Here is a 416,516-nt window from a genome sequence, read left to right on the forward strand (position 1 = left end):
CCAATCTCCTGAATCGGCTTCTTCTTCGCCTCACGCGCAATTTCGATGTCAGATTTATAGCTCATTGGGTTTCGGTCCCTGATTGAATTCCGTGCAAACCCGACGCAGAACGCCGGCGCTGCTCACTCCATACCGTTGTGTACCAAATTGGTGGCTATGGATTCCGACATAATTGCGCCTTGAAACGTCGTAGCGTCACATCGGCGCCTTCCGATCGGAAATTGCGGTCCCTTATGGTGTCCAGGCTCTCTGATCGGGGACAAACAGTGTAAGCTCATCGGCTAGCTTCAGCTCTCCGGGTCTTTCGACCCAAGCCGTGACTCCCCGCCGTCCTTGCGCTGCAGGCTTGAAGGCCGCACCATATCCGGGCAAGTCAGCCTCGATCTCGCGCCCTGGCAGGATACAGGGCCGGTTTTCCATGTCGATCGTCAGCGTCAGGCCATTTTCCACCTGCAAACGAGACGAGGGCGGAATATGGGTGAAATCCGGAATGCCGCGCAAGACAATGCTGACACCCAGATGGGACGGGTCCAGCTTACCCAAGCCCATTTCCTGCGCGATGGCATCAAGTTCTTCTGCGGACAGGATCGATAACTGTCGCACATTGCGAATTTCGGTGCCCACCGGGTACAGGTTTTTGACCCGTACGCAAGAGGTACGATTCACGCCTTCGTGACGCGCGCCTTGATCACCCGAGAAACCCAAATCCAGACTGTCCACGGAATTGGCCCGGAGAGTTTTACCTGCTGGTACGTGGCCCAACCAAACAACTTCGCCCGTGAATTCGGTTTCGCGCAATACCGGCATATTTATCCCTTTTTCAGAACTGACATCTGATGCGGAATAAAGGGCAAACCTTCGCGATTGAAAAGAAAAAAGACCCGGGACAGGCCCGGGTCTTTGAAAGTTTAAGCCGTTGGTTCCGGCTCCATCCCGCCATCGGGCGGAGTTTTCTTAACCTTGGTTTTCGGAATGGCTGTCACGCTGGGGGCGCTGCCCTCATCAGGTTTGTCGCCCTCGTCATCGCTTTCGCTGGGCGGCTCGCCATTCATGACGCGTTTGATCTCGTCACCGGTCAGGGTTTCATATTCCAGCAGCCCCTGGGCCAGACGTTCCCATTGCTCGTTCTGTTCTGACAAGATCTGATGCGCACGCTCATATCCTTGCTGGATCAGGCGCTTGACCTCTTCCTCGATCAGTTCCTTGGTATGGGCCGAAACCGAGAACCCGGCAGTGTTGCCAGAATAGCCATCATGCGCTTCGGCATAGTCGATATTGCCGACCTTGTCCGACATGCCCCAGCGCATCACCATCGCCCGCGACAGTTGGCTGGCCTGCATGATATCGCCCGCCGGACCGTTCGAGACATGGTCCTCGCCATATTTGATCACCTCAGCCGCCTTACCGGCCATCGTCATGGCCAGCTTTTGCTCACACTCATCGCGGTGATAGTTCAGGCGGTCCATTTCTGGCAGTGACACCACCATGCCCAGCGCACCACCGCGCGGAATGATCGTTGCCTTATAGACCGGATCACACAATGGCAGCGTCATACCAACAACGGCATGCCCCGATTCGTGATAGGCAGTCTTTTCCTTCTGGTCCTGGGTCAGCACCATCGAGCGGCGCTCGGCACCCATCATCACCTTGTCCTTGGCATTCTCGAAATCTTCCATGGTAACAAAGCGGCGACCGACGCGGGCGGCCATCAGCGCGGCCTCATTCACGAGGTTGGCCAGATCAGCACCCGAGAAGCCCGGAGTCCCGCGCGCGATGATGCGCAGATCGACATCAGGTCCGAGGGGTGTCTTGCGTGCGTGAACGCCCAGGATCTTTTCGCGGCCTTTAATGTCGGGGTTGCCGACAGTCACGTTGCGGTCGAAACGGCCTGGACGCAGCAGCGCAGGGTCCAAAACGTCCTTACGGTTGGTGGCCGCCAGGATAATCACGCCCTCATTGGCCTCGAACCCGTCCATCTCGACGAGCAACTGGTTGAGCGTTTGTTCACGTTCGTCATTACCCCCGCCATAACCGGCACCACGATGGCGGCCAACGGCGTCAATCTCGTCAATAAAGACGATACAGGGAGCGTTTTTCTTGGCCTGTTCGAACATGTCGCGGACACGGGATGCACCGACACCGACGAACATCTCAACAAAGTCCGAACCCGAAATGGTGAAGAAGGGCACACCCGCCTCACCCGCAATGGCGCGGGCCAGCAGCGTTTTACCGGTCCCCGGAGGGCCCACCAACAAAGCGCCTTTTGGAATCTTGCCACCCAGACGACTGAATTTCTGCGGATTGCGCAAGAATTCTACGATCTCTTCCAGTTCTTCCTTGGCCTCGTCGATGCCAGCGACATCATCAAAGGTTACACGGCCATGCTTTTCGGTCAGCATCTTGGCCTTGGACTTGCCAAAGCCCATCGCGCCACCTTTGCCGCCACCCTGCATCCGGTTCATGAAGTAGACCCAGACACCGATCAGCAGCAGGAAAGGAAGAAGAGTGACCAGGAAAGACTGAATGCCCGATTGCTGTTGTTTCACAGCCTGAACCGGGATGCTTTCATCGATCAGCAGTTTGGTCACCTCGGCATCGCCGGGCTTGATCGTGACATAGCTTGCGCCGCTTTGCGTGGTATAGCGAATTTGCTCGCCATCCAATGTCACGTTTTTGACTTCGCCGCCTTCAACAGCGGTCACGAAATCAGAATAGGTTCTTTCATTGCTCTGAAGCGTTCCACCTGGTCCGCTGAACAGATTGAACAGTGCAAGGATCAGCAAAAACAGAACGACCCAAAAGGCGATGTTACGAGCGTTGCCCAAGAAAAATCTCCCAAAAGATTTCGGCAGATGGGGATCTGCCGGGTTGCTCTTTAAAATAGAGATGATTCAAGCAGGTTCAATGCGATAAAACCGAAGAGTGAAACTCGGGCTCTTCTGGCGTCAGTTCTGCAAGCCAACCATTTGAGAATCCCACCATAGGTGCAGATACCAAGACCTCTCCACTCCAGACGGACGGAGACGCCAGAAGCGCGGCGCGCGGTTTTCCAAGTGCACGCCAATCTGGCACGGCCTTCAAACCAGCCGCACCTAACGGGTGAACCTGCGCGTCGGGAATCGCTGGGCCAGACAGGATCCACCGTCCATCCCAAATCTGACCGGGTGCGCCGGGTGCGCTCTCAACGGCATTTAGCTCTCTGCAAATCCACATTTTATCGGCTTTTGGGATCAAGAGGCATCCACCAATCGTTGCCGCCTCACCCTGATCAATCGCGAGCAGCGCCCGGTCTGTTGCAGCCTGACGCGGTGGATATCCGCGGCCCGCAATCCAGCGGACACAACCTGTAAGAAGACGACGTCGAATTTCCGCAGGCAGAGTGGAAAATTGCGCGCGATCGACACAGATATCGCCGCCATCGACACTCAGGACCTGACGGGCGGAATCCTGCGTAATCTGCTCTAATGCTTCACGGGCTTGAGCAAGGTTTTCAGCAACGCGGGACAGAGAATGTGCCGAAATCCCAATTTCGGACAAGCCGGTCAACGCGTCGCGCGCCTTGATACGATCAAACCGCCGGTCGTGATTCGATGGATCCTCGATCCAATCTGCCCCAATCTTGGCAAGATAATCGCGCAGTTGTTGCCGGGTGACCCCCAACATCGGCCGCAGCAGCATGATCCCTTGATAGTTCCGCATTGCGGGCATGCCGGACAATCCCGTCACACCAGCAGCGCGCGCCAATCGCATCAGCATGGTTTCGGCTTGATCATCGGCGGTGTGTCCCAGGGCAATCGCGCCGATCTGCTTGTCACGCGCCCAGTCTGACAGCAACTGGTACCGGGCCTGCCGCGCCCTATCCTGCAGGTTACCTGTCTGGTCCCACCCCTGCCAGTGCAACGTCTCATGTGGAAGGCCCAGACCCTGGGCAAGCTGCGCCACCCAATCTGCCTCCGCCACCGCTTCGGGGCGCAGATTGTGGTTCACCGTGGCGACAAACAGCTCAACCTGTTCCTCTTGGGCGATGTGCTTCAACAAACTCAGCAAAGCAACTGAGTCACCGCCACCGGATACCGCAACGCCTAGACGGCGCGGAAGGTTTTCCGGCAATCGCGCGCGGAGTTCGGATTTCAGGAGTGTGCCTTGTGTGGTCAAGTACAACCCAGTGACGTCATTTCCTGCGTGGCGCTGGAGGCCAATGCCGAGGCCGGGAACCGGACGCTGACCTCGCTCAGTGTTATACACGCCTGTTCGGTCTGTCCCAGACGGCCCAGAGCAGCACCCAGTTCGAACAAAGCCTCAGGCGCATAGGCGCCTTCGGAATCACCCGTGAAGCTGGCCAGAAAAGCCCTTGCAGCTTCGCGGGTGTCGCCAATGCCTTCCAACGCCTGCCCGCGCTTTAGGTGTGCTTCGGGCGCAAGCGGGCTTCCGGGATATGATGTATCGAATACTGCGAACTGATCCGCGGCGGCCTGGAAGTTTCCATCGGCCAGCGCCTGAGCAGCAGCATTGAAATCCGCTTGCTCGCCTACTGCCAACTCACCCAGGTCGGAATCGGTTGGCGCTGTCGGAGCAGTAGGGGCTACGGATGTGATGTCCGTTTCTCCGCCCAGAGTTGTTGTATCACCGAGCGTACTCAGGTCGCCGCCTTCCAGTTCGACCAAGCGAAACTCAAGATCACCGATGCGGTTGGTGCCGTCGGTTACAATATTCTGTACACGCTGGTTCAACTGTTCGGTCTGGCGCGTCAGGCGCTGCAACTCGGCCTCTATGGCATCAACACGTTCAAGTATCGAACTGCCGGACAGGTTCGGGGCCGGAGAGCCAGTTGTTGAAAACTCGCGCTTGAGCCGCTGAATTTCCACATGCAGCACCGTCAGTTCCTGCCGGATATCCGCCAAGGTTTGCTGATCTTGTGCTTGTGCCAAACCGGCGGTCGCCAAAACTGCGGCCAGAACCCATCCTGCTAGTTTCATCGTCTTATCCCAAAGTTGATCCGGTCAGCACCGTCACTGCACGACGGTTTTTCGAATAGCAGTCCTCGGTGCTGCAAATCTCGATCGGACGTTCTTTGCCATAGCTGACAGTTGTCAGCCGGTTGCCCGCAACCCCGCGCGAAATCAGGAACTCGCGGGCGGCATTTGCCCGGCGCGCACCCAGTGCGAGGTTATACTCACGCGTGCCCTGCTCATCCGCATGGCCTTCGATCGTTGCCACAAAGTCGGGGTTGGCCATCAGCCAGTCGGCCTGCCCCTGCAGCACTGACTGCGCCTGCGGAGTAAGCGTCGACTGATCGACCGAAAACAGAACCCGGTCACCAACAGTTTGCTGGAAATATGCAGGCGAGCGCGGATCACTTGGAGAGCCCGCGGCCAGCCCGCCATTTGCGCCATTGCCAAAGCCGCCGCCCAGCGCAGACGGATCGTTATTGGTGCAGGCCGCCAACGCGCCAAACACACCTAGTGCTAGGATTTTGCCCAATACGTTCATCTCAGGTGCCTCGTTGTTTTTTCTCTTTATTGCCGTCTCTGTAGCATAGTGCAGGTTCCTTGTGAACTTTTCCTGCCAGCAGCCGTGATCAATTCTGCAGTGGGCCCCATGACGGATCGCTGCCCCCATCCGGGGTGCGGATCGGGCGCAGGTTCCGTCCCGAGATATCAACCGAATACAGCGTCGCCCGGCCACTTGCGCCCTGAGTTTCTCGGGTGAACATGATCACGCGACCATTAGGGGACCATGTCGGTCCTTCGTCCAGAAACGACGAGGTCAGCAAACGCTCTTCGCTGCCATCTGTTCGCATGACACCGATATGAAATCGGCCTTTGTTCTGCTTGGTAAACGCAACCAGATCGCCACGGGGGGACCAGACCGGGGTTCCATAACGGCCCTGACCAAAGCTGATCCGCGTCGCCTCACCCCCGTTTGCGGGCATGATGTAAAGCTGTGGCGTGCCCGAACGGTCACTTTCAAACACGATCTGTGAACCGTCCGGCGAATAGCTGGGGGCGGTTTCAATCGCGGGCGTATTGGTCAGCCGTACGCTTTGCCCGGAAGCCAGGTCCATTTTCCACAGGTCCGTATTGCCGCCCTGGATAAGCGAATAGACGATCGACCGTCCATCCGGCGAAAACCGGGGCGAAAAGCTCATCGTGCCGCCCTGAGTGTTCAACTCGGTCCGCCTGACCCGTTCAATATCCAGAACATAAATGCGCGGCTGACCGGATTCGTAACTGGTATAAAGCAGTTGATCACCGGCAGGTGAAAAGCGTGGTGCCAGAACAATGGCGGCGCTGTCGGTCAGGTACTGCACATTCGCGCCGTCATAATCCATGATCGCCAGCCGTTTCAGGCGCTGGTTTTTGGGGCCGCTTTCCGAGACAAAGGCAACGCGACTGTCGAAATAGGCGCCCTCGCCCGTTACACGGCTATAGACTTGATCCGCCACTTTATGGGCCATGCGCCGCCACCCTTCAGTCGTCCCGGCAAACTGGAGACCGTTGCCCAGTTCCTGCCCCGAAAACACATCCCAGACCCTGAACCGCACCGTCAGGCGATTGCCCGACACATTCACAGCACCTGTCACCAAAGCCTCGGCATTGATGGCTTTCCAATCCGCGAACCGAACGGGATCTTCAAAGCTGGCCACTTGGCTGATGAAAGCATCAGACAGAATTTCGCGGAACAGCCCTGTTCCGGTTAGATCGGCGGCCACAACCCGCGAGATATCCTGGGCATATTGCGCAGCTGCTGTGCTGTCCGGCACAAAATTCGGAACCGAAAAGGGCAAGGGTTCGATAATCCCCTGATCCAATTCCAAGCGAAGCGGTCCACTTTGGGCGTGAACAGGTGCCGACACCAGTGTCAGGCCAAGCAACAGGCTGGTCAGAAGTCTCATCATTTGATCCGCATCCTCTCGGGATTGAATGTAATCTCAATATCCTGCCAATGCTCGTATTTATCGGTTGGCAGGTCATATCCTTTGGCTCCACAGCGCAAAATGGCACGTCGAGCGGCCTCATAGGCTTGTCTGGCTGCGCCGTCAGAACCGCCTGAGCTGTCGATCAAGCGCAAGCTGCCGCCAACGACCTTGCCATCAGGGGTCAACGAAAATCCGACAACAACAACTGTCTGCAGAGCATCCGTGGACAAGGACCCGACGTTCCAGCATTGGGAAACGGCCAATCGCATCGCGTCCTTTTCGCCGCTGGTCAAGGGCGGACCAGAGGGTTCACTCCCTTGTCCCAACGCCTCGGCCAGCGCATCGTTGATGGCTGTTTCCGTCTGCGCGGGCTCTGTGGGTTCGGGCTCGGGCGTCTCCGCCACTTCGGGCTCGACCGGTGGTGTCGGGCGGTTGGGACGGATCCGCGGGCGCGGCGATGTTCGGGGAGCGTTTTCTTTGGGCTCTTCCGCTTCGGTCACAATCTCGTCAGCCTTTTCCTCGGGGGCGGTCTGATCCTGCTGTTCCTGCTGGGTCTCGGCTCCCTCGTCCAAAGATACGGCCGGGGTTTCGATTTCATCAGGCGCGGCCTCGGGCGGAGGCGGCGCAACCGGCACCGGCGCAACATTCTCGGCCGGGCTGGGCTGTGCTTCTGGCCCAGAAGGCACCGTAACGTCGACAATCTCGGGGGCGGGAGTGTCCAACACCGGTGGCTGTTCAATCACCACCGGCTCTGGCGGCGGCTCAACCGGTTCAGGCTCAGGATCCGGGTCCGGGTCGGATTCAGCAGGTTCCGCCTCTTGCAACGAAGGCTGCTCTTCCACTACCGGTTCCGACGCTGGATCCTCTTCTGTTGGGGCCTCAGGCGGCTGCAGCGCTGTTGGCGTCGGCACTTCGGGCGCATCCCGCTGAGCGGTCATTGCCGCAAATTGCTCAGCCGAAATGACCGAGACATCCTGCACAGCCATAGGTAATGGTTCGGACCGGAAGGTGCCGCCGAAAAATGCCCAACCAATCAGACTGACATGGGCAATCGCCGAGATCTTGGTGCCGGTATCCACCGTGCGGCCTCACTCTCCACCGTCGTCCAGTGTCGGGCCGCCCGTATCGGTCACCAGCCCCACATTGGAGAACCCACCCGCATTAAGCGCGCCCATTACCTGCATCACCTGCGCATAAGGGATCGCACCATCCGCGCGCAAAAACACTCGGTCGCTACTGCGTTCTGCTGCGATGGCACGCAGTTTTCCAATCAGCTCTTCGCGCAGAATATCCGTGGTTTGGATTTGCACCCTGCCATCCGCGGTCAGCGTGACGGTCAAAGGTTCCTCGTTATCGCCGGGCAGCGCACTGGCCGCTGTTTTGGGCAGATCAACAGGCACACCAACAGTCAGCAAGGGCGCGGCCACCATGAAGATGATCAGCAGCACCAGCATAACGTCCACAAAGGGTGTGACGTTGATCTCAGCCATCGGCTGCGCGCGACCGCGACGCCGGCCCCGCCGGCGTCCATTCCCGCCCGAGGATTGCTGAACCGCAGCCCCCATCTCAGCTGTCCAGCTGGCGCGACAGAATGGTGGCGAACTCATCGGCAAAGGCTTCATAGCCTCCAACGATCCGATCACTATCTGCGCTGAGTTTGTTATAGAAAATCACCGCCGGAATCGCGGCCAACAGGCCCAGGCCGGTGGCCAGCAACGCCTCGGCAATACCGGGCGCGACAACAGCCAGGTTGGTGTTCTGCTGCTCGGCAATCTCGATGAACGCATTCATGATACCCCAAACCGTTCCGAACAGACCAATGAAGGGTGCAGTTGAGCCGACCGTGGCCAGAATGGGCAAGCCCTTTTGCAGCGCCTCGGCCTCTTTCGCGATGGCCACATCCATCGACCGATCAATGCGTGCGGTGGCACCAGCTATCAGACCGCCATCAGTGCGGTGCGAGCGGCGCCATTCGATCATGCCCGAGGCAAATATCTTCTCCGAACTGCCATCGGGTTGGGTACCGATCTGCTCGAACAGTTCATCCAGGGGGTTCCCGGACCAGAAAGCCTCATCAAAAACCTGAGCTTCACGCCTTGCAGCACGGTAATTGATCAGTTTCTGGATGATGATCCCCCAGGACCAGACTGATGCGCCAATCAGCATCAGCATTACCAGTTTAACGATAAAAGTCGCGCGGGCAAAAAGCCCCCACATGGAGAAATCGATCTCCTGCGCCAGCGCCAGCGTTTCAGCTTCCATGAACCTGCTCTTTGTTTTGCCTGACAGCCTTACGGCCTTGTTTTGTCAAACGCTAACGCAGATGGGGGCGAATTGCCAACAGAACCACCCGGGCCCTGCAAATTGTTACAACAATGCGCGAATCTCTGCCGGAAGGCGTACGGGCTTGCCCTGCGCATTCATACAGACGGCGGTAACGATGGCGCGAAAAATCTCCTCTTCGCCCCGTTTGACCACTTGCGCCATGATCAGACGGACACCGGACAGAGATTTGATTTCGGTCTCGATCTCCAGATTGTCGTCAAATTTGGCCGGGGCCAGGTATTCCGCCTCGATCCGGCGCACGACCCAAACGATACCTGCGTCACGCATGGCATTCTGGTCATTGCCCAGGCGCCGCACATAGTCCGACCGGGCGCGTTCGATGTATTTCAAATAGTTAGCGTGATAGACCACGCCGCCCATATCGGTGTCTTCGTAATATACTTTAGCGGAATAGACGTGCTTCATTGCGGTTGATCCAATCTGGCAAACAATCTCAGCGCATGAGAGGCATCTTGCGCCGCGCCCGGCAGGACAGGATCGTATGCCGCCCGGATCAACCCGGCAATGTCTGGTCGCAATATCGTCGCGTCACCCGCCACTGCCAAAGGCGACTGGTTGCGAAAAGCGGTATCGGACCAGAGCAGCACCGTTTGCACCACCTGGCTGAGCGCAAGCGTTTCAGCGGGGACTTGCGACAATTCATTGTCCATCCGCAAAAACACAAAGGCCGCACGAATGGCGCCGTCTTCTTCAAAACGGAATATCCGGTACTGGTTGGCATCGGCCGCGATCAACCGATCAACCAACGGCCCCAGATCAGGGACCAAACGGTCCAGATCGGGCACTTCTGTCAGTTCTTTCCAGTCGCGGAAGAAAAAAACCATGCAGTTGGCGCCAAGCTCGGAGTCGGTTTCTGCCATCTGATGCCCTGCCAGTGTTACCACTGCCTCGAACGCGCCTTTGACCGTGGCCAAACTTTCATCTTCGACCCCAAAGACGATCGGCACGATGGGGCGGCCCCACCGCGCAAACAGGAACTCTCCGCTTTCGCGGGTGAACAGGGCTTGAATGTCGTCGGGTGTCACGCGCAATCCTCGGCAATCGGACAATGTTTGGCGAAATCCTTAAAAGCTCGCACGCGCGGCTTCAACCAAACAGATCATTTTGCCCCTTGGGTGCGGCCATGCCCAGATGCGTCCACGCCTTCTGCGCCAGCATCCGGCCACGCGGTGTGCGTTGGATCAGGCCTTGCTGCAAGAGGAAGGGTTCGATCACCTCCTCCAGCGAGTCCCGGCTTTCCGACAGAGCTGCCGACAAGGTTTCGATACCTACCGGCCCGCCCGCGTAATTCTCGGCGATCAGCTTCAGATACCGGCGGTCCGCGCCGTCCAGCCCCAGATGATCGACCCCCAGCCGCGTCAACGCCCCATCAGCCAAATCGCGGGTGATCCGTCCATCGCCTTCGACGATTGCGAAATCCACCACCCGCCGCAGCAGGCGCCCGGCGATCCGAGGTGTTCCGCGTGACCGGCGCGCGATCTCTCGGGCACCACTGTCATCAGCCGGTGCTCCAAGCTTGCGCGCGTTGCGGGTGACAATCTCGTGCAATTCATCAACGGTATAGAACTGCAGGCGTGTCGGGATGCCAAAGCGGTCGCGCAGCGGCGTGGTCAGCAGCCCCATCCGGGTTGTGGCCCCGACCAGAGTAAACGGCTGCAACTCGATCCTCACCGTGCGCGCGGCCGGGCCTTCACCAATCACCAGATCCAGCTCGAAATCCTCCATCGCCGGGTACAGGACCTCTTCGACCGCTGGATTCAATCGATGGATTTCGTCAATGAACAGCACATCGCGCGCTTCCAGATTGGTCAGGATCGCCGCCAGATCGCCCGCCTTTGCCAGAACCGGGCCAGATGTCATCCGAAAATTCACGCCCAACTCACGCGCGATGATCTGCGCCAGCGTGGTCTTGCCCAGACCGGGAGGGCCATGGAACAGCGTATGATCCATTGCCTCACCCCTTTGGCGAGCGGATTGGATAAAGATACGCAGATTGGCGCGCGCCTCGGCTTGACCGATGAATTCGTCCAGTCCCTGCGGGCGCAAGGCGCGGTCATTGTCTTCCGGCAACGGCTCGGGGCGCAGGGTGGGATCGGCATCTACCATTCAATCACCCTTTCGGAGCCAATAGTTTCAACGCAGCGCGGATCAGGTCCGCCTCACCCGCTTCGGGCAAGCTTGCCGCGGCTTCGGCCACGGCTGACGCGGCCTCGGACGGGCCGTAGCCCAGATTGGAGAGTGCCGACAATGCCCCGGCAGATGCTGCTGCATTACCTGATGCGCTTATGGTGGGCCGCTTTGGCACAGGTGTCGGTTCAGTCAGTTCCACCACATCCAGCGCGGGGCCATCCATTGCCTCGGTCACCGTGCCGCCCATGGCCATAACGCCGGGCGCCTTGTCTTTGAGGTCCAGCACGATCCGCTGCGCGGTTTTTGGGCCCACGCCCTTGGCTGCCTTGACCGCCCCCCAATCGCCCAGAGCAATCGCCCGGCTAACACCATCGGGGCCCAAGGCGCTGAGGATTGCTAGCGAAACCTTGGCCCCGACCCCTTGCACCGAGCACAGCAGGCGATGCCACTCCTTCTCGACCAGCGAAAGGAACCCGTAAAGCTGCATCAAATCCTCGCGCACCACCATGTCGGTGTAGATCGAGATCGCCTCACCCACGCCCGGCAGCGCAGCCATCGTACGGTCCGAGCAATAGACCAGATAGCCGACCCCACGCACGTCGATCAGCACGTGATCCGCCGCGCGGTAATCCAACCGGCCTGTCAGCTTGCCAATCATGCCCGCACCTGTTTCATCCGCGACTGTGGCGTTGCCCCATAAAAGGAATGACAGATCGCTATCGCCAGCGCATCCGCGGCATCCGCGCCCTTGGGCTGACAGCCCGGCAGTTGCAACTTGACCATATGAAGAACCTGTTCCTTTTCGGCATGGCCCACGCCCACAACCGTTTTCTTGACTCGATTGGGCGCATATTCCCCCACCGGCAACCCGGCCTGCGCCAGCGTCAACAGTGCCACACCTCGTGCCTGACCCAGCTTAAGCGTACCGGCTCCGTCCTTGTTCACAAAGGTCTGTTCGATGGCGGCCTGATCGGGCTGATGCTCGGCAATCACTTCGACGATCTGATTATGGAGCGATAGCAACCGCTCTCCCAGATCATCCCCGTCCGATTTACATAACCCATTGGCAACATGACTGAGACGGCTGCCATGTGATTCGATGACGCCCCATCCCAGGGTCCGTAGCCCCGGATCAATGCCCAGAATTCGCATATATAGCCTCGGCCTGCTCGGGTTTGTGTGTTCTTTTTTACCGACTAGCACGAAACAAGAACATTTTCCAAGCGAATTGACTGATGGTCAGATTGCGACACGGTCGTCCTGTCTCCGACAGAATGAGCTGATTACGACCGGAAAATGTCGGGTTTCGACCAGTTTGATGAAGGCAAAATTGCCAATAAATTAAGGCGTTTCCATGTTTTTCGAGCATTGCAAAAAACGCATAGGACACATGCAATTTCTATGCTTGTGCAGTCAGAAAACCATCCCTAAATGCCCGTCAGATCGCAAGATCAGAGTTTAACACAAACCGGAAGGAAACAGGATATGGCTGCACTGGACACAACCCGCACCACCACTGGCTCATTTGGCCTCGTCGGCCGTATCGGTACGACTTTCGCAATGGTCGTAAACGCCGTTGTCGAATGGAATGATGCCCGCGTTACACGCAACGCGCTGAGCGGTCTGTCGGACCGCGAGCTGGAAGATATCGGCCTGTGCCGTGGCGACATTGAAATCGTCGTGGAAGGCCGCCGTTAAGGCAAAGCAAACCTACCGTTGATTTTCCCCTTCTCCCTCGGGGCAAAGAAGAACGCCGCGTATCCCCGGATACGCGGCGTTTCTAATCAAAGCGGAAGAAACTTAGCGGAGAACTTTGCTGAGTTGAGACGAGAGGGCCTGTGATACCGGGTCGATCTGCATGATCCATGCCCCCGCCTTCTCCACTTCGGTCCCTTGCGCAAGGCTATCGACACGATACTGGTAGGCCGACGACCCCAAGCTGGTCAGCAAAAGCGTTTTGAATGCGAACAGCCCAGCCAAGCAGATCAGCAGAGCCTTTGCAGGCACCGCGGACTGAACCCGCTGTGGTTTCATAACAACCAGGCCATCTTTGCGCATAGTCGCACGATAACCACGGGTCATCTTCGAATGCTTCTTGTTCAGCCGATGAACGCGCTGATCAAATTCAATTTGTTTTCCAGTCATGGCAGCCTCCAAATCAACCGCCCCCCAATTCCACGTCATTGACGGTAAAAACAGATTGCGACAAAAAAGAGGCGAAACTCCACAAAACTCCTGCAAATGGCCCGATTTTAGCCCTGTTTGGTTAAGACTAGCGACGTCCATTCACCAATTTGGTCATTTCTAGAGGCATTGAAACCATTTTGGAGATAAACGGAAACAACGTCCTCGGCTTGCTCGTTAAGGATTCCCGATAGAATCGCCTTACCCCCAACCCGCAGATTCGCTGAAATTTCGGGCGCCAGGGCCACCAATGGGCCCTTGAGGATGTTGGCGAATATCAGGTCATAGGGCGCAAGAGATTTCAGCTCCGGATGATCGAACCCCGCAGCCTCGACACATTGAACCTTCCCTGACATGCCGTTTGCCTTCAGGTTGGCTTCAGCAACTTCGACAGCAACCTGATCAATATCGCTGGCAATGATGTCCCCCTCCCAAACACGAGCGGCGGCCATCGCAAGAACGGCGGTGCCGCAACCGATATCTGCAACTTTTGTCGCGGTAAAACCCTGATCGAGCAGAAAATCCAGAGCCTTGAGACACCCAAGGGTGGTGCCGTGATGCCCGGTACCGAAAGCCATTGCGGCCTCAATCAACAAAGGGATACGGCCTTCGGGCAGCTTGTCGGCATCGTGACAGCCATAGACGAAAAAGCGGCCAGCCTCGACAGGCGCCAATTCACGGCGAACATGGGCGACCCAGTCGGTTTCGGGCAGTTCCGAGATTACAAAGGGTTTGGATCCGAACGCAGCCGCCAGAACCGCCAGTGCCGTTTCATCCGGCGCTTCGGTGAAGTAACCGCCAATCTCCCACAGGCCCGAGCCATCTTCGACTTCGAATACGCCCACGCCCGTGGGTTCGGGATCAAGACGCTCCATGGCTTCGCCCAGACCATCGGCTGATTTTTTGCCGGTCAGGGTGGTAAGCGCGGTGAATGTGGGCATGGGAGCCTCCTGTGTCAGCTGACACAGCGCCTAGGGTGCGGGCCCGCGAAGGTCAAGCATTGGCAGCTATTCCGCCGGAGCGGGCGCGTATTTCGACAGTATCGTCTCATTCCCAAGCTCTGGGTGGCGCGGGATCAGCAGCGACAGCGATAACGAAATCAACGCCATCGCCGCAGCCACCGCAAAGACCGCTCCGGGCGAGTACACCCAGAGCAGGCCCAGAAGCGCTGGTAGGAATACCGCGGCGATATGGTTGATCGTAAAGGCAACCGCTGCGGTTGGCGCAATATCTGCCGGATCGGCGATTTTCTGGAAATAGGTTTTAAGCGCCAGAGCCAGCGCGAAAAGCACATGGTCAATCACATAGAGAGTAGCCGCCAGAACAACGCCCCAACCGAACCAATAAATGCCGCCATAGGCTGCAAATACAACTGCCAGGCCTGCATATTCGAAAATCAAAGTGCGACGTTCACCGAATACGGACACAGCTTTGCCTAGCATCGGCGCAACCGAAATGTTGATAACCAGGTTGATCAAGAAAAGACCGGTGAGTTCGTGGACCTCAAACCCGAATTTCTCGACCATCATGAATCCGGCGAAAACGACAAAGATCTGACGACGCGCGCCCGCCATGAACTGAAGCGCATAGTACAGCCAGTATCGGCGGCGCAGCACAATTTTTTTGGTTTGCGGAGTCGGCGCGTCGAACTGCGGATAGGCGACCAGACAGAACAACGCCAGCAAAGCCGTCAGCCCGCCCGCAGCCATGAATACAGTGTTATAGGACAGATCGAACCGATCCCACGTCAGGACAATCAGCCCATAGATAACCAATGTCGAAGCTGATCCCATGGCGACCATCCAGCCCAGAAATTGCGGCGCTCGGTCCTTGGGCAACCACTGCAGCTGAAGGGATTGGTTCACGGTTTCATAATAGTGGAACCCGATCGAGCTCAGCAGTGTGACGAACAACAAGCCACCAAGGCTTGGGAACCACGCTGTCACCGCAGTCGCAACACCCAGCATGATCAGCGAGATCATCGCCAGCACCTGCTCCCGAACAAACAAGATCACGGCAATTACGCCTACAGCCAGAAAGCCTGGGATCTCGCGCACGGTATGCAGCAGGCCGATGTCGGCACCGTCGAAATTCGCCACTTCAATAACGAAATTGTTCAACAACGCGCTCCATGCGTTGAAAGCAATGGGCATGGTCAGTGCCATCACGAATAAAAGCGTGATGGGACGGCGCCAGAACGGAAGGCTTTGCGCCTCGGAAAGTGGCATGGGTTTCAGCATGAGAGTCCCTCTACGCCCATTTTCAGGTTTTGGCGAGTGGGAAGAAGGGCACGCACATTAGCTCTGCATGAATGCAGAGGTCAGTAGAAATTTTGCGGGTCAATATCAACGGTCAGCCTGATGTCACCCTTCAGCCGCAGCGGTGCTATCCAACGGGCGATGGCATCTTGAATTGGCGCTCCTTTGGGGGCTTTGACCAGCAGCCGCACCCTGTGTCGCCCGCGGATACGCGCAATGGGCGCAGGCGCTGGACCAAAGACCTGGGCACCGATCTGCCGCAACGGGGCGTCGTTGCGGGCCATGGCGTTGCCGATGTCAAAAACGGGACCGACCTCGGGGCCAGACAGAACGATACCGGCCATGCGTCCATAGGGGGGAACACCGGCGGCCAGCCGCCCGGCGGCCTCGGCTTTCCAGAATCCTTCTTCATCGCCCGAAAGGATGGCGCGAATGACGGGATGTTCCGGTTGAAAGGTCTGCAACAGCGCCTGTCCGGGCTTATCCGCGCGCCCGGCGCGGCCAGCCACCTGCCGCATCAGCTGGAATGTGCGTTCGGCGGCGCGCAGGTCCGCCCCATGCAGACTGAGATCGGCGTCAATGACACCCACCAATGTCAGTTTCGGAAAATTGTGCCCCTTGGCCACCAGCTGCGTACCAATGACGATATCGGCGTCACCGGCAGCAATCTCTTCGATCTTTGCTTTCAATGCGCGCGCCGATCCAAACAGATCGGATGACAGCATGGCAATATTTGCCTCGGGAAATGTTGCCTCAGCCTCTTCAGCCAGCCGTTCGATCCCCGGCCCGACCGGGGCCAGCTTGCCCTCGACCTGACAGGAGGGGCAGACCTCGGGCATGGGTTTGGTCTCACCGCATTGGTGGCACATCAGACGCTTGAGAAACCGGTGTTCAACCATGCGCGCATCGCAGTGATCACAGGCAATCTGCTCGCCACAAGCCCGGCACAGGGTGACCGGCGCATATCCCCGGCGGTTAATAAACAGAAGGGATTGTTCACCCCGCTCGATCCGCTGATGGACGGCCTGCCGCAGCGATGGAGAAATCCACGTCCCCGGCTGCATCTTCTCGGCCCGCATGTCGATGGGCTTCATCTCGGGCAACACCGCATCGCCAAAGCGCGAAGTCAAATCGAGCCGCTCATACTTGCCTGCTTCGGCATTGGCCCAGCTTTCCAGTGACGGCGTCGCACTTGCCAGAATAACGCGCGCGCCGCAAATGGCGGACCGCAGCACAGCCATGTCACGGGCGCTGTAATGCACACCATCTTCCTGTTTGTACGAAGTGTCATGTTCTTCATCGACCACGACCAACCCAAGATTGCGAAACGGCAGAAACAGGGCCGAGCGCGCGCCGACAACAAGCTGTGCATCGCCCTGCCCCACCATGCGCCAGACTCGTCGGCGTTCGGTCATCGTCGCGCCCGAATGCCACTCTGCCGGGCGCGCGCCGAAACGTGCCTCAACGCGCGTCAGGAATTCGGCGGTCAGGGCAATCTCGGGCAGCAGAACCAGCGCCTGCCGCCCCTGGCGCAACGCTTCGGCGACGGCCTCAAGATAAACCTCGGTCTTGCCCGACCCGGTGACGCCTTTCAGCAAGGTCGTGCCATAATCACCCGTTCGCAGACCAGATTGCAGGGTTTCCACTGCTGAGGCCTGATCATCGGTCAACGCCTTGCCCGGCAGATCCGGATCCAGATGTGGATAGGGCAGATCGCGCGGGCTGTCTTCTTCGCGAACCGCACCGAGTTTGACCAACCCCTTCACGACTGAAGAGGTCACACCCGCCTGTTCGGCCAGTTCCTTCAGCGTAAAGGCCAACCCGCCGTAGTCGCGCAGCACCTCCAACACACGGGTCCGCGCGTCGGTCACCCTGTCAGGGTCCCTGTCGCCAAGCCGATAGACCTTGCGCATCGAAGGCGGATCGCCCAATCCGGGTGCGCGCGTAGCCAATCGCAACATCGCAGGCATCGGAGTCAGCGTGTAATCGGCGACGCGCCCCAGAAACAGGCGCATCTCTTCGCGCATCGGCGCGACTTCAAGCACCCGGATCACCGAGCGGGCCTTGGCAAGGTCAAAGCCACCCTGCCCCGGCCCCCAGACCACGCCCAAGACTTTGCGCGGGCCCAGCGGCACCTCGACAAAAGCGCCCAGAAAGCACCCGCCCTCGGGCGCCTTATAGTCCAGCGTCCGGTCCAGCGGCTGGGCGGTCAGCACCGCCACCAGCTCACCTTGGTCGAAAAACTCCTGAGTGCTCAATGCATATCCTTGGCAAGGGGTTCCAGCATGGGTCTCTTTGAGGTAAAGCCATCCGCGACCAAGGCCAACCCATCAAAGGACTGCCCGCATGAAATTCTTCGTAGACACAGCCGAGATCGACGCAATCGCCGAACTGAACGATCTGGGCATGGTGGACGGTGTCACCACCAACCCTTCGCTGATCCTCAAGTCAGGCCGCGATATTCTGGAAGTGACCAAGGAAATCTGCGATCTGGTCGACGGACCGGTCTCGGCCGAGGTCGTGGCAACCGAAGCCGACGACATGATCGCCGAAGGTCGCAAGCTGGCCAAGATCGCCCCGAATATCGCTGTCAAAGTGCCGCTGACATGGGCGGGCCTGAAAACCTGCAAAACGCTTAGTGACGAAGGCCAGATGGTCAATGTGACCCTCTGCTTCTCGACCAATCAGGCGATTCTGGCCGCCAAAGCCGGCGCAACTTTCATCTCGCCCTTCATCGGACGTCTGGATGACATCAACCTAGATGGCATGGACCTGATCGCTGATATCCGTCAGGTCTATGACAATTACGGATATGAGACCGAAATCCTCGCCGCCTCGATCCGCACCGTGAACCACGTGACCGACAGCGCCCGCATCGGTGCCGACGTGATCACCGCACCACCCGCCGTGATCAAAAAGCTGGCCGATCATCCGCTGACCGATAAAGGCCTTGAAACTTTCCTGTCCGATTGGGCCAAAACGGGTCAGAAAATCCTCTGATTCTGCGCGAACCCGCGCGGCGCCCCTGGCGCCGCGCTCGGCCCAGCTGCATTGAATCTGATCTCGGATCAGATCCCTGCAGACGGGAGTTTTCCCGACCACATTCCCCGCGAAATTCAAATTGACGCTCATTTTTCCCGAGGCAGATCCGGCAAGCCGTGCTATAAGGCCAAAAAATAAAAAAGACCGGACAGGACATGAGCAGCAACACCATACTCAAGGACACCTTGCGCGAGGCGATTCTGGCCGAACCAGATGCCATTCTGGATGACAAGGACTTGATGCAGGCCCTCGTCACCGCAAATGAGCAGGCGCGCGGGAATAACGTCATCGACCTGCGCGGCATAGCCATGCAACGGCTCGAGGCCCGGCTGGACCGGCTGGAGGATACGCACCGCTCGGTCATTGCGGCAGCCTATGAAAATCTGGCCGGCACAAATCAGGTTCATCGGGCCATTCTTCGGCTACTTGAACCGGTCGGATTTGAGGAATTCCTGCATATACTTGGTGCAGATGTGGCTGACATACTGCGTGTCGACCGCATTACGCTGGTTCTTGAAACGACGGCAGTCCAGAAAGACCCGGCAATCTCAAGACTGGCAGGCGTGCTGGCCATCGTCGAACCCGGTTTCGTCGACAACTATCTGACCTTTGACCACAGCGGCCCAGCACGCGAGGTCGTCTTGCGTGAAATCATCCACCCCGCACACAGGATATTCGGCAGTGATGCGGATCACCTGCGCTCCGAAGCTTGTCTGAGGCTGGATTTGGGCGAAGGCCGCCTGCCTGGCATGATCATCATGAGCGCAAAAGACCCCAGGCACTTTACGCCAAAGCTGGGCACGGATCTTCTGACTTTCTTTGCTGGTGTCTTCGAACGGTCGATGCGCCATTGGCTGTCGTGAGCCTTATTTCTCCGGCTTGTCGTGACGCACTGCAAAACTGGCTTGATGGCCTGGGGGCCTTGTCAGGCCGGTCCGAAAACACGCTGACCGCCTATCGGGGGGATGTGTCCGAATTTCTGTCCTTCATGACACTGCACCATAGCGAAAGTCAGGGGATGGCGGCGATTGCACGGATTACAATCTCGGACATGCGGGCATGGATGGCCGATCAGCGCGCATCCGGCGTTGGCTCGCGCTCACTTGCGCGCAAACTTTCCGCTGTGAAAACCTTCTACCGTTGGCTTTCCGAGCGTGAAGGGTTTGAGCCGACCGCAGTTCTGTCGACGCGCGCCCCCAAATTTACCCAAAAACTCCCTCGACCCATGGCCGAGGATGCCGCACGTGCGATGATTGAAACGGTCGAGATGCAATCCGCCAGCGACTGGGTTTCTGCCCGCGACGTTGCGGTCGTTACTCTTTTATATGGCTGCGGTTTGCGTATTTCCGAGGCTCTCTCACTGACCGGAGCGGATACCCCTTTGCCCAACTCGCTGCGGATCACCGGCAAGGGCAACAAAGAAAGGGTCGTTCCGGTCCTGCCGGTCGCGCAAACAGCTGTAGATCAATATGTAAAGCTGTGCCCTCACCCCCAATCCAGGGAGAAGGCACTGTTTCGCGGGGTTCGCGGAGGCCCCCTGAACCCCCGAGCCATTCAAGGTGTGATGGCCAGAGCGCGCCAGCAGCTTGGGCTGCCCTCCACTGTAACACCCCATGCCATGCGCCACAGTTTCGCGACCCACCTGCTGTCTGCGGGCGGTGATCTACGCACCATTCAGGAATTGCTGGGCCACGCGTCGCTGTCCACCACCCAAGCATATACTGCGGTCGACACGGCGCGCCTGATGGAAGTTTACAACCGCACCCACCCAAAAGCCTAAGCAAACGCTATCCACATTGACCGGGCTTTTGGTTTGCATCTGGCCCGCGCATCATTCAAGAGACACCATGACACACAGATTTAAAGCTCTTTCCGTACATCTATTCACCGCGACCGGCGCCGTATTTGCAATGCTCGCCATGCTGGCCGCCGTCGAAGAGAAGTGGAGCCTGATGTATCTGTGGTTGGTCGTCTCGTTCATTGTGGACGGTATCGACGGCCCCTTGGCGCGGCACTATCACGTCAAAAAGAACGCCCCGGAATTTGACGGCGTGCTTCTGGATCTGATCATTGATTACCTGACCTATGTGTTCATCCCGGCCTTTGCCCTGTTCAAATCGGGCTTGATGGACGGCTGGACCGGCTGGTTCGCCATCATTGTCATCACCTTTGCCAGCGCTATGTATTTTGCCGACACTAGGATGAAGACGAAGGACAATTCCTTTTCCGGCTTTCCGGGCTGCTGGAACATGTTCGTCATTGTGATCTTCGCGCTCGAGCCCAATTTCTGGGTTATCCTGCTGCTGGTGACGCTGCTTTCGCTGGCGATGTTCCTGCCATTGAAGTTCATCCACCCGGTGCGCACAGAACGCTGGCGCAATGTGTCATTGCCGATGGCATTTGCCTGGACCTTCTTCGCCGGATGGGCTGCCTGGGTCGATTTCCACCCCGAAAGCTGGGCCCATTGGGGTCTGGTGATCACCAGCTTGTATCTGGTGTTCGCAGGAATTGCCCAGCAGGTGATCCCGCCGCGCAGAGCTTAAGGTCACAGGACCTCCTGCACCTCGAACTCGGTTCCGTTATGGGCGAACACATCACCCTGTTGCAGGCCTGCCATCGCCAGGTAAATCGGGCTTTGGGTTGAGATGCCCATATAGGTTTTGCCGTCCACTTCGAACCGCGTGGTCGAGACGCAGACCACAAAGCGCCGGTTGTTGAACTTGACCACCGCACCCGGTTGCACCCTGTCGGTCAGATCAAAATCCGTATTCTCGATCACATCGATCTTGGCATGATGAGCATGAACCGGCGCATCGAAGGCTGCTGCCAGATCGGCATTCTCGCGCGAGGCTGCGATGTCATCCTTGTCATGCCCTTCCCGGTCATCAAGCTGCGAATCTTTCAGGAAAGCGTCGTAATGCGCCTGTGCGGTCGCAAGCTCTTGCTCCTCAAGCGACATAAGGCGGTCGATGATGGCCTTTTTACGAGCTGCCAGGTCTGGTTGATCGGTCATACCATGCGATCCTTTGAAATCTCTATTTGAAACAAATTGGGCATCAACCAGCGGGATTGCAACAGAATTCCGCTTTCTAGATCAGCAGACCGGCGGCGCGTTCATGGCGCAACAGCGCGACTTTGGTTTCAATCCCGCCATCACCTGAAAACCCGCCCAGCCCGTTTGCGGCCAGCACCCGGTGGCAGGGGATAATCACCGGAATGGGATTGGCGCCACAGGCCTGCCCCACCGGTTGCGGGGGCTGACCGAGTTCCTTCGCGAGATCACCATAAGTTCTGGTTTCGCCCAGCGGAATGGCAAACATCAGGTCGCAAACCTGACGCAGGAATTCCGACCCCTCGATACGGTAAGGCAGATCGAACCTGTCCAACCGCCCCTGATCATAGGCGCGCAGCTGCGCGGCGGCCTCCTGCAACAGGGGCGTGACTTCGCCCTGATTGCCGCCATTCCAGATCAGACGCGTCACCGCGCCATCTGTTCCTTCAACACCCAAAGTCCCGAAACGGGTCTCAACCGCAATCATTCCCATGCGAACAGGCTGACAGAAACCGCGCGCATCACAACCCGAATTCTGCGGATCCGGATCTTCATCTGGCCAAAAATACCTCGGAGCGCGAGGCAGAGCCTCGCAAAAGACTCCGCCTCAGCCGCAGAACACTGATTAGCTCAGCGCGTCGTTACAACGCCCGCACACGCCGTCATGCGCATGGCGCCCAACATCAGGCAGGGTTTTCCAGCAGCGCTGACATTTCTCGCCCTCAGCCTTTTCGAACACCACGGCCACGCCCTCGATTTCCGGCAGGCGGAACGCCTCGGCCGGGGCCGGATCTCCGGTGACGGTCAAACCGGACGTGATGCACATGTCATCGACGTCAAACGTTGCCAGAAGATTGCGGGTTTCACCATCTTCGACATGCACGATCGGTGCGGCCTCAAGGCTGGAACCGATGACCTTATCCTGTCTCTGAACTTCGAGCGCGGCAGTCACAGCGCGGCGGACCCGGCGGATCTTGGCCATGCCAGCCTCAAGCTCGGTATTGCGCCAGTCGGCAGGCGTCTCAGGGAAGTCCACCAGATGGACCGAGCTGTCGTCATCCGGGAAACGCTCCAGCCAGACCTCTTCCATAGTGAAGACCAGAACTGGGGCCAGCCATGTGGTCAGACGGTGGAACAGTATATCCAGCACGGTGCGCGCGGCACGACGGCGCAGATTGTCGCCGTCGCAATACAGCGCATCCTTGCGGACGTCGAAATAGAAGGACGACAGATCAACGGTTGCAAAGGTGAACACCGCACTGAATACGCCCTGGAAGTCGAAAGACGCATATCCTTTTCGCACCTGTTCATCCAAATCGGCCAGACGGCTGAGCACCCAGCGTTCCAGGCGCGGCATATCCGCAGGGTCCACCCGGTCGGCCTCAGAAAAATCAGCCAGCGAGCCCAGCATGAACCGCATGGTGTTGCGCAACCGACGATAGCTGTCGGCGGTGCCCTTCAGGATTTCAGGTCCGATCCGCTGGTCAGCGGTGTAATCGGTCTGAGCCACCCACAGGCGCAGGATATCGGCACCGTATTGCTTGATGACCTCTTCGGGCACGATGGTGTTTCCCAGCGATTTGGACATCTTGTTGCCCTTGGCATCGAGCGTAAAGCCATGGGTCACCACGTTGCGATAGGGCGCGCGGCCCTTGGTGCCGCAGGCCTGCAGCATGGACGAATGGAACCACCCACGATGCTGGTCGGTGCCTTCCATATATACATCGGCGATGCCGTCCTCGGTGCCGTCCTCACGGTCGCGCAGCACAAAGGCATGGGTCGAGCCCGAATCGAACCAAACATCCAGAACGTCGAACACCTGATCCCAGTCATCCGGATTATAGTCATTGCCCAGGAAGCGCTCTTTCGCGCCGTCAAGATACCAGCAATCGGCCCCGTCCTGTTCAAACGCTTCTTTGACGCGCGCATTCACGCCAGGGTCGCGCAGCAGAAAATCGGGATCGGTCGGCAAAGCGCCCTTCTTGGTAAAGCAGGTCAACGGTACGCCCCAGGCGCGCTGGCGCGACAGAACCCAGTCTGGCCGGGCCTCGATCATGGAATACAGGCGGTTGCGGCCGGTCTGCGGGGTCCATTTCACCAACTCGTCGATCGAACGCAGGGCGCGTTCGCGGATGCTATCGCCCATTTCGCCCATGCCGTCGTCCAGTTTGCGGTCGACCGAGGCAAACCATTGCGGCGTGTTGCGATAGATGATCGGAGCCTTCGAGCGCCAGGAATGCGGATAGCTGTGCTTGATCTTTCCGCGCGCCAGCAACCCGCCAACCTCAACCAGCTTATCGATCACGGACTTGTTGGCATCACCCTCACCGCCCTTGCGGGACAGGATGTATTTGCCGCCAAAGAACGGCAGATCAGCGCGGAACGAACCATCGTCCATCACGTTATAGGTGATGACCTGCTCCAGCATGCCAAGATCACGGTAGAGCTCAAATTCCTCCATCCCGTGCGACGGCGCGCAGTGAACAAACCCCGTTCCTTCGGTGTCGGTCACGAACTCAGCCGCGCGGAAGTCACGGATGTCGTCCCATTCGCCATTGCCGCCCTTGGCCCCGGCCAGCGGGTGGGCCAGTTGGACAGATGACAGCACATCGGCTGTGACATCACGGACGCGGGTCCACTGGTCGTCGTTCAAGCGGGCGCGGCCCAGCACGTCAGCGGCCAGATTGTCCGCCAGCAGAAACTTGTCGCCAACAGCAGCCCAGCATTCCTCTGGCGCATCAGTGACTTCGTACAGCCCGTAGGAGATGTCCTTGCCATAGACCACAGCCTTGTTCGACGGCATGGTCCAAGGTGTCGTCGTCCAGATCACAACAAACGCGTCATCCAGATCGCCCGCATTCACAACCTTGAACTTCACCCAGATGGTGAAGCTTTCCTTGTCGTGATACTCGACCTCGGCTTCGGCCAGCGCGGTTTTTTCAACCGGCGACCACATGACTGGCTTGGACCCCTGATAGAGCGTTCCGTTCATCAGGAACTTCATGAACTCATCCGCGATCACAGCCTCGGCGTGATAGTCCATGGTGATGTAGGGATCGGCCCAGTTGCCGGTGATGCCCAGACGCTTGAACTCTTCACGCTGGATGTCGATCCAGCCCTCGGCGAACTTGCGGCATTCCTGACGGAAGTCGACAACGTTCACCTCGTCCTTGTTCTTGCCCTTCTTGCGGTACTGTTCCTCGATCTTCCATTCGATCGGCAGACCGTGACAATCCCATCCTGGCACATAGCGCGCGTCGTGGCCCATCATCTGATGGCTGCGCACGATCATGTCTTTGATCGTCTTGTTCAGCGCGTGACCGATATGAAGGTGACCGTTCGCATACGGAGGGCCATCGTGCAGGGTAAAGGGCGTGCGGCCCTGTTTTTCACGCAGGCGGTCATAGACACCGATCTCTTCCCAACGTTCCAGCCATGCGGGTTCGCGTTTGGGCAGGCCTGCGCGCATGGGGAAATCGGTTTTCGGCAGGTTCAGCGTGTCTTTGTAATCAGGTGTTTGGGTCGTGTCGGCGCACATTGGGGGCGTCCTTTGGATGATCTGGTCGTATTGGGATCGAAGCGGTCGGTGCGAGTTCTCAAACACCTTTGCCCGGCGTCTCAGTGGTCAGAGCGCCGGGGAAATAATTCGAATAATGATGGCCAGACGGGCATACATGGCCGCGCTTATAGGACGCCCACAGCTAATGGTCCAGAGGTTCCGCCCCTTGTGGCGATTGGCGCAGCTTTGCCCAGCGATTCAGCCACGCCAAACCGGCCAGTGCAAGCCCCAGCACCAGCAGCGAAAAGACCCGGATCAGGCCGCCCAGCCCGGCGATGTCGATCAGAAATACCTTTGCCACGGCCAGTCCGATCACAACCAGCCCCACTTTGCGCAACAGGTCGGACCGACGGGCCAAAGATTGATAAAACAGCGCCGCGCCTGCAATCAAAAGGGCCAAGGTATAGGTGTAAAGCTCTGGTTGGCTGACCCCAGCCTCGGCATACATGCCACCGGGACCCTGCCAGAAATGGCGAATAGAAGCACCCAGCCAATATGCTGCAAGCGCACCCGCAAGACCGAAACAGCCCTGCCGCAACCAAACCGGCATCTGTTCAATGCGCCAGGCTGACATGGCAAGGACCCCGGCAGGAAGAAGGTAGGCTATGGCAAGCGTGTTCATCAGCGCAGGCCCCAACACGGGATCACTGTGCACATAAAGAACGGGATTTGCCTCGGTCAGCGCTTGCGCGAGTCGGAACAGGGCATGGGCGGCAAAGAACGTCGCCAGCCCATAGCGAACATAGTTCAACGGCCCGCCCAAATCGAACCGCCGTATCTGTGCCGCCGCCAACAGCAGCCAGATCACCGCCATCAGGCCCAACCCCCAATGGCTATCCTCCATCCCGCCTTGACCGAACCCTTCCAGCCAGCGCAGCAGCAGCAATGACAGCAATATCCCCGCGGTTGCCCAGGCTGCGCTTTCCAGCAGCAAGATTGCAACGGGGCGGTTCAATCCCCGGATCAGGCCCCAGGCGAGAACATATCCAAGGGTGGCGGCGCCATAGACCAACGTCATTTCACCGACCGGCACCGTATTGGCCCAGTACAGGCCCGGGTTTAGGATTAGCCGCACAGTCACCGTGAAGACCCCGGCCCAGATAAACCAACTGAGCTGAGGCAGGTTGAACCGACGATCCAGCGCGGCAGCGGCTACAACGGTCACAACCAGCGCAATCGTCAGGGCGCCAGAACTCAGCACGATGACACAGGCAAATGCAAGACAGGACAGCGCGGATAACGTGGCCAGCGCAGAACGTATACGTTGTTCACCATCCACGCGCGCATAGCGTTCGGCAAAGACCACCATCAAGGCACCCAGAGCCATTGCGTGCAGCCCCCAGAAATACGCGCCCAAAACCTCGGCCGGGCGCCAAGCGATCTCAAGAGCGATGGCAAGTATCGGTGCGGTTATTACCGCCCCAGCCGCCCAGACCACGCCATAGCGCCCCTGCTGCATCGACCGCCACGCCGCCGCAACTGACAGGGCTGCACCCAGTGCCACAAGCAATGTCACGACAAAGGGAAAATCCGCCTCGGGCGTTTCGGCATAGGTCTCAGCAAAACGCTGTGCGACTTTGCCACGATCCCACCCCTGGAGAAATACGAGCGAGACAAGGCCAACAATCGGGAAAACACTGATGTCCTGAAGTGCCCTCGCCCCGCTTGTCCAAACGATCATCGCAAAGGCCAGACCAGCCAAAAGCGTCAGGCTCAACCAGAACTCACCGGCGGAATCCGGCCAGTGCAGCGCCAGGATGGCCGAGCTGACCGCAACCGCACCAAATGCCAGACGCGTCGGAAACTCGGGCCATGCCTCGCCGCTTTGGCGTCGGATCATTTCGCTGACCATCGGGCCGGTGTGATCAGGCCAAATTCGCCGGACCGGAATCGCAATAGTGATGAGCGCAAAGGCGGTGATGCAGGTCAGATAGCCCGGCTCTGTCATCGGTTCCGACAGGACCAGCAGCAGACACGAAGAATAACCTCCGACCAGTGTCAGAACCGAAATCCAGGCCCATCGGCGGACGGTGTCTATGCCCAGGCCCAGAACCGTTATGGTTAGGAAGTAGCCATATAACCAGGTCGGATCATCCGAAGAGCCACCGACCAAGAATGGGGAGGCAAAGGCACCTGTCAGTCCGACAGCTGCCAATAGCGGACCATGGAACCAGCCCAAAACCAGCCCGACAGATGCAACGCCAATCATGGCGACAAGCGCAAATTCAGGGCCGATCAAGCCATATAGTTGCCGCGCCGCCAGAACGCCGCCAAACAGTGTGACCAGCCCCGCGCCTGAGAACACCGAGGGCAAATAGGCGCTCGCGGAGTCCACGCCATCGCCATAGCGCCTGCGAATGACCTCTCCGCTGACAATCAGCGCCGCGCCAAACAGCAATGCGGCAACGACACGTGCCGACGGCGGCAGCAACCCGTTCTCGACGCCGTATTGCACCAAGAAAATTCCCGCCAGTGCCAGCGACAGTGCCGAAACGACATAGAACCAGTTTTCCTGCAGCCATTCCTGCAGCAACGCGAAACGGTCAGAGCTGAAAACCAGTGCTTCTTGAGGAGATTGCGGGGGGATTGGCTGTTCGGTCTCAGGTTGGTCGGCTATCGGCCACACTGGAGGCGCTTTGGTCGGAATATCCTGCGCCTTGGGCTCGGGCTCTGTCGCGGGTTCTGGTTCAGTATTGGTGCCTTGTTTCAGTGACAGGATGTCCGCCTCTAACCGGACGACCCGCCGCCGCAACCGAACCTGACTGACAAGCAGCAGCACAATGGCCAAAGGAATAGCCAGCGCAACCAACGCAAGAAGGACCAGAAGGGATTCCAACCTGTTTCTCCTATCAAATTCTCTGCAGGCTAACCTGATGCATCAGGTAGAAACAGTCCGGAATACCGTCCTGCATACCGCGACATGGCCTGAAATCAAAACAGGTCTATCGAAGGGCGGGAAATCATGAGCCAGACTATGGCCAAAACGGCCAGAAATGCGGGGATCCCACATGCAAACCAAAGCCGGAACAATATGAAATACGAACGCGGCAGAGCAGTATCGCGATCTGCCGCCTCTTGCGCGAGGTTCCGCATCTTTATCTGCATCCAGACGACCGGCAGCCAGAAAGCTCCGGTCAGGACATACAGCAATAGGGACAGCAGCACCCACCCCTCGGTCAGTGACCAACCCAACCTATAAGCCAGCAGGCCCCCAGAAATCGGCTGTACAACAACGGCGGTTGTGGTGAACAGCATATCGGCCAGCACCACGATTGCCGCCGTCTGGGCGATGAAACGCGGGTCGCGTGACCGATGGGCCATCAGCATGAAGAATGCGATTCCGGCCCCGGTTCCCAACAAGACGCAAGCCCCGATCACATGAAACCAGCGCAAGATCAGATCCGGGTCCATCATCGGCTTTTCACCATTGGCAGTGCGACCAGAGACAACATGATCGCGGGCATGACCTTAACAAGCGGTCCAAGCGGGTCGAGCCACAAGGCAGGAGCCGTAATTGAGGCCGCCAATAGGTAGAAAACCGCCACACAAAGTTGAGCGATGCAGGCGCGTTCTGCCCATGGTCGCCAAAGGATCGCAAGCCCCAGACCGATATCGACACATGACCAGAACAGCACGCTGGCCACAGCGGCACCACTGGTCCAGCCTGCGACGGTCAGAACCTGTGTGGCCTGCGACAAGGCCAGCACTCCGAAGACACCTGAGAGGACCCAGAACAGGCTGAGCGCTGCAACCGTCAACGGCATCAGCAACGATATTCGTGCTGCCAACCTGTGTTCGCGTGAACAGGCCATGCTGCGGTAAATCTCGGGCATTGAGCGCATGGATTGACCTGTAACCTTACGATATGGGGCCGGGTCGCCCGGCACGCCGCTAGCCATGACTGTCATTGCGTTGCTGCGCAGGGGCGACCGCCACCCCAAGCGCCCAAGTTGATCGGCGCAACCGGCGGCGAACTTAGCAACCACAGCCGGTGCCGTTATCCGAACACGTGCCTTAGGGAACCCCATCCAACGGCGGGTTTCGTCCAGAACCTCGGACAGCGAATGAGCCTGATCCTCGACCAGATCATAGGTTCCCTGTGGCAACGTCTCATCAATGGCCGCCGCCACGGCGCTGCACAAATCGGCCAGTCCAACACATTGAACCAGCGTCTGCGGAAAGGCGATCGGTTGCACAAGCGGAATTGCGGCCAGCATGCGCAACAAGGTCGTTCCACCATAGTCAGTCTGCCCGATCACAAGGCCCGGCCTTAGAATCCACAGCCGCACACCACTGGCCTGCAAGGCGGAATCCCCGGAGGCTTTGGTGCGCATAAATTCCGTGTCGGCCTCTGGGCTGCTTCCGGTTGCAGAAATCTGTATCACGGCAATGCCGCGCGCGGCGCAGGCCTGCCCGAGGGCGGCAATCGCAGTGTGATGCACCGCCTCGAGATCGTCCTTTGGTCCGTCCTGCAACGCCCCGGCGCAGTTCACGATACAATCAAAACCTGACAGAATTTCCCGCCAATCGTGTGGGTGCGTGAGCTGGCGCAAATCTCCCTGAGCCAAAGACATCCCGGGCAGGATTTTCTCACCCAGGTTTGTATCGCGCACAAGGCCGCATACATTGGCACCTCGATCCGAAAGAGACCGCATCATCGCCGCGCCGATAAACCCATAAGCGCCTAGAACAAGTATATTTTTCCCAGAACCTTGCATCGGGCACCTTACCTGCTGAAGTTGCGCCCCAACCTAGCGGGTCGAGCGGCAGCCGTCTGCGGCACCGGGCAAACTGCGACAATTCCGACCGCTAGGGGTGAAACAGTGAACCGACGAAATAGGCGATTGCGGCAGCGGCCCCACCAATCAGCAGCGTTTCGATCCCTGACCGCCACCACGGAGCCAGCGACCAGCGGCTTTTGAGGGCACCAATGGCAAAGAAAACACCCATCGTCATCCAGGCCGAAGCAGCAAATGCCCGGTCCACCGAAAACAGAAACGGCAAAAGCGGAACCATGCCGGCCACAAGAAAAGCAAAAAACGTCGCCACCGCAGCTTTGCGCGGATGCGGATCGACGCTGCCCAGGCCATATTCTCCCTCGATCATCAGGTCGATCCAGTTGTCATGGTTTTCCGTGATCGCATCGGTGGCTTCGTCCAGCACACGGCCCGACAGTCCTTTCTGGGCTAAAATCTCGCGCACCTCGTTCCGTTCACCATCGGGGTAAAGATGTATATGACGCTCCTCGATCGCGCGAATGCGCCGGATGTTATCCAGTTCAGCCTTGGTGCCCGAGTAATTCCCCGCCGCCATCGAAAACCCGTCAGCCAGCACATTGGCCAGCCCCAGCGCTATGATGATGAACGGTGACAGCCCCGCCCCGGCAACGCCCGCAACGATGGCAAAAGTGGTGACTGATCCATCGATCCCGCCGTAAACCACATCACGCAAAACGCCACGCCCCGGCGGCGCGTTGATACGTGCCGCGATTTCTTGCTGGCTGTGTCCATGGTCTGTCATGGGTGCCTCCTGCTTTGTTATGATGCGCGGCTGGCAGGAACGCTTTGTCTCAGGTCAAGTTTTCGAAAACAGCCCCGCCAGCGCACGCTTGATCATCGACCGGGTCGAGGGCTTGTGACGGTCCGAGAACGGTAAAGGACGGCAGACCTCCATCGCGGCCACGCCGACGCGCGCGCTAAGCGCCCCGTTAACCAGGCCTTCGCCAAACCGCCGCGACAGTTTGCTTAGGACAGAGCCGCCCAGCACCGGTTCCAGCAAGTCATCGCCCATAGCCACGGCGCCGGTTGCAACCAGATGCACAAAGACCGCCCGGGTCAGGCGCCAACTGCCCAGAAAACCGGCCCGCCCACCATAGATCTCGGCAACGCGGCGGATCATCCGCAGCGAAGCGGCCAAAGCCGTCGCCACATCCGCAAGAGCCAAAGGAACCAGAGCGGTCACCGTCGCGACCTGACGCGCGGCGGCCTCGACTTCTCGACTGGCCGCGGCATCCAGAGGGGCCAGCAGCTCATCCTCGGCCAGAGCCATCAGATCTGAGGCATCGAAAGGCTCAGCGATTCGTTTGGCCAGCCTATCGCGGCCCCATCGAACGTCCTCGCGCCCGTTGTAAAATGCCAACAACCGGTTGGTTACAGCGCGGGCTTGCGTCAGATCCGCCTCTGCCAACGCGGTGTCTGCGGCGCGACGGATGCCATCCACACGCGAAAGCCGCCCGATCGCAGCAAGTTCCCGCAAAGCGATGATCAGGGCAACCAGCAGCAACGCGCCAATCAGACCAGTTACAACCCATCCCAAAACCGGCGCGCGCAACAGCAAAGCGGTCACAAAATCCCATGCCGCCACCGAGACAACCGCGCCGATGACCGCTGCCGCCAGTCCCCAAAACCAGCGTGACAGGGCCGACGGTTTCCGTGCAGCCAGACGCGCGGCGGCCTGCATCGCCTTCCCCTGTGGTTCGCCCGCATCCGGAACGGGCGGTGCCAAAGCGACATCCGCAACAGGTTCCTCGGGATCAAGATCGATCAGAACCGGACCCTTAGCCATCGGCTGCCCCCTCTCCGTTCCAGACAAATTTGATGTCCGGCAGGTTTTCGTCATTATCGGCCCCGTCACCGCGGGCAATCTCGGCAAATCCGTTGCGCTCGTAGAATCTTCGCGCGCCATGGTTGGCCTGAAAGGCGAACAGGGACAGCTTTTGTCGGCCAGATTTCGCCTGATCCAACAGGCGCTGCCCAATGCCCTGATTGCGCGCTGACGCACGCAGGTAAAGCGAATGGACCTCTGAACCATTCAATGCCAGAAAACCAACTACACCATCCTCGTTTTCAGCAACGGTGATCCAGTCGCGATCAATCATCACGCCGCAAAAGGCGATGGTTTCGGCACAGGAATGCAGCTCTGGCATCCACTCATTTTCACAAGCAAAACCATGCAGGATTTTCCCCGTCGCGCCAGCATCCGTGCTGCGCGCAGGGCGGAGCGTTACGGTCATAACCGGTCTCCGATCAGGAACTGGGCCGCGCGATCAAGTCGGATATGGGGCGGGCCGTCACCCGATCGCAGGGTCAGGTTCGCAGGCGCAAAACTCATGAACCCATAGTCTTCGCCCAGCCAGCTTTCTGCTCCGCTGCGGGCTGCCCCCAACAAATGAGCCGGGTCTTCGGGCAACTCACCGGGGTAGAAGGCCGCCTGCTTGCCGTCAAGCAAAGTGCCCCGCACGCAGGCAAGCGGCACTCCTTCATGGGTTCGCATCTCTTCGGTTGTTGCCCGCAAAGCCGCCAGTGACACAGCCGAGGTCTCGGCCCCGGCAAAACTGGCGCGGTCACGGGCGTCGCGGGTCAATGCCTCCATGATGCTGGTCAGACGTGGATGCTGCAGGTGGTGCAAATGATCGGCCTTGGTGGCGGCAAATAAAATGCGCTCGACCCGTTTGCCCAGAAGATACTGGCTGAGCCACGCGTTGCGCCCCGGACGGAAGGCCGACAGGATATCTCCCATCGCTCGGCGCATATCCTCAACCGCTTTCGGCCCTTTGTGAATCGCACCCAGCGCGTCGACCAGAACAACCTGTCGATCGATCCGGGCAAAATGTTCGCGAAAGAACGGTTTGACCACGCGCAATTTATAGGCTTCGTAGCGCCGCGCCATTTCGCGGTGCAGGCTGTTACGGGTGGCGACCCCTTCGACTGGCAGCGGCGCGAAGGTCAGAACCGGTGATCCCGCCAGATCACCCGGCAACAGGAACCGTCCCGGCGTACAATCGTAGAACCCGGCATCGCGCGCCGTGTTCAGATAGCCCGAGAACGCCTGCGCCAAAGATTGCGCCACCGGCTCATCATGTTTTGCCTCCGGCGCGACCGCTTTGGCCTGCGCCAGAAACTCTTGTGCCTCGGCCCGCTCTGTGATGCGGGTCAGCGTTTCGGTTGACCAGTCGTCATATGATTTGTCCAGCAGGGCCAAGTCCAGCAACCATTCGCCCGGATAATCCACAATATCCAGATGCACGGTTCGCGGCCCCTTCAGGCCAGACAGCAGACCGGCAGGGCGAACCTTGAACGACAGGCGCAGCTCGGACACGGCGCGGGTGCTTTCGGGCCAATGCGGGTTTGGCCCGGTCAGCGCAGCAAGATGGTTTTCATAATCGAACCGGGGCACGGTATCATCAGGCTGCGGCTGAAGGTAAGCTGCGTTGATCCGTCCCTCATGCTGCGCAACAAGGCCCGGCATTCGCCCACGGTCCAGCAGGTTTGCAACAAGCGAGGTGATGAACACCGTTTTGCCCGAACGCGCTAACCCGGTGACACCAAGGCGGATGACCGGCTCGAACAGAGCTTCGGAAACGCTGTCGCCCACGGATTCCATGCCGCGGACAAGACTGTCTGCCATAGATGAGATGACCAAGCCGTCGCCCCGCTTTTATCGTTTCGCTCAAGATAGGTAGCCACCGTCCGACATGCCAGCGCTTTCCGGCCCCTTGCCCGCCGTCGCGCAGCACGGTACCAGCAGCCCATGCCCAGATACGCGTTGAAAGTCGAATATCACGGAAAGCCGTTTGCCGGGTGGCAGAGGCAGAAAGATCAGCCCTCGGTTCAGGGGGCGATCGAAGAGGCATTGTCGCGGATACAACCCGGGGACCACACGATCGCTGCGGCGGGTCGCACCGATGCCGGTGTCCACGCGCTAGGACAGGTCGCCCATTGCGACCTGATCAAGGAATGGGACCCTTTCCGACTGTCCGAAGCGCTGAACTATCACCTCAAGCCGCAACCAGTGGCCATCGTGAAAGCCGCACGGGTGGACGATGACTGGCATGCGCGGTTCTCGGCGCTTGAACGGCAATATCTGTTTCGCATCCTGATGCGCCGCGCGCCTGCAACCCATGACGCGGGGCAGGTTTGGCAAGTTAGTCACCCGTTGGATATTGATGCGATGCAGGCCGCGGCGGACATGCTGATCGGACGGCATGATTTCACCACGTTCCGGTCCACGATCTGTCAGGCGACCAGCCCGGTCAAGACGCTGGATGAGTTGCGTGTGGAACAGGTGCAGGGCTTTTCAGGTCCCGAGGTTCATTTCCACGTCCGGGCACGTTCGTTCCTGCACAATCAGGTGCGAAGCTTTGTTGGCACGCTGGAACGTGTCGGCGCCGGGTCTTGGACGCCCGAAGATGTGCGCGACGCGCTGCAAGCTGAGGATCGTGCCGCCTGCGGGCCGGTTTGCCCGCCACAGGGGCTGTATCTTGCGCGGGTCGGCTATCCGAACCCGGTGTTCGACTAAAGCGCGCGCAGTAAAAGGCCACCAGCTATCACCGCAATCAGCAACCCGGCGACCAGTTCGATGGTTGGGGCCAGCACCTGTGCAAACCGCGTCGCTGAGGCCGAGGCCAGCATCCCCCCGCGCAGACCGAAAGAGGTCCACCCTACCAGAGTGGTGACAGTCGCAGTGCCCAGCGCCATGCAGAACGCCCCGGCGATGCCAACGATGGCGATGCCCATCTGCCAGGTCAGGATCAACACAAACAGCGCCCCGGTACAGGGGCGTGCGGCGATTCCAGCGATCAGCAACGCCGCCTCGCGCAGGCTACCGACCTGCGCCACCTCATCCGCAGACGGACCATGCCGGTGGCCGCAATCCGAACAGGTTTCGTGATCGTGGTGATGATGATTTGCGCCGTGATCCCGGCTGCGTTTGGCAAAGCTCCGCAAGGCGCGAAACACTAGCCAAAGCCCGATCGCAGTGATCGCCCCATAGCTGACTGGGGCCATGATTTGCTCCGTTGTGTCGACCAGTCTTTCCCGAGACATCTGGAACACCAGCACACCGGCATAGACCAGAACAATCGCGGTTACGGCCTGTCCAAGGCTGGACAACACACTGATCGCTGAAAGCCGCCAGAACGCCACACGCCGGCCAAGCCCATAGCCACCGATCAGGACTTTGCCATGCCCAGGACCGATGGCGTGGAAGAACCCGTAAGCGAAGCACACCGTCAACAAAGTCATGACCGCCTGAGGTTGTTCGGCGCGGGCAGCGCGCAGAGACCGCGCAATCTGGTTCTGAAATGCACGCTGTTCACCGGCAGCCCATGCCGCAAGTTGGTCAAACCCGCCGCTGAACCAGAACCAGAGCAGAACTCCGACCGCCAGAACAAACGGGACAATTAGGTATTTGGACATGAAATACGGATCTCGGTTGCAAAGTTTTCGCCCACCATCGGGATGTCATTTTCCTCAAGGTCGTAATTGGCATCCAGCGTCAGCAGAAACGCCTGCATTTGGGCAAGCTGTCCGTCGACATCCGGCTCGACGCGGTCAATCTGGCAGGTCTTACTCCCCGAAACCGTCACCGGGCGCGTCAGGTCATATGCGGTGTAATATGTCTCATCAAACGCCTTCACCGATAAGGCGGTGGCCGGTACAGGCCCCCCTTCGACACTGCGCAGATGCGAGGTCACGATGCGCCCGTCCTCCATCAATGCTTTCGGCTCAAGTGGGCCAGAAAGCGGCAATACCTCAGCCTCGGACCAGACGACCAGATCGCCGTTATAGCCTTGATCCCACTGTGCATCGAACCCGGACAGGAAATCCTGTTCGCTTTCACTTAGAAGACCGTCGCCATCCTGATCCAGCTTCATGTCTTCGAGGACAAGCAATGAGTAGAACTCGTCATAGGCCCAGGTCACACGGACATGGGTCAGCTGCCCGGAATCGTCCACAATGAATTCCAGCCCCGTGTCGATAAAGACATGCGGGTGCGTCATCGCCGGGATCGGCAAACAGCAGGTCACTAGGGTCACAAGCCAGCGCATGGGCGAAAGATAGGGTGTCGGCCTGCGCCCGGCAATCCCATTTGGGCCGGGCGCGCAGAAGCTGGCCGATGGCTCAGGCAGGTGGGAACAACACAAGGGTCTGCAGGGCTGTTCCAACCGGCCCTTCGGTGTCATACAAAACCGATTGCGACATGCCGATACCCGAGGGCTGCCAATGGCAGACAGACTCGGAGGCCAGCCAATCCGAGACCGGCTCGCGGTGCACCTGAATCGTCAGATCGGTATTCATGAACCCCATCTCGGTTGTGGGGGCATTCCACGAAATGCCATTGCCGCAATCAGCCAGTGGACACAGCGCCTGAATCGGAGATTGCACCTCGTCCCCAAGCAGCGGAGGCGTGCGCATCCAGATCGTTTTGGGACCGACGCCCTGATTTCCACCCTTGGGATAGAGGACATCGGAATAGGTCGCGAACCCCGGAAGATCGTGCCGAATTTCGCCGATGGGAAATGGGCCGTCTACCGAGTCCGCCAGTTGCGGAGATGAGAGAGCGACATTGGGAACCGGGCCAAGGTCGCGGCGGGCAAGGTGCATAGTTGTGGCTACGGCGCATAAAGTGTTGTCCAGATCGTGCACAGTAACCCGAGTGGTCGCCAGCGTTCTGGTGTGCCGCATCGTCTCTGCCGCAACCCGCAACCCGGACAGGGGCAGCGGGCGCAGCAGATCGACCGTCAGCCGGGTCAGCATCTTGTCCGGTCCAATTTCAGATTCCGCGGCGCGCACGATCAGACCGCTGACCGGACCAGCATGGCAATGTTCGGCAGACCACGGACCCCGCGCCGGGTCATTGCCGACAAAAACCCCATCCGCGCGAAGTCTGAAATAGGGCAACCTGAACATATCAGATTTCAAATCCACTTGGGACCTCAGACCTTTTCCTGTGTATGCTTTTTCAGCTCAGTCCGTGCGACCTGACGACGATGCACCGCGTCCGGCCCATCGGCCAGCCGCAGGGTCCGTACATGCGTCCACGCGGTCGCCAGCGGCGTGTCCTGACTTACCCCTTGCCCGCCATACATCTGCACCGCCTCATCAATCACTTTCAATGCGACCCGCGGTGCCACGACCTTGATCTGGCTGATCCATGGGGCCGCCGCGCGCGCATCGCCCTGATCCATGTACCAAGCAGCCTTGAGGCAAAGTAGCCGGGCCATTTCGATCTCCATCCGGCATTCGGCTATGATATCGAAATTCGCCCCAAGCTGCGCCAGCTTCTTGCCAAATGCTTCGCGTTGCAGCGACCGTTTGCACATCTGCTCCAGGGCCATCTCTGCTTGCCCAATAGCGCGCATACAGTGGTGAATGCGTCCCGGCCCCAATCGACCCTGAGCGATCTCGAACCCGCGCCCTTCGCCCAGCAGGATATTCTCGGCAGGCACCCGGACATTGGTAAAGCGAATATGCATATGCCCGTGCGGCGCATCATCATGGCCGTAGACTTCCATCGGGCGCAGCACCTCGATCCCGGGCGTTCCCGCCGGCACCACGATCATCGACTGGCGTTTGTGAACAGGCAAGTCATCACCGCCAGTCCGGACCATGACGATATAGACCTTGCACCGCGGATCACCGGCGCCTGAGGCCCACCATTTCTCGCCATTCAGAACGTAGGAATCGCCGTCCAGCACACAGGACATCGAAACATTGGTGGCATCAGACGAGGCGACATCCGGTTCGGTCATCAGATAGGCCGAACGGATTTGCCCATCGAGCAGCGGCTTGAGCCACTCTTGCTTCATCTTTTCGGACCCGTACCGCTCGAATACTTCCATGTTGCCCGTATCTGGGGCCGAACAGTTGAAGATTTCGGCACCCAGCGGGGTCTTACCCATTTCTTCAGCAAAAAAGGCGTATTCCACAGTTGTCAAACCCAGCCCTTTTTCACTGTCGGTCAGCCAGAAGTTCCACAATCCCGCCGCCTTGGCCTTGGCCTTCAACCCTTCAAGGATATCCGCCTGCCGGTCGGTATATTGCCAGCGGTCACCTTTGTTGATTTCAGCATGGAACTCTTCTTCCAGCGGCATGACTTCATTTCGGATCATCTCTGTTACGCGGGTCAGCAGTTCGCGGTTTTCCTCGCGCAGGCCGAATGACATGTTCATGAGTTTTCTCCTCCGCCCCGACACACGGGCATTACCTTTGGGCCGAGAATGACTTAGCCACCGTCATGATGTCCAGTTGGGTGACGGGACGTCACCCACCCCATATGAGATTAAACGGGTGCAGTAACCGGAGACTGGCGACCGTATAGCCGTCAATAACCTGCGTCGCGCGCGGGTATAGCAACCCAATTAGGGTGTGAAAATCCAGTTACCATTGGCATCCTGGCACCTGCGGGTTCTGATCTCACGGGTCTGCTCGGCACTCGGAGGTCGGATAAAATGCTGCAGATGCACGCAATTATCGCGGACCTCGCGCACACGGACGGTGCCCTTGGCCCCGGTCTCGGTGCTGATCCATTCACTTTCGGCACCAACCTGCGGCAAACCACTGCCCAGCATGGTGTCTGTGGTTGCACTCAGCAATGTGAAATCATCCGGGCTCAACCCCGACTCTGCGATGATGCGCGACAGCGGTTTCGCGCTGCCGGCAACACCAATGCTCAGCACCAGAACACCTGCAACTAATAGTGATCCCCAAATTCTCATACCGCCTCGCAATTCTGCAACCAATTTACATTCAAGGATATACCCGGGAAGGCACAGGGCCAAGCCCTAGTCTGCAACCTTCAAATTATCCCGAAGAAACCTATTGCAACTCTGACGCTAGGCCATACCGAGCGTCCCTCGCATAGTGCACGAAACACGAACCAGAGGCATTTGATGGCACACCCGACTTATTATGCGCCCCATGGCGGACACCCCGGACAGGACACCCTGTTAACAGATCGCGCCATGTTCACCGAGGCCTATGCCGTTATACCCAAGGGTACGATGCGCGACATCGTCACCAGCTATTTGCCCTTCTGGGAAAACACCCGCCTGTGGGTTTTGGCACGCCCCCTTAGCGGGTTCGCCGAAACCTTTTCGCAATACATCATGGAGGTCCAACCCGGTGGCGGTAGCGATACGCCCGAAACGGACCCCGCAGCGCAGGCGGTGTTGTTCGTTGTCGAAGGGGCGGTCACATTGACGCTTGAGGGAAGTGTTCACGTTTTGGAAACTGGTGGATATGCCTATATCCCCGCTGGTTCCAAATGGGCGTTGCGCAACCATACGGAGCAGCCAGCGCGGTTTCATTGGGTTCGAAAGGCTTATGAGGCATTGCCCGGCCTGCCCAAGCCGGACCCGATCATCACCAATGAACAAGAGGTCGCCCCGATCGAAATGCCGGGCACCGAGGGTCGCTGGGCCACAACACGTTTCGCGGATCCGCAAGACCTGCGCCACGACATGCATGTCAACATCGTGACTTTTGAACCCGGCGGCGTGATCCCATTTGCCGAAACCCATGTCATGGAACACGGGCTGTATGTGCTGGAAGGCAAAGCCGTTTACCGGCTGAATCAGGACTGGGTCGAGGTCGAAGCCGGAGACTTTATGTGGCTGCGGGCCTTTTGCCCTCAGGCCTGTTATGCGGGCGGTCCCGGGCGGTTCCGATATCTGCTATACAAAGATGTGAACCGCCAGATGCCTCTTTCACCAGGCGGGCGCTAGGATAAATTCGGCCTTGGCGGGACTGGGCAAGCGCGGTAATCTGGTGGAATAACAAACGGTTTTAGTTCAGGAGATTGTACGATGGCACTGCGCAATGTAACGCTGGCACTGGCGGCTGCAATCGGCCTGACGGCCCTGGATGTGACCCCTGCAACCGCCAAAGAGACAAATACCGTCAACGTCATGAGCCGCACCTGGGCCATTACCCAGGTTTCGGAAGCTCCGGTCGTATACCGTGCCACACGTGATAACAACAATCTCAACCCATTCGGCCCCCCGCCCCGGCTGCGCACTATTCAGGCCATCGCGGCTATTCAGCAGGCAACCGGGTGCAAGCCGATTGTGGCCAGCATGTACCAGAACATCTCGGGCCAGTTCTTTTCACAGGTCAGCTGTAACTGACTCGGACAGGAAACTGGCATTGAGGTTGATCCAAGCCACTGCCATAGCTTGCGCATGAAACTCGCAATTAACGGATTCGGCCGCATCGGCCGCACGATTTTGCGGCAGCTTCTGGCGATGCCGCTCGGTCACGACATCGAACTGGTGCTGATCAACGACATCGCACCGCTAGAGACCTGCGCCTATCTGTTCAAGTACGACAGCACTTTTGGGCCCTATCCGGGCAAAGTGGAACAGGGAACTGCGCAACTGGTTGTCGATGGGCACGCTATTCCTGTTACACACAGCCCCAACCTAAGCCGGGTTGATCTGTCCGGTGTAGATGTCCTGATGGACTGCACCGGCGTTGCCCGGACATCGGATGTTGCCAGTCAAGGCCTGACCGCAGGGGCAAGGAAAGTACTGATTTCCGGCCCCTCGCCCGCGACCGAGGCCACAATCGTTCTGGGCGCAAATGAGGATCATCTGGGCAATGCGCGGATCGTGTCAAATGCCTCTTGCACCACCAACGGGCTGGCTCCGCTGGTCAAGGTTCTGGACGGGATCGCTGGTGTCGCGTCGGGCCATATGACCACCATCCACTGCTACACCAACAGCCAGCCGATGATCGACGCTCCGCGTGGTGATCTGGCACGGTCACGCGCCGGAGCGCTGTCGATGGTCCCGACCACCACCAGCGCTATGCACTTGATAGACGAAGTCCTGCCCCATCTGGCCGGGCGCATCTCGGGCGCGGCGGTCAGGGTGCCTACGGCAAGCGTTTCCGCGGTTGATCTGATTGTGACGCTGAAGCGCGGCCTGAGCGCCTGCGATTTTGAAGCCGCCCTACGTGCAGCCGTTGCAGAGTCTCCCGTTCTGGGTTGGACGGATGAGCCGCTGGTGTCGTCCGATTTGCGGACGCGGCCGGAATCTCTGATCATCGCAGGGCCAGAAACCCGGCAGATCGGCGAAACTCAGGTTCGTGTTTTTGGCTGGTATGACAATGAATGGGGGTTTTCAGCCCGCATGCTGGATGTCGCTCGTATGATGGCCGACACATAGGCGGACCGCGACCTAACGCGATCCGCCGATTTTCATTTGGTTACTTGCCGGGAAGGCTGCCCGACCCGTGCCCCGACATGCCGCCCGAAACTTCTTCGGTTGCCTCATCGGCCAACTCATCCGGCAGGATCAGATTCAGCACGATGGCGATCAGAGCCGCAGGCAGCAGCCCGCTTTTCATCAGGATGCCCAGAGTATCGGGCAAGTGTTGCACCGCACCCGGCTCGAGCTGGAGGCCGAACCCGATTGACAGCGCGATGGCAAAGATCACCATGTTGCGCCGATTCCAATCCACATCGGACAACATCGAAACACCCGCGGCGACAACCATCCCGAACATGACGATGACGCCACCGCCCAGTACTTCGATCGGAACGGTGCGGATGATCGCGCCAACCTTGGGCACCAGGCCGCACAGGATCAGAAACAAGGCGCCGATGGTGACGACATTTCGGCTCATGACGCCGGTCATTGCGATCAGCCCGACATTCTGGCTGAACGACGTGTTGGGTAAGCCGCCGAACACGCCCGCCAGGGCCGAACCGAAGCCGTCAGCATAGGTTGCACCGGTGATTTCCTTGTCCGTGGCTTCGCGCCCGGCTCCGCCTTTGGTCACACCCGACACATCCCCCACCGTCTCAACTGCCGAAACAAAGGCCATCAGACAGAACCCGATTATGGCGGCGAATGAGAACTCGAACCCATACTTGAAGGGCACAGGCAGGGCGAAAGTTGCAGCGCGGCTCCAGCTTGTTCCGATTGCCTCAAACGTGATCATGCCAACCATCAGGGCATAGACATACCCAACCGCAAGACCAATCAGAACGGCAGAAACCGAAAGCATTCCGCGGGTAAAGAACTTCAGCCCCAGCGTTACCACAACCACGACCAAAGCAGCCGACCAGTTCAGCGCCGAGCCGTATTCAGGCGTTCCAATGGCCGGAACCCCTCCGGCGGCGTATTGAATGCCAACCTTGACCAACGCCAGACCAATCATCGTCACCACAAGGCCTGTGACCAGAGGTGGCAAGGCAAAACGGATTTTGCCAATCACCGTGCCCAGCAGGGCATGGAACACCCCACCAATAATGACACCGCCAAACAATGCGGCCAGACCATCGACGCCTTTGCCAGCAACCAGCGGGATCATGATCGGCAGAAAGGCAAAGCTGGTGCCCTGAACAATAGGCAAAGCCGCTCCTACCGGGCCAATCGTCACTGTTTGCAGCAAGGTCGCGACGCCGGCAAACAGCATCGACATCTGGATCAGGTACAGCAGTTCGGGAAAATCGGGGGAGTTCGAACCGAACCCGAACCCGGCGGCCCCTGCAACGATGATCGCAGGCGTCACGTTCGAAACGAACATCGCCAGAACATGTTGAATGCCCAGCGGAACTGCCTTGTACAGCGCCGGGGTATAATTTGGATCCCGAAGCTGTTCGGGTGTCCCTATTGAAGTGTCAGCCATGAGTTACTGTCCTCTCTGTCAGATTCACGGGGGTCTTACCGCTTATGCTGCGGCTTCATTTGGCTACGACACCACCTGATAAGGGGTATCGAACCAGTATTCTTCCAGGTTGGGCCCATCGCCGATCCGATCAACAACGGCGAACAATCCAGGGCCATGCAACGGTGTCAAAACGCCGTGCCACGTCCCACGATGATAATTCACCGCCTGACCGGACCGGGTGATAAAGGCACACGGCTCGCCCGGCTGCCCGTCAACATCTGGTGCTACAACGACCAGAAAGGGTTGATGGGTCATGGGAACAAAGGCCTGACTGCCATCAGGATGCCGTTCAACCATATCCAAATGGTACGGCAGGGTTCGGGGGTTGGCGTTAAACAGGCTGATCCCGGCGCGGCCGCCTGAAAATTCAAGGGCCGCCCGATCATGAAACCGCCCGCACTGGCCTTGATTGATGATCTTGTCCGGGTCGCCCGCGGCCTCGATTACATCTCCGAATGGGGCAAAAGCGTCAGGCGTTAGAGGAACAGTCCGGATCTGTTTCATGAAGGCAGCACATCCCTCAGGCGGAATTCGGCAATACGCTCGACCTGTCGGCAGGCCTCGGCGAATTCTGTGTCCCGGTCCTGATCTATCCGCCGCTGAAACGCCTGCTGGATAGAGGCTTTGTCATGATCGCGCACAGCGATAATGAAGGGAAATCCGAACTTGTCGGTGTAGCGCCTATTCAGATCGGTGAAGGCATCGCGTTCGGCATCCGTCAACGCATCCAGCCCCGCCGAGGATTGTTCCGCCGTGCTTTCCTGCGTCAGTCGCTTGGCCTGTGCCAGCTTGCCTGCCAGATCCGGGTGCGCGGTCAGCACGCCCAACCGCTCCTCATCAGAGGCCGAACGGAACATGCGCGTCAGTGCGTTGTGCAACCCGCCGGCAGTATCGTGAGCCGCGCCGAGTTCCAGCCCATGGGCGCGCTCTGCAATCCACGCCGAATGTTCAAAGATCCCGCCATAAGCGGCTACGAAAGCGTCCCGCGCCATTTCTGACGGCTTTGGACCTGATACAGGCGGGTGCTGCGCTGCCCAATGCTGGGCGATCTCCAGACGGGTCGCGAACCAGACATCCGAGTGCCCACGCGCATAATCCAGAAACCGTTTCAGCGCCATGACCCGACCTGGACGACCGATCAGGCGGCAATGCAGACCGATCGACAACATCTTGGGCGCACCGGCTTCACCCTCGGAATAAAGCGCGTCGAAACTGTCTTTGAGATAGGAATAGAACTGATCGCCCGAATTGAAACCTTGCGGCGTTGCAAAGCGCATATCGTTACAATCGAGCGTATATGGTACGATCAACTGGTCCCGGCCAGAGACCTGCATCCAATAGGGCAGATCATCCGCATAGGTGTCCGCCACATAGGCAAAGCCCCCCTCTTCTGCCACCAGACGCACGGTGTTCTCGGAACACCGGCCGGTATACCAACCATAGGGACGTTCCCCCACGACCTCGGTATGCAGGCGGATGGCCTCTTCTATTTGAGCGCGCTCTTCCGCTTCAGACATATCCTTATGTTCGACCCATTTCAGGCCGTGACTTGCGATCTCCCAACCTGCGTCTTTCATGGCGGCAACCTGATCGGGCGACCGTGCCAGCGCCGAAGCAACACCGTAAACGGTTATGGGCAAGTCCTGCATCAAGCGGTGCAGACGCCAGAACCCTGCCCGCGACCCGTATTCATAGATCGATTCCATGTTCCAATGACGCTGGTCTGGCCATTGCGCTGCGCCGACAATCTCGGACAGAAAGGCCTCAGACGCGGCATCACCGTGAAGCACGCAGTTCTCGCCACCCTCTTCGTAGTTCAGCACAATCTGAACGGCCAGATTTGCTCCGCCAGGCCACTGGGCGTTTGGCGGGTTGGCTCCGTATCCGATCATGTCACGGGGATAGCGAGGGGGCTGCATGAATGTTCCGTCTCAGTTGTGTTACACTACCTACGCTTTACCGCAGAATTGGAAGCAGTATTATCAAATCAATCCGAACGCTGTTTCCTTTTCTTTCGGCATTCCCAAAGTCTCGGGTTTCGCCCCAGACTGCGTCAAACAATACTCGATTGCAGTTTGCGGTTTTCAACAGCCACTCGTTGCGGTGATTGGAATATGAGGAGAAACGCGTGGCAGGATACCTGACAACCCATGTTCTGGACACCGCCAAAGGCTGTCCTGCAGAGGGGCTGAAAATTGCTCTGTACGCGATTACCCAGGACGGACGCCACAAACTGGCTGAGATGCTGACCAATGCAGACGGGCGAACAGACAGCCCAATACTACCGCAAGCAAACTTTGAAACCGGGGAATACGAGCTTGTTTTCAGCGCGGGTGACTATCTGCGCGCCTCTGGCCAGGCGGATGACGAACCGCTGTTCCTGGATGAGATTCCAATCAGGTTTGGTATGTCTGAAGCAGACGCCCACTATCATGTGCCGCTCTTGCTTTCGCCATACAGCTACTCCACGTATCGTGGCAGCTAACTGACCGGGCGAACCTTCCGCCCGTCTATCGCCCCTGCCGGGCCTCCTCCTGTTGAGCCGGGCGCCGCACCCGTTGGGCGCGGCGCGGATAGTGACGGTTACAGCCCTTCGAGAAAAGCTACGCGCGGCCGGGAGCCTTTGCTAACCGTTGATGTCCGAGTTTTGAACAACCTTGCCAATTCGCGCGATCATGAAATCCATGAACAAACGCGCCTTGGGATCCTGGTGACGTCGATGGGTATAGAGACACGCCATCTGAACAGAGACAGGAGGTGTCTCCTTCGCAACCACCACCAGACGTCCTGCCTTGAGATGTTCCGCTGCCTCAAACACAGGTTTCATCGCGATCCCCTGCCCTGACAACGCCCAATCGGTCAAAACATCTCCGTCATCGCATTCAAACCGGCCCGACACGGCATAACGTCTTGGCCCGTCTGGAGTTTCCAGCATCCACTGAAACTCTGCAGCACCGGGATACCGCAGGTTAAGACACTCGTGCTTGTCGGACACAAGATCGGCTCCGTTTTGCGGCATCCCCCTACGTTTTACATAGTCCGGTGCGGCACACAGAACCCGCGCGCAATCCGCGATCTTGCGAATACGCAGGGTGCTGTCCTCGGGCTGACCAATGAAAAAGGCCAGATCCAATCCTTCGGTCGTCAGGTCCACTGACCTGTCGGTCAGGCGCAATCGCACATCAATTTCGGGGTATTCCGAGAGAAAATCCGGCACATGTGGGGCTAATAACCTGCGCCCGACGCCCAAAGGCGCGGCTACGAATAGTGACCCGCGGGGAGCTTCGGTCAGGTGAACAACCTGCGCCTCGGCTTCATCTACAGCATCCAGGACCGCAACCGCTCCGGGGTAAAACGCACGTCCCTGCTCGGTCGGGCTGAGGTTACGTGTAGTCCGCTGAAACAGACGCACGCCCAAATGATCCTCAAGCTGTGATATTCGCGCCGAAGTCACCGCCGGTGAAACACGCAAATCCCTCCCGGCAGCAGACATGCTGCCCAGATCATAGACACGAACGAAGGTGCGAATATTGTCGAGATAGGACATCTTATCGTTTTTTTTGATACAGTTTGACAATATACGGGAATACCGAAGAAAAGCCAGTTTGCCTAGGGTGACTATAACCTACTGGAGAGAACTCTCATGTTTGAATTCGCCGTGTTCTGGGATTGGATGGCATTTGCTGTGCGCTGGCTGCACGTAATCACTGCTATCGCCTGGATCGGATCATCCTTTTACTTCATCGCTCTGGACCTTGGCCTGAATCGGGATATCCCCGGCCCCGCCGACGGGGAAGAATGGCAGGTACATGGCGGCGGCTTTTACCATATTCAGAAATACCTCGTCGCACCCGAGCGGATGCCGGATCATCTGACCTGGTTCAAATGGGAAAGCTATGCCACCTGGCTTAGCGGAGCTGCGCTGTTGATGATCGTCTACTGGGTTGGTGGAGAGCTTTATCTGATTGATGCCCAAAAGGCCGATCTGGCGCTGTGGCAGGGCATTCTGATCTCGGCTGCCTCGTTGACTATGGGCTGGCTTATCTACGACTTCCTATGCAAATCCGGTCTGGGTGAGCGCCCAACATTACTGATGGTGCTGCTGTTTGTCCTGCTGGTGGTGATGGGCTGGGGGTACAACCAGATATTCACCGGGCGCGCGATGATGCTGCATCTGGGCGCATTCACCGCCACGATCATGACAGCGAATGTATTCTTCATCATCATGCCGAACCAGCGCATCGTCGTAGACGACCTTAAGAATGGCCGAACCCCGGACCCGAAATACGGCAAGATCGCCAAGTTGCGTTCGACTCATAACAACTATCTGACCTTGCCTGTGGTTTTCCTGATGCTTTCGAACCACTACCCGCTGGCCTTTGCCACCCAATACAACTGGATCATTGCGGCGCTGGTATTTCTGATGGGTGTCACAATCCGTCACTACTTCAATACACGCCACGCCCGCGCCGGTGATCCGACCTGGACCTGGCTGGTGACCGCTCTGCTATTCATCGCCATCATGTGGCTGTCCACGGCGCCTATGTACAAACCTCTGGAGGAGGCCGAGGCGCAGCCGCTCACCGCATTTGAACAGAAATACGCAGCAGCAGACGGGTTCGAACAGGCACATGATGTCGTTCTGGGGCGCTGTTCCATGTGCCATGCGCGCGAACCGGTTTGGGACGGCATCCTGTGGGCGCCAAAGGGCATTCTTCTGGAAACCCAAGGTGACATAGCCCGCAATGCGAAACAGATTTACCTGCAGGCCGGTGTCAGCCACGCCATGCCACCCGCAAATGTCACCTATATGGAACCGGAAGATCGCGCGGCGATCATTCGCTGGTTCCGCAATGCTGGCCTTTGAACTGGCACTGAGCCATCACTTGTTCCGCTAATTTTCTTGGCCAAACGATAAACGCTTCCCCTACACGATTACAGATGTTCTAACTATCCTTAAGGGGCCGCCACATCCGAAAAGGCGCCGAAATTAATTTCTAGTTGGGGCAGCTGGAGCCAATAGATGCAGCGAATAAGACAATGCAGCTTTGTGAGAAATTGTCTGTTCGGAATAGTCGTCGCCACATTGCCCACATCGCTGGCCGCATTGGAAACCGTCCTCACGGCACCGGGCGCTCCGAAAGCACTGGTTGAACGGATCGAAGATACCGCATCGGTGACAACCGCAGAATCCCGCGGGCTGGACACGCCGCTTGAACTTTTGTCAGCGGCCCTGTCGGACTATACCACCATTGTTCAGATCCTTTATGACGAAGGCTATTTCAGTCCCGTCGTCAGCATTAAACTGGACGGGAAAGAGGCGGCGGAACTCAGTTCACTCAACGTGCCCAATCAGATCAACAAAATCGTGATTGCTGTTAAAACCGGCCCGGCCTTCACATTTGGCCAGGCGGTGGTCCGGCCGATCGCGACCGAAACGGTTCTTCCCGAAGACTATGCGCCGGGCAAACTGGCCACCACCGGCGCCATTCAGCAAGCCGCGTCAGCAGGCGTGCAGGGATGGCGTGACGCTGGTCATGCCAAGGCCGAGGTCAGCGGCCAGAAAGTCATTGCCCGCCACGCCCAGGCAAAGCTGGATTCCCGCATTGACCTCGCCCCGGGACCGCGTCTGAGCTTTGGAAAAATGTACATCAAGGGCGACAGCGATGTTCGCCACAGGTCCGTCGAACAAATCGCCGGCTTCCCAACCGGAGAGGTGTATTCCCCCCAGCAGGTGCAAAAGGTCGGAACCCGGCTACGCCGCACCGGCACGTTTAATATTGTCTCGATCGAAGAGCACGACACTCCCAACCCTGATGGCTCCCTGGATTTCGATGTCTATCTTGAAGACATGCCCAAACGCCGCCTGACCTTCGGTTTGGAAGTGGCCTCGCGCGACGGGATGGAGCTGTCGACGACCTGGACGCATCGCAACGTGTTCCGCCGCGCCCAACGCCTGCGGTTTGAGGCATCGTTGCGCAATATTGGCGGGGCCGAGGATCTGGACGGGCGCATCGGGCTGCGGCTGGATCAGCCCGACCGGCTGGGCCCCGATGACAGCACGTTCTGGAGCGCCCTTCTGGAACGTCGCAACACCGACAATTACAACGTGACGGTGACGTCTCTGGCCTATGGTGCAAGACGCACATTTTCAGACCGCCTATACGCCGAAGCATCCGCCGGGTTTCAGTGGTCGGATGCAGATGACGCCTATGGCGACGGGCGTAAGTTCCGCTATTTTATCATGCCGTTCCGATCAGAATGGGATGAAAGGGACAGCAAGGTCAGCGCCACCAATGGCTATTACCTGGATGCCCGTGTGATGCCATTTGTCGGCCTGTCCGACACAGAAACAGGCCTCAGGATGTTTGCGGACGCGCGTGCCTATACCAGTCTGCGGACGCAAGGTCGTCTCGTGCTGGCAGGACGGGTCCAGATTGGGTCAATTGTAGGACCCGCCTTGGACGGGGTCACACCCGATTTCCTGTTCTTTTCGGGCGGTGCGGGCACTGTGCGCGGTCAGCCCTATGAAAGCCTCGGCATCCCTGTTGGCAATGAGGTTGCTGGCGGCAAGTCTTTCCTCGGGCTGTCCGGCGAGGTTCGCGGCAAGATCACCGAGACAATATCGCTGGTCGGGTTTTATGATTATGGTGTTGTAGACACGTCCTCTTTTGTCAGCAGCGCCGCTGAGAGCCATTCCGGCGCTGGGCTTGGGATCAGATACGACCTTGGCGGCTTTGGCCCCCTGCGTCTGGATCTGGCCCTTCCCGTTCAGGGCGACACCGGAGATGGTCTGCAGTTTTACATCGGAATTGGTCAGGCATTTTGACACATCGTTTCTCATATCCAGTTGTTGCGGCGGTTCTGCTGTGGGTGCCGTACCCCGTTCTGGCGCAGGACGAAGGCGGCAGTATGCTAGAGCAGTTTCTGCAGGATACCCTGTCCGGTGATGATCAGAACGTAACCGTCAAAGGCTTGCAAGGCGCCCTCAGCGCACGGGCCACAATCGCAGAGATCACGGTATCGGATGATGAGGGCGTCTGGCTGACCATCAAAGATGCCGAACTGGATTGGAACAGACTGGCCCTGATACGGGGGCGGTTCTCGGTCAATGCGCTGACAGCGCAAGAGATCGACGTAGCCCGCGCGCCGGGCACCACAACCAAAGATGCCCCTCCTCCTTCTGCGGAAACCCAGACATTCCAGCTGCCCGAGCTGCCTGTCGCAGTTGAAATCGGCGAAATCCGCGTGGATCAGCTGTCGCTGGGGCAGCCGCTGATTGGGGTGGCCGCCGACTTATCCGTCACCGGCAATCTGTCGCTTGCTGATGGAACGCTGGACACCAATCTCGACGTGGTGCGGTTGGATCGTGCCGGAGATGAGATCACACTGACCGCCGGGTTCGACAACTCGACAAGCGAGATCAATCTGGACTTGAACGTGGCCGAGGCATCCGGCGGGCTTATTTCGACCGCTTTGAACATTCCCGACAGCCCAACGATCGAGCTGACGGCAAAAGGCGCCGGACCGCTGACGGATTTCACCGCCGATATCGGGCTGAGCAGTGACGGGCAGCAGCGTCTGGCCGGGCAGGTTCGGCTTGGTTCGGCGCCTGACGACACTGCGGAAGGCATAGCATTTACCGCCGATCTGAACGGAGACCTGACTCCTTTCGTCGGCCCTGCCATCGACCCGTTTTTCGGGGCGGACTCGCGGCTGTTCGTGCAAGGTCAGACCCTGCCCGAAAGGGCGCTGGACCTGTCCGATCTTCAGCTTGCAACGCAGGCCCTGAACCTTGAGGGGAAGTTGGCCCTTGCCGAAGGTGGCACATTGCAGTTTGCCGCCTTGCAGGGACGCATTACCCCGCCGCAGGGACAGGCGGTCACGCTTCCGGTTGGCGGTGGTGACAAAACGATCAAGTCCGCGCAGATCTCGACCTTGTTTGATCAGAAGAACGGCAATCTCTGGGATCTTAGCCTGACAGCAGATAAGTTCAAATCCCCCCAGGCCGAACTTGAGAGCATGCAAATTATCGCGCAAGGCGTGCTCGATCAGACCCTTGGATTTACGGTGAACGGCGATCTGCAGGCCAGCGTCACTGGCATAGATCTGACCGATCCGAACCTGAACACAGCCGTCGGAGACCGCATCACGCTGGACGGGCAATTTGAGTATGGCGATGACCAGTCGCTGACATTGTCCGGTTTCGAACTGGTCGGGTCGGATTACACTCTGGCGCTGGACACGCTGATTAGCGGATTAACCAGCGGATTGGCTGTTGATGGCAAAGCAACGCTGGACGCTACCGAACTGTCCCGGTTCTCTGGCCTTGCCCAGTTGGAACTGGCAGGGTCGGCGTCGGCAGAGGTTCAGGGCAAGGGCTCTCCGCTTGAGGGCAGCTTTGACGGCAAAGTGGTAGTTCAGGGCAACAACCTGTCGACCGGTCGCGACGATATCGACCCCGTGATCGCAGGCCAAACCACCATCACGCTGGACGCCAGCCGTGGAGGGGATGGCATTTCCATCCGCGAGTTTAATCTGGACGGTCAGGCCGCACAGGCGCAGGCCAGTGGCGAAGTGACAACCCCCGACGGCAATCTGACGATCGATGGTCAAGCCAGCCTTAGCGCGCCTGACCTCTCGGTCTTTTCCGGGCTGGCCCAGCGACAGCTGGGCGGGTCACTCAGCGCTCAGATGGACGGCAAAGGCACCCTGCAAACGCAAGATTTTGATGGCACGGCCAGCATTACCGCGCAGGATCTGCAGACAGGTATGTCCGACGTCGACCCTCTGCTGGCAGGCAAGACAGTGATCACCTGGGATGGTGCGAAAACGGGAGACCTTATCGACATACGCAAAGCCACCATCAACGGACGGGCCCTGACAGCACAGGTGAGCGCGTCGATCAATGACCCAACCGGCAATCTAGTTCTTGATGGTCAGGCACAGGTGACTGTCCCTGATCTTTCGCTATTTTCGGACCTCGCGGGCCGGGATCTTGCCGGGTCGGTTACCGCGGATATCAATGGCAACGGAGCTTTGTCCAGCCAGACCTTCGACATAGCCGGCGATGTCGATGCGCAGGACGTCCAGATTGGGATCAGTCTCGTCGACAAACTGATCGAAGGTCGAACGACGCTGCGTGTCGATGCCGAGAACAGTGATCAGGGTCTGAATGTCCAAAACTTCAAACTGCGGGGCACCGCCTTGACCGCAGACGCTTCGGGTCAGGTCAGCAAAGAGACCGGCGGGCTGAGCTATTCGGTAAAGCTGGACGATCTTGCGCGGATTTCCAAGACGTTGTCAGGACCACTCACATTGGAAGGCAACGCCGCGCCAACAGCTTCAGGCCTTGAAGGAAGAGTCAGCTTGCGTGGGCCAGACAGTTCATACGCGTCGCTGACGGGGTCTGTCGGCTCTGACGGATCGGCAGACTTGGACTTTGACGCCGAGCTAAACAAGGTCGAGCGTTTCGCCCCAGACTTTCCAGGTACAATCACCGCCAATGGGACCGCAAAGCGCAAGGCAGGCGTCTGGACCATCAACTCTTCGGCGCAGGGTCCGGCACAGATCACCGGCGAAATCTCGGGCACGTTCGATGAAACCACAGGAAACGCCGATCTGAATGCGCAAGGCGGGGTTAATATCGGTATCGCAAACCTGTTCATCACCCCCAACCAAATCGACGGGACTGCGCGGTACGACCTTAGCTTGAATGGCCAACCCTCGCTTGAGGCGCTCAGCGGGTCGATCACGACCTCTGGAACCTCGTTGGCGATACCGGGAGCCGGTCAGACCATTACCGGCATCAGCGGCGCGGTCGAGTTGGCCAACAACCGCGCCAACATCTCCCTAAATGGTGGAACCCGCGCCGGGGGCAATTTCACCGTCGCGGGCCCGATTGACCTGACGCCTCCGTTCAATGCGCAAATTACGACCACGCTCAATCGTCTCGTGCTGACGGATCAGCTTTTGTACGAGACGATCCTGAACGGGCAAATCGCAATGACCGGAGCTTTGGCGGGCAACAGCACAATAGTCGGGCAAATTACATTCGAGGAAACCAATATTAACCTCGCCGCCGCCTCGGGTGCGGTCGGCGCTGCACCCATACCAGAGATCGAACATATCAACGAAAACGCGGCCAGCTATAGGACTCGGGAACGTGCTCGTTTGGTAAAACAGGACGATGCCACCCAAAGCGATTCCCGTATTGCGCTGGACATCGCTCTGCTCGCCCCCAAGGCCGTGTTTGTCCGAGGTCGAGGCGTGAATGCCGAACTCGGCGGACAGCTGTACATAGGCGGTACAACAACCTCGATCATTCCTTCGGGCCAGATCGCTCTAATCCGAGGCAATTTCGACATTCTGGGCCGCAGGCTGGCCCTGACAAAAGGGATCGTAACCCTACAAGGCGACTTGACACCCTATATCGAATTTGAATCCTCAAACAGCACCTCGGACGGGACCGCTACAATCGAAATCGCCGGGCCGCTGGACGCCCCCGAAGTCAACGTGTTCTCGGATCCGGAACGGCCAGCAGAAGAGGCGCTGGCCATGCTGTTGTTTGGCAACCGTTTCTCTGAGCTGTCCCCCTTTGTCATTGCCCAGATGGCGGCTTCGCTGGCGCAGCTCAGCGGTGCAGGAGGGGATGCGACCAAGGGTCTGAGGGAGTCGACCGGTGTCGACACAGTCGATATCGGAGCAACGTCAAGCGGCGGAATTTTGGGCGCCGGGGCGTATCTGGGTGACAATCTCTATACCGACTTTAACGTGAACACCGAAGGAAATACCGAAGTGAACCTCAATCTGGACGTCACCGATAATATCACCATGCGCGGAACCGTTGACGGGCGAGGGGAAACGGGATTGGGTGTCTTTTTCGAGCGCGACTACTAATCCTGCGCGGAACTCTGCATCTGTGACAACAGTTTCGGGCCAAATCACAGGAAGGCAGGGAGTTTCATTAACCCCTTTACTATCAACTTCTTAACATGACAGCGAATGCACAAGTCGCTCTATTCATTTCGTGCGACACGAATTTTCATTGCCGTTCGTTTCGAATTTTTGACGTTTCGTACCAATTTCATTGCCAGGTCCGTGCCTATGCAGGAAAAGAAGGCAGCGCCTGGTTTTGAGGCGCCTTTATCGAGTGACGTGTTGACCAGTACGACCTGATTATAGAGGGGGAAAAACTCAAAATCGGGGAAAGCAAAAGATCAAAATTCAAATCTTTTCATTACTAAGAATATTGAACTGCCCACCTTCCCATCCACTGCGTATTCTGTACCCAGTAGCGATGGGAAGGTGGATTATCTAAACGAACCGATAAGCCGGATGTTTCTGCCGAACGATGTCAGGTTTGTTGTGGTGAAGCTTTGACTGTTGCCGGGCTTTCCGCTGACGCCATCTCGGACAGCCAATCACGCACGGCGCCGTGCCGACTACGGGCGATAGCGATCTTTTTGCCGCAGCCCAGAACCAGATACCCGACTTCATTCAGGCTTTGAGCAATATCCACACACCGATTGGCAACCCAAAAGGACCGATGCACCTGTAGGCCATAGCATTCTGGCATTTGCGATAGGATGCCTTTGAACGTTGAACGCACCAGCACTTCTTTTTCATCTACACGCAGGGTGACATAGTGCTGCTGAGCCTGAACGAACAAAATGTCCTTGGCCAAAAAATTTTGCCCATTGGCGGACACTAAACCATTGGCCACAGGAACACGGGATTCCACTCTGCTATCCGGCTCGTCCTCGGGTTGCGGATCGCTGGCGCGCAGGCGGGCCAGATAAGGTGGAAAAACCCAAACGATTACGATCACTTCAATTCCAACGACGAGAAAGTACTGAGGCAGCAAAAGCGGCGAGTTTTCAAAGCTGAAAGACAGAAATGTACTGAAAACCATTGTCGTTGCGAATTGGGCAAACTGCATCGCCCCATACGCAATGGGAAAACATGTCAGCGGGGTGAAAAACCGTTTGATGCCCAGATATCGGCTGCAGAATGCTTCAAAAAGCAACATCAGCACCACCGAGCCCATATACCCCAGCAATCCGCACATCCAATAGATCGTGCGCCCCAGCCCGTTTAGCGGTTCAGCAAACAATGACGGCGTCGCACCAATGAGCAGCAGCATCAAAGCAGGCAGAAACATCAGGAAGTTTCTGGACAGGAAAAAACTAAGGACTTCGCTCAGGATCGCATCAACCGACATACCCGGCAATACGACAAACGAAAGCTTAGCCTGTTTCAAATCGTTATACACGTCTTGCGGTTTCATTCAGCCCTTGTTGCTCTGATCGCACTACTACCATCTATTTCGGCTTCGGCGCCTAGGCCCGACTGCCCACAGGTTCGGGCCCTGCGCAATCGGTTCCCCAATTTCGTTTCCAAACCCAATCAAGACCTAACCTAACGACCGCAAAATGGGCGCTTTGGTGGCGTTTTCTTAGGCTCAAAATTGCTGAAACCAGAGAAATATGGCGCAAATGGCGCAAAGCTGAGTGGGAAATGCCTATTTCCGCGTTGACGTCGCGGAAACCTAAAAGGGCGACCTCGCAAGGCCGCCCTCAAAAATTCTACTCCGACACTCTTACTCAGCCGCGATTGCGTCTTCGATCTTTTCTACGCGAATGGCCGAGAATTTGAACTCAGGGATTTTACCATAAGGGTCGATGGCCGAGTTGGTCAGGATATTCGCCGCCGCCTCAACATAGGCAAAGGGGATGAACACCATGTCCTCTGCAATCGCCCGGTCGGCACGCACCATGATCTCGATCGAGCCGCGACGGGTGGTCAGGCGAATGGTCTCGCCCGGTTCGATTCCCATCAGCTTTAGCTGACGTGGGTTCATCGAACAGTTGGCCTCTGGTTCAACCGCATCCAGCACCGTGGCCCGGCGGGTCATTGACCCTGTGTGCCAATGTTCAAGCTGACGACCCGTGGTGGCTATCATCGGATACTCCTCATCCGGCGCTTCATCCGGCTGGATCACACTGGCAGGAGTGAACTTGGCCCGCCCATCGGCACGAGGGAAGCCATCACCAAACACAATCGCTTGGCCCGGATCGGTCTCAGACAGCGACGGGTAGGTGATTGTTTCGGTCTCCAGCCGCTCCCAGGTGATGTTGTCGAGAGACTCCATCGTCAGCTTCATCTCGGCAAACACTTCGGACACATCCGAATAAGACCAGTTCAGACCAATGCGCTGCGCAAGTTCGACGGTGATTTTCCAATCCTCGCGCGCCTCGCCCGGAGGCGCCACAGCCGGACGCACTCGTTGTACCTGACGGTTGGTGTTCGACACGGTGCCGTTCTTTTCATACAGCGCCGAGGCAGGCAGGATGATGTCGGCGTAGTTCGCCGTTTCGGTCAGGAAGATGTCCTGCACAATCATCAACTCCAGCTTGGCCAGCGCGTCCCGCGCATGGCCTACATCGGGGTCGGACATGGCTGGGTTTTCACCCTGAATATACATGCCCTTGATATTGCCCGCATATGCTTGATCGATGATTTCAGTGACGGTCAGGCCTTTTTCGTTCGAGAAATCCTCAGATCCCCAGACCGAGGTGAACCTTGCCCGGATGTTGTCATCGGTCACCGTTTTGTAATCGGGCAGGAACATCGGGATCAGGCCCGCGTCCGACGCGCCCTGCACATTGTTCTGACCGCGCAGCGGGTGCAGGCCCGCGCCTGGTTTACCAACGTTGCCGGTCATCAACGCCAGCGAGATCAGGCAGCGCGAATTGTCGGTGCCGTGGATATGCTGACTGACACCCATACCCCAGAAAATAAGCCCGGCCTTGGCCTGTGCAAAGATGCGCGCCACGCGGCGCAGCTGATCAGGTTCGATACCGCAGATCGGCGCCATCGCTTCGGGGGTGAAGGCGCGCAGGTGCTCTTTTTCGGCTTCCCAGTTTTCGGTCCAGCGGTGGATGTACTGGCTGTCATAAAGCTCTTCTTCGACGATCACATTCATGATCGCATTCAGCATCGAGACATCAGCACCCGGACGGAATTGCAGCATTTCGTCCGCGAATTTGCGCATGCCGACGCCGCGCGGGTCCATCACGATCAGCTTGCCACCACGTTTGGTGAACTGCTTGAAATAGGTCGCCGCAACGGGATGGTTTTCGATCGGGTTAGCCCCGATGATGATCGCCACATCCGCGTTTTCGATCTCGTTAAACGTCGCGGTCACCGCGCCCGAGCCGACATTCTCGATCAGCGCCGCCACGGACGATGCATGGCACAGCCTTGTGCAGTGATCGACATTGTTGTGCTTGAAACCCTGACGGATGAATTTCTGGAACAGATAGGCCTCTTCGTTGGTGCATTTGGCCGAACCAAAGCCCGCAACATTGCGCGGGTCTTCGTCGCGCAGGGCTTTCAGCCTGGCGGCGGCCAGATCCATCGCCTCTTCCCAGCTCGCTTCGCGGAAATGGGTCGACAGATTCGACGGATCGACATTCAGCCCCTTCGCAGGCGCATCCTCTCGCCGGATCAGCGGTTTGGTCAGGCGGTGTGGGTGGTGGATGTAGTCAAAGCCAAAGCGGCCTTTCACGCACAAGCGGCCTTCGTTGGCCGGGCCGTTGATGCCTTCGACATACTTGACCTTGCCGTCCTTGACCTTCAGCGAGACCTTGCAGCCGACGCCGCAGAACGGGCAGACGCTTTCGGTCTCGGAATCATAATCCTTGCTGTCGCCCTGCTGCTTTTCGTCCAAAACAGTGGCTGGCATCAATGCACCGGTCGGACAGGCCTGAACGCATTCACCACAGGCCACACAAGTAGAATCGCCCATCGGGTCGTTCTGATCGAACACCACCTGCGCGGTGTGACCACGCCCGGCCATCCCGATCACATCATTTACCTGCACATCCCGGCAGGCGCGGACACAGAGGTTGCAGTTGATGCAAGCATCCAGATTAACCCGCATCGCGATATGGCTGTCATCCAGCAACGGGATTTTCCCAGGCTCTTTGGCCGGGAACCGGCTGTCGCTGACATCGTTCAGTTCGGCCATGTCCCAGAAATGGCTGGATTTGTCGTGGGCCACCTCGGGCTGATCGGCGACCAGCAATTCCATGACCATTGCGCGCGATTTCTCGGCACGGTCGCTGTCGGTTTTCACCACCATGCCGTCCGCCGCAGGGCGAATGCACGAAGCGACCAGCGTGCGCTCGCCCTCGACCTCGACCATGCAGGCGCGGCAGTTGCCGTCGGGTTTGTAACCCGGCTGGGGCTTGTGGCAGAGGTGCGGGATCGTGAACCCTTGCCCCTTGGCGGCTTCCCAGATGGTCCAGCCTTCGGGCACGGTGACGTCATTTCCGTTCAGGTTGAAGGTGACGGTCTTGGTTGGGCTTGCATCAAGCATGGCTCTGTCTCCCTCAGATTTCGTCAGCGAAATGTTTCATGACCAGGCGGATCGGGTTCGGGGCCGCCTGCCCCAGACCGCAGATCGAGGCATCGCCCATGACCTGACACAGGTCTTCCAGTAAATCCTGGTCCCACGTGTCAGCCTGCATCAGCTTAACCGCCTTTTCGCAGCCCGCCCGGCAGGGCGTGCATTGGCCACAGCTTTCATCCTCGAAAAACCGCAGCATATTCAGCGCCGCGTCGCGGGCAGTGTCCTGATCGGACAGCACCACCACGGCGGCCGACCCGATAAACGTACCCAGAGGTTGCAGCGTGTCGAAATCCAGCGGCACGTCGTCGATTGACGCAGGCAACAGGCCCGAAGACGGCCCGCCCGGTTGATAGGCTTTGAAAACGTGACCCTCGGCCATGCCACCAGCGGCCTCAATCACATCCAATATGGTCGATCCCGCAGGCAACAGATAGACGCCCGGCTGCGCCACCCGGCCCGAGACCGAATAGCTGCGCAGACCCGTGCGCCCATTCTTTTCCGTGCTGTTCAGCACTTGGGGCCCTTCGCGGCAGATTTTCGACACCCAATAGAGCGTCTCGACATTGTGCACCAAGGTCGGACGGTTAAAGACCCCAACCTGCGCCACAAACGGAGGCCGGTGACGCGGCAGGCCTTTCTTGCCTTCGATCGACTCGATCATCGCGGATTCTTCGCCGCATATATAGGCACCGGCGCCCCGGCGCAGATCGATATATCCCTTTTCAACCAGGCCAGCCTGTTCCAGAGCGGCAATCTCGCGGCGTAGAATTTCCTGCACCGCCGGATATTCATCGCGCATGTAGATAAAGCAGGTCTCGGCCTCTACCGCCCAGGCAGCTATCAGCATGCCTTCAAGGAAGACATGCGGCGTGCGTTCAAGGTAGTAGCGATCTTTGAACGTGCCAGGCTCGCCTTCATCGCCATTCACGGCCAGATAACGGGTGCCTTCGTTCATGCGAACGAAGCCCCATTTCTTGCCGGACGGGAAGCCAGCTCCACCCAGACCGCGCAAGCCCGAGGACAGGATGTCTTCCTGTACTTTCTCCCAATCACCGCTCTCGCGCAGCTCTTTCAGCTTGGCATAGCCGCCGTTTGCTTCATATGCCGCAAAGGTTTCATAGGCGGGCAAATGGGCGTGGGTATCATCCGCAGCAATCGCCGCCTGCACCTTTTCAGGAGTGGCATAGTCGATATGGTTATGCCCGATTTCCAGCACCGGCGCAGTATCGCAACGACCCATGCAAGGCGCACGCAGGACACGGACGTTGGAAGGATCAAGACCGTCTTCCAACGCCTTTTGCAACTGCTGGGCACCGGCCATTTCGCAGGACAGGGAATCGCAGACGCGGATGGTCAGCGCGGGCGGCGGGGCTTCATCCTCTTTCACCACATCGAAATGGGCATAGAAGGTGGCGGTCTCATATATCTCGGCCTGACCAATCCGCATCTCGACTGCAAGCGCGGCAATGTGGTCAGCGCTGATATGGCCGTGTTCGTCCTGAATCAGATGCAGAAATTCGATCAAAAGGTCGCGACGGCGGGGGCGATCCCCCAGCAAGCGCGCAATCTCGGCCGCCGCCTCATCCGTGAACTGACGGCCTTTGGGCGTGTGCCGCCCCTTGCCTTTACCTGACTTCCAGACGCCCTTTGGCGCGCCTGATGGCTTGGTATCTAATGGTGCCATGATGCCCTCCGATTCAGGCCCCGTGTCTCATCAGACTAGCATATCGTCAAATCGCATATTTCAATCGCACGATAACGACACCTTATCACCGCAAAGACGTCACCACCGCGCGCAGCGCTCCAACCGTTGGCAGTTCCGGATCGCGTGTCAGGGTCGCCAGACAGATAGGTTTGCTGACCACCGGATCGACCAAAGGCAGAACCTTTGTTCCCTTCAGATCCCCCAACGCCCGTACCAACACGCGTGGCACCACGGTGGCCGCCAATCCCTCACGCGCCATGACCATTGAGGCAGTGAACCCGCTGGTTTCCGCGACCACATGAGGATGCAGGCCCTGTTCGGCGAAAATCCGGTCCAATATGCGGCGGTTCTGCATCTGCGGTTCTAGCAGGCTGACCGGGAATTCGGAGACCCGCGCCCAGGGAATTGGCCCCGTTTCGTCTGTCATATGAGACGGGATCAACAGGACATAGGTTTCTTCATACAGCGACTGTACCTGCCGCAAATCGGTGCCGATACTGTCGCCATATGTGATGCCCGCATCCAGACTGCCTTCGTCCAGCCGATGTTGAATGGCCGTAGCCGACATCGTTTCGATCCGAGTGATGATGCGCGGATGCGCCTGCTGCAGACGCTTGATCAACCGGCCCGTAAAGGCGATTGCGGTCGGGATCACGCCCAGTATCAGAGTCCCCGTGATTTCCCCCTTTGCCGCCTGCACCTGCTGTTCCAAGGCCTTGGTGTCGTCCAGAATGCGCCGCGCTCGCTGGACGATCATCTCGCCCTCTTCGGTCAGGCCCTGAAACCGGTTGGCGCGGCGGACGATGGACACGCCCAACCGATCCTCTAGGTTGCGAATACGCATTGAAAACGCAGGCTGGGAAATCCCGCATTCCTCGGCTGCCTTTGCAAAATGCCGGTGCCGCGCCAAAGCGCTGAGCAGTTGCAGGTCGCGGATTTCGATCATGTGGCGGCATCACTCATATCAGGTCGGTGCCGACACTAGCGGAATTCCTTGGGATGAGGAAAGCGGGAGTTAAACCCGGCCCCTCAACTCCGCATTCAACATCATACGCCAAATGTTGCCACGCAATGTCTGAAGGACCCCGGCGCTTTGGCGGTGTTCCTCTTTTTGTAGCCCGCTACAGGTGATGCTGTTTGATATTTCTTCGCTCACCTCTGCGAGAATGAAACCACTGCAGGCCTGTTCGAGGCACACCCCCGGTGAGGCATTCCTCGAACAGGCTTTTCACGTCGCAACGTGGGATACATCTTTGTCTGGTGAGTATATGTCCAAGATGTTCCAATGTCCGGTCGTTGGTGTCGGGTTATTGATCATTGGGACATCAAGAACAGTGGGTTTGCCGCTGGCTATCGCCGCTTCCAATGCGGGCAACAGCTCGTCAGCAGCGCCCAGCCTGTGCCCCTCAGCGCCGTAGGCCCGTGCAATTTCTGCATAACCCGGTCCGTTGGCCGGCGCTTCGGCCGACCCTGGGAAGGTTGTACCATAGGTCAAACCGTAATGCGCCTTCTGAAGGCCCGCGATGGTGCCGAAGGCGTTGTTGTTCATAACCAGCCAGATGATACCCAGATCAAGTTCGACTGCTGTTGCGAGCATCGACGGATTTTGACCGAAACCGCCATCGCCGACCAGGCTGATCACCACACGATCAGGTGCTGCCAGCTTCGCGCCGATCGCGCCCGGAGGGCCAAAACCCATCGTCGCGAACCCGCCCGGGGTCAGGATTGAACCGGGCGTCAAAATGTCGAACTGTTGCCCCACACCGTTCTTGTTCCATCCGACATCCGTTGTGATGATTGCATCCTCGGGCAGAGCCTTGCGGGTATCTGCCAGAATACGCTCGGGCATCATCGGAAACGCTGATGAAGTGGCCATTTCCACATTGCGCGCTTTGAAGCCCATCCGGAAATCAGCAATCTTTTGTTCAACAGCGGGGCGCTTGAAACCGCCCGGATACATTTTGCGGGCAACCCGGTTGAGGACGCGCAACGCGGCCTTGGCATCCGCAACAACGCCGATCTCGGTGGGATAGTTCCGACCGATCTCCTGCGGCTCAATGTCGATATGAATGACCTTCGATCCGGGAATGTTGAACGTGTAGCCAGGGTACCAACTTGAACAATCAGCCTCTTTGAACCGAGTGCCCACGGCAAAGATGTAGTCCGCGTTCAGGCAGGACTGGTTGACCAATTCGGTGCCCCAAAACCCAGTCATTCCCAGCACAAGTGGATGGTCGTCCCGCAACGCGCCTTTCCCCATCAGGGAATGCGCGACTGGTAGGCCCATATGTTCAACGAATTCTCGCAACTCTTCGCTGGCCTGTGCCAGAAGAATACCACCACCGACATAAGCGACTGGGTTTTCGGCTTTAACCAACGCTTCGACAATCTCTCGCGCTGTCTCGTCGTCAATCGACGGTTTCTTGAGCGCGCGCGTGTTGTCGCGGATACGGTCGAAACTGTCCGCGGGGATCACCTCTGAGAAGATATCCATGGGGACATTGACCAGTACCGGTCCAGGCTGACCACTTTCGGCCAGATGGAACGCCTTCTCCAGTATCTCAGCCATCAGGTCTGCGCGGTCCACCCGCCAGGCGCGTTTGACAAAAGGCCGATAGATCTCCCACTGGGCGGCGTCTGCGTGCAGGTTAACCTCCTGATGCGGATGCTTGCCATAGTAATGTGTAGGAATGTCACCCGCGATCACGACCATGGGGATACAATCCAACGCCGCATTGGCGACCCCGGTGGCGCAATTAGTTAGTCCCGGGGAGAGATGGGACAGCACCACCGAGGCCTTGCCCGTCACGCGCGCATAAGCGTCCGCCGCGTGGCTAGCTATTTGTTCGTGTCGTACGGTGACGAAATCGATGGGACTTTCCGCCAGCGCAGCCAGAACCGCGATATTCGTGTGGCCGCACAGGCCGAATACGTGCTTGACCTCACGGCGTTCGAGAAAGTCAACGATGTGTTCGGCAACGGTTTTGCCTTCCAGTTTCGCTCCGTCCATCACGCGACCTCCTGTCCGTAGAACTCACCGAACAGCTCCGGCTCCGAAGGGCGATCCTCAGGCGTAGGACGACTGACCCAAGTGTAGTTCATCATATGTTTCATGGTGACGTTTTCATTGGTGATATTGCCGCCCCAGATGCCGCAGCCGAGGCTGCTGGTCATAGGCATGCCATTGGTCCAAGCACCAGCGTTGGCCTTGGACTGAGGCTGTCGAACCATCATGCGGCTGACCGGAGCCAGACGCGCCAACCGATCGATGTGATCGTCGTTGTGGCTATAAATCCCGCAAGAATGGCCCTTACCTCCGGTGTTGTAGATCTGGCTGACCGTTTCCAGCGCGTCATCGAAAGTGTCAAAGTGGTAAAGCGCCATCAGCGTGGTCAGTTTCTCCTTCGAGAACTTATGCTGCGGCCCGATTTGCCCCTGATTTTCAACCATCAGGAATTTGCGATCTTCTGGGACCCGGAAACCGGCGACTTTGGCCGTTTGCTGAGGCGGACAGGCGATGGTCGGGAACGTACGGTTTCCTTTCTCATCCCACATGGCTGCTTCAAGCATGGCCTTCTCTACGTCAGAACAAAGATAACCACCTTCGGCTTCAAGCGCCTTAACCATATCATCGTAAACCGAGCGCTGAATGATAATGTTGCCATCTGCCGAACAACCAGACCCAAAGTCAGACGTCTTTGAAATCCGTGTATTCTGGGCAGCGATATCCAGATCCGCAGTTTCATCAATGACTATAGACGAATTGCCTGCGCCGACACCGTAAGCCGGACGCCCTGAACTATAGGCCGCTTTGACCATCGGCTTCCCACCTGTGGCCAGCGTCAGATCACAAATCTCCATCAGGTGCTGGGTAAGAGGGATCGAAGGTTTGCGGATCGATTGGAACAAGTCTTCCGGGGCTCCTGCTGCTCGACAGGCTGCGCGCATAACCTCGACGATTTCATAGGTCGTGACTGCTGTGCGTGGATGCGGGCTGAAGATGACCGCATTACGGGCGTTAGCGGCGGAAACACCTGTCACCGGTGGTGTCATCGCCGGGTTTGTCATTGGGATCAGGGATGCGATCACACCCGCAGGCTTGGCGTATTTCACCAGGCCTTTTTCCTCATCAACCTCGACGATCCCAGTCGACGGGGTGCGCAGGACATCGCGCAGTACCATGTGTATTTTGAACCGCTTTGCAGGGCGTCCTTCGCGGTCACCAATGCCGCTTTCGTCCACCCCCTGCTGAGCCAATCGCGTAAAGGTTTTTTCGTTCCCCGCGTACCACGCTATGGCCTGAGACAGACGGTCCAGCCTGTCCTGTTCCCAATCCTCGATTTTGGCCATGGCCGCGCGGGCACGTTCCAACATATCAGCCGCCAGTCGGCGGTCGTCTTCAGTGAGCTCTTTGCCCATGATGATCCTCTTGGTGTTTTAGAATTGCTGCATTGGGCATGCGGCGCTGAGATCGCGCCTCACCGAATGTTCGCTTGGCGTGGCTCAGACAGCGACGCGCGTGCTCTTCGTATCCCAACTCGGCAACGCGGCTTTGGTTGGGTAGTTCAATGGAATAGTCGACAGGGGGCATCCGCTCGATGATGCCGGTGAAATCAATCCAACCTTCACCGGGATAAAGCCGCGCATCGCGGGCCAGTTGGATCATGCCCTCACGCGTATCCGCGATGCCTGGTAGACAGTCAGAGATATGCAGAAAGTGAAACAGGTCCGAAGGGACGTGCAGCAGTTCTCCCAGATCCACCCGGCTTAGGTGCAGATAAAGCGTATCGACCAGAATACCGCCATTCGGCTGATCGGAGGCGCGGACAATATCCAGCGCCTCGTCCAGTGTACGCAGGCGTGAAAAGCTGGGGAACTCCAGATCGACCGTCAGCCCGTAGGGCGCGGCCAGTTCGCAGGTCTCGGAATAGACGTCGATCAGGAAGTCGCGATCATCGCGGGTGTTGGTCCACGCGCTCATGATCATGCGCTTTGCACCAAGCTCTCCGCCTATTTCCAGAGAAGGTTCAAAACTGCGCGGGTCGACATCTTCGGTGATGCGCGCAAGCTCGACATCAAGAACTTTCAAGCCCGTCGTGGAAAGAGCGGTTTTGGTGGCCTGCACCTGTGCCTTGTCGATCGGGGATTGAGTAAACTCACCGGGCACATGCATCGGAATGAATCGCGGGCTGACGGCATCGTAACCGGCCCGGGCAGCAATGTAGACTAGCTCGGGCGGCGTGCAGCCGATCAGCGTCAGATGCGCCAAGGAATAGAGAGAGGGGCATGAGCCGGCCTCTTCGGGTTTCACCATGAACGACAGCTCCATACGTCTGCGAATCTAATTTTCATCATACTTAGTAAAAAATATCTGATATTTTTTAAAATATCAACTCTTAGCGGCTCGGCTTAAAGTGAAACCACCGGACGGGCTCCCGAGCGGGTTTAATTATTTTTTTACAGCGACTTATATGGCAATCCAATCGCTCTAAACTGGCGAGGCCCCACAGAGGCATCGTTAAATCAGACGCGTCTGCGCCGTGATTATCACCGGAATAGGCAGGCCAATCAGCCGGAACCCTGGCGCCATCAAGGCGCGCAGGCTCTGGCGATGCCGTATTGATCGGCCTTGGTGCGGTTTTCTAGAAGATCGAGGTTGCCGCAGATCATGACTTTGGCATTGGAAATTTTTGAATGTGGTTTTAGATCGACATCGTTTACACGACCAACGCCAACAGAACCGGACCGGAAAGATTTCGATGTCTCACATCTCATCATTCCTGTCTTCGTAGAGGGGTAAGTAATTCGGGGGCATAGGGCCTTTGTTCCGACCGCCCTGGTTCATCTGTTCCCAGGCGTGGGCAAGTATTCCAACCGAACGGGACAAGCAAAACAGCCCCCGCGACAGGGGCGCGGGAAAGCCAAGTTCGCAAAAGATCACGGCTGTCGCGCCATCGATGTTCATCGCAATCGGCCGACCGCCCCGTTGACTACCAAGTTCGGCCTGAACCCCTTCTCCGATGTCTGCAAAGCGACCTGAAACGGTGCCTTCATTTGCCGCATTACGAACGAGCTGCATCAGCCGGGGTGCACGCGGATCGACGGGCTTGTGAAACCGGTGTCCGAAACCTGAAACGATCTTGCCGTAAGTCTCGCGCCAACTGTCCAGACCATTCCGAACAGCATCATTCAGCGATGCCCCGGCATCTATGCGATCGGCGATATCATAATAAAGCTCGGCGCACTGCTCGCCTGCTCCGCCATGTACATCGCCCAGCATATTCACTGCAGTCGCCATCGCATTATTGAGACCTACTCCACAAGTAGCAGCCATGCGCGCAGCCGCAATCGAGGGAGCCTGCGGGCCGTGATCCACACCGGCGACCAGAGCGGCCTCAAACAGGCGCGCCTGAGCATCGCCCGGCAGATCGCCTCGCACCATCATCCAGATCATCTGCGGAAAGGATACATTCCCGATCAGGTCCTCTATGGCGTTGCCACGAAATGCGATGTACCCGGGCTTCATATCGATGATGGAGGTGCGCCACCATTGGCGAACGGCGCGCTCATCACTTGTCATGTTTTCATCCAGTGCGCTCATGGCGTTTGCACCTCTTTCGCCGCCTGAGTTTTCCTTTGCGCGGCGAGGCGAATAGGGGCGTTGCGCGCGCCAAAACCTGCATATCCAGCGCGGCGTTCAACGATTTCAAAGAAAAAGCCGTTGAAAACGGGACGGCTATAGATCTGAAAATACTCTGCTCCCCCCGCGCGATCATAGAGGATATTGCTCCCATGCAGTTGGGTGATCAGGTCGTCACTCACCCCAAAAGTCGCCTGCAGATCAGCATAATAGTTTTCTGGAATAGTCAGGCTGGGGAAACCAGACTTAAGCAGTTGAGCAGAGGTTTCAAAAATATCGTCGGACTGGAAGGCGATATGTTGAACACCTGCCCCAAAGCCTTCTTCAAGGAACGATGCCGCCAGCGTTCGGCGACCGACGGCCCCGTTCAAGTTCAGACGCACTTCGCCTTCGGGGCTTTCGATGGCCTGGCTTTGCACGACGCCCGACGGGTCGGCCACGTTCACGATTGGCGACTTTGCCATGTCGAAGGTCGAGATGTAATACAGCAGCCAGCTTTGCATTTCATCGTGGCGCATTGTCTGTGCCAGATGGTCGATACGGCGCAATCCGGCGGGTTGCATGGCTTTGGTTTTGGCAACCGGTTCGAATTCGATATCCCATACCCGATGCAGATCGGATTTCTCATCGATGAAATGAACGACGTTGCCACCAACACCACGGATTGCAGGGATATCCAGCTCTCCTGTTCCTACCGGTTGTAAGAAATTCGGGGCGCCCAGCGCGGTTGCACGTTGAACCGTCTGATCCGCATCTTTGACACGCAATCCCATGTCACAGACTGATGGGCCATGGCCCAGAAACGCCGAATGGGCAAAGCCTTCTTTTTCGGTATTCAAAACGATGTTGATCGCGCCTTGCCGCCACAATTCGACAGACTTGGTGACGTGCTTTCGCTCCATTCGAAAACACATTGCTGACAGCAAGTCTGCCAGTTGTGCCCCGCTTGTTTCATCGGCTGCAAACTCTACGAATTCGAAGCCGGACGCATAAACGCGTTCTGGCAGGTTTGGGGTTCCAAAGTCTGCTTTCGGCTCGGTCCGTGATACCTCGTCCAAAAGGTTGACCAGGGACCTATAGCTGTCCCGGGCCAGTGTTCGGGCACCGGGCTGTGCCGCCGCTTCGTTCACACGGGCGATAGACCAGGGTCCTATGTATCCTGCTCTGGCCAGCACGCGCACAAAGCCTGCTAGGTTAAGTGATCCAAGCCCAGGTAGAAGCCCGAAGTGCCTTTTGAGTCTGCGAATATCCATCTCAAGCCGGGGCGCATCGGACAGTTGCACATGGAACAGTCGCTCTCCGGGAATGTCCCTAAGGCGGGCGGGTTTGGAACCGTCAGCGAGCGAGAAGAAAGAGTTTAAAGCCAGTCCAAAGTAAGGGCTGTCAATCGCCTCGACGACGCGCAACGCCTGTTCGTCCGAGCGAATGAGATCGGACCACGGCAAACCCATATAGGCCAAGCGAAGCCCCATCCCTTTTGCAATCTCGGTCGCTTCGCTGAGGTCTGAGATCACCTGATCCTCGGTGGCAGCAGGGTCCACTTCGAATGCAGAGCCAATTAGCAGCAGATCCGTTCCCAACTCGCTCATCAGATCGAGTTTGCGCTTAAGCCGATCAAAGGCACGTTCCCGCTCGCTGTCGGCCTGGCCTTCAAGGTTATGGAAGGGTTGCAGCAGACAAATCTTTAGTCCGAGATCTGATGCAATGTCCCGAATTCGCGATGGTGGCCCGTCAAAAGCGGTCAAATCCGGTTCATGCAACTCGACACCGCTAAAGCCCGCATCAGCGATTGCACTTAGTTTTTCGGCCAGATCACCGGGGATCGACGTTGTCGAAACCGAGAGACACATTACCCCTGATACCCAAACATACGCGGCAACCACAGAACCAGATCGGGCATCAACATCATGATCACCAAGGCGAAAATCAACACCGCCAAGAAGGCCCAAATCTCGGAAATGATTTCACGCAGTGGAATATCCGAAACAGCATTAATTACGAACAGCAGAATCCCGTAGGGCGGCGTGATCAGACCGATCATCGAATTCACGACGACCAGCACACCGAAATGCACCAGATCAATACCAAGCGCTTCGCAAGTCGGGATGAACAAGGGCACAATCACCAGAATGATCGTTGTCGCATCCAAAACGCACCCCAGGGCAAGGATCAGCAGGTTGACGAGGATCAAGAAGACGATCGGACTGACATCCGAACCTTCCAGCAGCGCCGAGATAGACTGTGGGATTTGCTCCTGAATCACGATGAAGTTCAAAATGAACGCTCCACCAATGACAACTCCAACCGCTGCAGAAGAACGGGCGCTGTCAACGAAGACCTGATAAAGGCCACGGAACGACAAGGCGCGATAGAAGAACCCTGCCAGCAGCAGGGCATAGAGTGCGGCCACGGCCGCGGCCTCGGTCGGTGTCGTGACACCCCCGTAGATGCCATAGAGCAGGATGGCGGGCATTAGCAGCGCAGGAAACGCATTGGCGGTTTTGGCGGGCAATTCGCGCAACGGAACAGGTTCTTCCAAGGCAAAGTTCCGCTTTCCTGCCAGATAATAGTTCATCGCCATGAGGACGACGCCCATTATCAGGCCTGGCAGAATACCGGCCAGAAATAACGAACCGATAGAGGCCTTGGAAACAAGCGCGTACAATACCATCGGGATTGAGGGCGGAATGATAGGGCCGATTGTTGCCGAGGCCGCCGTGATTGCGGCTGCATAGCCTCGGCTATAGCGGCCATCTTTGGTCATCATCTCAATGATGATTTTACCAATTCCCGCCGCATCCGCGACAGCAGAGCCGGACATGCCGGAAAAGATCAGAGATGCCACTACGTTTACGTGTCCGAGGCCACCCTTGAAACGCCCGACCGCCGCAACGCAGAAGTTCAGCAGGCGGTCAGTGATCGACCCCGCATTCATGATATTGGCGGCGACAATGAACAAAGGCACGGCAAGCAGGATCGTGCTTTTGTAGAAGCCTTGTAGGATCTTCTCGCCCGCTAGGGCGACATCCAGTCCGGCCGTGCCTAAATACACCAATGAGGCTAAGAGGATGGAATACCCAATAGGTGTCCCAATGCCCGCCAGAAGAAAAAGAGCGAGCAGGCAGGAAATAAGTTCGATACTCATTTATTTGCTTCCTCGTCGTCTACGACGTCGACACGGGGATGATCGTCAACCACGTTGTACCCAACGACCAGTTCCAACTCTGTTTTTGGAGGGCCATTGCGCAAAACGTCGAAGAATAACCACGCGTATCGCGCTGCTACGACCAGCATGAATACCGCATATATCGAAAACACAGTGCGCAACGGTATCTTCTCGCCCGAGAACGGATTGCGGACAGTCGCTGTCTTGCGGATTTTCATCCAGTCGATGTAGTCCCAGGTCGGCAGGAAGCTATAGAGCATCCCGATCACGATCGCTGCGGCCGCCAGCATTGCAAAGATCTGGCGAACGCGCGTCGGCACCGAAAGATAGATGATGTCGAACTTCACATGATCCCGTTCGCGCACGATAAAGGCGCAGCTGAAGAAGATCACCCAGACCCAAAGAATGCCGATCAATTCTAGCGTCCAACCGGCGGGTGTAAAAAAATACCGCAAGAGAATTTGCAGAAGGAAGATCAGGAAGATTGCCGCCAGCATCCCGCCGGCAATCGCTTCGGTCAGTCGGGAGAACCCCTTGATAAAGGCCTTCATTGCGGTTCTCCCTCTCTTGTCTTGCTGGACTTAGTTGCCCAGAGCGTTAATCCGATCCAGAACCCCCTCGGGCCAAGAGCCAGCGAATTCGCTGTCCAGATACATGGACTGTACCTGATTGCGGAACGCAGCGAGATCAGGTTCGTAGATCTCCATCCCTTGCTCTTTCAGGAAGCTGACAAGGTCCTCTTCTTTCTGAAGCTGCTTTTGGCGACCAGATTCCGCAGCTGCGTCTGCGGCTTCCTGAACTTTAGCCTGCTGTTCCGGTGTCAGCCCGTCCCAGACACCCTTGCCAATGGCGATATAGTTAAGGTCCACCAGATGCGACGTTAGAACGATCTGATTGGTCACTTCATAGAACTTGGCGTCCACCACGGTCGGCAGTGGGTTGTCCTGACCGTCAACCGCACCTGTCGATAGAGCGGTGTAAACCTCTGAGAAGGCCATTGGCGTCGGGGCTGCACCCAGAGCCTTGCCTAGAAATTGCCATGCGTCTGTGCCCGGCATCCGAAGATTCACGCCGTCCAAGTCCGCTGGTGTCGTCACAGTCAGTTCATCTTTGGGCTGGCGCAGGTTCACCTGACGTCGGCCCAGATACATAACCGACAGGAGTTTAACACCCAGCTCTTCCTCAGCCTTTTGCTTGAACGCATCCATCAAGGGATCGGTAAAGACAGCCACCTGATGCGCGGCGTCCTGGTGGACATAGCCAGCAGTAAAGATCGAAAACTCGGGGAAGAACTGCGCGAGTTCCTGCGCCGAGGTAATCGACATTTCCAGGTTGCCCCGGCTGATGGCGTCAAGTTCGGTGCCCTGTGCAAAGATTGTGCCGTTATAGCTGGGCTCATAATTTGCGAATTCGGCAACCATTGGCGCGAAGATATCTGCCATGGCGACCGAGCGCTGGTCGGTCTCCGATCCTGATGTTGCGAGGCGAAGTTGCACTTTGTCTTCCGCCAGCGCACCACTTGTTGCGCTAAACAGAACACCGGTTGCGACCAGGGCTGATACTGCAGCCCTACGGGTAAGTTTGGTAATCACTTTGCTCCTCCCTGAGACATCATGAAGCTTCTTTTTTGCGATTCAGAGTTTTGACCTATTTTGGACATTTTGCAAGATTTTTTACAAAATATCAGATATTTTATATTACAGATACATTTGCATTTGGCGTATTTTGCAGGCTTTTTATCCTGACCTTCTCGCCCATTCTGCAGGAATTCTGTATAGCTTCAATGACTTGAAGTGTTCTGAAACCTTCCCATCCGGACACAATCGGATCTGCTTCGTGCCGAGCAACTTCAACAAAGTGCCTGAGTTGATTGACCAGCGGATCAGATGCACCCTTCTTCAACACGGTTGATGAGATTGGCGTCCACCAATCCCGTTGATCACCTTGGTAGTTCCATAGTCGAAGATCAGGTACGGACAACGATCCATGAGAACCACCGATCATGTAGCTACTCTCCGCTGTCGACGGATAGATTGGATATTCCTGAGACGTCATCTCCCAGCTCCACGGGGCGACGATGCTGTCGGACACGCTCATGGTCCCAATCGCTCCGCTTTCAAACGTCAACAGCGCCCCGGCGACATCTTCGTTGTCATAACCGCGTTGCGATGAAGCCGACTGCGCCTGTACTGTCACGACCTCTCCGGCCAGATACCGCAGAAGGTCCACATCATGGACAAGATTGACCGAAATGGGTCCTGCACCGGGTTTCTTTCGCCAGGGCGCGGCATCAAAATACTCGTCGGGCTTATAGAACCAGCAATTCGCGTGGACAGCACGAACATCCCCAATCCTCCCATCAACAATAGCTTCTTTGGCTGACTTGATCAGGGGGTTATGCCGACGATGATGTCCGACCATCAGAGGCACATTGGCCCTCTCCGCTTCCTGGACAAGCTCCAGTGCTGCCGCAGCTTCCACGGCGATCGGTTTTTCGACGAGAACAGGACACCCATGTCGCACACATGTAAGGCCTTGTTCGACATGAAGCGTCGTAGGAGTCGCAAGCACAGCGCCGTCCGGCGTCTGAGTTGCAAACATTTCCTCAAGGGTCTCGTAGCATGCCACCCCGTGCTCAACGGCGTAAGCATGGCCTTCGTCACTGGGATCGACGACCGCAACAAGGTCAACATGGCGCAACGCCCGGATAGCGTCTGCGTGGCGGCGTCCAACAAGGCCAATGCCAACAATGGCAATGCGAAAGTTCTTAGACACTTTTGCTTCCTTCCGGATGGTTCGAAAAATCCCGAAACCGACATTTGCGACTGAGCTGCATTGCTCAATTTGGACATGAAGGTATTGGGGTTTTCGCGATTCCGCAATAATGTATGATATTTTTATTTTTACCATACATCAGTTGGGATTGCTGATGTCTCTGAAAAATGCTAATTGAACGAAGAAACTGAGAATATCGGGTGAAACGCATGGCGAAACAGCCGTCTACGATAGGTGCAAGCACCTATCAGCGCATCAAGCGGGATATCATCTTCGGGGCGCTGCAACCCGGTTCCAAACTGAAGCTGGACGCATTGAAGGAACGCTATGCGGCGAGCCTTTCGACACTTCGTGAAACCCTAAACAGACTTGCCAGCGATGGGTTTGTCGAAGCTCCCGAACAACGGGGATTCCTGGTTGCGCCGGTCTCCCGAGAAGACCTGACCGAAATATCAGAGCTGCGTGTCCTGTTGGAATGCCACGCGTTGGAGTTGTCCATTGCGAACGGCGACACGGATTGGGAAGGCAACCTCGTTGCCGCGCATCACAAACTGCACCTGATAGAACGGCAACTTCTCAAGGGCGACGAATCCGAGAAAGAAACCTGGAAACGTTATGATTGGGAATTCCACCAAGCGATGATCGCGGCCTGCAACTCCAAAAACCTTCTGTCTCTGCACTCGATCATCTACGACAAATACTTACGTTATCAGATGCTCGTGCTGACCAATCGTGGCGAAGAAGCCATCAAGGAGCATAAGGGTATGTTCGATGCAGCATTGGCCAGAGACGCGAACACGGCAAAGAGTTTATTGGAAGACCACATTCGAAATGGCCTCGCGCATACCTTGGAGGCTATGTGACCTCTCCCCCCTTTACTGTGACACCGGTACTTTTAAGCTAAGAGCTGAATACGGTGATGCAGTGCTTCCGATGGCGTCTCAGGATCTAGTTAGAAATCTACATCTTCAGAGTGTCCCTGAGCAGCTCTGATCAGCTTTCCATCATCCGATGATGGTAAAGCGCTTCTTCTCGCTCTCTTCGACAATCCTGCGCAGTTCCTCGAACCGATCCTTGTTCCCATTGGTAATGCCAAGTTTGGGCCTTAGCTGTTTTCGCATCTTTTCATTACGCAATAACGGATTGCGCGAAACTGAGCTTGATTGCCGACGCAGCGGTTTGTCAAAGCGAGATAGATTCCCTCTTACAAAACTGCTGCGTGCTTGGCTGCATCAAAGGCTGTCGGGTCAGCTTGTACGTTGCTTGTAATACGTGTCTTTATGGACAATCAGCCCGTCTCGGTAGGTCAGGATGTCAACGCTTAGAAACTCTTCTTTTGAACCATCCTTGTACACGGCTGTACGGCGATATTCGCAATAAGCCTTGTTGCCGGAAATAGCGCAGTCGAGCGTTTCCCAATGCACGTTCGCGACCTTTTCAAACAGGGCTGCAAAAGCACCACGAATGGTTTCGGCTCCTTCCAGACGCACGCCATGTTCTTCGGGGCCAACAGCGTGATCAAATGTAGCGTCGGTTGCGAAGTGTCTCATTACGGCATCGATGTCATTGGCGTTAAACGCGTCACCGACAGAGTCGACTAGGTCTCGGGTCAAAGCGGTCATGATTTCGGTCCTTTTCCTTGAAGCATATCGCAAGTGTGTTTGAAGAAGGGGCTCGCCGGGTCGACCAGCACGTTCAGTTCGTCAAAGTGATCCACATCGGGCACGAAATAGAGACCCATCTTGCGGTCTGCTGTTTCGTATTTTTCGACATACATTCGAGCCTGTCTGTGGAACTCATCGGTTTCCGCGCCGCCGACGACGACCAGCTGAGGGGCATTGGTACCCGGAGGGTGCTTGGTCATCGGACTTTCGGCCTGGGCTTCTGCCGGATCCATTCGGATGCCCGCATTCAAAGCCTCGGTCAGGCGGACCGGCTCAAGATAGCTGAGCGGTGAGACCGGAATGCCAGATTTAATCAGGTCTGCGGGCAAGTCATCGTCAAATGCCGGCCAATCGGTCGCCATCATCATCTGGGTAATATGGCCGCCAGCGGAATGGCCCATAACGCAGAGACGGTCTGGATTGATGCCCAATGCGCCCGCGTTGCGCCAGACAAAGGACATGGCCTCACGCGCTTCTTCTGAAATTCTCGTGATGGTCACAGACGGGCAAAGATCGTATCCGATGACAACAACATTGAACCCCGCCTCAACAAACGGCGGCGCAATGAAGCTGTAGATCGATTTGTCGCCACGCTGCCAATAGCCGCCGTGGAAATAGACCAATGTCGGTGCGGCAGTGTCCGCGCAGCGGAAGACATCCAGCTTTTGTTTTTCGCCTTCTCCATAGCGGATATCTAGGCTGCAATCGGATGTTGCACGCGCGTGCGCGCTGTCGCGGCTCCACCCGGGAATGACGGTCACTTCATAGTCTGGCCGCCCAGCCCGCAAATTGTACTGCGCGTCGAATTCGTCAGGGCTGAACCGGGTGTGGAAAGTCAGGTGATCACTCATGATACTGCCTCCGATTGGGGCGCGGAAAAGAACACGCCGCGACAAAAGACCAGCGGAGGAACGGGTGCATGGGCATAGTTCACGACACGTCCCAAGAGGATTTCATGATCACCCGCATCAACCCGGTTGTGCACGGTGCATTCCAGATGCGTAGATGCACCGGGGACCAAAGGCGTCTTGGCCCCAGGAGTCCATTCCGTATCGGCAAACCGGTTTTCCACATTGCTGGCAAAATGCAACGCCAAAGCTTTCTGATCCGCGGACAGGATGTTGACCGCGAAATGATCTGACCTGGACAGCGTCGGGAACACGCGACCCGATTTTGCGACACAGACAGAGATCACAGGCGGCTCGAGTGAGACCGAGGTGAAGGAGTTGGCGGTCAGGCCCCATGGCATGCCCTCGGGGTCAAAAGTGGCCACGATGGTGACCCCTGTCGGAAAAGCGCCAAGCGCACGGCGAAAGTCATGCAGGTCCATCACAGAATTCCTTCGCTGACACAGGCCTTTTCAAGGGCGGCCCACTCATCCGGGTTTGTGCCAAAATGGCGCATGACGTGACCCCGGTATGCAGGGCGTTCCGCCAATCGTTCATACCACGCTTCGACATTGGGCAACGGTGGGCGGTCGACCTCGACATTGAAATAGCGATACGCCACGCAACCCAGCGGAATATCCGCCATGGTAAAGCTGTCGCCACAGACATAGGCCTTATCCGCAAGGTGCTGATCCAGAATGGTCAGCGCTTCATGCGCCTCATCGCGAAGTTTGGCGATCTGTTCCTGGTCCCGTTGGTCGGATTGGGTGCGCACAGTTGCAAAAAACAGGTAAATCACCGGCCCGAAGGCGCGGCTGGCGGACCACTCCATCCATTGATCCGCGATGGCGCGGGTCTGTAGGTCAGAGGGGCTAAACGTTCCCGCGCCGTACCGGTCGCAGAGATACCGCACAATGGCGAGGCTTTCCCAAAGCGCAAAATCCCCATCGCGGATCGCCGGGATCATTTTGTTGGGATTGATCTGCGCGTACATATCAGTGTCGAGCTTGCCAAAGCTGCCCCCGGCCAGTTGCAGCGTATAGTCCAATCCCAACTCATTGGCTGTCCAAATCACCGGAATAACGTTTGATGAATAGGGCCGCCCCCAAATTTCAAGCATGCTCCAACATCCTTTTCTGCGCGATGGATTGTGTCCCGAATTTTGGAACGACATGCTCAAACAGTCGATGCCAACTGGACAGGATTTTCTCATAGGGAACGCCAGTGTATTGCTGCATCAACATGAGGTGGTCGAGGCCGATGGTTTCCTGCCGCTCGGCAAAACGATCCGCTACATATTCGGCGTCACCAACCACAATGATCCCGCGTTTATTGAGGAAATCGAACCAATCCATCTCTTCGTCCTCAGAAGTCATCTCTTCGCCGACATCAAGATAGCCATGTTTTGTCCACTCGCCCTTGGGGCGCGACCCGCCGAGGAATTCGTAATAGGCATTGATCGGGCCACGAATGGTGTTCACAGCCTCCTCCATGCTTTCACCAACATAGAAGGCCGTGCAGACGCCAACGCCTTCCCCAGGTTTCACATTGCGCCCTTCACGTTTGGACAGCGCCGCGCGGTAGGGTTCCCAGCAGGCCAGTGTCGCCTTGGGTCCAGCGGCCATCGAGATCACACCCCACCCTTTTTCACCAGCAAGCTTGAATGTAGGAGGCGCATTCGACATGAGCCAGACCGGTGGGTGCGGATCAGAATACGGGCGTGGATGCACGTATATCGCTTTGTACTCGCCATTCTCGTCGTGATAGCGCGGGTCCAGCGGTTCAAAAAAACGGTTGGCTTCTTTCCAACCTGGAACTGGGAACTCATAGAACTCACCTTGATGGGTGAAGGCGTCGTTGGTCCACGCCTTCAGAATAATATCCAGGCTCTCTTGATAGAGGCGCATCACCTTAGCGTTGTCGCGCCGATCCGCATCCGAGTTGAACTGGATGGTCGAGCGCTCATTGATGCCCTTGGCGACACCAAAATCGAACCGACCCAGCGACATGTTATCCAGCATCGCCGCGTCTTCGGCCACGCGCAATGGGTGCCAGTCCGGCAAGATGATGGGCGCCGTTCCAACCCGCAGTTTTGTGCAATGAGCAGCCACATGCGTACCCATCTGGATCGGGTTGGGCGGCGCGTTCATATAGCCGTTATGGGCAAAGTGATGTTCTGTGAACCAGGCGGTCGTGAATCCAGCCTGCTCTGCCAGCGAACATTGTTCGAGGATCATCTCCAGTGTCCGGGTCCAGGGAATCGTCTCACCAGGACTGAAATTGGCAATCAAATCAAAGCGCATAGCGATCTCCCGGACAGATGTGGCAAGTTGAATTATTACCCAATTTTCAACTAAGTTGAATTTTACTCGAAAAATCAACAAAAATCTCTTATCCCGAATGCATGAATAGCAACGTTACTGATACTGACACTCAACGGCTTGGCAGCGAAATCCGCGAAGTGCGCAAGGCGCGTGGCCTGACGTTACAAGACCTTTCGGAAACGGTATCCTGCTCGACGGCGTATCTGAGCCGGATCGAGCTGGGATCAGCAAAAGCATCGGCGGAGCTTCTGCGAGAGATCAGTGAAGCGCTCTCGGTCGATCCCAACTGGTTCTTTCCCAAGCAATCGGGTGTCGGACCATTGGAACGCAAACATGTCGTACGCAAAGAAAATCGCAGGGCGCTTTCCAACATGTACACGCGAACAACCCAGGAGTTGGGATTCGAAGACGAACTGCTATCCAGCACACTATCCGGACAATGCTATCTGATCCTGTCACGGTTCCGCCCAGGAGCCGGTACACCGCCTGAACCCCAGGAAGGTTATTCTTTCGAGGGCGAGCAACATGCGATCGTCTTGAGTGGCGAAGTGGAGCTGCGCCTTGGTGAAGAAATCATAGTTCTTCGCAAAGGCGACAGCTTTTCCTACCCTTCAATGATCGCGCATCGGTTCCGCAACCGGACTGACAAAGAGGCCACAATGGTCTGGGCGATGTCGCCAATACGAATTACTTGGTGATTGTTGGCCAGCTATCACTATTGCGAGAATTGCTTTTGATACAAAGCAACGGATAATGGCATTCGGAAAAGCCCACAGATCTGACCTAACTGCTTGGGCCAAAACCAGTCATTTGGTCAATAGAGACAACAGTTGGCTTTGTCCTGCGACCTGTAAATTCGACCACTAATCGTCGCTACGGTCTGCATGAATGGTTATCCTTTCCGCTGAACAGCGGCACCAGATCCTCCACTCGCGCTGCATTTGAGACGCTGCGTGCGCTTGCAGCTAACCAACGCGATCTCGCTCTCTTCGATATGACCATCGACAGTAAATTGTGCGGCTGTGACTTGGTCACGATTGAAGTCTTTTATGTCCTGGCTTCTGGTCAGCCCCATGAGCAGGCTTCAGACCTGCAAAGCAAGACTCGGAGACCCCTCCATTTCGAGATTCTTGAAGGAACCAGAACCTCAGTCGAGAGGTGAATGGAAGACGAACCTAGGGTCGGGTTTGATTTCTTTTTAGCAGGGCGTTTCCATGAGCGTTTGGGCATTTCAATGCGCAGATCGTGCGTGATTGGGCCACGTCTATAGGTTTTTCGAACTCGTTGGTGCTGTCGTGTTGCTCTGCAGCGGAATTTGGTCTCTGTTGCAAGAAAGCCGTCTTATGAGAGGTCACAATGCCCCAAGCATCCGCCACCAATCGTCGTATTGTTCTCGCCAATCGCCCAACCGGACAACCGGACGAGAATACATTGCGCCTGGAAACCACGAGCGTTCCTGAACCTGGACCAGACGAAATGCTGGTACGTACGGTGTACCTGTCGTTGGATCCTTATATGCGTGGCCGAATGAATGACGCAAAATCCTATGCCGAACCCGTTCCGATTGGCGGTGTTATGACGGCGCAGGTCGTCGGGCAGGTGGTCAAATCCAACATCGAAGGATACGAAGTCGGAGAGTATGTGCTCAATACAAGCGGGTGGCAGGATTTTGCTGTCTCAGACGGAACGCAGGTCGTTAAGTTGGGGAAATCCCCGGACAACCCGTCTTGGTCGCTCGGAATTCTCGGAATGCCAGGCTACACGGCTTATGCCGGGCTTCTGAAAATCGGGGAGCCAAAAGCCGGTGAAACAGTTGTTGTGGCTGCCGCAGCCGGCCCGGTAGGCGCAACAGTCGGTCAGATCGCAAAGCTAAAAGGATGTCGCGTAGTGGGCATCGCAGGCGGTTCTGAAAAATGTGCTCATGTAGTCAAAAACCTTGGATTTGACGCGTGTTTGGACCATCGATCTGATGATCTGGCGGCGCAACTGCGCGAGGCTTGTCCAAGTGGAATTGACGTGTATTTCGAAAACGTTGGCGGCAAAGTTCTCTATGCCGTATTGCCGCTCTTGAACCCGTTTGCACGGGTGCCCGTCTGCGGGATTGTATCCTGGTACAACCTGCCCGGCCTACCGGACGGCCCGGATATGGGCCCTGCGATCATGGGCACGATCCTGCGGATGAAAGTCAGAATGCAGGGTTTCATAATCTTCGACAACTTTGGTGCCGACGTGTATCAGGAGTTTGTCCGCGATATGACGGCTTGGCTCAAAAACGGTTCAATAAGCTACAAGGAACATATGGTTGAGGGGCTGGAAAATGCTCCGGAAGCATTCAATCAACTGCTGGCCGGCGGAAACTTTGGAAAGATGGTCGTAAAAGTTGGTTAGCCAGACACGCAGCCAGACATTGCATCGTTCTTTGGATGGTTCCATCGTCAAAGCAACGGCCCAAAGCTGCAGTTGAGCCAAAGGTTCGATCTTCTCGGCTGATCCCGAAATCTGCCATTCGGGCTACTGGAAGGATGCGCCACTTTCAGAAGTTTAGTCCCCCGTCACGGCATTTGGATGACGCTCGACAAGGATTTTGCGTGCGGGCACATTGCTCTGGGAGGCGTATATGTCGCCAGCGGTGACGCAAATGCAGCCGTCGACGCTGTGCATCAGTCACTTATCCTCGAACCTAACGGATACGAGGCTAACCTCTTCATGGGTTTCTATCTCCAGTTTGCGGGGGACGCCGCAAGTGCCGTGGACTATCTGTTGATCGCCAAACGTCTTAGTCCTGTGCAGACTTACGCGTAGACGCTGCCCTATGAATGTTCGCTCCAGCAACCCGGACTCTAGGTTGGTGCATCTCACCTTAGTGCAGACTGGGCTGATCGTGTTGAAAAACTCCGATTTTCGTGAAGATGGGTGAAATACTTGCCTGCAGGAGGCCTTTCCGAGAACTCGTCGAGGGGGGCGGCCTAAAACTCGCGTTGACATTGTCCGGAGCTCTCAGGGCCCCTACCAAGCACAGGGTTTCAATTTAGCCGCCGTAACGGATTCTGGCGGAAAAATGCAGCCGTCAGATACTCGAGTTTTTCAACACAATCGGCTCATAGCGGCCATCGAAGCAAACGCAGCATTCGATGATATTGTAATACGTCAACGTCGGGTTGGCGCTGACGTCAGACATCTCCCATCCCTCTTCAGGCGGAATTTGTCCGGCACCTTGCATGTAAATTTTCTGCTCCGGATCGCCGAAGAAGCCGAGACAGAAGCCTAGTGAAACCGCCTGCGCCACTTCGCGGAGCGCATCCACAAAGGCCGGGTCTGTGTCCTGACTTTCATCGGCAAAGATGACCGGAAAGCCTGCTGTGCGCGTGGGCCTCCAGCTTGTGCGCCAAGGACTCCGCTTGCAGGCCATGGCAGTTCCTGATGACGTGCCGGTCCGCAACGGCCTAGACACAATGGCCGACAACCGAAAGATTGCCCAAAAAAGAAAGTGTTGCGCCATACATTCAACTTATGGATAGTTGATCCCACTCGAAATGTTCTACGGGCGGACAAAGGCGAGCAAAGCCTCTCGCTTGGTGCTTGTCTGCGACCAACTCAAGTTTCACTGTTAGCGAATGTGAGGGAGTGACCGATTATGCCAGTTTCGTATTTGAACAGGGCCGTCGCGGCCGGGTTCCTGATTTTAAGCATTGGGATTGCGCCGGCGCTTGCCCAAGAAGGCAGCGCGGGCGGCAAGCCGAACGTTCTCGTCATTTGGGGCGACGACATCGGCCAGTCCAATATCTCCGCATACACAATGGGGTTGATGGGTTATCAAACGCCGAATATCGACCGGGTTGCCAGAGAAGGTATGATCTTCACCGACTACTACGGTGAACAATCCTGCACGGCTGGCCGGTCATCCTTTATCATGGGCCAGTCGGTCTTCCGCACCGGCCTTTCCAAGGTCGGCCTGCCCGGTGCCAAGGAAGGTATGCAGATCGAAGATCCCACCATTGCCGGCCTCCTCAAAGCCGAAGGCTATGCCACCGGTCAATTCGGCAAGAACCATCTGGGAGACCGGGATGAACACCTTCCGACGAACCACGGTTTCGATGTGTTTTTCGGAAATCTCTACCATCTGAACGCCGAAGAAGAGCCGGAAAACGAGGACTACCCGAAGGATATGGTGTTCGCAGACGGCACGACGTTCCTTGAACGGTTCGGTCCGCGTGGTGTTTTGAACGTGACAGCGACCTACGGCGAAAATGAAATCACGCAGAATATCGAGGATACCGGGGCTCTGACCCGGAAGCGGATGGAGATTGTGGACGACGAGACATCAGATGCTGCAATTGCCTGGATGGAGGAACAGACCAACGCCGGCACCCCTTGGTTCCTGTGGTGGAGCGGCACACGGATGCATTTCCGTACCCACGTCAGCGAAGAGAACCGCGCGCTCGCGGATGAGTTATACAATGGGGAAAAAGCTGATGAATACACTGCCGGCATGATCGAACACGACATGGATATCGGCAAGTTCCTCGAAAAGCTTGACGAGCTCGGCATCGCCGATAACACCATCGTGTTCTATTCCACTGATAACGGCGTCCATATGAACACATGGCCGGATGCCGGAATGACCCCGTTCTGGGGCGAGAAGAACACCCAGTGGGAAGGCGCCTGGCGGGTGCCTGCTATGGTCCGCTGGCCCAGTAATATCGCGCCCGGAACTATCTCGAACGAGATCGTGCATCACATGGATTGGCTGCCAACATTCCTGGCCGCTGCAGGCAATGAAACCATCAAGGAAGATTTGCTCGAAGGCATCACCGTTCCGGAAATGGCAGGCCGCGAGTATCGCGTCCATCTCGACGGCTACAACCTATTGCCAATGCTCAAGGGTGACACGGACAAGAGCCCGCGTAATGAGATCTTCTACTTCACTGACGACGGCGACCTCGCGGCGATCCGGCTCAACAACTGGAAGATCACCTTCCTCGAGCAGAAGGCCTGGGGAACTCTCCGGGCCTGGATGGAGCCGCTGACGCCGCTGCGCGTGCCGCTGATCTTCAACCTGCGCCGCGACCCTTATGAACGCGGTTACCGGACGTCGAACACCTATTACGACTGGCTGATGGACCACGCCTTCATGCTGGTGCCGGCCCAGGCTTATGTTGGGCAGTTCCTGGCAACCTTCGAAGAATACCCACCGCGGCAGGAGGCGGCTTCGTTCAGCCTCGACAAGGTAATGGAGAAGCTGTCGCAGCCGGGCGGCTCGCAGTAGACTCATCCCGCTTCGTCCCGACGGAGTATTCCGTCGGGGCGCCTAATTTTCCGGTTGCGTCGGCATCCCTTTCCCTGCATTTGCGGAGGTTGTCCCTATGCGTGCTCTGCTAATTTCAATTCCTTTGACAATTCTGTTTGCATCAGCTCCGCTCGCTGACCCTTTGCCGTCTTGGACGGATACGGCCACCAAGGATCGGATCATTGCGTTTGTCGAAGGCATAACGGACCCGGATTCACCTGATTATGTCACCCCGGCCGCGCGTATTGCGACCTTCGACAATGACGGCACGCTCTGGGCAGAACAGCCGGTCTACTTTCAACTGCTATTTGCCATCGACCGATTGAAAGAAATGGCTGCCGCTGATCCCGGGGTGCTCACGTCTGACGTGCTGCGGGCCGCAGTCGAAGGCGACATGGAGACAGTGGCCGCCTCGGGCACTGAGGGACTGTTGGAAATCGTCTCCACCACCCACTCCGGCCTGACGGTGGACGAGTTCCAGGCGGTCGTGCGCAGCTGGCTGGACACGGCCAGGCATTCCGGCACAGGCCTGGCCTATGACCAAATGGTCTATCAACCCATGCTGGAGCTCTTGACCTATCTACGCGATGAAGGCTTCCGTACCTACATCGCCTCAGGCGGCGGCCTGCATTTCATCCGGGTGTTCTCTGAAAGCGCCTATAACATTCCTCCCGAGCAGGTCATCGGATCCATCGGAAATGGCAGTTATTCCGCCGGGGACGGACCGCCGCGGGTGATGAAGGACCCCGGTTTATTCTTCATCGACGACAAGGCAGGTAAGCCCGTTGCTATCGAGGCCCGCATCGGGCGCCGGCCGGTGATCGCAGTGGGAAATTCCGATGGAGACTTCCAGATGCTTGAGTGGACTACTGCGGGCGATGGTGCGCGGCTGGGCATCCTGCTGCACCATACTGACAGCGAACGCGAATACGCTTACGGCCGTGAAAGCCATATCGGGCAGCTTGCACGCGGACTTGATGAAGCAGCCAGCCGCGGTTGGCTGGTAATCGACATGGCCCGTGATTGGGAGCGGATCTGGCCGAGCCGCGAATGAAGCCCTGCACCATCCCTGTCCATGAACGACCCAGAAAATCGGATGGCCCTCTGAAAATGCAGATTGTAGTCTTGATCCTTCTCTTGCTGCTGGGTCTGCCAGCGATGGCCCAGAGCCTTGACGGCTACTTGGGGTCGGATCGTTGCACCGGTTGCCATAAGGACAGTGCCGCAGGCTGGGCAGGATCGCATCACGCTCAGGCCTGGACAACGCCGTCGCAGGAGACGGTCGCAGGTGACTTCGGCGGAACGGCCTTTCACCATGACGGTATGACCGCCCGGTTTCAGACAGGAGCTGAGGGCGGATACTACGTCGAGGTGATCGAAAAGGATGGATCGCAGGCGGAATACAAAGTGCATTCGGTTGCGGGGATCGAACCGCTGCAGCAATATCTTCTCGAGACCGAACCGGGGCAGCTGCAGAGTTTTGACGTGGTCTGGGACACCGAAGAGGGGAAGTGGTTCCACCTTTATCCGGACCAGACCCTGCCCCCGTTGGATGGTCTGCATTGGACGGGTCCCTACAAGACCTGGAATGCGCGCTGTGCGGAGTGCCACGCCACCGGGTTCCGCAAAAACTACGACGCACGCCGTTTAAGCTATGCATCAACCCAGGTCGAAATAGGCGTTGGCTGCGAGGCCTGCCACGGACCGGGAAAGGACCACGTTGATTGGGCTGATACGTGGGAAACGACAAGGACACCGCCGCCCGCAAACCATGGATTTCCTGTGGATTTCGCCGATCCTCGGCAGGCAGTCGAACAATGTGCGACGTGCCATTCCAGACGCGAAGCCAACTTGGACGGCAACCCGGTGCCAGGCACGCGTTTTCATGATGCCTACACGCTCGCACTTTTGCGCCCAGGACTTTACCACGCGGACGGGCAGATCCAGGACGAGGTCTATGTCTACGGCTCCTTTCTGCAATCTAAGATGCACGCTCGGGGCGTGACTTGCCTGAATTGCCACGGCGCACACAGTCTGGACCTGAAGGCAGAAGGCAACGGCCTTTGCACCCAATGCCACAGCCCAGCGGGTAATCCGGACTTCCCAACACTCACAGCAGCGGACTACGACAGCCCTGCACATCACTTCCACCCGGAAAACAGCGCCGGAGCGAAGTGCCAGTCCTGCCACATGCCAGAACGCGTCTACATGGGCAACGACTGGCGCGCCGATCACTCCTTCCGCATTCCCCGGCCGGACCTTTCGCCAGTGACGGGAGCACCGGATGCCTGCACCGCCTGCCACCGCGGCCAGGACGCAGCCTGGGCAGCTGCACAGATTTCCGCTTGGTATCCAGACGACAGAAACCGTGGCCGGCATTACGGGGAGGTGCTGGCGCGGGGGCGTGCCGATGCGGCAGCGGCCGCTGGCGACTTGACAGCGCTGGCGCAGAATACCAGCCAGCCGGGCATCGTGCGGGCCACTGCGCTCTGGCTTTTGGAGCAGTCCAACGACCCGCTGTTCGCCGCTAGGCTGACGGACCTGCTGCGGGACCCGGATCCGCTTGTCCGCGCTGCCGCGGCCTCTCTGCAGCGCCTTGCACCGCTTCAGGAAAGGGGCAAGCGCCTGGCCGCTGTCTTTGCCGACCCTGCCCGCAATGTGCGCATGGCCGCTGCCCGCGCGATGCTGGGTGATACGGAGAACCGCCTCCAGAACGGAACCGCCAGAGAGCTGCAAGCCGCCATGGCTGAATGGCAGGATGCCATGGCAAACCGGCTCGATTTTCCTGAAACCCACCTCCAACTGGGCGGTGTGGCACTGACCATGCGCAACATGGGCATGGCCACATCCGCGTTCCGCGAGGTGGTGCGGCTGGATCCGCAACGGCTGGATGCATGGATGATGCTGGCCAGGATCACAGCGGCAACCCAAGGACGCGTTGCTGCCGCCGCGGTTGTGGCAGAAGCTCTGTCAGCCAATCCGGAACATCCCGCACTTCTGGCCGCACAGGCAGAGCTGGAAGGAAAACCTGCGCCGCAAGGAGATAGCGAGTGACTGCTCTTGCCAGAATCCGGAACCTCAGAGCGGACCACTGAGCTGCTCAGCTTCTGCTATCTCTGAAGCCACCCGGCACACAATGAAACATTAGCTCAAAAGGCACTGCCTATGAAAACGATCTTGACCGCAATCGTGCCGGCAGTTGCCGGCATCCGGGCCCGCGTCTACTCAGAATACTGACTGGAACTACGAGGCAACGATCTACCTGTTCGCGCCCGAGACCAAAACCGCAATCGATACACCGGCAGGGCAGATCAAGGGCGCACTCATGTTTGGCGACGCGCTTGAGAATCTGGACTTTGCCTTTATGTGAGCCTTTGCCGCCAGTAACGGGAAATGGAGCTTTCTCACCGACTATATGTAGACGGACCTGTCCTTCGGCAACGAGATTGTATCTTTGGTACTAGAGATACGTCGCAACGCGTGCCAGCCCTCATTGGTGGCGGCAGACATCCACGGCATTTCTTCATGTAAAGAAGATACTGTCTCGTCCACCCAGTGCTCGTCTCTCGGCTCCACCAAGCGAACCTCATACATTAGTGGGCGCAGTCGTTGGATTTCTTTCTCCGAGAGATGCCCAAGACCTGAGGCTTCAGCCCTGTGTTGTGGGATGCGCTGAACTAGATTTTTGATGCGCCGCTTGTCATCTCAATTTAGCGCGACACCATCCGATAGTTCGCGAGCAGCTTTATCGAAATCATCTCCGCCGAGATCGACCGAATGTTCATCGTCTCCGATGAATTCTCTGGCCAGCCGCGTTTTGCGCAATTTCGTCAAATATTCAGTGAACCGATGCGTAAGAGCATCTTTTTCAAAATTGGGATCAGTGGCGAGTAGGAGTTTGATGGTCTTCATAGCAGTTCCCTCATCTATCCAGTGAGAAAAACCGACCGACAACGTGCGAAGAAGAGTAGAATTGAGAAGCAGCCAACGGTCGGCCCTAAAAGGGGCAGATCAGAAAAATCGTATGAGAAAGAAATACTGTGATGTCGTCATAGAATGAAACAGCCCTATTGCCAGACGCACGTCAATACCTTCGTACTATTGATACTGGCTGAGAAAACATCTGTTAAGAAAATCAAACGCTTTCCCGCCCCTATGATAACAAGGGGATTTTGATACTTGGGCGACAAAGACCTTGTCTTTGGGCGAAAAAATCGCTGATTTGGGTCTCAATTTCTTGGTGTATCAACAACAGAACTGTGGCGCTCCATCTGACATTACCTATCCACACATGATAAACCTTTTTAATTCAAATCACTCATATCACAGCGGCACGGTATACTGACCAAAAAATTCGTAATGAACTACCTTCTTTTCATGGAGCGACCGATTGCCTCGTCGCACCCCTTTAAAGGCAAATCCCCACTCGGTTGCTCAAGAGACCGAACCGACAATCTGAATAGAAGCGCCTTATCAATGATCCGGCGAGCCGCCGTTCGACAAAACATTACTAAAAGTCAGCTGCGCGGACAAAGGGTGAATTCGCTGCAGTGGCACCAAGGTATGCAATCTCGAGTAACCGGCCGCATATGCGCGGCCGGTGTTTCGATTTTACCGATCTCTGAGGAGATTTTCAGGTCGGCTCCGCTTCACCGGTGGGTGGGATGTTCAGCCGGCCTCACCAAATCCTTTCGGTACTGGCAGATCAGACAATGTCGCTGCTCGTTTTTGTAGGGCCCGCCCGATGACCACGCGGCTGATTTCTGTCGTCCCGTCCACAATCCGCAGCATTTGTGCAAGACGGGACAAACGATCCAGTCCATAAGGCTGCAACAGCCCCATGCCGCCCAACACTTGCGTGCAGGTGTTCGCAGCCTTCACGGCGGCATCTGGCACAAACCGTTTGGCATGAGCGGCCATCAGAGGGCCTTCGGGTGTGCCAAGGGATTCTGCCGCTTTGCGATAAAGCAGCTTGGAGGCTTCAAGATCGGTTGCAACCTCGCCCAGCATCCACTGGATCCCGTCCAGATCGAGGTTCTTGCCGCCAAACATCTTGCGGTTCTTGGAATAGGACAGAGCCGTATCCAAGGCAGCTTGCATCAATCCACAGCATCCTGACGCAATCGACACACGGGCGATATCGATCGCCATGAGCGAGCCTTGCAAGCCCTGACCGATTGGCAGGATGATGTTGTCTTCGCTCACCACGACCTTGTCCATGTACATCTCGGCCAGAGGCAGGAAGTTGTAGGATGGGGTATCGTAGAGCGGACCAAAGCTGAGGCCCGGAGTGTCGGCCGGGATGGCAATCATCGCCATATCCTTGTGGCCGGGTGTGTCACTGGTTTTGACCACGGTGAAATAGATGTCAGCCTCGGTCGCCAAGCTGACCCATGCCTTCGCACCGCTGATCGTCCAAGTGCCGTCATCATTGATCACGGCGCGCGAATACATGTTTGTTGCGTCCGACCCCGATTGCGGTTCGGTCAGTGCAAAGTTCGCCAGCTTGCGGCCCGAGGTCAGATCCCGCGCCCATGTTTCCTTGAAGGTATCTGTGCCATAGCCGCAGCCCGCGAAGGTACAGATGTTATGCATCGACAGGGCAAAGGCATAGGCGCCATCGCCCAGTCCCAGTTGTTCATAGACCTGAATACCTTCTGACAGCAGCAAGCCCTGACCACCAAACTCCTCGGGGGCGTAGAGCCCCGTCAGGCCAGCGGCTCCGGCCTTGTCAGACGCATCACGGGGCCACTTCTTTGCGGCGTTCCAGGCGTCCACATTGGGCAAGATGACCCGCTCGGCATGGTCACGTGCGGCTTGGAGTATGGTGGCGAGTTTGTCTGACATTGGTCGGTCCTTTTGTGAGCGGCTCTTTTCACATGACGCCACACATCAGCAGCTGCTGAGCAGGCAGCGGGTCAAGCTTCTAGAGGAGAACCAGGTGAGAACGCCATGTATTGCGCAATATTTAGCAGGAGAAACTTCTTCACTCTATCTCGCGTGGTGACAGGGTATTGTCCAAAAGTGACAAAAAGCGCGTCTCAGATATTCGTCCTGCGATACGAACTGGGGGTGCTGCCGGTCCAGCGTTGAAAGGCCCGGTGAAAATTGGCTGCCGAGGAAAATCCGACATCAAGTGCGATGGCCTCAACGCTTTTGCGCCCCGCCTGCAGGTCGCGGATTGCGATGTCGCGCCGCAGGGCATCCTTTATGGCCTGAAACGACGTGCCATCCGAGTGTAGCCTGCGGATCAGGGTGCGCGGGGTCATGTGCATTGCGGATGCTGTCTGTGTCAAGGTCGCCGAATCCCAACCTGTCTGACCCAGATACGTGCGCACCCGCAGCGATTGGGTGTGTTCGCGGGAAGAGGTAAAAATCCAGTCTCGCGGCGCGTTTTGCAAAAACCGGTCAAGATCAGCTGTGCTTCGTGTCTGCACAGGGCCCATTACATTCGGATCAAACGCGATGGCGGTGGCGGGTTGGCCAAACCGCAGTGGTGCAGGAAAGATAATCGCGTAATCCTGATCAAAGTCCGGGCGATCAAACGCGAAATCAACGGCCTTAACCGGAACCTCATGCCCTGCCAGCCAAGACATGAGCCCGTGGGCAAGTTTGAGGATCAGCATATGTCCAAACCGCTGAAGCGGCACTTCGCCTTGTGGTTTCAGGGTAAGCACCAACGCGCCTTCAGCGTCATCCAGAACAAACTGATAATCATCCAACAGCAAGTTCCAGAAGGTCGAAAACCGGTAAAGAGCCGATGACAGAGACGTGGCCTCTCTGACAGTCGTCAGAAGGTGTTGTAGAGCCCTTGGCCGGACGGGTCTGCTCCAAAGCCCCATCATCTCATCACCGGTCTCAACTGCGGCAAGTTGATAGAGGCAAACGATCTGATCCAGCGTGACGCGACCATTCGGCGAGCGCGTATCCGCGTTCAGACCGGACCGGCTAAGCAGCGCCGCCATCTGCGCCTCTGGGCACAGGGCACGCAGCGCCGCCAGCCAGTCATCGACAAACTGGCTGGAAACCGTGGAAAGGATCGTTGGCGTAACATTGGTCATAACACGTCAGGAGGTATCACCAATTCCGGGTGACATGAAATGCGGCACATGCAGATGTCGACCTTCGCAGATGACAGAATGTCAATGTCTCAACCACATAACGCTCTGCTTGAACTCATTTCAGTGGGTTCAGGTGACTTCGAACAACGCTGCGGCCCCCATGCCTCCGCCAACACACATGGACGTAACCACGTATTTTACACCACGACGCCTCCCCTCAAGCAGAGCGTGCCCGACTTGTCTCGCGCCTGTCATACCATAGGGGTGGCCAATCGATATCGCACCGCCGTTCACGTTGTAGATTTCGGGATCGATCCCAAGATGGTCGCGGCAATACAGAACCTGGCAGGCAAAGGCTTCGTTAAGCTCCCAAAGGCCGATGTCTTCGATGCGAAGACCTGCATTCTTCAGCAGCTTTGGAATGGCATAGATCGGGCCGACACCCATCTCTTCCGGTTCGTTTCCTGCAACAGCCATGCCGCGATAAATACCTAGCGGTGTGAGGCCCCGCTGCTCAGCCATTTTGCCTTCCATGAGCACACAAGCCGAGGCACCGTCAGAAAGCTGGCTTGCGTTTCCGGCAGTGATCACGCCTCCTTCGACAACCGGGTTCAGCTGGCCAAGTGTTTCGGCCGTCGTACCCGGCCTGTTGCCTTCGTCTTTTGACAAGGTCACTTCTTCCAGGGTTTCCTCTCCGGTTTCGCGATTCTTGACCCGCTTTATCGCAGTGATCGGGACAATCTCGTCATCAAAGGCGCCAGCAGCCTGAGCCCGGGCCGTCCGACCTTGGGAAAGTGCAGCATATTCATCCTGGGCGTCACGACTGATCCCATATGCCTGCGCCACATTTTCCGCCGTCATCAGCATCGGCATATAAGCATGTTCAGATTGGGCGATAACGTTTGGATCTTTCTCATCGCCCGCCCATTTCAGATAGGCATTCTGCAGGGTGGAAATATTTTCCTGCCCGCCTGCCACGGCGACATTCTGACCATCCACAATGACCTGCTTTGCAGCCGTCGCAATGGCCATCAACCCGGAGGAACATTGCCTGTCGATCGTCTGTCCTGCCACCGTATTGGGAAGGCCCGCCGCCAGCGCCGACAAACGAGCGACATTCATGCCTGCTGTCCCCGCCGTAAGGACCGATCCGATCACGACATCTTCGATCGTACCGGGGTCCACGCCTGCACGTTCAACAGCGTGCTGAATGGCGTGCCCCATCATGGTAGGGGATTTAATGTTGTTCAGCGCACCCTTGAAGGCAACCCCAATCGGGGTTCGGGCGGTTGAGACGACAACGGCTTCTCTCATGATTTTTCCTTTTTGGCATCAAAATACGCGGTAAGTGTCACGCCCGAGGTTGCGAGTTCTTCCAACAAAGGCGCAGGCGTGAACCACATCTCGCCATAGGCGCCAAGCGACTGCCGATAGTGGTTCATGCGCCCCAGAATCTGGCTTAATCCAATCTCGTCGGCATAGTGCATTGGGCCGCCGCGCCAGTTCGGAAAGCCATAGCCATTGGCCCAGATCAGGTCGCAATCACCCGGGCGCGTTGCAATGCCCTCTTCAAGGATCAAGAAGCCCTCGTTGATCAGGGGGAACAGACAACGTTCAAGGATTTCCTGATCGTCGATTTCCCTGCGCTTCACGCCATGCAAGTCCGCCAAATGGGCACTGATTTGAACAATCTCAGGGTCTTCGACCCGTGTCCGCCCCTCGTAGACATAGCTTCCTCGCCCGGTTTTCTGACCCAGTCGGCCTAGTTCAAACAACCTGTCCTGCACAGCCTGGTATGTCGGGTCATGCGCGATTTCACTACGCCGTTCCTGACGCACGCGTGCGCCCACATCGACTCCGGCCAGATCTGCCATCGCATGAATGCCCATGGCCATGCCGAAGCCTTCAAGGACGTTATCCACCTGTTTCGGTGTCGCCCCCTCTAGAAGCAGACGGGATCCTTCGCGGAAGTATGGTTCCAGCATCCGGTTTCCAACAAAGCCGTAGCACACGCCAACCGTGACAGGGAGCTTTCGGATCTTCTTTGCGACCATGATTGCCGTTGCAATGACATCGGGAGCGGTCTTGGCGCCCCGCACCACCTCTAGCAAGCGCATGACGTTCGCCGGGCTGAAGAAATGGAGACCAATCACATCCTCCGGACGGGACGTGACCGCAGCTATTTCATCAAGATCCAACGTCGATGTGTTTGAGGCCAGTATCGCGCCGGGTTTAGCGTGCTGGCCCAACGCTTCGAAAATCTGGCGTTTGACATTCATGCTTTCAAACGCCGCTTCAATGATCAGGTCGGCCTTCGCAAGGTCTGCATAGCTAAGCGTCCCAGTGGCGTTGGCGGCGATTGCCTCTGCCCGATTGGCACTAAGCCGCCCTTTTTGGGCCGCGCGTTGGAAATGCTCCCTGACCTGATCCAGCCCCTGTTCCAGCGCAGTTTGTGTGGTTTCCAGAAGCGTGACCGGATACCCCGCCTGCAGAAAGGCGATGGCAATGCCGCGCCCCATTGTTCCGGCACCGATCACGGCGACCGATGAAATGCTACGTGGTTGGTCAGCACGGGTAACGCCGGGAACCTTGGTGCATTCACGCTCTGCAAAGAACAGATGCCGCCCCGCGCGCGATTGAGGTGTGTCGAGCAGTTCAGCGAAACCCGCCTTCTCTTGTGCCAACCCCTCGGCCAGCGGCATTTCGCACGCGGTCTCGATGGACACCAAACATCGTTCAGGGGCGACAAGGTTTTTGGACGTGTGCGCTATCTGGTCTCGGAAACCCGTCAGATATCCCTTCGGATCAGGGTGTGTGACGGTCATATCCGCACAACTGCGTTTTGGATCGCCCTCATGGCTGACACGGGTGGCAAAACCCAAAACATGCGCGCGAAAATCCTGGTTGTTTTCAAACAGTGCGTCGACCAGCCCGCAAGACAGGGCATATTCGCCTTTCACGGGATCACCCGAGAGGATCATTTGCGTTGCCGCTTCCAGCCCGGCAATCCGGGGTAGTCGCTGGGTGCCGCCGGCACCAGGCAGCAGCCCCAGTTTGATCTCAGGTAGGCCCATCACCGCATCCGGCGTGGCGACACGGTAATCACAGGCAAGCGCAATCTCCAGCGCGCCACCCATAGCGGGACCTGCTATCGCGGCGATAATAGGTTTCTTGCTGGTTTCAATCGTTACACACAGGTCTGGCAGGTCCGGCTTGTCCCAGACTGCCCCTGTACGAAACTCAGCGATGTCAGCGCCGCCGCAAAAGAGCGGCAGAGCCGAGCATAGAACGATAGCTTTGACCTGTTCATCGGCGTCCAACTCGTGGATGGCCGAGGAAAGCGCCTGCCGCATCTTCAGGCCAAGAGCGTTCACTGGCGGGGCATTCAGCTCAATGAAAGCGACACCCTCGGTGTGTTTAATGGAAATCATGTTTGGAAACCTCAATTGGACTGTTTGGCAAGATCTTGTTCGATCTCTGCCCAATCGTCGAAGTGGATTACATTGCAGGGTGAATTCACGTTCTCGAGCCAGACAAAGACCGAGATGAACGGCTGGTCATAGACCCGGGTGGCATGGGGCTCGCCAGCTGCGTTCCATATAAGTGATCCAGCCGGATAATCCTGCCAATCGCGAGTGCCAAACCGCCAACCAGATTTCTCGGACAGGTTCAGATAAAGCTCTGGCGCATCGTGGTTGTGGTCCCGATACAGCGTCCGTGGACCCAACATGAAAATGCCAAGGCTGAAATCGGGATGATGATGCCCACATGCGTCCGGCCCAATCAGCAAAGTATGCAGGTTACACTTTGCATATCCTTCGCCCAAATCGGCATCAGGTGGATAGAATTGGGCGTTGTCTTCGCGCCAGGCCAGATCCTCTTTGGCAGCTTTCAGACAACGTGCGATTTCTTGCAATTCGGGGGCGACAATCCCGGCGATGGCGTTCTTCAGAACCTCATCGTGCCGGGTTCCTTGGGGAGGTAAATCAATGAGCCTCTCACCCTTCAGGTCCATGGCTGCCAGCTTGTCCAACGTCAGATCAACGCCGCGCGTGGCAGCTCTGTGAGCCTGCAGATAGGTGACAATGGATTGAATAAGCGCCTGAATACGGCGTTGTTTGTCTGTCATGATTTAAAGTCCGAGCGCGTTGAAATATCTTTCCGCACGAGTTTCTTGTCGAGCTTGCCGACGCTGGTTTTAGGTAGGCGGGCGACAAAGATTATCTCGTCTGGAACTGCCCATTTTGAGATCTCGCCTGCGTCAACCCGCGACTGGATTTCTTCCATGACTCTCAAGCGCACAATATCCGGGTCGGCATCCTTTGCGGCTTGAGCGACCAACACTGGCCTTTCGCCCCATTTCGCGTGCGGCAGCCCGATTGCTGCGACGTCCTCAACGCCGCTGCAAAACGATGCTATGTTTTCCAGGGCCAGTGAGGATATCCATTCGCCGCCGGTCTTAATCACATCCTTGAGGCGGTCAGTAATCTGCAACGATCCATTCTCGCGGATATACCCAACATCCCCGGTATGCAGATACCCACCGTCCCAAAGCTCATCCGAGGCTTGCGCATTATCCAGATAGCCTTGTGTCAACCAGGGAGCCCGAGCAACAACTTCGCCGGTTGTTTCGCCGTCATGTGGGACGTCCTGCATATCCGGTGTCACAACACGAAGGTCGACAAGAGGGCCGGGAAAGCCGGTTTGCGCCTGCATCTCGGGGTCATTGCTGGACAAATCGGCCACCGTCAGAAACGGACAGGTTTCGGACATCCCATAGGCCGCATGCAAGGATATGCCTGCCGCCGCGGCGCGGTCCTGCAGGCCTCGCGGCAAAGCGGCCCCGCCAATGATCACTTTCCATCTGTCCAGGTCAATTTGTGGGCAGCCCGGATGGTCGAGCACCATTGACAGAACCGTGGGCACGCAGTGTGAAAAGGTGACGTTTTCGTCTGCAATCAATCGCAAGATTGTGTCAGGGTCATATCGACCAGGATAGACCTGACGCAGCCCCAGCATCGTTGCGGCATATGGAAATCCCCAGCCGTGGACGTGAAACAAGGGCGTCAGCGGCATGTAGACGTCGCCGCGATGAAATCCGGCATTCCCGGGCCATGCGCCGAAACCTGCGATCAAGCCCAATGTGTGAAGGACCAACTGCCGGTGTGAATAGCTCACCCCCTTGGGATTGCCGGTGGTCCCGGTCGTATAAAACAGGGTTGCCGTTTGGTTTTCATCGAAGTCCGGGAAGTCAAAGCAGCCTGGGGCCTCGCCTATCCACTCTTCATACCCTTCTCCGTCTCCAATCGGCACGATGGTGATGTCCCGATCAAAGCCCGATTTGATACCCTCAATGAGCGGCATGAAATCGCGGTGCACGATGATCAGATCCGGTTGCCCATGGTTGATCGTATAAAGAACCTGAGCAGGAGACAGGCGCACGTTGATCGTGAAAAGGGACGCGCCCATCATCGGGATCGCGAAAAAACACTCAAGATAACGGTGCGTATCCCAATCCATGACACCGACGCGCATACCCTCATGTATCCCGCTCGCCTTTAAAGAATTGGCAAGTTGGCGCACGCGTTTGCCCAAGTCCGCATAGCTCAACCGCATTTCGGTGCCGCTGACGATCTTTTGGCTGGCTGACGCGAGCTGGGATCCGGCCAGCAAGTGTTTAATCAGCAACGGATAGCCATATGCATTTGGCGAAGGTGAAAGTGGTGGCATGAAGGTGGAATCCCATAACATCTCTATCTGCTAATCTGGCATTTCTCACCCCGTGGAAGAATTGAAAGAAATTTCCTTTCATCAAGAAATTCTAACCGATCACATCGCACCGCGAATTGCGTGCTACCCCCTGACAGGTTATGAAAAAGAGTATCAATACCCTGCTATATTCGCGCCCGTCGTCGGATAACTCTGCTTGAGGGTAAGCAGAATTGATTTCATCGAGGAGATGCAGCAATGACCACTCACATGCCCACGCTGGTTTCACTGCGCGCTTTTGAGGCGGTGGCGCGTCACAAGAGTTTCCGAAAGGCCGCTGACGAGATTTGTGTGACGCATGCGGCAGTCAGCCACCAGGTCAAAGCATTAGAAACAACAATCGGCGTTAAACTACTGGAACGCACAAGCCGTTCGGTCGAGCTAACACCGGCTGGCGAGCAGTATTACCCACCAGTACGCGAACACATTCAGGGAATCATCAAAGCCACTCGGCGCATCCAGACACCTGAGGAACCGGACGTGTTGCTCGTTCAGTCCTACGCAAGTTTCAATACAATGTGGTTACAGCCCAGATTGGCAGACTTTCTTCAGGATAATCCAGACACACGCGTGCGCATCGTCTCTACCTTTGAAGACGGTGATTATGACATGCACCGGTTCGATGTGGGCGTGTTCAATGCACCACCATTTGACAAACGGTTTGACTATAGCCCGTTGTTCGAAACCGATATCTTTCCAGTATGTGCTCCGGAGGCCTTGAAAACCGCAAGCGGTGGAATGCCGCTGGAAGAGCTAAAAAATTACCTGTTGCTGAGTGTCCCAAACACATGGAATGAGCCGGATGACTGGGACTGCTGGTTGGATGCGGCGGGCTTAGATCGCGAAACGATGAAATTTGGCTCTGTTTTCGACAATTACCCGCTTGTCCGCGAAGCCGTTTTGAACAACAACGGAATGAGCATCTCAAGGGCACCGTTTTGCACGCGTGATCTTGAAAGGGGGCGCTTGGTCAGACCGTTCGACATTTCGGTGCCAGAGCCAGGCCGCTGGTATCTGGCGACGCAAAAAGAGCGTGCACCCAACCCCAAGCTCGATACATTTATCGACTGGCTGTTCGAACAGATCGAGGCCGACCCAGCCATGCGGTTCTTCCGGGCCTGATCTGTTGAATTACAGCTCTGCCGTCAGCGCGCGTCAGGACTGACGCGCACCTGCTTCGGAGGCAACACGAGGGACGAGAGCGCGAACCAGTTCGGTCATGTCCAGTGTGCCGACCGTCTGCTCCCCATCCTTGACAACATAGGCGTGTGACGTATCCCCGCCGGACCGCGCGATCATGCTTTCGAGCGTGTCGTTCACGTCCACTTCGCCATGGGCATCCGCGGGCACTTTGTCATCCCCAAGTGGGGTCATAACCGAGCGCACCCGCAGAACCCGTGCGCGGTTGATGTCGCTCACGAAGTCTTCGATGTAGGGATCGTTAGGGTTCAACAGAATATGCTGCGGCTCGCCCTGTTGTACAACAAAACCATCCTTCAAGATCACAAGGTGATCGGCCAGCTTCAGCGCCTCATCAAGGTCATGCGTGATGAAGATGATGGTCTTGTGCAGCTCTTTTTGCAGCTCGAGCAGCAGGTCCTGCATGTCGGTCCGGATCAGCGGGTCAAGTGCCGAGAAAGCCTCGTCCATCAGCATGATCGGTGTGTTTGCACTCAGTGCCCGAGCAATGCCCACACGCTGTTGCATCCCACCAGACAGCTGCGCCGGATAATGGTTCTCGAACCCGCTCAGACCGACGCGATCCAGCCATTTCGCGGCTTCGCGGTCGCAGGTGGCCTCGTCTTCGCCACGCACCGACAAGGGCATGCCTGCATTCTTCAGCACGGTCTTGTGCGGCAATAACGCGAACTTCTGGAACACCATCGACATCTTTTCCTGTCGAGCATGGCGCAACCCGTCCTCGGACAGTTGCATCACGTCCTCACCCTGCACGATGATCTCGCCCGCAGTGGGTTCGATCAACCGGTTCAGGTGGCGGATCAGAGTAGATTTCCCAGAGCCGGACAGGCCCATGACCACTGTGATTTCCCCCGCCTGCATATCGACGTTGATATTGTTGAGCCCCAACACGTGCCCGTGCTGCGCCAGCAATTCTTCCTTGCCCATGCCTCCTTTGACATGCTGCAACACGTCCTTGTCGCGGGCGCCAAATATTTTATAGAGCCCGGACAGGCGGACCATTGGTTGTGTCATTGAACCGGCTCCTTAATGTTTGACTTGGGTCTTATCGACCCGTGTGAGAGCTGCCTTGGACACGCGGTCAAGGATCACGGCCAGCAGAACAATGCCGATGCCAGCGACGATGCCCACACCCAGTTCAAGGTTTCGGATACCGCGCAACACGTTCACGCCAAGGCCAGGGGCCGAAACAAGAGAGGCGATCACGACCATGGCAAGGCTCATCATGATGGTCTGGTTTATTCCGGCCATGATATTGGGCAACGCCAAAGGGAGTTGCACCCGCAACAGTTTCTGGCGATCTGTCATGCCAAAGGCATTGGCCGCCTCAATCACGTCCCTGTCGACAAGCCGGATGCCCAGATCGGTCAGGCGGATCACAGGGACAATCGCGTAAAGGATGATTGCAATCCCGTAGAGTTTGGATTCCGTGACCGAGAACAAGAAAATCAGAGGGATCAGGTACACGAAGGTCGGCAGGGTCTGCAGCAGGTCGAGTAACGGAACCACGCTTTTTTGCAATCGGTCAGATTTCGACATGGCAATGCCAATGGGTACACCGAACAGCACCGATATCGTCGTACATACAAAGATGATCGACAGAGTCTGCATCGCCACATCGTAGTGGTCTACGACGGCCAGCAGCATAATCGAGACGGCGACGAAGATCGTCACAGGGCGCGAACGCGACGCGTACCAGGAAATCGCCACCAGAAGCGGGACCATGATGAACCATGGCGTCGCTTCAAACAGCCAAAGTGCGCCATCCAATATCCAGCTCAATGGCTGTGTGATCGGGTCCAGAACGGTTTTCAGGACCGGTTTGGCTGCCAGAAACCCTTCTTCGATCCCGTTGGTTACATCGCGCGACTGCCATATGCGGTTGCAGCTTTCGTGCAGATTATCAAACGAGGGAATTGGAATGAGCGGCCCAGAGGCCTCTTCTCCTCCTGCTTGCGCCGCAAGGTCCGCCAGCGAAAGAGGCGCTTTATCGTCTGGCGTGCCACACCATTCGCTCAAACCCAATGCGCTGAATAACTTGTCATAGAAGGCCATTTATCCCACTTTCCGATCTTCTTCAGTGCGTTAGGGGCATCACTGAGGATGCCCCTGTTCGTGCAGTTTACTGCAGCAATGCGGAAAGTTTGTCGCGCGCAGCATCGTTAAGCCACGCCCCCCAGACATCCTTGTAGGTCGTCAGAAAGTGCACAGCACCTTCATCGTAGGAGGCATTGTTGTCCTCGACCCATGCCAGCGTTTCGCCCATCTGTGCGTTGGTGAAGGACAGATTTGTCATCAGTTCAGAGATTTCTGCGTTTTCGGCCATGAATTCCTTGGAAAGAACTGTAACCACTTCGCTGCGGGGGAAGGCGCTCATTGCTGGCGTCTCGCATTCCGCCGTGATGTTGCAGGCATGCTTTTCAGGGTCATGGGGGCCCATTTCGACCAGGGTCATCGGGTATTTGCCCAATACCGATGTCGGTGCCCAATAGAAGCCGAACCACGGCTCTTTGTTTTCGTAGGCGGCCGCGATCGAAGCCGCAAGGGTTTCGCCTGATCCATGCACGAAGTTTTCAATGCCTGCATCAATCAGCCCGCCTGCCTTCATCAGGTTGGTGCTGACATTCAGACAGGTCCATCCCTCGGGGCAATTGTGAAAGCGATTTCCGACGAGTTCGGGGTTGGCTGCGATGCCTTCAATTGTTGCCAGTTCCGGATGCTCCTCCACAAGGTAGTTCGGAACAAAGAACCCTTCGACACCGCCATCTGACAGAACTTCGGTCACAGGAATGATTGCACCTGAGTCAACCAGCCCTTGGTAAGCCGGCGCGCCGTTTGTCCAGATTTCAGTCAGAATATCGGGCTCTCCTGTCTCGGAAACGGATGCCAGCGCAGGGTTGCTCGAGAGCGGAACCGTGGTCACTTCGCAACCATAGCCTTGCTCCATCAGAAACTTCGAGACCGCGGTCACAATTTGCGCTGACCCCCAATCGGCCTGCATCAGTGATACTTCACCGCATTCGTTTGCCTGGGCCGCCGAAGCGGTGATTGCCGCAGCAAATACACACCCGAGACCCGCTGATATCTTGAACATTTATTTCCTCCTTGTCATCGGCGAAACAGGGGCAGAGAAACGCTCCAATCCAAAATTCGCCTTATTTGTAGCGATGATTTGTACCGATAGGCCCAAGAGTAAAAAACTGAAAAGAATTTTGAATCATGTACAATTGCTTACAGGTAGAATGTCACAGCCAAGCTCGTGCACAGTGAACATCGTTCCAACGAATACGTGTTAGATGCAATTCTTTGTGTGACATATGCAGGTGAGTTCTCAGATCTTTTTTAAGAGACAGAACGAGGTGTCATCACACTCAGGGATGCCCATTCAGGACACGTCACTTTCATTCGAGCGAGATGCAGCATTGAGTCAATGTGGGCGCCCTACGGTCATTTGCTTCTTTTGCGATGAATGTCCGATATGGCCCGCTTCACTAAATTCAGCAGTCAGAACGGATATCATGACCGAACGCTGATTGGGCTTTCTTCACTCCCAGAAAGGTATTTGCCACCGCCCGATAGAGGCGATGGCAAACTTTTAGTGGTCAGAATTGCAATTTAAGCTGGTCAAATTGCAAACTGTTGTTGGTTTTCACAACAACAAACCCACTACTTCAGATCACCCGCATTTAGAGTGACCGCAGCTACGGCAGGTCATGCATCCTTCGATCATCACCATGTCGAACTGACCGCAGGACGGGCAGGCTTTGCCGCGGGGGCCGTCGAGGTTGACCACTTGCGCCTGAGGGTCGGATTTCAGCCCCATCCCTTCGCCCTCAAGGAAGCCTATATTGATCAGGTGCTGCTCGATCACTCCGCCAATCGCGGCCAGGATCGAGGGGATGTATTTGCCTTTCACCCAGGCCCCGCCACGCGGGTCGAACACCGCCTTGAGTTCCTCGACCACAAAAGACACATCACCGCCCCGACGGAACACGGCCGAGATCATGCGGGTCAGCGCAAGCGTCCATGCATAATGCTCCATGTTCTTGGAGTTGATGAATACCTCGAACGGACGACGGCGGCCGCCAATGACAATGTCATTTATGGTCAGGTAAATCGCATGCTCGCTGTCGGGCCATTTCAACTTATATGTTGACCCCTCTAGCGATTGTGGGCGGTCCAGCGGTTCGGACATATAGATGACATCGCCGCCATCAACCTCGTGCGGCGCATCCGCACTTTCTCCAGGAGCTTTGTCGGCACTCTCTGATACGGTCAGAACCGACCCCGTCACATCGTTGGGGCGATAGGTCGTGCACCCTTTGCAGCCCTGATCCCAGGCCTGCATGTAGACATCTTTGAAAGCGTCAAAGCTGATATCCTCGGGGCAGTTGATCGTCTTGGAAATCGAGCTGTCGATCCATTTCTGTGCCGCCGCCTGCATCTTGACATGATCAGACGGAGGCAGCGTCTGCGCGTTGACGAAATAGTCGGGCAGGTCCTTATCACCAAACTTGTCGCGCCACATCTGAACGGCGTAATCCACGACTTCTTCTTCGGTGCGTGAGCCATCTTTTTGCAGGACCTTGCGCGTATACGCATAGGCAAAGACCGGCTCGATCCCCGAAGAGACGTTGCCCGCGTACAGGGAAATCGTCCCCGTCGGGGCAATCGACGTCAGCAGCGCGTTGCGGATGCCGTGTTCGCGGATCGCATCGCGTACGTCGTCATCCATCTGCAGCATTGTGCCGCTGGCCAGGTACTTCTCGGCTTCGAACAAGGGAAACGCCCCCTTTTCCTTTGCCAAATCGACCGACGCCAGATACGCGGCGCGGGCGATTGCGTGCAACCAGCGCTCGGTCTGACGCGCCGCCTCGTCAGAGCCATAGCGTAGACCCAGCATCAACAGTGCATCGGCCAGCCCGGTGACACCCAAACCAATGCGGCGTTTATCTTGCGCCTCGGCCTCTTGTTCGGCCAGCGGGAATTTCGAGGCGTCGACCACATTGTCCATCATGCGAACGGCGGTGGCGACCAGCTCTTGCAGCGCGGCCTCATCGAGATGTGCGGCATCCTCGAACGGTCCGGCCACCAGACGCGCCAGGTTGATCGAGCCCAACAGACAGGCGCCATACGGCGGCAGGGGCTGTTCACCGCAGGGGTTCGTCGCCGCGATGGTCTCGACATAGCTGAGGTTGTTGGCCGCATTGATCCGATCGATGAAGATCACACCTGGCTCGGCATAGTCGTAAGTGGCCTGCATGATCTTGTTCCATAGATCGCGGGCCTGGATGGTGTGATAGACCTTGCCATCAAACACCAGTTCCCACGGGCCATCGGCCTTGACTGCCTCCATGAACGGATCTGTCACCAGAACCGACATGTTGAACATGCGCAGACGGGCCGGGTCGGATTTGGCGGTGATGAACTGTTCGATATCGGGATGATCGCAGCGCATGGTCGCCATCATCGCCCCGCGGCGCGACCCCGCAGACATGATCGTGCGGCACATCGCGTCCCACACATCCATAAAGCTCAGCGGCCCCGAGGCGTCCGCCGCCACCCCGTGTACATCCGCCCCACGCGGACGAATGGTTGAGAAATCATAGCCGATCCCCCCACCCTGCTGCATGGTCAGGGCGGCCTCTTTCAACATATCGAAAATACCGCCCATGCTGTCTGGTATGGTTCCCATGACAAAACAGTTGAACAGGGTCACCCGGCGTGCAGTGCCCGCACCGGCGGTGATGCGTCCGGCGGGCAGATATTTGAAATCCTCCAACGCCTCAAAGAACTTGTCTTCCCAATGAGCAGGGTCCTGTTCCACGCGGGCCAGATCGCGAGCGATACGGCGCCAGCTGTCTTCAACCGTTTGGTCGATGGGTGTTCCATCCGCCTGTTTAAAGCGGTATTTCATGTCCCAGATCTGCTCGGCGATGGGGGCGGCAAAGCGGCTCATTGGTGATTCCCTGTCTTGAAAGAGGTATCCAGATTAGCCCAATTCGCACCTTCACCACAACACCTTGATGAAGCGGTGCAGAAGGCTACAATATAAAGGTAGCCTTGGGACGACTCTGTGGGAAAGCTGTGGATAAGTACGTAAACCTCATAAAACTGTCCGTCGGATCAGAAAGCGTCGACACGCTGATCGCATGGCAGGAGAGTCGCATGCCTCTGTACGAGGACGGATTGCCGCGCCACGTGACACGCATGTGGCCCAAACGCGAGGCAGAGATTCTGAATGGCGGATCAATCTATTGGGTGATCAAAGGCGTTGTGCAATGCCGTCAGCGCATCCTACGTATGGACGAAGTGATCGGGGATGACGGCATTCGCCGCTGCGCCATTATTCTGGATCCTGAGGTTCATCGCACCCAGAACGCCCTGAAGCGCCCCTTTCAGGGGTGGCGTTATCTCAAGCCCGACGACACCCCCGCCGATCTGCCAAAAACCCGCGCGCAGGACGATGCCCTGCCCGATGATCTAAACCGCGCGCTGGCGGATATCGGCGTGCTGTAGTCAGGCCAGACGGTCGAGCACCTCAGTCAGAACATCCTTGTCTTCGTCCGTATACTTGGCCACCCGGCTGCGCCATAGGGTTGCTTGCGATTGCAGGATCAGCCCGTCTGTCAGGATTTTCAGGTGGTTGGCGCGCAGGGTTTCCCCCGTTGACGTGATATCGGCAATCGCTTCGGCGGTTTCATTCATTACCGTGCCTTCGGTCGCCCCCTGGCTGTCGACCAGCGTATAATCGGCCACGCCCGCATCTGTCAGAAATTCACGCACCAACCGGTGGTATTTGGTGGCAATCCGCAGGCGGTGGCCGTGGGTCTTGCGAAAAGCCGCTGCCGCCGCGTCAAGGTCATCAAGCGTGTCCACGTCGACCCAGCAGGCTGGCGTAGCGATGATCAGATCGGCCTTACCAAACCCAAGCGGAGATACTTCTTCGACCTGCTGTTCCCAGCGTGGCAGTTTTTCATGCACCAGATCAATTCCAGTGACGCCAAGATGAATGCGACCAGCAGCCAATTCACGCGGAATTTCCCCCGCCGATAACAGGATCAGCGAGACACCCTCGATCCCTTCCACCTTACCGGCATATTCGCGGTCCGACCCACTGCGAGACAGGCTGATGCCGCGCTTTTCGAACCACGAAAAGGTCTTTTCCATCAACCGGCCCTTTGAAGGCACGCCCAGTTTCAGGCTCATTGGGCGTCCTCCTCTATCTCCAGCATCAGGTCCGGGCGCAGCACGCCGCCAACTGCGGGGATTTCTGCCCCTTTGCCCAAGTGGCGGGTCAGTGCATCATAGCGCCCCCCAGTGGCAATAGGCGGCAAATCCGGCCGGCCCTCGGCGTAGAAACCAAAGACAAACCCATCATAATACTCCATCGAGGTCCGGCCATAAGACGCTTCGAAATCCAACCTGTCCACATCCACGCCGCGCGCTTGCAAGGCCGCGATCCGCGCCTCAAGCCGGTCCAGTGCCGGGGTGATCTGCGGCAAGTCCACCGCCACGTCGCGCAGCTGTTCAAGCGCAAAGGGCATGGTTTCGCGGACGTTCAGCAGGGTTTCCAACCCGGCCAGTTCGTTGTCGGAAATCGGTGGGGTATCACGATCCTCACGCAGGGCTTCGATCCGCGCCTGAATTTCAGAGGCGCGGCGCTTGCCGATCATAGGCGCGTCGGTTGCCAAAGGGTCAGCAGCCTCGAGTAAGGTCTTGCGTCCTTCAGGCCCCGGCTTGCGCCCAGCGAAACGGTCCAGCAAGACGCGAAAACGGCGGGGCCGCCACAGATGGCGCATCAGCGCCGCCTTGCGCCGGTCGGAAGTCCTCAGTCCCTGGACAGCAGCGGTCAGAATACCGATATCGCCGGTTGCCGCCCGCAGGGGCAACCCACGCAGTTGCAACGCGAACAGCGAAAACACTTCGGCATCGGCACTGGCCGGATCGGTGCGATCAAACACCTCATACCCGACCTGGATATATTCATTCGCGCGATCCGGATCGTGTTCCTGCCGCCGAAACACCTCACCCGAATAGGTATAGCGCGCCGGTTCGGCACCGTCGGACATGTGCATCTGCACCACCGGCAGCGTGAAATCCGGGCGCAGCATTTGTTCACCATGCAGCGCATCCGAGGTCACGTAAGCACGGGCGCGAATGTCTTCCCCATAGAGGTCCAGCAACGTTTCAGCCGGTTGCAACAGAGGCGGATCAACAACCCGGGCACCTGCGGTCTCGAAACGCACCCGCATCATCGCGGCGCGCGTCTGTATCTGAGTACGGTTGGCCATGGCTCAGTCCTGATTGTCCAGAATTTCGCGCACCTTGGCGACCAGATCACCGCGCGGAACCTCAAACTGACTTGGGCGTTCTTTCCATTCCTCAAGCGTGGCGCTTTCTGCAATCTTGGCGCCAAGGATCAGGTCCTTGATCTGCACGATCCCGTTCGCCTTTTCATCACCACCTTCGATGACCGCAATGGGTGAGTTCCGCTTGTCCGCATATTTCAGCTGATTGCCAAAGTTCTTGGGGTTCCCCAGATAGACCTCGGCCCGGATACCTGCATTGCGCAGCTCGGCCACCATGGCCTGATAATCCGCCATGCGGTCGCGATCCATGACGGTGACAACCACCGGCCCCTTGGCCTGTGCGCTGATCCGCCCCTTTTCGCGCAGGGCGGCCAAAAGACGGTCAACCCCGATCGAGACGCCGGTCGCGGGCACTTCCTGTCCAGTGAAACGCTTGACCAGATCGTCATAGCGCCCGCCGCCTGCGACAGAGCCGAACTGCCGCTTGCGGCCTTTCTCATCCAAGATATCAAAGGTCAACTCGGCCTCATAGACCGGGCCGGTATAGTAGCCCAGGCCACGCACGACCGATGGGTCGATGACGATACGGTCTGGGCCATAACCTTGAGCAGAAAGCAGATTTACTACTTCCATCAACTCTCTTACGCCATCTATGCCTTCACGAGACTCCGATACCAAATTCATAATTGTGTTCAAGACAGATTCATTGTAGCCGAAGTTTGGATCGTCATCTGGGCCGAGAACATCCAGTCGTCGTCGCGCCGTAAGAAATTGGGTGACGCGATCTATTTGCTCTTTTTGAAGCCCAACGCCATCGATATATGCACCCGATGCATCCAGACGCCCTTTGCCTAGTAACTCTCGCACACCGGCCTCGCCCACCTTATCGAACTTGTCGATTGTGCGCAGGACGTTTTCCCGTGCCGCCGGATCATCACCCAGCCCCATCACTTCAAGCACGCCATTCATAATCTTACGGTTGTTGACGCGGATCAGATAGTCACCTTTATCAATTCCGACCTCTTCCAGCGTATCCGACAACATGGCGCAAATCTCGGCATCCGCCGCCATTGATGCGGTACCCACCGTATCCGCATCACATTGATAAAACTGACGATACCGCCCCGGGCCTGGCTTTTCGTTGCGCCAGACCGGACCCATCGCAAAGCGGCGATACGGTGTCGGCAGATCGTTGCGATGCTGCGCATAGACGCGGGCCAATGGCGCGGTCAGGTCATAGCGCAGGGCCATCCAATCGCCCTTGTCGTTCTCATCAAATTCCTGCCAGGCAAAGACGCCTTCGTTCGGACGATCTACGTCAGGCAGGAACTTGCCCAGCGCTTCGACCGTTTCGACCGCGCTGCTCTCCAAAGCATCAAAGCCATAGCGATGATAGACACCCGCGATAGTCCGCAGCATCTCGGTGCGCTGCGTAACTTCCTCGCCAAAATAGTCGCGAAACCCCTTCGGCGTTACGGCCTTAGGGCGGGGCTGTTTCTTGGGCTTGGCCATTTGGGGCGTCCTTGGGCGTTAAGTGTTCCGCGCGCGGTCTATCCCATGGCCCGTTTCGGGGCAAGGCGCGCTTTCGCTGGCCTTGCACAGCCGGTGCCGTTATGACCGGCCCGAGACAGGAGTTTCCAATGCAACATCTGGAAGAGCAGATCGCCCATCTGACCCGCACGGTCGAAGATCTGAACACAATCGTCACGCGCCAGCAGGATGAGATCGACAACTTGACCCGCCGGGTTGAGGTGCTGATGCGCCGCGAAGGTGAACGGGCACAAGAAGGATCAGGCGGCATCATCCTAGGAGACGAACGCCCACCGCATTACTGAGCGATTACAAGCCGAGCGTCGTTTTCACCGCATTGTCGACAACCCCGCCCAACAGGGCATGCTGGTCCTCGGCGCAGCCCTCTCTCAATGCGGCTATGAAGGTCTCGCGCAGTTTCGCTTTGTCCTCGTCCGTGCTTGCGTGATCATTGATATCAATCTGGCGGTTATAGATCGACAGTGCTGTCATCTTCTCGACAACCGCAAAGATATAGGCCTCATCACCGTCCGACTCTTCAACCACCGTTGCACAGGTATGATACATGACGGGCAATGCGTCCTGAACCATTTGTTCAGCAGCTTCGTCGGCGATGGCCATGCCCGGAACGATCATGCACAGGCTTGCGAGAGCGGTTTTCATTTGGGTCAAACGCATCGTAGTCATTTCCAGTTATGTCCAATAAGGGCACCGGCCACGCCGCCGATTGCCGCGCCCTTGCCATCACCAATCAAAGCACCGACGCCCGCCCCGATCAACGCGCCTTCGATGGTGTTCTTTTTCTTCTTGTCGTCCGCCACCGCCGACCCGGCGGTGACCAAGGCCATCGACGCGGCCAATATCAATGTTCGAAAACCGAAATGTGGGATCGTCATATGGTTGCCCTCCTGTGGCATCACCAGAAAATCTCTTTCAGTCCTCAGCCTATCCGGCGGGCGAATGTCAGGCAACTTTTCCGGGGCGGTCAGATTTCCTCAACCGACATCACGCCGTCCAGCGACTTGATCGCCCCTTTGATCTGCGGGTTGATCGGGAATTCCTGGCCAAGGTCCATCTCGACATCTCCCGGCAGGCCAGGATCAAGCAGGCACAGATGGATAGGCCCTTTCGCAGCCCCCTTGGCTGCGCCAGCGGCATCTTCCAGAACTTTGGCAACTGTGGGCAGAACCTGCGGCTGATCAACAAAAATGCGCAGCCCGGTCGCCCCTGCCTCGGCCACGACCGCATCTACCGGCCCGACGGACCGGCCTAGAAGTTTGAGTTGATCGGCCTCCATCGTTGCTTCGGCGGTCAGCACCACCTGTGCACCGGTTTCCAGAAACTCACGGGATTTCTCCAGCGTTTCGGAAAACAGTGTGACCTCATAGGCACCTGTAGGGTCAGAAAGTTGGGCAAAGGCAAACCGGTTTCCGCGCGCAGATTTCCGTTCCTGCCGCCCAGCCACTACACCGGCCATCTTGGCGATCAGCGGACCCGAGCGTGCCTTTTCCATCACCTCATCCAGTGTCAGTACCTGCTTGCGTTTTAGGGCAGGCATATAATCATCCAGCGGGTGGCCGGACAGGTAAAATCCGATGGCCTTGAACTCTTCGCTCAAACGCTCGGCAGGCAACCAGTCCGGCGTCGGCGAAAGGCGTGGCTCGGGCAGGTCGTCGCCCGCCTCGCCGAACAGCGATACCTGGTTCGAGTTCTTCTGATCGTGGATCGCAGCTGAATATTGCACCAGTGGATCAAGGCTTTCGAAGACGCGGCGGCGGTTCTTGTCGAGTTCATCAAACGCGCCAGCACGCGCTAGCATTTCCAAGGGCCGCTTGCCGACCTTCTTCAGATCAACGCGGCGGGCAAAGTCGAAGAGGTTGACGAACGGTTTGCCTGCACGTCCTTCTACTACCAAATTCATCGCCTCAACGCCGACGTTTTTCAACGCGCCCAGCGCGTAAACCAGATGCTGATCCACCACGTCAAACGTGGATTGCGAGCGGTTCACGCAGGGCGGTATGTAAGGCAGTTCCAACCCTTTGCGGACTTCCTCGAAGTAAACCGCCAGCTTGTCAGTCAGATGGATATCGCAGTTCATGACCCCGGCCATGAACTCGACCGGGTGGTTCGCCTTCAACCAGCCGGTCTGATAGCTGACCACGGCATAGGCGGCAGCGTGGGATTTGTTGAAGCCATAGTTGGCGAATTTATCCAACAGGTTCCAGACCTCAGTCGCCTTAGCCTCGTCCACGTCATTCTCAGCAGCGCCTTTGAGGAACTTAGGCCGCTCGGCATCCATCGCCTCCTGAATTTTCTTACCCATCGCGCGGCGCAGCAAATCCGCTCCGCCAAGGCTATAGCCCGCCATTTCCTGAGCGATCTGCATAACCTGTTCCTGGTAGACGATAATGCCTTGGGTTTCGTCCAGGATATGGTCGATGGAAGGGTGCAGCGTGTCCCGTTCGCTCAGCTTGTTCTTGACCTCGCAGAACTTGGGGATGTTCTCCATCGGGCCCGGACGGTATAGCGCGACGAGGGCGATGATATCCTCGATACAATCCGGTTTCATCCGCTTGAGCGCATCCATCATGCCCGAGGATTCCACTTGGAACACCGCTACGGTCTTGGCCGCTGAGTAGAGTTTGTAAGTCGCTTCATCATCCAGCGGGATGGCGTTAATCTGGTTCGCGGCCCCTTCGGCGGCTTCGTACAGCTCGGTGCCATCAGCAGCGATATGCAGGTCGCGCCCGGATTTGAAGATCAGATCCATCGCATTCTGGATCACGGTCAGGGTTTTCAGACCCAGAAAGTCGAATTTAACCAGACCGGCCTGTTCTACCCATTTCATGTTGAACTGGGTCGCAGGCATGTCGGAACGCGGATCCTGATACAGCGGCACCAGCGCATCCAGCGGACGGTCGCCAATCACCACGCCAGCCGCGTGGGTCGATGCGTTCCGCAACAGCCCCTCGACTTGTTGGCCGTAGGTGAGCAGGCGATCGACAACCTCTTCATTACGCGCCTCTTCACGCAGACGCGGTTCGTCTTTAAGCGCCTTTTCAATCGAGACGGGTTTCACCCCTTCGACCGGGATCATCTTGGACAGGCGATCCACCTGCCCATATGGCATCTGCAAAACCCGCCCGATGTCACGCACGGCGGCCTTCGACAGCAGCGCGCCAAAAGTTATGATCTGCCCAACCTTGTCGCGCCCATATTTCTGCTGCACGTAGCGGATCACCTCTTCGCGGCGGTCCATGCAGAAGTCGATATCGAAGTCAGGCATCGATACCCGTTCGGGGTTCAGGAAACGTTCGAACAGCAGCGAATAACGCAACGGATCAAGGTCGGTGATCGTCAGCGCATAGGCCACCAGCGACCCCGCGCCCGAGCCCCGCCCCGGCCCAACCGGGATGTCCTGATCCTTTGACCATTGGATGAAATCGGCAACGATCAGGAAATAACCCGGAAACCCCATGCCCTCGATGATGTCCAGTTCGAAATCCAGCCGCTTCTGATACTCTTCAGGGGTTACCGCATGCGGGATCACGGCCAGACGTTTCTGCAAACCTTCATTGGCGATGCGGCGCAGCTCGGCCACCTCGTCATCGGCGAATTTCGGCAGGATCGGATCGCGGCGATAGGCCATGAACGCACAGCGCCTGGCGATCTCGACCGTGTTTTCGATTGCTTCGGGCAGATCGGCGAACAGGGTCGCCATTTCCTGCTGCGACTTGAAATAATGCTGTGCGGTCAGACGGCGGCGGCCATCCTGCTGATCGACATAAGCGCCCTCGGCAATACAGATCAACGCATCATGCGCTTCGTACATGTCCGTGGTCGGGAAGTAGACATCGTTGGTAGCCACCAGCGGAAGGTTCTTGGCATAGGCCATTTCAACATGGCCGCGCTCGGTCAGACGTTCGGCCTCGGGCTGACCACCCTCGCCTGGATGGCGCTGTAATTCGACATACAGACGATCCGGGAACATGGTTGCAAGGCGATCCACCAAGACCTCGGCCGCTGGGCGCTGCCCTTGCTGCAACAAGCGACCCACCGGTCCGTCGGGGCCGCCAGACAGGCAGATCAGACCATCCGAGCGCTCTGTCAGTTCATCCAATGTCACCTGCGGCAACTGCCCGCCCTTGTCCACATACAGGCAAGAGCTGAGCTTCATTAGGTTTTCATACCCGACCTCTGACTGCGCCAGCAGCACCAGCGGCGCGGGGGCTTTCGCTTTCTCGCCCGGTTGCGCCTGCAGGTAGGTCAGGTCGACCTGGCACCCCATGATCGGCTGAACACCCGCCCCGCTGGCGGTGACCGAAAACTCCAACGCAGAGAACATGCTGTTGGTGTCCGTGACGGCGACGGCGGGCATCTCAAGCTTTTCACACAGACCAGGCAGCTTTTTCAGCCGCACGGCGCCTTCCAGCAGGGAATATTCGGTGTGAACGCGGAGGTGGATGAATCGTGGAGTGCTGCTCATGCCGCCCACGCTATCGCAGCCAGTGATGGTACAAAAGCCTGAACCTTAGGTTCGGATTGCCAAAAAAACAGGCGCTGATTGTTCGGGAAATCCATAAGGTGCTTCGGACTCTGAGGGTGAAACATGCTACAAAACCTTTTATTTTCAATGTGATGAACATCGAAACCACATGAAACACAAGGATCGGACCAATGAAATGATACATCAGAAGCGCGGTTTTTCTTGCCAGATTGGCTGCGCTGTTTCTAACATCTAGTGGCAAGCTATCCGCCCGCACTCTTTCTACGTCGCATCGAAGGAGAGCATTCAGAGGCGCAATTCGGTAACGCGACGGGTTTCACGAATGGATATCACGTTTCTTCTGAACGGAGAGACAGTGGAGTTGGCGAATGTCGATCCGACAGTCACCTTGTTGGATTGGCTGCGCGAGGATCGCTCTCTGACCGGCACCAAAGAAGGCTGCAACGAAGGTGATTGCGGTGCCTGCACTGTCATGGTGACGGATCAGGGAGGAGCCAAAGCTCTGAACTCCTGCATTCTGTTCCTGCCTCAGCTCCACGGCAAAGCGGTGCGCACCGTCGAAGGCGCCAGCAGCCCGGACGGGAAGGCCCACCCGGTACAGCAGGCAATGGTTGATCTGCACGGGTCGCAATGTGGCTTTTGCACCCCCGGCTTTGTAATGTCGATGGTGGCCGGGCATGCGAATGGTGCAACCGATCACGACACACAGCTGGCCGGGAACCTGTGCCGATGCACGGGCTATGCGCCGATTATCCGTGCCGCCAAAGCCGTCGAAAAGCACCCTGTTCCCGTCTGGGTCAAGGACAAGCCTGACGCAGCACCCGCCGCGTCTCCTATGCTGCCGCGGTCCTCGGACGAGCTTGCCGCCATTTATGCCGAACACCCAGAGGCCACCCTGGTCGCTGGCGCGACCGATGTAGGCCTTTGGGTCACCAAACAGTTGCGCGACCTGAAAACAGTAATCTTCATGAACGGTTGCGATGATCTGAAACAGATCACGGTTACTGACAATGAAATTCGCCTTGGTGCCATGGTCGATATGAACCGCATGGGCGAAGCGCTGGGGGATCTGCACCCCTCTTATGCTGAAATGATCCGCCGCTATGCCAGCGTACAGGTGCGGCACGCCGCAACCGTAGGCGGTAATATCGCCAATGGGTCACCAATCGGTGACAACCCGCCTGCACTGATTGCCCTGGGCGCCAGCCTGCACCTGCGCAAAGGCGACACAAGGCGAACGCTGCCCTTGGAAAAGTTCTTCATCGACTATGGAAAACAGGATCGCGTACCCGGAGAATTCGTCGAAGCCGTAAGCTTCCCGCGCCAGGCGGATCGGTTGAAATGCTACAAGCTCAGCAAACGGTTTGATCAGGATATTTCGGCCGTTTGTGGGTGTTTCAACATTACCGTTGCAGAAGGTACCGTCACTCAGGCGCGCATCGCATTTGGCGGCATGGCGGGCGTTCCGAAACGCGCCACTCAAGTCGAAACTACGTTGACCGGCAAGCCATGGACAGCTGCTACGGTTCAATCCGCTCTGACGATGTTTGCCGAGGATTACGCGCCAATGTCAGATATGCGCGCCTCGGCTCATTACCGCCTTGAGACGGCGAAAGCGATGCTGGAACGTTATTTCCTTGAAGATCAGGGCCAGGTAACCAATGTGCTGGAGGTGTCGGCATGAGCGTGACAAAACCACTGCCTCATGACGCCGCGCCGCTACATGTGTCCGGTTCGGCCCGCTATGTGGACGATATCCCAACACCAAAAGGCACGTTGCATCTGGCCTTTGGTCTCAGTCCCATCGCCAAGGGCACAATCGCCGCGATTGACCTGTCTGCAGTCAAAGCTGCCGACGGTGTCGTCATGGTGATGACCGCCGAAGACCTGCCCTTTGCGAATGATGTCTCACCGTCCATTCACGATGAACCTTTGTTGTCGGACGGCTCTGTCCACTATATCGGGCAGCCCGTATTTTTGGTTGTCGCCACCAGCCATCTGGCCGCGCGCAAAGCTGCACGACTGGGCAAGATCGACTATACTGAAGAAACACCAATTCTGACGATTGAAGAGGCGCTGGCCGCCGACAGTCGGTTCGAGGACGGCCCGCGCATCTACACCAAAGGTGATGCAGACGCCGCCATCGCAGGCGCGGCGCATGTGATCGAAGGCAGTTTTGAGCTTGGCGGGCAAGAGCATTTCTATCTGGAAGGTCAGGCTGCACTAGCGGTGCCGAATGAGGGTGCTGATATGCTGGTCCACAGTTCAACCCAGCACCCGACTGAGATTCAGCACAAAGTGGCAGAGGCTCTGGGCGTTCCCATGCATGCTGTGCGCGTTGAAACCCGGCGCATGGGCGGCGGGTTCGGGGGCAAGGAAAGCCAGGGCAACGCTCTGGCTGTTTCCTGCGCAGTGGCTGCGCGGGCAACCGGCACAGCCTGCAAGATGCGCTATGACCGCGATGACGACATGATCATCACCGGTAAGCGGCATGCCTTTCGCATTGGCTATAGGGCCGGGTTCGATCAGGATGGGCATATTCAGGGGGTATCCTTTCTGCACCATGCCATATGCGGATGGGCACAAGACCTGTCGCTGCCCGTCGCGGACCGGGCGATGCTGCATTCCGACAATGCGTATCTGCTGCCCAATGCGCGGATCGAAAGTCACCGGCTGAAAACCAACACCCAATCTGCCACCGCCTATCGGGGGTTTGGAGGCCCTCAGGGTATGGTTGGAATCGAACGCGTCATGGACCACGCCGCGCATGAGCTGGGTCTGGACCCGGTCGAACTGCGCCGCAGGAACTATTACGCTGCCCCGGCGGGTACCGATGACCATGCCCCTGATCGCAATGGCGGCGATACGCCAAACACCACCCCTTATGGCATGGAAGTCGAAGATTTCGAACTTCACGGCATGACCGAAGCCTTGTTGAATTCCAGCGACTATGCCGCGCGCAAGGCAGCAATTCAGAAATGGAATGCCGAGAACAGCGTGATCAAAAAGGGCATCGCCTTCTCTCCGGTCAAGTTCGGCATTTCCTTCACTCTGACCCATCTGAATCAGGCCGGCGCGCTGGTGCATGTGTACCAGGACGGGTCCGTGCACCTGAACCATGGCGGTACCGAGATGGGCCAGGGCCTGTTTCAAAAAGTGGCCCAGGTTGCCGCCTCACGCTTTGGTATTCCGCTAGAGATGGTGAAGATCACCGCCACAGACACGGCCAAAGTGCCGAACACCTCGGCAACGGCGGCATCCTCGGGAAGCGATCTCAACGGCATGGCGGTGAAAGCCGCCTGTGACACAATCCGCGACCGGATGGCAGAGTATCTGGCCGAGCGACATCAGGCCGACCCGTCGGCTGTCACCTTCGGGGATGGTCATGTATCGGTTGGTGAGGAACGCTATACCTTTGCCGAAGCGGCTGCGCTGACCTATCAGGGCCGCATCAGCCTTTCGGCCACCGGCTTCTATAAGACACCCAAGATCGAATGGGACCGGATCAAAGGCCAAGGTCGTCCGTTTTTCTACTTCGCCTATGGCGCCTCGATCACCGAAGTTGCCGTGGACACACTAACCGGTGAGAACCGCATCTTGCGCACGGATATCCTGCATGACGCGGGCGCGTCGCTGAACCCTGCGCTGGATATCGGTCAGGTCGAAGGTGGCTATGTGCAGGGCGCGGGTTGGTTGACGACCGAAGAACTCGTCTGGGATGGCACAGGCAATCTGCGCACCCATGCGCCATCGACCTACAAGATCCCGGCTTGTTCCGACCGCCCCGACATCTTCAACGTTGCGCTTTGGGAGGCTGAAAACCGTGAGGACACGATCTATCGCTCGAAAGCAGTAGGCGAACCTCCATTCATGCTTGGGATATCCGCCTGGCTGGCACTGTCGAATGCGGTGGCGGCCTGCGGAAACAGCTACCCCGCATTGGATGCCCCCGCCACGGCAGAAGAAGTCTGGCATGGTGTCCAAAGGATGAAGGGGGACGACTGATGGGATTTGACCTTGAGACTTTGAGGGAGGCGGTCAAAACCCATGGGCGCGTGATCCGGGTAGTCATCGCCGGGATCAAGGGCTCGTCCCCACGTGAGGTTGGTGCCGCAATGCTGGTCTGGCAGGACGGGCAATCCGGCACGATCGGCGGCGGCACACTTGAGTTTCAGGCAGCCGAAGCGGCGCGGATACAAACCGCCCAATCGCGCCTGACCCATCACGCGCTTGGCCCCGACATGGGCCAGTGCTGCGGTGGCGCTGTTTCCTTGCTAAGCGAGGTCTATGACCGCAACAACATCAACGATCTGGACGACAGCATCATCGCGCGACCAACATCGGGCCAGGACATGCCACTGTCGGTCAAACGCCTGTTGACCGAAGCCCGCGGACAGGGGATTGCACCAGAGGCACAGCTGATCGAAGGCTGGATGGTCGAGCCGGTCCACAAACCCGCGCGTGCACTGTGGGTCTGGGGCGCGGGTCACGTCGGTCGCGCCTTGGTGGATGTCCTGTCACCGCTGCCCGATCTCGCAATCACCTGGGTCGATACAGGATCCAAGCGGTTTCCGGAAACCGTACCGAACGGAGTCACCGCCGTCCCTGCCGCGAAACCAGCGGAACTGGTTCGGCATGCGCCGCGTGATGCTGAACATCTGGTGCTGACTTATTCACACAATCTGGACTTGGAATTGTGCAACCGTCTGCTTTCGCACGATTTCCGCTTTGCGGGGCTGATCGGCTCGGCTACGAAATGGGCGCGGTTCCGGTCTCGGCTGGCGGCGCTGGGGCACTCGCCCGATCGGATCAGCCGGATCACCTGCCCGATTGGCGACCCGGGCCTGGGCAAGCACCCGCAGATGATTGCCGTGGGCGTCGCAGCACAACTGCTGCGCCCGATCGGGCAAAACAATTTGAAGAAGGATCTGAGCGCGTGACCACTCCACTGCTAAGTTTGCAAGGACTGACCAAAGCCTATCCCGGCGTCGTGGCCAATGATCAGGTGTCCTTTGACATCGGTGAGGGCGAAGTTCATGCCCTGTTGGGCGAAAACGGCGCGGGAAAATCCACGCTGGTCAAAATGATCTATGGCTTGGTGAAGCCCGACAGCGGCACCATGCTGTTGCGTGGCCAACCCTTTGCTCCGCCCGAGCCGCGCGCCGCGCGTGCTGACGGAATCGCGATGGTATTTCAGCATTTTTCGCTGTTCGACGCGCTAAACGTGGCCGAGAACATCGCCTTGGGGATGGAGAACCCGCCGCCAATGGGCGACCTGGCCTCGCGCATTCGGGAAGTTTCGGAAACCTACGGTCTACCGCTGGACCCCTTTCGTACAGTCGGTGACCTGTCCGCGGGGGAACGCCAACGGGTTGAGATCATTCGCTGCCTTCTGCAGGATCCAAAGCTTTTGATCATGGACGAACCAACCAGTGTTCTGACTCCGCAAGAAGTCGATATCCTTTTCGAAACGCTGAATAAATTGCGGTCTGAAGGCACATCGATCCTGTATATCTCGCACAAGCTTGAAGAAATCCGCACCCTATGCGACCACGCTACGATCTTGCGTTTGGGCAAGAATGTGGGCGAATGCGTTCCATCTGAAACCTCGGCCCGGGAGATGGCCGAGTTGATGGTCGGTTCAACCCTGCAAACACCTGAGCGCGGAGGCCGCGAGTTCGGCGAGGTCGCGCTGGATGTCAGCGGGCTTTCCGTGCCCTCACCGTCTGAATTCGGCACCGCGCTGAAGAATGTCCACATGACAGTTCGCAAAGGCGAAGTGCTGGGAATTGGCGGTGTTGCCGGCAACGGACAGGACGAACTGCTGGGTGTCCTGTCTGGCGAAATCCAGACAGCTGCCGATGCGATCAAGTTCGATGGCCAGCCGATTGGCAAACTGGGCCCAACCGCACGGCGCAAGCTGGGCGTACTGACCGCCCCCGAAGAGCGGTTGGGACATGCAGCCGCCCCAGACATGAGCCTGACCGAAAACGCCCTGCTGACCGGATCGGTCCGCGAAGGGTTGGAAAGCAACGGGTTCTTGAAATGGGCAGATACCAAAAGCTTTGCTGAAAAGATCATCAGCGCCTTTGATGTGCGCACGCCAGGGCCCGAGAATGCGGCCCGGTCATTGTCAGGCGGCAACCTACAGAAATTCGTGATCGGACGCGAAGTGTTGCAGAACCCCGATGTACTGGTCGTGAACCAACCCACATGGGGGGTGGACGCCGCTGCCGCTGCGTCGATCCGACAGGCCATTCTGGACCTTGCCGCCAAGGGCACGGCGGTGGTCTGCATCAGCCAGGATCTGGACGAATTGATGGAAATCTCGGACAGCTTTGCCGCCCTGAACGAAGGCAGGCTCAGCGCGCCACGCACAACCACGGGTCTGACCGTGGATGAGATCGGCCTGATGATGGGCGGTGCACATGGCATGGAGGTAGCCCATGTCTGATGCAAAACAAAATATGACGACGGGGGTGTAAGCAGATGATTGTATTGGAGAAACGACCACAGCCGTCCAAGGCGTGGTCTTATGCGACCCCGCTTGTGGCGGTACTGGCGACGATGCTGTTTGGCGGCATATTGTTTGCCGTCCTGGGTAAAAACCCGGTTCAGGCCATCGGCACCATTTTCTGGGAGCCTCTGTTCGGTGAATTCGCCTTTTATTACCGCCCGCAGCTGCTGGTGAAGGGCGCGCCGTTGGTGCTGATTGCGATTGGCCTGTCGTTAGGCTTCCGCGCCGGTATCTGGAACATCGGCGCCGAGGGTCAGTATATCATGGGCGCCATCTTTGGCGCGGGCGCCGGGCTGGCCTTTTACCCGCTGGATGCCTGGTATGTCTTTCCGATCATGGTGATGGCAGGTGCGCTTGGCGGTTGGCTCTGGGCCTCTATTCCGGCCTTTCTGAAGGTGCGCTTTGGCACCAATGAAATTCTGGTCTCGCTGATGCTGGTCTATGTGGCTGAACAGATGATGGCCTCGGTCTCGCTGGGACTGCTGAAAAATCCCGAAGGGTTCGGTTTTCCGGGTTCACGCAATCTGCAATCCTATGAGAGTGCGCATAATGCCGAGCTGATCGCAGGATCGGGGATGCATTGGGGCGTTGTGACCGCACTGATAGCCGTGATCTTTTCCTATATCCTGCTGAACCGGCACATGCTGGGCTTTCACATCCGCCTGACGGGTGAGGCCCCGCGCGCAGCCAAATTCGCCGGGGTAAACCCAGCACGACTGATCCTGTTCTGTCTTGGCCTGTCAGGCGCACTGGCCGGGCTGGCGGGGATGTTCGAAGTCTCGGGCCCCTCGGGTGTTGTCAGCATCGACTTTAACGTCGGCTATGGCTTTACCGCGATCATCGTGGCCTTTCTGGGTCGACTGCATCCGGTGGGCATCCTACTAGCCGGTGGTCTAATGGCATTGACCTATATCGGTGGTGAAATTGCGCAGTCCCAAATGGGTCTTCCTGCCGCGGCCATTCAAGTATTCCAGGGGATGCTGCTGTTCTTCCTGCTGGCCTTCGACCTTTTGACCAACTACCGCATCCGTGCGGCCCGTAGCGAGGTGGCGTAATCATGGACCTTGGTGAGATTAATCCCGTACTTCTGGTCGCGTCACTTATGGTGGCTGCAACCCCCCTGCTTCTGGCCGCGATCGGTGAATTGGTCGTAGAAAAAGCAGGAGTTCTGAATCTTGGCGTAGAGGGCATGATGATCGTTGGCGCGATCAGCGGTTTTGCGATCTCGGTCGAGACTGGGTCGCCCTGGCTGGGCTTTGTCGCCGCCGCCATAGGCGGTGCAGTACTGTCCCTGCTGTTTGTGCTGCTGACGCAGGTGGCGCTGGCCAATCAGGTTGCCAGTGGCCTGGCGCTTACTCTGTTTGGTTTAGGGTTCAGCGCCCTGCTCGGTCAAAGCTATGTGGGTGTCAAACCCCCCAGCATGGGCGATATCCATATCCCGGTGATCAGCGATATTCCGGTGATCGGTCCGATCCTGTTTCAGCATGACCCGATCCTTTATGTCGGCATCGCTTTGACAGCGGCCGTCTGGGCTACGCTTAAATACACTCGCGTCGGACTGATCCTGCGCGCGGTAGGTGAAAACCACGATGCGGCGCATGCGCTTGGCTATAAGGTGATCAAGATCCGCATCATGGCGATCCTGTTCGGCGGTGCCTGTGCCGGGTTGGGTGGGGCCTATATCAGCTTGATCCGGGTGCCACAGTGGACCGAGGGCATGACAGCCGGTGTCGGCTGGATCGCCCTGGCCTTGGTCGTCTTCGCCAGTTGGAAGCCATGGCGCGCCCTGCTGGGTGCCTATTTGTTCGGCGGTATCACCGTGTTGCAGCTGAATTTGCAGGCAGCGGGCGTTGCCATCCCGGTCGAGTATCTGGCAATGTCGCCCTACATCATCACGATCCTTGTGCTTGTGATCCTTTCCGCCGACAAAAGCAGCGCACCTGCCTCACTCGGCCGGATATTCCATGCCTCGCATTAGACGGGGACAACTGAACCAACTTGGGGAGTAACACATGAAAATTACTACATTTCTGGCAAGCGCCGCCATGGCGCTGGGTTTGGCAACTACTGCCATAGCCGAAGACAAAACCAAGGTCGGCTTTGTATTTGTCGGCCCGGTGGGCGACGGCGGCTGGACCTATGAACATAACAAGGGCCGTCTGGCGGTTGAAGAAGAGTTCGGCGACAAGGTCGAAACCGTGTTTGTTGAATCCGTGCCCGAAGGCCCGGATGCAGAGCGGGTGATGACCCAGATGGCGCTGGAAGGTGCAGACCTGATCTTTACCACCTCGTTCGGATACATGGATCCGACCATCAACGTGGCCAAGAAATTCCCGAACGTGAAGTTCGAACACGCGACCGGCTATAAAACAGCCGACAACGTTTCGGTTTATTCGGCACGTTTCTATGAAGGTCGTGCGGTACAGGGCCATATCGCGGGCAAGATGACCAAGTCGAACATTGTTGGCTATATCGGGTCCTATCCGATCCCCGAAGTGGTCCGCGGAATCAACTCGGCCTATATCCACGCCAAGAAGGTCAACCCGGATGTCGAGTTCAAGATCATCTGGGCCTACACTTGGTTCGATCCGGCGAAAGAAGCAGATGCCGCCACTGTTCTGATCGAACAGGGCGCGGACGTGATCCTGCAGCACACCGACTCGACCGCACCGCAAGCAGCTGCGCAAGAGGCGGGCAACGTCATCACTTTCGGCCAGGCCTCGGACATGAGCGAATACGCTCCGTACCCGCGCGTCTCGTCGATCATCGATGACTGGGCGCCCTACTATATTGCACGGACCCAGGCCGTCATGGATGGCACATGGGAAAGCGCCAATACATGGGATGGCATCCGCGAAGGCATGGTAGCAATCGGCGAAATCTCGGACGCGGTTCCCGCTGACGTCAAAGAAGAGGCACTGGCGCTGAAAGCGGCCATGGCCGCGGGTGAATACCACCCCTTCACCGGACCGCTGAAAAAGCAGGACGGTAGTGACTGGCTGGCCGAAGGCGAGACCGCAGACGACGGTACACTGGCCGGCATGAACTTCTATGTAGAAGGCTTGGAAGGTGAGATTCCGCAGTAAGGCGGCACAGGATAACGCAGAAAGGCCCGCCATGTGCGGGCCTTTTTTGATTTTGCCACCTGTTTTATGCCACTCTTGATCTTCGATAGCCCGAAACCAGCGCCAAGCACATTGATCCGCGGCTCTACCGATCAACGAGGACCAGATGAATTCAAAACGCGAATTGCTGCAGAAACTGTTGAAAGGTATCGAAACCGGGGATGCCGAGGCCGCAACCGTCGTCAACGAAGAAAAATACATCCAGCACAATCCCCAGACCCATGAAGGCAGCGAGGGGCTGGCCACGTTGTTTGCCCGCCTGTCGAAAACAAATCCCAAGGTTAAATTTGTTCGCGTTTTTGAAGATGGCGAATTCGCTTTTGCCCATAACGAATATGATTTTGCCAAAGTTAAGGCCGCGTTCGAGGTCTTTCGGTTTGAAGACAGCAAAGCTGTTGAGCACTGGGATAACATTCAGCCCCTGCGCGGCCCAAACGCTTCGGGACGCGGCATGCTTGATGGGCCAACTGAAATCACGGATATTGACAGAACCGAACAGAACCGGGAATTGGTCGACAACTTCTCGCAAACGGTCCTGATAGACCGGAAAACCGAGCGGATGAAGGCGTTTGTTGATGCGAACCTGATACAACACGATCCCGATGGTGTTGACGGCATCGACGCCTATCGCATGGTGCTTGAAGCTAGATCAGACGCGGAGTTGATCGTTCAGTATCACCGCGTCCATCGTGTGCTGGCAGAAGGGAATTTCGTCCTGTGCATGAGCGAAGGTGCCAGTCACGGAAAACATACCAGCTTTTATGATCTGTTTCGGGTCGCAGACGGAGTGATCGTCGAGCAGTGGGGCACTATGGAAACCATAGCGCCCCGTAGCGAGTGGAAGAATGACAACGGCAAATTCTGATCTAAGTAAGGGCCGTTAATGCCCAGTCAGAACCAGCGTGTTCACCGGCATCAGGATCAAACGCAGGCGCAGACCCGCCGCATGAACCACGCCGATCGTGTCGACCACATGCAGGAAAGCAGAGTGCCAAAAGCCCAAATCTTCATGCTCCAGCCGCTCGTGGTTATCGGTGTAGACATTCGCCAGACAGTTGCTGCCGGGCGGGATATCATCCGCCATGCCCTTATAAAGCGGTTCAAAATAAACCAGGATCGAGCCTGGCACCTTATTGGATTGCACGTCTCTCAGCTCGTCTGACGGGCGAATTTGCCCCGATGGGATCACATCCTGAACTTCGACCACCACAACCGGAATAACCGTGAACGGCTTGGTCATGCAGCCCAGCTCTCCGACCATGCCGGGCTTGATAACCTGCGCCGACATCTGATTGAACGCAGCCTGAAAGCGGTCATGCCCGGAGTTTGACGGCACAAGAATACCTGCTGGACGCAGCAAAGGACTGACGTAATCGCCAACCTGAAGGCCGAACTGTTCAATCCTACCCGTCACACCCGCGTTGATCACAGTCTTGTCCAGCTCGGTCAAAGCAGCATCCAGGTTCGCATTGGCGCTGGCCAGTTGGGCCGGGATCAGCTCTTCGATTTGCTGTACGACGGCAGCGCGTTGCGATTCAGCCGCAACCAGCTTGGCCTCTCGTTCAGCGACAAGGTTTTCCAGCCGGTCAATCTCGGCCAGGCGGACGGCGCTTGACCCTTCGTCCCGCAGGGTCGTATTGCGTTGCAAGTCCTCTAGCGCCTGATCCAGCGCCGCTTTTGCGCCCGCGATCCCGGCGGCGGCCTCGGCCAGATCGGTCTCCGCAACTTTCAGTGATGCCTGAACTTGCGCGATCTGCGCATGCGCTGCCTCAACCATTGCAGTCTGAGTAAAGTCCTCGATCCGGAAGATTGGCTGCCCAGCAACGACCTGTTGGTTGTTGGAGACATAGACCTCGGACACTCGCCCACCCAGTTGCGGCAAGATCGTTACCGTGCGGAAATACGACGCCGCAGTTTTGCTGGCCGGGTGAAAATAGAACAGAGTGGTGATCACGGTCAGCGCCATAATGGCACAGGTTGTCAGCCCCCAGCGCAGCTCGTACCACATGGTAAACAGGGTTATCTCACGCCCGATACGTTTTCCCTGCACAAAGCGGCGGAACAGATAATCAGGCAGCACTGTAACCAGCGCGCACATCAGTGTTTCAAGCATGTCCTATTGCTCCTGCTGCGCGACGGGTTCGGGGGATGGAACGGGATCGGGATCAGCAGGCGGTTGCGGCGCCAAAGATCGGATCGCATCGGCAATGGCACGCAAGGGCGCACCTATGTCGGGAAACTGGAATCCGGCGACCAGAATGGCTGCAATCCAGAACAATCCGTTATGAGTGAACAAAGCCAGCAGCGCAAGAATTCCCACAAGCTGAAACTGCGGGTGGTTGGATTCATGCGCGAGCTTTTCGGGGATCGAATGCAGGGTGAAATAGCCAACGCCGATCAGGATGATCACCACAACCGTGAAAATGAACATGACCGTCAAAAGAAAATCGCTGCCATCCGCCTGGGTCACGTAAGACGGAATGTGCCCCGTGGCCAATGGGTGTAAATCTGCTGTGCTCACCCTGCCCTCCTCTAAATGCTTTCCACTTCTTTGGATGGGTTGATGCGCAAATTCAACCCTGCTTAAAGTCTCAATTAGAATTCTACGGTCGTGCAGGGCGCATTCGACGTCAGAAAATCACGACTGCGGCCAGCAAAGGGGCGACATGATAGATTTCCTGATTATCGGCGGCGGTATTGCCGGGCTTAGCGTGGGCGCGCGGTTGTCAGAGCGCGGCCAGGTCACCGTGCTCGAAGGCGAAGAGGCGCTGGGCTATCACGCATCAGGCCGGTCCGCGGCTATGTTTGCACCCGCCTATGGTCCGCCTGCTGTTATTGCCCTCAACTTTGCCAGCGCAGCACATTTTGAGACGAATGACTATCTGTCGCCACGCGGCTGGGTTCTGATCGGCGGGAAAGACCAACACGATGTGTTTCACCGGGATGCCGATCAACTTGGCGGCCGACAGATTTCCTTTGACGCGGCACAATCCCTTATCCCGATCCTGAACCCCGAAACCGTCGGGTTCGCGGCGCACAGCGACAGTGAACAAGATATAGATACCGACCGCATGATGCAGGATTTCGCCCGGACGATCCGTGGGAATGGTGGATCCGTTCTGACCCGGCAAAGCGTCACGGCAATTCGCAAACATAGGCACTGGATCGTCGAGGCCACCGAAAGCTTTGAGGCACGACACATCGTCAACGCAGCCGGCGCCTGGGTTGACGAAATCGCGGCGATGGCCGGTATCGCCCCGATTGGTATCCAGCCGCGCCGCCGCTCAATGGCCCGTATCCCGGCCCCCGGCGGGCATGACTTGCGCGCCTGGCCCATGATGTTGGGTGCGGGCGAAAGCTGGTATGCTAAACCCGACGCGGGCAAATTGCTGGTCTCACCTGCCGATGCCGATCCGACCGCCGCCCATGATGCGTTTGCCGATGACATGGTTCTGGCCGAGGGCTTGGCCCGGTACGAGGCAATGGTCACCGAGCCTGTGACGCGGGTCGAAACCAACTGGGCGGGCTTGCGCAGTTTCGCACCGGATGGCAGCCTGGTTTTGGGGCCCGATCCGACGGATCCTACGTTTATCTGGTCTGCCGGTCAGGGCGGTTACGGGTTTCAGACGGCCCCTGCTGCATCCCAACTGGTAGCGGATCTGACAGTCGGCAACCAATCAAGTCTGGACACGGCGACCATCGCCTCTCTGAGACCAGACAGGTTGCATAGATGAACAAGCGCCCGTTACCCTCCAACGCCAGCGTCGCGACTGTAGGAGAGAACGGTCAGTTGGTCGCTCCGGCAGCCAGCCGTAACGTCGGGGCTTTGTGCGATCTTCTGGACCGGTTCGCCCCTTTGACCGGACAAGCGCTGGAACTGGCAAGTGGCACCGGTCAGCACATCGCAGCCTTTGCCGAATGCCGCCCCAGCATGCATTGGCAACCCAGTGAGGTTGAATCCGAACGGCAGGCCAGCATCAATGCCTACACCGCGGGCCTGCCGAATGTGTCTAAAGCAGTCGCTCTGGATGCAACCATCGAGGGTTGGCATCAGCCGTTTGGCGGCAGGGATCTGATCGTTCTGATCAATCTCTTGCACCTGATCAGCTGGGCCGAAGTGGAAACGCTTGTCGGCGAGGCAGCTCAAGCACTGAACGCGAATGGCCGGTTGATCCTCTATGGTCCCTTCATGCGCAACAATCGCCTGACCAGCGCGGGGGATCAACGATTTCATGCAGCTCTGGTCCAGCAGGATGCTGAAATCGGATATAAAAACGACGGAGAAGTTTCTGAGCTTTTGGCCAATCACGACCTGAAAATCCTGGAAGTCGCGGAGATGCCTGCAAATAACCTGGCCTTCATCGTGGAAAAATCTGACACCTGATCCAGATCAAAGCCCGACCGAGGCCAACTAAACATATTCCAAACACACGATGTTAAATGGAATGTAGCATGCCCTGGCAGGAAAAGATCAACGACACGCGAAAAGGTCTTCGCAATTTGAACGGCGCAATCCCTGATACCGCCCGCGCCTTCGGTGCGCTTGGCGCGGCGGTCAAGCAAGGCGGAACGCTGGACTACAAGACCAAAGAATTCATCGCTCTTGGCATATCCATAGCGGACCGATGCGAACCCTGTATCATGCTGCACACCGAAGCTTTGATCAAAGCCGGCGCGTCGCGTGACGAGGTTTCGGACGTTCTGTCCATGGCGGTTCAGATGGGGGGCGGGCCGTCGATGATGTACGCCTCTAAGGCGCTGGACTGCTTCGACGAGCTGAGTGCATGAAAAAAGCCCGCGTGCCGCGGGCATTTGAAGGCGGCACCAAAAAGGTGCCGCCGTTCTTATCCAGATCAGCCGTCCTTGCGGATGGTTTCGTTTTTCGGATCATAGGGGCTGTCGCAGGTGACGACCGCATCCCACAATTTGTCCTGAAGCTTGACCTTCAGCTTGGTGCCTTCCACCGCCAGATCGGGCTTCACATAGCCCATGCCGATGGATTTCTCGAAGGCTACTGAATAGCCACCCGAAGTCAGACGACCGACGCGTTCACCTTCCGGCGTATACAACACTTCACGGCCCCACGGATCGGCATCCTCCGGTCCGTCGATCAGCAGGGTGCAGCATTTCACGCGCACGCCGGTCTCTTCCAGCTTGGTCTTGCCATAGAAGTCCTTGGACAGGTCAACAAAGCGTGGCAGGTCGGCTTCCAGCGGGGTCGCGTCGCGGCCCAGTTCGGTGCCGAAGGCACGATAGGATTTCTCCTGACGCAGCCAGTTCTGGGCGCGTGCGCCGACCAGCTTCATGCCATGCTTCTCACCCGCTTTTTCCAGCAGGTCGAACAGGTAGTTCTGCATTTCAATCGGGTGGTGCAGTTCCCAGCCAAGCTCACCGGTATAGGCCACGCGGATCGCGTTGACCGGGCACATGCCCAGTTCGATCTGACGGGCCGACAGCCATGGGAAGCGCTTGTTGGACAGTGCGGTTTCCGGATCGGCGTCTTTGATGACCTCTTTCAGAACGTCCCGCGATTTGGGTCCGGCAATGGCAAAAACGCCCCACTGAGTGGTCACATCCTGGATCTCGATGTAACCGAACTCCTCCATCTTGTCCTCGGCCGCCTTGCGCAGGTAATCGGCGTCGTACTCAGTCCAGGCACCGGCAGAGACGATGTAGTAGTTGTTCTCGCCGTTACGGACGATGGTGTATTCGGTGCGGGTGGTACCGTGCGAGGTCAGCGCGTAGGTCAGGTTGATACGACCGACCTTGGGCAGCTTGTTGCAGGTGAACCAATCCAGGAACTGGGTCGCACCGGGGCCTTTGACGACATGCTTTGTGAAGGCCGATGCGTCGATCAGGCCAACGCCTTCGCGGATCGCCTTGGCTTCGTCAACGGCATGCTGCCACCAGCCACCACGGCGGAACGAGCGAGCATCATGGTCGAAGTTCTCAGCTGCATCCAGCGGACCGAAGTAGTTCGGGCGCTCCCAGCCGTTAACCCAGCCAAACTGTGCGCCACGCGCTTTCTGACGGTCATAGGCCGGAACAGTCCGCAGCGGGCGGCAGGCAGCGCGTTCTTCATCGGGGTGGTGCAGGATATAGACGTGCTCATAGCACTCTTCATTCTTGCGGGCCGCAAATTCGGTGGTCATCCAGTTCGACGAGTAACGTTTGGGGTCCAGCGAGGCCATGTCGATCTCGGCTTCGCCATCAACCATCATCTGGGCCAGATAGTAGCCGGTGCCACCCGCAGCGGTGATGCCGAACGAGAACCCCTCGGCCAGCCACATGTTGCGCAGGCCCGGAGCGGGGCCAACCAGCGGATTGCCGTCGGGTGTGTAGCAGATCGGGCCGTTGAAATCGTCTTTCAGACCGGATTCAGCACAGGACGGCACTCGTTCGGCCATCGCCATGTACTGATCCGCAATTCGGTCCAGATCGAGCGGGAATAAGTCTGCGCGGAAACTATCGGGCACGCCATGTTCAAACCGCGCGGGCGCGCCATGTTCGTAGATACCCAAAATCCAGCCACCGCGTTCTTCGCGGGCATAGGATTCGTTGTCGGCATCACGCACAACAGGGTGTTCCGGGTTGCCCGCTTCGCGCCATTTGACCAGCTCAGGGTCTTTGTCCATGACGATAAAGGTGTGTTCGACCGGGATCGCAGGCATCTTGATACCCAGCATCTTGGCGGTGCGCTGTGCGTGGTTGCCTGATGCGGTCACGACATGTTCCGCGGTGATCACAACCTGCTCGTCGCTTTCAACAAGGTTGCCGCCCTTCTCGACCATCTTGGTGCAGGTGACTTCCCAATGGGTGCCGGTCCAATGGAAGGCATCGGCCTGCAGCTTGCGAACGATCTCAACACCGCGTTGACGCGCACCCTTGGCCATCGCCTGTGTCACGTCTGCTGGGTTAATATAGCCGTCCTCGGTGTGATATATCGCGCCCTTCAGGTCCGAGGTCTCGATCAGCGGCCAGCGTTCCTTGATCTGGTCCGGAGTCAGCCATTCATAGGCAACGTCACAGGTTTCGGCGGTGGACGCGTACAGCATGTATTCGTCCATGCGCTCCTGGGTCTGCGCCATGCGCAGGTTGCCAACCACGGCGAAACCCGCGTTCAGGCCGGTCTCATCTTCAAGCTGCTTGTAGAAATCGACCGAGTATTTGTGGATATGCGTGGTAGCATAGGACATGTTGAACAGCGGCAGCAAACCCGCCGCATGCCAGGTTGAGCCTGATGTCAGTTCATCCCGCTCGATCAGCATGACATCGTCCCAGCCTGCCTTGGCCAGATGATAGGCAATCGAAGTGCCGACGGCGCCGCCGCCAACGACCAGTGCTTTGACTTGGGTTTTCATAGCCGGGTGTCTCCCCTTGGAATCTGTTGCCACCATATGGCGCAATCAGCGCCCACCGCGCGACATTCATCCGACCAGTGATATAAAAAAAACGACCCTCAGACATCCGGGGGTCGTTTTTCCTAAAAGTTTTGAACTTTCTCAGCCGCCAGACAGCGAGCAGGTCTTGCGTGCATCTTTGAAGGCGCATTTGCCCGAAGACCCTGCTCCACCCTTGTTCACACGAATCTCGGATGCTTCGTTCACACGTTTCCCAGAAACATCGGCAGTTTCTGAACCTTTAAAAAACGACTTCAGGCCGCCGAACAAACCGCTCGAGCTTTTCGGTTCGACCTCTTTTTCTTCCGACCCACCCGTTAGCTTCCCGAAAAGTCGCCCAAAAACACTGCCACCAGAACCATCCGCATCTGCGTTTTCAATTTCCAGGCCAGCCAACCCTTTGCGATACCCGATCTGGATCAAATCATCCGGGGATTGGATATTGTTTGCCGTCAGATCGAAAGTATCAGATGGCAACCCGTGTTGTGCCGCCATTGTATTGGCAAGCAAGGCCAACCCGTTGATGTTTTCGATCCGCAACTGAGCAATCTCGCTGCGCAGCCGGGTGAACTCGGCCCGGACTTCGGCCATTTGCAAGGCGCGCTCAATGCCGCCATCTGGGTCGGTAACCGCCTCGTTTCCTACACCAGGCACCGGCCGGCTAAGCAACGCGTTCATCCCATCATAGTCAAGCTGGCTGAGGAATATGCGCACATCCTGCTCCGGGGCATCCGTGTACATCTCAACACGTATTTCCTCACCCAGACCCAGGGTGCCCGTATAGATCTGGAACCCAACCGGCTGAGTCAGATCCGTCACTTTGGCAGTGATCATCGACCAGACTTTACGGACATCGAGATGGATCGGGCTGTACTCAGCTTCGACGAACTGAAAATAGGCAACGCCCCCGATCACACCGAACGGAGCATAGTTGCTGGCGCCGAAATCCATCGAGTCGATCGATCTTGCGATATTGCCCGCAAGTGAATCCGCGGAAGCCTCCTGCTGCAGTTTGATCTCAATCCAGTAAGTGTGACCAGCCTTTTCATAAACCCAGCTTGCCTTATCCAGTTTTTTTGCCTGTATTTCAGCTTTTTGAACAGCCACCTTACTGGCAAGCGGGCGCGCTGCCTCGCTGACTGATTTCAAGCCCCCCCCTTCACGCGCATCGAGCGTGAAGTCACTGTCCATTATTGCCCGACGCGAAAGCTCTGAATCCGGGACCGGCATATAGGGCTTGCCCCCTGCGCGCCAACGCTTCTGGCGGTCGCGTTCTGCCGCTTCGGCATCCAGTTCTTCATGATAAAGGGCGAACCGCGTTTTGAGCGTTTCCACATAGCCGTTTGCCGACAGCGTACCTTCGTGTTTCTTATCCTGCTGGTAGTAATCCAGCCCGGCGACAACCAATCCAACAATCAGCGCAAACCCGATCAGCCGCAACGCGTCCATCAAATTACCTCAATATTCATTCACTGCTTATTTCGCGCAGAATCTTTGAAAATTGAGGCATCCTTGTGGCCTAGATACGGAATAATCCGCGCGGTTTTTACCCGTCCCGAGCCGGAAATATTTTTCCCGGGTTCATGATATTGTCGGGATCAAGCGCCTTTTTCACCGCCTCCATAAAGGTCAGCGCTGCCCCTAGCTCCTTGGCCAGGTATGACCGCTTTCCTTGCCCGATCCCATGTTCCCCGGTACAGGTTCCCTCCATCTCGATCGCAAGGTCATTCAACCACCCAACAAACCCGTCCGCCTTGGCCACTTCGTCGGCGTTTTCCATATCGATCAACAGCAAGGTGTGAAAATTACCGTCCCCTACATGCCCGACAATCGGCGCCAAAAGCCCAAGTTCCTTGGCCTTGTTTCGGGTCGCAGTCACGCATTCTGCCAGTCGCGAGATCGGTACGCAAACATCGGTTGATATGCCCCGCGCACCGGGGCGCAACTGCAAGCTGGCCCAATACATATCATGGCGTGCCTGCCAGAGTTTGTTGCGTTCTTCGGTTGTCGAAGTGGCCGCGAAATCTGTGCCGCCGAACTCTTCGGCGATCTGACCAAATGTCTCAGCCTGCTCGACCGCACCACCAGTTGATCCATGAAACTCCAACAGCAAAAGCGGGGTTTCCGGTAAGGTCAGTCCCGAATAGGCGTTTGCGGCCTTCACCGACACCTCGTCCAACAACTCGATCCGGGCCACGGGAACGCCGTACTGGATCGTCATCATTACAGCCTGACATGCCGCGTCGACAGAAGGAAACACACAACGCGCCGAGGTGATCGCTTCGGGGATGCCTTGCAGACGCAGAGTGAGTTCTGTGATGATGCCCAGCGTGCCCTCTGCGCCCACCATCAGGCGGGTCAAGTCATACCCGGCCGACGACTTTCTGGCCCGCTGCCCGGTTCGGATGATTTGCCCGTCCGGCATCACGGCCTCAAGGCTAAGGATATTGTCCTTCATCGTGCCATAGCGCACCGCATTGGTTCCCGAAGCACGGGTCGCCGCCATACCGCCCAGCGAGGCGTTCGCACCGGGATCAATCGGAAAGAACAGACCCTGATCACGCAGATGAGTATTCAGCTCCTCTCGCGTTACACCTGGTTGCACGACACAATCCAAATCATCGGAATGAACGGCCAGTACCTTGTTCATCTGAGACAGATCGACCGAAATGCCACCGGCTGGCGCGTTCACATGCCCTTCCAGTGAGGTTCCGGTGCCAAAGGCAATCACAGGGACCTTATGCGTGGCGCAGGCCTTGACGATTTCCGAGACTTCCTGGGTCGAATGCGGAAACACCACCGCATCAGGGGGCTGGTTTTCGATCCATGTGGTCGTATGCCCGTGCTGCTCGCGGATCGCCTGACCCGTTTGCAAACGGTCGCCGAATTGCTGTTTCAGAATGCCGACGACCGTTTCAATCCCCGCCTCGTTTCGCCGAAGCGACTTTGCCTGCACCATGCTTTCCCTTTCTGACTGGCCGCTAGACTATTCGCCCAGCGCAATGCCCTCACGTCGCGGATCGGCACCGCCTGTCAGCATGTCCCCGATCTCGATGGCATGAAGACCTGATGTCAGATCACGCGCGTTGACCTCATAGCCAAGTTCGGTCAGCGCATCCGAAAGCCCTTCGGCCCCGGTGCCCTGTTCCACGTCGAACGTGCCGAAACGATTGACCAGATGCGGCAGTGCCAAGGCCTGTTGCACATCCATATCCCAATCTGCCCAGGCGATGATCGACTTGGCGACATAACCGATAATCCGGCTTCCGCCCGGCGATCCGATGGCCAGAACCGGTGCACCGTCCTGCATCACAATGGTCGGGCTCATGGATGAGCGCGGGCGTTTGCCCGGTTCCAGACGGTTGGCAATCGGAACGCCATCGCTGTGGGTTTTGAACGAGAAATCGGTCAGCTCATTGTTCAACAGGAACCCGTTGGTCATCAGCCGCGATCCAAAGCCGTTTTCGATCGTCGTGGTCATGGACAGCACATTGCCATACTGGTCCACGATCGAAATATGCGAGGTCGACGGAAGTTCCAGCGAGATATCATCCGCCCAGTTCGAGGCATGGTCAAATTCGGGATTCCCCGGAACGGCGTCGATCAATGCGGCCTCACCGCTCAGCAACGCGCCCCGTTCGGACAAATAGGCAGGATCGACCAGCCCCTGTGTCGGCATCGGGACAAAATCATGGTCAGCCATATAGCGTCCACGGTCGGCAAAAGCCAAACGCGAAGCATCCCCGATCAGCCGCCAGGATCTGATATCTTCGGGGCCTGACGCTGCCAGATCATAGCCGTTCAACATGCCCAGAATCTGCCCGACCGTCAGCGCCCCTGAGGATGGCGGGCCCATTCCGCAGACTTCATAAACGCGGTAGGTGGCGCAGACGGGGTCACGTTCGATGACCTGATAAAGCGCCAGATCTGTACCAGACAGCACGCCTGGATTCCCAGGCGCGTTGCGAACCGCGCTGACGATCCCGGCAGCAATCTCTCCTCCGTAGAATCCAGCCGATCCTTCCGCAGCCATGATGCGCAGCGTTTCCGCATAGGCCGGGTTCGTCAACCGCTGCCCCTGTGCAAGCGGCTGTCCTTCCGGCAGGAAATACGCGGCTGTCTCGGGAAATCGCGACAGGCGTTCCGCGTCATTCTCAACAAGGCTGGCCAATCGAGGGGAAACCAAAAAACCCTCATCAGCCAAATTAATGCCGTCAGAAAACAGGCCGGGCCACGGACTGCGGCCCCAGCGGCGATGCGCCTCTTCCAACAAAGCCGGGGTGCCGGGTGTGCCGACAGAAAGTCCCCCGACAACCGCATCAAAGAATTTCAGCGGTTCGCCATTCTCGTCCTGAAACAGACGATGGGTGGCCTCAAGCGGGGCGGCTTCACGTCCGTCCAGTGTTGTCAACTTGCCAGAGGCCGCATCATACCAGACCAGAAATGCACCACCACCAAGGCCCGAGGATTGCGGCTCGACCAAACCAAGTACAACCTGCACGGCAACCATCGCATCAGCCGCCGAACCGCCTGCCCGCAGCACCTTGGCCCCAGCCTCAACCGCCAGAGGGTTGGCCGCGGCCACCATCCAGTTCTGCGACGTCACGGGTTCACCGGCCAATTTCGCTTCGAGTGAGGCTATGACTTCTGCGGTCAGGCCTTGAACCTGCCCGTCAGTACCACCCTCAGGTGCAACCGCATCCGCAGCTTCCTGAGAGGCCAACGGCCCGGCAAAGGTCATGGTTGCCAAAAGCAATCCCGAAATCAGACTTCGTTTCATAGTATCCTCCTGAAAAATTGACTTTGTATCGTCCGGCCACCAAGCCGCGTACTATAACATGGACGGAACAACCTGGTCCGGTGGTCGGTGGCCGTCTTCGAATGTCTTGATATTTATGATAACTTTCTCGCCCATTTCGATCCGCCCCTCAAGCGTGGCAGATCCCATATGCGGCAACAGAACCACGTTCGGCAACTGCCGTAGGCGAGGGTTCACCTTCGTTCCGTGTTCGTAAACGTCAAGACCTGCACCTGCGATATCGCCTGACCGGATTTGGCGGGTTAGCGCGTTTTCATCGACCACTTCGCCACGTGACGTATTGACGAGCACTGCACTGGGCTTCATCAGCTTTAGCCGCCGGGCATTCATCAGGTGGAAAGTCGAAGGCGTAGACGGGCAGTTTACCGAGATCACATCCATCCGCGCGACCATCTGATCAAGGCTTTCCCAATAGGTCGCCTCAAGCTCTTGCTCTGTCTCCGGTCTCAACCTACGACGGTTGTGGTAATGTATCTGCATTCCGAAAGCACTGGCACGACGGGCAACCGCCTGACCAATCCGGCCCATCCCCAAAATGCCAAGACGCCGCCCACCGATCCGCCCACCCAGCAACGCGTTGGGTGACCATCCTTGCCAGTCCCCTTTTTGCATGACGGACAGCCCCTCGGGGATGCGGCGGGTCACGGCCAATATCAGCGCCATGGTCATATCCGCAGTATCGTCGGTCAGCACACCGGGCGTATTCGACACAAGGATGCCACGCTGACGGGCGGTTGCGACATCGATATTGTCAACCCCTGCCCCATAGTTAGCGATCAGTCGCAGCCTTTCACCCGCCCGCCCCAGCAATCCGCCATCAATCGAGTCTGTAACCGTTGGTACAAGTACATCCGCTTCTTGTACGGCCGCTACAAGCTCTTCTCGGGTCATGGGTGCGTCGTCCGCACGCAACCGGACATCGAACAGCTCGCTCAATCGGGTTTCAACAGCCTCGGGCAACCGTCGCGTAACGACAACACTCAGACGTTCTCTAGGCACCTGTGTACTCCCACTGCTTTGCAAACTTTCGCGCGTCATGGCATCGTGGCGCAGGATAAGGCGGGGCACAAGAACCCCTGGGCATTGATCCAACCTTTTTTCGAAGCAAAATTAACAGGCATAAGAGCAGACTGTCAGTGAGTGTTCTCCTACCAGTAAATCGCCGGATTCTGGCGCTTTTTTCAGTAATTATGCTTGTGCTTGGTCCCTTGGTGGCCAGCGCACAGGATAAGCGTGGCCAAGTCACGAATCTGCCTTTGCCACGGTATGTTTCCATGAAAGCGGCCGAGGGAAACGTGCGCAGAGGACCATCCCTGTCGCATCGAATCGACTGGGTGTTCAAACGGCGTGGGATGCCTTTGCAGGTGACAGCGGAATATGGCAACTGGAGAAAGGTTCAGGACCGCGATGGCGCAGGGGGTTGGGTCCATTACGCCTTGTTGTCTGGCGTGCGCACAGTACTGATCGAATCCGACTTGCTGCCGGTCTATTCCAACCCGGACCCAAACTCGCAAGTCAGTGCGCGGTTTGAAACCGGCGTTGTCGCGCGGCTTGGAACCTGCACGATCGAGTGGTGTCGCATCTCTGCAGGTGGCTATCGTGGCTGGGCCCTGAAATCCAACCTTTGGGGCGTCGATCCCTCAGAGATTCGCGAGTAGCGCTGATCTCAGAGCAACCGGCAATGAAGTTCCCGATCCGCCACTCTCGAACTTGCTTATTCTTGTTATCTGCTTCGGCATTGGGCCGCCCTACGTAAGCAGGAGGCGCAACAAAGGGGTGCAGCGCCAGAAAGACCACATTCGCGACTGCCACTCGCCCTCGTTAAACCAATCGAAAACCTGCTTCCTGTCCGCCTGCCAGACGAATCCTCGCCCGGCCCAGCCGTTCAACATCTGTCCGCAGAGTCATGCTTCATTGGCGGAAGGGCCAATTTACAGCCGTTGCCATCAAACCATGTTCAACACCTTCGGGCAGGAAGAGGTGCTGCTAACATGACCCGTGAAAGATGCTCTGAATTTTTTTTATAACTGGCCTAATTTTTTGCCTGAAAGCTCTTGAACCCTACCAACAACAATCGTAGATAGCGCCTCACCGTTGGGGTGTAGCCAAGTGGTAAGGCAGCAGTTTTTGGTACTGTGTATCGTAGGTTCGAATCCTACCACCCCAGCCAGTTCATCAGATCATAGAACGACAACAGGCTCTTGGGGCTAAACCCTCCGAGAAATGCCCCCGTTTATGCCCCAGCCACCCGAACCACCCGTTAACAATCATAGCGGGTTCTGCGGGGGTGCCCCTCCCACGTTGCGGGAGGAGCGGGTTAGCTGTTCCGAAGTCGAGATTTCTGCATAGCCACAGGTCTATAGCATATCCCAATCGACCCCGTTCGCCTGCCGGTCACGCTCATCCTCAAGGTTATCACGGCGGTCACCGATGGTCAGATGACGCGGGTTCACACAGCGACGGTTATGGCAACGATGCCGGATCGTCGTCAGGACAGCCTTGGGCGGTGGGTGCAAAAGAAAACCCCCGGCGAGAACGCCGAGGGCAGACAGGTACTTCATGGATCAAACTCCTGCAGTTGCTTCTTTATTTAGATGCAAGGGGTTGCTCGGTTTAGATGAAAGCGGACGTTGGGTGAAGACTGGTGAATGACCGGGTTGCAGGACTTAGCGGCCAATAAGGTTCACCGACGCAGTGCCCGTAGCCAGGCTCAGGCTCGCGACCCCGTGCTGTGTATATCTCTCTGCAAGTGAAGTACTTGTACGCCAAAAATAGGAAAGTGGACGTTCCGATTTGAACTATTGGAAAAGCAAGTAGTGTCCGCGACCGCTTATGCATGTTTCGTGAGATTGGTTTGACGTCAAAATCTGAGCTGGATGCAGCACAGATCGTTGACCAAGAGTCGCCCTCCCAGATCACGGTCAGTCATGAGACAAGAGTTGGCAAAGTGCGAGTTGCGATCAGACATAATCAACAGAACAGCTTGAGCTTGCGCGACTGGCACACCGATCCATCGGTTGCGAGTGTTTTGGGCATTCTGCATTGCACACAGGCAAGATGGAGGGCATGTCAGGCATCCGCGATTATCAAATCGCTCGCCTTTTCCCCGATCATGATTGCCGGTGCGTTGGTGTTGCCACTGACGATCTCGGGCATGATCGAACAATCGGCCACGCGCAGATTTTCTAGTCCGTGAACCCTTAGTTTAGGATCGACAACAGATGCCTCAGAGCTTCCCATCGCACAGGTGCCGGTTGGGTGGTAGATTGAGGTCGAATTCGACCTGGCCCAATCCAGCGTAGCGTCATAGTCGTTGCAATTCAGATCTTCTGTTGGTCGAAACTCTTCCGAAATCTTCGAGGCCAAAGGGTTTTTCTTGGCAATTCGCCGCGCGATATTCACGCCATCGACTATGGTCCTGCAATCTGTTTCTGTGGACAAGTAGTTCGGTATGATCTTGACGTGTTTGGACGGATCGGGGCCGTTCAGGCGCAACTCCCCCCTGCTTTCCGGGCGCAGCTGGCAGACCGACATTGTAAAGGCCGAGAACGGGTGTACGCCCTCGCCCGGGCTGTCAGCGGACCAGGGTTGGACATGAAACTGTATATCGGGTGTCTCTACATCCGGGCGCGTTTTCATAAAGCCGGTGGCAAGGCTGGCCGCCATTGTCATAGGCCCGGCACGGAACAGTGCATATTTCAGAGCGATGCGCGCCTGATTGAAGAGGCTGCGGACTTCATCATTCAGTGTTGGTTCATTGCACTTGAACACCAGGCGCGCCTGTAAATGATCCTGCAAGCCCTTACCAACGCCAGACAGGGCGTGAAGCGGTTCGATTCCGTTTTCTTTGAGGTGGTCCGGGTCTCCAATCCCCGACAACATCAGGATCTGGGGTGAATTGATCGCGCCGCCAGACAGGATAATCTCGCGTCGAACCTTCAGAGTTCGCTCGACCCCCGACCTGTCCCGGTAAACCAGCCCGGTCGCCTTTTTCCCGTCCAAAACCAAGCGTGTCACAAATGCGTTGGTGATGATGTTCAGATTCTGACGACTTCGAATGGGTTTGAGGTAAGCCACAGCCGCGCTGCAGCGACGGCCGTTGCGGGTGGTCAACTGGAAATACCCCACGCCCTCTTGTTCAGCACCGTTGTAGTCGGGATTGAATGGGTAGCCTGCAACCTGTGCTGCGGCAACCCAGGCGTCGCAGATGGGGCGTTGAATGCGCATGTTCGAAACAGACAAAGGCCCGCCAATGCCGTGAAACTCATCTTCACCGCGTTCTTGATCTTCGCAACGTTTAAACAGGGGCAAGACATCGTCCCACCCCCATCCCTCATTGCCCATTTGCCGCCAGCGATCGTAGTCTTCTTTCTGGCCGCGGACATAAAGCAGCCCGTTCAGCGAGGATGAGCCGCCCAGCACCTTGCCTCGTGGCCAGTCTATGGATCGTCCATTAAGCCCCGGATCGGGTTCAGTGCGATAGCACCAGTCAACCGACGGGTTGTGCATTGTTTTGAAATATCCGACCGGAATGTGAATCCACGGGTTGGTGTCGCGACCGCCAGCCTCCAGCAATGCGACGGTCGTATTGGGATCAGCACTCAAACGGTTGGCAATGACACAGCCCGAAGATCCTGCTCCGACTACCGCATAATCGACTTCCATAACTGTCTCCTCCCGACGCGACTGAAAAAAACTCTATGCAAGATGCGAGAAATATACTAGCCTTTTTTGATACAAAACGTCTCATTAATTGCGATCAGGGAGGTAGGCAATGGAGATCGGTAAGAAACTAAGCGGCATTTCCCGGCGAGATTTTTTTCGTGTGGCCGGGCGGTATGGCATGAGTTCGACACTGCTGGCGGCAGGTGGGTTCGGTGGCGCGATGAGCCTGGCGAATCTGGCGCAGGCAGCCGAATCAACCTATGAAAAGCGCTTCTCGAAAGAGCCAAAGCACACGCTTAAATTCGGCGCATCGGGCTTTAACACCCGCAATCTGCTGATCGAACGCGCCGGCGCGATCGAGTTTGCACGCGATCTGGAAGAGCGCACGGACGGTGAAATTCGGATCGAGTTCATTGGCGATAACCAGATCTGCGGCCAGCTGAGCTGTGTTGAAAAAACCCAGCAGGGCATTGTTGATATTTACGCGGCCTCGACCCAGAACTCGGCTGGAGGCGCGCCGTATCTCAACGTGCTGGACTATGCTTACATGTTCCCCAGTCGGGCAGCGCAGTATCACTTCTTCTACAGCCCGGCGAGCCAGCGCATTCTGCGTGATCCGCTTGAGAAACGGCACGGCCTGAAGTTCCTGTTTACCCACTGTGAATTGCGCGGCCTGCAAATGGGATCGACCTTTGCCGACAAGCCGACCGTCACCAAACTGGAAGAGCTGTTCGGCACAAAGAACCGTGTGACGGGTACACAGCTGGGACGCATTGCGATGCAGCTGTTGAACCTGAATCCGGTACCGGTTGCATGGGAAGAAACTCTGGATGCGTTGAAGACTGGTCTGATCGACGGGGCTGAAACGTGGGCATCGGCCGTCGCATATGCCAACATGGCTCCAGTGGTGTCGCAGTCAGTCAACCTGAAATTCTTCTGCGGCACTGAACATACCTCAATGTCAGCCAAAGTGTTCGACAGTCTGGGCGGGGAGCTTCAGGATGCTGTGATGGAGTCTTCCTACTTTACGCAGGCTTTGATTCAAGGTGCCAATGAAGCGGCTTTGCTGAACACCGTCGGTTTCTCGGAACCGCAGCTGCCTGATACTATCTTCGCCGAAAATGGAGTACGTCCGGCATTCCTGCCAGATGATCAGATCAAACTGGCCGAAGAGATGTGCGCCCCGAACTACAACCCCGAACCTTGGGCGCAGTGGCGTGAGCGTTTGAACAAATGGGCCGGTGGCATCGATACCTATCAGGAAATCTACGACATCGCGCGTGAGATTCCGGCAGACACCCTGCCGGAAAACGTAGAACCTCGCCGTTGGTGGAAAGGCGAAGCCTGATACAAAAGACGAACCGGCCCCAAGCGGGCCGGTTCTATTACACACCGACTGGGAGGACGGGGTACATGTCGTTTTGGGCAGACACAGGCGCGATCTTCAGTGCCTTTCTCAGCCAGGATTCGTTCGAGATTCAATCAGCGCTGGAATCGGACGCCGCATGGGTGTTGGGCGCGGTTGTTTCAGCCATGGGCGGATTCGTGATCATGCTGATCTATCGGACAGTGCCGTTTATCGAGCGCCATCTGGAGCGGTCGGTGATGGTATATTCTTACCTCGCGATTGCGTTGATCATTTTCTGGGGCGTGATCGACCGATTCGTGTTCAACGATCAAGAACCGTGGTCCACCACTATCCCTCCCTTGTTGTTTATGGTGATGGCGTGGTTCGGGGCCACGTACAATGTTCGCCTGCGGACGCATCTGAGTTTCAATGAGTTCCGCACCGCAATGCCCCGAGGCGGGCAGTTGGCCTGTTTGATCCTTGATGCGGTACTGTGGTTCATCTTTGCGGTGATCGTCATCGTGACGACCACGCGACTGGTTGCGTTATCGGCGTCAAATTTTCAGATCGTTCTCGGCACGGACAATATCATGCAGTGGTGGTTTTTGCTGGCCGCACCTCTTTCGTTCTTTTTGATGATCGGGCGTGTGTTTCAGAACCTCGCCGACGATCTGCAAAACTGGAAAACAGGTGAGCCGCTGATCAAGCAGGCCGTGATCGGAGCAGACTGATGACAGACGGAACTTTGGTTACACTGATCTCACTTGGGGTTACCTTTCTGTTCATGCTGGGCGTGCCGGTGTTTTTGGTCATCGGCTATTGGGTGATCGGCTGCTCATTCGTCCTTGGCTTGACGCTGGACAATATGGGGGCCGAACTGTTGAACGTGTTCAACAAAGGCTTTGCCCTGCTCGCGATGCCGCTCTTTATCCTGACCGGAGACCTGATCAACAAGTCTGGTATTGCCCGAAGGCTCAGCGATTTCGCCTATGCCTGTCTGGGCTGGATACGTGGCGGGTTGGCGATGGCATCGCTTGGTGCCTGCGGGTTATTCGCGGCGATTTCGGGATCAAACTCGGCGACGACAGCCACAATTGGTTCGATGCTGCACCCCGAGATGGTCAAAGGTGGCTATGACGAACGGTTCAGCGCGGCGACCGCTGCGGCAGGGGGTACTGTAGGGATCATAATCCCGCCGTCCATTATCTTCATCGTCTATGGCTTCTTGATGAACCTTCCTATTTCCGAGTTGTTCGTGGCGGGCATTCTTCCGGGCGCGCTCATGGTCTTTGGTATGCAATTCGCGTGCTGGATCATTTGCCGCATGAACGGGTGGGGCCATCTGATCCCTTTGCAGCTCAACCGGGTACTGAAAACGGCATTTGGCGCCTGGCTTGGATTTTTCGCCATTGGGCTGGTGCTGTGGGGCATCTACACAGGCAAGTTTTCCCCGACAGAAGCCGCGGGCGTGACAGTTGGCTTCTGTGTGATCGCTGGTTTGGTCAGCTATCCGATCAACCGGATTATGGGGGCCAGAAACGACATATCGCCAACCGAGAAGAGTTACGCCGAAATGTTCGTGGTCGAAGGCTTTACGATCCCCGAGATCCCCTCGATCGTCATCCGCTCGGCACAGATCACCGGCATCCTCGCGCCGCTGATCGCGATATCAGTTGTGATGCAACAGATCTTGTCATTGCTCGGCGCGCAACAAACCATTGGAGATTTTGTAACCTCGATGGGTGGGTACTATGCGGTTCTGTTCACGTCGATGGTGATTGTCTTCTTCTCGGGTATGGTTCTGGAAAGCCTACCTGTAACCATAATTCTCGCCCCAATTCTTGCGCCAATCGCGGCCTCGGTTGGGATTGATCCAATCCATTTCTCGGTGATCTTCCTTGTGGGGGCGTCCATTGGATTCATCACACCACCTTATGGGCTGAACCTCTATGTGGCTTCAGGAGTAACAGGAGTACCCTATTTCCGGTTGCTTCGGTATACGGTACCCTATCTGGTGGCGCTTCTTTCGGTTTGGATTTTAGTGTCGCTTGTGCCCGATCTGGCCTTGATACTGCTGCCAAATAACTAGACTGTTGCAGGATGGCCGAGACGGAAACACAAGAAAAAGAAACTCAAATACCGACCAACCTCCGCCTCCTGCTGATCCTCGAGGAGGTGGCGCGGCGTGGCGTTTCCGTAAAACCATCGGATCTGATTGAGGCATTAGGTCTGGCCAAGCCAACAATTCACCGTCTGCTGCAAACCGCAGAAGCCGAGGGGTTTCTGCAGCGGGATCTCGATGGCAGATCATATGGCCCGGGACACCGGCTGCGACTGCTATCGGTCAACACCATGTCGTCCGAGCATTTGCGCACTGCACGACTGGCGATCTTGCGCAGTGTGGCTGAAACTGTTGGCGAGACATGTAATCTCGCCATTCCAGACCGCGAGGGCATGATCTATCTCGACCGGGTGGAAACGAAGTGGCCCCTGCGAATTCAACTGCCGGTCGGGACACAGGTGCCCTTCCATTGCACGGCCAGCGGCAAGATGTACCTGTCCACACTACGGCAAAGAAAGCTGGATGGGTTTCTTTCGGCAGGACATCTACAACCACAAACCGAACGCTCGCTGACCGATCCCAAGGCATTGCGATCGGAGATCCGACGTATCTCTGAGAATAGTTATTCCACCGATGACGAGGAATTCATGACCGGAATGACTGCCCTAGCAGTACCCGTTCAGGATGGACAAGGCCGATTGGTAGGCACGCTTTCGGTTCACGCGCCGACACAACGTCATGACGTCAACAGTCTGATGTCGTTTCTGGGCATACTTCAGAAGGGAGCGAAGCAGCTTTCGGCTCTTTTGAGCGAGTGACTAATGCTTCAGATGACAGTCAAAGCGTGATTTTTTTCACCAGCTGCGAATTCGATCATCGACCGGTTTGGAGAATTCTGCACCAGAACGGATGAGAGCGCGATAAAAGTTCCGTGTATTCCGTTCGTTCAACTTTGCAGAGTCGACATTAGCGCACCGCTGCCATTCCTAGCTAGCGCAGCATCTGTCACTCTGGGCTCTAACCAGTTCCTGGCAGTACTACGCGTGTACGTCCGCTCCCCACCCAACCCGCCAGCACCAGCGACCAGTCTTCAGCCCCCGGAATCGATCGTCAGCGGTCGTCTTAGCGGCAGTGAACGGTTGATCTAGCAGTTGGAAATGCCCGTCGCAGAGCTTAGCGAATTAACCATAAGCGTACAAATTTCGCTCGGTTCGTACAAATCGATGTCAATAAGTTTGTCTACTCACACCGTATCGAAGATTCACCATCATTTGTGTGGTTCCATTGGAAGCGCGGAAAACTAGTTTCCCTTAGAATATTGCTGCTGGCTTTTTTGTATCGAGCCGCGGCTGGTTGATGCAAAGGCCGATTCTAGGGTTCGCTCCAGATATGTTGGTTCCGTTCCCAGATCTTCTCGCCAATCAGGCAGTCTGAGGGTGAGGCAAGTTGCGCCTTCATAACCTCTCCTATTGCTGGCGCTGACCCAATTTCCAGTACCAATTTTCTTCGTACGCCCTCCGCAAAGCCCTGCCAGTCAAGCACCGGGACTACGAATGAACCAGGTCCGCCTGTCACACAGTTCTGGTAGTAGACGTCAAGATCGTCGAAGTGCCACTGACTCCCCATACCTTCGCGGGCCATCAGCGGTAACCCATTTATAATAATCGACTTCGACAATACTGCCTCACGGGCCCGCAAAACCAGGCGGAAGTTGCGAAACATCAGCCGCTGCAGCTGGTGAGGTCCAAACAAGGCCTGAAGCAAGCACAATCCCGGAAACCAAACCTTTCAACTGGCGCACTATTTGGGAAGCTGGTTGGAAGGTAGCATCAATTGCATTGATCATACCTGTAGTCCCCGTACTCCAGCCAGTTTGCCGAGCCTTCGCTAAAAATCAGAAATTCGGACCTGTCTTCCCCAAGCAGGGCGACGACAAATCCGGCCGGTGGCTCAGAGTATCCGAAGTAACTGTAGGCCGTCATGGCTCTGATCGACTCGCCGCTGACTGCCACTCGCGCGTCCCACTCCCCCTCCGGGTTTTCCAAAATCATGGGTTCGATCACGCGTTTTATCGCACCGCCTCCACAATAGACGATGCCTTCGGGTGCTTCATAGGAGGCTCCCTGGCTGGCATCCGAAGCGCATTCAGAACGAAGGGACCGAATTGCCGCGCGGGAACCTTTTAAGTCGAAGATTCCATAGCTGACATCTTGATCAATCATCGACAAATTAACCGATGCATTGGCCGCAAGCTGGTCCAATACAAAACCATAGTCCTGCTGACTATTGAAACTGATCTCGACGGGATAATTGTCAACGATCTGCAACACAGCGTTTTCAGCGCCAACCTGAAATGCCCCAACCTCGGTGGTGCCGTTCTTCAAAAAACGAAAGGAAAGCCCTTGCTTCTCCGCAATGTCCTGGCTGTCCTCATATCCAGCTGGAGCAAAGCGAATACGGTTACACTGAAGCTCTAGCGTCATGTTTCCGGTCTGAATAAATGCATTGGGATTAGGCCCGGAACTGAACGACCACTCCGCCGATGCTGTGGTCGCCATTGCCATCATTAGCGTTCCAATGGAAATCGGTCTGAAACTCATTTTCTCTCTCCATGGTGTTGCGGTTTGCACTTTCATTCAGCAGAGATTCCGACCTGTTGCCCCCACAGCGAGGTCAGGAAGCAGGTGCGCCGTATTCGTTTGCGCCTTCTTGGGAAGGTCGTGTCAGCCACCAGATCATCAGAATCGACAGAACGAATTGCAGAATTGAGACAACGACAATACCGGTCAAGCCCAGGACTGCCGCGGGTCCTCGCAATGCATCGGGGTTTTCGGTCCCTTGCTCCAATACCGAAAAGAACGCCACCCCACCCAGCATAACAAAAAGCGTTGTAATGCTGAGCGCCATCGGCAGCAGCAAGTACCAACCAGGTCGTCCTGTATCATGCAGCCTCCGCCAACCGGCGGCTAGCATTGGTATGAGAACGGCCAGTTGAAAAACAGAGGACAGAACCCGAGATCCTTGGCCTGTTTCGGGGTTTGTCCCGAACAGGATCGAATCCAACCCGGCAAAAACGGCACTTACGAGAACCACAAACAAGAAGAACCACCAGTATTCTGTGCGTATAGCCCGCCCGGAGAACTGGAAGTATTTCGAGAAACACGTTTTAACTGCTTCACCGAATCCCATCTTTCATTCCTTTCTCAGTTTCTGTGCGGTCTCAAAACATTTCGCCGCTCAGGAGAACACACTCTCCCCTCTGGGTACTCCCACTTACCTTTTTGTTTGAAAGCAGAAGCCTATCGTACGAGAGCGTAAAGAAGTTTACGCGCGGAAAAAATGTTGATTTATGAAAAAATATATTCGAACATACGAATTCGACACAACTTTTTTTACCTCCGTTGTTGTCGCTGTCGCCCGATCTACCGGGCCCTTCCGACTGCTGGAGTGAGTGCCGGCGGTCGGAAGGCACTTCACAATAATCTGGCTTGGGAGAACACGATGCTCAGACTTAACGTACTCGCCCTCTCTCCCAAGTTCGCTCTAGCTTTTACCAGTGACGTCATACGGCCATCACACGTTGTTGGCGGCCTCGGTAGTCAACGTAATGTCGTTCTGCCCCACAAGCCCCCCGCGGCAAGTTTTTGGGAAAGGTAGTCAAAGGATCGAGGTGTGTTCTGTTGGCTGCACAGACGCAAAAGCTTCAAACATGCGCATCCAATTTCACTAATTTCAAAGGAACCTGAGGGAGAAAAAAAATGACTAACAAGAAGGTTATGATTGCAGGCATGACATGTTTCGCATTGCTTGCAGCCTGCGACGACACGAGTACGTCCAGCGCGTCCGCCGAGCTCACGCCCGCTCAGCAGGCATGTTTACGGGATGTAGCCAACGCGACGAACAATTCGCAAGTCGTGGTGCTCTCATCTGCGTTTAGCGAGGCGGGAACACAAGTTACTGTCGGCGTAGGTGAGGATCGCGCTCCGTGGAATTGCATTGCCTACAGTGATGGCGCGACAGCTGGTATCGAGTTCCTTGGCGACGAAGGCGCATTGTAGTCTGTTTGCTGTGTATCTCGAAAGCACCAGTCGTGATCAAATTTGAATAACGGCAAGCTTAGACATTCAAACCTCGTAATAGGATTGGGTTTTAACATGCTCAATCATGCTAAGGTTGTAGAAAATGCCCGTAACCAACTCGGTTGTAATTGCGATCATTTGCACTTTTGTGGCCATTGTTTCAGTTCCAAAATACAGCATTGCACAAACTTGGGACATAGCATCACAGCACTCTGTCAGCGGCGTAACGGTGTATGATTCAGATGAGCTGTTAACTTTTGCCGGTCAGTTGGCCTTTGATCGGTCAGGGCGCATCACAGCGGTGGAGGTCGCATCAACGATCACGCAGATCTACCGAGAAGACGGCTATTTTTTGGCTGAGGCCTGGCCTGGCCCCGATGGGCAGAGCATTGTTGTTGATGAAGGGCGTATTCAAACCATCGAAATTGAAGGTGTAGATACGCGCACGTTCCAAACCTTGGAAAAGATCTTTCGCCCCCTCACCACCGCATATCCAATAACTCTCAAACAATTTGAGCGGGCGGTTATGTTGGCTGAGGACATACCTGATTTGGAATTGTCGACCGAACTTGATTATCCGGATCAGGCAGGTGCCAGGCTGAGAGTATTGGGAGAGCCTCTGCGCAAACAAGCCGGGAGTGCGACACTCGACAACCCTCCGCGTGAGCTTGGAGAAGCGCTCAGCTTCTATGTCGTACAAGAGTTTTATTCGACGCTGACCGTCGGGGATTTACTGCGCTTTGAGGGATCAGGCAATTACAATTGGGACAAAGACGACGAACACTCTTTGTGGGGCGCTGTTACCTATCGCACGCCGCTGAACAGCAATGGTCTCTACGGTGAGATTTTCTACGGAAACATAAACGCAAAACGTGACCTCTCGGGGGATTTTGCAAGAACGGATATTGACGGCGAGAACTTCACCGTCGCGATGGGTTACCCCGTGATCCGCGATGTAGCCCGATATGGATATTTTCTGCTGGATTATCGCCTTTCAAAAGCGGACTCAGTCAGTGGCGGCGTTCCATTGTCCAGTGACGCGAGCGTTGTTGGTCTTACGTATCTTTACGGGCAAAACTATCCAAAAGGGCAAGCTCTGGAAGCGGGGCTAACCTTATCTTTTGGTGACAATGACAATGACACGACAGACGCAAATTTTGACGACGGAGACTCTTCGTTCTGGCATCTGCGGGGTGGCATCGGATACGAAAGCCCACTAACGGCTTTGGCACCCAACACAGCTTGGCGCACCGAGATCTGGGGCCAGTTCACAACCGACCGGCTGCCCTCGGTCGAGGAGTACTTCCTTGGTGATCGTTATGCTTTGCGCGGATATCGTTTCGACGAAGTAGACGGTGATTCCGGGATTTCCGCGATTTTCGAAGTGTCGCACTCCTACTTTCCAAGTTCCCAAAGCATTCATCGCTTAACGCCTTTTGTCTTTTTCGACGTGGGCTACATCTCGAACAATGACCCAGCGAGTTTTGAAGTTGATAATGCTACACTGGCTTCGACAGGTCTGGGTTTGGACATCGAGTTTAAGCAAAACCTTTTCCTGTCCGGATATGTCGGTGTCCCTTTGAGAGATGGCCCTTTGACCGACTCAGGCGATCCTGGCGCGTATCTTGCTCTGACAACAAGTTGGTGAGGATGTTATGAAACGGAACTGCATTGTTTTACTTACCGCAGCTTGTTTGGTCGCAGAGCTGGCCGCTACACAGGTCGTCGCGCAGGGAAATCATTTTGGGTGGTGCCGTGGCGTAGGGAATCCGCACCAGTCTAGCCAAGGATGTGGGCAGGCCGGTGGGCAAGGGGCAGGCAATCAAATTACCGGCCCAACGCAGCCGGTGGCAAATCAGTTGCCGCCTAAAGGAACACAGCAAACGCCCACATCAGTTACTGTTCCAGTCCTTGCGCCGGGCGCGGTCCCGAACGCAATTCCCGGTCAGGTTCCTATTGCGACACCAATAGCGGTTCCAGGTCAGGTTCCCACGCCGGTCCTAGCGCCGACCCTAGTTCCGCCTTTGACACCAAACGCGACACCAAACCGGGTTCCGACAGCTGTTCCAAATCAGGTTCCCTCATTGGCTACCGGTCCTACCGCGGTGCCGCCGCAAGTTCCGACTGCAACTCCCAATCAAGTTCCGATAGCTATCCCTGGCCAGGTTCCGCCTCAAGTTACTGGCCCGACGGCTGTCCCGCCCCTTGTGCCAACAGCAATACCCAACCAAATACCAGTCGCAGTGCCTGGTCGTGTTCCGCAACCCAGCGGCACTACAGCGACGCCACCGCTTGTCCCAACCGCAACCCCCAATCAGGTTCCCACCGCGGTTCCTGGCCAGGTTCCACAGTTGACACCAAAACCTACGGCAACTCACGTGGCCGTCCCAGGACATCCGAAGCCACAAGGCGTCGTGACAATCATGCGCCCAAAGCCGAGGCCGACAACCGGTACTGTTCAGCAACCTGGCACAACACAAGTGACCCACCATTTAACCCACCAAAGTAATTCAAAGAAACACGATCACGTCGCAGCAACACCTGGACGGCATGACCCGCACGACCTGCCGAGGTTCCGCAGCGCGGCGGCCAAGGAAAACTGGGAATGCGTTGCCAGCGGATTTGGACAGCGCCGGTATGACGCTGGGCGGGGCGTGTTACTGAACAACGGAGCATTGCGGCACCTCGGGAACGTGGACGCAATGGCTCGTGATGTACCAGCACGGCACCCGAAGCATTCCGGATGCATTATCTCGGTCAAACGAAAGCAGCGCTGAAGCTCGCTGGGTAGGTTTTGCTCGGGTAATGAGATTAATCGACCAATAGTTCGTCAATTGTCATCTGGATAATTGGATTTCGTATTGCCTTTAATCCCTGGCGCTTACGTTGGCTGATGTAGCCCAACAATGCTCCGTACCCAAATTTACTTCAAATAGGCCAACAATCTAAAGTGCCGCACTTCCACGAAGAGCCTCCGACCATCTGGGCCGGTCAAATTAGGCAAGCGAAACTTTGAACGGTAACTTTGCAAAGTCAGCTTTCTGTGTAAAGCCGCCGTTAGCAACGACAGTTGCTGCAATCGCGGCGAATGTCGACTCAGTGGCCACCTGCTCAATGCCCGCTTCGGTTTGCATGAAGATCGCGGCTGGGAATATTTCTACAAATAGCCGCGTCGCGCCATGCTGTGGGCTCAGAAGTCACTTTGATTTTTTCCGGGAAATCGTGCCAAATTGTCCGAAAGCCGCCGCGCTGCTAAATCAGTTCTTTGTATTCCTACTTTTCACCAAGCGGTTGTCTCGGCACACAGCTTCGGGCAATGCAAAACACACTGGTGGATGTAATGGTAGATACACAAAGCAGATATCAGATCAAAGCCTTGATATTGAATAATTTATCTTAGCTAAATGGTGCCCGGGGGCGGAATCGAACCACCGACACGAGGATTTTCAATCCACTGCTCTACCCCTGAGCTACCCGGGCACGGATACGGCTTTTGCCGTTGGGTGGAGGCGTTCTATGACTTGCTACTGGCAGTGTCCAGAGGCTTTTTTACATTTTTTCAATGTGGGCGTGGCATCTCAGTTTCAGTTGAAGAAACATCCTGTTCAACGTCTTCTTCACGCTGCGAAGGAACCGCGTAAGACCCGTTCAGCCACTTGGCCAAATCAATGTTTGCACAGCGTTTCGAACAAAAAGGACGGAATTGAGACACCGTTGGTTCGTGACAGATCGGACAGCTCATTTCAGCACCTCCGCAAGGGAAATCCGGCCGCGTTTGCGTTGCAACTCATAGTGACCCAACGGGGTCCATCCTGCCAGAATCGTCTCGATCGGATCAGACTTGAATGCAGATCGCAAAGCGGCTTCGAAACCGCGCCGGTCTTTCTTGGGCATTGGAGCGAGGTCGAGCGTGATCTGCCCCCCCAACCCACGGACACGCAATGCACGTGGCAGTGCTTTTGCGCAGGCGAAATTGGCCTTGGTTCCGGCGGCCATCGAGGTGTCTGAACCCGTGTTTACATCTACGGCCACCAGGGCGCGGGTGGGCTGGATATAGATGTGTCCGCCCCCGGCCAATGGTTCTGATATTCCGCCCGCCTGATCCAATGCATCCAAGACACCATGCGCCTCAAAGGCGCCGGGCTCGGTGACGACCTCGGCCGGGTCGGTCCAGTCGCGCCAGGCCAAAACATGCGGCCCATCACCTGCGAGCAGAACCTCAGGCTCGGTACCGGGATCGTTCATCACAGCATCGGCATGAGCCAGCATGACGCCGATATCTTCAGCAATCTCTTGGGCATTCTCGCCCTGACAGCAGGACCGCAGGATCAACCCGTGTTCGCTGCCCGCCATCGCCTCATGTGCAATTTCCAGCAAGCGGTCGCGTTCATCCTCATCCCGGATACTGCGCGAGATATTCAGGCCAGGCGCATCCGGTGTGACAATCGCAAAGCGGCTTTTAAACAGCACGCGATCCGTCACCGGCAGCGCCTTTCCGGGTTCGACAAAACCGGTCACCTGGACCAGCTTGAGCTCTCCGGGGGCCAATCCTTTGACCTGTCGCAAAAAGGCCTGGCCGTCCGGCGTGGCCAGAAACATCCCACCCTGCCCCTTGACCGGGCGATCCGCCCGCGCCCGGTAGATAGTACCGGGTGCCGGGGCTTCGGAAGCAATCAGGAAATCGTCAAGCTTTCCGTCCACCATCAACGCCGCTGCCTCGCGGTTGTTGATGTGGTCTAAAACGATGGTACGCCCCTTCATAGTGCCTCGCGATACAAAGGATAGCCGATGCCCTGCAGCAAAGCGGCAGTCTCGGATAATGGTAGTCCCACGATGCCGGTAAATGAGCCGGAAATCCATGGGATGAACGCCCCTGCAGGCCCCTGGATTGCATATGCACCGGCTTTGCCTTGCCAGTCACCGGTTGCCAGATAGGCATTGATCTCAACATCCGACAGGCGCTTGACCTTGACCTGAGACACCACATCGCGTTGCGATATGCGGTCGCCGCGCCGAACCGCAACCGAGGTAATCACCCGGTGCCGCCGTCCAGACAGAGCGTGCAGAAACTCGGCCGCCTGACCTGCATCTTCAGGCTTTCCCAAGATGCGCCGACCCAGCGCGACCGTGGTGTCCGCACAAAGTGTGACATCATCGCTTTCGGCGGGAACAGCTTGCACCTTGGCGCGTGTGATCCGGTGGCAGTAGGGCACCGGCAGCTCACCTTTCAAAGGCGTTTCGTCAATGTCCGGGGCGCGGATGGCGTCGGGCTGCACACCAAGCTGCGCCAGCAGGTCCAGCCGCCTTGGACTGCCCGATCCAAGAATAAACGCCATGTGTGGGGCGTTACTTAAAGCGATAGTTGATCCGACCTTTGGTCAGATCGTAGGGGGTCATCTCGACTTGAACTTTGTCGCCAGCCAGAACACGGATGCGGTTCTTGCGCATCTTGCCTGCCGTATGTGCGATGATCTCATGGCCGTTTTCCAGCTCGACCCGAAACGTCGCATTAGGCAGGAGTTCCTTCACGACACCGGGAAATTCGAGCGTATCTTCCTTGGCCATGTTGTCTCCATAATTACGTTGCACCCGCAGAATCTACGGGGATGTGCGCCTAAATGAGCCTATTTGGGGCTTATTTCAAGGGCGTATTCACCTAAAGAGAGGATATTGTGACTGTTTCGACTCGACCGCACTGCTCGTCCCAATGGGCGCGGTTCAACACATGGCCATCCCGGCGCACATTGGCGATCGTTGTCAGGTCGACGTCGGCATAGGTCCAGCCAGGTTGGTTCAGCGCACCCTCTGCTAACACTCCGGTCGCGGGAAAACCCTTGTCAGGTGGACCAAAAATACCACCCGTTCCTGTATTCATATCTACCGCATCGGACCATTCGTTTTTGCCCACCAGAGACGCCATGACCGTAACACATTGGTTTTCCAGCGCACGCGACATAGCCCCGATGCGGACACGCCAGTACCCTGCCAACGCCTCGGTGCATGAGGGAACCAGGATTATATCCGCCTCACTTAGGGCTCTGCCCAGCAAGGGGAATTCACTGTCATAGCAGATCAGGATTCCGATTTTTCCAAGTGGGGTATCAAACAATTTTAGTGGTCCGCCCGGCGCGATATCCCAGTCTTCGCGTTCAAAGCGGGTCATGATCTGTTTGTCCTGATGGTCAAACGTCCCGTTCGGAGCGTAGAGCACAGCCCGGTTTACCGGACGGCCTGACCCGTCAATCACCGGAGCGGATGCGCCCAGGATGTAGGTCTCATGTTCTTGAGCCAGACGCGAATGCAGGGCCTGCACGTCCCCCATCCGATCTGAAACAGCACGGATCGAGCGTTCCAGATCACCCGCTACTTCGGCCCCGTCCAAAGTCGACAATTCCATCGCGCCATACTCGGGGAAAACGAGAAGATCTGCCCCCTGCCCTGCGGCATCCGAGACCCAGCGGGCCAGCTTATCTTCATACTGCGCCCAGTTTTCGAGCCAGTCGAGGTTATAGGCGGCGGTGGCAGCTTTCATGGAGTAACTTTCATTGCGCTGGTTTGGCGAACACTAGTTGAGGGCGCCCTGAAAAGTACAGGCACATATGTGCATATACCGGCCCAGCAAGGGATTGTGAGTTGGCATCTCAAGCCCGAAATGGCTAAATAAGATTAGGAGAGTTGCGATGCAAAACCGGGAAAGTTTCGAAAAGTTCTATTACACAAAGGTTGGCATGGGAGAAGCCTGCGGTTGCGCCGAACGGATTATCGACGTGTACGAATTCAACCGAACGGGTGGAGCGCTAACAAAATCAACTCCGAGACAGCAAAGGCGGAAACGCCGGTCAATCAGGGCTTGGGCCGTAAAATACGGCCTTCTTGGGCGCAAACGTCAGCCATAAAATCTAAGCCGTGATATCCCTGATCCAAAACTGCAACGGCTTCAGCGTCTCGCCTTCTTCGCCGATATCCCTCCACGAAAACTGCGCAACAGCGCCAGGCAACGGCTCATACTTCCGCGCGCTCCAAAAAGCATCCAGCGGGCGGTAGGTATCAGGCCGCATCGGGTGATCGGTCGTGCGTTGCACACCGCAAAAGGCGCATTTGGTGAAGCCAAAGTTGCGCGCATGGGCTTCGCGCAGGTCAAAGAACCTATGCCCCACGCCCTGCCCGCGATAGTTGGGCAGCAAGACGGATTCGGCGCAGTAGAAGATCTGGGACAAGTCCAGCCCAGAGCCATCGAAGGCCGCCGCGAAATCGGCGGCATGGTCGACTAGCGGGGCGCCGGTCGATGCGCCGATCAGACGATCCCCGTCAAAGGCACCAACAACGATGGATCTGTCGCTGTCACGGTAGGATTGCAGATATTTCCGCTCGTATTCCAGATCGCCGTCATAAAGATACGGCCATGCCCGAAACACCTCGATCCGCAAGCGAGCGACGTCATCCAGAGCCGCCTCAAGCGCCGCCCCGGTCAAGGCGCGAACGCCTGTGACCTCAGCCATTCGAGACCTGCTTGGTCCAGTCGGCCAGGTTGTAAAAGGTGGTGACCCGCGTGATCTTGCCATCCTTCAGGTCAAAGAACGACCCGGCTGGTAGGCGGTAGGTCTGCCCGCGTGCTTTGGGCAGGCCTTCATCCGTCTCAAGATAGGTGCCGTTCACGATGAATTCAGCGGCGGCACGGGTACCGCCATCGGCCGCGAACACAACGATATCGGTGAGGTTCTCGCGATAGCAGCGGTTCATGTGGTCACAAAAAGCTGCGAATTTCTCTTTGCCCACTCGTATCTGGCCTTCGTTCACATGATGGGCCACGTCGTCGGACAAACAGGCCAGCATGCCGGTTACGTCCCCGGCGTTGAAGGCTTCGAAATAGGTTTTGACGGTTTCGTTCATGGTCACTCCGTTGGTTCACCCCAGCGGTCCTTCAGATGCTGAATGATCTGATCGCGGGTCTGTCGGTAGTGATGTAACTTTTCCTCGCGGCTTTCGCCCAGCCCGGTAGGGTCCATTATTGGCCAATAATCGACATCCAGATGAAAAACCCGCGTCAAATCCAGCGCACGGCGCTGGCTGGCCGGCGACAGCGCTACAATCAGATCGAACGAGCTGAGGTCGTCGCCCCATTCCTGCATTTCATCAAACGACCGGGACCGGTGACGTGAAAGCTCGACGTCGATTTCATGACAGACCGAAATGCAAAAGCCATCGATCTCAAGATCGTTGTGCACCCCGGCGGATTGCACATAGGTGCCGGTGCCATAAAACTTCTTCATGATGCCTTCGGCCATCGGAGATCGGACCGAATTGTGGTCGCAACAGAACAAGATGGACTGCGGCAGAGACGTCACCCGTCACCCCCCGAAATGCAATACGCAGATCAACGTAAACAGGCGACGGGCTGTGTCTGAATCAACTTCGGCCTTGCCTTCCAGACGTTCCTGCAACACCCGACTGCCTTCGTTGTGGATACCGCGCCGGGCCATGTCGATGGTTTCGATCTGGCTGGGCGGCAAAGTCTTTACGGCGTCGAAATAGCTTTCACAGATCTGGAAGTAGTCCTTGACCACCTGCCTGAATGGTCCAAGGGACAGATGGAACTCGGCCGCTTTTTCTTCGGCTTCGGTGGCAATGTCGAAGACCAAACGCTTGTCACGGATCGAGAGTTGCACATGATACGGCCCTTCCGGAACCACACGATCATCGCGTTTGGGCAGCGCGAAAGCGTTATCCTCAAGCAGATCATAGATTGCCACTTTGCGCTCCTGCTCGATCTCGGGTGTCGGCGGGGGCAAGTTTCTATCATCCAGTTCGATGTGCGAAATTCGGGTCATGGTCGTTTGGTCCGTTCAGGTCGGGACAGACTTATCCCAATGGAAATAAATGGGCAACGCAGTGACGGGCCGTCCGACGAAAATCGTCAAAGCGGGTGTTCGGACGGATCTATTCCGTGTTTGCGCAACAGCGTATCGACCAGTGAACCAGAGTTGATTTGGCGGCCAAGAAAGATCTTTCGGAACCAGGATCCAAAAAAATGGACAGACATCTGTTGGTCCCACTTCAGAAAATCCAGTTTGGAAAGGTCGGGGTCATTCCAAAGGCCGCGATATCGCAATGGGATAGGATAGAGGACCGACCTGTGCACAGCCATCTCATGCTCTGGTGTGCCATAAAGAAAGTGAAACAGCATGGGCGGACCAAAGCTGAAAATTGGCAGGCTCCAATAGGTCGACCCGTTGAACATTTGGCTGTAGGTTTCCTTATGCTCTTGTGTCCACCATGGCGGCACCAGATCGCTGTCAAAAGCATATTTGCACATGGCTTGCAGCCCCGGACTGTCGCTGGGCAACGCAAGTACACCGTTCATGATCCGTTGTTTCTTGAGGTTCGCATTCGGAAAAAGATACCCGTTCTTTGTCTCGAATGGCCGGACCGCATAAGCATCCGCATCGGCCCAGATATAGTCGGTTTTTTGCATCAACTGCAGACGGAAAAGATCTGCATGAACGGCCACGGATCGAGTTATCGGATCGCGGTAGATCTCGGGAGTATCATAAATTTCGCGGGCATCGCGCGGCTCGATATAATCCGGAATGTCTTCAAGATCGCCATAGTGATAGACGATTGGCTTCTGGTCGACATCGGCGAAGGACTTCAGGCACAGATGTTCCAAAAAGCTAAAGCGCTTACCGATCCAGAGGGTCGCCACACGTTCCAAATCAACCTCCTTTAGATCCGGTCGCACACAAAGAGCGCCGCAATTTGCCCCTTGACTTCAAGCCCTATCGGAGAAAATCGGATGAGGTAATTGCAGGTGTGACCCTCTGACCATAGGTGATCAACCGTTCAATCGTTTCAACCGTGCGGTCACGGACAGCCCGTGCGCCTCGAGGCTTTCCGACTGCGCAAGTTGCTCTGCCGCTGGCCCGATTGCCCGCAGGGCTTCGGGTGTCATCTGGCTGAGAGTCGTGCGTTTAAGGAAATCCATCACACTCAGACCGGAAGAAAAACGCGCCGACCGGGCGGTGGGTAGGACGTGATTAGGCCCACCAACATAATCCCCGATTGCCTCGGGCGTGTACTGACCAAGAAAGATTGCACCTGCGTGAATTGTCTTTTCGCTCAGAGCGACGGGATCTGCGACGCATAGCTCAAGGTGTTCCGGGGCAATTCGGTTCGACAGAGAGGCTGCCTCATCCAGACTGCCCACAGTGATCACCGCACCAAAATCGCGCCAACTGGCCCCGGCTATGGCCCGGCGTTGCAGGGTTTCAAGACGTTTTTCCACGGCTTGCGCCACGGCCCGTCCAAAATCGGCGCTATCCGTGATCAGAATGGATTGAGCACTTTCGTCATGTTCTGCCTGGCTGAGTAGATCCAGTGCAATCCAGTCGGGGTCGTTGTCTTTGTCAGCAATAACCAGAATCTCGGACGGTCCCGCAATCATGTCTATACCGACCTTACCAAAGACTCGGCGTTTGGCGGCAGCAACAAAAGCGTTTCCGGGGCCTGTGATCTTGTCCACCGCTGCGATGGTATCTGTTCCATAGGCCAGTGCCGCAATCGCCTGCGCCCCGCCGATGCGATAGACCGTAGTCACGCCTGACAGGCGTGCGGCCAAAAGGACCAGAGGGTTCGCCTGACCGTCTGGGGTGGGCACGGCGATGGCCAGACGCTCGACCCCTGCGACATTGGCCGGGATCGCGTTCATCAGAACCGACGACGGATACGAGGCCAGCCCTCCCGGCACATACAGCCCCGCCGCAGACACTGCGGACCAGCGCCAGCCAAGGGTCGCCCCGGCCTCATCCGTCCATTGGTGATCGGCGGGCATCTGTTTCTCGTGATAGGCCCGGATGCGTTCGGCTGCCAGTTCGAGCGCCTGACGATCCGCGTACGAGACCAGCGCAATGGCGGCGTCGATTTCCTCTGCCGAAAAAGCCAGCGTATCCGGTGTCAGCTCTAACCGGTCGAATTTGGCCGTCAGTTCGATTACCGCCTCATCCCCACGGACCCGCACATCGTCAATGATCTGCGCGACGATGGCATCCACATCCGGGCTGTCTTCGCGCTTGGCCGACAGCAGGGTCTGAAAAGCCGCGTCAAACTCGGGCGACGTGGTGTCTAGAAAAACGGGCATGATCTGGCACTCCGTGGCGTTTCACCGGGTCATATCGCCGGGATGGGCTGTCCTCAACCCTCAGTCCACCGGGTGCAGCGATTTGCGCATCTCAAAACAGGATATGCTTTTGCGCGCCGCGCAGCCGCCAGTCGGTTTCCAGCCATGCCGGATATAAAACGCCTGGGCCGTCCGTGTCCCCTCAAGCTGTGCCTCGGTGCAACCGGCAGCGGCCAGTTCCTGTTCCAGCCGGGCCAACAACGCGCTTCCCACCCCAAGACCGGTATGAGCCGGGTCGATATAGAGCAGCGTGATCTCGCCGCCCTCACGCAATCCGCCGACAGCCGCAACCTGACCTGCGCGCTCGGCCAGCCAAATCTGCGCTCCGGCCTTGATCCAACCCCGAATGGTCTCCGGGTCTTTATTGGCCGTCCATTCCGCGATGGCCTGCGGATCATCGCCATGATCCGCCCGGCACAGCTGCGTGATCGAACGGATCAGTACGCGGCTTAAATCAAAGACATCAAACACGGTCGCGCGGCGCAACATCAGACCAGCGGGTGGTTCTGAGAAGGCCTGCGCAATACCGCGCTTATTCTGCATGATGCGGCGCTTGCCCCGAAGGCGCCTGATAGGGGCGGGTTACATCCTTGAGCGTGACGTCTATTGCCTCGACCGATAGACGGATCGCGCCATCTCCGGCCAATGTCAGCAAAATCTGACCCGCGCCGTCTTCGCCGGGTTCAAAATCGACCGAAAGCAAGGACATCACCAAATCCTTCTCGCTACGGTCGATACCCTGGCTGGCCACGGTTAGAACGGAAGCGAACACCAGCACAGACTGCACCCTTTCGAATGGACGGCCCCGGCGCGTGGCCGCATCCTTGTCCTCCCAGCGGAAACGGTTCAGCAACAGGCCAAAGCGGCGCTGCGACGGATGCCAGGTCATTTCGGATACGGGGAACACCGCATCCTGTGTTAAAGTCGAGATCACCTGAAGGTCATCCCCATCCTCTGCACCCAGATTCAGTGGAGCCTCACGCCCATCGTGGAAACTTGCGTCTGTCATTGGTCTTTGATCCGTTCAATTTTGGCGCCCACGCCTTCCAGCTTGCGCACAACATGCTCATACCCACGATCCAGATGATAGACCCTGCTGACAGTTGTTTCACCTTCAGCAGCCAGCCCCGCCAGTATCAGCGAAACCGAAGCGCGCAGATCTGTCGCCATAACCGGTGCGCCCTTCAGACGTTCGACACCAGTCACGGTTGCCGTGCCACCGTGCACTTCGATATTCGCGCCCATCCGCACCAATTCGGGGGCGTGCATGAAACGGTTCTCGAAAATGCGTTCTTCGAGCACCGAGGTACCTTCGGCCGTGCACATCAGCGCCATCATCTGGGCCTGCAGGTCGGTCGGAAAACCCGGGAACGGCTCGGTCACGACATCCACGGCTTTGACGCGCCCGTTCTTGCGGGCGACCAAAAGACCGTTTGCTGTTTCCGAGACATTCACGCCCGCCGCATCCAGTTTCCCGGCAAATGATTCCACCAGAGACATCCGCCCGCCCAACAGTTCGACTTCTCCACCACAGATCGCCGGCGCCAGCATATAGGTGCCCAGCTCGATCCGGTCAGTCACAACCTGATGGGTGGCACCATGTAACCGGTCTACGCCCTGAATTTCGATGGTCGGCGTGCCTTCACCAGAAATCTGGGCACCCATCTTCCGCAGACACTCAACCAAATCGACGATTTCAGGTTCGCGCGCCGCGTTCTTCAGAACCGTTGTGCCTTTGGCCAGCGTGGCCGCCATGACAATGTTCTCGGTCGCGCCCACGGATGCAAATCGCATCTCATGCACGGCACCTTTCAACCCGCCCACAGCTTTGGCATGCAGATACCCGTCCTTAAGCTCAATCTCTGCGCCCAGCGCCTCGAGCCCTTCGACGTGCAGATCCATCGGACGCGCGCCGATTGCACAGCCTCCGGGCAGCGAGACGACCGCCTGCCCGAACCGCGCCAGCAAAGGACCGAGCACAAGGTTTGACGCGCGCATCTTTCGCACGATGTCATAGTCCGCCGTCTGACTGGTCAGGTCGTGGCTGGACATTGCGATCACCTGACCATCCTGCAATGACGATACCTCGGCCCCCAAGGACTGCAGCAAAGCCGTCATCGTCTTTATGTCGCTCAGCCGAGGCGCATTGGTCAGCGTCAGCGGTTCTTCGCTGAGCAAGGTCGCCGGCATCAGCGTCAGACACGCGTTTTTTGCCCCTGCAATCGGTATCTGACCTTTAAGCGGCCCGTTGCCTGTCACCAGAATCGAATCCATCTGCTCTTATCCCTCGTCTTTGTCGGCTTTGCCGTTCTGGGTTGCCCGCGCCTTAGCCTGCGCCTTACGCCGCGCCATATTCGCCTTGAGCGCTGCTTTCAGCCGCTCTTCGCGCACATCGCCGGATCTGCCGTGTTTTTTAGGTGTATTTTTATCTGCCATAACCTTTCTCTACAGGAGGCGAAAAAAACCGTCCAGACACCCTTGCGCCGCGTTTCGTTTGAGTCTAATCACCCGCCCACAGCGCTGCTGTAGCTCAGAGGTAGAGCACTCCCTTGGTAAGGGAGAGGTCGAGAGTTCAATTCTCTCCAGCAGCACCATCTCATCTTTGCACCTCTGGTTTTCTTTGAAGCTCCGAAACGGGTGGGCAAATGACGTTGAGATATGCCTTGTTTCGACAATATCGCACTGGCTCCGCCGAAGCTGACCTACGTAGCCGACCATGTACAGCTAGGCTGCCGCAAGTTTTGTCCTGACCATCTCTCGCATATCCCTAATCCGGGGCAAACTGTCCACGCAGCCAAGCTTTGAACAGGTCGACATCGATATGCGAAACGTTCAAATGTCGGGCCGCTGCCTCGAAGCTGCGTAACCAACCATGGGTATTGGGTTTGATCTAATCTAGAGACAAATAATTTTTGTGGTAGATAGCCTGTTTTATCATTTTCACTTGCGGCTCAGGTCGCGATACAAGTTTTTGAATTGTCTCAAATCCGAACAGGGAATCTGGACTTGATCAAACCAGACGTCTCATCGACGAAAGTCAGAATTGCCGCATTCGTGGCCAATCCGGCGCTTGGCTTCGACTTCGTGGCAAACGCGGCCGGTCCTGGCGTTATTGCAGGTTCCAACGTCGTTCATCAGACAAAGGGGTCGGTGGCACCTTGTTCTCGGGAATCGCTTATCGACCGCTCACCTAGCGGATCTGTTTGTTTGGATTTTTCGTACACTCGGAAGGAATAGAAGATGAAAGTAGGGTTCATTGGACTTGGTAATGTCGGCGGAAAGCTTTCAGGCAGCCTGTTGCGGAACGGAATCGACCTGACGGTTCTTGATCTAAACCGCGACCTGATGGAAGCGGCGGCGGCCAAGGGTGCCAAGTTGGCAGAAAATGCCGCAGCATTGATGCGTGATTGCGATGTCGTCATCACCTGCCTACCCTCGCCTGCCGCATCGGACGCTGTCATGCAGGAGATGCTGCCAGAGGTGAAAGAAGGCAAGATCTGGCTGGAGATGTCTACCACTGACCAAGCCGAAGCCGAACGCCTTGGCGGTATCGTCATCGCCGCCGGTGGTGCCGCAGTCGATTGCCCGGTATCTGGCGGTTGCCACCGCGCCGACACTGGTAATATCTCGATCTTTGCGGGCTGTGACCGCTCAACGTTCGAGCGAGTTCTGCCGTTGCTGAAGACAATGGGACGGCGTATCCTGCATACCGGTGAGCTTGGCAGCGCCTCGATGCTCAAGGTACTTACCAATTATCTGGCCACCGTCCATCTGGTCGCCAATGCCGAAGCGTTGGTGACGGCGAAGGCTGCAGGTATGGACCTGAACACAGCCTACGAGGCGATCAAAATTTCGTCCGGTAACAGCTTTTCCCATGTTACCGAAAGCCAGGTAATCCTGAACGGTTCGCGCGATATCTCATTCACCATGGATCTGGTGAAAAAAGATGTGGGCCTGTTCCAAAGTATTGCCGAACGAAACAATGTGCCGCTGGAAGTCTCACCCTTGATTTGCCAGATTTTTGACGACGGCATTGCACGCTATGGCGATCGCGAGCTATCGCCCAACATTATCCGCCGGTTAGAGGACGCCACCGGTCTTTCCATCCTTGCCCCCGGCTTCCCTGCGGAAATGGCGGATGACGAACCAGAAGAGCCTGGATACGAGGTGATCCCGCAGGGTTCGTCGCGCGTCTCTGCCGGCAGCTAGAGCCCGTTTCGGCAGCCACGAGCAAGTTGAGGGCAGGCATCATACCTGCCCCGACGGCCAATGCTCAGAGGCTCAATGCCCTTTGAACGGCGTCGCACCAGCTTACTCGGCCTCGAATTGCGGGACAGTATGATGCAATGCGCAAAACAAAAAATCCGAGGATGAGGCGGATATACGATAAGGACGAAGGTCCGACAGGGCCGTATTGACACTGGGTGAGGGCGTCGGATGTGGACTGCCGACCGCCCAAAAACTCATTTCCTAACACGCCCTCTCTGTGATCCCGACACGCGCCTCTGTTCTTACCCGTCGAGCATAGCGAGAACAGCGTCACGATCGGACAGAACCAGCAGCAAAGCGATATCATCCGGTTGTAGCTTTTCAAGTATCATTGATACGGCTTGTGTGGGCGAAGCGGCTCTGAGTATTTGTTCTGCACCATACCCATGTTCCAACGCTGTCCTTTCGATCAGATCAGAAACTTCCCCCGACTCGCGGCCTCTTAGATACCCTTCCAACTCGGTTGCGACGACCACGTCGGGTTGGAAATTCAGCGCTGTCGCGGTTACGTCCCGGATATCCTGATCCGATCTGTCCCCCGCATGGCTGAGCATGATGAAACGCCGTTTTGCTGGCAAGCTCGACAGCGCATCGCAAACGGCGGAAATCGAATGCGGGTTATGTGCAAAATCCACAAAGACCCGTGCCCCGTTGTATCGGAACTCGTTGCAACGGCCTGGATTATCCTTGGCGTCTGGCTTGAACCCGGCCAACCCATCCCGAGCCGCCTGAACGGGCAAGTCCAGCGCCAAAGCTAGGCACAAGGCCGCTAGCGCGTTCAGGATATTGTACTTCGCAGCGCCGCCCATGGTAAGGGGGACATCGGAAACTGCGATCACCACCTGTTCCGCTGTGCCGTCGAAAAAGACGATATCTCCCTGCCGTATATAGGCGCAGCACCTGTCTGAATCGCGCGCCTGGCGGATCAGGTCGTTCTGCGCGTCCAGCGAAAACCACCAGATATTCGCCGAGGTATTCTTCGCCTCGGCACGGACAAAGTCGTCATCGGCATTCAGGGCCAGCACGCCCCCTTCGGCCAATGTTCGATGTACGGCGAATTTGGCCTGGGCCAGTTCCGGCACCGTGTTGACCCCGTATTGGCCCAGATGGTCGTTGGCTACATTGGTGACAGCCGCCGCCGTGGCGGCGCGGGTCGGCAGACCCCGGCGCAGGATGCCCCCACGGGCGACTTCAAGGCAGGCAACCTCCAGCCTTTTATCGCGCAGCAACATCCGCCCGCCGCCGGGGCCCGAGTAATCGCCACGGTCCAGAATATCATCGCCCACGCGGACAAACTCGGTCGAGGTTAGCCCAGCGACCTTGCCCGAGGCGCGCGCGATAGCCTCAAGCAGCCGGGTCGTAGTGGTCTTGCCGTTGGTTCCGGTGATGAACGCGACCGGGATATCATGCAGCGCAGACCAGTCCACCTCACCCGGGGTGGGCAGCCCATCAACAGGCCAAGTCTGACTGCCTGTGCCATGCCCGATCGACACCTCGTCATCATCGCAAAGGATATCCACGCCATGCGCCTCAGCCGCGGCGATCAAGGCGATCAGTGCGGGATTGGCTTCCATTTCCATGACGCCTTTGACATCCGCAATCATCTCATCGAAATCTCCGGGCTCGGATGCCAGCAGTTCCGCAGCACAGAAATGCCAGGCGGTTTGCGCTGCGAATATCCCGGAATAGAGTTGATCCATCGGTGCCGAGATCGCCAGATTGACGCCGCCCGTAAAGGTACGGTGGATCAGACCCTGTCCCTGCCAGCCCAGTGCGTCCAGAACCCGGCGCGCATGCTTCTCCCACAAGTCGGTGATCTGCGTCGCGTCGATATCAGTGAAGAAAACATCCATCACCGCGCCCGGTCGGTTCCATAGCAGGCCCGGCCCGGTCAGACGCCGGGCGTCATCCACATGAATATGGTCAACGGTCGCGCTTTCTATTGTCAGCGCGGTCTCAAGCTCTTCGATCCGGTCCATTCCGGTGCCTCCGCTCAATCCGCGTCTTCGCTGATTTCACGGGCCAGACGCACGCCACGCTCATCCCGGATCAGGTTCTGGTCGCCTTCGAACATATCTTCGAACGAGGTTTCGGCGGGGGCTGCCACAGGTGCGACCTCGGGTTCTTCGCCATCAGAATTGAAATAGATGATCTGTTTCCAGCAGCGCGTTGTGTCATCACCAAAGATCACCAACAGATCGCCCTGTCCGGCCTGTTCCAACGCGGCACTAACCGCTTCGACCTCGTCGGGGATGACCGTGATGGCTGCGGCATCCACGCCGTTGTCGATCAGGGCTTGACGCATCATCTGCGGCACCTCGTCACGCCCGCGTCCGCGACGGCGGTCATCTGCCTTGCAGATGAAATGATCAAAATGTCCGGCTAGGGCGGCGGCCCCATCGACAATATCTTCGTCGCGCCGGTCGCCAGGCATCGCTACAACGCACAGCCTGCGGCCCTTGATCTCTAACTGATCGGCCAGCGCCGCCATCGCTTTCAGCGCGGCGGGGTTATGGCCATAATCGAGGATCACCTTGAAGGGATGTTCGTCATAGACATTCATCCGTCCAGGTGCCTGGAAATAGCTGGTGTCGAAGGTGCGCAGCCCATGGCGGATATTATCTAGGTCCACGCCGAAACTATAGGCCATCGCGGCGGCGAACATCGCATTCTGGACGTTGAAAATTGCCTTGCCTTCCAACGTCGCCGGGATCAGATGCGACCACAGAACCGGGATATGAAGCCCGTTGTCATAGATGGTCAGCATGTCACCATTCATGCCTTTTTCAAGCACGATAGCCTTGCCGCCGGCCTTGATATGTTCCTTGACCAGACTGTGCGCTGGATTGGTCGTGACATAGAAAATCTGATCCGCTTGGGCGTAGTCGGCCATTTTCAGACAGTTGATGTCATCGGCATTCAGCACTGCAGTATCCACAGCGCTTTCAACCACCACGCGCTTGACAACGGCCAGCTCCTCGACCGTGTTTATGCCGCCGAGACCCAGATGATCGGCCGAGACATTCAGACACGCCGCCACGTTCGACCGCTGATAGCCCAGACCGGACCGCACAAGCCCGCCGCGTGCGGTTTCCATCACCGCAAAATCGACCGCCGGATCACGCAGGACGATCTGTGCGGATTTCGGTCCCGTCATATCGCCCTTAACGCTTAGTTTACCGTCCACATAGACGCCATCGGTCGAGGTCATGCCAACGGTCTTGCTGCTGGTTTTCATAATATGCCCCAGCATCCGCGAGGTCGTCGTCTTGCCGTTGGTTCCTGTGATCGCCGCAATCGGGATGCGGGTTTCCTCATTGGCGGGGAACAACATGTCGATCACTCTGCCCGCCACGTCGCGGGGCTGACCTTCGGACGGCGCCACGTGCATCCGAAAGCCCGGGGCGGCGTTCACCTCGACGATAGCACCGCCGATATCCTTGTAGGATTTGGTGATGTCGTCGATCAGAAAATCCACACCTCCCACATCCAATCCAACCGCCATGATGGCGCGTTCGGCCATGTCACGATTGTCAGGATGCACCACATCCGTCAGATCAATCGCTGTCCCCCCCGTCGACAGATTTGCCGTTGAACGGAGATAGAAGATCTCGCCTTCCGACAGCACCGTTTCTTCGGTCACGCCCGCATTCTCCATCAGGCGTTTGGCCTGATTGTCGATTTCCAGCATGGTCAGCACTTTCTCGTGTCCGATGCCACGGCGCGGATCCTGGTTCACGATGTCAACCAGTTCGGCAATCGTGTGTGTGCCGTCGCCAACGACATGTCCGGGGACACGCTTGGCCACCGCAACCAGTTTGTTGTTCACAACCAGCATTCGGTGGTCAAAACCGGTGATGAAGCTTTCCACTAGAATGGCCCTGCTCCGAGAATGTTCCTTGGCTTCGGCAAAACCGGCCTCGACCTCGGACTCTGAATTCAGATTGATCGAAACACCGCGCCCATGATTGGCGTCGAGCGGCTTGACGACAACAGGAAACCCGATACGTCCCGCTGCTTTTGCCGCCTCGCGTGCCGAATAGACCATGCGCTGCCGTGGTACCGGCAGACCCAGATCGTTCAGCAGATTGTGGGTATCTTCCTTGTCGCAGGAAATCTCGACCGAGATATGTTTGGTCTCAGAAGTGATGGTAGCCTGGATGCGTTTCTGATACTTCCCGTGTCCGAACTGCACCAGCGAGCCAGAGTTCAGCCTGATCCACGGAATGTCCCGCTCTTGTGCCGCCTTGACCAACGAGCCGGTCGAGGGGCCAAATTCTTTGCGCTGCGCCCGCAGCACAAAGCTGCGTAACTCATCATCCCAGTTGAAATCCGGATCAAAATCGTAATCCACCTGGTCCTTGAGGGAGTGTGGCAACAGATGCATTAGCAGACGCATCGCCAGCTTGCCCGCATCCAGTCCGACATCGCGCTGGCGGTACTCATAGACCATGTTGTACTGGCCGGGTTCGCCAGTGCCGCGCGTTCGGCCAAAAGTCACATCCGTACCAGCTACGTTCTGCACCTCGATAGCGCAATGTTCCAGCACATGACCCAGCCAGGTGCCTTCATCTTCGCGCAGGCGGCGGATGAACCCGCCGGGTTCGCGATAGGAACAGCCATGTTCTGCTAAACCGGGAAGTGCAGCGACCAGAGCGTCGATAAATTCCGAACCAATTCTTGCCGAAGGCCATTCTTCCAGAATACCCAGATCGATAACGTGGCGAATAACCGGAAAACTTGCCCAAACATTCGGGCCGACAAAGACGTTGGTCGAAATTATTTTCATGAGGCACCCTGTTGGTTAGTTTTTATTTTCCCCCGCCGGCGCCCTCGTCCCCGGACAGGTCCGGCAATGTACAGAACGCCATATGCTCATCCGGCGGAAACGCCTGGCGAGCCGTCAGATCATAACGGCACCCTTCGCCCAGAACGTCAAGCCGAAGTCCCAGAAGGCTCAACGCCTCTCCGCGGCGGGCATCCCACATCGATGAATGCGTCAGATGGCTGGCATCCACCACAGTGACCGTTCCGCTGCCCACTACCTCAAGGACGTTATCGGGTCCAATGAAGGCCGCCGTGTCTTCGTCAACGCCCAACCCGATCAGGAAAGGGTTGAAAGATGAGGCAGTTAACAGGCGCCCCAGGCGGTTACGCTGCGTGAAATGCTGGTCAATGATGACTGCATTGGTCAAACCCATGCCCGGGGCCAGAGTGATATTGCCTTCGGCTGGGGCGGAATTGCTGCTGCCGCCTGCAACCATATGCTCGGACATGACCGACGCCCCGGCTGAGGTTCCCGCAATCGGTATCCCCGCCGCATTCCGGCGCCGGATTTTTTGAGCAACAAGCGTGCCACCCAGAATCGCCGACAAGCGCAGCTGGTTCCCGCCGGTCATGAATATCCCGGTGGCGCGGTCCAACATCTCGGCATAGTCGGGATTGTCGCAATCGGCGCGACGCGAGATGGGCAGGAACTCAACCTGACCCGCTCCAAGCTCAGAGAAAATGCGGTTATAATCCGGCCCTGTTTCTTCCAGCATCGAGGCTGTCGGGATCACGACAATATCGGCATCGCCGCCGCCGGACAGCTCCACGAATTTGCGGTGAATCTGCATTTCCTTGACGCGGTCTTCGCCACCGCCGATCGGGATGATGAACCCGCGCGGGGTCTCTGCATCAATGGGTGCAGGGCACATATCTTAACTACCTTCCGGAGCTATAGCGGGCAGCCACCGGGGACCGCGCGGACGTTCAAATCTGTTCATACATGCCGCGCCGGGCTATCTGGCCATCGCGGACATGCCATTCCCCCCGGGCCATCACATGCCGCACAGCGGTGTTTTCGTCAAGAACCACCAGATCGGCGTCCATACCCACTTTCAAACGGCCCTTTCGATGTAGCCTGAGCAGATCGGCGACATTAGAGGTCATCGGAGCAAGTGCATCAGACAGAGGCATTCCTTTATCGGTCAGGTCGCGCAGTGTTTCAGGCAGAGTGTCCGACAATCCCACACCGAACCGTGTAAGGTTGCCCTCACGGTCAAAGGCCGGCAGGCAGCCACCCCCGTCAGAGCTGATGGTGAAACGGTCCGCACGACCACCCAGATCGCGAAATTGGATATAGGCCTCGGCGGCTGATATGCCCGGCTCGATATGCTCCCAGGGGAATGCGGTCGCATCGATGTAACATCCGTGCCGCGCCAGCGCGACGGCCTGTTCAAACAGGGGTTTGTTGCGATTGACATGGGTCGGGTTGAAGACGCGTGCGGGAATTTCGCAGGTCGCAATAGCCTGCTCCAACATCGACAGACCCCTGTCGCCGTCACCCATATGGCAATGCACGATCCCTGCCTTGCCGGTCATCAGGCCCGCGACATGCGCCTCACTTGCGATCCGCAGAAACTCGTCCAGTGTCGGTTGGCTTGACCGGTGATCACTGATCGCCAGTTCCCCAACGCCGATAACCGGATCAAGGAATACGATATCACCCCGGGCGGAACCGGTCAGGGTAGTCAGTGGGAGGTGATAGCCACCAGTGTGACACCAAGCCGAAAGCCCCTCCTCCCGCAGCCCATAGGCCTGCTGCACCAACGTCTGCGTGTTGCGGGTCAGATCGTCCGTCCCCAACACCCCGACAACCGACGTGACCCCGGCACGGGTGAACGAGGACAAGACCATCGGCGGCACCCGGCTGGCTGGCCCGGTTTCACCGCCACCACCCGTGATATGCGCATGTCCGTCGATCAAACCCGGAACAACCGATGCACCTTCGACGTCAACGACTTCAGCCTGAAGCGGATCCGGCAGTTCGGGTTGAAAGCTACCGAGGTAAATAATGCGTTCACCCGCGGTGAGAATATGGCCTAGACCAACAGGCTCAGGCGTATAGAGCCGCGCATTCTTGATCAGTTTCAACACGTTTCATACCCGTCAGTAAGAGCAAAGACATCCTTTCTTGCACTGAAAGTCAGCAGAAGAACCATCCCTTAATTCGGAGAATGCGTAAATGTCGGGCGCAGGCCTTAAAGGCAAATCTTTAGGAGCGCTGAGGTAAAGCTGGGCATTTGCGCAATTCGCCGCGCCAGTGGCTTTCGGATCGGAACAACCGTAAGAAGCGAATGTAGCGGAGGCAGTGAAACCTTTGTTGACAGCCGCCTCACTGAGAAAAGGCCCGCTGGAATGGTGGGCCTTTCTATTTTCACGTTCAGCTCTTTTTGCCGACATTTTCTTCGAATGAGACTTCAAAAGCCGCCTGTTTTTCAGGGCTGGCTTCGGTCTGATACTTGGCTTTCCATTCGCTCATGGTCATCCCGTAAAAGATCTGACGGGCTTCGTCCTTGTCCATCTCAATGCCCTGTTCATTGGCCGCTTCCTGATACCAGCGCGACAGGCAGTTGCGGCAAAATCCGGCCAGGTTCATCATGTCGATGTTCTGAACATCGGTCCTGTCTTCCATCAGGTGCTGCTGCAACCTGCGGAATGCGGCGGCCTGAAGTTCGGTTTCAGTTTTCTGGTCCATGTTCTCGCTCCGGATGCTTGCCCAATATGTTCAAGATGACCTAACAACCAAAGCGGGCCGTTTCAATCATCAGCAACACCTCAGTGCGCTAGGCCAGTTTCAACGCCAGCCAGGGCACGATGGAAAAGATAAGCACCAGAATTTTGTAATTGGCCAGATACCTGAAATACGCACGTTTTACATCCGCGCGGTCCATCTGGAACATCCGACTATGGATGCCAGCCGCCCAATCCTGCATCAGCACGACCATCAGGGTCGAAAATAGTAACACAGCAAGGTTGATCACCACCATCCAGCCGAAAACAGATGTCAAAAGCTCTTGCGTCATGATCGCCTCCTTTCGCCTGATATATGGGGTTTCGGGCGTGGTCGCTCAATGGTGCGTGCGCTCTCAGCTGCCGAAAGTCACAATTCGCTATGCGAAAGGGCGTCTTCCAGGACAATTCCCAGACGCTCGGCCCATGCACGCTGCCCCGCGTGATCGGCGATCAGGTCATTGCGCAGTTCGATTAACGCATTAGGGCGGCCAAAGGCAGTGCAATGCTTGTCGATCGCATCGCCCGGCAGAACGCCAGTATAGGGTTCATTGACGCCAACACATAGGTCCTTTTCAGCCTGCAACCGGTGGATCAGTGGGCGCGAAAAACGCTCATCCGGAGTGTGCAGCACACCGACATGCCAGGGACGCGGTTCGCGTCCACGCAACTGCCGGGTGAAGGAATGCATCGACACGATCACCGCATGGGGCAGTGCGGCCAGCTCAGCCAATGCCCTATGGTAAGGGCGGTAACACATGTTCAGACGCCGCTCGCGCTCATCCGCATCGGCGCTACGGTTGCCGGGAATGATTGACCCATCATACAGTTTCATCACAAGAGTTGGGTCGTCCTCGCCTCGGTTCGGATCGATCACAAGGCGCGAGAAATTCGCGGCGATCACAGGCGCGTTCAGAATTTCACCCAGATGTTTCGATACTTCATAGGCGCCCACGTCATAGGCGATGTGGCGCTCCATATCCTCACGCGGCAAACCAAGATCCCCACCATTGATTCCCGGTGGAACAGTATTGGTCGCGTGGTCACATGTGATCAGCCAGCGGGAAGGGCGATCCGCGCCATGGATAAAAAACGGAGAATACGTCATAAGCCTGTCATGTTGTTTCCGGCAGGTTTAGGACAGTTGCTTCGGAAAGGGAATTGCGCAATAAGCGGGCAGAGTCGATGTTTGCGGTAACATTCGCGCAAATTCAGGACATGATTTGAGGAGAACAAGGTCAATGCGACGCCTGAGAAATGTGAAAATCGTGGCGACGCTGGGGCCGGCGTCCAATGACTATGACACCATTCGCGCATTGCACGAAGCCGGAGCCGACGTATTTCGCCTGAACATGAGCCATGGCAGTCATGACGAAATCCGCGAGCGGCACCGGATCATCCGTCAGGTCGAAAAGGATCTGGACAGCCCTATCGCCATTCTTGCAGATCTGCAGGGGCCAAAGCTGCGTGTCGGCGTATTTGCCAATGATGCGGAAGAGCTGATCGAGGGTGCCGTGTTTCGGTTGGATCTGGATCCGGCCCCGGGCGACGCAGGCCGCGTATGCCTGCCCCATCCCGAGATTTTTGCTGCGCTGGAACCCGGTGCGCGCCTCTTGGTCAATGATGGTAAAATTCGCCTGATCGTACAGGATTGCGGCCAGGATCATGCGAATTGTACCGTCGAGGTCGGTGGGACAATTTCGAACCGGAAAGGCGTGAACGTGCCGGACGTGGTGCTGCCTTTGGCAGCTCTGTCGGCCAAGGATCGTGGCGATCTGGAATTTGTCTGCCAGTTGGGCGTAGACTGGCTGGCGCTGAGTTTCGTTCAGCGTGCCAAAGATGTGTTCGAGGCTCGAGCGCTGGCCGACGGGCGCGCCTCAATCCTGTCCAAGATTGAAAAACCCGCCGCTGTTGAAGCGTTTGACGACATCCTCGATGCCTCGGACGGCATTATGGTTGCGCGCGGCGATCTGGGTGTGGAACTGCCGGTTTCTGCAGTGCCCCCGATCCAGAAACGTCTGGTCCGCCGGTGCCGTAGCGCCGCCAAGCCGGTGATTGTGGCCACACAGATGCTGGAAAGCATGATCGAAAGCCCGATGCCCACGCGGGCCGAGGTTTCAGATGTGGCAACCGCAATCTACGAAGGCACGGATGCCATCATGCTGAGTGCGGAATCTGCCGCTGGCTCATATCCGATCGAGGCCGTGCAGACTATGAACAAGGTCGCCATCGAGGTCGAAGCCGACCCCACTTATGATCAGATTATCGCAGCATCGCGCACGGCGAAGGGGACTACCGTGGCCGACGGCATCGTCGCCGCCGCTCGCGAAATTGCCGAGAAAACGGATATCAAGGCCATCTGTTGTTTCACTCAAAGCGGCACAACTGCGCTGTTGACCGCGCGCGAACGCCCCGGAGTTCCGATCATTGCAATGACCCCGGCAAAGGGAACGGCCCGTCGGTTATGCCTGAGCTGGGGCTGCCATTGCGTAATGACGCCCGAGCTTGAGCGTTTCAAAGGGGCGGTCGTCAGCGCCGCCCGTGCTGCTCGTTCTGGTGGATTTGCAACTGACACGGATCAGATCGTTGTCACCGCTGGTGTTCCGTTCAACGTGCCCGGCACGACCAATATCCTGCGGATCGCGCCTTGCGACGAAAGGCTGATCTATAACACGGACCCTGGCTGATCAGGCTGGTATGACATTCTGCCCGACCGGTTCCTTGACGATTTCCATCACGGTAAAGGAACTGGTCTGGTGAATGCCCGGAAGCTTATTTATCTTTTCCCCCAGGGTCTGGCGGAAATGGGCGATGTCGCGTGTGCGAACGGTTAACAGATAGTCAAACGACCCTGCCACCATCAGGCAGCTTTCGATTTCGGTGACATCGCGCACGGCATCGTTGAATTTATCCAATGAGTTCTCAGACGTTGCAGCCAGGGAAACCTGCACAACCGTCATATGCCCGAGACCCAACCGCTCCTTGTCCAGAACGGCGCTGTATCCGGTGATATAGCCGGTTCTTTCCAGTCGTTTTACACGCTCTGAGCACGGGGTGTTGGTCAGGTTTACCCGCATGGCAAGCTCGACGATCGGCAGGCGGCCATTGGCTTCCAATTCCCGCAGGATGCGTTGATCGATCTTGTCCAATTCTCTGTCCATTAGGAAAATTCCCTGTAATTTTGGCGTATAATGGGATAATTTACTGAGAATAGACCAAAAATAATACCATTTCCTAGTGATTTTTCCTGATACTGACTTGAGGGCAGTCTACAATAAATGCTCCAAGTTCCGGCTGCCCTGCCGGGGGCACGGGCCCCGGTCAAATGAACAATAAATGGAGGAACGAGATGACAACAAAAATTGTCATAGGACTGGACGGGACAGAATCCGGAGAACGTGCCATCGCTTTCGCCAAAGATTTGGCTGAAAGAATTGGTTCATGCGAGCTTCTGGTTGCATATGTCATTGAATGGTCGCCCTACACTTTTCAGACACCTGAAGAAAACGCAAAGCGGCACATGCGGCGTGAGGAGGAGATTGAACTAGCAACGACACGGGTGGTGGCACCCGCCGTCGACGCCCTGAAGGCCGCGGGCTTCGCCGCGACCGGAGTGGTGCGCCACGGAGATGTAGCTGAAACGCTGAATGCCATCACGGTAGACAGCAAGGCCGTACAGATTGTCGTTGGACGCTCGTCCGCGGATGGCCTCAAAAAGCGTATCTTCGGCAGTTCAACACAGAACCTTGTGATGCATGCCGATGTACCGGTCACGGTCGTGAATTGAGGGAGGCACAGGAATGAAAACACTATCTCAACTGGGATTGGCAGCCGCCACCCTGATGGCCAGCCCCGTCGCCGCGCAAGAGGCGCCCGGGTTGGACGAAAAGATCAATCAGACTTTTGCCGACATCACCGGACCGTTCGTCAGTTTCATATTCGCGCCAATTCCCGGGACAGGATTTCCCTGGATCGTGATGTGGTTGGTTATCGCGGCGTCGGTCTTTACTCTGTACTTTGCTTTTGTGCAGATGCGCTTTTTCGGCCACGCGATAAGTCTGGTCAAAGGCGACTATTCCGATCCCAACGATGCGGGTGAGGTTAGCCACTTTCAGGCATTGGCCACTGCCCTGTCGGGCACGGTCGGGCTTGGCAATATCGCAGGCGTTGCCGTTGCTGTTGGCATTGGTGGCCCCGGGGCGACCTTCTGGATGATCCTGGCTGGTCTTCTGGGCATGGCGTCAAAATTCACCGAATGTACACTTGGCGTCAAGTATCGCAACGAATACGAAGACGGCAGCGTCTCGGGCGGCCCGATGTACTATATGTCCAAGGGTTTTGACGAGCTTGGCCTACCCGGAGGTAAGATCCTGGCGGTTGTGTTCTCGATCTTCTGTATTCTTGGAGCGCTGGGCGGGGGCAACATGTTCCAGGCCAATCAGGCGCATCAGCAGATTGCAGGCATTGTCGGGAATTACCCGGGTTGGATCACCGGTGTGGTCTTTGCGGTTGTCGTGTTCATGGTGATCGTCGGTGGACTTAAATCCATCGCGCGAGTGACTGAAAAAGTTGTGCCCTTTATGGGCGTGATGTATGTCGCGGCGGCTCTGGTCATCATCGTCATGAATGCGGATATGATCGGTTGGGCCTTTGGTCAGATCTTTGCCGGTGCGTTTACCGGTCTTGGTGTGGCCGGCGGCATGGTCGGTGCTCTGATCCAGGGCTTCAAACGGGCCGCGTTCTCGAACGAGGCCGGCGTTGGGTCTGCTGCGATTGCCCACTCGGCGGTGCGCACAAAGGAGCCGATCACAGAAGGCTTTGTTTCGCTGCTTGAGCCGTTCATCGATACGGTCGTGATCTGTACCATGACTGCGCTGGTGATCATCATTACTCAGCAGTTGATCATCGACCCCGAGACCGGCAACTATATGTTGAACGAAGCAGGAAGCGCTATTGCGACCGTTGACGGCAACTCAGGCGTCAGCCTGACCTCTGCCGCCTTTGGCAGCGCGTTCAGCTGGTTCCCCTATGTTCTGGCGATTGCGGTGATCCTGTTTGCTTTCTCGACTATGATCAGCTGGTCCTACTATGGCCTCAAGGCCTGGACCTATCTGTTCGGTGAGGGGCACACCAAAGAGCTGGTGTTCAAGATCATCTTCTGCGTCTTCGTGGTGATCGGTGCTGCGGCCAACCTCGGCCCGGTTATCGACTTCTCGGATGCGGCGATCTTTGCGATGGCGGTTGTGAACGTCTTTGCGCTCTACTTCCTGATGAAGATCGTTCGTCAGGAACTGGCATCGTATAGTGAAAGACTGAAAAGCGGTGAGATCCGCAAATACGGTCACTAAATAGACCACCGGGGCGGCCTGCGTCGCCCCGGTGCCTGACTGGGCTGCTAAAATTGCAGATTCAGCCAAAACCCCCTTGCCAGTATGGTCGAACTTGCGTAAACGGCGCTTCTGATCGCGTGACCGGCCGAGATGGCATGCCGAGTCGCGTTTCGAACCGAACCCCGAAAGGAGACGGAAATGCCTAAGATGAAGACAAAGTCGAGCGCCAAAAAGCGCTTTAAGGTGACTGCGACCGGTAAGGTCCTTGCTGGCCAGGCCGGCAAACGTCACGGCATGATCAAGCGGACCAAGAAATTCATCCGCGATGCTCGTGGCAACACCACCCTGTCCGCCCCCGACGCCAAAATCGTCAAGGGCTATATGCCCTACGATCGATAAGAGGAGATTAAGACATGTCCCGCGTTAAAGGTGGAACCGTAACTCACGCCCGTCACAAGAAGGTTATCAAGGCCGCCAAAGGTTACTATGGCCGCCGCAAAAGCACCTTCAAGGTTGCCCGTCAGGCCGTAGACAAGGCCAACCAATATGCAACCCGTGACCGTAAGAACCGCAAGCGTAACTTCCGCGCGCTGTGGATCCAGCGGATCAACGCTGCTGTACGTTCGCATGACGAAGCCCTGACATATTCCCGCTTCATCAACGGCCTGAACTTGGCCGGTATTGAAGTGGACCGTAAAGTTCTGGCCGATCTGGCCGTGCACGAACCGGAAGCGTTCGGCGCGATCGTCGCCCAGGCTCAGGCTGCTCTGACCGCCTGATCCTCTGTAAAGAGACAGTGAATAAAGGGCCGTTCCGTTTGGGGCGGCCTTTTTTGTTACTGGTAGGGTCCGCTTTGAACCAAGAAGGCCGGATGCTGTGCAATGTCTGTCTGCCCGATTACTGAGAACGGTCAAACGATCTTGGGTTTATTTGCGATTTGGCTCACATAGGACATAAAACCAAAAAACATCTTGGCGGATACTCTGCGTTTCGCTTCTGATTTCAAAGCCTCTGCAGTTTCGGAAAATAACAGACCCTCTTCCACCATGCGGTCTGCTCCGCGTTCAATTACGGTGAGAAAATAGGTCGCTTCCCCTTCTGCCACATATCCATGACCTTTCCGGGCCCCAAGTTGAAATCCGGCATCGACCAGGATGCCTGAAATCTGACGCATTATCCAAAGATTAGTGACATTTTGATTGATCATGAATTTGATGAGTTGATCGAGCGGATCAAAGTCCGCGATCTGCGCAGTTGCGGTACTGTAGTCGCCATCACAAATTGCCAGCACACCTCCGGGCTTCAAAAGGCGGAAGGCCTCTTGAACAACGTCTTCAGGTCCAGGGACGTGGCACAACAACGTGTGCATTAACACAAGGTCAAAGGTCTCGCTTTCAAAACCTGTGTTTTTGGCATCCCCGATATCAAAGCTAAGTCGATCATCATCCCCAAAGCTCTTCTGGGCCCGTGCGACCATGACGGGCGAGGGTTCAATTCCATGAGCCGTTGCGGCTCCTGCAAGCTCCAACAAATCTCGGGTAACGTGTCCTGTTCCTGAACCAAGCTCCAGCGCCCGTGCACCTTTGGGGAGCCTCAGGTTTTCCATGTAGGCTTTGCGAATTGCAATCTGCGCAGGCTCTAAACAGCGCACTTCCATTGCTGTTGCGATCCGCTCTTGAAGGGCGGTGTCTTGCGCGCCGAGGTCAGAGTATGGATCGGCCATAAGTTAACTCATTTGAAATGGACCACAGGAGGACATGATAGACCAACATTTTCATCGGCGCCAATAGCGGCCATTGAGGCCCATTAGTCGTGTGACGGGGCATCTCCGGCCCCCTGTCCCCTAGCTACACCAGCAACACGTAGGGGCTTCGCCATCATCATGTGTGAAGTTGGCTCCTGAAAACCGCAACTCAGCGCGTAATATGCCGCCTGGTTTCGGCCATACCAATACCCTTTGTCAGGCTGAGTATGCCTATTCTCAAAGCGGCCTGTCAGGATGCAGGATCACCAACTATCGTGTTCAGATCGCGCTCAGAGATTTTGGTGCCGCACCCTCTTTGCGCCGTTCATCCCGACCAAGACCTGCACGCGGCACCAAATGTTGTCAAATTCGTTGCGACCACCCCATGCCACACAAACGCCCAGCATGGGATTTCTTTAGAGTGCTGCCTTGCGGCTTTCGTCCAGATAAATCTCGCGCAGACGTTTGGCTATGGGTCCCGGCGTGCCGTCGCCCAGCGCTGTGCCGTCAATTTCAACCACAGGCATGACAAAAGCACTGGCAGAGGTGGTGAACGCCTCATCAGCCTCCTTGGCCTCGTCGATAGTGAACAGGCGTTCTTCGACAACCATCTGCGCTTCAGCTGCCATTCGCAGAACGGCCTTGCGGGTGATGCCGTGCAGGATGTCGCTCGACAACGGCCGGGTGACAATCTTGTTGCCTTTGACAAAATACGCGTTGTTGCTGGTGCCCTCGGTCACATAACCGCCTTCGACCATCCAGGCATCATCACAGCCCGCGGCCTTGGCCATCATCTTGCCCAGCGAGGGATAGAGCAGCTGTGTCGTCTTGATGTCGCGCCGGCCCCAACGGATATCCTCGATCGAGATGACCTTGGCACCTTTCCGGGCAGCAGGGCTGTCTGCCAGACCCGGCTTGTTTTGGGTGAACAAAACCAGTGTGGGTTTGGTATCAGCCGCAGGAAATGCAAAATCCCGGTCGCCGTCGCTGCCGCGCGTGACCTGAAGATAGACCAGCCCCTCTTCAATGCCGTTCAACTCAACCAGCTCGCGGTGGATCTCCAGCAGCTCGTCCTTCGCGCAGGGTTCAGCCATCTGCAATTCGTCCAGCGAGCGCTTGAGGCGGACCGCGTGGCCTTCGAAGTCGATCAGCTTGCCGTCCAGAACGCTGGTCACCTCATACACGGCATCGGCCATCAGGAAGCCACGATCAAAGATCGACACTGTGGCTTCGGTTTCGGGCAGGTAGTCGCCATTCACATAAACGGTGCGGGTCATGTCAATCTCCTTAGCCCCAGAGCGCCGCCAATGGCGGGTACACTCCGGCATCATCAAAAGTCAGCGGGTTGTCGCGGTCTTCGGCCAACAGAAGTGGTCCGTCAAGGTCCGTTACCATCGCACCCTGCGCCAGCAATGTCGCAGGGGCCATCGCCAAAGAGCTGCCGACCATACAGCCGACCATGATGTCATAGCCTTCAGCAATCGCCGCTTTGCGCAGCTCTAGCGCTTCGGTCAGACCTCCGGTCTTGTCGAGCTTGATGTTGATCACATCATATTTGCCCTTCAGTTTGGGCAGGCTGGCACGATCATGGCAGGATTCGTCGGCGCATACGGGAACCGGGCGCTCCATCCCGATCAGCGCGTCATCGTCACCGGCGGGCAGAGGTTGCTCGACCAAGGCCACACCCAGGCGCACAAGATGTGGCGCAAGATCGGTGTAAACGGCGGCGGACCAACCTTCATTTGCGTCCACGATGATCGTCGCATCCGGTGCGCCTGCGCGAACGGCTTCAAGTCGGGGCATGTCATCCGGCGTGCCCAGTTTGATCTTTAAAAGCGGGCGATGTGCATTCGCAGCCGCCTGCGCCTGCATCACCTCGGCGGTGTCCAACGACAATGTATAGGCCGTGATTTCGGGGCCAGGCTGAGGCAGCCCAGCCAGATTCCAGACGCGTTTACCGGAACGCTTGGCCTCAAGATCCCACAGCGCACAATCTACGGCATTCCGTGCAGCGCCCGCAGGCAATAAGTCCATCAGTTGCACTCGGTCGAAACTGTCGGGCAATCCGGCAATTTCAGCCTCGACCGAATCCAGTGTTTCACCATAACGCGCATAGGGCACACATTCGCCCCAGCCCTGATACTGGCCGTCAGAAATGCGTACAGTCAGAACCTTGGCCTCGGTCCGTGACCCACGTGAAATTGTAAAGACCTGAGCCAGCCTGAATACATCGCGAGAGACGTCAATTTGCATAACATACCTTTTCCTGGCAGAGCCGCCCGGATTTTCCAATTTAGATCCGGGCCGGCGGGACCAGACCGCTTTATACTGCTGCCAGCGCGTCGACCAGCTTGCCTGCACCAAAACGGAACGGGTCCGTCGCGGGCAGCCCCATGTCGGCTTCGACCTGTGCCAGATAGGCGGATGCGTCTGCTTCGCTCATATGCTGCGTGTTGACCGAAACACCGATGACCTGGCACTCAGGATTGGCAACCTTGGCCAGCGCCAGCGCCGTGTCCCGCAGAGCCTGCAAAGATGGCAAACTATAGGTCGGCAGACCGCGCATATGCTCCCGGGTGGGTTCATGGGACAGGATCAACGCGTCCGGTTGACCGCCATGGATCAACGCCATTGTCACACCAGAATATGACACATGAAACAGTGACCCTTGCCCTTCGATCAAATCCCAGTGGTCGTCATCATTGTCGGGTGTCAGCCATTCGACCGATCCCGCCATGAAATCTGCGATCACCGCGTCCAGCGGTACACCGTCACCGGTGATCAGAATGCCAGTCTGGCCAGTAGCTCGGAAGGTCGACTTCATGCCACGCTTGCGCATCTCGGCATCCATGGCCATCGCGGTGTACATCTTGCCAACCGAACAATCGGTGCCCACGGCAAGACAGCGCTTACCTTTACGTTTGATGCCGTTGGCGATTGGATAGTCGACCGACGGAACCCGCACATCATGCAGCTTGCGGCCTGTTGCTTCGGCGACTGCGACTAGATCGGGTTCATCACACAAAAGGTTGTGCAGGCCCGAGGCCAGGTCGAAACCTTCCTCCAGCGCCATGACCAGCACCTTTTTCCATTCCTGACTGATCACACCACCACGATTGGCCACGCCGATGACCAAAGTCTTGGCCCCGGCCTCTTTGGCCTTAGCCAAGGACATGTCGGTCAGGCCCAGATCGGCTTTACAGCCCTCCATCCGGTATTGACCCACGGCGTTTTCCGGACGCCAGTCCTTGATTCCAACGGCAACCTTGGCCGCCAGCTGGTCGGGCGCATCGCCCAAAAACAACAGATACGGTGTCTCGATCATTGCGGTGCACTCCTTTGATTCTGGCGCAGGCTATGGGACGGGCAAGGCGAGTGTTTCTCGATTTCGCCCAGCATCGCTGGGTCCCGCAGGAAAATTTCGCGCAAATATCGTAGCTTGCGCAAAATTCTTTCAAGTTTTTAAAGCGATTAAACTTTAATCACCAGAGACACGGCGCATTGCGGCGAATGCTGCGACTGCATTGCCGCAGATGCACAAACGTGCTTGCGGAGACCTGCGCAATTTAATACCTCATAAGACAACAAAATCGCAATTTCCTTTCCTGCACGAGGTCCAGATGAGCTTTCGCATTCAACCCGCCGCCCCCGCGCGCCCTAACCGTTGTCAGTTGTTCGGCCCCGGGTCGAACACCAAGCTCTTCCCCAAGATGGCGGCCTCTGCGGCGGATGTGATCAATCTTGACCTTGAGGATTCGGTTGCACCATCTGACAAGGATACAGCGCGTGCCAATGTCATCGAGGCGCTGAACACCCTCGATTGGAGCACTAAATACATGTCCGTACGAGTCAACGGGCTGGATACGCCTTACTGGTACCGCGATGTCGTAGATGTGATGGAGCAGGCCGGAGATCGACTGGACCAGATCATGATCCCCAAGGTCGGTTGTGCGGCGGATGTCTATGCGGTGGACGCGCTGGTCACCGCCATCGAACGCGCAAAAGGCCGTACCAAACCAATCAGCTTTGAGGTCATCATCGAATCCGCAGCTGGCCTCGCCCATGTCGAAGAAATCGCTGCCTCGTCCCCCCGGATGCAAGCCATGAGCCTTGGGGCCGCCGACTTTGCGGCCTCGATGGGCATGCAGACAACTGGCATCGGCGGCACGCAGGAAAATTATTACATGCTGCGCGAAGGTGAAAAACACTGGTCCGACCCGTGGCACTGGGCGCAGGCCGCCATCGTTGCCGCCTGCCGCACCCATGGCGTGCTGCCGGTGGATGGACCGTTCGGCGATTTCAGCGATGACGAAGGCTATATCGCGCAGGCCAAACGTTCTGCCACTTTGGGCATGGTCGGCAAATGGGCAATCCACCCCAAACAGATCGCGCTGGCCAACCAGGTCTTCACCCCCTCGGACGAGGCGGTGTCAGAGGCCCGCGAAATCTTGGCCGCCATGGAGCAAGCCAAGGCCAATGGCGAAGGTGCGACGGTCTACAAAGGGCGTCTGGTCGATATCGCCTCGATCAAACAGGCCGAGGTGATCGTGGCCCAGGCCGAATTGATCGCTGCCAATAGCTAAAAGTAGAAAGGCGCCTCACCGGGCGCCTTTTTCTTACCGTCCGAAGACATCATTGGGTGTCCAGGTGAACCTTTCGCCCTTTTTACCAGATTTCATCATCAGACAGGATGTTCCGAGCTTCTGGAAATAGATGATCTTGAGCGCGTACCACCCTGCTTTGGGCACATCGACTTCGGTCCGCTGATTGGCCTCGCAGCCCTGAATGCCCGAGACTTGTCCAATGTTCTGGCCTCCGACGAATGCCTCTATCCCGTCATTTGACCACGTTTCCAACTCGTAGATTCCAGCAGAGTCGAACCGCATGTACCCCGTAATCTCGGCGGCGACATTGTAAGCGCCGTCAAACGTCATGACGTCCTGACCCTTACTGGTGTCCCTGTAATCCAAGCCCCGCAACGGTTGTCCGGGCTGCGCTTTAGACAGCATGCTTTTTGCATGGCTCAGATCTCGGATCTTCTTGTGTTGATTGCCAGTGCCAAAGTAATTCACATTCAATCCCGCCTTGGGGCTGGGCTGTGGGTTGGCAGGTTGCAGTTTTAACGGAGCTGCAAAAGATGCACCCGCAATCATCACCAAAGTTGCGACCAGTGCTCCGGTCCGAACAAGTTTCATCGTCTTCTCCCTGAATACGACCGGTTGGGGTTGTCCCCATTTTTGGTCAATTCTTTGGCAAGACAGTAAAACGTGAATCCAACTCCGGCAAGTCGGTACAGAATCATCTTTCCAATGTCAGGCCCGCATATCCTTGGGCGAGCCCATGACAACATAGGACGTGATCGACGTGACATGGGGCAAAGTCCCCAGAACTTCGGTGTGAAAAGTTTTGTAAGACGACAGATCTGCACATTCCACGCGCAACAGGTATTCGATCGTGCCGGTGATGTTATGGCACTCCACCACTTCAGGCGCGCGCTGCAATGCACGCTCGAACCCTTCCTGAGCGGCCTTTGTATGTTCGCCCAGCCCCACGCCAATATAGGCGACAAAGCCGATGCCCAGCGCAGGTGGGTTCAATACAGCACGATAGCCCGAGATCACGCCCGCGCGCTCTAATTCCTGAACACGGCGCAAACAGGCCGAGGCTGACAGCCCGACCCGATCGGCCAATTCAAGGTTGCTTATCCGCCCATCACGCGTCAGCTCACGCAATATATGGCGATTTATTCCATCCAACTTGATCATTAATTGCAGAATTACCGCAATAGCCAGCGCAAACGCAATTTCATTTGGGCGGAATCTATCAATTATCTGCGCTATGAACCCTGAATTGCTATTTGCCCTCGTCACCTTTGCCTTCGTCTCGTCGATCACGCCGGGACCCAATAACCTGATGCTGATGGCCTCGGGCGCGAATTTCGGGTTTCGACGCACAATCCCACATATGTTCGGAATCGGGTTGGGCTTTACAGTCATGGTCCTTCTGGTCGGAACGGGGCTGGTACAGGTGTTTGATGCCTATCCGATCAGCTATACCGTGTTGAAAGCGGCTTCAGTCGCATACCTGCTGTATCTGGCATGGAAAATTGCGCATTCGGCCCCAGCCGAAGCGGGCGCCTCTGCTGGTACGCCGATGACGTTTCTACAGGCCGCCGCCTTCCAATGGGTCAACCCAAAGGCCTGGGCCATGGCCCTGACCGCAACAACCGCCTACACGCCCGACCGCACCTTGAACGCCATCGTCATTGTCGCGATTGTTTTCGGCGCAATCAATTTGCCCTCGGTCAGCACGTGGACGGTGCTTGGGCAGCAAATGGCGCGAGTACTCACGAATCCGCGCCGGTTGATGCTGTTCAACTGGGTGATGGCGGGGCTGCTAGTCGCGTCGCTCTACCCTGTTCTGTGGTCGGGGTAAGAGCGTATACAGACCTGCAACTGCTTGACGAATGCCGGCACCCTTGCCAACCCTTCAGATCTTGCTGAGTTGCATCCGACGCGACGTCAGGCCATATAGCAGAGAACTTCCGCGTTAAGAGGCGTCATGACCCAGTATTTGGAATTCGAAAAACCCTTGGCCGAGATCGAAGGAAAGGCCGAGGAACTGCGTGCACTGGCGCGCGCCAATGAAGAGATGGATGTGGCCGCAGAGGCCGCCGCTTTGGACGCCAAGGCTGAAAAGCTGTTGGACGAACTCTATGCCGATCTGACGCCATGGAGAAAATGTCAGGTCGCTCGTCACCCTGGACGTCCCCATTGCAAAGACTACGTGGAAGATCTGTTCACCGAATTCACACCTCTGGCAGGCGATCGGAATTTTGCTGACGACCTGGCCGTGATCGGCGGTCTGGCGCGGTTCAACGATCAACCTGTTATGGTGATCGGCCACGAAAAGGGCAGCGACACCAAATCGCGCATCGAACGCAATTTCGGAATGGCTCGCCCCGAAGGGTATCGCAAGGCTGTCCGACTGATGGAGATGGCAGGACGCTTTGGACTGCCGGTTATCACCTTGATCGACACGGCTGGCGCCTATCCCGGCAAAGGCGCCGAAGAGCGCGGCCAGTCCGAGGCGATTGCCCGCTCGACCGAAATGTGCCTGAAGATCGGCGTCCCGTTGGTCTCGGTCATCATCGGCGAAGGTGGATCAGGCGGTGCGGTGGCTTTTGCAACGGCAAACCGTGTCGCGATGCTGGAACATTCGGTCTATTCGGTCATTTCACCCGAAGGCTGCGCCTCGATCCTGTGGAAGGACTCCGAGAAAATGCGCGAAGCAGCCGAAGCGTTGCGGCTGACCGCGCAAGACCTGCACAAGCTGGGCGTTTGCGACCGGATCATTTCGGAACCCAAAGGCGGCGCACATCGTGATCGCGCCGCGACCGTGGACTCCGTGCGGGATGCAATTACGGCGATGCTCAAGGATCTGGACGGCAAGGATTCTGCCGCCCTGATCAGAGATCGTCGTCAAAAATTCCTCGACATCGGCTCAAAAGGGCTGGCAGCGTAACCCTCCTCAGCCCCCCAACTGCCTCAGCAGCGCAACTGAGGGCTCTCCGGTCGCGGGCAGCCCATTGGCCCGCTGGTACGCAGAAATCGCGGATGTCGTGTTTTTACCGACTACACCATCTGCGCCTTCGGTGTCGTACCCGGCGGATGTCAGGCGGCGCTGCAGCTCTTTGCGATCTTCAAGCGTCAGACCAGTCGCATCCGGTCCGAAAGAGGCCTGGAACGGCGCACCTCCGGCAATCCGGTCTGATAGATGCCCTACCCCGATCGCGTAGCTGTCCGAGTTATTGTACCGTTTGATCACCTGAAAATTGCGGAACACGGCGATGCGGGGCCCTGGCACCTGGGGTTGCAGCACAGCAACCGGCGTACCGGATACCGTCCCGGCCTCACCGCCCCAGGGCTGCCCACGCACCCAACCGGAACGCGCCAGATAAGCCGCCGTTGATGCCAGCGAATCCGTTGGATCGTCGGACCAGATATCGCGCCGTCCATCGCCGGTGAAATCCACCGCATAGGCCAGATAAGAGGTCGGGATGAACTGCGTGTGCCCCATGGCACCGGCCCAGCTACCTGTCATGTTGGCAGATGTCGTGTCACCGTTCTGCAGGATCTTCATCGCCGCTATCAGCTGGCTTTCAAAGAACTGCCCGCGCCGACCGTCATAGGCCAACGTCGACAGGGCCGATACAACAGGCACATCACCGCGCCGCGCACCATAGCGGCTTTCCAGCCCCCAAATCGCCACGACAACTTCTTTGTCGACGCCGTACTGCGCCTCGATCTGAGACAGCGTTCCCGCATGACGCACCAGCATTTGCTTGCCGGTCGCGATCCGTTCATCCGAGGTTGCAATCGCCAGGTAGTCTTCAAGCGACCTCTTGAACTCGACCTGATTTCGGTCCCGCTCGATCACTCCGGGCAGATATCCGGCGCCCTGGAAGGCGCGGTTAATTGTGCTTTGCGAAATCCCTTGTGCGGCCGCGCGGCTTTTGAAGCCCGCGACCCAGGCGTCCCAGCCCGCGTTCCGAACCGGTTGCATGCGCGCGGCCGGCGCCGAAGAAGGCACGCCATCCGTACAGGCAACCAACAAGCCGGAGCCCAGCCCAAGGGAAAATAACCGTCGATCAATCATGGTTGAAAACTGCTCTTATTGTGATTTCTCACAGCCTAGCGCAGAGAAATCGCCGGGGCCAGAACAGCGATACCGAACCGGGCGATTTCGGCAGCTTCGGCAACAAGCCGCTTAGCTGACCAGCATCCGCAGGCCCTGTGTAACATCCGAGCGAACCGCAAGGCGCAAACCCGGCTCATCCCCGGCCTTTAGCGCCGCAATTATCAGCTTGTGGTGATGCGGTGGTTCCGTTCGCCGCAGCCGCCCATAAAGCGCGCGCATCGTCGGCCCAAGCTGCAACCATACGGTTTCGGCAATCGCCAGCATCGCAGGGGCCTGCGCCCGCAGATACAGAGTTCGGTGAAACTCCAGATTGGTGCGAATATATCCAACGGCATCACGTTTGGTGACCATCTCGGCCACCGTCATGTTGATGCTCTGCAATCGGTCAATCAGGGCAATATGCGCACGCGGCAATGCCCGGCTGGCCAGCTCGACCTCAAGCAAAGCCCGCAGCGCGGCCAACTCCTCGATCCGGTCATTGGTCAACTCAGGCGTAGAAACGCGGCCCGAGGAAGACAGAAACAACGCCCCTTCAGCCGCAAGCCGACGCACCGCCTCTCGGGCCGGTGTCATTGAGACACCAAACTCTTTGCCAATTCCCCGTAAGGTCAGCGCCTGACCGGGGGCGATGTCGCCATGCATGATGCGGGATCGCAGGGCCCGGTACACCCGGTCATGCGTTGCGGTCTGCGTTTCCGAGGGGCGTGTGTTCAACATGTCTCTATGTGATCACAAACACCGCACAGGTCAACTCGCAGGCGTGTCAAATCTGTACTGGTGCAGCTGCGCCCCGTTGTCGCGCAGCCAGCGCCGCTGTTCTTTGTAATCTCCGAATAACCACTCGACCTGGGCCCAAAAGGCTGGGGAATGGTTCATCTCGGCCAGATGCGCCACCTCATGTGCGGCAACATAATGCAGGACGTCTGGTGGAGCGAGAATCAGCCGCCAGGAAAACATCAACCCACCCTCAGAACTGCATGATCCCCAGCGCGATCGGGTATCCCGAATAGAGATGCTGGCATAAGCCCTACCCAACATCGCTGCGTAGTCATCACATGCGCCGGTCAGCCGGTCGCGTGCCAGTTCTTTCAAAAAGCGCGCCAAACGTCGCGCTTCAGCGCCTTCAGGTACTGAAATCTGATCCGCCTGCAACAGAACGCGTCGGCCCGTTGCCCGGACAATGCGCCGTTGGGTGCCCTCAACAGGAATATGCTGCCCAAATTGAACCACCGAGGGGTCTGGCCGATCACTCAGGTGCTGCCGAATCCAGCTTTCTTTTTGGCGGGCAAAGTTCAACGCATCGGATTCAGCAACGCCATTTGGATAGGTCAGTGTAACACGCCCGTCCAACTGGGATATACGCAGACTGATCCGCCGTGCCCGCGCCGATTTGCGCAATGTCAGCGGCACCGGAGGCGATCCTGGCAGTGCGTGATCTCCCATAGGTCTGTTTCTCCTGCTCAAAGGCTTTGACAGTGCCCGCTGCTTGTGGCACCTGACCTGAATCGTCGATACGACTCACCTGATATCAAGGGGATTGGACATGCCCAAGGAAGAATGGGGTGTAAAGCGCGTTTGCCCGACCACCGGTAAACGGTTTTATGACCTGAACAAAGACCCGATCGTTAGCCCTTATACCGGCGAGATCGTGGAACTCGAAACCGGCAAAAGCCGGATGATCGCAGCAGATGCAGAAGATGCCGCATCGGCCAAGGCGCGCGAAAACGCGCCCGAGGAAGAACTGGTTCTGGATGACGACGACGAAGTCGAAGTCGATCTGGATGATGATTTGCTGGATGACGATGATGACAGCAGTGATGAAGTTCCGCTGGACGACATCACTGACATTCCAGCAGAGGACGATAGCTGATCACGGTTAGAGGCGGCCTCGCGCCGCCTCGCGCCATTTGCAATCTGGTTGCAAAATTTTAACGGCGACGCCTGTTTTTGGACTTGCGCTTAGCGCCACTGTCTCATAAACGTCCGCCCACTGCTTCTGCAGTACCTGTATGGGGCCTTAGCTCAGTTGGGAGAGCGCTTGCATGGCATGCAAGAGGTCAGGGGTTCGACTCCCCTAGGCTCCACCAAAACCTAGTTCAGATAATTTGCGTCACTTAAGAATCTGAATGGAAAAGATAATTCACCGGTTCGAAGATCCGATTTGGAAGAGTAACTTCCCTTCTGAACAAATAGCATTCTAAGCAGCGCTCTCTTGCCCCTATAGTCGCTTTTTTTCCATACTTTCCAAGATTTTGACAGAATTTCGGCGACCGGTTCGAACATCTCTTCAAAATTCCTTTGCGGAACTTCGAAATCTTCCAACTTCCGCTTGAGCTCTTCCTGCTTCATCGTCTGTCTGGCTACAGGAATGGCAACCCACACGTTGCGGACTTTTCCGCCGCTCCACCCATGATTGATAATATCTGGTCTGTAGCACATTGCGACAATAGTGACGTGTGCTTGTTTCAAGTTTCAATCCTGGCCGCTTTGACCGGATTGGGCCGTATAGTAAGGAATCTTGGAATTGCGGCCTGATCCAGGCAATATTGCCAAATCAAAGCGGTCTCAATCGAGTGCTGCGCCCACCCCAGAGTTTGATGCGGTAATGTTTACCGCTGTCAACTCAGCCAAGGATGGGCGAGACAGACATCCCCTAACCCAATACTGCTGTAACCGCGCGCAGAGTTGCCGCGACGACGGTATCAGCTTCTTCACGACTCAGGCAAAACGGTGGCGCGAAGCCCAAGATGTCGCCTTGCGGCATAGCTCGTGCGATGACCTTATCCTGTGCCAAAAGAGCGGCTGAGACTTGCGGGCCGATCTTGTCCGCGGAGTCAAAGAAGGTGCGGCTATCTTTATCCTTCACGAACTCGACCGCGCACAACATTCCTTCGCCGCGCACATCGCCGACATTGGCGTGTGCTGACAGTGCATCCTTCATCGACTGCTTCAGATAAGCGCCGACTTTGCCTGCGTTTTCGATCAGGTTCAGATCATCAATCAATTTGAGGTTTGCCACACCGGCCGCGGCCCCGATCGGGTGTGCCGAATAGGTCCAGCCGTGGCCGATGGCGCCGTTTTCATCTGTGCCCTGTTCCAGCACCTTCCAAACTTTTTCCGAAACAATCGAACCTGACAGCGGTGCGTAGGCCGAGGTGAGGCCTTTGGCGATGGTGATGATATCGGATTCCAAGCCGTAATGCTCAGAGCCGAACATGCTGCCCAGGCGGCCAAACCCGGTCACAACTTCATCGGCAACCAACAGGATGTCATGCTTGCGCAATACGGTCTGGATCGCGGCCCAGTAGCCTTCGGGCGGGGGCACGATACCACCGGTTCCCAGCACCGGCTCGCCAATAAACGCGGCGATTGTATCAGCGCCTTCACGTTCAATCAGCGCCTCCAGTTCAGTAACGCAATGCGCGACGAATTCGGCTTCGCTTTGGTCCAGATTATCGCGGCGGAAATAATAGGGCGCTTCGGTATGAACCACCTGCGTGAGCGGCAGATCGAACTTTTTGTGGAATAGTTCCAGCCCAGTCAGCGACCCGGTGACAAGGCCCGAGCCATGATACCCGCGCCAGCGCGAGATGATCTTTTTCTTTTCGGGGCGACCCAGGATATTGTTGTAATACCATATTAATTTGACGTTGGTCTCATTTGCATCTGAACCGCCCAGGCCGAAATAGACCTTGGACATGTTCGAAGGCGCGCGATCAAGGATCATCTTGGACAGAGTGATGGAGGCTTCTGTGCCATGGCCTACGTAGGAATGATAATAGGCCAACTCGCGGGCTTGATCCGCAATCGCTTCGGCAACTTCCTGACGGCCATAGCCCACATTCACGCAATAAAGTCCTGCAAAGGCGTCCAGCAATTTGGTACCATCACGGTCTTCGATATGGACCCCGCTTGCGGTTTTGATCACACGGGTCGCTGTTTCGCCCCGCGCGTGCTGGGCCAGATGAGTGGAGGGATGGAAAAAGTTCTCGCGGTCCCATTGGTCAAGTTGATCGTTCTTCAGCATCTTTTCACTCCTCATGCCCAGTCGCGGCAGACATATTTGATTTCGGTAAACTCTTCCATTCCCCGTCTTGCCCCCTCACGGCCCAGACCGGATTGTTTGGTGCCGCCAAAGGGGATCGGCGCGCCGGTGACCTTGGTGCGATTCACCGCCACCATGCCAAATTGCAATGCACGAGATACGCGGTAAATACGGCGTGGGTCATGGCTGTGCAGATACGCAACCAAACCGTATTCAGTGTCATTGGCCCGGGCGATCACCTCTTCTTCGGTATCAAAGGGCGCAATGGCCGCCACAGGGCCAAATGTTTCCTCTGACATAAGCACGGCATCGGCGGGCACGTCGGTCAGAACCGTGGGCTGATAAAACAGCGGGCCGAGAAGATCCCTTGCACCTCCGCACGCCAGTTTGGCCCCCTTGGCCAGCGCATCGGCGACATGTTCTTCCTGCTTTTGAACCGCCTTTTCATTCATCAGAGGGCCGATATCGGGGTCATCCATACCGATGCCAAGGGACAGCCTGCGGGTCGCTTCGGTGAACTGCGAGCAGAATGCGTCATAAATTGAGCGCTCCACAAATATCCGATTGGCGCCAAGACAGTCCTGCCCGGATGTGGCGAATTTGGCCTTGATCGTTTCAGAAACCGCAATTTCAAGATCGGCCCCTTTGAACACAATCACCGGTGCATGCCCGCCTAGTTCCATTACAAGTTTTTTCACTGTGTCGGCGGACTGACGGTAAAGTAACCGTCCGATTTCGGTGGAGCCTGTAAACGAGAGTGCCCGAACACGGGTGTCTTTCGTCCAAGGTTCGACCACGGTCGAGGCCTGGCCGGTGACCACGTTGAACACGCCCGCCGGAATACCCGCCTTTTCCGCCAGTTCAGCCAACGCGAGGGCCGAAAACGGGGTTTCACCTGAGGGGTGAGCCACAACCGTACATCCCACTGCCATGGCTGCTGCTGCTTTGCGGGTCAGCATGGCAGCAGGGAAATTCCACGGTGTGATCATTGCCACCACCCCGACCGGCTCTAGCCAAACCTCGACCTCGGCATCGGGCAGATGGCTGGTGACGCCTTCAATATTGGGTCGCTTGGCCTCTTCGGCGTAGAATTCTACAAAAGACGCAGCATAATCAATTTCACCGCGCGCCTCGGACAGGGGCTTGCCCTGTTCCAGTACCATGATCCGTGCCAGATCTTCTTTGTGGTGCAGCATCAGGTCGAACCAACGGCGCAGAATGGCGGATCGGTCTTGTGGCAAGAGGCCCGACCAGGTCGGAAAGGCAGCTTGTGCCGCATCCACGGCGGCAGAGGATTCCTCTGCCGAAAGGCTGGCGGCCTCACCGATAACATCGCCAGTTGCCGGATCGGTGACGCGGATGGTGTAACCCGACGAAGCTGCACACCATTTACCATTCACATAGGAAAAACTGCGCGCCAAAGATTTGTCAGCAATATCATCGCGCGCAGAAAGTGCAGTGTCTTTCATGGATACCTCTCCCTCGATGCCCGACAATGTCGGGCATTACAGGCAAAGGATGAGACCAAATTTCAGGGCCAAAGCAGAGTATTCTACTGTCAACCATCTCTCAGGCAGAGGGTTACTCCTGCCATCCAGCAATGAGGGAAATCGGCGGAACGCCCTGCCCCTTCACTGGTTTGGTGACAATATAGGTAAAATATTTTTCCAGACCTATGTCAGCATTGAGCATTTCATCAATCAGGCGTTGATAGGCATCGATATCGCGCGTCACGATTTGCAGGATGTAATCAAATCCTCCGCCAAGCGCCCAGCAGGCCAACACTTCTTCATAGCGTTGCATTGCGGCCTCAAAAGCCTGAAAGCTGGCAGCGGTATGATCGGACAGTTCGGCCGCAACAAAAACAGTTACATGTGGCCCAAGTTTGCGCAGGTTGATCTCGGCTCTATATCGCTTGATCAACCCGGCTTTTTCCAACTTTTTCAGCCGCTCCCAGCAGGGGGTGGGCGACAGGCCAACGCGGTCGGCCAAAGCCGTTTTTGTGATGCGCCCGTCGGTTGAAAGCACCCGTAGAATATCCAGATCGCGGGCGTCGAGCCGCATGGTCTCACCTCCGGGGAATAAAGTTATCCAACGTTCAACCCGATCACCGCCGCGCAATCGCCCGCTTTGATGAGACCGGGAAAGTGGCGACTGATCAAAAGGCCCGTAACTTTGGCACGGTATTCAATCGGGGCAATCCCGGTGCGATCAACGGGCCAAATGCGGGCCACAACATCGCCTTGGTTGACCTGTTCACCAAGATCAACCATCGGCTCGTAGAGGCCATCGTTTTCCGAGAACACGAAGCAGTTACCATCGGGCATATCCAGGCGCACGGTTGGATCAATCTGCATCTCGCCCTTCAGAATTCCTGCGTGGATCAGCACATTGCGCAGGCCCTTTTTTGCAACGGCAATCGACTTGGCTGTGGCAGAGCCACCACCGCCCAATTCTGTTGAAACCAGAACCTTACCCATATCTTCGACCGCGGTGTCGTACATTCCGACATTGTCGATCTCCAGTAGCTGCACCGAATAGGGGGCGTTAAAGGCGGCCATCGCGGCGAAACAGGCCGTTTCATTGGCTTTATCTTCAAGGATATGGGCCGCCGCGAAGGGCACGAAATCCAGCGTTTTTCCGCCCGAGTGAAAATCCACCGCAATATCGGCCATTGGCAAAAGAACGCGCTGGAAATAGTCGGCAATCTTTTCGGTTGGGGTGCCATCTGGCCGGCCCGGAAAGGCACGGTTCATATTGCCTTTGTCGATGGGGGACGTGCGTAACCCGGCGCGAAAAGCGGGATAATTGAAGGCAGGCACGATGATCACGCGTCCGGTGATGTCCTCGGGCTTTAGCGTAACCGTCAGTTCTTGCAACGCCACGGGCCCTTCATATTCATCGCCATGGTTGGCGCCGGTTAGCAAAGCCGTAGGCCCATCTCCGTTTTTGATAACCGTTAGCGGGATCATAATTGACCCCCAAGCACTGTCATCCCGGCTGTAAGGCAGCCGTAGGAAACCGTGGTGGATACCATCGCTATCCAGCGGGATCGTCGAGGAAATTGGGTTGGGTGTCATTACTCAATCCTTCACAACCATTTTGCGGGGCACGTTAGCCAGGCACTCATGGCCGGTCCTGGTGATGCGGATGCTTTCAGTAATCTCAAAACCCCAATCCTCCATCCAGAGGCCGGTCATGAAATGCAGGGTCATGTTCTCCTGCAGAATCGTCTTGTCGCCGGGACGAAGCGAGAAGGTCCGTTCACCCCAGTCGGGCGGGTAGCTGACACCGATCGGGTAACCGGTGCGGTTATCTTTGGTGATCCCGTATTTCTTTAGCACGCTGAAGAAGGCAATGGCGACATCTTCACAGAGGTTGCCCTCTTTTGCAGCCTCCAGCCCGGCCTCCATGCCCTCAAGCACAGCCTTTTCAGCGTCGAGGAATGTTTGCGTGGGCTTTCCAAGGAAGACCGTGCGCGACAGCGGGCAGTGGTACCGTTTGACGACGCCTGCGATCTCGAAAAACGTGCCTTCGCCGGATTTCATTGGCTGATCGTCCCATGTCAAATGCGGGGCTGAGGCATCCGCGCCTGAGGGCAAAAGTGGCACCAGCGCGGGATAGTCTCCGCCCGCACCGATCTGTGCGTCATAGCGTAAGGCCGCATCATAGATTTCCGCCACCAGATCGCATTTGCGGATGCCCGGCTCAACCTTTTCAAAGATACGTTCATGCATACGGCCCACTATGCGGCCCGCTTGGCGCATATATTCCAGCTCGGTTTCAGATTTTACCGCACGCTGCCAGTTGACCAACGCAGTCGCATCGGAAAATTTGGCATTTGGCATGTGGTGCTGTAGCGCGGCAAAGGCCGCAGCTGTGAACCAGTAGTTGTCCATCTCAACGCCGATATGGCCCTTATCCAGCTTACGATCGGCCAGCTGTGCCGACAGGTAATCCATCGGGTGACGTTCGGTGGATTGTACATAATGGTCCGGGTAACCGATGATATTGGCGGGATCCATAAAGCAGGTGCGAAGCGCGCCATTGGCATCTTGTCCACGGCCGTACCAGACCGGCTCGCCAGTGAGACTCAGCACGACGCATTGATGCACGTAGAAGGACCAACCGTCATAGCCGGTCAGCCAGTTCATGTTCGAAGGGTCCGTCACGATCAGAAGGTCAAGCCCACGTTCGGCCATGGCGGCGCGGGTTTTTGCAATGCGCTGGCTGAACTCATCGCGTGAGAAGTGGAGTTTTGGTTCTGGCATAGAGTTAATCCGTTGTTAGCTTGAAAACGTGGTGCCTTTGCCTGAGTTTTCCGCGCGCTGGCGAGCAAGCGTGGCAATGGCGGTGTCTTGGACACCCGTACCTGTCAGGTCAGCAATAATGATGTCACTGTCGGATTGTCGCCCCGGCGCCTTGTCGGAGGTGATATCACCCAGTTCAGCAAACCTGCCATCAGCCGGGAAAATGCCTACCGCAATGGCGCTGCGCAGCTCGCCTTTGAGGGCGCATTGGGCTTGGCTGTCGGGCACATAGAGCGTTGCCTTGGCAAGACAACCCGGGTCAAGCTCGACCTTGTGTTCCTGATCCGAACCCATCGCAATGACAAGCTGCCCCGGTTGCAGCCAGTCCGCTTTGATCAGCGGAATGTCCGAAGGGGTTGTCGTGACGATGATATCTGCCGAGGACACGGCACCCGCCCTATCAGTGCTGGCCGTGACGTCGACCCCAAGTTCTTCGCGAAGGCTGGAAGCCAAGGTTTCGGCCTTGGCCGCATCCCGCGCCCAGATCACAGCGCTTTCGATGCCGCGCACAAGGGTCAGCGCCTTGAGTTGTAGCTTCGCCTGCACACCAGCACCGATGACACACGCGCGTGTCGCGTCCTCGCGCGCAAGGTGGCGCGCAGATACCGCTCCCGCAGCGGCGGTGCGCACATCCGTGAGATAACCATTATCCAGAAGCAAAGCTTCCAGGACGCCAGTGGTGCTTGAGAATAGCACCATCAAGCCTGATGTGCTGGGCAGACCCAGCTTGGGATTATCGAAAAAGCCGGGACTCATCTTCATGGCAAAGCTGTCTATGCCGGGGACATAAGCAGACTTTACACATACCTCGCCATTATGATCGGGGACCATCAGTGTCATGATCGGCGGCATGATAACCTTGCCCCCGGCGAGCGTCGTAAAGCCCTGTTCGATGCAGTCCACCGCGTCCATATCCAGTGGCACCAGATCTCGCAATTCGGCCTCGGTCAGTATTTTGATCTCCGGCATCCTACCCCTCCGCCGTCACATCTACATCTTCGCCGGAAATGATCCGGTGATGCAGCTGCATGTCGATGTTTTGCCCCGATATCAGCGCGACGCACCGACCTGGGTCTTTGATTTTTCCCGCCAGAAGCGCGGCAATGCCGACACTGCCGGACCCTTCAATGATCTGACGTTCCTGCCAATAGGCGTGACGGATGGCAGCAGCAATCTCGGTCTCGGTCACAAGAATCAGATCATCAACAAAGGCACGAGTCATGGCAAAAGTGTGCTGGTTGTCCAATCCAACCCCACCGCCCAGCGAGTCGGCCAGTGTCAACAGTTCTTCGACCAGAACCGGTTTCCCGGCCTTCTGGCTTTCATACATAGCCGCCCCGCGCTCCATCGAAATTCCGATAACGCGGACCTGCGGATTAACCGCCTTCATCACCATCCCGACGCCGGAAATCAGTCCGCCGCCCGACAGCGGCACCAGAACCGTTTCAAGATCCGGGGATTGTTCCAGCATTTCCAGTGCAACGGTGCTTTGCCCGGCAATGATATCGCGATGATCAAACGGGGGAAGCATGACCATCCCATCGGCGACCAGCCTGTCAACTTCTACCTGTGCGTCATCCTGAGAACGCCCGACAATGCGCACCTCTGCGCCCTGCGCCTTGATCCCATCCACTTTGTTTTGTGGAACCAGATCGGACATGCAGATGATACACCGCACCCCGGCCTGCTTTGCCGCATAGGCCAAACCGCGCCCGTGATTGCCCGTCGATACACCCACCACACCTTTGGCGCGCTGCGCATCGCTAAGTGACAACACAGCATTGGATGCCCCGCGCAGCTTGAAACTGCCGGTGATCTGGCCTTGCTCCAGCTTGAGGCGAATATCACCGCCGGTGGCTTTGCTGAGCGCGTCTGACGACACCGTCGGCGTGACCCGGATCGACTGTGCGATCCGCGCGCGCGCAGCAAAACTATCCTGAAGTGTGATTTCAGAGCTCATCTCTTGTCCTGACTTTTTTCCTATTTACTGAACAACATACCGCCCGCGGGATAATCCGAAGTAATCCCAAGATGCCTCATGCAGCGCCAAACCATCGCCTGATTGGAGGTAACAACCGGTTTGCCAAGTCGGGCCTCCAATTGTGCGACACATGGGGCGGCACGCACCGCCGTACAGGAAATAAAAAGCGCATCAGCATCGGGATCGCACGCAGCAACACCACCTTCGATAATGCTGTCCATTGAGACGCGCGCCATGTCGCGATCATCGGACAATCCAAAGCAAACAGCGTTCACCACGTCGAGGCCGTGTTGCGAGAAATAGGTGACCAGAGAATCCGTCACATCCTGCGTATAGGGCGTAAGAACGCTTACTTTTTTTACCCCCAAAGCCTCAAATGCATCAAAGGCTGCCGAGCTGGGTGTGACGCATGGCGTGCCTGGCTTTGCGCTGTTCATGTGCTCGGCCACTTTGTCGTTCCCCAACACTACCGAAGCTGCAGTGCATCCATAGACCAATACATCTAGCGCCTCGCCAGGCAGGATCTCTGCTGCGGCATCGGTCAGCAGCGGCCCTGTCTTCAAAAGGCTTTCATGTGTGGTTGGGTTTTCAAACCCGATCCGGTTTACATATACGCCCACATCATGCCCTTGCAGAATGCGTGCGAAGTCAGTTTCCGTCGTATGATCCGTGGCCAGCGTGACCAACCCGATACGATGTGTGACAGGGCGAGCATCCAGCGCGAGAGCCACAGACGAGGTCGAAGATTGTATATCCAAAGCCATTGCCATCCTCACACCACCAGAACCGGGCATTGCGCAAGGCTGGTCACTTTGTGAGAGACGCTGCCCAGCAAATAGCCCTCAATCGATCCCAATCCCCGGCTGCCCATGACGATCAGGTCATTCTCATGTTCTTTGGAAAAGCTGACGATAGTCCGCGCCGTTGGCCCGCCTTTGACAAAGGCCCGGATGCTCTCGCACCCTGCCTCGTGCGCAATGGACGCGCCGCGTTCAGCAGTTTCCTTTGCGTGATCGCGCATGATCCCGTCAATATCATCGGGCTTTTCTGCATCGATGACATACATCGATCCTTCCAGTATCGAATGATGACGGTAGAGCGTCAGTACCAACATTTCCGCATCACACAACTTAGCCAATTCAGCGGCTTTGCGAAGGGCGGCCTCTGATCCTTCAGACCCGTCGAAAGCAGCGAGTATTGATTTGAACATTTGTCGCTCCTTTTATTTGTTAAAGGCGATGTCGCGCAAAAACAGTGCCACCTGCGGGAAGAAGATCATCAAGACCGAGACACTCAAAAGCATGATCACGAAAGGCGGCGTTCCTCTGATTACTTCCAGATAGGGACGTTTGAACACCGCAACCGCTGTGAAGATATCGCATCCGAACGGCGGGGTGGCCGAGCCGATGGCGGCCTGCAATGTGATCAAAGTGCCGACCAGAATTGGGTCCAGCCCGGTTTTCTCGACCACGGGCGCAAAGATCGGAACAAAGATCAAGATGACCACGATGGGATCCACGAACATACAGCCGATGAAGAACGCAATCGCAATTGTGAATAGGACGCCGATCTGCCCCATTTCATCAATGCCAAGAGCGCCCAATATCTGTTGCGGTATCTGCGCGAATGACAGAACCCAGGCAAAGGCAGCACCTGCACCCACCAAAATAAAAACTACCGCCGTTACCATGCCCGTTGACAGGGCGACCTGGTATAGGCCGGTGATTTTCATTGTTTTGAAAATGAAGACTTCCAGCAACACCGCATAGGCCACGCTGATTGCTGCGGCTTCGGTCGGGCTGAAAACGCCGAAGAAGATGCCGCCGATGATCAGAACCGGGAAACCCAGCGGCCACAAGGCCCGTTTCACCGCTGCCGCGCGTTCGCACCATGTGGCGGCCGGTTCAGTGGGGACGTCATTTATTTTGGCGTAGATCATACTGTAGACCGAGAACATGAACAGGATTAACAATCCGGGCCCTATGCCCGCGATGAACAGTTCAGGGATGGAGGCCTTGGCAACTACACCGTAGATGATCATCCCAATACTGGGCGGGATCAGGAACGCGATGTCACTTGAGTTGACGATCAGGGCCAAAATGAAAGAATCCTTGTAGCCACCTTTCAGCATTCGGGGCCTGAGTGGCGTTCCCACCGCAACGACCGTGGCTTGGGTGGACCCGGACACGGCACCGAACAATGCGCAAGCCGCAGCTGTACTGACGGCCAACCCCCCTCGAACATGGCGAACAAAGGCCATGACCATATCAATCAGCCGCCCTGCGGACTGGCCACGTGTCATGATATCCGCTGCCAGAATGAACATAGGCACGGCGATCAATGAAGAGGGCCGGATACCACCCAACATTTGCTGAATCATAAACTCGGTTTTGTCGATTGTGCCAAACAACTCGATCACGCCGATGAACGCGCCGGCAATGAGGGGTACCATCATCGGGAAACCCATAAGCAGCAGGACAACCATTGCGGAAAACATCAAGAGTGCCATGGTTAAAGCTCCACTTCCAGTTCCCGCGCATCTGCTTCTCGCAGATCAGTTGACAGGTAGATTTCAGGTTCCTGAAGATTTTTGATGAAAGTGAGCGCGTATTGAACCCCGGTCACAAACAGCCCAATCGGCACCCAGATGTAGCTGAGATAAACAGGGAATCCGAGGGCAGGATAGACCCGCCCCTTGGCGTACATGCTGATGATGTATTGCACAGCGTACCACGCCAAGAGCAGCAACAGCACAGCGGTGACTCCCGTGACTACAACCATCAAGATTTTTCTGACCCGTTCGGGTAACGCGTCTGAGATGGCGGACATGCGGATATGCCGACCATGGCGCGCGGCGTAGCCGATACCAGCAAATGTCACCAACAATATGAATATACTGTTCAACTCTTCGGCGAATATAATGGAGTGGTTGAAAACAAACCGGCTGATGACATTTGCGATGGTGTTGACTGCCATCAGAATGACGCCTGTGGCCATGATCACCCGCTCAAGCGCAGCGATCCCCTTGTCAATGCCATCAACAATTCCGGCAAGGCCCGACTTTTTCTTCGTCGTTTCGCTCATATTCCCCCCGAACATTCGCAATATAGGCTGATCGCCGGTCTACTATTTCCAAATTGCAGGCCCGAACTATGGTTCTGGGCCTGCACCGATTTTTCAGATGAACACATCGCAAACGTGATGGATGCCTGTGGCAAAGCGCTACTGCTGCGCAGCCGCTAGATCCTTCTTCATTTGCTCGAGGATGGCAGCGCCGCGTTCGCCCGCTCTTTCGACAAAGGCTGCTTCGACCGCTTTTGCACGTTCTTTAAAGGGTGCACGCTCTTCCTCGGTTAGCCGGTTTATTGTGTAGCCAGGATTGCTCTCCTGAATTTTTGCCAGACCGGTTGCATCCAGTTCGACGGCAACATCAAGAATATAATCGAGTGCGACTTGCGACGCATTCTGAACAAGTTCTTTGTCCGCATCGCTTAGCGCGTCGTAAAACTCTGCATTTGCCATCACAGCAGTCGTGTACTGACCATGTCCGGTATAGGTCATCACATTAGTCAGGTTATCCAGATCATAGGCCTCGATCCAAATTGCCGGGTTTTCCTGCCCGTCAACCATTTTGGTTTTCAGCCCGCCGATCAGCTCGCCCCAAGGCATAGCAATCGGGGAAGCGCCAAAGGCCGTGTAAGTCTCCAAAAGCAATGGTGAGGTCATGGTCCGAATTTTCATACCTTCCAAATCGGCAGGTGTCCGAAATTCCTCCATTGTGGTGACCACCATTTCACCTTCCGGGAACACCGACAACAATTCCAATCCCTGTTCGCGATAGATATCGTGGAACATCTCGTTTACAGCGACGCCTTCTTTGAAAAACTTGCGCACGACTTGAGGGTCCGTCGGCTGGATATATGGCACCAGAAAGGCTTCGGCTTCTGGGATCAACGCACCGGTGAAACCTGGAGATTGATCAATGAACTGCAGCAATCCAGCCTGTGCCTGCTCCATGGCGTCGGCCGATTCACCAAGCGTACCCACAGGATAAATCTGGACTGTGTGATCCGAGTTGGCTTCGATTTCCTCTTTGAACTTGGTGGCGTACAGGCCTTGCGGATCTGTCAGCCCCTCTTCCATCGCATAGCGCCAATTGTCCGCATAAGCGGCAGTTGAGGTTAGCAATGCAGCAGCAAGGGGTGCGCAGACGCGCAGGGCAAAACGTGCAGTCTTGGTCATCATATCCTCCCAGATATCACCTTCTTTGTTAGTGATGTTCCACCACATCCCGAAGATTGTACTGCGAGTCAATTATTATATTGTTGCGCTACATTCTAATAAGCGAATTGCGGCAAAGGCTCGCGTGGGCGCAGAAGTAAACCGGCCAGAAGCTTCAGAGCTTGGCGAAAACGTTCGATTTCGCGAATGCTTCCCACCGAAATGCGCACTGCATTTGTTGCGGTAGCCTTGGGAGAAAGGAATGGGCTTTCGGGGGACACCGCAACATTTAGTTCGCGGGCATGGGCGACAAAACTGTTGGAATCCCAATCTGGAGGGAGCTGCAACCAAAGATGCAAACTGGCCGGATGGCCCGTCCATTTAAAACCAGCAAGCTCTTGCGTTGCTATGTGATACCGCTTGACTATTTCTGCGCGCTGCCAATCCGCCAGCGCTTGTGCTGTGCCATCTTCCACCCAGCGTGAGGCAAGTTCGCAGATCAGCGGCGTTGCCATCCAACCAAATACGATCAGTCTCGCTGTCAATGCAGGAAGCAAATGGTCCGGAGCAACGGCATAACCCGCACGCAACCCGCTGACCGTGCATTTGGTGAACGTTGTCAGGTAGACCGACAGTTCTGGTGCGAACATCGAAACAGGCGGCTGGCGATCCGCTGCGACCGGACCAAACGCATCGTTTTCAATAATATGCAGCCTATGTTTGCGGGCGATTGCAGCAATTTGGCGCCGACGTTCCTCTGGCATCATATGTACATTAGGGTTGGCAAGAGATGGCAATAAATACAATGCTTTAGGGGACTTATCAACGCACGCCTTTTCCAATGCATCGGGCAGGATTCCGTGCTCATCAGTTTCAAGGCCAACATGTCGGTATCCGAAATATGCGACACTCGAAACCAAGAGGTGATGCGTGACCATATCTGACAGAATGACGTCGCCAGGACGCAATATCGCAGACATTGCTGCCGACATTCCATGCGTTACCCCGTTCGTCATGAGGACTGAATCTGCATTTGTCTCAAGGCCGCAATGTGAAAGCCATTTGACTCCCGTTTTTCGGTGAGTCTCGTGGCCTACATTCGGACGTGTAGAAAGATATATGGCCGGGTCGAGCCCGGCATGCAAAGTCCTCAGCGTTGATTGCATCGCCTCAACATGCAGGCCATTAAACAAGGGGCGCGAAATCGACATGTCGAACAAGTTTCGAGGTTCTGACTCCAACTTGAATGGCTGTCCGTCGGTTTTGTCAGTGTCGACAACATAGCTGCCACGCCCAATCTGACCATCGATCAGGTTTTGGCGACGCAGAATGTCGTAAGCTTTACTGACGGTATTAACGCTCAACCTCAGGTCATCGGCCAGTTTCCGGTGTGTGGGTAATTTCTGTCCCGGTGACAAACTGCCGTCTTCGATCGCGCCTGCAATCATCGTGGCAAGGCTCGTATGCAGCGGTGAACTCAGCGTATCTCGGGATGGTTTCCAATTTGTCATGCGACAATAGTAACCAATTCGAATTCGCGAACAAGCAGATCAATCACCAAGAGCTTCACAGGGGTCGGAATTACAGCTTTTTGTATGTGTCTCCCTTGGGAAGAAAGTAGTTGCTGTGACCGCGGATCTATCACTTGGTTTTCCTACACATCTCAACACGCCAGTATGCGCGGATTGTCCGGGACTGGATGAAGCCCATTGGCTTCGAGGCCAGCGCCTACGGAACTCCCTCAATGCGCCGAACCAAAGTCACGCAGTTCTACAAGAAAAGACAGGAAGTCTTCGGGCGATTCAGTTGCTCTTGGGTCATGCAAAGATGGTAAGCACGGTTCGGCATCTGAGCGTCGAGCTTGAAGACGCCTTTGCCATCGCAGCAGCAATCGAGATCAAGAGCTTGTAGACCAATTTTGAACCGGCCATCTGCTGCTGCGCATCTCATCGAACCTGCTGTTCGTTGCTAGCGCAAATTCTAACCCACCCCCAACTCGCAAGTTGAGGGATTTTTGCTCCGCGTCGCATAGAGAACAGACACGCGTTTAGCGACGTTTCTACAAGATGAGATGTCCTCGGCTGATTCCATACCTCAATCTACGGATCGCATCCTTGCAGGAGTTGCACTGATGCTTGGATTTTGCCTCACCGCTCCTTTGCTGGACGTAGCTGCAAAACTCGCGTCGGCTAGCGTACCAGTTGGGCAGATTACGGCTGCTCGCTTTGTAGTGCAGTGCGTGTTGATGGCCCCGTTCGTCTGGATATTGGGGCTGTCGTTGCATGTAGCGCGAGGCAAATTGATCGTACTCGCATTCCGCTCATTACTTTTGCTGTTCGCAACTTTTTGCTTCATTGCTGCCATCCGTGTGATGCCACTCGCCGATGCGTTGGCAATCGTGTTTGTGGCCCCGTTCATTGTCTTGTTGGTTGGTAAGTTTTACCTTGGTGAAGACGTAGGTCCGCGTCGTGTCGGGGCAGCTCTTGTCGGGTTTGTTGGAGTAATGTTCGTCATCCAGCCCAGTTTCGCGGCCTTCGGCGCGGTTGCAATAATTCCGCTTGGTACGGCAGTTGCTTTCGCTTTCTACATTCTTGTGACGCGAGGATTGTCACGTCGGATGCATCCCGTGGCTCTGCAATTCCACACTGGCCTGATTGCCAGCCTGTTTTCCATTCCAATCTTAATATTTGCGCAAGGCTCTGGTTCGGAGCTGTTCGATCCTGTTTGGCCGACAGACATCGCTTTGTTGTGGCTGTTGGGAGCTGGTTTTTTTGCAACGGTGAGCCACATGATGATGACCTATGCGCTTTCGTTCGCGCCTTCAGCCACATTGGCACCTTTGCAGTACTTTGAGCTGCCGGTAGCGACCCTGTTCGGCTATCTTGTCTTCAATGACTTCCCGAACACGCTTAGCCTACTTGGTATTGCAATCATCATCAGTGCAGGGCTTTACATGATTCATCGCGAAAGAGTCGTAGCCAGACAATTGGTCACAGAACGTGCAGCACCCCCAATCTAAAACTACTCTCTCTCGCGGCCCATTTCAGACATTTGAGCAAAACAGAATTTGGGATGACCGCTTCCGCCGAGTTAGCCCCGGTACATTGCACAACATCGGACGGCTACGGCCCTTCGCAAACCAGCGGGAAGGCACCGATTTCCGGAATCGTGAGCGTGCCTACAGTGACGGATTTGTCTCCTTCGACAGCGGTTATCAATCGAACCGAGGCAACGATCCGACTGTATTCGGGATCGGCAAAGTCGATTACAGTACGCATATCGACATCGGCCCCCTGTGCCACGATGATTGGTATCGCACCATCGACTTCAGTAAGGCTCCAGTGTTTGCCGTCTGCGTGAATGGTCGCGCTTACGACTGCGAGACCAGGGACAGTTCCCAATCCGACATCAAATACAGCGCCTGATCCATCAGGGGCCTCGCAATACAGCCCGACAGTTGCGAATGCCGAGGTTGCCGAGAGGAGCGCTAAGAGCGCCAGTGCAGTAGTTCTGATCATGAACTTTCCTTTTCGTTCGCAATCCGGTCAAAATATATCTTTGGTTCAAAGTTCTCAATAAGCGCGTCTGAACGCGGGTCAAAGAAGCAGAAACACCGGCACCCTCAGACCACTACGTTGCCCCAAATTAATGGCACCGCACGGCCGGAACTTGGCTGGTTCCAGTGAGATTCTGCGCGTCGGAGCGGACATACAACTTCAGCGCAGCAGCGAAAGCAATGATTTGCATCATCCATTTCTGCGGATGTCGACATTGTCAAAAATGTGGGCAACGCTCCGCCCGGCTTTCTAGGTGAAGTTGGACACGACCTCACGCACACGTTAGCTTTATATTCAGAGCGGTACGACAAACGTTAAGGAGACCGTTTTGCGTTTATTTATGTGGATCGCCGCCACACTGCTATGCGGTTCGCTCGCCACTGCCGAGGAACGGCTGGCGATGGTTATTGGGATCGACAGCTATGAAAATATTAACGACCTGCAAAAGGCAGGCAATGACGCTCGAGCCGTCTCTGCCACGCTGAGCGAACTCGGATTTGTGGTCACTGAACTGATCGACCCCGAGCGGCTGGACCTGCGGCGCGGCCTTGTAGATTTCTCTCGCCAGATCAGTCCTGGAGACGAGGTCGTGTTCTACTTTGCAGGACACGGCATCGAAGTAGAAGGTCGCAATTACCTGCTGCCCACCGACGTACCCCAAGTGCGTCCGGGCGAAGAAGATTTTGTGACCGGCGAAAGCATCGCTGCTGACCAGATCCTTGATGTAATCCAGTCCCGCGGTGCGCGCGTGGCACTGATGATACTCGATGCCTGCCGCGACAACCCATTCCCCACCCAAGGTACCCGGTCCGTGGGCCGCTCGAGCGGGCTATCGCGAATGGAGCCGGCCGAAGGGGCCTTCGTCCTCTTTTCTGCCGGTACAGGCCAGACTGCACTGGACCGACTGTCGGACAATGACCCAAACCCCAACTCGGTCTTCACTCGCTCCCTGCTGGAGCGGATGACCACACCCGGCCTACCTCTGAACGAGCTAGTGCGCCTTGTGCGGACCGACGTGCGTAAACTGGCTGCCAGTGTGAACCACAACCAGTTCCCAGCTTACTACGACCAGCTACAGGGCACATTTACCTTTGAGCGCGGCGGCCCCGCCCCGCTCCCAGTAACTGTTCCAACGCCCCAACCCTCTGCCCCTCAGATCAGCCCATGCGACGCGGCACGCGCTGACTGGGAAGTGCTACAAACCACGTCTAGCACCTCCGCGCTGGAAGCGTTCATGACCATGCACGCGGGCTGCCCCATCTATGCCGCCGCTGCTCAGGACCGGATCGACACGCTCAGTGCCGCTACCCAACCCGCCGAAAGGGCCGTGGCACCAGTGCCTTCGCCGCCCAGCACCTGCGAACAGCTTTGGTACTCGCGCAACCTCATCTTTCATAACAACGGCTTCTGCTTTCAGTCCACGCGTGCGCGGGCTGCCTTTGACACAAGCCAATGCACCACTCGAAACCCGCGCCTGACAGCAGCCGAACAAGGCGAGGTGCAGCGTCTGCAAGCGCTCGAAAGGGCCAATGGATGCTAATATCGCGGCTAGTCGCTGTCTCTCTTGCGCTTGGACTCTTGCCGAGTTTTGCGCGTGCAGATGGCTGCGTCCCCCGCGATTTTCTGGCGATGCCATTACCGCAGGGTCGGTCCGCAATCGCCACAGCACTTGAGACCGCATATCCCGGCCTGACCGTCGACGAAGCAGCGAAAACGCTGACAACGGGCGGCCAGACGCTGCCACTTGGCGCGGCTCATAACGGTCCGCCGAAGGAACGGCTGGCGAACGCCTCCATCATCGACCAGTTCGCGCAGATTTATCCGTTGACCTTTGACCTCGCGGCGCGTGACACACCCTGGTTCGACCCAGGCCGCGCCCGCAACGACGCCTTCTTCCGCGCACTTTATGGGCAAACAGAAACTCAGGTTGCAGCCCGGCTCTGGCGCGCAGAATACCAGGGGCCGAAGCGCCGCGCCCGTTTTGCCTTGAACAGCCACCACTGCGCTGCACATCAATTACAAGCTGCGTTCGATGCGATGGCTGCCAGTGGTGAGGATTTTGACCCATATTTCACCCAAGTCGGCGGAAGCTTTAACTGGCGTCGTATCGCTGGCACGCCACGGCTAAGCGCGCACAGTTTTGGTATCGCGGTCGACTTCAACACGCAGCTTGGCGGCTATTGGCGCTGGTCAGGCGCTCCTGAAGGCAACGCCGGGGCCTACGAAAATCAATACCCAGTTGCGCTCGTTCAGCAAATGGAACGCTTTGGGTTTATCTGGGGAGGCAAATGGCACCACTTCGATGGAATGCACTTTGAGTACCGACCCGAACTCATCTTATACGCACGCCTCAAAACGGGTTCACAAAACAACTGAGTCGCGCTTATCCTTGTCTGTCAAGACTCCTGGGTGGACACACACAATGAAGAACCTGACATCAGCGGCCTCCATTTGCATCGCGTGTGCCCTCGTCGCACCGCCGGTTTTTGCGGATTGCGGGTTTTGCGCCGAAAAGGTCACTTTGAACGAACTGCTCGCGAAATGCTATCTCAAGCGGCTGAACGACGAACGCTTGGCGGCATCACAGAACAACTCAGAGGTGCACCTTGTTGATTTGTCCGCATGTGGTTTAGATCGCAGTGCGACTGCGCTTCCGGACGTGCAAACCGATGGAGGGGGGCCGGTGCAGCTGGACCAGGCGTTTCTAATACCCGAACCGGCGCTTGATTGTCTTGCGCGCGAGGTCGAAACCGCGCAATTCGAAAAGGACAAAACACTGACATTTGAGGTCCGCGTTGACTGCTCCAACTGACAAACGGTCGATTAGGCGTACGCGTTCCAATGATCTGGACCCGGGCGCAGCCGAACTTTCCGGTGTTCTTGAACCTGTACAGGCGGACGAGGATGTCGAACCAGGAGACGACGGCCCGCTTGGCCGCCGCATTGCCACCGCCGACACGGCCCCCGCGCCTAAAACCGCATGGGAACGAATTGAAAGCACCTTTCGCCTTTTATCACTGATCGCTATTGCCGCCTCCGCCGGGGTCTCGGCGTTGAACTTCTATCAGGGTTACCTCGACACAAAAAAGGAGCGCTCCATCGAGTTGATGTCGGACTGGCAGAAAACCGGTGCACGCGAAACATACACCCAACTAGGCAACGTTCTGATCCCCGCAATCAAAGCTGCGGGCGAAGTGCCCGCGGACTTGCCCGAGCGAGCCCGGCAACTGGCCCGTAAGCAGATCGGGGCGAACCTATTGGAAAATCTCAAAACAGGCGATGCAGATACACTCAAAGAAATCGAAGCGCAGATCGACACAGTAGTTGTGTTTTTCAGCGAGGTTGAATTTTGTTTACGTGCCGACCTTTGCAATACTCCTTTGCTCAAAGACTATTTTGGAACAGAAGTGACCTTATTTTGGGACTATTTTCAGGCCTACGCCTTTGAACAACGCGCCGGTCTATACCCAACCTACGGGGACGCGGTAGAAGCGCTGGCAATCAGCTTTGCAAGCCCATGAACGACGTCACGAAACGGCGCATATACTGAGGACCAACTTTTCCCAATAAAGATAAGGTCGGCCCAAAAGAGACATTCCCCACCCGCGCGCGATGCTACGTTCGCAACCAGCGCTGCCCACCCCAGCCAGACACCGCAGCGTGTCAGACATGAGTTTCGCCAGAATATCGCCGGTAGCTGGCCAGACCGATGCTCTCGCCAGCAAGGGCAGTTACAACATCTGGATCAATACACAAACTCACACGTCGATGAGAAGGTCTTGGGAAACCATATTTCCGACTTGGAGTATTTGCTGCGAGAGTGGCGAGAAGACCTCGACTATTCGACGGATTTAAATGCAACAAATCGAACAACGGCCCAACGGCCAATGCACAAAGCATATACGATGTGACTAACCTTCCAGAAGATTGATGCGACCACTGAATCCCAGAGTAAGTTCCTCTACTATCCGATCGTCGGCGTTGGCACTGCTGCGACCTGTGTTGCCGTTTGGCCGCTAATCAGTTGCTTGGCCCAACTGATAGAAATCAAAATAGACCCGGACTCTCTGCATTTGATGAGAATCGCGCGCCGGACAAGAGCGGGGAATGCCCCATCACGAAAATCAGCGTCGTAATTTCCTTTAGAACGGCGTGGGGCATAATGAAGCTGCAGGCGTTGTCTTGTGTGTTCCGCTGCATTAGCGTCCGGAATCATGGTCATCCGACGAAACACATTTGCGCTATTGACGAGTCTTCTGGTCATTCTGGCCGGATTTGGTGGCGAGTCTCATGCCTGCGTCGGGCTTCACTGCGGGGACCATATGCAATCGGCGGGACACTCCGCCGCGGTGAAAAGCATCCCTGACATCTCGGCCCAAAGCAGCCATCACGACACGGATAATGCCGGAACCGGAGAGTGTAACCCTTCGCTTTGCCAAGCCGTCGTACTGATCTCGCAGAACAGCCAAGTCGTGTGGAATCAATATCAGCTTGACCGAGAGTTCCAGATTGGATTCCAATCCAAGTTGACTGAACCAGATAGCCCCTACAGACCCCCTGACCTTTGAAGCTGCCAAAATCCGCGCGCGCCTAAGTGACCGGCCCTTGCGGCTGTTTGCGATGTGCCGCAGCACTTCCAGCTTCTACAAAGTCAGGTTCAACCCATGAAGAAAAGTCACGTGTTAATCGGCGCTTGCGTCGTCTCGGCTGTTGCCGCTTTCATAGTTTTTCGTTCAGACCCAATCGAAGAAGCCAGCCCCCAGGCGACAGTTTCAAGAGACGGCCTAGTCGCAATTCAGATGCCGCCTATTGAGGGCAATGCAGCAATCGGCCAGCGGGTCTTTGATGCCTCCTGTGCCACTTGCCACGGTGTCAATGCGGTCGGAATTGACGGCGCAGGACCGCCACTGATCCACAAGATATACGAACCTAGTCACCACGCTGATGAAGCGTTTCAGAGGGCGGTTTCACAGGGTGTAAGAAGTCACCATTGGCAGTTTGGAGACATGCCACCCGTCGACGGCTTGACGCGAGGTGACGTCGCTATGGTGATCGCCTACATTCGCGAAATCCAGCGCGCCAACGGAATAAATTGAGGATAGCCCCATGAAGAAGATTGTAACGCTTATACTCTTGGCCGCGCTCCCCAATTTTGCGCTGGCGCATTCCAAGGCCACAGAAACAACACCTGCAGATGGAACCACAGTAACGATTGTGCCCGCTGAAATTGGCCTCAATTTCTCGAAAGACATCCGGTTGACCCGGATAGAGATGGCACATGAAGAACACGGGGCAGTACGACTGGATCTAGGCGACCAGGCAAGATTTGCTCAGAAGTTCAAAATTCCACTGCCAGGCAATGGCGCGGGCACCTATGTCATCGAGTGGCGCGGTTTAGGTGAGGATGGTCATGCTATGCAGGGCGCGTTTACCTTTACTGTGGAATGAGCATGCCAGACATCTGGGGAATTGCTGCAATCCTCGCAAAGCTAGCACTCTATATCGGCTTTGCGGGGGCCACTGGCCTTGTGATCGTTAAGTGTCTCTATTCCAGCTTGGTCACACCGATAAGCCTGGCGATGAAACGCCAATCCATGGCCTTGGCGTGGCTTGCCCTCATCGCGACGGCACTGGGATTCATGCTTAGTGGTGCCCTCCTGACAGGCGGAGCGGATGGGCTGGTCGACCCCGAAATGCTTGGATTACTCTGGCAGACTTCCGTAGGCGATGTATTTGTTCTTCGAGTGATAGGCGCAGCAATGATCCTTGTCGGATTGTCTGTTCCGCGCTTTGGTTTAGGGATCGCACTTGTGGGTGGCACGATGGCTCTGTGGTCCTTTGCACAGATCGGGCACCTATCGGATCTAGAGAATTTTGGTACCCAACTCTTGTTACTAGCACACCTGATCTGTGTAGCTTTCTGGGTAGGCATCTTCAGCCCGCTGCGGAGTATGGCTCTTCAACCTGAGCAAATTGCAGACGCTGCTGCACTTGGGCATAGGTTTGGCCAAGCTGCGGCACTGATGGTACCCGCATTGATCGTCGCAGGTTTCTGGATGGCTTGGTTGCTTGTTGGTGATCTCCGAGCGCTCATCTCCACTGGTTATGGGCAGGCCCTGTTGCTCAAAGTACTATTTGTAGGGCTGCTATTGATCCTAGCCGCCGCGAACAAGCTTCGATTTGTTCCGGCAATGCTAGACGGAGATACCAAGGCGGCGCAGCACCTCGCCCGTTCCATCGAAGTTGAGGCGCTGATCGTTCTGGCGGTGCTGACAACTACGGCGACACTAACAACCGTTCTGACGCTTCCGAATTGAGGTGGGTGGAGATGACCAGGCACTTATTTATATTGGTCCTATGCAGCGTTTATTCCAGCGTTGCCGCGGATCATACGTTTACAGACAGAGACGTGGCGAATGGACAGAGGCTCTACGTAGATCAATGCGCCGCGTGCCACGGCGTTAACCTGGAAGGCCAACCCAACTGGCAAACACCGGGTGAAGACGGTGTGATGCCTGCGCCACCACATGACGTGACCGGGCACACATGGCACCATGATAGCCTGCTTTTGTTTGACTACACCAAATTCGGCGGTGCAAAGACACTGGCCGCACGCGGCGTCAAGAATTTCAACAGTGGCATGCCGGGTTTCGAAGGCACTTTGACTGATGACGGCATATGGGATGTTCTGGCTTATATCCGTTCCACATGGCCGAAAGATATTCAGCAGGCACAAGCCAGTCGCAACCTCGCACACGACTAGAGGCAGGCCAACACGAATGTCAGAGACATCATCTGTGTGGGATGCCTGAACGTTGGCAAATCGCAATGTTCAGGAGGAACTATTTTCCGGAGCTCGAAATCCCAAAAGCCTTTCGATATTTGGGAATGAAAATATCTTTCCCCTTTATCTTGCGTGTGATCCAGTCACCCACTGTCACAAAAAGCCAGCTGCTGCCGATGACCGGCCCAAGGGGCACCAGAATGGGTGCTTTTTTCCAGGGCGCGTAGGGTTTCTGACTTTCGACGGGTGCGCCCTCGATTACTTTCTTAAGCGTTTTGATCAGCCACGGATTCTGCCGTGCCGTTGCTACGATTGTCATTCCGTCGCCAATGTCGGCAATGTCACCGCCGACGAAGACATTCGGATAGCTTGACGGTCGCAACCATTTGTCGGTTTTGACCCTACCCAATGCATCAGCCGACACGCCCGGAAGGCTTTGAACCAAAGACGATTGAGGTTTCGATCCAACCACCGGAAATACCAGATCGGCCGCAATCACTCTACCGTCGGTCAAACTCACGGATCCTTCGTAGGGCCGATCCAAATGGCGTAAATCCTGCGCCCTCTGGCCGAGAATGACAGTGACGCCCAGCCGTTCCAATTTACCTTTGAGTTGCGCGCCTAGCTTGGCCGGGTACTTGGGAAACAAGGTATCATCCGACGAAACCAAGGTGATGGATTTACCCGGATGTGCCGAGGCTGTTTCGCCCGCAAGCTCTGTACCGACAGCGCCTGCCCCTACGATCACAACTGAATTCGCCTTGGCCAGTTGCGCGCTGACGTCTTTGCTCGCTTGCTGAAAATCCGCAATGCTGTCACCCGACGGCTTGAACGGCGCTGCATAGGATGATCCGGTGGCGATCAGGATATAGTCCGCCGGAAAGACAGCTCCAGATTCCAAAGTGACCTCGGTTTCAGAGACCGAAACGGCGCGCCCACGCACGACCTTACCCGATTGCAGCAGATTGTCGTATGGCAGGATGATCTGGTCCAGCAAGGCGGGTTCAACCAGCGCGCGGATCGCTGCAGGCGGATGCACGAACGCTTCGCGTTGCTCAATCAGGGTGACGTCCGCGCAAGCGTCCAGTTCCCGGGCAACTTCAAACCCGACATATCCCCCGCCAATGATCACAATTTTCTTCTTCGCCATAGGGTCCCCCCGTTGCGGCATAACGTTCTGACCACTATCTAAAATTGCAGGTTCACACGAACAAGTACGGTCATCTAGGATACTGCCTTGAAACATGATGAGTTAGAGGATCATTGTCAGATCGAAGCATTGATCTCGGCGATCTCAGGTCGATGGAAGCTGTTGATCATCTACTGGCTTTCGCAGGGGGACTGCCGGTTCAACCAGCTTCAGCGAAACCTCGGACGCATCACGCATCGAACGTTAACGCGCCAGCTGACCGAGTTGCAGACGACGGGCTTTGTCTCTCGCAAAGACTTCAAGACCATACCGCCGCATGTCGAATACAGCCTCACACCTCTGGGTCAAAGCCTGCTTCCACTGCTGTATGAGATGCATCAATGGGCGGCGCAGAATGCGGACAAGTTACCGGAACCGAAAGATCTTTCGAAACAACTAGGGCGATGACCTAGCCCATTGAACAGGGCCAGGCATCTGAAGGGGCAAGACCAAGATCTATGTCAAAGCCCGACCAATATCTCTGGCAACCATGTCGCCACTTCGGGGATCAGGATGATAACCACAAGAACCAGCATTTGCGCCCCTACAAAGGGCAACACGCCGCGATACATCTGCCCATAGCTCATGTCACGCGGAGCGATTGATCGAAGATAGAAAATCGACGGTGCCATTGGCGGTGTCAGATACGAAGTCTGAATCACCACTAGAACCATCATGGCAAACCAGATCGGATCAATTCCGGCGGATTTCACGATCGGGGCAAAGATCGGAATGAAAATCAGAACGATCGACACCCAGTCCAGTACAAAGCCCGCGAAAAAAACCACCAACAAAAAGAATGCGATGATACCGGCATTGCCATACCCGATCCCGGCAACGGTATCGCGCACCAGCTGTCCGCCTCCGGTGACCGCAAAGATGCTGGTGAACATCGTTCCTCCGGCCACGATCAACATGATCATAGCGGTGATGCGCAGGGTCACATTCAGTGCCTCGGACATCAGTTTCAGGTTTAGTTCCCGAAACATCAAAGCCAGCAGGATCGTACCGGCGGCCCCGACTGCGGCAGCTTCGGTGGCCGAGGCAACACCGGCCAGAAGCGAGCCCAGCACCAGGACAATCAATGCCAGCGGGGGCAACAATGCCGTCAACGTCACCTTCATCTTACGGCCGGTTGACATCGCGCGCTCTGCCTGTGGCAACGGAGGAGCGTCAGCAGGTCGGACCATGCTGCGCACCAAAATATAAAGCACGAAGAATACCACCATCAGCAAGCCGGGCAGGATAGATGCGGCAAACAGCTTGCCAATCGACAGCTGCGCAATCGACGCATAGACGACCACAATGACCGAGGGTGGAATTATTGTCCCCAGTGAGCCCCCTGCACAGATTGTTCCCGCGATGAGGTCATTACGATAACCCGCTTTGGTCATGGCTGGGATGGCCATCAACCCCACAACTATCTCGACCGCGCCTACAACGCCGGATGCGGCGGCGAAAACTGCGCACATTGCAATCGTCGACAGCGCCAATCCACCGGGCAAGCCGCCCAGCCACAACTGCAGTGCAAAGAACAGACGTTTCGCGATCCCCGAACGCTCAAGTATCGCCCCCATGAAAATGAACAGAGGGATTGCTGCCAGTACGAAATTCGAAGCCGTATGAAGCAGCGGACCATAAAGCTGCAAAAAGATCAGCTCACCGAACACCATGTAGCCAAAGGCGACGGAGATGATGATGAGCGAAAAGGCCACCGGCACTCCGGCAAAGACCAACACAAAAAGGGCTGCAAACATCAGTAATGGTGTCATTGGTTTTCTTCCATGCCGTCCAGTTCGCCCGGTGCCTCACCAGGGTTCTTGCGCCCCGAAAGCAACTTGATCGCCTCAGCCAGGAATTGCAGCGCCAAGGCCGCCAGACCAACGGCGATGACCGTGTAAAACGGCCAAACAACCGGCGCCCAGGGGCTGACGCTTTCGACCTCTCCGGTGATCAGTGCTTTCCAGGCTTTTTTGCTTGCAACCCAGGCAAAGATGGTCGTGATCGGTGTCATGACCAACAGAAAGACAGCACCGTTCAACAGCTGCTGCGCCCGCATCGGCATACGCTGAGACAGAAAGTCGATCCTGACATGCACGTCACAGCGCAGGGCATAAGCCGCCCCAAGCAGAAAAACCGAACCGTTCAGCATGTACGAGATATCAAACGCCCAAAGCGTCGGCGCACCAAACGCATAGCGAGCAACAACCTCGTACAGCATTGCCACGATCAGGGCAAAAATTACGCATCGACCCAGCAGGGCCAGCGCCCCGGCAATCGCGTCGATGACTCTGAGAATAGTGGTCATGTATGTCCCCGGAAACGGATGACCGGCACGAATATCCGGTCATCCAACCAATGTCAGGGCAGAGCCTATTCGGCGCTGTCGCGAACCAAATAACCCGAATTCTCGGCCCAGTTCGCTTGATAGGTGAGGTAGCTGTCCAGAACCTCTTGCATCCGGGCGCTTCCGTCTTCGGCTTTTTTGGCAGCCTGGCTACGGGCCCAATCGCGCCCGGCGGCGCGGATCTTTTCGGATTCCGCTGGTACCATGTTGATGATTTCAACTTTGGTATCGCGGAAGGCAGCCATGGCTTGAATGTCCGCGTGACCGAAATGTGTGAAGCTTTCGTATGTTGTCAGCTTGGCCGCTGCGGTAACCTGAAGCTTGATATCCTCGGGCAGAGCATCCCAAGTTTCCTGTTTGACGAAGACTTCCCACAGAAAGGACGGCTGATGCACGCCGGGCATGATCATATAGGGCGCAACCTCGTGGAAACCTTCAGAGATATTGCCTCCTGGTGTCGACCATTCGACCGCGTCCACACCCTTACGCTGCAGCAAAGTGTAGATTTCATTTCCCGGGACAACCGTCGGAACGCCGCCAAAGCTGTCCTGTAGAACAGCGGCCCATGCGCCCGAGGTCCGGTATTTGACGCCCTTCAGATCGTTGGTTGTTTCGATCTTGACGTTCGAATGCGCCATAACTTCGGACGTACCGACCCCAACGACCAGCGTGTGCAGACCCATTTCTTCGCGGCGGAAATCCTGCAGCATCTGCTCACCGCCGCCTTCATAGATCCAGTGCAGGGTCGCCTCGCCGGACATTCCACCGGGGAAGCTGGCGAAAACGGCATTGGTCGGGTCCTGGTTTACCAGATAAGACGGCGTGGAATGTCCGGCTTCGACGATGCCGTCCTGAACTACTTCATACGCCTTGAAGGCCGGGGCCAGAACGCCCGCGCCAAAAGGTTGGACATGCATGCGCCCCGCGGTCAGTGTGTCCACATTAGCCGCAAATCGTTCCATGAAGTTCTGGTAAAAGAATGAACCTTCACCAATCGCTGCGGTCATCTTCCATTCAATTTCTGCGGCGCTTGCGGGCATTGCAAGCGTGGCTGTTACCGCCAGGGCGGCAAAGTTCGAGAAGAGTTTCATCTTGTCCTCCTGTTATGGGCCAAAGCCCGATTTTGCACGTCGAATGACGCGGAATTTCCGGTGATCTGCTTCTATGGCAGAGTGTTGCGGATGATACGGAACAGCCGATCTTGGTGTCCCTGCCCGGCCCCGTTCACCGGGGCCAAAGCCTTTGATATGGCCGAGGAAATTTCTAGCCTCTGCCCTGTGGTTCACCGCTTATTGCGTCGAGCCTTCCAGATCTTCGGGGCTGAGTGCGGCGGGCATGTTCTGATATGCTACGGGTCGCAGCCAACGGCGGATGGCCATTGTGCCGACGCTTGTTGCGCCGAAATTCGTGCTGGCAGGATAAGGCCCCCCATGGACCATGGACCCCACCACCTCGACCCCGGTTGGGAAGCCGTTGAACAGCAACCGCCCGGCCTTGCGCTCCAGAATCGGGAAGAGTTGCTGCGCCAGCGCAGTGTCGCTGTCATCCATCTGGATCGTGGCGGTAAGTTGCCCGTCCAGCTGGGCTGACAAGGCAACCATCTCTTTTTCCGAGCCGACGCGCACAATCAGCGATGCGGGCCCAAACACTTCTTCGCTGAGGCTGGGATCAGCCAGAAACGCTTCGGCATCGGTTTCGAATAGCGCCGGTTCAGCTGAACGGCCTGCCGTGGAACCTTGATGGATCGTGCGCACGGCAGGATGTTCGGCCAAATGCGATTGGCCGGATCGAAATGCCTCGGCAATCCCATCGGTCAGCATGGTCTGTGACGGCACTGTACTCAGGGCACTCGCAGCAGCATCGATAAATTGGTCAGCATCATCGCCTGTGATCATCACGGCAACGCCCGGATTGGTGCAAAACTGCCCTGCCCCCATGGTCATCGACCCCGCCCAGGCTTTGCCGATCTCTTCACCTCTGGCGACCATAGCGTTTGGAAGAACAAACATCGGATTGACCGAGCCCAATTCACCAAAGAACGGGATCGGGTCTGGGCGGCTTGCGCAGAGGTCAAACAGCGCCCTGCCTCCGGCCAGCCCACCGGTAAAGCCCACGGCACGGATTGCCGGATGCTTTACCAATGCTTCTCCGATGCTGCGGTCCCCACCTTGCACCAATGAGAATACGCCGTCGGGCATACCGGTCGCCCTGGCCGCCGCGTGGATGGCATCAGCGACGATTTCGCCGGTGCCCGGATGGGCGGGGTGGCCTTTGACCACGACCGGGCAACCTGCGGCCAGTGCCGATGCGGTGTCACCTCCGGCAACCGAAAATGCCAAGGGGAAGTTCGAGGCGCCAAAAACAGCCACCGGGCCAACCGGGCGCTGTATCATCTTGATGTCAGGACGTGGGGCGGGTTGGCGATCCGGCATCGCCAGATCATGGCGGCGCTCTAGATACGCACCATCCTGGACGAATTCGGCAAACATGCGCAACTGACCAACCGTGCGTCCCCGCTCGCCTTGAAGACGCATCTCGGGCAGACCGGTTTCTGCACTGCCAATGCTGGTGATGGCCTCGGCACGGGCCTCGATCTCATCCGCGATAGCATTCAGGAATCTGGCTCGATCCCCTCGGCTGCGATTGGCGTAATCTCCAAAGGCAGCCTCGGCCAGGGTACAGGCCTGATCAACCAACTCAGGCGTTCCCGCAGCAAAGTTGCTCCCCTCACCCGAGACGGGGCTGGAGGCAAAGCTTTCATCAGCTCCAACCCACTGACCGCCAATCAAGTGCTGACCGCGAAAAACATATCCATTATTCAACGACATACCCAATCCTCACGCTGCATTTTGCGCCGAAGAACCGGCCTGACTGCTCCAGTTCTCGTACCAGGTACGGAACAGTCTGAACTGTTGTTCAACATAGCCGCGCTGGCTGTCAGTAAGGGCATCTGTTTCGTTGAAATGATGCGTGTATTCGGGATGACCCGTCATAACCATTAAGTGTTTGTAGTAGAGCACAAGATCGGTGCCTTCGTCGAAGGACGACAAAACGCCCAAAGCCGCCTCAAGCTCCAACGCCCGGGCACGCGCGTTGGCATTGCCCTTGGCCGCCGCCTGACACAAATCCACCAGATGCAGAATCTCATCGGGCAGCACATTCCCGATCCCAGTGATGGCGCCGGTTGCGCCACAATTCACGATCCCGTGGAACACCGCGGTATCCACGCCGACCATCAGGGAAACATTGTCATCACCGCTGGTGATGTTTTCGGAGGCATAGCGCAGATCTTCGGCGCCGCCGAATTCCTTGTAACCGTTCAGGTTCGGGTGGTCCTTGCGCAGATCAAAGAACAGATCCGCACGGGTGGTAAATCCGTAATAAGGGCTGTTGTAGATCACTGCGGGAAGATCCGGTGCCGCGGCCAGAATGCCTTTGAAGTGGTGCCGCTGCGCAGTCATGGACGCGCCGCGTGACAGTACACGTGGAATGACCATCAATCCGCTGGCGCCCACTTTCTGCGCGTGTGCGGCATGCTGGATTGCCAAGGCCGAATTGATCGCGCCTGTTCCCACGATCACCGGGATACCAGCCCCGACCAACGCCTCGACGCCCTGCATACGCTGCGCATCTGTCAAAAGGGGCCAATCACCCATCGAGCCACAATAGACAACCGCGGACATGCCCGTCTCGATCAGCTCATGACCTTTACGCACAAGCGCCTCAAAGTCAGGACTGCGATCCGCGCGACAGGGCGTCATCAGGGCCGGGATGCATCCGGAAAAGACATTCGGGTTCACGATTTGGGTCTCCGTATTTTTTTGCCGGGCCGGTGGATTGCCCCACCGGGTTAGGGATTCGTGTAATCTTGCCGGCAGTCTACTTTAAATATTTTATTTGTCGACAAATTTTCGACAAGAAGGAATAAGGCCCTAAAATACGTGAAAACAACCGGTTTTTGGCTGGGATTAACACTCGACTTAGCACCGGTACGTGTGGCAAAATTGATGTGCGAACGCAGATGGACCGCGATCCAGCGGCTAGGGAATGCTCTGACATGGAAAAACGAAAGCCGGTCGAAGCCGGCCGCAAACGTGGATCAGGCGTTCAGTTCGTCTATGAAACCCTGCGGGACGAAATCATCGACCTCGCCCTTGCGCCCGGCAGCGCCATAGACGAGGCCAAGCTGAGCGAGCGGTTCTCGATGTCGCGCACCCCGATCCGTGAAGCCCTTGTCAGGCTGACGTCGGAAGGGTTGGTGGCGACACTGCCGAACCGCGCGAGCATCGTGGCGCCCATAGACTTTTTGAATCTTCACACATTCTTTGATGCGATGACCCTGATGTATCGCGTTACAACCCGGCTGGCCGCCGAATACCGAACGGACCAGGATCTGTGCGACATTCGCATGCGGCAGCAGGAATTTTCGGATGCAGCTGCCAAAAATGACGTTCTGACCATGATCGCAAAAAACGCAGAGCTTCATAATGCAATCGCCAAAGCAGGGCGCAACCCATATTACGAAAGCCTGACGCGCAGACTGCTGAACGAAGGGCAACGGATCATGCGGCCCTATTATTCGTCCTTTGGGGATCGGTTACCGGATCGGTATTCCCTGGAACATGACGACATAATCGCAGCTATAGCGGCCCAGGACATCACCGAGGCCGACCGGTTGGCGAGCGCCCATGCGGAACAAATCGTCCAGAACATCCGCGACATGATCTCGGCGGATCGGCGTCACTCAATCAAACTCTGATTCTGTTTCGCTAGATACTAAGCCGTTGGAAAAATTGAGGGGTTTGAAGGTTTACACCCGGATCTTCCCAAAAAAATTTACCTCTGCTAAAAAAAATTTTGATATTTCCTCTGCGATCCGGTTGAATGCGCGGCAACCCACGATTCCGGGAGACAGGGAATGAACGCAGCAAACGCGAGCGACAAATCAAAGCCGAAGGGCACGCCGACCGAGCTGGGGCAGGCAATTCGCAGGCGGCGCAAGGCGATGGGCCTGACTTTGGACAAGGTCGCACAGACCTCTGATCTGACAACGGGCTTTCTGTCTCAGGTCGAGCGCGGCCTGAGCTCACCCTCGCTGACCTCGCTGATGGCGATTGCCGCGGCACTTCAAACCAGCATCGAAAAGCTGCTCAGCGTACCCGAAGTGTTCAGCGAATATGTGGCAAAGGACAACCGCCAGACATACTCCCTGGGTATGCGGGGCAGGTTTTATGAGAAGCTGGGCCCTGGTTTTACCGGTGCATTGTTCAACCCACAGATCGTTCATCGCCCCCCGGGGCACGTTTCCGAAAAGATGCGGCATGAGGGCGAGGCGTTTTGCTATCTGATCTCGGGACGGCTTGAATATCACCTTGGTGACAAGGTTTTCATTATGTCGCCAGGTGACGTCGTTCACCACGACACATCTACCCGTCATTTCTCGGTCGTATTGGGGGACGTAGAAGCCGTAGAGCTTTGGGTAACAACCTCTCCGATCAATGATTCCGGCTTTGTGGCAAGTTAAATTGACCAACCGAACAGAGGTCAGCCTAAATACATTTGGCCATTTTTCACCCATCACTAAAAAAAGCTTTAGTATTGTTAAGAATCGGATATGGTCGCCCCGAGCATGAATTCATTCTGCGGGAGGACTGATTATGAAATTGAAGACGGTTTTGGGACTAACCGTTGCCGCCACCCTGGCCATGCCTGCTTTGGCACAGGAAAGAGGCGGCACACTCAACTTTGCACGCTATGACGGGTCGCGCCTGATTGATCCGATCTATGCGGATCGCAACCCCGATATCTGGATGGTCGGCAGCCTGTTCGACACCCTGCTGCGCAGCAGTGCCGACGGTAATTCTGTCGAGCCCGGCCTTGCTGAGACCTATACGGTCTCTGACGATGGTAAAACGGTTTCGCTGACCCTGCGCGAGGGGATCAAATTCGCAAACGGTACGCCCATGTCAGGTGACGACGTAGTCTTTTCCCTCGACCGAGCGCGCAATCCCGACCTGAGCCCCTGGGCTGGCTTGCTGGGTTCGATCGACGCGGTTACCGCAGATGGAAACGCGATCACGGTTGCCCTTGGCAGCCCGGATCCAACCATCCTGTCCATGCTGGCCACATTCAACACGGCGATCGTGTCCAAAGCGGCCTTTGAGGCCGCAGAAGGTGCAACAGATCAGGAAAAATCCGCTGCGATATTTGCCGCCACAGCCGCCGGAGTAGGCTCTGGCCCCTTCTATCTGTGTGGCTTTGAACAAGGTGCATCGATGGATTTCTGCGCCAATGAAAACTATTGGCGCATGGGCGCAGACGGCAAAGCTCTGCCGTATCTGGATGCCGTACATTTTGAGATCATCCCGGATGACGCAACCCGCATCCTGAGTTTGCAGGCCGGAGAAGTTGATGCCGCAGAATTCATCCCGTTCAGCCGCGTGGCCGAGCTGGAGCAGGATTCCAACATCAACATGAACCTCTATCCGTCGACGCGGATCATCTATTCGCCAATCAATACGCGCGATAACCGAGCCGATGGTTCTGCAAACCCACTGGCCGACGCCCGCGTCCGGCAGGCGCTGAACTATGGCACCAACAAAGAAGCGTTGATCGGGCTGGTACTGCATGGCGCGGGTCAACCGATGAGCTCGCCTTTGATGGCAAAGGCTACCCAATATGCCGCCGACATGACCCCGCTCTATGGCTATGACGTGGACAAGGCCAAGGCATTGTTGGCTGAGGCCGGGTTTGCCGATGGAACCGAAATCACCTTTACCACGCTGGCAGGTTCTGCGGACGATGCAACCATCTTTGCGGCGCTTCAGCAGATGTGGGCTCCTCTGGGCGTCGATCTTGTGGTCGAGCAAGTGGACGGCGCAACACGCGGCGCAAAGAACCGATCAGGTGAGTTTGACATTCACACCTATGGCTGGGTCAACGATGTAAATGATCCCAGTCAGGTGGTGGGCTGGCTGGGCCACACACCCACGGCCAAGGCAGTAGGAACCGGCTGGGAAAACGCCGAGTTTAACACCCTGTTCGACGAAGCCGCCGGTGAAATGGACGCCGAGGCGCGCAAAGCGAAATTCGCCCGAATGCAAGAGCTCTATGCCGAAGCAGCCCCCCTGCTGTTCATGTATGAGACCCCCTTTGCCGTTGCTGTTGGCTCGGCTGTCGAAGGCTATGTCCAGACCCCTCTGGGCAACAATATCTTCGATCAAGCAACCGTCAGCCGCTAAGGTAAGACCCCTGGTCCCGCCGCTTTCAGGCGGCGGGACAAATTTGCGGAGCTCGCTTTGTCCAGCCTGTCCTATATCTTCAAACGACTCCTGATGATGATCCCGACCTTTTTTCTGGTCATGATCATTATTTTTCTTCTTGTTCGATTGCTACCGGGGGACCCTGCCATTGCGATGGCCGGTGATCGTGCCTCGGACGCCGACATCCAGGCCATCCGTGAACGGCTTGGGTTGACCGAACCTATGCTGGTGCAATTCTGGCTGTTCCTTACCAACACCGTGCAGGGCGATCTGGGTCGGTCCATCCTGATGCGCTCGGATGTGATCAATGTGATTTCTGACCGGCTTCCTATCACTGTCTTCCTGACCGTGTATTCGGTGGTTTTGTCGCTGCTGATTGCCGGTCCGCTGGCCTTTGTTGCTGCGCTCAACCGGGGCCGCTGGCCTGATGCGGTGATCCGCACCGTCTTTCAGATCGGGCTGTCGATGCCGGTGTTCTATATTGGCCTCGTTCTGTTGACCTTTCTGGCAGCACAGCTGCGCCTGTTTCCGGTCGGAGGATATGGCGACACCTTTACCGAGCGGCTCTATCACCTGTTCCTGCCTTCAGTGACCGTAGCGCTTTACACCTCGGCCATCATCATGCGGAACCTGCGCAGCGCGATTATCGAGGTTCTGGACGCCGAATATGTCCAGTTCGCGCGTGCCAAAGGCCTGCCGCCTCGTTTGGTTCTGGGTCGCCACGTCCTGCGCAATGCGCTGATTTCGACGGTAACCCTGCTGGGCCTGTCCATCGGCAATCTGATGAGCGGGACATTGGTCACCGAAACCGTATTCGCCGTGCCCGGAATGGGGCGCCTGATGCTCGAGGCTATCTTTGCCCGCGACTACCCCCTGATTCAGGGGCTGACCCTGACATTTGCTGTTCTGGTTTCCGTGGTTTTCCTGATGACCGACCTGTTTCAGAGTCGCCTTGACCCAAGGATGCGCCTGCAATGAGTGACGCGACATTCAACAGCACCTCGCAGCGCCCCACCTTCATGCAGCGGGCCTTGCGCAAGCCTGGGTTCGTGGCCGGGTGCATCATCATCGGGTTTTCGGTGCTGCTTGCCCTGTTTCCCGGCGTATTCGCGCCCTATGACCCAAGCGCAATCGACTATCAGGCCTTGCGCCAACCACCATCCTGGGCACATCCGTTCGGCACAGATCTGTTAGGGCGCGACAGCCTATCCCGCGTCATCTGGGCCTATCAGGTCAACATGCAGATGGCAATTTTCGGGACTGTATTCGCATTGGTCACCGGTATAACGGTTGGCGCGCTGGTCGGGTACTATCGCGGCATCGCGGACATGATCTTTGGCCGCATCGTTGACGCTGTAATCACCTTTCCTTTCCTGGTTCTTGTCATTGCCGTGGTTGCGGTTCTAGGGCCGGGCCTGATCAACATGTATATCGCGATTTCAGTTGTTTACTGGGTCTATTATGCGCGCCTGATGCGGGCCGAGGTAATCGCTCAAATGGGGAATGACTATGCCTCGGCCGGGGTGGTGATGGGATATTCCGACAGCCGCATCATCTTCCGCCACCTGCTGCCAAACGCGATAACACCGGTTATTGTCTATTGGATGACTGACATGGCGCTGGTGATCTTGCTGGGGTCATCCCTTGGCTATCTGGGGTTGGGGGCGCAACCACCGCAGGCCGAATGGGGCGTGCTGATCGCCGAAGGGCGCAACTTTATCTCGACCGCCTGGTGGCTGAGCCTGATGCCCGGCATCGCCATCGTTCTGACCGGCCTTGGCTTTTCGCTTTTGGGCGATGGGCTTGCCGATCTGCTGAGACCGCGGGGATAGCGATGCAGGACCAAACGAAACTTCTAGAAGTAACCGGGCTAAGCACAACCTTTCACAAGAACGGTCGAGCGTTGCCTGCGCTTCGCGATGTCAGTTTCGGCGTGAACCGGGGTGAGGTTTTGGGGCTGGTCGGCGAAAGCGGGTCGGGCAAGAGCGTCACGTTGCGCTCGATCATGGGGCTGGCGCGCCGCTATGGCGACGTGACCGGCCAGGTGCGCTGGAATGGACGTGATCTGATATCCATGTCAGACAGGGCACTTCGTCGGTTTCAGGGTCGCGAAATCGCGATGATTTTTCAGGAACCGATGACTTCGCTGAACCCTCTGCTGACTGTCGGACTGCAACTGGAAGAGACCCTGCGCGCCCATACCGACCTGCCCCGCGCCGCGCGCTTGGATCGGGCAATCGAAATGCTGGACCTTGTCGGCATCCCCTCGGCAGCGCAACGCTTGAAAGATTATCCTCACCAATTTTCCGGCGGAATGCGCCAGCGGGTCATGATCGCAATAGCGCTTGCCGCAGAACCCAAACTGTTGCTGGCGGATGAACCCACCACAGCTCTGGACGTGACCATTCAGGCCCAGATCCTCGATCTGATCCTGCGACTGGCGCAGGATATGGATATGGGGGTTGTGCTGGTCACCCATGATCTTGGCGTGGTTGCCCAGACTTGCGACAACGTGGCCGTTATGTATGCGGGACGGATCGTCGAACAAGGGCCGGTCCGCGATGTGCTGCGGTCACCGCATCACCCCTACACTGTGGGTCTGATGCGGTCTGTGCCCGAAAACATCGCTCCTCGCACGCCGCTATATTCTGTTCCCGGAGTGCCGCCGGCACTGGATGCCCTGCCTGCCGGATGCGCGTTTGCACCGCGCTGTACCGCCTGCATAGACGCCTGCACGCAAGAGCGCCCAGCGATGACCCTGATCACCGATCATAGACAGGTCGCCTGTTTCGACCCGATAACCAAAACCCAAGGGAACGCCGCATGACTGCCCTGATGCAAATCCGCGACCTGCATCTGCGGTTCCCAATGGGCCGCAGCATCGGCGATGTCATTTCGCGGCGTCCTGGTCGCGAAGTACGGGCGCTGAATGGTGTCAGCCTAGATCTGACCCGCGGCGAAACTCTGGGTGTCGTCGGAGAGTCCGGGTGTGGAAAGTCCACATTAGCCCGGTGTATCGTGCGCCTTCATAAGCCCAGCGACGGTTCAATCCACTTTGAAGGTCAGGACATATTCGACGGCAAAATCAAAGCTGACCGCACCTATAACCGCCGGGTTCAGATGATGTTCCAGGACCCCTATTCATCGCTTAATCCCCGGATGACGACAGGGCAAATTCTGGCCGAAGCCCTGAGCGTTCACAACATGCGCCCAGAAGCAGAAATTCCCGACCGTGTGGCCGAGTTGCTTGATCTGGTCCGCCTTCCGAAGGACGCGCAAGACAAGCTGCCGCACGAATTCTCCGGAGGTCAGCGTCAGCGGATCGCCATTGCGCGCGCATTGGCGGTCGAACCCGAAGTTCTGATTGCGGACGAACTGGTCTCGGCACTAGATGTTTCGGTTCAGGCGCAGGTGGTAAACCTGTTGCTGGACCTGCAGCGGGAACTTGATCTGACAATCCTGTTTGTGGCCCATGACCTGCGGCTTGTCCGTCATGTTTCAAACCGGGTCGCGGTAATCTACCTTGGGCGGATCGTTGAAATCGGCGACAGCGAAACCTTGTTTTCCGCCCCCTCCCACCCTTACAGCCAAGCTCTGCTTTCAGCCGCGCCTTCGCTGAACCCCGACAACCGGGGCACCGTCAAGCGGCTTGATGGAGAGCTGCCTTCACCGCTGAACATGCCCTCAGGGTGCCCATTCCATGTCCGGTGCCCTCACGCCAGCAACATATGCAAAACCAAAGTGCCTGCCCTGCTGCCTTTTGAAAATCGTGGCGAGGTCGCCTGTCACCATGTTGAAGAGATAAATGCCGATGCTTGATGCCCCCGGAACCGACCGATCCGCGATTGTTTCGGCCTTGCGCGCCGAGCTTAAAGCACAAGGTCTGGATGCCTTTATCGTGCCCCGCTACGACGCACATCAGGGCGAATATGTTGCCCCTCATGATGAACGCCTCGCCTTTGTAACTGGCTTCAGCGGCTCGGCAGGCATGGCCATCGTCACACCCGAAACTGTCGCTTTATTTGTCGATGGCCGCTATGTGGTGCAGGCTGCAAACCAGTGTGCCGAGGCTGTTTTCTCGCACCATCATCTGTTTAACGAGCCGCCCGAATACTGGCTGGCCGCCGTTGCACAGAAAGGATGGAAAATCGGCTTTGACTCGATGCACCTACCGCCGGTCTGGTTTGACCGATTTGAGCACGGGCTGGAAGGCAGCGGTGCCGCGATGGTGGCGACACCTTCAAATCCGGTCGATGCAATCTGGACCGACCAACCCGCTGCCCCCCAAGGACAGATCGAGCCATTTCCACTTCAGTTTTCGGGCCGGGCGGCGGGTGAAAAGATCTCGGATCTGGCCACTGAGCTAACACGTCGAGAGGCCGACTTGCTGGTGGAAACTCAGCCCGACAACATCGCCTGGCTGCTTAATGTGCGTGGCTCAGACGTGGCTTTCAACCCTGTTCCCAACTCTTTCCTTCTGTTGCAAAGCTCGGGCCAAGTGCACTGGTTCGTGTCTGACCAAAAACTGGATGCCGATGTCACTGACCACATGCCGGAAAATGTTTCGGTTCAGGCGCCGGATGGTTTTCTGTCTACACTCAGTGATCTCACAGCGCCCGGCCAGGCCGTGATTTTCGATCCTGATTTTTCGCCGACGGCGGTCAAACAAGTGCTGGAGCGTACCGGAGCGAAGGGCGTGCCGATCAACGGATTGTTAAGCAAAACCAAAGCCCGCAAGAATACAACGGAACTGGAAGGGTTGCGCGCTTGCCATATCCGGGACGGGATCGCCTGGACCGAATTCTGCGCCTGGCTGGCGGCTCAGGTACAGAAACAGGCTGAACCGGTGACCGAGCGTGAAGCAGAACAGCGGGTATTGGCCTTCCGCCGCGCTCAGGATGGGTTCATCCACGAAAGCTTCAACACAATCTCGGCCGCCGATGGCAATGCCGCGATGTGCCATTACGCGACCGAGGCCAACAATACCGTTCCGATCCAACCGCGGGGCACATACCTGCTGGATTCCGGGGGGCAGTACGACACCGGCACAACGGATGCCACGCGCAGCTTTTCGTTCGGGCCTCAGCGGCCTGATGGATATGACCGGGCCTATACCGCAGTGTTCAAGGCCTTTCACGCTCTGGCCACGCTGCGCTTTCCTGCAGGCACACAGGGCCATCACATTGATGCAATCTGTCGCCGCCCGCTGTGGGATCTGGGATTGGATTATGACCACGGTACGGGTCATGGAATTGGCCACCGGTTGTCTGTCCATGAACATCCGCAGCGCATTGGCAAACCTTACAACCCGGTCGACCTGATGCCTGGCATGGTTATGTCGATCGAGCCGGGATATTACGAGGCCGGCAGGTTCGGCATTCGCATCGAAAACCTGTTCGAGATTGTCGAGGCAGATGACGGATTTCTGGAGTTCTCGAACATGACCTGGATCCCGATCCAGACGGATATGTTGATGCCAGATATGCTGATCCAGTCAGAAATTGACTGGATCAATGACTATCATGCCAAGGTTCTCAGACAGGTCGGGCCGCATCTTTCGCCTCTGGCCCTTAGATGGGCCCAGACGGCCTGTGCAACGCTGACCAAATAAACCTGAGTTTTGCCATCAGACCACCGTTCGAGGCGTCTTTCCGGCAAATACAGGCTGGACCCGGGCACCCTGATATTCGCCTACGTTATCCAACCAGTCCAGAAACAGGCGCGTGTTTCCAACGATGTAAGGGACAAAGCCGAAATCCGGTCGATTACCGGCCAGCTTTTGAACCAATGAACCCGTTTGCAACACGAAGATCGCGCCCCCTACCACAACGGCGGCGCTGATTGTGGGCGAGGCTGCGATCTCATGGCTTTGGGTTCCGGCCACCCAAAGAGCAAATGCCAGACGCGTCATCGCCACCGTATCCGTGACGCGGCGCAAGCCTGGAAGGAAATAGGTGGATAGAGCCGTCGTGCATACAATGACAGCCATATAGATCAGGCCGACAACAACCGGGACGGGCAATCCGAAACGCGTTGCATCTATATGTGAGTAAAGAGCGAAACCTGAGGCAAAAGCCAGAGCCGCAATCAGCGACAACCGCCGTCTTTCGAGACTTAGATGCCTTGTGACTCTATTCACTGCGTCGACCCTCATGTTTTGTTGAGGATCTGTTTGAAAGATGAATTTGTGATTGATCTGACGAAATAGCGGCGGAAGTTTGTCTTTGTCTCCCCTCACCATTCAATCGGTCGCCCAAATGACTTGGTTACGCCCTGCACGTTGGCCTTTTCACTCTGGTACGAGTACTAAATCCAGCGCGATTTAGGCCGCTGCTACTCGCTTCGGCGGCCCTGTGATTTCAGAAAAGAAGTTTGGCAGAATTCTCACCTCCTATGGTGAAAATCGCTCATATTCATTCCGCTGGGCCCGTTTCAATGTCGCTTGCCTTCAGGATAAATGTGCTGTCGCTTCAATTTCCAACAAGGCCTCGTCTTCGACCAAACCCGCCACGATGATCATTGACATCGCAGGAAAATGCCTGCCGAAAACCTCACGATAGGCGGCACCAACTTCGGCTTGCAGGGACAGATATTCGCGTTTGTCAGTTACGAACCAGGTCAGGCGGGTCACATCGCCGGCCGAACCACCAGCGGCCTCGACAATATCAACGATATTCTTCAGCGCCTGTTTCATCTGTCCGATGAACCCGCCGCTGACAAATTTCTTGTTCGCGTCCCATCCTATTTGCCCGCCGATATGTAACGTTCCATCTTTGGTCAAAACGCCATTGGCATATCCTTTGGCAGGCAACCAGCCATCGGGGTGAATTGTCTTGTGGCTCATAGCGCGTCGTCCCTGAATGCCTCGAGATTTTTACGGATGTCTGCGGGCCAGGCCGTTGGACCGCCCTTTGAATCTACATGAACAAGCGTTGCTACGCTTGTCAGTCGCTCCTCTTGCGCACAACTGGCCACGACCGAGTATTCGGCTGAACTGCGTCCGATCTTTGTGATCTTCATCCGGAATATCAAATGGTCACCGTGACGGCTGGGCGCTGAAAATCGGGTTTGTATCTGTGCGGTAGGCACTGCGCCAACAGGATGAATCTCTTCAAACGGTTTGCATAGCACCTGATCGAAATAGGTCTCAACGCAATCATTGATCATCTCGAAATAGCGCGGGAAAAAGACAATCCCCGCCGGGTCGCAATGTTTGAACAGAACCTTTTGGTGGAATTCAAAAGTCATCAGACCCCCACATATTTTTCTGTGATGTCATGACCGAGATCCACCATCGCGCCAGACCAGACTGTTTTACCGCGCTCAAGAATGACCGCGCGGTCAGACACCAGCGCCAACTCTTTCAGAGACTTGTCGATCAACAGGATCGAAACATTGGTTTCCTGTTTTAGGCGATGCAAGACCGACCAGATTTCCTGTCGCACGATCGGAGCCAGCCCTTCGGTTGCTTCATCGAGGATCAAGAGCTGCGGATTCGTCATCAGGGCGCGCCCGATAGCCAGCATCTGTTGTTCTCCGCCGGATAGTGAGGCTGCCCTTTGGCCCTGACGTTCCTCTAGCCGTGGGAACAGTTCAGCCACCTTCTGCAATGTCCACTCGCCGGGTCTGGCAGCGGCGATCAGATTCTCGCGGACCGTCAGGTCGGCAAAGCACCGGCGCCCCTCGGGTACCAGCCCGACACCAAGACGCGCGACCTTATAGCTGGGTAGAGCGTGCAGATTCTGATTGTTCAGCGACAGAGTGCCCTCGGACCGGATCATCCGGCAAATGGCTTTGACAGTCGTGGTCTTGCCCATCCCATTGCGCCCCATAAGGGCTGTAACCTCGCCCTGCGCCAGAGAAAGATCGACACCAAATAAAGCCTGACTGACGCCGTATGTCGCGGTCAGGTTTTCTACCCGCAACAAAGTCATGCCTCATCCCCCAGATAGGCATCGCGCACCTCACGGCTTGCGCGGATTTCATCTGCCGTCCCGGTTGCAATCACCTTGCCATAGACCAATACGCTGATCCGGTCAGCCAGCGCAAAAACGGCGTCCATATCATGTTCGACAAGCAGGATGGGCGCCTCTTCCCGCAGACCGTCAAGAAACCCGGTCAACCGTTTGGACCCTCCAGCGCCAAGCCCGGCCATCGGTTCATCCATGACAAAGACCCTAGGTGACAAAGTCAAAGCCACGGCGACTTCAAGCTGGCGGCGTTGACCATGGCTGAGATTTGCGCAACGCGTTTCGCGTTCATCGCCCAGGCCCACCCTTTCCAGCGCAGCCTCGGCCCTTTCGAGCAGCTCTGGCCGTTTCAAGGCAGGTTTCCAGAACCGCCATACGAGGTTTTCCGCACCCATGGCGCTCAACACGACGTTTTCCAGAACCGTATCTTCCATGCACAGTTCCGATATCTGGAACGTCCGCCCCATCCCTGCCCTTGCCCGCTTTTGCGTGCCAAGGTCCGACACATCCTGTCCGCACAGCAAAACACGCCCCGAATCCGGTTGCAAACCTCCGCAGATCTGCTGGATCAACGTGGATTTTCCCGCTCCATTCGGACCAATGATGGCGTGGATCTCTCCTGGCCTGAGGTCAATCGAGACGTTATCCGTAGCCTTTAACGCACCAAAGCTTTTGTTCAGACTCTCGGTGGCAAGGACGGGATCAGACATGTGCCCCCTCTTTCCCGGTTAGCAGCCCAATCAGGCCACCGCGACCAAACAGAACGATGCACAGCAGAACAATACCCAAATATACATGCCAGAAATCGGTTAGTTCACCCAGAAAATGCTCGAGCGCGACAAACACGCAAGCCCCAATTACCGGACCCATCAGGCGTCCGACACCTCCGATGATTATCAGCACAATCAATTCGCCCGAAAGCTGCCAACTGAACATAGACGGCGAAACGAACCGGTTGAGATCGGCAAACAGCGCCCCGGCCAGACCAGTGACAGCGCCGGACAGAACAAAGGCCAGATGTTTCAGCCGCATGGGGTTCAATCCCACAGTCTCGACTCGCGCCGTAGATTGCCGTGTCGCATTAAGAGCCAGCCCGAATGGCGCGGCTTGCATCCGCGCAAACAGGAACAGGACGAGACATAGCAGCGCGAAACAGATGCCGTAAAACTGGATCGGATCCAATGTGTTGAGGCCGGGAAAACCGTTGCGAACATAGATGGATAATCCGTCTTCGCCCCCGTATTGCGCCCAAGAAATCGCGAAGTAGTAAAACATCTGTCCGAAGGCCAGCGTAATCATGATGAAATAAACGCCTGACGTTCTTAGGGACAGAAGACCGACGAAAAAGGCAGCAATGCCCGAAGTAAGCATCGCAACTATCCAGATCACGGGCATGGATTTACTGCCTTCGATAGAAATCAAGCCCAGATCCAGTGCCGTGTAGGTCTGCGCGTGATAGGTCAGAATGCCCATCGCATAGCCGCCGATCCCGAAGAAAACAGCATGGCCAAAGCTGACCAACCCCCCAATTCCCAGGATGACATTCAGACCAACCGCTGCAAGCGCCAAGATCACCGCCCGCGTCACAAGCGTGATTGTGAAGGGCTGGTCCGCGGCCAGCGCCCAAAGGGGCAGCGCCAGCAGGCCGGCGATCATCAGGCCATTGATGTATCTTTCATTCATTCTCATGCGCGGGCTCCGAACAGACCTGTTGGGCGCCAGATCAGGACCAATCCCATCAGGACATAGATTCCCATTGATGCCAGAGCCGAGCCGCTTTTCTGAGCGGCTCCCGGTTCCATGAACAGTTTGAACAGCTCGGGCAGGAAAACCCCGCCCAGCGTGTCGGTTAGCCCAACCAACAGCGCCCCGATGAACGCCCCTCGAACCGAGCCTATGCCACCGATTACGATAACCACGAAGGCCAGGATCAGAACAGGTTCACCCATGCCCACCTGTACCGACTGAATTGCCCCAACCAAAGCACCGGCAAGCCCCGCCAGCCCCGCCCCTAGTGCAAATACCAACGTATAAAGTTTCGAGATGTCGACGCCCAGTGCGGCAATCATTTCCCGGTCGTTCTTACCGGCCCGTATCTGCACACCCAAACGCGTGCGTTCGATCAGGGCCCACAAACCTACTGCAACAGCAAGACCAATCCCGATCAGGGTTAGGCGATAGAGGGGATATTCGATCCCGCCCTGCAGCGTGATCGGACCCGAAAGTGCCGCTGGAATATCCAGGAACAATGGGAAAGACCCAAAGACCCACCTTGTCCCTTCGGAAAAGATCAGGATCAGTGCAAAGGTGGCCAGAACCTGATCCAAATGTGGTGCCTGATAAAGCCGCCGGATAACGAGCATTTCTACGATCACCCCTGCCAGTGCGGCCGCAGCCAGAGCAGCAATCAGAGCAAGCAGAAATGACCCGGTCGCCCCTGCAACAGCTGCAGCGGCAAATGCACCCACCATGTACAAAGAGCCATGGGCCAGGTTGATCAGGCCCATCACCCCGAAGATCAGCGTCAGGCCAGCAGCCATCAAAAACAACATGACGCCGAACTGCAGCCCGTTCAGGATCTGCTCGATAATCAGGATCGAGGACATGGAAACTCCGGTGATCTGCCCGCCCCACTTTTAGGGGCAGGCAGAAATTCAGTTACATTTTGCACTCGGCCGCGTAGGCATCAGAGTGGTTTTCAAGAGCTACGCCAAGGATCTTATTGGTAAATACATCACCTTCTTTGATCACTTCGCGCGCATAGATGGTCTGAACCGGATGATGGTTCGGGCCAAAGCTGAAATCCCCTCGTGTGCTGTTGAAGTCCGCCGCCCTCAGCGCCTCGCGGAAGGCATCCGCATCTGACGGGTCAGCCTTGTCAAGCGCGGCAAGCAACAGGTTGGCGGTATCGAATCCCTGACTGGCGTAAAGCGAGGGCAGACGTCCGTATTCTGCCTGAAAGCTTTCAACAAAGGCAGCGTTGGTCGGGTTGTCGATATCCTTGTTCCACTGCGAAGTGTTCACCACGCCCAGCGCCGCATCGCCTACCGCCTGCAGAATGCCCTGATCAAAGCTGAAGGCTGGGCCAACAACTGGAAGATCGATCCCGCTGTCGGCATATTGCTTCAGAAACGAAATCCCCATCCCGCCGGGCAGGAAGAAAAAGACGCTATCCGCATCGCTTGCGCGGATTTGCGCGATTTCAGCTGCGTAATCAGTCTGGCCAAGCTCGGTATAGATCTCACCGGCCAGATCACCTTCGAAAAAGCGTTTATAGCCAGTCAGCGCGTCGACACCCGCCGGGTAATTCGGAGCAAGTATGAAGCTGCTCTTGTAACCCGCACCATTGGCGTATGCGCCCGCGGCCTCGTGCAGGTTGTCGTTCTGCCAGGCAACGTTGAAATAGTTCTGGTGACAGCCCTTCCCCGCCAGAGGTGACGGGCCCGCATTGGGTGACAGATAGAAAACGTCCTGGTTCACGGCGGCTGGCACAACCGCCATCGCCAGGTTTGACCAGATGATACCGGTCATCACATCTACACGTTCGGATTGGATCATCTTGTCTGACAGCTGTACCGCGATATCCGGTTTGCGCTGGTCGTCTTCGATCACCACCTCGATATCATTCCGCCCCGATTGAGCAATCGCAAGCATGAACCCATCCCGTACGTCGATGCCCAAACCGGCCCCGCCGCCTGAAAGCGTTGTGATCATCCCCACCTTAACTTCCGCTGTAACACCCGTCGCGCACAGCGCGGTGATCGCTGCAGCCGCCAATAGTCTCTTCATCGTCTTCTCCCTTCGTTGGCCCTATGAACGCGATTTATGTCATTATTCTCAACGTTCGGTCTATGCCTTTGGCAATTCGGTCTTTTTCTTACATTCTTTCTGCCCGCTATATTCTACATATATTGATCATGATTTCAGGCGGAAACGCTGGATTTTTCCGGTCGCGGTTTTGGGCAAACCATCGCAGAACCGGATCGAGCGCGGGTATTTATACGGGGCAATCATAGATTTCACATGAGCCTGAAGGGCTTCGCGCATAGCGTCATCAGCCGTACCTGAAGCCAGAATAACATGTGCTTGGACAATATGACCCCTCTCAGCATCTGGGACGCCGATCACCGCGCATTCCGCAACGGCTTCATGCGCCAGAAGTGCGGCTTCGACTTCGGGTCCGGCTATGTTGTATCCGGCCGAGATAATCATGTCGTCATTGCGCGCAGAAAAATGAAAATACCCCTCTGCGTCCCGATAAAAGCTGTCACCAGTGATATTCCACCCATCTGTCACATAACCCGCCTGCCGCTTATCATTCAGATACCGGCACCCTGTCGGACCACGAACAGCCAGGCGTCCGATATCCCCAACTGCAGCTTCAGTTCCGTCTGGGTTTAGTACTTTGGCCTCATATCCGGTAACCGGCCTGCCGGTACTGGCTGGGCGGTGATCGTCAAACCGGTTTGAAATAAAGATGTGCAACATCTCGGTCGCGCCGATCCCGTCGAGCATTGGTTTGCCTGTCTTGGAAATCCACTCGTCATAGATTGGCTGCGGTAAGGTCTCGCCCGCCGACACAGCCGCACGCAGACTAGACAGATCTACACCGTCATCCATCGCCTGCAGCATGACCCGATAGGCGGTTGGCGCAGTGAAACAGACAGTCGCTTTGTATTTTTCGATTATCTCGATCATGCCCGCAGGCGAGGCTTGTTCTAACAGGGTTGCAGTCGCGCCGAACCGCAACGGAAACACCGCCAGACCACCCAACCCGAATGTGAAGGCCAAAGGTGGAGAACCAACAAAAACGTCCTCCGGAACGACCTGCAACACCTCACGCGCATAGCTGTCGGCAATGATCAGAATATCTCTGTGAAAATGCATGGTGGCCTTGGGCTCACCTGTCGAGCCGGAGGTGAAACCCAACAAGGCCACGTCGTCGCGCCCGGTTTTAACGCAATCGAACTGTACCGGTTTTTCAAGTGCTAGACGATCAAGCTCGGCATCGTGGTTTGAAGTTCCGTCGAACCCGACAACCCGCTGCAGGAACCGGCTATCACTGGCGCAGGACTGCATTTCGTCGATCAGCCGGGTATCACATAATGCAAACTGGATTTCCGCCTTATCGACAGTTTTCATCAGTTCTGCAGCGCGCAACATCGGCATAGTATTGACGACAACCGCTCCCACCTTGGTTGCGGCAAGCCAGCACGCAACCATTGCCGGATTGTTAGCCGATCGGATCAGCACCCGGTTTCCCGGCTCGACCCCCAAGTCATCGACCAATACATGTGCCAGCCTGTTGGTCCAGTCGCTGAGCTCTTTATATGTTCGTTGCCGACCATTGCCGATCAAAGCGGTATGATCACCAAAGCCCTTGGCAACCATGGCATCGGTCAGCTCATATGCTGCATTCACATGATCGGAATATGCAAAACCCGCCAACAGGAAGTCGGGCCACTGATCCTGGGGGGGCAGGTTATCGCGGCTGAACGTGTCGGTATGTGCAGACGGTCCAAGCATCACCTTCCCTCCATGTGCGCGGCCATCGTCTGACGTGCAATAATTACTTTTTGAACGTCCGAGGCGCCCTCGTAGATGCGCAAGGCACGGATTTCTCGGTACAGAGATTCTACCGCCATCCCAGAACGCACCCCGTCGCCACCAAACAACTGAACCGCCTTGTCGATAATCAACTGCGCCTGATCGGTAGCAAACAGCTTGGCCATCGCCGCCTCACGTGTGATGCGCGCCGCTCCGCTGTCCTTGGCCCACGCTGCCCGATAGATCAAAAGCGCCGAAGCATCGACATCTAATGCCATCTCGGCGATGTGTCCCTGCACCATCTGCAAATCAAACAACGGGGCGCCTTGCACCTGCCGTTCCGATACCCGTGTCAGCGCCTCATCCAGCGCGCGTCGTGCAAATCCCAGCGCAGCGGCGGCCACCGTCGGGCGGAACAGGTCCAGCACAGACATTGCAATACGAAATCCTGCGCCAGCTTGACCGATCATCGCGCTAGCCGGCACACGCAAATCATTGAAACGCAACGTCGCCAATGGGTGTGGCGCGATTGTGTCCAGTCGCCCGACAACTTCGAAACCCTTCAGATCAGGAGTGATGATAAAAGCTGACAACCCTTTGGCCCCGGGTGCCTCGCCAGTACGGGCGAACAGGGTGTAGACATCTGCGATACCCCCGTTCGATATCCATGTCTTTTCACCATTCAGGACAAAGTCGTTGCCATCACGGATAGCCGTCATTGTCGAATTTGCCACATCCGACCCCGATTGAGGTTCAGTCAATGCAAAGGCCGCGATAGCCTGACCAGAGCGCGTTTGCGGCAGCCAATGCGCCTTTTGGCCTTTTGAGCCGAACAACGAGATCGCACCGGTTCCAAGCCCCTGCATTGCAAAGGCGAAATCGGCCAACCCATCATGGCGGGCAAGTGTTTCACGGCTGAGGCACAGCGTCCTGACATCCAAATGGCCGCTTTCGTCCGAAGTAGGCTGCAGCAGCCCTGCGTCGCCCAGCTGGCGGACCAGATCGCGACAAGCCTGGTCCGGGTCGCCATGGTCAATAGCTAGTCCCCGAGCGACGTCTTGCACCCGATCCGCCCAGCCCCGGTGATGAGGGTCAAAGAATGGCCACGAAAGAAAGCTCTGATCTGCCATCAATCGCCCTCGAATACTGGTTTGTCTTTTGCAACAAAGGCCTTGTAGGCGCGTTCAAAATCTCCGGTTTGCATACAGATCGCCTGGGCCTGCGCCTCTGCTTCGATTGCCTGTTCGATCGACATAGACCACTCCTGCGCCAGCATGGTCTTGGTCATCATATGCGCAAAATTGGGGCCAGCCACGATACGGTCAGCCAGAGATTGCGCGGTAGCGTCAAGCTCGGATGGATCAACCACCGCATTGTAGAACCCCCAGGAAAGCCCCTCATCAGCGGTCATGCTGCGTCCGGTATAGAGCAGTTCGGCCGTACGCCCCTGCCCGATGATACGGGGTAGGATGGCGCAGGCCCCCATATCGCACCCTGCCAGCCCCACCCGCGTGAACAGGAATGCACATTTGGCCTGCGGGGTGGCGATACGCAAATCCGCAGCCATAGCGATGATGGCCCCGGCCCCCACGCAAATACCGTCCACTGCAGCAATCACCGGCTTGCCACAATTCACAATCGCCTTGACGAGATCTCCGGTCATTCGCGTGAAGAGCAACAGGTCCTTCATCTTCATGCGCGTTAGCGGACCGATGATATCGTGCACATCGCCGCCCGAGCTGAAATTGCCACCATTTGAGGCGAACACCACTGCATCCACCGCTTCTGAATAGACCAAATCCCTGAACCAATCGCGCAGTTCGGCATAGCTTTCGAAGGTCAAAGGGTTCTTACGCTCTGGTCGGTTCAGTGCAATCGTTGCAACCCGGTTCCGGATTTCGCAGCGAAAATGTTTGACGTCACTGGCCATCGATTTCCTCCGAAATAGTGAGCTCGGTTGTCAGAGTGCGGGCGTCCTCGGCGGAAAACTGGCCAAGCATATCGGATATCCACGCCTCATGCGCCGCAGCCTGACGTGCGAATTCCTCGCATCCTTTTTGTGTCATGCGCACGCGATGGGCACGACGATCCCCAGGCACAGGTACGCGCACGAGCAGGCCGTCATCAGCCAGCCGATCCACGATTCCGGTCACATTCCCGTTCGAAACGCGCAGCGCACCCGAGATTTCGCTCATCTTCAGCCCATCTTCGAACCTCGACAGGGCTGCCATCACGTCAAAACGCGGCAGTGTCGTGTCAAACTCTACTCTGAGGTTCTCTCTTAGTGCCGCCTCGATGCCACGCGTGGTCTTGAGCAGCCGCAGCCATAACCGCAACCTCTCTTTGGATGGATCTTCCAATGGTGCTTGAAGCGGGTTTGGGTTCATATCTCGCCTCCGGACAGGCTAAGCGCGTGGCCATTGACTGAATTTGCCGCATCCGAGCACAACCACCGCACGGCACCTGCTACGTCTTCGACCTGGATGAAACGACCCTGTGGGTTTATCTTTTTCAGGCTTTTCACCGCATTTTCTGAGCTCATTCCTGTCTTCTCGACGATGTTCGCAATCGAGCGATCCAACATCGGCGTTTCCACAAACCCCGGGCAAACCGCATTGACAGTGATGCCCGTCGCCGCAAGTTCGACCGCCAGAGACCGCGTCAGCCCGACCACCGCATGTTTTGTCGCACAATAGCCGGAAACATAAGGATAGCCCTTCAATCCGGCGGTGGACGCGATGGCAATCAGACGGCCCGTTCCAGCGGCTTGCATGTCAGGCAAAACCGCCTGCCATAGATTGAAAACACCCACCAGATTCACATCCGTCAGGGTCCGCAGATCATCGGCTGTCATCCGATGAAACGGAAGCGAATGGGCCGCGCCGGCATTCGCAATCGCTATTGAAATCGGGCCGCGTTCTGCCCGTGCTGTTTCAATAGCAGCTCGGACTTGCTTGTCATCGGTCACATCACAAAGGACATACGGCAAGGCTTGCTGCTGCAGCTTGGCCTCTGTACGGCCCAAAATGGTAACGGCTGCTCCGCCATTCGCGAAATCTTTGGCTATAGCCGCACCGACGCCGGTGCCGCCGCCGGTTATGACGACATGTTTCATACTTCACCCGCCGTTTCCGCCATGCGATCTGCCAGGCGCCAAGCCTGATCCCGTCCGGCCTCATAGGGGCGGGGCCAAGTTTCCTGCCGATCCCCCAACGCCGTAGCCGCGTGCAAGGTCCAGTACGGATCGTCCAGATGAGGCCGGGCAAGGCACACCAGATCTGCACGACCGGCCATGAGAATCGAATTTACGTGATCGGCTTCATAGATGTTCCCCACCGCCATAGTACTGATGCCGCATTCGTTTCTAATGCGGTCCGCGAAAGGGGTCTGGAACATACGGCCGTAAACCGGGTTAGCATCGGTCGAAGTCTGCCCGGCGGAAACATCCACTATATCTGCACCCGCCGCATCGAACATCGCCGCTATATCCACAGCTTGTTGCGGCGTCACGCCAGTAGGTCCGACCCAGTCATTGGCAGAAATGCGCACCGCCATCGGCTTATCTTTGGGCCAGATCGACCGCATAGCTGAAAAAACTTCAAGCGGATAACGCATACGGTTTTCAAGACTGCCCCCATACATGTCGTCGCGCGTGTTCGACAAAGGAGAGATAAAGGACGAGATGAGGTAGCCATGCGCCGCATGCAGTTCGATCATGTCAAACCCAGCACGATCTGCCATCCGGGTTGCGGTCACAAATTGGGACGTGACCCTATCCATATCTGCACGATCCATCGCGCTGGGCACAGCGTTACCGTCGGACCAAGGGATCGCCGAAGCTGATATCAAAGGCCAGTTTCTTTCCTTCAGCGGCTGGTCCATTCCTTCCCACCCGATGCAGGTTGAACCTTTGCGGCCCGAATGGCCGATTTGACAGCATATTTTGGCGTCGGTTTCCGCATGGACAAATTCGGTGAGTCGAGCCCATGCGGCCTCGTGTTCGGGCTCATAAAGCCCCGGGCATCCTGGGGTGATCCGGCCTTCGGCGCTGACACAGGTCATTTCGGTGTATACCAGCCCGGCGCCACCTTTGGCCCTTTCACCGTAATGGATCAGGTGCCAGTCAACCGGGCACCCATCAACCGCCTTGTACTGCGCCATGGGTGACACCACGATCCGGTTCTTCAACTGCATCCCCCGCAGGCGAAATGGCGCAAACATCGGGGGCCGGGCCGGACCATCAACCGCGCCCCCAGACTGTTGCATGAACCATGCCTCGGCATGCCCCAGCCAGTTGGCATCGCGTTGGCGCAGGTTCTCGTGGCTGATCCGCTGAGACCGTGTCAGCATCGCGTAATTCAACTGAACCGAATCCTGATCGAGGTAACGTTCGACATTCTCGAACCATTCGACCGAGTTCCGCGCTGCCGATTGCAGGCGCAACACTTCAAGACGACGCTCGTCCTCATACCGCGCGAAAGCCGCTTCAAGCGTAACTTCTTTATGGAGGAAGTCAGCCAGCGCTATAGCGCTTTCCAGTGCCAGCTTTGTTCCCGAGCCAATGGAAAAATGTGCAGTCGCTGCGGCATCTCCCAGCAATACCAGGTTTTTGTAACTCCATTTTTCGCACAAGACCCTAGGAAACCGCAGCCAGGCCGAGCCGCGGATATGACTGGCATTGCTCATCAAGGGATGGCCGCCCAAATGATCTTTGAAAATGTCTTCGCACAAAGCGATGGACTCTTGCTTGGTCATCTCACCAAACCCAAAAGCATCGAAGGTCTGTTGCGAGCATTCCACGATGAAAGTCGCCGTATCCCGGTCGAACTGATAGGCATGTGCCCAGACCCAGCCCTTTGGCGTTTCCTCAAAAATAAAGGTGAAGGCGTCGTCAAACTTCTGATGCGTACCCAGCCAGACGAACTGACACCGTCGTTGGTCTATATCGGGTCGAAAAACATCTGCGAACTCGGCCCGTGATTTGGAGTTCAGCCCGTCCGAAGCCACAACGACGTCGAAGTTCATCATATAGTCCGAGGCTGATGCCGCCTCGGTCTCAAAGCGCATCTCGACACCAAGCTCGCGCGCTCGGTCTTGCAAAATGAGCAGCAGTTGCTTGCGTCCGATCCCGCAAAATCCGTGGCCGCTGGACACGGTGCGCTGACCTTTATGCACAAGTGCTACGTCATCCCAATAGGCAAAGTGTTTACGTATCACCGCCGCGCTGGCTGCGTCATTGGCTGCAAGATTATCCAGCGTCTCATCTGACAACACGACGCCCCAGCCAAAGGTGTCATCCGGGCGGTTTCGCTCGATAACAACCACTTCGGCATCCGGATCGCGGAGCTTCATTGAAATCCCGAAATAGAGGCCAGCCGGCCCGCCGCCGAGACATGCAACACGCATCGTTACCTTCCCCCCATTCGCAGCTTTACCTGAAACGCTAGACCAGGTGGCGCATCCCTTCAAGTAAAAATATTTTATACTTGAAGTTTCTACATTCTGAATATCCATCCACAAAATCGCGACGGGTTGGTATTTTCCTGAGCCAAGCCAGCATCGGTTTGCCTGCGACAAAGCAATCAATCTCTGTAAGCGGTTACATTTCGCTTTCACCTGAACGGCGCAGAGCTTACACATATTTGCAAAATCAAATTTCAGGTTTGACAATGCCAAAGGCAAAAACTGCACCGACCCTGGAGGATGTTGCGAAACTCGCGGGCGTATCGACCGCCACGGTTTCACGTTGCCTCAATTCTCCGAGCCTGGTGGTGCAGGCTACGCGTGATCGGGTTCAGTCTGCCGTTGACGCTTTGGGATACACGCCAAATTTTGCCGCACGTGTTATGGCTGCCAGACGATCGCACACCATCGGCGCCATCATTCCCACCATGGAAAACGCGATCTTTGCGCGTGGACTTCAGGCCTTTCAGGAAGAGCTGCGCCAGCATGGCTATACCCTGCTTGTCTCTAGTTCGGCCTATCAGCCTGAGATCGAAGAAGAGCAGATACGCAACCTGGTCGCACGGGGGGCGGATGGGTTGCTGCTGATCGGGCATGATCGAGACTCGCGGATCTATGACTATCTCGCAAAGCGCAGGATTCCGGTTCTGATAGCGTGGTCGTTTCAGGCAGACGCACCAGTCCCTTCGGTCGGATTTGACAACCGTGCGGCCATGGCCGAACTGGCAAATCAAGTGATCAAGCTGGGTCACCGAACTCTGGGTATGATTTCTGGTGTCAGCACCGGAAACGACCGTGCCCGACTGAGGATCGAAGGGGTGCAAGAAGCAATGCGCCGCAACAACATCCCAAATGACCGGCTGACGATCGTAGAAACGCCATATGAAATCGAAAACGGGGCAGAGGCGTTTTCCCGTCTGATGTCTCGGCAAGATCGACCAACAGCGGTGCTGTGCGGGAACGATGTTCTGGCTATCGGTGCGTCGCGCCGGGCCAAGGAGATGGGGCTTAGAGTTCCTCAGGACGTCTCCGTCACAGGGTTCGACGATATCGAACTGGCGCAGATCACCGATCCAGGCTTGACGACCGTGCATGTCCCACATCGGGAAATGGGTCGACGGGCTGCGCTGGAACTGGTTGGATTGATCGAAAAGCCCACCGAAAGTTGCAATGTACAGTTGCGAACCAATTTGGTCGAACGCCAATCGCTGGGGCGACCCGGCTGACTTCAGGCGGCCTCGTTTTCCATGGTGCGAAACTCACCTTTCAACCAGGCGTGACTTGCGCACATCGGGTCGGTAAAATGTTGACGGATGAGCTTTCCCATCGCTCTCTGGATTAGCTTCGAAGTGGTCTCGGGGTATACGTCGGTCGTGAATAAAGACACTGTTCTTACAAAGTTTCGGCCGGGGAATGGCACCACCCGAACTTGGTCGTGAAATCTGTGGGCCCTATGAAAACTTGCGGCCGTGGTGATGGTCCAACCGGTGCCTTCAGCGACCAATCCTATGATCGACTGATTGCATTCCAGTTCGAACCTGTTGGGCAGATCAAATTTACCTCGCCTGAGCTGTATCTCAATTTGCTTGCCGATCACGTAATCACGCGAATAGCGCAGCAACGGCAATTCTGCGTTTGATGAAAACATCTCCTCGGGCATGCCACTGAACGCTCCGGGCAAAACAACGATAAAAGGGTCGCGCATCAACGGGTATTCGATCAGGCCCTCGGTCCGTTCGAACGGTCGGGTCGCCACCCCTGCATCCAGCTTGTGTTCCTGTAACTTGGCAATGATCTCATGGCTGGGGCGTGTGAAATGCCGAAAACTGCAGCGCGGCAAAGCATGCGCAAGAAACCGAAACAAGTCTGGCGAGATTTGATTGTCGAAATCATCAATCAGTGCCAGCCTCAAATCCGTCGCATGGCGCCAGTTACCCGACCGGATCTCCGCCTCGGCCTTTTTCAAAACGATCAGCCCATCGCGGACATGGCGCGCATAGACTTCACCGGCAGGTGTCAGACCCATTGGACGACGCCCGTGATCCACCAAATCAATGCCCAACGCGGTCTCAAGGCTTCGTAGATGATTGGAAACTGTGCTGATAGACAAACCGGTTTCCGATGCGACCTGTTGGATCGATCCTGACTTTGCGACCAACTGAAAAACTTCCAGCCAGCGGAGGCTTAGCGACTTTGGCACATTTACAGTCCGTTGTTTCGATTACATCAAAACTAGCGAAACAAAGAACGCCCCTCATTGCAATGAGGAACTTGCAACCCGTTCTGCGTCAAGCCCGGAGCCTGCTATGGTCCGGGTCATAGGGCGAAGGTGCGATCACCGTTGCGTTGACCCGTATTCCACAGTGATCCAACTCTATCTTGCACCCGATTTCTGCAAGTGACGGATCGACAAATCCATGGGCAAGATTGAGGCCGGTGCGATGTCCCCACTCGCCCGAGGTGATTGTTCCGACAATCGTGTCACCCAGCATCAGCGAAGCCCCGGCATGGGCAGATCCCTGTTCGGTTTCCAACCGGAGCGGCACGAGTTTTCTGCGCGGCCCATCAGCATCACGGTTCAGCAGGGCATCGCGCCCGATGAAGTCGCCCTTTTCCAACCTCACAAACCGATTCAGACCTGTTTCAAAAGGATCAAACTCGGTGATCAAATCAGCCTTCCAGTGCAGGAACGTCTTTTCCATCCGCATGGAATCGATCGCCCGAGCGCCAAACAGCTTGAGGCCGAAGCGCTCTCCAGCCCGCCGCAGCGCCAGATATGCGCTATAAAGCGAAGGGTTGGGAACGTGGATTTCATATGCAAGTTCGCCAGAAAAACTTACCGCCATCACCGTTGCCTGAGCGAACCCAACAAAGCACTCCCTGACGCTCAGCCATGGAAAAGCCAGCGGGGACCAATCACCGCGCGCGCAGGACGCCAGCACATCACGTGATTTCGGGCCGGCAAGGATCAGAATGGTGTAGTCGTTGGTCAGACTGCGTAAATGCACGTCTTCATCGGGGTGGCGGTTCTGCTTTAGCCAATCCATATCGTGGAATTCACTTGCCGCCGCCGAGCCATACCAGACCCGGGCAGGGCCGCGATCGCTGGCGGGCAGGTTCGCCACAGTCGCTTCGGCTTTGACCATTCCGTGGTGGTTCAAAAGATAGCCCAGCCCAACCCTGCCGTCGCGACGCGTGACGGCACCACAAAACAGCCGGTCCAGAAAAGCATGCCGATCCGCCCCGGTGATCTCGATACGGTTGAAGCCATTCACTTCGGACAGGCCGACATTGGACTGAACATTTGCCACCTCGGCCGCGACTAGATCAAAGGTTTCGTCAAAATCGAAACTGAGGGTTGGTTCAAAACCGGGGTCAGGCTTGATGTAATCCACCCGCTCCCATCCATTGACGACGGTGAATTCGGCCCCCTCAGCCGCCAGAACCGGCGTCAGCGCCGTGGTCTTGGCAGGCCTTCCTGCGGGGCGGTGTTCATGGGGAAGATGAAAGCGGAACTCGTTCTGATAATCCTCAACTGCCTTCAGCGCCGTCAATTCCACATTCGCGTGGCCAGTGAACCGGCGCGGGTCCAGGCACCAGGTGTCATAACAGGCCTCTCCATGCACAATCTGCTGGGCCAACAGCCAACCATGGCCACCGCCCTCACCCAACCCCGCCCGCAGGCCGATGATACAGAAGGCGTTGCGCTTGCCCGGGATCGGCCCGACAAGCGGCGCACCATCAATCGTGTAGGTGATCGGCCCGTTGACGATGGTGTGAATTCCGGCCTCCAACAGCGCAGGCATCCGGGCAAAAGCGCCCTCCAGCACATCCGACACTCGGTCCAGATCGTCCGGGCACAGAGCATTGACAAAGTTTGGATCGATCCCGTCCATGCCCCAGGTTTTGCAGTCCTGCTCATAGAACCCCAGCAAGAGGCCGTTCTTCTCTTGCCGGCAATAGAAATCGCTGATTGGGCAGCGCAGCAAAGGCATTCTGTGGCCCGCGTCACGGATTGCCGGAATCTCGTCGGTCAGGAAATACTGATGCTCCATCGAGGCGACGGGGTGGTGTATCCCCATCATGGCGCCCACTTCGTTTACACGATATCCGCAGGCATTCACCACGATGTCACAGTCGATATCACCGTGTTCGGTCTGCACCGTCCAGGTGTCATCCTTGTGTTGGGTCAACCCGACAACCGGGGTATTCCGGTACACCTCGGCCCCGGCCAAACGTGCGGCCCGGGCCAACGCCTGACACAGCTGAGCCGGATCAATATCCCCGTCCAAAGGATCCCACAGCCCGCCAATTAGGTTTTCGGTCGAGATCAGAGGGTGCCGCCGAGCGCATTCTTCGGCATCAATAACCTCGAAATGGACATCCATACCCCGGGCCATCGAAGCGAAATGTCGGTATCCCTGCATTTGCGCTTGGGTGTTCGCCAACCTGATTCCGCCGTCACCATGGTGGTAATTGATGGGATAGTCGGGATTCGCAGACAGGTCTTGGTACAGTTTGATCGAATGGGATTTCAGTCCAACCATGGTCTGGTTTGTTCCAAAATTCGTCACCTGCGCGGCTGAATGCCAGGTGGTACCAGAGGTCAACTCGTTTCGTTCGACCAGGACGACATCTGCCCATCCTTCTTGCGTCAGGTGATACAGAGTTGAGCACCCTGCGATCCCGCCACCAATTACCACTACTTTTGTCCGCGACTTCATTGGCTTTGCTCCTCTGAACCCCAATAGGTTTTGCTGAAAACGGGTCTTCGCAACAGCTTACGAATGGCTTGTGCTGAAAAATCGAAACTACGATTGAGGATTCTGAAAGGCGCATTTCCCTTTTGCAGAGACTCCGCATCGCCCTTTACGGTTCCGGGACTTCTGACATGAAAAGGATTGGGCGTTGTCAAAGGGCAGTAAAAGAAGCGGTCGAAATGCGCGTCTTGCGCAACGCGCAGCAGAGCCCGCCATAGATCCGTGCCCCCCCGGGCAAGCCGGTGGTCGCTTTCAACCTTTGACACAATCCGAAGTCAAACAAATATACAATACCGCCTTAAGGCTTCTGGAAACTCTCGGCATGGGCGAGGTCCCGGACAGGCTGGCCAACGATCTGCGGTTAGCCGGTGCACAATCCGGACAGCAAGGGCGGCTGCTATTTCCTCGAAACATGGTTGAAGACGCTATTGGGTCCGCTGCCAAGACTTTCTCGTTTCATGGCCGGGACGAAGCGCGCTCGATCGAAGTGGGCGGAAATCGTGTGTTCTTTGGTACCGGCGGTGCGGCGGTGCAGACGCTGGATCTGGAGAGCGGCCACTATCGCCCGTCCACGCTGGCCGATCTGCATGATTTCACGCGGCTTCAGGATACGCTGGCCAATGTCAGCTGGTTTACGCGCTGCTGTGTCGCGACTGATCTGCCAGATGTTTTCGATCTGGACGCGAACACGGTTTACGCTCTGGTTCGCAATACCACCAAACCGATTGCCACGTCGTTTACCCTTGCCGAACATGTGGCCCCGATCGTCGAAATGCTCGACATCGTTGCAGGCGGGCCAGGCGAGTTTGCCAAGCGGCCGTTCCTGAAAGCCCACATAAGTCCGGTGATTTCACCACTGCGTTATGGCGAAGATGCGGTGGACGTTGTCTATGAATGTATCGCCCATAATATCCCGATGTCCTGCATTACCGCTGCACAGGCAGGCGCCACCGCCCCTGCAACACTTGCCGGGTTTCTGGCGCAATCTTTGGCCGAGACACTGGCCAGCCTTGTTATGGTCAATGCGATCAAACCCGGCTTTCCGATGGTGTTTTCCAACTGGCCTTTCATCGTCGATTTGCGCACCGGTTCTTTCGCAGGCGGCAGCGGTGAGACCGCCATCCTGAACGCGGCGTCGGCGCAGATCACCAACGCGCTGGGGCTGCCTTCGGGTGTGGCCGCCTCGATGACTGATGCGAAAGCTGTCGACGCACAGTACGGAGCCGAGAAAGGAATGACCTCGCTGGCTGCAGCGCTGGCTGGCGGCAATCTGATCTACGAAAGCTCGGGCATGACCGCATCCTTGCTGGGCGCCAGTTTCGAAGGGTTCGTTCTTGACGACGAAATGCACTCTCACACCTATCGCGCTTTGCGCGGCATCGAAGTGACCGACGAAAACCTGGGATTCGACGCCATTTGTCATGCGGTACTAGGCGACGGTCATTTTCTGGGAAGCGCCCACACCTATGCTGCGATGGAACGGGACTACTTCTATCCAGCGCTGGCTGACCGGAACGAACCCCGGACATGGCAGACCGAAGGGGCCGCAGATGCGTGGACTGTTGCCCGCCGGCACGCAAAGGACATCCTGGCACGACATCATCCGCAATACCTGACCGAAGAACAGGACGCTGAAATCCGCAGACGGTTTCGCATTCTCTATTAGACTTACGTCGACCAACTCTAGCCAGTAGGCTTGCAGCACATACACTCAGATGAGGCCCTCATGACAAATCCCTTCTTTCAGCCGGTCTCGGCAATGGAGCTTGCGCGTTTCGCTGGTGTCCCCACGTTCATGCGCCTTCCCGAACTGACCCCCAAGGACGACCGGATCAACGAAGTTGATATTGGGATCATCGGGATCCCGTGGGATGGCGGCACCACAAACCGCCCAGGCGCCCGGCATGGGCCTCGGCAGTTGCGCGACTTTTCCACCATGATCCGGGCAATGAACCCGGTCACCGGGGTTGCGCCGTTTTCGATGGTGAATTGCGCCGATCTGGGTGATGTCGCGCCGAACCCGGTGGACATCGAAGACACCATGAACCGAGTCACGTCTTTCTATGACGATCTGACCGAACGGGGCATAACGCCGCTAACCGCGGGCGGCGACCACCTGACCACCCTGCCCGTCTTGCGCGCTCTGGCCAAGTCGGAGCAGTTAGGCCTTATTCAATTCGACAGCCACACCGACCTGTTCGACAGCTATTTCGGTGGCTACAAATACACCCATGGCACACCGTTTCGTCGTGCCGTTGAAGAGGGCCTTGTGGACCCCAAGCGCTTTGTCCAAGTCGGCATACGCGGGACGGCCTATAACACAGACGATATCGATTGGGCCGAGGCACAGGGCATCCGCATCATCCGCATCGAAGAACTGTTCGACCGCGGCATTGACGATGTCATGGCGGAGGTGCGGGAGATCGTCGGAACAGGTCAGACCTATTGCACCTATGACATCGACTTTGTGGACCCCACCTATGCCCCCGGTACCGGCACGCCAGAGATCGGCGGGCCGAACAGTTTTCAGGCGCAGCAGGTGATCCGCCAGTTAAGCGGCGTCAATCTGGTCGGCGCTGATCTGGTTGAGGTCGCGCCCCCCTTCGATGCCGCTGGGGGCACGGCCTGGCTGGGCATCTCACTGATGTTCGAGCTACTGTGTGTTCTGGCACAGGCCGTAGACGCCCGCCGCTAACCGGTGTTTTCGGCAATCATCGAGATCATCTCGAACATCACCGCCGCCGCGGTCAGGGCGGTGATGTTGTTGGGGCTGTCCTTAGTCGGCATCATGCAAACAACGTCACCGCCGACAATGTTCAAACCGCGCGCGGCACGCAGGATACCCACGGCCTCATCAATATCGAACCCCTTTTCGCCCGGTTCCAGATTAGAAACCGCCGGAGCGATTGTCGGATCAAGGCAATCCAGATCGAAGGTAATATAGACCGGTCGTTCGCCTAGAACCTCTTTGGTCTGCGCCACTACATCTGCAAGCCCGCGCTGACGGAATTCGCGCATGGTGACGATGTTGTACCCATAGTCGTAAGAAGGCTGCAGCCAGTCCAGGCTGCGCGGATGGCCTCGCAGGCCGATTTGCATCGAACGGGCTGGATCAACCTGCCCCTGATCGGCCAGATAAGCCCCCCAATGGGCTGCCGATTTCTTTGCACCCAAAAAGTGATCGACCTTTGTAAACACATCCGTATGGGCATCCAGATGCAGAAAACTAATCGGCTCTCCTCCGGCCAGCTTCCCACATCCCAGCGCCTGTACGATCCCGCCGGTAATGGAATGGTCACCGCCAACGGATACCGGGCGCGCACCTGCCGCATCTATGTCCTTGTAAAAGGCGGTAATGCGTTCGATGCAGTCTTCGTTGTCGTTGGCGCGCGGAAAGGGTACATCGCCGACATCGGCAATCTTGGCGCGGCTCCAGGGGTCGATCTCAAAAACCGAATGGACCCTGCGCTGTACCGCCGAGACATTCCGCAAGGCGCGCGGGCCCAGATGCTGATCCCTTTCGGTTGTCCCGTTTCCGGTCGAATGCGGCACACCGACAAGTGCAATATCCTGCCCCTCGGGTCCGATATTGGGACAGCGGAACATCGTCGGTATGCCCCACCAGTACAAATTGTCCATCATGGACTGCTCATAGCGGTCGACCATTTCTTCCTCCGGTAAAAAAAAAGCCCCCGGCTTGGGCCGTGGGCATAGAAGTTCAGATTCTTTCGTCTTCTCGCCGGAATGCGCCCTGAACAATACGGTCCATGACCATAGCAAGGAACAAAATGGCAAAGCCGCCCAACAGGCCGGGCCCCTTGGCTGCGTATTGCAACGCCTCAAGGATTTCCTTGCCCAGCCCTCCGCCACCGATCAGCGAAATGATCACCACCATCGATAGGCACATCAGGATGGTCTGGTTCACCCCGGTCATGATCGACGGCAAGGCCAGAGGTATCTCGACATCCTTCAACAGCTGCCATTTCGAAGCCCCAAAGGCCACTGCAGCCTCTTTGATACTGTCGGGCACTCCGCGCATGCCCAGCGCGGTCAGTCGGATGACCGGCGGCATGCCAAAGATGATCGTGGCTAGAATGCCGGGCGGGTTGCCGGTGCCAAAGAAGGCGATAATCGGGATCAGATAGACGAAGGCCGGCAAAGTCTGCATCAAGTCCAGCACGGGCTCTGCCGCGCGGTAGGCACGCCTGGACTTGCCAAACCAAATGCCCAGTGGAATGCCAAAAACAACGCATAACAGCACCGCCGCACCGACCAGCGCCACGGTTTCCATCGCCACATCCCAATATCCCAGCAAGGCGATATAGGCCAATGAAGACGCCGTGAAGATCGCCACTCGGGGGCCTGCAGCCCGCCAAGCCGTCACACATATCACCAGCATCACAACCGGCCAAGGCGACCCGATCAGCGCAATGGTCAGGGCATCCAGAACCGACCGAACCCCAGCGACAATCCCATCGAATACGTCCCCGCCAGCAAGAGCGGCCGCATCTATCTGCGCCTCCATCCAGCTTGCAAGGTTTGAAAACAGGGTCCCGCCGCCCTCACCCAATATCAGTGCGGACACTTCTTTTTCGGGGAATGCATCCAACATGGCCAGCGAGGCATTGACCGTGAATTTGTAGACGATCAACGGCCCAATCGCCGCAACAAGCACAGCCCCCAGCACCATATTTCGCCTGGACTGGCCACTTTCGGTACTGTCCGGATCGGTCCGCCATTTTGAATACTGTTTTTCATAGACGCGGTCGGCATAGAAGCCCTGTGCCAGTTTGAAGACCAGCAGCATCAGCAATCCGGTGATCATGATGCTCAGCGCTTCAGACTGCGCGGCCGCGGCTTTTCCAAAGCTGGCATCGGCGGCTTTCTGTATATTCGCTGCCAGCTTGGTGAAACGGTCAATATCGGCCTTCTCTGTCGCATCGGCCGCCCGCGCCAGCAGCTCGTCGGCGCGTGCCTGCTGACGTTCGGCACGTTCCACCATGTCAGCGCCCGGATTGCCCCAGGCACCACGCCCGATCTGAACCCAAGCGATGATTTCCAGGATCAGGAAGGTCCAGAACATCCCCCAGATAGCTCGTGATGCTGACCACAAAGGCCCCAGAACCGCGGCCCAGAGATTGAACGTATTCGGAACCGCGCTGGTTGCATCATGGATCTTGTGAAACGCCTTGACGTAATAGTCCCCGTTCGGACCAGCAAACTCGTGAATGGACCGATCCAGTGCCTCATGGTCGACCTCGATATCCGAGGCGGCGGTGACTTTCACTTCGGTGGTTACATCAGTCATTTTTGCCCCCCTGAATTCCGCGCAACAGGCGCGGTTTGGTCACGACGCCCACGTCCTGTCCTGCATCGGTGATGATCACCGGCAGGTCCGTGTCGACAGCCAGGTCGATCAACTGATCCAGATCGGCCCCCTCATCCGCGCGCGGCGCGCCGTCGGTCGGGCCGGAATAGCTGTCCAGTGGCTCCATGATTGAATGCGCCTTGACAAGTTTCAGTTTGGAGATGCCCTGAACAAACTCGCGCACATAGTCATCAGCCGGATTCATCACGATGTCTTCCGGTGTGCCAATCTGAACGATGACACCATCTTTCATGATCGCAATCCGGTGGCCAATGCGGATCGCTTCGTCCAGATCATGGGTGATGAACAACGTCGTCTTCTGCAACTGAGCGACCAGCGCTTTGAACTGGTCCTGCAACTGCAGCCTGATCAGCGGATCGAGCGCAGAAAAGGGCTCGTCCATTAACAGGATTTCCGGATCAGAGGCCAGCGCGCGGGCAATTCCAACACGCTGCTGCATCCCGCCCGACAATTCTTTGGGCAGGCGATCTTCGTACCCGGTCAGGTCCACCAGACCCAGCGCATGGTCCGAGACTGCCCAGCGCTTGGATTTGGACACTTTTCGAATTTCCAAAGGATAGGCCACATTGTCTCTGACAGATCGGTGCGGCATCAGCGCCATATGCTGGAAAACCATCCCGATCTGCTGCGCGCGGATACGGCGCAGCTCAGCCTCGGATATTTTGGATACGTCCTGGCCCAGAATCTCGATCTTGCCTGAGGTCGGCTCGATCAAGCGGTTCACGTGGCGCACCAGCGTGGATTTCCCGGATCCCGAAAGACCCATAATGCAGAAGATTTCGCCGCGCGGGACTTCGAAAGACGCACCCTGTACGCCGACCACACAATTATACCTTTCAAGAACTTCAGGCTTTCCAATCCCTTCATCCCGTACTGCGGTCATGGCCTCCTCTGCCCGCGCACCGAAAATCTTCCAGACATCTGTCAGCTTAACGACTGTTTCGGTCATACTTGCCCCTTCAATGCAAAACAGGCCGCCAGGCATTCCCGGCGGCCTATCTGTAATTCAGTTCCGAGCGTTACCGATCACTCTGACATCCAGTTCAGAACCGCATCTTCGTTCGCACCGACCCATTCTTCGGCATATGCGAGCGGCTCTTTGCCATCTATGACAAGCGCATAAGTCATGGCCGAGACAGCGGCAGTATCCAGTTTCATGTTGGACAACAGCCGAGCAACCTCGGGGTACTCATCCTCAAGAGATTTGGCATAGTGAAGGTGCAGATAGGCCAAATCCCAGGCGACACCTGCTTCGGATTTCTCCAGCCAATCCGGATCATCCGTGGGCTGCAGGACATTCCATTTTGCCGCGTCATAGGCTGGCTCTTCCAGGATCTGAAGATCATGCAGTTCAAACACGTAATGCGGCGTATAGCAGAAACCCACCCAAGGCTCACCCGCTTTGATCGCGTTATCAAGGTTCGCATAGGCGACGGTTTCGTCTATCTCGGTCAGTTCCATGACTTGGTCATAGCCATATGATTTGGCCCGGATTTTCTCGACATTGGTCGACGCCCAGCCGGGGGCACCGATCCATACTTCGCCCTGCCCGTCGCCATTGCTGTCGAACAGTGCCGCGATGTCAGGATTGGTCAGGTCGTCAATGGACCGGATATCATTGGCATCAGCGGTCGCCTTGTCGACACACATTCCCTGAAATGCCTCAACGCCATTGGAATTGAAGGTAACTGTACCCTTTTCGGTTACATAGGTGTCATGCAGGTTCTGCTGGTTCGGCATCCACACTTCGGGGTGTACGTGCATGGCGCCGGAATCCATCGCCTCGAACACGATCGGGTTGGTGCCATTCTGAAGCTCGACCTCTAGCCCCAGATTTTGTTCGATCGCAACCTTTAGAATGTGCGCTGTCGCATTTACCGATGGCCAGTTCGGCACACCGATCACAATGTCAGCAGCAAAAGCAGGCACGGCGACCATCATCGACGCGCCTCCCAGTAACATAGTGAGTTTGTTCATATTATTTCTCCGTGTTGGACGTTCGAGGCGCTGTTCTTCTTACCCTAGGGGCAGCGGTGAGCCTGTCAAACGATATCGGGATGAGGTTCCATCCCCCTTTCTTAGCCAGTTACCGGGCGCGCCGGTGTGACATGAAAATTCAAACATGCCGACATATAGCCCATCAAGAGCAAGATGCCACAAATCGATATATGCGGCTTTCTCGCAGGTTAGTTTCGGTTTATTCTGATCTTGATCGATATGACGCCTGAAATAGGTGCAGCCGATTCTTGAGTGGGCTTGTCTGCCATCAATATCCCCTAAGCGGCGCCATCTCAGACAAGGGCACAGATTTTATCCAGTCAGTCCTCAGATCCCAGTACAAGATCCTGCTTCAGGATGAAGTCCCCAAACGCGTCCGTCAGCGTTTGAAAGCGCGAGCGTTGCGAGACATAAAGATACACCTGCCTTTGATCTTCGAGATCAGCTATAGGACGGAAGACGATAGCCTCAGGAAGAGACCGTGCAACGGTTTGCGGCAAAACCGTCACCCATTCCTCGGTGCGCACCAATGCGATCAGTGAATGGGTGTTCTGAATGGTCACACCGGCCTTCGAAATCGCCGCGTGAAACCGCGGGGACTGAACCAGATCGCACAGAGCATTGCGTATGAAGGGAACCGAAGCCACCTGTTCGATGGTTGGCATCTCCGATTGCTGTGCCAGCGGGTGAGCAGCCGTGCAAACCACCCCAAACCTGTCTTCGAACAAGGGCGTGGCTGTGACCCCGTTTAGCGCAAGATATCCGGATGCAATGCCGATATCCGCTTTTCCTTGCACAACCGCGTCCAGTACCTGCTGTGTATCGGTATCGCGGAGCTCGATCCTGATATCGGGGAAATGGCTATTCATGTGACTCAGCACCTTGGGAAAGGCAAGAGCCGCCACCGACGGCACAGACACGATCCGCAACAGGCCGTACTCTGCGCTGGCTATTGCCTCGATATCCTGAACTGTTTGATCGAACTGTCTGACCTGCTTCAAAGCCAAATCATGAACCTGCCGACCCACTTCTGACAGTCGATTTTTGCGCTCTCCCTCGAACAGCTTCTTACCCAGGTGCTCCTCAAGCTGCTTCAGCGTCATCGACACCGCCGATTGCGTTCGTCCAAGACGGTCGGCGGCCTCGGTCAGATTACCAGTCTGCACAACCGTGCAAAAACTGCGCAGTGTTTCAATCTTGATCGCCATACTTCAGTTTTTCTGCAATTTGTTTCATTTAATTGAGTTTGACTGATGTTCGCCAAAAAATCCATCCTAGGTCAAATGAAATCGCACTGGGGCGTAACGTGACACAACTGAATCTGATTGCTGGCGAATGGCTGGCAGGTGAGTCTGAAATCGAAAACCGCAATCCTTCGGACCTGAGCGATCTGGTCGGCATGTTTGCACAGGCCAGCGCTGACCAGCTTGAAGCGACGCTGGATCAAGCCCGTGTTGCACAGGCTGAATGGGCCGCCTATGGCATCGAACGGAAGCAAGCCGTTCTGAACGCTATCGGCAATGAAATGATGGCCCGGGCCGAAGAACTGGGTACGCTCTTGGCGCGCGAAGAAGGCAAGCCGCTGGCCGAAGGCAAAGGCGAAGTGTTCCGCGCCGGGCAGTTCTTTACCTACTACGCAGCTGAATGCCTGCGTCAAATCGGTGAGAACGCGGATTCTGTGCGCCCCGATATCGAAGTAGACGTTCGCCGCGAAGCTGTCGGCGTTGTCGCCATCATCAGCCCATGGAACTTCCCTACCGCGACTGCCTCGTGGAAGATTGCTCCAGCACTGTGCTATGGCAACGCGGTTGTGTGGAAACCCGCCAACATCACCCCGGCATCCGCTGTCGCACTGACCGAAATCATCGAACGTCAGGACATCCCCAAAGGTCTGTTCAGTCTGGTCATGGGTTCGGGGCGCAGCATCGGGCAACGCCTGGTCGAAAGCCCCAAGGTCAATGCAATTTCCTTTACCGGGTCAGTCCCGGTCGGCAAGGGTATCGCAGCAGCCGCCATCCAGAACCTGACCAAAGTTCAGATGGAAATGGGATCAAAAAACGCGCTGGCTGTGATGGACGATGCCGATCTGGATCTGGCCGTTACTCTGGCATTGGGAGGAGCGTTTGGCGGCACCGGACAGAAATGTACGGCGTCTTCGCGCCTTGTTGTGCATGCGGGTATCCATGACGCGTTTGTCGAAAAGCTGGTGGCCGGTGCGCAAGCGATGAAGGTCGGCCACGCGCTGGAGGAAGGCGTGCAGATGGGTCCCGTCGTCAGCCAACAGCAGCTGAGCGAAAACCTGGCCTATGTTGATCTGGGCAAATCCGAAGGGGCCGAGCTGGCCTGTGGCGGAACCCGGCTGGAGATGCCTCATGACGGGTTCTACATGTCGCCGGGCGTGTTTCTGAACACCAACAACGACATGCGCATCAACCGCGAAGAAATGTTCGCGCCCCTGACCAGTGTCATCAAGGTTGGCAGCTATGACGAAGCGCTGAGCGTCGTCAACGACACCAACTTTGGCCTGACCTCGGGCATCGTGACCAAATCGCTGGCCCGCGCCACGCATTTCCGTCGCAATGCGCGCACTGGTGTTGTGACTGTGAACCTGCCCACTGCAGGCACCGATTACCACGTGCCTTTTGGCGGCCGCGGCGACAGCTCTTACGGGCCGCGCGAACAGGGTAAGGCTGCGGCCGAGTTCTATACCACGGTCAAAACCGCCTATATCAGCGCGGGCCCCGTGTGATGCGGATCGACGGGCTACAATATGCCAACTGGTCGGAAAAGATTTTCCGCCAACTGCGTGACGGGGGCGTGGACGCGATCCACGTCACCATCTCGTACCACGAGAACTTTCGCGAAACGGTACTGAATTTCGAGAAATGGAACCGCTGGTTCGAACAATACCCGGACCTGATCATGAAAGGGCGCTGGGCCAGCGATATCGATACGGCTCGTAAAACGGGCCGGACGGCTGTGTTCTTTGGCTTTCAGAACCCCTCGCCCATCGAAGACGATATCGGGCTAGTCGAAATCCTGCACGATCTTGGCGCCCGTTTCATGCAGCTGACCTATAACAACCAGTCCTTGCTGGCGACCGGCTGTTATGAGGCCGAAGACACAGGCATCACCCGTATGGGCAAGCAGGTGATCAAAGAGATGAACCGCGTAGGTCTTGTAGTGGACATGAGCCATTCGGCGGACCGTTCCACCATCGAGGCCGCTGAATTGTCCGAGCGTCCCATAGCCATCACACACGCGAACCCGTATGATTGGTCGCCCGCGCTGCGTAACAAGCGCGACGATGTCATTCGTGCGGTGACGGAAAACGGCGGGATGCTTGGCTTTTCGGTTTATCCTCACCATCTGAAAGATAAATCCGACTGCACGCTGGACAGTTTTTGCGAGATGATCGCACGCGCCGCCGACAAATACGGCGCGCAGCATCTGGGGATCGGCACAGACCTGTGTCAGGATCAACCCGACAGCATTGTGGAATGGATGCGGGTTGGCCGCTGGACCAAGGAAATCGACTATGGCGAGGGATCCGCTTCGGCACCAGGCTTTCCGCCCATGCCGGGCTGGTTTCAGGACAACCGAGATTTTGGGAACATCGAACAAGGGTTACGCGCGACCGGCCTGAACGATGACGAAGTGGCCGGGATCATGGGCAGGAATTGGTATCAGTTCTTCGCCGAGAACTTCGTCCCACAAGGGTAACACTATGAATACACGCGTGCAGACTGAAAATGTCAGACGTGATCCCGCGATGGTCATGCGGCTGTCGCGGCTGGGATCGCTGCATCAATGCCGTCTCAGCTTTATGCGGCAACTGACCCGCCGTATGGCGCAGGAAAACTGGAGTTTTTCCCGCCCTGCGTTCGAGATTGACGAACACGGCGTCGGCCATGCGGTCTATACCGCGCAAGGCCCTGATCACGCATATTCTCTTGTGGCGTTTGCCCATGATCTGCCGCCCGAAAAACGCTCGGACCGGGTCATCGCCGAGGCCTGGGATGCCACCTTCGCGCTATTTGACGGCATTCCGACGGCGGATGATATTCACCGCCTGTCGCAAAACGTACCAGTGCAAGAGGCCGGGCGCGTCAGCGAGTCAGAACTGTCATTGTCGCGCGCCAACCGGTCAGTCCGCCTGTGGGCACATGTGGTCGACCGTCTGGCCGCTGGTCAACAACCTGATCTGGAACAGATTTATCAGGTTGGCTACCTGATGCGGACAACCGCCGTGTATGGTTCCGGCAAGTTTGGGGCTGCAGATCGCGAGAAAACAGCCAGTCGCCCCGAGGTCAACGGCCCGTTCCAGACCGAGATGTTGTCGGTCTACCTGACCCGGACCTTTGTGCGCGATCTGGTGCAGCATATGGCCCAAGTGAAGGGCGGCGATCAAACTGCGCAGTTAGATCCGCAGATCGCCAGTTGGCTCGGCATTGGCAATTCCACAGGTCTGGGCATGGCCCCGTTCATCGTCAACCATCCGATCTTGTTCAATAACTGGATCATGGCGCGAGAGGAGGCCATCGCCCGTGTACGGTCGCTCTTGACCGCCTCGGAAGATGAGGCCCGTCAATTCCGTGGCATCTATGATCGTAGCAAACTCTCGATGTCCTGGTGGCAGTCTGAGCACCCGGTCCAGCGCGATAAGCTGGCGGCGCTCAACAACGATCTGCAGGCAATCTCTGGGTATCTGGACAGGGATGATCTGACGCAGAACCAACCCTGGGATCGGTTGATCCTGTGGTCGCAATCCGCGCTGAGCGAGGAGGGCCAGGAACTGCTCGCCTCGCTTATCCTTGAGCCCTATGGCGAATTGGTCGATGGGCTGAGCTGTTGTATGGCCGACAGCAATTCAAGTGCCCATGTGATTGATGGATCAATGTCGGTAGGCGCTGCGCGCGATCTGATCAGTAACAGTTTTGGCTGGGCCTTGGATCTGGATTGGAACGCAGCGGAAAACTGTGCGCGGGCCTGGTATGTCTCCGAGGAGAAGCTGGAGCCGCGACTGGGTGAGCGCTTTGAGGAACCGATATCCGGTTACGAACAGCCCCTTGCCCCGGCCCGTGACGCCGCGATGGCGTATAAGGCGCTTGCCGAATGGGATACTCGCTCCTCCGTTGCAGAGTTTCTGCTGCGCCATCCTGAACATCGCCACACCCTGCGCCGCGCTCAAATGAGCCGAGTAGCCCCCTATGGTGAAATCCACGACAACACGATTAGCGCCACTGTCCTGCCTATCGACATGCTGCGGGCCAAGCTGTCGTTTTTTGGGGCAACCCATTTTGACCCCCGGTCGGACCGCTGGGTGCGGATCTGCATGTATTCCGGCGCACCATATCCTGATGAGCTAACGCCGGAAAATGCCGATCTGTGGGTTTATCCGGAGTTGCCGCAATGACCTATTCACTGAACGAGATCGAAGCCACCTCTAAACGCGCTGCCCGAGGGGCAGGGTATGCCTGGGGTCTGGCAGAAGAGGCCGCCAAAGCCACACGCTGGTTGTGCGGGCAAGGGCTGAACGGGACGGCAGAGCTGGCCCACCTGCTGGACTTGGGTTTGGCTGCGGCGCCGGCAGATCACAGACCAGATGCGATGCAGGGCCCATGGCAGGGCAAGGGCGCTTTGTGCCCTCTGGCCACTGGCACCTTGCTGTCGGATTGTGCCGAACAGCTGCGCGCCGGACCGGTTGAGATGGCCAACATTGCAACCCCTGCCCTGTTACTGCCCTTTGCTGCCTATGCGGCACGTGAACTCAAGGGCTGTGTGGTGCTTGATTGTGATGGGCATCTGGCGGCATGTGATGGGTATTCCGTGTCGACCCCAGATACCTTACCCGCCCAGGCGCGCAGGGTGGTGGTTTCGCTGGGGGAACAGCGCACAGGCCCCCGCCCACATCAGACCCGCGCCGCCCCGACTGATCAGGCTTGGGCAACGCTGAATCGCTTTGCCCACCGCACCTATGCCCCCGCAACCGAGGAATCCCGCCTGCTGGGTGCAGGGGCCGGGCTTTCTGATAATGACTGATGAGGTACTGATTTGACCGAGACCCGGACCCTTACTCTGAACGAAATCGAAGACCTGTCGTTTCGCGCGCTTGTTGCTGCGGGGACTTCACCGGAAAACGCCCGCCCGCTGGCGGTTGCGACCGCGGCAACCGAGGCGGACGGCGTGGCAAGCCATGGGCTGGCCTATATCCCGATCTATTGTGAGCATGTCCAATGTGGCAAGGTCGACGGGCTTGCCAAACCGGTCATGACACGGCCCAAGCCAGGTGTAGTTACCGTAGATGCCGCAACCGGATTTGCCCATTCAGCCATCGATCTCGGGTATGAGACGCTGATCACCGCTGCGCGCGAACAGGGCGTTGCCGTGCTGAGCATCTGCAACAGCTATAACTGCGGCGTGCTGGGCTATCACACCTATCGTCTGGCACAGGCCGGGCTTGTCGGGCTTGGTTTTACCAACGCGCCAGCCTCGATCGCGCCATCGGGTGGCGCAAAGCCGGTTGTAGGGACCAACCCCTTTTCCGTTGCCGTACCCGGTACAGATGGGCAACCCGCCCTGCTGATCGATCAAAGCGCCAGCACAATCGCCAAGAGCGAGGTCATGAAACATGCCAGAGAAGGAAGGCCGATCCCCGTTGGGTGGGCATTGGACGCCGAGGGCAACCCGACCACTGATCCCAATGTGGGCCTCAAGGGCTCCATGGCACCTTCTGGTGGGTACAAGGGCGTCGGTGTGGCCCTTCTGACCGAAGTTATGGCGGCCGCTCTTACAGGGGCCACTCTGGGCATCAACGCCTCGCCCTTTTCCGGAACCGCTGGCGGTCCGCCCAAGACCGGACAGTTTTTCATTGCAATCGACCCTGTGGCGACATCGTCGTCGGGTGGCTTTGCTCAGGCCATCGAGGAACTCGTCGGCGCCATTCGATCGCAAGACGATGCACATTTGCCTGGCGATGGCCGACGCGCAAAACGCGTCGCATCGGCCACACAAGGCGTGGCTGTAAATATTGCGACCCTTGAAAAGATCGAGACCATCTTGGGATAAGCCGGTTTTCTTAGTCCGCAGTCAGATTCTTTCTGGTTCGGGCACCCTTACCCAAACCTTCTGACCCAGCACCAATTTTCAGAACGGCTTCCAAGCCTTTAGCCAAAATTTGACCCGGACGCAGCAGGCTCATTTTTCGTATTTCATGCTTTAGCGCAGAAAAACGGGGTTGACTCAAATCGCACTCCATATTTAGTTCGGTAACAGAACGAATAAATGGAATCGACGTGGCAACGCAGACGAAAATCTCTCGACGAATGTCTCAAAGTGCGGTCGTTCAGGCGATTGCGACCTATGGGCCCATTTCGCGCGCCAGCGTGTCGAAGCTGACCGGTCTTTCGAAACAGACAATCTCGGAAATTGTCGGAAACCTAGAAAGCGATGGCTGGGTGCGGACAGTCGGTCAGACCGAGGGGCATGTCGGACGCCGCGCCGTGGTATATGAAATCGCTCCGGATGCGGCAACGGTCGCCAGCGTCGATCTGGGTGGAACAAAGATCAGGGTCGCACTATGCGATCTGACCGGTCGCGTTCTGGCCGAACGCGTAGAGCCGACAGAACAAAGCGGCGGCAGACAAGTAGTCGATCAGGTTGCCCGTATGGTTCGCGCAACCGCAGACGATCCCCAATGCCCGTCAGGCGAATTGAAAATAGCTGTCGTCGGTGTCCCAGGCGTGCCGGACAGCAAGAGCGGCGCGGTCCTGATGGCGCCTAACATAACCGGGCTGGATCAGATTGATCTTGCTGGCACTTTGAACGAACGGCTTGGGATAGAAATCCTTGTCGAAAATGACGTCAACCTTGCCGCTCTGGGTGAGCATTGGATGGATCATCGAAGCGACCAGGATGATCTGGTCTTCGTTTCCGTCGGAACCGGAATTGGTGCCGGAATCGTCGTCGGAGGTGTTTTGCTGCGTGGCGCATCTGGTGCAGCTGGCGAAATAGGTTTTCTTCCCATTGGTGCCGATCCGATTGCAAAGGAAAGCCATACTATTGGCGCACTGGAACGCGTAACCGCCACCGATGCAATCATTGGCGAATACAGGATGCTTACGGGCAAAACTTGCTCAGTTCCTGCGATCTTTGAGGCTGCCAACAACGGCGACAAAGCAGCCGAGCAAACGCTGGACAATGTCGCTTATCAGATCGCGCGGGCTTCGGCGTCGATTGTAGCGGTCCTTGATCCGTCCCTTATCGTGATGGGGGGCTCTATCGGCGCGCGTGACGAGTTGATGCACCGGATCAGACGCTTTGCCGCCCAGTGCTACCCCCGTGAAATAGAGATCCAGCCCTCAAAGCTGGGTCCGCATGCTGCCCTTGCCGGAGGTGTGTCTATAGCCCTGTCGCACCTACATATTTCTCTTTTCGCCGAGGGTCAGAAAGGTGCCGAGATCAACGTACCACCTCCAGCGCTCGATACCTTCAAGGCAAGTATGTCATGACCGCTAAGGCTCTTTCAGAACGCTTGCGTCAAGAACAGGATGCTGATGCAGACCTAACTCTGTTGCGCAATGCCCTGTCCATCGAAAGCGTGACGGGCAATGAAACACGTTTTGCGCGTTTTCTGGACCAGCAACTTATGGCCCTGGGCCTGAATACCGGACGGGGCTGTTTCGCGGGTGAACGCGAAAATGTCTGGGGAATTGCTTCTGTGGAGGGACCCAACCTCATGATTTTGGGCCATACGGATACTGTGCATGTCCGGGGCTGGGAGGAATATTGGGAAGACGATGCACGCAAAAATCCATTCGGCGCGACCGAAAAGGACGGGCACATCTGGTCACGTGGGGCAAGCGACCTCAAGGGTGGGATTTGCGCTGCGATTGCCGGGTATCGCCTGCTGCAAAAACTTGGCGTTATGCCTTCAGCCAGTCTGACCTTTGCCTTCATCGGTGACGAAGAAAGCGGTGAACCTGACAGCGGCGTTAGCGCCGGGGCGAAAGATCTGGTTGGACGTATCAAGTCCGACGAAATCCCCCGTCCTGATTTCGCGATCTATGTCGAGCCAACGAGTTTGGACATTTATTCCGCCCAGATCGGGTTCTTTATCGCCGAGATCACGATAACTGGAAAAACAGCATATTTCGGCCGACCCGAATTGGGGGTCGATGCATTGAAAGCAACGCATACGCTTCTGTCGAAAATCTGGGATCATGAAAAAGAACTGAACGCGGGCCCGCGTCATGACCTTGTCGGTGCCTCTTCTGTTCTGGTGACGCATATCAATGGCGGCGGGTTTATCGCAGTGCCCGGAGAATGCAGGCTCTCACTGATCCGGAAACTTAGACCTGGCGAAATGCTTGATGATGCAGTGGCAGCATTGGAAACAGCGCTTGGCCTGGATCGCCTACCTACAGGTATAGAGGTGTGCATCGACTACCCAGCCGGTCGTGATCATCCCAAGGGCGGCTCACCAGTTGAAAACGACCCCGATACTGAGGCGGTTCGCCTGTTGCAAAACTGTGTACAGCAAACTTTGTCCCGAAAAGTAGAAATCGGCGGCGCGCCCTACTGGTCTGAGATGCCATTTTTAACAGAACAGATCGGCTGTCCAACCGTTTACTGCGCACCGGGTGATATCGCCGTGGCGCATACTTTTGAAGAACGAATTGAGGTCGAAGAATACCTCGCCGCCGTCCGGGCCTTTGCGCTTTTCATAGCGCAGTTCGGTGCGTCGGACACGCTCGTAATGCATCCAACCTGAGGAGGACAAACATGTCACTTGTTAGAAGCACATTTGCCGCTACCGCGATGTTCGCGCTGGCGGGCAGCTTATACGCCGAAACCATCGGTCCAGCGGGGGAAAGTGCCACCCCTTCATCAATGGTTGTTGTCGCTGATGATGATGTCGAAAAGGTGAAAGAGGCTGGATATTCAGCTGCTTTGCTGTGGCATGACCAATCCGACTTTGTGAATGCGGTAACAGCAGGTGCCAGCGATGAATTTGCGCGTCTGGGGATCGAGGTCGTTGCCGTGACAAGCGCAGGATTTGATGCTGCAAAACAACGTAGCGATATCGAGACGGTCATGGCCAAATCGCCCAATATCATTCTGTCGCTTCCTCTGGACCCGGTGACCTCTGCCGCAGCATTTGCAGAGGCAAAAGAGGCCGGAGTTGCCCTAAGTTTCCTCTCGAACCTGCCGGCCGGCTACAAGCACCCGGACGACTATGCGGCAATCGTGACGGATGATCTGTTTCAGATGGGCAAACAAGCGGCGGATGCGCTTGCGGCTGCCATGGGCAATGAAGGAACAGTTGGATGGATTTATCACGACGCAGATTATTATGTGACCAATCAGCGCGACAACGCTTTCAAGACCACGATTGAGAACGACTATCCGAACATCACAATCGTTGCAGAACAAGGCATTTCTGATCCTGCGCGCGCCGAAGAGATTGCCAATGCTATGCTGCTGAAAAACCCAGACCTGGGTGGAATCTACGTAACCTGGGCTGGTCCGGCAGAGGGTATTCTTGCAGCGCTGCGGACGAACGGAAACACCTCGACCAAGATCGTGACATTGGATCTGTCAGAGCCGATTGCCCTTGATATGGTTCAGGGTGGGAATGTCGCGGCGATTGTTGCCGATGAAGCCTATGAACTGGGGCGTGCAATGGCCGCCAGTGCCGTGCTCGACCTGCTGGGCGAGGACGTACCATCCTTTGTTGTAGCCCCTGCATTGACAGTGACAGCGGACAACGTTGCCGATGGATGGCAAAACTCGCTGAATATTGATGCACCAGCCAGTCTGACATCGAAGTAGAGACCTGATGGGCAGGTCGCCTCTGACGACCTGCCGCAACCGGATATTCCCAGAGGCATCCATGGAACAGGCTTTTCAACGTATGCGCGACTTGGATCTACAGCGCTGCGTCATTTATTTCGGCTTTCTTGCGATCTTTCTGTTTTTTGGGATCACTCTCTACGATGACGGGTTTCTGACCAGTCGGAATCTGACAAATATCGTCCTTCAGACAGCCCCAGCCACGATCATGGCCATCGGATTGGTCTTTGCCCTGTCAGCGGGAGAGATCGACCTGAGTTTTGGCTCTGTCGTTGCAGTTGCAGCCCTCTCGGCAGCTGTTGCGATGCAGAACGGCCCAATGATCCTGGGTGTCGCAGCGGGGCTTGGCGCAGGCATTCTGATCGGCGCGTTCAATGGTGCATTGGTGGCCTATCTGCGGTTGCCATCATTTCTGGTGACCTTGGCCACCATGGGTTTATTTGCCGGAATTGCGCGTTCGATGACCGATCTGCGATCCATTCCTGTCGTTAACGGGACTTTCACCGGGGTCTTCGGCTCGGGCAAGCTGTTTGGTGTACCTTCACTTGTCATCTGGACCGTGATTGCAGTGCTGATTGGCCATGTCATCTACCGACACACACGTTTTGGCGCACACGTTCTGGCCGTTGGAGACAATGCCCGCGCAGCCCAAGTCTCTGGCATCAGGGTTCCCCGTATCCGGCTGATGGTTCTAACCTTGTGCGGTGCAACCGCTGGGCTGGCTGGTTTGCTCTATGCCGGGCGTATTCAAGCCGCCAAATATACAATGGGCGAAAGCGATCTGATGACGGTCATTGCCGCTGTCATCGTAGGTGGCACTGCGCTTAATGGCGGCAAGGGATCCATAATAGGTGCGCTTTTGGGCTCGCTCATGATGGGAATGCTGAATAACGGGCTGATCCTGATGGGGCTTCAGGTCTCGGACCAGATGATCGTACGCGGGCTGATCATACTGATCGCCGTAGCAATTTCACTCCGCGAAATCCGCCGATAGACACCGGAGCAACCCAATGTTTCTTGATCTTCTCATACGCCGCAACCCCAAGTTCATCGAGGCCGCCATGGCCTTGCATCAACAAGGGAAGATCCCCGCAAACGCCTATGTGCTTGACTTGGATGCCGTCGAACGCAACGCGCGCCTTTTCTCTGATGTGGCCCGTGGGCATGGCCTTGCAACTTTTGCCATGACCAAACAGGTGGGCCGCCATTCCGGCTTTTGTCAGGCGGTCATGCGCGGTGGCATCAGCCGGTCCGTCGCCGTGGATATGGCCTGCGCCTTGGCATGTGACCGCGCTGGCTTAAGGACAGGTCATTTGGGTCACCTTGTACAGGTGCCCCGCCAAGAAGCTCTCTTCGCCGCAGCCAAACTACGCCCGGACTATTGGACGGTATTCTCGGACAACAAGGCAAAAGAGGCGGCAGACGCCTCTGCTCGGGCCGAGAGAGAACAGGCACTGATGGCGCGCATCCAGACTGAAGGGGATACGTTTTATCGTGGCCACGAGGGGGGATTTGACGCGAATGATATCCTGGCGGTGGCTGACCGTTTGGATGCGCTGCAGGGCGGGCGCTTTGCAGGCATTACGACCTTTCCCGCCCTGCTTTTCGACCAGGATGACCGCAAGGTTGTGCCGACCCCAAACCTCCACACGCTCAACATGGCTGCAGAAGCTCTGGCGCGTGCTGGGCGTACGGAGGTCGAAATCAATGCCCCCGGAACGACATCTTCAGCTGTTCTTCCGGCATTAGCCGAAGCCGGGGCCACGCAGGTTGAACCGGGCAATGGCCTACATGGCACGACGCCTCTCCATGCGGTAGAAGACCTTCCTGAGGATCCCGCCGTACTTTACCTTTCCGAGGTCTCGCACCATCACGGCGGGAAAGCCTATTGCTTTGGCGGCGGGCTCTATATCGATCCGGTTTTCCCGAAATACCAGGTTCGGGCGCTGGTCAGCAGCAGCCCGACAATCAGCCGGTCAGCCCTGCGAAATGTCGAAATTCCTGATTATTCCGCAATAGATTACTACGCCATGATCGACAGCGACAGTGATCAAAACCCCGCACCAGGCGACACGGTTGTCTTCGGTTTCCGTGGGCAGGCCTTTGTGACCCGCGCTTTGGTTGCCGGGATAAAAGGCGTAGACAGCGGAATGCCAGAGCTTACCTCAATCGAAAACGGCTTTGGCGACCACGTCAGCTGGCCGGGAGCATTTGCGCAATGACTCCGGTTCTTTCCCTCAAGCAAATCCACAAATCTTTTGGCGGAGTGGTCGCGATCCAGAATTTTTCACTGGACCTCTACCCCGGTGAAATCGTGGCTCTGGTCGGTGATAATGGCGCGGGTAAATCCACGCTCGTCAAGATCATCTCTGGCGTGCATCGACCAACCAGCGGCGAGATCGCGCTTGACGGCGAAGAAGTCGGTTTTTCGGATGCAAGCGCGGCTCGATCACATGGTATTGAGGTGGTCTATCAGGACCTCGCATTGGCTGACGAACAGCCGGTTTATATGAACATGTTTCTGGGCCGCGAACTGACGCGCAAACCCTTTGGACTGCTGGATAAAGCACGCATGCGTGCCGAAACCCAAAGCCTTGTTGATCAGCTTGACGTGCGCATCCCCTCTGAGCGCGCAGCCATACGTGATTTGAGCGGAGGCCAAAGACAGGGCATTGCTATCGCGCGAGCAACCCATTGGGCCAGCAAATTGATCCTTCTGGATGAACCCACTGCAGCACTTGGCGTTGCAGAGACTGCAAAGGTTGAGGACCTCGTCGCGTCACTTAAGGATCGCAATCTGGCAATCTTGATCATCAGCCATTCCCTGGATCAGGTTTTTCGTCTTGCCGACCGCATCTGCGTTTTACGCCGGGGTGAACAGATAGGTGTCAGAACAACTGCCGAGACCGACAAGAACGAAATTGTCGCCATGATCACCGGTGTTCATAGTTGATGGCGCAAAGCGCAGCCGTGTCCCCATCTTTATAAAGGGGCCCTTTGGCTCGATCGGATATGACACCTATCGCTGCCCGATGATTTCGAAAGTATAATCTCGTCTCACCCCTGCCGGAGGTGGCGGGAAGGGTGCAGCCGCTTTCACCTGGGCAAGGGCGATCTGATCCAACCGCTTTGATCCCGAACTGCGTACTATTCCAACCGTCTGCAATGTCCCGTTCTCAGCTATTCGAAAGGCCACCAACGCGGCACCTCGAATATTGGCGCTCTTACTCCGGGCGCGGATAATCTTGCGTTTAATCTGTCCGGCATAGTTGCTGGCGTCAGCATTGCCGGATGCGGTCAGCGCTGACGTGGATGTAGCAACATTTGCCGCGCCTTTCGTGGTTTTCCCGGTGGCGTCACCTTTTTTCCCCGATTGTTTCGCGTTGCCATGCGCGGTGGCAGTTTGATTGCTTGCCTGTTTCTTCGGTTCCGGCGGCTTGGCATCCTCGGTCGGCGACACCGAAGCAGCATCACCCTGTCTGTTCGTTGTTTCAGCGTCCTGAGGCCTGAGAGGGCTTGGCGCAACAGCGGTCGCGGCCGTAGCGCTGCTCACAACCGGGCTGAGAGTTTGCGGCGACGTTGTGCGCTGCTGCTTGACAGGGCGGGCCTTGGGTTGCAACCGATGAGGTGCTGCCGGTTTCTTGCGCGTGCTGGCCGGTGCTGGTGCATTTGTTCCGGCGACGAAGTCCTTGAATACAGATCCCAGCGCGGCGGCCCTCTCCTCTCCGCCACCTTCGACCTGCACCTGTTCGGCGGTCGAATAATCCAAAAGCGCAAGGCCATGTGTCGCTACGGCCAATGCGACAGAAATCAGAACCACCGCGCGGGATTTGGTTATCACCGTAATCCCCTTTCGGTCACGACATAAACCTGACTTGCACCCAACCCGCGCAAGTCATCGCTGATCTGTTTGAGCGCAACCGCAGGCAAGGATCGATCCGGCACGATCCGAACCGCATCAAAGGGCAGATCAACAGCCGCCCGCTCTACATAGGCCGCAGCATTGGTCAGCTCTGCCCCGCGATATTCAAGTGTGCCATCCGCACGGATAACCAATGCATCAGGCGGCTCGCGTCCCTCCAGATCCATCGTTTCGACAAGCTGAACCGATCCGTTGAGCGGCGGCGTAAGGGTGCCTGCGATCATGAAGAATATAAGCATCAGGAACACGACATTGATCAGCGCGATGGTTGGCTCTCGGCTTTGTCTGGGCTTCGATTTCAACTGCATCAGCCCAAAACCTGAGTGCGCAAGTTTTCGACAGGTGCCAGCACGATGAGCAGATCAATCAGCTGCTGAGAGGTTGCTTTTGGTCCGAGGCTGATGAGCGCGATTTGGGAATTGGCGTCGAGCAGCATTGGGGCGACCTGCGCCAATGGTACAGGCGCACCATCGACCAGAATTCGGTCTGCATCCAGTTTAATAAACCGGATGGCTTGTTCTGGCTCCGCGCCGCCGACGGAGGCCGTCGAAAACTGAATCTCGGAAAATTTTGAGAATGTGGATGTCAGCATGAAAAACAACAGCAGCAAAAAGATGACATCTATAAGCGAAGTCATTGACAGGCGTTTGCGCCGCTTTCTTTGCACATTAAGCGCCATGTACCAGCGCCGTAATTGGCGCCCCTGCCGTTTGCTCGGTCTCCTCGGCATGGCCGGGGGCAAATATTGTTCTGAGCGCACGGTTGGCAAAGACGCGTTCCCGGTTCACGCGGGCCTCAAACCAGGTCAGGATCAGTGACGTCGGCATGGCTACAGCCAGCCCCGCTGCTGTTGTCATCAGCGCCACCCAGATGCCCCCAGCCAGCAACGATGGGTCAACAGCGTTGCCTGCCCCCTGCAGGGTCTGGAAGGCTTCGATCATGCCCAGCACTGTGCCGAACAATCCAAGCAGGGGCGCAAGTTGCGAGACGATGTCCAGCACGTTGAGACCCTGTTCCAGTTTTGCAAATCGCGTCTCAGCCTCGGCATCGACCCGTTCGGACAAGGTGCGATCATTCCCGGACAATGCCATTGCGATCACCGGCGCCAGGTAACTACGGCTTTTGTTCAGGTATATTCTGGCGGCCGTGGGGTCTTCTCGGTCCCATGCGTCGATCGCCCTTGACAATTCGACGTGTCGGCCGACTCCCGCCGCTTTGTATTGCCAGATTTTGTAAAAGACCAAGGCGAGGGTCGCGATTGAGGCTGCAATCAGGATCGCCACCACCGGGCCCCCTAATTGCAGGATTTCCATCAGTTTTTGCAGCATTTCGGACATAGCTTTATCCAATCATCTCAGTTTCAAGGCGGCTTTTTAGACTGAGGCCATTCATGCAGGCATCTTTGTTACCGCTCTGGGTCATGCATTCCTGCACGCCGTTGAACAGAATCCGGCTGATCTGGTCACAGGCCATGTCGGTGAATTGAAACTGCCTGACCCGTGGGCGGCCTGCGGGCAGTTCTTCGAAATCCAGCAGGGTAATTAACGCGACCGCACCGTTTTTGCCAAACAGGACGGTTTCATAGACCGCACCGTTGATGTCGACCTCATGCATATTTTCGGCGACAAAGCTGAGCAGACAGTTTTGCCCCCTTGCTTCGGCAGAGCTGAGTTCGATTGATACGCCGCCAGTCTTGGGCACGTCTTCTGCGCTGGCGATCCCTGCCCCCAAGACTGAGAGCAGGGTCGACAGGACAGCGCTGGCTTTGTTTGCTGCCGCACTTCGCATAACGGGTCCTTTCCTTGGGATCAGAAGGTTTTGGCCAGGCCGAGCTTGAAGGTCCGGCCCGTCGAATTGCGGGTCGACAGGTTCGGGCGGTAGTCCTTATCAAGGATGTTCTCGATACCGGCGCGCAGCTCAAAGCCTTCAAACATACCCTCTTGCGGCATGTAGGTCGCACGCAGAGAGTTTACTCCGTATCCCGCGGTCGCGTCCCCGCTCGAGTCCGTTCCGGCCCGGGCACCGAAGATTTCCCAGCTGACGTCCAACGTCTGACCGAACCGCTTGCCCAATGTCAGGCGCGCGGAATCCGACGGCTCATTCCGCCAACGCGAGTCATCGCCGGTGGCGCTGGTTTCCGTACCCGTCACGATGTTCGAGTTGAAATCGACGTAGAACCCACCCGCATTGGCATAAGAGGCTTCGATCTCGGCGCCTTTTGTTTCCACTTCGGACAGGGGTTGAGACGGGGTGCCAGAGACGTAGGAGGTGATATCCCACAGGGTCGTTTGATAGAAATTGACCTTGGCGCGGATCACGTCGCCCTCGGCAAACACGTCACCGCGATCATAGGAAAAACCAGCTTCCCACGTGCGGGATCTCTCGGGTTGCGTCATGTAAAGCGGCGTGCCCAGATCATCGATGATCGGCAGGCTTTCCGTGTAGGCCGCACCACCAAAGATCGCGAAACCGCTGTTGAACGCGTACCGCGCCGACAACCCGCCCATAAGCGCGTTGTTGTCATAGCTTTCGTTGAACGGGGCCGCGGCGTCATCATCACCGTCGATGTCCTGCGTCTCATATCGCACCGCGGGGGTAATCGTCAGATTGTCACCGATCTGCACATCGTCCACAGCAAACAGGGCAAATCGACGGTCGGTTCCACCCGGCGCCGATGCCGCGTCCAACCGTTCGCGGTTGATGAATTCAATCCCTGCCCGCAGATCATGCGAGGCGATGCCGGTCTGGAAATACGACGTGTTCTTGATCGTCAGCTTTGTCGTTTCATAGTTATGCGTGGCATCAGTCAGAGCCTGAATTCCAGGGAAGAATGGCGTGCCCTCAAGGCTGGAAGACCCGGAAACATAGCTGCTTTCGATCGCCTGCTCAGAATAGCTGAGGTTCACATCCAGATCGACCAGATCATTTCCAACGGGTTGATATTGATACCGCAGGATTCCGATCTTTGTTTCGATATCACGGTCTACATTACCAAAGGCATCCGACGTGGTGCCAAACGAGTCATAAGGGACGTCGCGCTCTTCAGATGTGGACTGGTTGTAGGATGCGGTGAACGAATGTTCGAGATCGTTGCCGAAGCTGTATTTGCCCTTAGCCAGAAGCGACGGCAGCGTGAACGCGCTGTTGCCGATCGTATTGCCGTTTCCATCCTCCTGATCGTCCTGATCGCGATAGGTGTAGTTGAACAGAAATTCCGTTTGGGTATTCGGCTGCCAAGCCAGGATAGAGGACGAGGCAAATCCGTTACCGTTGGAATACCCTTCAAAGGTTTGACGGAAACGGAAACCCGGCTCTCCACCGGTGAAATCTGACGCGTCCTTGGTTTCCAGCTGAACGACACCGCCAACAACCCCGGACCCATATTCGAAAGACCCGACAGTGCCCCGAATGACCGAGACGCTTTTGTAAAGCTGCGGGTCAGTAAAAAGCTGGTTGCCGATCCGATACAGCTCTTCCGCGCCCGTTGTGGCGCCATCGACCAGGATCAGAACCTTCTGGTCGGTTCCGAACGTGCCGTTTGCACCATAGCCGCGAATATTGATGCCCGATCCCTGAGGGGTCGAGCCGTTCACCAGGCTTACCCCCGGAACCGAGTCGATCAGCTCTGCAACCGTATTGGCCTGCCGGTCGTTGATCTCTTCCTGATCAATATTTGTGACCGGCACGGCAGTGTCTGTCTGAATCTCTCGTTTGCTTTCCCCAAGTATCAGGGTGCCCAGGAAACCGTCATTCTGTTCTTGCGCCCTAGCGCCAGCCGCAATCATGCTGAGGCACGAAGCCGTTCCCAGCAAAGCTATCTTCCGTATTTGCACACGCATCTCTGTCCCTTCGAAACAGTAGGAGGACCTGAAATGCTTGCGCCATGCTGGCTTTGGTCAGTCTGTTTTATTGTTTTTTGGAGCCGCCTTTTTTTGGCGACTTGTGCTCGTTAATAAAGGTTACTAAAACAGTCAACAATAAATCGCAGTCGCATCGCCGACTCTCGCCAGCGGGCACCCGAACAATTCGGCTGCCGGGCCAGCACCTCTGAAAATCAACTCGAAGATGGGAAAACCCATGACGGAACAGGTGCCTAACACCCCGGCTCAAATTCGTGCAGCCTATGCGCAAAACAGCGGCAAACGTGACCGCGATCTGGCAGAATCGATTGGACTTACCGAAGGCCAGTTGGTCGCTGCCTTCGCTGGGCTGGACGTAACGCGGCTGTCGGCTAGCCTTGATGACATTTTCCCAATGCTCAACGGGTTGGGAGAGGTCATGGCGTTGACGCGCAATATCTCCTGCGTGATCGAAAAGGTCGGACAATACGACAATTACCATTCGGGCGCGCATGCCTCGATGGTTCTGACGGATGAGATTGATTTGCGCATGTTTCCCAGCCACTGGGTCCATGCCTTTGCGATCGAACGCAAAACCGACAGCGGTGTGAAACGCTCGCTTCAGGTCTTTGATGCCGCAGGCGATGCGGTGCACAAGATATTCCTGCGCGAAGGATCGGATCTGGACCATTGGGATAAGCTTGTCAGCGCCCTTGCGTCTGAGGACCAATCGCAAACTCTTGATTTAGAACCGCGCCGACCGACCGAAGCGCCCAAGGCCAACCCCGAAAAGACGGAAATCCTACGTGCGGAATGGGCCAAGATGACGGACACCCACCAGTTCATGCGCTTGACCTCAAAGCTCAAGATGAACCGATTGGGGGCCTATCGCATCGCCGGCCAACCGCTCGTCAGGGAACTGACGCCGTCGGTAATATCACCAATGTTCGAACAGGTGTGCGACAAGGAAATTGAGGTGATGATCTTTGTTGGCAATCGTGGATGTATCGAAATTCACGGTGGCCTTATCGGAACGATCAAGCAGATGGGACCCTGGTTCAATGTGCTTGACCCGCGTTTCAATCTGCATCTGAGGACGGACCATATTGCAGAGGTCTGGGCTGTCACCAAACCGACTCAGCGCGGCCCCGCCGTCTCGGTCGAGGCGTTCGATGCAGAAGGTGGGCTGATCTTCCAGATATTTGGTCAGCGCACCGGCGATACCGACCATCGCCCAATCTGGAATGAGTTAGTTGCCGCACTTGAACCCCAACCCGAGGCCGCGCTGACATGAACAGGATGCGAGTGATCTGGCCTGCCTTGGCTATGCTGCTAAGTACACAGGTCGCGCAGGCTGCGGACGACGAACCAAAGCGGATCATCGCGATCGGCAGTTCCATCACTGAAATCGTCTACGCTCTGGGTCAGCAAGACAGGCTTGTTGGTCGCGACCGAACATCAACCTACCCGACAGAAGCGATGAACCTGCCCGATATCGGATACCGACGCGCGCTGTCGCCCGAAGGCGTTTTGTCGGTAGAACCAGACTTGGTCCTGGCGCTTGAAGGTTCAGGACCACCAGAGGCGATTGCGGTTCTGCAGGAAGCGGGCGTGCAATACGTCACGATCAAGGATGGGTTCTCTCTGGAAGGCGTGGTCGAAAAAATCCAAACCGTTGGGGCCGTGCTGGGAGCTGACGTTGCTGCCGAGGGATTGGCAGCGCAAACCATACGCCAGATCAATCAGGCGGAATTGGCGGCTAGTAGTGCCGCAGGATCCAACCCGAAACGGGTTCTGTTTGTTCTGTCGGTGCAGGATAACCGGATCACAGTGGGAGGTGTGGATACCCAAGCAGACAGCATCATTCGATTGGCTGGCGGTGTAAATGCCGCCGCCAAAGTGTCAGGTTACAAGCCAATGACGCCCGAAGCGCTGGTGTCGGCTGCGCCTGATGTCATCCTTATGATGGATCGGCGGGGTGATAATAATACCGAGGATGCCGCGCTCTTTTCACTGCCCGCAGTCAAGCTGACCCCGGCGGGCCAGAACAAGATGCTGATCCGCATGCAGGGTGCATATCTTCTTGGGTTTGGCCCTAGAACCGCCAGTGCCATTTCTGATCTGTCAGCAGCCCTGCAGGATGAAGGTGGCTCATGACGCTGACGTTGGATCATATGAGCGCCGAGGCACCTGGGTACAATCGGCGAGCAACCGCACGGCGGGTTACTTTGGCCTTACTAGTATTGCTTGGCCTGACCAGCGCCGCAAGCATTTCAGTCGGTGCTTCGGATGCGTCGTTAAACATGGCGGTGATCGACCTAATCAATGGGCGGTCCCTGTCTGACCTGAATCGGATTGTCCTTTGGGACATACGCTTGCCCCGGCTTGCAATGGGGATAATGGTCGGTGCCGCACTGGCTGTTTCAGGGGTGGTCATGCAAGGGCTTTTCCGAAACCCGTTGGCGGACCCCGGAATTGTCGGCGTCAGCGCGGGCGCAGGTCTGGGCGCAATTTCAGCCATCATCCTTGGCAGCCACTTGCCAGTGTCGGTTTTGGTCTGGACAGGAAACGGGTTAGTGGCCATTGCTGCTTTTCTTGGTGGCTGGGCGTCTGTTCTGATCCTATACCGTGTCTCGACCAGCGGCGGGCAGACATCGGTCGCAACCATGCTACTGGCCGGCATTGCATTAGGTGCCTTATCCGGCGCTGCATCGGGTGTTCTGGTCTACATGGCCGATGATCAGCAATTACGCGACCTGACGTTCTGGGGAATGGGATCGTTAGCTGGGGCAACCTGGACCAAAATCGCCTCGGCTGCGCCAATCATTTTGGTTGCCCTTGCAAGCACACAATTTCTGGCTCGCGCGCTTAACGGTCTGGCGATGGGAGAGGCGGTGGCCCATCACATGGGCATCCCGGTTCAGCGCAGCAAGAACATCGCCATTCTTGCAGTTTCCGGCGCAACAGGGGCCGCTGTTGCCGTGTCCGGCGGCATCGGATTCATCGGAATTGTGGTCCCCCATTTGCTACGTCTGGCAACGGGGCCGGACCACCACAGGCTTTTGATGAATTCCGCCCTGCTGGGTGCCAGTCTGCTGCTTTGCGCCGACATGATCAGCCGGGTCGTGGTGGCCCCGGCGGAACTGCCAATCGGGATCGTCACGGCAATTCTCGGCGCACCGGTCTTTCTTTGGATCCTCCTGCGCCGCCACGGCATTATGGGAATGTAAATCATGCAAGGTAAGAACATCTGCGTCAGCCTGGGCCGAAAGGACATCTTGCACGACGTGAATTTCAAGGCCGATCCCGGTCAGGTCACCGCAATCATCGGGCCCAACGGATCGGGCAAGTCGACCTTACTAAAGGCATTGGCCGGAGAGATTGCCTCGACCGGAACCATCACCCTGAATGGCCACGACATCTCAGAGTTAAAGCCCTGGCAACTGGCCGCAAAACGGGGTGTGCTGCCACAATCGACCAGCGTGGCCTTTCCTTTCAAAGTGCACGAGATTGTCAGACTGGGGCTGGCAAACGGGTTGGCCGCACAAGATGACAGTTCGGTCACTACCGCCCTGGCACATGTCGACCTAGCCGGGTTCGAGCAGAGGTCTTACCAGACCCTGTCCGGGGGTGAACAGCAGCGCGTACAGTTAGCCCGTGTTATGACGCAGGTCTGGCAGGCACAACGGGCCGATCATCCCAGCTGGCTTTTACTGGACGAACCGGTTGCCAGCCTGGATATCGCGCATCAATTTACGGTCCTTGGTATCGCAAGCGATTTTGCCGCCCAAGGTGGAGGTGTGGTGGTGGTGATGCACGATCTGAACCTCACCGCGCTATTTGCAGACTGTGTTTACGTGATGTCACAGGGCACTGTCTGGGGCTCTGGCACACCTTCAAATATCCTCACCGATGACCTTATGCAGCAAGTTTACGGCATCAACCTACCGATCGGCATGGTGCCGACCGGCCCGCTTCCTTTTGTACTGCCTCAGGCAATGCGTAAATGCATTGAGGCTTGATGTTGTGCAAACAGATACGTTGCCTCAGACAGCGCGGGTCAATCCTCCGTCAACGCGCAAGTTTTGACCCGTCATATAGCCACCGCCTTCAGACGCCAGCCATGAGACAAGCGAAGAGACCTCCGCAGCATGACCGTAACGTCCCATCGGAATCCGAGCTTTGCGGTCTTCTGTTTCGGGCAAGCTGTCGATGAAACCTGGCAGGATGTTATTCATGCGAATATTCTCTGCGGCATATTTATCGGAATAGAGTTTGGCAAAGGCGGCCAATCCTGCCCGGAAGACGCCTGATGTTGGAAACAGCGGATCGGGCTCGAACGCCGCGAAAGTAGAGATGTTGATAATCACCCCCCTGCCCTGTTGCTGCATCAAGGGTGTCACCAGCCGTGTTGGGCGGATCACATTCATCAGATAGACCTCCATCCCCTGATGCCAGTCATCGTCACCGATCTCTAATACGGGCCCTTTCGGGCCATGACCGGCGGAATTGACCAAGACATCGACGCGGCCCCAACGCTCCGTCGCGCCCGTGACCAAAGCAGTCAGATCGTCACCACTGAGGTTAGAACCAGTGACGCCAAAACCACCCAGCTCGGCGCCGAGTGCTTCGCCTTTACCCGAAGAAGAGAGGATCCCGACTTTGAAGCCATCTTTGGCAAGCCGGCGTGCCGCGTCAGCCCCCATGCCACTCCCGCCCGCGGTAATCAAAGCTACTTTTTCTACTGCCATCTGACGATTCCCCTTATGTATTCTGCGAAAATATCCTGTTTCGATGGGTCGTTCGATTGAGATTTGATGTTTCATTACAGTAGAAATACTATTGTCTCATGGCTGATCTTCCTCCCCTCAACGGTTTACGGGCTTTCGAAGTCGCTGGGCGCCGCCTCAGTTTCCGCGCCGCTGCCGATGAGTTGGGCGTAACACAAGGGGCGGTGGCGCAGCAGGTGCGACTGCTGGAAGCTCACCTAGAAGTCACATTGTTCGAAAGGGTGCCCAAAGGATTGGAGTTCACCTCGGTTGGCCGTAGCTATCACGCACGTATATCGGTTGCCTTTGCGAGCCTTAGATCAGCAACCGCCGAGCTAAAGCCGGAACCGGACAAGGTTATAATAAGCGTCACCCCGACTTTTGCTGCCAGATGGTTGATCCCGAATCTGCCGGACTTTGCTGAGAGCCATCCGGAAATCGACTTGCGGATCATGGCCACTGAAAAAGTCTCCAGCTTTCACAGCGACGGGATCGACCTTGCCGTCCGGCAGGGATCGCCGCCGTTTGGCGCCGCGCTTCGGGCGGCGCTTATTTTCAGACAAGAGGTGATTGCCGTCGCCGCACCCGAATTTATCAGCGACGGATTCAATTCGTTAACACCAGATGACCTTGCACGCCTGCCCAAAATTCATGACACGCATGACCTTTGGCCGCGATACCTTGCAGACCTAGGGGTTCGTGACAAATCGCAACGCGGCCTTCGATTAAGCCAGACAGCGCTTGCAGTTGACGCTGCGATCGCGCGGCAGGGTGTGGCCCTTGTCAGCCGTTTCATGGTTTCCCGAGATCTTGAGGCAGGACGCCTGGTAGAGGTTGGTGCGGCAAGAGACATCGGTGGTAGCGATTTTTACCTCCTCATAGAGCGTTCGGCCGCAAACCAACACGCGGTGATGCAAGTCGTAAACTGGCTAAAATCGCGGTCGGCGAAAGAAACGTGATCGGCTTTCGATTCCTGCAAAGCGCACGCATGCGCGTCTGAAATGAAGGGCTGCTTAGGTTTCCCAACGCTTCCCAATTCAGGGTCTTAGTGCTCTCGAACCTGCGGGCAAACACCTCGAGCCGCTGGCGTAGTCGAACACAGCATCCGGGGCAAAATAGTTCGTAACGGCATCCGGATCGTGTGCGTTAGAGGCATTACCGACGGCATTCACATTTGTTCAGTTGCTTCAGGTCAGTTTCGTCCGACCAACCTGAGCAAGTGCACTGGACAACTCTTCGCTGAGGATATTCCACAGTCTATGCAAACCTTCTTCGCCGGCCGCGGCGATGGCAAATTGCAATACGCGGCCAAAGAACACGTAATTTGCACTCTGATCGAGGGCTTTCAGAACATCTTCGCCAGATCGTAAGCCACTGTCGTAAAATAGCGGAAAATCCGCACCAACGCTGTCTCGTATCCGGCCCAGCGCGTGAACGGCAGCGGGTGCGCTTTCAAGTTGCCGTGCGCCATGATTTGACACTTGAATGGCGTCAACGCCTTCGGATTTCAGCTGCAGCGCATCCTCGGCGTTGGTCACGCCTTTTACTACCAGGTTGCCTTGCCACAAATCGCGCAGAGCCTTCAATGTTGTCCAAGTCGCCCTCGCGCGGCTTTCGGTGCGGTCGAACTCAAAGCCCGGCATCTCGAAATTTGCCATCTGCGGACGACCTGCGGCAAGTGACATAAGCGACCATTGCGGGTGCAGGGCAAAGTCCAGAAATTGGCGGGGTCCGATACGGAATGGCATGGTAAAACCATGGCGCAACTCACGCGGTCGGCGACCAACCTCGGGCACGTCGACGGTGACGATCAGGGTTTCGTATCCGGCATCTTGCGCACGCTTTGCCAGTTTGAACGACCCCGTCCCGTCTCCGCTGAAATAAAGCTGGAACCACGCGTGCCCTTCGGCAACCTCGATCATTTTTTCCAGCGGGGTTGAGGCCACGGTCGAGACCCCCAAAGGCACGGATTCGCGTGCGGCCAACCGCGCTAGCATCAGATCGGCACCAGGTCTGGACAGGTTGCACATCCCCATCGGCGCAATGCCAAAGGGCCGCTTGGCAATCTTGCCAAACAGCGGCATGTCCAAAGACCGATGGCTGACATCTTTCAGTATCCGGGGTTCAAGGCAAATGTCATCCAGAGCAGCGCGGTTACGCGCAGCCCCTGTTTCTGACCCTGCGGCCCCATCGATATAGTCAAACACCATCCAAGGCAGACGTGCCTTGGCCAAACGCCGCGCATCCTCACTGGAATGAATTCGCGCGGCGCGGTTCATCAACCAGCCACCGCTTTCATAAAGCGATCCTTGATGATCACCGGGTCCATTGTAATGACTGGCATCTTGGCATTTCCGCTGTCGCATTTCACGATCATGACCGTGCCGACCTGTGCGTCCATCGCCTCTTGCAGTGCTTTGCCGGTATCAACATCCTGTACTTCAACGACATTGTCACATCCGGCCGCACGCGCCATGCCCGCCAGATCGGTTTTGCGCCCTGTATAGGTCGGCTGATCACCGGTTGATCCATATGATCCGTTGTCGATGACCATCAGGATGAAATTCGGGGGCATATTGTTCCCAATGGTTGGCAAGGTGCCCAGATTGGTCAACACCGACCCGTCCCCATCGATAGAGATCACGGTTTTTGGCTGAGCCAGCGCCAGACCCAAGCCGATTGACGAAGCGAGGCCCATCGTGCCGAGCATGTAGAAATTCGTTGGTTGATCGTCGATGGCATGCAGTTCTTGGCTGGGGATGCCAATGTTGCAGACCACTAGTTGATCACGAAGTTGAGGTGCAATTTCCTTGAGGATTTCAGAACGGATCATTGGTCGCCATAGCCTCCCCAGAAATTGGCATCGGTCAGGATTGCCACGGGTTTGTTGCACATAAAGGTATACTTCAGGATCATATCCAGCTCTTCCACATCCTTCTGGTGATGGAAGTGGTAGGTGGGGATATTCATCTGCGCCAGCAGCGCCTTGGTATGCACCGCCATTTCCACCTGACACGCCACAGGTTCGCGGAGCTCTCCGCGGTAGCTGATCAACATCGGCAGAGGCATCCGGTAATACTGGATCAACGTCGCAAGAGTGTTGATCGTCACCCCAATGGCTGTGTTCTGCATGATGATCGCAGGGCGTTTTCCACCCATCCACGCACCGGCACATAGGCCCATGCCCTCGTCTTCCTTGTTCGACGGAATATGGAAGATATCCGGGTGTTGGTCGATTTCTTCGATAACGCCCGCAAGCTGTTTGCAGGGCACCGTCGTCACGAATGAGATATCATTCGCGACAAGATCGTCGGTGATCTTCTTGTCTATGTTCATGTTCCAGAAGAGCCTTTCTTGAAAGAGGTGGAGGGCGTCCTCAAGAGGACGCGCGATGCACATGGACGGCACAGCCTGCGTGCCGCACGACGCGGGCAGCTGTGGAGCCAAGGAAATAGTCTCTGAGGCCGGGCTTGTGGGATCCAATCACGATGCAGTCGATGCCATGCGCCTCGGAATAGTCAATGATAGTGCGGGCCGAATGTCCCTTTACAATCACCGGCATGACACCGGGATGTCCAGACAATTTACCCTCAAGATCAGCGCGCGCTTTTTCAAACCCGGCGGCAACCGTTTCTTCGTCCAGATAGGCACTGACCGAGCCTTGGGGCGCCTCATGGACGTGAAGGGCGAATATCTGGGCATCCTTCGCGCTCAGCGCTTTGGCGATCTCGAGCGTATGGATCGACACGCCATGGTCCAGCGCCATCGGGACGAGGATTTTATGATACATGCTGTGTCTCCATTTGGTTGGTGATCATAGGGGTCAGGCCCACGGGTCGAGGATGATCTTGGGGGCCGCAACCGCGCCCGAGCGTAGATCGGCAAACGCCTGCGGTCCATCATCAAGGCTGCGATGTTCCGCCCAATCCAGCGGGCCAAGCGCGCCATCGAAAAGTGCCGCACAGGTATCCCGGAAGTCCTGCGGCGTGTAGGTATAGGTTCCGATGAACGTCACCTCTTGCAAGGTCATCCGCCGGATATCGAGGCCGCCTGTATCTTCACCCAGACCGATGTGAACGATGACACCCCCGGGTTCAGCCATGGCAGAGGCTGCGGCGCGTGTTGCCGCGTATCCGACGGCGTCGACCACGATGCCATACTGCCCTGCCCCCGCGGGTACAGATTTCACTAAGCATTGATCTTCCAGGAATGTGCGTCGCTTGTCGCTGGGTTCCGCAACAGTTACGTCATCGACCCCTTGTGCCTTGAGGGCAAGGGCCGCAGCAAGACCAATGGCCCCGCCCCCCAGCACAAGCGCCGTGCGGCTGGCAGCCGGATCAAGCGCCGTCAGCCCCAACCGTATGGAATGCCAACTGACGGCCAGAGGTTCGGCGAGTGCTGCCTTTTGCAACGGAACATGGTCCGGCACCACAATGAGATTGCTGTCTTGCATCGCCACATATTGGGCAAAAGCCCCTTCGCGCGGCGGCATAGAGATGATCATACGGTCAGGGCACAGGTTATCGCGGCCCGTCTGACACGCGGGACAAGTGCCACAGCTGACCAGTGGGTTGATCGTGACCCGTTCGCCGTCACGCGCGCCGCCCTCAATCACACCTGCAGCCTCATGGCCCAGGATGAGGGGCGCAGGACGCCTGTCGTCATGGCCGAGGTAGGCGTGCATGTCCGACCCGCAGATGCCCGAGGCCTCGATACGAACCAACGACTGGCCCTGACCGACGGTCGGGTTGGGGACTTCGCGCACACCAAGCGTTTCGACACCTTCATAAACCAACGCTTTCATTTTGCCGTGAACCCTCCGTCGACCATCAGGGTTTGGCCGGTCACGTAACCGGACGCGTCCGAGCAGAGAAACAGCATGGGGCCATCCATGTCTTCCAACCGGCCATTGCGCCCGATGCAGGTCTGGGCGGCATTGCGCGTGGCCCGGGTCGGGTCGGCAAAGACGGCCTCGGTTAGTTCGGTCGGGAAAAATCCGGGTCCGATCGCATTGGCTGTGATGCCAAATGCAGACCACGCCTCGGCCATTGCGCGGGTCAGTTGCGCGATGCCCGCTTTGGTCGTGCCATAGGCGATGCCACCGGGAAACGCGCGCGTGGTTTGGAGCGACGCAAAATTCACGATCCGCCCCCACCCCTTGGCCTTCATCGCGGGCACCAGCGCCTGGCTCAGGAAAAACGGGGCCGAGATGTTCAGTGCCACGGTCTGATCCCAGCCTTCTGGTGTCACCTCATCCGCCGTCTGACGGGTGTTAATGCCCGCGGCGTGCACAACAATGTCCGGCGCGCCAAACGGTGCGCCGACCGCCTGTACCAAGTCAGTGAGCGCATCACGGTCGGCAACATCGGCCACAACGTAATCGACATCTTCGCCGACCTCGTCTTGCAAGCCCTGCAGCGCGTCTTCGCGCCGCGCTACGCCCACCACGCGAGCTCCGGCGCTTGTCAGTGCGATGACCGCACGCCGCCCGAGGCCGGAACTGGCCCCAGTTACACAGGCCACACGGCCAGTCAGGTCAAACAGTGATCTTGGATCAGCCATTTGCGGTCAGGTCGAACGCTTCATCCGGGAAATATTTGGCCAGACGAACATCCGCAGCACGGGCGTGCCCCTCCATCCCTTCTAGGCGGGAAATGCGCGCGGTAGCTTCGGCAACCTGCTTGGCACCCTCGCGTGTGGCGCGCTGCCAAGTGACGATCTTCATGTATTTATGGACCGACAAACCGCCGGTATAATTCGCGGCCCCTGACGTTGGCAGCACATGATTGGTGCCCGTTGCCTTGTCGCCATAGGAAACGGTTGTCTCTTCCCCAAGGAACAACGAGCCGTAACATGTGAGCCGCTCAAGCCACCAATCCAGATCTTCGGCCTGCACTGTCAGGTGTTCGGGTGCGTAATCATCGGAGCAAACTGCCATTTCTTCGCGATCTGAGCAAACGATCACTTCGGCATAGTCACGCCAAGCGGCAAAGGCGTTGTCGCGGTTCACCTCGGGCAGATCATCAATCAGGGCAGGCACAAGCTCCATCACCTTTTCGGCCAACACCCGGTCATCTGTGACCAGCCAAACAGGCGAGTTGTAGCCATGTTCGGCCTGACTTACCAAATCCGTTGCCACGATATGCGGATCAGCTGTTGCATCTGCAAGGATCAAACTGTCCGTTGGGCCCGCGATCATGTCGATCCCGACACGGCCAAAAAGAATGCGCTTGGCTTCGGCAACAAACTGATTGCCGGGGCCCACGAGGATGTTGGCCTTGGGCAGGCCAAACAGTCCGAACGTCATTGCAGCCACACCCTGAACGCCACCAAGTGCCATAATCTTGTCCGCACCACATAGGTTCGCGGCATAAATGATGGCCGGGGCAACTCCTACACCGGGACGGGGTGGCGAACAGGCGGTAATGTGGCGACAACCTGCAACTTTGGCCGTTGTCACAGTCATGATGGCCGAAGCAATGTGGCTATAGCGACCGCCGGGCACATAACAGCCCGCCGCATCAACAGGGATAGCCTTTTGCCCTGCAATCATGCCCGGTACGATTTCAACCTCGACATCGGATACTGTGGCCTTTTGCGCCTCGGCAAACCGTTTGACGTTGTCATGCGCAAACCGGATGTCCGCTTTCAGCCTCTCCGGCACAAGCGCTCCTGCCGCCTCGATTTCTTCGGCGGTCAACAGGACATTGCCCTCGTACCGATCGAACTTGGCGGCGTATTCCATAGCCTTTGCATCTCCGCCTGCCTCAATATCAGCCAGAATTGTCCTGACCGTCTCGTGGACTTCGGAAGCATCCGATTTAGCGGTTAGGGTCGCTTTTTTCAGGTATTCACGTTTCATCTTAGCGAGGTCCTACTTGTAGATTTCGGGCAAGAACGTAGTCGAAATCGCTGGCATATAAGCAATCAGCAACACAACCAAGAACATGCAAAGAACAAAGGGAACGGCACGGGCGGCAATCTTGAGGATGGATTCCCCGGTTATGCCAGACACCACGAACAGGTTGAGCCCCAATGGCGGCGTGATGAAGCCTACGCCAAGAGCTGTGATCATCATGATGCAGAACTGTATCTCGTTCATGCCGATGTTGTCCGCGAGTGGTTTCAGGATAGGCGCAAGGATCACGATATTCGGCGTGGTTTCCATAACGCAACCGGCGGCGATCAGGATTCCGATCATCAGCAGGATAAGTAACCATGGTTCATCCGTCAGCCCGGTCACCGATGTCACAAAACCTTGCGGCACACCCATGATGGCCAGCGCTTCGGCCAGCGGAGCCGAGAAAGCGATTATGGGAAGGATGACGCCGTTCACCTTTGCCGAACTGACCAGCATGGCGGGAAAATCCGCAAGGGACAGCGTCCGCAGAATAAAGCCCATGATGATTGTCACGACGACGGCCGTTGCACCCGCTTCTGTTGGTGTCAGGCGGCCCGAGAATATGCCGTAAAAGATGATGCCCGGCACGATAAACGCATACCAACCGGATTTTAGAGCACGGCCCAGATTACCCAACCATTCGGCCATCGTCATCTGTCCGCCACCTTCATAGGCGTAGATGCGGTTCACGATCAGGTTCGTGATCAGGATCGACAACAGGATCGCGATCCCAGGGATCAAAGCCGCAAGGAACAAGGTCGATGCGGATATCCCCAGAACAAGGCCGATGATGATATAGGCGATCGACGGTGGGATCAAAATGCCGGTACAGGCGCCCGCCGCCACCAGAGCGCAGGCATAGGGGCGCGGATAGCCACTTTCGACCAAGCGTGCGATAGTCATACGTCCGACCGCGGCCGCACCAGCTGCGTCCGATCCCGAAATGGCCGCGAACATGCCACAGACAAGAACCGTCGCAGACCCGAAACCACCCTTGGTGAAACACGTCAGTGCCTCGGCAACATCAAGGAATTTTCGACTGAGCCCGGTTCGGACCAGCACGTCCCCTGTCAGGATAAACAGCGGCACCGCGGTCAGCGCAAAGGCATCAATGCCGGTGAACAGCTTTTCACCAACAAGGCTCAGGGGAAGGTCGCCGGACATGACCAACATCAGGATCGCCGAGGTCCCGATGGCGGCCCAAACCGGAACCGCCAGTGCAATCAGCGAGACGAATATGATAACGGGCAGATAGAAATCCCAACCCAGCTCGACGGTTTGATCAAAGGTTTGCCAAAGCATTCAAATCATCCCTCAATCAAAGAGTGTGTCGCCCTCAAAAACGGGTTTGCCCGTTCTGAGAGAATGGATGTCGCGCAGTAGGGATTGAATCAGCCGCAATATGATCAGGCCGAACCCCAATGGAACCGCCATCAGGAACCATACTTTGGAAATGCGCAGCCCGTCCGTGACCGACCCGAATTTGGCAGACACATGCACGGCTTCGTAAGACCAATAGAGGGCAATCACAGCAACACCGAACATCACCAGGTCGCCAAAGATATACAGCAAAGCCTTCGGACGCGGCCCAAGGTAGTGCATCAGCACGTCAATGCGGATATGCGCGCGCTCTTTCACTGCAGCCGCAGCACCAATCCATGCGAGATAGATGAAGGAGTACCGCACAATTTCTTCGCCCCAGATCGAGGAAAAAGAGAATATTTCCCGGCGCAGCACCTCGATCGCCATGGTGATGACAAGCATCACGTAGAAGACCAGAAGCAACCAGCGCTCGGCGTCTCTATCAATTCGGCGCAAAAAGCTCATGTGAGAACCTGCTGATTTGCCTAGCAAAACGCACCGCGCTGACGCGTTTGGATTTTACTGAGGCGGGAAAGATTGGTGATCGGGCGCGCGTGGAGGCACGCCCGACCCGACAGTTAAGCGTCATGCACGTAGTACTTGCCTTGGGTACCTGCGGCTTCTTCCATCTTGGCGAAGTTGTCCATGGACCCGGCCAGATCGATCTTGAACTCGTCCCATTCGGACCGTTGGTAGCCACCAGCGGCTTTCCATTCGGCCAGTTGCTCTTCGCTGAGCGAGTGGAATTCGACACCTGCTTTGATCAGTTCGGCCATAGCGTAGGCGCGGGCCGATGGCACTTTGGCAAGGTTCTGGTGCGAGGTCATCTCGGACCCCCACATGATCCCTTCCTGCACGTCGGCGGGCATTGAGTTAAACCATTCCAGGTTGCACGAATAAACTTGGCTGTCTGGCACGGCCTGGGTGAAAGTCACATGGCTCAGGATATCTTTGAAACCAAAGACTTCGAGCGCACCCACGGACGGGTCAAGCGCGTCAGCGACGCCCTGTTTGATCGCAGACGGGGTTTCTCCCCAGGCCACAGGCGTCGGATTTGCACCAACCATGCGGTAGTATTGCTGCAGCATCTTCGAGCCGGGAACGCGGAACTTGACGCCGGACAGGTCGCCAGGTGTCAGGACCGGTCCGGGGCCACCCTTGCGGATGGCAACGACACGGGGGTCGATGTTGATATAAAACAACGCCTTGAAGCCGTTCTCCTCAACCTTCGGCTCGACCGTGTCCTTCCAGAACTGCGAGTTGACGAGGTTTGTGAAACGCTGGTTTGACCCGCACAGATACGGCATGTTGATCAGGTCAACGGTCGACGCAAACGGCGCGAAATTCGAAAGCGAATGCTGTGCTGCCTGAATTGTGCCACCCTGCACCGCCTGCACCAGCGCGCCGCCTGCACCCAGCTGCCCGCCAGGCGCGAGTTTGACATAGACCTTGCCGTTGGTCGCGTTCTGGATGTTTTCCTTCAGGTCCAGCTGCATGATTGGATAACCACGCGACGCACCGACCGGATAGGCAGTTGCCAGAACCATGATATGGTCCGCTGCAGCCTCGCGGTCGCGCTCTTCGCTGGCACTTTGCGCTGCAGCTTCAGTTGACCACAACGTCCCCGCAGCACCAGCTACCATGGCCGCTGTGAAGCCGCCTGTTGCCGTCAATTTCAGAAAATTTCGGCGTGCTGCCGACGCAAGGTCCTTGCGATCTTTGTCCATTATGTTTCCTCCCAGAAATCCTTAGCTGCCGTTCTTTTTGTTTCGGTCAGCCTCTTTTTGAAGAATGGCGACGACAAACAATATCGACGCGGCAAACAGAACCAGCATTTCGCCCACGTCCCCAAGGAATGCGCTTGCTGCAAAGGCCCCCAGAGCGACGTTGGCGAAGTAGATGACAAAGACGATCAGCGAGGCGGTAAGGAACATAAAACAGGATCCGAAAAGGTTGCAGTTCTGAGCGACACTGTAAGCGCTTACATTTGATTCGTGCAAGCGCTTACATTTGAGGCGCATTTTTTGGCGCTCTCGGCGATTGCGGACAGGAAGACCCCAAGCAGCGACCAAAGTAATACTATTATGGTCGGATACATTCTGAAAATTCATCATGTTAGCCAAGTTGCCGTACAACAAGAACGGTGGGCCGGGTTCCACACCGCTGCATCAGCCGATGCGCGGGATGTCAAAACCCCCGACCGTGAACTTATGGAGAAATTCAATGAATGAGATGACCAATCTGCAGGCGGTAACGAGTATCTCGCCCCCTGCATCCCGTTATGACAATTTGATCGGAGGCGGCTTTTGCAAGCCAAAGGCAGGCCGGTATTTTGACAATCTAAGCCCGATTCCCGTCCAGCCTATTGGCCAGATCACACGGTCTGATGCTTCAGACGTTGAGGCCGCGCTGGACCCAGCGCATCCGGCTGCCGATGCCTGAGGTTCGACCAGCGTGACCGAGCGCGCGAATGTTCTCATGCGGATAGAGCAATAGCTGGAAGACAATCTGGAGCTGCTGGCTATCGCGTGGTTCTGAATCCGGCCAAGCAACGCCAGCGACAATCATGGTGTTCTGTGAACTGATCGCGGATATCCTGCCTGCTGGCGTGTTGAATGTTGTTAACGGATTTGGCCTTGAGGCGGGTATAGGGCCCTGCGGCGTTCATTTCGCATATAATACGTTTTCTTCAATTCTGATTGAATTCTCTCAAGACACGGAAGCCTGACGGTTTTGACCGCCAATCAATGCCTAACCTCGTTACGAACCATGACGAACTCAAAGCCAAACTATATGGCAGAGCGGTTGGAGAAGGCTCATGCCATCGCCGAATTCACTGACCTGTATATGACAGAAATTGCATTGGCCTGTGGATTTGTTTCCTGTACGACGCTTTCGCAGCGATACAAGCAAAGATTTAGTAGAACGCCAGTCGATCAGCGCATGAACCAGAGCGCATAGAGGTGCAAAATCATATGTGTCTACAAGGCGATTTCGCTGATTGCGACGAGCAATGACAGTACATGCGATCCTCATCGTACTGTTTGCGGCTTTCCTTCATGCGCTGTGGAATGCGGTCGTAAAGGGCGCGCCTGACAAGGCCATTATGTTGGGATTAATCTCGATCGGGCATGCCATACCTGCGCTTGCCGTGCTTCCTTTTACGGGCTTTCCAGTAATGGCTGCAATTCCATACATTATTGGTTCCACCTTGATTCATTGGGGATACTACTGGTTTCTCAACACCGCCTACCGTTACGGCGATTTATCGGTGGTGTACCCCATATCGCGCGGGATAACGCCCATATTAGTGGCGTTGGGAGCGGTCTTTCTTGCCGGTGAATTCCTTCCTCCGGGCGCGTGGATCGGTATTGTCTGCATTTCGGCCGGCATCGGTTGCCTGTCTTTTGGCGGACTTGGAAAGGGAACGAACTGGGTAGGCATCGCGGCGGCATTCGGAACTGGTTTGATGATTGCTTCCTACTCTCTGGTTGACGGTATTGGCGTGAGACTCTCAGGGAATACGCTTGGATATATCACGGTATTGTTCGTGGCCGAGATCTTCGTGGCGGGGTTCATCTTCTCGACTCGGTGGGACCGCCTCATCGCACTTCCAAAGAGATATGTCTGGTCAGGTTTAGCAGGAGGAATCATTTCCGGCTTAGCCTATGGTCTGGTGCTCTATGTTAAGAGTTTCGCGCCGTTGGGTGTTGTATCAGCGCTCCGAGAAAGTTCGGTCATCTTCGCTTCAATAATAGGTGTGATGTGGTTTGGTGAGGGCCCAAAATCCAACAGGCTCCTGGCGGCGATAATCGTAGCAGTTGGAATTGTGGTTCTGGCCCTAACAAGATGACGTACAAGTTGGACTAAGGAGAAGGAAGTTGCGGGATAACGAGTCCAAGGCGCAGGTCTTTAACTTCGGATAAGGACGCCGCACGTATCTTATAGCCCGCAGGGCGCTTCTTGCCAGCTTCAGGGAGTTCTTTGGACCAGCTATAGTACAGACTCTGAGCGGTGCCTGCCCGGCAGCACAGCTCCACAATGCTGCCTTCGCCCTTGCGCTTGTCCAGAACGATCCAGATCTTCTCTTCCGCTGAATAGTGCTTGCGGGTAGCACGACGGATATCCTTGACGATCTTTTCGCCGTGGCTCTTACGTGTTCTGGGTTTCTATCTCACCTCCACTCCTTGGCGGGTACGATGTGCCAGAAAATCTCTCTTATCAAATCGACCTGTACTGTCCCGCAAGTGCTGACGTCAGACATTTGCGAAGGTATTTGCGAGCACTATGACAGTCATGTTCGATTGGCGGCTGGTCAGTCGACAGGTAGCAGTATGTAGCCTCGGATTTCGTAGCCCACCGCCCGTTCGATGGGCCAATGCCGAAGCGCACTGATTTGAACGAAACTCTTGGGTGACTGGTGCAGGGAGAGTTCCTATCTCATATCAATGGGGTATGACACTCAATTCCGAGCGCTAGGGCGGATTGCCTTTCATAGGTTTTGCTTATGATGTGGAAGGTATAATCGATTTTTCTTGATCTATTTATCTGTCACACTGCCGGGGCATGGAACTGCAAATAAGCGCTGCTCAAGAATGGCGTTCCCGAGAATAATCAACCGACAGAGGATCACGATGAAACATAAGACCAAATTTCTTGCAGCCCTGGCCGTAAGCTCCTTGACTGCTACAGTTGCGTTATCTGAAACCGAATTGACAGTTTACACAGCCGTCGAAGCTGAAGACCTGGCGCGCTACGCTGAGACGTTCAATGCGAGCAATCCGGACATCAAAATCAACTGGGTCCGGGATTCGACCGGGATCATCACCGCCAAACTGTTGGCCGAGAGGGACAACCCTCAGGCAGACGTCGTGTGGGGTCTCGCAGCCACTTCGCTGTTGTTGCTCAAGTCGGAAGGTATGCTGGAGCCTTACGCGCCTGCGGGTGTTGGCGACCTAGACGCGAAATTTGTCGATGGCGACAATCCTCCGGCATGGGTTGGCATGGACGCTTGGGTTGCCGCAGTTTGCTACAATACCGTCGAGGCCGAGAAGGCGGGACTGAAGCCACCAACTTCATGGAAGGATCTTACAGACCCCATGTATAAGGATCAGGTGATCATGCCAAATCCGAACTCGTCGGGCACTGGTTTCCTTGATGTTTCAAGTTGGCTGCAGATGTTCGGCGAAGAAGGCGGCTGGGAGTACATGGACGGATTGCACGAGAACATCGCGCGATATACCCACTCTGGTTCAAAGCCGTGCAAACTGGCTGCTGCAGGTGAGATCCCGATTGGCATCTCTTTTGCTTTCCGTGGTGCTAAGTCGAAAGCTGATGGTGCGCCGCTTGAGATCATTGTCCCGTCAGAAGGTGTCGGCTGGGACATGGAAGCGACCGCTATTGTTGCCGGTACTGCAAATCTCGAAGCCGCGCAGAAACTGGTTGATTTCACCGTCACCAAGGAAGCCAACGAGATGTACAACACAGGGTACGCCGTTGTCGCCTATCCTGGCGTCGCAAAACCGGTCGAGCACTTCCCTGAAGGTCTTCTGGATGCGATGATCGACAACGACTTTGAATTTGCCGCCAACAACCGCGCGGCGATACTGAAAGAATGGCAGTCTCGCTATGACGGGAAGTCTGAAGCGAAGTAAACCAACCTGCAGAGGAGGTGTAAGCACCTCTTCTGCACACCACTCTATTTTTCCAAACAACGCGACCAGCGCGCCCGGCTTCAACCGGCCCAGATCGGCCGTTCCCGAGGTGCAGATATGAGGACCGCTCCCGTGCTTCAGAAAACCCCACCCGGTGAACTGTATCTAAGCATCCAGAATTTGTGGAAGGCGTTCGGCAGCTTTCTTGCACTCAAGGACATATCCCTCGAAATCAATGAAGGCGAATTTGTCTGCTTTCTGGGGCCGTCGGGTTGCGGCAAAACAACCTTGCTCCGGGCGATTGCGGGTCTCGATCTGCAAACCAAGGGCACTGTCATGCAAGACGGCAAGGATGTGTCAAATCTGCCGCCGTCAGAGCGTGATTTCGGGATTGTGTTTCAGTCTTACGCCTTGTTCCCGAACCTGACGATCGAAAAGAACATTGCTTTCGGCTTGGAAAACACTGGTCGCAGCAAATCGGATATTGCCGTTCGTGTCAGCGAACTGCTTCATTTGGTTGGGTTGCCTGAACAAGGCAAAAAGTATCCTGCGCAATTGTCCGGTGGCCAGCAGCAGCGGATTGCGTTGGCCCGCGCCATTGCGACCAACCCCGGTCTCTTGTTGCTGGATGAGCCGCTTTCGGCATTGGACGCAAAGGTGCGCGTCCATCTACGTCACGAAATCAAAGAGCTGCAGCGCAAACTGGGTGTGACTACTGTGATGGTTACGCATGATCAGGAAGAAGCGCTGGCGATGGCGGACCGGATCGTGGTCATGAATCATGGGGTTATCGAGCAGGTGGGGTCACCTACAGAAATTTACCGAGAACCCGCAAACTTGTTCGTGGCAGACTTCATCGGGGAAATGAACCAGATCCAGTCTCAGGTCACCAAGGGTGGTCGACTGAGCGTCGGCGAAAAGACCTTTGCGTGCCTCAGCCACACGTTCAACGACGGAATGCCAGCGATTGCGGCGATCCGACCCGAGGATATCATCCCGCATGAGGCTGGTTATCTCGATACCGGCGGCAACAGGAATTGCATCGACGTCACTCTCGATGAAATGGAATTCCTCGGTTCATTCTGGCGATGCCGCTTGAGCAACGAGCGATTTGGATCTTCGGAACTGATCGCAGATTTTTCGATCAATGCCGTGCGCCGCCTAGAACTGGAAGAGGGTAGGACCATGGTGATTGAACTGCCCGAAAACCGGCTAATGGCCTTCGATGTTCCGGAGACGGCAGCATGAGCGAGATTTCAACCAACCCGGGGACTCTTCCAGCCGGACCTGACATCAAACCCAAGCTCAGCAGGGATGACATCCTGATGCGCGGCAGCATGATCGTGATCGCACTCTATCTGGTCGCGACGTTGGTCCTGCCGCTTTACACGATGCTTTCCAAGTCATTCTCGACCTATCGGATGGAGTTGTCACAATACGAGTTTCAGGTCAGTGACGAAGCGGGGCAATTTGAAGGAACCATCCTGTCAGCCGACACACTGAACGAACAAACCGGGGCTTTTTCAGGCACCGAACTGTCTACCGGCTCAGACGGGCGGCTTTCGGTAACCGAGCTTTTTCCCGATTTCAGCTTTCGCAGTCCGGTCATGTACCAAATCCGTAACACAAGCGACACCGGGCGGTTTCTTGTCGGTTCTACGCTGCAAGACAATACGGATTGGGTCACGCTCGATTCCAATCAGTTCCGGCGGGTTCAGCTGAGGCCAGTTCAATCGCGAGGCTTGGAAAATTTCGTCAACTACTTCTCAACCCCGGCACTGTTCAATTCTATCAAGAACTCCCTTTGGATTTCTGTAATTAGCACCATTGTCACAGTAACTTTGGCGTTCTGGTTCGCTTATGCGCTGAACCGGAGTTGCATGCGGTTCAAGGGTGTGTTTCGTCTGATTGCGATGGCTCCGATCCTGGTGCCTTCGCTCTTGCCCGGGATCGCGCTGGTCTATCTGTTCGGCAATCAGGGCATGATAAAAGAGTTGCTGTTCGGCGCCAGTATCTATGGTCCGATTGGCATCGTGATAGGCTCGGTGTTCTTCACCTTCCCGCACGCCTTCCTGATCATTTCAACGGCGCTGGCGATCTCTGATGCACGACTATACGAAGCTGCAGTCAGCCTGCGTTCAACGCCGTGGCGTACTTTTTGGACGGTCACCGTTCCCGGCGCGCGATATGGTCTGATCTCGGCCGCTTTCGTTGTATTTAATCTGGTCATAACTGATTTTGGTCTGCCAAAAGTGATTGGAGGTCAGTTCAACGTTCTGGCAGTTGATATCTACAAGCAGGTGATCGGCCAGCAGAACTTTGAAATGGGTGCCGTAGTCTCGGTCGTTCTGGTGATCCCGGCAATCCTGGCGTTCGCGATCGACCGCATGGTGCAATCAAAGCAGGTTGCCTTATTGTCGGCCCGGTCGGTCCCGTACCAGCCAACCCCAAATCGAAAGGCAGATCGGTTCTTTCTAGTCTATTGCTGTCTGATCGGTTTGTTCATCGTTGGGCTGTTGGCTGTGTGCCAATTCGCGGCGCTCATCAAGTTTTGGCCCTACGACCTGAGCCTGAGCCTGAAGAACTACGATTTCAACAAGATGGATGGTGGCGGTTGGGGCTCCTACATTAACTCGATCAAGCTGGCGCTTTTGACGGCGGTGATCGGTACTTCAGTCGTCTTCTTTGGTGCCTATCTGGTTGAAAAGTCGAACGGGTTCAGAACAGGTCGATCGATCTTTCAGATGTTCGCGATGCTGCCAATGGCGATCCCGGGCATGGTACTGGGCCTGTCATACATCTTCTTCTTCAATAGCCCGTCTAATCCGCTGAACGGTATCTACGGAACAATGGCAATTTTGGTGATCTGTACGGTGACACACTTCTATACTGTGTCGCACCTGACGGCAGTGACAGCACTCAAGCAGATGGACAGAGAATTCGAGTCGGTATCAGCCTCGCTCAAGCAACCGACGATGAAGTTGTTTGCCCGTGTCACGGTCCCTGTTTGCCTGCCAGCCGTGCTGGACATATCAATCTATCTGTTCGTAAACGCAATGACGACGGTATCTGCGGTTGTGTTCCTATACTCGCCCAAAACCACGTTGGCATCTATTGCAGTGCTAAACATGGACGATGCGGGCGATATTGCGCCGGCTGCCGCAATGGGGATGATGATCTTCTACACAAACGCCGCAGCGCGGATCATCCACCTGATTGCTTCCAAAGGCGTCCTCGGTCGCACGCAAGCCTGGCGAACTCGCTAACAAGAAAGCCCATTTAGGCATCTCCCCACCGATCACTGATTGGTGGGGTTTTGTTTTTCTTCTAGAACAGAATTGGCGAATTTCATGAAGGCGCGAATGGTCTTCACCTCACGCCGTTGGGACAGATAGATCATACTTTCTCCCATTTGCAGGTCGACGTCTTGCAGCTTGATTTGTCTGAGTCGGTCGTCGTGACCGTATTCTGCCTGGGACACGAACCCGATACCTGCACCTGATGCCACCAACTCTCTGACGGCCTCTCTTCCTTCGGCCACAATCGCCGGTTTCAGCGGCACCCCCCGTTTACTGGCTTCATCTTCGAGCTTTTGACGTGTTTTTGATCCCTGTTCCCTGAAGATGAGAGGCAACTCCGCCAACTCTGCGAGGGACAATGTAGGTTTTGAGGCGAGAAGCAAACTGCGGGCCGTGAATGCCACGATCTCGGTCGAACCGAGGCTAAGAACGCTCATGTCCTTGCCGGGAGACACGCTGCCAACAACACCAATTTCCGCATTGTAAGATCTGAGCTCCTCCAAAATATCCTCGGTGTTGCCAGCGCGGACGGTAATCGTAATGTTTGAATATTTTTCTCGGAACGGCCCCAGAAAGTCGGTCAAGTGGTGCGCGGAATCGGCAAGGATCCGCAGCTCGCCGTCGATCGCAGCCCTCGTTTCAGACAGATAGTCCTCGATCTGATCCTCGATCTCAAAATACTGCTTGGTGTACCGGTAAAGCTGCGTCCCCTCCGGGGTTAGGTTCACTCTTTTTCGCTCACGCTTGAACAACAACAAATCATGATCCTGCTCAAGTTTGCGAACCTGCTCTGAAATTGCTGGCTGCGTCAAAAAAAGCGCCTCTGCAGCACGCGAAAACCCACCATATTTGGCCACGAAATGAAAGGCTTTGAGCTGGCTATGTCGCATTTCAAACTCCTGAAGGTTCGAGCATAGGCTGAGCTTATAATTAGATTGATATTTGCAATTTCACATATAGCTGCGGTTGCTGCAACTGTGTCTTTGAAACGTTGATCTGGAGCTTGGTTATGACGTCTTCTTTTCCTCAAATTGAACAACCGCGTCTCGGCGAGCCCTATCTACTAACTCCTGGCCCCTTGACCACGTCATACGCCGTGAAAGAAGCCATGTTGAGGGATTGGGGAAGCTGGGATGATGACTTTCGGGGTATGACCCAGGAGTTGCGCTCCAGTCTTTTGGCATTGCTTGGCGAGGGCGCCGATGAGTTTGACTGCGTACCGATGCAGGGGAGCGGATCGTTTTCAGTAGAGGCAATGCTGGCTTCGTTCATTCCGCGCGATGGCAAGGCATTGGTGCTGGCCAATGGCGCTTACGGTCAGCGCTCGGCGCAAACGCTCGAGTATCTGGAACGCGATCATGTTGTTTTGGACAAGGGCGACTATCTGCCGCCGCGTGGCTCAGAAGTTGCCGAGATTCTGGCGAATGATTCCGCGATCACCCATGTCGTTGCTATCCACTGCGAAACAAGCTCGGGCATTCTGAATCCGGTAGAGGAAATATCGGAGGCGGTTTACGCCGCTGGTCGCAAACTTCTTGTCGACTCAATGTCAGCCTTTGGTGCGATCGAGTTGAAGCCTACGGAAGTCCGCTATGAGGCAATGGTTTCGTCCGCCAACAAGTGTATTGAGGGTGTTCCGGGGTTTGGGTTCATAATCGCGCGCAAGAACGAGCTTGAGGATGCCAAGGGTAACAGTCATTCGCTGTCTCTGGACGTTCACGCGCAGTGGGCGCATATGAACAAAACCGGTCAATGGCGATTTACGCCGCCCACCCATGTGGTTGCCGCTTTCATCGAAGCCCTCAGGGCACATGCGGCTGAGGGCGGCGTTTCCGGTCGCGGAGCCCGATACACCAGCAACAGGGATGTTGTGGTCGCCGGCATGCGTGAGCTGGGTTTCGAAACTCTGCTCGACAATCGCTGGCTGAGCCCAATCATCGTAACATTCTTCTGCCCGGCCGATGATAACTTTGTCTTTGATCAGTTCTACAATCTGATGAAAGAAAAAGGGTTCATCATTTACCCCGGCAAGTTGACCGTCGTCGACAGCTTCCGCGTTGGGTGCATCGGTCAGATGGACGACAAGGTTATGCGGAAAGTTGTAATTGCCGCCAAGGAAACTTTGGAAAAAATGGGTGTGTCGAGTGCCACACCTCCTCTCCAAGCTTTAGAAGAACGCGCCAAACTGGCCGCTTAAGGATCAAGGAACAAACCAAATGACCATCCACACCCCTGTTGAAGCCAACGAGCGTGTCTACCCGATGCCCAAAGTTCCCGCCATTGCCATCTGCCTTGACGGCTGTGAGCCAGAATACCTGGACAAAGCTATTGCTGACGGTCTGATGCCGACTCTCAAGCGAATGCGCGAAACCGGCACTGACCGGCTGGCCCATTCGGTGATCCCGTCGTTTACTAACCCTAACAACCTCAGCATTGCGACTGGCCGTCCGCCTATCGTGCACGGCATCTGTGGAAACTATCTGATTGATCCGGACAGTGGTGAAGAAGTGATGATGAACGATGTGCGCTTTTTGCGTGCACCGACCGTGTTCAAGCAGTTCTATGACGCTGGCGCCAAGGTGGCCATAGTCACCGCGAAGGACAAGCTGCGCGCGTTGTTGGGGGCGGGTCTAAAGTTCGACGACGACCGGGCCAAATGCTTCTCTGCGGAAAAGTCCGACACGTCGACCCAGGCTGAGCATGGTCAGGAGAAAGCAAGCGCATGGTTGGGCATGGCCCAACCCGAGGTCTATTCGGCAGAGTTGTCCGAGTTTGTCTTTGCTGCGGGTGTCAAATTGCTGAAAGAGTGGAAACCAGATGTGATGTATCTGACCACCACCGACTACGTGCAGCACAAATACGCACCCGATCAGGCCGAGGCCAAGGCATTCTATGAGATGTTTGACAAATATCTGACCGAACTGGACGCCATGGGCGCTGCCATCGTGGTCACCGCCGACCACGGCATGAAGCCCAAGCACCACGCCGATGGCTCGCCCAGCGTGGTATATGTGCAGGATCTGGTGGATGAATGGCTGGGCAAGGACGCGGCCCGTGTCATCTTGCCGATCACGGACCCCTATGTGGTGCACCACGGCGCACTCGGGTCGTTTGCCACCTGCTATCTACCCGAAGACGCGGATCGCAACGACATCATCGGCAAACTGAAAGCTACACCCGGCATCACTCATGTTTTGACCAAAGAAGAGGCGATCAAGCGCTTTGAACTGCCCGGTGACCGCATTGGCGATATTGTGATGGTCTCGGGTGAGAACATCTGTATCGGTACCTCTGAAGACCGCCACGATCTGGCCGCTCTCAACGAGCCGCTGCGCAGCCACGGTGGACTGACCGAGCAGGAAGTTCCTTTCATCGTAAACCGGGTTATCGACTTGGGGACTGCGCCCGAGTTGCGCAATTTTGATGCGTTTTTCTATGCAACCACAGCGGCGGCGCAGTAATCCATGAAAGATCAAACCATGTCGAAAATCGAAATCCGCAATGAAGGAATGCGCATCGGGGGCGAGATCGTCTTTACCGACGAAACGGTGCCGGTTCTGTACCCATACACAAACGAGATTGTCGGGCATGTACCCGCCGGCAAGGCGGAACATGCGCGCAAAGCGTTCGAAATCGCGGCAAATTACACTCCAAAGCTCACACGGTATGAGCGCAGCCAGATCCTGCAGCGTGCGGGCGAGTTGATTGGTGAACGTCGTGAATACCTTGCCAAATGGCTGACGTTGGAACTGGGTATCTGTCACCAGCATGCGATTTATGAGACCAAGCGTGCACAAGATGTCTATCAGTTCGCCGCCGCTGAGGCGATGAAGGATGATGGCGAGATCTTTTCATGCGACCTGACCCATAATGGCAAAGATCGAAAAATATTCACCATGCGCGAGCCGGTGAATGCGATTTCGGCAATCACACCATTCAATCATCCACTTAACATGGTCAGCCACAAGATCGCGCCATCAATCGCGACCAACAACTGCATGGTGTGTAAGCCGACGGAACTGACGCCACTGACGGCGCTGACATTAGCTGACATCCTCTACGACGCGGGTCTACCACCCGAGATGTTCCAAGTGGTTACCGGCTGGCCAGGTGACATTGGCGATGAGATGATCACCAATGACAACATCGACATCATCACATTCACCGGCGGCGTGCCGGTGGGTAAGATGATCGCCGAAAAAGGCGTTTACAAGCGGCAAGCTCTGGAACTGGGGGGCAATGACCCTCTGATCGTTTTGAACGATCTTTCTGACGCGGACCTTGAGAAGGCCGCGACCATTGCTGTGGCAGGCGCCACCGGCAATTCGGGTCAGCGCTGCACTGCGATCAAACGTATTCTGGTGCAAGAAAGCGTGGCCGACAAGTTTGTGCCATTGGTTCTGGAAAAGGCGAAGAAGATCAAGTTCGGCGACCCACAAGACCCCGAGACCGAACTGGGCTGTGTCATCCATGACAAGGCAGCTGAACTGTTCGAAAAACGCGTTTACATGGCCGAGGCCGACGGCGCAGAAATCCTCTATCATCCGGGCCGTCAGGGCGCACTACTGCCGCCCATCGTGGTCGATAAGGTCCCCCATGACAGCGAGCTGGTGATGGAAGAAACCTTTGGCCCGATTGTGCCCATCGTTCGGGTTCCGGACAATGACGACGAGGTGATGCGTATTTCGAACGGTACCGAATTCGGCCTCAGCTCAGGCGTCTGTACGAACGACTTGAACCGTGCGATTGCCTTTATCAACGGTCTGAACGTGGGCACATGCAACATTTGGGAACAACCCGGATACCGTATCGAGATGTCCCCCTTCGGAGGCATCAAGGACAGCGGTAATGGGGTTAAAGAAGGTGTCATCGAGGCAATGAAGTTTTTTACTAACGTAAAAACTTACTCGCTGCCCTGGCCACGCTAGTTTTTGTGCCCCGTCCCGACCCGGGTCGGGGCACCACAAGTTCCTCCCTGGTACTGGCGGACTTTGCGAGGTCCGCATTTTTTCACAAGCGGCGTTGAGGAAAAAGCATGTCACAAATCGTCCACACGGAAGGCGAATCCAATACATCCAGCGCGCGAAAAGCATGGATGAAGGAATCTATAGGGCCTAAATCTTCACCCTTGCTGAAACGCGACGCTAACGCGTTTCTCCACCAGTCACTGTCCTCGCCATGCGTTAGCACCATTGCCAAAGCTGAGGGGATTTGGGTCGAAGACCTGGACGGCCGCCGTTACATGGATTTCCATGGCAATTCGGTGCATCATATCGGTTACGGACATCCCCGTTTGATCACCGCGATCAAGGCGCAACTGGATGACCTGTCTTTCGCACCCCGTCGCTTCACCAATGATCCCGCGGTTGAATTGGCCGAAAAGCTCGCCGAAATCGCGCCAGACGACCTTGGGAAGATGCTGTTTACGACCGGCGGCTCTGATGCAAACGAGGTCGCTCTCAAGATAGCGCGCGCTGCCACCGGTCGGTTCAAAACAATTAGCTTCTGGGATGCCTTCCACGGTGCCGGTTTTGGCGCCGCAAGCGTCGGCGGCGAGGCGACATTTCGCAGCCATATAGCCGGCCCGCTTCTGCCGGGTGCAGAGCACGTGGCACCTTTTGCCTGTTACCGATGCCCGTACAATCACGCCGGCCCAGATACCTGTGGGTTGGCTTGTGCAAAAATGGTCGAGTTCGTTCTAGAACGCGAGGGAGACGTAGCTGCGGTCATCGCTGAGCCTATGCGCGCGGTGCCTTATGTGCCGCCACCGGGCTTCTGGAAAGCTGTGCGGGAGGCATGTAATCGTCACGGGGCTCTCTTGATCATGGACGAGATTCCCACGGGGCTTGGAAAGACCGGCAAGATGTTTGCCTTTGAGCATGACGAGATTATCCCTGACATCGTCACCTTGGGTAAGGCACTTGGCGGAGGCATCCTGCCGATTGCAGCTTGTATCGCGCGATCCAAACTAGACGTCTGCGGAGACTTTGCCATTGGACATTATACACACGAAAAAAACCCGGTGACTGCACGCGCCGCGCTTACCACAATACAAATCATCGAAGATGAGGGGTTGGTTGACCGGGCGGCTGAGTTGGGCGAGCACGCTATGGATCGTCTGATGGGCGAGCTTCAGAATATCCCGATCGTCGGTGACATTCGCGGCCGTGGTCTGATGTTTGGTGTCGAAATTGTCGATGACCGTGCCGACAAGACACCTGGAAATGCACGAGCCGAGCGGATCTATTATGCTTGTTTGGAAGCTGGCCTAAGCTACAAAATCAGTCAGGGATGTGTGCTTACATTGTCACCGCCGCTAACGATCACGCGCAAGGATCTCGACTGTGCAATCGACATTGTTGTCAACGCGATTAAGGACGAATGTTGATCTTTGTGGCCATACCTTTAGAGCAAAACACGCCGTTGCTCTGTCTGCTTCCAGGAAAACAGTGGTCAATGGACGTGGAGATCAATTCTCAATTATGGCGCCAAGGGCCATTGCCTACCGCCAAGAAAGTGTATGCGTTTCCCCTATGGAACAGACGCGTCCGATTTATTTCAGCAAACTCGGGCGCTGAGCGTTTTATCGAAATTACTCGGCCGCAAAATCACCGGGTCGGTCTCCGGTCGTTGGTTGGCAGGATTGCAGCGCACCCTGTTATTCCAAGCAAACCGTAGGAGTGAGGTAGAGCATGGCGATAGTCAGCTTTTTAATCAGCCTTGCTGGCGCGACGATGTTGCTGCTTTTTGCAGTTCGAATGGTACGCACTGGAATTGAGCGCAGCTATGGAGCGTCGTTCCAGCGCGTTTTGACGCGACAGCACAGTTACCTGCAGGCCTCACTTGTGGGTCTGATGATGGCGGTTGTACTGCAAAGTTCGGCGGCAGTGGCGCTGTTGACCTCTGGGTTTGCTGCCAGTGGAATGTTGAGTTTTCCTGCCGGTCTGGCGATTGTGCTCGGAGGCGATCTAGGTTCAGCACTGATCATCCAGATTCTTACGTTCCGGTTGGACTGGCTTATTCCAATGCTGCTGGCGATTGGAGGCTATCTATTCGTCAAGACCGAAGCCAAAAAAGCCCGACAACTAGGGCGCATTCTGATGGGCGTTGCCTTTATCCTGATCTCACTTCGGTTCCTTCGTGAGGCGATGGACCCAATTCGGGACAGTGCATTTTTACCCGCAGTGGCGGATTACTTGTCGCGCGACTATATCACTGCATTTCTTGTCGGGAGTGCCTTAGCCTTCGTCATGCATTCCTCGGTGGCGGCCATCCTTATGTGTGTGACACTTGTGCAAATTGGAGCGATCCCATTTGCCGCCGGAATGTCTTTGGTTTTTGGCGCGAACTTTGGCTCGGCCTTCATTCCGGTATGGCTAACCCGAGGAATGCCAGTGACGGCCCGACGAATACCCTATGCAAATTTGGCGCTGCGAGGAAGTTGGGCGTTGGCTAGTTTGTTTGCAGCAAATTTTGCCCTACGAACCGGGCTTTTGGGCGACCCGCAAGGGGGGCAAATGCTAGTCAACGTGCATCTTGCTTTCAACCTGTCGCTTTTGGTTTTAGCCCTTCCGTTTTGTGGACACTGGCAGAACTTGTTCGAAAGGCTCTTGCCAGACCAGCAGAAAGTACAGAAGTCGCAATCCGCACAACCGGTCAGCGCATTGGACATGGAAGACGTGGCAAATCCCAATCAGGCCTTGCCGAGCCTCATGCGTGAGCTACTGCGGATGAGCGATCTTCTCGAAACCATGTTCCGTCCTGCTCTTGAACTTTACCGCAGCGGAGACAAAGAACAGATCCGGTCGGTTCAGGCCATTGACGAGGACGTAAACCGGTGCCTCTCGGGTATTCGAGCCTTCGTCGCCGCGATACCCCCTGAGCTATATGAAAAACACGATGCTAAAACCGCGCGCGACCTTATGGAGTTTGCGATCAGGCTTGAAACGGCGGGTGACGTTGTCGCCAAACGCCTGACTGTATTGGCCGGTGAAATGCGGGCCAAAGGCTCTAGCTTTTCGCAAGATGGCTGGTCCGAACTTGTTCAGATGCATGAAGGTATTCTTGCAAACATGAAACTGGCATCAAATGTACTTGTTTCAGACGATCTGGAAAGCGCCCGGCTTCTCAGCCTTGAGAAAACCGAAATCAAACGCGTGGAACGTGAAAGCCGCAAGCGTCACCTGCGCCGGTTGCAGCATGGAACAACGGAAAGCTTCGAAACCAGTGATATTCATCTAGAGACATTGCGGGCTTTCCGGGAGTTCAACAGTCATATTGCATCGATTGCTTACCCGGTCCTTTACCAGAACGGTCAACTTCTCGAGACACGATTGATCAACGAAATTGCTGAATAGGCCCGAGCCGGTCTCAATGCGAAGACAAGAAAAGAGCGAGAACAAAGGCGACTGGAAACACCGAAGTGAGTTCGTTCTCGAAATCAAATTTTGAAATTGTTCAGTGTCTTCCAAAACCTGAGCCCAGCACTGCGCAGTGCACAAGGGTCTAAGTAACCGGATTGAAGGATCCCACCAATCAACCCGAAAACGCGAAAAGATCATCGGTCCCGACAAGTCACTCTGGCAGACTCAGAGATTTCTGGTTGCCCATGACCAGATCAGCATCAGCTCCCGTCTCCCCGCTATCAACTTACTTCAGCTTTATTCCACCATGCCCGATCAGATGCCTTCCAGTTTTGGATCAGCTATGCCCGCGAAATGTCCTCCTGACGACATAGGCGCCGACGTTCTTCAATCTTGCTCAAGCAAGTTGGCAATCCCGGCAGAGTTCTTAGGTATTGGGTATTCCGTTCTAGTACCATTCATCCGGCATTCGCGCTTTGCGCTCTGACACGAAGTCTTCAAGCGCGGCTTGTATGCCGGGTTTCATTTCAGGACGCTGGTAATCGTTCAACATCTGACGCCACCGCGCGGTGGCGCGTTGGTCTGAAGTGAGAGCACCATTTTCAGACCAGGTCTCGAATGGCCCTGCGTCAGAAATTTGTGGCTCATAATTTGCTGCCGCATAGTGGCGCAGCGTGTGTTTGGTCGACAGGAAATTTTCGCCCGGGCCCGTTTCAAAATAGGCATCACGGCCAAATGCCTCCTCATTCGTTTCGAAGCCCTTCAGCAGTTTCAGCATCGCGCCACAGTGGTCGAGATCCATGATGAATTTCTCGTAGGACATCACAAGCCCACCTTCGAGCCAGCCTGCCGCATGCCAGACCTGATGGGCTCCGGACAAAAGCGTGGACCACATGGCACCGGTGCTGTCCTGCATCGCTTGCCCATCTGGCGCATTGGAGGCGGTGATCTGCCCACCGCCAGAGCGCACAGGTACGCCAAGCCTTCGTCCCAATTGTGTCAGCGCCATCGTGGTCATGTTCGCCTCGGGCGATCCAAAGGTTAGAGCGCCCGTGCGCAAGTTCATTGTGGAGTGGAAAGAGCCGAACACCACCGGACAACCGGGGCGCACCAGTTGCGCAAGCGCAATGCCAACCATCGCTTCTGCCAGAGTTTGCGCCGCCACCGCCGCCGGCGAAAGCGGCCCCATGGCACCCGCGAAAATCGCAGGGGAGACGCAGACACATTGGCCTGCCTCCGCATAGATACGCAGAGCCGACGACATGGTATCATCATAAACCAGCGGCGAATTGACGTTGATATTTGCCTGCATCACCGCGTGGTGCTCCATGAAGTCCCGTCCAAAGACGAGGCGTGCCATCTCGATACTGTCACGCACGCGCTCGGGTGCCGTAACAGAGCCCATAAAGGGCTTGGTTGAGAGTGTCAGATGCGCCAGCATCATGTCCAAATGCCGTTTATTCACCGGCACATCTGTCGGCTCGACAACCGTGCCGCCGGAATGATGCAAGGCGGCCGCACTGTAGGCCAGTTTGACGAAATTGCGGAAATCCTTCAGCGTCGAATATCGTCGGCCCTTCACCAGATCGCTGACAAAGGGAGAGCCGTATCCCGGCATCAGCACAACGTTGTCACCGCCAAGTGTCACCGTTCTGACCGGGTCTCGGCCATGCAACTGAAATTCACCTGGGGCCGTAGCACAAAGCGCACGGACATGACCCGGTTCAAACCGCACGCGTTCGCCATCGAGGCGGGCACCCGTTTGGGCGAAGTGATCCAGTGCCGTTCGATCCCCCCGAAACTCGACGCCAATATTGCTTAGAATCCAGTCGGCTTGATCTTCGATCCGGGCCAATACCGTTTCACTTAGTAGATTGTATGCAGGTATCCTGCGACCCGTGAACGGTGTGCTCTCAGAAGGGGCAATACTACGGGCCAAGCGGCGCCTGCGCGCGCGGCCGCGGTGCTCCGCCGGTGTCGGTGTTTTTGCTTTTGCGTTCAACAAGTCCAACTTCATTTCATCGCTCCACGAGCTTGAATGCAGTTTTCGACCTTAAAAACATATTTGAAAATCGAAAAAAACTACTCTTAGCGTTTAGAAATTTTGTACACTAAAGATATGAGTACCCGATTTCATCACCATGACTTACTCAGGCTATTTGCCGAGATTGCTCGTTATTCCAGCTTCTCGACGGCAGCATCGGCACTCAACATGACTAAGGGCGCCATCAGCTATCAGATCAAAACGCTTGAAGCCGATCTTGGGATGATCCTGTTCCAGCGCACATCGCGTGGTGTCACACTCACTGGTGAAGGATTAAAACTGCTCGCGATCTGCCAGACCCGATACGAAGAAATCGAAGCTGAAATTCATGCATTAAAGGGGATTTCAACGCGTTCTCTAACCGTTGGCGTCTCGACCTATTTCGCTGCGCGCTGGCTGTCGCCACGCCTGATGTCATTCATGCAAAGCCACCCGGACGTGCAGATTCGCATTCAACCGATGATCGAGTTTTCAGAAGCTGAGATGCAGGATGTGGATCTTGCAATCAGGTGGGGTAACGGGAATTGGATCGGCGGCACCGTTACTCCGTTCATGCCCATGCCGCCCTATCCTGTGGGTGACCGGGCGGCAGCTGACCTAGTGATAGAATTAGGAATGAAAGAGGCAATATCGCATCTTACGCTGCTGAGAGATCGTGATGACAGCAACGCCTGGTCTGATTGGCTGAACGTTGCAAAGCTTCCCCGACAATCAAGGAGAGATGCGCTAATCGTTCCTGACCCAAATGTCCGGGCGCAAGCAGTCATCGACGGACAGGGAATAGCTTTGATGGATGATCTGGTTCGGGACGATCTAAAAGCTGAAAGACTGTTTCGGTTGTCGGAAACCGATCTGCCCGACTATGGGTATTTTTTGGTTCAACCGTATAGCTCCGCACCAACCGGCGCAGTACAGTCCTTCTCGGACTGGATTCTGGGTCAATCGTAGCAGTCATTCCCCTTGAGTATCCTCAGAGCCATTATTATACGGCATATAAATAAATTACAGGGACCCAGAGGATGCCCACAGGACATATCATGATGGCAATGAGCCTAGACGGTTTTGTCGCAAGGCCAGATCACAGGCTGGACTGGTTGGAAAAGCAACCCACTGCAGACGAAGATCACGGGTTTGCCGCGTTTCAGAGTAGCGTCGACGTGATCGTGATGGGGTCCGGATCGTACCGGACAGTTCTGGGATTTGGAGAGTGGCCTTACACGAAACCGGTGGTGGTTCTCAGTCGCTCAATGAAAACCTCAGGCATTCCAGATGAGCTGCGCGAAAGAGTTGAAGTTTCAGACAAAACACCCACCGATTTGATGGAGGACTTTGGCGCGCGTGGTTACAATCGAGTTTATGTGGATGGCGGTGCAATCATCCAATCCTTCCTCAAAGCCGGGCTGATTGAGGACATGCGGATTACCTTGGTTCCCATTCTGATTGGTAAAGGCATTCGGATCTTTGGTGAAACAGAAGGTGACGTTGATCTGGAGTTGGTTTCGGTCAGCAGCTTTTCCTCCGGTCTGGTAGATCTCGATTACAGACTGAAAACCAGGTGACGAAAGCTTCGCCACCAGGGCGACCGTCAAAGGCTGCACAGTGCCTTTCGAAGCAAGTGATCCTGCAGGCCGCATTGCCGATCGCCCAAAGCAAAGGTGTTGATGCGCTATCGTTTCGCATACTTGCCGATCAGCTTGACGTCACTCCGATGGCCGTGACCTATCACGCAGGTAGCAAGAAGCAACTATTGTCCGATCTGGTGGAACTTGCCTTTGCAGGCGTCTTGGATGGAGTGAATGGTGGCAACCCGGTCAAACGCGCCCGCTGCATTATGGCGACTTACTATGGTTGCGCTTTGAAGAACGCCAATCTACTCCGTGCAATCCTAGACGATGTAACGCTCATGAGCGCGGACCTCATGAACGTGGCCGAGGAATTAAAGGTCAGCACGGACCAACTCGAAAACAGCGATGGCGGTGATGTTCTTGTTCACGTGCTGATCGACTATGCACATGGGTTTGTGCTCTCAGCCTCGAGCGGAGAAGACAATCCCCTGACAATAGACGATTTTCTGCAGGGGGTTGACTGGATTCTTGCGCAAGCGGCGGGTGACTTCGCAGAGACGTGATATGAAAACATGCCCATCAGAGGGTGTCCTCAAGCAATGAGCAATTTGCGTCATTCAATTCTGACCCTAACGTCAAGTATTTCTGCCCCAAAGCTACTAACTTTCATCGAAGCTGAGGCTTATGTCTCAAATGAGTTCGGTTTGCCAAAGGATTGATACTTGGCGGTTGGCTGCTTTCGTGTTCTCGATTGTTTTCGGCTCGAGGAAGGTGCGTTATCGCCAACCACGGCTTAAATGCTTCATACGATGCCTCAGGCACCTAGCCTCGCCGATGTATCCTCTATGGCGTTGCCTTCCGCCATTCCGCAGAACGCTTGTCGCCAACCTTGAGCCAGTTCTTTCATCTGAGACAACACCTCTGCATCTTCTGGCAGAATGCGACGGGTCAACCTTGCACGTGTGACGGCCAATACAGACCAATTGGGATTTAACCTTTCAACCAAGGTGATCCGATCACCGGAACCAACTTCGCCAGGTTCGAGTACACGATAGTACCATCCGGTTCGGCCCGTCTTCTGAAACTGGTAAGGCATTTCCTTGCGCCCCGTATGTAGCCCGAGTTTCCAGCACGGTTGCCGCCCCTGACTGATTTGAACAACCGCCGTACCCAGTGACAGGATGTCGCCAATGCAGAGGTTTTCCTCGGTCAGCCCCGTTGTTGAAATGTTCTCACCGAACGCCACTGGCAGTGTGCCGGGTGCCATTAGGCCCTCTGCCTGCCAAGCCGAGTAGTGATCAAAAGCATAATGATGGATGGCTTTGTCTTCGCCTCCATGCACGGTCAAATCTGCCTGTGCATCCTCGGAAAATCCGAGCGAGGTAATCAACTGCCGCCCGTCCACCCTGTCTTTTTGAATGGCCGATGGCGGTTTGCCTTCCCAACAATCTTTGACCGCTCCGACAAATATGCCGTCGATGTTCGCCGATAAATCAAAATGGTTCATCTGGCTTCCTCGTGCTCGATACAGATCTTGTCTTTTTCACCGACGTCCAATGATACACCCAACAGTTTGCAGAAACCGTTTTCCGTCGTGGTATCATGGTATGTGCAGGATTTGCATTGGCCGAATGACCGACCTCCATTTGCGGCCAAAGCCAGACTGATGCTTTGCATCAGACCCTGTTCAAGCATGGCTTGGTTTTCTACGGGCATATCTCCAATTGCCTGTGCAACAGGGTTCGGCTGACGTACAATTTTGACCCCTTCCTTGGTCAGGTCATAAGAGATCGACCGTTGATCAAGCTCTTTGCGATGCTCTTCTACATAGCCCTTGCGCGTCAAAGCCTTGAGCGTCTGTGACATCGTTCCACGGGTTGTTCCGATGTATTCTGCAACATGCGACGGCGAGCGCGAGAACATGTTCGCCTCTGCGAGGTATTCCAGCGCCATCCTCTGAGTCGGGTTCAAATCTCCTGCCCACCCTTCGGAAGCATCGATCCGGGCCAGACGGTTGATCAGTGTGCGTATGCGGTGGTCTGTGTTCATAACACTTTTAGTAGCGAGTCGAAATTATAGTTGCAATGCATTTCTCATTATAGTAGCGACTCGATATTATCTATTTGGAGACGCTCATGAAACTCTCAACGCTCACTTCTACTTTGGCACTGGTCATCGGAGGCACGGCTCTTGCAGATGGGAACCATGCCATCCATCAAGATGGCGCCATCATATCTTCGCCGGACGCCAGTAAAGTCGCGGACTTTGACATTCTGGCAGCGCATGCGCATCGCAATGGAAACACGGTCACTTTTCACATGACAACGAATGGGACGGCTGGCGCTTCGGTTCCAGCGGCAACCGGAGAGGTCGGTGGATCAGACGTCTGGTCATATGTCTGGCCTACTTCTTTGGACCCTTCAGCCGTTGGGTTCGAAGGCAGCACAGGCATCCTTGCAATGGCCGCAACCAGTCATCCTGATTTCGATGACACACCGCTTTTTGACGAGAACGGCGACGGCGATCCGGCGAATGACGGCATCGAATGGCACAGCCACTGGGTTGTGTTGACCCCGACCGAAGCGTGCGGACCCGACGCGCTTGCCGTGCGTGACATCCCCGAGGGTTCCTCGCCCAAGCTACCTGCGACATGGCCTGGGTTCCCGATCTTTCTGGACAGCCCTGGGTTTACGCCTTTGTTCGATGGGCCCGAAATCTCGGTGAATGCCGGCTTTGCCAGCAACGTAGAACTGGATGGTGTCGCTTACGATGGTGTCACTTCTGCATTGCGAGTGAACGCTAACATCCATGCGCCCTTGCTGTGCGTCACAGATGTTTTCGACGTCGCATCCGGCGACCTGAGCCTGCCGGGGAAGCTTCACTGACATTCGACCACGCAGCCGCCGAACCCAAGGCGGCTGCGTGTTATTGAGGGCAATGAAAATGCAAACACCAGAACTAGACGTTTCGGAATGGTTTAATACAGACACACCGCTAACATTAGGCGGTCTAAGGGGACGGATTGTTGTTATTGAGGCATTTCAAATGTTGTGCCCGGGATGCGTCCTGCACGGTATTCCCTTGGCGCAATCGATTCAGAAGACGTTTCCTGAAGAAAAGGTAGCCGTGATTGGCTTGCACACTGTGTTCGAGCATCACGACGCCATGACACCGGTGTCTCTGAAAGCCTTCCTGCATGAATATCGCATCACCTTCCCTGTCGGCGTGGACAGGCAGGGGGTGGGGCAATTGCCAAACACGATGTCCCGCTTTGGCATGCGCGGTACACCAAGCCTTGTCTTGTTGGATCAGTCGGGACGGATCGTTGTGCATCACCTTGGACAGGTCTCAGAACTGCAGTTGGGGTCTGAGATTGGCAGTCTTCTGACACGAGGGGCCGCATCGGTCACAAGCAATCCCGCCACCGTCAATCAAAACGAAGGCGCATCAGGTAGCTGCAATGTGTGAGCCGGCCAATGCGCCCGCGTATGGAAACCGTCTTTCCCCAAGGTCATCGCCAAAAGGCAGTTTAGCCACACGCAGCGACGGAATACCCGATCACACCAAACGGTGCCCGCCGTCGAATACTCCGCAGTATCAGGCAAGCCCCCGAAGATCGGGGGCTTGCCAATTGTCTTTACGCGGGGAACCCACTTTCATCGGTCAAACCAAGAGCCCTTGCTACACCGGCACCATATGCAGGATCTGCCTTGAAACAGTTCGATATGTGGCGGATCTGAATTTCTCTTTGTGCAGCCCAGATTGCGCGGGCAGTGTTTTCGAACAGTACTTCTTGCTGCTCTGGCGTCATCAGGCGGAACAACTCACCGGGCTGCGAGAAGTAGTCATCATCCTCGCGGTGGTTCCAATGATCCGCAGCACCTTCGATGGACAAAGGTGGTTCAGAGAAATCCGGTTGCTCGGACCATTCGCCATGCATGTTGGGCTCATAACCAATCCGAGATCCGGCATTGCCGTCGACCCTCATCGCGCCATCACGATGGTAGGAATGATACGGGGAACGAGGCGCATTCACAGGGATCTGGGAATGGTTGACACCCAACCGATACCGCTGAGTGTCACCATAAGAAAACAAACGTCCTTGCAACATCTTGTCCGGCGAAAAGCTGATACCAGGCACGATTGTAGAGGGGGCGAAGGCTGCTTGTTCAACCTCGGCAAAGTAGTTCTCAGGGTTCCGGTTCAATTCCAGCTCGCCAACCTCAATCAGCGGAAAATCCCCATGTGGCCAAACCTTGGTCAGATCAAACGGGTTGAGGTGATATGTACCCGCATCCTTCTCTGGCATGACTTGGACATAAAGCGTCCATTTAGGAAAATCACCGTTTTCAATGGCGTCAAAAAGATCTCGCTGATGGCTTTCACGGTCACCGGAGATGATCTGTGCTGCTTCCTCGTCGGTGAGGTTTTTTATCCCCTGTTGCGTTTTGAAATGGAATTTGACCCAGAACCGCTCGTTGTCCGAGTTGATAAAGCTGAACGTGTGGCTGCCAAAGCCGTGCATGTGTCTGTAGGTGGCCGGAATCCCCCGGTCAGACATAACAATCGTCACCTGAAGCAAGGCTTCGGGAAGGCTGGTCCAGAAATCCCAATTGCTATCCGCACTGCGCATGTTCGTCCGCGGATCGCGTTTGACGGCATGGTTGAGATCGGGAAATTTCAGCGGATCGCGAAGGAAGAACACAGGGGTGTTGTTGCCCACAAGATCCCAGTTGCCCTCTTCCGTATAAAACTTGATAGCGAAGCCGCGGATATCCCGTTCTGCATCCGCTGCGCCGCGTTCCCCTGCAACGGTCGAGAACCGCAGGAAGAGATCCGTCTTCTTGCCAACATCAGAGAACATTTTGGCACGCGTATACTGGGTGATGTCATGGGTCACTTTGAATGTACCGTAAGCGCCAGACCCTTTGGCATGCATCCGACGTTCGGGGATCACCTCGCGATCAAAGTGGGCCATCTTCTCGAGAAACCAAACATCTTGAAGCAGCGCAGGTCCACGCGGCCCCGCCGTCAGTGTGTGTTGGTTGTCAGGCACTGGCGCGCCAAATGCGGTGGTCAGCTTCGATTTACTGGTCATGTCAATCTCCTGAGTTGGTATTGGCAGGACAAAACCGAAAACAGCCAAATTACTCCAACTTATATAAATTATCCGATCGATAATCAGAGGTGATGCATGGTTAGAAGAACCTCAGTCGCCGGCCTTTCACTCAGAGATCTTGAGTACATTCAAAGCATTGCCGAAGAAGGCCATTTTGGCCGGGCGGCTGATATCTGTGGGGTTTCACAACCTGCAATCAGCCAACAGGTATCCAAGCTGGAGGCGCGCCTTGGCTTTTCGATATTCGAACGCCACGGACGGCATATTTCGTTGACGCAAAATGGACAGATAGTTCTGCAAAAAGCAGAAATCCTTCTGACAGAAGCCCGTGAACTGCTGGAATTGTCGCTTAGCCTAAGTGACAATCTGGAGGGAGAGTTAAAATTTGGTGTACTTCCAACACTTGGGCCTTACTTGCTGCCGCTTATCCTCAAGTCTCTCAAAAATGCGTACCCCAATCTCCAGTTGTCATTGTTCGAAGAACCCACTCACGTTCTTGAAGAGATGCTCGTCAGGAGGACGCTGGACGCTGCACTGATTGCGACGGCCCCGAAACAGCCTGTACTGAGAGCGCTTCCGTTGTTTCACGAACCATTTGTTTTTGCCTGCCCCAAGGATCTGGACTTCAGATCCAATGAGAAAGTTCGCTGGTCCAAGGTTCTGTCCTCTCAGCTCGTTCTGCTTTCTCAAGAGCACTGCCTAAGGGATCAGACCGTAGCATTTTGCGATCGGATTGACCAACCTAGACAGAGGGTGGCGAGCAGCCTTGAAATGCTCCGGCAAATGGTCGCACTCGGAGAGGGTTGTGCGCTGTTTCCGGCATTGTCTGTGAGTGGCCCTGATCGTTTCGGCGGCTTGGCAACGACACATCCCATTGCTGATGGGATCTTTGGCCGTTCTATCAGACTGGCATGGCGCGACAGCGACCCGCGCGCAGGGTCGCTTGAACACTTCGGGACTTTCATTCAGACGCTTATGGCCGCTCCGGATATGACGCGATATTTGAACGGAAATGCCTAGAGCGAGACCAGCCAAGGTTGGGATAGGCTTTGCTGATGACGTGGGTGCCTCCTCCTGACGACATCGCAATGTGCTAATGTGATGTTTGTTTAAGCCATCAACAAAGCCACCCAAAGATCAAATTCGGCTGATGCCCTACATTGAGCCGCCTTCTGACGTCGAACGTTCATCACATTTCTAGTCCAACTGTGACGGTTGGGTCTGGTTCATTCAATTCTGACCCAAACATCAAGCATTTCTAACCCAGAACGAACAACGACACCTCATCGACGCTGCGATAAATGTCTCAAATGAGCCCATCCTGTCCCTTGCGCTTTCTCACAGCCAACTTGCAGTGGGAGAAATAGTCATTCATGCGGCGAGCAGCTATACTGGCACTGGTTTTTCATAAGCACCCGGACTTTCCTGCCTTTCGGTTGGAAGGCAAAAAGTGTGCTCGACCACGGTTTTCCGTTGGAGCTCTTAAGGTGAAAATTCTGTGATCTAATAACCCAATAATTGGGTGAGTTTTTTCCGATCAACTTTGGACCTGTGCCGTTTGTCCATAGGCATTTTTTTCACATGGGTCACATTGGCAACACCGAATTCCTGCGCCAGGCTATTCCAGTTTGAAAGCTGATCCGCGTCGCCTTCAATGCATAAAATCGGACGCCCATCGAAGCTCATGAGCGCGCTGTTCGTCACGCTCGGCCATTGCCGGGCAGCTACTTCGATTGCAAAAGGAAAGGTTTGACCAGCCGGGGTTGTCACATCGCTCCCCAGTCTGCCCCACAGCCACAATCGCCCCTGATCATCTAACCGACCCGCGTCGCCGGTTCGATGCCAAATCGTAGTACCGTCTTTGATTTTGTTTTCCTTGGAGTGTGCGAGATCAAGATAGCCATCATTTACATGATCGCCCGCCACCTGAACTTCATCGTCCTGAATTCGGAGTTTGATTTTCGAAACCGGATGCCCAACAAGAAGCCCCTTGCCCGCCGCCATTTCAAGTTGATCAACTTCGGTGATTTCCCGCGCATCAAGATGCGCAATCGGTTCAGCTTCGGTTGACCCATAGACACAGACCACGTCCAGACCGGAATTGGCGAGAAGCCTTTCAATCAGGTCAGGGAATACCGGACCGCCGCCGGTGAAGACTGTGTGCAGCCGGCCCGTATCTTTACGCTGTGCAAGTTTTTCGCACAACGACGGAGGGATCAAAAGACGGGTCACTTGCTGCTTCGATATCCAGCCCGCAAACTGTTCGGAGGATAGTCGATCCAGATTGCTCATTCTCCAATTCGGCAGAACTGTCGTGCGCCCAGCCGCCAGGTTGATCAGGGTAAACACCGGAAACGCTACCAGATCCCGTTCAACTGCATCACTGTCCAGAAGCGGCGCAATGGCATCATGTTGTGCCATCAGAAACGCGTGGCTGCGGGGGATGGCCTTGGCCTGACCTGTAGTGCCGGATGTAAAGGAAATGAGCGCCGTGTCACCGTCTTGAACGGGCGCGACGCTCAGATCACCCCGGGCGGTACCTGGTAGCAAAAGGCGCAGCCTGAAGAGTTCCGGCACAACAAACCTGAGCAACGCAAAATAACCCGACGCGCAAAAAGCCTTGGGTCGGGTCGTTCTCGCTGCATGACGCAGCCCCGCGAGTCCCATCGTGGGTTCAGGCAAAACCACCGTTGCGCCCAACGACCACAAGGCCGCAAGACTAGCGTAGAGATTAGCGTTGACCGGCATCGCCAGAAGAACGCGGTCGCCACGCCCAATCCCCTTACGTCTCCACTTCCTAGCCATTTGCTGCGCGCGTATCTGCACATCACGAAAGGTGACCTCGCGACCGCTGCCTTCAACAATGGCCGTCCGGTCCGGGTGTCTATCAACCGCTACGGCAAATTGGTCCAACAAGTTAGTCATCCAGGCGCAGTCCTAACAGGTTGTACCGTCGAAATACGGTGGCCCCTTCAACAACACTGCGATCCGCTGATTGGTTGTCATCATGGATCAGCGCGTGGATAGCGGAATCAAAGCCTAGCTTCAGAGCAGACTTGTGGAAATGACTGGCCAAATGGCGACCCGCACCACGCTCAAGGCTTGCATAAGTTTTCAGGATCGCGGCTGTTGGGTTTGGGCCTTCAGCATAGTTCGGAATACCAAACAGAAAGCCCGCTAATGAGCTGTCCGGACGGCGGGCAAAAAAGATAAGCTCGCGCTTCAACATCGGAACAACAGGCATATACATTGCAAGAAAATCGCGCTCAGAAATAGGTTTATAAAAAGCGTTTCGGGAAAAAGCCTCGACAGATAGTTGATACACCTGCCGGAACAACTCCTCAGGGTTGGTTCCGTCCCAGGGTTCTACGTCGAACCCATCAACTGCAGCTAGAGACGAATTGGCCGTTTGCGCCAATGATACTCGCGCCGAGAAATACTTGCTGATGGCGGCAAATCCTGCCGCCCTAAACACATCGGGCTCATGTGATTTGTGCGTCGGCTCCATTAAAAAGGGTGCTGATCCATCACTGTCCGATACAAACCGATAACTGTGCCATGTATCACCGGACATAGGTCCAATAATCCGATCAACCCCGGCGTACCGGACCCGCCCAATAGCCGTTTGCAGTACCTCCAGACCGGCCTCTGGGGTCTCGCACGAGAAGTCGCCTATTGTTGCAGCTGGGGCACCATCCCAATCAGGGCCCTGCAGATAAACAGATAGTTTGGCGCCTTTGGTCTGAATGTTTTCTTTCGTCATGATACAACTCTAGCAACAATCCCGCCGTCAATAGACCCTGCTATGGACCAGATGTAATAGGCAAGCGGAGGTAACAGCGCCAAAAGCGTGAGCCTCGAAACGCGGTTCTTTTGGAGCAAATTCGGGAGCACCAAGGGCACAATCGCCATAAATGCGAGTGATACAAGTGAGAGCGCGGTCAAAGGCTCGGCCCAGTTTGATTGGTCAGAATTCAGGGAAACCGCCCAGGTACGGATTAGAAACAGAACAGCGGCAGCAAGCGGTATCGCAATAGGAATGGCACGCAGCGCCACAGCTGTGAGCCCCATGGCCAACCCCATTGCACTCAGTCCAAAAAAGGATATTGCATCCCATCCCGTTGCATTTCCCGCTGCAAGCCAGCCGAACCCTATTAGCCCCAAGGCGGCTACGATATCCAAATCGGGGAACTTACTGTCGCAAGGAGAAGCAGTACGCGCCCAGCCGTGTGCCGCGAGAACCATGATCGGCAGTACTGTGTTCTGCAGTTTCGCGGTCGCTAGCAGCAGAAAAACCGCAACAACATACACACGGGTCGTATGTTTGGTCAGGCCCAGCTTGGTTCCCACCACCCCAAAACTGGCAAGTGCGGCAAAGAACAAAATGGCCAGCAACGCCAGCTCTGCCAAGGAGCTGAAGTAGTGAACTTTCAAAAAAATCAGCAAGCCAAGCGGCAGGAACAAATTGTCAAACCCCCGCCAGCTTTGTGCCTCGACCAATGTGCCAAAGGCCGCAACCATAAGGCACAGCATCATGATGTTGGACGGTGGGAGTTTCGACGAAAACAAGAAGCAGATGATCGCAACCAATAGAGTTACGACAAAAAACACCACTGACCCTTCTAGGCTTTTTTCGCCATCTTCGACCACATAGCGTTTGGTCCCGTACGTGGTCCCGGCAAGCGCGGCTGCGGCATCAGCCAGTGTTAAAACGGCGATCGGAAGCACGTAATACAGGGTGTTTTCCCCGGCCAGCAACAAGCAAAGCCCAACGGATAGCGCCAACAGGAAATCGCCGTATGACGTGCGCTCGACGCTGTGTAGGGTTGCGCCCAGACCTTGTGAGAACCGGGGCAGGCGCAAGATCAGCATGACGATCAGCGTTACCCCGATTAGCATGTATATTGGCCAGCGTTCCGGAAAAATCCACGGCAGAACCAGTGTAAAGAGTCCGGTTCCAACATGCATCAGTTTACGTTGCACTTCTGCGCTCAAGCCGACCTTTTGCGCCAGCCATCGGACAACGGCCATCAATCCCAACAGGACCGCAACAGACGCCAAGGCCAGTAAAATCTGGGCCTGGATGCTCACGAAAGCACCTCTTCCACGACGAAATCCGAGTAGAAAAACGCCATGTCACGTGACTTCAGTCGATCCTCAGTCGTGCGATGTGTTTCAACTACGCTCCTGTATCGCGCAGGCACGCGGCGCGGTGCCATCATGTTCCAATACACGAGACGTGCCTTGGGCGCGGCAGCTGACAGGATCGAGCCATAGACTTGCTCAAATACATCGGGCGACATGTATTCGAAAATGTCAGACAGGTTGAACCCATTGGCTTTTTCACCGGTCGAGACAAAAGCCTCTAATGATCCCGGACGGATATCGAGACGATCCAGGCGGGTGCGGATCGTATCAAAATGCTCGGGCCGCCATGCCATCGGCAACGCGTCTCCATGCGTGCCTTTCAGAATCCAGTGCAAATAGGGATTCTGTGACGGGTCGGTATCAACGCCCGCGTGGCGAATGCGACGAGCCACATGCTGGGCGGGGCTGCCCTCTACGTGATCGAAAAACGCCTTATCGCGGCCCATGCGCCCCATCACAAAGCGGGAAAAGAACACATTCAACAACAGCCGCCATCTGAAGGTGTCAAAGCGCGTATCGAAAAAAACCTCGCGCGCCTCAGGTGACCGGGGCGTAAAAACGTCATCAATCGTACGTCGTGAATGCACAAACGGCAAAAGCCGGGTGCGGAAGATGCGAAAATACCGCTCGAACTTGCCAACCCCGCCTGCCCCGTAACGTTCCACGTCAGGGACAAAACCACTCCAGAAGGTTCGGGTTTCAGGGTCGGTATCCTGCAAAGCTCGCTCCAGCAGGGCTGCTCTCCTCTTGCTGGGCTGCGATCCCGTCAGCTCCAGAAACTCGGGATGTGTCAGGGTCTGGAAAGCGCCAATTCGTAGCTTTAGGCAGGCGATTTGTGCTGGCGACAAATCGACAACCACAACTTTCGCTGGATCGAGTATCAACATAGCCAGCGCATTATCCCCGGCCGAGCAGATGGATACCAGCGTCCCCCCCGCACAATCGCCCAGCGCGTCGGTCAAAACGTCTGCATCTTCCCACAGCTGTGCATAGCGGATGTGATCAAAATCAGCCTTGCCTTCGATTTCACTATGCCCCATCGCACCGTTCCACCTTGCCACTTGCCCCGTCGACCGACAGGGTTTCGCCATCCTTGATCCAATGAGTGGCCCCTTTCAGACCGACCACACATGGGATTCCCAACTCTCGCGCCACTATTGCGGAATGCGACAAAAGTGACCCCCGTTCCACAACAATGGCCGAGGCGTTCGAAAATACTGCGATCCAGCCCGGATCGGTGTGACGCGCCACGAGGATGTCACCAGGTTGCAGCGCCTCAGTCCGCGGGTCACGGATCACACGGGCCTTTGCGATAACTTGTCCAGCTGAACAGCCGGTACCGGATTTTATCCGCTCCGGATCACTGTCTACCTCTTCTATTTCCGCCCAAATCGGAGCAATGGCGGGACCTCGAATTTCTATACGTTCTGGCGGATCCGGACGCTGGGACGCAGCGGATTCTTCGCGCTGACGCTGCGCGACTATGGTTTTCAGATCAGGCGATAGGCTGAACCCTTCGACGGCTCCCAAGACTTCATACGTCGTCAGATGAAATACGTCGCGGGGTTCCGCAAGCAGCCCCCTTGCCGAAAACTCTCGACCAATTCCCAGAAAAACACGTCTGGCATGGCCAAAAATACGGGTGCGTTCAAAGCGCAGGTTTTCACGGTCACGTACGCGGCCCTTGGCCCAGCCTACGAACCATTTGGATAGGTAGCGTTTCAGCGGATTGCCGGGAAACAGGGTTTTCCAATCCGGCTCGGTGCCGATGTGTCGCTTACCCTCGGGACGGGCGGCACTGGCTGCGACGGCCATCAACAGGCTGGTGGGATCATCGCGCAGCGGAATGCTCTCCAGCTTCAACTCCTCAGTGCATCGATCCCCGAATTTATCGAGATAAGATCTAACCTCGGCTTCGATCTCAGGGTAAGGAGCAAGGGTTTCCAACCGGCATTCCGCGCCTAGCTGATCAGCAATCCCGACCTCGCGGACCAAGCCGGCCATGCGGGCAATACGCTGCGCCGGTTCGGCTGAGACGATATCACCCTGACCAATCATGACGTCGTTATGCAGCAACAGCCCGTCTTCACCCAACCACTTGAGCAGCAAGTTGCGCGATGCCCCAAACGCGATCATGCAAAGGAAATCATTGATAAGCGGCGCATCCCAGCGATCTAGAAGAGTGCTTTCGATCTGACGATACTCGGCGGCCAGTTCGGTCGCATTCGCAGCTTCTATGTCCAGACCACGGTCCAGAACATCGTTCAGCCTGACATAGAATTTACGCCGCGTGCGCGGCAAACGCACGGCCTGCCAGATCAGACTGCCCGCTACCGTCGCTAGTTTGGCGTATTCCAGTATCTTGCGCACACCTCTGGCAGGAGCAGGTCCAATGCCATCTGTAATCTCGCGGGGCATGGGTTCGGACACACCCATCATCGTTTCCATGTAATCGCGATTCAGCGAGAACCCCGGCAGCAACGCCAGCGCCCGATACCAGTTGACCAGATTGTAGTAGACACGCCCATCAATACGCCCAAGAAAATTGTCGAATATGGCTGAGTTCTGCGCGACGGTTTTATTCGAAACGCCCAGAAGCCGCACAAAAGCGCGATAAACCCGTGAGTAGACGTGCAGTGCAAAAGAATAGGTCAGTGGACTGACCATGCCCGGATAGCTTTCGACGATGTTCGAATTGTCAAAAATGGTAAGTACATCATCCGGCACCGCCACTGGTCGCAGCTCGGTCGTAATCGGCCGAGCCTGAAGAATGTGCAGCCCATCCGCATCGAACGCCCATTCGATGTCTTGCGGGACGCCAAAAGCCTCTTCCGCTTTGCGCGCCAGCATCGCAACCTGCAGTACCTGATCCGGTGTCAAAACCTGAGGCGTGGTTTGTGCGCACTCGGGCTGTTTGGCTTGATCAATAATCCAATCCTCACCATCGACTTCACCTGCTACCAGCGCATCGCCTAAACCTTTGATGGCAGACACGACAACGGTGTTTCGCTGCCCTGTCACTGGATCGGCCGAAAAAGCAACACCCGCGGTCGTCGCCTCAATCATGCGCTGTACGATTATCGCGGGCGCTTCTGCCTCGCCCCCGGATTTGACCGAGCGATAAGTGGCGATTGTATCCGCAAACCCCGATTGCCAAACCTGTTTTGCCGCCTGTATGACCTTGCTACCGGTGACATTCAAAACCGTATCAAACTGACCTGCATGGCTGTGTTCTACACCATCTTCGGCCCGACCGGAACTACGCACTGCATAATACCCCGGACCCAACGCATCCAGTGCAGCGCCAAGCGCCTTACTCAACCCACGTGCTGCGACAGGCCCTGTCTTACCTGCACGGAATGCGGCATCGGTTATAACAAAAAACGCAGGTGGATTGAATCCGCGACGAGCGAGGTTTGATAGCGCAGCGGCTTTTCCTCCGACCACTGTAGGGTCAGTCGCTTCGGATTGATTGATGATAAGGGTCATCTAAAGCCTCCAATCAGGAACGGCAAAAAGCCCGCAGTGGCATAGCAGAAAAACACCCATAGTCCCGCGATTGCGTCCATCTTGTCCTGTGCCTTGGGTGTTGGAGCCTTCACATAGCTGCGTGCCGCAAGACCACAAGGCACGAAAGCAGCGGCCCCGACCAATACGGTTAACCAACCAGCTCCAGACGCAAACCCCGTGCCAACCAGAAACACGAATGACAGCACAACGCAGCACAGCCAAATGATAGCGGCGCGGCGATACCCCCAAAGACCGGAATAGGTGTCCACCCCGACAATCTCGTTTTCGGGCGACCATAGCTTGCGACCGATCTCAAGAACGCAGCCATTCACGAAAGACAACGCCAGAAATAACCACAGCTTTGATGCGGCCCCTCCGGCCGGAAGCCATTCGATGCTGGTCAGAAGCAAGTCGATCAGCGGCATGATCGCCATATGACTGACGAGATAAAGAACTGGGCGCGCCTTTAACCAGGTTGGCACCCCGAACTCGGCCGTCATTGCCGCCAGCCATACCCAAACCAAAAAAAGGCACCACAGAACCGGGAGGTACCAAAACCATGCAGCGGCGGCGGCCATGGGTAGAGTCAGCAAGCCAAGGACAAGCACCTCAGCCGGGGACACCAGCCCTCGGGGTATCGGTCGCTCGGGCCGGTAGCGGCGGTCGTCCTCGGCATCCTTGAATTCGTCGCAAACGCGCATCTGGAAAAACAGCGCCATCGCCAGTATGAACCCCACCACAAAGGCAGACCACTCGGGCAATGGTCGATCAGCGAGCCGGGCCGATACGCAGATACTTGCTGCTGAAAACACCAGCAAAAGCGGAACGGTTTTCTTCAATGGGAAGCGTTCGGATTGATATATCCACAGTCGAGCCAGCAAAGTCATCTTTGGCGGGCCAAACTTTCATGGGCTCGCGTAAAATGCCCCGCAGCGATTGCAGCTACAATCGATATTTCTCCGCACAGGCATATGGCGGCAGCCACTTCGGCCAGCGCCGTGCCGTGGCCGGCGCCTTTCAATCCCAGAATGTTCAGTGCCGCAGTCTGGCTGGGCAAACCGGTACCACCGCCCACGGAGCCGACAAGGATGTTCGGGAGCGTCACCGAGCAGAAAAGATCATCCCCTCTGGGCTCCATCCGCGTCACCCCCATCGCGCTTTCAGCGACACAGGCCGCGTCCTGCCCAGTTGCTATGTAAAAGGCAGCAAGCCCATTGGCATAATGGGCCTGAGCTCCAAGCTGACCCGACAGATGTGACCCAAGATTGGCGACCCGACCATAGGCCAGCATGGCATCCACGGTGGTGCCAAGCGTCTTTTCCACGACGCCCGCAGGCAAGGTCACCGACGCGCTAACCTTTCGGCCACGACCCGTTACCAATCCAAGCGCCGAGGCTTTTTTGTCGCCTGAAAAATTTCCCTCAATATACCAGTTCTCAATTGGAACTGGACAGTCTTTGGTGATGGTGCAGCACAGCGCATCCGTTGCAATGGTTACCATGTTCTGACCGGCCGCATCACCTGTGGTGTAGCGGCAAATCAGAAAGACGATATTTGTGTCTATGAAAGGCTCCAGCGAGACAAGTTTACCATGCCCGGTTGTGGCATCAGCCGCCGCCTGGAGTTCATCGACATTGCTGACCACCCAATCCACGAACTGACCGGCCTGCAAAAGGCTTTCGAACACAAAGGCCGGCGTGCGCAAAACACCTTCATACAAAACAGCCGTGCTGACCCCACCAGACCGACCAGCTGCAAAGGCCCCCCGCGCATAAGAGGCAACAAGCGCGGCCTCAGTCGTCGCCAGAGGCACATAAAAATCCCCGTTGGCGTTCATACCGTTCAAGCGCAAAGGCCCAACGATGCCAACTGGCACTTTCACAGTTCCAATGAAGTTTTCAATATTGGCGCTGTAGGTTTCAGATGCCTCGACTGTTGCAGGATCCGCAATCAATGCCTGATCTGCTCCGCTTGCCTTGGGCTTTAGATGATCCCAGAACCGCGCAACAGTCTTACCGTCAGCCTTGCGAGAGGGACGTAAAGGCGAAAACACTTCGTCGCTTGGGGCCATCTGCTGTGGCGTGCGTTCAACATCATATCGCATTTTGATGCGCCGCAGCATCTCCCGCACATGAAATGGAATGATCAAATGGCAGCTCCAATAAACGCTGTGCAAACGGCTGCAGATTGAATTCTGCGCCGGCTGCACCCTAACAAGAAAGTATGCGATTTCCAGCGAATACATCCAGTTGGAGATTGTGAGTGATCCTACCTTTTTGAGTTGCTCGGCCCCAGACACAGGCCCGGCATTTGCTTATCGGTCTTTGGAGACGGGGATATTGACAGGTTGTGTCACGCTCATGATCACGCCCTCACTAGACAGGATGTCTGGTTGACGCGGGCGTCGCGATACCCTTGACCGTGGGCTTCGACGCCGCTCGCCAATAGCCGTAGCCCATGATCCCGGCACCGGCGAATGCGTTGCCCAAGGTGACATACGTCAAATTGTGGGCGGCTCCAGCCAGAGTGATGCTGTCGGGATGATCTGAGAGCAGCGCCAGTGAAAACACAGTCATGTTCGCAACACTGTGTTCAAACCCGGCGGCGATAAATGCATACAGGCACCAGAAGATGACGATGCATTTGGTAACATCGTCTTTTGCGCGCGCCGAACACCACAAGGCGAGACAAACCAGCCAATTGCACAGGATCGCTTTGGCGAACAGCTCCAACTCGGTGCCGTGCATCTTCTTGGCGGCTACCTTGTAAAGCAAAGCGTCTTCTCCTGCTCCCAGGATAAGCCCGCCACCGCCTACGACGAACAGCAATGCCAACAATATGGCCCCTAACAGATTTCCTACCCAACTGACAAACCAGCACCGCAGCACATCCGACCACGCAGTGCTTTTGGCCAGCAATCCGTGCGTCATGTACATGGTGTGACCGGTGAACAGCTCGGCCCCTGCAAAGACCACAAGGGTCAAGGCGATACCGAAGCTAGCCCCCATGACAATGGGACGGATGGATGGATCCGCGCCCTGTCCGACAGAAAAGATCAGCAAGATGCCCGCCCCAACAAACGCACCTGCTTTCACAGCGAGGATCAGAAAGGCAATTGGATCTGCTCGCAGGTTGACGCCTTTCTTTTGCGCCAGTTCTGCGAACCCAATGACTGTGTCAGCATAGGTCATTTCGTATTACACTCCACAGCTTGCGCAGCCGGTCGCGTTCGACCTTTGGCCACTTGGATTTCCGAACAGGATCGGGATAGCCCAGAGACAACCCAAGCCAGCAGCGAGGTAGAGAAAGGCCATGCCCAGATCCTTCTGAGCCGAGACCAGGTAAGAGTTGCAGATCCTGACAGGTGCATGCGTGTACAGAAATCCCAGCACGCCCAGCATCGACAACGCATTCGCCTTCAGAAACCCCCTCAGGACCGGGCCAAGCCATGGCCAGGACACCCTTAGAGGAACGCCCAACAACAGCGGCAAGCTTAGGTATTTGGCAATTTCGCCCGTCGATGTCAGCGCCCAATCGACATTTCGCGGAAGCATCCAGAACAGAAAGACGGTTAAGGCGACAAGCAGCAATGGAACCGCCCATTCTTGCCGAACCTGCCTGTTCCAGGCTAACAAAACCCCGGCCAAAACCAGCAATGGCATTTGCACCAAGACATGCTGGATCGGGCTTTCAATGACCGCATAACGAAGTGCGACAGCTTCGGCAGCCGCAAGTAATGCAAGGCCAAGCAACTTCATGAGCTGTGCTCCTCCAAATGGGTCAGAACAGCGTTAATCGCATCAGTGTCAAACACCGCCGAAAATCTGCCGTTGCTGTCAATCACATGGATCGCGGCATTGTGCTGAAACCCGCCCCACTCATCCGGGATGACGGTAACGTCAAACAACTTCAACAATGCCGGCAACTCTTCTGACCTCGGCCGAGCGATGGTCCACATTTTGCCGTCCGCTTCATGAACCTCTCCGTAAGTCGCCATTTGCTCTGGTGTATCCCGCTCAGGATCGAAGCTGACCGAGATCATCCGGACGGGCACTTCACGCAGCTCCAGTTGATCCCGGATCTCGGCAAAATCCGCTGCAGCAATCTGACAGATGTCGCCACAGACAGTGTAGATGAACTCGACCAGAACCACCTCTTGCCCTTGCGGTGACAGAGGCAGCAACTGACCTGACATATCTTCCAGTTGCAGGGCTGGAACTGGACGTGGAGCGCGTTCCACATCCAGTCTCCGCGCGGCTTCGCTAGTGAATGCCTGCCCTCCGTCTGTGGCATGCCTGAGCATTCCCAGGCCCATGATTGCGACCAGAACCGATGGAAGAGCGCGCGCCATCATCAGCCGTTACTCCGCCCAAGACGCAACACAAAGCGCAAAACAAAAGCCAATGTTGCCAACACGATCAGCACGCTGAACAAAGTGCCTATACGGTCGTGCATCAGCCATTCTTCATAGTGCACTGCCCAACGGCGGGGAATCGAAGCCGCGCCAGAGAACAGAAACACTGTCACAAACCCAGCAGCACCCGCGAGGTAGGTCACAAAGGCGACACGGTCCAACCCGCTCATCTGGGCGATCGTTTTGCCACGGACCAGCCAGGCCATGAAACCAAAGGCCATCGCCACCTCGCCCAGCAGCAGGTAGGTGTGGAAATGCCCCGGGACCCACATAGTGTTGTGCATCACCTTGTTCACGCTGATCATTCCATCGATCGACGCGGGGATTGAGCCAACCGCCCAGCCTGCCACGGACAGAACCAGCAGCGAGGACGTCAGATCCCAGGTCATTTTTGAGCCGCGCACGTAGAGGAATGTGGAAAACGCCGTGACCGCAATGAGGGGAATGCCGCTGAAGTACGAGACCAATTGCCCGACCACCAGCATCCAGGGTGGCATGACCACATCCTGAAGCAGATGGTGCCAGTATACAGCCATCACGAAGATCAGTACTGCATTCCAGGCTATCGCAAACAATCGGTTCGATTTCCAAGGCTTACCGGTGTATTCCGGCAGGATTTCATAAACCGCAGTCACCGCCATATAGATCGAGGCATTGATGAAAACGTGGCCAAAGAAATAGATCAGGTTCTTGGCCAGCAGCGCATTAACTTCAAATCCCGGTACCAGCAGATGGACAAGGCTTGCCACCAAAACCGCTGCGCCCAGGATGATCCCGATCGAATTGAATACGGTCACTGCAGCTGCTGCGACGATGGTTGGCGGTGAAGGGTTCTTGTCCTCACGCCCAAGGATCAGGTTCCAGCCCAAGGCCCGTACAAGGCTACCATAGCGGGCATGAATCTGGCGACCGAGCTCCAGATAGTACAACAAAAATCCTACGCCGATCGAAACATATCCAAGCATAAACGCAGCCGCTGCACCTGCCTCCCACGCTCCGCCGGACATTGCCGGTAACGGATACAGGAATGTCCATGCGCCGCCATATCCGCCGATGAAGATCGAGCCCAAGATCAAGGCCACGCCCAACAAAAACAGGGCAAGGAATGCCCAAAAAATTCTTGGCGTCAGAACTATGTGACGTCCGCAAAAATACCACATGATCGCGGCGCCAGACAGCGCCGCTGTACCGACCATTCCGGCACCATGGGCCGTCAGGAGCTGATAGAACAATGCAGGATCCACTTCGATCCATTGACCCTGCGCGGCGCGCATGATCAGGCCAAAGACCATCATCAAGGCAAAAACCACGCCTGAAAGGATCATCGTGAGCTTGACCGCTCCGGTTTGAGGTTCAGCGGCGATTGATTTCCCCGCAAAAGGCTCAGATGCAGTGCTCATTCAGTCCTCCACCGCGACGACTTCGAATTCGTTGACCATGTCCTGATGTGCCACTCCGCAGAACTCCATGCACAGGATCTGGTAGGAGCCCGGATCATCGAACGTATACGTGACTTTGGTTGTGTAGCCCGGGATCACCTGGACCTGCGTCAGAAGGCGAAGATCTGAGGTGTAAATGCCCAATCCGTGGGTAACGTCTTCGGTCGTGGCGCTAAAATTTATGGGTATTCCAGCGGGGATCTCGACGGTGTCGATATCCCACCACCACTGCCCGCTGGTGATAGAGACGGTCAAGGCGTCGTCTGTGCTGGCTACGGCATGCGGCCACGGTCGCAATGTGCCAACCGCAACAATTACGCCGACAATCGTCATTGCCCAGATCAAGCCCGAACGTTTCGAGTTGGCCTTGGGTCCGGGTTCCGGCCCATCCGAAGCCCGCACGGCCAACCAGAAGACAAGTGACAGCACTGCCATCAGGATCAGCGAGATCAATAACACAACGGGCTGCATGAGCCATCTCCAATATTAGGCATTATAAATACCTATTATAAAGGTAAGAAAAAGATGTCAATAAAATAGGCATTTTCAAAGCCTATTTTTTATGGGAAGAATAACTATGCAAATTACCAAGTTCTCCGACTATGCCCTGCGCATCCTGATCCATCTTGCCACCCACGAAGAAGGGTTGATGTCGACGCGTGAGATCGCGGCTATGCAAAACTTGCCCTTTAATCACCTGGCCAAGATCTCGCAGTGGCTTACACACGAGGGCTATGTAGAATCCATGCGTGGGCGCAACGGTGGCATGCGTATGGCCCTACCTCCCAATGCGATATCGATTGGCGGCCTACTACGAAAATCCGAACGCGGCACACCTTTGGTGGAATGCATGAAGGAAGACGGCGGCTGTTGTGTAATGACGCCCGCTTGTGGATTGTTGCCAATTCTGAACGAAGCTCAGGAGGCGTTTTTTGCTGCCTTGGACACCAAGACTTTACAGGACGTATTGGAAGGGAACCGTGGCATGAAAAACCTGATCCGAGCGTTGGAAGTCAGTCATGCGCTGGCATCAAGCGATTAATACGCAAACTGTAGTCCTATAATAATTTGATTGTTACTTGGCCGCGCCAGGCACAGCCTTTACAATCGCCTGCCCTTCCCATGCCTCGAAAGCCATGGACAGGTGCCATGCCTTGAACCCGATGTAGCCGACCAGAAGGACCAGTATCATCAGATACATTGCCCTTCGGAATCGTGGATTTTCTTCAACTTGGTGCATCTTCTGCATTCCACAGTAGATACAACGTGAGCATTCGAATCTGGGCGTCGCTCAGACGTCCTTCCCACGCAGGCATCACACCTTGCCGACCGTGATAAATGCTATGGTAAATCTCATCCCGGTCGCCTCCATAGATCCAGCGTTCATCACCCAGATCGGGCGCGCCGATTTCATAGCCCCCGCGCCCGTCACCGCCATGACAGGCCGCGCAGTTTTCTTCGAAGATCAATCTACCGGCGCCAGCCGCCGTCGCATCATGCTGCTTTCCAGAGAGGGCCAAGACAAATTCTGTAACCTCTTCAACCTGCTGCTTTTCGATCATGCCGTCTGCGCCAAACGCCAGCATCTGTGCAATCCGTGTATCGTCATGCTGCGCATTGATTCCATAGCGTATGGTTGCCTCAACCTCTTCCGGTGCGCCTGACCACAGCCAATGTCCGTCTACCAGATTGGGAAAACCAGGCTGCCCTTTCAGATCATTCCGGTGACAAGCGGCACAATTGTCAGCGTAAAGCTTGGAAATCGACGCGCTATACCTTGCCTCCAGTGTTGGGTCTGCGGCCAGTTCTTCGAGATCCTGTGACGCAAAAGGCGCAAATGTCATTTCACGATCAGCATTCGCTTGCTGAAGTTCTGCAACAACCTCTGATCGGGATGAATACCCCAACAGCCCTTTTGCATAGTCGCGCGCACCTGGGAAGGATGGGTAGAACACCCAAAACAGTGCTGCGATGATGATACTGATCCACAAAGCCCATCGGGCCGCCCAGGGAACAGGTGTGTCCAACTCTTTGATACCGTCCCACTCGTGGCCGGTCAGATCAGTACCGGAAATCGGATCCTTTTCCTTTAGCGCCACGGCTGATCCTCCTGATGGTCCAGCGGAGATTGCGCAGCGTCATCGTAGACTTTTCGCCGTGAGGGCCAGTAGGTCCAGACAACTGCGGCAAGAAAGACGACCAGCAGGTAGATTGCACCCCAGGTCTTGGAGAAAACGAGAACCGTATCATGTGTCATCGTTGAACCTCCTCAAGGTTTAACGAATCCAGGTCGGCCAATGTGCCAAGAACCTGCAGATAGGCCACAAGGGCATCCATTTCCGTCAACTCACTCGGGTGCCCGTCGTAATCCCTGACCTGAACGTTTTCACCGTAACTTTCTTGCAGTTCACCTTCATAATATTGCTCGGCATCTGCCTGCCGTGCAGCATCCTTTTCCGCATTTTCGATCTGAGCGTCTGTGTAAGGCACCCCGGCGCGGCTAAGGGCCCTTAAAGAGGCAGGCAGGTGGCCTGTTTCCAGCCGCGCGTCAGACAAAAACGCATAACCAGGCATGATCGAGCCTTCCACCAGCTCTCGTGGCGCTTCCAGATGCGCCACATGCCATGCGTCAGAGTATTTACCGCCAACTCGCGCCAAGTCCGGCCCGGTGCGTTTTGAGCCCCATTGGAACGGATGGTCATACATGCTTTCGGCAGCCAGGCTGTAGTGCCCATAACGTTCGATGTCCGACCGCAGGGTGCGGATCATCTGGCTGTGGCAGGCATAGCAGCCCTCGCGCACATAGATATCGCGCCCGGCCAACTCCAGCGGAGTGTAGGGCCGCATACCGTCGACTTCTTCCACCGTGTTTTCGATGGTGAACAAAGGGGCGATTTCAACAATGCCACCGATTGATGCAACCAGCAGGATGGCCATCGCAAAGCCAAGTGAGTGGCGTTCGAGCTTTTGGTGTTGTGTACTCATGGGCTGCTACTCCGCCGGCTGGACCAAAGGTCCGGATTGCCTGGTCTCGGTTTGCCGCGGCCCACTGACCGTCATGTAGATGTTGTATGCACCGATGCACGCTCCGATCAGATACAGCAGCCCCCCGATCGCACGGGCGACATAGTAAGGATGCATTGCGATCACACTGTCGAGGAAGGAATAAAGAAACGCACCATCCGCATCATAGGTCTGCCACATCAGCGATTGTGTGATGCCACTGTTCCACATTGCGCCGACGTAAATCAGCGTCCCGCTCAGGGCGAGCCAGAAGTGCCATGCCTCCAGCCGCAATGAATACACGCCATCTCGTTTCCAAATCCAGGGCACCATTTTATACATGGCACCAAAGGTGATGAAGGCAACCCAGCCCAACGCGCCGGCATGAACGTGGCCGACGGTCCAATCCGTGTAGTGGCTTAGCGAATTGACCGGACGGATCGCCATGAACGACCCTTCGAATGTCGACAGTCCGTAGAACAGAATCGCGACCATCATGAACCGGACCGCCGGATCCGTCCGGACCTTATCCCACGCCCCGTTGATCGTAAGGATTCCGTTGAACACAGAGGCCCAGCTGGGGACCAGCAGGATGATCGACATGGTCATGCCAAGGTACTGAACCCAGTCCGGTAGCGCCGTGTAGTGAAGGTGATGTGAGCCAGCCCAGAGATACAGGAAGGTGATCCCCCAGAAGCCAACAATTGACATTCGGTAAGAGTAGATTGGCCGGTTCACAGCTTTGGGCAAGAAGTAATACAGCATCCCTAGGAACCCGGCGGTCAGCAGGAAGCCAACAGCATTGTGCCCATACCACCATTGCGTCATTGCATCCTGTGTGCCGGAAAATAGCGAGTAGCTTTTGGGATAGGCAATGGAAACCGGAACCGAGAGGTTGTTCACCGTATGCAGCATCGCGATGACAACGATGAAGGCCAGGTAGTACCAGTTAGCCACATAGATATGCGGTTCAGCCCGGCGAGAGAGCGTCTTTAGGTACAGACCAAGATAACCAACCCAGACGATCAGCAAAACCAGATCCATATACCATTCCGGTTCGGCATATTCCTTGGATTGGGTGATCCCCAAGGGGTAGCCGGTCGCCGCAAGGACCATGAACAGATTGTACCCCCAGAACACCATCCAGGGCAGCGATTCACTGGCCAATCTGGCGCGCGAGGTACGTTGGACCACATAAAACGACGTCGCGATTAACGCGTTGCCGCCAAAACCAAAAATCACGGCAGATGTATGAACCGGGCGCAAACGGCCGAAGTTCGACCAGAACATATCGCCGTTCAGTGCTGGAAACGCCAACTGCCAGGCGAGGATATCGCCAACCGTGAACCCAATGATTGCCCAAATCAGCGCGGCGATGACACCAAACCGAATGACCTTGTCATTGTATTCTAAAGGGATGTCCTTTGGGGCCTCGCTCAAACGGTTGATCATCCACATCAACCCCCAACCAGCGGCTATTGCGATCAACCAACCATGCAGCACGTAGGCGGTAGGAACCCCCCAGCCAAGTATGGCTACGCCACCGACAAAGATCAAAGCAAGGGCACACAGGACGGCAGCATCCTCAAGAAAACTCTCACGCTGCATCGGGTGCCTCCTGCCGGTGGAAGCGTACTTCAAACTCGACTTCGCCAATCGGATTCACCGAATGAGTTTCCTGTGGTGCGAACACAGCAGTATCCCCTGCGCCCAGAACTAGGTCATCCTTGTCATCCCGGCACAGTAGAAGCTGCCCATGTTGCACAGCCAATTGACCCCAAACACCCGCTTTGGTGCTGTGATCTTTGCGCAGCTTTTCTGGCAATGTCTCATGCGTGAACCGCGAGGTCGCATAGTGCACCACGCCTTTTGGAAGCGCTTCGGTCATTTATGCATCTCCATGAAAAAGCTCGGCATAAGCATGCCAGGTCGCGTACCCGAGCAATGGGAACACCACGACCAAACCCAGTAGCCCGGACAGTATTCCAACCAAAGTCAAAAGAGTGATGATGGCTCCCCAGCACAAGCAAAGCTTGAAGTTGTGAGTGGTGGCGTTGAAGCTGAGCCCCATAGCCGAGAAGCCATCGATCTTGCGGTCGATCAGCATTGGCAATGAAAACGCTGACACCGCAAACCCTAATGCCGCAAACAGCCCGCCAACGAATGATCCTGCGATCAACAGCGCCCATCCTGATGGCGTAGTAATCAGCAAAAGCAGCGTATCTGCGAAGCTTGAGAATGGGCGCAGCCCGTAGACTATGGCGAACATAACTGTGGCCGCGCGTATCCAGATGAGAGCAAAAACCATCAGTATGACGCCCACCAACGTAATCTGACCCGTGGCCGCTCTGAGCCCTGTTTTACCGCTTGCTACGGAATAAAGACCAATCGTTGCAAGTGGTCCGACCAAAACGCCGCCAGCTAGCAAAGGCAACAAAACCCAACCAAGATCGTTGAGCATCAGGGCCGCAATGCAAATCCACCCCAGAACTACGAGTGAACCACCGTAAAGCAAGGAATATCCCGGGTTGCGTTTCACGTCGCCCCAGCCCGCCTGCAGCCAACGTTTGACAACGCGTGCGGGAGGATCAGAGATGACCTGAGCTTTGGTATAGACAGAGACCGTCATGACAACACCGGCGGAGCGTCAGCCTCTCGACGAAAGTTCTCAATTCCGAATGACAAGCCCTTACCGATCCTCCTGGCCAAATGTGAGAACGCTTCGGCGGTTGCAGGTTTAAGGGCTTTTTTTGCGGTGTCTTCGAACAGGTCGAGCCACACGCGAAAATGTTCTGGCAGGATTTCAGAGTTCGCCAGGTGAACCTGCATCGGGTTACCCGAATAGCCTGTCTCTCGTAGAATGGCGCCGCGCCAAAAGGCTGCGATCTTTTCTTCGTGTTCCGGCCAATCTTCGATTGCCCTGTCAAATACCGGCCCCAGATCAGGATGCACTCTGATGTGCGCATAGAACCGGTTGACCAAAGTCGCGATTTCATCCGCTGTGATGTCAAACATATGTGGCCGAATTGGCATGGTACGAGTCATCGGATCTACCTTAACGATACGCCTCACTATCTGCGCACGATAATAGGTATTGTCAATACCTATTATCGTGTGAATGGTACGACCTACATCAAGGGGAAAGGCGCGTGGGTCTATCTTTACCCAGCCGTCGACAACCACGGCAAAACGCTCGACGGAATAGAAGTGGTTCACATAATCCGCAAAGGACAAATCACGCCCGGTGTCTGTCCGTTTCGGCAATTTAAGGAGCTGTCGGCTTAGTCCGCCGGTGCAAAGATATCACTGTGGCAAGTTAAAACTTCGCAACAGATCCCGTCCGGTTTATTGCGCCGATGATAACCTGATTTGCCGACGGAAGCCGGCAGGTGAGAGGCCGATTTCCCTCTTGAAAACGCGTGCAAAAGCAGAATCCGATGCGTATCCAGCGCGTTCTGCCGCATCCGAAACAGAACTTGATGGGTCAGTAAGACAGCGTTTGGCGATCTCCAGCCGCCAAGCTGTTACGTATTGCATTGGCGACATCGCCATCTTTTTCTGAAACTGAACGGCAAAGTTTGTTCGTGACATGCCTGCAATGCGCGCCATTGTTTCTATCGTCCAGGATGCGCTTGGATCCTTGTGAAACGCGTCAAGAGCCCGAGCCAGATGGTGATCAGAGAATCCGTTCAAGCCCCACCTCGAGGATTCGTCACTTTCCACAAACGAACGTATGGCCTGCGCAAGTATGGCTTCTGACATCTTCAAAGCAATGAGATCGCCACCGAGGCGAAGACCCCCGGCCTCATCTCCGATCATGCGCAGTGTCGCCTCCATCCATTTTCCAGCGGATTCCCCGTAATTCCTGAGGTGAATGATCGGTGGAAGGCGTTCCAACAGTATATGTTTTGCATGAGGGTCGAATGAAAAATGGCCGCAGATAAGTTGCGTGTCACGTTCATCGCCGTCGCCGCCGTAAACCAGAACCCCAGTCCCAGTGTATCCCGACCGTTCGATGACCGTGTCCAGCGGCAAAACTGCATCTCTCGTTTCAGCCGCGCAGTACAACTTGTGTGACGCGCCATGCGGAACAATCAACAGATCGCCCTGCTCCAGCCCCACCACTTTTTCATATCCTTCAACTTCGATCAGGCAATTGCCCCTATGAGCAAAATGAAATCGGGCGACGTTTTTGAACTTGGGAACTTCAATCCCCCAAGGGGTGGTCAACGAAGTTCGAAAATAGAGCGCGCCTTGAACAGACAGTTTCGTAAGAATATCGCTAAGCAAATCAAGCATGCATTTTCATGGCAGTATTTGGCGATTTTGTACAGCAGCTTGAACGATCTGCACAGAAAATCGAACGTTCCCGCATATATCTCACTTCCCGGTTCGGATTACTCCTATTGCCATCGTAACACTCAGTGGAGTCTCCAAAATGAAGAAACTGATTTCCGCATTTGCTGTGGCACTTTCCATGACTGGCGCTCAAGCCTCTGCGCAGGACGTCGCCGAGATGAGCGATCTCGAATACGCTCACATTGCCTATACGGCCGACAACATCGACATTCGGTATGCCTATCTGGCGCTGGCTTTGTCGTCGAACCCCGACATCCATGAATTCGCAAACACGATGGTCCGCGACCATACTGCCGTGAACGAAGCGGCCTTGGGCCTGCTCGAAAAACTGGGCGCGTCAGCGAAGGACAATGCGTTCAGCCAAACGCTGAATGCAAATGCCGAAGAGATCATCGATGGCTTCGTCAAGCTGCGTGGAGCAGAGTTTGATGCCGCTTATGCAGCCAATGAATTGGCCTATCACCAGGCGGTGAATGATCTGGTGGAGAACACAATGATCCCCAATATCGACAATGCCGAGGTGAAGGCTCTGTTCGAGCAGGGCCTTGAGATCTTTAAAGCCCATGAAGGCCACGCCGAAATGATGGTCGAGGCACTGCAGTGATGGAAAAAGCCCATTCACGCCGTCGCGTAATGGTTGGAGCGGTCGCATCGGCGGCCGTTCACGCTTTAACCCGAACGCGGGCCCGGGCGGCAGAACCAGTAGTCCACGAAGTCAGCATCAAAGCATTTGCATTCACGCCAAAGCTTCTGAACGTGTCTGTTGGTGATACCATTCAATGGACCAATGAAGATCTGGCGCCACATACGGCCACGGCAGATGAGTTCGGATGGGACACTGGGGAGATCCCAAACGGTGTCAGCGCCAAAGTTGAGGTTACCAAAGGTATGGAAACAACATATTTCTGTGCTTTTCATCCACATATGAAGGGAACAATTGTGATTATGTGATTTGGCTCATTGGATCGACTGAACGAAAGCGGATTATGATGCAGGGCGCAGCATATGGAGCTTTGGGCTTCGCGCCTTCCAGCTTCTGTTGGGGCACACAAAGATGGACAGCACGGTCAGGTATCTTGGTGTTGAACTTGAAGATGCCCTGGCTATTGCTGAAGCCATTGAAATACAATATCTCTGGGCCGCTCTCGCAGGCAGCCCGATGCGGACCGTCATCGCAACTTCAAGTGCTGCGATGCAGTGTTCTCAAAATCCGGCGATGGTCACGAGCAATATGCGACTTCACTGCACGGAAGTGAATGAGTGCTTTTATTGGCATATTCTTTCGACAGAAACTCGGGTGACTCGAAGAAAGTGGATTTCTGTCTGGCAAACACTGTTTTGTGTTCTGACACCCTATCCACTAGGGATGGTGTTGCATTTAGCAGGAAGCGAGCCGACCTATGCATAACATCATTGCACGAAGAAACTTCGCCGTTGCGGTAGCCGAAGAGGCGGGCGCGCTTGCACTAGAGTATTTTGCTTCCAGAGACACCTTGGTCATTGATCAAAAAGGCGCACAAGACTGGGTCAGCGAGGCGGATCGCAACGTCGAAACCTTCATTCGTCAAAAGATTATGAACTCTTTTCCTGATGATGGGATTTATGGCGAAGAACACGCCGAAAAAGCTGGCTCCAGCGGTTTTGACTGGGTGATCGATCCGATTGATGGGACAACGAACTTCGTCAATGGCATTCCGGCCTGGACGATTGTCTTAGCGGGCGTCTCAGACAGTCAGACGCAGGTCGGTGTGATTTTCGAGCCAAACGTTGGTGAAACTTACGTGGCGGTCCGAGGCGAAGGTGCCACTTTGAATGGACACGCCATGCAGGTTGCCTCAAGCGTGGAACTTGCAAGTGGGACCGTCTCAATTGGCTATTCGAACCGGGTCGAAGCATCAAAGGTCATTCCGGTGATTGCGGCCCTTATCGAACGTGGCGCTCTCTATCATCGCAATGCAAGCGGTGCGCTTTCGCTGGCCTATGTCGCGGCGGGACGTCTATTGGGGTACATTGAAGAGCACATGAACGCCTGGGATTGCCTCGCCGGTCAGTTGATGATTGCCGAAGCAGGTGGCGAGATCGAGGATCAAGACGCCGACGGGATGATCCGGGACGGTGGTCGCGTGATCGCTGGTACACCGGCCGTGTTCGAGACCTTGAAAATGATCTGCGACGACGCTTGGAACGAATGACGTCGTTCAGGCAATCGGGCTCGACCCGAATTCAGGTTGAAGAGTATTAATATCCGCACGCCTGAAGTGGCCCAGACCAGGTTGAACAATCCGACGATCGATTTTCTGCCCTGCAAGATGGCATCAAAGCAGTGTTCCGACCGCGCCGTGGGTTAAAATGGCCAAGTCTCTTCTGTCGTGGTTTTTGACGATTGACAGGACTGTTCGAACGATACGCAGTTGCGCGGCATGGGCTGTTTCCCAACTGCAGAAGCTGGACTTGGGTGCCTTGAAGAAAGTGTCAGCGGCGGACCTCGAATATCGAGGGAAGAAGGGATCCGGTAGTGCTTCGGTCGTTCTCACTCAATCCAGGCTCGGAATTCGCGACCAGCCCCAAAGGCTTTGCAAGGATAGCGTCTGTTTCGGACGCTTTTCGCTCGGTACTGGACCAGATATCTGTCGCGCTAGACATGGCCTTACTTTGTGAAAATGTGTCGGCTCGGGCGCGGCCAATTTCACTCAAACCCCATTCGGTGACCGGTGTCTCTGGCTCAAGGACGACCTCCGGTTGAGAGACGGCTAAAAGTTTACCCACGTCACCCTTCCGGCAACAGAACGGGGCCACGTTCGGCAAAAGACATTTTGACTTCCGAGCCGATTTCCAGTGGCTCGTCCACGTCGTCCTGCACAGCAAATACCTGCCCGAAGGCACCGGCCAGAGTGTACTCCATCCGCACGCCAACATAGGTCGCCTTGGCAACTTTGGCCGGGATGCCGATATCAGATCCAATCAATATCCGTGACGGGCGCACGGCCAGCGTTGCGGGACCAGGCGTTAGGCCACGAGAGGGGAGCGTGTGTTGATAGCCCTCGATTTCGATCGTGGCTAAATCGCCTTTAACGGAAAGAATAGTGCAACTGATCAGGTTAGCCTCACCAATGAAATCGGCCACGAACCGGTCAACCGGCGCATCATATAGTTTACGCGGCGTGCCGATCTGTGCGATGGCAGCGTTGCGCATGACGACAATCTCATCTGAAACGGCAAGGGCTTCTTCCTGATCGTGAGTCACATAGACGACGGTCAAACCGAGATCTTGCTGAATGGCGCGGATATCTTCGCGCACCTGGCGGCGCAGTTTTGCATCGAGGTTTGAGAGAGGTTCGTCAAAGAGCAAAACCTGCGGTTCCAAAACCAATGCACGAGCGACGGCAACGCGCTGTTGCTGCCCCCCGGAGAGTTCACTTGGCAAACGGTTGTCGAAGCCCTTCAGGCCAACCAAGTCTAACCCATGCAGCGCGCGCGATCGGGACTCGCGCTTGTCAAAGCCGGAAAAGGTCAACCCATACATGACGTTCTCTAGCACGCTCATATGCGGAAAAAGCGCGTAGGATTGGAATACCATCGACACGTCACGGTCGGTAGCGGGTAATTTGGTCACGTCTCGGTCGCCGATCAGAATTCGGCCCGAGGTCGCCATTTCCAGACCTGCGATCATGCGCAACGTCGTCGTTTTGCCGCAACCAGAAGGGCCCAAAAGCGTCACCAACTTGCCGGCCTGGACGTGTAGATCGATGCTGTCGACAGCCACCACATCCTTGCCGAACACTTTCGAAACACCGTCGAAACGAACAGGCGCGGCCTTACTTGCTATAGTCGTTTCGGTCATGTCGTTTTCTCTGTCCCGAGTTGTGTACGTCGCCCGATCTGAACACGGCCCACGAGGATTTGTAACATCCCGACTGCCGCCAACATCACGAAGATCAGCGTTGTGGAATATGCGATTGCAAGACCGTAATCGTTGTTTTCGACCCGACCGATAATGTAGCTGGTGGCCATGTCATACTCGGCGGAAACAAGGAATATCACCGCCGATATCGCCGTCATTGCCCGGACAAAACTGTAAACCAACGCAGCCAGGATAGCGGGCCGTAAAAGAGGAAGAATTACCCGCCTGAAAGTCTGCCAGGAATTTGCACCGAGCGTCAGCGAAGACTCGTCAAGCGACTTGTCTAATTGTGACATAGACGCAATACCCGCGCGAACCCCAACCGGCATATTGCGGAAGATAAAGCTGACGACAAGGATAACGCCTGTGCCAGTGATCTCGATCGGGGGCACGTTGAATGCCAGGATATAGCTGACGCCAATAACCGTGCCGGGAATAGCGAAAGAGAGCATCGTGCCAAACTCAAACGCATTCTTTCCCGCAAAACTTTGCCGTGTCAGCAGATAGGCAGTGACCAACCCCACGGCGGCCGTCAACGGTGCGGCAATGGCAGCAATGGTGATTGTGGTCCAGAAACTGTCCCAGGCGGCTCCGGTCCAGCGAATACCTTCTTCTTCGAAGCGAACCGAAAAGGCTGTGACGTAGTGTTTGAACGTCAGCGAGTTATCAACGCCCCACAGTTCGACGATACTTCCATAGATGATCATCCCGTAAACCACGGCAGTGAAAACCGCCCAGGCAATTGCAATGCCCAGAACCGGTATGGCAAGGCCGCGCGGCATCAAGGGGTGCACACCCGCGTCGCCCTTGCCGGAAACGGTGGTATAACTCTTTTTCCCCAGCCACGCGCGCTGCGCATAGAAGGCGGAAAGTGTGAAGAACAAGAGCACCATGGCCAGAACAGCAGCACGGCCCTGATCGTACTGCGCTCCGACGATGGCGAAGAAAATCTCAGTCGACAGCACATCGAAATTCCCGCCCAAAACAAGCGGGTTGCCAAAGTCGGCCATGGATTCGATGAACCCAAGCAGGAAGGCATTGGCCAGGCCGGGACGCATCAGAGGCAGGGACACGGTTTTGAATGTTTGCCAACGATTGGCTCGAAGGGTTTGGGCGGCCTCTTCCATCGAAGGTGACACCCCTTCGACCACCCCGATCAAAACCAGAAAGGCGATCGGCGTAAATGCCAGAGTCTGAGCGATCAGCACCCCGGGCATGCCATAAAGCCAGCGCGTAGGCTGCACACCAAAGATCTCAGCAACAAATTTGGTGACCGAACCGGAAAGCCCAAACAGCAGGATCAGTGCAAGACCAATCACGAAGGGCGGTGTGATAATCGGCAAAACTGTCAACGCGCGCATCCCGCGTTTAAAACGAAAACCTGACCGTGTGACGACAAGCGCGAAACAAAGGCCAAGCGCGGTTGTGATGAAGCCCACAAGAACTGCAAGAAACAGAGAGTTCCACGCGGCCCCGCATTTGGCACCGGCAAAACAGCCCAATCCCCAAAGTCGGTCATCAAAGAATTTCGAGGCAAATACCGAAACTGAATAGGCACCATCTTCGGTAACGAAGGCGGCAAACAACATCTTCGCAATTGGAAAGAAAACGAAAATTGTAACAATGGTGATTACGCCACCAATAGCGCTGACGACGAAAACGTCGCCATTTATTGCGCCGCGGGCCGCAATACCCTGAGTTAAAAGGAACAGGAACGCTGTGGCGCAGATCATCGCGCCGTATCCCATGCCGAACTGGCGGATCTTCGGTTCTCCGAACAGCGCCTTCATCCAGTCGAAATTGAATCCGCGAATGCCAATTGAGAACCCTTGCGCAATCAGCCAGCCAAAACCCAAGGCACCAGCCAAAATCAGGATACGTGCGTATTGTGGATCGGACTTCGGTTTGCCGAGTATCAACAAAGGCAAGGTAAGCGGGACCAAAAGCGGCGTAAGCCACAGCTTTTCGCCCTGTCCGATCAGGAAAACGGCGGGCGCATAATCTTCATCGAACGGATATCCATCGACCAGCCATACGAATGACCAAATGCCATCCTCCACCATGAACCATGGCAGTAGGCAGAAACCTACCCACCCGGCAACAATCCAGAAGATCAGAACCGGGTGGTTCGTTTTTGGTGTGGTGTCAGTCACTTACTGTGGCAGTACTGAGACCTCTTCGTCCCATTTCTGCAAGAGACGCTTGCGTTCGTCAGACGAGCCGTACTTTTTGAAGTCATAGTCAATAAGCTTGATCTGGCTCATGTCAGGTGCGCTTTCAGAGGTCTCCGAATTTTTGTTGGACGGAACCTGGAAGGCGTTAACCTCAAGCGCAAGGTTCTGGGCCTCGGGGCTGAGGGCCCAGTCATAGAACTTTTTGGCTTCTTCTTCATTTCGAGCGCCATCAATGATCGACATCGAGCCGATTTCATAGCCTGTGCCCTCGCATGGGGCCACGACCTTGACCGGAAAACCTGATACGGCCTGCTTGACCGCATCATGCATGAAGACGATACCGATGGTGTTCTCACCCCGGCCGGCGGCCTTGATTGGGGCTGAACCCGACTTGGTGTATTGGTTGATATTCGAATGTAGGCCCTTCATGAACTCAAAGCCGTCGTCTTCGCCAAATATCTGAACCATCGAGGCAAGCGTCGTATAAGCGGTGCCCGAGGAATTCGGGTTCGCCATTTGCACGTGCCCTTTATACTCGGGCTTCAGCAAGTCTTTCCAACATGCGGGCTCGGGCAAGCTGTTCGCGGCCAAGAGGTCGGAGTTATAGCCGTAGCCGAGTGCGCCTGAATAAATTCCGATGGTCTTGTTTCCTGCACTTTCAGCCTGCGAGATCGCCCAGTCGTGAAGCTGGTCACGCATCGGCGACACGTACTCCATCGTCAAGCCTTCTTCGGCGGCTTGCAAATGGGGATCACCGGTACCGCCCCACCATACATCGCCTTTAGGGTTAGAACTTTCCGCGCGAATTTGTGCAAACGTCTCGCCCGAGGACTTGCGGGTCATATTGACGTCTATGCCGGTGGCATCCTCGAAACTGCGCGCCATGAGTTGACACCAATCTTCCTGTGCCGAGCAGTAAAACGTCAGCTTCTCAGCTTGGGCCGCAGTTAGCGAAGCCGCAAATGCTATCAGCGATCCCGCCAGCGTTGTCGTCAGATTTTTCAATTTCTTTCCTCCCCTATGTGTCGTGCCGAAATTCCCAGCGCGATACTCGTCAATTCGTCGTTAGGGGCGGTCGCTCTAAGTCGCTAGTTGATCTAATTGCGTTGGCCAGATCAAAATCCGACCAGCCTCCCAATGACAGAAGCAATCTCAACACTGTACTGTTGGTTCTGCAAGAAAATTCAACGAGCATTGGTTTTTTGCACCGGTGGGTTTTGAACCGCCAAGCCTGTTTACAGCACCAAGTTTGAGTATCGGGAGCGTATTTCGATGCCGCATTGATTAGGTAGCCCTTTGCTGGGGCGGCCGCTTCCTCCAGCGTAGAGCAAGCATCGTATTTCGAACTTAAGGTCTGCTTTTCGCCTGCAAACTAGGTCTCTGTGCGAGTGCTGCGAACTTCTGCTTTCCTGAAGGTATTTCGATGCGGGCCGAGGTACAGCTTTGCCTTCGCCGCAACTGATGAAAAATGCTCGGAGCGCAGCTCAGGCTGAACAGCAAATACGCATAGCGTCGAGAATCGCGGCGTGCATATTGCGGCCTGCGATCGCGTCACCAATTCGGGCCAGATAGAACTGGCCATCCGGCTCTTCTTCCCTGAACGGGAACGCACCATTGACCAGCGCCTTGTGATCGACCTGTCCAAGGTTTCGCGAACCTGGCTTTAGGTCATGATAGAGCTCGTCTATCGGAATCAGACCTTGCTCGACGACCACGTGGTCTACAAGACGTTTGGTGATATCACCGGTCAAGGTATGACGCAGGCTGGCGCACACCCGGTTTCCCTCTTGGCTTAGAGCACGAAGTTCGTGGAGGCAGGTAAAGGTCACCCCGTTGGCTGCCAGATCGCGCAAAGCAACGGCAGAGGTCGTTGGGCCAAGGTCATGCAGAATCGCCCGGTCGGGGGTCACAAGTTCGACGCTGTGGCCAGCGCCTGCCAACATGTCGGCCGTGACTGCCGCGGGATGGTCTCCAATCTCGTCGAACAATAGAACTTCGCCCGAGACACGCGCTTCTCCGGACAGAACCTCCCAACTGGAGAGCGCCAGATCGCCGCCTGGAATGGATACTGGCTCGGGCCATCCTCCGGTAGCAACTATGACTAAATCCGGGGCTTCTCTAAACACGTCACTGGCCTCGACAAAGGTATTCATGCGGAGATCAACACCAAGGGTGTTAACCTCGGAAATCAACCAATCGGCGACACCCCATATCTGCCTGCGTGTCCCGCCCTTGGCTGCCAAAACAAGCTGCCCCCCCAGCCGATCTGACGCCTCGAACAAAACCACATCGTGACCGCGCAAGGCACTGACCCGCGCTGCCTCCAGACCGCCAGGTCCACCGCCGACGACAACCACCTTCCTTCGGGTGCGGCTGGCAGGAATGACATGGGGTAAAGTTTGCTCCCGCCCGGTGGCGGCATTGTGTCCGCACACGGCGGGCTTGCCCTGATTGACCCGGTCCACGCAATACCCGAGGCCGACACAGGTACGGATACGATTCTCTTCCCCACGCGCCAGTTTTGCCACCAAATAAGGATCAGCCATTTGGGCGCGCGTCATGCCGACCAGATCGACATGGCCGCCTGTAACCGCGTGGCGAGCCGTTGCAATGTCTGCGATGCCGCCTGCATGTAGGATCGGCAGGTTGACGGCTTCGCGGATGCGTCCGGCCACAGTAATATGCGGAGCGGCTGGCAGACCCATAGGGCGCACCCATTCAGCAAGGCCAAGGTCATCGTAGGGCGCCCCGACCAGGATGTTGAGCAGGTCGACATGGCCACTATCTTCGAGCATCCGGGCGGCGGCAATGCAGTCCTCGGCGCTCAGCCCGCCCTCAATCAACTCATCGCCGGTGATGCGCATGGACAGTATGAACTTCGGACCGACCTCTGCGCGCACCGCATCCAATACCTGCAGGGTCAGGCGCATGCGGTTCTTCAACGTTCCACCAAAGGCATCGTCGCGTTGGTTGGTGAGTGGAGACAGAAACTGGCCCAGCAAATGCGAGTGGGACAGAAGCTCGATCCCATCGAACCCGCCCCGCTGACAACGTCGCGCCGCAGCGGCATAATCGCCGATCACTCGTTCAATGTCCTCTTGTTCCATTGCTTTGGGAAAGGCGCGGTGCGCGCGTTCGCGAACGCCGGACGGGGCAATAACCGGCAACCAATGCCCATCATCCCAAGCAGTGCGGCGTCCCATATGAGTGATTTGACACATGATAGCGGCCCCATGCAGATGCACGCCATCCGTGAGCTTCCGAAACCAGGGAACGATACTGTCGTCGCCGGCATAAAGCTGGCCGAATACCGAGGGGCTGTCGGCAGCGATATTTGTCGATCCTCCGATCATTGTCAGGGCGACGCCACCCTTGGCCTTTTCTTCGTGATACAGCCTGTAACGGTCTCGCGGATGACCATCTTCGACGTAATTGGGCGCGTGAGAGGTGCTGACGATACGGTTGCGCAGCGTCAGGTGCTTGAGCTGAAACGGATCAAGTAGTTTCGCCATGATCAACTCCCTTCGGTAATGACACCGGTCTAAAAACAGCTCCGGGTCGGGCCCGTTTGACAGCTTCTGTGACTGACAACGTTCGCTGTCAAAGCTATGCTACTTGGGAAATACGGGGAGAGAGTTCACTGTTTCCGACACTGATCCACAAAATGACGACCAGACCAAGAAAGGTGGAACGTCACTGACCTTTGACTCAATTGACAGCCAAAACCTCAATGAGTCGGAGGATCACGTCATTCAATTCTAACCTAAACGTTGGGCATTTCTGACCCAGAAAGTATACGGTTAGAGTCTCAAATGAGCCCTAGCCATGGGGTCCAATCCTATTGAGACATGGCGTTAAGGATGAAAAGGGTAATACTCAAGGAGTTTCATGAACGCGTTGCTTAGCCGCCGAACCCCGCCGCCTCGGGAAGCCACGTGGATAAAGATGGGAATGCAAAGACGAGGATCAGGCCCAGCAGCATTAGCGCTGCATATGGCAAGGCGCCGCGAATGACCTCGTACAAAGGGGCTTTGGCAATGCCCTTGATGACGAAGAGATTCATCCCCACGGGAGGTGTGATCAGCGCAAGTTCGAGGTTGATCATTAGAAGGATGCCGTAGCAAATTGGATCGATCCCCAACGCCAGCATGACAGGAAAAACAATTGGCGTCGTGATCAGGATGATCGAGATGGTCTCCAAAAACATACCCAGCACCAGAATGAGCAGCATAACAGCTACGACAAACATGGCGGGGCTGAGGCCCATTGCCGTCACTTGTTCGACGATCTCTATGGGCAGGCGAATAATGGTTACGGCGTGACCAAACAGCGCCGCAGCAGCCAGGATCATGAACAGCATCGCCGTTGTGCGTACAGTCTCAAACGCAGTCACCCAAAGGTCGTTCAGACCGAAATTGCGGTAAACAACTACGCTGATGAACAGCGCGTAAAGGCAGCCAATAGAAGCTGCTTCAGTGGCCGTAAATACTCCGAGGTAGATTCCACCCAAAACCACCGGTGGCATCAACAAAGCCCAGATCGACTGTCTCATACGTGACCAAATAACGCCCATACCTGCAAATGGTTGAGAGACAACTGTGCCCCCAAACCCAGCGCTGACCATCGCCCAAACCGCGAATATGACAGCCATCATGATACCCGGCACCAACCCGGCTGGGAAAAGAGCTCCGATCGAGGCCTCGGTTACAATGGCATAGAGAATAAGAGGCCCAGAGGGAGGAATTAGAATCCCGAGCGTACCGCCCGCTGCAATCACACCGTAGGAATAGCTGGGGCTGTAGTTGAAGCGCTTCATCTACGGGATAGCGGTCGAGCCAATAGTTAAGTGCTGTGGCTACAGACGAACCGGAAATGGCTGCGAATATGGTGCAGGAGAGGATCGTGGCGACCCCAAGTCCACCACGCAAATGGCCGACCATTGCATTTGCTGCATCGTAAAGGTCCATAATTGCCCAATAGCAGCCATTGATCGTGTATGCAGAGAACGTCAGCGATGAACCCATTTTGTGAGTCCGGTTTTCATGCTGCGTGCGCTCGCGGCGTGGGAAATGCTGCGGTAGCGTAAAGTATGGTGCTGTCGGGCAGCGGGAAAAGCCGCCATTCATGCAGAGTGCAGCAAGGATCAGGGACTGAATTTACGCACTGCGCACACAGCGGGCTTCTGCAGATAGGTTGCTGTCGTCTTCTGATCACATACTGGTATCATCAAGCCCGGCAAAAGGTCTGATCAATCCGGAGGAGCAGACGCTCGCTTAAATGCCGCGAATATCGGCATCGGACCCAAGTGAAATCAAAGTACAACCGTGCATAACACCGCGCAGTTCGGCGAGGCCACGCATTCTGCCTATGAGCGGGTAGCCGGGCTGGAAAGGACGAGTGAGATCGTTCAGCAAAGCGTGGCCATGGTCCGGGCGCATGGGAATCTCATAATCTGATCGCCCCTGATTGCGGCGCCGCGTTTCTTCGACCATCAAGGCGCGAATTGTTGCAACCATATCTGTGTCTCCGGCCAAATGTTCGGACTCGGAAAAACTATGGCGATTGCGGTCGCTTGAACCGTCCCGCACGGTATTGCGAAGATGTACAAAGTGGATCCGATGGCCGTGCTGAGCAATGAAGGATACTGGGTCGAAGTCTTCGGCAACACCCAATGACCCGGTGCATAGCGTTGCTCCGTTTGCCGGGCTGTCAACGGCATCCAACACGGTCGCGTAATCACTTTGCGACGACATGACCCGTGGAAGCCCAAGCAGTGGAAAAGGTGGGTCATCCGGATGGCAACAGAGCCGGACGCCGAGGCCTTCGGCCGTTGGAACAACCTCGGAAAGGAAATCAACCAGGTTGGAGCGGAGGGTTTCGGGCGTCATGCCAACATATGCGTCGAGGTTTCGTTTCACGTCCTCAAGAGACCAATTGTCGTTCGCCCCCGGCAAACCAGCGACGATATTGTTCGACAGTTTCAGGCGATCTCCATCACCCAGATCTGCAAACCGGACCCGTGCGGCTTCTATGATCACCGCTGAATAATCTTGCTCCGCGCGTTGCCTGCATAGGATGAAACAATCGAACATGACAAAATCCAAGAGATCAAACCGCATTGCGTGCCCACCATGTGGCAGCGGATGGCTCAGGTCTGTGCGCGTCCAATCCAGCACTGGCATGAAGTTGTAGCAGACTGTGTGAATGCCACATTCGGCCAAATTACGTAGGCTTTCCTTGTACATTTCAAGGTGTTGCCTTACCGGGCCGGTTTGCGATTTGATCGCTTCGGACACCGGAACGCTTTCAACAACGTCCCAGGTCAATCCAGATGGAACGCCTCCGGGCTGCTCAATCTGTTGCTGCCGCTCTTTGATGTGCTCGACTGACCAAACCTCTCCTGTTGGAACATGGTGCAAGGCTGAGACGATGCCGGTTGCACCGGTTTGCCTGATTTCGCCAATGGAGATCGCATCAGAAGGGCCAAACCAGCGCCAAGTCTGTTTCATGATCTTGCTACTCCTTGATCAAGACGTATCACTAACCCGTCTCATCCTTACCAAGATCTAAGTTAACCGGGACGAGTGCGCCTTTGTGACGGACGACATGGCCTGCCAGACGACACCCCTTGCGTATGCCTGTTGCCAAATCATCCTGCCTAACAACGCTTACCAAGACACCTGCATTGAAACTGTCCCCTGCCGCAGTGGTATCGACAATGCCCCTCGCTGGATCAACGCCTACCTCTCCACGTTGACCTGCTTTTTGAAAAACCACAGGCTGCGCGCTGTTCTTGACGACAATCTGATCGACACCAGCCTTTGCATACCGATCCAGCGTCGCAATTGAATCGCCGTCCCCGAACCATACGGCTTCGTCATCATAAGATGGCAGAACGATATCGGATTGCGCAGCAGCTTTCATAACTGTGTCTGTCATTTCCTGCGGCGTAGACCAAAGCTGTGGTCTTAGATTTGTATCAAAGGCAACAGTCGTTCCGGATGCACGTGCACGACGCAACGCATCGAACAGCATTTCGCGTGATTGTGGATCGAGAATAGCGAGGGTTATTCCAGAAAAGTAGATTAAGTCTGCGCCCTTAACTGCCCGCCCGAGTGCAATCTCGTCGACCGCAAGTTGCCTGGCGGCAGAGTCGCTGCGCCAGTATGAAAAACTGCGCTCACCATTGCTGAGATGGATGAGATATAGCCCAATCGTTTTGCCCGCAATGACTTGGACGTGCGTGTCGGATATCCTGCTGTCTTTCATGAACGCCCGCAGATCCTGCGAAATCGCATCATCTCCGACAGCCGTCAGATAGTTGACGTCGATATCTGCGGCGATTTGTGCAAGATACCATGCTGTATTGAAGGTATCGCCCGCAAAACCAAGCTTGAATTCACCAAACCGTTCAGATGGGGCAAGTTCTGCCATGCATTCGCCGATTGCCAGTACACGCATATCAGTTACAGAAAATCATCGCGGCGGGGCGTGAAACTGTCGACCAATGTCCCAGGTTCCAGGCATGTGCAGCCATGGGTTTGGCCGGGCGGGATGACAAAACTTTCACCGGGGCCAAACTCTTGTTCGTGCTCACCCAATGTAAACCGAAATCGACCGCTTTCGACATAGGTCGCCTGCACATGCGGATGGCTGTGTAGAGCACCAATCGCCCCGGTCGCGTAAAACCGGAAGGCAACAACCATGAGGTCAGAATGATCAGATAGCACCTGCCGCGTGACATGTTCACCTGTAGAGACGATCGGGAAATTGGGCACAGGTTCTCTCCTTGCTTGTTAGGAAAACAGCATGCCACCGTTGAGATCAATGTTTGCGCCCGTGATGAAGGCACTGTCCTCGCAGGCCAGAAATAAAACGAGATTTGCAGCGTCATCGACATGACCCTGACGCTTTAGCGGTGCGTTGGCTTCAAAGCCGCGTCGACCAGCATCAGGTGTATGAACATTGTGAAAATCGGTATCGATCATGCCAGGACAAAGTGCATTCACACGAATGTCTGGGCCGACCTCTTTTGCCAAACCGCGTGTCATGGTCATGACCGCGCCCTTGGCTGTGGCATAGGCGACGGCACCCGGTCCACCACCATCGCGCCCGGCCTGACTGGCGAGATTGACGATAGTTCCAGACGTCATCCTGGACAGGCAAGCCTGCGTCATCAGGAATGTGCTGGTCAGATTCAGGCTCATCACGGCGTCCCAATGTTCAACAGACATTTCCGCAATGGTTTTGCGGGCGATCAGACCGCCTGCATTATTGACCAGAATATCGACGCCGCCAAAGGTTTCGACCGTGCGATACACAAGCGCGTCAACATCCGCCTTCTTGTTCAGGTCGCCCTGCACGGCAATCGCCTTACCGCCGTTGGCTTCGATTGCGGCAACAGCTTCATCCGCGCCGTTTGAGCTGGAAAAATAGTTGATCGCAACATTTGCGCCTTCAGAGGCGAGTTTGATCGCAACCGCGCGGCCAATATCACGGCCTCCTCCGGTTACAATGGCGGTTTTACCTGCAAGTTTCATGTCGGTCCTTCCTATTACAAAGCGCCAGCTTCGCTTGTGTCACGGGTTTCAGTTGGCGGCCCTCTCAGAGCGCTCACAGCGCAAGTTGAGACGCCATTATCGGAACGCCCCCGGCATAACTGCCTTTGGGAGCCACAGAATGATTTCGGGGAATGCCGCCAACAGAATGAGGATGACCAGCATTGGGGCAAGGATAAGCACGACCTCACGCAGGACTTGCACAACATTCAGGCCGCCAATTGCCGCTGAGATCAGCAGGCACAAGCCATAGGGCGGCGTCACCAGCCCGAAGGCAAGCGAAACGATACCGATGATGGCAAATGCGATTGGATCGACGCCACCCGCCTGTGCCACCGGCATCAGAACCGTGCCAAGAATGATGATTGTCGGGATTGCATCGATGAACAGGCCAAAGAGAAGAAACAGAAGGGCAATCAAGATAGCCGTTCCAAATGCCCCGAACTCCCAAGCAGTCAGAACGCTGACAATCAGGCGCGGCGCATCGTAGAACGACAGTAGCCATCCGAATGCCGAGGCGGTGCCGATCGCAAACAGAGAGATGGCTGCAAATCGTGCGGTGTCATAGAGGATCGTACCCAAATCTCTGACAGTGACCGTCCGATAGACAAACATGCCCAAGATCAGCGCATAACCCGCCGCAATGATTGCACTTTCAGTTGGTGTGACAAGACCACCTACAATACCGCCAATCACAAAGACCGGTGTCAAAAGGGCCAGTGCGGCGCCTTTCCAAGCAGCCCAGAATTCACCCCAGTTCGGCGTCGCCGTCACCGGGTAATTGCGGGCTTTTGCGAAACCATAGACTGTCGCCATCAAGGCGAGGCCAATCATCAAGCCCGGAATCGCACCGCCTAGAAACAACGCCCCGACTGAGACCTGCATTACGCCACCCCAGACGATCATCAGAATCGACGGCGGAATGATGACCCCCATCACCGAAGAGCAGGCCGTGATAGCAACGGCAAATCGTGTATCGTACCCTTCTTTCTGCATGGCCGGGATCAGGATTTTTCCGATACCCGCCGCATCCGCTGTAGAAGACCCTGAGATACCTGCAAACAGCATCGAAACCGCGACATTCACATGACCCAATCCGCCGGGCATCCATCCGGTCAGAACCCGCGCCAGTTCGATCAGCCGGTCAGTAACCTTGCCGGAATTCATCAGGTTGGCCGCCAGTAGAAAGAATGGAACGGCCAATAAGATGAAGGAGTTATAGGATTGGAACATCCGATCCAGCACGATGAACGGTGTCAGCCGCAGCTCAAGCAACACAACCGGGAGGGTCGCCAAACCCAATGCGAATGCCACTGGGATGCGGATGAAAATCAGCACCAGAAAGCCAGCAATAAGCATCGTGGCGGCAGTTGCAGTATCGAGGATCATGTCTGGCTGCTCTCTCGGTTTAGATATTTCGCGATGGTTTCGGACAACCGGTAGCCTGACAGGAGAAACCAAAACCCTCCAGCAATCGGGACCGATACGTGCGTGATCGCGAGGTTTGCACGCATCATTACAGATCGTTGGTTGCCCCCAAATTCGGTGTACTCGATGCCGTAAAATAGGAAGAAGCCCCCAAAAATCATGATAGCAACATGCACAACACCGTCTTGGAGGAGCCGCGGGAGTGAGCCAGTCGCATCCCGGGTGATCCGCACGTCAAAATGCGTGCCGTCCCAAACAGCGACAATAGACCCGATCATCACAATCCAGACGAACAGGAACGTCGCCAGTTCTTCGGTCCAAAGATAAGTTGGGATCAAACCGGTGTAGCGAGAGACAACTTGCATCGCGACCGGTATCGCCAATGCCCCCATCATCACGCCAAGCAATATACGAAGCCCAGTGCAGAACCTATCCAGATATTTTCCAAGCATGTTCCACCCTACATCGCAATGTGACGCGCCAAGCGCATCGGGATTTATGCCAACGGGCGAGTTTGATTACTTACTCGCCCGTCAGCTGGGAGATCACATTCCGCGAACGTTGTTGAGCAGTTCTGTCGCGCCCAGCTCTTCGGCATAGGCGTCCTGCACTGGCTGAACCAGTTCCAGCATTTTCTCGCGACCCTCAAACTCATGCACTTCGATCTGACCTGCGTCGATCATTGCCTGAAGTTTTTCGCCGTCCTGACCGCTCTCCAACGCGCGGCCAAAAGCACCGGCCTCGGTGCCGGCATCCATGATAGCGGCTTGCAACTCAGCAGGCAGTTCATCGAAGATTTTTGCTGACATCACAATTGGGCGCACAGTGATCGTGTGCTGGGTCAATGAGACATGCGGCGCGACTTCGTAGAACTTCAGGTTCTGGATCGAGGCTGCTTCGTTTTCGAACCCGGCAATAACGCCTGTTTGGATTGCGTTATAGACTTCGTTGTAGGCAATGGCAGATGGTGCCGCGCCAACAGCTGAGAAAGTCTGCGCCTGAATTGGGGCCCCCATGACGCGCATGCGGTGTCCGGCAAGTTCATCCATGTTTGTGATGGGCTCGGCTGAGGCCAGGTTCCGCACACCGCCGCCATGATACCCAACAATCACAATGCCAGCGGCTTCGCGCAGATCATCCTCAAGAGGTTTCAGCGCATCCGATGAAAGCACCGCATCCCAGTGTTCAAGATCACGGAACAGGAAAGGCATATCCATCAAAGGAATGGACTCTGAAAACACCGCCATGTTGGACGGGGCAAGGATCGTATAATCTACGGCGACACCTTGGTTGAGGTAGGTGACGTAATCGGATTCAACCCCAAGCTCACCATTCAGGCGCAGATCAAATTCGACCTCGCCATCATATTTCTCTGCGACCAGTCGTTCAAACTCGCGCAAGGTCTTAGTGAATGCATGTTCTTCATCAAACATGCTTGCCCCGCGCAGTGTGACATCAGCTTGCGCGGTCGAAACCCCGCCCAACAAAACAGCCGTCACAGCCAACGTCTTTAGTGAAAAATTGAACATTCTATCCTCCCAGATCAGGTTCAGGTCTTGTTTTCTTCCAGTCGTCTTTGACCGGCGATCGTGTTCGAAACCTTACAAGTGTTCACGCCAGATCAGCCTTCACCCCAATTTGGATGATCTGATTTCCTCCCAGCTAGCACACTTGCTCCGCCCTCGTTGATGGGCACACCCAACACGATAACTGGGATACTAGTCAACATAAATTTTCTAGATGCTCTTTAGATATGTGATATTTTCCTTTTAGAACAATGAATATAATGTAACCTAGTATCCTAATTTGCTCTATTAATTCTCTCTCTGATCTGCCACAATGTCGCCAAACAGAGGTGGAATACAAAAAATGGCAGCTTTGGGAACCCTTGAACGCACGACGAGTAGCGATGTTGTCTTTGACGAACTGTTTGGACAAATCACCCGCCTGGAGCTGCTTCCAGGGACAAAGATATCCGAAACGGATGTTGCGAAATCATTCGGGTTTTCACGCCAGCCTGTGCGCGAGGCTTTCACGCGACTTTCCAACCTCAATCTCCTTTTGGTGCGGCCACAACGCGCGACAGTTGTTCGACCGTTCTCACGCCAGCTCATCGCGAATGCCCGCTTTGTGCGTGCCGCAGTCGAATTGGAGGTCATCCGCACTGCCGTGTCAGATCGCGACAAGTCGGTAGACGCGGCATTAAAAGCTAACCTTCGTGAACAGGCGGATGCAATCTCAGCAGAAGATGTCAATTTGTTCCATGATCTGGACTACCAGTTTCACAAACTGCTTTGCGCCTCGGCCAAACAGGCGTTTGCGTTTGAAATCATCGCCGAAAACAAAGCACAGGTTGACCGCCTTTGCATGCTGGCGTTAACCAGCAAAGAAGCAATGGATGATTTGTATCTGGATCATCAATCTCTTTTAAAGGCCCTGTTCAGCGGGGATGCGTGGGCGGCGGATCAAGTCCTTCGTACGCATCTTGACCGTTTGACGCCAACCATTCAGGCGATCTACACAACGCATAACGCATACTTTGATGAATAGGTGGCTAGATATCGGATGGCTTTTCGCCTCATTGCCCTAGTCTAAATTCATACATATTAATATCGAGTAGTTTAAAAAAACCGCATGAACAAATTGCGGGTCAGCGGTTTTTCCCGCCTTTCACAGAAACTGATCCTGTCAACCACGCAAATGTTGCGGACTAGGGTATCTGCAACGCCAGCTTAACGCTTGGCAAAAGAAAGCAGCAAGGAGCTCTCAAATGTTTGATCTTGTTGTGGGGATCGCAGCGTCGACTGCCGTATTGGTGCGACCAAACATCTTTGGAATGTGCTGTTGAGCCTGACGCAAGTTCTATCGGGCTGCTAACCCAGCGCAATCAGCCTAATACTTACAATGAATGACCGCTATCGCTAGAGTGTTGGCCTTGTTCGCCACCGCAGCGAAAGTCCGATTTCCGCCCCTTGTGCCGAAAGCTATGTGTTGCAAATGGAGATAGCGGTGGCTTATCCCCCGCACCACATTCTACCGCTGGTATGATCGGTATCTGCAGCGCGGTGAGGCTGGTTTGCATGATCAATCACCAAAGCCAAATCATGTCTGGAACCGGGTGCCCACCGAAGTGAAGCGCAAGGTTGTGGATCTCGCTCTGAAAGAGACGGAGCTGTCGTCGCGCGAGCTGGCCGCCACGTTCACCGATCAAGAGCGCTATTTTGTGTCGGAATCTACAGTGTATCGCACGCTCAAGGCGCATGACCTGATCACCAGCCCTGCCATCATCGTGCTGAAAGCCGCGAATGCGTTTGAGCATAAGACAACAGCCATCAACCAGCTTTGGCAGACCAACTTTACCTATCTCAAGGTTCTGGGTCGGGGCTGGTTTTATCTCAGCACAATTCTGGACGATTACAGCCGCTACATCATCTCATGGAAGCTCTGCACGAACATGCGGGCTGAGGATGTGACAGAACCCTCGATTTAGCCTTGCAGGCCTCCGGATGTGATCAGGCCCATATCGTCCACAAACCAAGACTGCTCAGTGACAACGGCTCAAGTTATGTCTCTGGCGATTTGGCTGAATGGTTGAAGGACAAAGGCATGAAACACAGTCGTGGTGCGCCGTGTCATCCGCAGACCCAAGGTAAAATCGAACGATGGCATCAAACTTTGAAGAACCGCATCTTATTGGAAAACTACTTCCTGCCAGGTGATCTCGCGGCCCAGATCGAAGCCTTCGTCGATCACTACAACCATCAGCGATATCACGAGAGCCTAAACAACGTCACACCCGCCGATGTCTACTTCGGGCGTGACCAAGCCATTCTGGAGTAACGAGAAAGGATCAAGCGGAAGACGTTCGAAGCGCGACGTTTGCATCACAGTCAGCGCGCAGCATAATCACACAAATCAGATGAGCCGAACACTCACTTAGTTTACGCCGCTCTTGGTTCCAAAAACTCTGACGACGGACACTCAATATGCGGAAAAGCTGATGGCACAGGAAACCGGCGGGAAAGACCCGGACCAACGCGACGGGTCCTGATCCCGGGTTTGCGTGCAAATTTGAAAAGGAATTGCTGGACCTCGCTCTTCCCAGAGTAAGCAGCAAAAGCAGTGGCGACGAAAAACATCAACAGGGACCGCCAATGCTTTAGGGCCAGCATCTTCACCTCCTCCCGAAGATGCTGGCCCAATCCACGTCTGCAATCGGAGCGACAAGGCGATTGTCCATCTCAGACATCATCAAAACTTTGCCATTCGCCGACTCTATCCAGCCGACCAAAACGAGATCTGCGATCACTTTCGACGGCTCGACGCCGAGTCTCGGCGCGCGCGGTTCTGTGGGACTGTCAGCGACGAGAGTCTGACGACCTAAGTTCAGAGCATTCCTCATTATGACAGCATTCTCTGTGGCGCGTTTGCAAAAGGGCGTCGGAGGGGCGTCGCCGAACTCCGCGGTGACGACCAGACCGGATCTACAAAGACGGAAGCCGCCTTTTCTGTCGAACCTGATTGGCAAAACATCGGAATTGGTGATGCGCTGTTCGAGCGTATTATCGCAATCGCGCGGAAGTGGGGCATCAGTTCAATTGAATTGATGTGCCTGCGAGAGAACCGCCGCATGAGGCATCTTGCAGCAAAGCACAATGCTCGGCTGTGCATCGATCAGGGCGTTGCTAAAGCCGTTTTGCATCCAAACTGGTCATCGCCCTCCTCCCAAGCCGCAGAAGTCGTTGGTGAAGTCAGGGGATTTCGCTTGTTCATTTGAGTGGAGGGAGAAGCAAACGTCCCGAAACGTTGCGTTAGCACATACTCGAAAACTCTCAAAGTCCCGCAAAGTGGACCAAGCACCGTTCTTGCCGGCTAGGCTCTCATCAAATGCCCGAAAGAGATCTAAGGTGCGACACGACCTCGTCCGAACCGTGGCCGGCTTTCAGGCAGGCAAATACCACCGGCAGATCGCCCCGCATTCTCGCGGCGTCTCGGCGCATGACGTCCAAAGATGCCCCCACATGAGGGGCAAGGTCGGTTTTATTGATGACTAGGATGTCTGACCTGGTGATTGCGGGGCCACCCTTGCGTGGGATTTCCTCGCCTGCGGCCACGTCGATCACATAGATTGTCAGGTCCGCCAACTCCGGGCTGAAGGTGGCCGATAGGTTGTCGCCACCGGATTCGATCAGGACGACCTCTACGTCGGGGTGACGCAGCCGCATCTCGGCCACGGCAGCCAGGTTGATCGACGCGTCTTCGCGAATCGCCGTATGAGGACAGCCGCCGGTTTCCACTCCAATCACGCGATCCGAAGGCAGGATTTGCATGCGCATCAGAGCTTCGGCGTCTTCTTGTGTGTAGATGTCGTTGGTGATGACGCCGATCGAGTGATCGTCTTTCAAAAGTTCGGCAAGCCTCGCGGTCAGGGTCGTCTTTCCTGCACCGACCGGGCCGCCGATACCGATGCGCAAGGGGCCGTTGAGTTGTGTCATGATTGGAAGAGCCTCGGTTCAAGAGTTTCGTGGGCCATCGCGGAGATGTCTGAGAAAAAGGCGTTGCCAAAAACGTCCGTGGTGTCCGCATTTCTCGTGTCTTCGGCGACCTGAAGGCAAAAGGGCTGCAAGTTCAGGATCACCCGTTGACCGGCCGTCTGCCCGATGGGGCTCAGGCGGATGGCCGAGGAGGTCAGGTTTGCGACAAAGGCCTGCAGATAGAGAACGGCAGTCGTATCGATATCCAGCTCTGCCAATCTAGCGGCGCGACCGACGGCAACGGGCAACAGCATGTCAGGCAGCGCCAAACCCCAGACAGCATTAACCGTCGCAACAAAGGCAGCGCCCTGCCTTTCAGCTTCGCGCAGACGCTCTTGAGCGGTGGCAAAGGATCGTGCTTTCGCATCCATCTCCAATGGGTCGTCGGCAGCATAAGCCAGCCGCATCCAGATCGCATCAGCGCGACCTGAGCCATCACTCAGGCAATCTCTCAGCCAGTCTTCCAAACTGGTCGCGTCGGCAATCCAACCCTCGTTGATCGCTGTTTCAAGTCCGTGCGAATAGGCGAAGGCCCCCACTGGAAACGCGGGCGACAGCCATTGGGTCAGCGTCAGTAAGTGCGCATCAATGGGCGTGGGCATGGGCCGAGTGTCCGTGATCGTGCGCATGGGTGCGCCCGTGACCATAGGCGCCGCCTTCCGGAGTGAAGGGTTCGGTGACTTGGGTCACTGTGGCACCGAGGTGGCTCAGCATATGAGCGATGACGGGATCATCCTGGATCAAAAGGCGGGTCGCCTCGATCTGACAAGGTGTGTGGCGGTTGCCGATGTGCCAGGCGAGGCGGGGCAGGTCTTGCCCGGAAACGGCCAATAGGTTTTCGGGTGCCGCCGTCACTTTGACCAGACGTCCATCGCCCAGTTCCAGCACGTCGCCATCGTTCAGGGATACGGTCTGTTCGAAGTCCGCGACAAAGGACCAGCCTTCGGTCGTTGTCAGTTTCTTTCGCCGGAAAAATCGGGCGTCGTAGGTCAACGCGCAGTCCGCTATCGCATTGTCTGATGTGCATGCGGGATGGAGCGTTTGTGCAATGGGAATATCGGTCATGAGGCCTCAATACAGAAAATACCGCTGCGCCATGGGCAGCTCGGTTGCAGGTTGGCAGGTCAGCAATTCGCCATCAGCCCGCACCTCATAGGTTTCGGGGTGCACCTCGACCTCGGGCATGGCGTCGTTCAGGACAAGATCCGCTTTGCCGATACCGCGCGTGTTCTCCACCGGCAAACTTGTCTTGGCCAATCCAAGCGCATCTCCCAGTCCTTCGGAGTGTGCCGCCTCGGAAACAAAGGTCACTGCATTGGCTTCCAGCGACCGGCCAAAGGCCCCGAACATCGGGCGGGTATAGACCGGCTGCGGTGTCGGGATCGAAGCGTTTGGATCGCCCATCTGCGCACACACAATGCTGCCGCCCATAAGGATCATCTCAGGCTTCACACCGAAAAACGCCGGGTTCCATAGGACCAGATCGGCACGTTTGCCTTCTTCGATCGAACCGATGTGCTTTGACAGCCCGTGTGCAATGGCCGGGTTGATCGTGTATTTCGCGATATAGCGACGGACACGGAAATTGTCGTTGTCGCCGACCTCCTCGGCCAAGGCGCCCCGCTGTTTCTTCATCTTGTCAGCGGTTTGCCAGGTGCGAATGATCACTTCGCCCACACGCCCCATGGCCTGGCTGTCTGAAGCGATGATCGAGAACGCCCCCATGTCGTGCAGGATGTCTTCGGCGGCGATGGTCTCGCGCCGGATGCGGCTTTCGGCGAAAGCCACATCCTCTGGGATGGATTTATCCAGGTGATGGCAGACCATCAGCATGTCCAGATGTTCGTCCACTGTATTGACCGTAAAAGGTCGGGTCGGGTTGGTCGACGACGGCAGAACATGGGCCTCGCCACAGATCTTGATGATGTCAGGGGCATGGCCGCCCCCTGCGCCTTCGGTGTGGAAGGCGTGGATGGTGCGGCCCCTTATGGCGGCGATGGTGTTTTCGACAAAGCCGGATTCGTTCAGCGTGTCGGTGTGGATCATCACCTGAACGTCCATGTCGTCCGCCACAGATAGGCAACAGTCGATTGCGCCGGGCGTCGTGCCCCAATCCTCATGCAGCTTCAACGCGCAGGCACCGCCCTTGACCTGTTCCTCTAAAGCGGCGGGGAGCGACGCATTCCCCTTTCCCGCAAAGGCGAGGTTCATCGGAAACGCATCCGCCGCCTGCAGCATCCGCCCAATGTGCCACGGTCCCGGTGTGCAGGTCGTGGCCAGCGTGCCATGGGCCGGGCCAGTGCCGCCGCCCAGCATTGTGGTTAGACCAGAATACAGAGCATCCTCGATCTGTTGCGGGCAGATGAAATGAATGTGGCTGTCGAACCCACCGGCCGTCAGGATCTTGCCTTCGCCAGCGATGGCTTCAGTGCCAGGGCCGACGATGATGTCGACGCCGGGTTGTGTGTCTGGGTTGCCCGCCTTGCCGATCTTGTGGATCTTGCCGTCTTTCAAACCGACGTCCGCTTTGTAGATGCCGGTTGCGTCCACGATCAGCGCGTTGGTGATAACGGTATCCACCGCACCCTCGGCGCGCGTGGTCTGAGCCTGACCCATGCCGTCACGGATCACCTTGCCGCCACCGAATTTGACTTCTTCGCCGTAGGGACCTGTCAGGTCCTTTTCCACTTCAATGATCAGGTCAGTATCGGCCAGTCGCAACTTGTCGCCGGTGGTGGGGCCGAACATGGCGGCGTAGTCAGAGCGGGGGATTTGGGTGGGCATCAGAGATCTCCCATCACAAGCTGGTTGAACCCGAAGACACGCCGTGCGCCGCCAATCTGGATCAGTTGCACCTCGCGCCGTTGACCGGGTTCAAACCGCACGGCTGTCCCGGCTGCGATATCCAGACGCATGCCGCGTGCGGCGTCGCGGTCGAAATCGAGCGCCGCGTTGGCCTCGCCGAAATGGTAGTGTGAGCCGACCTGCACTGGTCGGTCGCCCGTATTGGCGACCATTAGCGTGATCGGCTCCGCCCCTGCGTTCAGAGTGACCTCACCCTCCGCCGGAAAGAGTTCGCCGGGGATCATTGGCGTCTGCGGACACGGACCGCCTTGCGCTTGGCCAAAACAACCGCAGCGCCGATCAGCATCAAGGCGACGGGCACAGCCCAATCCCCCGAATGCCCATGTGGGAGGCTTGCGGGGTGGGCCAAGGCGGGCGAGGCCAGAAACAAGGCGGGAATAGCGTAACGCATGAGAGACTCCTATCGGATGGGATTGTGGACGGTGACCAGCTTGGTGCCGTCCGGAAAGGTGGCTTCGACCTGCACTTCGTGGATCATCTCGGGGATGCCTTCCATGCAGTCGTCGCGGGTGATGACCTCGGCGCCTACCTCCATCATGTCGGCGACCGAGCGGCCATCGCGAGCGCCTTCGACGACCGTGTCGGTGATCAGCGCGATGGCCTCGGGGTGGTTCAGCTTGACGCCACGGGCAAGGCGCTTGCGGGCCACTTCGGCAGCCATGGCGATCAGCAGTTTGTCTTTTTCGCGGGGGCTGAGTTGCATGGGTCAGAGGCTCCAGGATTTCGGCAGGGTGGTTTCGGTCAGGCGCTCCAGCACCGGCACCAGCCATTGGCGCAACAGATAGGAATCGGCGGCAAGAAGTCGGATGGTCAAAAGATCGGGCGCGACAAGGCTTGCGCCGCCGGTCTTTGGCAAAAGTTGTCGGACAATAGGCAAATGCGCCTCGGCACGCGGGCCGAAGTAAAGGGCGCTGGCAAGGGCGGTCATGCCGCCTGCGATGGCCGGACGGTCAAGACTGGCGCTGATTGATCCGGTCAGGTTGATGCGGTCCCAATAGATCGGGCGACCATCGTGGCGCAGGGTGATCCGGTCGCGAAAACTGCCCGAGATACGGGTTTCGCCCATGGCGCGGCGACCGAAGACGACGGGTTCGACCAGCACGGCCTCGGCTCCGTCGGTGACGTCCACGTCAAGGCGACGGTTGAGACAACCACCGTCAAACATGATCAACTCTTGCGGCAACCAATGCAGTACCGCGCCCTTGGCGACAGACAGGCGCGTGCTGATACACGCAGCGCCAGATGTGCTGCGATAGGCACGTTCTGCGGCTTGGGTTGTCAGGATCAGGCGGCTGTCCGGCCCGGCGCTGGCCGAAGCCTCAAACCGGTCGCCGCCTGTCAAACCGCCCGAGGTGTTCAGCACAATGGCTTCGACGGCATCGTTGCGACGCGGAAAGGCCACCTTACTCGCGCCCGAGGTTCTGAAGCGGTCAATGCCTGTGCGTCCGTCACGGCATTTGGTCGACAAGGTCATGGCACCGATGGATCTCGGGGCGGTGTTCGCCTCTCGTGATGCCAGATGTGGTTGACCCATGCGTCTGTCGCCCCCGGTACTCGACCCGCATGGTTCACCATGCACATTGGGGTGTGATCCACCGCTGCGCGCCGGGAAAAAGACCAATCCCGGAGTTCTGCCTATTTGCTGTGCGAAAGTGACCCCACTCGCCCAGAAGTTCAGCAATGATGAGATGCCGACACGGAAATGCCTGAATGACGTGTCGAACGGGTGACAGGGACTTCGTCTGTTAAGTGTGCGTTAGCCATAAGGCGGCAGAAAGCTTGATTGCTGACTTTTAGGTCGTTCATGATCGGATCATGAGCAGTTTGAAAACCTTTCTGGTCCTGCTTCTTATCCTGCCGAAGCAAAGTCCGGCGGCAGATGATCCCCTGATGTCTTCATTCGCGGCATGTGCAGGACGGTTCTCGGCCGAGTTGGAACATGCCTGGCTTATGAATGATGACCGCACGGATCAGATCGCGCATCGCCGGGCGCAGTTCATCGACCTTCTGAACGCGACGGTGCCCGACGATCAACGACGTCATGCGCTTCACCTGCGTATCGACGCCAAGATGGCGCATGCGCAATTGCTGACCGCCGCCAGCTTCTCACGCGATGCGGATCGCTCCAAATGGGCGGTGCGGCGTGCCCGGGCCGAGATCGACTATTGCACAGGATTCTTGCTTGAAAGCTGAAACGCCCAAAGATTTGGCGTTTCTTTCGCACAATAAAATGGCGAACCCGCGAAAGTCTGCGCAATTTTTGACGGATTGACGCCAGGGGCCGTTTTTCAACCCCCGCCGATCTCGCAGTCGCAGCAATTTCCATGGAACGACTTCTTCCGGGATCACACAAATCCCGTTGAACGTGCGATGGTGCTGGCCTTGCAATTCCAAAACACCACCGCACTCCGCAATTAGATTGCGTGGGGGGCATATGGGGGATCACACCCTTGAAAGCAACGCTTCCCCGCGCAGTGCCTGAAGGAAAACTGCGATGAAAAAGACACTTCTTAGTTCTGCTGCCGTCCTGGCCGCTTCGATGCTGCCGGCCATGGCGCAAGACTGCCCGATCAAGGTGGGAGTGCTGCACTCCCTGTCCGGAACCATGGCGATTTCGGAAACAACACTAAAAGACACGATGGAAATGCTGATCGAACAGCAAAACGCCAAAGGCGGCGTTCTGGGCTGCGAGTTGGAGGCCGTCGTGGTCGACCCGGCGTCGGACTGGCCGCTCTTTGCCGAAAAAGCGCGCGAGCTGATTTCGGTACACGAGGTTGACGTGATTTTCGGCAACTGGACATCCGTGTCGCGGAAATCGGTTCTACCTGTGATCGAAGAGTTGAACGGACTTCTGTTCTATCCGGTTCAATATGAAGGCGAGGAATCCTCAAAAAACGTCTTCTACACCGGCGCCGCCCCCAACCAGCAGGCAATCCCGGCGACGGATTACTTTCTGGAAGAACTTGGCGTTGAGAAATTCGCGCTTCTGGGCACCGACTATGTTTACCCCCGGACGACGAACAACATTCTGGAAAGCTATCTTCAGCAGAAGGGCATCGCCGAGAACGACATCTTCGTCAACTACACGCCCTTTGGTCATTCTGACTGGTCCAAGATCGTCTCGGACGTCGTGGCTCTTGGTGCGGATGGCAAGAAAGTCGGCGTGATTTCAACGATCAACGGCGACGCAAACGTGGGCTTCTACAAGGAACTCGCGGCTGCTGGCATCAGCGCCGACGACATTCCCGTTGTGGCCTTCTCGGTCGGCGAGGAAGAATTGTCGGGTCTCGACACCACCAACCTTGTTGGTCACCTCGCAGCCTGGAATTACTTCCAGTCAGCAGATACCGATGCCAACGCCGAATGGGTCGAGGCCTGGAAAGCCCGCATGGGCGACGAGCGTGTGACGAATGACCCGATGGAGGCGCATTACATCGGCTTCAACATGTGGGTGAATGCGGCGACCGAAGCAGGTACCACCGACGTCGATGCCGTGCGCACCGCCTTGTACGGGCAGGAATTCCCGAACCTGACTGGTGGCACCGCTGTCATGCTGCCGAACCACCACTTGGCCAAGCCGGTTCTGATCGGCGAGATCACCGAGGATGGTCAGTTCGACATCATCAGCCAGACGGAGGAAGTGCCGGGCGATGCCTGGACGGATTTCCTGCCGGAATCGGCGGTGCTGAAATCCGATTGGGCGGAACTCGATTGCGGGATGTACAACACCGAAACGTCGTCCTGCGTTCAGATCAAGTCGAACTACTAAGCATGGTGGGTTGAAAACCCACCCTACGGGTGCGGCGCATGTCGCCCCCAGAACGCCTTACGGGGGCTGAACTATCCATGTCGATTATACGTCGGTTCAACATCGGTTTCATGTCGGTGCTTCTATGCGCTCTTGCCTTGCCACTTTCGGCGCAGAACGCCGAGGCGCCGATCCAGCAACTCTTGCAAGAACATGGCGAAATCATCGCCAAATCCTCGCGCAAGACCATCGGTCCTGCCATCGACGCGCTTGCCGCCAGTGGTCTGGCCGAGGCCCAGGTCGTGCTGGAACGCTGGCAAAACAAAGAGATGTGGCGCGACAAGGACACCGGGCTTTTCGTCTATGGCGAAGCCTCGGGCAAGGAATTGGCGGCCTTCGACTTTGCCGATGGCGCGGAACTTGGCACTTTCGTTGCCCGTGACTTCAAACAGTTGAAACCCAACAGCGGCATTCGCGGCATGATCGGCGCGGCCCTGGTGCAATTCCAACTATCAGGGTCCTTTGCCGAAAAGATGCAGGCCCTGAATGCGATCGAGCGTGACTCGGAGATGTCCCATCTTGCGGCCCTGACCAAAGTTCTGCCCGACGAAACGGACCAGTCTGTACAAAGTCGCATGGAACGCCTTCAGGGACTTTTGACAATCCGCTTCGGCGCGACCAACGAGGAGAGGATTGCTGCCATCCAGCGGTTTGACGGCGATCTTGGTGTCGATGTCCGGGCCGCATTGAACCCGCTTTTGGCCGTGGAGGTCGAGGCTTCGGCACAAGCACCCGAGGGCGATGACATCGCCCGCATCCTGACCGTCGGCAGCGACGACCTGCCGCGCGAGTCCGCCTATGACCTTCTGGTTGCCGCCGATCTGGCGAAACCCCGGATCAGCCGGTACGACAAGCGGAACGCGCTTTTGGCCAACATCTCGGAGGGATCGGTCGCGGGGGTTCAGGTGGCGACCCTGAACAGCGAAGACGCACGCGACCTTGCTTATGAAGCTTTGGCCGAACAGGGCGTGGTAGACCCTGTGGCCACCGAAGCCGAGGTGGATGAAACCCTGGCAGGCTTCACGTTCTACGAACGCTACAGCGGCTCGCCTTCAGTGGCCGTTGCCGCGGCGGCGGTGCTGACGGGCATCGAAAACAAGGTGGCATTCAACCAGGCATTTGACCTTGGCCTTGACGCCCTGTCGCTCGCTTCGATCTACTTTCTTGCCGCCATCGGTCTTGCTATCACCTTTGGCGTGATGCGCGTGATCAACATGGCCCATGGCGAGTTCATCATGATGGGCGCCTACACCGGCTACGTCGTCCAGCAGATCATCCCGGATTACACGATTTCCATTATCGTCGCCTTGCCGCTGGCCTTTGCCGTCACCTTCGGCGCAGGGGTCACGATGGAACGGCTAGTGATCCGCCACCTCTACCATCGCCCGCTGGAGACGCTTCTGGCGACTTTCGGGATTTCCATTGCCCTGCAACAGATCGCCAAGAACATCTTCGGCACGCAAGCGCGGCCCCTCACCTCGCCCGGCTGGCTGGACGGATCGCTGGTGTTCAATGACATCGTGTCGATCAGCTATATCCGGATCGCGATTTTCGTTTTGGCGCTTTTGTTCATGGCGCTATTCCTTTTCGTCATGAACCGCACTCGATTGGGGCTGGAAGTGCGGGCGGTGACGCAGAACCCCCGCATGGCGGCCTCGATGGGGATCAACCCCGACAGGATCAACATGCTGACCTTCGGCTTCGGCTCGGGTATTGCCGGGATTGCGGGTGTGGCGATTGGGCTTTACGCCAAAGTGACCAGCGAGATGGGCGCGGACTATATCGTGCAAAGCTTCATGACCGTGGTCGTGGGCGGCGTTGGCAACATCTGGGGCACGCTTCTGGGCGCAACCATGGTTGGCTCGCTGCAAAAAGGGATCGAATGGCTGAACCCCTCGAACACACTGGCCGCACAGACCTATATGATCCTCTTCATCATCCTCTTCATCCAATTCCGGCCGCGCGGGATCATCGCGCTTAAAGGCCGGGCGGCGGAGGCATGAGCATGGCGGAACTGACAGCAGGCCCTGTGCGTCGCACACCTTTCGTGGTGCGTTATCCGTCGGTGCTTATCTTTCTGGCCTGTCTGGGGCTGTTCACCCTGGGCGTGACGATCCTGTCCGAAGGGTTCGGTATCGGCGTCATCTCGACCAGTTTCGTCAAGACCCTGGGCAAGACCCTGTGCCTCTGCCTCGTCGCGCTGGCGATGGATCTGGTCTGGGGCTATTGCGGTATCCTGTCCCTTGGGCACATGGCCTTCTTCGGAATGGGCGGTTACGCGATAGGCATGTGGCTGATGTACGAGCGGACGCGTCTGATCGTCGTCGAAAGCCTCGCCGCCGGAGGGCTGCCGCCAACGCCCGAAGAGGTCTCCAGCGGGATCGCTGGCCAGATCTTCGGTGTCGTCGGAGCCTCGGAATTTCCGCCGATCTGGGCCTTTGCCCATTCTCTGCCGCTGCAACTGGCCGCCGTCATACTGGCGCCGGGGCTTCTGGCGCTGGTCTTTGGCTGGCTGGCCTTCCGCAGCCGGGTGACAGGTGTGTACTTGTCGATCCTGACTCAGGCGATGACGCTGGCGCTGTCACTGTACCTGTTCCAAAACGACAGCGGATTGCGCGGCAACAACGGTCTGTCAGGCCTGCAGAACCTGCCGGGGTTGGAGAGCACTAGTCAGGCCATCGTTTCGGTCTGGTTCCTTTGGGCCTCGGCCCTGGCCCTGGGACTCGGATACGTGCTGGCGACTTGGATGGTATCGGGCAAGTTCGGCTCGGTCCTCAGGGGCATTCGGGACGACGAAGCGCGGGTGCGCTTCCTTGGCTATCCAGTCGAGGCGTTCAAGCTGTTTGTCTTCACCGTATCGGCCGTGCTCGCTGGCATTGCAGGCGCAATCTACTACCCACAGGCGGGCATCATCAACCCGGCGGAACTGGCGCCGATTGCCTCGATCTATCTGGCGGTCTGGGTGGCCATCGGCGGGCGTGGGCGATTGTACGGAGCCGTGATCGGCGCGGCTTTCGTCTCGCTCTTGTCGACCTGGTTTACCGGCGGGCAAGCCCCTGACCTGAACATCGCCGGGTATCGCATTCAATGGGTCGATTGGTGGACCGTCCTGTTGGGGCTGTCCTTCGTGGCGGTTACGCTTTTCGCACCGAAAGGCATTGGAGGGCTGTTCGACGCCTTGGCAGCGCGTCGCAACCCCAATCGGCATGGGCGCGACCTGGGGCCGGGCCACGGTTCTTTGAGAGAAAAGGAGGCAGATGCATGAGCGCGCTTCTTGAAGTCTCGGGCGTGTCGGTCAGCTTTGACGGGTTCAAGGCGCTGAACAACCTGTCGTTCAGCATTGACAGGGCCGAATTGCGGGCGGTCATCGGCCCGAACGGCGCGGGCAAGACCACCTTCATGGATGTGGTGACCGGTAAAACCCGGCCTGACGAGGGCCATGTGCTTTGGGGCGAACCGCCCGTGTCCTTGCTGGGCAAATCGGAAAGCAAGATCGCCATGGAAGGGGTCGGGCGCAAGTTCCAGCGACCCACGGTGTTTGAGGATCAGACAGTTCAAGACAACCTGATGATGGCGCTGAAAAAGTCGCGGTCGCCGTTGGCCGTGCTGCTGTTCAAACCCGAAACACCGGACTTTGCCCGGGTCGAAGAACTGGCGGACGTCATTGGGCTGGACGCGGTTCTGTCACGGAAATCTGGCGAGCTGTCCCACGGGCAAAAGCAATGGTTGGAGATCGGGATGCTCTTGGCACAGGAACCGAAGCTGTTGCTGGTGGACGAACCTGCGGCAGGCATGACGACCGCAGAACGTCAGAAGACCACGCAAATTTTGCGGGACGCGGCGAAGACCCGCGCTGTCGCCGTAGTGGAACACGACATGGATTTCGTGCGGCGTTTGGATTGCAAAGTGACCGTGCTGCACGAAGGCTCGGTTCTGGCCGAAGGCTCGATCGATCACGTCACCAAGAACCAGCAAGTCATCGAGGTGTACCTTGGCCGATAGTTTCCTCAGCATCCGCGATCTGACGCTGCACTATGGCGGCAGCCAAATTCTGAACGGCGTGGATTTCGACGCGGCCCAGGGCGAGGTCACCTGCTTGATGGGCACCAATGGCGTAGGCAAGACGTCGCTGTTAAAGGCGCTGGCGGGCACCCATCCCCGGTCGGGGGGCGACTATGATCTGGACGGCCAAAGCATCGGAAAGCTGAAGGCCTTTGACCTTGCGCGGAAGGGCGTTGCCTATGTGCCCCAGGGGCGCGAGATCTTTCCGTTTTTGACGGTGCAGGAAAACCTTGAGACGGGATTTGCCTGCCTGCCAAGTGGCGAACGCAAGGTGAAGGACGAGATTTTTGATCTGTTCCCCATTCTGAAGAAGTTCCTGCAACGGCGGGGCGGTGACCTTTCAGGCGGCCAGCAACAGCAACTGGCGATCGCGCGCGCGCTGGTGTCGAACCCGAAAGTGCTTCTTCTGGATGAACCGACCGAAGGTATCCAGCCGAACGTCATCCAGCAGATCGGCGGCACCATCCGCATCCTGAAGGAACGCGGAAACATCGCTATCGTCCTAGTCGAACAGTATCTGTCCTTCGCCTATGATCTTGGGGATGCCTTCGTCGTGATGGAGCGCGGTGCCGTCAAACTGAGCGCGCGAAAGCCGGAACTATCACTCGAAAAGCTGACCGCAAGCACTTCTTTGTAGTACGCAATGGCAGGGTGATCTGTATACTATTCTTCCCTTCATAACCGGTTTCGCCGCTTCAAGGCCGTAAGTCTGTTCCAAACCGGCGAACGGCAAGTGCCATTCACCGACGCGGGTCAGATTTCAATCTGCTCCGCAATAGTGAGAGCATCTTCCAACTCAACGCCAAGGTAACGCACTGTACTGTCAATCTTAGTGTGACCCAGCAAAAGCTGCACTGCACGGAGATTCCCTGTCTTACGGTAAATCTCCGCTGCTTTGGTTCGGCGGAGTGAATGGGTTCCGTAACCGCTCGGTTCCAATCCAATCGCTGTCACCCAATCCCGGACAAGCCGACCAAACTGACGCGTTGAGATATGGGGTCGCTCGAGGAAACGGCTCGGAAACATGAAGCTACAGCCCATCATCTTTGGCGACTTGACCCAAGCATGAACCGGATCCCGTGTGTTTTCCGTCAGTTCGAATTGTACTGGTTTCTTGGTTTTGCTCTGGACCACTGAAACCCGTTCTCGAGCACGATCATCTTTGACCAGATCGGTCACGGCAAGCCTAACCAAATCGCATCCACGCAGCTTGCTATCAATGGCGACGTTGAACAGCGCAAGATCGCGCAGATTTCCGGCGAGTTCGAGCCGAGCACAGATCGCCCAGACCTGCTTGGGAAACAAGGGGCGTTTCTGGCCGATGATCCGCCCCTTGTTCCATGCTCTGCGCTTTGGGGTGACTGCGGGAAGTTGAGCTCTAGGCATAATGTGCCCTCCAATCCGCCCTCCGCACCCAATCATCGGCACCGCGCCAACGAGGCACTTGTACAATCGAATCGGATGCCTGCTGTCCGAAGCCCACTCTACTTGAGTTCTCGGTGCAGGCATTGAACCGCTTTGAGTTCGTTGGCGGACATAGGTTGTGATGCACCCCAGAACGGAATCAAGGCGCGTCAGCCCCACCGTGGAAGCACCGGTCCGGTGGGCCGACGCTTGCACGGATTTTCACGGATCACTGCTTTAGTCTACATCCTGTGAATCCGGGCGCACATTCTTGCTATGCAATATTTGAATGGCCGAATTCAGCGCTGCGCCGTGACACAAGAATTTGTGCGTGCCCAGAATTTTCCGTGTTGCGAGCGCACGCAGCGAAAAAATCCAAGGTACAGGTTGGGCTCTGAGCGATGGTTCGCTACCCGTTGCCGGAATTCCCGCTGCCAGACAGCGAACGACGCATGCTCACTTTTGCGGCCTGAGAATCACGAATTTATACAGGTGGTTCGGACGGAAATGCGTTGTCTACGCGAAGGGACGCTATCAGACCGCGAAGGGACCCCGGGTTTCTTTGGCACCGCATGGCCGTGAAGAGCCCAGTTCGGCCAAGGCTGCAAAGTCGACGAACGGCTTGCTCATGGGGTTTAAAGAGATGTTTCCAACCGTTCGCAGAAAAGCCCCTTTGGCTCCGAGGCGAACGTCAAAAGCAAGCGGCCAACCATTCACAAAATGCCGCTGACGCCTGTTTTTCGGGGAGGCCCGTATTTCGTTGGATGACATAATGTGACTGACCATTCGCGATGGGGTCACCGACAATATTGATGGCGCGCCCTGCGGCGATGGCCTGTTGTGCGAACCGTTCGAACATAATCGCGCAGCCGTTCTCCGCGGCGGCCAATTCACAGGCCGCGACCGAGGTGTCAACAATGATGCGGGGAGAAATCCTGTCAATTGGCAGGCCGTTGGCGGATAAATAACGCGCCCAATGGTCGTCAAAGCCCAGAACGTGAATGGCATCAAGTTGCATCAGATCCGCGGGCCTTTGGACTTTCGTTGATGTCTGCACCCCGCAGACGGGCAGGATTCTCTCGTCCGACAGCTTGACCATGCGTGGGTTTGCGTGGGTCTGCGCGGCGAGCAAAATCTCGACATCGACGGGGTGTTTTTCCAGCACATTTTGCCACAGCGACGTTTCAAGCTTGATCACGATTTGCGGGTGTTCATCTTGAAAGGTGGACAGCTTCGGCGTCAGCCAGATGATCATCGCCGCAGAGGCGCGCACAACGATGGTCGTTTCTAGCTCCGGCCCAAAAAGCCCGCTGGTCGAAAACGCGATGTGTTCAAGCGCCTCACGCACCGAAATCAGATAGGCTTGCCCGATATCCGTAAGCTGCAGGCTTTTGGCGCGGCGGATGAACAGGTTTTGCCCCAGCTTGGTCTCCAGCGCCTTGATATGTTGGCTGACGGCGGTTTGCGTCAGGCCCAATTCATGGCTTGCGGCGGTAAAGCTCTGGTGGCGGGCCGCGGCCTCAAACGTGCGCAGCCAATTCAGATTGAGATTCTGTTTCACCCGTGTGGCATAAGATATTTATGTGCTTGAGGGCAATTCGTTTCGTTTATCTTCTGCCAACTGCTCGTCTATCAATGGGTAACGGGCCCGCGTCTGCCCGATTTCCAAAGGAGAGTGCGATGTCAAAGACCGATTTTGGAACCCATGCTGACATGGCCCTGAACCTCGTCGATCTTGCGCGTTATCCAATTGCTGATCTGGATAAGGGCGCGGGTGCGGCGTTCCTGAAGGACTGTCAGGACCACATGGAGGCGTACGGCTGGTGCAATCTGGATGGCTTCATTCGCGCGGACGCATTGGCCGCCCTTGAGGACGAATCCAGCAGCCTTTTGCCCGGTGCCGAGGTGCTGACAATCAAACGCAACATCTATCAAGGTGCGATTGATCCGTCCTTGCCAGAAGATGATCCGCGACGTCGCGAATACACCCATGTGGCTACTCAGCTTGCCGATGACCAGATACCGGCAGATACGTTGATCCAGCAGTTATATAAGTCGGATGTCCTGACGGACTTCGTTCGCCGTGTGCAGAAAAAGACCGTGTTGCATCGTTGTGCAGATGAGTTTCAGGCACTGAATGTTGTCGCACTTTACCCCGGCAGTTGGCATGCATGGCATTATGATACAACCGAATGTACCGTGACGTTGCTTTTGAAAGCAGCTGAAAGCGGTGGCGATTTTGCATTCTTGCCAAATTCGCGCACAGATGAGGCCGAAGACCGTGACGCCGTGGACCGGTTATTGGCGGGGGATATGTCCCATGCGCATAAATTCGATCGTGGGGCCGGGACGTTTACACTGTTCCGTGGCGGATATTCCTTGCACGGTGTGACCGAAGTGTTCGGCGCGCATCCCAGAATGACGGCAATTATGACCTATGATGAACAAAAAGGTCGTGTCATCAGCGACGACATCAACGTACGCATCTATGGCACACGCGTTGAAAAAATCCTTGAGGATCGTAGGGCCGCACTGGCGCAGGCTAAAGGAATATCACAATGAAAACCGCTCTCCTCGTTATTGATGTGCAAATGGCGCTCGCCCATGACGATGCTGCTGGGGCCGCGCGGTCTTGCCCTGAAGCGTCTGACAATATTGGACGTTTGCTGTCGCAATTCCGCGCATCTGGTGACAAGATCATCCACATCCACCACCACGGCACAGATGCGGATGATCCGTTTCACCCAGATGCACCGGGTTCTGCCGTTCAACCGTTTGCCGCACCTCAGAACGGCGAACAAGTGATCGTCAAACACGCCTCTAGTGCATTTGGTGGCACCACGCTTTTAGCTGATTTGCAGGGCGCGGGCATTGAACGGGTCGTCATCTGCGGTGCGACCGCCAATCATTGTGCTGAATCCGCCGCACGCTCGGCCAGCAGCCTTGGGTTTGATATGATCTATGCCTCTGATGCGGTCTGGGCCTATGACGCAACCGGTCCAGACGGGGTTGCACATACCGCCGCGCAAATCCACTCGGTGACCCTTGCAAACCTTCACGGCGAATTTGGTGCGGTCCAATCGACCGACGAAATCCTCGCCGCTTGATTTCAGGAGACGCACATATGCGCATTGGTTTTATCGGGCTTGGCACGATGGGTGGGGCGGCGGCCCTGAACCTGATCAAGGGCGGGCATCAGCTGGCCGTTTGTGATCTGGACGCTAAGCGCGCCGAACGGCATCTGGCGCTTGGGGCGACGTGGGCTGATACGCCCGCCATGGCCGCCAAAGATGCCGATATCGTCTTTACTATGGTGTTTGGTCCCAAGCAGATCGAACAGGTGGTTCGGGGTCAAAACGGTCTACTGTCGGCGATGGGGGCGGGGCAGGTTTGGGTTGATATGACAACCAACCAACCGACCCTGGCACGAGCACTTGGAAGCGCATTGGCAGCCAAGGGCGTCCAGCCGGTCGACGCCCCGGTATCAGGCGCGGTTGATGGCGCACGTGCAGGCAATATGCCGCAATTTGCCGGCGGCGACGAGGACACGATCGAGCGTATCCGCCCCGTGATGGAGCTGATGGGGCCGATGCACTACATGGGCCAAAGCGGCAACGGGTCAATCACCAAACTTGCCAGCAACCAACTTTGGGCGATCCACGCCACCGCGATGGGAGAGGCATTGGTCATGGCCGTAAAATCCGGCGTTGAATTGCCCCGAGCATGGGAAGCTCTGAAAATTGGGGCCAGCGATAGCTGGTGTATGCACCATGATGCGCCGTCGGTCTTTGCAGGGCACTACGATCCATCTTTCACGCTAGACCTGTGCCAAAAAGACTTGGGGCTCATTGTCGAGGCCTGCGATGACGCAGGAACACCGGCCCCCGCGACACGTCTGGTCTGCGCGCAATTTGAAAAAGCGCGAAAAACCTACGGCGGCGACAAGGGCGAACTGCACGTAATCAAGCTGGAAGAAGATGCCGCCGGTGTGTCACTGCGTACGGATGGTGACTGGGTGCCCCATTGGGAGAAATAGCGATCCAGGCCACTTTGGTATGCCCCAACCGAAGTCAGTTGCTGACTTTGGCACCGTTTCAGCAAAAGTCGGCATTGTCCGCGACCTGTAAATTCCCACCTTAAAGAATGCTGCGCGGTGCGCGAACGGCCAGAATGGCCGCCGCACCGCAACATGAGAAGTTGCGCGGGTGCCGAAAAATCCTAGCTGCGAGCGCACGCAGAAAAAAATAGCAACGACTGGTGGGGGCTCAAACCAGTCATCTGACGGTTTCAGTAGGTCATCGGTTCGGTTCAGACAGTATGAAGGCCTGCTATGCAGGACAATGCCGACATTGGATTTTCCTGCTTTGCTGATGCAGCATTCTCTCGCACGTGCGGCACCACCATTGATGCGATGCAGCGCATGTCGCCGAACCAGTCGTTCGCGGTCGTTGATTTGCAGCAAACCGAAAACATTTCGACAAGTTTTCAATTGGCGACTTGAAATAACAACTCGTATCCCACAAGCATTCAGCAAATCATTTTCGCTTTCGTTGAACGCCTAACGACGGACGTTATTTGGCTTAAGTGAAATAGTTTAAAGGATAATAATGCACGCAGTCGTTTTGTTTTTTTCGCTTGTCCTCTTGGTGTTTGCTGGAGCTGCTCAAGCTCAGAGCGTTATCACTCTTTCTGAGAAAGGCGGATTACACGCAGCTTACGTAGTTCCGGTAGACGACCTCGACCGTGTGGACGTGCAGCTAATTGTTCTCTCGGGGGCGTATGACGATCCGGAACCATCCGGTACGGCGCATCTGACTGAACATCTGGCCGCGTTTTCAGCGGATGCTACCATTCTGAGAAAGCCCCGAGAGCGTGATATCCATGCGACAACGCACAACGTATCTACTGTCTACACTAATTCTGGCGTTCCTTCCGACATAGAAATGCTGTTGCGGCTGTCTCGGGCGGTTCTTGACACCCCAACACTGCCGAAAGGATTTGCGGAAAGCGAAATTGATATCGTTCAGCGTGAAACACTGCTACGCGAAAGACAGTCTCCGCTTCGCTGGCTCCGAAGAATTGCGCTTCAAAACCTCTATGGCACTCTGCGTGGTCGGGCAAATAACACCATTGAAGATCTTCCCAAATTGAACCTTGAGAAGGCCTATCAGTTTCACGAAACACACTATGTGCCATCCAATGTGACGTTAATCGTGTCGGGGAAAATTGACCCTGATAAAGCCGAAGAACTCGTTGCACGTATATTTGGGGACACAGAACCTTCTGAGGTTCCTCAGAAGCCCTGGTTAGACCACAAACCGGATCCCGAGCTCAAGTTTATTGAGCGCATTAGGTCGGACAAGCTGGCGCATGACACAGTCCAGTTTGCGAAATTCGTGGACTTCGAAGATCGGTCAACCAGCATCGAGATGCAGGGGGCATTTTTCATCGCCAGCGATATTTTGAACGAAAGGCTATACAAGGCCCTGTACTATCAAGACGAGCGCGTTTTCAGCGTCGATGCAGACTGGTATTTTGCCAAGAATGCTGATCTGGAACTTACCATAGATTTGCACCTGATGCCCGGCTTCAGCTTGGACCCGGCGCACAGCCATCTGACAGAAACTCTGGCGAATTTGTTGAACGAACCAATCACCAGGGACGAAATCAATCAAGCGCGCCAGACGCAGGTCGTTGGAGCCCGGAATGCCGCGCGCCGACCCGTAGAGTTTCTATCATTTCTGAAGAATGTGGCTTCTGATGGCTTCCCACCTGTCACACCGTCAGTATTTGTCGAGATCTTGAACGATACGACAGATCAGGACGTTATTGATTTTGCCGAAAAGGTCATCAAGCCATCAGCCACATCAGTCGTGTTGGCCGAAAAAGCAGAGTAACATGCAAGCATTCAAAAGCCGGTTCACTTCCTCTCTCTTAATGGTTCTCAGCCTGCTGTCAGCGCAGCAGGTCCGAGCAGAGCTGATCGCAACGACTGGCGATGCGAATATTGTTTATCTGATGCCACTAGAAAACGGCATCTCAGAACTCACCTTGGTTTGGCCAATTGATCGGCCAACAACAGAACGGGTGGCCGCGTTGCGCGCTGGTCTCGCAAGTATCGTGTCAGGAGGAACATCAAGCCGTTCCTCCCACAAAATTGCTAAATACAAGCAGTTGAAGGGGATCAGGTATTACGTCGAATCAAGTCGCCATAGTCTGATGCTCACTGTTTCGGCGCCAAACGAATTCTTTCCAGAGACCATCGTCCACCTCGAAAATCTATTGCTTGAGCCGGAATACTCCGACGGCTGGTATGCAAGAGAGCTGCAGTATTCCAGCCCAATCAAGTCTACCAGGACCAGAATGCCAGAACATGTTCTGGATGAAGTGGCGGATTTCCTAGAGTACGAACCTGACGAAGCAGAAACCGAGGTTTGGGATGGCCAATTTCGTTTCGGTCAACCCATTCAGGCAATCCTAAGATCTGGAGATGAAGAAGTAGAACGCCGCACCATTCGACTGGTTAACAATCTTCCCCGCCCGAAGGGAAAGTGGGAACTGCCTTTTGCAAAATGGGCTGAAGCGTTGATTGGCACGGATGTGGATGACTTCACCCTTCCAGCGGGTGTCATTCACTTTGCCGATCCCGACTCTTCCGAGATGCTGATCCTTTTTGTCAAAGCTGAGGAGTTTGCGGACGAGGCTGACCAAGTTGGAACAAATGTCTTGGTGGATTACATTGGCGCAAACCAAGGGTCTGAGATGTTTCGGATAATCCGCCAGGAAATGCGTGCGGCTTACGATCCACGCTCAGACTTCGTTGTCATGGGGAAGAGAAAGGCGATTATCTCACTGAGCGCAACAGTTGAGGCGGTAAGATGGCCAGAGATCTATGAGAAAATAAAGGAAATCTATAAGAGTGTCCGCAGCGGGAAGATTGAACAAGAAGGTTTCGAGATTCAGTTCGGTCAGTTGGACCGGGCTTACTATCGCGATTTTTTCACTGAGCCTGTCTGGGGAACGCGGCAATACCTGCACGAGTACCCCGAGGGCGCTGACGGGACTATCGAAATTCCACTTTTTGGCGTGTTCCAAACACTGTCATTGGAGGAGACGGCAGCAATCTCACATGAGCTTTTGCCGCCTTTGGAGGATTTCCTTCTTATTCTGATCGGAGGAGGAAACTCTCCTCTGGACCCCTTGCAATCAAAAGGTTTCTGCTCGATGCCGAAAAGCACCCCATTGAGGTTTTGCCTTGATGTGCTTTCGAATGCTGAAAACCTATAGGTCAAATGCAATTGTAGTTGGCCTTTAAAAGGAAGCACTAGCCCCTGCAAAGCTCAATTGCCGCGCAAAGCAGTCATAAGTGTTTAGTGCTGTATTGTGCAAATTGGGCGCAGAGCCAGGTTTCGTCGCTTGCGGCGCCAAAGTTCGCTCCTGCCATGCGAACGACAGTACATCGACCGTGACTGTGGAAGATAAGAGGCTTGACCTATTCTGCCGATGGCTGGTTCCGTTCCATCTGCGCCAAGTTGCCTACTGCATTGGCAATCGGCCGCAGCGAGCCCATAGCGTGAATACGATTTTCACGCTGCGCGTGCTCGCAACGCCAATTTCACTCCGTCGTCTTTGTGTCCCATGCTGGGCATCCAGCATTCGACTTGGAGCACCTGCCACAAAACGACTCAGCGGATCACGTGGACAGAACAATTGGCGTGGTGAACGACCCGGTTCGCAGTCGACCCAATAAACATGTTCTCGATCCCCGGCTTGTGTGAGGCCAGCACGATGCAATCGATGCCATTTTCATTTGCGAAATCAACGATCGCTCGGCCAGCGCTCCCCGAGATAAGCCGCGGTTTCGCCCCCGGTAGCTCTGCAGCGTTCCGATGTAAGCCTTCCTGAAGCTCTTTTCGCGTGTTGGCCAGAACTTCCTCGGGTATCTGGGATGCCACATATGCAGGGACCGGCTCCTGCACATGGAGCACTGTGAATTCCGCATCGGCACTCGCTAGCAAACGAGCAGCTTCAAATGAGGCCTGTGTATCGTGATCGTTGTCCAGCGCGACTGGAATCAGAATGTTCTTATACATGTTATTGACCTTCGATTGCTCCAGCTACGATCATTCCGGCCTCCGCGGTGATACGGCACTCTAAACCGGTTCGGATTTCGAAGACTTACCCGCTTTCTTTGCTGTGCTTGCAACATCATCTATTGTTTTTTCCACAGCTTCGGCTTCGGTTTCCGCTGCAAATGCTGCACATCGGGCAACTGTTTCGAACCATTCCTGAGCGTCAGCCACGAGGCGTTCGGCTGAATGCTTCTGCCACTCTGCTATGGATTGCAGTGCTTTCGCCCGATCAGTCGGGTCTGCAGCAGACGCCGAGCGCGCAGCTTCTAGCGCGGTTCGAACAGCCTCGTGACGCCTCTCAAACCAATGTTGAGCAAAGGCCTCTGCCTCTTTCAGTGATTTCTCCTGCGTGTCCCAGAATTGCTCAAGCTGAGCGTCTAAAAACGGATTGGCCGTAGTAGTCGGCTGCATCTGCTTGAAAACATCAACAAGTGGGTTGGAGTAACTTGATTTTGGCTTCTCTTCAGGCATCGGAGATTCCTCCTCATCTTCCCAATGCTGAATGTTACCAAATCCAGTAGAAAATAACCTTAATGTAGATCAACCGGCGTCAACAAACGTGGGCAGTGGTCCTCTACAATCTAATGGCAGCATTTGTACCAACCTACTCGATTTGTATGGACTCAAGATAATAAATCACATTTGCCAACGGCACACCTGCGAACATCGGCTGGCCGTCAGGCATGGTCAGCGCAACTTTTTGGTCCGAATCCAAAGCCGGTCCAAAAATGGGCATTTCTCCGCCATGCGCGAGCAATGGTGCGCGACCATCGATTTGACGCGCCACCGCCTCAATCGGAAAAACACCGTCGTTTTGGGCCGCAAGCCTGGTCAAATCAGGCGTCCTTATTGCCAGCATCTCCGCCATTGGACCATCTCCAGTGGCCTCGAAACCATGGCATTGCCAGCAATAGGTTCTGTAGAGATTGTTTCCGTTTTGAAGGTCAATATCCTGCGACAGTGCAGCACTTGCAGCAAATATTGACAAAAGAAGTCCGCGATAAACTGGCATCTGTTCCTCCTCGAACGTCAGCATTTCGCGTTTAGACTACGCGGTATTGAGCGAACGCTTCATTGATCTCGCTCATATTCAGCCTTTGAGTACCAGCTGGGAAAAACTGCGACGAAAGTAAGTACACTGCAGTCGGTTCCGCTTGGCTGGTCGGTTCTTGGCGACCAATGACATAGATCAATTCAAAAAGGTACATTACATAGTAAAGCATGAATGTTTCAGCGGGATTGCCGTTCATCACCTGCATCCAAATCAAACATGGTGATAAGCGGAATTGCAAAAGCGTGGAAATTCCACCGCAAGGGCTCGGAATGAATGGTGGCGAGCCCCTCGTTAGTGACTGGTGTACTTAACCGCGCTGTAGCTTCGGTACACAGGCGTTTGTTCATTGAGGAGTGAAGCCAATGCATACGGCCGATCCACGGACACCTAAACTCCGACGCGCGCTTACTGCCCCGTTGCTTACGCTTTACGGGCTCGGTGTCACCGTCGGTGCGGGAATCTATGTGCTTGTCGGTGCTACCGCTGAGGTCGCTGGTCCTTACGCCGCTGTTTCGTTTCTCATTGCAGCGCTCGTCGTTTCGCTGACGGCTTTGTCGTACGCCGAACTCGCGACACGTTATCCCGTAAGCGCGGGAGAAGCGGCATACGTCGAAGCGGGGTTTCAAAGAAACTGGATTGCCGTGTTGGTGGGTCTCGCCGTCGCTGCTTCGGGAGTGATATCGGCTTCGGCCGTTGCGATTGGAGCGGCCTCCTATCTTCACACCCTGACCAACCTTGGCACCACGTTGCTTACGATCGGCATCGTGTCGGTTATGGGACTGATTGCACTCTGGGGCATTGCGCAATCAGTATTTGTGGCGGCAGTGATCACGATCATCGAGATTTCGGGGCTTCTGTTTGTGATTGGCTGGGGCATGTCCGTGCAAGATCCGCAAGGCTATGCGTTCAGCGCGACGATTCCAAGTTTTGAGATCAACGCTTGGCGGGGCATTTTCGCGGCGTCGCTTCTGGCTTTCTTTGCCTTTGTTGGATTCGAGGACATGGCAAACGTCGCCGAAGAAGTAAAAGACCCAGTTCGCACAATTCCTAAGGCAATTCTGCTGACGCTCGTTCTGGCGACGGGTCTGTATCTGGCGACCTCAATTACGGTCCTGCTTGTTGTTCCTATCGATACCTTGTCGACTTCGACTGCCCCGCTTGCTTTGGTTTTTTCAAATGCACCCGAAGTAATCAAACAGGGGTTTGCCGCAGTCGCAGTCGTTGCAACAGTCAATGGCGTCCTGATCCAGATGATCATGGCGTCGCGGGTAATCTACGGCCTTGCCGACCGGGATCATCTGCCAAAAATACTGGCGAGTGTCCCCCAGGTAACCCAGACACCAGTCGTCGCAACCCTGCTGGTTGTGGCGCTAATCCTTCTACTGACCCAAACACTGCCGATCAGCACCCTAGCAGAACGCACATCTCAGATCGTCTTGGGGGTGTTTGTGCTAGTCAATTTCTCGCTGATCTTTTTGAAGTTGAAACCGGATTCAACCCGACAACATTTCCACGTACCTCTTGTCGTGCCAATCCTTGGTGTGCTGACCAGCACCCTGCTTTTCGGCGCCGGGTTTCTTTGAGAGAAAATCCGACGGCGTTAGGTCGCCAGAACGGGATCCGAATGACGTATGAACACTGATCGACCTACACTTGGAAGGCGGCTATCTGAATGGTGGCACCGGACATTCGTTGATCTGGTCGCGCAACTACAGTGGTCCTACATGCCACCGTTGATGGTGTACTTCGCGGCCGGAGTTTCGGGACTGACATCCGTCGTTGGCGCGTTTTTCCTCAAGGACTATCTGAATCTATCTGCTGCTTTCGTGGCGGGGTTGGCATTTTGGGCCGGGCTGCCCTGGATTTTGAAAATGCCGCTTGGGCATCTGGTGGATCTGTTCTGGCGTTGGAAATCGCTGCTGATATTGGTTGGCGCGTCTCTTATCACGGCCTCGTTGCTTATCATGTATGCACTTGTGACCGCGCCTGCCCAGATGGCCGGGGCCATGCTGCCTGAGCATTGGTATGTCGTTGCCTTGATCCTGGCACCTTCTGGTTATGCCATTCAGGACGTCGTGGCAGATGCCATGACGGTCGAAGCGGTACCACAAACCAACCAAGACGGGTACGCGTTTACGCATGAAGAAGTTCGTGCCCGCCACACTACCATGCAGACCCTGGGCAGGATTGCGATCATATCCGGGTTTGCGGGAGTCGCAGCGGTTAACATCTGGATTTTTTCGGGCGCGGAGGATCTGGATAAAAGCGATCGTTTGGTTCTCTACGGTCAGGTCTATCTCGTCGCTCTGGTTGTCCCCTTACTGTCGATCAGCGGAGTGGTTCTTCATGCTCTGATACAGCGTCGCCTCGTTAGTCTTGGGCACCTTTCACACAAACCGGATCAAGCCACCGAAGTAAGGTGGCCAATACTGCTGGGAGGTCTCGCGTTTGTTGTACTCAGCGTTGTGTTGGGAACCGCAAATTTCGCCTTTGCGCAAGAGACTGTTTTTGCGGTTTCGCTCACGGTCATTCTCTATCTCATGTCACGGCTGCTAAGGGAACTGGAGTCGAAACAGGCCAAGGTTCTGATCGGGACGGCGACAATCATTTTTGTTTTTCGCGCGGTCCCGTTGCCTGGTCCGGGATTGACCTGGTTCGAAATCGACGAGCTTGGGTTCGATGAACAGTTTCTGGCAATTCTGGCGCTCCTGACCTCACTACTAGCGCTGCTTGGCCTGATCATCCTCAGGCCGTTTATGGCCAGTCGTTCCATCGCGCAGGTGGTGGTACTGCTCACCATTGCCGCCGGAGTGCTGGCCCTGCCTAACCTTGCTTTGTACTACGGAGTGCATGAATGGACGGCCGCGCACACAGGCGGGGTTGTGGATGCAAGGTTCATCGCCATACTCGACACAGCCGTCGAGTCACCGCTGGGTCAGATCGCGATGGTCCCGATGCTGGCCTGGATCGCACGCAACGCCCCGACACATCTCAAGGCGACCTTTTTTGCTGTCATGGCGTCTTTCACCAACATGGCATTGTCGGCAAGCAGCTTGGGCACAAAATACCTAAATCAGGTATTTGTCGTGACACGTGTCGTGACCGAACCCAGAACGGGTTCAGTTGCATCCATCGCTGACTATAGCCACTTGGGGAATTTGCTGATTACCGTGGGCCTGATCTCTGTCATAGTCCCACTGATTATGGTTTTTCTTGTGCAAAATTCACCATATCGGACAGGCGAATGAATACGCGGATCAATCGCTTTCATTGAGAAGTGTCTTGAGGTGCGACACCGGAACGCCAATATTCGAACCACCAAACTCGGGTAAGATCGCGGCGTTGATCGCAACCACCTTACCGTTTCGGTTCAACGCAGGTCCCCCGCTTCCTCCATTTGTGGTCTCTGCATCATAAACAATGGCGCCGGGACTGGTCTGGGCTACGATTCCCCGGCTGGCCAGGGGCCGGATTTTATTTTGTTCCGAAAGATGGGTCGCAATTGTCCAGAAATCCACGGCGCCTTTATTTTCTAGCGTTTTCAGAAAGCCCGGACCGGCCTGTGCGATAAGAGCCTTCAGGCCGGTTGGATATCCAAGCAGGAAAACTTCCTCTCCCGCTCGCGGCGGCTCATCTGCAAGTAACAGCCCAAGTCCCCGAACGCGTGTGGAGTCGATAGAGAGAAGCGCCAGATCTGCGGTTTCGCTTGCTTTATGCAAGACAGCCTTAATTGGTACAGTTTGATCAGGCAAATAGACCAGCAAACTCAGCATCTCGGCCTCCAGCGCTGCGGCCTGAAGGGCTTGTGCACGGTCGCCAGTGGTCCAGGGCAAGGCGACATGACGGTTGGTCACCAACAGAGGCGGGTCCTGTAGAAGAAACCCGGTTCCGGTAAACTGAAACTCAGCAGGTTCGCCCATCGCATCTGGTTCGAGCCACGGTTGTCCAAATGGCGTTTGCAGATTCTTTCCATCGGGGCCAACCACATGCCGCAGCAATTTCCCGCTTTTGATCTGCCGCAATCCATAGGCGCCCTGGACGAACGCGACGGAACGTGTAGAGGCTGTGATAATCCGCGTTGATGCGCCTGCGCGTTCCTCCAGCGTGCCAAGACGCTGCTCAGTGGACAGCACCTGACTTTCGAAAGCATCTTTGAGTGCACCCAAATCCTCTGGCGTCAACGAGTCTTCCCGGGTCTGTGCCAGCATAACGGCAACCGCTTCGATCTTATGGGATTCTCGTTCCAGGCTGTCCGCCAGCTTCCTGTCGTTCTGAAACAGTAAATACCCAAATACGGCGATCAGAAGGATTGCGCCAATAACGGTGATCCTGAAGAGAATTGTGGTTTGTGATGCTAGCCGACGCCCACTGTCGCGCAGTGCACCGGAAATTTTTCTTGGAAAGGGTCGACGGCTTGTTCTCGCATATGCGTACGCGTCGCTTAGGATATCCTCGACCGTGCGATGTGCAGGGAATGAGTGGTCGCACACCCTGTAGCGGGACATCGGGCCTTTTTCGCCGAATTCGATCATGTCGCCGTGCCTGAGGTCAACCGAAGCGACCTTGTGACCATTGACCCAGATATTCCGATCAGACAACGCGTTTAACGTGTAACCGTCATTTGACCACTGAAGAGTCGCAATGTCTTCGTCATAAGCTGGCACATCTTCTTTCGGTCTCAGCCTCAAGGTACGGTCCGGACTAACCGAGGCTGACACAGCGTTGTCGGCAAGCCAGACTACAGTCCCACGAGACGGGCCGGTCAAGCTCTCCAGGAATGCACGGACATTACCTGTATCAACTCCTGTGTCGCCTTGGTCCGGTGTCCGCATGGCCCATCTCTGTTTAATAGCGCTATACCCACTCTATCATGGGCAACCTCGAAACTTCCACGTTTGGCAATAAAGCACACAATCAGAGTATGCCCGGGCGCGGTTCTCCGGCGGTTAATTGTTACCGTCGAGTTAATTGCAAATAGGTGATGCTATCAGGAGAGGTCCAATGACCGACAGGCCTTCTATACATGTTGACCCGATCATGGTGAACGTGCGTGATCTTCTTCTGGCCACGTAGTGTCAATCGATGGTCCTTGATTTGGATGTTTTGCTGGGACTGTTTGCCTTCAAGCATCTGAACCTCCTCCTTTAGTGCTATAACGGCGAGGCAGTATTGTGCCAAAATACGGGCGCGGCCATTGATCTTACGCAAGCGGGTGTTCTGTCAGCCGCCTAGTTTGGCTCAGGTGCAAAAACTTATTTAGGTCTCTTGTGCAACCGAGCGTCTAAAAAGCAGCAGACTTGTTGCCAGAAGGAACGCGCCCAAGCACGCCATCCATACAAACTCTGCCCAGACCGTCTCGATCCCGGCACCTTTGAAAATGATGGACTGACTGGCTGACATGTAGTGGCGGGATGGGAGGATAGATGTTCCAATCTGAAGCCAGCCGGGCTGCCCTTCGATTGGCGTCTCTCCTCCTGACAGCATCAACATTGGAAGCACCGTCAGCATAACCAAAAGTGCGAATTGAGCCATTGAGCGCGCAATCGTCGCAAGAAACACCCCAAGCGCCGTCGCCGTGAAGAGAAAGAGAGCTGTGCCAATCAAAAACAATACCTTCGATCCCGCGATGCTGATCCCCAGGAAGTCTTGCATAACAAAGGTCAGCGATAGGGCGGTCGCTACCAGAACCACCGCAGCGTTTGCCCAGATCTTGGCGACCGCAATGTCAAATGGGGTAAGCGGCATCGCCAGCAGGTGTTCGATTGTTCCATGCTCGCGCTCACGGATCATGGCAGCACCGGTAAGGATTGTGGTCAGCCACATGATCTGACCGATCAACGCGACGATACCGGCGAAACGAACAGTGTCGCGATTTGGATTAAATGCGCTGCGCACAATGATATCAATGGGCGGCGGGTCTAACAATTCTGCTCCGACGGCAAAGCGCCGGATCTCGGCGCTCAAGATATTGATGATGTAGTTCGCTCCAATTCCGGCCTGCTCCATCGCTGTCGCATCGATCAAAACCTGAACTTCTGGCGCGCGCCTGGCTCGAACATCTTTCTCGAACCCTGGTGGCACTGCGACTACGAACAGGAAATGCCCTGCATCCATCTTTTCGGCCCCGGTGCCCGGTGCGATCTGGACAACGGGTTGGAATTCAGGCGGAAAAAACGCTGAGGCAAGCGAGCGTGAAAGAGGCGAGCCATCCTCGTCGGCAAATGCAATGGATGCATTGTTGACCGAGTTTGAAACGCCCGTTGCCTCCATTACGGGCGCCAGCGTGAATGACCAGACAAGCAGCGCCATCATCACCCAGTCGCGCCGAAGGCTCATCATTTCTTTCAAACCAAGCCAGAATATGCGGGACAATCGTTGCATTCACTTCTCCTGCGCTCGGAGTAACAGTGCAGCGATCAAGGTTAGCGCGGGCCCGAAACAGGCTAGGGCCAGAAGGTCGGGGGCAAGTGCATCCCAGCTAAGACCTTTGGTGAACGCGCCGACGTTTAGATGCAGGAAATAGGATGAAGGCCAAAGCGATCCAATCGTCTGAGCGCCGCCTTCCAACGTCGAGATCGGTTGTAGCAGCCCGGAGAATTGAATGGTCGGCACCACCGACGCGATAGCGGTGGCAAAAGTTGCGGCCACCTGGCTCGACGTTATGGTCGCAATAAGCAATCCATAAGATGTGGTTGCCCAAACATATAGGAAAGCACCAATTGCAAGGGGCACCGGATTTCCTTTTAGGGGCACGCCAAAAATGAAGATCGTCATCGCTGCCAAAAGTAGGAAATTGACGAACGCTATCACAATGTAGGGGATCTGTTTGCCAACCAGAAATTCGAGCCGCGTCGTTGGCGTTGCGTAGAAATTGGTGATCGTGCCCAACTCTTTCTCCCGCGCGACACTAACAGCCATCAAAACGGCCGGCAGCATTATCAACAGGATCGCAGGCATGGCAGGGGCCATTGCAGCGATACTTTCAAAGCTTTGATTGTATCGGAAGCGCGGTTCGATGCGGGCGATTTCGACCGACTGCACGCCACTTTGGCGGGCCATTACTTCCAGAAACGTACTGTGAAGCCCGGCCACATAGCCCTCTATTGTCTCACCCTTGAACGGTATCGCACCGTCCACAATTGCCAAGACTTCAGTTGGCTCGCCGGCGCGCAACTTGCGACCAAAATCGGGTGGGAGTTCGACAACCAGCGAGATGTCTCCTTTGGCCAACCGCTCGCGGCCGTCTTCAAAACTGGCCAGAGGCACCGTGGCGTTGAAATAGCGCGAACCAGAAATCTCGGCGATATAGGTACGACTCTCAGGCGATTGAGACAGGTCGAGCACCGCGAAATCCAGGTCTTCTATGTCCAAAGTGATCCCATAGCAAAAGACCAACATCAGGATCACCGAGCCAAGGAAAGCAAAAGCCAAACGGACGCGATCGCGCAGAACCTCGGTTGTTTCGCGCCGTGCATAGGCCAGTATGCGCCCGATACTTCCGGCAGCGCCCGGGTTGACAGCATCAACCGAAATTTTGGGTGCTGCTACCGGCTCAGGCGGCTCGACGGCCTCCAGGACAGAGATGAACGCACCTTCCAGACTGTCCGACTGCGCCGTTGCGATCAACTCATCTGGTGTACCTTCAGCTAATACCCGGCCTGCATGCATGAAAGAAACGCGATCACAGCGCTCCGCTTCGGTCATGAAATGTGTCGAGACGAAAATCGTTACATCATCGTCTCGCGACAGCTCGATTAACAGCGCCCAAAACGAGTCGCGCGCCTCGGGGTCCACGCCCGAGGTTGGCTCATCCAGGATCAACACCCGAGGCCGGTGGATCACGGCGACGGCAAGGGAAAGACGCTGCTTGATACCCAGCGGAAGCGCCGACGCCAGCGTGCCCATATGTGCCTTCAGGCCGAAACGTTCGGCCAATTCATCAATGCGTTCTACACGATCCTTGATGGCAAAGATGCGGGCGTGCAACTGGAGGTTTTGTTGAACGGTCAGCTCACCATAAAGCGAGAATGCCTGGCTCATATACCCGATCTCGCGGCGCATCCTAAGATCGCGCGCATCCACCGGTCTGCCGAACAGCAGCGCCTCTCCCTCACTTGCTGGCAGAAGACCTGTCAGCATTTTCATGGTGGTTGACTTGCCGCAGCCGTTTGATCCGAGGAAGCCAAATATTTCGCCTCGGTGGATCGAGAATTCGACGTTGTCGACGGCAGTAAAATCGCCAAAGCGCCGGGTCAACCCACGCGCCGTGATTACCGCGTCTGCGCCTTGATGGTGCATAGGTACCTTGTTCGACACAAACCGGGGTTCCCCTCGTGCCTGTAGCTGCCTGTAAGATGTTTCAAGATCCCGGGCTTTACCCTTCAGCTTGGCAGGGGGGCCGTGAAATATCACCCGACCGGCATCCATCGCTACTATAAAATCGAATTGTTCGGCTTCCTCCATATAGGCCGTTGAAACCAGTATGGAGAGACCGGGCGTTTCTTCTCGGACCGCGTCTATCAGCGCCCAGAATTGGCGCCGCGACAGGGGATCAATTCCGGTCGTCGGTTCGTCCAGTACCAGAAACTTAGGGTCGTGGATCAGCGCACAACACAGTCCAAGTTTCTGCTTCATTCCGCCCGAAAGTTTGCCCATAAGCCGGTCCGAAAAGGGCGCAAGTCCGGTCGCTGACAGCAAGGCCGCGATCCTGATTTCACGCTCCTGTTGCCCTTGTCCGAAAAGACGTGAAAAGAACTCGAGATTCTCACGCACAGACAGTTCCGCGTATAAGTTGCGGCCCAACCCCTGCGGCATAAATGCGATCGCCGGGCACACGCGGTGACGGTGCGCGCGGTCACCTATTGATCCCCCGAGAACATCAATTTCCCCGGACTGAAGTTGCTTTGCGCCGGTAATCAATCCCAGCAGCGTTGACTTGCCAACCCCGTCTGGCCCGATCAATCCGATAAGCTGGCCAGTTGGCAGAACCAGCGAAAGGTTATCCAACGCAACATGCTGTCGGTACGTGTGTGTGACACCGTTGATGCAGAAACCCGATGAGCCCCCCTCGGCGCTCATTCGAACAGCTCGGGTGGAATTCGTCTATCCAGATCGTCTGGCCACGCGCCATCGGAAGTAAGTCGGATCACTGCAATGCCGCGAAGGCCGGTCTTCACATGCTCAATCCGCGCCGTAACCAAATCCCTGGGAATGCGAACCCGAACGCGAAACACCAGCTGCTCCCGTTCGCTCAAAGTTTCTACCTGCTTGGGAGTGAATTGAGCTTCGGGAGAGACGAAGGTTACGGTTGCTGGGATGGCAAATTCCGGCAACGCATCAAGCACGATGCGCGCCTCGGCACCGATGGGCAAAAGCCCCGCTTCGCGCGCAGGCAGGAAGACCTCCATATAGACGTTTTCCAAACTGAGTAACGTCAAGATCGGTTCGCCCGCTCCAACGACTTCGCCGGGCTCGGCCAGTCGATACAGAATACGCCCCGGCATGGGAGCGATGAGGGAACCATCCTCTATTTGTTCCGCAATCCGGCGCACCTCGGCCTCTGCGGCGGCAATCTGGCTATCCGCCGTTGCAACCCGGGCCTTGGCCGCGCCCAGCACGGCATCCGCAACCTGAAACGCGGTTTCACGATCCTCAAAGACAGTCATCGAGATATTCTGACCGGCCAGCAACGCCTTGGCCCGGTCAAGCTCCTGCGAAGCGCGACGCTGCTGGCTTTCTCGCTGGATGACCACGGCTTCGGCTTCGGCCTTGGTTTGGCGCGCCAGCGCAACCTGGGCACTGGCACGGTCAAGGGCTGCAGATAATTCATCTGTATCCATTTCAACCAGCAGTTCACCCGAAGCAACCAGGCTGCCCTCTGCTGCTATGACCCGAGCAACGCGCCCGGCAAAGGTTGGAGCGATTTCTACTTGTTCAGCCTCGATCCGCCCATTGCCCTGTACAAACCCAGCCGGCAATTCATCACTGTCTTCTGCGACGAAAAAATAAACAGCTGCACCTGCAAGTAGGAGCGCTATGGCGATCAGAATTGCGCGTACGTTCTTTCTCATGGCCCCGCGCACATTAGTTAATTTTCTATTCTAATTTAGCTCGCTCTCGAAGTGATGCCTTGAGTTGGATCAAACAGGTTCTATCTGATGATTGTCCAAGTGCTTATCGGGTACGAAATTGAGGCACAGGTCTGGTTGTTGACCCACATCCATGGCCCAATGAGGCTTTCGGGGTGTGACTCTCTATGACGGCTGCGCCGAATTGGTCGCAATGATGCGCAAGGGCAAGCATCCCGTAGTCGAAATAAATGCCCAGTTGTCCATCTGTCGTGTCAAAGCTCTTACGAGTCACGCTTCCAACGTGCAGATAAAACCAACACTGCGTCAGCGTTGCTGGCTGTCTTTCCTACTTCGGCAACATGAAGAACTCTTCAAGTACAATTTTTCCATCTGCTACCGAATAGACTGCGATCTCGCTCAAGGTCATGTGTTGCCCTGTAGCCTTCTGCGTTACGTTAACCTTATATCTTACACCGAAGCGGTTTGGGGGATGAACATAGGGGCCATCCACGTCGAATTCGACGATTTCATGAGCTGCCAGCCAGTCCTCTCTTTTTCCCTTGATAGCATCCCGGCCCTTGGTGATGCGAAACTGTCGAACCGGAGGCACAACCGCCTCAATAGATTGAGCGTTTTCGGCATACATTTCACCAACGTTTGCAAGACCTCTGCGATCACGCATTGCCTGAACGAATGTTCGTCCAATCTCGACTAATTTTTCCATTATAGCCCCCCAATTTCAGCCTCAACTTTATCACATCATACCTTTGCCAATCTTGACAGGGATCAATAAAGTTAGAGGTTCGCGAAGGATTCAGATCGGGATCGAGAGGACGACTTGCACAGTGGAAATGAGCGGCCCAATTCCCGGCGCCGTCTTCAGCCAGTGCGCTATTAGACAACGCTTTCAGAACCAACTGTTTCCGATCATTTCTCTCGGGCGGGTGCTGAAATCGAAGAAGCGGATCTTACCGTTTGGATCCGCCAAGATAAGCAAACCAATAGGCCAAGGCAACTCCTCCCGCCCCGCCGACAATGTTACCCAGAGTGACCCATAGCAGATTGGCCGCCGCTGCGAAAACCGGCACAGTTGCTCCCGCAGCCCAGCCCTGCGGGAAGAAATACATGTTCGCAATCGAATGCTCGAGCCCCAGCAGCACAAATGCAGAGACGGGCCACAAGACCGCTAGAATTTTTCCAGCGACGCTGCGGGCGGCGAAGGACAGCCATACGGCAAGGCAAACCAGCCCGTTGCACAATGCGCCGCGGGCGAAAGCCTCCATCGGTTCCAACCCCGCTTTGGCATCGGCTACCCTTATGGCAGTGCTACTCATCGGCCCATCAAGCAAGCCGGTCAGGGCGAAAGCTAATGCAAGCCCAACGGCACCCACGAAGTTACCAACGTAGACGATGCCCCAGCTTCGGAACAGCAGCCGCAGCGGTATCTTGCGATCGACCGCTGCTATCACCATCAGGACATTGCCGGTGAACAGTTCCGCACCACCTGTGATCACCAGGATAAGGCCCAGGGAAAACACTGCTCCTCCCAGAACGCGGATCGGCCCCGAAGCGCTGTCTGCCCCCGTGACCGCCATCGTATAGGCCGCTGCACCAAACCCTATGAATGCTCCAGCCAGCATCGCAAGAACGAACATGGGTGCTAGTGGCAGCTTTGCCTTTGCGACCCCGGCAGTCTCAACTAACGTTGCAATTTCAGCGGGTTTATGAGCATCGAACAGGGCCGAGGGGTTCATGTGGCGCTCCAGAGTTGGCACGAGTTTACGTAGCAGGGAGTTTAAGCCTGTCTTCTGACCTTGAACTAACGCGCAAATAAAACCGGAAGCCTACCTGTTCCCTCTGAGTTCGTATAGTTCCACCTAACACAGTTTGGCGCGTGGTCATGGCCATAGGTACCCATGAGGTCTACTTCAGCTTCCGCTTTCGCGAGATCTCAACGCAGAACTTTTCGATCCTCATCGTTTAGCGCCGATTGGGGCCAAGTTTGAAATTCAGGCAACGGTTAAAACAGCACAAGTGGCATTCCGACTGATGCCTAGAGAGGTGCTCCCTTGAATTAGGCTACCAATGCTTCCCAATCCACGGCGACCCGTCACAATCAGGTCAGCTTTGCATTGCTCGGCACATGCGATGATCTGGTCTACGGGATCACCGCGTTGGGTATACGTTTGCGAAACCGTCTGATTGTACTCTTCGACAATCTCTCTACCAGCGGAAATAATCTTGTTTGCTGCCTGATGCACCTCTTCGTCTGAAGGCATTGTCGTGACGGCGTGATAGCCAGCCAATGCGCCCATTGCGAACGCCACGGTTTGGGGTTGAGGTGTATGAACAAGGTGAATTTGGGAGCCATATTTGCTTGAAATATCACAGGCAACGCGCAGAGCTGCTTCTGACGCCTCAGATCCATCCAAGCCAACTACGATCTTTTTGAACATGTTGCACTCCCTCCTTAGTGAGGGGTTAGTATGGGCGAGCTTGCAGTAGTTAACTTTGACTCAAATCAACACTTTTCACTGCAGGTTCGAGCGTAGTCGTCCGTCTATTTCCAGAAGATACACGGTAACCGAACCAACTTTAAAAAAATGTTAGGAGTTGCAAACGAGTCATCCCAAAGGGGCAACAGCGCATAATTATTGCGAAAAACCTCGCGCAGACGCTGCTTTTTTCAAAGGGTATCAATTTATGCCCAATGATAAAGATCAAGGGTAATGGCGAGAAAAATTGCTATTAGGGACGTGCGTTTCAGTTCGTTTGGCAAGGTTGGCAGATTGCCCACGACATGAGATTCAATCTTATTTCTGAGGAAAACAACGATGCCTTCCTCTCCGCCTTGGGTTCGCCCAGTTACGATAGCCGCAGTACTCTTTGGTCTCCTGACCATTTTCTCAGGAGGAACAGCCCTGTTTGGGGGTGCTGCTGCCAGAGCTGCAGTCGGAGATGCAGTGACATTCGTGCTATGGTTCAATTTTCTGGCTGGATTTATCTATTTGCTAGGCGCTTTCGCGCTCCATAAATCCACAATCTGGGCACAACGAATTGCCTGGTTGCTTGGCTTATCTACACTATTGGTGTTCGTTGTTCTGATACTAGTGGCACTTAGTGGAACGCCGTTTGAATGGCGAACGGTCGGCGCAATGACCATACGCAGTGCATTCTGGTTAACTGTAGCTTTCGCGCTTTCCAAAACCGCATAAGCCAGCCAATGGGTGCCTCACCCGCGCCCAAATAACTTGGCAAGACAGGCACTTTTGATTGGGATCAAGGGCCGAAACGAGCTGTTTCGACATAGTTGGTGCGTTTTTCGAACCGATTTGCAGGAGGATCGGAATGACTGTGCTGATTGCCTACGGTACCCTAGAAGCCCAAACGGCTAAGATTGCGCATTTATCAACGATGTAGCCAGAGAAGTCGGCTACGAAACGAAGCTGATCAACGCCGGCGGTCACCTCCGCTGTCTGTCTCAGCGGCAGCTTGAATAGCACCTTGATCGACAGGCAGAATTGGATCGCCGCATTCGAAAAGACCGGCTGTGACAAGGCCGACCTTCGTGCGCCGCGAGCCAGGTCATGTCCTTGTCCAGCCAGACAAGAAGTGAGCCGCGCTCCTTAAGCGCAGCATTGTAGTCGGACCAATTCGTGACGCGTTACGGGCGGAAGATGGCTTACTCATCCACACCGTTTAACCTTATGGATTCGCGTTGTGAATCCCTCGCTGCGAGAGATATGCAACAACGCCCGTGTTCGTGAGAACATAGCGGTCTAACTATCAGAAGGTAATTTAAGATGAGATTGATACTCGCTATTTTGCTTCCGTTTGTGGTGTTCTTCACGATCCAACGCCCTTTTCAGGCCTTTTTCTGCCTGCTCTGCGTATTCCCAGTGAATTGCCGCGCGAATCCCAATAAAGTTGCCGCCCAATCTTGTTGACAACGTGCATCCAGACCGATGGCCTCCAATCGACGTACCACAGGCTACTTGGCAGGAAGGTCACACGGCAGACCTTCGCCGCGCTTGCATCAACAAGACCTACAAACGGCGGCAATGCACTTGAAGCAGACCCTTAATCCAAGATGCAGTGTTGTGGAGCTTTGGACAGTGGCTATACGGACAAAGCTGCCATCGGGAAATAAAACCAAAATGGCGGCATTTTCTTATATGGCGGTCAATGCCCCCCAGTTTGTCCACTCATACGCAACAACATTAACCGAACGTGAACAATGTATTCTCAGAGTGTTCAACCGTTATCGTTCATACTTCCTTACTCAGGGCCGATCAATGCGTGCCCGGATGCACTGAAGGGGAACAGCATGATCAATACTGCCAATGAGGGTGCGCCTAGCATTCCTACAGCAATGCAATCCTCGCGCACCGTCTCAGGCGGTGAATTGTCAAGCATCACGAATTCGAGCAACGGTCGCTTCCCTCCTATCGAAAATGCACTGTCTGAACTATTCAACAAAGAGCGGCTAAAAGAGGCGAAACGAGGCGTCTGATCTCTCAACAGAACGTCTGCGTATATCCCAAGTCACGTGGTGTTGTCTGGGATGTAGTGAAACCCGCTCCGGATCGGAGCGGGTTTTTTTATTTGTGATGTTGTTATGCCTGCTGGCTCGGGTCTATTTGACCTGGTGATTGATTGGACAATCAGCAATCAGCTATCAAGACCAAGCAGAGTTTTTACGGCAGCTTCGACCTCATCCGTCACAGGCTTGTTGGCGGCAGCCTCCAACGCTTCACGCTCGGTCTGCGGTTGATTTTCTACAGCCTCAGTCAGCGCATCGACTTCTGCCACCGTATCGTTGTAGTCGACCGCAGCCTGCCGTTCGGCGCCTAGGTCTTCGGCCGTATCGAGGGCTCCCTGAAGTTCGTCATTGGCGTCCTTAAGCTCTGCTTCTATATCCGGATCTGTGCCCCCGGCATCGGCAAGAGCGTCCTCAAGCTCGTTCACGCGATCCTGCTTCTCCTGAACATCTGTCAGAGCCGCATCAAGGTCCTCTTCGATCTCAGAGACCGGGCGGTCCGGCGGGGTCATGCCATCCAGCTGTGCCTGTGTTTCCGCAAGCTCCTCGCGCAATTCATCTCCGGCCAGAACTGCGTCACGAAATGCGGCGATGCGGCCCACACGGGAATTAGGAGAGGCGTTCTTGAGAGCATTCTCATTAGCGTTGGCGGCGTTCAGAGCGCCTAGTTCAGATGGGTGCACGCCCAGCAGATCCGCCATCTTGTACCCTTTCGGTTTCGGGGCGGGGCGAATTGCTTTGGTCACCTGATCCACTGGTTGACTTTTGCGTACGGTCTTTACGGCTGCGGTTTTGGCTTTGGTCTTTTTGCCCCCAAACAGGTCTTTCAAGGAAAACTTGTTTTTTCCCGATAACTTTGACTTACCAGCGTTGGAAGATTTCCGGTTAGATTTTCCGGCCGCTTTATCACTATCGCTAATGGACGCACCAGATCCGCCATTACCGTTTCCACCACCATTGCCGTTTCCACCGCCATTGCCATTGCCATTGCCGCCGCCGTTTCCGTTACCGCCGCCGTTGCCTCCTTTGGCATAAGCAGCATCAGGAAACGCGACAGCTCCGACAATCGCGGTCGAGCCCAGCAGGGCGATGGCAATAGCAGAGGCTTTTAGCAGGTTGATCGGCTTGGTGTTCATAATGGTCCTCGTTCATCAGGTGCGATTCTCGTCTGTCACGGTAATCAGCGGCGAGCAGACGCAAAAACTGGGTGCCGAAAACAGAATCCGACACCCCTGATCTAAACCCATCATCGTTGAACCCACGCGTAACTGGCTGTTCACCGTAGGTTCACATAGAAATCGGTAGATTGAGCCGGCGTTTTCGCAGTAATGAGTGACAAGGATGAAAAAGCTTATTGCCATTGCCTGTCTACTTGCCTTTCTCCACCCCGGAGAGGGACAGGCTGCTGCACGTGAGTTGACGCAATCCGAGTTGCGCAAGGCGACAACCTCAGGCAGTGCCATTCGTTTGAAAAAAGTAATCAAAGGCGTTGAAAAGGCTTTTGGTGGAACGCCAGTTGACGCGCGAGCCTTTCAGGCTGACAGGCTATATTACCGTATTCTCGTCAAGAAACCGGATGGTAAAATCGTCAGTGTCATCGTCAACGCTCAGACGGGTGTTGTTGTGTCCAACCGATCCGTTGTTGGCCGCCAGATTTCTGAAGCTGCCCGCGCTGCGCCGGGTAAATCCGGCAAGGGCGCTTCGCAGGGGAAATCTGCAAACAAAGGCAACAGCGGCGGTAACTCCGGTGGCAATGGTGGTGGTAATTCCGGTGGTAACGGTGGCGGTAATTCCGGTGGTAACGGTGGCGGTAATTCCGGTGGCAACGGCGGCGGTAACTCCGGTGGTAATGGCGGAGGTAACGGCGGGGGCAAAAAGTAATGGTTATACTTCCATTTGCTCGCCTATAGTCCTTAAGTATGAGAGTATTGCTGGCAGAAGACGAACCGCACCTCTGCGAACAGATCAAAAAACTCCTGAACGCAGAAGGCCGCGTTGTGGATGTCGCCAATAGTGGGCTCGACGCCCTGCATCTGGGTGCGACCGAACCATATGACATGATCATCCTTGACCTCGGCCTTCCAGAGCGCGACGGCATTTCGATTCTGCGCGAATGGCGCAACGAGGGTGTCAAAACACCGGTGCTGATTCTGACTGCCCGCGATGGCTGGAGCGAAAGGGTCGACGGCCTGGATGCGGGCGCAGATGACTATATGACCAAACCGTTCCACATGCCCGAACTGGCCGCGCGTGTTCGCGCCATCCTGCGACGGCAAAGTGGACAGCTAAATCCCGTGATTGAAATGGGAAACGTCATTCTGGATACCCGTAACGGCCGGGTGACAGCCGATGGCGTGCCGGTTGACCTGACTGCTCAAGAAATCGCGGTGCTGACTTATCTGGCGCATAATTCTGGTCGGATGATTTCACGATCAGAACTTTCAGAGCATATCTATGAATACGATGGAGACCGGGATTCGAACACTATCGCCGTATTTGTTACCCGTCTGCGCAAGAAGCTTGGCACTGACCTGATCACAACGGTTCGGGGTCGTGGATATATGATCGATTCGGCCTGATGTTATCGCTGCGACAACGGGCATTGCTGGGGGGAATTGCATCTGGGGCAGTGTCTGTGGGCGTAGGCACACTGGCGGTTTTCTCATACATTGATGCACGGGTGTCCAACCGGTTCGACTCTGCGCTGCTGGATCGTCACACACAGCTGGTTGTCGGGCTGAATGTCACAACCGAAAACCCGGATGCCCTACGGGATCTGATATTTGACCCGGCTTATGGCACCCCCTATTCCGGACGGTACTGGCAGGTCAGCAGCGCCGACGGTGTGGTCTTCACCTCTCGCTCGCTGTTTGATGAGGTCATCGCGGAACCCCCCGGCATTCCCGATATCCCCACACTCTGGGACACAAGCGGCCCGGAGAATGAAGTGCTGCGCAGCGCTTTTCAGAAGATCACTTATGAAGATGGCACGGTATGGGGCGTCAGCGTCGCCGAAAGTCAGGCTCAACTCGTGGCCGAGCGGCGCGCGGCGCAGAAAAGCCTGCTGCCGGTGTTTGGCCTAGTTGGCCTGATCGGTTTAGCCGGCTCGTTGTTTCTGATTTCAGTTGTTCTGGGACCATTGCGAAAGCTGCGTACGGATGTGGCCCATCGCTGGGATCAAGACGAAGACCTTAGGCCAACAGATTACCCCGAAGAGGTCTCGCCATTGGTCGAGGACCTGAACCAGCTGTTGCGTCGGAACCGCGAGATTGTCTCGGGTTCGCGCCGCCAGGCCGCAGATCTGGCACACGCATTGAAAACTCCTACAGCCATATTGCGCAATGAACTTGTGACATTGTCCAACGCCGGAGCGGTGACAGATACCGCACAAGAGGCGCTGGACAGGATCGATGCTCAACTTGGTCGATCTCTGGCCAGGCTGCGGGCTTTGAACGCTGCTGACCTGACCCATTCGCGGACCGATCTGTCTAACTCCATCAAGCGCCTGGCGCGGCTGTTCTCGGCCATGGCGGACCGCGAAGGTAAATCGCTGCAGATCGATGGCGATCCGGGTCTTTGGGTGCGCATGGATACGCAGGACATAGAAGAGATTTTGGGCAACCTTCTGGACAATGCGGTCAAATGGAGTCGAAGCGCGGTACGGCTGACCGCGAAACGTAAGCAGAAATGTATCGAAATCAGTATCGAGGATGACGGTCCCGGAATTCCAGAAGACGCCCACCGCGAAGCCTTGCGATCCGGCGGACGACTGGACACCTCGGTCGTTGGTAGCGGGCTTGGGCTGGCGATCGCGGTCGACTTACTGAAAGCCTACGATTCCAGACTAGATCTGGACCGCTCTGAATCGCTGGGTGGGTTGTTGTGTCGGATTGTGATCCCGACCTGAAGTCGCCCGGAATCTGATCTGCAAAGTGTCGTTTGAACAATTCGCAACTTTAACTACCAATGGGCCCGAACCTGTCGTCTGACGATCTCAGTAGGTCATCGGGTTGGTTCAGACCGCACAAAGTCGGCCTAATGGACGAAGCAGGCGTTCGACTGGGTTCACATTTTCAGAAAAATGAAGGCACTTTTTTTCTGCGCATTGGATAGGGCGATCAAAAGTTACAGCCAAAATACTTCTGTGAAGGTAAACCGATAGGAAGAACTGCCGAAGACAATGTATTCAGTCAAAAAGCCAAATTGCTTAAGTGAGGGACTCTGTGACTTCTGAGAACGCCTTAATTTATCTGTCTGACGACGACCTCGGGGGTTTAGGCATCCAACCTTCGGAAGTTGCCGATGCCATCGAGGCTGCTTTAATAGCCAAGGCAGACGGAAAGCTTCACACTTCTCCCAAGACAGTCATTTTGCCCGGCGATGGGCGCTACGCAATGTCTACATTGGCAATGGGAGATGATGGATTCATCGTGACCAAGCAGGTTACAGTGTGTCCGGAAAATCCGGCGAGGGGTCTTCCCGCGATAAACGGTGCCATCATGGTTATGGATGCGCAAACCGGACTGCTTCGCGCGGTCTTGGGAGCGAATTGGATTACGGCAAACAGAACTGCGGCTCTGTCAGTGGTGGCAGCGCGTCGGCTTGCTGACCCTCATGCCGAGACAGTGGCTTTTGTGGGCGCGGGCGTGCAGGCTCACTCCCATCTAGCTGCGTTTTCAGAACTGTTTCCCTTGAAACGAATCCGCGTGTTCGGGCGAGGTAAAGAGAATGCCGACAAGCTTTGTCGTTATGCTAGGGGCATGGGTCTCGAAGCTGAAACATGCGCCGATGCCAAGGACGCCTTGAGTGATGCCGATCTGATAGTGACATCGATAACGTTGGACTACTCCATTGAACCCTTCTTGGATGCCCGATGGCTGAAGCCGACTGCCTTCGCCACCATAACTGATGCGTGCATCCCGTGGGTGCCGGCGCACATGATTGGTTTCAAAACGGTAATTGTCGACGACCGTTTGCAGGAGCTGGAAAGCGACAAGCCGATGTTGCCATACGAGCAAATTGCTGGCGACTTGACGGAATTGGTCGCTGGCAAAGTCGACGTCCGAGCACGCAATAAACCGGCGGCTTTTGCTTTCAGAGGGATTTCATTGGGGGATTATGCTGCTTCGGTCCTCGCAGTTCGCCGGTTCACCGAAAAACCCGTGAAGTGAGCCCAAAGACATGAACACCCACTTTGTAATTAGATACCGGAATGGTCGCTTTGGGCGCAGATACGCCATTCTCTGCGATCAGTTCAATTAGTTGGTCGCAGCCCAAAGCGGGCATTTGCCACTGAGCTTTGCAAATTCAACTGCGCGGGACGGGAGTTACTATTGGTGCTGAAGGTTTGAGCGCACGCTCCGAGCGCTTCGCCACGGCAAGAATGTAAGAAAGAAATTGACCGTGAAAAGCAAGGCGGCTGAAACAGCACTCTTTAAGGAAGCAGGCGCCACCGCACACTTTCGGGCAAAACAGGTTTAACCCAAGGTGTTGCCGGTGATGAAGGTGTACGAACTTTCGACCAGATCGATGACGACTTCCAACTCTTCTGGTGTGGTTGGAGTATAGATCATGACAAAGCCGCTCCATCCGGGGCGTTGATCAGCCCAAGGGTGAGCTACGGCCCAGCCAGCCTCAATTGCTTTTCGCGCCAATGCTGGGTCGAGCGAAGCGTGCAAACTGCCGTCAGGATGCAAATGCGCAAACTCAAACCCACCGACGATAGAGCTCGGTCGAGACAACAACATGTCGGGATCAAGCTGAAAGCCAATCGCGCCAGGTAGTGATATGCGTGTGGGGCCAAGTGTGACCCCTGGGAATTGCGCAACTCGCTCCTGCAATAGCTGGGCCAAATCGGCATCAATTTCGACACCAATCTGAGTATGCGGTACGCCGCTTGTTGTTTCCGGACGGGGCGAGGTGCGCTCCGGGAACGCGTACTCTTGCGCATATGCCAAAGGGCTCGTGACTGCCGCTACTGCGACAACAGCAAATATTTTCGGGAAAATATCCATATTGTTGGCAACCCCGTCAAAAGTTAAGAAAGAGCACTCCGAGCAGTTTCAGCGCACTTGCACACATCATTCAGCCTTTAACGCTTCGATATTGATCAAGAGCTCTATTTCGTCGCTCACCGCAGGTGCAAACGCCCCAAGTCCGAATTCAGACCGCACGATAGTCGCCGTGGCTGCCAGCCCCAAGGTTGGCGTGCCCTCTTTTGGGCCAAACGGGTATGGCGCTGACTTGTTAAGCGTTGTTTCCAGAACAACAGGTTTGGTGACGCCATTCATGGTCAGGTCGCCAGAAATATTCGCGGAATTGTCCCCGGTCACTTCAATGCTGGTTGAGGCGAATGTGACCACGTCACCGTCACTCGCGCTAAAAAAGTCATCGGACATGAAGTGTTGCAAACGGGCATCCCAGCCCGTGATCATGGATTTTACAGGCATAGACACTGTGACAGATGAGGCAGACGGATCATCTTCGTCGAACTCAATCTCACCGCTAAAACCTGAGAACATTCCATATGTTTCTGAGAACCCGATGTGGTTGTAGCTGAACAATACCTGGCTGTGTCCAGGATCCAGCTCGTAAGTGCCACTCTCGGACAATGCGGTTGTCGCGCCCATCGATAAGATTACCGCCAGCGGGGTTGCTGCCACTTTGAACATTGATACGCTCCCATTTTGACAAGACGTGTTTGCGAAATTGAATTTTGGGATTTAGTTTTAGCTTGCCATACTTTTAGGACAAAATGTTCTACTATGCAACAAAATGTTCTATAGGAGGGGTGATTGAAAGAAGATCCTAGGCTGATCGCCACACGACAGACCGCGCTTGATGCTGCGCAAAAGATACTAATGGATGAGGGCGTGCTGCACGTAACTCATGGCTCAGTATCGAAGGCAACGGGCATTTCGCGCAGCACACTTTACAGACACTGGCCAGATGCGCGCAGTCTGCGTGATGCAGCGTTCAGGCGCATCGCAACACCGCCGAACATACCGCCCAAAACCGATGGCCCGCTACGATCTGACCTGCGCTGGCTACTCGGTGTACTGATGGGAGCCTTGAATGACACACCATGGGGCCAAATCGCGCCTCAGGTGGTCGCTGCTGCGTCCAACGATGCAGAAGCGAGGTTGGTGATCACTGAATTTATGAAAGACAGGTTCGCAAGTGTTGAAGCAGTATTTGCAGCCGCAATAGGCCGCGGTGAGCTCACCGCTGACGTCCCGGTTGACCAACTCATAGAACTAGCAGTCGCTGCACCTTATTTCCGCAAACTCATACGTCACGAGGCACTGGACGAAGATTGGTTGGATCAACATGTTGATCTGCTTTGCAATATAGCGAAAACCAAATCGGGACATTGAACATCGCCTGAATTTGCAGACAAAGCGACCAAGAAGCCTAACGATCTCCAAGATCGCGGTGAGGCTATGTTCGCTGCGTGACATCAGCACGTCGCATGGTCAAAACGAACCGCTACTCACAACGTTGATGTCTGTACCCTGATTTGTCGCTGCCGCTCATTCCTATTGCAACATGAACACCTTGGGCTCAGTGTTGCCATTCTCCGCAGCAAGCATGATAGGCCGCTAGCAGCCCAAAGCGGACCTTCAAGACAGGAATTTGCAGTTTCGTTGATGCGAGCCTACCCGCCGTTCGCTACTCTCGCATAAAATGCATTCACAGTCTCGGTTAGCGGCCATTCAACAACGCTTGCCATGAATTGACTTTTGGTGCGAAGGAAGCTTTCGCTTGGATCTATGTTAGGCTCAGGATGCATTGATTTTCGCTGCGCTGCGTGATTCACGGCTCCAAAAACGGAGCGATGACATGAACGACCTCTATTGGCTGACAGACGAGCATATGGCCATGCTTTCCCCTTTCTTCCTGAAGTCGCACGGTAGGCCACGGGTCGATGATAGAAGGGTGCTAAGCGGGATTATCTTCATCAATTGCAATGGGTTGCGTTGGCGAGATGTGCCCTGGGAATCCGGACCTAAAAAGACGCTCTACAGCCGGTGGAAGCGTTGGAGCGAGAAAGGCATCTTCGCACGGATGATGGCTGGTCTGGCTGCCGAGCATGGTGAAAAGAAGATGTTCATGATCGACGCCACATATCTAAAAGCCCATCGCACGGCGTCCAGCTTGGGCATCAAAAAGGGGGGCATGGCCGCCTGATTGGCAGAACCAAGGCGGCATGAATACCAAGCTGCATGCTATTTGTGATAGCTAAGGTCGCCCGCTCAACCTGTTTGTTGCTGCCGGGCAAGTCAGCGATTACATCGATGCTCGGGCTCTGCTCAGCAGCATATTAAACGTGGATTGGCTGCTCGGGGATCGCGGCTATGACGCCGACTGGTTCCGTGAAGCGCTAAAAGACAAAAGGGTACGCGCCTGCATCCCAGGCCGTATGCAACGCAAGACACCGGTCAAATACGATAAGCGAAAGTACAACGTCGCAACCGGATCGAGATCATGTTCGGCAGGCTCAAGGATTGGAGGCGCGTGGCGACACGCTATGACCGTAGTCCCAAGGTCTTCCTCTCAGCCTTCGCACTCGAGGCAACCGTTATGTACTGGTTATGAATCCTGACCCTAAGTAGAATTGGTCAAGTTGAGAACACTGTCGGTTTCAGCGCCAAGCCTTGTTGCAACTAACTTCATTGAGCCGCCTGGCGCTCCTTTTCCGGCCAGAATTCATCTACCACGACATATGCGATGATTACAAAGAAGGCGGCGCTGGCAACTTGCAAAACTCGAATGATGCTCTTGACGTCAGCCTCGTCTGAAAACGGCGCAACCGACCCGCCGTATACAATCAGAGCCGTTGTAATAGCAGAGCCGGCAGCGGCGGCGAGTGGGGCTTGAGATTTACCGAGTGCTCCGAGTGTCAGGCAAAAGAAAAAACACAGCAGAATGGGCGTTAGAATAACCGGAGCTATTACGTTTATCTCATAGCAAATGATGGATACTGCCGCCCCAAGAAGGTTTGCCGTCAGCATTGCTTTTGCAACTGTTTTGCCTGCAGCGGGCATTGCCGCAAGTTGCTGGCTCAGCAGGGCGACAAAAAACAAAACAAGTAGTGCAGATGCGCCGGAAACAAAAAACGCCAAGGCAAACGGCACTGTTACAAGCGACATCCTGACTATTCGGCGATGTGGGTCGAAGTTCGGCGACGATGCGGCCTTCTTCTGGGCCGCTGTTTGAGGTTCGGCGGGGATCAGCGCGAACATTAGCGTCGATACGAAGCCCGCAAACAGCAGATTCAAAGGTATCCAATACACAAGCACCAAGGCCAGATCCTGGGATTGCAGAACCAAGTTTGGGATCATCAATGCCCCCATGAGAGCTATGACACCGGGTAATACTCCGGCGCCGGAAACTGACCACATGAAAGACAGGATTATTCCAATCGCCACCAGCATCAGAAATACAAGCGGATATGGTGAGAAGATTGACGACATCAGGAACGAAATGAACATCAATCCAATAGAGAAGACAAAGAGCTTAGCAAATGCGGCCAAAGGCAATGCGGCAGGTGCTTGCAGAAAAAGGGCGGCGAACACCGCCCCGACGACGGCGAGCGGCCACCCAAGAAATAGGCCCAATGAAAAGACGCCGGTAACACCCAGCGCAAGCCGGGTGACAGAGCGTTGGTCCTCAGTACGCATAGGACAGAATTGAAACCACGCGGATGTAGGTGCGACCTACGAGGTTCAGCAACGAGTTGTCGCTTAGGTACATGATCACATCGGCTTGCCCATTCAACTGAAAGCGAAGGTCATCTTCGGTGCTTCCGGCTTCATAGCCGGGTAAAACGATCCTGACTGGGAATCTCTCAGGCTCTCGTAAAAAACCTTTGGTGCTTGGCGGGCTCGCCAATTGCCCAGGCACATCACCGCCGCTTAGGGAAACCGCCGAACTAAAGCTCTCAATGACGCCCGGAATAACCTGACCTGGATGCATGTCCAACACTACATCAACCGGAGACCCTATCGAGGCTCTTCCTAGGTTGTTCTCGGAAAAATACGCCTCAATCCAGACGTCAGTTGCGTCCAGAAACGTCAACAGATCCTGACCGGATCGCGCATATGTTCCGGGGGCTATCAGCAAATTAGAGATGACACCTGTCGCCGGAGCGCGCAACTCAGTCCACTCAAGGTTAAGCTCTGCATCCGCCAAGGCGGCCAACGCGCGCTGGATTTTCGGGTTTTCGATTCCGTCGTCACCAAGTCTCTGTTTTGCTTTTTCCAGATCTGCTTTTGCGTTCTCATAGTTTGCCTCGGACTCTGCCAGTTGCCCTCGCGCATCATCGGCCTTTGAGACGGCAATCAACCCTTTCTTTTCGAGCGCAAATACGCGTTCTGTTTGAATGCGCATCGTATCCAGATCGCTCTGCGCCCTTGCCAGTTTGGCCTGTGCCGCTCTTACTTCTGCCGAAGATGCGCCGACTTCTTGAGTGGCTGCTTCGAGATCAGCTTCCGCCTTGTCGCGCTGAATCTCGTAGGGTCGCGCATCGATCCGGACAAGGACATCTCCGGCCGAGACAATCTGACCATTTTCGACCAATACTTCAGTCACGGTGCCAGTCACCTGAGGGACGATCTGAGTCGCCACGGCTTTTACTCTGGCGTTCCCGGTAAATGGCGTTTTCCGATCAGCGACCAAATACCAGACAAGGAAAATCAGAATGACAGCCAGGGTTGTCCATATCGTTTTCCTCATTTCGTCGTACCATCAGCAACGCCCTCGGCTTCGGGCGAGGTATCAATCCAAACCTTGAACAGCTCATAGAAGACAGCAAAGAGAACCGGCCCCATAAAGACGCCGATCAAACCGTACGCCATCATACCTCCGAGAACACCGATGAGGATGACCAACATAGGAGTCTCGAGGCCTTTTGAGATGAACACGGGTCTTAGGAAACTGTCCATTATAGTGACGGGAACAGCCAGTATGGTGAAGATCAAAGCAGTTCCGCCGGACATGGAACTCCATGCGTAGATAATTACCGGTATAAGAACCAATCCGGGCCCGATTTGGATAATCGAGAGTATCAGGCAGATGAATGCCAACGTGGCGGCCGAAGAAATCCCAAACAAAGCCAACAGTATCCAAACGCAGACCGCTTGAATGGCAGCTACGCCAATCACGCCTTTTGTAACGTTCCGAATTGTTGCGCCTGCCAGTGTTACGAATTCTCCACCGCGCGGAGCGAAAACACGGTTGGCAAAGCGCTGAAGACCCTGGACCATATTTGGCCCGGGGCTGAACAACGCCCCCATAATCAATACGGACAGAGCTAAGCCAAGAAGCCCGATGCCGATGCCCAACACCTTTCCAAACAGCGACTTGGTGATCTCAAGGATTTGCGCGCCATATTTCGTAAGCGCGCCGTCAAGATTGCGCTCAAACATCCCCCAGACATCGGAAATTTTGTCTCCAACCAATGGCAATTCCTTGAGGCCCTCGGGCGCAGGGGGGACTTTCAACTCACCCTTGTCAGCTTGTTCCGCGAATTCAGCCCCTAGTTCTGCAGCACCAGACACCGCAGTTGCGACAGGCCCGAGGGTCAGAACAAGGCCCAGCAAAACCAAGATCGTTGTGGCAAGCTTTTTCCGACCTCCTAGCTTGGACTGCAGCCAATCAAATGCCGGGTAAAGCGCCACACAGAGGATAGTTGCCCAGATAACCACGCTTGCAAGCGGGGCCACCATGACCAGAGCGCTGTAGAGAAATAGTCCGAGAAAGAGCAATCGTATCGCTAGATCGACAATCTTTGCGTCCTGTGTCTTTTCCATTCCATCCCTCCATATATTTTTTTGAATGTTATACTCAAAAAACATAATATGTATATTTTTTTGAGTTTTAGTGATCATCTATCAGCTTGAAGGCGCAAATGAATCCAGGCCGCGGTTTGAGATGCACAGACGGGCCAATGCCTGTGCAGGAACTCGGTTTGGCTCATTTGAGTGCAGTCTATTAGTCCGCTTTTTTGTCGTCTTGGGACAAGATTGTATCTGCCACTGTGGTCGCCGCGGTCACGAAGACACCGAGGCCCACGATGATGTAAATCATTGTGAAGATCTTCCCTGCCGCGGTTTCAGGTGAGAAGTCACCAAACCCTACGGTCGAAATTGTCACTACAGAAAAGTAGATTGAGTCGAGCCAACTCCAACCCTCGACAAAGTGGTAAAAGACCGAGGCCCATAAAATCATTCCAACCGTGAAGGCAAGAATGCCTTTCACTCTACCGTCTTTGAAAGCGACGCCTATCCCACGTGTTATTCTAGTTAGTGAGTTCATCCTGTCCTCGTCGTTTGAAGAATTCACATATAACAGTAATTAGATAAATGTGGGAAATCGAAGAAATCTGGCTGCCAATAGCTTGGGAATGCGTCGAGCCGCTGAAGTCGCAACCCCTGCAACGTGTCCAGTTCTGGTCGGTCAAACTCGCTTCAAGCCAGCTGATTGGAAGCTGGGTCAGCGGTACAAAAGTTATTTTGTCATCTACCCGTGATTTAGCTGTCCGACCAAATCAGCGAGAGTTATCAGCTGTACGGTCAAGATCATTCAGAGGTCGGGAAATTTACCGACCATATAATCCATTAACCTAACAAATAAATGGTTTAGGTTGCCCAAGGTATGAATCGGAACATTAGGAGAAAAGCGTGCGGTACGTTGCAAAAGGTGTATTTGTTTGTTGCGCTGTCGCGTTTGTGGCTGTGTTAGCAGCTTGGCTTTTCTTGTCTTCTACGTTGTTTTCTTCTGTAAGGACCACCTTCGTTGAAAACCTGATCTCCAAGAAACTTGGTCAGGACGTCATCATAGAGGATGAAGTGCGTCTGGGCCTTGGCCGGCACTTGCAGGTGTCAGCGGCGGGGCTGGTACTACCCGGTTCGCGGAGAGCGAACGAGAATCTGGCAGCAATCGACGAACTTGAGTTCGAAATTTCCACGAGCGACCTCTGGAACAGTAATCTATCGCTGAGCAACCTTTCTCTCTCGGGCGTTCACCTGAACCTGATCACAGGCAAAGACGGCGTCGGAAACTGGCAGTCCCTTTCCCAATCAGATGTAGAAACCGGACAAGCTGCTAAGTCTCCTAAAATGCCTTTGGCTGGAGTTCTAACGGACCATAAAATTGACCTGACCGATATCACCGTTTTTTACCAAAACGATCTAAACGGGCTTGAGCTGGATCTGCAGCTTTCTGAGCTGCTTCTAAAACGCGATACGGAAGCCGACGTTGCGACCGCAGTTGGGGCCGGTTCGCTAAACGGAGAGAGGTTTGATCTGAACGCGACATTCCCTGCGGAAGACCCGTTTCAGGTAGCGGTGAACTTCGAACAGATTTCGATTACCGCAGAGGAATCCCCCATAGAAGACGGGCTGCAAGTGAAGACGACCCTAGAGGTTGTAGAACTTGGCCAGCTTCTCGAGATCCTGAAGCTTGACCGTGTCCTGGAAGGTTCAGGGAGTATTAGTGCAACATTCAATTCGGTCGACGGCGTTGCTCGGATTGATGATCTAAGTGTTTTGACGGAGTTGGATGGCGGGCAAAGCCTCTCGCTGACAGGACAAATCGGAGAATTGGGGAACCCGGAAGACGTATCGCTGACAACCCGCATTCGGTTGTACCCTGAAGATGCTGAACCGGGCACAGCCGCATCGCGGTATGATCTTCAACTTATCGCGGTCGACATGGTTATCGACAGCGTCCCCGGGCAGATTCCGCAGCGGCAAATGGTCATTAAGACCAACGGATTCACATTGGACACGTCTGGCGAGGGTCCGCCTCCGATCAAGTTCTCCGAACTTTCCAGAACACCAGAGGGCGCCTTAAGGGTCGGAAGCATCAACTTGAGAATTGGGAACCCGGCTGATCCGTTTATCATTTTGGACGGTTCGGTCGATGACGCGCTGCAGTTACAAGGAATATCAGCAGAAGGTCTAATGGATATTCCGGCAAGCAGTTTGATCTCACCAGAACTGTTAGGACCGGACGACCAACTCGGCAGATTTTCCGGCGACTTTCATTTGAATGGCGACATCAACCAGCTATCGCTGACGAATTTGGATGGCAGGACAAGCGAAACGGAAGTCTGGAACCTCGAAGTACATGGCACTGTCAAGAATGTACTCAAATTCGAGGATCTGGATTTGGCAATTGATGTTGAAGTCCCATCAGGTGCAGACCTTTTGGAGGCACTATCGCTTGATCGCGTGGAAACCGGGCGGGCTCGCCTTGAGATTGACCTCGCTAGCGAAGGCACCGATTGGAACGCGAGTGCCAATGTCGAGGTTTCTGAATCTGTCCTGGAAATTGTCGCCGATCTTGATGATGCAACAAGTGATCCTGTGCTGAACGGTTCCATAGAGAGTGACTTGATAAAGATAGATCATATTCGAACTATCATTCAGGCCGCCGCACAGTTGCGGAAGCTAGGCGGTATGGAGCCCGACGAGGAAGACGTCAATCAAGAAGCAGATGACACTGGCCCTTTGAGAGATGTGACGCTTAAACCAATTGGGCGTTCAGTTCTTTTGTCCGGTATGGATATGGATGTCGACATTGACCTTCGGCACATAGAGGGCGCCAAAGGCATTAGCAGTTTGCAGAGCGAACTGACGCTTAACAAAAATGAGCTTAAGGCCGGACCTTTGAAATTTGAATACGGAGGCGCTCATTTCGACGTCAGCGGGCAAATGGATCTATCGAACGACGCGCACCTGCTCACGTTGACCGGCAAGGCAGGCGGCTGGCAGCTGGATGATATTCTTCACGGTCTGAACTTCAAAAAGGGTGCAAGCGGTACGATCTATGCAGATTTTTCGGTGTCAGGAGGAACCGATTCACCCAAGCACTTTGCCAACAGCATGAACGGCAACGCCACAGTTTCATTGCGTGATGGCTCGATCGAGACCCAGCTTTTGGATTTGGCGGGGCTGGGTGTGCTACCTTGGGTGTTTACCAAAGAAAAACAAAAGGTTGCTCCGATCGTGTGCTTGCGCGCGCCGATTAGTATCTCCAATGGAAGTATTTCGACGAAACAAACCACCTTGGAAACGGATCATGTCCAAGTTGTCGTTTTTGGCGGGGTCGATGTGGCTGGCAAGGTCTTGGATTTAGATCTACAGCCCCGCAAGATTGGCGAACCTCTTTCGAAAAGCCCTTGGCCAGTGACTCTAAAAGGCCCGCTAGCTAAGCCGAAAATCAAGGTCAAGGACGGCCCGAAGCGACTGAAACGATCAGATGGTGCAGACAAAATGCCTGCCAAAAGAAAACTCTGCGTCCCGGATATTTTGCAACTGCAGTAGTAGTAGTGGAGGCAGTTGGTTCAGGAATAAATCTAGAATTAAAGAAAGATTGCAGTGCTCCCGAAAAGGGATTTCCGTTTTGAGCCCAGACTTACCGGATGCTGCACGATGTACTAATGTCAGCTTTTTAGAGATGACATTGCACTTGTCAAAATGACATGTATAATGTCGTTATGAAGGCAGAACAACTTCACCAACTGATTTGGATGTCACGCCCCTTGATGCAGGCCGCAGAAGCCTGCGTTGAAACGGGCTTGGTCGGAACCAACCTAACAGTCCGGATGCGCGCCGTTCTGGAGATGCTGGACAAATACGGAGAGCAGACCGTCCCAGAGATTGCGGCAAGACTCGAAATCAAACGGCAATACGTTCAGATCATGTGCAATGAGACGCTGGCCTCAGGTCTGGTCGAGCACCGCCCAAATCCTCGCCACAAGCGGTCTCCTGTCCTGACGTTGACCGATCACGGTCGCACCCTCATTGAAGAGATCATTTCGAACGAAATGAAGCTTATGGAGAGGGTTGGTGCGAACCTACGCAGTGAGAGCATTTCCACGGCGCTTGAGGTCGTGCTCACAGTGACGGACAGACTAAAAACCCAAGCGGGAGAGAGCGAATGACTTTCGGTGTTATCTTGGCCACCGCGGTCTTGCTCCTAATTCTCTGGCTCGCCAACGGTATAAGACGCATTGGCGCGGTCAGTGTAGGAGAAACGATATCGGACCGGAATGGATCAGCACTACTGCTGATTGATCTACAGTCGGTATTCTGGGAGCGCGGTCCGTACTCGAACGCCGCAAAAGAAGCCGCCGCAGGTGTCATTCTTTCGGAAGTAGAAGCTGCGAAAGCGCAAGGCCATCCCGTCATCGCCGTGCGTCAGGAATGGTCGATCCCTTCAACCAAGGCAGTGGCAAAACTCTTGATGAAAGGGCAGGCGATAGAGGGCAGCGACGGGACCGAAATTGCCGAGGTTTTTACATCTCTACCCGACCATGTGCTTGTTAAGCGCGTGCAGGACGCATTCGAAATGGGCGAACTGGATGCTCTTTTAGAGAGTTACGACGTCGGCAGGCTGCGCCTTGTTGGTTTGGACTTGAATTACTGTGTGCAAAAGACGGCGCTGGCGGCCAGAAAACGAGGCTATGACGTCACCGTCGTGAAAGAGGGGGCGCTCGCAGCCGCACCGACGGAAAGCGCTGAAAAGAAGATGTCGTCAGCAGGTGTGGCCATTTGCTGAGCGGACATTGATCTTTCAAGCGCAAACGGCAGCTTCGTCCCGCTCAGCAGACGTTCAACGAGTTTAGAGGAACGTCTGCCTTGAGCCCAAAGCGGAATTGCTTTGCCACGAACATTGGCAGCTAAAGAAACGCAAGTAACTAACTCCGCGGATATGAAGGTGACCGTTTGCTGAATGCGCGACAGGTATTTGAGCATTACCTTTTTAGTTGTGCGTGTATGCCTGTACCTATGCTTTCTATTCATTAAGGCTTTTCAAAATCTGACGAATGGGCTGACAGAAGCAACCCACCGAGCTAACTTCATTGCAAAGAGGAGGGGTGAATGGGAAGACGTCTCACGACGGTATTGGCCGCCGACATTGTGGGCTATTCCGCGCTGATGGATCAGGACCGTACTGGCACAGTCGCTGCATTAAAGACCTTCCGTGAGGACACGTTTCTCCCGATCGTGGAAGATACCAATGGTTCACTGATCAAAAGCATGGGTGACGGCTGGATCGTCGAGTTTCAATCACCATCTGAAGCAGCAGCTTGCGCGATTGCAGTTCAGTCCGCCCTCAAACCTGACCACATCAAACTGCGCATCGGGGTTCACACAGGGGAAGTGGTAACCGATGGCGATGACATTTTCGGCGACGGCATCAATGTTGCGGCGCGTCTGGAGGCTCTCGCGAAGCCGGGACAAGTGCTCTTTTCGGATACGTCACATAACAGCCTTGACCGTAACGATGCGGGATTATTCGACGGCGGAGAGCAAACCGAACTGAAAAACATCACGCGCCATGTTGGAATCTGGTGTTGGCCAAAGGGTACGAAAGCCAATCTCGCGATCAAAGCGGATGTGAGGCCGGGAATCGCTGTGCTCCCATTCGACAATATGTCGGGTGATCCGGAGCAGGAATTCTTTGCCGATGGCATCACGGAAGACATCATAACTGAGCTATCGCGGTTTCGTTGGTTGATGGTCGTCGCACGAAACTCTTCTTTTACTTATAAGGGGAAAAGCACGGACATCCGCGACGTGGGCCGCGACCTAGGGGTTCGGTATGTACTGGAAGGCTCCGTTCGGCGTTCCGGGCAGCGCGTCCGCATCACGGGACAGCTCATAGATACCGAAAATGGGAGCCATTTGTGGGCGGACCGCTTTGACGGTGTGCTCGACGACATCTTTGATCTTCAAGATCAAGTCACCGAAGACGTAGTTACAGCTATTGAACCATCGGTGCGGCACGCTGAAACAAATCGTGCGCGTGCAAAACCCACCAAGGACTTACAGGCATACGAGCTCTACCTCCGAGCATTATCACATTTCCACTTGCTGACTGACCAAGACAACATAGAGGCAATACGACTAACAAAACTGGCTTTGGATCGAGATCCGGAATACGCCTCCGCAGCGGGCTTGCTAGCATGGCTTCATATCCAACGTCTTGTGCAAGGTTTGGAACCTGTAGATCAGGGACCCAAGTCAGCTGTCGCGGCCGCAGAGCAGGTGCTGCGGAGCGATCGCGCGGACGGCATTGCAAAGGCTTATGCCGCACATTCGATCTCTATGCTGGCACAAGACCTGTCCCGCGCGCGGACAGCCTTTAAGGAAGCATTGTCGGAAAATCCCAACGCGGCGACGGTCCACATGCTCGCCGCTGCAAATCTTTATTTGCTGAATCGCCCTGACAAGGCGCTGGAACATGCAGTCCGGTCTGTCGAACTCAGCCCGGGTGATCCATTGCGGCACGCCGCTTTCATGGGACAGGGTGCCGCCTTGTTTCACTTGGGACGTTATGAGGAAGCCGCGCAGGCCTGTCGCGAAGCCTTGTCTGTGCGTGCAACCTTCCTGATGAGCCACCTGATGCTGATTGCCTCGCTCGCTGAGCTCGATGACATAGATGCGGCAAAAACAGCGGCTGTCAAATTGAACGAAATCGCTCCGAATGCGGCTTCGATAACCGAGACAACACGTTTACCATTATTCTCTATTCCAACCTGCGCTGATCGCTGGCGCAGCGGGTGGAAAAAAGCAGGGTTGCAAGTGTGAAGGCAAACGGCATCCCCCCGGTTCCGACAACCATGCATTCGGTAAAGGATATTTCGCCTTTGTCTTGAAAATCAGTCGCTGACCAAAACTCTGCCTGGCTGGCCCTCCTCATGGACACGGAACACCAAAATGGTTGCCCCTTCGTCCCCTGAGCGAGCGGTGTGCACTTTTTTCAACGGAACGACGCCTACGTCACCTGAAAAAGCTTCTTGTTCGCCTTCGCCGTCTAGGATGAGGGTGACGCTGCCCTGCAGAATGTAGGCAAATTCTTCACCGGGATGCCAATGCATTGGTAAAGTGAGGTTTGGTGGTAGGGCAACATGGCTCACGACAACCTCCAAGCCCTCAGTGCTTTTGAGCGACTCGGTTAGCAAGTCCTGAATAAGCGGTTTTTGCAAAGTCGCTGGATCCCGCACATCGTGCGACATAGCCGCTGCGGCACCAGTCACGACAATCAAAAAAGCAAATATGATTGGTTTCCACATCTAATCCCCTCCTACTTTTAGAAGATGATGGCATTGGGACCTTTTCGAAATCAATGCTGGTGTGCACGCGGTTAACTGCGACGTTCCAAATTGTTGTGTCAAAGGCTGTTCCAGGGTCCGCAAAGTTCGCGGAGCGCTTCTTAGTGGACGGTGCGGCGAGTGGCGGCTTAGCCCTGCAGACCGTGAGTTACCGTTCTACAGGATTTCGCACGCTCGACGAAAGGCAGCTAGACACACACTATTCAGCACTTCGCCGTGGTGACGGCGGAGTGCTCTTTCCACTATCTCTCAAGATTCTGCTTTGGGCTCACAACAGGCTCCGGTGCCGTTGCAGAAAGGTCCCCTGCCCCACCAATAGCTGATCATGCGGACGGCCCAATTCAGTCGACACGCCTTTACACGACTGAACAGATAATGACGCCAGCTATCTATGCTTTTGGTCGCCGTTGCTTATTCATGAATGGCACGCATCTTGCATCTTTGTCTAAGCCGCACCGGCAAACCGCGCTCAAAAATCATCCCCTGCAATTCAAACCTGTCCAGGAAGCCACAGAACGATAGCAGGGAACGCAACGAGCATTGCGATCGTCGCTGCATCCGCCAGAAAGAAAGGCGTTACACCTTTAAAAACATCCTGAACGCTTAGGTCATCACGCACGCCAGCCACTACAAAGCAATTCAGCCCGATAGGTGGGGTGATCAGGCAAAACTCGGCCATTTTGACTACCAGAATGCCAAACCAGATGGCACACATCGGGCCGGACATTCCAAAGGTACTATCGGTCGCACTTACCGCTTCACCACCGTTCAACGCCATGACGGCTGGGTAAACTACGGGCAACGTCAGCAGCAGCATACCTATCGCATCCATGAACATGCCCAGTACAGCATAAGCCAGCAGGATACAGATCAGAATGAGCATTGGTGACATCTCAAGCGAGGTGATCCAGTCGGAGAACGCGCTGGGTAGTTCGGCAAAACCCAGAAAACGAACATAGACCAGCACGCCCCAGATGATGGTAAAGATCATGACGCTTAGCTTGGCCGTCTCCAGCAACGCGTCTTTAAGTTCGGACCAGCGCATGCCCTGGTAAAGCGCCATCAGAAAGACAACGAAGGCACCGATTGCGCCACCCTCGGTTGGCGTGCCCCAAGCATCGCCTCCAAATGGGTTGTAGACAAAGAAGATAATCGTCACGACGACAAACAAGATAGGCAATGCAGGCGGAAGAGACATGAAACGCTCTTTCCATGTAAAGCCTGAGACTGGGGGGCCAAAGTCTTTGATCACAACAGCCATGCCAATGATCAGCAAGCCATAGATCAAAGCAGAGAACATGCCCGGAATGAAACCGGCTAAAAGCAGTTTGCCCACGTCTTGCTCCACGATGATCGCGTAGATGACCAGAATAGCCGAGGGAGGGATGAGCGACGCCAATGTGCCGCCTGCAGCGACGACACCTGCAGCAAAGCGCTTGTCGTAGCCGATCTTCAGCATCTCGGGGATGGCGATGCGGGCGAAAACGGCGGATGTGGCAACCGAGGCTCCGGAAACCGCAGCGAACCCGGCGGTGGCAAAGACGGTCGACACCGCCAGCCCGCCAGGAACCCATGCCAGCCATCGCTTGGCGGCCTCGAACAGTGCTTTGGTCAGGCCCGCGTAGTAGGCGAGGTAGCCAATCAGGATGAAGGTCGGGATAAGGCTCAGCGCCTGGCTCGAAATCTTGGAATGCGGCACCTGCCCCGCTGTTTTGACGGCCACAGTCACAGCCTTGCCGAACCGCGCCGGGTCGTACCCAAACTTGGCCCAGAAGATCCAGATCAGGCCAACCATTCCGGCCGTTGCGGCAGCAAAAGCCACACGCATACCCAGCACCACAAGAACAAGCATTCCGCCCGAGACGATCAGACCAATTTCAATGGGTTCCATCAGAATTTACCTCAGTTGTCGTGGCCCGAGACATGCTCGGCTTCCATTGCAGCCTGGGTGGCGGCATCGGGAATCAACGGGACGGCGATAGGCGGCTGGTCAGGATGGCGAATCGCACGACCGTAGGCACAGAGCTGCAGAAAGAGCCTTATGCAAAGCACGCTGAAGGCGACGGGTGCCAACAGCTTGGCGGGCCACAGCGGGATACTGATGTCAATGGAACTGTCGCGGCTCCACAGTGGGGCACCATAGTCGAAACTGCGCGCGAAGTGCGCCCAGCTCCCCCAGATCAGCAAGACGATCAGCGCCAGAATGACGGCGGTTGTCACGAATTCAACGATATAGAGCGTTCGGCCTTTAAGTGCACCAACGAACATGTCCATTCGGATGTGGCCGCCATCGCGCTGCGCATAAGATATCCCCATGAAGGCAATCAACGGCATGGCCTGTTCAATCCAGTCGACATACCCGGGAAGCGGCGCATTGGCGATGTTCCGACCACCGACGGAGACAACGGCCATGACCATCAGAGAGAAAACCGCAAGACCGCTGATCAAAGCCAGAAAGCTCTCCAGTTTGTAGAGATGTTGATCGAGAATGCTGAGACGGCTGTCGTCGGACAGCACCAGGGATGACCCGGCCATCGTTGTGCTCCGCTATCAGGGGAATAGGCACCCGACGCCAGCTTGGCCGACGTCGGGTGGTGAGTGGATTAGCTACCGTTGGCGATCTTGCCGGTCACGAGGTCATAGAGCTCTTGCGCCGGAAGACCGCGTTCGGTGTTTTCCGCAATCCAGGCTTCTGCTGCGGGTGCGGCGGCGGCCTCTTTGAATGCCGCGATTTCTTCATCGCTGAACGTGACCCGTTCGATGCCGCGTTGATCCAGCTCGGGGCCCCAAGCTTCCATCGTTTTGGTCTGGTATTGGGAAACGTAGTGATCCAGCGCTTCGTCTATCGACCCCAGCAGAGCTTTACGATGTTCATCGGACAGATCTTCCAGTGCCAGAGTATTCACGACGACCGGGCAGTTGACTGTTCCGGGGTTCAGGTTCGTCGTCCACCACGTACCGTTCTCAATAGTGCCAAAGGACATATGGGCGTGTGGTGCAAAGCTGACGGCTTTGACGATGCCGCTGTCCATTGCCTGACGTACTTCGGATGCGGACATCGAAGTCGGAACTGCGCCGACCGTCTCCATCGCTTTACCGATACCGCCGGTGGCGCGCACACTCAGACCTTCAAAATCGGTCAGAGATTTCGGCGCGTCACCTACCCCGACAAGGTTGTACTGCGGTAGCGGAGACGGCATCAGCAGAGTCGCGTCCCAGCGGGCCAGATCCTCGACAACGGCTGGATGTTGATAAACGGCCATCGACAGGTCAATTTCCTGTTCAAGGGATGTCACGCCCAGAAACGGCAGTTCCAAGACAGTGATCGAGGGGTTCTTGTCGCGGTGATAGCCAGCGCAGAACTGGGCCATTTCAAACGCACCAATCGAAATACCATCGAGGTTTTCTTTGTTCTTCGACAGGCCACCATAACTGACGTTCAGGGTAAACTCACCGTTGGTCTTTTCGTTCACCAGTTCAGCCAGCTTTTCGACATGCTCTGTGAAAGCACGACGCTTGCCCCACAGGGATACATTCCATTCGACGGCCAGTGCTTCGGATGCAACGGTCAGCGACAAGGCGGCAATGGCCGCCCGGTTAAGGTGTTTGCGCATAGTGGCTCCTCCCAGATCATGCAATTCGTTTGGGCGGAGTATTCAGAATGCGCGGCGTCCTGACTATGAAGGAAAATGCGCGCGTTTTCCCGGGCGCCCTGCGGATTTCCGCAGAGCTGTTTTCGCCTACAACAGAGCCTCTTTATCGAGACCAAGTTTGACGATCTTTTCGTTGAGCGTCCGGCGGCCAATCCCAAGCGCTTCGGCGGCGGCATCCATGCGGCCTTTATGCGCCTTGACGGCTTTGCCGATGAGCTCGCGTTCAAAAGCAGCAACCGCTTCGCGTAGCGTATCCGGCACATCGTCGAAATGCTGATCGCTTTGGATCGCCTGCGCCACTGACCCTCCTCCGCGCCGGGCCGCCAAAATGCGCCGTTCGCAGACATGGCGCAATTCACGCACATTGCCGGGCCAATCATGTGCAAGCAGAGCAGCCAAATCGTCCTGATCGAGTTCTGGTGCGTCTATCTCATAAATCTGCGCGTATTCGTTCAAGAAATGCGTTGCCAACAGAACCAGATCATCCCGTCTTTGACGTAGCGGAGGTAAAGACAGGACAACAGTATTCAGTCGAAACAAAAGGTCCTTACGCAGGCGGCCTTCCTCGGCTGCCAATACAATGTCCTCGTTGGTTGCTGACACGACCCTGAAGCTTACTGGCACTGGCGACACAGCCCCCACCGGCAGCACCTGCTGATCTTCGATGACCCTTAACAGCTTGGCCTGCGCCGCTGGTGGGCACGAGCAGATTTCATCCAGAAACAAGGTCCCACCCGATGCCGCCACAAGCCTTCCGTCGGATTCACCCGCGACGCCGAACATTTCCGCTTCAAACGTATCGGCAGACAATGCGGCGCAATTCAACGCCAGAAACGGTGCCTCCGGCGAGCGACCCAAATCATGTAAAGCATGGGCAACCAGCTCTTTCCCGGTGCCGGTATCCCCCTGCAACAAAACCGCAACCGAAGTATCAGCAAGATCAAGTACATCTTGTCGCAAGTCTGTAATGGCGTCTGTTTGTCCCAGCAGGATGCGGTCAAGGCCTGACAGTTTGAACAGCCGGTCTTTGAGGCGGGCATTGCTTTTTCGCATTCGGTTTTGTTCAGCCGCGTGCCTCAGCACCGTAAGCAATCGCCGTGGTTCATATGGCTTTTCGATGAACCCATACGCCCCGTCCTGTATGGCCTGAACGGCCATCGGGATGTCACCATGCGCCGAAATCAGTACGACCGGAGGCGCCACATGCCTGTCCAGGCTGGCCAGCAATTCAAGTCCCGACATGCCGGGCATACGCACATCGGACAGAATGACATCGGGCGAGGCGTTAGCCAGATGCTCCGTCACCTGAGTCGCACGTGGCAAGGCGCTGACAGTCCAGTCGGCGGCTTCGAGCAACTCAACAAGAGACTGTCGCATTGATTTGTCATCATCAACGACCAGAACTTTGAAGGGTTGCTGCAGGTTCATTCGTCCGTTTCTTCAGTATTTGAGGCTATCGGGAAGGTGACACGGAAAATTGTTCCGCCGCCATTTCGATTTCGGGCCGTCATTGTGCCATCGTGATCTTTGACAATGCTGGTGGAAATGGCCAGTCCCAAGCCCATGCCTCTCCCGCTCTCTCTTGTGGTTACAAATGGCTCTTGCAACTCTGCCAGCGTTGCCTCGCCCAACCCGTGACCGTTGTCCTGAATTTCCAACACGACCTCATCATCAGAAGCCATGACAGCGATATGGATTTCAGGCGCATCCGCTTCATCCGTAGCATCTATGGCATTGCGCAAAAGATTTGTGATGACCTGTTCGATCCGCAGGGCACTGCCCCGGATAAACGCCGGACCAGTCGACGCATCAATTGAGATTTTCACCTTGCCCTGTTCGATGTTTGGGGCAACCAGAGCCAACGCGGCATTAACCGAAGTGCATAAGTCTACGTCGTCGAACGCCTCACTCTCCGACCGTGCAAAAAACCGTAACTGGCGTGTGATCCCTTCCATTCTGTCAACCAGGTTGCCGATTTTTTGTGGCAGCTTGGTTTCACCGGAAGATGAAATCTCTGCAGCCACCAGATGATTGCGCATCGCCGCGATGGGCTGGCCCAGCTCATGCGTGACCGACGCGGATAGTTGCCCAAGAGCGGCCAGTCGGCTTGCGCGCTCCAACTCGCCCTGGGTGCGTTTGAGGCTCCGCTCGGCGGTTTTGCGGTCGTCGATTTCGATGGCAAGCCTTTCATTTGCTTCGCGCAGCATTGCTTCTTCCTCTTCGGACCGCGCCAAGGCAGCGCTTACACGTCTCGCACGTTGTATCTGGAAGAAGATAAATGTGAGCCCCGCCAAGAGGACAAAAACTACAGTTACAAGCCAACTGCGCGCTACAGCCTGATCGTCACTTGCAAAATAGTGAAGCGACCAGCCATGAGGCAAATCCGTTGCTGCAAGATGCAAGCGCTTCGTCCCCGCAATTCTGGCCTGATCTCCCGGCAACTCAACCCAATCCAACGCATCTAAGGCTTGCCCCGGAAACTGCCGGGCGTTTCGAATTCGCTCTCGCTGTGGTTCTGACAATGGCGTCAACGCGCGATATTGCCAATCCGAGTTCGAAGAAAGCAGAACGACACCGTCTTCATTGGCCAAAAGAACCTGTTCGCCCGAGTTTTTCCAACTATCCTGAAGATTAGAGAAATCGATCTTAATCGCTATGACGCCAGTTGAATCTCCCTGGTCGTCAAGCACTGCGTTGGCGATGAAGTATCCTGGCAGACCAGTCGTCGCCCCGATGGCATAGAAGCGGCCCTGTTTGCCAGAAATGGCACTTTGGAAATACGGGCGGAAAGCGTAGTTCTGGCCAACAAAGCTCTCTGTGTTGCGGTAGTTCGATGCGGAAATCGTGATCCCGTCTTCGTCCATCAGGTAGATAGCATCCAGCTCCGCCCGCTCCGCAAAATCCTCAAGGCGTCGGTTTAAAGCTCCGGTGCCGTCTCCTTCGGCTGTTCCAATTACAAAGGAATCCTGTGACAGCACATATGTGAGGTGGGAAAATCGTTCGAGTTCGCTGTTTACCGAACTTTGGTAGAGAGAGAGCCGGCCCTGAGCTTTCGAAAGCTCCTCCGAAACGAAGTACTGGTAAGAAACCAAATAAAGGCCAATGCTGGCGGCAATGGCTACCAAAATACCTACAATATACGAAGCTGATCGCATTGAATGCCCATGAACTGCGACAGCATAGGATCACAGTAGGTATTAGCCGTCCATCCCAAGAGTTCTAATCCGATATTTGGATGTTCAGGCCAAACAAGAATGACTGAGTAATTTGAGAACGCGAAGCAATGAACGAACCCGCCGAAACAACTATGTGCATTGCGCAAGCAGACTCGGCCCAGAGCCGACATCCAGCAGCCAACCGACATGCTGCGGTCGCAGCCCGCATTCCGGACATTCACGGGACACGCTGAGAGCACAGGTCGGTCTAAGGTGTGAAGAACGGAGTTGCCGACCAAAAACCAAAGATCAAGATCAAGATCAAGATCAAGATCGGCTTATAAGGTTTTGGTTCTGGATCCTGTTGCATCCGCTTGAGTGACCCCATCAAGAATCCAGCCTATAGCAAGCATGAACCGTTCGCCGCCGTCTCTGGTTGCATAGGTTTGCATGTTCTTTTGTAATATCGGGGTATCCTCGGGCGCGAGTTGCTTGCCCAACTCCTCACGTATCTGCGGTGGCCGGGTGAGATCGTTGGCGATCGATCCGATGAGTAGCATGGTAATTGCGTCACTCGCTTCGGCGATGGCCCTACCGCTGAATCCACCCGCCCTGAGACATTCAAACATCAGCTCTGTCGTGGTAGCGGTTCCGGGGCCGATGATAGCCTGGCGGACAAAGATCATGCCCGCACCAGGTGTTTCCAATAGCCGCTTTCGAACCTCCTCCAAAAAATCGAGTAAGCGGTCTCTCCAATCTTCCCCTATTCGCAGACCCTGCGCGGCTGCAAGAAAGAGGCTATCAACTGCGAGGGTGGCGAGTTGGTTCTTGTCGTCGATATGATGATAGATCGCCATGGCTGAAACACCGCATTCTTCTGCCACGCGCCGCATTGTAAGTGCGGATGGGTCGCTTGACTTCAAAACGACAAGGGACGCTTCAACAATTTTGTCCACCGTTAAGTCACGGCGTTTGTTTGTTTTTTTTGATCGCTTAGTGGGTTTGTGCATTTCTTTATTTTACATTGTATAATTAAATATACAACGTAAAGTTATGTGGATTCGACTTGGGAGGAATGCATGAGTCTGGAAGGTTTGCAAGTTGGAGTGATCGGTGGCAGCATCGCAGGCTGCGCCGCAGCAACAGCGTTGACCCGAGCTGGCTGCAATGTGGACGTGTTCGAACGATCCTCAAAAGGGCTGATGGACCGCGGGTCCGGCATCGGCATTCCGGGCCCTCTACGCGCCACGCTTATGGACAAGGGATATCTTCCTAAGAATTTCCCAAGTTGCGAGATGAAATCGCGTTGGTGGCAGTTTCCCGATGGAAGTCGTGACGGAAAGCGCTTGTGGACCCAAGCGACCCCCGCCTTCGCCAATAACTGGGGGAACCTGTGGCGTGCGCTGCGGGAAACAGTCTCCGATGACATCTATCACGAGGGCAAGATGCTCTTGGATTTCGCAGAGACTGCAAATGGAGTCACAGTGACCTTCCAGGACGGTGAGACGCGTGACTTTGATCTTCTCATAGGCGCGGATGGATACAACTCTGCGGTGCGCCAAAAGATGCATCCCCACATCGAAACGGACTACGCAGGCTATGTGCTGTGGCGCGGGAACTATCCTGAGGCAGAGTGTGCCGACACCCATTTGATTGAGGCGATCGACAAAGAGACGGCCTGGTTGACTGTCCCTTTTTCGGGCGGACACGGAGTCCTTTACATGATCCCGAATTTTGACGGCAGCGCCGCGACCGGGCAACGCCGTGTGAATTGGGCGGTGTACGCATCCTGTCCTGAAGCACAACCGTTGAACGGCGTCGAATCTATTCCTCCAGGCAGTGTCACGATGGCGGCGTTCGCCGAGCTTCAGATGCTGTTGAACGATCACTTTCCTCCCGCCATTCGCAGCCTCCTCGCCCAAACCCGCCACAAAGACGTGTCGATACAGCCGATCTATGACAGCATCGTCGATACCTATGTCAGCAAAAGAACGCTGCTGATTGGCGATGCAGGAACAATGACCCGCCCGCACACCGCAAGCGGGGCTACAAAGGCATTAGAAGACGCGCTGGCGCTGGAAATGCTTGCGGGCGCAGCCAAAGATTTACCTGACCTGCTCAAAAGCTACGACGCCCAACGATGCGGACAAGCAAAAACCCTCAGTCAAATTGGCCAACGTATTGGCCAGATGCAGGTCGTTGAAACGCCTAATTGGGGGGATATGTCGCCAAAGGATTTTGAGGATCTGCACTTTGCGATCCTGTCAGGTGAAAAGCTCTATCTCTACGGTGAGGAAGCGTGAGCCGAAGTGACGGGCATGACTGGTCCAATTTTGAGCAGCCTTAGAAACTTGATACAGCGGATCTTCTTAAGCGTCTATCGCCCATAATCCACAAAGCGGGCGACCTCTCTTCGATGATGTCTGGACAGTCTAGGCTTCTTGCAGCCCCCGGTGTCGCCGCAGCATATTAGCGGCGAGGACTATGCGCGCGGATCACGGCCCTTTCCGGACATACAGTATACGATAACGATACTGCGGTCGCAGCCCGCATTTCTGCCGTTCGCTTCAGGCGCAAAACCCACTACATTGCCGCCGACAATCAAACGATTTCTTGGCATGGCTTTTGGACCCTGCTTATTGTTACCTAAACCACAAAACGCCCTGATTTGCAGGGTACT

The 416,516-nt window shown here is 56.0% G+C and carries 390 protein-coding genes, 4 tRNA genes and 8 pseudogenes; 145 read left to right on the forward strand and 257 right to left on the reverse strand.

The window, feature by feature from the left end:
• Window positions 1-231: 231 nt before the first annotated feature.
• From AC2FHX_RS07745 to ruvC, 14 genes are all read right to left on the reverse strand, one after another.
• A complete protein-coding gene (locus AC2FHX_RS07745) occupies window positions 232-807 on the reverse strand; it encodes an MOSC domain-containing protein (protein WP_496701055.1) in 576 nt (191 codons plus the stop codon).
• Window positions 808-908: 101 nt separating this feature from the next.
• Window positions 909-2,825, reverse strand: a complete 1,917-nt coding sequence (gene ftsH, locus AC2FHX_RS07750; protein ID WP_142640196.1) for an ATP-dependent zinc metalloprotease FtsH — start codon at window positions 2,823-2,825, stop codon at window positions 909-911.
• 76 nt (window positions 2,826-2,901) lie between these two features.
• Complete coding sequence (gene tilS, locus AC2FHX_RS07755) at window positions 2,902-4,155, reverse strand: tRNA lysidine(34) synthetase TilS (protein WP_142640194.1); 1,254 nt, start codon at window positions 4,153-4,155, stop codon at window positions 2,902-2,904.
• Window positions 4,152-4,976 (reverse strand): tol-pal system protein YbgF, encoded by an 825-nt coding sequence (ybgF, locus tag AC2FHX_RS07760; protein ID WP_142640192.1) that lies wholly within the window; start codon window positions 4,974-4,976, stop codon window positions 4,152-4,154. The genes tilS and ybgF overlap by 4 nt, the downstream gene beginning before the upstream one ends.
• Before the next feature lie 4 nt (window positions 4,977-4,980).
• The gene (pal, locus tag AC2FHX_RS07765) at window positions 4,981-5,490 is read right to left on the reverse strand and encodes a peptidoglycan-associated lipoprotein Pal (protein WP_142640190.1); all 510 of its coding nucleotides are present in this window, start codon (window positions 5,488-5,490) and stop codon (window positions 4,981-4,983) included.
• Window positions 5,491-5,578: 88 nt separating this feature from the next.
• Window positions 5,579-6,898, reverse strand: coding sequence for a Tol-Pal system beta propeller repeat protein TolB (gene tolB / locus AC2FHX_RS07770; protein WP_142640188.1), 1,320 nt, complete (start codon window positions 6,896-6,898; stop codon window positions 5,579-5,581).
• Window positions 6,895-7,998: a cell envelope integrity protein TolA gene (gene tolA / locus AC2FHX_RS07775; protein WP_496701058.1), complete on the reverse strand. Its 1,104-nt coding sequence runs from the start codon at window positions 7,996-7,998 to the stop codon at window positions 6,895-6,897. Before tolA ends, tolB begins: the two co-directional genes overlap by 4 nt.
• A gap of 9 nt (window positions 7,999-8,007) precedes the next feature.
• A complete protein-coding gene (gene tolR / locus AC2FHX_RS07780; protein WP_142640204.1) occupies window positions 8,008-8,484 on the reverse strand; it encodes a protein TolR in 477 nt (158 codons plus the stop codon).
• Window position 8,485: 1 nt separating this feature from the next.
• On the reverse strand, window positions 8,486-9,181 hold the full coding sequence (gene tolQ, locus AC2FHX_RS07785) for a protein TolQ (RefSeq protein WP_142640185.1): 696 nt from the start codon (window positions 9,179-9,181) through the stop codon (window positions 8,486-8,488).
• 105 nt (window positions 9,182-9,286) lie between these two features.
• Entirely contained in the window at window positions 9,287-9,670 is a 384-nt protein-coding gene (ybgC, locus tag AC2FHX_RS07790) for a tol-pal system-associated acyl-CoA thioesterase (RefSeq protein ID WP_281996066.1), read from the reverse strand.
• On the reverse strand, window positions 9,667-10,290 hold the full coding sequence (locus AC2FHX_RS07795) for a hypothetical protein (RefSeq protein WP_496696932.1): 624 nt from the start codon (window positions 10,288-10,290) through the stop codon (window positions 9,667-9,669). The genes ybgC and AC2FHX_RS07795 overlap by 4 nt, the downstream gene beginning before the upstream one ends.
• A 61-nt stretch (window positions 10,291-10,351) precedes the next feature.
• Window positions 10,352-11,371, reverse strand: coding sequence for a Holliday junction branch migration DNA helicase RuvB (ruvB, locus tag AC2FHX_RS07800; protein WP_142640179.1), 1,020 nt, complete (start codon window positions 11,369-11,371; stop codon window positions 10,352-10,354).
• A 4-nt stretch (window positions 11,372-11,375) separates the two neighbouring features.
• Window positions 11,376-12,053 carry a Holliday junction branch migration protein RuvA gene (gene ruvA, locus AC2FHX_RS07805; RefSeq protein ID WP_271952277.1) on the reverse strand — a complete coding sequence of 226 codons (678 nt, stop codon included), beginning with the start codon at window positions 12,051-12,053 and terminating at the stop codon, window positions 11,376-11,378.
• Window positions 12,050-12,547 carry a crossover junction endodeoxyribonuclease RuvC gene (ruvC, locus tag AC2FHX_RS07810; protein WP_142640175.1) on the reverse strand — a complete coding sequence of 166 codons (498 nt, stop codon included), beginning with the start codon at window positions 12,545-12,547 and terminating at the stop codon, window positions 12,050-12,052. Before ruvC ends, ruvA begins: the two co-directional genes overlap by 4 nt.
• Window positions 12,548-12,880: 333 nt before the next feature.
• Here ruvC and AC2FHX_RS07815 point away from each other — a divergent pair, with 333 nt between their 5' ends.
• Window positions 12,881-13,093, forward strand: a complete 213-nt coding sequence (locus AC2FHX_RS07815) for a DUF1127 domain-containing protein (RefSeq protein ID WP_496692332.1) — start codon at window positions 12,881-12,883, stop codon at window positions 13,091-13,093.
• 102 nt (window positions 13,094-13,195) lie between these two features.
• On the opposite strand, the gene AC2FHX_RS07820 is transcribed toward AC2FHX_RS07815, so the two are convergent.
• The 4 genes from AC2FHX_RS07820 to AC2FHX_RS07835 all read right to left on the reverse strand — a co-directional run bounded on the left by AC2FHX_RS07820 (window position 13,196) and on the right by AC2FHX_RS07835 (window position 18,095).
• The gene (locus AC2FHX_RS07820) at window positions 13,196-13,540 is read right to left on the reverse strand and encodes a hypothetical protein (RefSeq protein WP_142640171.1); all 345 of its coding nucleotides are present in this window, start codon (window positions 13,538-13,540) and stop codon (window positions 13,196-13,198) included.
• Window positions 13,541-13,647: 107 nt separating this feature from the next.
• A complete protein-coding gene (locus AC2FHX_RS07825; protein ID WP_496692331.1) occupies window positions 13,648-14,520 on the reverse strand; it encodes a 50S ribosomal protein L11 methyltransferase in 873 nt (290 codons plus the stop codon).
• A gap of 66 nt (window positions 14,521-14,586) precedes the next feature.
• Window positions 14,587-15,819, reverse strand: coding sequence for an MFS transporter (locus AC2FHX_RS07830; protein WP_271952281.1), 1,233 nt, complete (start codon window positions 15,817-15,819; stop codon window positions 14,587-14,589).
• Between the two features lie 80 nt (window positions 15,820-15,899).
• Window positions 15,900-18,095: a primosomal protein N' gene (locus tag AC2FHX_RS07835; protein WP_496690473.1), complete on the reverse strand. Its 2,196-nt coding sequence runs from the start codon at window positions 18,093-18,095 to the stop codon at window positions 15,900-15,902.
• A gap of 88 nt (window positions 18,096-18,183) precedes the next feature.
• On the opposite strand from AC2FHX_RS07835, the gene fsa reads away from it, so the two are divergent.
• The 4 genes from fsa to AC2FHX_RS07855 all read left to right on the forward strand — a co-directional run bounded on the left by fsa (window position 18,184) and on the right by AC2FHX_RS07855 (window position 21,422).
• Complete coding sequence (fsa, locus tag AC2FHX_RS07840; RefSeq protein WP_142640163.1) at window positions 18,184-18,837, forward strand: fructose-6-phosphate aldolase; 654 nt, start codon at window positions 18,184-18,186, stop codon at window positions 18,835-18,837.
• Between the two features lie 197 nt (window positions 18,838-19,034).
• On the forward strand, window positions 19,035-19,742 hold the full coding sequence (locus AC2FHX_RS07845) for a DUF484 family protein (RefSeq protein ID WP_496692329.1): 708 nt from the start codon (window positions 19,035-19,037) through the stop codon (window positions 19,740-19,742).
• On the forward strand, window positions 19,739-20,659 hold the full coding sequence (locus tag AC2FHX_RS07850; RefSeq protein ID WP_496701061.1) for a tyrosine recombinase XerC: 921 nt from the start codon (window positions 19,739-19,741) through the stop codon (window positions 20,657-20,659). The genes AC2FHX_RS07845 and AC2FHX_RS07850 overlap by 4 nt, the downstream gene beginning before the upstream one ends.
• Window positions 20,660-20,726: 67 nt before the next feature.
• Window positions 20,727-21,422, forward strand: a complete 696-nt coding sequence (locus AC2FHX_RS07855; protein WP_496696920.1) for a CDP-alcohol phosphatidyltransferase family protein — start codon at window positions 20,727-20,729, stop codon at window positions 21,420-21,422.
• A 2-nt stretch (window positions 21,423-21,424) separates the two neighbouring features.
• Here the strand turns inward: AC2FHX_RS07855 and AC2FHX_RS07860 are convergent, their stop codons facing one another.
• From AC2FHX_RS07860 to AC2FHX_RS07905, 10 genes are all read right to left on the reverse strand, one after another.
• On the reverse strand, window positions 21,425-21,892 hold the full coding sequence (locus tag AC2FHX_RS07860; protein WP_142640155.1) for a GreA/GreB family elongation factor: 468 nt from the start codon (window positions 21,890-21,892) through the stop codon (window positions 21,425-21,427).
• Between the two features lie 76 nt (window positions 21,893-21,968).
• On the reverse strand, window positions 21,969-22,424 hold the full coding sequence (locus AC2FHX_RS07865) for a methylated-DNA--[protein]-cysteine S-methyltransferase (RefSeq protein WP_496692328.1): 456 nt from the start codon (window positions 22,422-22,424) through the stop codon (window positions 21,969-21,971).
• A gap of 132 nt (window positions 22,425-22,556) precedes the next feature.
• Window positions 22,557-25,469 (reverse strand): isoleucine--tRNA ligase, encoded by a 2,913-nt coding sequence (gene ileS / locus AC2FHX_RS07870; RefSeq protein ID WP_496701063.1) that lies wholly within the window; start codon window positions 25,467-25,469, stop codon window positions 22,557-22,559.
• Between the two features lie 163 nt (window positions 25,470-25,632).
• The gene (locus AC2FHX_RS07875; RefSeq protein WP_496701065.1) at window positions 25,633-28,326 is read right to left on the reverse strand and encodes a DUF2339 domain-containing protein; all 2,694 of its coding nucleotides are present in this window, start codon (window positions 28,324-28,326) and stop codon (window positions 25,633-25,635) included.
• A gap of 95 nt (window positions 28,327-28,421) precedes the next feature.
• A complete protein-coding gene (locus AC2FHX_RS07880; RefSeq protein WP_496701455.1) occupies window positions 28,422-28,901 on the reverse strand; it encodes a DUF2269 family protein in 480 nt (159 codons plus the stop codon).
• Window positions 28,901-30,208 carry an SDR family oxidoreductase gene (locus tag AC2FHX_RS07885; protein WP_496701067.1) on the reverse strand — a complete coding sequence of 436 codons (1,308 nt, stop codon included), beginning with the start codon at window positions 30,206-30,208 and terminating at the stop codon, window positions 28,901-28,903. Before AC2FHX_RS07885 ends, AC2FHX_RS07880 begins: the two co-directional genes overlap by 1 nt.
• Before the next feature lie 91 nt (window positions 30,209-30,299).
• A complete protein-coding gene (locus tag AC2FHX_RS07890) occupies window positions 30,300-31,010 on the reverse strand; it encodes a VIT1/CCC1 transporter family protein (protein ID WP_281973820.1) in 711 nt (236 codons plus the stop codon).
• A 54-nt stretch (window positions 31,011-31,064) separates the two neighbouring features.
• Window positions 31,065-32,054, reverse strand: a complete 990-nt coding sequence (locus AC2FHX_RS07895; protein ID WP_281996070.1) for a YcjF family protein — start codon at window positions 32,052-32,054, stop codon at window positions 31,065-31,067.
• The gene (locus tag AC2FHX_RS07900) at window positions 32,047-32,502 is read right to left on the reverse strand and encodes a GNAT family N-acetyltransferase (protein WP_496701069.1); all 456 of its coding nucleotides are present in this window, start codon (window positions 32,500-32,502) and stop codon (window positions 32,047-32,049) included. Before AC2FHX_RS07900 ends, AC2FHX_RS07895 begins: the two co-directional genes overlap by 8 nt.
• On the reverse strand, window positions 32,499-33,911 hold the full coding sequence (locus AC2FHX_RS07905) for a YcjX family GTP-binding protein (protein ID WP_496692324.1): 1,413 nt from the start codon (window positions 33,909-33,911) through the stop codon (window positions 32,499-32,501). Before AC2FHX_RS07905 ends, AC2FHX_RS07900 begins: the two co-directional genes overlap by 4 nt.
• Window positions 33,912-34,019: 108 nt before the next feature.
• Between AC2FHX_RS07905 and truA the strand changes: the two genes are divergently transcribed.
• Window positions 34,020-34,787: a tRNA pseudouridine(38-40) synthase TruA gene (gene truA, locus AC2FHX_RS07910; protein WP_496701071.1), complete on the forward strand. Its 768-nt coding sequence runs from the start codon at window positions 34,020-34,022 to the stop codon at window positions 34,785-34,787.
• Here the strand turns inward: truA and AC2FHX_RS07915 are convergent.
• From AC2FHX_RS07915 to AC2FHX_RS07935, 5 genes are all read right to left on the reverse strand, one after another.
• Window positions 34,784-35,686: a nickel/cobalt transporter gene (locus AC2FHX_RS07915; protein ID WP_496679194.1), complete on the reverse strand. Its 903-nt coding sequence runs from the start codon at window positions 35,684-35,686 to the stop codon at window positions 34,784-34,786. The genes truA and AC2FHX_RS07915 overlap by 4 nt on opposite strands.
• Entirely contained in the window at window positions 35,671-36,318 is a 648-nt protein-coding gene (locus tag AC2FHX_RS07920; protein ID WP_496701073.1) for a DUF1007 family protein, read from the reverse strand. Before AC2FHX_RS07920 ends, AC2FHX_RS07915 begins: the two co-directional genes overlap by 16 nt.
• 73 nt (window positions 36,319-36,391) lie before the next feature.
• The gene (locus tag AC2FHX_RS07925) at window positions 36,392-37,198 is read right to left on the reverse strand and encodes a thioesterase family protein (protein WP_496701075.1); all 807 of its coding nucleotides are present in this window, start codon (window positions 37,196-37,198) and stop codon (window positions 36,392-36,394) included.
• A gap of 8 nt (window positions 37,199-37,206) precedes the next feature.
• A complete protein-coding gene (locus AC2FHX_RS07930; protein ID WP_496690484.1) occupies window positions 37,207-38,442 on the reverse strand; it encodes an acyl-CoA dehydrogenase family protein in 1,236 nt (411 codons plus the stop codon).
• 189 nt (window positions 38,443-38,631) lie between these two features.
• Window positions 38,632-38,988 carry a hypothetical protein gene (locus AC2FHX_RS07935; RefSeq protein WP_496701077.1) on the reverse strand — a complete coding sequence of 119 codons (357 nt, stop codon included), beginning with the start codon at window positions 38,986-38,988 and terminating at the stop codon, window positions 38,632-38,634.
• A gap of 174 nt (window positions 38,989-39,162) precedes the next feature.
• Between AC2FHX_RS07935 and AC2FHX_RS07940 the strand changes: the two genes are divergently transcribed.
• From AC2FHX_RS07940 to AC2FHX_RS07950, 3 genes are all read left to right on the forward strand, one after another.
• On the forward strand, window positions 39,163-39,996 hold the full coding sequence (locus AC2FHX_RS07940; protein ID WP_496701079.1) for a bifunctional allantoicase/(S)-ureidoglycine aminohydrolase: 834 nt from the start codon (window positions 39,163-39,165) through the stop codon (window positions 39,994-39,996).
• 81 nt (window positions 39,997-40,077) lie between these two features.
• Complete coding sequence (locus tag AC2FHX_RS07945; protein ID WP_142640120.1) at window positions 40,078-40,398, forward strand: hypothetical protein; 321 nt, start codon at window positions 40,078-40,080, stop codon at window positions 40,396-40,398.
• 54 nt (window positions 40,399-40,452) lie between these two features.
• Window positions 40,453-41,439, forward strand: coding sequence for a type I glyceraldehyde-3-phosphate dehydrogenase (locus AC2FHX_RS07950; RefSeq protein ID WP_496701081.1), 987 nt, complete (start codon window positions 40,453-40,455; stop codon window positions 41,437-41,439).
• A 40-nt stretch (window positions 41,440-41,479) separates the two neighbouring features.
• On the opposite strand, the gene AC2FHX_RS07955 is transcribed toward AC2FHX_RS07950, so the two are convergent.
• From AC2FHX_RS07955 to puuE, 3 genes are all read right to left on the reverse strand, one after another.
• The gene (locus AC2FHX_RS07955) at window positions 41,480-42,907 is read right to left on the reverse strand and encodes a nucleobase:cation symporter-2 family protein (protein ID WP_496696894.1); all 1,428 of its coding nucleotides are present in this window, start codon (window positions 42,905-42,907) and stop codon (window positions 41,480-41,482) included.
• A gap of 63 nt (window positions 42,908-42,970) precedes the next feature.
• Window positions 42,971-43,453 (reverse strand): ureidoglycolate lyase, encoded by a 483-nt coding sequence (locus tag AC2FHX_RS07960; protein ID WP_496701083.1) that lies wholly within the window; start codon window positions 43,451-43,453, stop codon window positions 42,971-42,973.
• Complete coding sequence (puuE, locus tag AC2FHX_RS07965; RefSeq protein WP_496701084.1) at window positions 43,450-44,868, reverse strand: allantoinase PuuE; 1,419 nt, start codon at window positions 44,866-44,868, stop codon at window positions 43,450-43,452. The genes AC2FHX_RS07960 and puuE overlap by 4 nt, the downstream gene beginning before the upstream one ends.
• Before the next feature lie 209 nt (window positions 44,869-45,077).
• On the opposite strand from puuE, the gene uraH reads away from it, so the two are divergent.
• Window positions 45,078-45,434 (forward strand): hydroxyisourate hydrolase, encoded by a 357-nt coding sequence (gene uraH, locus AC2FHX_RS07970; RefSeq protein WP_142640109.1) that lies wholly within the window; start codon window positions 45,078-45,080, stop codon window positions 45,432-45,434.
• A gap of 141 nt (window positions 45,435-45,575) precedes the next feature.
• On the opposite strand, the gene AC2FHX_RS07975 is transcribed toward uraH, so the two are convergent.
• Complete coding sequence (locus tag AC2FHX_RS07975) at window positions 45,576-46,496, reverse strand: LysR family transcriptional regulator (protein WP_281973831.1); 921 nt, start codon at window positions 46,494-46,496, stop codon at window positions 45,576-45,578.
• A 96-nt stretch (window positions 46,497-46,592) separates the two neighbouring features.
• Between AC2FHX_RS07975 and AC2FHX_RS07980 the strand changes: the two genes are divergently transcribed.
• The 3 genes from AC2FHX_RS07980 to AC2FHX_RS07990 all read left to right on the forward strand — a co-directional run bounded on the left by AC2FHX_RS07980 (window position 46,593) and on the right by AC2FHX_RS07990 (window position 53,848).
• Complete coding sequence (locus AC2FHX_RS07980) at window positions 46,593-47,816, forward strand: urate hydroxylase PuuD (protein WP_496692314.1); 1,224 nt, start codon at window positions 46,593-46,595, stop codon at window positions 47,814-47,816.
• Window positions 47,817-47,972: 156 nt separating this feature from the next.
• A complete protein-coding gene (locus tag AC2FHX_RS07985; protein WP_496701086.1) occupies window positions 47,973-49,778 on the forward strand; it encodes an autotransporter assembly complex protein TamA in 1,806 nt (601 codons plus the stop codon).
• Complete coding sequence (locus AC2FHX_RS07990) at window positions 49,775-53,848, forward strand: translocation/assembly module TamB domain-containing protein (protein WP_496701088.1); 4,074 nt, start codon at window positions 49,775-49,777, stop codon at window positions 53,846-53,848. The genes AC2FHX_RS07985 and AC2FHX_RS07990 overlap by 4 nt, the downstream gene beginning before the upstream one ends.
• Before the next feature lie 457 nt (window positions 53,849-54,305).
• Here AC2FHX_RS07990 and AC2FHX_RS07995 read toward each other — a convergent pair whose 3' ends face one another.
• The 13 genes from AC2FHX_RS07995 to AC2FHX_RS08055 form a co-directional block, all read right to left on the reverse strand.
• Window positions 54,306-55,238, reverse strand: coding sequence for a LytTR family DNA-binding domain-containing protein (locus tag AC2FHX_RS07995; RefSeq protein ID WP_142640101.1), 933 nt, complete (start codon window positions 55,236-55,238; stop codon window positions 54,306-54,308).
• 312 nt (window positions 55,239-55,550) lie between these two features.
• The gene (fdhF, locus tag AC2FHX_RS08000; protein WP_496701090.1) at window positions 55,551-58,334 is read right to left on the reverse strand and encodes a formate dehydrogenase subunit alpha; all 2,784 of its coding nucleotides are present in this window, start codon (window positions 58,332-58,334) and stop codon (window positions 55,551-55,553) included.
• Between the two features lie 13 nt (window positions 58,335-58,347).
• Window positions 58,348-60,051 (reverse strand): NAD(P)H-dependent oxidoreductase subunit E, encoded by a 1,704-nt coding sequence (locus tag AC2FHX_RS08005; protein ID WP_496701092.1) that lies wholly within the window; start codon window positions 60,049-60,051, stop codon window positions 58,348-58,350.
• 85 nt (window positions 60,052-60,136) lie between these two features.
• Complete coding sequence (locus AC2FHX_RS08010; protein ID WP_496701094.1) at window positions 60,137-61,018, reverse strand: LysR family transcriptional regulator; 882 nt, start codon at window positions 61,016-61,018, stop codon at window positions 60,137-60,139.
• Window positions 61,019-61,300: 282 nt separating this feature from the next.
• Entirely contained in the window at window positions 61,301-63,082 is a 1,782-nt protein-coding gene (locus tag AC2FHX_RS08015) for a thiamine pyrophosphate-binding protein (RefSeq protein WP_496701096.1), read from the reverse strand.
• Complete coding sequence (locus AC2FHX_RS08020; protein WP_496701098.1) at window positions 63,082-64,491, reverse strand: aldehyde dehydrogenase family protein; 1,410 nt, start codon at window positions 64,489-64,491, stop codon at window positions 63,082-63,084. Before AC2FHX_RS08020 ends, AC2FHX_RS08015 begins: the two co-directional genes overlap by 1 nt.
• Entirely contained in the window at window positions 64,472-65,401 is a 930-nt protein-coding gene (locus AC2FHX_RS08025) for a sugar phosphate isomerase/epimerase family protein (RefSeq protein WP_496701099.1), read from the reverse strand. Before AC2FHX_RS08025 ends, AC2FHX_RS08020 begins: the two co-directional genes overlap by 20 nt.
• Before the next feature lie 435 nt (window positions 65,402-65,836).
• Complete coding sequence (locus AC2FHX_RS08030) at window positions 65,837-66,673, reverse strand: citryl-CoA lyase (RefSeq protein WP_496701101.1); 837 nt, start codon at window positions 66,671-66,673, stop codon at window positions 65,837-65,839.
• Window positions 66,670-68,562, reverse strand: coding sequence for a bifunctional sugar phosphate isomerase/epimerase/4-hydroxyphenylpyruvate dioxygenase family protein (locus AC2FHX_RS08035; RefSeq protein WP_496701103.1), 1,893 nt, complete (start codon window positions 68,560-68,562; stop codon window positions 66,670-66,672). Before AC2FHX_RS08035 ends, AC2FHX_RS08030 begins: the two co-directional genes overlap by 4 nt.
• Window positions 68,562-69,857 carry a TRAP transporter large permease gene (locus AC2FHX_RS08040; RefSeq protein WP_496692303.1) on the reverse strand — a complete coding sequence of 432 codons (1,296 nt, stop codon included), beginning with the start codon at window positions 69,855-69,857 and terminating at the stop codon, window positions 68,562-68,564. The genes AC2FHX_RS08035 and AC2FHX_RS08040 overlap by 1 nt, the downstream gene beginning before the upstream one ends.
• Window positions 69,854-70,429 carry a TRAP transporter small permease gene (locus tag AC2FHX_RS08045; RefSeq protein ID WP_496692302.1) on the reverse strand — a complete coding sequence of 192 codons (576 nt, stop codon included), beginning with the start codon at window positions 70,427-70,429 and terminating at the stop codon, window positions 69,854-69,856. Before AC2FHX_RS08045 ends, AC2FHX_RS08040 begins: the two co-directional genes overlap by 4 nt.
• Before the next feature lie 30 nt (window positions 70,430-70,459).
• Entirely contained in the window at window positions 70,460-71,470 is a 1,011-nt protein-coding gene (gene dctP / locus AC2FHX_RS08050; protein WP_496701104.1) for a TRAP transporter substrate-binding protein DctP, read from the reverse strand.
• A 100-nt stretch (window positions 71,471-71,570) separates the two neighbouring features.
• Entirely contained in the window at window positions 71,571-72,788 is a 1,218-nt protein-coding gene (locus AC2FHX_RS08055) for a Gfo/Idh/MocA family protein (RefSeq protein ID WP_496701106.1), read from the reverse strand.
• 74 nt (window positions 72,789-72,862) lie between these two features.
• On the opposite strand from AC2FHX_RS08055, the gene AC2FHX_RS08060 reads away from it, so the two are divergent.
• Window positions 72,863-73,516, forward strand: coding sequence for a GntR family transcriptional regulator (locus tag AC2FHX_RS08060; RefSeq protein ID WP_496701108.1), 654 nt, complete (start codon window positions 72,863-72,865; stop codon window positions 73,514-73,516).
• 384 nt (window positions 73,517-73,900) lie between these two features.
• On the opposite strand, the gene AC2FHX_RS08065 is transcribed toward AC2FHX_RS08060, so the two are convergent.
• Genes AC2FHX_RS08065 through AC2FHX_RS08085 form a run of 5 tightly spaced genes read right to left on the reverse strand, consistent with a single transcriptional unit; the run spans window position 73,901 to window position 77,507 of the window.
• The gene (locus tag AC2FHX_RS08065; RefSeq protein ID WP_496701110.1) at window positions 73,901-74,275 is read right to left on the reverse strand and encodes a nuclear transport factor 2 family protein; all 375 of its coding nucleotides are present in this window, start codon (window positions 74,273-74,275) and stop codon (window positions 73,901-73,903) included.
• Entirely contained in the window at window positions 74,272-75,168 is an 897-nt protein-coding gene (locus AC2FHX_RS08070; RefSeq protein ID WP_496701111.1) for an alpha/beta hydrolase, read from the reverse strand. The genes AC2FHX_RS08065 and AC2FHX_RS08070 overlap by 4 nt, the downstream gene beginning before the upstream one ends.
• Window positions 75,165-75,647: a flavin reductase family protein gene (locus tag AC2FHX_RS08075; RefSeq protein WP_282022442.1), complete on the reverse strand. Its 483-nt coding sequence runs from the start codon at window positions 75,645-75,647 to the stop codon at window positions 75,165-75,167. Before AC2FHX_RS08075 ends, AC2FHX_RS08070 begins: the two co-directional genes overlap by 4 nt.
• Window positions 75,647-76,324, reverse strand: coding sequence for a glutathione S-transferase family protein (locus AC2FHX_RS08080; protein ID WP_282022443.1), 678 nt, complete (start codon window positions 76,322-76,324; stop codon window positions 75,647-75,649). The genes AC2FHX_RS08075 and AC2FHX_RS08080 overlap by 1 nt, the downstream gene beginning before the upstream one ends.
• Window positions 76,317-77,507 (reverse strand): LLM class flavin-dependent oxidoreductase, encoded by a 1,191-nt coding sequence (locus AC2FHX_RS08085; RefSeq protein ID WP_496701113.1) that lies wholly within the window; start codon window positions 77,505-77,507, stop codon window positions 76,317-76,319. The genes AC2FHX_RS08080 and AC2FHX_RS08085 overlap by 8 nt, the downstream gene beginning before the upstream one ends.
• 101 nt (window positions 77,508-77,608) lie before the next feature.
• Here AC2FHX_RS08085 and AC2FHX_RS08090 point away from each other — a divergent pair, with 101 nt between their 5' ends.
• From AC2FHX_RS08090 to AC2FHX_RS08100, 3 genes are all read left to right on the forward strand, one after another.
• Window positions 77,609-78,226, forward strand: a complete 618-nt coding sequence (locus tag AC2FHX_RS08090; RefSeq protein ID WP_496692294.1) for a helix-turn-helix domain-containing protein — start codon at window positions 77,609-77,611, stop codon at window positions 78,224-78,226.
• Window positions 78,227-78,884: 658 nt separating this feature from the next.
• Entirely contained in the window at window positions 78,885-79,916 is a 1,032-nt protein-coding gene (gene curA / locus AC2FHX_RS08095; protein WP_142638880.1) for an NADPH-dependent curcumin/dihydrocurcumin reductase, read from the forward strand.
• A 177-nt stretch (window positions 79,917-80,093) separates the two neighbouring features.
• Window positions 80,094-80,330: a tetratricopeptide repeat protein gene (locus tag AC2FHX_RS08100; protein ID WP_496701116.1), complete on the forward strand. Its 237-nt coding sequence runs from the start codon at window positions 80,094-80,096 to the stop codon at window positions 80,328-80,330.
• A gap of 265 nt (window positions 80,331-80,595) precedes the next feature.
• Here the strand turns inward: AC2FHX_RS08100 and AC2FHX_RS08105 are convergent, their stop codons facing one another.
• Window positions 80,596-81,027 (reverse strand): hypothetical protein, encoded by a 432-nt coding sequence (locus AC2FHX_RS08105; RefSeq protein WP_496701118.1) that lies wholly within the window; start codon window positions 81,025-81,027, stop codon window positions 80,596-80,598.
• 135 nt (window positions 81,028-81,162) lie between these two features.
• Here AC2FHX_RS08105 and AC2FHX_RS08110 point away from each other — a divergent pair, with 135 nt between their 5' ends.
• The 4 genes from AC2FHX_RS08110 to AC2FHX_RS08125 all read left to right on the forward strand — a co-directional run bounded on the left by AC2FHX_RS08110 (window position 81,163) and on the right by AC2FHX_RS08125 (window position 86,185).
• Window positions 81,163-82,794 carry an arylsulfatase gene (locus tag AC2FHX_RS08110; protein ID WP_142638882.1) on the forward strand — a complete coding sequence of 544 codons (1,632 nt, stop codon included), beginning with the start codon at window positions 81,163-81,165 and terminating at the stop codon, window positions 82,792-82,794.
• Window positions 82,795-82,891: 97 nt separating this feature from the next.
• Window positions 82,892-83,869: an HAD family hydrolase gene (locus tag AC2FHX_RS08115; protein ID WP_142638883.1), complete on the forward strand. Its 978-nt coding sequence runs from the start codon at window positions 82,892-82,894 to the stop codon at window positions 83,867-83,869.
• Window positions 83,870-83,925: 56 nt separating this feature from the next.
• The gene (locus tag AC2FHX_RS08120; RefSeq protein WP_496701120.1) at window positions 83,926-85,869 is read left to right on the forward strand and encodes a multiheme c-type cytochrome; all 1,944 of its coding nucleotides are present in this window, start codon (window positions 83,926-83,928) and stop codon (window positions 85,867-85,869) included.
• A gap of 145 nt (window positions 85,870-86,014) precedes the next feature.
• A complete protein-coding gene (locus AC2FHX_RS08125) occupies window positions 86,015-86,185 on the forward strand; it encodes a hypothetical protein (RefSeq protein WP_496701122.1) in 171 nt (56 codons plus the stop codon).
• Between the two features lie 335 nt (window positions 86,186-86,520).
• Here AC2FHX_RS08125 and AC2FHX_RS08130 read toward each other — a convergent pair whose 3' ends face one another.
• The 7 genes from AC2FHX_RS08130 to AC2FHX_RS08160 all read right to left on the reverse strand — a co-directional run bounded on the left by AC2FHX_RS08130 (window position 86,521) and on the right by AC2FHX_RS08160 (window position 95,606).
• Window positions 86,521-86,727 carry a hypothetical protein gene (locus AC2FHX_RS08130; RefSeq protein WP_496701124.1) on the reverse strand — a complete coding sequence of 69 codons (207 nt, stop codon included), beginning with the start codon at window positions 86,725-86,727 and terminating at the stop codon, window positions 86,521-86,523.
• A 756-nt stretch (window positions 86,728-87,483) separates the two neighbouring features.
• A complete protein-coding gene (locus AC2FHX_RS08135; protein ID WP_496701126.1) occupies window positions 87,484-88,662 on the reverse strand; it encodes an acyl-CoA dehydrogenase family protein in 1,179 nt (392 codons plus the stop codon).
• Window positions 88,663-88,856: 194 nt separating this feature from the next.
• Complete coding sequence (locus AC2FHX_RS08140) at window positions 88,857-89,876, reverse strand: AraC family transcriptional regulator (protein ID WP_074738248.1); 1,020 nt, start codon at window positions 89,874-89,876, stop codon at window positions 88,857-88,859.
• A 129-nt stretch (window positions 89,877-90,005) separates the two neighbouring features.
• A complete protein-coding gene (locus tag AC2FHX_RS08145) occupies window positions 90,006-91,190 on the reverse strand; it encodes an acetyl-CoA C-acyltransferase (protein WP_496701128.1) in 1,185 nt (394 codons plus the stop codon).
• Window positions 91,187-93,307: a 3-hydroxyacyl-CoA dehydrogenase NAD-binding domain-containing protein gene (locus AC2FHX_RS08150; protein ID WP_074738244.1), complete on the reverse strand. Its 2,121-nt coding sequence runs from the start codon at window positions 93,305-93,307 to the stop codon at window positions 91,187-91,189. The genes AC2FHX_RS08145 and AC2FHX_RS08150 overlap by 4 nt, the downstream gene beginning before the upstream one ends.
• 11 nt (window positions 93,308-93,318) lie before the next feature.
• Complete coding sequence (locus AC2FHX_RS08155) at window positions 93,319-94,005, reverse strand: dimethylsulfonioproprionate lyase family protein (protein WP_074738242.1); 687 nt, start codon at window positions 94,003-94,005, stop codon at window positions 93,319-93,321.
• Window positions 94,002-95,606 (reverse strand): fatty acid--CoA ligase, encoded by a 1,605-nt coding sequence (locus AC2FHX_RS08160; RefSeq protein ID WP_496701131.1) that lies wholly within the window; start codon window positions 95,604-95,606, stop codon window positions 94,002-94,004. The genes AC2FHX_RS08155 and AC2FHX_RS08160 overlap by 4 nt, the downstream gene beginning before the upstream one ends.
• A 237-nt stretch (window positions 95,607-95,843) precedes the next feature.
• Between AC2FHX_RS08160 and AC2FHX_RS08165 the strand changes: the two genes are divergently transcribed.
• Complete coding sequence (locus tag AC2FHX_RS08165) at window positions 95,844-96,767, forward strand: LysR substrate-binding domain-containing protein (protein ID WP_496701133.1); 924 nt, start codon at window positions 95,844-95,846, stop codon at window positions 96,765-96,767.
• Window positions 96,768-96,800: 33 nt separating this feature from the next.
• Here the strand turns inward: AC2FHX_RS08165 and AC2FHX_RS08170 are convergent, their stop codons facing one another.
• The 4 genes from AC2FHX_RS08170 to AC2FHX_RS08185 all read right to left on the reverse strand — a co-directional run bounded on the left by AC2FHX_RS08170 (window position 96,801) and on the right by AC2FHX_RS08185 (window position 102,804).
• The gene (locus AC2FHX_RS08170) at window positions 96,801-97,859 is read right to left on the reverse strand and encodes a quaternary amine ABC transporter ATP-binding protein (protein ID WP_073256172.1); all 1,059 of its coding nucleotides are present in this window, start codon (window positions 97,857-97,859) and stop codon (window positions 96,801-96,803) included.
• A 12-nt stretch (window positions 97,860-97,871) separates the two neighbouring features.
• Entirely contained in the window at window positions 97,872-98,900 is a 1,029-nt protein-coding gene (locus tag AC2FHX_RS08175; protein ID WP_074738236.1) for an ABC transporter permease, read from the reverse strand.
• Between the two features lie 67 nt (window positions 98,901-98,967).
• Window positions 98,968-99,939: an ABC transporter substrate-binding protein gene (locus tag AC2FHX_RS08180; RefSeq protein WP_496692282.1), complete on the reverse strand. Its 972-nt coding sequence runs from the start codon at window positions 99,937-99,939 to the stop codon at window positions 98,968-98,970.
• 582 nt (window positions 99,940-100,521) lie between these two features.
• Window positions 100,522-102,804 (reverse strand): adenosylcobalamin-dependent ribonucleoside-diphosphate reductase, encoded by a 2,283-nt coding sequence (locus AC2FHX_RS08185; RefSeq protein WP_142638886.1) that lies wholly within the window; start codon window positions 102,802-102,804, stop codon window positions 100,522-100,524.
• A 128-nt stretch (window positions 102,805-102,932) separates the two neighbouring features.
• Between AC2FHX_RS08185 and AC2FHX_RS08190 the strand changes: the two genes are divergently transcribed.
• The gene (locus tag AC2FHX_RS08190) at window positions 102,933-103,364 is read left to right on the forward strand and encodes a DUF1489 family protein (RefSeq protein WP_496701136.1); all 432 of its coding nucleotides are present in this window, start codon (window positions 102,933-102,935) and stop codon (window positions 103,362-103,364) included.
• On the opposite strand, the gene hisG is transcribed toward AC2FHX_RS08190, so the two are convergent.
• The 3 genes from hisG to hisS are packed head-to-tail and all read right to left on the reverse strand — an operon-like array spanning window position 103,365 to window position 106,669.
• Window positions 103,365-104,054: an ATP phosphoribosyltransferase gene (hisG, locus tag AC2FHX_RS08195; protein ID WP_142638890.1), complete on the reverse strand. Its 690-nt coding sequence runs from the start codon at window positions 104,052-104,054 to the stop codon at window positions 103,365-103,367.
• Complete coding sequence (locus AC2FHX_RS08200; RefSeq protein WP_142638892.1) at window positions 104,051-105,139, reverse strand: ATP phosphoribosyltransferase regulatory subunit; 1,089 nt, start codon at window positions 105,137-105,139, stop codon at window positions 104,051-104,053. The genes hisG and AC2FHX_RS08200 overlap by 4 nt, the downstream gene beginning before the upstream one ends.
• 3 nt (window positions 105,140-105,142) lie before the next feature.
• Window positions 105,143-106,669, reverse strand: coding sequence for a histidine--tRNA ligase (gene hisS, locus AC2FHX_RS08205; RefSeq protein WP_496701139.1), 1,527 nt, complete (start codon window positions 106,667-106,669; stop codon window positions 105,143-105,145).
• Window positions 106,670-106,797: 128 nt separating this feature from the next.
• On the opposite strand from hisS, the gene AC2FHX_RS08210 reads away from it, so the two are divergent.
• Entirely contained in the window at window positions 106,798-106,992 is a 195-nt protein-coding gene (locus AC2FHX_RS08210) for a SlyX family protein (RefSeq protein ID WP_142638896.1), read from the forward strand.
• A gap of 4 nt (window positions 106,993-106,996) precedes the next feature.
• On the opposite strand, the gene AC2FHX_RS08215 is transcribed toward AC2FHX_RS08210, so the two are convergent.
• The 3 genes from AC2FHX_RS08215 to dnaE form a co-directional block, all read right to left on the reverse strand.
• Window positions 106,997-107,350, reverse strand: coding sequence for a hypothetical protein (locus tag AC2FHX_RS08215; protein WP_496679379.1), 354 nt, complete (start codon window positions 107,348-107,350; stop codon window positions 106,997-106,999).
• A gap of 20 nt (window positions 107,351-107,370) precedes the next feature.
• Entirely contained in the window at window positions 107,371-107,583 is a 213-nt protein-coding gene (locus tag AC2FHX_RS08220; protein ID WP_496679382.1) for a YMGG-like glycine zipper-containing protein, read from the reverse strand.
• An 89-nt stretch (window positions 107,584-107,672) separates the two neighbouring features.
• Window positions 107,673-111,173 (reverse strand): DNA polymerase III subunit alpha, encoded by a 3,501-nt coding sequence (gene dnaE, locus AC2FHX_RS08225; RefSeq protein WP_496701141.1) that lies wholly within the window; start codon window positions 111,171-111,173, stop codon window positions 107,673-107,675.
• A gap of 343 nt (window positions 111,174-111,516) precedes the next feature.
• On the opposite strand from dnaE, the gene xdhA reads away from it, so the two are divergent.
• From xdhA to AC2FHX_RS08265, 8 genes are all read left to right on the forward strand, one after another.
• A complete protein-coding gene (gene xdhA, locus AC2FHX_RS08230) occupies window positions 111,517-112,878 on the forward strand; it encodes a xanthine dehydrogenase small subunit (protein WP_281973642.1) in 1,362 nt (453 codons plus the stop codon).
• Window positions 112,875-115,199 (forward strand): xanthine dehydrogenase molybdopterin binding subunit, encoded by a 2,325-nt coding sequence (xdhB, locus tag AC2FHX_RS08235; RefSeq protein WP_496679390.1) that lies wholly within the window; start codon window positions 112,875-112,877, stop codon window positions 115,197-115,199. Before xdhA ends, xdhB begins: the two co-directional genes overlap by 4 nt.
• Window positions 115,199-116,134 carry a xanthine dehydrogenase accessory protein XdhC gene (gene xdhC / locus AC2FHX_RS08240; protein WP_496701144.1) on the forward strand — a complete coding sequence of 312 codons (936 nt, stop codon included), beginning with the start codon at window positions 115,199-115,201 and terminating at the stop codon, window positions 116,132-116,134. The genes xdhB and xdhC overlap by 1 nt, the downstream gene beginning before the upstream one ends.
• Window positions 116,131-117,648: an ABC transporter ATP-binding protein gene (locus tag AC2FHX_RS08245; RefSeq protein WP_142638946.1), complete on the forward strand. Its 1,518-nt coding sequence runs from the start codon at window positions 116,131-116,133 to the stop codon at window positions 117,646-117,648. The genes xdhC and AC2FHX_RS08245 overlap by 4 nt, the downstream gene beginning before the upstream one ends.
• A 35-nt stretch (window positions 117,649-117,683) precedes the next feature.
• Window positions 117,684-118,766, forward strand: coding sequence for an ABC transporter permease (locus tag AC2FHX_RS08250; protein ID WP_142638948.1), 1,083 nt, complete (start codon window positions 117,684-117,686; stop codon window positions 118,764-118,766).
• Window positions 118,767-118,768: 2 nt separating this feature from the next.
• Window positions 118,769-119,689, forward strand: a complete 921-nt coding sequence (locus tag AC2FHX_RS08255; RefSeq protein ID WP_142638949.1) for an ABC transporter permease — start codon at window positions 118,769-118,771, stop codon at window positions 119,687-119,689.
• 34 nt (window positions 119,690-119,723) lie between these two features.
• Complete coding sequence (locus tag AC2FHX_RS08260) at window positions 119,724-120,797, forward strand: BMP family ABC transporter substrate-binding protein (RefSeq protein WP_281973637.1); 1,074 nt, start codon at window positions 119,724-119,726, stop codon at window positions 120,795-120,797.
• A 145-nt stretch (window positions 120,798-120,942) separates the two neighbouring features.
• Window positions 120,943-121,701: a nuclear transport factor 2 family protein gene (locus AC2FHX_RS08265; protein ID WP_496701146.1), complete on the forward strand. Its 759-nt coding sequence runs from the start codon at window positions 120,943-120,945 to the stop codon at window positions 121,699-121,701.
• A 15-nt stretch (window positions 121,702-121,716) separates the two neighbouring features.
• Here AC2FHX_RS08265 and AC2FHX_RS08270 read toward each other — a convergent pair whose 3' ends face one another.
• Complete coding sequence (locus tag AC2FHX_RS08270; protein ID WP_496701148.1) at window positions 121,717-122,949, reverse strand: HlyD family secretion protein; 1,233 nt, start codon at window positions 122,947-122,949, stop codon at window positions 121,717-121,719.
• Between the two features lie 3 nt (window positions 122,950-122,952).
• On the reverse strand, window positions 122,953-123,357 hold the full coding sequence (locus AC2FHX_RS08275; protein ID WP_142638956.1) for a hypothetical protein: 405 nt from the start codon (window positions 123,355-123,357) through the stop codon (window positions 122,953-122,955).
• 145 nt (window positions 123,358-123,502) lie between these two features.
• On the opposite strand from AC2FHX_RS08275, the gene AC2FHX_RS08280 reads away from it, so the two are divergent.
• The 3 genes from AC2FHX_RS08280 to AC2FHX_RS08290 all read left to right on the forward strand — a co-directional run bounded on the left by AC2FHX_RS08280 (window position 123,503) and on the right by AC2FHX_RS08290 (window position 125,624).
• Window positions 123,503-124,570 (forward strand): NAD(P)/FAD-dependent oxidoreductase, encoded by a 1,068-nt coding sequence (locus tag AC2FHX_RS08280; protein ID WP_142638958.1) that lies wholly within the window; start codon window positions 123,503-123,505, stop codon window positions 124,568-124,570.
• Complete coding sequence (locus AC2FHX_RS08285) at window positions 124,567-125,220, forward strand: DUF938 domain-containing protein (protein WP_496701149.1); 654 nt, start codon at window positions 124,567-124,569, stop codon at window positions 125,218-125,220. The genes AC2FHX_RS08280 and AC2FHX_RS08285 overlap by 4 nt, the downstream gene beginning before the upstream one ends.
• A gap of 68 nt (window positions 125,221-125,288) precedes the next feature.
• Window positions 125,289-125,624, forward strand: a complete 336-nt coding sequence (locus tag AC2FHX_RS08290; RefSeq protein ID WP_142638962.1) for a carboxymuconolactone decarboxylase family protein — start codon at window positions 125,289-125,291, stop codon at window positions 125,622-125,624.
• 65 nt (window positions 125,625-125,689) lie between these two features.
• Here AC2FHX_RS08290 and AC2FHX_RS08295 read toward each other — a convergent pair whose 3' ends face one another.
• The 5 genes from AC2FHX_RS08295 to AC2FHX_RS08315 all read right to left on the reverse strand — a co-directional run bounded on the left by AC2FHX_RS08295 (window position 125,690) and on the right by AC2FHX_RS08315 (window position 134,054).
• A complete protein-coding gene (locus AC2FHX_RS08295; RefSeq protein ID WP_496701151.1) occupies window positions 125,690-128,197 on the reverse strand; it encodes a GcvT family protein in 2,508 nt (835 codons plus the stop codon).
• Window positions 128,198-128,338: 141 nt separating this feature from the next.
• Window positions 128,339-129,685 carry a hypothetical protein gene (locus tag AC2FHX_RS08300; protein ID WP_496701152.1) on the reverse strand — a complete coding sequence of 449 codons (1,347 nt, stop codon included), beginning with the start codon at window positions 129,683-129,685 and terminating at the stop codon, window positions 128,339-128,341.
• A gap of 97 nt (window positions 129,686-129,782) precedes the next feature.
• Window positions 129,783-131,195 (reverse strand): FAD-binding oxidoreductase, encoded by a 1,413-nt coding sequence (locus AC2FHX_RS08305; protein ID WP_496701153.1) that lies wholly within the window; start codon window positions 131,193-131,195, stop codon window positions 129,783-129,785.
• A gap of 27 nt (window positions 131,196-131,222) precedes the next feature.
• On the reverse strand, window positions 131,223-133,016 hold the full coding sequence (gene ggt, locus AC2FHX_RS08310; RefSeq protein ID WP_496701155.1) for a gamma-glutamyltransferase: 1,794 nt from the start codon (window positions 133,014-133,016) through the stop codon (window positions 131,223-131,225).
• A 51-nt stretch (window positions 133,017-133,067) separates the two neighbouring features.
• Entirely contained in the window at window positions 133,068-134,054 is a 987-nt protein-coding gene (locus AC2FHX_RS08315) for a 2-hydroxyacid dehydrogenase (protein ID WP_281973630.1), read from the reverse strand.
• A gap of 191 nt (window positions 134,055-134,245) precedes the next feature.
• Between AC2FHX_RS08315 and AC2FHX_RS08320 the strand changes: the two genes are divergently transcribed.
• Both AC2FHX_RS08320 and AC2FHX_RS08325 read left to right on the forward strand, forming a co-directional pair.
• A complete protein-coding gene (locus AC2FHX_RS08320) occupies window positions 134,246-134,713 on the forward strand; it encodes an SH3 domain-containing protein (RefSeq protein WP_282022367.1) in 468 nt (155 codons plus the stop codon).
• Between the two features lie 437 nt (window positions 134,714-135,150).
• Window positions 135,151-135,225 (forward strand) — tRNA-Gln (locus AC2FHX_RS08325).
• Between the two features lie 187 nt (window positions 135,226-135,412).
• On the opposite strand, the gene AC2FHX_RS08330 is transcribed toward AC2FHX_RS08325, so the two are convergent.
• Both AC2FHX_RS08330 and AC2FHX_RS08335 read right to left on the reverse strand, forming a co-directional pair.
• Window positions 135,413-135,616: a hypothetical protein gene (locus tag AC2FHX_RS08330; protein WP_496692260.1), complete on the reverse strand. Its 204-nt coding sequence runs from the start codon at window positions 135,614-135,616 to the stop codon at window positions 135,413-135,415.
• Between the two features lie 508 nt (window positions 135,617-136,124).
• Window positions 136,125-137,720 carry a GMC family oxidoreductase gene (locus AC2FHX_RS08335; RefSeq protein ID WP_281973587.1) on the reverse strand — a complete coding sequence of 532 codons (1,596 nt, stop codon included), beginning with the start codon at window positions 137,718-137,720 and terminating at the stop codon, window positions 136,125-136,127.
• Window positions 137,721-137,829: 109 nt separating this feature from the next.
• On the opposite strand from AC2FHX_RS08335, the gene AC2FHX_RS08340 reads away from it, so the two are divergent.
• The 4 genes from AC2FHX_RS08340 to AC2FHX_RS08355 all read left to right on the forward strand — a co-directional run bounded on the left by AC2FHX_RS08340 (window position 137,830) and on the right by AC2FHX_RS08355 (window position 141,948).
• Window positions 137,830-139,068, forward strand: a complete 1,239-nt coding sequence (locus tag AC2FHX_RS08340; protein WP_142638251.1) for a TRAP transporter substrate-binding protein — start codon at window positions 137,830-137,832, stop codon at window positions 139,066-139,068.
• A 65-nt stretch (window positions 139,069-139,133) separates the two neighbouring features.
• Window positions 139,134-139,799: a TRAP transporter small permease gene (locus AC2FHX_RS08345; protein ID WP_142638249.1), complete on the forward strand. Its 666-nt coding sequence runs from the start codon at window positions 139,134-139,136 to the stop codon at window positions 139,797-139,799.
• Complete coding sequence (locus AC2FHX_RS08350; RefSeq protein WP_496701159.1) at window positions 139,799-141,157, forward strand: TRAP transporter large permease; 1,359 nt, start codon at window positions 139,799-139,801, stop codon at window positions 141,155-141,157. The genes AC2FHX_RS08345 and AC2FHX_RS08350 overlap by 1 nt, the downstream gene beginning before the upstream one ends.
• 11 nt (window positions 141,158-141,168) lie before the next feature.
• Complete coding sequence (locus tag AC2FHX_RS08355) at window positions 141,169-141,948, forward strand: IclR family transcriptional regulator (RefSeq protein WP_496678596.1); 780 nt, start codon at window positions 141,169-141,171, stop codon at window positions 141,946-141,948.
• A gap of 553 nt (window positions 141,949-142,501) precedes the next feature.
• Here AC2FHX_RS08355 and AC2FHX_RS08360 read toward each other — a convergent pair.
• The 3 genes from AC2FHX_RS08360 to AC2FHX_RS08370 form a co-directional block, all read right to left on the reverse strand.
• On the reverse strand, window positions 142,502-142,852 hold the full coding sequence (locus AC2FHX_RS08360; protein WP_496701161.1) for a DUF1194 domain-containing protein: 351 nt from the start codon (window positions 142,850-142,852) through the stop codon (window positions 142,502-142,504).
• Between the two features lie 107 nt (window positions 142,853-142,959).
• Window positions 142,960-143,730, reverse strand: coding sequence for a hypothetical protein (locus AC2FHX_RS08365; protein ID WP_496701163.1), 771 nt, complete (start codon window positions 143,728-143,730; stop codon window positions 142,960-142,962).
• Window positions 143,731-143,803: 73 nt separating this feature from the next.
• The gene (locus AC2FHX_RS08370; RefSeq protein ID WP_496701165.1) at window positions 143,804-144,319 is read right to left on the reverse strand and encodes a DUF805 domain-containing protein; all 516 of its coding nucleotides are present in this window, start codon (window positions 144,317-144,319) and stop codon (window positions 143,804-143,806) included.
• Window positions 144,320-144,888: 569 nt separating this feature from the next.
• Between AC2FHX_RS08370 and AC2FHX_RS08375 the strand changes: the two genes are divergently transcribed.
• Together AC2FHX_RS08375 and AC2FHX_RS08380 are read left to right on the forward strand one after the other, a co-directional pair.
• Entirely contained in the window at window positions 144,889-145,188 is a 300-nt protein-coding gene (locus AC2FHX_RS08375) for a hypothetical protein (RefSeq protein ID WP_496701167.1), read from the forward strand.
• A gap of 124 nt (window positions 145,189-145,312) precedes the next feature.
• Window positions 145,313-146,857 carry a ShlB/FhaC/HecB family hemolysin secretion/activation protein gene (locus AC2FHX_RS08380; RefSeq protein ID WP_496701169.1) on the forward strand — a complete coding sequence of 515 codons (1,545 nt, stop codon included), beginning with the start codon at window positions 145,313-145,315 and terminating at the stop codon, window positions 146,855-146,857.
• A gap of 1,348 nt (window positions 146,858-148,205) precedes the next feature.
• On the opposite strand, the gene AC2FHX_RS08385 is transcribed toward AC2FHX_RS08380, so the two are convergent.
• The 17 genes from AC2FHX_RS08385 to AC2FHX_RS08465 all read right to left on the reverse strand — a co-directional run bounded on the left by AC2FHX_RS08385 (window position 148,206) and on the right by AC2FHX_RS08465 (window position 158,818).
• On the reverse strand, window positions 148,206-148,343 hold the full coding sequence (locus tag AC2FHX_RS08385; protein ID WP_496692253.1) for a hypothetical protein: 138 nt from the start codon (window positions 148,341-148,343) through the stop codon (window positions 148,206-148,208).
• Between the two features lie 271 nt (window positions 148,344-148,614).
• A tRNA-Phe gene (locus tag AC2FHX_RS08390) sits at window positions 148,615-148,689 on the reverse strand.
• A gap of 79 nt (window positions 148,690-148,768) precedes the next feature.
• Window positions 148,769-148,951, reverse strand: a complete 183-nt coding sequence (locus tag AC2FHX_RS08395; protein ID WP_496701171.1) for a DNA gyrase inhibitor YacG — start codon at window positions 148,949-148,951, stop codon at window positions 148,769-148,771.
• A complete protein-coding gene (locus AC2FHX_RS08400; RefSeq protein WP_142639006.1) occupies window positions 148,948-149,970 on the reverse strand; it encodes a ribonuclease E/G in 1,023 nt (340 codons plus the stop codon). The genes AC2FHX_RS08395 and AC2FHX_RS08400 overlap by 4 nt, the downstream gene beginning before the upstream one ends.
• Window positions 149,967-150,545 (reverse strand): Maf family protein, encoded by a 579-nt coding sequence (locus AC2FHX_RS08405; protein ID WP_496692242.1) that lies wholly within the window; start codon window positions 150,543-150,545, stop codon window positions 149,967-149,969. The genes AC2FHX_RS08400 and AC2FHX_RS08405 overlap by 4 nt, the downstream gene beginning before the upstream one ends.
• 10 nt (window positions 150,546-150,555) lie before the next feature.
• Window positions 150,556-150,774, reverse strand: coding sequence for a translation initiation factor IF-1 (gene infA / locus AC2FHX_RS08410; RefSeq protein ID WP_005978431.1), 219 nt, complete (start codon window positions 150,772-150,774; stop codon window positions 150,556-150,558).
• Between the two features lie 91 nt (window positions 150,775-150,865).
• Window positions 150,866-151,741 (reverse strand): carbon-nitrogen hydrolase family protein, encoded by an 876-nt coding sequence (locus tag AC2FHX_RS08415; protein WP_281973619.1) that lies wholly within the window; start codon window positions 151,739-151,741, stop codon window positions 150,866-150,868.
• Between the two features lie 367 nt (window positions 151,742-152,108).
• Window positions 152,109-152,708, reverse strand: coding sequence for a GNAT family N-acetyltransferase (locus tag AC2FHX_RS08420; RefSeq protein ID WP_496701173.1), 600 nt, complete (start codon window positions 152,706-152,708; stop codon window positions 152,109-152,111).
• Window positions 152,701-153,099 (reverse strand): ketosteroid isomerase-related protein, encoded by a 399-nt coding sequence (locus AC2FHX_RS08425; RefSeq protein WP_496701175.1) that lies wholly within the window; start codon window positions 153,097-153,099, stop codon window positions 152,701-152,703. Before AC2FHX_RS08425 ends, AC2FHX_RS08420 begins: the two co-directional genes overlap by 8 nt.
• 2 nt (window positions 153,100-153,101) lie before the next feature.
• A complete protein-coding gene (locus tag AC2FHX_RS08430; protein ID WP_142639018.1) occupies window positions 153,102-153,554 on the reverse strand; it encodes an arsenate-mycothiol transferase ArsC in 453 nt (150 codons plus the stop codon).
• Between the two features lie 3 nt (window positions 153,555-153,557).
• Window positions 153,558-154,037 (reverse strand): UPF0262 family protein, encoded by a 480-nt coding sequence (locus AC2FHX_RS08435; protein WP_142639020.1) that lies wholly within the window; start codon window positions 154,035-154,037, stop codon window positions 153,558-153,560.
• Window positions 154,038-154,123: 86 nt separating this feature from the next.
• Window positions 154,124-154,921 (reverse strand): hypothetical protein, encoded by a 798-nt coding sequence (locus AC2FHX_RS08440; RefSeq protein ID WP_496692237.1) that lies wholly within the window; start codon window positions 154,919-154,921, stop codon window positions 154,124-154,126.
• Between the two features lie 120 nt (window positions 154,922-155,041).
• Window positions 155,042-156,343: a histidinol dehydrogenase gene (gene hisD, locus AC2FHX_RS08445; protein WP_496701177.1), complete on the reverse strand. Its 1,302-nt coding sequence runs from the start codon at window positions 156,341-156,343 to the stop codon at window positions 155,042-155,044.
• Between the two features lie 60 nt (window positions 156,344-156,403).
• Window positions 156,404-156,925 (reverse strand): GNAT family N-acetyltransferase, encoded by a 522-nt coding sequence (locus AC2FHX_RS08450; protein WP_496701179.1) that lies wholly within the window; start codon window positions 156,923-156,925, stop codon window positions 156,404-156,406.
• A complete protein-coding gene (locus tag AC2FHX_RS08455; RefSeq protein WP_281973613.1) occupies window positions 156,915-157,391 on the reverse strand; it encodes a DUF2948 family protein in 477 nt (158 codons plus the stop codon). Before AC2FHX_RS08455 ends, AC2FHX_RS08450 begins: the two co-directional genes overlap by 11 nt.
• The gene (gene murA / locus AC2FHX_RS08460) at window positions 157,388-158,656 is read right to left on the reverse strand and encodes a UDP-N-acetylglucosamine 1-carboxyvinyltransferase (protein ID WP_281973612.1); all 1,269 of its coding nucleotides are present in this window, start codon (window positions 158,654-158,656) and stop codon (window positions 157,388-157,390) included. Before murA ends, AC2FHX_RS08455 begins: the two co-directional genes overlap by 4 nt.
• Before the next feature lie 6 nt (window positions 158,657-158,662).
• Window positions 158,663-158,818, reverse strand: coding sequence for a hypothetical protein (locus tag AC2FHX_RS08465; RefSeq protein ID WP_496696796.1), 156 nt, complete (start codon window positions 158,816-158,818; stop codon window positions 158,663-158,665).
• Between the two features lie 83 nt (window positions 158,819-158,901).
• Here AC2FHX_RS08465 and AC2FHX_RS08470 point away from each other — a divergent pair.
• Together AC2FHX_RS08470 and AC2FHX_RS08475 are read left to right on the forward strand one after the other, a co-directional pair.
• Window positions 158,902-158,976: transfer RNA gene (locus AC2FHX_RS08470), tRNA-Thr, on the forward strand.
• A gap of 646 nt (window positions 158,977-159,622) precedes the next feature.
• On the forward strand, window positions 159,623-160,591 hold the full coding sequence (locus tag AC2FHX_RS08475; protein ID WP_496701181.1) for an NAD(P)-dependent oxidoreductase: 969 nt from the start codon (window positions 159,623-159,625) through the stop codon (window positions 160,589-160,591).
• 302 nt (window positions 160,592-160,893) lie between these two features.
• Here AC2FHX_RS08475 and AC2FHX_RS08480 read toward each other — a convergent pair whose 3' ends face one another.
• From AC2FHX_RS08480 to AC2FHX_RS08510, 7 genes are all read right to left on the reverse strand, one after another.
• Window positions 160,894-162,630, reverse strand: coding sequence for a Mur ligase family protein (locus AC2FHX_RS08480; RefSeq protein ID WP_496701183.1), 1,737 nt, complete (start codon window positions 162,628-162,630; stop codon window positions 160,894-160,896).
• 14 nt (window positions 162,631-162,644) lie between these two features.
• Window positions 162,645-165,440, reverse strand: coding sequence for a cyanophycin synthetase (gene cphA / locus AC2FHX_RS08485; RefSeq protein ID WP_496701185.1), 2,796 nt, complete (start codon window positions 165,438-165,440; stop codon window positions 162,645-162,647).
• A 22-nt stretch (window positions 165,441-165,462) separates the two neighbouring features.
• A complete protein-coding gene (locus tag AC2FHX_RS08490) occupies window positions 165,463-166,350 on the reverse strand; it encodes a cyanophycinase (RefSeq protein ID WP_142637921.1) in 888 nt (295 codons plus the stop codon).
• Window positions 166,351-166,405: 55 nt separating this feature from the next.
• Entirely contained in the window at window positions 166,406-167,572 is a 1,167-nt protein-coding gene (iadA, locus tag AC2FHX_RS08495) for a beta-aspartyl-peptidase (protein ID WP_496701187.1), read from the reverse strand.
• A gap of 286 nt (window positions 167,573-167,858) precedes the next feature.
• Window positions 167,859-168,173, reverse strand: a complete 315-nt coding sequence (locus tag AC2FHX_RS08500; protein WP_142637917.1) for a DUF1244 domain-containing protein — start codon at window positions 168,171-168,173, stop codon at window positions 167,859-167,861.
• Window positions 168,174-168,261: 88 nt separating this feature from the next.
• Window positions 168,262-168,501 carry a DUF6868 family protein gene (locus AC2FHX_RS08505; RefSeq protein WP_496696785.1) on the reverse strand — a complete coding sequence of 80 codons (240 nt, stop codon included), beginning with the start codon at window positions 168,499-168,501 and terminating at the stop codon, window positions 168,262-168,264.
• 77 nt (window positions 168,502-168,578) lie between these two features.
• Window positions 168,579-169,316, reverse strand: a complete 738-nt coding sequence (locus AC2FHX_RS08510) for an N-formylglutamate amidohydrolase (protein WP_496701189.1) — start codon at window positions 169,314-169,316, stop codon at window positions 168,579-168,581.
• Window positions 169,317-169,449: 133 nt separating this feature from the next.
• On the opposite strand from AC2FHX_RS08510, the gene pyk reads away from it, so the two are divergent.
• Window positions 169,450-170,895: a pyruvate kinase gene (gene pyk, locus AC2FHX_RS08515; RefSeq protein WP_142637911.1), complete on the forward strand. Its 1,446-nt coding sequence runs from the start codon at window positions 169,450-169,452 to the stop codon at window positions 170,893-170,895.
• Here pyk and AC2FHX_RS08520 read toward each other — a convergent pair whose 3' ends face one another.
• Window positions 170,896-171,369 (reverse strand): Lrp/AsnC family transcriptional regulator, encoded by a 474-nt coding sequence (locus AC2FHX_RS08520; RefSeq protein WP_142637909.1) that lies wholly within the window; start codon window positions 171,367-171,369, stop codon window positions 170,896-170,898.
• 188 nt (window positions 171,370-171,557) lie between these two features.
• On the opposite strand from AC2FHX_RS08520, the gene AC2FHX_RS08525 reads away from it, so the two are divergent.
• The 4 genes from AC2FHX_RS08525 (at window position 171,558) to rplT (ending at window position 174,317) form a co-directional block, all read left to right on the forward strand.
• Complete coding sequence (locus AC2FHX_RS08525; protein ID WP_142637907.1) at window positions 171,558-171,995, forward strand: universal stress protein; 438 nt, start codon at window positions 171,558-171,560, stop codon at window positions 171,993-171,995.
• A 13-nt stretch (window positions 171,996-172,008) separates the two neighbouring features.
• On the forward strand, window positions 172,009-173,556 hold the full coding sequence (locus AC2FHX_RS08530) for an alanine/glycine:cation symporter family protein (RefSeq protein ID WP_281995541.1): 1,548 nt from the start codon (window positions 172,009-172,011) through the stop codon (window positions 173,554-173,556).
• A gap of 180 nt (window positions 173,557-173,736) precedes the next feature.
• Entirely contained in the window at window positions 173,737-173,937 is a 201-nt protein-coding gene (gene rpmI / locus AC2FHX_RS08535; protein WP_010443552.1) for a 50S ribosomal protein L35, read from the forward strand.
• A 14-nt stretch (window positions 173,938-173,951) separates the two neighbouring features.
• The gene (gene rplT / locus AC2FHX_RS08540) at window positions 173,952-174,317 is read left to right on the forward strand and encodes a 50S ribosomal protein L20 (RefSeq protein WP_142637903.1); all 366 of its coding nucleotides are present in this window, start codon (window positions 173,952-173,954) and stop codon (window positions 174,315-174,317) included.
• Window positions 174,318-174,448: 131 nt separating this feature from the next.
• Here rplT and AC2FHX_RS08545 read toward each other — a convergent pair whose 3' ends face one another.
• The 4 genes from AC2FHX_RS08545 to dgcN all read right to left on the reverse strand — a co-directional run bounded on the left by AC2FHX_RS08545 (window position 174,449) and on the right by dgcN (window position 178,607).
• Window positions 174,449-175,261, reverse strand: coding sequence for a methyltransferase domain-containing protein (locus AC2FHX_RS08545; protein ID WP_345742204.1), 813 nt, complete (start codon window positions 175,259-175,261; stop codon window positions 174,449-174,451).
• A 437-nt stretch (window positions 175,262-175,698) separates the two neighbouring features.
• Complete coding sequence (locus AC2FHX_RS08550; RefSeq protein ID WP_496701192.1) at window positions 175,699-176,559, reverse strand: D-amino-acid transaminase; 861 nt, start codon at window positions 176,557-176,559, stop codon at window positions 175,699-175,701.
• A 10-nt stretch (window positions 176,560-176,569) separates the two neighbouring features.
• Window positions 176,570-177,535 carry an N-acetyl-D-Glu racemase DgcA gene (gene dgcA / locus AC2FHX_RS08555; protein WP_496701193.1) on the reverse strand — a complete coding sequence of 322 codons (966 nt, stop codon included), beginning with the start codon at window positions 177,533-177,535 and terminating at the stop codon, window positions 176,570-176,572.
• 70 nt (window positions 177,536-177,605) lie between these two features.
• A complete protein-coding gene (gene dgcN / locus AC2FHX_RS08560; RefSeq protein ID WP_271950080.1) occupies window positions 177,606-178,607 on the reverse strand; it encodes an N-acetyltransferase DgcN in 1,002 nt (333 codons plus the stop codon).
• A gap of 295 nt (window positions 178,608-178,902) precedes the next feature.
• Between dgcN and AC2FHX_RS08565 the strand changes: the two genes are divergently transcribed.
• Window positions 178,903-179,865: an L-malyl-CoA/beta-methylmalyl-CoA lyase gene (locus AC2FHX_RS08565; protein ID WP_496701195.1), complete on the forward strand. Its 963-nt coding sequence runs from the start codon at window positions 178,903-178,905 to the stop codon at window positions 179,863-179,865.
• A 33-nt stretch (window positions 179,866-179,898) separates the two neighbouring features.
• Here AC2FHX_RS08565 and AC2FHX_RS08570 read toward each other — a convergent pair whose 3' ends face one another.
• Both AC2FHX_RS08570 and AC2FHX_RS08575 read right to left on the reverse strand, forming a co-directional pair.
• The gene (locus tag AC2FHX_RS08570; protein ID WP_142637891.1) at window positions 179,899-180,477 is read right to left on the reverse strand and encodes a PA14 domain-containing protein; all 579 of its coding nucleotides are present in this window, start codon (window positions 180,475-180,477) and stop codon (window positions 179,899-179,901) included.
• 117 nt (window positions 180,478-180,594) lie between these two features.
• Window positions 180,595-181,047: an Lrp/AsnC family transcriptional regulator gene (locus AC2FHX_RS08575; RefSeq protein ID WP_142637889.1), complete on the reverse strand. Its 453-nt coding sequence runs from the start codon at window positions 181,045-181,047 to the stop codon at window positions 180,595-180,597.
• A gap of 73 nt (window positions 181,048-181,120) precedes the next feature.
• Here AC2FHX_RS08575 and AC2FHX_RS08580 point away from each other — a divergent pair, with 73 nt between their 5' ends.
• The gene (locus tag AC2FHX_RS08580) at window positions 181,121-181,717 is read left to right on the forward strand and encodes a LysE family translocator (protein ID WP_496701198.1); all 597 of its coding nucleotides are present in this window, start codon (window positions 181,121-181,123) and stop codon (window positions 181,715-181,717) included.
• 126 nt (window positions 181,718-181,843) lie between these two features.
• Window positions 181,844-182,806, forward strand: coding sequence for an acetyl-CoA carboxylase carboxyltransferase subunit alpha (locus AC2FHX_RS08585; protein WP_142637885.1), 963 nt, complete (start codon window positions 181,844-181,846; stop codon window positions 182,804-182,806).
• A gap of 6 nt (window positions 182,807-182,812) precedes the next feature.
• Here AC2FHX_RS08585 and AC2FHX_RS08590 read toward each other — a convergent pair whose 3' ends face one another.
• The 3 genes from AC2FHX_RS08590 to AC2FHX_RS08600 form a co-directional block, all read right to left on the reverse strand.
• Window positions 182,813-183,940, reverse strand: coding sequence for a lytic murein transglycosylase (locus AC2FHX_RS08590; RefSeq protein WP_496693023.1), 1,128 nt, complete (start codon window positions 183,938-183,940; stop codon window positions 182,813-182,815).
• A 111-nt stretch (window positions 183,941-184,051) separates the two neighbouring features.
• On the reverse strand, window positions 184,052-184,699 hold the full coding sequence (locus AC2FHX_RS08595) for a GntR family transcriptional regulator (RefSeq protein ID WP_271950069.1): 648 nt from the start codon (window positions 184,697-184,699) through the stop codon (window positions 184,052-184,054).
• Between the two features lie 30 nt (window positions 184,700-184,729).
• A complete protein-coding gene (locus AC2FHX_RS08600) occupies window positions 184,730-185,425 on the reverse strand; it encodes a M48 family metallopeptidase (RefSeq protein ID WP_496701200.1) in 696 nt (231 codons plus the stop codon).
• A 100-nt stretch (window positions 185,426-185,525) separates the two neighbouring features.
• Here AC2FHX_RS08600 and AC2FHX_RS08605 point away from each other — a divergent pair, with 100 nt between their 5' ends.
• Together AC2FHX_RS08605 and AC2FHX_RS08610 are read left to right on the forward strand one after the other, a co-directional pair.
• Entirely contained in the window at window positions 185,526-185,852 is a 327-nt protein-coding gene (locus AC2FHX_RS08605) for a TIGR02300 family protein (RefSeq protein ID WP_496693020.1), read from the forward strand.
• 141 nt (window positions 185,853-185,993) lie between these two features.
• Window positions 185,994-186,069, forward strand: a tRNA-Ala gene (locus AC2FHX_RS08610).
• A 4-nt stretch (window positions 186,070-186,073) separates the two neighbouring features.
• On the opposite strand, the gene AC2FHX_RS08615 is transcribed toward AC2FHX_RS08610, so the two are convergent.
• The 14 genes from AC2FHX_RS08615 to ehuR all read right to left on the reverse strand — a co-directional run bounded on the left by AC2FHX_RS08615 (window position 186,074) and on the right by ehuR (window position 200,050).
• Window positions 186,074-186,451: a hypothetical protein gene (locus tag AC2FHX_RS08615; protein WP_496701202.1), complete on the reverse strand. Its 378-nt coding sequence runs from the start codon at window positions 186,449-186,451 to the stop codon at window positions 186,074-186,076.
• Between the two features lie 184 nt (window positions 186,452-186,635).
• Entirely contained in the window at window positions 186,636-188,009 is a 1,374-nt protein-coding gene (locus tag AC2FHX_RS08620; protein ID WP_496701204.1) for an aspartate aminotransferase family protein, read from the reverse strand.
• Between the two features lie 11 nt (window positions 188,010-188,020).
• The gene (locus AC2FHX_RS08625; RefSeq protein ID WP_496701205.1) at window positions 188,021-189,496 is read right to left on the reverse strand and encodes an NAD-dependent succinate-semialdehyde dehydrogenase; all 1,476 of its coding nucleotides are present in this window, start codon (window positions 189,494-189,496) and stop codon (window positions 188,021-188,023) included.
• A 112-nt stretch (window positions 189,497-189,608) separates the two neighbouring features.
• On the reverse strand, window positions 189,609-190,091 hold the full coding sequence (locus tag AC2FHX_RS08630; protein WP_142637871.1) for an Lrp/AsnC family transcriptional regulator: 483 nt from the start codon (window positions 190,089-190,091) through the stop codon (window positions 189,609-189,611).
• 23 nt (window positions 190,092-190,114) lie between these two features.
• Window positions 190,115-191,107 carry a N(2)-acetyl-L-2,4-diaminobutanoate deacetylase DoeB gene (gene doeB, locus AC2FHX_RS08635; RefSeq protein ID WP_496701206.1) on the reverse strand — a complete coding sequence of 331 codons (993 nt, stop codon included), beginning with the start codon at window positions 191,105-191,107 and terminating at the stop codon, window positions 190,115-190,117.
• 3 nt (window positions 191,108-191,110) lie between these two features.
• The gene (doeA, locus tag AC2FHX_RS08640) at window positions 191,111-192,298 is read right to left on the reverse strand and encodes an ectoine hydrolase DoeA (RefSeq protein ID WP_496701207.1); all 1,188 of its coding nucleotides are present in this window, start codon (window positions 192,296-192,298) and stop codon (window positions 191,111-191,113) included.
• A gap of 15 nt (window positions 192,299-192,313) precedes the next feature.
• Window positions 192,314-193,306 carry an ectoine utilization protein EutC gene (gene eutC / locus AC2FHX_RS08645; RefSeq protein ID WP_496701209.1) on the reverse strand — a complete coding sequence of 331 codons (993 nt, stop codon included), beginning with the start codon at window positions 193,304-193,306 and terminating at the stop codon, window positions 192,314-192,316.
• 1 nt (window position 193,307) lies between these two features.
• Complete coding sequence (eutB, locus tag AC2FHX_RS08650; RefSeq protein WP_496701211.1) at window positions 193,308-194,297, reverse strand: hydroxyectoine utilization dehydratase EutB; 990 nt, start codon at window positions 194,295-194,297, stop codon at window positions 193,308-193,310.
• A gap of 20 nt (window positions 194,298-194,317) precedes the next feature.
• Window positions 194,318-195,082: an ectoine utilization protein EutA gene (gene eutA, locus AC2FHX_RS08655; RefSeq protein WP_496701212.1), complete on the reverse strand. Its 765-nt coding sequence runs from the start codon at window positions 195,080-195,082 to the stop codon at window positions 194,318-194,320.
• Window positions 195,083-195,090: 8 nt separating this feature from the next.
• Window positions 195,091-195,528 (reverse strand): universal stress protein, encoded by a 438-nt coding sequence (locus AC2FHX_RS08660; protein WP_496701214.1) that lies wholly within the window; start codon window positions 195,526-195,528, stop codon window positions 195,091-195,093.
• A 12-nt stretch (window positions 195,529-195,540) separates the two neighbouring features.
• The gene (locus tag AC2FHX_RS08665) at window positions 195,541-196,827 is read right to left on the reverse strand and encodes a TRAP transporter large permease (RefSeq protein WP_282027707.1); all 1,287 of its coding nucleotides are present in this window, start codon (window positions 196,825-196,827) and stop codon (window positions 195,541-195,543) included.
• Window positions 196,828-196,829: 2 nt separating this feature from the next.
• The gene (locus AC2FHX_RS08670) at window positions 196,830-197,402 is read right to left on the reverse strand and encodes a TRAP transporter small permease (RefSeq protein ID WP_281973146.1); all 573 of its coding nucleotides are present in this window, start codon (window positions 197,400-197,402) and stop codon (window positions 196,830-196,832) included.
• Window positions 197,403-197,540: 138 nt separating this feature from the next.
• Entirely contained in the window at window positions 197,541-198,560 is a 1,020-nt protein-coding gene (dctP, locus tag AC2FHX_RS08675; protein WP_271950046.1) for a TRAP transporter substrate-binding protein DctP, read from the reverse strand.
• Between the two features lie 95 nt (window positions 198,561-198,655).
• On the reverse strand, window positions 198,656-200,050 hold the full coding sequence (gene ehuR, locus AC2FHX_RS08680; RefSeq protein ID WP_496701216.1) for a MocR-like ectoine utilization transcription factor EhuR: 1,395 nt from the start codon (window positions 200,048-200,050) through the stop codon (window positions 198,656-198,658).
• Window positions 200,051-200,193: 143 nt separating this feature from the next.
• Here ehuR and AC2FHX_RS08685 point away from each other — a divergent pair.
• Both AC2FHX_RS08685 and AC2FHX_RS08690 read left to right on the forward strand, forming a co-directional pair.
• A pseudogene (locus AC2FHX_RS08685) lies at window positions 200,194-200,450 on the forward strand (site-specific integrase); the annotation flags it as partial.
• Between the two features lie 160 nt (window positions 200,451-200,610).
• Entirely contained in the window at window positions 200,611-201,558 is a 948-nt protein-coding gene (locus AC2FHX_RS08690) for a DMT family transporter (protein ID WP_496701218.1), read from the forward strand.
• Between the two features lie 103 nt (window positions 201,559-201,661).
• Here the strand turns inward: AC2FHX_RS08690 and AC2FHX_RS08695 are convergent, their stop codons facing one another.
• On the reverse strand, window positions 201,662-202,057 hold the full coding sequence (locus tag AC2FHX_RS08695; protein ID WP_496701220.1) for a hypothetical protein: 396 nt from the start codon (window positions 202,055-202,057) through the stop codon (window positions 201,662-201,664).
• A 367-nt stretch (window positions 202,058-202,424) separates the two neighbouring features.
• On the opposite strand from AC2FHX_RS08695, the gene AC2FHX_RS08700 reads away from it, so the two are divergent.
• From AC2FHX_RS08700 to AC2FHX_RS08735, 8 genes are all read left to right on the forward strand, one after another.
• On the forward strand, window positions 202,425-203,636 hold the full coding sequence (locus AC2FHX_RS08700) for a caspase family protein (protein WP_496701222.1): 1,212 nt from the start codon (window positions 202,425-202,427) through the stop codon (window positions 203,634-203,636).
• An 89-nt stretch (window positions 203,637-203,725) separates the two neighbouring features.
• Window positions 203,726-204,472, forward strand: a complete 747-nt coding sequence (locus AC2FHX_RS08705) for a M15 family metallopeptidase (RefSeq protein WP_496730643.1) — start codon at window positions 203,726-203,728, stop codon at window positions 204,470-204,472.
• A 46-nt stretch (window positions 204,473-204,518) separates the two neighbouring features.
• Entirely contained in the window at window positions 204,519-204,908 is a 390-nt protein-coding gene (locus AC2FHX_RS08710; protein ID WP_496693006.1) for a hypothetical protein, read from the forward strand.
• Window positions 204,892-205,617, forward strand: a complete 726-nt coding sequence (locus AC2FHX_RS08715; protein WP_496701225.1) for a hypothetical protein — start codon at window positions 204,892-204,894, stop codon at window positions 205,615-205,617. The genes AC2FHX_RS08710 and AC2FHX_RS08715 overlap by 17 nt, the downstream gene beginning before the upstream one ends.
• A gap of 1,143 nt (window positions 205,618-206,760) precedes the next feature.
• Window positions 206,761-207,192 carry a c-type cytochrome gene (locus AC2FHX_RS08720; RefSeq protein WP_142637844.1) on the forward strand — a complete coding sequence of 144 codons (432 nt, stop codon included), beginning with the start codon at window positions 206,761-206,763 and terminating at the stop codon, window positions 207,190-207,192.
• 10 nt (window positions 207,193-207,202) lie between these two features.
• A complete protein-coding gene (locus tag AC2FHX_RS08725) occupies window positions 207,203-207,544 on the forward strand; it encodes a copper resistance CopC family protein (protein WP_142637842.1) in 342 nt (113 codons plus the stop codon).
• Complete coding sequence (locus AC2FHX_RS08730) at window positions 207,541-208,413, forward strand: CopD family protein (protein ID WP_246097244.1); 873 nt, start codon at window positions 207,541-207,543, stop codon at window positions 208,411-208,413. Before AC2FHX_RS08725 ends, AC2FHX_RS08730 begins: the two co-directional genes overlap by 4 nt.
• Window positions 208,414-208,505: 92 nt before the next feature.
• Window positions 208,506-208,859 carry a c-type cytochrome gene (locus AC2FHX_RS08735; RefSeq protein ID WP_425472001.1) on the forward strand — a complete coding sequence of 118 codons (354 nt, stop codon included), beginning with the start codon at window positions 208,506-208,508 and terminating at the stop codon, window positions 208,857-208,859.
• A 79-nt stretch (window positions 208,860-208,938) separates the two neighbouring features.
• Here AC2FHX_RS08735 and AC2FHX_RS08740 read toward each other — a convergent pair whose 3' ends face one another.
• On the reverse strand, window positions 208,939-210,030 hold the full coding sequence (locus AC2FHX_RS08740) for an NAD(P)/FAD-dependent oxidoreductase (RefSeq protein WP_142637838.1): 1,092 nt from the start codon (window positions 210,028-210,030) through the stop codon (window positions 208,939-208,941).
• A gap of 87 nt (window positions 210,031-210,117) precedes the next feature.
• Here AC2FHX_RS08740 and AC2FHX_RS08745 point away from each other — a divergent pair, with 87 nt between their 5' ends.
• Window positions 210,118-210,477: a winged helix-turn-helix transcriptional regulator gene (locus tag AC2FHX_RS08745; RefSeq protein WP_142637835.1), complete on the forward strand. Its 360-nt coding sequence runs from the start codon at window positions 210,118-210,120 to the stop codon at window positions 210,475-210,477.
• A gap of 53 nt (window positions 210,478-210,530) precedes the next feature.
• Here the strand turns inward: AC2FHX_RS08745 and AC2FHX_RS08750 are convergent, their stop codons facing one another.
• The 5 genes from AC2FHX_RS08750 to AC2FHX_RS08770 form a co-directional block, all read right to left on the reverse strand.
• Entirely contained in the window at window positions 210,531-211,841 is a 1,311-nt protein-coding gene (locus AC2FHX_RS08750; RefSeq protein WP_271950034.1) for a TRAP transporter large permease, read from the reverse strand.
• A complete protein-coding gene (locus AC2FHX_RS08755; RefSeq protein ID WP_142637832.1) occupies window positions 211,838-212,377 on the reverse strand; it encodes a TRAP transporter small permease subunit in 540 nt (179 codons plus the stop codon). The genes AC2FHX_RS08750 and AC2FHX_RS08755 overlap by 4 nt, the downstream gene beginning before the upstream one ends.
• A 65-nt stretch (window positions 212,378-212,442) precedes the next feature.
• Window positions 212,443-213,507 carry a TRAP transporter substrate-binding protein DctP gene (gene dctP, locus AC2FHX_RS08760; protein ID WP_496694008.1) on the reverse strand — a complete coding sequence of 355 codons (1,065 nt, stop codon included), beginning with the start codon at window positions 213,505-213,507 and terminating at the stop codon, window positions 212,443-212,445.
• 198 nt (window positions 213,508-213,705) lie between these two features.
• Complete coding sequence (locus tag AC2FHX_RS08765) at window positions 213,706-215,244, reverse strand: aldehyde dehydrogenase (NADP(+)) (RefSeq protein WP_496701229.1); 1,539 nt, start codon at window positions 215,242-215,244, stop codon at window positions 213,706-213,708.
• A 9-nt stretch (window positions 215,245-215,253) separates the two neighbouring features.
• The gene (locus tag AC2FHX_RS08770; protein WP_496701231.1) at window positions 215,254-216,216 is read right to left on the reverse strand and encodes a dihydrodipicolinate synthase family protein; all 963 of its coding nucleotides are present in this window, start codon (window positions 216,214-216,216) and stop codon (window positions 215,254-215,256) included.
• Between the two features lie 257 nt (window positions 216,217-216,473).
• Here AC2FHX_RS08770 and AC2FHX_RS08775 point away from each other — a divergent pair, with 257 nt between their 5' ends.
• From AC2FHX_RS08775 to AC2FHX_RS08810, 8 genes are all read left to right on the forward strand, one after another.
• Window positions 216,474-217,175, forward strand: a complete 702-nt coding sequence (locus AC2FHX_RS08775; RefSeq protein WP_142637824.1) for a GntR family transcriptional regulator — start codon at window positions 216,474-216,476, stop codon at window positions 217,173-217,175.
• 159 nt (window positions 217,176-217,334) lie between these two features.
• A complete protein-coding gene (locus AC2FHX_RS08780) occupies window positions 217,335-217,940 on the forward strand; it encodes a helix-turn-helix domain-containing protein (protein WP_496692996.1) in 606 nt (201 codons plus the stop codon).
• Between the two features lie 133 nt (window positions 217,941-218,073).
• A complete protein-coding gene (locus AC2FHX_RS08785) occupies window positions 218,074-219,657 on the forward strand; it encodes an ABC transporter substrate-binding protein (RefSeq protein WP_271950020.1) in 1,584 nt (527 codons plus the stop codon).
• Window positions 219,658-219,714: 57 nt separating this feature from the next.
• Window positions 219,715-220,656, forward strand: a complete 942-nt coding sequence (locus AC2FHX_RS08790) for an ABC transporter permease (protein ID WP_142637818.1) — start codon at window positions 219,715-219,717, stop codon at window positions 220,654-220,656.
• On the forward strand, window positions 220,653-221,510 hold the full coding sequence (locus AC2FHX_RS08795) for an ABC transporter permease (RefSeq protein WP_496701234.1): 858 nt from the start codon (window positions 220,653-220,655) through the stop codon (window positions 221,508-221,510). The genes AC2FHX_RS08790 and AC2FHX_RS08795 overlap by 4 nt, the downstream gene beginning before the upstream one ends.
• Window positions 221,511-221,512: 2 nt before the next feature.
• Window positions 221,513-222,505 carry an ABC transporter ATP-binding protein gene (locus AC2FHX_RS08800; RefSeq protein WP_496701236.1) on the forward strand — a complete coding sequence of 331 codons (993 nt, stop codon included), beginning with the start codon at window positions 221,513-221,515 and terminating at the stop codon, window positions 222,503-222,505.
• Complete coding sequence (locus tag AC2FHX_RS08805) at window positions 222,502-223,497, forward strand: ABC transporter ATP-binding protein (RefSeq protein WP_496701238.1); 996 nt, start codon at window positions 222,502-222,504, stop codon at window positions 223,495-223,497. Before AC2FHX_RS08800 ends, AC2FHX_RS08805 begins: the two co-directional genes overlap by 4 nt.
• Window positions 223,490-225,289, forward strand: coding sequence for an aminopeptidase P family protein (locus AC2FHX_RS08810; protein ID WP_496701239.1), 1,800 nt, complete (start codon window positions 223,490-223,492; stop codon window positions 225,287-225,289). The genes AC2FHX_RS08805 and AC2FHX_RS08810 overlap by 8 nt, the downstream gene beginning before the upstream one ends.
• 15 nt (window positions 225,290-225,304) lie before the next feature.
• Here AC2FHX_RS08810 and AC2FHX_RS08815 read toward each other — a convergent pair whose 3' ends face one another.
• The 14 genes from AC2FHX_RS08815 to AC2FHX_RS08880 form a co-directional block, all read right to left on the reverse strand.
• Complete coding sequence (locus tag AC2FHX_RS08815) at window positions 225,305-225,667, reverse strand: hypothetical protein (RefSeq protein WP_496701241.1); 363 nt, start codon at window positions 225,665-225,667, stop codon at window positions 225,305-225,307.
• Between the two features lie 459 nt (window positions 225,668-226,126).
• Window positions 226,127-226,522 carry a RidA family protein gene (locus AC2FHX_RS08820; RefSeq protein WP_496701243.1) on the reverse strand — a complete coding sequence of 132 codons (396 nt, stop codon included), beginning with the start codon at window positions 226,520-226,522 and terminating at the stop codon, window positions 226,127-226,129.
• A complete protein-coding gene (locus AC2FHX_RS08825) occupies window positions 226,519-226,926 on the reverse strand; it encodes an acyl-CoA thioesterase (RefSeq protein WP_496701245.1) in 408 nt (135 codons plus the stop codon). The genes AC2FHX_RS08820 and AC2FHX_RS08825 overlap by 4 nt, the downstream gene beginning before the upstream one ends.
• The gene (locus tag AC2FHX_RS08830; protein ID WP_496692991.1) at window positions 226,926-227,612 is read right to left on the reverse strand and encodes an ABC transporter ATP-binding protein; all 687 of its coding nucleotides are present in this window, start codon (window positions 227,610-227,612) and stop codon (window positions 226,926-226,928) included. The genes AC2FHX_RS08825 and AC2FHX_RS08830 overlap by 1 nt, the downstream gene beginning before the upstream one ends.
• Window positions 227,609-228,358, reverse strand: coding sequence for an ABC transporter ATP-binding protein (locus AC2FHX_RS08835; protein ID WP_282027717.1), 750 nt, complete (start codon window positions 228,356-228,358; stop codon window positions 227,609-227,611). Before AC2FHX_RS08835 ends, AC2FHX_RS08830 begins: the two co-directional genes overlap by 4 nt.
• Window positions 228,351-229,331: a branched-chain amino acid ABC transporter permease gene (locus tag AC2FHX_RS08840; RefSeq protein ID WP_496701457.1), complete on the reverse strand. Its 981-nt coding sequence runs from the start codon at window positions 229,329-229,331 to the stop codon at window positions 228,351-228,353. Before AC2FHX_RS08840 ends, AC2FHX_RS08835 begins: the two co-directional genes overlap by 8 nt.
• Before the next feature lie 2 nt (window positions 229,332-229,333).
• Window positions 229,334-230,254 carry a branched-chain amino acid ABC transporter permease gene (locus tag AC2FHX_RS08845; RefSeq protein WP_281995512.1) on the reverse strand — a complete coding sequence of 307 codons (921 nt, stop codon included), beginning with the start codon at window positions 230,252-230,254 and terminating at the stop codon, window positions 229,334-229,336.
• Between the two features lie 52 nt (window positions 230,255-230,306).
• The gene (locus AC2FHX_RS08850; RefSeq protein WP_496701247.1) at window positions 230,307-231,437 is read right to left on the reverse strand and encodes an ABC transporter substrate-binding protein; all 1,131 of its coding nucleotides are present in this window, start codon (window positions 231,435-231,437) and stop codon (window positions 230,307-230,309) included.
• A gap of 126 nt (window positions 231,438-231,563) precedes the next feature.
• Entirely contained in the window at window positions 231,564-233,174 is a 1,611-nt protein-coding gene (locus AC2FHX_RS08855) for an AMP-binding protein (protein ID WP_496678005.1), read from the reverse strand.
• Window positions 233,174-234,325, reverse strand: a complete 1,152-nt coding sequence (locus AC2FHX_RS08860; protein ID WP_496701249.1) for an acyl-CoA dehydrogenase family protein — start codon at window positions 234,323-234,325, stop codon at window positions 233,174-233,176. Before AC2FHX_RS08860 ends, AC2FHX_RS08855 begins: the two co-directional genes overlap by 1 nt.
• Window positions 234,325-235,125 (reverse strand): enoyl-CoA hydratase family protein, encoded by an 801-nt coding sequence (locus AC2FHX_RS08865; protein WP_496701251.1) that lies wholly within the window; start codon window positions 235,123-235,125, stop codon window positions 234,325-234,327. Before AC2FHX_RS08865 ends, AC2FHX_RS08860 begins: the two co-directional genes overlap by 1 nt.
• Entirely contained in the window at window positions 235,115-235,582 is a 468-nt protein-coding gene (locus AC2FHX_RS08870; protein ID WP_142637787.1) for a MarR family winged helix-turn-helix transcriptional regulator, read from the reverse strand. Before AC2FHX_RS08870 ends, AC2FHX_RS08865 begins: the two co-directional genes overlap by 11 nt.
• A complete protein-coding gene (locus tag AC2FHX_RS08875; RefSeq protein WP_271949996.1) occupies window positions 235,579-236,310 on the reverse strand; it encodes an SDR family NAD(P)-dependent oxidoreductase in 732 nt (243 codons plus the stop codon). Before AC2FHX_RS08875 ends, AC2FHX_RS08870 begins: the two co-directional genes overlap by 4 nt.
• Window positions 236,307-238,601 (reverse strand): bifunctional salicylyl-CoA 5-hydroxylase/oxidoreductase, encoded by a 2,295-nt coding sequence (locus AC2FHX_RS08880; RefSeq protein WP_496701253.1) that lies wholly within the window; start codon window positions 238,599-238,601, stop codon window positions 236,307-236,309. Before AC2FHX_RS08880 ends, AC2FHX_RS08875 begins: the two co-directional genes overlap by 4 nt.
• Window positions 238,602-238,864: 263 nt before the next feature.
• Between AC2FHX_RS08880 and AC2FHX_RS08885 the strand changes: the two genes are divergently transcribed.
• A complete protein-coding gene (locus AC2FHX_RS08885; RefSeq protein WP_142637781.1) occupies window positions 238,865-239,884 on the forward strand; it encodes a LacI family DNA-binding transcriptional regulator in 1,020 nt (339 codons plus the stop codon).
• Between the two features lie 2 nt (window positions 239,885-239,886).
• Here AC2FHX_RS08885 and AC2FHX_RS08890 read toward each other — a convergent pair whose 3' ends face one another.
• The gene (locus AC2FHX_RS08890; RefSeq protein WP_271949993.1) at window positions 239,887-240,858 is read right to left on the reverse strand and encodes a LysR family transcriptional regulator; all 972 of its coding nucleotides are present in this window, start codon (window positions 240,856-240,858) and stop codon (window positions 239,887-239,889) included.
• A gap of 88 nt (window positions 240,859-240,946) precedes the next feature.
• Window positions 240,947-243,382, reverse strand: coding sequence for a GcvT family protein (locus AC2FHX_RS08895; protein WP_496701254.1), 2,436 nt, complete (start codon window positions 243,380-243,382; stop codon window positions 240,947-240,949).
• A gap of 184 nt (window positions 243,383-243,566) precedes the next feature.
• Here AC2FHX_RS08895 and AC2FHX_RS08900 point away from each other — a divergent pair, with 184 nt between their 5' ends.
• Window positions 243,567-245,084, forward strand: a complete 1,518-nt coding sequence (locus AC2FHX_RS08900) for a trimethylamine methyltransferase family protein (RefSeq protein ID WP_496701256.1) — start codon at window positions 243,567-243,569, stop codon at window positions 245,082-245,084.
• Window positions 245,085-245,144: 60 nt separating this feature from the next.
• Entirely contained in the window at window positions 245,145-246,113 is a 969-nt protein-coding gene (gene speB / locus AC2FHX_RS08905; RefSeq protein WP_496701257.1) for an agmatinase, read from the forward strand.
• Here the strand turns inward: speB and AC2FHX_RS08910 are convergent.
• The 5 genes from AC2FHX_RS08910 to AC2FHX_RS08930 all read right to left on the reverse strand — a co-directional run bounded on the left by AC2FHX_RS08910 (window position 246,110) and on the right by AC2FHX_RS08930 (window position 252,013).
• Window positions 246,110-247,084 (reverse strand): arginase family protein, encoded by a 975-nt coding sequence (locus AC2FHX_RS08910; protein WP_496701259.1) that lies wholly within the window; start codon window positions 247,082-247,084, stop codon window positions 246,110-246,112. The genes speB and AC2FHX_RS08910 overlap by 4 nt on opposite strands.
• 52 nt (window positions 247,085-247,136) lie before the next feature.
• Window positions 247,137-248,726, reverse strand: coding sequence for an ABC transporter permease (locus tag AC2FHX_RS08915; RefSeq protein WP_496678012.1), 1,590 nt, complete (start codon window positions 248,724-248,726; stop codon window positions 247,137-247,139).
• Entirely contained in the window at window positions 248,719-249,756 is a 1,038-nt protein-coding gene (locus AC2FHX_RS08920; protein ID WP_142637767.1) for a quaternary amine ABC transporter ATP-binding protein, read from the reverse strand. Before AC2FHX_RS08920 ends, AC2FHX_RS08915 begins: the two co-directional genes overlap by 8 nt.
• A gap of 77 nt (window positions 249,757-249,833) precedes the next feature.
• Window positions 249,834-250,784 carry an ABC transporter substrate-binding protein gene (locus tag AC2FHX_RS08925; protein ID WP_142637765.1) on the reverse strand — a complete coding sequence of 317 codons (951 nt, stop codon included), beginning with the start codon at window positions 250,782-250,784 and terminating at the stop codon, window positions 249,834-249,836.
• Between the two features lie 341 nt (window positions 250,785-251,125).
• Entirely contained in the window at window positions 251,126-252,013 is an 888-nt protein-coding gene (locus AC2FHX_RS08930) for a LysR family transcriptional regulator (RefSeq protein WP_142637763.1), read from the reverse strand.
• A gap of 98 nt (window positions 252,014-252,111) precedes the next feature.
• Here AC2FHX_RS08930 and AC2FHX_RS08935 point away from each other — a divergent pair, with 98 nt between their 5' ends.
• The 11 genes from AC2FHX_RS08935 to AC2FHX_RS08985 all read left to right on the forward strand — a co-directional run bounded on the left by AC2FHX_RS08935 (window position 252,112) and on the right by AC2FHX_RS08985 (window position 264,612).
• Window positions 252,112-253,554 (forward strand): aldehyde dehydrogenase family protein, encoded by a 1,443-nt coding sequence (locus AC2FHX_RS08935; protein ID WP_496692979.1) that lies wholly within the window; start codon window positions 252,112-252,114, stop codon window positions 253,552-253,554.
• Window positions 253,554-254,528, forward strand: a complete 975-nt coding sequence (locus AC2FHX_RS08940) for a membrane dipeptidase (RefSeq protein ID WP_142637759.1) — start codon at window positions 253,554-253,556, stop codon at window positions 254,526-254,528. The genes AC2FHX_RS08935 and AC2FHX_RS08940 overlap by 1 nt, the downstream gene beginning before the upstream one ends.
• Window positions 254,529-254,532: 4 nt before the next feature.
• The gene (locus tag AC2FHX_RS08945; RefSeq protein WP_496701262.1) at window positions 254,533-256,221 is read left to right on the forward strand and encodes a hypothetical protein; all 1,689 of its coding nucleotides are present in this window, start codon (window positions 254,533-254,535) and stop codon (window positions 256,219-256,221) included.
• Window positions 256,218-256,847 (forward strand): DUF3726 domain-containing protein, encoded by a 630-nt coding sequence (locus AC2FHX_RS08950; protein ID WP_496701264.1) that lies wholly within the window; start codon window positions 256,218-256,220, stop codon window positions 256,845-256,847. The genes AC2FHX_RS08945 and AC2FHX_RS08950 overlap by 4 nt, the downstream gene beginning before the upstream one ends.
• 12 nt (window positions 256,848-256,859) lie before the next feature.
• On the forward strand, window positions 256,860-257,873 hold the full coding sequence (locus AC2FHX_RS08955) for an Ldh family oxidoreductase (RefSeq protein ID WP_496701266.1): 1,014 nt from the start codon (window positions 256,860-256,862) through the stop codon (window positions 257,871-257,873).
• A 257-nt stretch (window positions 257,874-258,130) separates the two neighbouring features.
• Window positions 258,131-259,315 carry an ROK family transcriptional regulator gene (locus tag AC2FHX_RS08960; protein WP_496701268.1) on the forward strand — a complete coding sequence of 395 codons (1,185 nt, stop codon included), beginning with the start codon at window positions 258,131-258,133 and terminating at the stop codon, window positions 259,313-259,315.
• A complete protein-coding gene (locus tag AC2FHX_RS08965; RefSeq protein ID WP_496701270.1) occupies window positions 259,312-260,577 on the forward strand; it encodes a M20 family metallopeptidase in 1,266 nt (421 codons plus the stop codon). The genes AC2FHX_RS08960 and AC2FHX_RS08965 overlap by 4 nt, the downstream gene beginning before the upstream one ends.
• Window positions 260,578-260,588: 11 nt before the next feature.
• The gene (locus AC2FHX_RS08970) at window positions 260,589-261,638 is read left to right on the forward strand and encodes a substrate-binding domain-containing protein (protein WP_281973186.1); all 1,050 of its coding nucleotides are present in this window, start codon (window positions 260,589-260,591) and stop codon (window positions 261,636-261,638) included.
• A 61-nt stretch (window positions 261,639-261,699) separates the two neighbouring features.
• The gene (locus AC2FHX_RS08975; RefSeq protein ID WP_282022025.1) at window positions 261,700-262,653 is read left to right on the forward strand and encodes an ABC transporter permease; all 954 of its coding nucleotides are present in this window, start codon (window positions 261,700-261,702) and stop codon (window positions 262,651-262,653) included.
• 16 nt (window positions 262,654-262,669) lie between these two features.
• A complete protein-coding gene (locus AC2FHX_RS08980; RefSeq protein ID WP_496701272.1) occupies window positions 262,670-263,881 on the forward strand; it encodes an alanine racemase in 1,212 nt (403 codons plus the stop codon).
• Window positions 263,878-264,612, forward strand: a complete 735-nt coding sequence (locus tag AC2FHX_RS08985) for an ATP-binding cassette domain-containing protein (protein WP_496692973.1) — start codon at window positions 263,878-263,880, stop codon at window positions 264,610-264,612. Before AC2FHX_RS08980 ends, AC2FHX_RS08985 begins: the two co-directional genes overlap by 4 nt.
• A 66-nt stretch (window positions 264,613-264,678) precedes the next feature.
• Here the strand turns inward: AC2FHX_RS08985 and AC2FHX_RS08990 are convergent, their stop codons facing one another.
• Genes AC2FHX_RS08990 through AC2FHX_RS09015 form a run of 6 tightly spaced genes read right to left on the reverse strand, consistent with a single transcriptional unit; the run spans window position 264,679 to window position 269,420 of the window.
• Window positions 264,679-265,500 carry an energy transducer TonB gene (locus tag AC2FHX_RS08990; protein ID WP_496701274.1) on the reverse strand — a complete coding sequence of 274 codons (822 nt, stop codon included), beginning with the start codon at window positions 265,498-265,500 and terminating at the stop codon, window positions 264,679-264,681.
• Entirely contained in the window at window positions 265,497-265,889 is a 393-nt protein-coding gene (locus AC2FHX_RS08995) for an ExbD/TolR family protein (protein ID WP_496701276.1), read from the reverse strand. Before AC2FHX_RS08995 ends, AC2FHX_RS08990 begins: the two co-directional genes overlap by 4 nt.
• Window positions 265,889-266,260, reverse strand: a complete 372-nt coding sequence (locus AC2FHX_RS09000; RefSeq protein ID WP_496701278.1) for a biopolymer transporter ExbD — start codon at window positions 266,258-266,260, stop codon at window positions 265,889-265,891. Before AC2FHX_RS09000 ends, AC2FHX_RS08995 begins: the two co-directional genes overlap by 1 nt.
• Window positions 266,250-266,918 carry a MotA/TolQ/ExbB proton channel family protein gene (locus tag AC2FHX_RS09005; RefSeq protein WP_496701280.1) on the reverse strand — a complete coding sequence of 223 codons (669 nt, stop codon included), beginning with the start codon at window positions 266,916-266,918 and terminating at the stop codon, window positions 266,250-266,252. Before AC2FHX_RS09005 ends, AC2FHX_RS09000 begins: the two co-directional genes overlap by 11 nt.
• Window positions 266,919-266,922: 4 nt before the next feature.
• Window positions 266,923-267,369: a hypothetical protein gene (locus tag AC2FHX_RS09010; protein WP_496690031.1), complete on the reverse strand. Its 447-nt coding sequence runs from the start codon at window positions 267,367-267,369 to the stop codon at window positions 266,923-266,925.
• A 20-nt stretch (window positions 267,370-267,389) separates the two neighbouring features.
• Window positions 267,390-269,420: a TonB-dependent receptor domain-containing protein gene (locus tag AC2FHX_RS09015; protein ID WP_496701282.1), complete on the reverse strand. Its 2,031-nt coding sequence runs from the start codon at window positions 269,418-269,420 to the stop codon at window positions 267,390-267,392.
• Between the two features lie 238 nt (window positions 269,421-269,658).
• Here AC2FHX_RS09015 and AC2FHX_RS09020 point away from each other — a divergent pair, with 238 nt between their 5' ends.
• The 4 genes from AC2FHX_RS09020 to AC2FHX_RS09035 are packed head-to-tail and all read left to right on the forward strand — an operon-like array spanning window position 269,659 to window position 273,442.
• On the forward strand, window positions 269,659-270,714 hold the full coding sequence (locus AC2FHX_RS09020; RefSeq protein ID WP_496701459.1) for a hemin-degrading factor: 1,056 nt from the start codon (window positions 269,659-269,661) through the stop codon (window positions 270,712-270,714).
• 32 nt (window positions 270,715-270,746) lie between these two features.
• Window positions 270,747-271,577, forward strand: coding sequence for a heme/hemin ABC transporter substrate-binding protein (locus AC2FHX_RS09025; protein ID WP_496701284.1), 831 nt, complete (start codon window positions 270,747-270,749; stop codon window positions 271,575-271,577).
• Window positions 271,574-272,650 (forward strand): FecCD family ABC transporter permease, encoded by a 1,077-nt coding sequence (locus AC2FHX_RS09030; RefSeq protein ID WP_496701285.1) that lies wholly within the window; start codon window positions 271,574-271,576, stop codon window positions 272,648-272,650. The genes AC2FHX_RS09025 and AC2FHX_RS09030 overlap by 4 nt, the downstream gene beginning before the upstream one ends.
• A 3-nt stretch (window positions 272,651-272,653) precedes the next feature.
• Window positions 272,654-273,442, forward strand: coding sequence for a heme ABC transporter ATP-binding protein (locus tag AC2FHX_RS09035; RefSeq protein ID WP_496701287.1), 789 nt, complete (start codon window positions 272,654-272,656; stop codon window positions 273,440-273,442).
• A gap of 24 nt (window positions 273,443-273,466) precedes the next feature.
• Here AC2FHX_RS09035 and AC2FHX_RS09040 read toward each other — a convergent pair whose 3' ends face one another.
• Window positions 273,467-274,171, reverse strand: coding sequence for an SDR family oxidoreductase (locus tag AC2FHX_RS09040; protein WP_142637939.1), 705 nt, complete (start codon window positions 274,169-274,171; stop codon window positions 273,467-273,469).
• Window positions 274,172-274,269: 98 nt separating this feature from the next.
• Here AC2FHX_RS09040 and AC2FHX_RS09045 point away from each other — a divergent pair, with 98 nt between their 5' ends.
• Window positions 274,270-275,148, forward strand: coding sequence for a LysR substrate-binding domain-containing protein (locus tag AC2FHX_RS09045; protein ID WP_496701289.1), 879 nt, complete (start codon window positions 274,270-274,272; stop codon window positions 275,146-275,148).
• A gap of 228 nt (window positions 275,149-275,376) precedes the next feature.
• On the opposite strand, the gene AC2FHX_RS09050 is transcribed toward AC2FHX_RS09045, so the two are convergent.
• The 11 genes from AC2FHX_RS09050 to AC2FHX_RS09100 form a co-directional block, all read right to left on the reverse strand.
• Window positions 275,377-276,468 (reverse strand): alpha-hydroxy acid oxidase, encoded by a 1,092-nt coding sequence (locus AC2FHX_RS09050; protein WP_496701291.1) that lies wholly within the window; start codon window positions 276,466-276,468, stop codon window positions 275,377-275,379.
• The gene (gene comE / locus AC2FHX_RS09055) at window positions 276,468-277,022 is read right to left on the reverse strand and encodes a sulfopyruvate decarboxylase subunit beta (RefSeq protein WP_496701293.1); all 555 of its coding nucleotides are present in this window, start codon (window positions 277,020-277,022) and stop codon (window positions 276,468-276,470) included. Before comE ends, AC2FHX_RS09050 begins: the two co-directional genes overlap by 1 nt.
• Entirely contained in the window at window positions 277,019-277,525 is a 507-nt protein-coding gene (comD, locus tag AC2FHX_RS09060; protein WP_142637714.1) for a sulfopyruvate decarboxylase subunit alpha, read from the reverse strand. Before comD ends, comE begins: the two co-directional genes overlap by 4 nt.
• A 40-nt stretch (window positions 277,526-277,565) precedes the next feature.
• The gene (locus AC2FHX_RS09065) at window positions 277,566-277,979 is read right to left on the reverse strand and encodes a universal stress protein (RefSeq protein WP_496701295.1); all 414 of its coding nucleotides are present in this window, start codon (window positions 277,977-277,979) and stop codon (window positions 277,566-277,568) included.
• Window positions 277,980-278,012: 33 nt separating this feature from the next.
• Window positions 278,013-278,993, reverse strand: a complete 981-nt coding sequence (locus tag AC2FHX_RS09070; RefSeq protein WP_496701297.1) for a zinc-dependent alcohol dehydrogenase — start codon at window positions 278,991-278,993, stop codon at window positions 278,013-278,015.
• The gene (locus tag AC2FHX_RS09075) at window positions 278,990-279,751 is read right to left on the reverse strand and encodes an SDR family NAD(P)-dependent oxidoreductase (protein WP_496701298.1); all 762 of its coding nucleotides are present in this window, start codon (window positions 279,749-279,751) and stop codon (window positions 278,990-278,992) included. The genes AC2FHX_RS09070 and AC2FHX_RS09075 overlap by 4 nt, the downstream gene beginning before the upstream one ends.
• Window positions 279,744-281,051, reverse strand: coding sequence for a histidinol dehydrogenase (gene hisD, locus AC2FHX_RS09080; protein ID WP_282027724.1), 1,308 nt, complete (start codon window positions 281,049-281,051; stop codon window positions 279,744-279,746). Before hisD (AC2FHX_RS09080) ends, AC2FHX_RS09075 begins: the two co-directional genes overlap by 8 nt.
• A 12-nt stretch (window positions 281,052-281,063) precedes the next feature.
• Window positions 281,064-282,392, reverse strand: coding sequence for a TRAP transporter large permease (locus tag AC2FHX_RS09085; protein WP_142637703.1), 1,329 nt, complete (start codon window positions 282,390-282,392; stop codon window positions 281,064-281,066).
• Window positions 282,393-282,404: 12 nt separating this feature from the next.
• Window positions 282,405-282,917: a TRAP transporter small permease gene (locus AC2FHX_RS09090; RefSeq protein WP_281973202.1), complete on the reverse strand. Its 513-nt coding sequence runs from the start codon at window positions 282,915-282,917 to the stop codon at window positions 282,405-282,407.
• Between the two features lie 113 nt (window positions 282,918-283,030).
• Window positions 283,031-284,179, reverse strand: coding sequence for a TRAP transporter substrate-binding protein (locus tag AC2FHX_RS09095; protein ID WP_142637699.1), 1,149 nt, complete (start codon window positions 284,177-284,179; stop codon window positions 283,031-283,033).
• 21 nt (window positions 284,180-284,200) lie between these two features.
• Window positions 284,201-284,386, reverse strand: coding sequence for a hypothetical protein (locus tag AC2FHX_RS09100; RefSeq protein WP_142637697.1), 186 nt, complete (start codon window positions 284,384-284,386; stop codon window positions 284,201-284,203).
• A gap of 60 nt (window positions 284,387-284,446) precedes the next feature.
• Here AC2FHX_RS09100 and AC2FHX_RS09105 point away from each other — a divergent pair, with 60 nt between their 5' ends.
• The 4 genes from AC2FHX_RS09105 to AC2FHX_RS09120 all read left to right on the forward strand — a co-directional run bounded on the left by AC2FHX_RS09105 (window position 284,447) and on the right by AC2FHX_RS09120 (window position 286,305).
• Complete coding sequence (locus AC2FHX_RS09105) at window positions 284,447-284,683, forward strand: hypothetical protein (protein ID WP_496701300.1); 237 nt, start codon at window positions 284,447-284,449, stop codon at window positions 284,681-284,683.
• Window positions 284,676-284,894 (forward strand): hypothetical protein, encoded by a 219-nt coding sequence (locus AC2FHX_RS09110; protein ID WP_496701302.1) that lies wholly within the window; start codon window positions 284,676-284,678, stop codon window positions 284,892-284,894. Before AC2FHX_RS09105 ends, AC2FHX_RS09110 begins: the two co-directional genes overlap by 8 nt.
• Before the next feature lie 327 nt (window positions 284,895-285,221).
• The gene (locus tag AC2FHX_RS09115; RefSeq protein WP_496701304.1) at window positions 285,222-285,413 is read left to right on the forward strand and encodes a hypothetical protein; all 192 of its coding nucleotides are present in this window, start codon (window positions 285,222-285,224) and stop codon (window positions 285,411-285,413) included.
• 52 nt (window positions 285,414-285,465) lie between these two features.
• Window positions 285,466-286,305 (forward strand): EamA family transporter, encoded by an 840-nt coding sequence (locus AC2FHX_RS09120; protein ID WP_496701306.1) that lies wholly within the window; start codon window positions 285,466-285,468, stop codon window positions 286,303-286,305.
• 49 nt (window positions 286,306-286,354) lie between these two features.
• Here AC2FHX_RS09120 and AC2FHX_RS09125 read toward each other — a convergent pair.
• Window positions 286,355-286,588, reverse strand: a pseudogene (locus tag AC2FHX_RS09125) (transposase); the annotation flags it as partial.
• Between the two features lie 498 nt (window positions 286,589-287,086).
• Between AC2FHX_RS09125 and AC2FHX_RS09130 the strand changes: the two are divergent.
• The 3 genes from AC2FHX_RS09130 to AC2FHX_RS09140 all read left to right on the forward strand — a co-directional run bounded on the left by AC2FHX_RS09130 (window position 287,087) and on the right by AC2FHX_RS09140 (window position 291,372).
• Complete coding sequence (locus AC2FHX_RS09130) at window positions 287,087-288,106, forward strand: putative 2-aminoethylphosphonate ABC transporter substrate-binding protein (protein ID WP_271949918.1); 1,020 nt, start codon at window positions 287,087-287,089, stop codon at window positions 288,104-288,106.
• Window positions 288,107-288,238: 132 nt separating this feature from the next.
• The gene (locus AC2FHX_RS09135; protein WP_281973207.1) at window positions 288,239-289,354 is read left to right on the forward strand and encodes a putative 2-aminoethylphosphonate ABC transporter ATP-binding protein; all 1,116 of its coding nucleotides are present in this window, start codon (window positions 288,239-288,241) and stop codon (window positions 289,352-289,354) included.
• On the forward strand, window positions 289,351-291,372 hold the full coding sequence (locus AC2FHX_RS09140; protein ID WP_282022012.1) for a putative 2-aminoethylphosphonate ABC transporter permease subunit: 2,022 nt from the start codon (window positions 289,351-289,353) through the stop codon (window positions 291,370-291,372). The genes AC2FHX_RS09135 and AC2FHX_RS09140 overlap by 4 nt, the downstream gene beginning before the upstream one ends.
• A 32-nt stretch (window positions 291,373-291,404) precedes the next feature.
• Here the strand turns inward: AC2FHX_RS09140 and AC2FHX_RS09145 are convergent, their stop codons facing one another.
• Entirely contained in the window at window positions 291,405-292,295 is an 891-nt protein-coding gene (locus AC2FHX_RS09145) for a LysR substrate-binding domain-containing protein (RefSeq protein WP_142637687.1), read from the reverse strand.
• 119 nt (window positions 292,296-292,414) lie between these two features.
• On the opposite strand from AC2FHX_RS09145, the gene AC2FHX_RS09150 reads away from it, so the two are divergent.
• The 5 genes from AC2FHX_RS09150 (at window position 292,415) to AC2FHX_RS09170 (ending at window position 299,762) form a co-directional block, all read left to right on the forward strand.
• A complete protein-coding gene (locus AC2FHX_RS09150) occupies window positions 292,415-293,602 on the forward strand; it encodes a 2-aminoethylphosphonate--pyruvate transaminase (protein WP_142637685.1) in 1,188 nt (395 codons plus the stop codon).
• A gap of 19 nt (window positions 293,603-293,621) precedes the next feature.
• A complete protein-coding gene (gene phnA, locus AC2FHX_RS09155; protein WP_271949911.1) occupies window positions 293,622-294,866 on the forward strand; it encodes a phosphonoacetate hydrolase in 1,245 nt (414 codons plus the stop codon).
• A gap of 3 nt (window positions 294,867-294,869) precedes the next feature.
• Window positions 294,870-296,333, forward strand: coding sequence for a phosphonoacetaldehyde dehydrogenase (gene phnY / locus AC2FHX_RS09160; RefSeq protein WP_496701311.1), 1,464 nt, complete (start codon window positions 294,870-294,872; stop codon window positions 296,331-296,333).
• 107 nt (window positions 296,334-296,440) lie between these two features.
• On the forward strand, window positions 296,441-297,793 hold the full coding sequence (gene pbfA / locus AC2FHX_RS09165) for a (R)-1-hydroxy-2-aminoethylphosphonate ammonia-lyase (protein ID WP_496696665.1): 1,353 nt from the start codon (window positions 296,441-296,443) through the stop codon (window positions 297,791-297,793).
• Between the two features lie 304 nt (window positions 297,794-298,097).
• Window positions 298,098-299,762: a Na/Pi cotransporter family protein gene (locus AC2FHX_RS09170; RefSeq protein WP_496701313.1), complete on the forward strand. Its 1,665-nt coding sequence runs from the start codon at window positions 298,098-298,100 to the stop codon at window positions 299,760-299,762.
• Between the two features lie 454 nt (window positions 299,763-300,216).
• Here the strand turns inward: AC2FHX_RS09170 and AC2FHX_RS09175 are convergent, their stop codons facing one another.
• Window positions 300,217-301,785: a trimethylamine methyltransferase family protein gene (locus tag AC2FHX_RS09175; protein ID WP_496701315.1), complete on the reverse strand. Its 1,569-nt coding sequence runs from the start codon at window positions 301,783-301,785 to the stop codon at window positions 300,217-300,219.
• A 102-nt stretch (window positions 301,786-301,887) separates the two neighbouring features.
• Here AC2FHX_RS09175 and AC2FHX_RS09180 point away from each other — a divergent pair, with 102 nt between their 5' ends.
• From AC2FHX_RS09180 to AC2FHX_RS09190, 3 genes are all read left to right on the forward strand, one after another.
• Complete coding sequence (locus tag AC2FHX_RS09180; protein WP_496701317.1) at window positions 301,888-302,760, forward strand: LysR substrate-binding domain-containing protein; 873 nt, start codon at window positions 301,888-301,890, stop codon at window positions 302,758-302,760.
• A 92-nt stretch (window positions 302,761-302,852) separates the two neighbouring features.
• Window positions 302,853-303,371, forward strand: coding sequence for a dihydrofolate reductase family protein (locus AC2FHX_RS09185; protein ID WP_496701319.1), 519 nt, complete (start codon window positions 302,853-302,855; stop codon window positions 303,369-303,371).
• On the forward strand, window positions 303,368-303,940 hold the full coding sequence (locus tag AC2FHX_RS09190) for a TetR/AcrR family transcriptional regulator (protein ID WP_496701320.1): 573 nt from the start codon (window positions 303,368-303,370) through the stop codon (window positions 303,938-303,940). Before AC2FHX_RS09185 ends, AC2FHX_RS09190 begins: the two co-directional genes overlap by 4 nt.
• 251 nt (window positions 303,941-304,191) lie before the next feature.
• Here the strand turns inward: AC2FHX_RS09190 and AC2FHX_RS09195 are convergent, their stop codons facing one another.
• Window positions 304,192-304,884, reverse strand: coding sequence for an MOSC domain-containing protein (locus AC2FHX_RS09195; RefSeq protein ID WP_496701322.1), 693 nt, complete (start codon window positions 304,882-304,884; stop codon window positions 304,192-304,194).
• A complete protein-coding gene (locus AC2FHX_RS09200) occupies window positions 304,881-305,426 on the reverse strand; it encodes a MarR family winged helix-turn-helix transcriptional regulator (protein ID WP_496701324.1) in 546 nt (181 codons plus the stop codon). The genes AC2FHX_RS09195 and AC2FHX_RS09200 overlap by 4 nt, the downstream gene beginning before the upstream one ends.
• An 86-nt stretch (window positions 305,427-305,512) precedes the next feature.
• On the opposite strand from AC2FHX_RS09200, the gene AC2FHX_RS09205 reads away from it, so the two are divergent.
• The gene (locus AC2FHX_RS09205) at window positions 305,513-306,262 is read left to right on the forward strand and encodes a hypothetical protein (RefSeq protein WP_496701326.1); all 750 of its coding nucleotides are present in this window, start codon (window positions 305,513-305,515) and stop codon (window positions 306,260-306,262) included.
• A 58-nt stretch (window positions 306,263-306,320) separates the two neighbouring features.
• Window positions 306,321-306,845, forward strand: coding sequence for a redoxin domain-containing protein (locus AC2FHX_RS09210; protein ID WP_496701327.1), 525 nt, complete (start codon window positions 306,321-306,323; stop codon window positions 306,843-306,845).
• Between the two features lie 169 nt (window positions 306,846-307,014).
• On the opposite strand, the gene AC2FHX_RS09215 is transcribed toward AC2FHX_RS09210, so the two are convergent.
• Window positions 307,015-308,475 carry a catalase gene (locus AC2FHX_RS09215; RefSeq protein ID WP_496701329.1) on the reverse strand — a complete coding sequence of 487 codons (1,461 nt, stop codon included), beginning with the start codon at window positions 308,473-308,475 and terminating at the stop codon, window positions 307,015-307,017.
• Window positions 308,476-308,571: 96 nt separating this feature from the next.
• On the opposite strand from AC2FHX_RS09215, the gene AC2FHX_RS09220 reads away from it, so the two are divergent.
• Window positions 308,572-309,516 carry a hydrogen peroxide-inducible genes activator gene (locus AC2FHX_RS09220; RefSeq protein WP_496701331.1) on the forward strand — a complete coding sequence of 315 codons (945 nt, stop codon included), beginning with the start codon at window positions 308,572-308,574 and terminating at the stop codon, window positions 309,514-309,516.
• 483 nt (window positions 309,517-309,999) lie between these two features.
• On the opposite strand, the gene AC2FHX_RS09225 is transcribed toward AC2FHX_RS09220, so the two are convergent.
• The 12 genes from AC2FHX_RS09225 to AC2FHX_RS09280 form a co-directional block, all read right to left on the reverse strand.
• Complete coding sequence (locus tag AC2FHX_RS09225; RefSeq protein ID WP_496692039.1) at window positions 310,000-311,421, reverse strand: AMP-binding protein; 1,422 nt, start codon at window positions 311,419-311,421, stop codon at window positions 310,000-310,002.
• Window positions 311,414-312,259: a hypothetical protein gene (locus AC2FHX_RS09230; RefSeq protein WP_496692038.1), complete on the reverse strand. Its 846-nt coding sequence runs from the start codon at window positions 312,257-312,259 to the stop codon at window positions 311,414-311,416. The genes AC2FHX_RS09225 and AC2FHX_RS09230 overlap by 8 nt, the downstream gene beginning before the upstream one ends.
• Window positions 312,256-313,587 (reverse strand): hypothetical protein, encoded by a 1,332-nt coding sequence (locus AC2FHX_RS09235; RefSeq protein ID WP_496701333.1) that lies wholly within the window; start codon window positions 313,585-313,587, stop codon window positions 312,256-312,258. The genes AC2FHX_RS09230 and AC2FHX_RS09235 overlap by 4 nt, the downstream gene beginning before the upstream one ends.
• On the reverse strand, window positions 313,584-314,684 hold the full coding sequence (locus AC2FHX_RS09240; protein ID WP_496701335.1) for a BtaA family protein: 1,101 nt from the start codon (window positions 314,682-314,684) through the stop codon (window positions 313,584-313,586). The genes AC2FHX_RS09235 and AC2FHX_RS09240 overlap by 4 nt, the downstream gene beginning before the upstream one ends.
• A complete protein-coding gene (locus AC2FHX_RS09245) occupies window positions 314,674-317,133 on the reverse strand; it encodes a PEP/pyruvate-binding domain-containing protein (RefSeq protein ID WP_496701337.1) in 2,460 nt (819 codons plus the stop codon). The genes AC2FHX_RS09240 and AC2FHX_RS09245 overlap by 11 nt, the downstream gene beginning before the upstream one ends.
• Complete coding sequence (locus tag AC2FHX_RS09250) at window positions 317,130-318,041, reverse strand: UbiA family prenyltransferase (protein WP_496701339.1); 912 nt, start codon at window positions 318,039-318,041, stop codon at window positions 317,130-317,132. The genes AC2FHX_RS09245 and AC2FHX_RS09250 overlap by 4 nt, the downstream gene beginning before the upstream one ends.
• Window positions 318,038-319,258, reverse strand: a complete 1,221-nt coding sequence (locus AC2FHX_RS09255; RefSeq protein ID WP_496701341.1) for a hydroxymethylglutaryl-CoA reductase — start codon at window positions 319,256-319,258, stop codon at window positions 318,038-318,040. Before AC2FHX_RS09255 ends, AC2FHX_RS09250 begins: the two co-directional genes overlap by 4 nt.
• A 271-nt stretch (window positions 319,259-319,529) precedes the next feature.
• On the reverse strand, window positions 319,530-320,345 hold the full coding sequence (locus AC2FHX_RS09260) for a formate/nitrite transporter family protein (protein ID WP_496701343.1): 816 nt from the start codon (window positions 320,343-320,345) through the stop codon (window positions 319,530-319,532).
• Between the two features lie 6 nt (window positions 320,346-320,351).
• Complete coding sequence (locus AC2FHX_RS09265) at window positions 320,352-320,912, reverse strand: hypothetical protein (RefSeq protein WP_496701345.1); 561 nt, start codon at window positions 320,910-320,912, stop codon at window positions 320,352-320,354.
• Window positions 320,909-321,505 carry an SCO family protein gene (locus AC2FHX_RS09270; protein WP_496701347.1) on the reverse strand — a complete coding sequence of 199 codons (597 nt, stop codon included), beginning with the start codon at window positions 321,503-321,505 and terminating at the stop codon, window positions 320,909-320,911. The genes AC2FHX_RS09265 and AC2FHX_RS09270 overlap by 4 nt, the downstream gene beginning before the upstream one ends.
• Window positions 321,506-321,507: 2 nt before the next feature.
• Window positions 321,508-322,968, reverse strand: a complete 1,461-nt coding sequence (locus tag AC2FHX_RS09275) for a cbb3-type cytochrome c oxidase subunit I (protein ID WP_496701349.1) — start codon at window positions 322,966-322,968, stop codon at window positions 321,508-321,510.
• Complete coding sequence (locus AC2FHX_RS09280; RefSeq protein ID WP_496692028.1) at window positions 322,969-323,478, reverse strand: cupredoxin domain-containing protein; 510 nt, start codon at window positions 323,476-323,478, stop codon at window positions 322,969-322,971.
• A 106-nt stretch (window positions 323,479-323,584) separates the two neighbouring features.
• Between AC2FHX_RS09280 and AC2FHX_RS09285 the strand changes: the two genes are divergently transcribed.
• Window positions 323,585-324,049 carry an RrF2 family transcriptional regulator gene (locus tag AC2FHX_RS09285; protein WP_281973916.1) on the forward strand — a complete coding sequence of 155 codons (465 nt, stop codon included), beginning with the start codon at window positions 323,585-323,587 and terminating at the stop codon, window positions 324,047-324,049.
• 33 nt (window positions 324,050-324,082) lie between these two features.
• On the opposite strand, the gene AC2FHX_RS09290 is transcribed toward AC2FHX_RS09285, so the two are convergent.
• The 9 genes from AC2FHX_RS09290 to AC2FHX_RS09330 all read right to left on the reverse strand — a co-directional run bounded on the left by AC2FHX_RS09290 (window position 324,083) and on the right by AC2FHX_RS09330 (window position 330,309).
• On the reverse strand, window positions 324,083-324,208 hold the full coding sequence (locus AC2FHX_RS09290; protein WP_496701351.1) for a hypothetical protein: 126 nt from the start codon (window positions 324,206-324,208) through the stop codon (window positions 324,083-324,085).
• A gap of 25 nt (window positions 324,209-324,233) precedes the next feature.
• On the reverse strand, window positions 324,234-325,106 hold the full coding sequence (gene ccoP, locus AC2FHX_RS09295; RefSeq protein WP_496701353.1) for a cytochrome-c oxidase, cbb3-type subunit III: 873 nt from the start codon (window positions 325,104-325,106) through the stop codon (window positions 324,234-324,236).
• Window positions 325,097-325,264 carry a cbb3-type cytochrome c oxidase subunit 3 gene (locus AC2FHX_RS09300; protein WP_281973918.1) on the reverse strand — a complete coding sequence of 56 codons (168 nt, stop codon included), beginning with the start codon at window positions 325,262-325,264 and terminating at the stop codon, window positions 325,097-325,099. Before AC2FHX_RS09300 ends, ccoP begins: the two co-directional genes overlap by 10 nt.
• Window positions 325,261-325,992 (reverse strand): cytochrome-c oxidase, cbb3-type subunit II, encoded by a 732-nt coding sequence (ccoO, locus tag AC2FHX_RS09305; protein WP_496701355.1) that lies wholly within the window; start codon window positions 325,990-325,992, stop codon window positions 325,261-325,263. The genes AC2FHX_RS09300 and ccoO overlap by 4 nt, the downstream gene beginning before the upstream one ends.
• A 6-nt stretch (window positions 325,993-325,998) precedes the next feature.
• Entirely contained in the window at window positions 325,999-327,618 is a 1,620-nt protein-coding gene (gene ccoN, locus AC2FHX_RS09310) for a cytochrome-c oxidase, cbb3-type subunit I (protein ID WP_142637651.1), read from the reverse strand.
• Complete coding sequence (locus AC2FHX_RS09315; RefSeq protein ID WP_496701357.1) at window positions 327,608-327,898, reverse strand: TehB family protein; 291 nt, start codon at window positions 327,896-327,898, stop codon at window positions 327,608-327,610. Before AC2FHX_RS09315 ends, ccoN begins: the two co-directional genes overlap by 11 nt.
• Window positions 327,899-328,639 carry a DUF2189 domain-containing protein gene (locus AC2FHX_RS09320; RefSeq protein ID WP_496701359.1) on the reverse strand — a complete coding sequence of 247 codons (741 nt, stop codon included), beginning with the start codon at window positions 328,637-328,639 and terminating at the stop codon, window positions 327,899-327,901.
• A complete protein-coding gene (locus AC2FHX_RS09325; RefSeq protein ID WP_496701361.1) occupies window positions 328,636-329,274 on the reverse strand; it encodes a group III truncated hemoglobin in 639 nt (212 codons plus the stop codon). The genes AC2FHX_RS09320 and AC2FHX_RS09325 overlap by 4 nt, the downstream gene beginning before the upstream one ends.
• Before the next feature lie 81 nt (window positions 329,275-329,355).
• Window positions 329,356-330,309 carry an AraC family transcriptional regulator gene (locus tag AC2FHX_RS09330; RefSeq protein WP_496701362.1) on the reverse strand — a complete coding sequence of 318 codons (954 nt, stop codon included), beginning with the start codon at window positions 330,307-330,309 and terminating at the stop codon, window positions 329,356-329,358.
• A 139-nt stretch (window positions 330,310-330,448) separates the two neighbouring features.
• On the opposite strand from AC2FHX_RS09330, the gene AC2FHX_RS09335 reads away from it, so the two are divergent.
• From AC2FHX_RS09335 to AC2FHX_RS09350, 4 genes and pseudogenes are all read left to right on the forward strand, one after another.
• The gene (locus AC2FHX_RS09335) at window positions 330,449-330,973 is read left to right on the forward strand and encodes a DUF4142 domain-containing protein (RefSeq protein WP_496701364.1); all 525 of its coding nucleotides are present in this window, start codon (window positions 330,449-330,451) and stop codon (window positions 330,971-330,973) included.
• Entirely contained in the window at window positions 330,973-331,320 is a 348-nt protein-coding gene (locus tag AC2FHX_RS09340; RefSeq protein ID WP_496701365.1) for a cupredoxin domain-containing protein, read from the forward strand. Before AC2FHX_RS09335 ends, AC2FHX_RS09340 begins: the two co-directional genes overlap by 1 nt.
• 67 nt (window positions 331,321-331,387) lie before the next feature.
• Window positions 331,388-331,495: pseudogene (locus tag AC2FHX_RS09345) on the forward strand (integrase); the annotation flags it as partial.
• A 274-nt stretch (window positions 331,496-331,769) separates the two neighbouring features.
• On the forward strand, window positions 331,770-332,561 hold the full coding sequence (locus tag AC2FHX_RS09350) for an inositol monophosphatase family protein (protein ID WP_496701367.1): 792 nt from the start codon (window positions 331,770-331,772) through the stop codon (window positions 332,559-332,561).
• Window positions 332,562-333,136: 575 nt separating this feature from the next.
• On the opposite strand, the gene AC2FHX_RS09355 is transcribed toward AC2FHX_RS09350, so the two are convergent.
• The 13 genes and pseudogenes from AC2FHX_RS09355 to AC2FHX_RS09415 all read right to left on the reverse strand — a co-directional run bounded on the left by AC2FHX_RS09355 (window position 333,137) and on the right by AC2FHX_RS09415 (window position 347,959).
• Window positions 333,137-334,210, reverse strand: coding sequence for an ABC transporter ATP-binding protein (locus tag AC2FHX_RS09355; protein WP_282022435.1), 1,074 nt, complete (start codon window positions 334,208-334,210; stop codon window positions 333,137-333,139).
• Window positions 334,207-336,423: an ABC transporter permease gene (locus tag AC2FHX_RS09360; RefSeq protein ID WP_142637633.1), complete on the reverse strand. Its 2,217-nt coding sequence runs from the start codon at window positions 336,421-336,423 to the stop codon at window positions 334,207-334,209. The genes AC2FHX_RS09355 and AC2FHX_RS09360 overlap by 4 nt, the downstream gene beginning before the upstream one ends.
• Complete coding sequence (locus AC2FHX_RS09365) at window positions 336,424-337,449, reverse strand: ABC transporter substrate-binding protein (protein WP_142637631.1); 1,026 nt, start codon at window positions 337,447-337,449, stop codon at window positions 336,424-336,426.
• 479 nt (window positions 337,450-337,928) lie between these two features.
• Window positions 337,929-339,956 carry an oxidoreductase gene (locus AC2FHX_RS09370; protein ID WP_496701370.1) on the reverse strand — a complete coding sequence of 676 codons (2,028 nt, stop codon included), beginning with the start codon at window positions 339,954-339,956 and terminating at the stop codon, window positions 337,929-337,931.
• Between the two features lie 389 nt (window positions 339,957-340,345).
• Window positions 340,346-341,260, reverse strand: coding sequence for a TRAP transporter large permease (locus tag AC2FHX_RS09375; RefSeq protein ID WP_496701372.1), 915 nt, complete (start codon window positions 341,258-341,260; stop codon window positions 340,346-340,348).
• Between the two features lie 85 nt (window positions 341,261-341,345).
• A pseudogene (locus AC2FHX_RS09380) lies at window positions 341,346-341,570 on the reverse strand (hypothetical protein); the annotation flags it as partial.
• 147 nt (window positions 341,571-341,717) lie between these two features.
• Window positions 341,718-342,953, reverse strand: coding sequence for a mannonate dehydratase (uxuA, locus tag AC2FHX_RS09385; RefSeq protein ID WP_496701374.1), 1,236 nt, complete (start codon window positions 342,951-342,953; stop codon window positions 341,718-341,720).
• Between the two features lie 31 nt (window positions 342,954-342,984).
• Window positions 342,985-343,905 (reverse strand): sugar kinase, encoded by a 921-nt coding sequence (locus AC2FHX_RS09390; RefSeq protein ID WP_271952738.1) that lies wholly within the window; start codon window positions 343,903-343,905, stop codon window positions 342,985-342,987.
• A gap of 5 nt (window positions 343,906-343,910) precedes the next feature.
• Window positions 343,911-344,222: a cupin domain-containing protein gene (locus AC2FHX_RS09395; protein WP_271952736.1), complete on the reverse strand. Its 312-nt coding sequence runs from the start codon at window positions 344,220-344,222 to the stop codon at window positions 343,911-343,913.
• 18 nt (window positions 344,223-344,240) lie between these two features.
• Window positions 344,241-344,984: an SDR family NAD(P)-dependent oxidoreductase gene (locus AC2FHX_RS09400; protein ID WP_271952733.1), complete on the reverse strand. Its 744-nt coding sequence runs from the start codon at window positions 344,982-344,984 to the stop codon at window positions 344,241-344,243.
• 96 nt (window positions 344,985-345,080) lie between these two features.
• Window positions 345,081-346,391, reverse strand: a complete 1,311-nt coding sequence (locus AC2FHX_RS09405) for a TRAP transporter large permease (RefSeq protein ID WP_271952730.1) — start codon at window positions 346,389-346,391, stop codon at window positions 345,081-345,083.
• Window positions 346,388-346,882 (reverse strand): TRAP transporter small permease, encoded by a 495-nt coding sequence (locus AC2FHX_RS09410; protein ID WP_496701377.1) that lies wholly within the window; start codon window positions 346,880-346,882, stop codon window positions 346,388-346,390. The genes AC2FHX_RS09405 and AC2FHX_RS09410 overlap by 4 nt, the downstream gene beginning before the upstream one ends.
• 93 nt (window positions 346,883-346,975) lie before the next feature.
• On the reverse strand, window positions 346,976-347,959 hold the full coding sequence (locus AC2FHX_RS09415) for a TRAP transporter substrate-binding protein (RefSeq protein WP_496701379.1): 984 nt from the start codon (window positions 347,957-347,959) through the stop codon (window positions 346,976-346,978).
• Window positions 347,960-348,299: 340 nt separating this feature from the next.
• Here AC2FHX_RS09415 and AC2FHX_RS09420 point away from each other — a divergent pair, with 340 nt between their 5' ends.
• The 3 genes and pseudogenes from AC2FHX_RS09420 (at window position 348,300) to AC2FHX_RS09430 (ending at window position 351,207) form a co-directional block, all read left to right on the forward strand.
• Window positions 348,300-348,980 (forward strand): GntR family transcriptional regulator, encoded by a 681-nt coding sequence (locus tag AC2FHX_RS09420; protein WP_271952726.1) that lies wholly within the window; start codon window positions 348,300-348,302, stop codon window positions 348,978-348,980.
• Window positions 348,981-349,446: 466 nt separating this feature from the next.
• Window positions 349,447-350,336: pseudogene (locus AC2FHX_RS09425) on the forward strand (IS3 family transposase); the annotation flags it as partial.
• Between the two features lie 505 nt (window positions 350,337-350,841).
• Window positions 350,842-351,207, forward strand: coding sequence for a GNAT family N-acetyltransferase (locus tag AC2FHX_RS09430; protein WP_496701461.1), 366 nt, complete (start codon window positions 350,842-350,844; stop codon window positions 351,205-351,207).
• Between the two features lie 106 nt (window positions 351,208-351,313).
• On the opposite strand, the gene ureG is transcribed toward AC2FHX_RS09430, so the two are convergent.
• The 8 genes from ureG to AC2FHX_RS09470 are packed head-to-tail and all read right to left on the reverse strand — an operon-like array spanning window position 351,314 to window position 356,363.
• The gene (gene ureG / locus AC2FHX_RS09435; protein WP_142639053.1) at window positions 351,314-351,925 is read right to left on the reverse strand and encodes an urease accessory protein UreG; all 612 of its coding nucleotides are present in this window, start codon (window positions 351,923-351,925) and stop codon (window positions 351,314-351,316) included.
• A complete protein-coding gene (locus AC2FHX_RS09440) occupies window positions 351,922-352,566 on the reverse strand; it encodes an urease accessory protein UreF (protein ID WP_496679840.1) in 645 nt (214 codons plus the stop codon). The genes ureG and AC2FHX_RS09440 overlap by 4 nt, the downstream gene beginning before the upstream one ends.
• Window positions 352,550-353,029, reverse strand: a complete 480-nt coding sequence (locus AC2FHX_RS09445) for an urease accessory protein UreE (protein ID WP_282022499.1) — start codon at window positions 353,027-353,029, stop codon at window positions 352,550-352,552. The genes AC2FHX_RS09440 and AC2FHX_RS09445 overlap by 17 nt, the downstream gene beginning before the upstream one ends.
• A 6-nt stretch (window positions 353,030-353,035) precedes the next feature.
• The gene (gene ureC, locus AC2FHX_RS09450; RefSeq protein ID WP_142639059.1) at window positions 353,036-354,748 is read right to left on the reverse strand and encodes an urease subunit alpha; all 1,713 of its coding nucleotides are present in this window, start codon (window positions 354,746-354,748) and stop codon (window positions 353,036-353,038) included.
• Complete coding sequence (locus AC2FHX_RS09455) at window positions 354,748-355,053, reverse strand: urease subunit beta (RefSeq protein ID WP_142639060.1); 306 nt, start codon at window positions 355,051-355,053, stop codon at window positions 354,748-354,750. The genes ureC and AC2FHX_RS09455 overlap by 1 nt, the downstream gene beginning before the upstream one ends.
• The gene (locus AC2FHX_RS09460; RefSeq protein ID WP_282022498.1) at window positions 355,050-355,220 is read right to left on the reverse strand and encodes a hypothetical protein; all 171 of its coding nucleotides are present in this window, start codon (window positions 355,218-355,220) and stop codon (window positions 355,050-355,052) included. Before AC2FHX_RS09460 ends, AC2FHX_RS09455 begins: the two co-directional genes overlap by 4 nt.
• Window positions 355,221-355,229: 9 nt before the next feature.
• The gene (locus AC2FHX_RS09465; protein WP_496701382.1) at window positions 355,230-355,532 is read right to left on the reverse strand and encodes an urease subunit gamma; all 303 of its coding nucleotides are present in this window, start codon (window positions 355,530-355,532) and stop codon (window positions 355,230-355,232) included.
• A 3-nt stretch (window positions 355,533-355,535) separates the two neighbouring features.
• Complete coding sequence (locus tag AC2FHX_RS09470; RefSeq protein WP_496701384.1) at window positions 355,536-356,363, reverse strand: urease accessory protein UreD; 828 nt, start codon at window positions 356,361-356,363, stop codon at window positions 355,536-355,538.
• 281 nt (window positions 356,364-356,644) lie between these two features.
• Here AC2FHX_RS09470 and AC2FHX_RS09475 point away from each other — a divergent pair, with 281 nt between their 5' ends.
• The 6 genes from AC2FHX_RS09475 to urtE all read left to right on the forward strand — a co-directional run bounded on the left by AC2FHX_RS09475 (window position 356,645) and on the right by urtE (window position 363,336).
• Window positions 356,645-357,022 carry a hypothetical protein gene (locus AC2FHX_RS09475; RefSeq protein WP_496701386.1) on the forward strand — a complete coding sequence of 126 codons (378 nt, stop codon included), beginning with the start codon at window positions 356,645-356,647 and terminating at the stop codon, window positions 357,020-357,022.
• A 301-nt stretch (window positions 357,023-357,323) separates the two neighbouring features.
• Window positions 357,324-358,598 (forward strand): urea ABC transporter substrate-binding protein, encoded by a 1,275-nt coding sequence (urtA, locus tag AC2FHX_RS09480; protein ID WP_496701388.1) that lies wholly within the window; start codon window positions 357,324-357,326, stop codon window positions 358,596-358,598.
• A gap of 77 nt (window positions 358,599-358,675) precedes the next feature.
• Window positions 358,676-360,640, forward strand: a complete 1,965-nt coding sequence (urtB, locus tag AC2FHX_RS09485; RefSeq protein WP_496701390.1) for an urea ABC transporter permease subunit UrtB — start codon at window positions 358,676-358,678, stop codon at window positions 360,638-360,640.
• Between the two features lie 2 nt (window positions 360,641-360,642).
• Window positions 360,643-361,902 carry an urea ABC transporter permease subunit UrtC gene (gene urtC, locus AC2FHX_RS09490; protein ID WP_496701392.1) on the forward strand — a complete coding sequence of 420 codons (1,260 nt, stop codon included), beginning with the start codon at window positions 360,643-360,645 and terminating at the stop codon, window positions 361,900-361,902.
• Window positions 361,899-362,639: an urea ABC transporter ATP-binding protein UrtD gene (urtD, locus tag AC2FHX_RS09495; RefSeq protein WP_496701394.1), complete on the forward strand. Its 741-nt coding sequence runs from the start codon at window positions 361,899-361,901 to the stop codon at window positions 362,637-362,639. Before urtC ends, urtD begins: the two co-directional genes overlap by 4 nt.
• Window positions 362,629-363,336: an urea ABC transporter ATP-binding subunit UrtE gene (gene urtE, locus AC2FHX_RS09500; RefSeq protein WP_142639074.1), complete on the forward strand. Its 708-nt coding sequence runs from the start codon at window positions 362,629-362,631 to the stop codon at window positions 363,334-363,336. The genes urtD and urtE overlap by 11 nt, the downstream gene beginning before the upstream one ends.
• A gap of 116 nt (window positions 363,337-363,452) precedes the next feature.
• Here the strand turns inward: urtE and AC2FHX_RS09505 are convergent, their stop codons facing one another.
• The gene (locus AC2FHX_RS09505) at window positions 363,453-364,085 is read right to left on the reverse strand and encodes a tyrosine-type recombinase/integrase (RefSeq protein ID WP_496701396.1); all 633 of its coding nucleotides are present in this window, start codon (window positions 364,083-364,085) and stop codon (window positions 363,453-363,455) included.
• A gap of 709 nt (window positions 364,086-364,794) precedes the next feature.
• Window positions 364,795-365,664 carry a LysR family transcriptional regulator gene (locus AC2FHX_RS09510; RefSeq protein ID WP_496692001.1) on the reverse strand — a complete coding sequence of 290 codons (870 nt, stop codon included), beginning with the start codon at window positions 365,662-365,664 and terminating at the stop codon, window positions 364,795-364,797.
• A gap of 119 nt (window positions 365,665-365,783) precedes the next feature.
• Here AC2FHX_RS09510 and AC2FHX_RS09515 point away from each other — a divergent pair, with 119 nt between their 5' ends.
• From AC2FHX_RS09515 to AC2FHX_RS09540, 6 genes are all read left to right on the forward strand, one after another.
• Window positions 365,784-366,665, forward strand: coding sequence for a HalD/BesD family halogenase (locus tag AC2FHX_RS09515; protein WP_496692000.1), 882 nt, complete (start codon window positions 365,784-365,786; stop codon window positions 366,663-366,665).
• Complete coding sequence (locus tag AC2FHX_RS09520; protein ID WP_496691999.1) at window positions 366,662-367,210, forward strand: isochorismatase family protein; 549 nt, start codon at window positions 366,662-366,664, stop codon at window positions 367,208-367,210. The genes AC2FHX_RS09515 and AC2FHX_RS09520 overlap by 4 nt, the downstream gene beginning before the upstream one ends.
• Window positions 367,211-367,227: 17 nt before the next feature.
• On the forward strand, window positions 367,228-368,139 hold the full coding sequence (locus tag AC2FHX_RS09525; RefSeq protein WP_496691998.1) for an NAD(P)-dependent oxidoreductase: 912 nt from the start codon (window positions 367,228-367,230) through the stop codon (window positions 368,137-368,139).
• A 294-nt stretch (window positions 368,140-368,433) separates the two neighbouring features.
• Window positions 368,434-368,604: a hypothetical protein gene (locus AC2FHX_RS09530; RefSeq protein WP_496701398.1), complete on the forward strand. Its 171-nt coding sequence runs from the start codon at window positions 368,434-368,436 to the stop codon at window positions 368,602-368,604.
• 121 nt (window positions 368,605-368,725) lie between these two features.
• Window positions 368,726-370,000, forward strand: a complete 1,275-nt coding sequence (locus tag AC2FHX_RS09535; RefSeq protein WP_496701399.1) for a M16 family metallopeptidase — start codon at window positions 368,726-368,728, stop codon at window positions 369,998-370,000.
• Between the two features lies 1 nt (window position 370,001).
• Window positions 370,002-371,390, forward strand: a complete 1,389-nt coding sequence (locus AC2FHX_RS09540) for a hypothetical protein (RefSeq protein WP_496701400.1) — start codon at window positions 370,002-370,004, stop codon at window positions 371,388-371,390.
• Window positions 371,391-371,788: 398 nt separating this feature from the next.
• On the opposite strand, the gene AC2FHX_RS09545 is transcribed toward AC2FHX_RS09540, so the two are convergent.
• The 4 genes from AC2FHX_RS09545 to AC2FHX_RS09560 all read right to left on the reverse strand — a co-directional run bounded on the left by AC2FHX_RS09545 (window position 371,789) and on the right by AC2FHX_RS09560 (window position 373,494).
• The gene (locus tag AC2FHX_RS09545) at window positions 371,789-372,196 is read right to left on the reverse strand and encodes a universal stress protein (protein WP_496701402.1); all 408 of its coding nucleotides are present in this window, start codon (window positions 372,194-372,196) and stop codon (window positions 371,789-371,791) included.
• 60 nt (window positions 372,197-372,256) lie between these two features.
• Window positions 372,257-372,706: a hypothetical protein gene (locus AC2FHX_RS09550; protein WP_496701404.1), complete on the reverse strand. Its 450-nt coding sequence runs from the start codon at window positions 372,704-372,706 to the stop codon at window positions 372,257-372,259.
• 133 nt (window positions 372,707-372,839) lie between these two features.
• Window positions 372,840-373,247 carry a c-type cytochrome gene (locus AC2FHX_RS09555; RefSeq protein WP_496701406.1) on the reverse strand — a complete coding sequence of 136 codons (408 nt, stop codon included), beginning with the start codon at window positions 373,245-373,247 and terminating at the stop codon, window positions 372,840-372,842.
• Between the two features lie 31 nt (window positions 373,248-373,278).
• Window positions 373,279-373,494 (reverse strand): hypothetical protein, encoded by a 216-nt coding sequence (locus tag AC2FHX_RS09560; protein WP_496701408.1) that lies wholly within the window; start codon window positions 373,492-373,494, stop codon window positions 373,279-373,281.
• A 157-nt stretch (window positions 373,495-373,651) separates the two neighbouring features.
• On the opposite strand from AC2FHX_RS09560, the gene AC2FHX_RS09565 reads away from it, so the two are divergent.
• Window positions 373,652-374,872: an APC family permease gene (locus AC2FHX_RS09565; RefSeq protein WP_496701410.1), complete on the forward strand. Its 1,221-nt coding sequence runs from the start codon at window positions 373,652-373,654 to the stop codon at window positions 374,870-374,872.
• A gap of 48 nt (window positions 374,873-374,920) precedes the next feature.
• Window positions 374,921-376,537: an MFS transporter gene (locus tag AC2FHX_RS09570; protein ID WP_496701412.1), complete on the forward strand. Its 1,617-nt coding sequence runs from the start codon at window positions 374,921-374,923 to the stop codon at window positions 376,535-376,537.
• Window positions 376,538-376,546: 9 nt separating this feature from the next.
• Here AC2FHX_RS09570 and AC2FHX_RS09575 read toward each other — a convergent pair whose 3' ends face one another.
• The 10 genes and pseudogenes from AC2FHX_RS09575 to AC2FHX_RS09620 form a co-directional block, all read right to left on the reverse strand.
• Window positions 376,547-378,121 carry a trypsin-like peptidase domain-containing protein gene (locus AC2FHX_RS09575; protein ID WP_496701413.1) on the reverse strand — a complete coding sequence of 525 codons (1,575 nt, stop codon included), beginning with the start codon at window positions 378,119-378,121 and terminating at the stop codon, window positions 376,547-376,549.
• Window positions 378,122-378,545: 424 nt separating this feature from the next.
• Window positions 378,546-379,670, reverse strand: coding sequence for an ABC transporter permease (locus tag AC2FHX_RS09580; protein ID WP_496701415.1), 1,125 nt, complete (start codon window positions 379,668-379,670; stop codon window positions 378,546-378,548).
• Window positions 379,671-382,367: a ribosome-associated ATPase/putative transporter RbbA gene (rbbA, locus tag AC2FHX_RS09585; RefSeq protein ID WP_496701417.1), complete on the reverse strand. Its 2,697-nt coding sequence runs from the start codon at window positions 382,365-382,367 to the stop codon at window positions 379,671-379,673.
• Complete coding sequence (locus tag AC2FHX_RS09590; RefSeq protein ID WP_142636032.1) at window positions 382,364-383,359, reverse strand: HlyD family secretion protein; 996 nt, start codon at window positions 383,357-383,359, stop codon at window positions 382,364-382,366. The genes rbbA and AC2FHX_RS09590 overlap by 4 nt, the downstream gene beginning before the upstream one ends.
• Before the next feature lie 346 nt (window positions 383,360-383,705).
• A complete protein-coding gene (locus AC2FHX_RS09595) occupies window positions 383,706-384,083 on the reverse strand; it encodes a SnoaL-like domain-containing protein (RefSeq protein WP_496701419.1) in 378 nt (125 codons plus the stop codon).
• Window positions 384,084-384,327: 244 nt separating this feature from the next.
• Window positions 384,328-385,113, reverse strand: a complete 786-nt coding sequence (locus AC2FHX_RS09600; RefSeq protein WP_496701421.1) for a formate/nitrite transporter family protein — start codon at window positions 385,111-385,113, stop codon at window positions 384,328-384,330.
• 255 nt (window positions 385,114-385,368) lie between these two features.
• The gene (locus tag AC2FHX_RS09605) at window positions 385,369-385,815 is read right to left on the reverse strand and encodes a universal stress protein (protein ID WP_496701423.1); all 447 of its coding nucleotides are present in this window, start codon (window positions 385,813-385,815) and stop codon (window positions 385,369-385,371) included.
• Window positions 385,816-386,811: 996 nt separating this feature from the next.
• Window positions 386,812-387,049 (reverse strand): annotated as a pseudogene (locus AC2FHX_RS09610) (transposase); the annotation flags it as partial.
• 588 nt (window positions 387,050-387,637) lie between these two features.
• The gene (locus tag AC2FHX_RS09615) at window positions 387,638-387,775 is read right to left on the reverse strand and encodes a hypothetical protein (RefSeq protein ID WP_496691982.1); all 138 of its coding nucleotides are present in this window, start codon (window positions 387,773-387,775) and stop codon (window positions 387,638-387,640) included.
• A 255-nt stretch (window positions 387,776-388,030) separates the two neighbouring features.
• Window positions 388,031-389,035, reverse strand: a complete 1,005-nt coding sequence (locus AC2FHX_RS09620) for a hypothetical protein (protein ID WP_496701425.1) — start codon at window positions 389,033-389,035, stop codon at window positions 388,031-388,033.
• Window positions 389,036-389,240: 205 nt separating this feature from the next.
• On the opposite strand from AC2FHX_RS09620, the gene AC2FHX_RS09625 reads away from it, so the two are divergent.
• The 4 genes from AC2FHX_RS09625 (at window position 389,241) to AC2FHX_RS09640 (ending at window position 393,070) form a co-directional block, all read left to right on the forward strand.
• Complete coding sequence (locus tag AC2FHX_RS09625) at window positions 389,241-389,780, forward strand: PepSY domain-containing protein (RefSeq protein ID WP_496693701.1); 540 nt, start codon at window positions 389,241-389,243, stop codon at window positions 389,778-389,780.
• 38 nt (window positions 389,781-389,818) lie between these two features.
• Entirely contained in the window at window positions 389,819-390,478 is a 660-nt protein-coding gene (locus tag AC2FHX_RS09630) for a response regulator transcription factor (RefSeq protein WP_142636050.1), read from the forward strand.
• Between the two features lie 56 nt (window positions 390,479-390,534).
• Complete coding sequence (locus AC2FHX_RS09635; protein ID WP_496730673.1) at window positions 390,535-391,806, forward strand: sensor histidine kinase; 1,272 nt, start codon at window positions 390,535-390,537, stop codon at window positions 391,804-391,806.
• A 316-nt stretch (window positions 391,807-392,122) separates the two neighbouring features.
• Window positions 392,123-393,070, forward strand: coding sequence for an ornithine cyclodeaminase family protein (locus AC2FHX_RS09640; RefSeq protein WP_271952525.1), 948 nt, complete (start codon window positions 392,123-392,125; stop codon window positions 393,068-393,070).
• Between the two features lie 306 nt (window positions 393,071-393,376).
• Here the strand turns inward: AC2FHX_RS09640 and AC2FHX_RS09645 are convergent, their stop codons facing one another.
• On the reverse strand, window positions 393,377-393,913 hold the full coding sequence (locus AC2FHX_RS09645; RefSeq protein ID WP_496701430.1) for a luciferase domain-containing protein: 537 nt from the start codon (window positions 393,911-393,913) through the stop codon (window positions 393,377-393,379).
• Window positions 393,914-393,979: 66 nt separating this feature from the next.
• Window positions 393,980-394,570 carry a YceI family protein gene (locus AC2FHX_RS09650; RefSeq protein ID WP_496701432.1) on the reverse strand — a complete coding sequence of 197 codons (591 nt, stop codon included), beginning with the start codon at window positions 394,568-394,570 and terminating at the stop codon, window positions 393,980-393,982.
• Between the two features lie 123 nt (window positions 394,571-394,693).
• On the opposite strand from AC2FHX_RS09650, the gene AC2FHX_RS09655 reads away from it, so the two are divergent.
• Both AC2FHX_RS09655 and AC2FHX_RS09660 read left to right on the forward strand, forming a co-directional pair.
• Window positions 394,694-395,275: a TetR-like C-terminal domain-containing protein gene (locus AC2FHX_RS09655; RefSeq protein ID WP_496701434.1), complete on the forward strand. Its 582-nt coding sequence runs from the start codon at window positions 394,694-394,696 to the stop codon at window positions 395,273-395,275.
• Between the two features lie 466 nt (window positions 395,276-395,741).
• Window positions 395,742-396,497 (forward strand): annotated as a pseudogene (locus AC2FHX_RS09660) (IS5 family transposase).
• Between the two features lie 74 nt (window positions 396,498-396,571).
• On the opposite strand, the gene AC2FHX_RS09665 reads toward AC2FHX_RS09660, so the two are convergent.
• From AC2FHX_RS09665 to AC2FHX_RS09680, 4 genes are all read right to left on the reverse strand, one after another.
• Window positions 396,572-397,582 (reverse strand): DUF2955 domain-containing protein, encoded by a 1,011-nt coding sequence (locus tag AC2FHX_RS09665; RefSeq protein WP_496701436.1) that lies wholly within the window; start codon window positions 397,580-397,582, stop codon window positions 396,572-396,574.
• Entirely contained in the window at window positions 397,572-398,636 is a 1,065-nt protein-coding gene (locus tag AC2FHX_RS09670) for an HlyD family secretion protein (protein WP_496701438.1), read from the reverse strand. Before AC2FHX_RS09670 ends, AC2FHX_RS09665 begins: the two co-directional genes overlap by 11 nt.
• Window positions 398,633-399,790: an AI-2E family transporter gene (locus AC2FHX_RS09675; RefSeq protein WP_282027164.1), complete on the reverse strand. Its 1,158-nt coding sequence runs from the start codon at window positions 399,788-399,790 to the stop codon at window positions 398,633-398,635. Before AC2FHX_RS09675 ends, AC2FHX_RS09670 begins: the two co-directional genes overlap by 4 nt.
• Window positions 399,791-399,893: 103 nt before the next feature.
• Entirely contained in the window at window positions 399,894-400,160 is a 267-nt protein-coding gene (locus AC2FHX_RS09680; protein WP_246097203.1) for a potassium channel family protein, read from the reverse strand.
• A gap of 422 nt (window positions 400,161-400,582) precedes the next feature.
• Here AC2FHX_RS09680 and AC2FHX_RS09685 point away from each other — a divergent pair, with 422 nt between their 5' ends.
• The 4 genes from AC2FHX_RS09685 to AC2FHX_RS09700 all read left to right on the forward strand — a co-directional run bounded on the left by AC2FHX_RS09685 (window position 400,583) and on the right by AC2FHX_RS09700 (window position 406,504).
• Entirely contained in the window at window positions 400,583-403,231 is a 2,649-nt protein-coding gene (locus AC2FHX_RS09685) for an AsmA family protein (protein ID WP_496701440.1), read from the forward strand.
• A 206-nt stretch (window positions 403,232-403,437) separates the two neighbouring features.
• Window positions 403,438-403,851 (forward strand): MarR family winged helix-turn-helix transcriptional regulator, encoded by a 414-nt coding sequence (locus AC2FHX_RS09690; protein WP_496691971.1) that lies wholly within the window; start codon window positions 403,438-403,440, stop codon window positions 403,849-403,851.
• On the forward strand, window positions 403,848-404,468 hold the full coding sequence (locus tag AC2FHX_RS09695) for a cysteine hydrolase family protein (protein WP_496691970.1): 621 nt from the start codon (window positions 403,848-403,850) through the stop codon (window positions 404,466-404,468). The genes AC2FHX_RS09690 and AC2FHX_RS09695 overlap by 4 nt, the downstream gene beginning before the upstream one ends.
• Before the next feature lie 323 nt (window positions 404,469-404,791).
• Complete coding sequence (locus AC2FHX_RS09700; RefSeq protein ID WP_496701443.1) at window positions 404,792-406,504, forward strand: adenylate/guanylate cyclase domain-containing protein; 1,713 nt, start codon at window positions 404,792-404,794, stop codon at window positions 406,502-406,504.
• A 71-nt stretch (window positions 406,505-406,575) separates the two neighbouring features.
• Here AC2FHX_RS09700 and AC2FHX_RS09705 read toward each other — a convergent pair whose 3' ends face one another.
• The 7 genes from AC2FHX_RS09705 to AC2FHX_RS09735 form a co-directional block, all read right to left on the reverse strand.
• On the reverse strand, window positions 406,576-406,989 hold the full coding sequence (locus AC2FHX_RS09705) for a cupin domain-containing protein (protein WP_050602994.1): 414 nt from the start codon (window positions 406,987-406,989) through the stop codon (window positions 406,576-406,578).
• A 529-nt stretch (window positions 406,990-407,518) separates the two neighbouring features.
• Complete coding sequence (locus AC2FHX_RS09710; protein WP_496701445.1) at window positions 407,519-408,919, reverse strand: TRAP transporter large permease; 1,401 nt, start codon at window positions 408,917-408,919, stop codon at window positions 407,519-407,521.
• A gap of 11 nt (window positions 408,920-408,930) precedes the next feature.
• Window positions 408,931-409,563: a TRAP transporter small permease subunit gene (locus tag AC2FHX_RS09715; protein ID WP_142637619.1), complete on the reverse strand. Its 633-nt coding sequence runs from the start codon at window positions 409,561-409,563 to the stop codon at window positions 408,931-408,933.
• 68 nt (window positions 409,564-409,631) lie between these two features.
• Window positions 409,632-410,642 (reverse strand): TRAP transporter substrate-binding protein DctP, encoded by a 1,011-nt coding sequence (gene dctP / locus AC2FHX_RS09720; protein ID WP_496701448.1) that lies wholly within the window; start codon window positions 410,640-410,642, stop codon window positions 409,632-409,634.
• Between the two features lie 126 nt (window positions 410,643-410,768).
• Entirely contained in the window at window positions 410,769-412,109 is a 1,341-nt protein-coding gene (locus AC2FHX_RS09725; RefSeq protein WP_496691965.1) for a sigma-54-dependent transcriptional regulator, read from the reverse strand.
• Window positions 412,106-413,836, reverse strand: a complete 1,731-nt coding sequence (locus tag AC2FHX_RS09730) for a sensor histidine kinase (RefSeq protein WP_496701450.1) — start codon at window positions 413,834-413,836, stop codon at window positions 412,106-412,108. Before AC2FHX_RS09730 ends, AC2FHX_RS09725 begins: the two co-directional genes overlap by 4 nt.
• A gap of 338 nt (window positions 413,837-414,174) precedes the next feature.
• A complete protein-coding gene (locus AC2FHX_RS09735) occupies window positions 414,175-414,846 on the reverse strand; it encodes a TetR/AcrR family transcriptional regulator (protein ID WP_496701452.1) in 672 nt (223 codons plus the stop codon).
• 69 nt (window positions 414,847-414,915) lie between these two features.
• Here AC2FHX_RS09735 and AC2FHX_RS09740 point away from each other — a divergent pair.
• Window positions 414,916-415,014 (forward strand): annotated as a pseudogene (locus AC2FHX_RS09740) (hypothetical protein); the annotation flags it as partial.
• A gap of 75 nt (window positions 415,015-415,089) precedes the next feature.
• Window positions 415,090-416,139 (forward strand): FAD binding domain-containing protein, encoded by a 1,050-nt coding sequence (locus tag AC2FHX_RS09745; RefSeq protein ID WP_496701463.1) that lies wholly within the window; start codon window positions 415,090-415,092, stop codon window positions 416,137-416,139.
• Between the two features lie 179 nt (window positions 416,140-416,318).
• Here AC2FHX_RS09745 and AC2FHX_RS09750 read toward each other — a convergent pair.
• Window positions 416,319-416,516 (reverse strand): hypothetical protein (locus AC2FHX_RS09750; protein WP_496701453.1); only part of this gene is annotated, 198 nt, incomplete at its 5' end.

The organism is Ruegeria sp. CDSC042 (assembly GCF_059610745.1).

Coding starts and splice junctions, on each gene's coding strand:
- AC2FHX_RS08815 (WP_496701241.1), bottom strand. CDS start 225,667: ATGGCTGTCATTGTATGCACGACGGCTCTATCCACCTATTTCCTTCCA.
- ybgC (WP_281996066.1), bottom strand. CDS start 9,670: ATGAAGCACGTCTATTCCGCTAAAGTATATTACGAAGACACCGATATG.
- AC2FHX_RS08800 (WP_496701236.1), top strand. CDS start 221,513: ATGCAGGACCAAACGAAACTTCTAGAAGTAACCGGGCTAAGCACAACC.
- AC2FHX_RS08780 (WP_496692996.1), top strand. CDS start 217,335: ATGAACGCAGCAAACGCGAGCGACAAATCAAAGCCGAAGGGCACGCCG.
- AC2FHX_RS08950 (WP_496701264.1), top strand. CDS start 256,218: ATGACCTATTCACTGAACGAGATCGAAGCCACCTCTAAACGCGCTGCC.
- AC2FHX_RS09350 (WP_496701367.1), top strand. CDS start 331,770: ATGCATAACATCATTGCACGAAGAAACTTCGCCGTTGCGGTAGCCGAA.
- AC2FHX_RS08570 (WP_142637891.1), bottom strand. CDS start 180,477: ATGAAACTTGTTCGGACCGGAGCACTGGTCGCAACTTTGGTGATGATT.
- AC2FHX_RS07980 (WP_496692314.1), top strand. CDS start 46,593: ATGTTTGAATTCGCCGTGTTCTGGGATTGGATGGCATTTGCTGTGCGC.
- phnY (WP_496701311.1), top strand. CDS start 294,870: ATGAAAGATCAAACCATGTCGAAAATCGAAATCCGCAATGAAGGAATG.
- AC2FHX_RS09285 (WP_281973916.1), top strand. CDS start 323,585: ATGCAAATTACCAAGTTCTCCGACTATGCCCTGCGCATCCTGATCCAT.
- AC2FHX_RS09150 (WP_142637685.1), top strand. CDS start 292,415: ATGACGTCTTCTTTTCCTCAAATTGAACAACCGCGTCTCGGCGAGCCC.
- AC2FHX_RS08420 (WP_496701173.1), bottom strand. CDS start 152,708: ATGGCTGAGGTCACAGGCGTTCGCGCCTTGACCGGGGCGGCGCTTGAG.
- AC2FHX_RS08945 (WP_496701262.1), top strand. CDS start 254,533: ATGAATACACGCGTGCAGACTGAAAATGTCAGACGTGATCCCGCGATG.
- AC2FHX_RS08630 (WP_142637871.1), bottom strand. CDS start 190,091: ATGCGGCTCGACGCCCGCGATCTGGATATTCTACGGGTGCTTTCAACC.
- AC2FHX_RS09170 (WP_496701313.1), top strand. CDS start 298,098: ATGGCGATAGTCAGCTTTTTAATCAGCCTTGCTGGCGCGACGATGTTG.
- AC2FHX_RS08985 (WP_496692973.1), top strand. CDS start 263,878: ATGACTCCGGTTCTTTCCCTCAAGCAAATCCACAAATCTTTTGGCGGA.
- AC2FHX_RS07985 (WP_496701086.1), top strand. CDS start 47,973: ATGCAGCGAATAAGACAATGCAGCTTTGTGAGAAATTGTCTGTTCGGA.
- AC2FHX_RS07890 (WP_281973820.1), bottom strand. CDS start 31,010: ATGACAGACCATGGACACAGCCAGCAAGAAATCGCGGCACGTATCAAC.
- AC2FHX_RS09010 (WP_496690031.1), bottom strand. CDS start 267,369: ATGCGAAGTGCGGCAGCAAACAAAGCCAGCGCTGTCCTGTCGACCCTG.
- ehuR (WP_496701216.1), bottom strand. CDS start 200,050: ATGACAAATTGGAAACCATCCCGAGATACGCTGAGTTCACCGCTGCAT.
- AC2FHX_RS09130 (WP_271949918.1), top strand. CDS start 287,087: ATGAAACATAAGACCAAATTTCTTGCAGCCCTGGCCGTAAGCTCCTTG.
- fdhF (WP_496701090.1), bottom strand. CDS start 58,334: ATGCTTGATGCAAGCCCAACCAAGACCGTCACCTTCAACCTGAACGGA.
- dgcA (WP_496701193.1), bottom strand. CDS start 177,535: ATGCAAATTGACGTCTCTCGCGATGTATTCAGGCTGGCTCAGGTCTTT.
- AC2FHX_RS08355 (WP_496678596.1), top strand. CDS start 141,169: ATGGCCGAGACGGAAACACAAGAAAAAGAAACTCAAATACCGACCAAC.
- AC2FHX_RS09695 (WP_496691970.1), top strand. CDS start 403,848: ATGACTTTCGGTGTTATCTTGGCCACCGCGGTCTTGCTCCTAATTCTC.
- AC2FHX_RS09020 (WP_496701459.1), top strand. CDS start 269,659: ATGACGGAACAGGTGCCTAACACCCCGGCTCAAATTCGTGCAGCCTAT.
- AC2FHX_RS09400 (WP_271952733.1), bottom strand. CDS start 344,984: ATGAAACTTGCAGGTAAAACCGCCATTGTAACCGGAGGAGGCCGTGAT.
- AC2FHX_RS08330 (WP_496692260.1), bottom strand. CDS start 135,616: ATGAAGTACCTGTCTGCCCTCGGCGTTCTCGCCGGGGGTTTTCTTTTG.
- AC2FHX_RS07855 (WP_496696920.1), top strand. CDS start 20,727: ATGACACACAGATTTAAAGCTCTTTCCGTACATCTATTCACCGCGACC.
- AC2FHX_RS07935 (WP_496701077.1), bottom strand. CDS start 38,988: ATGAGAATTTGGGGATCACTATTAGTTGCAGGTGTTCTGGTGCTGAGC.
- AC2FHX_RS09375 (WP_496701372.1), bottom strand. CDS start 341,260: ATGAAGCGCTTCAACTACAGCCCCAGCTATTCCTACGGTGTGATTGCA.
- AC2FHX_RS08575 (WP_142637889.1), bottom strand. CDS start 181,047: ATGATCAAGTTGGATGGAATAAATCGCCATATATTGCGTGAGCTGACG.
- AC2FHX_RS08005 (WP_496701092.1), bottom strand. CDS start 60,051: ATGGCACCATTAGATACCAAGCCATCAGGCGCGCCAAAGGGCGTCTGG.
- AC2FHX_RS08510 (WP_496701189.1), bottom strand. CDS start 169,316: ATGACGTATTCTCCGTTTTTTATCCATGGCGCGGATCGCCCTTCCCGC.
- AC2FHX_RS08175 (WP_074738236.1), bottom strand. CDS start 98,900: ATGGCCTTCTATGACAAGTTATTCAGCGCATTGGGTTTGAGCGAATGG.
- AC2FHX_RS09205 (WP_496701326.1), top strand. CDS start 305,513: ATGAAACTCTCAACGCTCACTTCTACTTTGGCACTGGTCATCGGAGGC.
- AC2FHX_RS09240 (WP_496701335.1), bottom strand. CDS start 314,684: ATGGGGCATAGTGAAATCGAAGGCAAGGCTGATTTTGATCACATCCGC.
- AC2FHX_RS09615 (WP_496691982.1), bottom strand. CDS start 387,775: ATGCTTGACAATTCACCGCCTGAGACGGTGCGCGAGGATTGCATTGCT.
- AC2FHX_RS07920 (WP_496701073.1), bottom strand. CDS start 36,318: ATGCGCTGGCTTGTGACCCTAGTGACCTGCTGTTTGCCGATCCCGGCG.
- AC2FHX_RS08220 (WP_496679382.1), bottom strand. CDS start 107,583: ATGACGATCCCACATTTCGGTTTTCGAACATTGATATTGGCCGCGTCG.
- AC2FHX_RS08085 (WP_496701113.1), bottom strand. CDS start 77,507: ATGCGCTTTGATTTGATTGCCAATTTCAGTCCTGGTGAGACGATTCCC.
- AC2FHX_RS08960 (WP_496701268.1), top strand. CDS start 258,131: ATGTCTCAAAGTGCGGTCGTTCAGGCGATTGCGACCTATGGGCCCATT.
- doeA (WP_496701207.1), bottom strand. CDS start 192,298: ATGCCAGAACCAAAACTCCACTTCTCACGCGATGAGTTCAGCCAGCGC.
- AC2FHX_RS09230 (WP_496692038.1), bottom strand. CDS start 312,259: ATGACGAAAGAAAACATTCAGACCAAAGGCGCCAAACTATCTGTTTAT.
- AC2FHX_RS09115 (WP_496701304.1), top strand. CDS start 285,222: ATGACGAACTCAAAGCCAAACTATATGGCAGAGCGGTTGGAGAAGGCT.
- AC2FHX_RS08665 (WP_282027707.1), bottom strand. CDS start 196,827: ATGGCACTCTTGATGTTTTCCGCAATGGTTGTCCTGCTGCTTATGGGT.
- AC2FHX_RS08705 (WP_496730643.1), top strand. CDS start 203,726: ATGCCATTACCGCAGGGTCGGTCCGCAATCGCCACAGCACTTGAGACC.
- AC2FHX_RS08620 (WP_496701204.1), bottom strand. CDS start 188,009: ATGCTGAAGAACGATCAACTTGACCAATGGGACCGCGAGAACTTTTTC.
- AC2FHX_RS07860 (WP_142640155.1), bottom strand. CDS start 21,892: ATGACCGATCAACCAGACCTGGCAGCTCGTAAAAAGGCCATCATCGAC.
- AC2FHX_RS08465 (WP_496696796.1), bottom strand. CDS start 158,818: ATGGCAGATAAAAATACACCTAAAAAACACGGCAGATCCGGCGATGTG.
- eutC (WP_496701209.1), bottom strand. CDS start 193,306: ATGCCGGAGATCAAAATACTGACCGAGGCCGAATTGCGAGATCTGGTG.
- ruvA (WP_271952277.1), bottom strand. CDS start 12,053: ATGATTGGCAAGCTGACAGGCCGGTTGGATTACCGCGCGGCGGATCAC.
- AC2FHX_RS07915 (WP_496679194.1), bottom strand. CDS start 35,686: ATGTCCAAATACCTAATTGTCCCGTTTGTTCTGGCGGTCGGAGTTCTG.
- murA (WP_281973612.1), bottom strand. CDS start 158,656: ATGGATTCGATTCTGGTGACAGGCAACGGGCCGCTTAAAGGTCAGATA.
- curA (WP_142638880.1), top strand. CDS start 78,885: ATGCCCCAAGCATCCGCCACCAATCGTCGTATTGTTCTCGCCAATCGC.
- AC2FHX_RS08300 (WP_496701152.1), bottom strand. CDS start 129,685: ATGGACGCGTTGCGGCTGATCGGGTTTGCGCTGATTGTTGGATTGGTT.
- uxuA (WP_496701374.1), bottom strand. CDS start 342,953: ATGAAACAGACTTGGCGCTGGTTTGGCCCTTCTGATGCGATCTCCATT.
- AC2FHX_RS08480 (WP_496701183.1), bottom strand. CDS start 162,630: ATGGACCGGATCGAAGAGCTTGAGACCGCGCTGACAATAGAAAGCGCG.
- AC2FHX_RS07820 (WP_142640171.1), bottom strand. CDS start 13,540: ATGACTGGAAAACAAATTGAATTTGATCAGCGCGTTCATCGGCTGAAC.
- AC2FHX_RS09065 (WP_496701295.1), bottom strand. CDS start 277,979: ATGTATCATAAAATCCTCGTCCCGATGGCGCTGGACCATGGCGTGTCG.
- AC2FHX_RS08340 (WP_142638251.1), top strand. CDS start 137,830: ATGGAGATCGGTAAGAAACTAAGCGGCATTTCCCGGCGAGATTTTTTT.
- xdhA (WP_281973642.1), top strand. CDS start 111,517: ATGGATATCACGTTTCTTCTGAACGGAGAGACAGTGGAGTTGGCGAAT.
- AC2FHX_RS09050 (WP_496701291.1), bottom strand. CDS start 276,468: ATGAACCGCGCCGCGCGAATTCATTCCAGTGAGGATGCGCGGCGTTTG.
- AC2FHX_RS08130 (WP_496701124.1), bottom strand. CDS start 86,727: ATGAAGACCATCAAACTCCTACTCGCCACTGATCCCAATTTTGAAAAA.
- AC2FHX_RS08100 (WP_496701116.1), top strand. CDS start 80,094: ATGACGCTCGACAAGGATTTTGCGTGCGGGCACATTGCTCTGGGAGGC.
- AC2FHX_RS08025 (WP_496701099.1), bottom strand. CDS start 65,401: ATGGAGCTGTCGTTCATGGTGAAACCCGAAGAGGCCGGCTCATGCCCC.
- AC2FHX_RS09540 (WP_496701400.1), top strand. CDS start 370,002: ATGCAAGCATTCAAAAGCCGGTTCACTTCCTCTCTCTTAATGGTTCTC.
- AC2FHX_RS08385 (WP_496692253.1), bottom strand. CDS start 148,343: ATGCAAACCGAAGCGGGCATTGAGCAGGTGGCCACTGAGTCGACATTC.
- AC2FHX_RS09590 (WP_142636032.1), bottom strand. CDS start 383,359: ATGAGAAAGAACGTACGCGCAATTCTGATCGCCATAGCGCTCCTACTT.
- AC2FHX_RS09460 (WP_282022498.1), bottom strand. CDS start 355,220: ATGCGTTACGCTATTCCCGCCTTGTTTCTGGCCTCGCCCGCCTTGGCC.
- AC2FHX_RS08930 (WP_142637763.1), bottom strand. CDS start 252,013: ATGGCGATCAAGATTGAAACACTGCGCAGTTTTTGCACGGTTGTGCAG.
- AC2FHX_RS09070 (WP_496701297.1), bottom strand. CDS start 278,993: ATGAAAGCGTTGGTTTATGAAGGTGTCGAAACGCTTGGTGTGCGCGAA.
- AC2FHX_RS08725 (WP_142637842.1), top strand. CDS start 207,203: ATGAAGAAGATTGTAACGCTTATACTCTTGGCCGCGCTCCCCAATTTT.
- speB (WP_496701257.1), top strand. CDS start 245,145: ATGACAAATCCCTTCTTTCAGCCGGTCTCGGCAATGGAGCTTGCGCGT.
- AC2FHX_RS08455 (WP_281973613.1), bottom strand. CDS start 157,391: ATGACAGACGCAAGTTTCCACGATGGGCGTGAGGCTCCACTGAATCTG.
- AC2FHX_RS09215 (WP_496701329.1), bottom strand. CDS start 308,475: ATGACCAGTAAATCGAAGCTGACCACCGCATTTGGCGCGCCAGTGCCT.
- AC2FHX_RS08585 (WP_142637885.1), top strand. CDS start 181,844: ATGACCCAGTATTTGGAATTCGAAAAACCCTTGGCCGAGATCGAAGGA.
- dgcN (WP_271950080.1), bottom strand. CDS start 178,607: ATGATCGAGACACCGTATCTGTTGTTTTTGGGCGATGCGCCCGACCAG.
- AC2FHX_RS08970 (WP_281973186.1), top strand. CDS start 260,589: ATGTCACTTGTTAGAAGCACATTTGCCGCTACCGCGATGTTCGCGCTG.
- AC2FHX_RS08840 (WP_496701457.1), bottom strand. CDS start 229,331: ATGAATGAAAGATACATCAATGGCCTGATGATCGCCGGCCTGCTGGCG.
- AC2FHX_RS08110 (WP_142638882.1), top strand. CDS start 81,163: ATGCCAGTTTCGTATTTGAACAGGGCCGTCGCGGCCGGGTTCCTGATT.
- AC2FHX_RS08435 (WP_142639020.1), bottom strand. CDS start 154,037: ATGACCCGAATTTCGCACATCGAACTGGATGATAGAAACTTGCCCCCG.
- AC2FHX_RS08755 (WP_142637832.1), bottom strand. CDS start 212,377: ATGACCACTATTCTCAGAGTCATCGACGCGATTGCCGGGGCGCTGGCC.
- AC2FHX_RS07745 (WP_496701055.1), bottom strand. CDS start 807: ATGCCGGTATTGCGCGAAACCGAATTCACGGGCGAAGTTGTTTGGTTG.
- AC2FHX_RS08055 (WP_496701106.1), bottom strand. CDS start 72,788: ATGGTAAAAATAAAAATATCATACATTATTGCGGAATCGCGAAAACCC.
- AC2FHX_RS08395 (WP_496701171.1), bottom strand. CDS start 148,951: ATGAGCTGTCCGATCTGTCACGAACCAACGGTGTCTCAATTCCGTCCT.
- AC2FHX_RS07825 (WP_496692331.1), bottom strand. CDS start 14,520: ATGCCCACATTCACCGCGCTTACCACCCTGACCGGCAAAAAATCAGCC.
- AC2FHX_RS09090 (WP_281973202.1), bottom strand. CDS start 282,917: ATGAGCTTTTTGCGCCGAATTGATAGAGACGCCGAGCGCTGGTTGCTT.
- AC2FHX_RS09040 (WP_142637939.1), bottom strand. CDS start 274,171: ATGGCAGTAGAAAAAGTAGCTTTGATTACCGCGGGCGGGAGTGGCATG.
- doeB (WP_496701206.1), bottom strand. CDS start 191,107: ATGACACCCAACCCAATTTCCTCGACGATCCCGCTGGATAGCGATGGT.
- AC2FHX_RS09120 (WP_496701306.1), top strand. CDS start 285,466: ATGACAGTACATGCGATCCTCATCGTACTGTTTGCGGCTTTCCTTCAT.
- AC2FHX_RS08975 (WP_282022025.1), top strand. CDS start 261,700: ATGGAACAGGCTTTTCAACGTATGCGCGACTTGGATCTACAGCGCTGC.
- AC2FHX_RS09220 (WP_496701331.1), top strand. CDS start 308,572: ATGGTTAGAAGAACCTCAGTCGCCGGCCTTTCACTCAGAGATCTTGAG.
- AC2FHX_RS08270 (WP_496701148.1), bottom strand. CDS start 122,949: ATGCTTGAAACACTGATGTGCGCGCTGGTTACAGTGCTGCCTGATTAT.
- AC2FHX_RS09320 (WP_496701359.1), bottom strand. CDS start 328,639: ATGACGGTCTCTGTCTATACCAAAGCTCAGGTCATCTCTGATCCTCCC.
- dctP (WP_496701448.1), bottom strand. CDS start 410,642: ATGCGCAAACACCTTAACCGGGCGGCCATTGCCGCCTTGTCGCTGACC.
- AC2FHX_RS08730 (WP_246097244.1), top strand. CDS start 207,541: ATGAGCATGCCAGACATCTGGGGAATTGCTGCAATCCTCGCAAAGCTA.
- AC2FHX_RS07845 (WP_496692329.1), top strand. CDS start 19,035: ATGAGCAGCAACACCATACTCAAGGACACCTTGCGCGAGGCGATTCTG.
- eutA (WP_496701212.1), bottom strand. CDS start 195,082: ATGGCTTTGGATATACAATCTTCGACCTCGTCTGTGGCTCTCGCGCTG.
- AC2FHX_RS09255 (WP_496701341.1), bottom strand. CDS start 319,258: ATGCGATATGATGTTGAACGCACGCCACAGCAGATGGCCCCAAGCGAC.
- ggt (WP_496701155.1), bottom strand. CDS start 133,016: ATGAAACGAAGTCTGATTTCGGGATTGCTTTTGGCAACCATGACCTTT.
- AC2FHX_RS09275 (WP_496701349.1), bottom strand. CDS start 322,968: ATGAGCACTGCATCTGAGCCTTTTGCGGGGAAATCAATCGCCGCTGAA.
- AC2FHX_RS07955 (WP_496696894.1), bottom strand. CDS start 42,907: ATGGCTGACACTTCAATAGGGACACCCGAACAGCTTCGGGATCCAAAT.
- AC2FHX_RS08030 (WP_496701101.1), bottom strand. CDS start 66,673: ATGAGCGCACTGGATGAAAACATGACAAGTGATGAGCGCGCCGTTCGC.
- AC2FHX_RS08290 (WP_142638962.1), top strand. CDS start 125,289: ATGCCCTGGCAGGAAAAGATCAACGACACGCGAAAAGGTCTTCGCAAT.
- AC2FHX_RS08285 (WP_496701149.1), top strand. CDS start 124,567: ATGAACAAGCGCCCGTTACCCTCCAACGCCAGCGTCGCGACTGTAGGA.
- AC2FHX_RS08170 (WP_073256172.1), bottom strand. CDS start 97,859: ATGACACAACCAATGGTCCGCCTGTCCGGGCTCTATAAAATATTTGGC.
- AC2FHX_RS08940 (WP_142637759.1), top strand. CDS start 253,554: ATGCGGATCGACGGGCTACAATATGCCAACTGGTCGGAAAAGATTTTC.
- AC2FHX_RS08880 (WP_496701253.1), bottom strand. CDS start 238,601: ATGCGTGTTGCATGTCTCGGCGGCGGGCCGGCTGGCCTCTATTTCGGG.
- cphA (WP_496701185.1), bottom strand. CDS start 165,440: ATGAAAATAATTTCGACCAACGTCTTTGTCGGCCCGAATGTTTGGGCA.
- phnA (WP_271949911.1), top strand. CDS start 293,622: ATGACCATCCACACCCCTGTTGAAGCCAACGAGCGTGTCTACCCGATG.
- AC2FHX_RS08980 (WP_496701272.1), top strand. CDS start 262,670: ATGTTTCTTGATCTTCTCATACGCCGCAACCCCAAGTTCATCGAGGCC.
- AC2FHX_RS08520 (WP_142637909.1), bottom strand. CDS start 171,369: ATGGACAGAGAATTGGACAAGATCGATCAACGCATCCTGCGGGAATTG.
- AC2FHX_RS09225 (WP_496692039.1), bottom strand. CDS start 311,421: ATGACTAACTTGTTGGACCAATTTGCCGTAGCGGTTGATAGACACCCG.
- AC2FHX_RS08145 (WP_496701128.1), bottom strand. CDS start 91,190: ATGAGAGAAGCCGTTGTCGTCTCAACCGCCCGAACCCCGATTGGGGTT.
- AC2FHX_RS08070 (WP_496701111.1), bottom strand. CDS start 75,168: ATGAGTGATCACCTGACTTTCCACACCCGGTTCAGCCCTGACGAATTC.
- AC2FHX_RS08080 (WP_282022443.1), bottom strand. CDS start 76,324: ATGCTTGAAATTTGGGGGCGGCCCTATTCATCAAACGTTATTCCGGTG.
- AC2FHX_RS09200 (WP_496701324.1), bottom strand. CDS start 305,426: ATGAACACAGACCACCGCATACGCACACTGATCAACCGTCTGGCCCGG.
- AC2FHX_RS08910 (WP_496701259.1), bottom strand. CDS start 247,084: ATGGTCGACCGCTATGAGCAGTCCATGATGGACAATTTGTACTGGTGG.
- AC2FHX_RS07995 (WP_142640101.1), bottom strand. CDS start 55,238: ATGAAACCGCAAGACGTGTATAACGATTTGAAACAGGCTAAGCTTTCG.
- AC2FHX_RS09700 (WP_496701443.1), top strand. CDS start 404,792: ATGGGAAGACGTCTCACGACGGTATTGGCCGCCGACATTGTGGGCTAT.
- AC2FHX_RS09520 (WP_496691999.1), top strand. CDS start 366,662: ATGAAAACCGCTCTCCTCGTTATTGATGTGCAAATGGCGCTCGCCCAT.
- AC2FHX_RS09550 (WP_496701404.1), bottom strand. CDS start 372,706: ATGCCTGAAGAGAAGCCAAAATCAAGTTACTCCAACCCACTTGTTGAT.
- AC2FHX_RS08825 (WP_496701245.1), bottom strand. CDS start 226,926: ATGACTTTTGAATTCCACCAAAAGGTTCTGTTCAAACATTGCGACCCG.
- AC2FHX_RS07975 (WP_281973831.1), bottom strand. CDS start 46,496: ATGTCCTATCTCGACAATATTCGCACCTTCGTTCGTGTCTATGATCTG.
- AC2FHX_RS08500 (WP_142637917.1), bottom strand. CDS start 168,173: ATGGACCAGAAAACTGAAACCGAACTTCAGGCCGCCGCATTCCGCAGG.
- AC2FHX_RS09715 (WP_142637619.1), bottom strand. CDS start 409,563: ATGGCCGGGTCATCCCTGGTGCTGTCCGACGACAGCCGTCTCAGCATT.
- AC2FHX_RS09015 (WP_496701282.1), bottom strand. CDS start 269,420: ATGCGTGTGCAAATACGGAAGATAGCTTTGCTGGGAACGGCTTCGTGC.
- AC2FHX_RS09195 (WP_496701322.1), bottom strand. CDS start 304,884: ATGAACCATTTTGATTTATCGGCGAACATCGACGGCATATTTGTCGGA.
- AC2FHX_RS08850 (WP_496701247.1), bottom strand. CDS start 231,437: ATGAAGAGACTATTGGCGGCTGCAGCGATCACCGCGCTGTGCGCGACG.
- AC2FHX_RS08035 (WP_496701103.1), bottom strand. CDS start 68,562: ATGTGTCTCTCGGTTTCGACAACGTCGATCCCCGGTGATCTGGCCGAA.
- AC2FHX_RS08925 (WP_142637765.1), bottom strand. CDS start 250,784: ATGAACAAACTCACTATGTTACTGGGAGGCGCGTCGATGATGGTCGCC.
- AC2FHX_RS08015 (WP_496701096.1), bottom strand. CDS start 63,082: ATGGACGGAGCGAAACTGGAAGGCAAAACCGTTGCCGAACACATCGTT.
- AC2FHX_RS09465 (WP_496701382.1), bottom strand. CDS start 355,532: ATGCAACTCAGCCCCCGCGAAAAAGACAAACTGCTGATCGCCATGGCT.
- urtD (WP_496701394.1), top strand. CDS start 361,899: ATGAGCGCGCTTCTTGAAGTCTCGGGCGTGTCGGTCAGCTTTGACGGG.
- AC2FHX_RS08995 (WP_496701276.1), bottom strand. CDS start 265,889: ATGCAGTTGAAATCGAAGCCCAGACAAAGCCGAGAGCCAACCATCGCG.
- AC2FHX_RS09280 (WP_496692028.1), bottom strand. CDS start 323,478: ATGCAGCCCGTTGTGTTATTGATCTCGCTGATCCTGATGGCAGTGCTG.
- AC2FHX_RS08690 (WP_496701218.1), top strand. CDS start 200,611: ATGTCCTCGGCTGATTCCATACCTCAATCTACGGATCGCATCCTTGCA.
- AC2FHX_RS07945 (WP_142640120.1), top strand. CDS start 40,078: ATGGCACTGCGCAATGTAACGCTGGCACTGGCGGCTGCAATCGGCCTG.
- AC2FHX_RS07830 (WP_271952281.1), bottom strand. CDS start 15,819: ATGCTGAAACCCATGCCACTTTCCGAGGCGCAAAGCCTTCCGTTCTGG.
- AC2FHX_RS08895 (WP_496701254.1), bottom strand. CDS start 243,382: ATGAAGTCGCGGACAAAAGTAGTGGTAATTGGTGGCGGGATCGCAGGG.
- tolB (WP_142640188.1), bottom strand. CDS start 6,898: ATGATGAGACTTCTGACCAGCCTGTTGCTTGGCCTGACACTGGTGTCG.
- hisG (WP_142638890.1), bottom strand. CDS start 104,054: ATGAGCCTGAAACTGGGCGTGCCTTCAAAGGGCCGGTTGATGGAAAAG.
- AC2FHX_RS08600 (WP_496701200.1), bottom strand. CDS start 185,425: ATGGGAGATCACGCACTGCCAGGATCGCCTCCGGTGCCGCTGACATTG.
- AC2FHX_RS08625 (WP_496701205.1), bottom strand. CDS start 189,496: ATGAAAGACACTGCACTTTCTGCGCGCGATGATATTGCTGACAAATCT.
- AC2FHX_RS09645 (WP_496701430.1), bottom strand. CDS start 393,913: ATGGATATTTTCCCGAAAATATTTGCTGTTGTCGCAGTAGCGGCAGTC.
- AC2FHX_RS08320 (WP_282022367.1), top strand. CDS start 134,246: ATGCTTGTGCTTGGTCCCTTGGTGGCCAGCGCACAGGATAAGCGTGGC.
- ruvC (WP_142640175.1), bottom strand. CDS start 12,547: ATGCGAATTCTGGGCATTGATCCGGGGCTACGGACCCTGGGATGGGGC.
- AC2FHX_RS09335 (WP_496701364.1), top strand. CDS start 330,449: ATGAAGAAACTGATTTCCGCATTTGCTGTGGCACTTTCCATGACTGGC.
- ccoN (WP_142637651.1), bottom strand. CDS start 327,618: ATGCAGCGTGAGAGTTTTCTTGAGGATGCTGCCGTCCTGTGTGCCCTT.
- AC2FHX_RS09210 (WP_496701327.1), top strand. CDS start 306,321: ATGCAAACACCAGAACTAGACGTTTCGGAATGGTTTAATACAGACACA.
- AC2FHX_RS09415 (WP_496701379.1), bottom strand. CDS start 347,959: ATGTTCAATTTTTCACTAAAGACGTTGGCTGTGACGGCTGTTTTGTTG.
- AC2FHX_RS08135 (WP_496701126.1), bottom strand. CDS start 88,662: ATGTCAGACAAACTCGCCACCATACTCCAAGCCGCACGTGACCATGCC.
- fsa (WP_142640163.1), top strand. CDS start 18,184: ATGAAATTCTTCGTAGACACAGCCGAGATCGACGCAATCGCCGAACTG.
- AC2FHX_RS08345 (WP_142638249.1), top strand. CDS start 139,134: ATGTCGTTTTGGGCAGACACAGGCGCGATCTTCAGTGCCTTTCTCAGC.
- AC2FHX_RS08795 (WP_496701234.1), top strand. CDS start 220,653: ATGAGTGACGCGACATTCAACAGCACCTCGCAGCGCCCCACCTTCATG.
- urtA (WP_496701388.1), top strand. CDS start 357,324: ATGAAAAAGACACTTCTTAGTTCTGCTGCCGTCCTGGCCGCTTCGATG.
- AC2FHX_RS08045 (WP_496692302.1), bottom strand. CDS start 70,429: ATGAAGGCCTTTATCAAGGGGTTCTCCCGACTGACCGAAGCGATTGCC.
- ccoO (WP_496701355.1), bottom strand. CDS start 325,992: ATGAGTACACAACACCAAAAGCTCGAACGCCACTCACTTGGCTTTGCG.
- infA (WP_005978431.1), bottom strand. CDS start 150,774: ATGGCCAAGGAAGATACGCTCGAATTTCCCGGTGTCGTGAAGGAACTC.
- AC2FHX_RS09630 (WP_142636050.1), top strand. CDS start 389,819: ATGAGAGTATTGCTGGCAGAAGACGAACCGCACCTCTGCGAACAGATC.
- AC2FHX_RS07900 (WP_496701069.1), bottom strand. CDS start 32,502: ATGACCGTAACGCTCCGCCCTGCGCGCAGCACGGATGCTGGCGCGACG.
- AC2FHX_RS09410 (WP_496701377.1), bottom strand. CDS start 346,882: ATGCTTGGAAAATATCTGGATAGGTTCTGCACTGGGCTTCGTATATTG.
- AC2FHX_RS08165 (WP_496701133.1), top strand. CDS start 95,844: ATGACCACTCACATGCCCACGCTGGTTTCACTGCGCGCTTTTGAGGCG.
- AC2FHX_RS09745 (WP_496701463.1), top strand. CDS start 415,090: ATGGACAAGGGATATCTTCCTAAGAATTTCCCAAGTTGCGAGATGAAA.
- AC2FHX_RS08200 (WP_142638892.1), bottom strand. CDS start 105,139: ATGGCCAACCGTACTCAGATACAGACGCGCGCCGCGATGATGCGGGTG.
- ureC (WP_142639059.1), bottom strand. CDS start 354,748: ATGCCCACCCAAATCCCCCGCTCTGACTACGCCGCCATGTTCGGCCCC.
- AC2FHX_RS08785 (WP_271950020.1), top strand. CDS start 218,074: ATGAAATTGAAGACGGTTTTGGGACTAACCGTTGCCGCCACCCTGGCC.
- AC2FHX_RS09475 (WP_496701386.1), top strand. CDS start 356,645: ATGAGCAGTTTGAAAACCTTTCTGGTCCTGCTTCTTATCCTGCCGAAG.
- AC2FHX_RS08860 (WP_496701249.1), bottom strand. CDS start 234,325: ATGGCAGATCAGAGCTTTCTTTCGTGGCCATTCTTTGACCCTCATCAC.
- AC2FHX_RS08865 (WP_496701251.1), bottom strand. CDS start 235,125: ATGGCCAGTGACGTCAAACATTTTCGCTGCGAAATCCGGAACCGGGTT.
- AC2FHX_RS09180 (WP_496701317.1), top strand. CDS start 301,888: ATGAGTACCCGATTTCATCACCATGACTTACTCAGGCTATTTGCCGAG.
- rplT (WP_142637903.1), top strand. CDS start 173,952: ATGTCCCGCGTTAAAGGTGGAACCGTAACTCACGCCCGTCACAAGAAG.
- AC2FHX_RS09420 (WP_271952726.1), top strand. CDS start 348,300: ATGGCAGCTTTGGGAACCCTTGAACGCACGACGAGTAGCGATGTTGTC.
- hisS (WP_496701139.1), bottom strand. CDS start 106,669: ATGGCCAAGCCCAAGAAACAGCCCCGCCCTAAGGCCGTAACGCCGAAG.
- AC2FHX_RS08965 (WP_496701270.1), top strand. CDS start 259,312: ATGACCGCTAAGGCTCTTTCAGAACGCTTGCGTCAAGAACAGGATGCT.
- AC2FHX_RS08380 (WP_496701169.1), top strand. CDS start 145,313: ATGCCCGTAACCAACTCGGTTGTAATTGCGATCATTTGCACTTTTGTG.
- AC2FHX_RS08885 (WP_142637781.1), top strand. CDS start 238,865: ATGCCAAAGGCAAAAACTGCACCGACCCTGGAGGATGTTGCGAAACTC.
- AC2FHX_RS08295 (WP_496701151.1), bottom strand. CDS start 128,197: ATGAAAACCCAAGTCAAAGCACTGGTCGTTGGCGGCGGCGCCGTCGGC.
- AC2FHX_RS09515 (WP_496692000.1), top strand. CDS start 365,784: ATGTCAAAGACCGATTTTGGAACCCATGCTGACATGGCCCTGAACCTC.
- AC2FHX_RS09735 (WP_496701452.1), bottom strand. CDS start 414,846: ATGCACAAACCCACTAAGCGATCAAAAAAAACAAACAAACGCCGTGAC.
- comE (WP_496701293.1), bottom strand. CDS start 277,022: ATGATCCGTTCTGAAATCCTCAAGGAAATTGCACCTCAACTTCGTGAT.
- AC2FHX_RS08605 (WP_496693020.1), top strand. CDS start 185,526: ATGCCCAAGGAAGAATGGGGTGTAAAGCGCGTTTGCCCGACCACCGGT.
- AC2FHX_RS07960 (WP_496701083.1), bottom strand. CDS start 43,453: ATGAAACAGATCCGGACTGTTCCTCTAACGCCTGACGCTTTTGCCCCA.
- AC2FHX_RS09530 (WP_496701398.1), top strand. CDS start 368,434: ATGCAGGACAATGCCGACATTGGATTTTCCTGCTTTGCTGATGCAGCA.
- AC2FHX_RS09030 (WP_496701285.1), top strand. CDS start 271,574: ATGACGCTGACGTTGGATCATATGAGCGCCGAGGCACCTGGGTACAAT.
- AC2FHX_RS08695 (WP_496701220.1), bottom strand. CDS start 202,057: ATGATCAGAACTACTGCACTGGCGCTCTTAGCGCTCCTCTCGGCAACC.
- AC2FHX_RS09340 (WP_496701365.1), top strand. CDS start 330,973: ATGGAAAAAGCCCATTCACGCCGTCGCGTAATGGTTGGAGCGGTCGCA.
- AC2FHX_RS09620 (WP_496701425.1), bottom strand. CDS start 389,035: ATGAACACCAAGCCGATCAACCTGCTAAAAGCCTCTGCTATTGCCATC.
- AC2FHX_RS08475 (WP_496701181.1), top strand. CDS start 159,623: ATGAAAGTAGGGTTCATTGGACTTGGTAATGTCGGCGGAAAGCTTTCA.
- AC2FHX_RS08265 (WP_496701146.1), top strand. CDS start 120,943: ATGAATTCAAAACGCGAATTGCTGCAGAAACTGTTGAAAGGTATCGAA.
- AC2FHX_RS09690 (WP_496691971.1), top strand. CDS start 403,438: ATGTCACGCCCCTTGATGCAGGCCGCAGAAGCCTGCGTTGAAACGGGC.
- AC2FHX_RS09665 (WP_496701436.1), bottom strand. CDS start 397,582: ATGCGTACTGAGGACCAACGCTCTGTCACCCGGCTTGCGCTGGGTGTT.
- AC2FHX_RS09710 (WP_496701445.1), bottom strand. CDS start 408,919: ATGGAACCCATTGAAATTGGTCTGATCGTCTCGGGCGGAATGCTTGTT.
- AC2FHX_RS09185 (WP_496701319.1), top strand. CDS start 302,853: ATGGCAATGAGCCTAGACGGTTTTGTCGCAAGGCCAGATCACAGGCTG.
- AC2FHX_RS08155 (WP_074738242.1), bottom strand. CDS start 94,005: ATGACAGACAAACAACGCCGTATTCAGGCGCTTATTCAATCCATTGTC.
- AC2FHX_RS09600 (WP_496701421.1), bottom strand. CDS start 385,113: ATGAACCCCTCGGCCCTGTTCGATGCTCATAAACCCGCTGAAATTGCA.
- AC2FHX_RS09560 (WP_496701408.1), bottom strand. CDS start 373,494: ATGCAGGTGATGAACGGCAATCCCGCTGAAACATTCATGCTTTACTAT.
- AC2FHX_RS09675 (WP_282027164.1), bottom strand. CDS start 399,790: ATGATCACTAAAACTCAAAAAAATATACATATTATGTTTTTTGAGTAT.
- AC2FHX_RS09580 (WP_496701415.1), bottom strand. CDS start 379,670: ATGCAACGATTGTCCCGCATATTCTGGCTTGGTTTGAAAGAAATGATG.
- AC2FHX_RS08530 (WP_281995541.1), top strand. CDS start 172,009: ATGAAAACACTATCTCAACTGGGATTGGCAGCCGCCACCCTGATGGCC.
- AC2FHX_RS08280 (WP_142638958.1), top strand. CDS start 123,503: ATGATAGATTTCCTGATTATCGGCGGCGGTATTGCCGGGCTTAGCGTG.
- AC2FHX_RS08425 (WP_496701175.1), bottom strand. CDS start 153,099: ATGAACGAAACCGTCAAAACCTATTTCGAAGCCTTCAACGCCGGGGAC.
- AC2FHX_RS09315 (WP_496701357.1), bottom strand. CDS start 327,898: ATGACCGAAGCGCTTCCAAAAGGCGTGGTGCACTATGCGACCTCGCGG.
- AC2FHX_RS08305 (WP_496701153.1), bottom strand. CDS start 131,195: ATGGTGCAGGCAAAGTCGCTTCGGCGAAACGAGGCGGGGATTGAAACG.
- AC2FHX_RS08090 (WP_496692294.1), top strand. CDS start 77,609: ATGAATAGCAACGTTACTGATACTGACACTCAACGGCTTGGCAGCGAA.
- AC2FHX_RS08370 (WP_496701165.1), bottom strand. CDS start 144,319: ATGGGATTCGGTGAAGCAGTTAAAACGTGTTTCTCGAAATACTTCCAG.
- AC2FHX_RS09730 (WP_496701450.1), bottom strand. CDS start 413,836: ATGCGATCAGCTTCGTATATTGTAGGTATTTTGGTAGCCATTGCCGCC.
- AC2FHX_RS09440 (WP_496679840.1), bottom strand. CDS start 352,566: ATGCCCACGCCCATTGATGCGCACTTACTGACGCTGACCCAATGGCTG.
- AC2FHX_RS09045 (WP_496701289.1), top strand. CDS start 274,270: ATGGCTGATCTTCCTCCCCTCAACGGTTTACGGGCTTTCGAAGTCGCT.
- AC2FHX_RS07865 (WP_496692328.1), bottom strand. CDS start 22,424: ATGGGAATGATTGCGGTTGAGACCCGTTTCGGGACTTTGGGTGTTGAA.
- AC2FHX_RS09260 (WP_496701343.1), bottom strand. CDS start 320,345: ATGACCTATGCTGACACAGTCATTGGGTTCGCAGAACTGGCGCAAAAG.
- AC2FHX_RS09565 (WP_496701410.1), top strand. CDS start 373,652: ATGCATACGGCCGATCCACGGACACCTAAACTCCGACGCGCGCTTACT.
- AC2FHX_RS08040 (WP_496692303.1), bottom strand. CDS start 69,857: ATGAGTATCGAACTTATTTCCTGCCTGCTCGCTCTTTTTCTTCTGGCG.
- AC2FHX_RS09245 (WP_496701337.1), bottom strand. CDS start 317,133: ATGACCCTTATCATCAATCAATCCGAAGCGACTGACCCTACAGTGGTC.
- AC2FHX_RS08805 (WP_496701238.1), top strand. CDS start 222,502: ATGACTGCCCTGATGCAAATCCGCGACCTGCATCTGCGGTTCCCAATG.
- AC2FHX_RS07815 (WP_496692332.1), top strand. CDS start 12,881: ATGGCTGCACTGGACACAACCCGCACCACCACTGGCTCATTTGGCCTC.
- dnaE (WP_496701141.1), bottom strand. CDS start 111,173: ATGAGCAGCACTCCACGATTCATCCACCTCCGCGTTCACACCGAATAT.
- AC2FHX_RS08670 (WP_281973146.1), bottom strand. CDS start 197,402: ATGAGCGAAACGACGAAGAAAAAGTCGGGCCTTGCCGGAATTGTTGAT.
- AC2FHX_RS09250 (WP_496701339.1), bottom strand. CDS start 318,041: ATGACTTTGCTGGCTCGACTGTGGATATATCAATCCGAACGCTTCCCA.
- tolR (WP_142640204.1), bottom strand. CDS start 8,484: ATGGGGGCTGCGGTTCAGCAATCCTCGGGCGGGAATGGACGCCGGCGG.
- ileS (WP_496701063.1), bottom strand. CDS start 25,469: ATGTGCGCCGACACGACCCAAACACCTGATTACAAAGACACGCTGAAC.
- AC2FHX_RS08565 (WP_496701195.1), top strand. CDS start 178,903: ATGAGCTTTCGCATTCAACCCGCCGCCCCCGCGCGCCCTAACCGTTGT.
- AC2FHX_RS08525 (WP_142637907.1), top strand. CDS start 171,558: ATGACAACAAAAATTGTCATAGGACTGGACGGGACAGAATCCGGAGAA.
- AC2FHX_RS07950 (WP_496701081.1), top strand. CDS start 40,453: ATGAAACTCGCAATTAACGGATTCGGCCGCATCGGCCGCACGATTTTG.
- AC2FHX_RS08830 (WP_496692991.1), bottom strand. CDS start 227,612: ATGACTTTGTTGCGGGTAGAAAACCTGACCGCGACATACGGCGTCAGT.
- AC2FHX_RS08590 (WP_496693023.1), bottom strand. CDS start 183,940: ATGATTGATCGACGGTTATTTTCCCTTGGGCTGGGCTCCGGCTTGTTG.
- AC2FHX_RS08215 (WP_496679379.1), bottom strand. CDS start 107,350: ATGAAAACCGCTCTCGCAAGCCTGTGCATGATCGTTCCGGGCATGGCC.
- AC2FHX_RS08350 (WP_496701159.1), top strand. CDS start 139,799: ATGACAGACGGAACTTTGGTTACACTGATCTCACTTGGGGTTACCTTT.
- AC2FHX_RS09175 (WP_496701315.1), bottom strand. CDS start 301,785: ATGAAGTTGGACTTGTTGAACGCAAAAGCAAAAACACCGACACCGGCG.
- AC2FHX_RS08405 (WP_496692242.1), bottom strand. CDS start 150,545: ATGGCGTTTATTCTTGGATCGGGCAGTCCAAGGCGGCTGGACCTGCTG.
- AC2FHX_RS09100 (WP_142637697.1), bottom strand. CDS start 284,386: ATGTTCCTTACCGCCTCGCTGATCGTCTTTGTCATCTACTTCGCCAAC.
- urtB (WP_496701390.1), top strand. CDS start 358,676: ATGTCGATTATACGTCGGTTCAACATCGGTTTCATGTCGGTGCTTCTA.
- AC2FHX_RS08920 (WP_142637767.1), bottom strand. CDS start 249,756: ATGACCGAAACAGTCGTTAAGCTGACAGATGTCTGGAAGATTTTCGGT.
- AC2FHX_RS08210 (WP_142638896.1), top strand. CDS start 106,798: ATGCAACATCTGGAAGAGCAGATCGCCCATCTGACCCGCACGGTCGAA.
- AC2FHX_RS07930 (WP_496690484.1), bottom strand. CDS start 38,442: ATGAACATGTCATTCGGCCTGCGCGAGGAAAACCGCGAACTGCTGACC.
- AC2FHX_RS08255 (WP_142638949.1), top strand. CDS start 118,769: ATGGACCTTGGTGAGATTAATCCCGTACTTCTGGTCGCGTCACTTATG.
- ureG (WP_142639053.1), bottom strand. CDS start 351,925: ATGACACAACTCAACGGCCCCTTGCGCATCGGTATCGGCGGCCCGGTC.
- AC2FHX_RS09595 (WP_496701419.1), bottom strand. CDS start 384,083: ATGGAAAAATTAGTCGAGATTGGACGAACATTCGTTCAGGCAATGCGT.
- AC2FHX_RS08335 (WP_281973587.1), bottom strand. CDS start 137,720: ATGGAAGTCGATTATGCGGTAGTCGGAGCAGGATCTTCGGGCTGTGTC.
- AC2FHX_RS07885 (WP_496701067.1), bottom strand. CDS start 30,208: ATGCAAGGTTCTGGGAAAAATATACTTGTTCTAGGCGCTTATGGGTTT.
- pal (WP_142640190.1), bottom strand. CDS start 5,490: ATGAACGTATTGGGCAAAATCCTAGCACTAGGTGTGTTTGGCGCGTTG.
- AC2FHX_RS09625 (WP_496693701.1), top strand. CDS start 389,241: ATGAAAAAGCTTATTGCCATTGCCTGTCTACTTGCCTTTCTCCACCCC.
- AC2FHX_RS09525 (WP_496691998.1), top strand. CDS start 367,228: ATGCGCATTGGTTTTATCGGGCTTGGCACGATGGGTGGGGCGGCGGCC.
- AC2FHX_RS09470 (WP_496701384.1), bottom strand. CDS start 356,363: ATGGGTCAACCACATCTGGCATCACGAGAGGCGAACACCGCCCCGAGA.
- AC2FHX_RS08490 (WP_142637921.1), bottom strand. CDS start 166,350: ATGTGCCCTGCACCCATTGATGCAGAGACCCCGCGCGGGTTCATCATC.
- AC2FHX_RS08010 (WP_496701094.1), bottom strand. CDS start 61,018: ATGATCGAAATCCGCGACCTGCAACTGCTCAGCGCTTTGGCGCGGCAC.
- AC2FHX_RS08450 (WP_496701179.1), bottom strand. CDS start 156,925: ATGCAGAATAAGCGCGGTATTGCGCAGGCCTTCTCAGAACCACCCGCT.
- rpmI (WP_010443552.1), top strand. CDS start 173,737: ATGCCTAAGATGAAGACAAAGTCGAGCGCCAAAAAGCGCTTTAAGGTG.
- AC2FHX_RS08545 (WP_345742204.1), bottom strand. CDS start 175,261: ATGGCCGATCCATACTCTGACCTCGGCGCGCAAGACACCGCCCTTCAA.
- AC2FHX_RS08870 (WP_142637787.1), bottom strand. CDS start 235,582: ATGAACCCAAACCCGCTTCAAGCACCATTGGAAGATCCATCCAAAGAG.
- AC2FHX_RS08250 (WP_142638948.1), top strand. CDS start 117,684: ATGATTGTATTGGAGAAACGACCACAGCCGTCCAAGGCGTGGTCTTAT.
- AC2FHX_RS08105 (WP_496701118.1), bottom strand. CDS start 81,027: ATGGCGCAACACTTTCTTTTTTGGGCAATCTTTCGGTTGTCGGCCATT.
- rbbA (WP_496701417.1), bottom strand. CDS start 382,367: ATGAGCGCCGAGGGGGGCTCATCGGGTTTCTGCATCAACGGTGTCACA.
- AC2FHX_RS08020 (WP_496701098.1), bottom strand. CDS start 64,491: ATGGGCAAAGAGCTCACTGAAGACGACCGCCGACTGGCGGCTGATATG.
- AC2FHX_RS09670 (WP_496701438.1), bottom strand. CDS start 398,636: ATGAGGAAAACGATATGGACAACCCTGGCTGTCATTCTGATTTTCCTT.
- AC2FHX_RS08550 (WP_496701192.1), bottom strand. CDS start 176,559: ATGACCCGCACCGTTTATGTGAATGGCGACTACCTGCCCGAAACCGAA.
- AC2FHX_RS08140 (WP_074738248.1), bottom strand. CDS start 89,876: ATGACCAATGTTACGCCAACGATCCTTTCCACGGTTTCCAGCCAGTTT.
- AC2FHX_RS09545 (WP_496701402.1), bottom strand. CDS start 372,196: ATGTATAAGAACATTCTGATTCCAGTCGCGCTGGACAACGATCACGAT.
- ybgF (WP_142640192.1), bottom strand. CDS start 4,976: ATGAAACTAGCAGGATGGGTTCTGGCCGCAGTTTTGGCGACCGCCGGT.
- AC2FHX_RS09145 (WP_142637687.1), bottom strand. CDS start 292,295: ATGCGACATAGCCAGCTCAAAGCCTTTCATTTCGTGGCCAAATATGGT.
- AC2FHX_RS09445 (WP_282022499.1), bottom strand. CDS start 353,029: ATGACCGATATTCCCATTGCACAAACGCTCCATCCCGCATGCACATCA.
- pyk (WP_142637911.1), top strand. CDS start 169,450: ATGCGACGCCTGAGAAATGTGAAAATCGTGGCGACGCTGGGGCCGGCG.
- AC2FHX_RS08750 (WP_271950034.1), bottom strand. CDS start 211,841: ATGACACCATTACTGATGTTTGCAGCCCTTTTTGTGTTGGTCTTTGCC.
- AC2FHX_RS09605 (WP_496701423.1), bottom strand. CDS start 385,815: ATGTTCAAAAAGATCGTAGTTGGCTTGGATGGATCTGAGGCGTCAGAA.
- pbfA (WP_496696665.1), top strand. CDS start 296,441: ATGTCACAAATCGTCCACACGGAAGGCGAATCCAATACATCCAGCGCG.
- AC2FHX_RS08595 (WP_271950069.1), bottom strand. CDS start 184,699: ATGTTGAACACACGCCCCTCGGAAACGCAGACCGCAACGCATGACCGG.
- AC2FHX_RS09505 (WP_496701396.1), bottom strand. CDS start 364,085: ATGCCTAGAGCTCAACTTCCCGCAGTCACCCCAAAGCGCAGAGCATGG.
- AC2FHX_RS08820 (WP_496701243.1), bottom strand. CDS start 226,522: ATGAGCCACAAGACAATTCACCCCGATGGCTGGTTGCCTGCCAAAGGA.
- AC2FHX_RS08915 (WP_496678012.1), bottom strand. CDS start 248,726: ATGACTGATGTAACCACCGAAGTGAAAGTCACCGCCGCCTCGGATATC.
- AC2FHX_RS09555 (WP_496701406.1), bottom strand. CDS start 373,247: ATGCCAGTTTATCGCGGACTTCTTTTGTCAATATTTGCTGCAAGTGCT.
- AC2FHX_RS08835 (WP_282027717.1), bottom strand. CDS start 228,358: ATGTCTGATCCCGTCCTTGCCACCGAGAGTCTGAACAAAAGCTTTGGT.
- AC2FHX_RS09110 (WP_496701302.1), top strand. CDS start 284,676: ATGAATGAGATGACCAATCTGCAGGCGGTAACGAGTATCTCGCCCCCT.
- AC2FHX_RS08875 (WP_271949996.1), bottom strand. CDS start 236,310: ATGAAACATGTCGTCATAACCGGCGGCGGCACCGGCGTCGGTGCGGCT.
- urtC (WP_496701392.1), top strand. CDS start 360,643: ATGGCGGAACTGACAGCAGGCCCTGTGCGTCGCACACCTTTCGTGGTG.
- AC2FHX_RS09075 (WP_496701298.1), bottom strand. CDS start 279,751: ATGGCTGATCCAAGATCACTGTTTGACCTGACTGGCCGTGTGGCCTGT.
- AC2FHX_RS09390 (WP_271952738.1), bottom strand. CDS start 343,905: ATGCGTGTACTGGCAATCGGCGAATGCATGGCAGAACTTGCCCCATCT.
- AC2FHX_RS08260 (WP_281973637.1), top strand. CDS start 119,724: ATGAAAATTACTACATTTCTGGCAAGCGCCGCCATGGCGCTGGGTTTG.
- truA (WP_496701071.1), top strand. CDS start 34,020: ATGCCCAGATACGCGTTGAAAGTCGAATATCACGGAAAGCCGTTTGCC.
- AC2FHX_RS07880 (WP_496701455.1), bottom strand. CDS start 28,901: ATGGACCCGGATCTGATCTTGCGCTGGTTTCATGTGATCGGGGCTTGC.
- AC2FHX_RS08180 (WP_496692282.1), bottom strand. CDS start 99,939: ATGTTCAAGATATCAGCGGGTCTCGGGTGTGTATTTGCTGCGGCAATC.
- AC2FHX_RS08775 (WP_142637824.1), top strand. CDS start 216,474: ATGGAAAAACGAAAGCCGGTCGAAGCCGGCCGCAAACGTGGATCAGGC.
- eutB (WP_496701211.1), bottom strand. CDS start 194,297: ATGAGCTCTGAAATCACACTTCAGGATAGTTTTGCTGCGCGCGCGCGG.
- AC2FHX_RS09265 (WP_496701345.1), bottom strand. CDS start 320,912: ATGAAGTTGCTTGGCCTTGCATTACTTGCGGCTGCCGAAGCTGTCGCA.
- AC2FHX_RS08115 (WP_142638883.1), top strand. CDS start 82,892: ATGCGTGCTCTGCTAATTTCAATTCCTTTGACAATTCTGTTTGCATCA.
- AC2FHX_RS08365 (WP_496701163.1), bottom strand. CDS start 143,730: ATGAGTTTCAGACCGATTTCCATTGGAACGCTAATGATGGCAATGGCG.
- AC2FHX_RS08505 (WP_496696785.1), bottom strand. CDS start 168,501: ATGACGCAAGAGCTTTTGACATCTGTTTTCGGCTGGATGGTGGTGATC.
- AC2FHX_RS08765 (WP_496701229.1), bottom strand. CDS start 215,244: ATGTCGTTGAATAATGGATATGTTTTTCGCGGTCAGCACTTGATTGGC.
- AC2FHX_RS08360 (WP_496701161.1), bottom strand. CDS start 142,852: ATGTTTCGCAACTTCCGCCTGGTTTTGCGGGCCCGTGAGGCAGTATTG.
- AC2FHX_RS09035 (WP_496701287.1), top strand. CDS start 272,654: ATGCAAGGTAAGAACATCTGCGTCAGCCTGGGCCGAAAGGACATCTTG.
- AC2FHX_RS09270 (WP_496701347.1), bottom strand. CDS start 321,505: ATGGCGCGCGCTCTTCCATCGGTTCTGGTCGCAATCATGGGCCTGGGA.
- AC2FHX_RS08855 (WP_496678005.1), bottom strand. CDS start 233,174: ATGCTTGGACCGTCTGCACATACCGACACGTTCAGCCGCGATAACCTG.
- AC2FHX_RS08120 (WP_496701120.1), top strand. CDS start 83,926: ATGCAGATTGTAGTCTTGATCCTTCTCTTGCTGCTGGGTCTGCCAGCG.
- hisD (WP_496701177.1), bottom strand. CDS start 156,343: ATGCCCGTTTTTCTAGACACCACGTCGCCCGAGTTTGACGCGGCTTTT.
- AC2FHX_RS09725 (WP_496691965.1), bottom strand. CDS start 412,109: ATGAACCTGCAGCAACCCTTCAAAGTTCTGGTCGTTGATGATGACAAA.
- AC2FHX_RS09025 (WP_496701284.1), top strand. CDS start 270,747: ATGCTGCTAAGTACACAGGTCGCGCAGGCTGCGGACGACGAACCAAAG.
- AC2FHX_RS07895 (WP_281996070.1), bottom strand. CDS start 32,054: ATGGCTAAGGGTCCGGTTCTGATCGATCTTGATCCCGAGGAACCTGTT.
- dctP (WP_271950046.1), bottom strand. CDS start 198,560: ATGACCAAGACTGCACGTTTTGCCCTGCGCGTCTGCGCACCCCTTGCT.
- AC2FHX_RS09355 (WP_282022435.1), bottom strand. CDS start 334,210: ATGACCGAAACGACTATAGCAAGTAAGGCCGCGCCTGTTCGTTTCGAC.
- xdhC (WP_496701144.1), top strand. CDS start 115,199: ATGGGATTTGACCTTGAGACTTTGAGGGAGGCGGTCAAAACCCATGGG.
- AC2FHX_RS09650 (WP_496701432.1), bottom strand. CDS start 394,570: ATGTTCAAAGTGGCAGCAACCCCGCTGGCGGTAATCTTATCGATGGGC.
- AC2FHX_RS09370 (WP_496701370.1), bottom strand. CDS start 339,956: ATGGCGAAACTACTTGATCCGTTTCAGCTCAAGCACCTGACGCTGCGC.
- AC2FHX_RS08075 (WP_282022442.1), bottom strand. CDS start 75,647: ATGGACCTGCATGACTTTCGCCGTGCGCTTGGCGCTTTTCCGACAGGG.
- AC2FHX_RS08060 (WP_496701108.1), top strand. CDS start 72,863: ATGGCGAAACAGCCGTCTACGATAGGTGCAAGCACCTATCAGCGCATC.
- AC2FHX_RS08710 (WP_496693006.1), top strand. CDS start 204,519: ATGAAGAACCTGACATCAGCGGCCTCCATTTGCATCGCGTGTGCCCTC.
- tolQ (WP_142640185.1), bottom strand. CDS start 9,181: ATGGAAGCTGAAACGCTGGCGCTGGCGCAGGAGATCGATTTCTCCATG.
- AC2FHX_RS09140 (WP_282022012.1), top strand. CDS start 289,351: ATGAGCGAGATTTCAACCAACCCGGGGACTCTTCCAGCCGGACCTGAC.
- AC2FHX_RS08415 (WP_281973619.1), bottom strand. CDS start 151,741: ATGAAAGCTGCCACCGCCGCCTATAACCTCGACTGGCTCGAAAACTGG.
- AC2FHX_RS09005 (WP_496701280.1), bottom strand. CDS start 266,918: ATGTCCGAAATGCTGCAAAAACTGATGGAAATCCTGCAATTAGGGGGC.
- AC2FHX_RS08660 (WP_496701214.1), bottom strand. CDS start 195,528: ATGTTCAAATCAATACTCGCTGCTTTCGACGGGTCTGAAGGATCAGAG.
- AC2FHX_RS08580 (WP_496701198.1), top strand. CDS start 181,121: ATGAACCCTGAATTGCTATTTGCCCTCGTCACCTTTGCCTTCGTCTCG.
- hisD (WP_282027724.1), bottom strand. CDS start 281,051: ATGAAACGTGAATACCTGAAAAAAGCGACCCTAACCGCTAAATCGGAT.
- AC2FHX_RS08185 (WP_142638886.1), bottom strand. CDS start 102,804: ATGAGCCGCTTTGCCGCCCCCATCGCCGAGCAGATCTGGGACATGAAA.
- AC2FHX_RS08720 (WP_142637844.1), top strand. CDS start 206,761: ATGAAGAAAAGTCACGTGTTAATCGGCGCTTGCGTCGTCTCGGCTGTT.
- AC2FHX_RS08740 (WP_142637838.1), bottom strand. CDS start 210,030: ATGGCGAAGAAGAAAATTGTGATCATTGGCGGGGGATATGTCGGGTTT.
- AC2FHX_RS08810 (WP_496701239.1), top strand. CDS start 223,490: ATGCTTGATGCCCCCGGAACCGACCGATCCGCGATTGTTTCGGCCTTG.
- comD (WP_142637714.1), bottom strand. CDS start 277,525: ATGAACATAGACAAGAAGATCACCGACGATCTTGTCGCGAATGATATC.
- AC2FHX_RS09300 (WP_281973918.1), bottom strand. CDS start 325,264: ATGACACATGATACGGTTCTCGTTTTCTCCAAGACCTGGGGTGCAATC.
- AC2FHX_RS09705 (WP_050602994.1), bottom strand. CDS start 406,989: ATGTGGAAACCAATCATATTTGCTTTTTTGATTGTCGTGACTGGTGCC.
- AC2FHX_RS08160 (WP_496701131.1), bottom strand. CDS start 95,606: ATGCCACCACTTTCACCTTCGCCAAATGCATATGGCTATCCGTTGCTG.
- AC2FHX_RS09000 (WP_496701278.1), bottom strand. CDS start 266,260: ATGGCGCTTAATGTGCAAAGAAAGCGGCGCAAACGCCTGTCAATGACT.
- AC2FHX_RS08400 (WP_142639006.1), bottom strand. CDS start 149,970: ATGAAGGGGCGTACCATCGTTTTAGACCACATCAACAACCGCGAGGCA.
- xdhB (WP_496679390.1), top strand. CDS start 112,875: ATGAGCGTGACAAAACCACTGCCTCATGACGCCGCGCCGCTACATGTG.
- AC2FHX_RS09095 (WP_142637699.1), bottom strand. CDS start 284,179: ATGGACAAAGATCGCAAGGACCTTGCGTCGGCAGCACGCCGAAATTTT.
- AC2FHX_RS08375 (WP_496701167.1), top strand. CDS start 144,889: ATGACTAACAAGAAGGTTATGATTGCAGGCATGACATGTTTCGCATTG.
- AC2FHX_RS08150 (WP_074738244.1), bottom strand. CDS start 93,307: ATGATTTCCATTAAACACACCGAGGGTGTCGCTTTCATTGAGCTGAAT.
- AC2FHX_RS08845 (WP_281995512.1), bottom strand. CDS start 230,254: ATGTCCTCGATCCTGATTATCGAGCAGATCCTGAACGGGCTGCAGTTC.
- AC2FHX_RS09570 (WP_496701412.1), top strand. CDS start 374,921: ATGAACACTGATCGACCTACACTTGGAAGGCGGCTATCTGAATGGTGG.
- dctP (WP_496694008.1), bottom strand. CDS start 213,507: ATGAAACTCTTCTCGAACTTTGCCGCCCTGGCGGTAACAGCCACGCTT.
- AC2FHX_RS09290 (WP_496701351.1), bottom strand. CDS start 324,208: ATGTATCTGATGATACTGGTCCTTCTGGTCGGCTACATCGGGTTCAAG.
- AC2FHX_RS09405 (WP_271952730.1), bottom strand. CDS start 346,391: ATGATCCTCGATACTGCAACTGCCGCCACGATGCTTATTGCTGGCTTT.
- AC2FHX_RS09085 (WP_142637703.1), bottom strand. CDS start 282,392: ATGCTTTGGCAAACCTTTGATCAAACCGTCGAGCTGGGTTGGGATTTC.
- AC2FHX_RS07940 (WP_496701079.1), top strand. CDS start 39,163: ATGGCACACCCGACTTATTATGCGCCCCATGGCGGACACCCCGGACAG.
- ruvB (WP_142640179.1), bottom strand. CDS start 11,371: ATGGTAGATGCCGATCCCACCCTGCGCCCCGAGCCGTTGCCGGAAGAC.
- AC2FHX_RS09455 (WP_142639060.1), bottom strand. CDS start 355,053: ATGATCCCCGGCGAACTCTTTCCGGCGGAGGGTGAGGTCACTCTGAAC.
- AC2FHX_RS08065 (WP_496701110.1), bottom strand. CDS start 74,275: ATGACCGCTTTGACCCGAGACCTAGTCGACTCTGTCGGTGACGCGTTT.
- puuE (WP_496701084.1), bottom strand. CDS start 44,868: ATGCAGCCCCCTCGCTATCCCCGTGACATGATCGGATACGGAGCCAAC.
- AC2FHX_RS09575 (WP_496701413.1), bottom strand. CDS start 378,121: ATGCGGACACCGGACCAAGGCGACACAGGAGTTGATACAGGTAATGTC.
- AC2FHX_RS09330 (WP_496701362.1), bottom strand. CDS start 330,309: ATGCTTGATTTGCTTAGCGATATTCTTACGAAACTGTCTGTTCAAGGC.